409 protein-coding genes, 1 tRNA gene, 1 other RNA gene and 3 pseudogenes (2 of these 414 cut by a window edge) are annotated in these 461,373 nt (G+C 47.1%); 282 read left to right on the top strand and 132 right to left on the bottom strand.

Annotation, left to right across the window (positions count from 1 at the left end; translation table 11 throughout):
• The 5 genes from rny to MWG26_RS09785 all read left to right on the top strand — a co-directional run.
• A protein-coding gene (rny, locus tag MWG26_RS09765; RefSeq protein WP_181969558.1) for a ribonuclease Y crosses the window boundary here: on the top strand, positions 1-76 show its final stretch. It extends 1,469 nt beyond the left edge of the window; only the last 76 of its 1,545 coding nucleotides appear in the window; its start codon lies beyond the left edge, outside the window; its stop codon occupies positions 74-76.
• Between the two features lie 370 nt (positions 77-446).
• The gene (locus MWG26_RS09770; RefSeq protein WP_044927429.1) at positions 447-1,643 is read left to right on the top strand and encodes a pyridoxal phosphate-dependent aminotransferase; all 1,197 of its coding nucleotides are present in this window, start codon (positions 447-449) and stop codon (positions 1,641-1,643) included.
• Positions 1,644-1,663: 20 nt separating this feature from the next.
• The gene (locus tag MWG26_RS09775; protein ID WP_025657735.1) at positions 1,664-2,209 is read left to right on the top strand and encodes an NUDIX hydrolase; all 546 of its coding nucleotides are present in this window, start codon (positions 1,664-1,666) and stop codon (positions 2,207-2,209) included.
• Between the two features lie 51 nt (positions 2,210-2,260).
• Positions 2,261-2,800, top strand: coding sequence for a hypothetical protein (locus MWG26_RS09780; protein WP_025657734.1), 540 nt, complete (start codon positions 2,261-2,263; stop codon positions 2,798-2,800).
• 342 nt (positions 2,801-3,142) lie between these two features.
• Positions 3,143-3,394, top strand: coding sequence for a hypothetical protein (locus tag MWG26_RS09785; protein WP_025657733.1), 252 nt, complete (start codon positions 3,143-3,145; stop codon positions 3,392-3,394).
• A gap of 209 nt (positions 3,395-3,603) precedes the next feature.
• Here the strand turns inward: MWG26_RS09785 and MWG26_RS09790 are convergent, their stop codons facing one another.
• Positions 3,604-4,917 carry a polysaccharide biosynthesis protein gene (locus tag MWG26_RS09790; protein ID WP_117440661.1) on the bottom strand — a complete coding sequence of 438 codons (1,314 nt, stop codon included), beginning with the start codon at positions 4,915-4,917 and terminating at the stop codon, positions 3,604-3,606.
• 234 nt (positions 4,918-5,151) lie between these two features.
• On the opposite strand from MWG26_RS09790, the gene MWG26_RS09795 reads away from it, so the two are divergent.
• The 13 genes from MWG26_RS09795 to MWG26_RS09855 all read left to right on the top strand — a co-directional run bounded on the left by MWG26_RS09795 (position 5,152) and on the right by MWG26_RS09855 (position 16,993).
• Complete coding sequence (locus tag MWG26_RS09795; RefSeq protein ID WP_025657732.1) at positions 5,152-5,610, top strand: RrF2 family transcriptional regulator; 459 nt, start codon at positions 5,152-5,154, stop codon at positions 5,608-5,610.
• Between the two features lie 90 nt (positions 5,611-5,700).
• Positions 5,701-6,885 (top strand): cysteine desulfurase NifS, encoded by a 1,185-nt coding sequence (nifS, locus tag MWG26_RS09800; RefSeq protein WP_025657731.1) that lies wholly within the window; start codon positions 5,701-5,703, stop codon positions 6,883-6,885.
• 15 nt (positions 6,886-6,900) lie between these two features.
• On the top strand, positions 6,901-7,344 hold the full coding sequence (gene nifU / locus MWG26_RS09805) for a Fe-S cluster assembly scaffold protein NifU (RefSeq protein WP_025657730.1): 444 nt from the start codon (positions 6,901-6,903) through the stop codon (positions 7,342-7,344).
• Positions 7,344-8,414, top strand: a complete 1,071-nt coding sequence (gene mnmA / locus MWG26_RS09810) for a tRNA 2-thiouridine(34) synthase MnmA (RefSeq protein WP_025657729.1) — start codon at positions 7,344-7,346, stop codon at positions 8,412-8,414. The genes nifU and mnmA overlap by 1 nt, the downstream gene beginning before the upstream one ends.
• Complete coding sequence (locus MWG26_RS09815; RefSeq protein WP_025657728.1) at positions 8,411-9,229, top strand: histidinol-phosphatase HisJ family protein; 819 nt, start codon at positions 8,411-8,413, stop codon at positions 9,227-9,229. Before mnmA ends, MWG26_RS09815 begins: the two co-directional genes overlap by 4 nt.
• Before the next feature lie 151 nt (positions 9,230-9,380).
• A complete protein-coding gene (gene gap, locus MWG26_RS09820; protein ID WP_025657727.1) occupies positions 9,381-10,394 on the top strand; it encodes a type I glyceraldehyde-3-phosphate dehydrogenase in 1,014 nt (337 codons plus the stop codon).
• A 165-nt stretch (positions 10,395-10,559) separates the two neighbouring features.
• The gene (locus MWG26_RS09825; RefSeq protein ID WP_025657726.1) at positions 10,560-11,753 is read left to right on the top strand and encodes a phosphoglycerate kinase; all 1,194 of its coding nucleotides are present in this window, start codon (positions 10,560-10,562) and stop codon (positions 11,751-11,753) included.
• Between the two features lie 77 nt (positions 11,754-11,830).
• The gene (tpiA, locus tag MWG26_RS09830; RefSeq protein WP_025657725.1) at positions 11,831-12,580 is read left to right on the top strand and encodes a triose-phosphate isomerase; all 750 of its coding nucleotides are present in this window, start codon (positions 11,831-11,833) and stop codon (positions 12,578-12,580) included.
• A 140-nt stretch (positions 12,581-12,720) separates the two neighbouring features.
• Positions 12,721-13,542, top strand: a complete 822-nt coding sequence (locus MWG26_RS09835; RefSeq protein WP_025657724.1) for an alpha/beta hydrolase — start codon at positions 12,721-12,723, stop codon at positions 13,540-13,542.
• Positions 13,543-13,617: 75 nt separating this feature from the next.
• Positions 13,618-15,156, top strand: coding sequence for a 2,3-bisphosphoglycerate-independent phosphoglycerate mutase (gene gpmI, locus MWG26_RS09840; RefSeq protein ID WP_025657723.1), 1,539 nt, complete (start codon positions 13,618-13,620; stop codon positions 15,154-15,156).
• A gap of 218 nt (positions 15,157-15,374) precedes the next feature.
• Positions 15,375-15,878, top strand: a complete 504-nt coding sequence (locus tag MWG26_RS09845) for a GreA/GreB family elongation factor (RefSeq protein WP_025657722.1) — start codon at positions 15,375-15,377, stop codon at positions 15,876-15,878.
• A gap of 51 nt (positions 15,879-15,929) precedes the next feature.
• Entirely contained in the window at positions 15,930-16,613 is a 684-nt protein-coding gene (locus MWG26_RS09850; RefSeq protein WP_025657721.1) for an HAD family hydrolase, read from the top strand.
• A 119-nt stretch (positions 16,614-16,732) separates the two neighbouring features.
• A complete protein-coding gene (locus tag MWG26_RS09855; RefSeq protein ID WP_025657720.1) occupies positions 16,733-16,993 on the top strand; it encodes a hypothetical protein in 261 nt (86 codons plus the stop codon).
• 162 nt (positions 16,994-17,155) lie between these two features.
• Here MWG26_RS09855 and MWG26_RS09860 read toward each other — a convergent pair whose 3' ends face one another.
• The gene (locus MWG26_RS09860; RefSeq protein WP_117440660.1) at positions 17,156-21,472 is read right to left on the bottom strand and encodes a 2-hydroxyacyl-CoA dehydratase; all 4,317 of its coding nucleotides are present in this window, start codon (positions 21,470-21,472) and stop codon (positions 17,156-17,158) included.
• A 267-nt stretch (positions 21,473-21,739) separates the two neighbouring features.
• Here MWG26_RS09860 and MWG26_RS09865 point away from each other — a divergent pair, with 267 nt between their 5' ends.
• The 8 genes from MWG26_RS09865 (at position 21,740) to MWG26_RS09900 (ending at position 29,096) form a co-directional block, all read left to right on the top strand.
• The gene (locus tag MWG26_RS09865) at positions 21,740-22,567 is read left to right on the top strand and encodes a rhomboid family intramembrane serine protease (protein WP_025657719.1); all 828 of its coding nucleotides are present in this window, start codon (positions 21,740-21,742) and stop codon (positions 22,565-22,567) included.
• A 45-nt stretch (positions 22,568-22,612) separates the two neighbouring features.
• Positions 22,613-24,049 (top strand): pyruvate kinase, encoded by a 1,437-nt coding sequence (gene pyk, locus MWG26_RS09870; protein ID WP_025657718.1) that lies wholly within the window; start codon positions 22,613-22,615, stop codon positions 24,047-24,049.
• Between the two features lie 400 nt (positions 24,050-24,449).
• The gene (locus MWG26_RS09875; protein ID WP_330641687.1) at positions 24,450-25,202 is read left to right on the top strand and encodes a TrmB family transcriptional regulator; all 753 of its coding nucleotides are present in this window, start codon (positions 24,450-24,452) and stop codon (positions 25,200-25,202) included.
• Positions 25,199-26,473: a diaminopimelate decarboxylase gene (locus MWG26_RS09880; RefSeq protein ID WP_025657716.1), complete on the top strand. Its 1,275-nt coding sequence runs from the start codon at positions 25,199-25,201 to the stop codon at positions 26,471-26,473. The genes MWG26_RS09875 and MWG26_RS09880 overlap by 4 nt, the downstream gene beginning before the upstream one ends.
• A 92-nt stretch (positions 26,474-26,565) precedes the next feature.
• Positions 26,566-26,649: transfer RNA gene (locus MWG26_RS09885), tRNA-Leu, on the top strand.
• Positions 26,650-26,951: 302 nt separating this feature from the next.
• On the top strand, positions 26,952-27,161 hold the full coding sequence (locus MWG26_RS09890; RefSeq protein ID WP_025657715.1) for a helix-turn-helix domain-containing protein: 210 nt from the start codon (positions 26,952-26,954) through the stop codon (positions 27,159-27,161).
• 148 nt (positions 27,162-27,309) lie between these two features.
• On the top strand, positions 27,310-27,669 hold the full coding sequence (locus tag MWG26_RS09895) for a type II toxin-antitoxin system HicB family antitoxin (protein ID WP_025657714.1): 360 nt from the start codon (positions 27,310-27,312) through the stop codon (positions 27,667-27,669).
• 233 nt (positions 27,670-27,902) lie between these two features.
• Positions 27,903-29,096: a hypothetical protein gene (locus tag MWG26_RS09900; protein ID WP_244062721.1), complete on the top strand. Its 1,194-nt coding sequence runs from the start codon at positions 27,903-27,905 to the stop codon at positions 29,094-29,096.
• A gap of 74 nt (positions 29,097-29,170) precedes the next feature.
• Here the strand turns inward: MWG26_RS09900 and MWG26_RS23020 are convergent, their stop codons facing one another.
• The gene (locus MWG26_RS23020) at positions 29,171-29,635 is read right to left on the bottom strand and encodes a TspO/MBR family protein (RefSeq protein WP_025657712.1); all 465 of its coding nucleotides are present in this window, start codon (positions 29,633-29,635) and stop codon (positions 29,171-29,173) included.
• Positions 29,636-29,951: 316 nt separating this feature from the next.
• On the opposite strand from MWG26_RS23020, the gene coaD (MWG26_RS09910) reads away from it, so the two are divergent.
• A complete protein-coding gene (gene coaD, locus MWG26_RS09910) occupies positions 29,952-30,473 on the top strand; it encodes a pantetheine-phosphate adenylyltransferase (RefSeq protein ID WP_025657711.1) in 522 nt (173 codons plus the stop codon).
• On the opposite strand, the gene MWG26_RS09915 is transcribed toward coaD (MWG26_RS09910), so the two are convergent.
• The 6 genes from MWG26_RS09915 to MWG26_RS09940 form a co-directional block, all read right to left on the bottom strand.
• Positions 30,454-31,284, bottom strand: a complete 831-nt coding sequence (locus tag MWG26_RS09915; RefSeq protein WP_044927413.1) for a sensor histidine kinase — start codon at positions 31,282-31,284, stop codon at positions 30,454-30,456. The genes coaD (MWG26_RS09910) and MWG26_RS09915 overlap by 20 nt on opposite strands.
• Before the next feature lie 91 nt (positions 31,285-31,375).
• Positions 31,376-32,113 carry an ABC transporter permease gene (locus MWG26_RS09920; protein WP_025657709.1) on the bottom strand — a complete coding sequence of 246 codons (738 nt, stop codon included), beginning with the start codon at positions 32,111-32,113 and terminating at the stop codon, positions 31,376-31,378.
• Positions 32,114-32,128: 15 nt separating this feature from the next.
• On the bottom strand, positions 32,129-32,317 hold the full coding sequence (locus MWG26_RS09925; protein WP_244062722.1) for a hypothetical protein: 189 nt from the start codon (positions 32,315-32,317) through the stop codon (positions 32,129-32,131).
• Between the two features lie 89 nt (positions 32,318-32,406).
• Positions 32,407-32,826, bottom strand: coding sequence for a hypothetical protein (locus MWG26_RS09930; protein WP_117440659.1), 420 nt, complete (start codon positions 32,824-32,826; stop codon positions 32,407-32,409).
• Positions 32,819-33,742 carry an ATP-binding cassette domain-containing protein gene (locus MWG26_RS09935; RefSeq protein ID WP_025657706.1) on the bottom strand — a complete coding sequence of 308 codons (924 nt, stop codon included), beginning with the start codon at positions 33,740-33,742 and terminating at the stop codon, positions 32,819-32,821. The genes MWG26_RS09930 and MWG26_RS09935 overlap by 8 nt, the downstream gene beginning before the upstream one ends.
• A gap of 114 nt (positions 33,743-33,856) precedes the next feature.
• Positions 33,857-34,543 carry a response regulator transcription factor gene (locus tag MWG26_RS09940; RefSeq protein WP_025657705.1) on the bottom strand — a complete coding sequence of 229 codons (687 nt, stop codon included), beginning with the start codon at positions 34,541-34,543 and terminating at the stop codon, positions 33,857-33,859.
• Between the two features lie 370 nt (positions 34,544-34,913).
• On the opposite strand from MWG26_RS09940, the gene MWG26_RS09945 reads away from it, so the two are divergent.
• The 10 genes from MWG26_RS09945 to trpA all read left to right on the top strand — a co-directional run bounded on the left by MWG26_RS09945 (position 34,914) and on the right by trpA (position 43,559).
• Positions 34,914-35,195, top strand: coding sequence for a hypothetical protein (locus MWG26_RS09945; protein ID WP_025657704.1), 282 nt, complete (start codon positions 34,914-34,916; stop codon positions 35,193-35,195).
• A gap of 262 nt (positions 35,196-35,457) precedes the next feature.
• Positions 35,458-35,724: an autorepressor SdpR family transcription factor gene (locus MWG26_RS09950; protein WP_025657703.1), complete on the top strand. Its 267-nt coding sequence runs from the start codon at positions 35,458-35,460 to the stop codon at positions 35,722-35,724.
• Between the two features lies 1 nt (position 35,725).
• Positions 35,726-36,355 (top strand): SdpI family protein, encoded by a 630-nt coding sequence (locus MWG26_RS09955; protein WP_117440658.1) that lies wholly within the window; start codon positions 35,726-35,728, stop codon positions 36,353-36,355.
• Positions 36,356-37,033: 678 nt separating this feature from the next.
• On the top strand, positions 37,034-38,512 hold the full coding sequence (gene trpE, locus MWG26_RS09960; protein WP_025657702.1) for an anthranilate synthase component I: 1,479 nt from the start codon (positions 37,034-37,036) through the stop codon (positions 38,510-38,512).
• Positions 38,509-39,090: an anthranilate synthase component II gene (locus MWG26_RS09965; protein ID WP_025657701.1), complete on the top strand. Its 582-nt coding sequence runs from the start codon at positions 38,509-38,511 to the stop codon at positions 39,088-39,090. Before trpE ends, MWG26_RS09965 begins: the two co-directional genes overlap by 4 nt.
• Before the next feature lie 49 nt (positions 39,091-39,139).
• The gene (gene trpD / locus MWG26_RS09970; RefSeq protein WP_025657700.1) at positions 39,140-40,156 is read left to right on the top strand and encodes an anthranilate phosphoribosyltransferase; all 1,017 of its coding nucleotides are present in this window, start codon (positions 39,140-39,142) and stop codon (positions 40,154-40,156) included.
• A gap of 12 nt (positions 40,157-40,168) precedes the next feature.
• Positions 40,169-41,008 (top strand): indole-3-glycerol phosphate synthase TrpC, encoded by an 840-nt coding sequence (trpC, locus tag MWG26_RS09975; protein WP_025657699.1) that lies wholly within the window; start codon positions 40,169-40,171, stop codon positions 41,006-41,008.
• Complete coding sequence (locus tag MWG26_RS09980) at positions 41,005-41,628, top strand: phosphoribosylanthranilate isomerase (protein ID WP_025657698.1); 624 nt, start codon at positions 41,005-41,007, stop codon at positions 41,626-41,628. Before trpC ends, MWG26_RS09980 begins: the two co-directional genes overlap by 4 nt.
• The gene (gene trpB, locus MWG26_RS09985; protein ID WP_025657697.1) at positions 41,606-42,790 is read left to right on the top strand and encodes a tryptophan synthase subunit beta; all 1,185 of its coding nucleotides are present in this window, start codon (positions 41,606-41,608) and stop codon (positions 42,788-42,790) included. Before MWG26_RS09980 ends, trpB begins: the two co-directional genes overlap by 23 nt.
• Positions 42,783-43,559, top strand: coding sequence for a tryptophan synthase subunit alpha (trpA, locus tag MWG26_RS09990; protein WP_117440657.1), 777 nt, complete (start codon positions 42,783-42,785; stop codon positions 43,557-43,559). Before trpB ends, trpA begins: the two co-directional genes overlap by 8 nt.
• Positions 43,560-43,722: 163 nt before the next feature.
• On the opposite strand, the gene MWG26_RS09995 is transcribed toward trpA, so the two are convergent.
• The gene (locus tag MWG26_RS09995) at positions 43,723-44,349 is read right to left on the bottom strand and encodes an HAD family hydrolase (RefSeq protein WP_025657696.1); all 627 of its coding nucleotides are present in this window, start codon (positions 44,347-44,349) and stop codon (positions 43,723-43,725) included.
• 332 nt (positions 44,350-44,681) lie between these two features.
• Here MWG26_RS09995 and polA point away from each other — a divergent pair, with 332 nt between their 5' ends.
• The 6 genes from polA to MWG26_RS10025 all read left to right on the top strand — a co-directional run bounded on the left by polA (position 44,682) and on the right by MWG26_RS10025 (position 51,307).
• Positions 44,682-47,297 carry a DNA polymerase I gene (gene polA, locus MWG26_RS10000; RefSeq protein ID WP_025657695.1) on the top strand — a complete coding sequence of 872 codons (2,616 nt, stop codon included), beginning with the start codon at positions 44,682-44,684 and terminating at the stop codon, positions 47,295-47,297.
• A gap of 65 nt (positions 47,298-47,362) precedes the next feature.
• Positions 47,363-47,944: a dephospho-CoA kinase gene (coaE, locus tag MWG26_RS10005; protein WP_025657694.1), complete on the top strand. Its 582-nt coding sequence runs from the start codon at positions 47,363-47,365 to the stop codon at positions 47,942-47,944.
• A complete protein-coding gene (locus tag MWG26_RS10010) occupies positions 47,941-48,738 on the top strand; it encodes an MBL fold metallo-hydrolase (protein ID WP_117440656.1) in 798 nt (265 codons plus the stop codon). Before coaE ends, MWG26_RS10010 begins: the two co-directional genes overlap by 4 nt.
• Positions 48,739-48,758: 20 nt before the next feature.
• Positions 48,759-49,031 carry an ACT domain-containing protein gene (locus tag MWG26_RS10015; protein WP_025657692.1) on the top strand — a complete coding sequence of 91 codons (273 nt, stop codon included), beginning with the start codon at positions 48,759-48,761 and terminating at the stop codon, positions 49,029-49,031.
• 37 nt (positions 49,032-49,068) lie between these two features.
• Positions 49,069-50,433 carry a PFL family protein gene (locus MWG26_RS10020; RefSeq protein WP_025657691.1) on the top strand — a complete coding sequence of 455 codons (1,365 nt, stop codon included), beginning with the start codon at positions 49,069-49,071 and terminating at the stop codon, positions 50,431-50,433.
• Between the two features lie 16 nt (positions 50,434-50,449).
• Positions 50,450-51,307: a DegV family protein gene (locus tag MWG26_RS10025; protein ID WP_117440655.1), complete on the top strand. Its 858-nt coding sequence runs from the start codon at positions 50,450-50,452 to the stop codon at positions 51,305-51,307.
• Between the two features lie 420 nt (positions 51,308-51,727).
• Here the strand turns inward: MWG26_RS10025 and MWG26_RS10030 are convergent, their stop codons facing one another.
• Positions 51,728-53,014 carry a nucleotidyltransferase gene (locus tag MWG26_RS10030; protein WP_025657689.1) on the bottom strand — a complete coding sequence of 429 codons (1,287 nt, stop codon included), beginning with the start codon at positions 53,012-53,014 and terminating at the stop codon, positions 51,728-51,730.
• Positions 53,015-53,202: 188 nt separating this feature from the next.
• Between MWG26_RS10030 and mgtE the strand changes: the two genes are divergently transcribed.
• The 29 genes from mgtE to MWG26_RS10175 all read left to right on the top strand — a co-directional run bounded on the left by mgtE (position 53,203) and on the right by MWG26_RS10175 (position 88,374).
• Positions 53,203-54,543, top strand: coding sequence for a magnesium transporter (gene mgtE / locus MWG26_RS10035; protein WP_025657688.1), 1,341 nt, complete (start codon positions 53,203-53,205; stop codon positions 54,541-54,543).
• A 126-nt stretch (positions 54,544-54,669) separates the two neighbouring features.
• Positions 54,670-55,665: a phosphate acetyltransferase gene (gene pta / locus MWG26_RS10040; RefSeq protein WP_025657687.1), complete on the top strand. Its 996-nt coding sequence runs from the start codon at positions 54,670-54,672 to the stop codon at positions 55,663-55,665.
• A 216-nt stretch (positions 55,666-55,881) separates the two neighbouring features.
• Positions 55,882-57,072, top strand: a complete 1,191-nt coding sequence (locus MWG26_RS10045; RefSeq protein ID WP_025657686.1) for an acetate/propionate family kinase — start codon at positions 55,882-55,884, stop codon at positions 57,070-57,072.
• A 187-nt stretch (positions 57,073-57,259) separates the two neighbouring features.
• Positions 57,260-57,787 carry a YceD family protein gene (locus MWG26_RS10050; RefSeq protein WP_025657685.1) on the top strand — a complete coding sequence of 176 codons (528 nt, stop codon included), beginning with the start codon at positions 57,260-57,262 and terminating at the stop codon, positions 57,785-57,787.
• Between the two features lie 3 nt (positions 57,788-57,790).
• Positions 57,791-57,970: a 50S ribosomal protein L32 gene (gene rpmF / locus MWG26_RS10055; protein WP_004068723.1), complete on the top strand. Its 180-nt coding sequence runs from the start codon at positions 57,791-57,793 to the stop codon at positions 57,968-57,970.
• 271 nt (positions 57,971-58,241) lie between these two features.
• Positions 58,242-59,216, top strand: coding sequence for a sugar ABC transporter substrate-binding protein (locus MWG26_RS10060; protein ID WP_025657684.1), 975 nt, complete (start codon positions 58,242-58,244; stop codon positions 59,214-59,216).
• 100 nt (positions 59,217-59,316) lie between these two features.
• Entirely contained in the window at positions 59,317-60,828 is a 1,512-nt protein-coding gene (locus MWG26_RS10065) for a sugar ABC transporter ATP-binding protein (RefSeq protein WP_025657683.1), read from the top strand.
• On the top strand, positions 60,825-61,781 hold the full coding sequence (locus tag MWG26_RS10070; RefSeq protein WP_025657682.1) for an ABC transporter permease: 957 nt from the start codon (positions 60,825-60,827) through the stop codon (positions 61,779-61,781). Before MWG26_RS10065 ends, MWG26_RS10070 begins: the two co-directional genes overlap by 4 nt.
• A 59-nt stretch (positions 61,782-61,840) precedes the next feature.
• Complete coding sequence (locus tag MWG26_RS10075; RefSeq protein WP_025657681.1) at positions 61,841-62,230, top strand: sensory rhodopsin transducer; 390 nt, start codon at positions 61,841-61,843, stop codon at positions 62,228-62,230.
• A 35-nt stretch (positions 62,231-62,265) separates the two neighbouring features.
• On the top strand, positions 62,266-63,054 hold the full coding sequence (locus MWG26_RS10080) for an SDR family NAD(P)-dependent oxidoreductase (RefSeq protein ID WP_117440654.1): 789 nt from the start codon (positions 62,266-62,268) through the stop codon (positions 63,052-63,054).
• A 63-nt stretch (positions 63,055-63,117) separates the two neighbouring features.
• Positions 63,118-64,182, top strand: a complete 1,065-nt coding sequence (locus tag MWG26_RS10085; RefSeq protein ID WP_025657680.1) for an alcohol dehydrogenase catalytic domain-containing protein — start codon at positions 63,118-63,120, stop codon at positions 64,180-64,182.
• Positions 64,183-64,382: 200 nt separating this feature from the next.
• Positions 64,383-65,402: a LacI family DNA-binding transcriptional regulator gene (locus tag MWG26_RS10090; RefSeq protein ID WP_025657679.1), complete on the top strand. Its 1,020-nt coding sequence runs from the start codon at positions 64,383-64,385 to the stop codon at positions 65,400-65,402.
• A 557-nt stretch (positions 65,403-65,959) separates the two neighbouring features.
• Positions 65,960-66,223, top strand: coding sequence for a Mor transcription activator family protein (locus MWG26_RS10095; RefSeq protein ID WP_025657678.1), 264 nt, complete (start codon positions 65,960-65,962; stop codon positions 66,221-66,223).
• A 603-nt stretch (positions 66,224-66,826) separates the two neighbouring features.
• Positions 66,827-67,783, top strand: coding sequence for a carbohydrate kinase family protein (locus MWG26_RS10100; RefSeq protein WP_025657677.1), 957 nt, complete (start codon positions 66,827-66,829; stop codon positions 67,781-67,783).
• A 231-nt stretch (positions 67,784-68,014) separates the two neighbouring features.
• Positions 68,015-68,992, top strand: a complete 978-nt coding sequence (locus MWG26_RS10105) for a sugar ABC transporter substrate-binding protein (protein WP_025657676.1) — start codon at positions 68,015-68,017, stop codon at positions 68,990-68,992.
• A gap of 76 nt (positions 68,993-69,068) precedes the next feature.
• On the top strand, positions 69,069-70,592 hold the full coding sequence (locus tag MWG26_RS10110) for a sugar ABC transporter ATP-binding protein (RefSeq protein WP_243002514.1): 1,524 nt from the start codon (positions 69,069-69,071) through the stop codon (positions 70,590-70,592).
• Positions 70,573-71,562, top strand: a complete 990-nt coding sequence (locus MWG26_RS10115) for an ABC transporter permease (RefSeq protein ID WP_049915918.1) — start codon at positions 70,573-70,575, stop codon at positions 71,560-71,562. The genes MWG26_RS10110 and MWG26_RS10115 overlap by 20 nt, the downstream gene beginning before the upstream one ends.
• Before the next feature lie 2 nt (positions 71,563-71,564).
• Complete coding sequence (locus tag MWG26_RS10120) at positions 71,565-73,886, top strand: hypothetical protein (protein ID WP_025657673.1); 2,322 nt, start codon at positions 71,565-71,567, stop codon at positions 73,884-73,886.
• A 40-nt stretch (positions 73,887-73,926) separates the two neighbouring features.
• On the top strand, positions 73,927-75,528 hold the full coding sequence (locus tag MWG26_RS10125; RefSeq protein WP_025657672.1) for a glycoside hydrolase family 43 protein: 1,602 nt from the start codon (positions 73,927-73,929) through the stop codon (positions 75,526-75,528).
• Between the two features lie 66 nt (positions 75,529-75,594).
• Positions 75,595-77,934: a hypothetical protein gene (locus MWG26_RS10130; protein ID WP_025657671.1), complete on the top strand. Its 2,340-nt coding sequence runs from the start codon at positions 75,595-75,597 to the stop codon at positions 77,932-77,934.
• A gap of 68 nt (positions 77,935-78,002) precedes the next feature.
• Positions 78,003-79,043: a LacI family DNA-binding transcriptional regulator gene (locus MWG26_RS10135; RefSeq protein WP_025657670.1), complete on the top strand. Its 1,041-nt coding sequence runs from the start codon at positions 78,003-78,005 to the stop codon at positions 79,041-79,043.
• Positions 79,044-79,470: 427 nt separating this feature from the next.
• Positions 79,471-79,761, top strand: coding sequence for a GrpB family protein (locus tag MWG26_RS10140; RefSeq protein WP_025657669.1), 291 nt, complete (start codon positions 79,471-79,473; stop codon positions 79,759-79,761).
• Between the two features lie 94 nt (positions 79,762-79,855).
• Positions 79,856-80,881: a phosphate acyltransferase PlsX gene (plsX, locus tag MWG26_RS10145; RefSeq protein ID WP_025657668.1), complete on the top strand. Its 1,026-nt coding sequence runs from the start codon at positions 79,856-79,858 to the stop codon at positions 80,879-80,881.
• 25 nt (positions 80,882-80,906) lie between these two features.
• On the top strand, positions 80,907-81,137 hold the full coding sequence (gene acpP, locus MWG26_RS10150; protein ID WP_025657667.1) for an acyl carrier protein: 231 nt from the start codon (positions 80,907-80,909) through the stop codon (positions 81,135-81,137).
• Positions 81,138-81,195: 58 nt separating this feature from the next.
• A complete protein-coding gene (gene rnc, locus MWG26_RS10155; protein ID WP_117440653.1) occupies positions 81,196-81,885 on the top strand; it encodes a ribonuclease III in 690 nt (229 codons plus the stop codon).
• A 12-nt stretch (positions 81,886-81,897) separates the two neighbouring features.
• Complete coding sequence (smc, locus tag MWG26_RS10160) at positions 81,898-85,458, top strand: chromosome segregation protein SMC (protein ID WP_025657666.1); 3,561 nt, start codon at positions 81,898-81,900, stop codon at positions 85,456-85,458.
• Positions 85,459-85,512: 54 nt separating this feature from the next.
• Positions 85,513-86,463: a signal recognition particle-docking protein FtsY gene (gene ftsY, locus MWG26_RS10165; protein WP_025657665.1), complete on the top strand. Its 951-nt coding sequence runs from the start codon at positions 85,513-85,515 to the stop codon at positions 86,461-86,463.
• A 20-nt stretch (positions 86,464-86,483) separates the two neighbouring features.
• On the top strand, positions 86,484-87,698 hold the full coding sequence (gene ilvA, locus MWG26_RS10170) for a threonine ammonia-lyase (protein WP_025657664.1): 1,215 nt from the start codon (positions 86,484-86,486) through the stop codon (positions 87,696-87,698).
• A gap of 178 nt (positions 87,699-87,876) precedes the next feature.
• Positions 87,877-88,374 (top strand): DUF1653 domain-containing protein, encoded by a 498-nt coding sequence (locus tag MWG26_RS10175; protein WP_025657663.1) that lies wholly within the window; start codon positions 87,877-87,879, stop codon positions 88,372-88,374.
• 546 nt (positions 88,375-88,920) lie between these two features.
• Here MWG26_RS10175 and MWG26_RS10180 read toward each other — a convergent pair.
• Complete coding sequence (locus MWG26_RS10180) at positions 88,921-90,096, bottom strand: ribose-phosphate pyrophosphokinase (protein WP_025657661.1); 1,176 nt, start codon at positions 90,094-90,096, stop codon at positions 88,921-88,923.
• Between the two features lie 326 nt (positions 90,097-90,422).
• Between MWG26_RS10180 and MWG26_RS10185 the strand changes: the two genes are divergently transcribed.
• From MWG26_RS10185 to MWG26_RS10260, 16 genes are all read left to right on the top strand, one after another.
• On the top strand, positions 90,423-91,736 hold the full coding sequence (locus MWG26_RS10185) for a DUF512 domain-containing protein (protein ID WP_117440652.1): 1,314 nt from the start codon (positions 90,423-90,425) through the stop codon (positions 91,734-91,736).
• Between the two features lie 32 nt (positions 91,737-91,768).
• Entirely contained in the window at positions 91,769-93,097 is a 1,329-nt protein-coding gene (gene der / locus MWG26_RS10190; RefSeq protein ID WP_025657660.1) for a ribosome biogenesis GTPase Der, read from the top strand.
• A 2-nt stretch (positions 93,098-93,099) separates the two neighbouring features.
• Positions 93,100-93,744, top strand: coding sequence for a glycerol-3-phosphate 1-O-acyltransferase PlsY (plsY, locus tag MWG26_RS10195; protein WP_025657659.1), 645 nt, complete (start codon positions 93,100-93,102; stop codon positions 93,742-93,744).
• 25 nt (positions 93,745-93,769) lie between these two features.
• Positions 93,770-94,789 (top strand): NAD(P)H-dependent glycerol-3-phosphate dehydrogenase, encoded by a 1,020-nt coding sequence (locus tag MWG26_RS10200; protein ID WP_025657658.1) that lies wholly within the window; start codon positions 93,770-93,772, stop codon positions 94,787-94,789.
• 169 nt (positions 94,790-94,958) lie between these two features.
• The gene (gene spoIVA, locus MWG26_RS10205) at positions 94,959-96,431 is read left to right on the top strand and encodes a stage IV sporulation protein A (protein WP_025657656.1); all 1,473 of its coding nucleotides are present in this window, start codon (positions 94,959-94,961) and stop codon (positions 96,429-96,431) included.
• Positions 96,412-96,567, top strand: a complete 156-nt coding sequence (locus MWG26_RS10210) for a hypothetical protein (RefSeq protein ID WP_153917498.1) — start codon at positions 96,412-96,414, stop codon at positions 96,565-96,567. Before spoIVA ends, MWG26_RS10210 begins: the two co-directional genes overlap by 20 nt.
• 488 nt (positions 96,568-97,055) lie before the next feature.
• The gene (locus tag MWG26_RS10215) at positions 97,056-97,877 is read left to right on the top strand and encodes a purine-nucleoside phosphorylase (RefSeq protein ID WP_025657655.1); all 822 of its coding nucleotides are present in this window, start codon (positions 97,056-97,058) and stop codon (positions 97,875-97,877) included.
• A 68-nt stretch (positions 97,878-97,945) separates the two neighbouring features.
• Positions 97,946-99,223, top strand: coding sequence for an amidohydrolase (locus MWG26_RS10220; RefSeq protein ID WP_025657654.1), 1,278 nt, complete (start codon positions 97,946-97,948; stop codon positions 99,221-99,223).
• A 182-nt stretch (positions 99,224-99,405) separates the two neighbouring features.
• The gene (locus MWG26_RS10225; protein WP_025657653.1) at positions 99,406-99,870 is read left to right on the top strand and encodes a MogA/MoaB family molybdenum cofactor biosynthesis protein; all 465 of its coding nucleotides are present in this window, start codon (positions 99,406-99,408) and stop codon (positions 99,868-99,870) included.
• Positions 99,867-100,619, top strand: coding sequence for an MBL fold metallo-hydrolase (locus MWG26_RS10230; RefSeq protein ID WP_025657652.1), 753 nt, complete (start codon positions 99,867-99,869; stop codon positions 100,617-100,619). The genes MWG26_RS10225 and MWG26_RS10230 overlap by 4 nt, the downstream gene beginning before the upstream one ends.
• Positions 100,620-100,664: 45 nt before the next feature.
• On the top strand, positions 100,665-101,138 hold the full coding sequence (gene rnhA / locus MWG26_RS10235) for a ribonuclease HI (protein WP_025657651.1): 474 nt from the start codon (positions 100,665-100,667) through the stop codon (positions 101,136-101,138).
• Between the two features lie 106 nt (positions 101,139-101,244).
• Positions 101,245-101,593, top strand: an RNA gene (gene rnpB / locus MWG26_RS10240) — RNase P RNA component class A.
• Between the two features lie 84 nt (positions 101,594-101,677).
• A complete protein-coding gene (locus tag MWG26_RS10245; protein WP_025657650.1) occupies positions 101,678-102,709 on the top strand; it encodes a 3-deoxy-7-phosphoheptulonate synthase in 1,032 nt (343 codons plus the stop codon).
• A 260-nt stretch (positions 102,710-102,969) separates the two neighbouring features.
• Positions 102,970-103,866 carry a tyrosine-type recombinase/integrase gene (locus MWG26_RS10250; RefSeq protein ID WP_117440651.1) on the top strand — a complete coding sequence of 299 codons (897 nt, stop codon included), beginning with the start codon at positions 102,970-102,972 and terminating at the stop codon, positions 103,864-103,866.
• 214 nt (positions 103,867-104,080) lie between these two features.
• The gene (locus MWG26_RS10255; RefSeq protein WP_025657649.1) at positions 104,081-104,578 is read left to right on the top strand and encodes a MarR family transcriptional regulator; all 498 of its coding nucleotides are present in this window, start codon (positions 104,081-104,083) and stop codon (positions 104,576-104,578) included.
• Positions 104,565-105,104: a flavodoxin domain-containing protein gene (locus tag MWG26_RS10260; protein ID WP_025657648.1), complete on the top strand. Its 540-nt coding sequence runs from the start codon at positions 104,565-104,567 to the stop codon at positions 105,102-105,104. The genes MWG26_RS10255 and MWG26_RS10260 overlap by 14 nt, the downstream gene beginning before the upstream one ends.
• 35 nt (positions 105,105-105,139) lie before the next feature.
• On the opposite strand, the gene MWG26_RS10265 is transcribed toward MWG26_RS10260, so the two are convergent.
• From MWG26_RS10265 to MWG26_RS10280, 4 genes are all read right to left on the bottom strand, one after another.
• Complete coding sequence (locus MWG26_RS10265; protein ID WP_025657647.1) at positions 105,140-105,583, bottom strand: aspartate carbamoyltransferase regulatory subunit; 444 nt, start codon at positions 105,581-105,583, stop codon at positions 105,140-105,142.
• 18 nt (positions 105,584-105,601) lie between these two features.
• Positions 105,602-106,522: an aspartate carbamoyltransferase gene (gene pyrB / locus MWG26_RS10270; protein ID WP_025657646.1), complete on the bottom strand. Its 921-nt coding sequence runs from the start codon at positions 106,520-106,522 to the stop codon at positions 105,602-105,604.
• A 39-nt stretch (positions 106,523-106,561) separates the two neighbouring features.
• Positions 106,562-107,098, bottom strand: coding sequence for a nitroreductase family protein (locus tag MWG26_RS10275; protein WP_025657645.1), 537 nt, complete (start codon positions 107,096-107,098; stop codon positions 106,562-106,564).
• 135 nt (positions 107,099-107,233) lie between these two features.
• The gene (locus tag MWG26_RS10280) at positions 107,234-107,611 is read right to left on the bottom strand and encodes a putative ABC transporter permease (RefSeq protein ID WP_117440650.1); all 378 of its coding nucleotides are present in this window, start codon (positions 107,609-107,611) and stop codon (positions 107,234-107,236) included.
• 84 nt (positions 107,612-107,695) lie between these two features.
• Between MWG26_RS10280 and pheA the strand changes: the two genes are divergently transcribed.
• From pheA to MWG26_RS10295, 3 genes are read left to right on the top strand one after another with little or no spacing between them, the layout of a single operon-like run.
• Positions 107,696-108,826, top strand: coding sequence for a prephenate dehydratase (gene pheA / locus MWG26_RS10285; protein ID WP_025657644.1), 1,131 nt, complete (start codon positions 107,696-107,698; stop codon positions 108,824-108,826).
• 20 nt (positions 108,827-108,846) lie between these two features.
• Positions 108,847-110,139: an ATP-binding protein gene (locus tag MWG26_RS10290; protein ID WP_025657643.1), complete on the top strand. Its 1,293-nt coding sequence runs from the start codon at positions 108,847-108,849 to the stop codon at positions 110,137-110,139.
• Positions 110,140-110,151: 12 nt separating this feature from the next.
• Positions 110,152-110,973 carry a DUF6612 family protein gene (locus tag MWG26_RS10295; RefSeq protein ID WP_025657642.1) on the top strand — a complete coding sequence of 274 codons (822 nt, stop codon included), beginning with the start codon at positions 110,152-110,154 and terminating at the stop codon, positions 110,971-110,973.
• Between the two features lie 333 nt (positions 110,974-111,306).
• Here MWG26_RS10295 and MWG26_RS10300 read toward each other — a convergent pair whose 3' ends face one another.
• A complete protein-coding gene (locus MWG26_RS10300; protein ID WP_025657641.1) occupies positions 111,307-113,040 on the bottom strand; it encodes an Rqc2 family fibronectin-binding protein in 1,734 nt (577 codons plus the stop codon).
• Between the two features lie 503 nt (positions 113,041-113,543).
• On the opposite strand from MWG26_RS10300, the gene MWG26_RS10305 reads away from it, so the two are divergent.
• The 6 genes from MWG26_RS10305 to MWG26_RS10330 all read left to right on the top strand — a co-directional run bounded on the left by MWG26_RS10305 (position 113,544) and on the right by MWG26_RS10330 (position 117,826).
• The gene (locus MWG26_RS10305) at positions 113,544-114,422 is read left to right on the top strand and encodes a YicC/YloC family endoribonuclease (RefSeq protein WP_025657640.1); all 879 of its coding nucleotides are present in this window, start codon (positions 113,544-113,546) and stop codon (positions 114,420-114,422) included.
• A gap of 12 nt (positions 114,423-114,434) precedes the next feature.
• Entirely contained in the window at positions 114,435-115,073 is a 639-nt protein-coding gene (gmk, locus tag MWG26_RS10310; RefSeq protein ID WP_025657639.1) for a guanylate kinase, read from the top strand.
• A 3-nt stretch (positions 115,074-115,076) separates the two neighbouring features.
• Positions 115,077-115,322 (top strand): DNA-directed RNA polymerase subunit omega, encoded by a 246-nt coding sequence (gene rpoZ / locus MWG26_RS10315; RefSeq protein ID WP_025657638.1) that lies wholly within the window; start codon positions 115,077-115,079, stop codon positions 115,320-115,322.
• 95 nt (positions 115,323-115,417) lie between these two features.
• The gene (rimO, locus tag MWG26_RS10320; protein ID WP_025657637.1) at positions 115,418-116,740 is read left to right on the top strand and encodes a 30S ribosomal protein S12 methylthiotransferase RimO; all 1,323 of its coding nucleotides are present in this window, start codon (positions 115,418-115,420) and stop codon (positions 116,738-116,740) included.
• Positions 116,740-117,282, top strand: coding sequence for a CDP-diacylglycerol--glycerol-3-phosphate 3-phosphatidyltransferase (gene pgsA, locus MWG26_RS10325; RefSeq protein ID WP_025657636.1), 543 nt, complete (start codon positions 116,740-116,742; stop codon positions 117,280-117,282). The genes rimO and pgsA overlap by 1 nt, the downstream gene beginning before the upstream one ends.
• A gap of 1 nt (position 117,283) precedes the next feature.
• On the top strand, positions 117,284-117,826 hold the full coding sequence (locus MWG26_RS10330) for a CinA family protein (RefSeq protein WP_025657635.1): 543 nt from the start codon (positions 117,284-117,286) through the stop codon (positions 117,824-117,826).
• 86 nt (positions 117,827-117,912) lie between these two features.
• Here MWG26_RS10330 and MWG26_RS10335 read toward each other — a convergent pair whose 3' ends face one another.
• Complete coding sequence (locus MWG26_RS10335) at positions 117,913-118,719, bottom strand: class I SAM-dependent methyltransferase (RefSeq protein ID WP_025657634.1); 807 nt, start codon at positions 118,717-118,719, stop codon at positions 117,913-117,915.
• Positions 118,720-119,040: 321 nt separating this feature from the next.
• On the opposite strand from MWG26_RS10335, the gene MWG26_RS10340 reads away from it, so the two are divergent.
• The 12 genes from MWG26_RS10340 (at position 119,041) to MWG26_RS10395 (ending at position 135,203) form a co-directional block, all read left to right on the top strand.
• Entirely contained in the window at positions 119,041-120,999 is a 1,959-nt protein-coding gene (locus MWG26_RS10340; RefSeq protein WP_117440649.1) for an ICP22 family protein, read from the top strand.
• A 37-nt stretch (positions 121,000-121,036) separates the two neighbouring features.
• The gene (locus tag MWG26_RS10345; protein WP_025657632.1) at positions 121,037-123,139 is read left to right on the top strand and encodes a permuted SH3 domain-containing protein; all 2,103 of its coding nucleotides are present in this window, start codon (positions 121,037-121,039) and stop codon (positions 123,137-123,139) included.
• A gap of 15 nt (positions 123,140-123,154) precedes the next feature.
• Positions 123,155-123,826: an ABC transporter ATP-binding protein gene (locus MWG26_RS10350; protein WP_117440648.1), complete on the top strand. Its 672-nt coding sequence runs from the start codon at positions 123,155-123,157 to the stop codon at positions 123,824-123,826.
• Positions 123,823-125,004, top strand: coding sequence for an ABC transporter permease (locus tag MWG26_RS10355; RefSeq protein ID WP_025657630.1), 1,182 nt, complete (start codon positions 123,823-123,825; stop codon positions 125,002-125,004). Before MWG26_RS10350 ends, MWG26_RS10355 begins: the two co-directional genes overlap by 4 nt.
• A 334-nt stretch (positions 125,005-125,338) precedes the next feature.
• Entirely contained in the window at positions 125,339-126,031 is a 693-nt protein-coding gene (locus tag MWG26_RS10360) for an iron-sulfur cluster assembly scaffold protein (RefSeq protein WP_025657629.1), read from the top strand.
• A 100-nt stretch (positions 126,032-126,131) separates the two neighbouring features.
• Entirely contained in the window at positions 126,132-127,142 is a 1,011-nt protein-coding gene (locus tag MWG26_RS10365; protein ID WP_117440647.1) for a GGGtGRT protein, read from the top strand.
• Positions 127,143-127,452: 310 nt separating this feature from the next.
• Entirely contained in the window at positions 127,453-128,076 is a 624-nt protein-coding gene (locus MWG26_RS10370) for a TetR/AcrR family transcriptional regulator (RefSeq protein WP_162149289.1), read from the top strand.
• 241 nt (positions 128,077-128,317) lie between these two features.
• Positions 128,318-132,250: a hybrid sensor histidine kinase/response regulator gene (locus MWG26_RS10375; protein WP_025657627.1), complete on the top strand. Its 3,933-nt coding sequence runs from the start codon at positions 128,318-128,320 to the stop codon at positions 132,248-132,250.
• A gap of 217 nt (positions 132,251-132,467) precedes the next feature.
• Complete coding sequence (locus MWG26_RS10380; RefSeq protein WP_117440646.1) at positions 132,468-133,232, top strand: ABC transporter ATP-binding protein; 765 nt, start codon at positions 132,468-132,470, stop codon at positions 133,230-133,232.
• A complete protein-coding gene (locus tag MWG26_RS10385) occupies positions 133,229-133,954 on the top strand; it encodes an ABC transporter permease (RefSeq protein WP_025657626.1) in 726 nt (241 codons plus the stop codon). Before MWG26_RS10380 ends, MWG26_RS10385 begins: the two co-directional genes overlap by 4 nt.
• 14 nt (positions 133,955-133,968) lie before the next feature.
• On the top strand, positions 133,969-134,733 hold the full coding sequence (locus MWG26_RS10390) for an ABC transporter permease (protein WP_025657625.1): 765 nt from the start codon (positions 133,969-133,971) through the stop codon (positions 134,731-134,733).
• Between the two features lie 143 nt (positions 134,734-134,876).
• Positions 134,877-135,203 carry a cupin domain-containing protein gene (locus MWG26_RS10395; RefSeq protein WP_025657624.1) on the top strand — a complete coding sequence of 109 codons (327 nt, stop codon included), beginning with the start codon at positions 134,877-134,879 and terminating at the stop codon, positions 135,201-135,203.
• 237 nt (positions 135,204-135,440) lie between these two features.
• Here the strand turns inward: MWG26_RS10395 and MWG26_RS10400 are convergent, their stop codons facing one another.
• Positions 135,441-136,451, bottom strand: coding sequence for an ATP-dependent RNA helicase (locus MWG26_RS10400; RefSeq protein ID WP_240285754.1), 1,011 nt, complete (start codon positions 136,449-136,451; stop codon positions 135,441-135,443).
• A 242-nt stretch (positions 136,452-136,693) separates the two neighbouring features.
• Here MWG26_RS10400 and MWG26_RS10405 point away from each other — a divergent pair, with 242 nt between their 5' ends.
• A complete protein-coding gene (locus MWG26_RS10405; protein ID WP_025657620.1) occupies positions 136,694-138,025 on the top strand; it encodes an MATE family efflux transporter in 1,332 nt (443 codons plus the stop codon).
• Between the two features lie 89 nt (positions 138,026-138,114).
• On the opposite strand, the gene MWG26_RS10410 is transcribed toward MWG26_RS10405, so the two are convergent.
• The 5 genes from MWG26_RS10410 to MWG26_RS10430 are packed head-to-tail and all read right to left on the bottom strand — an operon-like array spanning position 138,115 to position 141,432.
• Positions 138,115-138,654, bottom strand: a complete 540-nt coding sequence (locus MWG26_RS10410; RefSeq protein ID WP_025657619.1) for a hypothetical protein — start codon at positions 138,652-138,654, stop codon at positions 138,115-138,117.
• 22 nt (positions 138,655-138,676) lie between these two features.
• Positions 138,677-139,408 (bottom strand): ABC transporter ATP-binding protein, encoded by a 732-nt coding sequence (locus MWG26_RS10415; protein ID WP_025657618.1) that lies wholly within the window; start codon positions 139,406-139,408, stop codon positions 138,677-138,679.
• Positions 139,395-139,790 (bottom strand): GntR family transcriptional regulator, encoded by a 396-nt coding sequence (locus tag MWG26_RS10420; RefSeq protein ID WP_025657617.1) that lies wholly within the window; start codon positions 139,788-139,790, stop codon positions 139,395-139,397. The genes MWG26_RS10415 and MWG26_RS10420 overlap by 14 nt, the downstream gene beginning before the upstream one ends.
• Positions 139,791-139,795: 5 nt before the next feature.
• The gene (locus MWG26_RS10425; protein ID WP_025657616.1) at positions 139,796-140,578 is read right to left on the bottom strand and encodes a hypothetical protein; all 783 of its coding nucleotides are present in this window, start codon (positions 140,576-140,578) and stop codon (positions 139,796-139,798) included.
• Positions 140,575-141,432, bottom strand: coding sequence for an ABC transporter ATP-binding protein (locus MWG26_RS10430; protein WP_117440645.1), 858 nt, complete (start codon positions 141,430-141,432; stop codon positions 140,575-140,577). The genes MWG26_RS10425 and MWG26_RS10430 overlap by 4 nt, the downstream gene beginning before the upstream one ends.
• 148 nt (positions 141,433-141,580) lie before the next feature.
• Here MWG26_RS10430 and MWG26_RS10435 point away from each other — a divergent pair, with 148 nt between their 5' ends.
• The 14 genes from MWG26_RS10435 to MWG26_RS10500 all read left to right on the top strand — a co-directional run bounded on the left by MWG26_RS10435 (position 141,581) and on the right by MWG26_RS10500 (position 164,871).
• Entirely contained in the window at positions 141,581-142,516 is a 936-nt protein-coding gene (locus tag MWG26_RS10435) for an L-lactate dehydrogenase (protein WP_025657615.1), read from the top strand.
• 502 nt (positions 142,517-143,018) lie between these two features.
• Positions 143,019-143,660 (top strand): flavodoxin family protein, encoded by a 642-nt coding sequence (locus tag MWG26_RS10440; protein ID WP_025657614.1) that lies wholly within the window; start codon positions 143,019-143,021, stop codon positions 143,658-143,660.
• A 149-nt stretch (positions 143,661-143,809) separates the two neighbouring features.
• A complete protein-coding gene (locus MWG26_RS10445) occupies positions 143,810-145,621 on the top strand; it encodes an ABC-F family ATP-binding cassette domain-containing protein (protein ID WP_025657613.1) in 1,812 nt (603 codons plus the stop codon).
• 533 nt (positions 145,622-146,154) lie between these two features.
• A complete protein-coding gene (locus tag MWG26_RS10450; protein WP_025657612.1) occupies positions 146,155-147,075 on the top strand; it encodes a sugar phosphate nucleotidyltransferase in 921 nt (306 codons plus the stop codon).
• A gap of 65 nt (positions 147,076-147,140) precedes the next feature.
• Positions 147,141-148,163, top strand: a complete 1,023-nt coding sequence (gene galE, locus MWG26_RS10455; protein ID WP_025657611.1) for a UDP-glucose 4-epimerase GalE — start codon at positions 147,141-147,143, stop codon at positions 148,161-148,163.
• 28 nt (positions 148,164-148,191) lie between these two features.
• Positions 148,192-155,526 (top strand): non-ribosomal peptide synthetase, encoded by a 7,335-nt coding sequence (locus MWG26_RS10460; RefSeq protein ID WP_025657610.1) that lies wholly within the window; start codon positions 148,192-148,194, stop codon positions 155,524-155,526.
• A complete protein-coding gene (locus MWG26_RS10465; protein WP_244062723.1) occupies positions 155,487-157,355 on the top strand; it encodes a histidine kinase N-terminal 7TM domain-containing protein in 1,869 nt (622 codons plus the stop codon). The genes MWG26_RS10460 and MWG26_RS10465 overlap by 40 nt, the downstream gene beginning before the upstream one ends.
• A gap of 5 nt (positions 157,356-157,360) precedes the next feature.
• Positions 157,361-158,932 carry an HD domain-containing response regulator gene (locus tag MWG26_RS10470; protein WP_025657608.1) on the top strand — a complete coding sequence of 524 codons (1,572 nt, stop codon included), beginning with the start codon at positions 157,361-157,363 and terminating at the stop codon, positions 158,930-158,932.
• The gene (locus MWG26_RS10475; protein WP_243142678.1) at positions 158,880-160,541 is read left to right on the top strand and encodes an AMP-binding protein; all 1,662 of its coding nucleotides are present in this window, start codon (positions 158,880-158,882) and stop codon (positions 160,539-160,541) included. Before MWG26_RS10470 ends, MWG26_RS10475 begins: the two co-directional genes overlap by 53 nt.
• The gene (locus MWG26_RS10480) at positions 160,538-160,813 is read left to right on the top strand and encodes a phosphopantetheine-binding protein (protein ID WP_025657607.1); all 276 of its coding nucleotides are present in this window, start codon (positions 160,538-160,540) and stop codon (positions 160,811-160,813) included. Before MWG26_RS10475 ends, MWG26_RS10480 begins: the two co-directional genes overlap by 4 nt.
• Before the next feature lie 125 nt (positions 160,814-160,938).
• Positions 160,939-161,439 carry an acetolactate synthase small subunit gene (gene ilvN / locus MWG26_RS10485; protein WP_025657606.1) on the top strand — a complete coding sequence of 167 codons (501 nt, stop codon included), beginning with the start codon at positions 160,939-160,941 and terminating at the stop codon, positions 161,437-161,439.
• A gap of 114 nt (positions 161,440-161,553) precedes the next feature.
• Positions 161,554-162,573, top strand: coding sequence for a ketol-acid reductoisomerase (gene ilvC / locus MWG26_RS10490; RefSeq protein WP_025657605.1), 1,020 nt, complete (start codon positions 161,554-161,556; stop codon positions 162,571-162,573).
• A gap of 99 nt (positions 162,574-162,672) precedes the next feature.
• On the top strand, positions 162,673-164,037 hold the full coding sequence (locus tag MWG26_RS10495; RefSeq protein WP_025657604.1) for an MATE family efflux transporter: 1,365 nt from the start codon (positions 162,673-162,675) through the stop codon (positions 164,035-164,037).
• A 192-nt stretch (positions 164,038-164,229) separates the two neighbouring features.
• Positions 164,230-164,871, top strand: coding sequence for a type I phosphoribosyltransferase (locus tag MWG26_RS10500; RefSeq protein WP_025657603.1), 642 nt, complete (start codon positions 164,230-164,232; stop codon positions 164,869-164,871).
• Positions 164,872-165,106: 235 nt separating this feature from the next.
• On the opposite strand, the gene rpsT is transcribed toward MWG26_RS10500, so the two are convergent.
• On the bottom strand, positions 165,107-165,370 hold the full coding sequence (gene rpsT, locus MWG26_RS10505; RefSeq protein WP_025657602.1) for a 30S ribosomal protein S20: 264 nt from the start codon (positions 165,368-165,370) through the stop codon (positions 165,107-165,109).
• Positions 165,371-165,565: 195 nt separating this feature from the next.
• Here rpsT and gpr point away from each other — a divergent pair, with 195 nt between their 5' ends.
• From gpr to MWG26_RS10755, 50 genes are all read left to right on the top strand, one after another.
• Positions 165,566-166,546, top strand: coding sequence for a GPR endopeptidase (gene gpr / locus MWG26_RS10510; RefSeq protein ID WP_025657601.1), 981 nt, complete (start codon positions 165,566-165,568; stop codon positions 166,544-166,546).
• A 116-nt stretch (positions 166,547-166,662) separates the two neighbouring features.
• Complete coding sequence (spoIIP, locus tag MWG26_RS10515) at positions 166,663-167,844, top strand: stage II sporulation protein P (RefSeq protein ID WP_025657600.1); 1,182 nt, start codon at positions 166,663-166,665, stop codon at positions 167,842-167,844.
• Between the two features lie 64 nt (positions 167,845-167,908).
• Positions 167,909-169,831 (top strand): DNA gyrase/topoisomerase IV subunit B, encoded by a 1,923-nt coding sequence (locus MWG26_RS10520; RefSeq protein WP_025657599.1) that lies wholly within the window; start codon positions 167,909-167,911, stop codon positions 169,829-169,831.
• Between the two features lie 17 nt (positions 169,832-169,848).
• Positions 169,849-172,095: a DNA gyrase/topoisomerase IV subunit A gene (locus tag MWG26_RS10525; RefSeq protein ID WP_025657598.1), complete on the top strand. Its 2,247-nt coding sequence runs from the start codon at positions 169,849-169,851 to the stop codon at positions 172,093-172,095.
• A 249-nt stretch (positions 172,096-172,344) separates the two neighbouring features.
• Positions 172,345-172,848, top strand: coding sequence for a hypothetical protein (locus tag MWG26_RS10530; protein ID WP_117440644.1), 504 nt, complete (start codon positions 172,345-172,347; stop codon positions 172,846-172,848).
• A 324-nt stretch (positions 172,849-173,172) separates the two neighbouring features.
• Positions 173,173-173,640 (top strand): ribosome maturation factor RimP, encoded by a 468-nt coding sequence (gene rimP, locus MWG26_RS10535; protein ID WP_025657597.1) that lies wholly within the window; start codon positions 173,173-173,175, stop codon positions 173,638-173,640.
• 17 nt (positions 173,641-173,657) lie between these two features.
• Complete coding sequence (gene nusA / locus MWG26_RS10540) at positions 173,658-174,881, top strand: transcription termination factor NusA (RefSeq protein ID WP_117440643.1); 1,224 nt, start codon at positions 173,658-173,660, stop codon at positions 174,879-174,881.
• A 44-nt stretch (positions 174,882-174,925) separates the two neighbouring features.
• Positions 174,926-175,180: an RNase P modulator RnpM gene (gene rnpM, locus MWG26_RS10545; RefSeq protein ID WP_173005521.1), complete on the top strand. Its 255-nt coding sequence runs from the start codon at positions 174,926-174,928 to the stop codon at positions 175,178-175,180.
• Positions 175,161-175,490 carry a L7Ae/L30e/S12e/Gadd45 family ribosomal protein gene (locus tag MWG26_RS10550; protein ID WP_044927402.1) on the top strand — a complete coding sequence of 110 codons (330 nt, stop codon included), beginning with the start codon at positions 175,161-175,163 and terminating at the stop codon, positions 175,488-175,490. Before rnpM ends, MWG26_RS10550 begins: the two co-directional genes overlap by 20 nt.
• Positions 175,491-175,505: 15 nt before the next feature.
• The gene (gene infB / locus MWG26_RS10555; RefSeq protein WP_117440642.1) at positions 175,506-178,460 is read left to right on the top strand and encodes a translation initiation factor IF-2; all 2,955 of its coding nucleotides are present in this window, start codon (positions 175,506-175,508) and stop codon (positions 178,458-178,460) included.
• A 38-nt stretch (positions 178,461-178,498) separates the two neighbouring features.
• On the top strand, positions 178,499-178,870 hold the full coding sequence (gene rbfA, locus MWG26_RS10560; protein ID WP_009005669.1) for a 30S ribosome-binding factor RbfA: 372 nt from the start codon (positions 178,499-178,501) through the stop codon (positions 178,868-178,870).
• A gap of 67 nt (positions 178,871-178,937) precedes the next feature.
• Positions 178,938-179,909, top strand: coding sequence for a DHH family phosphoesterase (locus tag MWG26_RS10565; RefSeq protein WP_025657594.1), 972 nt, complete (start codon positions 178,938-178,940; stop codon positions 179,907-179,909).
• 6 nt (positions 179,910-179,915) lie between these two features.
• Entirely contained in the window at positions 179,916-180,824 is a 909-nt protein-coding gene (gene truB, locus MWG26_RS10570; protein WP_025657593.1) for a tRNA pseudouridine(55) synthase TruB, read from the top strand.
• A 50-nt stretch (positions 180,825-180,874) separates the two neighbouring features.
• On the top strand, positions 180,875-181,783 hold the full coding sequence (locus MWG26_RS10575) for a bifunctional riboflavin kinase/FAD synthetase (protein WP_025657592.1): 909 nt from the start codon (positions 180,875-180,877) through the stop codon (positions 181,781-181,783).
• 23 nt (positions 181,784-181,806) lie between these two features.
• Entirely contained in the window at positions 181,807-183,459 is a 1,653-nt protein-coding gene (locus MWG26_RS10580; protein ID WP_025657591.1) for a Na/Pi cotransporter family protein, read from the top strand.
• A 182-nt stretch (positions 183,460-183,641) separates the two neighbouring features.
• Complete coding sequence (gene rpsO / locus MWG26_RS10585) at positions 183,642-183,908, top strand: 30S ribosomal protein S15 (RefSeq protein WP_025657590.1); 267 nt, start codon at positions 183,642-183,644, stop codon at positions 183,906-183,908.
• Positions 183,909-184,641: 733 nt separating this feature from the next.
• A complete protein-coding gene (locus MWG26_RS10590; protein WP_025657589.1) occupies positions 184,642-186,729 on the top strand; it encodes a polyribonucleotide nucleotidyltransferase in 2,088 nt (695 codons plus the stop codon).
• A 797-nt stretch (positions 186,730-187,526) separates the two neighbouring features.
• Positions 187,527-188,471: a stage III sporulation protein AA gene (gene spoIIIAA, locus MWG26_RS10595; protein ID WP_025657588.1), complete on the top strand. Its 945-nt coding sequence runs from the start codon at positions 187,527-187,529 to the stop codon at positions 188,469-188,471.
• Positions 188,456-188,974: a stage III sporulation protein AB gene (locus MWG26_RS10600; RefSeq protein ID WP_025657587.1), complete on the top strand. Its 519-nt coding sequence runs from the start codon at positions 188,456-188,458 to the stop codon at positions 188,972-188,974. The genes spoIIIAA and MWG26_RS10600 overlap by 16 nt, the downstream gene beginning before the upstream one ends.
• 16 nt (positions 188,975-188,990) lie before the next feature.
• Entirely contained in the window at positions 188,991-189,185 is a 195-nt protein-coding gene (gene spoIIIAC / locus MWG26_RS10605; RefSeq protein ID WP_009005678.1) for a stage III sporulation protein AC, read from the top strand.
• A gap of 39 nt (positions 189,186-189,224) precedes the next feature.
• Entirely contained in the window at positions 189,225-189,611 is a 387-nt protein-coding gene (locus tag MWG26_RS10610; protein WP_009005679.1) for a SpoIIIAC/SpoIIIAD family protein, read from the top strand.
• A complete protein-coding gene (locus tag MWG26_RS10615; protein WP_117440641.1) occupies positions 189,608-190,798 on the top strand; it encodes a stage III sporulation protein AE in 1,191 nt (396 codons plus the stop codon). The genes MWG26_RS10610 and MWG26_RS10615 overlap by 4 nt, the downstream gene beginning before the upstream one ends.
• 85 nt (positions 190,799-190,883) lie before the next feature.
• Positions 190,884-191,246 carry a stage III sporulation protein AF gene (locus tag MWG26_RS10620; RefSeq protein WP_025657585.1) on the top strand — a complete coding sequence of 121 codons (363 nt, stop codon included), beginning with the start codon at positions 190,884-190,886 and terminating at the stop codon, positions 191,244-191,246.
• Positions 191,236-191,844 carry a stage III sporulation protein AG gene (locus MWG26_RS10625; protein ID WP_025657584.1) on the top strand — a complete coding sequence of 203 codons (609 nt, stop codon included), beginning with the start codon at positions 191,236-191,238 and terminating at the stop codon, positions 191,842-191,844. The genes MWG26_RS10620 and MWG26_RS10625 overlap by 11 nt, the downstream gene beginning before the upstream one ends.
• A 14-nt stretch (positions 191,845-191,858) precedes the next feature.
• The gene (locus MWG26_RS10630; protein ID WP_025657583.1) at positions 191,859-192,491 is read left to right on the top strand and encodes a SpoIIIAH-like family protein; all 633 of its coding nucleotides are present in this window, start codon (positions 191,859-191,861) and stop codon (positions 192,489-192,491) included.
• 211 nt (positions 192,492-192,702) lie between these two features.
• Positions 192,703-194,295 carry a peptide chain release factor 3 gene (locus MWG26_RS10635; protein WP_025657582.1) on the top strand — a complete coding sequence of 531 codons (1,593 nt, stop codon included), beginning with the start codon at positions 192,703-192,705 and terminating at the stop codon, positions 194,293-194,295.
• A 72-nt stretch (positions 194,296-194,367) separates the two neighbouring features.
• Complete coding sequence (locus tag MWG26_RS10640; RefSeq protein WP_025657581.1) at positions 194,368-194,751, top strand: Asp23/Gls24 family envelope stress response protein; 384 nt, start codon at positions 194,368-194,370, stop codon at positions 194,749-194,751.
• 112 nt (positions 194,752-194,863) lie between these two features.
• Positions 194,864-195,280, top strand: coding sequence for a transcription antitermination factor NusB (gene nusB, locus MWG26_RS10645; RefSeq protein WP_025657580.1), 417 nt, complete (start codon positions 194,864-194,866; stop codon positions 195,278-195,280).
• Positions 195,273-196,493, top strand: a complete 1,221-nt coding sequence (gene xseA / locus MWG26_RS10650; protein ID WP_117440640.1) for an exodeoxyribonuclease VII large subunit — start codon at positions 195,273-195,275, stop codon at positions 196,491-196,493. The genes nusB and xseA overlap by 8 nt, the downstream gene beginning before the upstream one ends.
• Positions 196,474-196,704 (top strand): exodeoxyribonuclease VII small subunit, encoded by a 231-nt coding sequence (xseB, locus tag MWG26_RS10655; protein WP_025657579.1) that lies wholly within the window; start codon positions 196,474-196,476, stop codon positions 196,702-196,704. The genes xseA and xseB overlap by 20 nt, the downstream gene beginning before the upstream one ends.
• Positions 196,694-197,584: a polyprenyl synthetase family protein gene (locus MWG26_RS10660; RefSeq protein ID WP_025657578.1), complete on the top strand. Its 891-nt coding sequence runs from the start codon at positions 196,694-196,696 to the stop codon at positions 197,582-197,584. The genes xseB and MWG26_RS10660 overlap by 11 nt, the downstream gene beginning before the upstream one ends.
• A 13-nt stretch (positions 197,585-197,597) precedes the next feature.
• Entirely contained in the window at positions 197,598-199,472 is a 1,875-nt protein-coding gene (gene dxs / locus MWG26_RS10665; RefSeq protein ID WP_025657577.1) for a 1-deoxy-D-xylulose-5-phosphate synthase, read from the top strand.
• 1 nt (position 199,473) lies between these two features.
• Positions 199,474-200,277 (top strand): TlyA family RNA methyltransferase, encoded by an 804-nt coding sequence (locus MWG26_RS10670; protein WP_025657576.1) that lies wholly within the window; start codon positions 199,474-199,476, stop codon positions 200,275-200,277.
• Between the two features lie 11 nt (positions 200,278-200,288).
• The gene (locus tag MWG26_RS10675; protein ID WP_025657575.1) at positions 200,289-201,122 is read left to right on the top strand and encodes an NAD(+)/NADH kinase; all 834 of its coding nucleotides are present in this window, start codon (positions 200,289-200,291) and stop codon (positions 201,120-201,122) included.
• A 4-nt stretch (positions 201,123-201,126) separates the two neighbouring features.
• Positions 201,127-201,585 carry an arginine repressor gene (gene argR, locus MWG26_RS10680; protein WP_025657574.1) on the top strand — a complete coding sequence of 153 codons (459 nt, stop codon included), beginning with the start codon at positions 201,127-201,129 and terminating at the stop codon, positions 201,583-201,585.
• Between the two features lie 9 nt (positions 201,586-201,594).
• The gene (recN, locus tag MWG26_RS10685; protein WP_025657573.1) at positions 201,595-203,271 is read left to right on the top strand and encodes a DNA repair protein RecN; all 1,677 of its coding nucleotides are present in this window, start codon (positions 201,595-201,597) and stop codon (positions 203,269-203,271) included.
• Positions 203,272-203,427: 156 nt separating this feature from the next.
• Positions 203,428-204,510 carry a SpoIVB peptidase gene (spoIVB, locus tag MWG26_RS10690; protein WP_025657572.1) on the top strand — a complete coding sequence of 361 codons (1,083 nt, stop codon included), beginning with the start codon at positions 203,428-203,430 and terminating at the stop codon, positions 204,508-204,510.
• 92 nt (positions 204,511-204,602) lie between these two features.
• Complete coding sequence (spo0A, locus tag MWG26_RS10695; protein ID WP_025657571.1) at positions 204,603-205,391, top strand: sporulation transcription factor Spo0A; 789 nt, start codon at positions 204,603-204,605, stop codon at positions 205,389-205,391.
• A gap of 84 nt (positions 205,392-205,475) precedes the next feature.
• Positions 205,476-206,924: a glycogen synthase GlgA gene (gene glgA / locus MWG26_RS10700; protein ID WP_117440639.1), complete on the top strand. Its 1,449-nt coding sequence runs from the start codon at positions 205,476-205,478 to the stop codon at positions 206,922-206,924.
• Positions 206,925-206,991: 67 nt separating this feature from the next.
• Complete coding sequence (gene metF / locus MWG26_RS10705) at positions 206,992-207,861, top strand: methylenetetrahydrofolate reductase [NAD(P)H] (protein WP_025657570.1); 870 nt, start codon at positions 206,992-206,994, stop codon at positions 207,859-207,861.
• A 12-nt stretch (positions 207,862-207,873) separates the two neighbouring features.
• A complete protein-coding gene (locus MWG26_RS10710) occupies positions 207,874-208,524 on the top strand; it encodes a vitamin B12 dependent-methionine synthase activation domain-containing protein (protein WP_025657569.1) in 651 nt (216 codons plus the stop codon).
• A complete protein-coding gene (locus MWG26_RS10715) occupies positions 208,521-210,914 on the top strand; it encodes a homocysteine S-methyltransferase family protein (RefSeq protein ID WP_025657568.1) in 2,394 nt (797 codons plus the stop codon). The genes MWG26_RS10710 and MWG26_RS10715 overlap by 4 nt, the downstream gene beginning before the upstream one ends.
• A gap of 129 nt (positions 210,915-211,043) precedes the next feature.
• Positions 211,044-212,555 carry a 4Fe-4S dicluster domain-containing protein gene (locus MWG26_RS10720; RefSeq protein ID WP_117440638.1) on the top strand — a complete coding sequence of 504 codons (1,512 nt, stop codon included), beginning with the start codon at positions 211,044-211,046 and terminating at the stop codon, positions 212,553-212,555.
• 167 nt (positions 212,556-212,722) lie between these two features.
• Positions 212,723-215,362 carry an alanine--tRNA ligase gene (gene alaS, locus MWG26_RS10725; protein WP_117440637.1) on the top strand — a complete coding sequence of 880 codons (2,640 nt, stop codon included), beginning with the start codon at positions 212,723-212,725 and terminating at the stop codon, positions 215,360-215,362.
• 125 nt (positions 215,363-215,487) lie between these two features.
• Complete coding sequence (gene rpsU, locus MWG26_RS10730) at positions 215,488-215,664, top strand: 30S ribosomal protein S21 (RefSeq protein ID WP_004054229.1); 177 nt, start codon at positions 215,488-215,490, stop codon at positions 215,662-215,664.
• Between the two features lie 225 nt (positions 215,665-215,889).
• On the top strand, positions 215,890-216,477 hold the full coding sequence (locus MWG26_RS10735; RefSeq protein ID WP_025657567.1) for a putative ABC transporter permease: 588 nt from the start codon (positions 215,890-215,892) through the stop codon (positions 216,475-216,477).
• Between the two features lie 720 nt (positions 216,478-217,197).
• Positions 217,198-218,532 carry an NADP-specific glutamate dehydrogenase gene (gene gdhA, locus MWG26_RS10740; protein WP_025657566.1) on the top strand — a complete coding sequence of 445 codons (1,335 nt, stop codon included), beginning with the start codon at positions 217,198-217,200 and terminating at the stop codon, positions 218,530-218,532.
• A gap of 995 nt (positions 218,533-219,527) precedes the next feature.
• Positions 219,528-220,193, top strand: a complete 666-nt coding sequence (gene sdaAB, locus MWG26_RS10745) for an L-serine ammonia-lyase, iron-sulfur-dependent subunit beta (RefSeq protein WP_025657565.1) — start codon at positions 219,528-219,530, stop codon at positions 220,191-220,193.
• Positions 220,194-221,063 carry an L-serine ammonia-lyase, iron-sulfur-dependent, subunit alpha gene (sdaAA, locus tag MWG26_RS10750; protein WP_025657564.1) on the top strand — a complete coding sequence of 290 codons (870 nt, stop codon included), beginning with the start codon at positions 220,194-220,196 and terminating at the stop codon, positions 221,061-221,063.
• Positions 221,064-221,311: 248 nt separating this feature from the next.
• Complete coding sequence (locus MWG26_RS10755; RefSeq protein WP_025657563.1) at positions 221,312-223,930, top strand: cation-translocating P-type ATPase; 2,619 nt, start codon at positions 221,312-221,314, stop codon at positions 223,928-223,930.
• A 164-nt stretch (positions 223,931-224,094) separates the two neighbouring features.
• Here the strand turns inward: MWG26_RS10755 and MWG26_RS10760 are convergent, their stop codons facing one another.
• Both MWG26_RS10760 and MWG26_RS10765 read right to left on the bottom strand, forming a co-directional pair.
• A complete protein-coding gene (locus MWG26_RS10760; RefSeq protein ID WP_025657562.1) occupies positions 224,095-224,853 on the bottom strand; it encodes a type 1 glutamine amidotransferase in 759 nt (252 codons plus the stop codon).
• Positions 224,850-226,211 carry a Mur ligase family protein gene (locus tag MWG26_RS10765; RefSeq protein ID WP_025657561.1) on the bottom strand — a complete coding sequence of 454 codons (1,362 nt, stop codon included), beginning with the start codon at positions 226,209-226,211 and terminating at the stop codon, positions 224,850-224,852. Before MWG26_RS10765 ends, MWG26_RS10760 begins: the two co-directional genes overlap by 4 nt.
• 306 nt (positions 226,212-226,517) lie before the next feature.
• Here MWG26_RS10765 and MWG26_RS10770 point away from each other — a divergent pair, with 306 nt between their 5' ends.
• Positions 226,518-228,947 carry a cation-translocating P-type ATPase gene (locus MWG26_RS10770; protein WP_025657560.1) on the top strand — a complete coding sequence of 810 codons (2,430 nt, stop codon included), beginning with the start codon at positions 226,518-226,520 and terminating at the stop codon, positions 228,945-228,947.
• An 84-nt stretch (positions 228,948-229,031) separates the two neighbouring features.
• Here the strand turns inward: MWG26_RS10770 and MWG26_RS10775 are convergent, their stop codons facing one another.
• Positions 229,032-229,745 carry a J domain-containing protein gene (locus MWG26_RS10775; RefSeq protein ID WP_117441364.1) on the bottom strand — a complete coding sequence of 238 codons (714 nt, stop codon included), beginning with the start codon at positions 229,743-229,745 and terminating at the stop codon, positions 229,032-229,034.
• 1,112 nt (positions 229,746-230,857) lie between these two features.
• The gene (locus MWG26_RS10780; protein WP_181969618.1) at positions 230,858-231,034 is read right to left on the bottom strand and encodes a hypothetical protein; all 177 of its coding nucleotides are present in this window, start codon (positions 231,032-231,034) and stop codon (positions 230,858-230,860) included.
• 124 nt (positions 231,035-231,158) lie between these two features.
• On the opposite strand from MWG26_RS10780, the pseudogene MWG26_RS10785 reads away from it, so the two are divergent.
• From MWG26_RS10785 to MWG26_RS10795, 4 genes and pseudogenes are all read left to right on the top strand, one after another.
• Positions 231,159-232,093: pseudogene (locus MWG26_RS10785) on the top strand (DUF1848 domain-containing protein).
• A 19-nt stretch (positions 232,094-232,112) separates the two neighbouring features.
• The gene (locus tag MWG26_RS22715; protein ID WP_275891943.1) at positions 232,113-232,238 is read left to right on the top strand and encodes a hypothetical protein; all 126 of its coding nucleotides are present in this window, start codon (positions 232,113-232,115) and stop codon (positions 232,236-232,238) included.
• 26 nt (positions 232,239-232,264) lie between these two features.
• Complete coding sequence (locus MWG26_RS10790; protein ID WP_025657557.1) at positions 232,265-233,305, top strand: alcohol dehydrogenase; 1,041 nt, start codon at positions 232,265-232,267, stop codon at positions 233,303-233,305.
• A 98-nt stretch (positions 233,306-233,403) separates the two neighbouring features.
• Entirely contained in the window at positions 233,404-234,735 is a 1,332-nt protein-coding gene (locus MWG26_RS10795) for a D-alanyl-D-alanine carboxypeptidase family protein (protein ID WP_025657556.1), read from the top strand.
• Between the two features lie 159 nt (positions 234,736-234,894).
• On the opposite strand, the gene MWG26_RS10800 is transcribed toward MWG26_RS10795, so the two are convergent.
• On the bottom strand, positions 234,895-235,866 hold the full coding sequence (locus MWG26_RS10800) for a helix-turn-helix transcriptional regulator (RefSeq protein WP_025657555.1): 972 nt from the start codon (positions 235,864-235,866) through the stop codon (positions 234,895-234,897).
• Between the two features lie 211 nt (positions 235,867-236,077).
• On the opposite strand from MWG26_RS10800, the gene MWG26_RS10805 reads away from it, so the two are divergent.
• From MWG26_RS10805 to MWG26_RS10860, 12 genes are all read left to right on the top strand, one after another.
• Entirely contained in the window at positions 236,078-237,271 is a 1,194-nt protein-coding gene (locus MWG26_RS10805; RefSeq protein ID WP_025657554.1) for an MFS transporter, read from the top strand.
• A 36-nt stretch (positions 237,272-237,307) separates the two neighbouring features.
• Positions 237,308-237,751: a C-glycoside deglycosidase beta subunit domain-containing protein gene (locus MWG26_RS10810; RefSeq protein WP_025657553.1), complete on the top strand. Its 444-nt coding sequence runs from the start codon at positions 237,308-237,310 to the stop codon at positions 237,749-237,751.
• Positions 237,752-237,772: 21 nt separating this feature from the next.
• Entirely contained in the window at positions 237,773-238,759 is a 987-nt protein-coding gene (locus tag MWG26_RS10815) for a sugar phosphate isomerase/epimerase family protein (RefSeq protein WP_025657552.1), read from the top strand.
• Between the two features lie 10 nt (positions 238,760-238,769).
• Positions 238,770-239,753, top strand: coding sequence for a sugar phosphate isomerase/epimerase family protein (locus MWG26_RS10820; protein WP_025657551.1), 984 nt, complete (start codon positions 238,770-238,772; stop codon positions 239,751-239,753).
• Positions 239,750-240,889: a Gfo/Idh/MocA family protein gene (locus MWG26_RS10825; protein ID WP_025657550.1), complete on the top strand. Its 1,140-nt coding sequence runs from the start codon at positions 239,750-239,752 to the stop codon at positions 240,887-240,889. Before MWG26_RS10820 ends, MWG26_RS10825 begins: the two co-directional genes overlap by 4 nt.
• 21 nt (positions 240,890-240,910) lie before the next feature.
• Positions 240,911-241,912, top strand: coding sequence for a sugar phosphate isomerase/epimerase family protein (locus MWG26_RS10830; protein WP_025657549.1), 1,002 nt, complete (start codon positions 240,911-240,913; stop codon positions 241,910-241,912).
• A 215-nt stretch (positions 241,913-242,127) separates the two neighbouring features.
• Positions 242,128-242,775, top strand: a complete 648-nt coding sequence (gene deoC, locus MWG26_RS10835) for a deoxyribose-phosphate aldolase (RefSeq protein ID WP_181969617.1) — start codon at positions 242,128-242,130, stop codon at positions 242,773-242,775.
• Between the two features lies 1 nt (position 242,776).
• Positions 242,777-243,661, top strand: a complete 885-nt coding sequence (locus MWG26_RS10840) for a metallophosphoesterase (RefSeq protein WP_025657547.1) — start codon at positions 242,777-242,779, stop codon at positions 243,659-243,661.
• A 69-nt stretch (positions 243,662-243,730) separates the two neighbouring features.
• Complete coding sequence (locus MWG26_RS10845; protein WP_025657546.1) at positions 243,731-244,474, top strand: segregation and condensation protein A; 744 nt, start codon at positions 243,731-243,733, stop codon at positions 244,472-244,474.
• 17 nt (positions 244,475-244,491) lie between these two features.
• Positions 244,492-245,061 carry an SMC-Scp complex subunit ScpB gene (gene scpB / locus MWG26_RS10850; protein WP_025657545.1) on the top strand — a complete coding sequence of 190 codons (570 nt, stop codon included), beginning with the start codon at positions 244,492-244,494 and terminating at the stop codon, positions 245,059-245,061.
• Between the two features lie 123 nt (positions 245,062-245,184).
• Positions 245,185-246,459 carry a D-alanyl-D-alanine carboxypeptidase family protein gene (locus MWG26_RS10855; RefSeq protein ID WP_025657544.1) on the top strand — a complete coding sequence of 425 codons (1,275 nt, stop codon included), beginning with the start codon at positions 245,185-245,187 and terminating at the stop codon, positions 246,457-246,459.
• A gap of 91 nt (positions 246,460-246,550) precedes the next feature.
• A complete protein-coding gene (locus MWG26_RS10860) occupies positions 246,551-248,539 on the top strand; it encodes a 2-isopropylmalate synthase (RefSeq protein WP_025657543.1) in 1,989 nt (662 codons plus the stop codon).
• Positions 248,540-248,917: 378 nt separating this feature from the next.
• Here MWG26_RS10860 and MWG26_RS22720 read toward each other — a convergent pair whose 3' ends face one another.
• Positions 248,918-249,052 carry a hypothetical protein gene (locus tag MWG26_RS22720; RefSeq protein ID WP_275891944.1) on the bottom strand — a complete coding sequence of 45 codons (135 nt, stop codon included), beginning with the start codon at positions 249,050-249,052 and terminating at the stop codon, positions 248,918-248,920.
• Positions 249,052-250,413 carry a peptide MFS transporter gene (locus tag MWG26_RS10865; protein WP_025657542.1) on the bottom strand — a complete coding sequence of 454 codons (1,362 nt, stop codon included), beginning with the start codon at positions 250,411-250,413 and terminating at the stop codon, positions 249,052-249,054. The genes MWG26_RS22720 and MWG26_RS10865 overlap by 1 nt, the downstream gene beginning before the upstream one ends.
• A 344-nt stretch (positions 250,414-250,757) precedes the next feature.
• Here MWG26_RS10865 and rbr point away from each other — a divergent pair, with 344 nt between their 5' ends.
• The 18 genes from rbr (at position 250,758) to MWG26_RS10955 (ending at position 271,654) form a co-directional block, all read left to right on the top strand.
• On the top strand, positions 250,758-252,911 hold the full coding sequence (rbr, locus tag MWG26_RS10870; protein ID WP_117441365.1) for a rubrerythrin: 2,154 nt from the start codon (positions 250,758-250,760) through the stop codon (positions 252,909-252,911).
• Positions 252,912-253,320: 409 nt separating this feature from the next.
• Complete coding sequence (locus MWG26_RS10875; RefSeq protein WP_025657541.1) at positions 253,321-254,760, top strand: acyl-CoA carboxylase subunit beta; 1,440 nt, start codon at positions 253,321-253,323, stop codon at positions 254,758-254,760.
• Positions 254,761-254,774: 14 nt separating this feature from the next.
• Positions 254,775-255,548: an OadG family transporter subunit gene (locus MWG26_RS10880; RefSeq protein ID WP_025657540.1), complete on the top strand. Its 774-nt coding sequence runs from the start codon at positions 254,775-254,777 to the stop codon at positions 255,546-255,548.
• Between the two features lie 17 nt (positions 255,549-255,565).
• Complete coding sequence (locus MWG26_RS10885) at positions 255,566-255,934, top strand: biotin/lipoyl-containing protein (protein ID WP_025657539.1); 369 nt, start codon at positions 255,566-255,568, stop codon at positions 255,932-255,934.
• A 20-nt stretch (positions 255,935-255,954) separates the two neighbouring features.
• Positions 255,955-257,106, top strand: a complete 1,152-nt coding sequence (locus MWG26_RS10890) for a sodium ion-translocating decarboxylase subunit beta (protein WP_025657538.1) — start codon at positions 255,955-255,957, stop codon at positions 257,104-257,106.
• A gap of 17 nt (positions 257,107-257,123) precedes the next feature.
• The gene (locus tag MWG26_RS10895) at positions 257,124-258,539 is read left to right on the top strand and encodes an oxaloacetate decarboxylase subunit alpha (RefSeq protein WP_025657537.1); all 1,416 of its coding nucleotides are present in this window, start codon (positions 257,124-257,126) and stop codon (positions 258,537-258,539) included.
• Between the two features lie 875 nt (positions 258,540-259,414).
• Positions 259,415-261,202, top strand: a complete 1,788-nt coding sequence (locus MWG26_RS10900) for an aminopeptidase P family N-terminal domain-containing protein (protein ID WP_025657536.1) — start codon at positions 259,415-259,417, stop codon at positions 261,200-261,202.
• Between the two features lie 165 nt (positions 261,203-261,367).
• Positions 261,368-262,321, top strand: a complete 954-nt coding sequence (locus MWG26_RS10905; RefSeq protein ID WP_330641649.1) for a MurR/RpiR family transcriptional regulator — start codon at positions 261,368-261,370, stop codon at positions 262,319-262,321.
• Positions 262,314-263,543, top strand: a complete 1,230-nt coding sequence (locus MWG26_RS10910; RefSeq protein WP_025657534.1) for a BaiN/RdsA family NAD(P)/FAD-dependent oxidoreductase — start codon at positions 262,314-262,316, stop codon at positions 263,541-263,543. The genes MWG26_RS10905 and MWG26_RS10910 overlap by 8 nt, the downstream gene beginning before the upstream one ends.
• Positions 263,544-263,575: 32 nt before the next feature.
• Complete coding sequence (gene cmk, locus MWG26_RS10915; RefSeq protein WP_025657533.1) at positions 263,576-264,232, top strand: (d)CMP kinase; 657 nt, start codon at positions 263,576-263,578, stop codon at positions 264,230-264,232.
• Between the two features lie 93 nt (positions 264,233-264,325).
• Positions 264,326-265,186: a 4-hydroxy-3-methylbut-2-enyl diphosphate reductase gene (ispH, locus tag MWG26_RS10920; RefSeq protein ID WP_025657532.1), complete on the top strand. Its 861-nt coding sequence runs from the start codon at positions 264,326-264,328 to the stop codon at positions 265,184-265,186.
• Complete coding sequence (rpsA, locus tag MWG26_RS10925; RefSeq protein WP_025657531.1) at positions 265,167-266,249, top strand: 30S ribosomal protein S1; 1,083 nt, start codon at positions 265,167-265,169, stop codon at positions 266,247-266,249. Before ispH ends, rpsA begins: the two co-directional genes overlap by 20 nt.
• A gap of 378 nt (positions 266,250-266,627) precedes the next feature.
• Entirely contained in the window at positions 266,628-267,947 is a 1,320-nt protein-coding gene (rsxC, locus tag MWG26_RS10930) for an electron transport complex subunit RsxC (protein WP_025657530.1), read from the top strand.
• A 17-nt stretch (positions 267,948-267,964) separates the two neighbouring features.
• Positions 267,965-268,897 (top strand): RnfABCDGE type electron transport complex subunit D, encoded by a 933-nt coding sequence (locus MWG26_RS10935; protein WP_025657529.1) that lies wholly within the window; start codon positions 267,965-267,967, stop codon positions 268,895-268,897.
• Positions 268,897-269,511, top strand: a complete 615-nt coding sequence (locus tag MWG26_RS10940; protein WP_025657528.1) for an RnfABCDGE type electron transport complex subunit G — start codon at positions 268,897-268,899, stop codon at positions 269,509-269,511. Before MWG26_RS10935 ends, MWG26_RS10940 begins: the two co-directional genes overlap by 1 nt.
• Positions 269,504-270,238: an electron transport complex subunit RsxE gene (rsxE, locus tag MWG26_RS10945; RefSeq protein WP_025657527.1), complete on the top strand. Its 735-nt coding sequence runs from the start codon at positions 269,504-269,506 to the stop codon at positions 270,236-270,238. The genes MWG26_RS10940 and rsxE overlap by 8 nt, the downstream gene beginning before the upstream one ends.
• Before the next feature lie 12 nt (positions 270,239-270,250).
• Positions 270,251-270,826 (top strand): electron transport complex protein RnfA, encoded by a 576-nt coding sequence (locus MWG26_RS10950; protein WP_025657526.1) that lies wholly within the window; start codon positions 270,251-270,253, stop codon positions 270,824-270,826.
• A gap of 12 nt (positions 270,827-270,838) precedes the next feature.
• Positions 270,839-271,654 carry an RnfABCDGE type electron transport complex subunit B gene (locus MWG26_RS10955; RefSeq protein ID WP_025657525.1) on the top strand — a complete coding sequence of 272 codons (816 nt, stop codon included), beginning with the start codon at positions 270,839-270,841 and terminating at the stop codon, positions 271,652-271,654.
• Between the two features lie 235 nt (positions 271,655-271,889).
• Here the strand turns inward: MWG26_RS10955 and MWG26_RS10960 are convergent, their stop codons facing one another.
• The gene (locus MWG26_RS10960) at positions 271,890-272,876 is read right to left on the bottom strand and encodes an FAD:protein FMN transferase (protein WP_025657524.1); all 987 of its coding nucleotides are present in this window, start codon (positions 272,874-272,876) and stop codon (positions 271,890-271,892) included.
• Positions 272,877-273,023: 147 nt separating this feature from the next.
• Between MWG26_RS10960 and MWG26_RS10965 the strand changes: the two genes are divergently transcribed.
• The 12 genes from MWG26_RS10965 to MWG26_RS22725 all read left to right on the top strand — a co-directional run bounded on the left by MWG26_RS10965 (position 273,024) and on the right by MWG26_RS22725 (position 283,748).
• A complete protein-coding gene (locus MWG26_RS10965; protein WP_025657523.1) occupies positions 273,024-273,380 on the top strand; it encodes a NusG domain II-containing protein in 357 nt (118 codons plus the stop codon).
• Positions 273,381-273,415: 35 nt separating this feature from the next.
• Complete coding sequence (locus tag MWG26_RS10970; protein ID WP_025657522.1) at positions 273,416-273,910, top strand: Gx transporter family protein; 495 nt, start codon at positions 273,416-273,418, stop codon at positions 273,908-273,910.
• Between the two features lie 80 nt (positions 273,911-273,990).
• Positions 273,991-274,593: a Holliday junction branch migration protein RuvA gene (gene ruvA, locus MWG26_RS10975; RefSeq protein WP_025657521.1), complete on the top strand. Its 603-nt coding sequence runs from the start codon at positions 273,991-273,993 to the stop codon at positions 274,591-274,593.
• 20 nt (positions 274,594-274,613) lie between these two features.
• Positions 274,614-275,612 (top strand): Holliday junction branch migration DNA helicase RuvB, encoded by a 999-nt coding sequence (gene ruvB, locus MWG26_RS10980; protein WP_025657520.1) that lies wholly within the window; start codon positions 274,614-274,616, stop codon positions 275,610-275,612.
• Between the two features lie 258 nt (positions 275,613-275,870).
• The gene (locus MWG26_RS10985) at positions 275,871-276,281 is read left to right on the top strand and encodes a cell division protein ZapA (RefSeq protein WP_009004307.1); all 411 of its coding nucleotides are present in this window, start codon (positions 275,871-275,873) and stop codon (positions 276,279-276,281) included.
• 54 nt (positions 276,282-276,335) lie between these two features.
• Positions 276,336-278,777 (top strand): U32 family peptidase, encoded by a 2,442-nt coding sequence (locus MWG26_RS10990; RefSeq protein ID WP_240285758.1) that lies wholly within the window; start codon positions 276,336-276,338, stop codon positions 278,775-278,777.
• Positions 278,778-278,790: 13 nt separating this feature from the next.
• Positions 278,791-280,218, top strand: coding sequence for an FtsW/RodA/SpoVE family cell cycle protein (locus MWG26_RS10995; RefSeq protein ID WP_025657519.1), 1,428 nt, complete (start codon positions 278,791-278,793; stop codon positions 280,216-280,218).
• A gap of 37 nt (positions 280,219-280,255) precedes the next feature.
• Positions 280,256-281,605, top strand: coding sequence for a peptidoglycan D,D-transpeptidase FtsI family protein (locus MWG26_RS11000; RefSeq protein ID WP_025657518.1), 1,350 nt, complete (start codon positions 280,256-280,258; stop codon positions 281,603-281,605).
• Positions 281,606-281,623: 18 nt separating this feature from the next.
• A complete protein-coding gene (locus MWG26_RS11005) occupies positions 281,624-281,968 on the top strand; it encodes a hypothetical protein (protein WP_025657517.1) in 345 nt (114 codons plus the stop codon).
• A 6-nt stretch (positions 281,969-281,974) separates the two neighbouring features.
• Positions 281,975-283,114, top strand: coding sequence for a DUF2953 domain-containing protein (locus MWG26_RS11010; RefSeq protein WP_117440827.1), 1,140 nt, complete (start codon positions 281,975-281,977; stop codon positions 283,112-283,114).
• Positions 283,115-283,149: 35 nt separating this feature from the next.
• Positions 283,150-283,563, top strand: coding sequence for a GerW family sporulation protein (locus tag MWG26_RS11015; protein WP_025657514.1), 414 nt, complete (start codon positions 283,150-283,152; stop codon positions 283,561-283,563).
• Between the two features lie 50 nt (positions 283,564-283,613).
• Entirely contained in the window at positions 283,614-283,748 is a 135-nt protein-coding gene (locus MWG26_RS22725) for a hypothetical protein (RefSeq protein WP_255350423.1), read from the top strand.
• A 910-nt stretch (positions 283,749-284,658) separates the two neighbouring features.
• Here MWG26_RS22725 and rpmB read toward each other — a convergent pair.
• A complete protein-coding gene (rpmB, locus tag MWG26_RS11020) occupies positions 284,659-284,844 on the bottom strand; it encodes a 50S ribosomal protein L28 (protein ID WP_025657513.1) in 186 nt (61 codons plus the stop codon).
• A 227-nt stretch (positions 284,845-285,071) separates the two neighbouring features.
• On the opposite strand from rpmB, the gene MWG26_RS11025 reads away from it, so the two are divergent.
• The 8 genes from MWG26_RS11025 to MWG26_RS11060 all read left to right on the top strand — a co-directional run bounded on the left by MWG26_RS11025 (position 285,072) and on the right by MWG26_RS11060 (position 292,205).
• A complete protein-coding gene (locus MWG26_RS11025) occupies positions 285,072-285,677 on the top strand; it encodes a cytidylate kinase-like family protein (protein ID WP_025657512.1) in 606 nt (201 codons plus the stop codon).
• 74 nt (positions 285,678-285,751) lie between these two features.
• The gene (locus MWG26_RS11030; RefSeq protein WP_025657511.1) at positions 285,752-286,111 is read left to right on the top strand and encodes an Asp23/Gls24 family envelope stress response protein; all 360 of its coding nucleotides are present in this window, start codon (positions 285,752-285,754) and stop codon (positions 286,109-286,111) included.
• A gap of 14 nt (positions 286,112-286,125) precedes the next feature.
• Positions 286,126-287,790 carry a DAK2 domain-containing protein gene (locus tag MWG26_RS11035; RefSeq protein WP_025657510.1) on the top strand — a complete coding sequence of 555 codons (1,665 nt, stop codon included), beginning with the start codon at positions 286,126-286,128 and terminating at the stop codon, positions 287,788-287,790.
• A gap of 105 nt (positions 287,791-287,895) precedes the next feature.
• Positions 287,896-289,956, top strand: a complete 2,061-nt coding sequence (gene recG, locus MWG26_RS11040) for an ATP-dependent DNA helicase RecG (protein WP_025657509.1) — start codon at positions 287,896-287,898, stop codon at positions 289,954-289,956.
• 164 nt (positions 289,957-290,120) lie between these two features.
• Positions 290,121-290,327, top strand: coding sequence for an alpha/beta-type small acid-soluble spore protein (locus tag MWG26_RS11045; RefSeq protein WP_025657508.1), 207 nt, complete (start codon positions 290,121-290,123; stop codon positions 290,325-290,327).
• A 230-nt stretch (positions 290,328-290,557) separates the two neighbouring features.
• A complete protein-coding gene (gene rsmD, locus MWG26_RS11050; RefSeq protein ID WP_025657507.1) occupies positions 290,558-291,127 on the top strand; it encodes a 16S rRNA (guanine(966)-N(2))-methyltransferase RsmD in 570 nt (189 codons plus the stop codon).
• On the top strand, positions 291,121-291,612 hold the full coding sequence (coaD, locus tag MWG26_RS11055; protein WP_025657506.1) for a pantetheine-phosphate adenylyltransferase: 492 nt from the start codon (positions 291,121-291,123) through the stop codon (positions 291,610-291,612). Before rsmD ends, coaD (MWG26_RS11055) begins: the two co-directional genes overlap by 7 nt.
• Before the next feature lie 2 nt (positions 291,613-291,614).
• On the top strand, positions 291,615-292,205 hold the full coding sequence (locus MWG26_RS11060; protein ID WP_025657505.1) for an ATP synthase subunit B family protein: 591 nt from the start codon (positions 291,615-291,617) through the stop codon (positions 292,203-292,205).
• On the opposite strand, the gene MWG26_RS11065 is transcribed toward MWG26_RS11060, so the two are convergent.
• Positions 292,191-293,120, bottom strand: a complete 930-nt coding sequence (locus MWG26_RS11065; protein WP_117440828.1) for a transporter — start codon at positions 293,118-293,120, stop codon at positions 292,191-292,193. The two genes, MWG26_RS11060 and MWG26_RS11065, sit on opposite strands and share 15 nt — an antisense overlap.
• 192 nt (positions 293,121-293,312) lie before the next feature.
• Here MWG26_RS11065 and MWG26_RS11070 point away from each other — a divergent pair, with 192 nt between their 5' ends.
• The 16 genes from MWG26_RS11070 (at position 293,313) to MWG26_RS11145 (ending at position 309,710) form a co-directional block, all read left to right on the top strand.
• Positions 293,313-294,755 carry an aminoacyl-histidine dipeptidase gene (locus MWG26_RS11070; protein WP_025657504.1) on the top strand — a complete coding sequence of 481 codons (1,443 nt, stop codon included), beginning with the start codon at positions 293,313-293,315 and terminating at the stop codon, positions 294,753-294,755.
• Positions 294,756-294,812: 57 nt separating this feature from the next.
• Positions 294,813-295,649, top strand: a complete 837-nt coding sequence (locus MWG26_RS11075) for a M23 family metallopeptidase (protein WP_025657503.1) — start codon at positions 294,813-294,815, stop codon at positions 295,647-295,649.
• A gap of 769 nt (positions 295,650-296,418) precedes the next feature.
• Entirely contained in the window at positions 296,419-297,819 is a 1,401-nt protein-coding gene (locus MWG26_RS11080; protein ID WP_025657502.1) for an RsmF rRNA methyltransferase first C-terminal domain-containing protein, read from the top strand.
• A gap of 20 nt (positions 297,820-297,839) precedes the next feature.
• Complete coding sequence (locus MWG26_RS11085) at positions 297,840-298,547, top strand: pseudouridine synthase (RefSeq protein WP_025657501.1); 708 nt, start codon at positions 297,840-297,842, stop codon at positions 298,545-298,547.
• Complete coding sequence (locus MWG26_RS11090) at positions 298,541-299,215, top strand: HAD family hydrolase (protein WP_025657500.1); 675 nt, start codon at positions 298,541-298,543, stop codon at positions 299,213-299,215. The genes MWG26_RS11085 and MWG26_RS11090 overlap by 7 nt, the downstream gene beginning before the upstream one ends.
• Positions 299,216-299,218: 3 nt before the next feature.
• Positions 299,219-301,138: a YgiQ family radical SAM protein gene (locus MWG26_RS11095; RefSeq protein ID WP_025657499.1), complete on the top strand. Its 1,920-nt coding sequence runs from the start codon at positions 299,219-299,221 to the stop codon at positions 301,136-301,138.
• A gap of 21 nt (positions 301,139-301,159) precedes the next feature.
• Complete coding sequence (locus tag MWG26_RS11100; RefSeq protein WP_025657498.1) at positions 301,160-301,927, top strand: SDR family NAD(P)-dependent oxidoreductase; 768 nt, start codon at positions 301,160-301,162, stop codon at positions 301,925-301,927.
• A gap of 13 nt (positions 301,928-301,940) precedes the next feature.
• Entirely contained in the window at positions 301,941-302,519 is a 579-nt protein-coding gene (locus MWG26_RS11105) for a hypothetical protein (RefSeq protein ID WP_025657497.1), read from the top strand.
• 15 nt (positions 302,520-302,534) lie between these two features.
• Positions 302,535-303,530, top strand: a complete 996-nt coding sequence (locus MWG26_RS11110; RefSeq protein ID WP_025657496.1) for an RluA family pseudouridine synthase — start codon at positions 302,535-302,537, stop codon at positions 303,528-303,530.
• Positions 303,531-304,064 carry a Holliday junction resolvase RecU gene (locus MWG26_RS11115; RefSeq protein ID WP_025657495.1) on the top strand — a complete coding sequence of 178 codons (534 nt, stop codon included), beginning with the start codon at positions 303,531-303,533 and terminating at the stop codon, positions 304,062-304,064. It abuts the gene before it with no gap.
• Positions 304,065-304,139: 75 nt separating this feature from the next.
• Positions 304,140-305,390 (top strand): ATP phosphoribosyltransferase regulatory subunit, encoded by a 1,251-nt coding sequence (gene hisZ / locus MWG26_RS11120; protein WP_025657494.1) that lies wholly within the window; start codon positions 304,140-304,142, stop codon positions 305,388-305,390.
• Positions 305,391-305,400: 10 nt separating this feature from the next.
• Positions 305,401-306,045, top strand: a complete 645-nt coding sequence (hisG, locus tag MWG26_RS11125) for an ATP phosphoribosyltransferase (RefSeq protein WP_025657493.1) — start codon at positions 305,401-305,403, stop codon at positions 306,043-306,045.
• Between the two features lie 2 nt (positions 306,046-306,047).
• Positions 306,048-307,343: a histidinol dehydrogenase gene (gene hisD, locus MWG26_RS11130; protein WP_025657492.1), complete on the top strand. Its 1,296-nt coding sequence runs from the start codon at positions 306,048-306,050 to the stop codon at positions 307,341-307,343.
• Between the two features lie 24 nt (positions 307,344-307,367).
• Positions 307,368-307,958 (top strand): imidazoleglycerol-phosphate dehydratase HisB, encoded by a 591-nt coding sequence (gene hisB, locus MWG26_RS11135; protein WP_025657491.1) that lies wholly within the window; start codon positions 307,368-307,370, stop codon positions 307,956-307,958.
• A 14-nt stretch (positions 307,959-307,972) separates the two neighbouring features.
• Positions 307,973-309,256 (top strand): bifunctional phosphoribosyl-AMP cyclohydrolase/phosphoribosyl-ATP diphosphatase HisIE, encoded by a 1,284-nt coding sequence (gene hisIE / locus MWG26_RS11140; RefSeq protein WP_025657490.1) that lies wholly within the window; start codon positions 307,973-307,975, stop codon positions 309,254-309,256.
• 142 nt (positions 309,257-309,398) lie between these two features.
• Complete coding sequence (locus MWG26_RS11145; protein WP_025657489.1) at positions 309,399-309,710, top strand: hypothetical protein; 312 nt, start codon at positions 309,399-309,401, stop codon at positions 309,708-309,710.
• An 89-nt stretch (positions 309,711-309,799) separates the two neighbouring features.
• Here MWG26_RS11145 and MWG26_RS11150 read toward each other — a convergent pair whose 3' ends face one another.
• Positions 309,800-310,753 carry a cation diffusion facilitator family transporter gene (locus MWG26_RS11150; RefSeq protein WP_025657488.1) on the bottom strand — a complete coding sequence of 318 codons (954 nt, stop codon included), beginning with the start codon at positions 310,751-310,753 and terminating at the stop codon, positions 309,800-309,802.
• Between the two features lie 32 nt (positions 310,754-310,785).
• Positions 310,786-311,430 carry a MarR family winged helix-turn-helix transcriptional regulator gene (locus MWG26_RS11155; protein ID WP_025657487.1) on the bottom strand — a complete coding sequence of 215 codons (645 nt, stop codon included), beginning with the start codon at positions 311,428-311,430 and terminating at the stop codon, positions 310,786-310,788.
• Positions 311,431-311,780: 350 nt separating this feature from the next.
• Here MWG26_RS11155 and MWG26_RS23175 point away from each other — a divergent pair, with 350 nt between their 5' ends.
• The 21 genes from MWG26_RS23175 (at position 311,781) to MWG26_RS11260 (ending at position 333,815) form a co-directional block, all read left to right on the top strand.
• Positions 311,781-313,691 carry a MerR family transcriptional regulator gene (locus MWG26_RS23175; RefSeq protein ID WP_025657486.1) on the top strand — a complete coding sequence of 637 codons (1,911 nt, stop codon included), beginning with the start codon at positions 311,781-311,783 and terminating at the stop codon, positions 313,689-313,691.
• Between the two features lie 9 nt (positions 313,692-313,700).
• The gene (locus MWG26_RS11165; RefSeq protein ID WP_244062724.1) at positions 313,701-314,378 is read left to right on the top strand and encodes an ABC transporter ATP-binding protein; all 678 of its coding nucleotides are present in this window, start codon (positions 313,701-313,703) and stop codon (positions 314,376-314,378) included.
• 13 nt (positions 314,379-314,391) lie between these two features.
• Positions 314,392-316,227 carry an FtsX-like permease family protein gene (locus tag MWG26_RS11170; RefSeq protein ID WP_117440830.1) on the top strand — a complete coding sequence of 612 codons (1,836 nt, stop codon included), beginning with the start codon at positions 314,392-314,394 and terminating at the stop codon, positions 316,225-316,227.
• 238 nt (positions 316,228-316,465) lie between these two features.
• The gene (locus MWG26_RS11175) at positions 316,466-318,331 is read left to right on the top strand and encodes a TIGR03960 family B12-binding radical SAM protein (protein ID WP_025657483.1); all 1,866 of its coding nucleotides are present in this window, start codon (positions 316,466-316,468) and stop codon (positions 318,329-318,331) included.
• A complete protein-coding gene (locus MWG26_RS11180) occupies positions 318,315-319,031 on the top strand; it encodes a TIGR03936 family radical SAM-associated protein (protein WP_025657482.1) in 717 nt (238 codons plus the stop codon). Before MWG26_RS11175 ends, MWG26_RS11180 begins: the two co-directional genes overlap by 17 nt.
• Positions 319,028-320,221, top strand: a complete 1,194-nt coding sequence (locus tag MWG26_RS11185) for a ribonuclease E/G (RefSeq protein ID WP_025657481.1) — start codon at positions 319,028-319,030, stop codon at positions 320,219-320,221. The genes MWG26_RS11180 and MWG26_RS11185 overlap by 4 nt, the downstream gene beginning before the upstream one ends.
• 313 nt (positions 320,222-320,534) lie before the next feature.
• Entirely contained in the window at positions 320,535-321,431 is an 897-nt protein-coding gene (locus MWG26_RS11190; protein ID WP_025657480.1) for an SPL family radical SAM protein, read from the top strand.
• A gap of 79 nt (positions 321,432-321,510) precedes the next feature.
• Positions 321,511-321,990, top strand: a complete 480-nt coding sequence (ybaK, locus tag MWG26_RS11195; protein WP_025657479.1) for a Cys-tRNA(Pro) deacylase — start codon at positions 321,511-321,513, stop codon at positions 321,988-321,990.
• A 236-nt stretch (positions 321,991-322,226) separates the two neighbouring features.
• Entirely contained in the window at positions 322,227-323,546 is a 1,320-nt protein-coding gene (locus tag MWG26_RS11200; RefSeq protein WP_025657478.1) for an aspartate kinase, read from the top strand.
• A gap of 15 nt (positions 323,547-323,561) precedes the next feature.
• On the top strand, positions 323,562-323,975 hold the full coding sequence (locus tag MWG26_RS11205) for a CBS domain-containing protein (protein ID WP_025657477.1): 414 nt from the start codon (positions 323,562-323,564) through the stop codon (positions 323,973-323,975).
• Positions 323,976-324,010: 35 nt separating this feature from the next.
• Positions 324,011-324,796 carry an amidohydrolase family protein gene (locus MWG26_RS11210; protein WP_025657476.1) on the top strand — a complete coding sequence of 262 codons (786 nt, stop codon included), beginning with the start codon at positions 324,011-324,013 and terminating at the stop codon, positions 324,794-324,796.
• A 106-nt stretch (positions 324,797-324,902) separates the two neighbouring features.
• Positions 324,903-325,211 (top strand): 50S ribosomal protein L21, encoded by a 309-nt coding sequence (rplU, locus tag MWG26_RS11215; protein WP_025657475.1) that lies wholly within the window; start codon positions 324,903-324,905, stop codon positions 325,209-325,211.
• Between the two features lie 12 nt (positions 325,212-325,223).
• The gene (locus tag MWG26_RS11220; RefSeq protein WP_117440831.1) at positions 325,224-325,568 is read left to right on the top strand and encodes a ribosomal-processing cysteine protease Prp; all 345 of its coding nucleotides are present in this window, start codon (positions 325,224-325,226) and stop codon (positions 325,566-325,568) included.
• A gap of 5 nt (positions 325,569-325,573) precedes the next feature.
• Positions 325,574-325,858: a 50S ribosomal protein L27 gene (rpmA, locus tag MWG26_RS11225; RefSeq protein ID WP_009004259.1), complete on the top strand. Its 285-nt coding sequence runs from the start codon at positions 325,574-325,576 to the stop codon at positions 325,856-325,858.
• Between the two features lie 241 nt (positions 325,859-326,099).
• Positions 326,100-327,383: a GTPase ObgE gene (gene obgE, locus MWG26_RS11230; protein WP_025657474.1), complete on the top strand. Its 1,284-nt coding sequence runs from the start codon at positions 326,100-326,102 to the stop codon at positions 327,381-327,383.
• Between the two features lie 17 nt (positions 327,384-327,400).
• Positions 327,401-327,691, top strand: coding sequence for a ribosome assembly RNA-binding protein YhbY (yhbY, locus tag MWG26_RS11235; protein WP_025657473.1), 291 nt, complete (start codon positions 327,401-327,403; stop codon positions 327,689-327,691).
• A gap of 9 nt (positions 327,692-327,700) precedes the next feature.
• Positions 327,701-328,312: a nicotinate-nucleotide adenylyltransferase gene (gene nadD, locus MWG26_RS11240; RefSeq protein WP_025657472.1), complete on the top strand. Its 612-nt coding sequence runs from the start codon at positions 327,701-327,703 to the stop codon at positions 328,310-328,312.
• Positions 328,309-328,869 (top strand): bis(5'-nucleosyl)-tetraphosphatase (symmetrical) YqeK, encoded by a 561-nt coding sequence (yqeK, locus tag MWG26_RS11245; RefSeq protein WP_044927362.1) that lies wholly within the window; start codon positions 328,309-328,311, stop codon positions 328,867-328,869. The genes nadD and yqeK overlap by 4 nt, the downstream gene beginning before the upstream one ends.
• A gap of 64 nt (positions 328,870-328,933) precedes the next feature.
• The gene (gene rsfS, locus MWG26_RS11250) at positions 328,934-329,284 is read left to right on the top strand and encodes a ribosome silencing factor (RefSeq protein WP_025657471.1); all 351 of its coding nucleotides are present in this window, start codon (positions 328,934-328,936) and stop codon (positions 329,282-329,284) included.
• An 18-nt stretch (positions 329,285-329,302) separates the two neighbouring features.
• Positions 329,303-330,781: an extracellular solute-binding protein gene (locus MWG26_RS11255; RefSeq protein ID WP_117440832.1), complete on the top strand. Its 1,479-nt coding sequence runs from the start codon at positions 329,303-329,305 to the stop codon at positions 330,779-330,781.
• 55 nt (positions 330,782-330,836) lie between these two features.
• Complete coding sequence (locus MWG26_RS11260; protein WP_025657470.1) at positions 330,837-333,815, top strand: bifunctional diguanylate cyclase/phosphodiesterase; 2,979 nt, start codon at positions 330,837-330,839, stop codon at positions 333,813-333,815.
• 132 nt (positions 333,816-333,947) lie between these two features.
• Here MWG26_RS11260 and lexA read toward each other — a convergent pair whose 3' ends face one another.
• The gene (lexA, locus tag MWG26_RS11265) at positions 333,948-334,562 is read right to left on the bottom strand and encodes a transcriptional repressor LexA (protein WP_025657469.1); all 615 of its coding nucleotides are present in this window, start codon (positions 334,560-334,562) and stop codon (positions 333,948-333,950) included.
• A 225-nt stretch (positions 334,563-334,787) separates the two neighbouring features.
• Here lexA and MWG26_RS11270 point away from each other — a divergent pair, with 225 nt between their 5' ends.
• The gene (locus MWG26_RS11270; protein ID WP_025657468.1) at positions 334,788-335,162 is read left to right on the top strand and encodes a LysM peptidoglycan-binding domain-containing protein; all 375 of its coding nucleotides are present in this window, start codon (positions 334,788-334,790) and stop codon (positions 335,160-335,162) included.
• A 315-nt stretch (positions 335,163-335,477) separates the two neighbouring features.
• Positions 335,478-336,545, top strand: a complete 1,068-nt coding sequence (locus MWG26_RS11275; protein WP_025657467.1) for a tyrosine-type recombinase/integrase — start codon at positions 335,478-335,480, stop codon at positions 336,543-336,545.
• A 61-nt stretch (positions 336,546-336,606) separates the two neighbouring features.
• On the opposite strand, the gene zwf is transcribed toward MWG26_RS11275, so the two are convergent.
• The 5 genes from zwf to MWG26_RS11300 form a co-directional block, all read right to left on the bottom strand.
• Entirely contained in the window at positions 336,607-337,998 is a 1,392-nt protein-coding gene (gene zwf, locus MWG26_RS11280) for a glucose-6-phosphate dehydrogenase (protein ID WP_025657466.1), read from the bottom strand.
• A 1-nt stretch (position 337,999) separates the two neighbouring features.
• Positions 338,000-339,406: an NADP-dependent phosphogluconate dehydrogenase gene (gene gndA, locus MWG26_RS11285; protein WP_025657465.1), complete on the bottom strand. Its 1,407-nt coding sequence runs from the start codon at positions 339,404-339,406 to the stop codon at positions 338,000-338,002.
• A gap of 32 nt (positions 339,407-339,438) precedes the next feature.
• Entirely contained in the window at positions 339,439-340,458 is a 1,020-nt protein-coding gene (locus MWG26_RS11290; protein WP_025657464.1) for a beta-propeller fold lactonase family protein, read from the bottom strand.
• Between the two features lie 494 nt (positions 340,459-340,952).
• Positions 340,953-342,278, bottom strand: a complete 1,326-nt coding sequence (locus tag MWG26_RS11295; protein WP_025657463.1) for an MATE family efflux transporter — start codon at positions 342,276-342,278, stop codon at positions 340,953-340,955.
• A 251-nt stretch (positions 342,279-342,529) separates the two neighbouring features.
• Complete coding sequence (locus MWG26_RS11300; protein WP_025657462.1) at positions 342,530-343,123, bottom strand: hypothetical protein; 594 nt, start codon at positions 343,121-343,123, stop codon at positions 342,530-342,532.
• Between the two features lie 258 nt (positions 343,124-343,381).
• Here MWG26_RS11300 and MWG26_RS11305 point away from each other — a divergent pair, with 258 nt between their 5' ends.
• Complete coding sequence (locus MWG26_RS11305) at positions 343,382-344,116, top strand: tRNA 2-thiocytidine biosynthesis TtcA family protein (protein ID WP_025657461.1); 735 nt, start codon at positions 343,382-343,384, stop codon at positions 344,114-344,116.
• A 77-nt stretch (positions 344,117-344,193) separates the two neighbouring features.
• On the opposite strand, the gene MWG26_RS11310 is transcribed toward MWG26_RS11305, so the two are convergent.
• From MWG26_RS11310 to MWG26_RS11340, 7 genes are all read right to left on the bottom strand, one after another.
• Positions 344,194-344,841: a cytidylate kinase-like family protein gene (locus MWG26_RS11310; RefSeq protein WP_117440833.1), complete on the bottom strand. Its 648-nt coding sequence runs from the start codon at positions 344,839-344,841 to the stop codon at positions 344,194-344,196.
• Between the two features lie 166 nt (positions 344,842-345,007).
• Entirely contained in the window at positions 345,008-345,919 is a 912-nt protein-coding gene (locus MWG26_RS11315; protein WP_025657459.1) for an RluA family pseudouridine synthase, read from the bottom strand.
• A gap of 7 nt (positions 345,920-345,926) precedes the next feature.
• The gene (gene lspA / locus MWG26_RS11320) at positions 345,927-346,445 is read right to left on the bottom strand and encodes a signal peptidase II (protein ID WP_025657458.1); all 519 of its coding nucleotides are present in this window, start codon (positions 346,443-346,445) and stop codon (positions 345,927-345,929) included.
• Positions 346,446-346,496: 51 nt separating this feature from the next.
• Positions 346,497-347,282, bottom strand: a complete 786-nt coding sequence (locus MWG26_RS11325; protein WP_025657457.1) for a YlmH family RNA-binding protein — start codon at positions 347,280-347,282, stop codon at positions 346,497-346,499.
• Positions 347,283-347,289: 7 nt separating this feature from the next.
• The gene (locus MWG26_RS11330) at positions 347,290-347,829 is read right to left on the bottom strand and encodes a cell division protein SepF (protein WP_025657456.1); all 540 of its coding nucleotides are present in this window, start codon (positions 347,827-347,829) and stop codon (positions 347,290-347,292) included.
• A gap of 71 nt (positions 347,830-347,900) precedes the next feature.
• Positions 347,901-348,599, bottom strand: coding sequence for a YggS family pyridoxal phosphate-dependent enzyme (locus MWG26_RS11335; RefSeq protein ID WP_025657455.1), 699 nt, complete (start codon positions 348,597-348,599; stop codon positions 347,901-347,903).
• Between the two features lie 29 nt (positions 348,600-348,628).
• Positions 348,629-350,005: a biotin/lipoyl attachment domain-containing protein gene (locus tag MWG26_RS11340; RefSeq protein WP_025657454.1), complete on the bottom strand. Its 1,377-nt coding sequence runs from the start codon at positions 350,003-350,005 to the stop codon at positions 348,629-348,631.
• Between the two features lie 143 nt (positions 350,006-350,148).
• Between MWG26_RS11340 and MWG26_RS11345 the strand changes: the two genes are divergently transcribed.
• A complete protein-coding gene (locus MWG26_RS11345; protein ID WP_009004217.1) occupies positions 350,149-350,352 on the top strand; it encodes a DUF378 domain-containing protein in 204 nt (67 codons plus the stop codon).
• 140 nt (positions 350,353-350,492) lie between these two features.
• Here the strand turns inward: MWG26_RS11345 and MWG26_RS11350 are convergent, their stop codons facing one another.
• The 31 genes and pseudogenes from MWG26_RS11350 to MWG26_RS11505 all read right to left on the bottom strand — a co-directional run bounded on the left by MWG26_RS11350 (position 350,493) and on the right by MWG26_RS11505 (position 385,601).
• Positions 350,493-351,479, bottom strand: a complete 987-nt coding sequence (locus MWG26_RS11350) for a D-alanyl-D-alanine carboxypeptidase family protein (RefSeq protein ID WP_025657453.1) — start codon at positions 351,477-351,479, stop codon at positions 350,493-350,495.
• Positions 351,463-351,858 (bottom strand): methylglyoxal synthase, encoded by a 396-nt coding sequence (locus tag MWG26_RS11355; RefSeq protein WP_050642288.1) that lies wholly within the window; start codon positions 351,856-351,858, stop codon positions 351,463-351,465. Before MWG26_RS11355 ends, MWG26_RS11350 begins: the two co-directional genes overlap by 17 nt.
• A gap of 15 nt (positions 351,859-351,873) precedes the next feature.
• Positions 351,874-352,989, bottom strand: coding sequence for an FtsW/RodA/SpoVE family cell cycle protein (locus MWG26_RS11360; RefSeq protein ID WP_025657451.1), 1,116 nt, complete (start codon positions 352,987-352,989; stop codon positions 351,874-351,876).
• Between the two features lie 11 nt (positions 352,990-353,000).
• Positions 353,001-353,210, bottom strand: coding sequence for a cell division topological specificity factor MinE (locus MWG26_RS11365; RefSeq protein WP_025657450.1), 210 nt, complete (start codon positions 353,208-353,210; stop codon positions 353,001-353,003).
• An 11-nt stretch (positions 353,211-353,221) separates the two neighbouring features.
• The gene (minD, locus tag MWG26_RS11370) at positions 353,222-354,013 is read right to left on the bottom strand and encodes a septum site-determining protein MinD (RefSeq protein WP_025657449.1); all 792 of its coding nucleotides are present in this window, start codon (positions 354,011-354,013) and stop codon (positions 353,222-353,224) included.
• A gap of 21 nt (positions 354,014-354,034) precedes the next feature.
• Positions 354,035-354,682: a septum site-determining protein MinC gene (locus tag MWG26_RS11375; protein WP_025657448.1), complete on the bottom strand. Its 648-nt coding sequence runs from the start codon at positions 354,680-354,682 to the stop codon at positions 354,035-354,037.
• Positions 354,683-354,741: 59 nt separating this feature from the next.
• Positions 354,742-357,630, bottom strand: coding sequence for a penicillin-binding transpeptidase domain-containing protein (locus tag MWG26_RS11380; RefSeq protein ID WP_244062725.1), 2,889 nt, complete (start codon positions 357,628-357,630; stop codon positions 354,742-354,744).
• The gene (mreD, locus tag MWG26_RS11385) at positions 357,599-358,132 is read right to left on the bottom strand and encodes a rod shape-determining protein MreD (protein WP_025657447.1); all 534 of its coding nucleotides are present in this window, start codon (positions 358,130-358,132) and stop codon (positions 357,599-357,601) included. The genes MWG26_RS11380 and mreD overlap by 32 nt, the downstream gene beginning before the upstream one ends.
• A 52-nt stretch (positions 358,133-358,184) precedes the next feature.
• Complete coding sequence (gene mreC, locus MWG26_RS11390; RefSeq protein WP_025657446.1) at positions 358,185-359,054, bottom strand: rod shape-determining protein MreC; 870 nt, start codon at positions 359,052-359,054, stop codon at positions 358,185-358,187.
• Position 359,055: 1 nt separating this feature from the next.
• Positions 359,056-360,078 carry a rod shape-determining protein gene (locus MWG26_RS11395; protein WP_025657445.1) on the bottom strand — a complete coding sequence of 341 codons (1,023 nt, stop codon included), beginning with the start codon at positions 360,076-360,078 and terminating at the stop codon, positions 359,056-359,058.
• Between the two features lie 20 nt (positions 360,079-360,098).
• Positions 360,099-360,792 (bottom strand): annotated as a pseudogene (gene radC, locus MWG26_RS11400) (RadC family protein).
• A 118-nt stretch (positions 360,793-360,910) separates the two neighbouring features.
• On the bottom strand, positions 360,911-362,524 hold the full coding sequence (locus tag MWG26_RS11405) for an NAD(P)/FAD-dependent oxidoreductase (protein WP_025657443.1): 1,614 nt from the start codon (positions 362,522-362,524) through the stop codon (positions 360,911-360,913).
• Positions 362,517-363,734, bottom strand: a complete 1,218-nt coding sequence (locus MWG26_RS11410; RefSeq protein ID WP_117440835.1) for a BaiN/RdsA family NAD(P)/FAD-dependent oxidoreductase — start codon at positions 363,732-363,734, stop codon at positions 362,517-362,519. The genes MWG26_RS11405 and MWG26_RS11410 overlap by 8 nt, the downstream gene beginning before the upstream one ends.
• 15 nt (positions 363,735-363,749) lie before the next feature.
• Positions 363,750-365,048, bottom strand: a complete 1,299-nt coding sequence (locus MWG26_RS11415; protein WP_025657442.1) for a methionine gamma-lyase family protein — start codon at positions 365,046-365,048, stop codon at positions 363,750-363,752.
• 10 nt (positions 365,049-365,058) lie between these two features.
• The gene (gene miaA / locus MWG26_RS11420) at positions 365,059-366,018 is read right to left on the bottom strand and encodes a tRNA (adenosine(37)-N6)-dimethylallyltransferase MiaA (RefSeq protein ID WP_025657441.1); all 960 of its coding nucleotides are present in this window, start codon (positions 366,016-366,018) and stop codon (positions 365,059-365,061) included.
• On the bottom strand, positions 366,019-368,121 hold the full coding sequence (mutL, locus tag MWG26_RS11425) for a DNA mismatch repair endonuclease MutL (RefSeq protein ID WP_025657440.1): 2,103 nt from the start codon (positions 368,119-368,121) through the stop codon (positions 366,019-366,021).
• 85 nt (positions 368,122-368,206) lie between these two features.
• Entirely contained in the window at positions 368,207-370,858 is a 2,652-nt protein-coding gene (gene mutS / locus MWG26_RS11430) for a DNA mismatch repair protein MutS (RefSeq protein ID WP_025657439.1), read from the bottom strand.
• A gap of 104 nt (positions 370,859-370,962) precedes the next feature.
• Complete coding sequence (locus MWG26_RS11435) at positions 370,963-371,379, bottom strand: putative ABC transporter permease (RefSeq protein WP_025657438.1); 417 nt, start codon at positions 371,377-371,379, stop codon at positions 370,963-370,965.
• A 123-nt stretch (positions 371,380-371,502) separates the two neighbouring features.
• The gene (gene miaB / locus MWG26_RS11440; protein ID WP_025657437.1) at positions 371,503-372,954 is read right to left on the bottom strand and encodes a tRNA (N6-isopentenyl adenosine(37)-C2)-methylthiotransferase MiaB; all 1,452 of its coding nucleotides are present in this window, start codon (positions 372,952-372,954) and stop codon (positions 371,503-371,505) included.
• 35 nt (positions 372,955-372,989) lie between these two features.
• A complete protein-coding gene (locus MWG26_RS11445; RefSeq protein ID WP_025657436.1) occupies positions 372,990-373,172 on the bottom strand; it encodes a DUF4250 domain-containing protein in 183 nt (60 codons plus the stop codon).
• On the bottom strand, positions 373,166-373,666 hold the full coding sequence (locus MWG26_RS11450) for a 5-formyltetrahydrofolate cyclo-ligase (RefSeq protein WP_244062726.1): 501 nt from the start codon (positions 373,664-373,666) through the stop codon (positions 373,166-373,168). The genes MWG26_RS11445 and MWG26_RS11450 overlap by 7 nt, the downstream gene beginning before the upstream one ends.
• Positions 373,667-373,706: 40 nt before the next feature.
• On the bottom strand, positions 373,707-373,928 hold the full coding sequence (locus MWG26_RS11455) for a DUF896 domain-containing protein (protein ID WP_009004195.1): 222 nt from the start codon (positions 373,926-373,928) through the stop codon (positions 373,707-373,709).
• Between the two features lie 87 nt (positions 373,929-374,015).
• Positions 374,016-374,378 carry a hypothetical protein gene (locus MWG26_RS11460; RefSeq protein WP_025657434.1) on the bottom strand — a complete coding sequence of 121 codons (363 nt, stop codon included), beginning with the start codon at positions 374,376-374,378 and terminating at the stop codon, positions 374,016-374,018.
• A 92-nt stretch (positions 374,379-374,470) separates the two neighbouring features.
• The gene (locus MWG26_RS11465; protein WP_025657433.1) at positions 374,471-376,144 is read right to left on the bottom strand and encodes a putative polysaccharide biosynthesis protein; all 1,674 of its coding nucleotides are present in this window, start codon (positions 376,142-376,144) and stop codon (positions 374,471-374,473) included.
• Positions 376,145-376,222: 78 nt separating this feature from the next.
• Positions 376,223-376,720: an rRNA maturation RNase YbeY gene (ybeY, locus tag MWG26_RS11470; protein WP_025657432.1), complete on the bottom strand. Its 498-nt coding sequence runs from the start codon at positions 376,718-376,720 to the stop codon at positions 376,223-376,225.
• Between the two features lie 369 nt (positions 376,721-377,089).
• On the bottom strand, positions 377,090-378,100 hold the full coding sequence (locus tag MWG26_RS11475; RefSeq protein WP_025657431.1) for a PhoH family protein: 1,011 nt from the start codon (positions 378,098-378,100) through the stop codon (positions 377,090-377,092).
• A gap of 155 nt (positions 378,101-378,255) precedes the next feature.
• A complete protein-coding gene (locus MWG26_RS11480) occupies positions 378,256-379,215 on the bottom strand; it encodes a glycyl-radical enzyme activating protein (protein ID WP_173005561.1) in 960 nt (319 codons plus the stop codon).
• An 18-nt stretch (positions 379,216-379,233) separates the two neighbouring features.
• Positions 379,234-380,184: an ABC transporter permease gene (locus MWG26_RS11485; RefSeq protein WP_025657430.1), complete on the bottom strand. Its 951-nt coding sequence runs from the start codon at positions 380,182-380,184 to the stop codon at positions 379,234-379,236.
• 18 nt (positions 380,185-380,202) lie between these two features.
• Entirely contained in the window at positions 380,203-381,729 is a 1,527-nt protein-coding gene (locus MWG26_RS11490; protein WP_025657429.1) for a sugar ABC transporter ATP-binding protein, read from the bottom strand.
• 79 nt (positions 381,730-381,808) lie between these two features.
• Positions 381,809-382,918, bottom strand: a complete 1,110-nt coding sequence (locus MWG26_RS11495; protein WP_081733191.1) for a substrate-binding domain-containing protein — start codon at positions 382,916-382,918, stop codon at positions 381,809-381,811.
• A gap of 121 nt (positions 382,919-383,039) precedes the next feature.
• Positions 383,040-385,601: pseudogene (locus MWG26_RS11505) on the bottom strand (glycyl radical protein).
• Between the two features lie 265 nt (positions 385,602-385,866).
• On the opposite strand from MWG26_RS11505, the gene MWG26_RS11510 reads away from it, so the two are divergent.
• From MWG26_RS11510 to MWG26_RS11520, 3 genes are read left to right on the top strand one after another with little or no spacing between them, the layout of a single operon-like run.
• Complete coding sequence (locus MWG26_RS11510; protein ID WP_025657425.1) at positions 385,867-387,480, top strand: response regulator transcription factor; 1,614 nt, start codon at positions 385,867-385,869, stop codon at positions 387,478-387,480.
• Between the two features lie 15 nt (positions 387,481-387,495).
• Positions 387,496-388,497: a sensor histidine kinase gene (locus tag MWG26_RS11515; protein WP_049915900.1), complete on the top strand. Its 1,002-nt coding sequence runs from the start codon at positions 387,496-387,498 to the stop codon at positions 388,495-388,497.
• Positions 388,494-389,894, top strand: a complete 1,401-nt coding sequence (locus MWG26_RS11520; protein WP_025657423.1) for an ATP-binding cassette domain-containing protein — start codon at positions 388,494-388,496, stop codon at positions 389,892-389,894. The genes MWG26_RS11515 and MWG26_RS11520 overlap by 4 nt, the downstream gene beginning before the upstream one ends.
• A 55-nt stretch (positions 389,895-389,949) precedes the next feature.
• Here the strand turns inward: MWG26_RS11520 and MWG26_RS11525 are convergent, their stop codons facing one another.
• From MWG26_RS11525 to MWG26_RS11575, 11 genes are all read right to left on the bottom strand, one after another.
• Positions 389,950-391,254, bottom strand: coding sequence for a sporulation protein YqfD (locus MWG26_RS11525; RefSeq protein ID WP_025657422.1), 1,305 nt, complete (start codon positions 391,252-391,254; stop codon positions 389,950-389,952).
• Positions 391,255-391,266: 12 nt separating this feature from the next.
• Positions 391,267-391,551 carry a YabP/YqfC family sporulation protein gene (locus tag MWG26_RS11530; protein WP_044927356.1) on the bottom strand — a complete coding sequence of 95 codons (285 nt, stop codon included), beginning with the start codon at positions 391,549-391,551 and terminating at the stop codon, positions 391,267-391,269.
• A 272-nt stretch (positions 391,552-391,823) separates the two neighbouring features.
• Entirely contained in the window at positions 391,824-392,441 is a 618-nt protein-coding gene (locus tag MWG26_RS11535) for a hypothetical protein (protein WP_117440838.1), read from the bottom strand.
• Positions 392,398-393,597, bottom strand: a complete 1,200-nt coding sequence (locus MWG26_RS11540; RefSeq protein WP_309295984.1) for an ABC transporter permease — start codon at positions 393,595-393,597, stop codon at positions 392,398-392,400. The genes MWG26_RS11535 and MWG26_RS11540 overlap by 44 nt, the downstream gene beginning before the upstream one ends.
• Positions 393,598-393,635: 38 nt before the next feature.
• Complete coding sequence (locus MWG26_RS11545; protein WP_025657419.1) at positions 393,636-394,514, bottom strand: ABC transporter ATP-binding protein; 879 nt, start codon at positions 394,512-394,514, stop codon at positions 393,636-393,638.
• A 194-nt stretch (positions 394,515-394,708) separates the two neighbouring features.
• A complete protein-coding gene (locus MWG26_RS11550) occupies positions 394,709-395,953 on the bottom strand; it encodes a HAMP domain-containing sensor histidine kinase (RefSeq protein ID WP_044927354.1) in 1,245 nt (414 codons plus the stop codon).
• Positions 395,941-396,615 carry a response regulator transcription factor gene (locus MWG26_RS11555; protein WP_117440840.1) on the bottom strand — a complete coding sequence of 225 codons (675 nt, stop codon included), beginning with the start codon at positions 396,613-396,615 and terminating at the stop codon, positions 395,941-395,943. Before MWG26_RS11555 ends, MWG26_RS11550 begins: the two co-directional genes overlap by 13 nt.
• A 67-nt stretch (positions 396,616-396,682) precedes the next feature.
• Complete coding sequence (locus MWG26_RS11560) at positions 396,683-397,171, bottom strand: NADH-quinone oxidoreductase subunit NuoE family protein (RefSeq protein ID WP_025657418.1); 489 nt, start codon at positions 397,169-397,171, stop codon at positions 396,683-396,685.
• Between the two features lie 558 nt (positions 397,172-397,729).
• Positions 397,730-398,785: an endonuclease subunit UvrC gene (locus MWG26_RS11565; RefSeq protein ID WP_025657416.1), complete on the bottom strand. Its 1,056-nt coding sequence runs from the start codon at positions 398,783-398,785 to the stop codon at positions 397,730-397,732.
• Between the two features lie 50 nt (positions 398,786-398,835).
• On the bottom strand, positions 398,836-399,540 hold the full coding sequence (locus MWG26_RS11570; protein WP_025657415.1) for a transglycosylase domain-containing protein: 705 nt from the start codon (positions 399,538-399,540) through the stop codon (positions 398,836-398,838).
• 166 nt (positions 399,541-399,706) lie between these two features.
• Complete coding sequence (locus MWG26_RS11575) at positions 399,707-400,663, bottom strand: hypothetical protein (RefSeq protein ID WP_049915895.1); 957 nt, start codon at positions 400,661-400,663, stop codon at positions 399,707-399,709.
• Positions 400,664-401,006: 343 nt separating this feature from the next.
• Between MWG26_RS11575 and MWG26_RS11580 the strand changes: the two genes are divergently transcribed.
• Positions 401,007-401,225, top strand: a complete 219-nt coding sequence (locus MWG26_RS11580) for a hypothetical protein (RefSeq protein ID WP_025657399.1) — start codon at positions 401,007-401,009, stop codon at positions 401,223-401,225.
• A 101-nt stretch (positions 401,226-401,326) separates the two neighbouring features.
• Complete coding sequence (locus tag MWG26_RS11585) at positions 401,327-403,069, top strand: sensor domain-containing diguanylate cyclase (protein WP_117440841.1); 1,743 nt, start codon at positions 401,327-401,329, stop codon at positions 403,067-403,069.
• Between the two features lie 115 nt (positions 403,070-403,184).
• Here MWG26_RS11585 and rlmH read toward each other — a convergent pair whose 3' ends face one another.
• Positions 403,185-403,664 carry a 23S rRNA (pseudouridine(1915)-N(3))-methyltransferase RlmH gene (rlmH, locus tag MWG26_RS11590; protein ID WP_025657397.1) on the bottom strand — a complete coding sequence of 160 codons (480 nt, stop codon included), beginning with the start codon at positions 403,662-403,664 and terminating at the stop codon, positions 403,185-403,187.
• 69 nt (positions 403,665-403,733) lie between these two features.
• Complete coding sequence (gene rsmH, locus MWG26_RS11595) at positions 403,734-404,783, bottom strand: 16S rRNA (cytosine(1402)-N(4))-methyltransferase RsmH (RefSeq protein WP_025657396.1); 1,050 nt, start codon at positions 404,781-404,783, stop codon at positions 403,734-403,736.
• A 252-nt stretch (positions 404,784-405,035) separates the two neighbouring features.
• Between rsmH and MWG26_RS11600 the strand changes: the two genes are divergently transcribed.
• Complete coding sequence (locus MWG26_RS11600; RefSeq protein WP_153917942.1) at positions 405,036-405,596, top strand: ferritin-like domain-containing protein; 561 nt, start codon at positions 405,036-405,038, stop codon at positions 405,594-405,596.
• A gap of 82 nt (positions 405,597-405,678) precedes the next feature.
• Here MWG26_RS11600 and MWG26_RS11605 read toward each other — a convergent pair whose 3' ends face one another.
• The 16 genes from MWG26_RS11605 to MWG26_RS11680 all read right to left on the bottom strand — a co-directional run bounded on the left by MWG26_RS11605 (position 405,679) and on the right by MWG26_RS11680 (position 424,263).
• Entirely contained in the window at positions 405,679-406,095 is a 417-nt protein-coding gene (locus MWG26_RS11605; RefSeq protein WP_025657394.1) for a C-GCAxxG-C-C family protein, read from the bottom strand.
• A gap of 30 nt (positions 406,096-406,125) precedes the next feature.
• Positions 406,126-407,511, bottom strand: a complete 1,386-nt coding sequence (gene gltA / locus MWG26_RS11610; RefSeq protein WP_050642249.1) for an NADPH-dependent glutamate synthase — start codon at positions 407,509-407,511, stop codon at positions 406,126-406,128.
• Positions 407,511-408,401: a sulfide/dihydroorotate dehydrogenase-like FAD/NAD-binding protein gene (locus MWG26_RS11615; protein WP_117440842.1), complete on the bottom strand. Its 891-nt coding sequence runs from the start codon at positions 408,399-408,401 to the stop codon at positions 407,511-407,513. Before MWG26_RS11615 ends, gltA begins: the two co-directional genes overlap by 1 nt.
• A 168-nt stretch (positions 408,402-408,569) precedes the next feature.
• Entirely contained in the window at positions 408,570-409,751 is a 1,182-nt protein-coding gene (locus tag MWG26_RS11620) for an iron-containing alcohol dehydrogenase (protein ID WP_055153459.1), read from the bottom strand.
• Positions 409,752-409,919: 168 nt separating this feature from the next.
• Entirely contained in the window at positions 409,920-411,383 is a 1,464-nt protein-coding gene (locus MWG26_RS11625; RefSeq protein ID WP_025657392.1) for a chitobiase/beta-hexosaminidase C-terminal domain-containing protein, read from the bottom strand.
• 11 nt (positions 411,384-411,394) lie between these two features.
• Positions 411,395-412,234 carry a bifunctional methylenetetrahydrofolate dehydrogenase/methenyltetrahydrofolate cyclohydrolase FolD gene (gene folD / locus MWG26_RS11630; RefSeq protein ID WP_025657391.1) on the bottom strand — a complete coding sequence of 280 codons (840 nt, stop codon included), beginning with the start codon at positions 412,232-412,234 and terminating at the stop codon, positions 411,395-411,397.
• An 11-nt stretch (positions 412,235-412,245) separates the two neighbouring features.
• Complete coding sequence (locus tag MWG26_RS11635) at positions 412,246-413,916, bottom strand: formate--tetrahydrofolate ligase (protein WP_025657390.1); 1,671 nt, start codon at positions 413,914-413,916, stop codon at positions 412,246-412,248.
• Positions 413,917-413,932: 16 nt separating this feature from the next.
• Complete coding sequence (locus MWG26_RS11640; RefSeq protein ID WP_025657389.1) at positions 413,933-416,368, bottom strand: FtsK/SpoIIIE family DNA translocase; 2,436 nt, start codon at positions 416,366-416,368, stop codon at positions 413,933-413,935.
• 103 nt (positions 416,369-416,471) lie between these two features.
• Positions 416,472-417,200 carry a ClpP family protease gene (locus MWG26_RS11645; protein ID WP_025657388.1) on the bottom strand — a complete coding sequence of 243 codons (729 nt, stop codon included), beginning with the start codon at positions 417,198-417,200 and terminating at the stop codon, positions 416,472-416,474.
• A 181-nt stretch (positions 417,201-417,381) separates the two neighbouring features.
• Entirely contained in the window at positions 417,382-418,656 is a 1,275-nt protein-coding gene (locus MWG26_RS11650) for an O-acetylhomoserine aminocarboxypropyltransferase/cysteine synthase family protein (RefSeq protein ID WP_117440843.1), read from the bottom strand.
• Between the two features lie 13 nt (positions 418,657-418,669).
• A complete protein-coding gene (locus tag MWG26_RS11655) occupies positions 418,670-419,425 on the bottom strand; it encodes a CFI-box-CTERM domain-containing protein (RefSeq protein ID WP_117440844.1) in 756 nt (251 codons plus the stop codon).
• Between the two features lie 39 nt (positions 419,426-419,464).
• Positions 419,465-420,196, bottom strand: coding sequence for a YebC/PmpR family DNA-binding transcriptional regulator (locus MWG26_RS11660; protein ID WP_025657387.1), 732 nt, complete (start codon positions 420,194-420,196; stop codon positions 419,465-419,467).
• A gap of 114 nt (positions 420,197-420,310) precedes the next feature.
• Positions 420,311-420,658: a type II toxin-antitoxin system PemK/MazF family toxin gene (locus tag MWG26_RS11665; protein ID WP_009004161.1), complete on the bottom strand. Its 348-nt coding sequence runs from the start codon at positions 420,656-420,658 to the stop codon at positions 420,311-420,313.
• Positions 420,659-420,759: 101 nt separating this feature from the next.
• Positions 420,760-421,923 (bottom strand): alanine racemase, encoded by a 1,164-nt coding sequence (gene alr, locus MWG26_RS11670; RefSeq protein ID WP_025657386.1) that lies wholly within the window; start codon positions 421,921-421,923, stop codon positions 420,760-420,762.
• On the bottom strand, positions 421,920-423,425 hold the full coding sequence (locus MWG26_RS11675; protein WP_117440845.1) for an NAD(P)H-hydrate dehydratase: 1,506 nt from the start codon (positions 423,423-423,425) through the stop codon (positions 421,920-421,922). Before MWG26_RS11675 ends, alr begins: the two co-directional genes overlap by 4 nt.
• 193 nt (positions 423,426-423,618) lie before the next feature.
• Positions 423,619-424,263 carry a redox-sensing transcriptional repressor Rex gene (locus MWG26_RS11680; RefSeq protein WP_025657385.1) on the bottom strand — a complete coding sequence of 215 codons (645 nt, stop codon included), beginning with the start codon at positions 424,261-424,263 and terminating at the stop codon, positions 423,619-423,621.
• Positions 424,264-424,515: 252 nt separating this feature from the next.
• Here MWG26_RS11680 and abc-f point away from each other — a divergent pair, with 252 nt between their 5' ends.
• A complete protein-coding gene (gene abc-f, locus MWG26_RS11685; protein ID WP_025657384.1) occupies positions 424,516-426,441 on the top strand; it encodes a ribosomal protection-like ABC-F family protein in 1,926 nt (641 codons plus the stop codon).
• Positions 426,442-426,702: 261 nt separating this feature from the next.
• Here the strand turns inward: abc-f and MWG26_RS11690 are convergent, their stop codons facing one another.
• The 11 genes from MWG26_RS11690 to MWG26_RS11740 form a co-directional block, all read right to left on the bottom strand.
• Positions 426,703-427,899, bottom strand: coding sequence for an NADP-dependent isocitrate dehydrogenase (locus tag MWG26_RS11690; RefSeq protein ID WP_025657383.1), 1,197 nt, complete (start codon positions 427,897-427,899; stop codon positions 426,703-426,705).
• A gap of 1 nt (position 427,900) precedes the next feature.
• On the bottom strand, positions 427,901-428,581 hold the full coding sequence (locus tag MWG26_RS11695) for a GntR family transcriptional regulator (RefSeq protein ID WP_025657382.1): 681 nt from the start codon (positions 428,579-428,581) through the stop codon (positions 427,901-427,903).
• Between the two features lie 22 nt (positions 428,582-428,603).
• Entirely contained in the window at positions 428,604-429,992 is a 1,389-nt protein-coding gene (locus tag MWG26_RS11700) for a beta/alpha barrel domain-containing protein (protein WP_025657381.1), read from the bottom strand.
• A gap of 264 nt (positions 429,993-430,256) precedes the next feature.
• Complete coding sequence (locus MWG26_RS11705; protein WP_025657380.1) at positions 430,257-431,420, bottom strand: phosphoglycerate dehydrogenase; 1,164 nt, start codon at positions 431,418-431,420, stop codon at positions 430,257-430,259.
• A gap of 1 nt (position 431,421) precedes the next feature.
• Positions 431,422-432,504, bottom strand: coding sequence for a 3-phosphoserine/phosphohydroxythreonine transaminase (gene serC, locus MWG26_RS11710; RefSeq protein ID WP_025657379.1), 1,083 nt, complete (start codon positions 432,502-432,504; stop codon positions 431,422-431,424).
• An 84-nt stretch (positions 432,505-432,588) separates the two neighbouring features.
• Positions 432,589-434,268, bottom strand: coding sequence for a biosynthetic-type acetolactate synthase large subunit (gene ilvB / locus MWG26_RS11715; RefSeq protein ID WP_025657378.1), 1,680 nt, complete (start codon positions 434,266-434,268; stop codon positions 432,589-432,591).
• A 13-nt stretch (positions 434,269-434,281) separates the two neighbouring features.
• A complete protein-coding gene (gene ilvD, locus MWG26_RS11720; protein ID WP_025657377.1) occupies positions 434,282-435,955 on the bottom strand; it encodes a dihydroxy-acid dehydratase in 1,674 nt (557 codons plus the stop codon).
• Positions 435,956-436,015: 60 nt separating this feature from the next.
• Positions 436,016-437,104: a 3-isopropylmalate dehydrogenase gene (gene leuB, locus MWG26_RS11725; RefSeq protein ID WP_025657376.1), complete on the bottom strand. Its 1,089-nt coding sequence runs from the start codon at positions 437,102-437,104 to the stop codon at positions 436,016-436,018.
• Positions 437,105-437,857: 753 nt separating this feature from the next.
• Positions 437,858-438,163 carry a preprotein translocase subunit YajC gene (yajC, locus tag MWG26_RS11730; RefSeq protein WP_025657375.1) on the bottom strand — a complete coding sequence of 102 codons (306 nt, stop codon included), beginning with the start codon at positions 438,161-438,163 and terminating at the stop codon, positions 437,858-437,860.
• A gap of 96 nt (positions 438,164-438,259) precedes the next feature.
• The gene (gene tgt / locus MWG26_RS11735) at positions 438,260-439,396 is read right to left on the bottom strand and encodes a tRNA guanosine(34) transglycosylase Tgt (RefSeq protein ID WP_025657374.1); all 1,137 of its coding nucleotides are present in this window, start codon (positions 439,394-439,396) and stop codon (positions 438,260-438,262) included.
• A gap of 34 nt (positions 439,397-439,430) precedes the next feature.
• Positions 439,431-441,278 (bottom strand): L,D-transpeptidase family protein, encoded by a 1,848-nt coding sequence (locus MWG26_RS11740; protein ID WP_330639552.1) that lies wholly within the window; start codon positions 441,276-441,278, stop codon positions 439,431-439,433.
• Between the two features lie 164 nt (positions 441,279-441,442).
• Between MWG26_RS11740 and aroC the strand changes: the two genes are divergently transcribed.
• From aroC to MWG26_RS11760, 4 genes are read left to right on the top strand one after another with little or no spacing between them, the layout of a single operon-like run.
• Positions 441,443-442,558, top strand: a complete 1,116-nt coding sequence (aroC, locus tag MWG26_RS11745) for a chorismate synthase (protein ID WP_117440846.1) — start codon at positions 441,443-441,445, stop codon at positions 442,556-442,558.
• Positions 442,548-443,621: an ABC transporter ATP-binding protein gene (locus MWG26_RS11750; protein ID WP_117440847.1), complete on the top strand. Its 1,074-nt coding sequence runs from the start codon at positions 442,548-442,550 to the stop codon at positions 443,619-443,621. The genes aroC and MWG26_RS11750 overlap by 11 nt, the downstream gene beginning before the upstream one ends.
• Complete coding sequence (locus MWG26_RS11755; RefSeq protein ID WP_025657372.1) at positions 443,611-444,426, top strand: ABC transporter permease; 816 nt, start codon at positions 443,611-443,613, stop codon at positions 444,424-444,426. The genes MWG26_RS11750 and MWG26_RS11755 overlap by 11 nt, the downstream gene beginning before the upstream one ends.
• Complete coding sequence (locus tag MWG26_RS11760) at positions 444,423-446,306, top strand: extracellular solute-binding protein (RefSeq protein WP_025657371.1); 1,884 nt, start codon at positions 444,423-444,425, stop codon at positions 446,304-446,306. The genes MWG26_RS11755 and MWG26_RS11760 overlap by 4 nt, the downstream gene beginning before the upstream one ends.
• A gap of 820 nt (positions 446,307-447,126) precedes the next feature.
• Here the strand turns inward: MWG26_RS11760 and MWG26_RS11765 are convergent.
• The 7 genes from MWG26_RS11765 to pap all read right to left on the bottom strand — a co-directional run bounded on the left by MWG26_RS11765 (position 447,127) and on the right by pap (position 456,121).
• Complete coding sequence (locus MWG26_RS11765) at positions 447,127-448,800, bottom strand: nucleoside kinase (protein ID WP_025657369.1); 1,674 nt, start codon at positions 448,798-448,800, stop codon at positions 447,127-447,129.
• Between the two features lie 95 nt (positions 448,801-448,895).
• Positions 448,896-449,678, bottom strand: a complete 783-nt coding sequence (locus MWG26_RS11770; protein WP_025657368.1) for a Nif3-like dinuclear metal center hexameric protein — start codon at positions 449,676-449,678, stop codon at positions 448,896-448,898.
• Positions 449,668-450,378 (bottom strand): tRNA (adenine(22)-N(1))-methyltransferase, encoded by a 711-nt coding sequence (locus MWG26_RS11775; RefSeq protein ID WP_025657367.1) that lies wholly within the window; start codon positions 450,376-450,378, stop codon positions 449,668-449,670. Before MWG26_RS11775 ends, MWG26_RS11770 begins: the two co-directional genes overlap by 11 nt.
• Positions 450,379-450,388: 10 nt before the next feature.
• A complete protein-coding gene (gene rpoD / locus MWG26_RS11780; protein ID WP_025657366.1) occupies positions 450,389-451,498 on the bottom strand; it encodes an RNA polymerase sigma factor RpoD in 1,110 nt (369 codons plus the stop codon).
• 67 nt (positions 451,499-451,565) lie between these two features.
• A complete protein-coding gene (gene dnaG, locus MWG26_RS11785) occupies positions 451,566-453,341 on the bottom strand; it encodes a DNA primase (RefSeq protein WP_025657365.1) in 1,776 nt (591 codons plus the stop codon).
• 58 nt (positions 453,342-453,399) lie between these two features.
• The gene (locus MWG26_RS11790) at positions 453,400-454,401 is read right to left on the bottom strand and encodes a deoxyguanosinetriphosphate triphosphohydrolase (protein ID WP_025657364.1); all 1,002 of its coding nucleotides are present in this window, start codon (positions 454,399-454,401) and stop codon (positions 453,400-453,402) included.
• Between the two features lie 172 nt (positions 454,402-454,573).
• Positions 454,574-456,121 carry a polyphosphate:AMP phosphotransferase gene (pap, locus tag MWG26_RS11795; RefSeq protein WP_025657363.1) on the bottom strand — a complete coding sequence of 516 codons (1,548 nt, stop codon included), beginning with the start codon at positions 456,119-456,121 and terminating at the stop codon, positions 454,574-454,576.
• A gap of 326 nt (positions 456,122-456,447) precedes the next feature.
• Between pap and MWG26_RS11800 the strand changes: the two genes are divergently transcribed.
• Complete coding sequence (locus MWG26_RS11800) at positions 456,448-457,284, top strand: helix-turn-helix transcriptional regulator (RefSeq protein WP_025657362.1); 837 nt, start codon at positions 456,448-456,450, stop codon at positions 457,282-457,284.
• 36 nt (positions 457,285-457,320) lie between these two features.
• On the opposite strand, the gene MWG26_RS11805 is transcribed toward MWG26_RS11800, so the two are convergent.
• The 4 genes in view from MWG26_RS11805 to MWG26_RS11820 are tightly spaced (at most 12 nt apart) and all read right to left on the bottom strand, a layout consistent with a single transcriptional unit that may run on beyond the window.
• Positions 457,321-458,595, bottom strand: a complete 1,275-nt coding sequence (locus MWG26_RS11805) for a HAMP domain-containing sensor histidine kinase (RefSeq protein WP_025657361.1) — start codon at positions 458,593-458,595, stop codon at positions 457,321-457,323.
• Positions 458,582-459,262, bottom strand: coding sequence for a response regulator transcription factor (locus MWG26_RS11810; RefSeq protein ID WP_025657360.1), 681 nt, complete (start codon positions 459,260-459,262; stop codon positions 458,582-458,584). The genes MWG26_RS11805 and MWG26_RS11810 overlap by 14 nt, the downstream gene beginning before the upstream one ends.
• Before the next feature lie 3 nt (positions 459,263-459,265).
• A complete protein-coding gene (locus tag MWG26_RS11815) occupies positions 459,266-460,036 on the bottom strand; it encodes an ABC transporter ATP-binding protein (RefSeq protein WP_025657359.1) in 771 nt (256 codons plus the stop codon).
• Between the two features lie 12 nt (positions 460,037-460,048).
• Positions 460,049-461,373, bottom strand: the 3' portion of a protein-coding gene (locus tag MWG26_RS11820) for an ABC transporter permease (RefSeq protein WP_244062727.1). Its footprint extends 1,078 nt past the window's final position; 1,325 of the gene's 2,403 nt are visible here — the last part of the coding sequence; its start codon lies off the right edge, out of view — the gene reads right to left on this strand; it ends in the stop codon at positions 460,049-460,051.

Raw genomic sequence — 461,373 nt, forward strand, 5'->3', positions numbered from 1 at the left:
ATTTGAGTTGGAATATCCAGGCCAGATTAAAGTAAATGTAATTCGCGAATCGCGCGTTACGGATTATGCGAAATAATTTATATCAGATCAAGTTTAGCCCTTGTCGTAAGACGAGGGCTTTTTTTATGATATAGGAAATTCCTTTGGAATTTCCTATATCATAAAAACTCTACGGGAGGATGCACACGCCGCTTCGCGCTTCCAGGCGGGAGAGTAGAGCTGGAGGAGTTAGACATGCGTGAATGGGATTGAAGATAGAAATGAAGGGATATTGGAGGAAAATTGCAAAAATAAGAATAAATTTGCGCAAAATGATGCGAAAATAATGGATTAGGAATTATGCGGAAATATAACTTGCAAATATTGGCAGCGTATATTATAATTAATAACCATAATGTGTTATTTATATTTTATATGTAGAATGTATGGAATTGGAGGATGTTAATATGTCACTTAGTTTATCAAGAAAGGCTGCGAGCGTGAAGCCTTCATCTACTTTGGCTATTACTGCGAAGGCAAAGGCTTTAAAGGCGGAGGGGATTGATATCGTTGGATTTGGAGCCGGCGAGCCGGATTATAATACTCCGGATAATATTAATGAGGCCGCTATCAGAGCTATTAAGGAAGGGTTTACGAAGTATACTCCCGCATCAGGGACTGTGGAACTGAAAAAGGCGGTTAGTGATAAGTTCAGAGAGTTTAATGGTCTTAACTACGAGCCAAATCAGATCGTGATCAGCAACGGGGGCAAGCATTCTCTGACAAATATTTTTGAAGTGCTTCTAAATCCGGGAGATGAAGTGATTATTCCTGCACCGTACTGGCTTACTTATCCTGAGATTGTGAAACTGGCGGATGGAGTTCCTGTATTTTTGTATGGCTCCAAGGATAATGGATATAAAGTGACTGCAAAGCAGATTCGTGAAGCTGTGACTGATAAGACAAAAGCTTTTATTTTAAATACTCCAAGCAACCCGACGGGCATGGTGTACTCAGAGGAAGAACTTCGCGCAATCGCTGAGATTGCTGTTGCAAAGGATTTTTATGTTGTAGCGGATGAGATGTATGAGTATCTTATTTATGATGGGAAGAAGCATGTGAGCATTGCTTCCCTTGGTGAAGAGATTTATAAAAGAACCATCACCTGCAGCGGAGTTTCCAAGAGCTATGCAATGACAGGCTGGAGAATCGGATATACGGGATCCAGCACAGAAATCGCAAAGATGATGGGCAGCGTGCAGTCCCATCAAACATCCAACCCGAACTCTATCGCACAGAAAGCCGCATTGGAGGCACTGACAGGGGATCAGTCGGCGCTCGAGGAGATGAGGGTTGAATTTGATAAGAGAAGAAAATACATGTATGAGAGGATTTCGGCAATGCCGCTTCTGGATCTGTTGGAGCCGGAGGGAGCATTTTATGTGTTCGTAGATTTTACCAATGTCCTCGAAAAATCTTACAAGGGTCAAAAGATCGGTACTGCGGCAAGAGCGGCGGAGATTCTGATAGAAGATTACCAGGTGGCGGTTGTCCCCTGCGCTGATTTTGGGTTTGACAATTTTGTACGTTTGTCTTATGCTATTTCTTTAGAAGCCATTGAAAAAGGGCTCGACAGAATAGAAAAGTTTGTGTCCTCACTGTAGGAACTAAAAAGGAGCATTTTATGAGCGGACAAATTAAAAGATTAAACCGGGAACTGAAGTTTAAAGGCAATATTATTGACTTTTACCAGGACACCATGGAGATTGACGGCGATCATACCGTGACCTGGGATTTTATCAAACACAAGGGTGCGGCTGCGGTTGTGCCGGTCACCGATGACGGCAGAATCCTGATGGTGAAGCAGTACCGCAATGCGCTGGAACGTGATACACTGGAAATCCCTGCCGGAGCTCTGGACAAAGAAGATGAGCCTGGGATTGTATGTGCAGGAAGAGAACTGGAGGAGGAAACAGGCTATCGGAGCGAGGATCTGGACTGGCTGATTACACTCCGCACAACAGTGGCGTTCTGCAATGAGAGAATCGAAGTCTACGTAGCCCGGAATCTGATCCCGTCAAAGCAGCATCTGGACGAGGATGAATTTATTGATTTGAAAGCTTATACAATAGAAGAATTAAAGGAAAAGATTTTTGCTGGTGAGATACAAGATGCGAAGACTGTCTCCGCACTGCTTGCCTATGATTCGAAATACGGAAAAAGAGAATAAAAAAGAAACCCCGGCATATAATGAAATATCTTAGCAATAGGAGGAACGCCTGTGAAGATACTTCATACGAGGAAGCAGCTGTTTGCTTTCTTCATGCCGGGTTTTTTATTGGGGATACTGTATGTGAATCTGATTATGAAGCAATATACAGCAGAGCCCGGAATATTCAGCGACTATTTTTTAAAACAGTATCAGTCAGTCTCCATTGTGGCCGAGGAATACATATGGTATCTGATCAAGATCCGGGCCGTTCCGTTTCTTATCCTGCTGGGATTGGCATTCACAAAAATGCGGAAAGCGGCCTCCATAGCATTTCTGGTATGGACGGGCTTTTCAAGCGGCATGCTCCTGTCAATGGCGGTTCTGAGCATGGGAATCAAGGGAAGTATCCTCTGCATCGTAGGAATCCTCCCCCAGTTCCTTCTCTATGTTCCAGCATACATGGTCATCATCTGGTACAGTTATACATATCCCCAAAACAAATGGAATACACAGAAAAGTATCTTTCTGGGACTCACCATGCTAGTGGGGATTATACTGGAAGCATATGTAAATCCTATACTTATGCAGGGGTATCTTGGGACACTTTAGTGGGGGAGGGGTGCCCCGTGAACCGGACATAGGGGCAGCTGGAAACGGGTTATGGCTGCAAGCTGGAGTAGAGCAAAAAGGAAGGACAACAGAGGCAACCTGGCCACATCACCCGAAGCCTGATGGCTTCGCGCGCTGGGGCCAGGAATTTTTGTGATTCGGAATCACAAAAATTACCTCTGTTGTCCTTCCTTTTTGCTCAACTCCAGCTTGCAGCCATAAGACGCTTCCAGCTGCCCCTATGTCCGGTTCACGGGGCTTGTCTCATCCAATGGGAAGTGCCCCATGCCTCGGGAGGGCAGCGCTGACGGGGCCGGTGGATCTGGACTGGCGGCGCGGTAAATGTTGGAAAGTAAAGATGCGGCCCTATATTTGCTTGCCTATGAATGCATCCCACGCAAACCCAATCCCATACGCTGTCCCCGTAAGAAAGCCCCGCTGGAAGCGATGCTTACCTCCGATTTGATGAAGCCAAGCCTGCCTGAGATGGGGAACGGATGCCTCGGGAAAAAAAGGAGCGGGGGCTGGGAGTATAGAGCGCATGGTTTAGAAGTCCTTACGCAAAAGGAACCGCCCATGAGGGATGAAAAGTGATTTACCAAATCACTTTTCAGTACAACCTAAGACGGGAAAGCATCAGGCTTTCCCGTTGCATGTTGTACGTGCCCTCATGGGCGGTTTCTTTTGCGTTAGGACTTCTCCATAAGCGGGTTACTCCCAGCCCCCGCTCCTTTTTTTCCCGAGGCATCCGTTCCCCATCTCAGGCAGGCGTCCCCCCATCCGCTCCCCTCGTCCCTCGCTCCCTATATTTCTTTTTTGAGTACGATTCCGGCACAGATACTTACGATCAGCTGGCTCGCCAGCATTCCCCAGAGGTATCCCTGGATTCCGAACAGGGGGATGGCTGCGAATACGCTGCCGATCCGGATGAGCAGTCCGAGGGAGTTGATGAGGAAGGTATAAGCCGTTTTGCCCAGACCGTTGATGACGCTTAACAGGGCGGAGTTTGTGTATAAAAACGGGCACATCCAGGCCAGAGTGATGATGAATTTGCCGGCAGTGGAACTTCCGAACAGGACAGTGCCCATCCAATTACCAAGGACTAGGAAAATGAAGCAGCAGCTCAGGCCCAGGATGAAACAGGATCCGGCCACCTTTTTTATAATGTTGACCATATCATCCCGGTTGTCTGTAGTCTGTATCTCTGCAACCGTGGGCATGAGCATGATGGAGATCGAACTGGTGATGGCGGATGGGAAAAGGATACAGGGCAGGGCCATACCGGTCAGGACTCCGTAAATGCTGAGCGCTTCACTGGTCGAATGGTTGTATAGCTGCAGCCGTGCAGGGATCGAGATGGCCTCGATACTCTGCAAAAGGTTGATCAGTACCCGGTTGGCGGTCAGGGGCAGTGACAGGGGCATCAATTCTCTGAAACGATGGACAAAATCTGTATATGTAATATTCAGGTGTGACAGTACATGACTGCTGCGCGTAAGGGACTTGGCTGCGTACAGAGCTGATAGCATTTCGCCGATGACGAGGCCGAGGACAGCGATCGTGATTGTGACGTCGTCTCCTTTTTTCATCAGAATTAAGTAGAAAACATAAACAGAAATAATTCTGGTTACCTGTTCTACTACCTGGGAAAGAGCCGGGATTTTTGTTTCCTTCATGCCATAGCAGTATCCGCAGATGCAGCTGTGGATGGCCGCAAACGGCAGTGCGTAGGAGAGCGGAATCAGCAGGGGTTCACAGCGGGCGTCTCCTAGTAATTTTTCGGCTATGTAGGCTGCATTTCCCTGCAGGATTAAGACACAGGCACAGGACAGCAGCACGGATAGGACGAGACCGAGCATGAGGATCTGCCGGGCTTCTTTTTTTCGGCCAAGGGAGACCTTCTGGGCGACCGTCCTGGATATGGCGGTTTCCAATCCTGCGGCGGTGAGTGCAAAACAGAGTGAATAGACCGGGAAAATAAGCTGGTACAGGCCGACGCCTTCTTCACCGAATGTATGGCTCAGAAAAATCCGATAGAAGAATCCCATAAACCGGCACAGAAATCCGGTTGCGGTAAGAATAAAGGTTCCGCGTATGATGGTTTGTTTTCTGGACAAGGGTATCTCCTAAAAAAACATATTTTTACAACATATTCCTGTTTCTGTCTTGACAGAACTGAAAACGAGTGGTATTCTACAAAAGAAGAAATCCTAGTAAATTACTAGGGAATGAAAAGATAGGAATTAAAGTACTAGGGATTAAAACACTAGGAATTATTTTAGGTCTCTGTGGAATGCTAAACCAGGACAGAACCGGGTTGGCGGAGTATGAATCAGTAAGAAGGTGATGATTTGAAATTATCTACAAAAGGAAGATATGGTCTGCGTGCGCTGATTGACCTTGCACAGTACAGCGAGAATGAGCCGGTTTCCATTACAAACATTTCGGACAGGCAGGGAATATCCGAGCGGTATCTGGAGCAGCTGATGTCTATGCTGAAAAAAGCGGGACTGGTCAAAAGTATCCGGGGCGCCGGCGGCGGCTATGTGTTGGCAAAGGATTTGGAAGAGATATCTGTGGGTGATGTGCTGCGGGCCCTCGAAGGCAGTTTGGAGCCGGTAGAGTGTTCGGGACTGCATCCCGAGGAGGGCTGCAAAGCAGCGGACAGCTGCGTCACTAAATATGTATGGCAGCGCATCAACGAGAGTATCAATCAGACGGTTGATGAGATAAAGCTCGCCCAGCTGGTCGAGGAAAGCAAGAAGATGGGATGCCAGGATATACATGGACAGACCGGATGTAAGAATTAAGGGCGTTTATGATCCTGCGTAAATATAAAAGGATGACTGCAGACAAAAACCGGATCAGCCGGCTGATACTTATAAGGAGGATGTATAAAAATGAATAAACTGATTTATTTGGATAATGCTGCAACCACAAAGACAGCACCAGAGGTAGTGGAGGCTATGCTTCCTTATTTTACGGAATATTACGGCAACCCGTCCAGCGTTTATGGATTTGCAGCTGCCAATAAGGATGTGATTACAAGACAGAGAGAGATCATCGCAGAGGCGATCGGTGCAAAAGGGAATGAGATCTATTTTACCGCAGGCGGTTCGGAAGCGGATAACTGGGCGCTGAAAGCAACTGCGGAGGCTTATGCAGCAAAGGGCAGACATATTATCACAACGAAGATCGAACACCACGCCATACTCCACACGGCGGATTTCCTGAAGAAAAACGGATTTGATGTAACATACCTGGATGTAGACGAGGACGGCACCGTGAAATTGGATGAGCTGAAAGCTGCGATTCGACCGGATACCATATTGATATCTGTGATGTTTGCGAATAATGAGATCGGTACAATTCAGCCCATCCGCGAGATTGGTGAGATTGCGCATGAGCACGGGATCCTGTTCCATACGGATGCGGTGCAGGCTTTCTGCCAGGTGCCGATCGATGTGGATGCCTGTCATATTGATATGCTCAGTGCCAGCGCCCATAAGCTGAACGGGCCGAAGGGCATTGGCTTCTTATATATTAGAAAAGGCGTGAAGATCCGTTCCTTCATTCATGGCGGCGCGCAGGAGAGAAAGCGCCGTGCGGGCACGGAAAATGTGCCGGGCATTGTCGGTTTTGGCAAGGCGGTGGAGCGTGCGGCAGGTTCACTCAAAGAACGCACTGCAATAGAAAACGAGCTCAGAGACTATTTGATCGGAAGGATTGAGAAGGAGATACCTTACTGTAGGCTGAACGGCCACAGACAAAACAGGCTTCCGAATAATGTGAATTTTAGTTTTCAGTTTGTGGAAGGGGAATCTCTTTTGATCAAACTGGATATGAACGGGATCTGTGCATCCAGTGGTTCAGCCTGCACCTCAGGTTCTCTGGATCCGTCCCATGTGCTGCTTGCAATCGGGCTTCCCCATGAGATAGCACACGGCTCCCTGCGCATGACGCTGAGTGAGGAGACGACGAAAGAAGAGCTGGATTTTGTGGTAGAAAAGCTGAAAACTATCGTAGGGGAATTGCGGAATATGTCACCTTTATATGAGGATTTTATAAAAAAACAAACCAGATAACAGGAGGAAGAATATATGTATTCAGAAAAGGTAATGGATCACTTTGAACATCCAAGAAATGTAGGAGAAATAGAGGGTGCAAGCGGAGTCGGCACCGTGGGAAATGCAAAATGCGGAGACATCATGCGCATTTACCTGGATATTGATGAAAATCAGATTATCCGTGACGTCAAGTTTAAGACATTTGGCTGTGGTGCAGCAGTGGCGACAAGCAGTATGGCAACAGAACTGGTGAAGGGGAAGAATATCCAGGAAGCAATGCAGATTACGAACAAGGCGGTTATGGAAGCCCTGGACGGACTTCCGCCGGTGAAGGTGCACTGCTCCCTGCTGGCAGAGGAGGCAATTCATGCCGCGCTCTGGGATTATGCCGTGAAGAACGATATTAAGATAGAAGGGCTGGAAAAGCCGAAGTCAGATATCCATGAGGGTGAGGAAGAAGAGGAAGAGGAGTATTAATGAGCAAAGTAGTAGTCGGAATGTCCGGAGGAGTTGACTCCTCGGTAGCGGCCTATCTTCTGAAGGAACAGGGATATGACGTCATTGGTGTGACGATGCAGATCTGGCAGGATGAGGAACGGGCGGTTCAGGAGGAAAACGGAGGATGCTGCGGCCTGAGCGCTGTGGACGATGCCAGGAGGGTGGCTGCGGATCTGGGGATTCCATATTATGTGATGAATTTTAAGCAGGAATTCAAAGAACATGTGATTGATTATTTTGTGGATGAATACCGTAACGGCAGGACACCCAACCCCTGCATCGCCTGTAACCGGTACGTGAAGTGGGAGGCTTTGCTGCACAGGAGCCTGGCAATCGGGGCTGAGTACATTGCTACCGGCCATTATGCCAGGGTAGTGAAGCTGGACAATGGACGTTTTACACTGATGCGTTCTGCGGCTCTTGCAAAGGATCAGACCTATGCACTTTATAATCTGACCCAGGAACAGCTGAAACACACGCTGATGCCAGTGGGAGAATACGCAAAGGACGAGGTGCGCCGGATTGCCGAAAAAATTGGCCTTATGGTTGCAAACAAGCCGGACAGCCAGGACATCTGTTTTGTGCCGGGCGGTGATTATGCATCTTATATAGAAGAAACAGCGGGAATCAGGGTTCCGGAGGGGAATTTTGTGAGCAGTGACGGCCATGTGCTGGGACGGCACAAAGGCATTACCCACTATACGGTTGGACAACGGAAAGGCCTGGGGCTTGCCCTGGGATATCCTGCCTTTGTGCTGGAGATCCGTCCGGAGACCAATGAAGTGGTGATCGGTACAAACGAAGAGTCCTTGGCCCATACGCTTCGGGCAGGAACGCTGAACTTTATGTCTGTAGAAGATTTGACGGAACCTTTACGAGTTTTTACCAAAATACGCTATAACCATAAGGGGGCATGGTGTATAATAGAGAAAACGGGAGGCGATGAGGTGCTCTGCACTTTCGAGGAGCCGCAGCGGGCGGTGACTCCCGGACAGGCTGTTGTATTTTACGACGGTGAATACGTACTCGGCGGAGGGACCATTTTATGATAACCAGTGATTTTCACATGCATACTAACTTTTCGATTGACAGCGATATTTCCCCCAGGGACATGATAGAGGGCGCCCTGGCAAAGGGATTGACGACAATCTGTATAACGGACCACAACGACAAAGACTATCCGGTTCACGAGGATATTGGAATGGAAGGTTCCCTTTTCGATTTAGACAGATATTTTCAGGAACTGGGGGCGCTCAGGGAAGAATATGCGGATAGGATTGATGTGCGCATCGGGATTGAAATTGGGCTGCAGCCTCATCTGGGGGAATACTATAAAGAATTAGTCAGTCAATATCCCTTTGATTTTGTGATCGGTTCTGTCCATGTGGTAAACGGGGAAGATCCGTATTATCAGAAAATGTTTGAAACAAGGACGGATGAAGACGCATATAGAGAGACATTTGAGGTAACACTGGAAGATATAGAGTCCGTGCAGGACTTTGATGTGCTGGGACATATTGATTATGTTGTGCGTTATGGAAAAAAACAGGCGCAGGAGTACAGTTACCGGAAGTATGCGGATATCCTGGACGAGATTCTGAAAAAAGTGATTTCCATGGGAAAGGGCATTGAGATGAATATGGCCGGATTCAAGTACGGTCTCGGCTTCTGCCATCCGCATCCGGATGTGATCAGGCGCTACAGGGAACTGGGAGGAGAGGTGATCACAATCGGTGCCGACGGGCACCGGCCGGAACACATTGCCTACGATTTTCAGAAGGCAGGGGACATCCTGAAGGGCTGCGGCTTTAAATACTACACAGAATTTAAGTCCAGAATGCCGATTTTTCAACAACTTCCATAAAAATATATTTAGCACTTGAATTTTTGTTCTTGATTTAGTACAATAAACCGTAGTTGATGAATCTTTAACAAACTTGAGGTTTGCTGAAGGTTTCACAATAAAATAACTGTGTAACAGTTAACAACTTTCAAAACTTTAGGAGGAATTAATCATGGCAGTAAAAGTAGCGATTAATGGATTTGGACGTATTGGACGTCTCGCATTCAGACAGATGTTCGGAACAGAAGGGTATGAAGTAGTTGCAATCAACGACTTAACATCTCCGAAAATGTTGGCTCACTTATTAAAATATGATTCAACACAGGGAAAATATGCACTTGCTGACAAAGTAACAGCTGGTGAGGACTCCATCACAGTAGACGGAAAAGAAATCAAAATCTATGCAAAAGCTAACGCTGAAGAACTTCCATGGGGAGAGATTGGTGTAGACGTAGTTCTGGAGTGTACAGGCTTCTATACATCAAAAGCAAAAGCAGAGGCTCACATCAAAGCAGGCGCTAAGAAAGTAGTCATCTCTGCTCCGGCTGGAAATGACCTTCCTACAATCGTATATAATGTTAACCACGAGGAGCTGACAAAAGAGGACAACATCATCTCAGCAGCTTCCTGTACAACAAACTGTCTGGCACCGATGGCAAAAGCACTGAACGATCTAGCTGAGATCAAGACAGGTATCATGTGCACAATCCATGCTTACACAGGCGACCAGATGACACTTGACGGACCGCAGAGAAAAGGCGATCTGAGAAGATCACGTGCAGCTGCAGTGAATATCGTTCCTAACAGCACAGGTGCAGCTAAGGCAATCGGCCTGGTTATCCCGGCACTGAACGGCAAGCTGATCGGAGCTGCTCAGCGTGTTCCTACCCCGACAGGATCCACAACAATCCTGACAGCAGTAGTTGAAGGAACAGTAACAGTAGATCAGATCAACGAAGCTATGAAAGCTGCTTCCAACGAGTCTTTCGGATACAACACAGATGAGATCGTATCCAGCGACATCGTAGGAATGAACTATGGTTCTTTATTTGATGCTACTCAGACAATGGTACTGCCTTTGGACAACGGAACAACACAGGTACAGGTTGTATCCTGGTATGACAATGAGAATTCTTACACAAGCCAGATGGTAAGAACAATCAAATACTTTGGAACATTACTGTAAGTCGGTATTTCGGAAAATATAATCGGCAGATTAATTTCTAAAAAATAGACTCACCAAAGGGTCCGGTCTTATATAGGGCCGGATCCTTTTTTTATGAAATATAAGGGATAGGATAGTGTGACTGCTCTATCCCTAGAAGGTAATTATTAAACAGGAGGCAATAAGATGCTCAACAAAAAATCAGTAGACGATATTAATGTTAAGGGTAAAAAAGTTCTTGTAAGATGCGATTTTAATGTACCATTGATCGACGGAAAGATCACAGACGAGAACCGTCTTGTGGCTGCACTGCCGACGATCAAAAAGCTGGTGGCAGACGGCGGTAAAGTGATCCTTTGCTCCCACCTGGGCAAGCCGAAGGGACAGCCGCTTCCGGAATTATCACTTGCACCGGTCGCTGTCAGATTATCCGAACTGCTCGGACAGGAAGTAAAATTTGCAGCAGATCCTGAGGTTGTAGGATCAAATGCAAAGGCAGCAGTAGAAGCAATGAATGATGGAGACATCGTCCTTCTCGAGAATACGCGCTACAGAGCAGAAGAGACAAAGAACGGCGAGGCCTTCAGCAAAGATCTGGCATCTCTTTGTGATGTTTTTGTAAACGATGCATTCGGAACAGCACATAGGGCACACTGTTCAAACGTTGGTGTTACACAGTTTGTAGAGACCGCAGTAGTAGGATACTTAATGCAGAAAGAAATAGATTTCCTGGGCAATGCAGTAGAGAATCCGGCGAGACCTTTTGTTGCAATTCTTGGAGGAGCTAAGGTTTCCAGTAAGATTTCAGTTATCGAGAACCTTTTGGACAAGGTTGACACCCTGATCATCGGGGGCGGAATGTCTTATACATTCAGCAAGGCTCAGGGCGGAAGCGTCGGCAAATCTCTTCTGGAAGAAGATTACTGCCAGTACGCGCTGGACATGATCAAAAAAGCAGAAGAAAAGGGCGTGAAGCTTCTTCTGCCGGTTGACAACGTGATTGCAGATGATTTCTCCAATGATGCAAATACGAAAGTGGTAGGACGCGGGGAGATCCCGGATGGCTGGGAAGGACTGGATATCGGACCTGAGACTGCTAAATTATATGCAGACGAAGTGAAGAGTGCAAAGACTGTTGTCTGGAACGGACCAATGGGATGCTTCGAGATGCCGAACTTTGCGGCAGGAACAGAGGCAGTGGCAAAAGCTCTTTCAGAGACAGATGCAGTGACAATCATCGGCGGTGGTGATTCCGCAGCTGCAGTTAACCAGCTGGGATACGGCGACAAGATGACACACATCTCTACAGGCGGCGGGGCTTCCCTGGAATTCCTTGAAGGAAAAGAACTTCCGGGCGTAGCGGCAGCAAACGATAAATAAAGAATTGTTGTAACAGTTCAGACAGGCCTGAATTATTACAGATTGTTAACTAATTTAAGATAAAAGGAGACCATATCATGGCAAGAAAGAAAATTATCGCAGGTAACTGGAAAATGAACAAGACTCCAAGTGAGGCAGTAGCGCTGGTTGAGGAGTTAAAACCGCTGGTGGCAAACGAAGAGGTTGATGTAGTTTTCTGTGTACCTGCTATTGATATCGTACCGGTTGTAGAGGCTTCTAAGGGAAGCAATATCCAGGTTGGCGCAGAGAACATGTATTTTGAGGAGAGCGGTGCTTACACGGGCGAGATCGCTCCGGCTATGCTTGTTGATGCAGGGGTAAAATACGTTGTTCTCGGACATTCCGAGAGAAGAGAATATTTTGGTGAAACCAACGAAGACGTAAACAAAAAAGTGCTGAAAGCATTTGAGCACGGTATCACACCTATCATGTGCTGCGGAGAGTCACTGGAGCAGAGAGAACAGGGCGTGACCATGGATTTCATCCGTCAGCAGGTTAAGGTTGGGTTCCAGAATGTTACAGCTGACCAGGCTAAGACGGCAGTGATCGCTTACGAGCCAATCTGGGCGATTGGAACAGGAAAGACTGCTACAACAGAGCAGGCTCAGGAAGTATGCGCAGGAATCCGTGCATGTATCGCTGAAGTTTATGACCAGGCTACAGCAGAGGCAATCCGTATTCAGTACGGCGGATCTGTAAATGCTGCAACAGCTCCGGAATTATTTGCACAGGCTGATATCGACGGAGGACTTGTTGGTGGTGCATCTCTGAAAGCAGATTTCGGTAAGATTGTAAACTATAAATAATTCGCAAGTGCAGATATTAGCGGTACCGGCTGTCGTAAGAGGACGGATACCGCAGGGAAGGGAATCGTGGGGAGTGCAGGAAAAGCTCGCCACGATTTTCTTGCGATAGAGAATGTCACGAACAAAGCAGGAGGCTGAATATGCAGTATGAGATAATTCCGATCCGGGCGGACGGATCTGCTGAAGATACAAAGTTTTATGCATATATTTTAAAGAGTTCTATGGATTTTCAAGGGGATGTTTACCGTCCCATGGTGATTCTCTGTCCTGGCGGCGGATACGAGATGACCAGCGATAGGGAGGCTGAACCGATTGCCATGCGTCTTTTGAGCATGGGGTACCATGTGGGTATTCTGCGGTATTCCGTGGCGCCTGCACGTTTTCCGACTGCGCTTCTGGAGCTGGCAGAGGTGATGAAGCTGGTGCACACAAACCGCGAAAAATGGCATGTAAATACGGACAAGATTTTTATACAGGGTTCGTCGGCAGGCGGACATCTGGCCGCCAGTCTGGGGGTATTCTGGAATCAGCCGTTTCTTTGTGAATTGTCGGGTACAACTCCGGAGATACTGAAACCATGTGGAATGATTTTGTGTTATCCAGTGATCACCTCAGAGGAAGAATACGCCCATGAGGGCAGCTTCAAGAGCCTTCTGGGAAGCCGGTATGAAGAACTGAAGGACAGGGTTTCCATCGAGAAGCAGGTGACATCCGCTGCACCTCCATGTTTTATATGGCATACATTTACGGATGAGACCGTGCCGGTTGAAAATGCGCTGTTATTCGTTCAGGCGCTCAGGAAGGCAGGGGTGTCCACGGAGTTTCATATGTATCCTGCCGGTGAGCACGGGCTTTCCCTGGGGGACCAGACGAGCGCACGGGCGGATGGCAGTATGATTTGCGAACCGGTACAGTCCTGGATCCATCTGCTTGAGACCTGGCTGAAGGGGATGACAGATTAGATTTGCAAAATCCGGAGAAACAAGGTACAATAGGTTCCGGAATGCAGTAATTAGATAACAATGAAGGAGAATAATATGAGCAAAAAACCAACGGTATTAATGATATTGGATGGATATGGATTAAATGATAATACGAACGGTAACGCGGTGGCAGAGGGCAGAACTCCTGTAATGGATAAACTGATGGCAGAGTGCCCCTTTGTGAAAGGAAATGCGAGCGGCCTGGCGGTAGGCCTTCCGGACGGCCAGATGGGAAATTCAGAAGTAGGACACCTCAACATGGGGGCAGGAAGAATTGTATATCAGGATCTGACTAAGATTACAAAAGCAATCCAGGATGGGGATTTTTTTGAAAACAAGGCGCTTCTTGCGGCTAGCGAGAATGTAAAAAAGAGCGGCTCGGCCCTGCATATATTTGGTCTTGTCTCAGACGGCGGTGTTCACAGCCACAATGAGCATATATACGGTCTGCTGGAGCTTGCTAAGAAACAGGGTATCGAAAAAGTATATGTACACTGTTTCCTGGACGGACGTGACACACCTCCCGCATCCGGCAAGGACTATGTAGAGCAGTTGGAAGCAAAGATGAAAGAGATCGGTGTCGGTGAAGTTGCAAGCGTGATGGGACGTTATTATGCAATGGACAGAGACAATCGTTGGGACAGAGTGGAAAAGGCATATAAAGCCCTTGTAAACGGAGAGGGAGAGACTGCGGCGTCGGGTCCGGAAGGAATCCAGGATTCTTATGATGCAGATAAAACAGACGAATTCGTGCTTCCGACGGTTGTCATGAAGGATGGCGCTCCGGTTGCAACAATAAAAGACAGCGATTCCGTGATCTTCTTCAATTTCCGTCCTGACCGTGCAAGAGAAATCACAAGAACATTCTGTGATGACAACTTTGAGGGATTTGACAGAGGCCCGCGCATTAAGACAGTATTCGTTTGCTTCACTGACTACGATGTGACAATTGGAAATAAACTGGTAGCCTTTGGAAAAGATGAAATCACCAATACATTCGGAGAGTTCCTGGCAAAGAACCACATGACGCAGGCGCGTATTGCCGAGACCGAAAAGTATGCACATGTTACCTTCTTCTTCAATGGCGGCGTTGAGGAGCCAAACGAGGGAGAAGACAGAATTCTTGTAAAATCTCCGAAGGTTGCAACCTATGACCTGAAGCCGGAGATGAGTGCTTATGAAGTATGTGATAAGCTGGTGGATGCAATCAAATCCGGCAAATACGATGTGATCATCATCAACTTTGCAAATCCGGATATGGTAGGACACACGGGAGTTGAAGCCGCTGCCGTGAAAGCGATTGAGGCAGTGGATGAATGTGTTGGGAAAGCGGTAGATGCCGTCAAAGAAGTCAATGGCCAGATGTTTATCTGTGCGGATCATGGAAATGCAGAACAGCTGATTGACCAGGAGACAGGCGAGCCGTTTACTGCTCATACGACGAATCCGGTGCCGTTCATATTAGTCAATGCAGACCCGGCATACAGCCTCAGAGAGGGCGGATGCCTGGCGGATATCGCACCAACACTTATCGAAATGATGGGGATGGAGCAGCCGCAGGAAATGACGGGGAGGTCTTTACTGGTGAAGTAGAGACGCCTGCCGTGGAACCGGGCGGGGACGCGCCGGAAAGGGACAGCCGCAGGCCTTCAAGGGCAGTGGCTGTCCTTTTTCAGTGCTTCCTCATCCCGCACCCTGCATTGGAAAGGCGCCCCTTCTCCCCAAAAGTAAAAATTTTGTTTAACCCTCACGCATTTTAGTGTATAATGATCTGGTATCTATTAAATTTTTTAAAGAGGACTGAAATACCAATGTATGATAAATTAACCAAAAGTGATGTGAAGAAGATCCAGGAGGAGATTGAGCACCGGAAGCTGGTGGTGCGCCGGGAAGCTATCGAGGCCGTAAAGGAAGCGCGGGCCCATGGTGATCTGAGTGAGAATTTTGAGTACCATGCTGCAAAGAAGGATAAGAATAAGAACGAGAGCCGTATCCGTTATCTGGAGAGAATGCTGAAGACTGCCGTGATTGTGGATGATACTTCCCGTGAGGACGAAGTCGGCATCAATAATACGGTGGAGCTTTACTGCGAAGATGATGACGAGATAGAAACATACCGGCTTGTTACGTCAGTGAGAGGCAGTTCGATAAACGGGCTGATTAGTATCGAATCTCCGATCGGGAAAGCAATACTGGGACATAGAGTGAATGACAGAGTATATGTGAAAGTGAATGAGGACTACGGGTATTATGTAGTGATCCGTAGCATCGTTAATACACAGAATGATGAAGAGGATAAGATTAGAAGCTTCTAAAGAGAATTAGAAGCAGAAATGCGGGTTCCCGCATAGTGGAGGGCTGAAAGAATGGAGATTAAGACGGTTTTGTTTGACCTGGATGGCACTTTGACGGATTCCGGGCCGGGAATTATGGCAGGGGTACAGTACGCACTGAATAAATATGGAATGGAAGTAGATGATTTTTCCAGGCTGCGCTGTTTTATCGGACCTCCTCTGAAGGAACAGTTTCAGAAATTCTGTGGTTTTTCCGATGAGGAAGGTGTCCGGGCGGTGGAGTATTACCGGGAGTATTACCGGGATAAAGGGATTTTTGAAAATGAGGTCTATGATGGCATATCGGAACTTTTGCGGGAATTAAAGGGTGCGGGTCTGAAGGTTATAATGGCAACCTCGAAGCCGGAAGCATTTGCGGTTACGATTGCAGAACATTTCGGGATCAGCAGGTATTTCGATTTCATCGGCGGCAGCCTTATGGATGGAAGGCGGACGAAGAAGTCGGAAGTCATTGAGTATGTCCTGGATGCAGCCGGTGTGGAGGAACGAAGCACGGTTTTGATGATCGGGGATAGGGATTATGATATTCTGGGGGCAAAAGAGGCCGGTGTCCATTCACTGGGAGTCTTATACGGCTACGGTTCACGGGAAGAGCTGGCGGCGGCGGGCGCGGACTTTCTCGCGGAGAAGCCGGAGGATGTTCTTAGATACATTGCCGGCAAAGCAATAGAAGAATCGAAAAACTGCAATTTATAGATAGAAAATATTGAAATATTTTACAGAAATTTATCTTTTCGGGAAGCATAAATTTTACCGGGATTCCTTACAATAGAGACAACAGTAAAAACATTTGGTTCAGATTGTGAGGGATATATATGTACAAAGGATTATGGACTCTGATTGAGAGGCATGCGGACGAAGAATCTGCGGCGGGGCTTTATCTTGCGGCAAATATTATTTGCTGGACGGCGGGAACGATCCTGCTCGGCCTTGCTGCGTCAGCCCTGATGCAGAAAAGTATTGTCCTGGTACTGGTGGATATTGTATGTGCAGGCGCATATGCCGGAATCATTTTCGGGCTGATCGGAGGAATTTTATTTCTGCAGAGAAGAGAAGGCAGCGGAAACAGGCAATAATTTCTATAAAAAGACACCTTCTTCGTATAGGTCGAAATTCGGCTTGTCCACGAAGAAGGTGTTTTTTGTTTTAAAAAAAGAATCCAGGCAGCCCCCTCAATTATAAAGGGGCTGCCCTAATGTGCATCCGTCAGGCACGGGCATCCTTGGATGGGCAATCTGTCAGATCCCACTCATAGCAGCGGCGCCGACAGGCTTTGCCGCTTCCTCACTCGGGACCTCCTGTTTTTCTTCGGCATCCGCTTCCATATTTTTATTGGCCGTGGAGAGCATGAGTTTAATCCGGTTCAGCTGATTCACTTCACTGGCGCCCGGGTCAAAATCGATTGCAACCACATTGGACTGCGGATACAGACGGCGCAGCTCCTTGATGACGCCCTTTCCGACCACGTGATTCGGGAGGCAGGCGAACGGCTGTGTACACACGATATTGCCTGCACCGCTATGGATCAGTTCCAGCATTTCCCCGGTCAGGAACCATCCCTCTCCGGTCTGGTTACCGATGGAAACGATGTCGGAAGCCATTCTGGCCAGATCCTCAATATGCGCTGGCGGATCGAAATGGCGGCTGTCCCGGAACGCATTGGTTGCCGGTGAGCGAAACCATTCTACAGCCTTGATACCGAGATTACCCACGGTAGCCTTGGACTTCTTGAAGCCCAGGTGTGAAACCTTGAAATTCTGGTTATAGAAGCAATACAGTAAAAAGTCCAGCAGATCCGGTACAACGGCCTCTGCACCTTCGCTCTCCAGAAGGTCGACAAGATGATTATTGGCGGCCGGCAGGAACTTCACTAAGATCTCACCTACGACGCCGACGCGGGGTTTTTTGATATCCAGGGTCTCGATCGTATCAAAATCATGGATAATTTCCCGGCAGAGCTTTTTGAATCTGCGCCTGGAAGGATAGCCGCTGGATACAAATTCTTTACATACCTTCAGCCATTTCTGATGAACGGCGTTCGTGGTACCGGGCACCTTTTCATAGGGACGCATCCGGTAGACGCACTTCATGAAAATGTCGCCCAAAGTAGCCGCATACACGCCGCGCAGGGCAAGTGCAGGGGTAATCTTGAAGCCGGGGTTCCCCTCCAGGCCGCTCAGATTGATGGAAATAACGGGGATATGTGCATATCCCGCCTTTTTCAATGCCCGCCGGATGAAGCCGATATAGTTGGATGCACGGCACCCGCCTCCGGTCTGGCTGATGATGACTGCCAGGTGGTCCGTATCGTATTTCCCGGATAAAATGGCTTCCATGATCTGCCCTACAACCATCAGAGATGGGTAGCAGGCGTCATTGTTTACATATTTGAGCCCCACATCTACTGCCTGTTTATTGTCATTGGGCAGTACCTCCACTTTGTAGCCGGATGCCTGGAATGCAGGTTCCAGCAGATCAAAATGCATCGGTGACATCTGCGGGCAGAGAATGGTGTGGGTCTTTCTCATTTCCTTTGTAAACGGCACCTTTTCAATGGAGGCAGGATGAATCTCCCGTTTCGTTTTGCGCTGCTCCCTGACACGGATCGCTGCAAGCAGTGAACGCACGCGGATTCTGGCCGCCCCTAGGTTGTTGACCTCGTCTATCTTTAGGGAGGTATATATTTTATCCGAACGGGTCAGGATCTCTGCAACCTGGTCGGTTGTAACCGCATCCAGTCCGCATCCGAAGGAGTTCAGCTGGATCAGGTCCAGATTATCTTTCGTTTTCACATAATTGGCGGCGGCATAGAGCCGTGAGTGATACATCCACTGATCCATAACATTGAGCGGTCTTTCCACCTGCTGGAGATGGGAGACAGAGTCCTCTGTGAGAACGGCTATGTTATAGGAATTGATCAGCTCCGGCAGTCCGTGATTTACTTCCGGGTCAATGTGATAAGGACGGCCTGCAAGTACGATTCCACGGTTTCCCGTCTCATCCAGGAAGCGGATGGTTTCTTCCCCTTTTCGCTTCATATCCTCGCGGCAGGCAGTCATCTCCGTCCAGGCTTCGTGGACGGCGGTGCGGATCTCGCCCTCCGGGATGGAGAACTTGCCGGAAAGCTCTTCTGTCAGCCTGCTATGTAATGTCTCCTCGCTCTGGAAGGAGAGGAACGGGTGGATAAAATCTACTTCCCCGTTAACAATCGCATCCATATTATTCTTGATATTTTCAGGATAAGAGGTTACGATCGGGCAGTTATAATGGTTGTTCGCGTCTTCAAATTCATTCCGCTCATATGGAACGGAAGGGTAGAAGATATGCTGCACTCCCTGGTCAATCAGCCACTGGATATGGCCGTGGGCCAGCTTGGCCGGATAGCATTCGGATTCACTCGGAATGGATTCGATTCCAAGCTCATAAATCTTCCGCGTTGAAGCGGGGGAGAGCACAACCCGGAACCCCAGTCTGGTAAAGAAGGTAAACCAGAACGGGTAATTCTCATACATATTGAGCACCCGGGGAATTCCGATGGCGCCGCGCTTTGCCTCTGTATCTTCCAGCGGTGTATAGCCGAAATAACGCTCGCTCTTGTAGTCGAACAAGTTCGGCAGTTTATTGACGGACTTTTCTCTTCCAAGTCCCTTTTCACAGCGGTTCCCTATTATAAATCTGCGGTTTCCGCTGAAATGGTTAATGGTCAGGCGGCAGTTATTTGTGCAGCCCTTGCATTTGGTCATGGTAGTGGTATACTCCAGGGCCTCGATCTCATCAATTGGGAGCATGGTAGTACCTTCGCACTCCACATAGCGTTCCCTGGCAATCAGGGCGGCCCCGAACGCGCCCATGATACCGGCGATATCCGGACGGATTGCTTCGCAGTCTGCGATCTTTTCAAAGCTCCGCAGCACGGCATTATTGTAAAAAGTTCCTCCCTGCACCACAATATGGTTTCCAAGCTCAGAGGCATCAGAAACCTTAATTACCTTAAACAGTGCATTTTTAATGACAGAATAAGCAAGACCGGCGGAAATATCGGCTACCTCAGCCCCTTCCTTCTGGGCCTGCTTTACTTTGGAATTCATAAATACGGTGCAGCGTGTGCCGAGGTCGATGGGATTTTTTGCATACAAAGCTTCCTGTGCAAAATCCTCCACCGAATAATTCAGGGACTTTGCAAAGGTTTCGATAAAGGAGCCGCAGCCGGAAGAGCAGGCTTCGTTGAGCTGTACGCTGTCTACGGTCTGGTTCTTGATCTTGATGCACTTCATATCCTGTCCGCCGATGTCCAGGATGCAGTCCACATCCGGTTCAAAGAAAGAGGCAGCATAATAGTGTGATACGGTCTCCACCTCCCCTTCGTCCAGAAGAAGGGCGGCCTTGATCAGAGCTTCGCCGTAGCCGGTGGAACAGGAGTGTACAATGTCCACACCCTCCGGCAGCTGGCTGTAGATATCCTTGATGGCGCGGATTGTGGTTCCGAGCGGATCCCCTTCGTTATTGTTATAAAATGAGTACAGAAGAGTTCCATCCTCCCCGACCAGGGCGGCCTTAGTCGTTGTGGATCCCGCGTCAATTCCGAGAAAAGCCTTTCCCTGGTAGGAGGCAAGATCTTTGACGGGCACCTCGTGTTTTGCATGACGCTCGATAAAAGCGTCGTATTCCGTCGTTGTGGCGAAGAGCGGCTCCATCCGGTCTACTTCAAATTCCATCTTGATCTTGCCGGCAAGGCGCTCCTGGAGTTCACGGAGCGCTACATTGACATCTTTCTTAGAACTGAGCGCGGAGCCGATGGCTGCAAACAGATGGGAGTGCCCCGGAGCAATCGTATGCTCATCGTCCAGCTTCAGGGTACGTACAAAAGCGGTTCGCAGCTCCGAAAGGAAATGAAGCGGGCCGCCCAGAAACGCGACATGTCCGCGGATAGGCTTCCCGCATGCAAGTCCGCTGATTGTCTGGTTTACCACCGCCTGGAAAATAGAGGCCGCCAGGTCTTCCTTGGCAGCGCCCTCATTAATCAAGGGCTGGATATCCGATTTTGCAAATACGCCGCAGCGTGCGGCAATCGAATACAGAGCCTTATAATTCTTGGCGTAATCATTTAAGCCGGCGGCATCGGTCTGTAAAAGAGAAGCCATCTGGTCGATAAAGGAACCCGTACCCCCGGCGCATACGCCGTTCATACGCTGTTCCACACTGCCGCCTTCAAAATAAATAATCTTGGCATCCTCGCCGCCCAGTTCGATAGCCACATCCGTCTGCGGAGCATAATCCTGCAGAGCGGTAGAGACCGCGATTACCTCCTGGACAAAAGGAACTGCCAAATGTTTCGCCAGTGTCAGGCCGCCGGAACCGGTGATAACCGGTGAGACACGGATGGGCCCCAGTTTGTAAATGGCTCTTCCCAGCAGGTCGGAAAGCGTCTCCTGTATATTTGCGTAATGCCGCTCATAATCGGAAAAAAGCACTTCATTGTCACTGTTCAGGATTGCAATCTTAACCGTAGTGGAGCCAATATCAATTCCCAAAGTATGTAAATCGTTTATATTCATAGTATTTCCCTCATCCTTTGAAGCATTATATGTCAGTTACTTCTTATTTAATGTAATTTATGTTTTTACAACAATTTACATTATACGACATGATCGAAAAAAAGACAATTGTTATTATTAAGCGGGCTGCTGGAATATTCGGACAAAGTTTATAATATTTAACAAATTCCTAAAGTTAAAAAAGCTAACATATGTTTGACAAACACTCGGCAGGACTGTACAATTACTTCATGTAACAGTAAAAAAATTATAAGGAGTAGATGATCATTGAATTGGTTAAATAAGTTAGAAAGAAAGTTCGGACGTTATGCCATACACAACCTGACGATGTACCTGATCGGCGGTTATGTGATCGGGTATGGTATCAGGATGTTTGTGCCAAACCTGCAGTACATGCTGACATTGGAGCCGGGAATGATCCTGCAGGGGCAGGTATGGAGACTGATTTCCTGGGTCTTGATAGCGCCCAGCGGCAGCATATTTACACTTGTCATTATGGCGCTGCTGTACTATTCTCTTGGAACTGCGCTGGAGCGTGCATGGGGATCGTTCCGGTATAATGTATACATTTTTTCAGGTATTCTTTTTACGGTAATCGGGGCATTTGTGCTGTATCTGATCACAGGCGGCATGGTAGGCCTGGGCGGAGCCTTCAGCACATATTACATTAATATGTCAATTTTCCTGGCATTTGCGGTCAGCTATCCGAATATGGAGCTGCTCCTGTATTTTATTCTTCCCATTAAGATGAAGTGGATGGCATATGTTTATGGGGCGATTATCCTGTATTCTCTGGTAAGGGGCAATATAGCGACGCGGATTGTAATCATTGCATCCCTTTTAAATTTTGTGGTGTTCTTCCTGTCCAGCAGGAATGTGAAGCCATATACTCCAAAGGAGAAGAAAAGAAAAGCAGACTTCAAAAAACAGTCCCGCCCCCATATGACATACCCCAACGGCGCACGTCACAGATGTGCGGTGTGCGGCCGTACAGAGCTGGATGATCCGACTCTGGAGTTCAGGTTTTGTTCAAAATGCAAGGGGAATTATGAATACTGCCAGGATCATTTGTTTACACACCAGCATGTACAGTAAGCGGTATTGACTGGTTTTATTGATATATCAAGAAGGAGACATAAAATGAAGAAAACAAAAGTAGTATGTACAATGGGGCCTAATACGAATGACAGAGAACTAATGCGGACGCTGATCAAAAACGGCATGGATGTTGCCAGGTTTAATTTTTCACATGGTGACCATGCAGAGCATAAAAGCAGAATGGACATGCTGAAGCAGCTGCGCGAGGAGGAACGGGCAAATACGGCGATCCTTCTGGACACAAAAGGGCCTGAGATACGTACCGGAGTGCTGAAAGACGGGAAAAAGGTGCAGCTTGAAACCGGAAGCACGTTTACTTTGACGATTGATGAGATAGAGGGCAGCAATAAGAAAGTATCCATCACCTACAGGGGACTTGTGGAAGACGTGGATAAAGGGAAAATTATACTGATCGATGACGGCCTGATAGGGCTGGAGGTTGTGAGCAAAACAGAGCGGGATATCATCTGTACCGTTATCAATGGAGGGGAGTTGGGAGAACGCAAAGGCGTGAACGTGCCGAATGTACCGGTCAGGCTTCCGGCAATCACAGATAAGGATAAAGAGGATATTAAATTCGGCGTCGAGCAGGATGTAGACTTTATTGCCGCATCCTTTGTCAGAAATGCAGAATGCGTGCTGGAGATCAGAGCCTTTTTGAAGGAACTGGATGCTCCGTTTATTCCGATCATCGCCAAGATAGAGAATGCAGAGGGGATACAGAATATCGATGAAATCATACGCGCTGCGGACGGGATTATGGTAGCCCGCGGAGACTTGGGCGTGGAGATTCCCGCAGAGGAAGTTCCGTATCTGCAGAAGATGATGATCCAGAAGTGTAACAATAATTTCAAGACCGTTATTACCGCAACCCAGATGCTGGACTCCATGATCCGCAATCCGCGTCCTACAAGGGCCGAGGTTACAGACGTGGCAAATGCAGTCTATGACGGTACAGATGCTGTCATGCTCTCAGGAGAGACCGCACAGGGGAAATATCCCGTGGAGGCTCTGCAGATGATGGTGCATATTATCGAGAATACGGAGCAGCATCTGGATTATGAGACCATGCTGGAAAAGGCCGGGGATCATCTTCGCAGCGGCGTGTCCAGTGCAATCGGATATTCTTCCGTGCTGGCAGCGGCGAACCTGAATGCCAAATGCATTATTACGCCCTCCGTGTCCGGTGCTACGGCAAGGGTGGTTTCCAATCTGAAACCCAGGCAGGAGATACTGGGTGTGACTCCGAATGAGAGGACTCTGCGGAGGATGTCGATCTACTGGGGCGTAAGGCCGCTGAAGTCTTTGGAATTCGATACCACGGAGGATATCTGTGACGGGGCAATCGAGCTGGCGCTTGTGAAGCAGTATATCGAAGTGGGCGATGTAGTCGTATTGACGGCGGGGATACCTTCACCTAGTGTGAAGAAAGAAAAAAGCGGGGTTAGCAACATGATGAGGATTGCTACGATCGAGTAAGATTTTGGGGACGGATGCGGGACGATGAAAGTACGCCCGCCGCAAGCGTGGCAGTCCCAGCTGTCACGCTTGCGGCGGGCTGCGTGCTTCAAATCGGCAGAAAGAACCGTCTCCACGGGGGATCCTGGCGGGGGCGGCGAATTTGAACTGGCTTCGCGGTTCAAATTTTTCTGGGGTGTTTTCTGTCGGAGAGGGTTAGGGATTTACGTAAGACAGTGCTGGTACAGAGAAAAATAAGGTTAGATTAACAGTAAGTTGATTATTATTCGATGCATTAGAAGGTGTGATTTATTGGGGGCAGTGCTTGACTATTTTATAAATGTTTGTATTCTGGTGGTTTGGGGTTGACAGGGGGCGGGGGAGTGGAGTATAGTGTTCCTATAAAGTACTACTATTGAAAATGCTTTGGTATAGGGCAGGAGAGATTGGAAGTGATGGGATGGGGGATGCGAGGTTTGTTGAGTATCTGATGCATTTTGGTGTTACCAGACAGGAAGCTCTTGTTTACTGGACGCTTTTGGTTAAGGGGAAGCAGACGGGGTATGAGGTGGCTAAGGAGGCCGGGATTTCGCGGTCTAATGCCTATAGTTCGCTGGCAGGCCTTGTGGAGAAAGGGGCGGCTTATTTGGTGGAAGAGTCTGCGAAGCGGTATATTCCGGTTGCTCTGGAGGAGTTTTGTGAGAATTGTATTCGCAGGATGAAGGCGGAAGAGGATTGGATGGTGAAGAATCTTCCTGTTGAACCTGTGGAGGAAGAAGGGTATATTACTATTGAAGGGGAAGGGAACATTGAGGATAAGATACGGAATCTTTTGATGAGTGTACGGGAGCGGGTTTATATTTCCTGTTCGGTGCAGATTCTGCGGAAGTTTGAAGGGGAGACGAAGCGGCTGGCTGCTGCGGGGAAGAAGGTGGTGGTTATTACCGACGGGGAGTATTTCATGGATGGGGCTACCGTTTATGTTACCGGAGATAAGGGATGGCAGATCGGGCTGATCACGGATTCAAAGTATGTATTGTCTGGGGAATATGGGGCGGGGAGTCTGAATACCTGCCTGTATTCGGGACAGAACAATTTTGTAATGGTTTTCAAGACGGCTTTGGCCAATGAGATAAAATTAATTGAGATGCGCAAAGGAGAGAATCAGAGATGAAAAAAGAACCATTTGTAACGAAAGCACAGCTGGATGAGATTGTGAAAGAATTTCCTACACCTTTTCACCTTTATGATGAGAGGGGGATACGGGAGAACGTGAAGGCCTTGAAGGAGGCTTTTTCATGGAACCCGGGATATAAAGAATATTTCGCTGTTAAGGCGACGCCGAATCCGTTTCTCATTGATATATTGAAAGAATACGGCTGCGGATGCGACTGCTCCTCCTATACGGAACTGTTGCTCTCTGACGCCGTAGGAATCCGCGGGGAGGATATTATGTTTTCCTCCAATGATACTCCTGCAGAAGAGTTTATTCTGGCGGATAAACTGGGGGCAATTATCAATCTGGACGATATTACACATATTGAGTTTCTGGAGCAGACGATCGGGCATATTCCCGAGGTGATCAGCTGCCGTTATAATCCGGGCGGCCTGTTCAAGATCAGCAATGATATTATGGACAATCCGGGGGATTCTAAATACGGCATGACAACGCCCCAGATGTCCGAGGCCTTTCGGATCTTAAAAGAAAAAGGAGCGAAAGAGTTTGGGATTCATGCATTTCTGGCGAGCAATACAGTTACTAACGAGTATTATCCGATGCTGGCGAAGGTGCTTTTTGAACAGGCTGTGCGGCTGCAGAAGGAGACCGGCGTGCATATCAGATTTATCAATCTCTCCGGTGGGATTGGGATTCCTTACAAACCAGACCAGGAGCCGAATGATATCCGTATGATCGGGGACGGCGTGCGCAGGGTATACGAGGAAGTACTTGTTCCTGCGGGCATGGGCGATGTGGCCATTTATACCGAGCTGGGACGTTATATGATGGGGCCTTACGGCTGTCTTGTGACAAAGGCAATCCATGAAAAGCATACCCACAAGGAGTACATCGGCGTGGATGCATGTGCGGTAAACCTTATGCGTCCGGCAATGTACGGAGCCTATCACCATATTACGGTTATGGGGAAAGAAGACTGGCCGTGCGACCACAAGTATGATGTGACGGGTTCGCTCTGCGAAAATAATGATAAGTTTGCCATTGACAGAATGCTTCCGGAGATCGAGATGGGAGACTATCTGGTGATTCACGATACAGGGGCGCATGGATTTTCTATGGGGTATAACTACAACGGGAAGTTAAGGTCAGCGGAGATCCTTCTGAAGGAAGACGGCACTGCCCGGATGATCCGCCGTGCTGAGACACCGGCAGATTATTTTGCTACATTTGACTGTTTTGACATTGGAAAAAAACTGATCGGAAAATGATCGGGAAATAAATAAAAACTATTGCAAAATAGCTCGGATTATGATAATATAAAACTCGGTTTGGAAAGCAGACAGGCATTCCAGACCGGTGAGCGGATATGGCGGAATCGGCAGACGCACAAGACTCAAAATCTTGCGGGGGTGACTTCGTGTGGGTTCAAGTCCCACTATCCGCATATAAAATAACACCGTAGAAAGGGGCTTCTGCTATATTATTTGGTGAAGTGTAACCAGAGGTGTAATTAAGATATTACAAGCGTTAATGGGTACTAAATTAGTTATCTAAGTTATTTGGATGATTATTTTAGTACCCATTTTCTGTTAAGAAGTTATGAATTACACGTTTCCTCTTCTGATCCTACTTACGCTAATTTAACATATTTTACATTAATGAAACAAATAGATTCATCCTATTTTATATAAATTAATACCGTGATATTATTTGACATATTAATTTACGAAGGATGAGGTAAGCACAATGCTGGATAACAAAATAGGAGATAACATAAGAGCGTTAAGAAAGAAAAATGGGCTTCTGCAAAAAAATCTTGCTGATCAGCTCAACATAACGCGGCAAGCGCTGTCAAACTACGAAGTTGGAAAACGGATACCTGACATTTTTGAATTGATAAGGATGGCCGAAATTTTTAAAGTAAGCGTTGATGAAATAATAGGAAGGGAAGTATAATAAGCAACTAAAATTAGTTGCATACTTAGAGCGATTGCAGTATAATATGGGTTGGCTGGACGCGGTAGCCTTGAAGGCAAGTGTTAGATAAAAGAGAAGACGCAACGCAGTATCGGGCTATAGCAAAATTGATAGAGGATAGAATGAAGTGAGTAATTTATTATCATACAAGAATTATAATGGCACGGTTGAATATTCAAAGGAAGACAACTGCCTATATGGAAAAGTGGTCGGCCTGAAATCGCATCTATCCTATGCAGGCGACTCCATCCGGGAATTGGAAGCGGATTTCCAAAAGGTGCTGGATGAATATCTGAAGGACTGTGAGGAGCGTGCCGCACAGCCGGAACAGCCATACAAAGGAACCTTTAATGTACGGATCAGCTCGGATCTGCATAGAGCTATTGCGATATACGCAATTGAGCATGATAAAAGTTTAAATGCCGCGGTAGAAGAAGCTATTCAACGTATGGTTGAGCTCCGAGAGAGAAATATTCAATGTCCGTAGAAGAAATGATTTCTTATAAATGCGTATTAACAGAAAAAAGTAAGATTCTGGAAAAACGCAAAGGAATGTTGCGAAAGATTGCGGCGTTCCTTTTTCTTATGTAAACTTTATACTTGCGTGAATACATTTTGTGGTGCAGAAAGAAAGGTACGGGGAAAGTGGAAATGGAGTATTGCATTAGGATTTTGGGACGCGGTGCCAGGAGAAAAAGAGGTGTTAGTATTCTTGGGGTGTTGACCGCAATTCTATTGACAGTAGGACAGATTGATGTACTTACAGCTTTAAAATCAACAGATAATGATAATGTGTATAACCATATTTATGATAAAGATATGGGAAGAGAATTGCATTCTTTTGGAGAAAGTCCGAATGAATCAGGCGTTTTAGATATTTTTAGTACACTGATGGTAAAAATATCTGTGAAGGCAGATATTTCTAATATGGTGGATGCAAACAGAAAGGCAGGAGCAGAAACTTCGCATTCGGAAGAAACAGGTTTTCTGTCCGATATACTTATATCAGGCATGGAAATTCCGGTTATGACAGGGTCTTCGGGGAATGAACTTCCTGACCTAAGTGATATAAAGGTTCGTATTCCAGAGATGCCGACGGAAAATTTTACCCCGCCGGTGATCCCGAATATTCCGACGGTTAATGAGAAACCCTCGGTTCCGGAGACACCGGCCGTGCCGGATAAGCCAATCATACCAGATGAACCAATCGTGGCGGATACGCCAGCAGTGCCGGATACGCCCATTGTACCGGATAATCCGCCGATTGATGATAATCCGGCAGAACCTCCGGATGTGGTCATTCCGGATAACCCGGTTGTACCGGGAGAAAAAGAGGATCCGGACAGCGGTGCGGAGACTCCGGGTATTGAACAGCCGATCGGTTTTACCGTGAATGAGGAGGGGATGATCTGTGGTTTCGATCCCTCAGCAGGAGTGGTAAACGATGGACGCCTAGTTCTCCCCTCTGAAAACTGTACAGGTCTTGCAAGCGGAACTTTCGAGGGAGTCAGTTCGGAGATCTATGAACTCTTCATTCCACCCAATATTGTCAGCATCGAACCCGGCGCTCTGGGTGAGATGTCAGATCTGGAATGGATTGACCTTACGGAGCCTAATCAAAATTATGTTTGTTCGGATGGCATGCTGTTTGACAGCAGTATGACAACCCTTCTCGTATTTCCGAGAGGAAGAATCGGTACATATTCGCTCCCGTCTTATGTGACGAGACTGGAAGATTATTCGTTCTTAAATACCGGGCTGACAAAAATAGATATGATGAAATGCGGTGCTGTCGAAGTCGGAAGCAATGTCTTTGGCGCAAATGGCGGAAATGGAATTATAATTATGGCGCCGAGAAATAATCTGGAGCATTATCAGAATGTTTTCGATGGTCTTGGTGTGACGATACAGTAAAAGCGGTAGTCCTCTATGTTTATAGGCAGTTTACCTAGTGAAATGAACCGGCTTGAGTCAGCCGGTTCAAAAGGTTAATTCATTGTATAAATTGAGAAATTTAAAAATGCCGCGAATATGCACCACAGCAGATAGGGGATTTGCAGATAAGCTGCGGCAGGATTTATTTTATAGAAATCTTTAATCATAATACAGATCAGAACAATTAAGATAACGAGCCACAAAAAGGAAAGCAGGTATAAATTATATCGAAAGAAGAGAATACTCCAGCAGAAATTAAAGAAAAGCTGAAGGGCGTATATCTTCAAAGCCTTGGTTTTATCCGCGCTGTCCGAAGAATATATGATGTAAGATGATATCCCCATCAGAACATAAAGAATTGTCCAGACAATAGGAAAAACAATAGAAGGGGGACTGAACGCCGGTTTGTTTATCGTTGAGTATAGGGCCATATTTCCACTGATAAGTGCAGATAATGAGCCGACGGCCAGTGGAATCAGAATGGCAATAATAAGTGAACTTCGATTTTGCGGTTTCATATAGAGCACACACTCCTGGATTTGTTATACTAAATATATGCTGCAGTGTCATGCATTATAACTTTAATCTTATGCTGCAGAACTATCCACTGACAGTATTCCAGGGAATTATTCTGGGAGCGCATTCTTGCAGTACATCAGAGTATCATCAGCGGTAAGTAGTTAAGCCGCAAAAGGAGATTAGTTGTAGCAGTTCAGGTTTGCCTGAACCGTTACGATTAGTTGTCTAAAATCTGCTAAAGAGTCATCTAAGGTAGAAGGTATTCCGGTTTCATGATAAAATATAAATTAACAAATCTAGAAGAGAGTGATATAAGTGTATAATACAGCAATTTACCCGGGAACATTCGATCCATTTACAAACGGCCACTTAGATATCGTGAAAAAATCCGCGAAGATATTTAATGAGGTATACGTTGTGATCGGAATCAATAACAAGAAGACACGCACATACGATATTTATGATATGAGACAGGCGGTAGAAGAGACGTTAGTGGAGCACAGGCTGAATAACTGTAAAGTTATCATATATAATGGCCTCATCGGACAGTTTACGCAGGATAACAATATCGGCTATATGGTCCGCGGGCTAAGGAATAACATGGATTATTTTTATGAAGAGAACATAGCAGAAGTGAATAAGCTGATTAACCCTGAGATTGAATATGTCTATTTCAGAGCCGATAATGTGGCGCTTTCTTCGTCCATGGTAAAAGAGCTGAACGGATACGGACAGGATGTTTCAAAATATGTTCCGGAGCCTGTGTTCAGGGTGATGAAACGATATGGAGAGCAGGCTGGACAGGAGAAGGACCGGCCTACAAAACCACTTTTATAGTGAAGCGGTCTTCCTCGACGGCAGCCGAAACCTGGCCGTCCAGTTTCTCTGTTAGTGTTTTCACGACAGCCAGGCCAAGCCCCGTGCTTTCATTATGACGTGACTTATCGCCGGTATAAAATCTATCGAACATCCGTCGGGCATCGAAATCTGGGGCATTCTGTATGGTATTCTGAAAGCAGATTACTGCCTTGCCGTCTGCCTCCTGCATAAGCTGAATTCTGACCGTGCTCAGGGAATAGCAGACAGCATTAGTCAGCAGGTTCTGCAAAATGCGTTCAATCATGTTCCGGTCAGAGTAGATGAATACTGAGCTGCCGGGCAGCAGGATGTCGGGACAGATGTTTTGGCTGTCAAACAGCGGGACATGATCGGTAAGAAAATCGATCAGAAGATTAGAAAGGTTTAGCTGTTCCCTCTTTGGAACGGCCTGTTCAGAATCCAGAAGGGTCAGATCATAAAACGTGCTGATTAGTTCTTTCATCCGTTCCGCTTTGTGCAGCGCGGCCGTAACCCGCCGACTTTGTTCCCCGGTTAGTGCAGATGCCTGAAGCAGCTGCAGATGTCCGGTAATGACTGTCAGCGGCGTGCGCAGATCATGGGAGATATTCGCAATAGACTCTTTCGGATGCTCCTCATGCTGGAGGGCACAGGCTACCGTGTAACGCTGTTTCGTATAGTACTGGTTGAGGGCGGCGGCGAGCCGTTCAAGATCCCGGTCAATCAGTGCAATATCCAGCATTTTTTCAGTGGAACCATGGACAAGAGCGTCAATCTGATCCGCTAGATTTCTGATCTGCTTCTTCAGCATAAGGTGCCGTCTCCATAAAAGTATAAGCAAAACTAAGAGCAAAATGATAATCCCTATGATAACAGACACCTCCCCATTTTATTTGAGCACTCTATTTCAAATCACATTTACAAAATATACGCCAGGAGCAGAGTCCCAGTACGATTCCCCAGGTTCCGGCAACCATGAAGCACCCGGGGAAAAACAGCTTTTGCATACTCAGTGCTTCCCGGATCTGAAAGGTCGGCAGGAAGAAGACCGGCAGTTTTAGCATCAACCCATATCCCAGGTATAAAGCGAGTACAAATGTTACGATTGCTGTGACGGTAACAGCAGTCCCAGTGCTTCTGAAACAGCAGCAGACAAATATGGCGATAAAAAAGAATCCGCTGTTTAAGAAAACTGAATAGAAAATTGCCTTTCCTACATTGTATAGGAATATCTGCGTATCTGCAATTCCAAACCGCGAAAATTCACGAATACAGCCGGATACTGGATATACGATTGCCATAAAATTAAATGCGGCCAGATAAGACAGGACCTTACTGAGGAAAACGCGGCTTTTCGCGTGTCCTGCACTCACCTCCTGGCTGACTGTGCGCCAGGAAAACTCCTGCCCCAGAATCAGCGCCAGAATACAGGAGATAAGAATTAGCAGGAATGCAGAATCGTATACCATTCCATTAAAAATATCTGTAAGGGATTCGGCTGCGCCTCCGGCAGGCCCCATTACTTCGGGCACATAGGTTTCTGCGGTGAAGAATCCCAGTAAAAAAACGCCAAGTAAGCCGGCCAGGTACAGTCGGTTATGCAGAAATTGATACCTTTCCATTTTTATTAAATTACTCATATAGTATGCGCCACCCTAATCCAGATCGGAATGACAGAAGCTGCTATACGCAGCTGCGTAGAGCAGGGCAGTCCACAGCAAGTCAATACCGATCAATATAAGTTTTGAAACGGGCAGGTCGTTCAGTGCCAAAAGGCGAAGCTGCCCCATTGGGAGAAAAACCGCGGTTTTTCGGACTGAATCGCCATTTAATAAAAAGATCATGATCAAGTAAAGCACTATAGGAACGCCCAGTGTCCGCCCGATATCCCTGAAGATAAAGCCACAGACAAGCGGCAGCATTCCCATGGCAATTAGAGCAGCAAATAGCAGGGCAGCGTCAGAAAAAATTGTGCCAATACGATCCAGCTGCCATTCCCAGTAAGGATTCTAAGCACCAAGTGGATTACCAGGGGCAGCCCTAGGATCAGCAGTCCGGCGGCCTGATAGGCAGCTGTCTTGGCAAATAGGACAGAACTGCGCTTATGACCCGCGCTGACAAAGCTGTGCAGGGTCTGCTCTGCAAAGTCAGCCCCCACAAAGAGAGAGCCAAACACAATAGACAGAAAGTAAAGCAATGGGGTATTAAATAGCGAGGCGTTCACCAGTCCGTCCGTAATTGCTATGCTGTCAAGCAGTAGAACACTTCCCAACAACAGCGAAAAAAGAGTGATCCCCCAAAAACTCCGGCTGCGGCTCAGCTTGTAAAATTCGGCTTTCAACAGATCAGTCATGGGGAACCCCTCCCACCTTGCTCAGAAAATAATCCTCCAGTGTATCACCGGCCAGGTTCAATCCGGTTACCAGAATATGAGCTTCCGATAAAATCTGCGCAACTTTTTCTATTTCATCCAGATAATCATACAAGCGGATCGTACCGTCAGGCATAAGCTGGACCCGATCCGTATGCAGTCGTTCTTCCAGCACCAGCAGCGTCTTTTCCGAATCACCGGTTCGGATGGCGATATGGCGTCTGCACCGCTCATCCAGTTCCCGGTCCGATAATTCCTCAATAATTCTGCCTTTATCAATCAGGATAAATTCGGCAGCGGTCTGATATAACTCTTCCAGAATATGGCTGGATACCAGAATCGTCATGCCATACTCTCTATTCAGAGACTTTAAAAGATTTCTGATTTCCACGATCCCTGCGGGATCCAGGCCGTTGATCGGTTCATCCAGAATCAGAAATTCAGGCATATTCAAAAGTGCCGCTGCAATGCCCAGGCGCTGCCGCATGCCCAGAGAAAAGTTCCGGACACTTTTATTACCGGTATCGGGCAATCCAGCCATTTGCAGGGAGCGGGCAATGACAGACTGATCAGGGATGCCTCTCTGAATGCGCTGGAGTTCCAGATTCTGCGCGGCGGTCATGCCGGGAAATAGTGCAGGAGTCTCGATCATACATCCGATCCGTTTCCTCTGTTTCTGCAGCTGTGCTGTAGTGGAATGGCCCCACAGCGACAAGGTGCCGCCGGAGGGAAATGCCAGCCCGGTGATCAGCCGGAGCAGTGTTGTTTTTCCGGCTCCGTTCTGTCCGATAAACCCATAGATCTTTCCCTTTTCGAGTTTCAGGTAAATATGGTCCAGTGCATTTGAATGCCGATATGTCTTCGTAAGATCCTGGGTTTCTAAAATAGTTGAATTCATTCTGTCGACCTCCTTTATGATATGAGTCTAAACCGGAAATATAAAGAATTCCTTAAATGGAAAAGAAAAGCATAAAGAATCAATAAAGGGGAAAGAAACATAAAGCCAAGGACTTTAGCCCCTGGCTTTATGCAGTCGGTACCCGATTCCCCAGACCGTATCTATATATTCCTCATCCGGGCAGACTGCCTTCAGTTTGCCGCGCAGATTACTGATGTGCACATTCAGCGTATTGTCTTCACTGAGGTATTCTTCTCCCCATACGCTCTGAAATAAATTTGCTTTTGAGAAGACCTTGTCCGGATACCTCATCAGTAATTCCAGAATGGCAGATTCTTTCGCCGTCAACAACAGCTCCTGTTTTTTCAGGCGGGCCGTTTTTTTATCAACATCTAAAATAAGATTTTGGTATTCCAGCCGGCTGCAGGGGGCGGCCTGATATTGTACCCGGCGCAGGCTGCTTTCGATCCGGGCCAGCATTTCTTCCATATCGAAAGGTTTTGTGATGTAATCGTCGGCGCCCAGACGAAGCAGGTCTATCTTATTCTGAGTCGTCTCCCTTGCAGATATCACAATTACGGGAACCGTGTACTGCTTTCGGATGTCTGCGAGAAGCAGATCACCGCTTCGGTAGGGAAGCATGAGATCCAGCAAGATCAAATCCACCTTATGCTCTTTCAGACAGTCCAGCACATGTAAACCATCGTACCGGCTGGTAACGATGTATCCGTTTTTGGCTAAAAAATCAGATAAAAGTTTGTTGATTTCATCATCATCTTCTACAATTAAAATATGATACACGCTTTTCCACCTCTTTTTTAATTCGATATAAGGATACTATATTATCGCATTGAACCCAATTGCTGGCAGCAAGTTACTGTTCACACCCTATGGGTTTGCACAGTATCGGCAGTAAGACTTATGCTATCTTGTTTTGCCAACTACATTGACATCAACCGGAAAAGACTTTATAGTATGTAGTGAATATAACTGACATGATAAGCTATTTTACAGGATGTTTCAAGAGAGAATGTACAAAATGCAGCTGGGACGTTATTGTGTGCGCCAACAAGGTGTAAATAGTAACGCTATGACAAACATATACATGGAACCAGGCAAACCTGCGGTCAGTCCCGCCGGGAGCAGGTTCCGTCCAGAGGAGGTGAACGATATGACGTTCAAACGTGGAGATACTTGTTTTATACTGGAGGATAACTCACAGGCCGTCCAGGTCAAAGTTGTAAGTAAGCAGGGAAAAACATATATAGTGCAGCTGATTGGTTCTTGTGGGGCCTTAAAACTGCCGGAGGAGAGACTGTTTGAGACAGCAGAGAAAGCGATGGCAAGCAAAAAGACATCACGGGCGATGGTAAGCCCCCAGTTATCGGATTCTGATACAAATCCCGGACTGACAGAGATCCGGATTTCAGATAAGGGGAACCGGTGGCGCTGACAGGAGCGGCGGCAGCCATATGTGTACGGACAAGAGAATGTTTCCTGATTTATAGTAGTAACTCTTAAGAATGAAGCAGAAGAATTTAGGTACTGGTGTAATGAGAGTGTAAGGATATCAAATGCAATAGCTATTTAGAAAAATTTCTAAATAGCTATTGCATTTTTTACTGCCATCTGTTATAAACTAATTAGATGGATTTCTAAATAGATTCCATTAACCATAAAAATATGTGAAATACGAAAAGAAATGGGGGGTGCTGATGGGATTTGCAGAAACATTTAAGGCGCTTTCTGACCCGGTGCGCAGGGAGATCCTGGTTCTGCTGAAGGACGGCAGCATGGCGGCAGGAGAGATAGGAAGCCATTTTGATATGACAGGGGCAACGATTTCCTATCATCTGGGCGTGCTGAAAAGAGCGGATCTTGTATGCGAAACGAAAGTGAAAAATTATATTTATTACGAACTGAACACATCTGTAGTAGAGGAACTTATGTTGTGGCTGTCAGACCTGAAAGGAGACAAATAAAATGAAAGTATATTTAAAAAGAATAATAATCACCAGTGTGATCACGGTTCTGCCGATGCTGATGGGGATTCTGCTCTGGAATAAAATGCCGGATACAATTGCGACACACTGGGGGAGCGGTAACGAAGCCAATGGCTGGAGCAGCAAGCCTTTTGCTGTGTTTGGCATGCCTCTTATTCTGACCCTGCTCCATCTCATATGTGTAGGTATAACACTGAACGATCCAAAGAAGAAAAATATCAGCCAGAAGATGCTGTCTTTGATCTTCTGGATCATCCCGGTTGTTTCATGGCTGGTATGTGCCATAATGTATGGCACAGCCGCCGGAATGAAGGTAAATATCGGTATGGTTACAAATATTATCATAGGGATTCTGTTTATGGTAGTGGGTAATTATATTCCAAAAAGTAAACAGAGTTATACAGTGGGGATCAAACTGCCTTGGACGCTGGCGAGCACAGAAAACTGGAACAAAACCAGCCGACTGGCAGGAAAATTATGGATCGTGGGCGGCATCCTTTTTATCATAAATGCTTTCCTTCTGTACAGCGGCGTACTGTTTATTGTGATTTTACTGATGGCTGTTATACCAGCAGTATACTCATTTTGTCTTTATAAAAAAGGGATCTAGCACTGCATTGTGTAATTAGCAGGTGTTTTTTCACTGTTAATTGCGCAAGGCAGTACTAGCGTGCCCGTTTTGTAGGACAGTATATTTACTGAGAAAACGCAAATGAAAATAACATCATATAAATTTACTTGAAAAAAAATTAAATTCGGCATTGACATTTGAAGGAGGAAGTGTATATAATATACAATAATTTAATAATGTAAACCGATGAAGCGGAGATAAAAACATATCGTGCATTCACAGAGAGCCTGAGGCGGTGGGATTCAGGTAAACGCAGTTTGTTAAATGGACCGCAGAGGGCATGAGGGAAAGGCCGTGAGGCCGAGTATAGCATGACGTATGGGCGTACGTCAGTCGCCGGAGATATGATAGTATCTTGCTAAGGGCACAGGATTTATTTTCTGTGAATCAAGGTGGCACCGCGAATTGAATTTTCAATCCGTCCTTGACATTACTCTATAATTGTAATGTCAGGGGGCGGATTTTTTTTTGTTTCATAGGATAGTGCCTTACACTTTTCTGTGAAACAAAAAGCCCTTCTGGCGGGATGCGCATTGCAGCATAAGAGGCAGATGCTGCGGAGCGGACAACGCAGGTGTAACTATATTGAGAATATTCTGAAAATGGACCGCATAGGGGTCAGACCCCTATGAAAGCCCCCCTATGAAAGGAGAACTTATGACTTATCCAGATTTGAAAACGGCAGAAGAGTTGGCAGCGATGGGAATGTATCATACGATGCCTGTCAGTATGGAGATGTTTTCTGACATGTATACCCCGATCGGGGTTTTGAGGAAATTGAAAAATGTCAGTGAACATTGTTATATGCTCGAGAGTGCGGAGGATGCAAAACGATGGGGGCGTTACAGTTTTCTGGGATTTGAACCTACTATGGAGATCAGCTGCAGAAATGGGATGCTTCACATGAAAGACAGTGAGGTCAGGGAAGTGGAGACGGCATGCCCCGGGGACTACATACGGCAGGTGGTGGAGGAGCACAGGGCGCCGGAGATCGCGGGAATGCCTTCCTTTACCGGCGGGCTTGTCGGATATTTCTCATACGATTATATCAAGTATGTGGAGCCTTCACTGAAGCTGGACGCCAGGGATGAGTCGCATTTCCGGGATCTGGATCTGATGCTTTTTGATCAGGTAATTGTATTTGACAATCTGAAGCAGAAGATGATTTTGATCGTAAACATGTCTTTAGATAAAGATGTGAAAAAAGAGTATGAAGATGCAGTTGCGAGATTGATGCGGCTGGAAGCAATTGTGCAGGACGGTGAACTGGAGCCGCACATTCCACTGATAGTAAAAAATGGGTTTCAGCCGCATTTTACAAAAGAAAAATACTGCCGCATGGTAGAAGAGGCGAAACATCATATCTATGAGGGCGATATTTTCCAAGTGGTATTGTCCAATAGACTGGAGGCGGAGATGGAAGGGAGCATCCTGGATGTTTACCGGGTGCTCAGGAGTACAAATCCTTCCCCCTATATGTTTTATTTTTCCAGCAATGACATTGAGATCGCCGGCGCCTCCCCGGAGACGCTGGTGAAGCTGGAAAATGGGACGCTGCACACATTTCCGCTGGCGGGAACCCGGAAAAGAGGGGATATCTGTGCGGAGGACGAAAAGCTGGAGGCGGAACTGCTTGCGGATGAAAAGGAGCTTGCCGAGCATAACATGCTGGTTGACCTGGGGAGAAATGATATTGGAAAAATCAGTAAGATCGGCACGGTGGAGCTGGAAAAATATAAGAGTATCGAGAAGTTTTCCCACGTCATGCATATTGGTTCAACGGTGAAGGGGGATATACGGGAGGATAAAGATTTTATGGATACTGTGGATGCGATACTGCCGGCGGGAACGCTATCCGGGGCTCCTAAGATCAGGGCCTGCCAGATCATAGATGAACTGGAGGACTGCAAACGCGGCATCTACGGCGGTGCAGTTGGCTACATTGATTTTACCGGAAATCTGGATACCTGTATTGCAATCAGAATGGCCTACGCTAAGAATGGATCGCTCTATGTATGCTCCGGAGCAGGTATCGTAGCTGACAGCGTGCCGGAAATGGAGTATCAGGAATGTATCAACAAGGCAAAAGCGGTGACAAACGCAGTGGAAAGAGCAGGAGAGGGGATGGGAGCATGATTTTGCTGATTGATAATTACGACAGTTTTTCATATAACCTGTATCAGCTGATTGGGGCAGAGTGTGAGGATCTGACCGTCATACGGAACGACGAAAAGACGGTGGAAGAGATCCGGGAAATGAATCCGGCCTGCATTGTCCTTTCTCCCGGTCCGGGCAGGCCGGAAGATGCGGGGGTGTGTACGGAGGTGGTTGATAAGCTGGCAAAAGAGATTCCGATTCTCGGTGTATGCCTGGGACACCAGGCGATCTGCCAGGCATTTGGCGGAAAAGTGACATATGCCAGACAACTGATGCATGGGAAGACCTCAAGCATCGAGCTTGACTGCAGCAGCCGGTTATTTCAGGGGCTGGAAAAAAGCATTCCGGCCGCCAGATATCATTCACTGGCAGCGGAGGAAGAAAGCCTTCCGGATGTGCTCAGGGTAACCGGGAGGGCAGCAGACGGAGAAATCATGGCTGTAGAACACAGAGAGTATCCGGTCTATGGCCTGCAGTTTCATCCGGAATCTATCCTGACGCCTGACGGGGCGCAAATGATCCGGAATTTTTTGAAAACAGGCAAAGCGCAACAGTAGACCAGACATATTAAATAAGAGCAGCAGGGCAGAAAGGAAACAGGACATCATGATTAAAGAAGCAATTTTAAAACTGGCAGGAAGAGAAAACTTAACCTATACGGAAGCTTATCAGGTAATGGATGAAATTATGAGCGGGGAGGCGAGCAATGTACAGATGAGCTCGTATCTGACGGCCATGAGCCTGAAGGGGGAGACCATTGACGAGATCACGGCTTCGGCTGCAGGGATGCGGGAGCACTGTGTGAAACTCCTGCATAATGTAGATGCGCTGGAAATCGTAGGGACAGGAGGGGATGGAGCAAATTCGTTTAACATCTCAACAACCTCTGCACTTGTGATTGCGGCAGCAGGCGTCCCTGTGGCAAAGCACGGAAACAGAGCCGCATCCAGCAGATGTGGGGCGGCGGATGTACTGGAGGCACTGGGGGTGAGGATCACGATTCCCCCTGAAAAAAGTGCCGAGCTGCTGGAAAAGATCGGAATCTGTTTTCTATTTGCACAAAATTATCACATCGCCATGAAATACGTAGCCCCGGTCAGAAAAGAACTGGGGATCAGAACCATTTTCAATATCCTGGGACCGCTCGCTAATCCGGCAGGCGCAAATATGGAAGTCATGGGTGTCTACGAGGAGGCTCTTGTGGAGCCGCTTGCAAGAGTTCTTGAAAAGCTGGGAGTCAAAAATGCCATGGTCGTGTACGGGCAGGATAAGCTGGATGAGATCTCAATGAGCGCGCCGACGACCGTATGTGAGATTAAAAACGGAGAGTTTCATTCGTATACGGTCACGCCGGAGCAGTTTGGTTTTACATCCTGCGGCAAAAATGAGCTGCAGGGCGGAACCCCGCAGGAAAACGCTGAGATTACGAAAGCGGTTCTGAGCGGCAGGGAACTTGGGCCAAAACGCAGCGCGGTACTGCTCAATGCCGGTGCAGCTCTATATGTGGCAGGCAGGGCGGATACACTTGAAGCAGGGGTAAAGATGGCGCAGGAAGCTATAGACAGCGGCAAGGCACAGGAAAAGTTAGAACAGTTCATTGCGTATTCAAATGAAGAAATATAAGGCGGGTAAACAATGATATTAGAAGAAATTGCAGACAGAACCAGAGAGAGAATTCAAGAAAGAAAACGGGAAGTACCCGAGAGAGAATTAAAGGAAAGAGCATCTGGAATCGCAGCGGCAGAAAAAGAAAAAAACGGAGGTAAATTTCGCTTTCCTTTTGAAGAAGCATTAAGACAAGAAGGAATGTCTTTTATCTGCGAAGTAAAAAAAGCGTCTCCGTCAAAAGGGGTAATAGCGGAACATTTTCCCTATCTGGCCGTTGCAGAAGATTACGAGAGCGCGGGCGCGGCGGCAATATCTGTTTTAACTGAGCCATACTATTTTCAGGGCAGTAACCGATATCTGGAGGAAATTGCGGAAAAAGTGCATATCCCCATACTTCGGAAAGATTTCACCATAGATGCCTACATGCTCTTTGAGGCAAAATGCATCCATGCGTCGGCTGTACTGCTGATCTGTGCGATTCTGGAAGAGCAGGAACTGCGCGGATATATGAAGATTGCAGACGAACTGGGGCTGTCGGCATTGGTCGAAGCACACACCGAAGAAGAAGTAAAGAAGGCCCTGCGGTGCGGCGCCAGAATAATAGGGGTCAATAATCGGGATTTAAGAACCTTTCAGGTAGATATCCGGACCAGCAGCCGGCTGCGCGCCCTGGTGCCGGACGGGATACTCTTTGTATCCGAGAGTGGAATAAAAACAGCCGGGGATGTCCAGTGCCTGAGAGAAAACGGAACAGATGGAGTACTGATAGGCGAGACGCTTATGCGATTTGTCAACAAAGGGGTCAGACCCCTTTGCCCACCATTGTCAGAATATTTTCAAGATTTATCATCCGGGGAGGGGATATGAAGATTAAAATATGTGGTTTGTGCAGGGAGGAAGAGATTGCGGCTGTCAATGAAGTGCAGCCTGACTATATTGGATTTGTCTTTGCGCAGGGCAGCAGAAGATATGTAGATCCAAGACAGGCGGCCCTTTTGAGGCAAGGGTTGTCTAAGAAAATAGCCGCAGCGGGGGTGTTTACAGATGCGCCGCTGGAGCAGATTCTGCAGCTGGTATACGAAAAGGTGATTGATATCGTGCAGCTGCATGGAAATGAAACTTTGGAATTTGCGGAAGATTTGAAGTGCTGCTGTGATGTCCCGGTTGTGAAAGCAGTTTCTATGTCAGGAGATACGTACAGCAGAGAGATAAAGAGGTGGGAGCACAGCTGTGTGGATTATCTGCTTTTGGACAGCGGCAGGGGAGGAACGGGCACAACTTTTGATTATGGAAGAATCGGCAGCCCTGCCAAGCCTTTCTTTCTGGCCGGGGGGCTGACTCCGGAAAATGTGGCGGAGGCGGCCCGGCAGGTATTGCCTTACGCAGTCGATATGAGCAGCGGTGTAGAGACAGACGGCAGGAAGGATAAAGAAAAAATAGAAAAAGCAGTCAGGAGGATTCGAGATGTCGAAAGGAAGATACGGTGAGTTTGGAGGGCAGTATATCTCCGAAACATTAATGAACGAGTTGATTCAGCTGGAGGAACAATATGAATATTATAAAAAAGATGCAGGATTCCAGCAGGAGCTGAAACAATTGTTTAATGAATACGCGGGGCGTCCGTCCCTGCTGTATTATGCAGAAAAGATGACAGAGGATCTGGGCGGGGCCAGAATCTATCTTAAGAGGGAAGATCTGAATCATACTGGTTCCCACAAGATTAATAACGTGCTGGGGCAGGTTCTGCTGGCAAAGAAAATGGGAAAGGCAAGGGTGATTGCAGAAACGGGTGCCGGGCAGCATGGTGTGGCAACTGCGACAGCGGCGGCGCTTCTGGGGATGGAATGTGAAGTCTTTATGGGAAAGGAGGACACGGACCGGCAGGCGCTGAATGTATACAGGATGGAACTGCTCGGGGCAAAGGTCCATGCAGTAACGACCGGCACACAGACCCTGAAAGATGCAGTAAATGCGACCATGCGCGAATGGACGAACCGGGTATCGGATACCCACTATGTACTTGGCTCCGTGATGGGGCCCCACCCGTTCCCGATGATGGTGCGGGATTTCCAGAGTGTGATCAGCCAGGAGGCACGGCAGCAGATCCTGGAAGCGGAAGGGAGACTTCCCTCTGCAGTGCTTGCCTGTGTGGGAGGAGGAAGTAATGCCATGGGTATGTTTTACAACTTTATCGAAGATGAAAATGTAAAACTGATCGGCTGCGAGGCGGCAGGAAGAGGAATCGACACAGACCAGCATGCTGCAACGATGGCAAAGGGAACTCTGGGAGTCTTCCACGGTATGAAATCCTATTTCTGCCAGGACGAATACGGACAGATCGCTCCGGTGTACTCCATTTCCGCCGGACTGGACTATCCGGGCATCGGGCCGGAACACGCATATCTGCGGGATTCCGGCCGCGCAGAGTATGTGCCGGTGACAGACGATGAGGCGGTAGATGCATTTGAATATCTGGCAAGGACAGAGGGCATTATCTGTGCCATAGAAAGCGCACATGCCGTTGCACATACAAGAAAAATTGCACCGCAGATGAGAAAAGACGAGAGCCTGATTATCTGCCTTTCAGGAAGAGGCGATAAAGATGTGGCGGCTATCGCAAGGTATAAGGGGGTAGACATTCATGAGTAGAATAGCAGATGCATTTGCAGGGGGAAAAGCGTTTATCGTGTTCTTAACGGCAGGAGATCCCTCGGGGGATAAGACAGTAGAATACATTCTGGCAATGGAAGAGGCCGGGGCGGACCTGATAGAAATCGGAATTCCATTCTCCGATCCGACCGCCGAAGGTATTGTGATTCAGGAGGCCAATATCAGAGCGTTGAACGGAAATATGACGACGGACGGTGTGTTCGAAATTGTAAGAAAGGTGAGAAAAAAAAGCCAGATACCGCTGGTTTTCATGACTTATCTAAACCCCGTGTTTCATTATGGATACGAAGCGTTTTATACGAAATGTGAGGAGCTGGGCGTAGACGGAATTATAATTCCGGATCTGCCCTATGAGGAAAAGGGGGAAATGTCACATATAGCAGACAAACACGGTGTAGATATTATTTCCATGATAGCGCCGACATCCAGACAGCGCATTCAGATGATTGCAAAAGAGGCAAAGGGCTTTCTCTATGTCGTATCCTCCATGGGAGTAACGGGTGTGAGGAATCATATCGAGACGGATATTTCATCTATGATTGCTTCTATCCGCGAAGTGACCGATCTTCCGGCAGCCGTAGGTTTCGGAATCAGCACGCCGGAGCAGGCAGGGGCGATGGCAGCAGTATCCGACGGGGCAATTGTGGGAAGCGCCATTGTAAAATTGATTGAAACATATGGGGATAAGGCGGAGGAAGCCTTGAAAACGTATGTGTCTGAGATGAGAGAGGCAGTACGCAACTGCTGAACGCAGAATTTCGGATAAAACAGATCAGGGGGCAGCCCGGCCCTGCCGTCTGAGACACAAAAAGATTCAGTTGGCAGAGCCGGATATTTTAGTGACAGCGGATCACAGGGAGATCAACGGGAAACTCCCTGGTTTTCCTGCAAGCATTTCCCGTTCCGCACATTTATAATAGAAGAAACAGTTCCAGCAGCTCGCTGATTCTGGATATTTTCACTTCCGCGGCGGGGACATTGCCAAAGCCGTATGATGCGAAAATAAAAGGAATGCCGGCTTCCAGGCAGGCCTCATAATCACCCTGTGTATCGCCCACATAGACCACATCTCTCAGTTTTCTGCGCTCCATCAGAGTTCTGATCGTCATCCCCTTAGAGGTCTGGGTTTCACCAAAGCAGAGGTGGTCCTGCACAGCAGCTTTGAGTCCTGTTGTCTTTAAAAAGACTTCAATATATCCGCACTGGCAGTTGCTGACAATGAAAATCCGGGTGCTCTGAGAAAGCCTTAGCAGGGTCTCCCGGACGCCTTCATAGAGGATGCCGGGTTTCGTCTCAAGAAGCTTGTTTTCGTATTCGAAGCAGATATCACCCAGTTTCTGCTGTTCCTCTTTCGACAAAGTAGGAAAGACTGCATGATATATCTCGTCCATTGTTTTGCCGAACAGATTCTTCAGCATCGGGCCATCTATTCTGACATCCAGGTCAGAATGTTCGGCAATTGCCTGGTTCCAGGCCTCTGCCACTGAGTTCGTTGAGTCCCATAATGTTCCGTCTACATCAAAAATAATTCCATCCATTTTCTATACTCCTTAATCGCAAAAATTCTGTAACAGTTCAGGCAAGCCTGAACCGTTACGCATCCAGCCTATTGAAATTCGCCTGCAGAGAAAGGCTGGATGCCTGTAACCAACATGTTTTCGTACGGTCTGCACAGTAAATGCGCAGACCTATCTGAACTGTTACAAAATTCAACAGTTGCTTTCATAATATCATAAAAATAGCCTTTTAAAAAGAAAGAATTTAGTGTATACTCTATTATGTTATAGTGAACGTTAGTAAGGGACGTGTGTCTGCACATTTTCCCAACGGCGGTCATGATATAATATCACCAGGATGTGGAGAAAAAACTATGAGTAAAAAGATTGTATTAATAGATGGCCACAGTATTTTAAACAGGGCGTTCTATGGAGTACCGGACCTGACCAATTCAGAGGGGCTTCATACGAACGCTATTTATGGGTTTTTGAACATCATGTTCAAGATCCTGGACGAGGAGAAGCCGGAATATCTGACCGTGACATTTGATGTGCATGCGCCTACATTCCGGCATGAGATGTATGCAGATTATAAGGGAACCAGAAAGCCAATGGCAGAAGAACTAAGGCAGCAGGTCCCGGTAATCAAGGAAGTTCTGCAGGCCATGAACATCGAGATTATCGAGCAGGCAGGCCTGGAAGCGGACGATCTGCTGGGAACGATTTCACGCATCTGCGAGGAAAAGGGGATGGATGTCGCCATCATATCCGGGGACAGAGATACGCTGCAGCTCGCGACGGAGCATGTAAAGATCCGGATTCCAAAGACAAAACAAGGCAGGACAGAAGTAGAGGACTATTACGCAGAAGACGTAAAGGAAAAGTATGGAGTTACCCCGACGGAATTTATCGACGTGAAAGCGCTGATGGGTGATGCATCGGATAACATACCGGGCGTTCCGGGAGTCGGAGAGAAGACGGCAACCAAGATAATCGTGGAATATGGCACCATAGAAAATGCCTATGCCCACGCAGCAGAGATCAAGCCTCCGAGAGCCAGCAAGAACCTGCAGGAGTACTGGGATCAGGCGTGCATGAGCAAGACGCTCGCCACCATCAATACTCATGCAGAGATCGCGTTTAACCTGGAAGCGGCTGAGCATGGGAATCCGTTTACGAAGGAAGCACATGACTATTTTCAGAAACTGCAGTTCAAAAATCTGCTGAGCCGTTTTGATGTAGAAAGCTCATCCAATAAAGTGGAATCTCATTTCAAGGAGATCACGGATAAAGAGGAAGCGGAAAAGATATTCATAGAGGCAGCCCAGGCGGAGTGTGTAGGCGCTGCAATTACGGAGGATGCCGGAAATGTGCTGCCCCTGTTTGCACATCCGTCCGGTTACGGAAGAGTGAGTATTGCCTATGGGCCGGAGCGCATCTATTCCATTCCCTGTGATACCAATATGGATATAGAGTATCTGTTTGGAAAATTAACGGAAATAGCAGGCAGCGTACAGACATTTGCCATGTTTGACCTGAAGAAATACCTTCCTCTGGTGAAAGCGGCAGAGCAGGAGAAATGTTTCGATGCCACTGTGGCAGCTTATCTTCTGAATCCTCTGAAGAATAATTATGATTACGAAGATGTGGCAAGGGAACAGCTGGGAATTATGATCGATGAGAAGGCAGATATCATGACAAAGGCATGTTATGAAGCGTACACTGCATTTGCATCCGTAAAACCTTTGAGAGACAAGATGCAGGCGGAGGGGATGTACCACCTGTTTACAGACATAGAGATGCCGCTTGTTTTCACCCTGTTCGATATGGAGCAGGCAGGTATACAGGTGGAGGCAGAGGCTCTGAAGTTTTATGGAGAACAGCTGGGCGGCCGGATCGTGGAGCTGGAGAAGGAAATCTATGAGATGGCAGGGGAGACCTTTAACATCAACTCTCCGAAACAGCTGGGAACTGTCCTTTTTGACCACATGCAGCTGCCCAACGGTAAAAAGACAAAGACCGGATACTCAACAGCCGCCGATGTACTGGAGAAGCTGGCGCCGGATTATCCGGTGGTAGATAAGATTTTGGAGTACAGACAGCTGACCAAGCTGAAATCCACATATGCGGACGGCCTGGCTGTCTATATTGGACCGGATGGAAGAATCCACGGAAAGTTCAACCAGACGATCACCGCAACCGGCCGGATCAGCAGTACGGAGCCGAACCTTCAGAACATTCCGGTGCGGATGGAACTGGGGCGTCTGATTAGAAAAGTATTTGTACCAAAAGAGGGCTGCGTCTTTATCGATGCAGATTATTCCCAGATCGAGCTGAGGATACTGGCGCACTGCTCCGGGGACGAACAGCTGATCCAGGCTTATAAAGAGGCCAGGGATATCCACCGAATGACGGCTTCCCAGGTGTTCCACACTCCGTTTGAAGAGGTGACGGAACTCCAGCGGCGCAATGCCAAGGCGGTCAACTTTGGAATCGTATACGGAATCAGTTCCTTTGGGCTGAGCCAGGATTTGAGTATCACCAGGAAAGAAGCGGCGCAGTACATTGAAAATTATTTTGAGACTTATCCGGGGATCAAACGTTTTCTGGATGATACAGTGGCCCATGCAAAAACGGAGGGCTACGTTGTAACTCTCTTCGGGCGCAGAAGGCCGGTGCCGGAACTGAAATCCAGCAATTTTATGCAGCGGAATTTCGGAGAGCGGGTGGCGATGAACGCTCCGATCCAGGGATCTGCCGCGGATATTATGAAAATTGCGATGATCGGTGTAAACCGGGAGCTGAAGGAAAAAGGACTCCGGTCAAAAATGATCCTGCAGGTGCACGATGAATTGCTGCTCGAGGCCCACAAGGACGAAGTCGAAGAAGTAAAGGAGATACTGAAACGGCAGATGGAGCAGGCCGCAGACCTGGACGTTCCCTTGATTGTAGACATGCATACAGGGGAAAACTGGTACGAGGCAAAGTAGTGTCCGTGGCAAAGCGGAGTTTGGAAAAATTTGAGTAAAGCGAATATTGACAAAGAGGAATTTAGATGAAGATACTGGGAATTACCGGCGGGGTAGGTTCCGGAAAGAGTAAAGTCCTGCATTTCCTTGAGGACGAATACGGCGCGGTGGTCTGCCAGCTGGATGAGGTGGCCAAAGAGCTTCAGAAAAAGGGCGGGGTCTGCTATCAGAAGATCATAGAGCTGTTCGGTACAGAGATCATAGGGACGGACGGGGAGCTGGACCGCAGCCGGCTGGCCGCCCTGATTTTTCAGGATGTAAAGATGCGGCAGAAGTTGAACGGGATTGTCCATCCGGAAGTGAAAAAATGGGTGGAACAGGATATCGAGGAAAAGAAAAAACGGAAAGTGCCGCTGTATGTGATAGAAGCGGCACTTCTTCCGGAGGCAGGATATGAAGACATCTGCGGGGAAATGTGGTATATTTATGCAAAAGAAAGCGTTAGAAGAGAACGCCTGAAGCAGTCCAGAGGGTATTCCGATGAGAAGATTGCCCGGATGATGGAAGCACAGTCCCCGGAACGGATATTTCGCAGCGCATGCCAGGCTGTCATAGATAACAGTGGGGCATTTGACAATACAAAAAGGCAAATAGGAGAAATATTATGAGGTTATGCAGCATTGCCAGCGGAAGCAGCGGCAACTGTATCTATGTGGGGAGCGACAACACGCATCTGCTTGTGGATACAGGAATCAGCAAGAAAAAGATTGATGCAGGGCTAAAAGAGTTGGACATCAAAGGAGAAGAACTGGATGGTATTTTGATCACACATGAGCATTCAGACCATATTCAGGGACTGGGCGTTTTCAGCCGGAAATATGAGGTGCCGATCTACGCGACTCCGGGAACAATAGAGGGGATTGAGAATTATGCGCCCCTGGGAAGGATGCCGGAAGGGCTTCTGCATCCAATACATACGGACGAAAGTTTTATACTGGGGGATATTAAAATTGATCCGTTTCGGATCTCGCATGATGCGAAAGAGCCATCCGGATACCGTATGAACTGCTGCGGGAAATCCGTGGCAGTGGCGACGGACCTTGGAATTTATGATGAATACACGGTGTCGAAGCTTAAAAGTCTGGACGCGGTGCTGCTGGAGGCAAACCACGATATCCATATGCTGGAAGTAGGATCCTATCCATATTATCTGAAACGGAGAGTCATGGGAGACAAGGGACATTTATCCAACGAATTGTCAGGAAGACTTCTTTGTGATATACTACATGATAATTTGAAACACATTCTGCTGGGACACTTAAGCAAGGAAAATAATTATGCTAAGCTGGCGTATGAAACCGTAAAGCTGGAGGTGACTCTGAGCGATAATATTTATAAAGGTGAGGATCTTGACATGGCTGTGGCAAGAAGAGACATGATATCAGAGATCATTACAGTATAGACAATGAGGAGGATAAGAAGATGAAAAAATGTATCGTAACAGTGCTGGGGCAGGACACCGTAGGGATTATAGCAAAGGTTTGTACATATTTGGCCGAGAACAGGATTAATATACTGGATATTTCACAGACCATTATCCAGGGGTATTTTAATATGATGATGATCGTGGATGTAACCAGTCTTGACAAAGACTTTAAAGTAGTCTGCGATGAACTTGATAAGCTGGGTGAAGAGATTGGAGTGAATATCCGCTGCCAGAGAGAAGAGATATTCGAAAAGATGCACAGGCTGTAAGAGGAGAGCGTGAGGATAGAAGGCGAGGATAAGCACTATGATTAATATGTATGAAGTATCAGAAACCAATAAAATGATTGAGCACGAGAATCTGGATGTCCGTACAATAACGCTGGGGATCAGTCTCCTGGACTGTATTGACTCTAACCTGGAGGAACTCAACCGCAAGATTTATGATAAGATTACGACCGTAGCGGCAAAACTGGTTTCTACCGGAAGTGATATTGAAAAAGAATTCGGAATTCCGATTGTAAATAAGAGAATTTCTATCACACCTATTGCTTTGGTGGGAGGGGCTGCGTGCAAGTCCCCGGAGGATTTTGTGACGATTGCAAGAACTCTGGACAGGGCGGCGAAGGAAGTCGGCGTCAATTTTATCGGCGGTTATTCCGCCCTGGTTTCAAAGGCTATGACAAAGAGCGATGAGAACCTGATTCGTTCCATCCCCCAGGCACTAGCTGAGACGGAGAGAATCTGCAGTTCCGTCAATGTGGGATCCACGAAGACGGGGATCAATATGGATGCCGTGCGCTTGTGCGGTGAGATCGTCAAAGCCACCGCTGAGGCAACAAAAGACAATGATTCCCTGGGCTGTGCAAAGCTCGTGATCTTCTGCAATGCGCCGGATGATAACCCGTTTATGGCGGGAGCATTCTTAGGAGTCACCGAGGCGGATGCGGTAATCAATGTAGGAGTCAGCGGACCGGGCGTGGTAAAAAAGGCGCTCGAGAAAGTGCGGGGCAAGGGCTTTGAGGAGCTCTGCGAGACCATCAAGAAGACGGCGTTCAAGGTAACCCGCGTGGGACAGCTTGTAGCCGGTGAGGCCTCAAACAGGCTGGGAATTCCCTTCGGTATCGTAGACCTGTCACTGGCGCCGACTCCGGCGGTGGGAGACAGTGTGGCAGAGATACTGGAAGAGATCGGACTGGAGCGCGTGGGAGCGCCGGGGACAACGGCTGCTCTGGCAATGCTTAATGACCAGGTGAAAAAGGGCGGCGTCATGGCATCTTCCTATGTGGGGGGCCTAAGCGGTGCGTTTATCCCGGTCAGTGAAGACCAGGGAATGATCGATGCAGTCAACGCCGGTTCCCTGACGCTCGAAAAACTGGAGGCAATGACCTGCGTATGTTCCGTAGGCCTGGATATGATAGCGATTCCGGGTAAGACCAGCGCCAGCACAATATCCGGAATCATTGCGGACGAGATGGCGATCGGCATGGTGAACCAGAAGACAACAGCAGTGCGTCTGATTCCGGTGATCGGAAAGGACGTGGGAGAAACAGCAGAATTCGGAGGCCTGCTCGGGTATGCGCCGATTATGCCGGTCAACCAGTTCGGTTGTGAGGCATTTGTCGGGCGAAAGGGAAGAATCCCGGCTCCAATTCACAGCTTCAAAAACTAAAACAGGGGAAATATATATGAAGAAGATTGCAATTGTAACGGACAGTAACAGCGGAATCACTCAGAAAGAAGGAAGAGAGATGGGCATCTCTGTGGTGCCTATGCCGTTTTTCATTGATGGAGAGCTTTTTCTGGAGGATATCACACTGTCACAGGAAGAGTTTTACAAAAAACTGGGAGAGGATTCCGATATTTCGACCTCCCAGCCGTCACCCGGAGAGATTCTGGAACTTTGGGACAAACTGCTCGAGGAATATGACGAAGTCGTGCACATCCCAATGTCCAGCGGGCTGAGCAGCAGCTGCGAGACCGCCATCACGCTTTCGGAGGACTATGACGGCAGGGTACAGGTCGTGGATAACCAGAGAATTTCTGTCACCCAGGTGCAGTCTGTTCTGGATGCGATAAAGCTGAGGAATGAAGGAAAATCCGCAGAAGAGATCAGAGAGATTCTGGAAAAAGAAAAAATGGAAGCCAGCATCTATATCACAGTAGATACGCTGAAATATCTGAAAAAAGGCGGCAGAATTACCCCTGCGGCCGCGGCTCTGGGCACCGTGCTCAATTTAAAGCCCGTCCTGCAGATTCAGGGTGAGAAGTTGGATGCATACGCAAAAGTGCGCGGCTGGAAAGCTGCAAAGCGCACCATGCTGAGTGCAGTCGAGAAAGACCTCAAAGAAAGATTTGCCGGCCATGAAGATCAGATGGTCCTGGGTATGGCATACACTTGCGGACAGGAAGAGGCGCAGGAATGGAAACAAGAAATCCAGGAAAAATTTACGGGGTATCAGATCATAGAGGGGCCGCTGTCACTCAGCGTAGCGTGCCACATAGGCCCCGGCGCCATGGCGGTTACCTGTATGAAGCGAGTGTGAGGGGGAGATCCGCTCCGGGGAATGTGTGCCGGGATGTTCCGGGGGATGCACATGCCGGTTGGGAATGCGGCCCGCTTATTAAGGGATTCTAAAAGGAAGAAGGCAGAAAATACGGACACGGCCTGACACATCACGGGAAATCTGATGATTTCCCGCGCTGGGTCAGCCAAAAACATGATTCGGAATCATGTTTTTGTCCGTATTTTCTGCCTTCTTCCTTTAAGAATCCCTAAATGCGCTCTACGCATCCCCAACCGGCATGTGCATCCCCCGGAACATCCCGGCACACATTCCCCGTTGCTGGACGCATCCAGGCGGGAGGGAAAACGGGGACGAGATAGGAATGGGGATGGAAGATGGGGAGCTGCGCGAAACCACGAAAATACGCCTTCCCGCCTGTTCCTCATCGGCGCGGCCCCCCTACACCTTAATAACCCCCTGCCGATACTCATTAGAAAATGCCGTTTTGAATTTATCCGTGATGACGGATGTATAAAGGTTTGAGGCGAGTATATCGTGATAGAGCATTTTCTGCCCGATTTCAGGGATATCATCAGTCTCATAGAGGCTGGTCAGCAGCGGCAGTGTTCCACTTTTGACTACACTGCCCAGGATTTTTTCGCGGTCTTTGCGGTAACCCAGAAGACGGGCATAGTAGTGATAACCTCCCTCGATATATTCTTCCACACTGTCCTTTTTGATGCCCAGCATGATGTGAAGAAGGGCGCGGTTGATGCGGGTCTGGGTGATTTCTTTTGTCTTAAGCAGCTCGCAGAACTGTTTGTAGTTGAAAAAGTTATTGAGCTGATTGATGATACGGTTGGCAAGTTCCACGGATACGTCCATGTAACGGCTCAGGTCGTTGGCCGTTTTATTCAGAAGTTTGTACTTCATGATAAGGGAAAAGTCATTCTGGTAGACCGGATATTTTACGCGGTGGTAGTCTTTTAACAGCTCAAGACAGCTGGAGGGCACTTGGTCTTCCAGCTCATTTAATATGTTGGAAAAAGGCGTGTTTTCAAACGTGCTGCCTACGGATCGGGTGCTGATAGCGGAGCTGGAGTAGGCCAGGAGGGAACGGATGGCGGATGCGGAGCTGTAGCTGGAATTAAGTTTTCTGTCGTGGTAGTTTGATTCCATTCTTTTGATGGTATATGGGCGAATCGTGCTGTTCAGCTTTTTGAGTGCCTTTAGGTATTCGACTCCAAGAATGTTGTTCGGATCGTTGAGCAGGAAGGTATAGTCCGTGCTGCCCATATAGGCGGCCAGGGCCTCCTGCCTGGCGGCAGGGAAAGTATGGCCGTTCTTTAAACCGTTCTGCAGAAGGCTTTTGTATTCCTCGGGCTCCTCATATAAGATGTCCGCAATTTTTTGAAGCCCATCCAGGTCATTGCATTCGCTGCCGAAACAGATGGAGTCTACGATTCCCAGGCTGTCCAGAAAGGATACGGCGCCCATGGCGAATAATTCGGCGCTTCCTGTGGAATAGCAGACCGGCAGCTCGAAGACGGCACCGACGCCGCATTTTAAAGCCATTTCTGCGCGTATGTATTTGGGCATGATGGCCGGGGTGCCTCTCTGGACGTAATCTCCGGTCATGATGGCAATGGCGGTGTCGGCGCCGGTGACTTCCTTCGCTTTTTCTATATGGTATTGATGTCCGTTGTGAAACGGATTGTATTCTGTGATTAAACCGACAATTTTCATAAGATTCTCCTTGTATATCAATTTATTAACCATTATACTATAAAATGACAGGATGTTATAGGCTGAAATGTGTTTATTAAGGTTGATTTCTGTTAAATATAAGTAAGTACAGAGACTTTTTAGAATAATGTAGCTGTTCATGGTTCAGAACAGATACGAATAAAACAGGACAAAAGAGGGTGTATGGCATGGAAAAAACGAAGATTGAAGAGCTTCTGGAACAGCGCAGATTTAAGGAATTGAAAGAAGAATTAGAAGCCATACATCCAGTCGATATCGTGGAGATGCTGGAGGATTTTGACAGAAAGCAGGCACTCCTGATTTTCCGGCTTCTGGCCAAGGAGGAGGCGGCAGAGGTCTTTACGGACATGAACAGCGATATGCGTGAGGATCTGATCAATGCCCTTACGGACTCCGAGCTGGAAGAAGTTATGGACGAGATGTATGTGGACGATACCGTGGATGTTCTGGAGGAGATGCCTGCCAATGTGGTGGACCGTCTGCTTATGGCCACGGATGAAGATACAAGGAAGAAGATTAATGTGCTGCTGCAGTATCCGGAGGACAGTGCGGGCAGTATCATGAATGTGGATTACATCAGCCTGAGAAAAGAGATGACAGTGGCGGATGCTATCCTGAAGATCCGCCAGGTCGGCATTAATAAGGAAACGATTTATACCTGCTATGTGACGGAAAAGAAGCGGCTGATCGGCGCGGTGGATGTCAAGGATCTGCTGACGGCCGGGGACGCCTGGCTGATCGAGGAGATCATGGATGAGAATGTGCTTTGCGCCAAGACGCTGGACGACCAGGAGGATGTGGCGGTTACGATCAAGAAGTATGGATTGATAGCGATTCCCATTATAGACCATGAAAACTGTCTGGTCGGGATTGTTACGGTTGACGACGCGATGTTTGTCCTGCAGGATGAGACAACCGAGGATATCAGTATCATGGCCGGTGTCAGCCCAAATGAAGATTCTTATTTTGGAACTTCGGTGTTCCGGCATGCAAAGAACAGGAGCCTCTGGCTGATGCTTTTGATGCTTTCCGCCACAGTGACAGGGGAAATCCTCGGATTCTATGAGGAGGCAATGGCGGTGATGCCGGTTCTGATTACGTTTATCCCCATGCTCATGGGGACGGGAGGTAACTGTGGTTCCCAGAGTTCCACCCTGGTGATCCGCGGGCTGGCCGTGGGTGAGATACAGTTCAAAGACATTTTCCGCGTTATATTTAAAGAGATCCGTGTGGCGCTTGTGGTCAGTGTTCTGCTGGCGGTGGTGAATGGCATCCGCATTTATATCATGTATGGACAGAACATCACATTGGCAATAGCGCTTGGTATTACGATGATGGCGGTCGTTGTCATGGCGAAATGCATCGGCTGCACGCTGCCTCTGCTGGCGAAGAAGCTGGGGCTGGACCCGGCGATCATGGCGGCTCCGCTGATAACCACGATCCTCGATACATGCACAATTCTGGTTTACTTTAATATCGTTACGGCTATCTTTCACCTGAATGCCTGATATAGCGGTAAGAATCGGTTTAATAGGGGATTGTATTTAAAAATACACATAGTATATACTTGTATACAAAAATTCTTTGGGTTATAATGGAAAGAGTGAGAAAAAATGAAAGGTGGCTTTTAAATCATGGGATTTATTGACGAAATCAAGGCAAGAGCGAAAGCTGATAAGAAAACAATCGTACTTCCGGAGACGGAAGATGTCAGGACTTACCAGGCTGCGGAAGCGGTTCTGAAGGAGGGGACAGCCAATCTGATCCTCGTGGGCAGTAAAGAGGAAGTTGAGAAAAACGGGGCAGGATATGATGTCTCCGGTGCTGTAATTGTAGACCCTGCAACGAGTGAAAAGACAGAGGCTTACATTGCAAAATTAGTAGAACTCAGGCAGAAAAAGGGTATGACGGAAGATCAGGCCAGAGAACTGCTTCTGAATAATTATCTGTATTACGGTGTTATGATGGTGAAGATGGGGGATGCGGACGGCATGGTATCCGGCGCATGCCACTCAACGGCGGACACGCTTCGTCCATGTCTGCAGATTCTGAAGACTAAGCCGGGTACAAAGCTTGTTTCTGCATTTTTCCTGATGGTGGTACCGGACTGCGATATGGGAGCGGACGGAACATTTATTTTTGGGGATTCAGGGCTGGAACAGAACCCGGATCCGGAGAAGCTTGCCAACATTGCGGTTTCATCCGCAGATTCTTTCCGCACGCTGACAGGGAAAGAACCGATCGTAGCCATGCTGTCACATTCCACAAAGGGAAGCGCAAAGCATGCGGATGTTGACAAAGTAGTAGAGGCAACAAAGATTGCCAAAGAACTGGCGCCGGAACTGAAGCTGGACGGAGAGTTACAGCTGGATGCTGCTATCGTGCCGTCAGTAGGGGAATCCAAGGCTCCGGGTAGCCCGGTTGCAGGACATGCCAACGTATTGATTTTCCCGGATCTGGATGCGGGGAACATCGGATATAAGCTGGTACAGAGGCTGGCGAAAGCAGAAGCTTACGGACCGCTCACACAGGGGATCGCGGCTCCTGTCAATGATTTGTCACGCGGATGCAGTGCCGAGGATATAGAGGGTGTTGTAGCGATTACGGCAGTGCAGGCTCAGGCACAGTAAACAGTTCGTAATAGTTCGGACAGGCCTGCGCATACCGTACGAAACATGGTGGTTGCAGGCATCCAGTCTTTGCTCTGCTTCGGTCCGTGCTAAACGTGCGCCACTGGAGCACAGCACCCTTCGCCGCAGGCGGATTTCAATGGGCTGGATGCGTAACAGTTGTGTGTAAGAGAGGCGGAGAACGCCCCTTATATAGAAATTCAGGAGGATAATAAAATGAATGTATTAGTAATCAACTGCGGAAGTTCTTCTCTGAAATTCCAGTTAATCGACTCTGAATCAGAGAAGGTGCTGGCAAAAGGCCTCTGCGAGAGGATCGGAATCGACGGCAGCCTTACCTATCAGCCGGAGGGCGGAGAGAAAGTAAAGTCGGAAAAAGACATGCCTACCCATACAGAGGCAATCAAGTACGTAATCGACGCGTTGACAGATTCCGAGACAGGCGTTGTTAAGAGCCTGGACGAGATCGGCGCTGTAGGACACCGTATGGTGCACGGAGGAGAGAAGTTTGCCTCTTCTGTAGTGATCACAGAAGAAGTGAAGAAGGCAGTAGAGGAGTGTAACGACCTGGCGCCGTTACATAACCCGGCAAACCTGATTGGCGTGAATGCATGTGAGGAGTTGATGCCGAATACTCCTATGGTTGGTGTATTCGATACGGCGTTCCACCAGACTATGCCTGAAAAAGCATATATGTACGGACTTCCTTATGCATACTATGACAAATATAAAGTAAGACGCTACGGCTTCCACGGGACAAGCCATAGCTTTGTATCCAAACGGGCAGCGGAGATTTCAGGTAAGCCTTATGACGCCGTGAAGACGATCGTCTGCCACCTTGGAAACGGTGCAAGCGTGTGTGCCGTATTAAACGGCAAGTCCGTAGACACATCCATGGGACTGACTCCGCTTGAAGGGCTGGTTATGGGAACACGTTCTGGAGATATTGATCCGGCGATCATGGAATTTATAGCAAAGAAAGAAAATCTGGATATCGAAGGCCTGATGAAAGTCCTGAATAAGGATTCCGGCGTATACGGTTTGTCAGGGCTGTCCAGCGATTTCAGGGACCTGTCCTCTGCAGCTGCGGAAGGAAACAAACAGGCACAGATCGCCCTGAAAGTATTTTCATACAGAGTGGCTAAATATGTCGGAAGCTATGCAGCAGCTATGAACGGCGTGGATAACATCGTCTTCACAGCAGGAATCGGTGAGAACGACCACGAGGTGCGCGAAGAGGTTTGCAGTTACCTGCAGTTCCTTGGCATAGAGCTAGACAAAGAAGCCAATGCCAAGAGAGGCGAGGAAGTGATGATCTCCACTCCTGGCTCAAAAGTAAAAGTCTATGTAATACCGACAAACGAAGAGCTGGCAATTGCAAGAGAGACAGTTGCACTTGTAAAATAAGGCTGACGGTAAAGAGAATGAGCGGATAGATCCCATGTCTGTCCGCTCATCTAATTTGTTAGAATATTCTGAAAACGGTGTGCAAAGGGGTCAGACCCCTATGAAGCTCCCCGTTATTTTACATTTTTTAGTTGACAAACTTATTTTACATGATATAATAATCTAGGTATGAATAGGAGTAATGAAGATGTTAATTAGCCTATCAGACGTTCTGTCAGACCAGCATAAGACAGTTGAAGAAACAGTGCCTGTGGAATTGGAAGAACTGCAGCTGAAGGCCGGTTTGTTTCCGGTAGTCAGCAAAGAACCTGTGCACGTTGTTGTTACACACGTAAAGGACAAGGAATTACAGATCAAGGCAGAGACGAAAGTCTCGGTCATGATTCCATGTGACCGCTGCCTGGAGCATGTAAAGCAGGAGTTTGTACTGGATTTTATTAAGCGCGTGGATTTGAGTGTTGCGGATGCTGATTTGCCGGAAGGATTAGATGAATCAAATTTCATTGACGGATATCATCTTGACGTGGACAAAATGCTCTTTAATGAGATATTGATAGGATGGCCGACGAAAGTTCTATGCAGCGAAGACTGTAAAGGCATTTGTAACGTTTGTGGTCAGAACCTAAATATGGGTACCTGTGACTGTGAAGATACGGGGCTTGACCCAAGAATGTCAGTTGTCCGTGATTTGTTTAAGAATTTTAAGGAGGTGTAACCTATGTCTATCTGTCCAAAGAATAAATCTTCAAAAGCTAGAAGAGATAAGAGAAGAGCTAATTGGAAGATGAGTGCTCCAAACCTTGTGAAGTGCAGCAAGTGCGGAGAACTTATGATGCCTCACAGAGTATGTAAGGCTTGCGGCTCTTACAACAAAAAAGAAATCATTTCTGTTGACTAAGTACAGAGAAGACAAGGCTTTCCGGGATTCCGGAAGGCCTTTTTTCATTTTATTTGACTGATATTCACTATTTTTTATCTATATTGTATAAAACCGAAAGGCTATATTTGTAGCTTTTGTCGAAATTATAAAAAGTGCTTGCATTCTTTATTATGCCATGCTACTATTTAACTACAAAATGAATCGATTCAAATTGAACTAAATAGTGTGAAATAAGGAAAAATCAATAGTAATATGAATTGATTTCCTATTCTTGTAAGGAGGAAAAGGAATGAAAAAAATTTTAGCATTATTACTGGCAGTATGTATGATGTTTGGGATGGCAGCATGTGGCGGCACTTCTGAGGACAAGGCGGCTTCTGACGATAAGACGGAGGGCGGTGCAGATAAAAAGACAATTGCATTAGTGCCTCCGGCAATGATATCCCCTTATTACAAGTCAGTGATTTCAGGCGCAGAGGAAGCATGTGGCAAGCTTGGAATAGAATTGAAGACGCTGGCGCCGGAATCTGAATCAGACTATGCTTCACAGGTTCAGATTGTGGAAGATATGATTACACAGGGTGTAGACGGCATTATCCTGTGTGCTATCAACAGCGATGCGATTGTGGCAGCTGTTAAGAAGGCTAATGAGGCAGAGATTCCGGTGATTATGTTCAATACCCAGAATGAGCTGGCAGGCGGGGAAGTGGCATGTTATGTGAGATATGATCAGTATGAGGCTGGCGGCAAGGTATGTGATTTTGTGGCGGAACAGTTTGGCGAAGATCTGAAGGTGGCAATTGTAGAAGGGCTTCCCTCTGACCACACGACGGAACGTATGGGAGGCTTCGTCGATAAAGCAGCTGAAAAGTACCCGAACATCAAGGTAGTTGCAAGCCAGGCCGGAGACTGGGAACGTGAGAAGGGAATGAACGCGGCGGCGAATATGCTTCAGGCAAACAAGGATATCGATGTTATCTTTGCTCTGTGTGACGAGATGGGGCTTGGTGCTGTACAGGCTGTCAAGGAAGCGGGCTCCGATGCGAAGGTAGTTAGTTTTGACGGCAATCCCAATGCCGTTGCCAGCATTCAGGCAGGAGAATTGGTATCCACAGTATCTATCGGGGGACCGGGAACTGGGGTCGCTTGTGTAGAAGCGCTGGATACGCTTTTTAAGGGCGAAACAGTGGAAAAGATTGTGAACGTAGAAACAGAGATCGTATGGAAGGACAATGCAGACCAATTCCCATCAGAGGCGGACTAATGGCTGCGGGCAGATAGCCGTACAAACAGATAGAGGACTGCAATAAGAGATAGAAAAGTACGCATGAAATTGCGTACTTTTCTAAAAAAGGAGGAAGCAGATGTCGGCAAATTTTATTTTAAACATGTCGGATATAACAAAACGTTTCCCTGGTGTTCTGGCACTTGACCATGTCAGCCTCCGAGTAAAAAAAGGGGAAGTACATGCACTGCTCGGAGAGAACGGCGCAGGCAAGTCCACCTTAATGAAAATTCTGGCCGGTGCCTATGTCAAGGATGAGGGAGAGATCGAAGTGTTTTCCAAAAAGACAGAGCTGGGGAATCCTAAGGCGGCGGAGAATCTTGGGATCAGCATAATTTATCAGGAACTCAACCTGATTCCGACACTGACCGTGGCTGAGAATATATTCCTTGGAAGGTATAAAATGAGGGGTTCCATCCAGGTGAACTGGAAAGAGGTATATGCAGCTGCGGAAGAGCTGCTTCAGGAGCTGGGCGTGGATGTAAAGGCAACGGACTATATCCGCGACTTAGGGATAGCGCAGCAGCAGATGGTTGAAGTCGCAAAGGCGCTTTCCATGAAGGCAAAAATCATTATCATGGATGAACCTTCGGCACCGCTTACGGAGAGGGAGACGAAGAACCTCTTCCGAATTGTGAAGCAGCTCAAGGAAAGCGGGGTATCCATCATATACATCTCCCACCGGCTGGAGGAGGTTCTGGAGATTTGTGACCGGGCCACTGTTATGCGCGATGGGACAACCATTAAGGAAATCGAGATTGCAAACGTGACAATGGATGAAATAATCCGTCTGATGGTCGGAAGGGAATTAAAGGATAAATATCCGAGAATAGAGAAAGAGATTGGTAAAGAATTATTCCGTGTCGAGAACTTATGCGCAGGCTCCAAAGTACAGAACATCAATTTTTCCGTCAGGGAAGGAGAAGTACTCTGTGTGGGAGGTCTTGTCGGGGCCGGGAGGACTGAGACGGTCCGTGCAGTATTCGGGCTGGATGCCAAGACAAGCGGGAAGATATTTATAGATGGGAAAGAATGTGAAATAAGGAACCCGAAGGATGCAATCCGTGCCGGAATCGGTTTTGTAACGGAGGACCGCAAAGGGGAAGGGCTTATCTTAAAACTAGGCGTGGGGGAAAATGTGACGCTGGCGGCGCTGGATAGTTTCCGTTCGGGTATCCATCTGAACCTTGGCAAAGAAAAAAATACTGTAAGTGAATATGTTAGCAGGCTGAATATAAAGACACCGTCAATTTTCCAAAAAGTAGAGAACCTCTCAGGCGGGAACCAGCAGAAAGTGGTTCTGGCGAAATGGCTGTTATCGAAGTGCAGGGTGCTGATACTGGATGAGCCGACCCGTGGAATTGATGTAGGGGCGAAAATTGAAGTCTATAATCTGATAAATGAATTGGCAAAAGAGGGAAAGGCCATACTGGTCATCACGTCTGAGATACCAGAGTTGCTTGGGATCTGCGACAGGGTTGTTGTAATGGCAAGAGGCAGGGTGAGCGGAACCCTTACAAGAGAAGAGGCGAACCAGGAAGCGATTATGACTTTAGCGGTGGGCGCAGAGGAAAGGGGAAATCAGAAATGAAATTAAAATCAAAAGAGAGAAAAGGAACAAGCTATGTGGGGATTCTGATTGCATTGATCGCGCTTTGCATCGTACTGACTTTTACCAGCAAGAGCTTTCTGACGGCAGCCAACCTGCTGAATGTTTCCCAGCAGATATCAACGAACTTCCTGATTGCAATCGGAATGACCTTTATCATCCTGCTTGGCGGCATAGATCTTTCCGTTGGATCCGTCATTGCCGTGACTGGGCTGATGATGGGGATCATGATGAAGAGCTGGGATCTTCCGGTTGCGGCAAGCCTGTTCTTAGGGCTCCTGTTTGCATCCGTTATCGGGCTGGTGACGGGGCTGTTAATTACCGGGTTTGATTTGCCGCCATTTATTGCCACTCTGGGTATGATGTCGATTGCCAGAGGGGCGGCCTATACAATCACAGAGGGGCAGCCGATATACACCTTTCCAAAAGAGTTCCTGGCAATTACAGGAAGGTACGGGGGAATTCCGGTTTTTACGATACTGATTATGATAGTTATGTTTGTGATAGCAGCGTATGTATTGAAGTATACAAAATATGGAAGGTACATATATGCGATAGGCGGCAATGAAAACTGCGCGAAGCTGTCAGGAATTAATGTGAAAAAAATAAAATGCATCGCTTATGTCATCAGCGGATTTTGCTGCGGCGTTGCAGCTATCGTACTGACCTCCAGGCTGGATTCAGCAGTGCCTACCAATGCGGACGGCGCGGAGCTGGATGCCATAGCGGCGGTTGTAATTGGCGGAACATCTATGAATGGCGGTGAGGGAACTTTAGTTGGGACAATCATTGGTACGATGATTATCGGGATCGTTGCGAATGGCCTGAATCTGCTAAATGTGCCTCAGGGAGCACAGCGGATGGTAAAGGGCGGCATTATCGTATTGGCAGTTATCGTAGACGTAATCAGGCGGAAGAGAAGTCAGAAGGCGTAGAAAGACCCTGAATGCAGAGAAAGAGCAAGTATTATAAGAAAATTAGGAGGATATCACAAATGGGGCAGCAAAACACAAGGAATGGGATGGGCCATAAGAAGTGGTGCATACCTGATTTATATATGAAGGAACCGGGCAATATGCCGACGCCTTCCCATGAGAGCATTACGCTCCTGAATACAGGGGATTCGACAGCGAACGTGAAGTTGGAACTGATATTTGACAACGGGGACGAACCAGTTCTGCTGGACGGGATCCAGGTGATGCCAAAGTCAGCAAGGCATATCCGCATGGACCAGGTGCAGGAGTGGAATATTACGATTCCCACCTCTGTATGTTATTCGGCAATCATAAGCAGTGACAGGAATATCGTCACAGAATATGCCAGGCTCAACTGGATAGACGGGGCTGCACAGTCCTTTGCAGTGATGCCGTATTTTGAAGACTAGTTAACCGAAAAGTCAAAAAAAGAGGAGAGACAGTAATGGAGAAGAGAAGAGTAGCGATCGTGACCGGAGGAACCCGGGGGATGGGGCAGGCAATCAGCGTGGAGCTTGCAAGAAAAGGGAATATAGTCTGTGCAATATACCGATCCCATGAAGAGAGCGCAAAGGAGACCTTGGCAGTGATGCAGAAATTTGTTCCTGAGTGCTGTGTTTACAAGGCGGATGTTTCAAAAGAGGAAGAGGTTCAGCGTACCGTACGGGAGATTGGGGATAAATTCGGACGGATAGATATTTTGGTAAATAATGCGGGAATCTTTGATTTCAGGTTCATCGATGAGATGGATTCGGCTTATCTGGACCGCGTAATAGACACTAATTTTAAGAGCCAATTTTACATGCTGCAAAATGCGGCGGAGTATATGAAGAAGAACAATTATGGAAGGATTGCCAATGCGTCTTCAATTTCCGGGCATTTTGCTGACTGCGGGCTGGTGGCATACGCCGCGAGCAAGGCAGGGGTGGATATGCTGACGAAAATCAGTGCGGCGGAGCTGGGCCCATATAACATCAGCGTAAATGCATATGCGCCGGGAATCATCCATACGGATATGACAGATGCCATGATACAGGAACGTGGGGATGAACAGGTAAAGGATCTGTGCCTGAACCGATTTGGAACAGGAGAGGACGTGGCTGCCCTGGTGGGATTTTTGACTTCACCGGAAGGCGGATATGTGACAGGGGAAATTATAGGAATTGACGGCGGAATGTTCAAAGTGCAGAACACCTATCTGGCTTACGAACATGCAAAAAAGCAAGGAAACTAGAGCTTACATAACAGCCGGGAACCGAAAAAACGGATCTGAGCTATAAAAGCAGGAGGTTTAAAGATGGAAGGAAAAATGAAAGCATTATTTTCTTATGCGCCATATGATAACAGGCTGGAAGAGACGGATATCCCAAAGATTGGGGCAGACGAACTGTTGGTAAAAGTGAAAGGATGCGGAGTCTGTGCGGGGGATGTAAAATCCTATCATGGAGGCATCCGGATTTGGGGAACCAGCGAGGAAAACCGCTATATTGAGGCGCCTGTAATTGGCGGTCATGAGTTCTTCGGCGAAGTGGCAGAAGCAGGGTCAGAAATGAGCGGATACAAGCCGGGCGATTTGGTTGTGGCGGAGCAGATTGTCCCCTGCAATGAATGTGAATTCTGCCGGCAGGGAAAATATTGGATGTGCACCGGTTCCGCCGTATACGGGTTCAAACAACACATAAACGGAGGGTTCGCAGAGTACATCAAGCTGCATAAAAACAGTATTATCCACAAGATTCCGGATTCCTTTACTACAGAGCAGGCAGTGCTGACAGAACCTATAGCATGTGGAATGCATGCGGTAGAGCTGGCGGATATCGGACACGATGACGTGGTTGTAATTGCCGGGCTTGGAGCAATCGGAACTTCTATGGTTAATCTGGCAAGGCTCTGTCTGCCTAAGATGATTGTCGGAATAGATGTAAAAGAATTCCGCTTGGAAATGGGAAAAAAATATGGAGCTGATTATGTGCTCAATCCTATGGAGTGCAATGTAGAGGAAGAAATTGCAAAATTAACCGGAGGTTATGGCTGCGATGTATATATAGAGGCATCCGGCAGCGGAATCAGCGTGACCCAAGGTTTAAACTCACTGAAGAATCATGGGAGATATATCCAGATGGGGGTATTTGCCGATGAGGTTAAGGCGGATTGGAATGTGATTGGAGATGGGAAAGAACTGACAATCAAAGGTTCCCATCTCTCAGCGCTCACCTTCCAGGCAGTTATTTCAGGAATTGAAAGCGGGCTGATCCGCACAGACGGGCTGATATCACATTCTTTTGGACTGGATAAGTGGGAAGAAGCCTTTGAGGCAGCGGAGAAAGAGCCGACAGCCATGAAAGTGATGCTGATCCCTTAACTTTCCGACATATTCGGAATAGGTGGAAAAAATGTTATAAGAAATAGGTATTTGCTGAAAATCCTATCGATTTCTGCTATAATATAACAAGCTATCCAAGCAAAATACATAAAACGGATATCAGCGGAAGGATATGTCTGGATACTCATTGCCGCCGGCATGTTTCAGGCATATTCTTGCTGACAGGAAGGGGATTACTTGTGGCAGTAATAAAAGATGTTGCAAAATTAGCCGGAGTTTCGGTAGGGACCGTTTCAAAATATCTGAATACGCCGGATTTATTAAAGGAAGATAAAAGGGCGGCAGTTGAGGACGCGATTCAAAAATTGAACTATAAACCCAATTTGTTTGCCAGAAACCTGAGAGTGCAGGATTCGAAGACAATCGCAGTCATTGCACAAGAAATCAGGAATCCGTTTCATGCGGCCCTCTTTAATACAATCAGAAGAGAAGCATTGAAATACAACTATTCCGTTGTCCTATATTCAATCAACGACGTAAATGGGAATATAGACACACTGTTTGAATCATTGCCAATCCATTATTTCAGCGGTTTAATCCTCTGCTATTTCCATGATATGGAACAGTCCATAGATTTTGCGAAGCGTCATGAGAAAGTACCGATGGTCATAATGAGTAATTCCAACAGATTTTTCAGTGAGTATGATTCGAACAAGATCGTACATGCAGACTTCACAAGCGGCATTCAGAAAATCTGCGAATACCTGATCGCTGTCGGCAACCACGACATAGCATATATTGGCTGCAAGACAAAAGACACGATCCATGAGCCGAAACTAAAAGGTTTCTTAACGACGATGGAAAAGTATAGTTTAAAGCCCCACAGCATCATCAGGCTTGAAAAAGAATACACTATGCAGACAGGCTACGAGTCGGCAGAACTGATCCTTAAAAAAGACACTCTGCCGGATGCCATTCTAAGTGACACCGATATCATGTCAATAGGCGCTTTGAACTGTCTGCGCAACCACGGTGTAAAAGTCCCTGAAGACATCATGCTTGCCTCTTTCGACAACATAGAGTTTTCCAAATACTGCAACCCCAGGCTTACAACAGTCAATGTTCCCATCGAACAAATGAGCATAAGGGCAGTAGAACTCTTAGTTGCCCAGTTAGAAGGTAAAGAAGAGGTTCCTCATAACAACGGCTTTGAATTGGAATTAATGTTAAGAGAAACAACAACTGTAAAAAATAAGTAAGAAAGTATACCGTTTCAAATTGCTGAAAAGGGATCAATCATTGATAAAAGAAGGTTAAAAAGACTAAGAACAGAGAAGACAAGGCTTTCCGGGATTCCGGGAGGCCTTTTTATGATATAGAAAATTACTATGGAATTTTCTATATCATAAAACCCTCCGGGAGGATGCACACGCCGCAATAAAGTATATAGCCGCAAAGCGGCATCGCGGCGGCGCCATTGTGCAAGCCCCTCATGAGTGCGGGGGTGGGGATATGAGGTGGGCTTGCCTACTTTGTTCTGATATAGGAAATTCCTCTGGAAGGATGCACACGCCGCGATAAGGTATATAGCCGTAAAGCGGCATCGCGGCGGCGCCAAAGCGTGCAAGCCCCTCATGAGCAAGGGAGCGGGGAGCTGAAGTGGGCTTGCCCACTTTTATTCTATAATAGGATTAGGGTGTTAAAAGGTCAGTAATCTTTAAAATATATGGAAATATATAAGGAAAAATTCAATGCAATAAGCAGATGATAAAATATTGAATTTTCTGTATAGTTACCGCAGGAAGGAGGGATTGGCTTGCTAATCACAGCAGATAAACGAGAAGGCCTGGCAGAGATATACAATCAGCTGGTTGAACTTGTGGGCATAGAAAATACGGAAGAGATCTATAAAAACATGAAGGGACAGCAAATAACCTTCCCCATGCGGCTTTACAGAACTGATTATATATCTAAAATAGTAAATGAACGGTATAACGGTAAAAATCTGAAGGCTCTGGCGAGAGAGTACGGATATACCGAAAGACACCTTAGAAACCTCTTAAATAAGAGACAAAGTTAAATATATCAATATGGAATGCAGGTCATTGAAAAAATAAGTACATAAAAAATGGTAACAAGCAGGTCTTAAACAAAAGATTAAGGAGGCAGGAGGTTTCGATGGGAATAGTTTTCTCCATTATACTGATTTATATGTTCGGCAGAGTAGAAATCTGTTCGATGCGTTTTATAGCAATACTGACACTCGGTACGTTTTTATGGCCGCCGGGAACAGGGGGAATCCTGATATGGATACTACTCAAGTGTTGTAAGTTCATTCACTAGTATAATAATTAACTGCAATAAGAGCCAACCTAAGTTGTCGATAGCGCTGCTCCACAAACCTCAGCGCAGCCCGCTACGCCTGCTTATGTGGAGCGGCTCTCTCGAAACGTTATCTTCTCTTATGAGTCAGTTACTTATTTTACGATGTACTAGGGGGTGTTAAAAAGCGTGTGTTTTAGGTATAATAAAATGAAATAAAATCATAGAAACGAAACCAGTACATCGTAAAATCAAGAAACATATGGGGCATGTCGTTCGATTTCCCAAGGGGAAGATGGAACGATCGTTTTGACAGCAGCCATATCTTTCACAGGATGAATTAAAACAGGGAGTTCGTATGATGGAACACCAAAAGCATGTTGTATGTGTTGGACAGGCATTAGTTGACTGTATCACCAGAGGGATGGAAGAGAAGCCTTATAAGAAAAATGTATATCGGGCGGACTCTATCTCGTTAAATACAGGAGGTGATGCCTTAAACGAGTCCATCGTCTTATCCCATCTGGGGTACCAGGTCAGCCTGGTGTGCGCGGTGGGAGATGACCTGGCAGGCCACATCGTACTGCATACGGCCAGAAGCAATGGAGTAGATGTTTCCCATGCGGCGGTATCTGCAAGTATTACTACCCCGGTGGCTAATCTGATGGTACAAAAAAACGGGAGCCGGCAGTCCGCCAACAGCCCTGCTACCCTGCTGGCGGGATACGAGCCGGACGAACGTGCCTTTCGCGGGGCAAAGGCCGTATCATTTGCCAGTCTGTTTCGGGCGCCGCTGGACAAAAAAGAAAGTATTCTTCGGTTGATGAAGGCGGCCAAAGCCGAGGGCGCGATCATCTGTGCGGATACCAAAATGCCCACATACAGGGAGATTTCCAGGGAGGACCTCCTGGAAATCCTGTCTTACATAGACTATTTCTTCCCGAATGAAAACGAAGCGTCCTATTACAGCCGGATTCTGGCGGGGGCGGAGCAAAGAACCCTTGCCGGGATGGGCAGTGTCTTCCTCCAATATGGGGTGAAAAATGTGGTCATAAAGACCGGAGAAAAAGGCTGCACGGCAGTCAGCGGGAACGGGAGTTTTCAGTTTCCCGCCAGAAAGGTTAAGGCAGTGGACTCCACGGGGGCCGGAGATAATTTTGTGGCCGGATTTATTCACGGGCTGCTGTGTGGGTGGGACTTAAGAACGTGCTGCGATTACGGCACACACTGCGCGGCTGTCTCTGTTCAGTATGTAGGGGCGGTAACCGGGATCAAACAGCAAAAAATGAACGGCAGCCGGACAGATATAATAAAATAGATCAATGAGTCAGCGGACATCTGGAAATCATGCAGGTATTTCCAGGTGTTTTCTTTTTAGTAAAAACAGAGAAATTTTCAAGTTATAAATAGCGAAAATATACAAAAATAAAGTGAAGATCAAAAAGCGATTGACAATTAAATATACAGGTGATATTCTGAGAAAAAGAAAGTCCGTGCACGGGCACAATAACAAAATAATCAGAATATTCACTTGAAAGGAGAAAGTATTATGAAAAAAACTCTTTGTATGCTGTTATGTATTGGTATGGCCGCGGCCATGTGTGCATGCAGTCCGGGGGAAAAGAAGGCGGGGGACGCGCCCAAGAAGACGGAGGGAGAGAGTAAAGGTTTAATTGGGATCACCACATCTATGTACACCAACGAAGGTCTCACGATCATGTGCGACACAATTAAAGAGAAAGTAGAAGAAGAGGGCTATCAGGCAGTCATAAAGGATGCAAACCTGGATCAGGCCCAGCAGACAAAGGATGTAGAGGATTTCATCAGCCAGGGGGCCAAGCTGATTATTGTAGAGGCATGTGATTCCGTAGGCGTAAAATCTGCATTTGAATTGTGCAACAAGGCAGATATCCCTGTTCTGAGCGTGAACCAGGTATTAGGAGATGATTTGCTGGAACTTGTGGTGGGCTCCGTTACAAGTGACAATTATACGGCAGGATATGAGGTGGGGCAGGAAGTAGCCAAAGAACTTGGCGGAAAAGGCAAGGTATGTATTCTGACCTACGATGTAGCATTTGTATGCAGGGAGAGAGGCGACGGCTTCAAGGCTGCCATGGCCGAAAATGAGGGGATCGAGGTACTGGAAGTCTTTGACGGTGTATGTACGGAAGATGCCGCCATGAAAAAGACGGAAGACTGGCTGCAGCAGTACCCGGATGTTACCGCAATCTTTGGAAATAATTCGAACTGCGGAGTCGGGATTGCGGCGGCAGTCAGATCGGCCGGCAAGACGGATGATATTCTGGTTGCAAATGTAGATGGACTTTCAGGGGATATCAGAAACATGGAAGACGGGGCTCTGGATATCACAGCGGTATATCCGATGAAGGAACTGGCGGCAGAAGCAGCAGATAAGGCAGTTGAGGTGCTGAAAACCGGAAAATGCGGCGAAGATCCACGCTTAAAATTCAGCCTTTGTACAATAGATGACCTGGATACTTACAAAGAGTATTGGGGAATTGAGTAAATACAGGTGCGTAATATATACTTGCGGCAGCGCACACGATGTACTAGTATCGTGTGCCGCCATAAAGGAGACATAGATGATGAATGAAGAAAACATTCTGCAGATGAAAGGCATCAATAAGAGCTTCGGCGGCGTGCAGGTATTACATGATGTGGATTTTTCCATGCACGCAGGGGAAGTGAGGGCGCTTGCGGGAGAAAATGGCGCGGGAAAGTCTACTTTAATGAAGATACTGGGAGGGATCTATGACTGTGATACAGGTGAGGTGATCATCGACGGTGTGCCAATTGGCCTGGGTTCTGTCGAAGTGGCGCAAAAACATGGCATAGCAGTCATTCATCAGGAAATCGTGCTTGTGCAGGATATGACAGTCGGTGAAAATATCTTTCTGGGAAGAGAGTTTCAGACAAAAGCAGGCTTTGTGGATTATCAGAAGATGTACAAGAAAGCGGCGGAAATATTGGAAAGGATCGGCCTCTCAACCCTGAAGCCGGATACAATAGTCAGAGAACTCAGCATATCACAGCAGCAGATGGTGGAAATTGCGAAAGCACTTTCCACTGATGCCAGGATTATCGTTATGGACGAGCCAACTTCATCGCTGACCGACAGAGAAGTGGAATTTTTGTTTGGACAGATAAAATCACTGAGTGAAAAAGGGGTATCGATTATCTATATATCCCACAAAATGGACGAAATCAATGAGATTGCGGACAGTATTACGATCATGCGGGATGGGCGCCATATTGTAACAGCGCCCATCAGGGAGATCAGCTATGAGCAGATTATCCAGAATATGGTGGGGCATAAAATAGAAGACTATTACCCTGATTATGAGGTGAAACTGGGAAAAGAAGTGCTCAGGGTTGAAAATTTGACAACAGAAAAGGTAGAAAATATTAATTTTTCACTTTTTGAAGGGGAAATTCTTGGGATAACAGGTCTTATGGGGGCAGGAAGGACAGAGCTTGCAAAAGCTTTGTTTGGCTTGGACGAGGTTCAGGCCGGCAGTATTTATCTGGAGGGTGAAAAATGTATCGTAAAATCACCGCGGGATGCAATCCAGAAGAAGATAGCGCTTGTCCCTGAAGACAGAAAAGAAAACGGCCTGTTTTTGGAAAATTCAATTTCCTTTAATATGACAGTCACAGTAATGGATGAATTTATAAAGGGAATCTCCGTAGACGCCAAAAAGGAGCAGCAGATCCTAGATGAATATGTAAACCAGCTTGAAATTAAAATGGCGGATACCCAGCAGCTTGCGGTTGAACTCAGCGGAGGAAACCAGCAAAAGGTAGTGATATCGAAATGGCTGGCGTCGAACCCAAAGATCTTAATCCTGGACGAACCGACCAGAGGGGTGGATGTAGGCGCAAAGTCAGATATATACCATTTAATCTGTCAGATTGCAGAGCGGGGCGTGGCAATCATCTTAATCTCTTCGGAGCTGCCCGAGGTTATGAATATGAGCTCCAGAATCGGTGTCATGTGTGAAGGAAAACTGGTCAGGTTTTTTCATCCGAAGAAGGAAGAAGTCACCCAGGAACAGATCATGCATTATGCAACAGGAGGATATGAACATGAAATTTATCACCAATAAAAGCCATGTCAGCCAAAGCCTGAAAAAATTTTTGAAGCGCAACTTTATGATATTGATCGCGCTGCTGCTGATTGTACTGGCTCTGTCGGTTTTCACAGATACATTTTTAACAGCCGATAATATTCTGTCCGTTACGAGGCAGATCAGCGTGGATTCCGTGCTGGCGTTTGGAATGGCAATGGTATTGATTATCGGATGCATTGACCTGTCCGTAGGCAGCGTTCTTGCCCTGAGCGGCTGTGTCTGTGTTTCTATGATTGAAAGCGGCATCCCTACGGCAGCGGCAGTTATCATTACGCTGGTATTCGGAGCCCTCTGCGGGATCATCAATGGCCTGCTTGCAACATTTACAACCATCCCGAGTTTTATTATAACCCTTGCCACGCAGCAGTGCTTCAGAGGCGCGGCATATCTTATGACAAACGGAAAATCAATCATGTGCTATGATGAGACGTTCAGTGCGATCGGAACCGGATATATAGGGCCTGTCCCGATTTTGGGGATCGTCATTATTGTATGCCTTGTATTTACCAGCATCCTGCTTAATAAAACAAAATTCGGAAGAGGCATGTATGCAATAGGAGGGAACAGAAGCGCGGCTGTATATGCGGGAATCAAGGTGAAAAAAATAACCGCCAGCGTCTTTATATTTACCGGCATCATGAGCGCAATGGCCGGTATTATGCTGGCATCGAGAGTGTATTCAGCCCAGCCTGCATCCGGTGCGGGATATGAATGTAATGCGATTGCGGCAGCGGTCTTAGGCGGCGTCAGCTTTAACGGTGGAATTGGAACTGCAGGAGGCGTGATGATCGGCGTGCTGATTATCGGGTTTATGAATAATGGGCTGAATATGCTGCATGTCACCTCCTACTGGCAGATTATTGTAAAAGGACTTCTTATATTATTGGCAGTGTACCTGGATACTTTGAGGAATAACAAGCGATTACATATTAAGAAGAGGGGATAGGCATGTATACAGAAATAGAATTTATAAGACAGTATGAAAAATATTCCGTACTGATGAAAGGAATTTGCGGGAAGGGGGAACCGGGACTGGAAATATTTCTCGATTTCCCTGTAGTTATGCAGGACATTTCCGGCGCGAAAACAAAGCTTAGGTACGATAGTTATGAAAGTACGGAACATGGATATCAGGCTGGAATAGAGGCCAGGGATTTATATGGCAACTGCTATACCATCACGGACGTATGGACAGCAGAGAAGGACAGCTATAAACTGGAACGAAAAGTGTCCTGCAAAGAGGTAAAAGAGCAGACGGGGATCCGCCTGACTTCTGAATTCCGGTGCAGGGATTTGAAGGCAGCATCTTTTGACGACTATGAATTTATAATACCCGGGGCCCTGTATAACCATAATGATACGGACGGGGACGGGGTAGATGATTATCTGGGAACATTCAGCCAGGATTATAAGGACGACAGAAATCCGGCTCTTTCGGTCACAGCTTATGGAAAAAAAGGAAATTGGTCGGTATCTCTGATCAGAGGGGATTTACCGCAGGAGGATAAGACAATCACCCGGGAGCAGATCAAAGCCCGCCATTTTATTCATCATACAGATATAGGTTCCCTGGGAATCGCACCATCCCAGTATCGGACGCAGGAATTTATCCTGCGATGCGATTACCCCTTCTATGAAAGAAATTCATTCTGTCTCAATGTAGATGGTTCAGAGTGGTCAGCCTACAAAGAGATTGGAGAAAACAAGGACTTTTCCATGACATATCTGCTCTGCATAGGGGAGGCAGAAAGCCTGACAGAGGCATCCTGGAATACGACACTTCTTCAGCTGGACAGAATTCTGGATCAGGAGACAGCACTGCCCTTTACTTTAGAGGAGGCGCAGCATTACAGGCGTGAAATGATCCACAACAGCTTCCGGGAGTTCCCGGAAAAGAAGGGAGCGCCGGCGGGGTATTTCGTACATTTTTCTCCACGCAGCAATTATGGGGAACAGAACCTTCTGGAATATGGTTTCTGCGGGGCACAGACACTTCTGAGCCTGGACATGCTGGCGGCGGCAAAGGACAATGGATCCGGGGAATACAGGGAAAGGGCGCTTAAAACGGTCGATTACTTTGTGGATCACTGTATTGAGGAGTCGGGACTGCCGAACGGAATTTACAATGTGGATAAGGAGGAGTATGTATACTGGTGGACGGGAATCCTGTTTCCGTTCCAGTACTCGGATGACAGGGAGGAACTGGAGGGGTATCTTGGCAGCCAGGTGGTGAGCTCTTTGATGGAAATCGCAAAGGAGCTGAAAAAGGTAAAGGGTAACTACTGCAGGTCTATGGTCGATTCTATGTACTATTTGCTGCGGTGCTATCTGTTCGAAAAGGAACAAGGAAAGGAACATCCGAAATGGCTGGAAGCCGTAATCAAATTCTGCGATAAGCTGGTTGAGATACAAAATGAAGACGGTTCCTGGAACCGCGGATATTCGATGGAGGGAGTACCGCTTACAAATCCGCCGCAGTGGTTCGGGGCGTCCAAAAAGGAGCAGGGTTCCGGGGCAATCTTCCCGGCCCAGATTCTGACAGCACTGTATTCGCTTACAAAGTTGGAAAAGTACTTGAAGTCTGCCGAAAGAGCAGCATATTTTGTGTACGGCAATTATGCTTCCCAGGTGGAATATATCGGCGGACTCAACGATACGACACACAAAAAGTCGGTTAAAATAGACGCAGTCGGCGTGATGTTTGCCATGCGTACCATGTTGGTGGTGTACGAGCAGACAAAGGATGTGAAGCTTCTTACAGGAGCAAGGGATGCAGCCCGCATACTGGCAAGCTGGACTTACCTTTGGGACATCCCGTTTGATAAAAATACACTCCTCGGAAAGCACGGTTTTAAAACGACGGGGTGGGCAGTATGCGATGTGATACCTGCGGGCAGTTATGTAGACTGTGAATTTGTAGAATTTATTCCCGAACTGCTGCGCATCGCCGGATACCTGAAGGACAGGGAGCTGGCAGTATTGGCGAAAATAGTGACACGGGGGATGCAGCACGGCTTGTCCATGCCTCAGAATATGTACGGATATGCAATGCCGGGGGTACAGTGTGAGGGGTATATGACCTCCCTCTGGCTGGCGGATACGGAGTATAAGGGCTTTTCCGGTGCTGCAGCCAAGAACAAGGGGGATGATAACGATACATGTAATGGACTGGTGAACGGGCAGGCGCTATTGAACTTAGACTATTTATCACAGAAGTACCATACGATGGATTTTGACACAATCATAGAACAAACCGTGAAAGAAGGATAAAGAGTGTTCAGAACTATGAGCGGTTTCGACGGAGGTATATATGGCAGAAATAATTAATAATCCGGTACTGAAAGGCTTCCATCCGGATCCCTGTATCTGCAGGGCAGGAGATGACTATTATATTGCAGTTTCGACGTTTCAGTGGTTTCCGGGGGTAGAAATCTATCACAGTAGAGATTTAGTACATTGGGAATTTATAAGCAGGCCTTTAAATGAAAAGAGGCTTGTGGATATGACGGGAGTGCCTGACTCAGGCGGTGTATGGGCGCCGTGCCTGACATACGGCGATGGTATTTTCTATCTGATCTATTCCAATGTAAAGACCTACCGGAATTACTATAAGGATGTGGACAATTTTTTGACATGCAGCAGGAGCATCTGCGGCCCATGGTCTGATCCTGTTTATCTGAACAGCAGTGGTTTTGATCCGTCCTTCTTTCATGATGACGACGGGAAAAAGTATTTGCTGAACCAACGGTGGGACCATCGGGATAAATCAGCTTCGTTTGATGGAATTGTACTGCAGGAATACGATGAAGAGAAACAATGTCTGACAGGAAATCCGCAGAAGATATTCCAGGGAAGCAGTATTGGGATGACGGAAGGGCCGCATCTGTATAAGATCAATGGGATGTACTATCTTTTCTGCGCTGAGGGCGGGACATTCTATGAGCACGCAGTGACAGTTGCACGTGCAGGGAATATCGAAGGCCCTTACGAGCTCTCCCCCTATCATCCCTTGCTGACATCGTATGGACATCCGGAGCTGGCACTGCAGAAATGCGGGCATGGCAGCCTGATCAGCACGCAGGATGGGGAATGGTATATGGCGCATCTGTGCGGACGGCCCAACGGGAACCAGAACCGCTGTATGTTAGGCAGAGAGACGGCAATTCAGAAGCTGAAGATGACGGAGGACGGCTGGTTCGTACTGGATCAGCCATCAGGGCTGCCGAAGGAGGCGGTAACGGCTCCGGAACTGCCCCATTTTCCAGTACAGAAAAAGAGTGCAAAGATGGTCTTTCCGGGCAGGCTCCCGGACGAATTCCAGACATTGCGCATCCCTTTAGACAGCAGGTGGATGGATTTTAACAGAGAAAGGCAGTCTCTGATCCTGTATGGGAAAGAGTCCATGGAATCACTGCATACACAGAGCCTGGTTGGTATAAGGCGGGAACACTTTCACTTTACTGCTGAGACGAAGCTTAGGTTTGATCCGGTTCACTATCAGCAGGCAGCAGGCATGGCGCTGTATTATGATACGACAAATTATTTTTATCTGAATCTGAGCTGGGACGAGGAAAAAGGGAGAGTATTATCGGTGCTTGTCTGCGATCATGGAAAAATCAGGGTCAGTAAAGGCGAACGCCAGCCAGCCGGCAGTGCACAGGAACTATATCTGAGAATGGAAGTGAGAAACAGGGAGGCGCAGTTTTGCTGGTCGCCCGACGGGGAAAGGTATCAGAATATAGGGGAAATACTGGACGCTTCGCAGCTGTCGGATGATTATTATGATGAGGCCGTACATGGACTCAGGTTCACGGGAACCTTTCTTGTTCTGTGTTGCCAGGACACTTCAGGGCGGCGCTGCAGGGCGGAATTTGAATATATGATTTATCAGCCGCTCGATGAAGAAGAGTGACGAAGAAAGAGGGAGTATTGTGTTTGCAGGCAATATTCCCTTTCATAATAAAAAGGAGGGAGTACCATGTTTATAGAGTTGGAATTTATACGCCAATTTGAGGCCTATTCTCCCATGATATCCATATGGAAGAACAGAGAAGAGTCCAGGCCGGATATGAGCGTATTTGTGGACTTTCCTGTTGTGCTGAAGGATATCAAAGGGGCAAAGAGAAAAATCCGCTATGATGCCTGCGGTGTATATGAGGATGGTTTTTATGGAGAGGCACAGGTGGAAGATCGGTATGGTAATCAGTATAAGATCAGAGATATCTGGAAAATAGAAAACCAGCTGATCAGATTGGACAGAACGGCGGTATGCACCCGCTTTACCGAAGAAACAGGGATCCATCTGACCACAGAGTTTCGGGTCAGGGGCAGCAGGGAAGCGTCTTTTGACGATTATCAATTCGTGATTCCGGGGGCCTTTTATAACAAAAATGATACAGACGGAGACGGGGAGGAAGATTACCTTGGGACTTACAGCCAGGATTACAAGGATGACAGAAATCCGTCTATGTCCGTGACCGCATATGCACAAAAAAGCCAATGTTTTCTATCACTGCTCAGGGCAGATACCCCATGCAAAGACACGACAATTACCCGCCGGCAGATCCAGAAGCGGCATTTTATCCATGATACAGACATTGGATCCTTGGGCATTGCCCCCTCGGAATACCATGTGGGAGAATGCATTCTGCGCTGTGATTACCCCTTTTATGAAAGAAATACATTCTGCCTGAACGTGGACGGCTCCGAATGGGCGGCTTATCAGGGTGTGGAAGAGGAAACAAAATTACAGATGTCCTATCTACTGCAGGCGGGGGAGGCAGAAAGGCTTACGGATGCTTCCTGGCAGACCACGGCCCTCCAGATCGACCGGCTACTGCGAGAAGAGGTGCCTCTTCCATTTACTTTAGAGGAATCGGTACAGTATAGGAGGGATATGGTCCTCGACAGTTTTCGGGAATTCCCGGATAAAAAGGGAAGACCAGCGGGCTACTTTATCCATTTTTCGCCCCGTCAGAGTTATGGCGAACAGAACCTGCTCGAATATGGATTCTGTGGTGCGCAGACACTCCTTGCATATGATATGCTGTCGGCTGCATGGGAAAAAGGACAGCGCGGTGCAGAATGTCTTTTGCAATACAGAGAGAGTGCACGAAAGACATTGGATTATTTCGTGGAAAACTGCATAGAGAAATCGGGGCTTCCGATCGGCCTCTATCATGTAGATAAAGAAGAAATTGTATACTGGTGGACGGGGATTCTCCTTCCTTTCCAATATTCCCATGACAGAAAAGAGCTGGAGGATTATCTCGGGAACCAGATTGTGGGGGCTTTAATAGATATCGCCGGTGAGCTAGCAAAAGTAGAGGGAAATTACTTCAGATCCATGACCGATACGATGTTCTATTTGATGAAATCATATCTGATCGAGAAAGAAAATGGACAGGAGCATCCGGAGTGGCTGCAGGCGGTTTTAAATTTCTGTGAAAGGCTCCTGCGGATACAGAATGCGAATGGTTCCTGGAATCGTGGATATACGATGGAAGGAGAGCCTTTGGCGCATCCGCAGGAGTGGTTTGGGCGGTCAGAAAAGGAACAGGGGTCCGGGGCGATATTCCCGATACCGCTTCTGGTAGAAGTGTACCGCTATACGAAGGAAGAAAAGTATCTGGAATCAGCCAGAAAGGCGGCTGAGTTTATCCTTTGCCAATATATTGGGGACACCACATATATAGGAGGCATTAACGATACTTCCCACAAAAAATCCGTAAAGATGGATGCCGCGAGTGTGATGTTTGTTATGAGAAGTATGCTTGCATTATATGAGCAGTGCGGCGATACACAATATCTTTCGGGTGCGGCAGATGCGGCCAGAATCCTTGCGGGCTGGACGTACTTGTGGGACATACCCTTTGATGCGGACACGCTGCTCGGAAGTCATGGCTTCCGGACAACAGGATGGGCGGGCTGTGACGTGATTCCGGCCGGCAGTTACGTAGACTGCTCATTTGAAGAGGTTGTCCCGGAATTTTTAAGAACTGCAGAGTATTGCCATGACGGCAGACTGGCAAGGGTGGCAAAGGCCGTGACGAGAGGGATGCAGCAGGGACTGTCAACGCCCTCAGACATGTATGGATATGCCATGCCGGGAGTCCAGTGCGAGGGATATATGACGTCCCTTTGGCTGGCGGACACGGAGTATAAAGAATTCTCCGGAGCCGCGGCAAAGAATAAAGGGGATGATAACGATACATGCAATGGTTTTGTAAACGGCATGACACTTCTGAACCTGGATTCTCTGAAAAGAAAATATGGAACCCTGGATTTTGGAGATATTTGTAAAAATCTGCACAATTAATAACCAAGAATGGCAGAAGGCGTGGTATAATTCATCTTGAAGTACACTAGTCGGAAGAGGAATAAAGTATGGTAACTATTAAAAAGATTGCGGAGATAGCTGGTGTGTCCAGGGGAACGGTAGACCGGGTATTGAATAACCGGCCGGGAGTAAATGCAGAAACCTATCACAAGGTAAAGGAAATAGCAGACAAGTTAGGATATGAGCCCAATATGGCCGGGCAGATGCTGGCGGCCAGAAAGAAAAAAATCAGACTTGGATTCGTTGTATGCGATACTCCGGTGGATTTGTTTTTTGCGGATGTTTACCGGGCGGCAAGGAGAAAGGCAGAAGAACTGAAGACCTTTGGTGTCACTGTCCATTTTTATCTGATCAAAGAATTGTCAGATCAGTTTATTGCGCCCCTTCTTCAGGAAGCAGAGGACGATGAACTGGATGGAATTGCATTAGTGCCTCTCAATATGGACTCCATCAGGCAATTCGTTCAAAAGATGAATAAGAGAAATATCCCAATGGTTTTTTTTAATCTGGATATGGAAGATGCCAGGAGGCTCTCTTACGTTGGATGCGATTACCATGATTCCGGAAAAGTTGCGGCCGGCCTGGTCGCGCTTGTGACCCGAGAAAAGGGGAAGATCGCTCTGGCAACCAGTTTTGACGAGCAGTCGCCTTCCTTTCTGCAGAGGCTGGATGGGTTTATAGAGGAACTGGATGAAGGATATCCGCAGATCGAGATCGTAAACAGGGATTCTAATATTGTCTTTCAAAAGGGAGAATATTCAAATGTTCTTGAGGTTGTGAAAAAAAATGTGGATTTAGACGCGCTGTATATCATCAACCCGGGTGACTACAGCATATGTGAAGAAGTCGAAAAGCTGGATAAAGAAAGAAGAATCAAGATGATCACCAACGACGTGATCAATAAGCAGAAGCCCTTTATGGACAGAGGGGTCATTGCCGCAACCATTGGGCAGCAGCCGGAAAAGCAGGGTGCACTGCCGCTGCAGATTTTATATGATTATATCGGGCTGGGGATAGAACCGGCAGGACAATATTTGACGGAACTCTCCATCCATATCAGACAAAATATATCCTGGAAGCGGGAGTGATAGGCAGGAGGGACGCTTACCGACAGCCGTGACGTGCTGAGAAAAGCCCCTGTCCTGTTGGAAATACGGGCCGCTGCGCCAAGCAGCAGTAAGTGGAAATCCGCAGAATCAGCCGGAACCGAACACATTCACCGCTTAATCTGATGATTAAGCGGCTCAGGTGTTCTGAAAAGCTGCTTTGGTGAGCAGCTTTTCTCCGGCTGATTCTGCGGATTTCCGCTAACTGCTGCTAGGCTCGCTGGAAGCATTTCCAACAGGGCAGGGGCTTTTCTCAGCACGTCACGGCTGCCGGTAAGCTGGTGCTTCCAAGCGGCAGGTAAAGGCTCGCTCCCCGAGGGGAGTTTAGACCGTGGCGGCGTATGGGGATGACTTTACGGGCATATTAGCAGTAGTTTGGCTGTGAATGAAGTTGGAAGGGAGATTGAGTATGCAGACGACACGAGTTATTGTTTTGCCTTATGATTCTAAGTGGAAAACAGATTTTGAAAATATCAGGAAGGAAATTGAAGATGCTGCTGGCGATTTGATTATTGGCATTGAACATGTTGGCAGTACTTCAGTGGCAGGGCTTTCTGCTAAACCTTGTATTGACATTGATGTGGTGATCAAAGATTATTCGGTTTTTCATGTTATTGTCAGCAGATTAGAAACAATCGGCTATATCCATGAAGGCGGCTTGTGCCGGTCCCTTCATGGAGCGTCCCCCTCCGCCCGTTAAAGCAAAGTGAACTCCCACAACTATTTCCATTTTTTTGTTGATTTTTAGATTGATGTCTAGTAGAATTAATGCAGTAGCGTTAGGAGGAAAGAAAATGTCTGATATTACAAGAATCGCGTTAGATGCCATGGGCGGGGACAATGCCCCAGGCGAGATGATTAAGGGCGCGGTAGAGGCTGTCCGGCAGAGGAAAGATATTAAGGTTCTGCTTACGGGACAGGAGGAACTGCTTAGGAAGACGTTATCAGAATATACTTACCCGACAGACCAGATTGAGATTGTGAATGCAACAGAGGTTATTGAGACTGCAGAACCACCGGTTATGGCGATTCGCAGGAAGAAAGACTCTTCCATTGTAGTGGCCATGAATCTGGTGAAAAGGGGCGAGGCAGATGCATTTGTATCTGCGGGAAGTTCTGGTGCGGTACTGGTCGGAGGCCAGGTGATTGTAGGGCGCATTAAAGGCGTGGAGAGACCTCCGCTGGCTCCGCTGATCCCGACTGCAAAGGGCGTATCACTGCTGATAGACTGCGGTGCCAATGTGGATGCCAGGCCGTCGCATCTTGTCCAGTTTGCTAAGATGGGATCCATCTATATGGAGAATATTATAGGAAAGAAGAACCCCACCGTCGGCATTGTGAATATCGGGGCAGAGGAAGAAAAGGGAAATGCCCTTGTGAAAGAGACCTTTCCGCTGCTCAAGGAATGCAGGGATATTAATTTTGTGGGGAGCGTGGAAGCAAGGGATATCCCGGCGGGAGCTGTGGATGTAGTCGTCTGCGAGGCATTTGTGGGCAACGTGATCCTGAAGCTCTTTGAAGGCGTAGGCGGAACTCTGATCAGTAAGATTAAGGGAAGCATGATGACCTCTTTGAGGACAAAGATAGGCGCGCTTCTGGTCAAACCGGCGCTCAAATCCACACTGAAAGACTTTGATGCCAGCGAATACGGCGGAGCGCCGCTACTGGGATTAAATGGACTAGTTGTCAAGACACATGGAAGCTCTACTTCAAAAGAAGTATGTAATTCAATTATCCAATGCGTAACATTTAAGGAGCAGCAGATCAATGAGAAGATAAAGGCTGCCATCCAGGCGCAGGAAGAAAAAACGACAAATTAATGTAGCGAAGAAAGGGAAGAGGACTATGGAATTTGAAAAATTACAGGAAATTATTGCAGACGTATTAAATGTTTCTACAGAGGATATTACGATGGAAACAACATTTGTAGATGATTTAGGGGCAGATTCATTGGACATTTTCCAGATAATCATGGGTATTGAGGAAGAATTCGACATTGAGATTGACAACGATGAGGCAGAGAAGATTACAACAGTTGGAGATGCCGTTGAGCAGATAAGAAAGGCTGTAGAATAAGTGGAACAGATGAAAAAGCCCCTATGGGCTTTTTCATTTTAAGTGAAAGGTGAACAATATGAAAGATAGTTTAAAAGAACTGGAGAGTAAGATCGGTTATAAGTTCCGGGATTTTTCTCTGTTGCGCCGGGCCATGATGCACAGTTCCTATACGAACGAGAAGCATCTTGAGAAGTACCACTGCAATGAACGCCTTGAGTTTCTTGGAGATGCAGTGCTTGAACTGGTTTCCAGTGAATATCTGTTCCTGGAATTTCCGAAGGTGTCGGAGGGGGAACTGACAAAGACAAGGGCCAGCATGGTATGTGAGCCGTCCCTGGCTTTCTGCGCGAGGGATATAGACCTGGGTTCCTATCTGCTGCTTGGCAAGGGGGAAGAGGCAACCGGCGGAAGGCACCGGGATTCCATCACATCGGATGCACTGGAAGCCCTGATCGGGGCGATTTACCTGGACGGTGGTTTTACTAATGCAAAAGAGTTTATCCATCGGTTTATACTGACGGATTTAGAAGATAAAAAGCTCTTTTTCGATAGCAAGACTATTTTGCAGGAGATTGTGCAGGCAAGAATGGCAGGGAGTATTTCATACCGGCTGATCAAAGAAGAAGGGCCTGACCATAATAAGGCTTTCTTCGTGGAGGTCATGATTGAGGAAAATGGCTACGGCATAGGAAAAGGAAGAACCAAAAAGGCCGCGGAACAGGAAGCCGCATATAAAGCAATACTAGCATTGAGAAAAGAAAAATAGAGCAGGTGTTATATGTATTTAAAAAGCATTGAGGTACAGGGCTTTAAGTCTTTTGCCAACAAAATAAAATTCGACTTCCACAACGGAATAACCGGTATCGTCGGTCCGAACGGCAGCGGCAAGAGCAACGTTGCCGATGCGGTACGCTGGGTTCTCGGAGAACAGCGGGTAAAGCAGCTCCGTGGCGGGAGTATGCAGGATGTCATCTTTTCCGGCACAGAGAACCGAAAGCCTCTGAGCTATGCATCGGTGGCCATTACGCTGGACAATTCCGACCATCAGCTTCCGGTAGATTACGAGGAGGTTACGGTTACGAGAAAGCTGTACCGGTCCGGTGAGAGCGAATATCTGATAAATGGCGCGGGATGCCGTCTGAAGGACATCAATGAGATGTTTTATGACACCGGCATCGGGAAAGAGGGATATTCGATTATCGGACAGGGGCAGATCGATAAGATCCTGAGCGGAAAGCCCGAGGAGAGGAGAGAGCTGTTCGACGAGGCTGCGGGGATTGTTAAGTTTAAGAGGCGTAAGAACCTGTCAGTCAGAAAACTGGATGAGGAAAGACAGAACCTGACCCGTGTCAATGATATTCTCTCAGAGCTTGAAAAGCAGATCGGGCCTTTAAAACGCCAGTCCGAGGTGGCGAGGGAGTATCTCAAGAAGAAGGAAGAACTCAAGACTTACGATATTAATATGTTCCTGTTGGAGACGGAGCGGATCAAAGATCAGATTCGTGATCTGAACAGTAAGTATCAAATCGCTTCGGACGAGCTTGAAGAAGCAAACGTCCGGTACGAAGAGATGAAGACGGAGTACGAGGCCATTGAGGAGGAAGTGGACAGCATCGACTTTTCCATTGAAAAGGCAAAGAGCCAGCTCAATGAGACGACCCTTCTCAAGCAGCAGCTGGAGGGACAGATCAATGTTCTGAAAGAACAGATCAATACGGTTCGGATGAATGACGAGCACTATGATAACCGTCTCAGTACGATCCGTGTGGAGATAGAGACCAGACAGGCCCAGCGGGCGGAACTTGCAAGGGAACAGACTTCTGTAAGGGCCAGGCTCGCGGAAGTTGCAAAGAGCGATGCACAGGCAAAGGAAGCGCTGGTGGATGTGCAGAGCCGGATTGCCTCGGATACGGCGCAGATTGAACAGAGTAAGGCCGAGATCATAGAGCTTCTGAATAACAGGGCGTCCACTAAGGCTAAGATCCAGCATTATGCAACGACACAGGAGCAGATTACAACGAGAAAATCCGAACTGGGCAGGCTGATCCTGGAGGTGTCGTCAGACGCGGAGAAACAGAATGAAGTACTCGCCGCATACGAGGAAGAGCTGCAGCAGATTTCCGGGAGAATCCATGCTTATACGGAACAGATCGGCACGAATGAGCAGGAGATCGATAAGCTCCAGCAGGAACTGTCCGGGAAGCAGGAGCAGCTGCGTATTGGACAGACCGCCTACCACAGAGAGTCTTCCCGTCTGGAATCCTTAAAGAACATAACCGAGCGATACGACGGATACGGCAACAGCATCCGCAGGATTATGAGCAATAAGGACAGGGAAAAGGGACTGATCGGTGTTGTTGCGGATATCATTAAAGTAGAAAAAGAATATGAGATCGCCGTGGAGACGGCTTTGGGAGGCAATATCCAGAACATTGTCACCGACAATGAGGAAACCGCCAAGCGGATGATCGCCTATCTCAAGCAGAATAAGTTTGGGCGTGCCACGTTCCTGCCTCTGACAAGCATGCATGGAGGCGGCGGGATCCGCCAGCAGGAAGCACTGAAGGAGCCCGGTGTGATCGGCCTTGCCAGCACGCTGGTGCAGGTGGAGGACCGATTTATGGGGCTGGCTGAACAGTTGCTTGGCAGAACCATTGTAGTGGATAACATTGATAACGGAATCCGACTGGCCAGAAAATACAAACAATCGCTCCGGCTTGTCACTCTGGAAGGAGAACTCATGAATCCCGGAGGCTCCATGACCGGAGGCGCTTTCAAGAATTCCAGCAACCTGCTGAGCAGAAGGCGGGAGATAGAAGAATTTGAAAAAACGGTCAGGATGCTGAAAAAAGAGATGGATGACTGTGAGCAGTCGGTGAACGAGATCAAAGCAAAACGTACTTCATGCTACAGTGCTATTGATGAGATCCAGCAGAAACTCAGAAGAGCGTCCGTTAAAGAGAACACTGCGAAAATGAATGTGGAGCAGGTTCAGAACCGGCAGCGCGAAGCTAAATTACGCTGTGAAGGGTATCTCAAGGAGCAGGAGGGCTTAGAACTGAGGCTGCGGGAGATCCTGGATAATGAGGACTCCATCCAGATGGAACTGGAGACATCAGAAGCCCTGGAGAAGGAGCTGAACAACCGGATCGGGGAGCTGCAGGAAAGCCTGGAATCCGACAAGGAAAAGGAGACCGTCCAGCTGAGACATTCGGAAGAAGTGCATCTGGCATATGCGAGCCTGGAACAGCAGAATGCGTTTATTCTGGAAAACATAACGCGAATTCAGGAAGAAACGGAAAAGTTCGAGATAGAATTAAAGGAACTGGACATCAATAAAGGTAATGCTTCCGAAGAAATTCAGGAAAAAGAGGACAAGATCCAGGATCTTAGAGAGACCATTGAAAATTCAAAAGAGCTTTTTGAGGAGATAAATACAGAGATCAAGAGCCAGGTCGCCAAGCGGGAGGAGCTGAACCAGAAGCATAAGGCATTTCTCGGAAAGAGGGAGGAACTCTCCAGACACATGTCCGAACTGGATAAGGAGTGCTTCCGGCTGAGCAGCCGCAGGGAATCCTATGAGGAGGCCTCTGAGAAGCAGATCAACTATATGTGGGATGAGTATGAACTGACCTACAACCATGCGATGGAGCTGCGTAATGAAAATCTGACGGATCTCTCGTATATGAAGCGACAGATCCAGGCGCTGAAAGGCGAGATTAAGAAACTGGGTTCTGTCAATGTCAATGCAATCGACGACTATAAAAGTGTATCGGAGCGCTACGAGTTCCTCAAGGGCCAGCACGATGATCTGGTAGAGGCGGAAGCGACGCTGATGAAGATCATAGATGAGCTGGATGCGGCCATGAGAAAGCAGTTTGAAGAACAGTTCGCGCTGATTTCAAAGGAGTTTGACATTGTATTCAAACAGCTTTTCGGAGGCGGAAAAGGAACTCTGGAACTGATGGAGGACGAGGATATCCTGGAAGCAGGGATCCGGATCATTGCACAGCCGCCGGGCAAAAAGCTCCAGAATATGATGCAGCTCTCCGGTGGGGAGAAGGCGCTCACAGCGATTTCTCTGCTGTTTGCGATACAAAACCTGAAGCCATCACCGTTCTGCCTTCTGGATGAGATTGAGGCGGCCCTGGATGACAACAACGTAGTGCGCTTTGCACAGTATCTGCACAAGCTGACCAGGAACACGCAGTTCATTGTTATTACCCACAGAAGAGGAACCATGACTTCTGCGGACAGGCTGTACGGGATCACCATGCAGGAGAAGGGGGTGTCCACACTGGTATCCGTGGATCTTCTGGAGGATGAACTGGAAAAATAGACAGCAGTTCCGGCTTATCTGAACTGTTAAAAAAAGATAGCGAGGGAGAAGAAAATGGAGGAAAAGCAGGGCTTTTTTAAACGGCTGGTATCCGGCCTGACCAAAACAAGAGATAATATCGTCTCCGGTATGGACAGCATTTTCCATGGCTTTTCAAAAATAGACGATGATTTTTACGAAGAGCTGGAAGAGACACTGATCATGGGAGATCTGGGTGTCCACACGACCATGGAGATCATGGAAGACTTGAAAGCAAAAGTGAAGGAAAAGCATATCAAAGAACCAATCGAGTGCAGGGAGCTGCTCATTGAGAGCATCAAGGAGCAGATGAATGTGGGGGAGACTGCCTACGAATTCGAGAACCGCATCTCGGTCGTATTCGTGATTGGAGTGAATGGGGTCGGCAAGACAACCACAATTGGAAAGCTGGCTGGCAAGTTCCGTGAGCAGCACAAGAAAGTAATACTGGCGGCTGCGGATACATTTCGGGCGGCAGCGGGAGAGCAGCTGAAGGAGTGGGCGAACAGGGCACAGGTAGAGATGATAGGCGGCCAGGAGGGCGCAGATCCCGCATCCATAGTCTTTGACGCAGTGGCGGCAGCAAGGGCAAGGAAGGCCGATATCCTGCTGTGTGATACGGCGGGACGCCTCCACAACAAGAAAAACCTGATGGAGGAGCTGAAAAAGATCAACCGGGTGATCGACAGAGAGTATCCGGAGGCACATAAAGAAACGCTGGTTGTTCTGGATGCCACCACAGGGCAGAATGCACTGTCACAGGCAAAAGAATTCAACGAAGTATCCGATATTACAGGAGTCATACTAACTAAGATGGACGGAACTGCAAAAGGCGGAATTGCAGTGGCGATCCAGGCGGAGCTGGGAATCCCCGTTAAATATATCGGTGTGGGCGAGACCATAGATGATTTACAGAAATTTGATGCGGATGAATTTGTAAACGCGCTATTCTACAGTGACTCAAAAGAAGAGAACAGCGGGGAATAGCCTAAGAAAGAAGGGGTAAAATGTTAACATTAGAGAAGTTTGAAGAAGCAAGCGAAATCGTAAAACAGGTAACAAACCAGACCAAGCTGATATACAGCGATTATCTGAGCGAGGCGAGCGGTGGCAAGGTATATCTGAAGCCCGAAAATATGCAGCACACCGGTGCATATAAGCTCCGGGGCGCCTACTACAAGATCAGCACTCTGTCTGAGGAAGCCAGGCAGAAAGGTCTGATTACCGCATCCGCCGGCAACCATGCCCAGGGAGTTGCCTACGCCGCAAAAAAATATGGATGCAAGGCAACAATTGTCATGCCGACAGTTACACCTCTGATCAAAGTTAACCGTACAAAGAGTTACGGGGCCGAGGTCATTCTTTACGGGGATGTATATGACGATGCCTGCGCCTATGCCTTAGAGCTCGCCGAAAAGCACGGCTATACCTTCGTCCATCCCTTTGACGACCTGGACGTTGCAACCGGCCAGGGAACCATTGCCATGGAGATCGTCCAGGAACTGCCGACGGTAGACTATATCCTCGTCCCCATAGGGGGAGGCGGTCTCATATCCGGAGTGGCTACGCTGGCAAAAATGCTGAATCCGAAGATCAAAGTGATCGGTGTGGAACCTGCGGAGGCAGCCAGCATGACGGCGGCTCTCCAGGCCGGGGAAGTGGTGGAACTGGAGAGCGCCAACACAATAGCTGACGGCACTGCGGTGAAAGCCGTCGGAGTTCAGAATCTGCCATATGTACAGGAAAATGTAGACGACATCCTTTTGGTTGAGGACGACGAGCTGATCGGCGCCTTTCTGGATATGGTAGAGAACCATAAAATGATTGTGGAGAATTCCGGGCTTCTCTCTGTTGCGGCATTAAAACAGCTCGAGTGCAAGGGCAAAAAGGTTGTCTGCATCCTGAGCGGCGGCAACATGGATGTCATAACCATGTCTTCCATCGTACAGCACGGCCTGATCCAGAGAGACCGTATCTTCTCCGTATCCGTACTGCTTCCGGACAAGCCGGGTGAGCTGGTGAGTGTGGCCGCTACAATTGCGGACGAGCAGGGCAATGTGATCAAGCTGGAGCACAACCAGTTTGTAAGCACAAACAGAAACGCAGCGGTAGAACTTCGTATAACAATGGAGGCTTTCGGCACAGAACACAAACATAAGATACTGAATGCCCTTGAGAAAAAAGGCTTTCGCCCGAAACTGATCAGCGCAAAATTATACTAAAGAAAAAGTGATATTGAAATAGCAGCGGCCGGCAGATGAATGTAAATTGATTTGCCGGCAGTTTTGTTAAACAGCAGGCCCGATTTTCGTACGCACAGCTTTTGTCCCGCGGAATGTAAGGCCCAAGAACCAGTAGTCCTTACTACTGGAAATAAAGAGTAGAAAAGGAGTGTTTCATATGAGCCGCAAAAGACCAAGAGAGGGAGAAATATACACACATTTTAAAGGAAAACGCTACAAAGTACTGCACATGGCAGTGCACACGGAAACAGCCGAAGAGCTGGTGGTATATGAAGCCCTCTACGGCGGACTCGGCATCTATGCACGCCCTCTGGATATGTTCCTAAGTCCGGTGGACCATGAAAAATATCCGGATGCCCCCCAGGAATACCGCTTCGAACTGACTGGTTTTGTAAAGCCTGGGGAGACGTTATCTGAAGAGGAGCCGGTACAAGAAGAAGTTCCCCTGATCATCCGCTTCCTGGATCTGGAGTCCAATGAAGAAAAACTCAAGTTCCTCCAGCGCCACAGGACAGAGCTGAACCAGCACTTCCTCAGTACAGCGGCAGAAAGCCTGGGATATACAGAATCAGGAAAAACACCCGAACAGCAGTATGAGGGAGTCATCAACTGCCTGAGAATGAAAATCAAGTACGAGACGGGGAGGCTTAGATAAGGCGAGAATGTGGCTGGTATGGGGACGCGTCAGTCCTGCTGTGCCGGCCAGCCCCCGCACCGGCACAGCAGGACTGACGCTGGACATTCCCGCCGGAATGCCTTATCCTGAAGCCGACGCACCCTTTTTCGGGGGCGGTGGATCTTGGCTGACTGGTTTGGAGACATTATTTACACTGTCATTAGGTATATAGATATGCATCCGCCGGTACACATCCGCTGCATTCCGTCGCGGGCACCTCCGGAGGGGGATGTTCCGGTTGGATGTGAGTAGTCTCAGAGAAGGGGAAGGTGTTTTCGGGGGCGTGAATGTGGGGGTTAGCATTTCTTTACAGAAAAAGAAGGATGAATCAGGCTGAAATCATAGCTACAGGCTATGATTTCAAGGGGACCTGCAGGGGAAAATTATCGAATTTTCCCCGAATGTCCCCGGTGCCTTGATTCATCCTTCTTTTTCTGTATAGAAATGCTTCCCCCACATTCCCGTCCCCGAAAACACCTTCCCCTTCTCTGAGACGGCCTCGTGAGTCGACACCACTTCCCCCTTCTACCCCCTGCGCTTTTTTTCGAGGAGTGCGTGGATTTTGTCGGTTGGATTCAGTACGGATCCGATGGAGGTGTCGTGATTCAATGAATCTATGATGAGTGCCAGGAATTTGCTCATATCTGCTTTTACGAAGTAGGGTTTTTCTTTTACAATCGGCGGCAGATAGGTGAGGTTTGTTGTGATTACCCGGTCAATGTATCCTTTTTCGTAGTATTCGTCGAATTTTTCGAAGCCGTCCGTGAAGAGGCCGAATGTGGTGCAGACGAAGACTCTGGCTGCGTGGCGGTCTTTTAGCTGTTTGGCTACATCCAGCATGCTTTCACCGGAGGAAATCATGTCGTCTACGACGATGACGTCTTTTCCTGTTACATCGTCGCCGAGGAATTCGTGGGCCACGATGGGGTTCTTGCCGTTGATTACAGTGGAATAGTCGCGGCGCTTGTAGAACATACCCATCTCTACGCCTAGTATGTTGGAGAAGTAGACTGCGCGGTGCATGGCTCCCTCGTCAGGGCTGATGATCATTAGATGCTCCTTATCTACCCGTAAGTCTGGCACTGAACGGAATAATGCCTTCATAAACTGATAGGGCGGATTGAAGCTGTCGAACCCTTTCAGTGGGATTGCATTCTGAACCCTGGGATCATGCGCGTCAAAGGTCACGATATTGGTGACGCCCATGGCGGTCAGTTCTTCCAGGGCAATAGCACAGTCCAGGGACTCTCTTTTCGTCCTCTTATGCTGGCGGCTCTCATACATAAAAGGCATGATGACATTGATCCGCTTTGCCTTGCCTGTAGCGGCGGAAATGATCCTTTTGAGATCCTGGAAATGATCGTCCGGAGACATGTGATTGATATGTCCGTTGACCGTGTACGTAAGGCTGTAGTTGCATACATCGGTCATGATAAACAGATCCGTGCCGCGGATTGTCTCCTTCAAGACCCCCTTCGCCTCACCGGAGCCAAAACGGGGACAACAGCAGTCCACGAGATAGTTGCGGGATTCATAGTTCACATAGAGGGGGGAGGAGGATTTTACTTCGCAGATCGTATTTTCTCGGAAGGATACGATGTAGTCATTGACCTTTTTCCCCAGCTTTTCACAGCTTTCCATGGCCGCTAGCTTGAGGGGGGCGACGGGAAGCGTTTTTTCTAATAATTCAATATTTGACATGATTTTCTCCTATGTTTGACGAATTTGACGGGCTGGAATCCAGCCGGTTATCTATATATGGTTATATCATTTTTTATGCTGAAATTCAAGCACAGCTTGCGCAAACCGCGAATTATGATATAATGAGGTTACTGTTCAAACCGTGCCGTGCACCTCGCTGCACGGCATCGGAGACGAAGTAGTGATGGTCTCTGGGCATCTGCCCCTCGCTGTAGGCGACTTTAAATGAGCCAGATGCCGTTACTATGCGCGGCCTGCGGCTGTGAACAGTAACATTATGAAAAGCGGACTGGGCAAGTCTATTCAGGACTTTGAGGAGATAGAAGATGAAACATGAGCATATAGTGAGTACCGTACATCCTGGAAGCATTGGGGAAGAGATGGGGATCGAGCCCGGGGACAGGCTCCTGGCCATTAACGGCAATACGATAGAGGATGTATTTGATTATCACTACTACGTTGACGATGAAAATATAGTATTATTGATAGAGAAATCCAACGGAGAACAGTGGGAGCTGGAGATAGAAAAGGACGAGGACGAAGGACTGGGACTGGAGTTCGGGCAGAGCCTGATGGACGAGTACCGTTCCTGCAGAAATAAATGCATGTTCTGCTTTATAGACCAGATGCCCGCAGGAATGAGAGAAACGCTGTATTTTAAGGACGATGATTCGAGGCTTTCCTTTCTGCAGGGGAATTATATTACCCTGACAAATATGAGTGATCATGACGTGGAGCGGATTGTGAAGTACCATTTGGAACCGATCAACATCTCATTCCATACAACCAATCCCGAACTGCGCTGTAAGATGCTGCATAACCGTTTTGCAGGCGATGCCCTGAAGAAAGTGGATATCCTGTATCAGGGAGGAATTGAGATGAACGGGCAGATTGTACTCTGCAAGGGCGTGAATGACGGGGAAGAGCTGGAAAGAAGCATCCGTGATCTGACCGGATATCTGCCATATCTCAGAAGTGTATCCGTGGTGCCCGTGGGCCTGACGAAGTTTCGGGACGGTCTGTATCCTCTGGAGCCATTTACGAAGGAGGATGCAAAGGAAGTCCTCAGGGTTATCCATAAGTGGCAGGATCAGATATATGAGGTTCATGGGATTCATTTCATCCATGCAGGGGATGAGTGGTATATCCTGGCCGGGGAGGAACTGCCCCGGGAGGAAAGATACGACGGTTATCTACAGCTGGAGAACGGCGTGGGTATGCTGCGCCTGCTGATGGATGAATTCGGGGCAGGGCTGGAGCACATCAAAGGGGACGTCAGGAAGAGAGAGCTGTCATTTGCAACCGGGCGGCTTGCTTACCCCTATTTGGAGCGTATGCTGGGCAGACTAAAAGAGAAGTTTCCTAATATAACCCTGCACCTCTATGAGGTGAGGAATGACTTTTTCGGCGAACTGATTACGGTATCCGGGCTAATCACCGGGCAGGATCTGGCCGCTCAGCTTAAAGGCAGAGAGCTTGGCGATGCTCTGCTGATCCCCTGCAATATGTTAAGGACCGGCGAGGACATATTTCTGGATGATTTTACTGTGGAGGATGTGGAGAAGGCTTTACAAGTGCCGGTAGATATTGTAAAATCAAGCGGGCAGGATTTGATTGACGCAGTTCTGGGCCGAAACTGATAATTTGAAGACGAGAAAGGTAGCAGATAAATATGAGTAAACCAGTAGTAGCGATTGTAGGAAGGCCGAATGTTGGAAAATCTACATTGTTTAATGCTCTGGCAGGCGAGATGATTTCAATTGTAAAGGATACGCCTGGTGTCACCAGGGACCGTATCTATGCGGATGTGAGCTGGCTGGACCGGGAGTTCACTTTAATTGACACCGGAGGAATTGAACCGGACAGTAAGGATGTGATTCTGTCACAGATGCGGGAGCAGGCACAGATCGCCATTGACACGGCGGATGTCATTATCTTTATAACAGATGTGAAACAGGGTTTGGTAGACTCCGATTCTAAAGTGGCGGACATGCTGCGCAGGTCGGCAAAACCAGTGATCCTTGTTGTAAATAAAGTCGATAATTTTGATAAATTTATGCCGGATGTATACGAATTCTATAATCTGGGAATCGGTGATCCGGTTCCGATTTCAGCCGCTTCCAGGCTGGGGCTGGGAGATATGCTGGATGAAGTTGCGGCACATTTCCCGGAAGGCTCGGGGGAAGAGGAAGAGGATGACAGGCCCAGGATTGCCATTGTGGGCAAGCCGAATGTCGGGAAATCTTCTATTATTAATAAACTTTTGGGCGAGAACCGGGTGATCGTTTCTGACGTGGCGGGCACCACAAGGGATGCCATTGATACCGAGATTCTTCATGACGGCAAGGAGTATATTTTTATTGACACGGCGGGGCTGCGCAGAAAGAGCCGGATCAAGGAAGAGCTGGAGCGCTACAGCATTATCCGGACAGTTACCGCAGTGGAGCGTGCCGATGTGGTACTGGTGGTCATTGATGCCGCAGAGGGCGTGACGGAGCAGGATGCGAAGATTGCAGGGATTGCCCACGAACGCGGAAAAGGGATTATTATCGTTGTAAATAAATGGGATGCTATAGAGAAAAATGATAAGACGATGCGCGAATACGACAATAAGATCCGCCAGGTGTTATCCTACCTGTCTTACGCGGAGATTATGTATGTTTCCGCAGAGACCGGGCAGCGTCTGAACAAGCTCTATGAGATGATTGACATCGTTATTGAAAACCAGACTCTGAGAGTGGCGACAGGAGTTCTCAATGAGATCATGGCGGAAGCGGTGGCTATGCAGCAGCCGCCGTCGGACAAGGGGAAGAGGCTGAAGCTGTATTATATCACGCAGGTGTCCGTAAAGCCGCCGACATTTGTTATATTTGTAAATGATAAAGAATTAATGCATTTTTCTTATACCAGATATCTGGAGAATAAGATCAGAGAGGCATTTGGTTTCCGGGGAACATCGCTGAAATTCTTCGTCAGGGAGAGAAAAGAAAAGGAGCAATAGTTATGGAACGTATTATCTGCCTTTGCATAGGATATGTCTGCGGGCTTCTGCAGACAGGCTATCTTGTGGGGAAGATCAATCATATCGACATCAGAAAAGAGGGAAGCGGCAACGCCGGCTCCACCAACGCGGTACGTGTCATGGGTTGGAAAGCCGGGCTTCTGACATTCGCCGGGGATGTGGTGAAATGTGTGGCAGCGATTTTTATTGTCCGCTATATTTACAGGGGGAGCGAGTATCTTCCTCTCTTAGCGATGTATGCCGGGCTGGGGGCTACCCTGGGCCACAATTTTCCATTTTATCTGCGCTTTAAAGGCGGGAAAGGGATTGCCGTGCTGGCTGGGCTGGTTGTTTCGACGGATCCGCTGCTGGTGCCGATTCCGCTTGCGGGGTTCCTGATCGCGGCTGTTTTTACAAGATACGTGTCGTTGGGCTCACTACTTGCATCTTCACTGTTTTTTCTCGAGATACTACTATTCGGGCACCTGGGTGAATTCCATATGGCTGCCCCTTATACATATGAGCTGTATATATTAGTACTTTTGCTCACAATACTTGCATGGTACAGGCATAAAGCAAATATCGGCCGGCTGCTTTCCGGTACGGAGAACAGATTTGGTTCAGGCAAGAAAAAAGAAGCAAAATAATAGATTTGAAAAAGGGAGGAGCATTATGGCAAATGTAGGTGTATTAGGAGCTGGCAGCTGGGGGACCGCGCTGTCGGTTCTGCTCTGCGAGAACGGGCATCAGGTTACCGTGTGGTCAATCGACAGAGAGGAAGTAAAGATGCTGACCGAAAAGCGGGAGCATGCAGCGAAGCTTCCGGGCGTAAAGCTGCCGGAGAATCTGGTGGTTACAAATGAACTGAAAGGGACAATCGAAGGAAAAGACTTCCTGGTGTTGGCGGTGCCGTCCCCGTTTACAAGGGCTACGGCAAAGAAGATGAGCCCGTACGTAAAAGAGGGGCAGATCATTGTGGATGTTGCCAAGGGAATTGAGGAAACTACGCTGATGACGCTTTCTCAGCAGATTGAGCAGGAGATTCCGCAGGCGGATGTGGCGGTGTTGTCCGGTCCGAGCCATGCGGAGGAAGTGGGCAGGAAGCTGCCGACGACCTGTGTGATCGGCGCAAAGAGCAGGAAGACTGCGGAGTATCTCCAGTCCATGTTTATGAGCCGTGTCTTCCGTGTCTACACGAGCCCGGATATCCTGGGGATTGAGCTGGGTGGTTCCTTAAAGAATGTCATAGCGTTAGCGGCCGGTATTGCTGACGGACTGGGCTATGGGGATAATACAAAGGCAGCCCTGATTACGAGAGGCATTGCGGAAATTGCAAGGCTGGGCGTGAAGATGGGCGGCAAGATCGAGACATTTACCGGGCTGACCGGGATCGGTGACCTGATCGTGACCTGTGCCAGCGTGCACAGCCGCAACAGAAAGGCGGGGTATCTGATCGGGCAGGGAAGAACCATGGAAGAGGCAATGGAAGAAGTAAAGATGGTCGTGGAAGGTGTGTATTCCGCTAAAGCAGCCGCAAAGCTCGCCATTGAATATGATGTGCCGCTTCCGATCGTGACGCAGGTTAATGCGGTACTATTTGAGGGTAAGAACCCTGCGGAGGCGGTAGACGAACTGATGCTGCGGGAACAGAAAAGTGAGCATTTGGCTCTGCCGTGGCCGGACGACAAATAAGCCGTTTGGTCCGGATGCTGCACAGTCAGGAAGCGGGACAGACCGGAAGTGGAAAGACGAAACCGGGGCGTGGCGCCTGCGGAGAAATTTTGGCATGTAAAAAAAGAAAGATGCATAAACCCCCTTATCTGCGCATAAATTGGTATCAGCAGAACAAGGGGGTATTTTTATGGATTCATTTCAGTTATACAAAGACATGAAAGCTAGAACAAACGGAGAGATTTATATTGGAGTGGTTGGTCCGGTTCGGACAGGCAAGTCAACCTTTATTAAACGTTTTATGGATTTACTTGTACTCCCCAATATGACAGATGAACATGCAAGAGAAAGGACAAAGGATGAACTGCCCCAGTCCGCGTCCGGCACCACAATCATGACTACGGAACCCAAATTTGTACCGAAGGAAGCGGCTGCCATCAAGCTGTCGGACGACGTGGAAGTTAAGATCCGTCTGATCGACTGTGTGGGGTATATGGTAGACGGAGCCTCAGGGCATATTGAAAATGATACAGAGAGACAGGTGAAGACACCCTGGTTTGAGTATGAGATTCCATTTACCAAAGCGGCAGCCATAGGCACGCAGAAAGTAATCCACGATCATGCGACGATCGGTATTGTGGTTACAACGGACGGGAGCATCGGTGATCTTCCGAGAGAAAATTACATAGCGGCAGAAGAAAAGACAATTAAGGAGCTCCAATCGATCGGCAAACCATTTATCATATTGCTGAATACGCAGAAGCCTTATACAGATGAGGCGAAAGCACTGAAGGAAGAGCTGGAGGAAAAATACGGGGTATCTGTGCTGCCTGCCAACTGTGAGCAGCTTCGGACAGAGGATATCCACAACATTATGCGCCAGGTGCTGTACGAGTTCCCAATAGCAGAAGTGGAGTTCTACATTCCCAAATGGGTGGAAATGCTTTCAAGAGAACACAGGATCAAGGCAGATCTGCTTCAGAATGTAAAGTCTGTTATGGGAGAGATGAAAGATATCCGCAGTGCGGCCAGCAAAGCCCCGCAGACGGATAGCCCCTACATAGACCAGGTGAATGTAGAAAAGATCGAGATGGATACCGGAAGGGTCAAGATACGGATTGGCTTTGCAGAACAATATTATTATGAGGTACTCAGCGAGCTGACAGGCACAGACATCAAGGGCGAGTATGAACTGATCTCGGCCATGAAAGAACTGGCTGCCATGAAAGAAGAGTACACGCAGATCAAAGATGCATTTGCTGACGTTAAAATGAAGGGATACGGGGTGGTCAGCCCGAAGAAAGAGGAAATTGCACTGGATGAGCCGCAGATCATCAAGCAGGGCAATAAGTACGGAGTGAAGATCCACTCAGAAGCACCATCGATCCATATGATAAGAGCCAACATAGAGACAGAGATTGCGCCGATTGTAGGAAATGAAAAACAGGCCCAGGATCTGGTAGAATACATCAAAGCAGAAAGCGAGACCCCCGAGGGCGTATGGGGAACCAACATCTTCGGAAAATCGATCGAAGAACTGGTCATGGACGGAATGCGTAACAAAATCACCATGATCAACGACGAAAGCCAGGCAAAACTGCAGGATACCATGCAGAAAATAGTCAACGACAGCAACGGAGGACTTGTCTGCATTATCATATGATGGCTGGGAGAGGTTAGTGGAGGAAGGGGGCCGCTGTTTTCCCGCCTCGTGGGGCATGAGGCGGTGGATCGGGCTGGCTGGGGACGTTATCGAGCTGGATATGCGGACAGCAGTATTCTGGCTGGAGGTATTATGACCCGCATATCCAGCTCAATCCGCTGCTACCGTCGGAATTACCACCCGGGGAGCTAACCCCGCGCCTTGAAGCACATAGCCAGCGGGGAGAGGGACTTCCGAAGGGCAGGGGAACAAGAAGGGGCCCGATCTGGATGCATAGAATGCGCGTTAGAACGGCTTAATGGAAATTCTGCCAGATGTTGAGGCTGAAATCGGCTTACAAAGCCGATTTCAAAGAGGCCTGAGCTGCATAATCATCAAGATTATGCAGTGAATGCCTCTGATGCCTCAACATCCGGCAGGATGTCCATTTAGCCGTTCTTAGCAAATGGACAGCATCCAGATCGGGCCCCTTCTTGTTCCCCTGCTCTTCGGAAGTCCCTCTCCCCGCTGGCGTACCTCCTTCTCCGCCGTCCAGCTCCCCAAAAGTTCCTCTTGTGGGATTTGGAGGGACGGGGTATAATATTTTCAGGTATTTATTTTGGATTAATGATGAGGAGAGTCGTTATGAGCAGACAATTTGAAAAGGTGATGAAGTGTTATGAATACTATCAGTCCGTAACAGCATTTAAGCCGCGTGTGGGATTGATTCTTGGCTCCGGACTGGGCAATTATGCCAGAAATATGCAGGTGGAGTGTGAGATTCCGTACGGCGATATCCCGGGATTCCCGGTGTCCACGGTGGAGGGGCATGACGGGAGGTTCCTGCTGGGATATATCGGGACGGTGCCGGTTGTTGTTATGAAGGGACGGGTGCACTACTATGAAGGGTATTCGATCGAAGATGTTGTGCTTCCTGTCAGGCTGATGAAGTTGATGGGGATTGAGGTTTTGTTTCTGACGAATGCGTCAGGCGGGATCAACCGGTCCTTCCATGTAGGGGATTTTATGATGATTACGGATCAAATTTCGAATTTTGTTCCTTCGCCTCTGATCGGTGAGAATGTAGCGGAGCTGGGAACCCGCTTCCCGGATATGACACACATTTACGATGTGGAGCTGATGGAAGTCATCCGGAAGACGGCCGAAGAGGAGAAGATACAGATTCAGGAAGGGGTTTATGTGCAGTCTTCGGGACCGAATTTTGAGAGTCCTGCTGAGATCAGGATGTTTGCGGCTATAGGGGCAGATGCGGTCGGTATGAGCACTGCCTGCGAAGCGATTACTGCGCGCCATGCCGGTGTGCGGGTGTGTGGAATTTCCTGTATTTCCAATATGGCCTGTGGCATTACAGGGGAAGAACTGAGCCATCTGGATGTGCAGGCTGTGGCGGACAAGCGTTCCGAGGAGTTTGAACGGCTGGTAACGAAGGTGATCGAAAAAGTATAAGGTGGTGTCCGTGAAGCGGAGAAAAGTAGATATTGGATGGAAAAATTTTAGATAAGAGGGATAAGGATATGAATATTCGAATTTATAATGTGAGAATCCTGACGATGGAAGCAGGAAAAGGCATTTTCAGAGGAGAGGTCTGGGTTAAGGGAGATAAGATTGCCTATGCAGGCCCGGTTGTTATGGATGCGAAGGAAACATGGGACAGGGAAATTGACGGTCAGGGGAATCTTCTGATGCCCGGTTTTAAGAATGCACATACGCATTCTGCCATGACATTTTTGCGTTCACATGCGGACGATATGAAGCTGGATGAATGGCTGAACACCAGGGTATTTCCGGCAGAGGCCAAGCTGACAGGCGAAGATATTTACTGGCTTAATAAGCTGGCAATTATGGAATATCTGACCAGCGGTATTACTTCTATTTTTGATATGTATATCAATAAGCCGGCTGGAGAACGCGCGGCAGTAGATACGGGATTCAGGACAGTGATTTGTGAGAGCATCAATGATTTCGGCGGGACACTGGAAGAGGTAGAGGCTGACTATAAGCGATATAATCAGGATCCGGACAGGCTGGTTTCCTATCAGTTGGGATTTCATGCGGAGTATACGACTGGGCGGGAGATGATGGAGGGGCTGGCAGGGCTTTCCGAAAAGTACAAGATTCCGGTTTATGTACATTGTTCAGAGACGAAAAGAGAAGTGGAGGACTGCCGCAGCAGGACAGGCATGACGCCTGTGGCCTATATGGATTCGCTGGGGTTGTTTGCGCACGGCGGCGGTTTGTTCCATGGCGTACATCTCGATGACGCTGATTTTGACATTGTTAAAGAGCGTGGGCTTTATATCGTAACGAACCCTGCATCCAATTTGAAACTGGCAAGCGGCATTGCACCGGTAAAACGGTATCTGGACATGGAGATTCCGGTAGCAATAGGTACGGATGGGCCGGCAAGCAATAACTGCTTAGATATGTTCCGTGAAATGTTCCTTACAACGGGGCTTCAAAAGGTGCTCTGTGATGATGCGGAAGTTGTTCCTGCCCTGGAGGTTCTGAAGATGGCTACAGTAAACGGTGCACATGCGATGGGACTGCCGGAGTGTGATATCATAGCAGAAGGAAAAAAGGCCGATCTGATCCTCATTGACCTTCAGCAGCCAAACATGCAGCCGATCCAGAATCTGGAGAAGAATCTGGTCTATAGCGGAAGTAAACAGAATGTGAAGCTTACGATGGTAGCGGGAAAAGTACTTTACGAAGATGGGAAATATTACCTGGACTCAACAAAAGAAGAAATATTTGCAAGGGCAAACGAATCTGCACGGCGCATTTTGGGGTAATTATCAGATAATTGATGGCGTATGTTAAGAGATGACGAGAAATAACAAAGGAAAAAATGTTGCTTAACAGAAGAAATGCACGTATAATAAAGAGAATGGTAAAAACCATTCTCTTTATTTTGCGAATATTCAGAAAACAGACAGCAAAGGGGTCAGACCCCTATGGAAAGGAGTACTAATAGATGAAAGCAGCAATTTTTACGTTAAATACAGGCTTATATAAAGCAAAAAAGGACAGCGCCGCAGCGACTGCATTGAAACGCATGTTGGAGCAGGTGGGATTTGAGGTGAAGGCGTCGGGAGTCCTGCCGGAGGATAAGAAGGTGGCGCTGGCAGTATTGAGGAGGCTGGCAGATACGGGGGCAGTGGAGTTGATTTTGACTACCGGGGCAACGGGAATACGGAAAAGAGATTGTGCGCCGGACGTGGTGATAGAAGTTTCAGAGAGGCTTCTTCCGGGAATTCCGGAGGCGATCCGCGCTTATAATATACGTTATTCGAAAAAAGCGATTCTGGACCGCTCTGCGGCGGGGATCCGGAACCATACCCTGATGGTAAATCTGCCGGAGGGGGCAAAGTCGGCGAAGGAGAGCCTGGAGTACATTCTGCCGGAATTAGTACATGTTGTGGAGATGCTGAGTTTATGATACGGATTACATATTTAAGCCACAGTGGATTTCTTGTAGAGCTGGATACAGCATATTTATTGTTCGATTATTACAAAGGAGATCTGCCAGAGCTGAATACAGGGAAAAAGTTTTATGTTTTTGTCAGTCATGCCCACTACGATCATTTTAAAAAAGATATTTTTAAACTGCGGGAGTATCTGCCGGATGTATACTTTATCCTGTCCAACGATGTAGAGCCCGATGGGGACGGGGATGTCATGTATATAGGCCCTAATGAAGAGCGGACTGTGGATGGCTGCAAGATACGTACGCTTCGTTCTACGGATGAAGGCGTTGCATTTCTGGTGGAGTATGACGGGAGCATTCTATATCATGCAGGAGATCTTAACTGGTGGCATTGGGAGGAAGAAAGTAAGGCTTACAATACCATGATGCGGCGGAACTATCAGCATGAGATTAATAAACTGCATGGTGTTAAGATTGATGTGGCGTTTGTGCCTGTTGACCCCAGGCTTGGAGAGCAGTATTATTGGGGACTGGACTGCTTTATGAAACGTACAGAGACCCGGGCTGTATTTGCCATGCACTTCTGGGGCAATTACGGGATATTTGACCGTCTTGCGCTGGAAAAGAATACAGAGGAATATGCAGATAAAATATACCGGATTGAAAAAGAAGGACAGGTGTTTGAACTGGAAAAAGGCAGGCAGAAGTCCTCTAAGGGAAGTGTCAGGAATACTATGCAGCAGGAGAAGCCTTCGAAATAAAGGCAGATCAGAAGAACAGACTAAAATATGGAGTGATAGGAAATTATGCAGGTAAAATTATTTACAGACGGTGCCGCAAGAGGAAACCCGGACGGTCCGGGGGGCTATGGCGCCGTCCTGGAATATGTGGACAGCAAGGGTGTTTTGCACACAAAGGAACTGTCGCAGGGGTATGTAAAGACAACAAATAACCGGATGGAGCTGATGGCCGTGATCAGCGGACTGGAAGCGCTCAACCGGCCCTGTACTGTGGCTGTTTATTCCGATTCAAAATATGTGGTGGATGCTTTTAATCAGCACTGGGTGGACAGCTGGCTCAAAAAAGGCTGGAAGAGAGGCAAGAACGAACCCGTAAAAAATGTGGATTTATGGAAACGGCTTCTGGCCGCAAAATCGCAGCACAGAGTGACATTCCACTGGGTAAAAGGACACGACGGACATCCGCAGAATGAGCGATGCGACGAACTGGCCACTACGGCAGCAGACGGCAGCGGCCTGATCGTGGATGAAGGGCTGTAACAGTTCAGGCCTGCCTGAACTGTTACGAAGGGCTTTAGCAGCAGAAAATTTTAGAGGATAGATTCTGGACAGATATCAAAATTCATAGTATAATATACAACTGTGTTAAGTAAGACAGACAATCGCGGCTGCGGGAGCTGAAAGGCTGCAGACGAGGAAAGTCCGGGCTTCACAGGGCAGGATGCCGGATAACGTCCGGTGGAGGTGACTCCAAGGCCAGTGCAACAGAAATAAACCGCCGGGGAACCCCGGTAAGGGTGGAAAGGCAGTGTAAGAGACTACCGCCTCGCTGGTAACAGAGAGGGCACATGTAAACCCCATCCGAAGCAAGACCGAATAAAAGCCACGTGGCGGCCCGTCACGCTTTAGGTAGGTCGCTCGAGCCTGGTGGCGACATCAGGCCTAGATAGATGATTGTCCAACGACATAACCCGGCTTATCGTCTTGCTTAACCACAGTAATAATTTAAGCTGCAACGATCATGTGAATTAGATTAATGATAACGGCTGACCAGATACCATAAGAAAGCAGGTAGTGAAATGGGAATGAAAGTAAATGCGGAGCTGCCGCTGCCGGCAGATTTGAAGGCGGAATATCCGCTGTCGGACAAGATCATAGCGTTGAAGAAAAAAAGGGACCAGGAAATCCGCGATGTTTTTATCGGAAAATCAGATAAATTTCTTGTCCTGGCTGGCCCCTGTTCAGCGGACAATGAAGATGCGGTATGCGAGTACGTGAGCAGGCTGTCTCGGGTCAATGAAAAAGTATCAGACAGACTGGTGCTGATCCCGCGGGTTTATACCAACAAGCCAAGGACGACGGGAGAAGGGTACAAGGGAATGCTCCATCAGCCGGAGCCTGACCAGGCGCCGGATCTTCTTGCGGGAATCATCGCGATCCGGAAAATGCATATCAGGACGATAGAAGAGAGCGGACTGACTGCGGCCGATGAGATGCTGTACCCGGAAAACAGGAGCTACCTGGACGATATTTTATCTTACGAGGCGATCGGGGCCCGTTCTGTCGAGAATCAGCAGCACCGCCTGACGGCCAGCGGTATGGACATTCCGATTGGAATGAAAAATCCAACCAGCGGTGATTTTTCTGTTATGCTGAATTCCGTAATTGCCGCACAGAATTCCCACAACTTTATCTATCGGGGAATGGACGTGACAACAGATGGAAATGACCTTGCCCACGTGATTTTAAGGGGCGGCGTTGACAAATATGGCACATGTATTCCAAACTACCATTATGAAGATCTCGTGAGGCTGTTGGATATGTATGGGAAAAAGGATCTCCAGAATCCGGCCGCAGTGATCGATGCGAACCATTCAAATTCAAATAAACAGTTCAAAGAGCAGATCAGAATCGTAAGCGAAGTGATGCACAGCCGAAATTACAATCCTGATCTGAAGAAATTGATCAAGGGTGTCATGATTGAGAGTTACCTTCAGGAGGGATGCCAGAGTATAGAATGCGACAGGGAATACGGAAAATCTATCACAGACCCTTGTCTGGGCTGGGAAGATACGGAAGCACTGATTTATAAAATAGCAGAGAGCTGTTAAGACTATAAGTGAATCGGAACTGTAAGGCTTTCCGGGACAGAAGATTTATGAAGTTTTTCAACCAGGATGAAAGTATCTAGCCAGGTACGTTTCTCCTGGTTTTCTATTTATCTTGAGATTTATCCTGAAAGCTTGGGCACAACTGAATTCAGACATTATTTCTAGAATAAAACATTGCATTATGTTACAGTAGGAAGTATACTGGTAACATAAACAAAATTCCGCTTCGCGGTTACAAACAAGAAAGGGGGAGGGATGGCATGCCAGATCTAGCAAACAATATAGCAGAACAAGCTGTCTGGATAGAATTTGCAGAACACTTTAAGAATCAGGATACAGCATTGGCATATTTGAAGGAGATCTTGGAGTGTGAGAATGTATGCATGACAGATTTCTTTCAAATGAGCAGCAAGGACGTCGAACTGTATTATATAAATATGCGCCAAAAAGAAGCGGCAGGTAAGCTGAGTATGAGTACCTTGTGCAAAAAGTTTTGGGAGCTGCATTCTTTTGCTGCATATGCCGCAGATCATAAAGAGGAGTTCGGACTGCCTAGAGCGTTTGAAGATTATTTTTACCCATGGCTGAAGAAACTCAAACAACAGGAGAAGTTCGTCCATTCGGTTCCTGTAGAACATATGGATGCGCTCTATCAGACTGTGCAGGAGGATCTAATGGCCTATACAATGATATCCCTGATCCATAGAGCCGGATTGTCTTCCAATGAAATCGCGTCCCTGAAGCCGGACAGCCTGGCAGTTTATGATAATGGAACGTTTGCATATATTGAGGGAAGAGAGACTGTATGCTATATACCGGAAGATGCGGCGGATATATTAGAACGCTATATAAATGAGAGGAAGGCGATGGAATATTTGTTTTATAACAGAAACGGAGGCCCCTTAAATAAAATGTATATCAGCCGGATGTTGAAAAAATATACACAGAAGGCTGGGATTCCTGCTTACAGTGCAGAAAAGATCCGCACCACATGCGGTACGTCCATGTTTGCATACGGAGCCGGGCCGGGGCAAGTGGCTAAGCAGATGGGGATAACAAAGACACAGATACAAAAATATCACAATCGCCAATATAAAGACAATCTGCTGGTGAAGGCCAATGAACTTGTAAAGATTAAGGTTGAGCCGCCCATATAAAGAGGCATAGAAAATAACCAATCTCAGCGAAGCCTGCTGCGCCTGCGAAGCTGGTCGTAGCGCCCACTACGCCTGCGTTTTTGCGTCTGCACTCTCGAAAAATCACTCTCACCGAACCAGTAAGGTATTAAAATCGTCTTATACTAGTTGACAAAAGCGCAACAAGTTACTATACTATAATAGTAACTTGTTGCGCTTTTTGAAGGAGATAAAAATGCAATTAAAACAATTAATAGAGGAATATGCAGATAGTGAAATCATGAGAAGGAAGGGGATCTTTGCAAGCATTTTCATTATACAGAACCGTCTGCAGACAGCCTGTGATAAACTGGACGAGGAAATCACTATGAAGCAATGGCTGCTTCTGGCGATGGCGGGAACCACAGAAAGCCCTATGTCGCTCACCGATCTGGGCCGGCTAATGGGGTGTTCCAGGCAGAATGTCAAGAAAATTGCCAACTCCCTTGAGCAGAAAGGATTTCTCAGATTAGAGCGTCGGGAGGGCGATTCCAGGGCCGTAAGCATAGTTTTGGATGAGAGAGTGAAAGCATATACGGATCGTGTCGGAGAAATGCAGCAAAGCATATTGGAACTTTTGTTTCGTGGCTTTTCAGATGATGAAACAAGTGTGTTATATCAGGGAATCATGAAACTGCAGGAGAATATTTCAGAGATAGAAAAATATGTGGAGGATAGACATGGACATATATAAGGAAAAAAATAAAGTAGTCGTTTATACATCAGAAACCGGATTTTCAAAAAAATACGCAGGATGGATCGCGGAGGCATTAAAATGTGAAGCCGTGGACATAAAAGAGTGGAAGAGCAGGAAGCCAGAGAACTATCAGACGGTAATCTATGGGGGAGGCTTTTATGCAGGGAAGATCAAAGGGTTAAAGAAGATCAAAGAACAAATGAAAAACTATCCGGATTTAAGACTGATTGTATTCGGAACCGGCGCCACCCCGATGGAGGCAGAAGAGATCATAAAGGGGGCAATGGATGCTAATTTTACAGCAGAGGAAAAAAAGAAGATTCGGACATTCTATTTCCAGTCCGGTCTAAATTACGAGAAAATGAGCCTGAAATACAAAATTATGATGAAAATGTTCACCGGGATGATGAACAAAAAAGCCGATAAAACAGAAGATGAACAGATGATGGCAGAAATGCTGGCCCATTCATACGATTTTAGCAAAAAAGAATATATAAACAAATTGTTGGAATATTCTGAATAAGGTGCGCAAAGGGGTCAGACCCCTTTGCATTTTTTTTACTGTTTTGCTGTATATTTTTCTTCGCAGTACTTACAGCGGTAGATCTGCTTTTCCTCATCTGTGAGGACGAAGACGTGATCCAGCCCCTGCTCGATCGATGTGATACAACGCGGGTTTCTGCAACGGATGACATTCCGGATCTCTTTTGGAAGTGTCAGGCGCTTCTTGTCCACAATTTCCTCGTTCTGGACGATGTTGACTGTGATGTTGTGATCGATAAAGCCCAGAATGTCCAGATCCATAAAGTCGATCGGGCATTCGATTTTCATAATATCTTTTTTGCCCATCTTGCTGCTCTTCGCGTTTTTGATGATGGCAACACAGCAGTCGAGCTTATCGAGATGTAAGTATTTGTATATTTCCATGCTTTTGCCGGCCTCGATATGGTCGAGCACAAAGCCTTCTGAGATACGGCCGACATTTAAAGTATTTTTAACCATAGTTATAACCTCCTCTTTTTAATCCACATGGATGTCCAGCAGAGTGAGTATGAGCGCCATACGCACGTAAACTCCGTACTGCATCTGCCTGAAATAAGCAGCCCTTGGATCGTCATCCACCTCAACAGATATCTCATTCACTCTTGGGAGTGGATGAAGTACATACATGTCTTCCGGTGCGAGACGCATCTTTTTCTTATCCAGTATATAGAAATCTTTCATTCGTACGTAGTCTTCTTCATTGAAGAAACGCTCCTTCTGAACCCTGGTCATGTACAGTATGTCCAGTTTAGGAATCGCATCATCCAGGCGGACTACTTCCTGATAAGGAATGTTCTGCTTGTCCAGCACATCATGGCGCATGTAATCGGGTAGACGTAATTCTTCGGGAGAAATCAGAATAAACCTGATTCCTTCATAACGCACTAATGCATGAATCAGGGAGTGGACGGTACGGCCGAACTTTAAGTCCCCGCAGAGCCCTATTGTCATGTTGTTCAGACGTCCTTTCACGTTTAAGATCGTAAGCAGGTCAGTAAGCGTCTGCGTCGGATGCTGATGTCCACCGTCACCGGCGTTGATTACCGGGATCGAAGAATGCTGGCAGGCAACCATTGGAGCGCCTTCCTTGGGATGCCGCATGGCGCAGATATCCGCATAACAGGAGATCGTTCTGATGGTATCGGATACGCTCTCCCCCTTCGCAGCCGAGCTTGATTCGGCGGATGAAAATCCCATGATGCTGCCGCCAAGGTTCAGCATAGCCGCTTCATGGCTCAGTCTTGTACGTGTACTTGGTTCGTAAAATAAAGTCGCAAGCTTTTTCCCATCGCAGGCATGGGCATATTTGTCCGGATGTGCCTCAATATCCTGTGCCAGGCTAAGCAGTTCGTCCAGTTCCTCAATGGAAAAATCCAGAGGACTCATTAAGTGTCTCATAAATAACCTCCTTATATGCCGAATAGGGGCATTCTTAATCTATCTGTATTGCAGTAAATCTTCTATAGATTTACGTTTGGGCGCTTCCGGATTATCGGCAGGCCAGCCGATGGCGATCAATGCTGCAAGTTCCTGATCCTCAGGCAGTTCCAGAAGCCCGGAAATACCGTCTTCATCGAATATCCCCATAATAACGGTGCCAAGTCCGTACTCCTTTGCAGCCAGACAGAACGACTGGGTGGCAATTCCGGCGTCAAACATCTGCCATCTGTCTCCTTTTTGGGTAGTATAGGAGCCATCGCGCTCAAAACCGGATCTTCCCTTCAGATAAGTAACCGCAATCAGCATGGGCGCCTGCCGGATAATATTCGCATTGTGCTCAAGCGTAAAATCAGCTGTTATTTTTTCAATAATGGAAGAATCTTCAATTGCAATATAACGGGTAATCTGGGTGTTTTTCCAGGAAGGAGAATAAGATGCTGCAGAAACAATAGAATCAATCAAAGAATGGTCAATGGGATCCGGCTTATACTTGCGGATGCTTCTTCGACCCTTAATACATTCAATAGTGTTCATTTGTAAACCTCCCTATTCAAAATTCTCTTCAACTAATCATATACTAAAACAGGCTGATTTTCAACAGGAATTTTGAAAGGGAGTGCTCCTGTTCGTCCCAGCAGGAGGTAAACAGTAACAGAGAGCTCTGGCGGTTCAACGCAGGATTTTCTCGAACAGGAGGCCGGCGCCGAACCACAGGGGAGCATAATCAAACCGGATGATGCCCCTTAAATTGTATTTTGCTTTGCTGTAATCCCAGGGACACGCATGGTGCCTTTTCAGAAAGCTGCCTGAGAGAAACTCACCGAAGAAAATACAGCAGGTGTAGACTCCGCCTCTCAGAAGGGGATTTTTCCCCTTTAACAGCCGGCAGACAGGAGTGAGAAGGCATGCCGCGCCGTAAATGGGGAACATCCAGATGGAGGTTCGTCCGATGAGCGTAAATTCTCTCTTTTTAAAGGAGTGGAGGGCCGTAAAAATGATTTCCATGCACCAGCCCAGGGTGCCGCAGATAATAAATTTATTCTTCATAATGAAAAGTATGTTTAAGAAACGTAGATTTTATACGTGAAATGTATTATAATGTTTCTTAGTTTGTGCAAAGGAGAAGTAAAAATGGCAACATTGGAAGAACTGAGGCTGCAGTTGGATGAGATTGACGACCAGCTTGTAAAGCTATATGAAAACAGAATGCAGGTATGTAAGGAAGTCGGCGAACTGAAGGTAAATACTGGGAGAAAGGTCTTTGATAAGCAGCGTGAGAAGGAGAAGCTGGCAGATGTCTCTGGCAAGGTGACGGGTGATTTCAATAAAAAGGGGATCCAGGAACTGTTTGAACAGCTCATGTCCATGAGCCGGAAACTGCAGTACCAGCTGCTGGTGGAGGCCGGGGCCCTGGGCAGGCTGCCGTTTATCGAGGTAGAATCACTGGAAGGGCAGAATGCAAGAGTGGTATTTCAGGGAGTAGAGGGCGCTTACAGTCAGGCTGCAATGCAGCATTACTTTGGAGAAAACTGCAACGGATTTCATGTCAGGACGTTCCGTGAGGCCATGGAGGCCATCGAGGAAGGATCGGCAGATTATGCCGTGCTTCCAATCGAAAATTCTTCTGCAGGGGCCGTTAATGAGATGTACGATCTTTTAGTAGAATTTGAAAACTTCATCGTAGGGGAGACAATCATCCCCATTACACATACGTTGTCGGGACTGCCCGGGACTAGTTTAAACCAGCTGCAGCGGGTTTATTCCAAGGCGGAGGCGTTGATGCAGACCTCACGTTTCCTGGACGAGCATAGTAATTGGCAGCAAATCAGCGTTGTGAATACAGCGATTGCCGCTAAGAAGATATTAGAGGATCAGGACAGGACACAGGCCGCTGTGTGCAGCGCTTATGCCGCAAAAGTGCACGGGCTGTCTGTCTTACAGGACAACATCAACGATGAACCGAACAACTCTACCAGATTTATTGTGGTGACCAATCAAAAGATTTTCCTGCAGGACGCTTCCAAGATCAGCATTTGTTTTGAAGTGCCTCACAAAAGCGGATCATTGTACCGTATACTGTCCCATTTTATATATAATGACCTGAATATGACCAGGATCGAATCCCGTCCGGTGGAGGGCAAAAACTGGGAGTACCGTTTCTTCGTGGACTTCGAGGGCAATATGGCTCAGCCTGCGGTCAAAAATGCAATCAGGGGTTTAAGAGAAGAGGCCAGAAATCTGAAGATTCTGGGTAATTATTAGAATATAAAGAGGAAGATACAATGCGGACAAATGAATTAATACTGTATAAGAATATGGAATATGGAGATATCCTGCAGGATATGACCTTTCTTATGGAGAATTTTCATAATGATTATTATAACAGAGAAGATCTGAGGAGCCTGTTTTTCGAGTGCATGAATGCCTTGCTGGAGCTTTCTGCGAGCCATGGGTTCGAGGGCAATCTGTGGCATACATACCTGGCATTTCTTCTGGCCAGCGATGAGAATGCGTACAGTACGTCTTGTGAAATCGTCGGGCCGGTGAGTGGAAGCATCAACGAAATCGCCAGACATGATTTCGGAGTATTTAAAGAGCTGTTTGATTACGATTTCGATAAAATGGAAGCAGACTTGGATGTCAAATGCTTCTCAATCCTGGAAAATTATCAGAATGTCAATGCGCACAGCAAGGTTTTTAACAAGCGGATCCGCGACAGGATCTGCGGATTGGGCCATGCCCTGGGGGATGCGGGGAATGTGGAAGCTTTTCAGGAGATCCTGACGCAGTTTTATAAAGAATTCGGTGTTGGGAAGCTGGGACTTCATAAAGCTTTCCGGGTGGAGCACCCGGAGGAGACTGGAGTACAGATTGTACCGATCACAAATATCGCTCATGTCCATTTGGACGACCTTGTGGGATATGAGATTGCAAAGAAAAAATTGATTGATAATACGAAAGCCTTTGTAGAAGGGCGGAGAGCCAATAACTGCCTGCTGTACGGGGATGCCGGAACCGGCAAGTCTTCCTCCATCAAAGCCATACTGAATCAGTACTATGGACAGGGCCTGCGTATGATTGAAGTTTACAAACACCAGTTCCAGGATTTAAACGACGTGATCGCGCAGATTAAAAACAGAAATTATAAATTTATCATATACATGGACGATTTGTCTTTTGAGGAATTTGAGATTGAGTATAAATATCTGAAAGCAGTCATAGAGGGCGGTTTGGAGAAAAAGCCTAATAATGTGCTGATTTACGCCACTTCAAACCGGCGCCATCTGGTGCGTGAAACATTTAAGGACAAGGCGGACAGAGATGAGGAACTGCATACCAATGATACGGTGCAGGAAAAGCTGTCTCTCGTCGCACGATTCGGCGTGACTATTTATTTTGGGTCTCCCGATAAAAAAGAATATCAGCAGATTGTAAAAGAGCTGGCAAAGCAAAATCAGATTGCCATGCCGGAAGATGAACTGCTTCTTCAGGCAAACCAATGGGAACTTACCCACGGCGGCCTGTCAGGAAGGACAGCGCAGCAGTTTATCGATTATCTGCTTGGGCAGGAATAAGAAAGGTAATTCATGAATAAAAGGATAAAAAACACGGTATCCGCACTGATAATGCTGGCAGTTTGTATTGGTACGGTGACCGGATGCAGCGGGAAACTGACGCCGAAAAAGATGATGTCAGCAGTCACAGAAAACCTTGCGGAAGTAAAATCAGTCTCCAATTCATTGGAAATGGACATTGAGCTGGAAGATGTGCTTGATTTAACAAAAATCTCAATGGATATGGAGATGGAGAATACAACAAAACCGAAAGCCGGTCATGCAAAAGGGTCGGCGGAAGTGAATTTCAGCGGTACGCAGGTAGCAAGCGATATGGAGATCTATCAGGTGACGGAAGGGGATGAATTTGTCACATACAGCAGTATGTATGGGCAGTGGAGCAGGGAAGCTGCGGCCGGTTCCCAAAAGAGTACATTTAACGGAAATCTGTTCCAGGAGGCCGGGGATTCCATTGAATCCTTTCATATAGCCAAGGAAACGATTCAGGTGGAAGATAAAGAATGTTATGAGATGTATGGAGACATAAGCGGTGAAGAACTCTTAAAGTTTATGGGACTGGACATGATGAGAGCCTTTGGTTTAGTAGAACTTCCGGAAGAAGATGCAATCTCAGGACTTTCGGTTCCAATTACGATTGATATATATAAAGAAGAAATGCTCCCTGCACGGATCATTGTAGACATGACGGACGTCATGAATGACCTGTATGATAAATATAATAAAAGCACAAATGTAAATGATTTTACAATCAAGCTTTCGTATATAGGATTCAATCAAGTGGAAAAGATCGAAGTGCCCCAGGAAGTACAACAGGCATGCGGTCAGGCAGGATAGACCGCATGTATGAGTGTCAGGTATAGAAGGTTTTTGATGATTAAGAATATAAAATAAGAATGCAAAATAAGAATATGAAATAAGAATAAGCCCTGGCTGGATGGGAGACTGACAGTGAATCGTGTCAGTCTCCCATCCAGCCAGGGCATTTTTGTCTTAAAGGATCGTGTGATAATTAGATATCGTGTTCTCCTGGGTGGCGCATACTGGGATACGCGAGACCAATACTGCGATTAGGCCGCGGGTGGCACTTGCTTTTTTAATAAAACATCTTTCATACATGCCCCGTTATCTGACCAAAGTACATATGCCTGCTACGCCGGAAAACACTGCCTAAAGTTCCTGAATTTGTGAGATATCGCTGTCAATGATCAGTGAGTAGTTGGTATAATATACTACAAATCCGGGTTTGGCACCCTTGGGCTTCTTCACATGCTTTTTTTCAACATAGTCTATTTCTACCTTTTCTCCACCCCGTGCTTTCGAGTAATAAGCAGCGAGCCGTCCTGCCTCCTCAAAGGTTCTGTCGGGAAGTTCCCCGCCGTTTGTCTTTACAATGACATGGGAGCCGGGGGCATCTTTGACGTGGAACCACCAGTCATTGCCCACAGCAAAACTGAAAGTAAGTTCATCATTCTGAAAATTATTTTTCCCCACATACATATGGAATCCGTCGCTGGAAAGATAATGCAGCGGCGCATTTTTAATCTTAACCTTCTTTTTCGTAAACTTCCTGCGCATATAACCGGAACCGATCAGCTCTTCCTTGATCTCCGCAAGATCTTCCTCTGTCCGGGCAATATCCAGGGCTGTGCTTACAGAATCCAAATAAGTGATATCGTCCTGCGTCTCCTGGACGAACCTGGAGAGCGCCTCAAAAGTCCTTTTCTGCTTATTATATTTATCAAAATAGCGCTGCGCATTCTCCTGAGGTGTTTTTGCAGCATCCAGAGGGATGGTGACCATCTCATTGGTATAGTAGTTCAGCGCCTCAAGCTGCCGGGTTCCTTCCTGCAGATTGTATCCATAAGTATTGATCAGTTCCCCGTAAACTCTGTACTTTTCGCGGTTCTTTGTATCGTCTAGCTGCCGGAGCTGCAGATCGTACTTTTTACGGCTGCGATCCAGGGCCGTCTGCACAATATGCCGCAGATCGGCCGATTTCTGCCGGATGCGGGTCAGTATATTTTTAGAGGAATAATAGGTCTCCAGCACCTGGGACATAGAAGTAAAATCTTTCCGGGTATATCCCCCTAAATGAGCCATAGGCAGAGCAGAGAACTCTTTCGGTTCCAGGCCGTCGTAATAGATAGCGGGAGTAAAGCGGCCGTCCTTTACATAAGAAAAGTAAATAGAAAACTGCTCAAATAATTGCCGCAGGGCCTCTCCGCTTTGGCCTTCCAAAGCGGCAGAAGAGTCTATACCGGATAAATAGCAGATCTCTGTGGCGGCCGCCGGGCTTACCCCTGTAAAGGCAGTATAAATAGCCTTTGCCAGGGGCAGGGGCTTCGCCGTAATCTTTTCGATAAAAGCAGATTCAACTGTGGACAAAGGATCCGACTTGTCCATGGTATCCGGAACAAAATATTCCCTTCCCGGAAGCACTTCACGCACCGAACTCATCTGTGCAGAGACATGTTTGATACTGTCGATGATCATGCCCTCATTGTTACAGAAGATAATATTACTGTGTTTTCCCATAATCTCTACGACGAGATCTTTCCTGCAGAGATCACCCAGTTCATCCAGATGTTCAATCGTAAAGTGAATAATACGCTCCAGCTTTGGCTGGTAAATATCAACGATCCGTCCATTACTGATATGCTTTCTCAGGAGCATACAGAAATTCGGAGCGGTCATAGGACTGGGTTTGGTGGACTCCGTCAGATATATGAGGGGAAGGGACGCGCTAGCAGATATACACAGCCTTTTCTGTCCTGACGGTGTCTTAATGGAGAGAAGCAATTCGTCCGTCTCGGGCTGGGCAATTTTGGCTATCCTTCCATTGAGCAGCTGTTCTTTCAATTCGTGGACCAGAGAGGCCACGGTAATTCCATCAAATGCCATGGTGTATTCCTTTCTTCAGATGTATGTCTTCTTAAAACAATATTTTAATATTGTACCATAAACAAGAAGTTCTTGAAACCCCCATCAGGAATTAGCGGCGAGCTTTAGTCTCGGTGCGGATGAAGGGGGAGGCGGATGGAATGGGCTATGCGTATCATGCATTCTCTCAATGATCCGTACACAACTTGTTCTTACAGACCTATATACTCACGGGTAAAAAGCGTTCAAAAACTTACGCTGATATAACAGAAGCACCAGTTCTGTCCCATCCGCCGCTACCGTACGGAGGCCCACCGGGAAATGAGCTCTTAACTACCGTTTGGATGCAACAGCTCCCGGACTCACCTCGTCATTCGCGTCCCCATCCGTCAACGAGTCTAAAGCTCGTTAACCATATCCCGAATTTATTGTGTACAGAGGTTGACCGCAGAGCCCCAAGAGAGGTATAATGTTTCATAATGTGTATGAAACAAACTATTACTGTACAAGAAGGAAGAATAATCATGATAAAGAGCATGACTGGTTTTGGCAGGTCTGAAGTACAAAAAGAGTCCAGAAAGTTTACGGTAGAGCTTAAAGGCGTGAACCACCGTTATCTGGATGTGAACATCAGAATGCCGAAAAAACTTAATTTTTTTGAAACATCTATACGGTCTCTGTTAAAGAAGTATGCAAACAGGGGCAAGATTGATATATTCATTACCTATGAAGATACGTCCGAGAATCAGGTTTCCCTCAAATATAATGCCTCCCTGGCGGCAGAGTATCTGAAATATCTGAAACAGATGGAGGAGGAGTTCGGCCTGGAGAATGATGTTCGTGTGTCCACATTGTCGCGCTATCCGGAAGTGATCACGATGGAAGAGCAGTGTGAGGACGAGGAAGAACTCTGGAACGGGCTGGAAGAAGCGCTGAAAGGGGCATTTTTACAGTTTGTAGAGACCCGGACGAATGAGGGGGAGAACCTTAGAAACGATATACTGGAAAAGCTGGACGGCATGGAGAAGCTGGTGGCTTATATTGAAGAGCGTTCTCCGGAGATTATTGCAGAATACCGATCCAAGCTGGAGACAAAGGTTCACGAACTTCTGGCGGATACGCAGATTGAAGAAAGCCGTATCGCTGCGGAAGTGATTCTTTTTGCCGACAAGATCTGTACGGATGAAGAAGTAGTACGCCTGAAAAGCCATATCGGACACATGAGGGATACCCTTGGGGAAAAGGAAGGAATCGGCAGAAAGCTGGACTTCATAGCCCAGGAGATGAACCGTGAGGCGAATACAATTTTGTCCAAGGCCAATGATCTGGAAGTTTCCAATTGTGCGATCGGTCTGAAGACGGAGATTGAAAAGGTCCGCGAGCAGATACAGAATATTGAGTAAAGGATGTCAGTTATGAACAGAAAAGGAATTCTGATAGTAGTATCCGGGTTTTCAGGAGCCGGCAAGGGAACTTTGATGAAAGCGCTGCTGGCGCGTTATGAAGAATACTATGCACTTTCGATCTCGGCAACTACACGCCAGCCGAGGACGGGGGAAACAGACGGAAGAGAATATTTTTTCAAAACAAAAGAAGAATTTGAAAAAATGATTGCGAAAGGAGAGCTTATAGAGTATGCTAGGTATGTGGAAAATTATTATGGAACACCGCGTGCCTATGTTGAAAAGCAACTCAATACAGGAAGGGATGTGATTCTGGAGATCGAGATCCAGGGCGCCCTGAAAGTAAAGAAGGCATTTCCCGAGACCCTGCTTTTGTTTGTGACACCTCCGACGGCAGCCGAGCTGAAGAACCGGCTTGTGGGACGGGGAACGGAGACAATGGAGGTCATTGAATCCAGAATGAAGCGGGCAGTAGAGGAAGCGGAGGGCATGGACAGATATGATTATCTGATTGTCAATGATGAACTGGAAGCCTGTGTGGAAGAGATGCATGCGATCATTCAGGCGGAGCATCGGAGAAGTTTTCGCAATACGGAATTTATGAAAAAAATAAAAGAAGATTTGAATAAGAGTTTGAAAGGAGAATCATAAGATATGCTGCATCCATCTTACACAGATTTAATGAAGGTCGTAAACAAAGACGTTGAGGAAGGCGAGACAAAGATTGTAAACAGCCGTTATTCCATCGTACTTGCAACATCGAAGAGGGCAAGACAGCTGATTGACGGAGAACTGCCTCTTGTGAATGCAAGAAGCGAAGAGAAGCCGCTCTCAACGGCAATCGAAGAATTGAATGAAGGAAAGCTGAAGATTATCGCTGAAAATGCAGAAGAAGAATAAGTAATAAAAAGGGCAGATGCACTAGGGGTATCTGCCTTTTATGAATATCTGCCGGACATAGAAAGGCGCCGGCAAAGCAGAATACGGGAGGGTTTATGAAGATACTATTTATTTCTCTGGGGTGCGATAAGAACCTGGTGGATACGGAGGTCATGCTGGGGCTTCTGGCATCCAGGGGATATCAGATGACGGATGATGAAACAGAGGCGGATATTATCGTGATCAATACATGCTGTTTTATTCATGATGCCAAAGAGGAGAGCATCCAGAACATTTTGGAGATGGCCGAATATAAAAAGGACGGCTCTCTGAAGGCGCTTGTGGTGACAGGGTGTCTGGCAGAACGCTACCGCCAGGAGATACTTGATGAGATCCCGGAGGTAGACGCGGTACTGGGAACTACATCCTATGATAAGATCCTGGAAGCCGTGGACGGAGCTCTGAAAGGGAAGCATTCTGTTACGATGTCCGACATTAACGGGATTCCGGATGTGGAGGCAAAGCGTCTTGTGACAACAGGAGGTCATTTTGCTTATCTGAAGATTGCAGAAGGGTGCGACAAACACTGTACTTATTGTATTATTCCAAAGATTCGGGGGAATTTTCGAAGCATTCCGATGGAAAAGCTAATAACAGAAGCACAGTATCTGGCGGACCAGGGGGTGAAGGAATTGATTCTGGTGGCACAGGAGACGACACTTTACGGTATAGATATTTACGGAGAAAAGTCGCTGCATCTACTGTTAAAAGAGCTGTGCAGAATACAGGGGATCCGCTGGATACGGGTACTTTACTGCTATCCGGAGGAGATTACGGACGAACTGATTCAGGTTATGAAGGAGGAAGAGAAGATATGCCATTACCTGGATCTTCCGATTCAGCACGCCAATGATGACATCCTGAAAAGGATGGGCAGAAGAACCTCCAAACAGGAATTGACTGACATAATCCAAAAACTGCGAAGAGAGATTCCTGATATCTGTCTTAGGACGACCCTGATTACCGGTTTCCCCGGGGAAACAGCGGAGCAGCACGAGGAACTTATGGAATTCGTGGATGAGATGGAGTTTGACCGTCTGGGAGTCTTCACATATTCACCGGAGGAGGACACGCCGGCAGCGCTTATGCCGGATCAGATTGACGAGAAGGTTAAAGCGGAGCGGCAGGCCGATCTGATGGAACTTCAGCAGGAGATCGCCTTCGACAATGCGGAAAGTATGATCGGCAGGGAAGTGCTGGTTATGATCGAAGGTAAGGTGGCGGATGAAAATGCCTATGTGGGCAGGACTTACCGGGATGCCCCGAATGTGGACGGACTTATTTTTGTTAATACGGAAGAAGAGCTGATGTCAGGAGATTTTGCCAAAGTCAGCGTATCCGGCGCAGTAGAATATGATTTGATAGGAGGTCTTGTGTAATGAATTTACCAAATAAACTTACTATTTTGAGGGTGATTATGGTTCCCTTTTTTGTCCTGTTTATGCTTACGGACATCGGGGGATCAGCAAATAAATGGATTTCCCTCATACTTTTCGTGGTAGCCAGCCTGACGGACCTGCTGGATGGGAAAATTGCAAGAAAATATAATCTGGTTACGAATTTTGGCAAATTCATGGATCCCCTGGCGGACAAGCTTCTTGTCTGCTCTGCCATGATCTGCCTGATCGAAATGAATAAACTGGATGCTTGGATCGTAATCGTGATCATCAGCCGGGAATTCATTATCAGCGGATTCCGGCTGGTAGCATCCGACAGCGGAGTTGTTATTGCGGCGAGCTACTGGGGCAAGTTCAAGACTGTATTCCAGATGGCTATGATTATCGTCCTGATCGCAGATCTGGGCGGCTTCTTTGACATGCTCGGCATTGTACTGGTGTGGGCTGCACTGGCGCTCACAATCATTTCCCTGCTGGATTACGTGTTTAAAAATAAACAGGTTCTGACACAGGGAGGGATGTAGGATGTATCCGGAATGGGTATTGAATAAAATACGTGAAGAGGGAAGGAGCCTGGAAGAGTGTCTCGTGGAAAAGCTGGCGGCAGAAAAGCTGACCATAACCACGGCGGAATCCTGTACCGGCGGTCTGATCGCAGGGACGATTGTCAATGTGGCAGGAGCCTCTGATGTGCTGAACGAGGGGTATGTAACTTATTCCAATGAGGCAAAGGAAAGGCTGGTGGGTGTCAGCCACGAGACACTGGAAGCTTATGGCGCAGTCAGTGAGCAGACTGCACGGGAGATGGCAGAAGGAGCTGCTAAGGCGGCTCATGCGGATGTGGCTCTCAGCTCTACCGGAATCGCAGGACCTGGCGGAGGAACTGCAGATAAACCGGTGGGTCTGGTCTATGTGGGGTGCTGCGTCTTCGGAAAAACAAAGGTTATGAAATGCCAGTTTTCCGGTGACAGGGCAGAAAACAGGGCAGACACTGTGAAAGAAGCGCTTTCCCTTGCACTGTCTCTTTTGCAGGACGAGGGATCAAATAATAATTCACTTACTGTCTAATAAATATTCACAGGCCGCTGTTCTGGAATGCCAATGGATTTATCCGGCAATTGCAGAACAGCGGCCTTTCCTATGTGTTGACTAATTTATTGGGGCTGCATGCTCTTTGGCTTTAACTCCAGCATGGCTGCGTAATGTTTCACGCAGAATGTTTCGGGTGCAATCTTTTCCAGCAAAGTCCTGTGCTCCGTTTCCCACTCTGTAATTTCTTCCGGGGTTAAAGATGCTCCGACGCCGCGGCAGGCCTTCATTCTTCCGTTCCAGCTTTTCCTGGTAAAGGGAACCTCAATATCATATTCCTCATGATAAACTGCTTCGAAGGTTTCATAGATAATATCCGGCACGGCTATCGGATGTTTTCTCTCGCCCGCCCCCGACCACTTGGGGCTGTACTTCAGTACCAGCTTTTCACTCGCACCGGCAATCTCATCCTCAAACGGCAGCCATGCCATGTATAACAGCAGAAGTCTTCCGTCCTTTTTCAGCATACGGGCTAATTTTGGCACCACTTTCTTATGGTCAAAATACCAGAAACACTGGCAAGCGGTTATGACATCAAATGAATGGTCCGCAAACGCAAGCTCTTCCGTGGCTGCAGCGTAGTATTGAATGTCCTGGTTTAATTCGGCAGACATTCTTTGCGCCTCTGCAACCTGCTTTTCTGAAATATCCGTTCCTGTCCATTTTGCACCATACCGATACATATTTCTCGGAAGCACACCGGTTCCCGTACCAATATCTAATACTTTCTGCCTGTTTAAACATAAGTTCCGTTCTATGACTTTCTCATAAAAAACCTGTGGATAAATATCCCGGTATCTGGCATAGTCAGCTGATGTCTTACCCCAGTCAAATGCTTTTCCGGAATCTATTTTCTCGTTGCTTATCTCCATGTGAACTGCCTCCATTTTCTTCCTGAGAATCCTCGGAAACTCTTCCTGAATGATCTTTTACATTTAAGTATACTACTGTATTCTTCTTATTACTATTGAAAAGTTTAGCACGGACCGAAGCAAAGACCAGATGCCCCGAGGTCATCACTTCATTGGCTCCGATGCCGTGCAGGGGGGGCCGCGGCATGGTCCGAACAGCAGCAAAAACCTCACATAAATTTCACAGAACACGGCGGATTATTTAAGGTTCAGCTAAAGTAACAACTTTATACTACGAAAGAAGTCAACTATTAAACAGTAATTGAAAGGACAGATTGTTGTATGAAAAAAAGATATGCAGGTGTTTTACTTGGGATAACAATAACTTTGGGATCGACTTTGCTGAGCGGATGTGCAGATAAAGAAAATACATCAGATACAGCACAGACAATATACGGACAGGTGAGTGAGATAAGCGGAGGAACTATAACCATAGAAGTCGGTACACAAAAAGAAATGGAAATTCCGGATGATATCGAAAAGTCAGATGATACGGAAAAGCCGGATGATATGGAGGCGGGAGAGATGCCACGGGACAGCGGGCAGCCTTCTATGCTGGATTTTACCGGCGAGGAGCAGGATATTAAAGTGGAGGCTGACACAGTGATAAAGCGTCAGAGTATGGGCGGCGGAAAACCGGGGGAATTGGGGGAAGCGCCGGAGGGCGGTACACCTGAAACACAGGAATCCGGTGGGGAACAATCTGCCGACAGAACCAATGGGGCTGTACAGCCGGCAGAGGAAGAAGGCAGTGAGAGGCCATCGGAAGAAAAACCAGATGGAGCCCCGGATGGAGAAGCGCCGGAAGAATCCCAGGAGGAGATAACGCTGGATGACATTGAGGAAGGGGATACCATTGCAGTGACTTTAGATGAGGATGGAAGTGTCTCTGAGATTCTTGTGATGTCCTCGGGCGGTATGGGTCAGCTGGACGGTGTAGAGAGCTATAGTGCGGCAGAAGAATTTACGGAAGATATCGAGAAAGATGGGGAGAGCATTACATCCACAGGGACGGATGAGAATGCAGCTCATATTTTTGAAGGAGCCTCCGTTGTCATGAAAAACATGACCATAACAAGGTCGTCAACTGACAGCACAGGCGGTGACAATTCCAGTTTTTATGGTGTGGGCGCGGCAGTGCTGAATACGGACGGGGTGACTTACATCAGTGGAAGCACGATTGAGACAGACGCGGCAGGAGGCGCAGGTATTTTTGCCTATGGAAATGGGACAATATACGCCTCGGACACGAAAATTACTGCAAAACAGGATACCTCAGGTGGAATCCATGCGGCAGGAGGCGGTACCCTGTATGCCTGGGATATGGAAGTTGATACATCAGGGGAGTCTTCGGCAGCGATACGAAGTGACCGGGGCGGTGGGAAAATGGTCATAGACGGAGGAAACTATACCTCAAATGGCGTGGGATCTCCAGCAGTATATAGTACGGCCGATATTGCAGCCAGTAATGCGAACCTTACGGCTAACGGATCGGAAGCTGTCTGCATTGAAGGACTGAATTCACTCCATCTGTATGACTGTAGCCTGACAGGAAATATGAGTGATGATGAACAAAATGACTGCTCCTGGAATGTGATTCTGTACCAGAGTATGTCCGGTGACTCAGAGGCAGGAAACAGTACTTACGAGATGAAGAACGGAACACTTACAGCCCAAAATGGTGGAATGTTCTATACAACAAATACGGAATCTACGATCACTCTGTCCGGGGTAGATATACAATATGCGGATGACAGTGAATTTTTCCTTCGCTGTACAGGAAACAACAACCAGAGAGGCTGGGGGACTGAAGGGGAAAATGGCGCTGACTGTCTATTTACGGCGGTCAGCCAGGCCATGGAAGGCGATATTATTTGGGACAGCATCAGTAAACTGGACTTCTATATAACGGAGGGCAGTACACTAACTGGTGCAATTCTGGATGATGAGACCTATGCCAAAGACGGCGGGGATGGTTATTGCAATCTATACATTGACGAAGAAAGTACCTGGACGGTAACGAAGGACAGCGTGATGAGCGCCCTTTCCTGTGCCGGTACTGTTCAGGACTCAGACGGAAAAACCGTGACCATAAAGGACAGTGACGGAACCGTGTATGTGAAGGGCGACAGCAGTCTGCAGGTAACAGTGGACACATATGACGGAAACGGGGATGTCTCCGGCGCATCTGCTGTGACAGCATGGTCCGATTATGAGACCGAAAAGCCATCACAGATATAATTGGAAAATATGAGGAGCGGACTGACAGGAGGAAAAGATGGAGAATCAAAATAAAGAGATAAAGCTGCCGTCCTGTATTGGTGGCATTCAAAAATCAGGCAGATTCAAAAAGTTAAGAAAGAAAAAAATATTTTGGGCAGGAGTATTGACTGTTGGATTAGTGACAGTTATTGTAGCGGGGGTTTTGTTCCGCAATCAGGCATCAGAAAACAAGGCTGCCGGGATGACTGTGCAGTCGGCCACAGCATCCACAGGGAGCATTAGTACTACGGTGGTGGGTACGGGAACACTGGCAGAGGGATCAGCCACTGATGTAGTAGTACCGGTAGGCATTAAAGTAAAAGAAGTGCTGGTAGAGAGCGGCGATACAGTGAAAGAGGGGCAAGAGCTGGCTACTCTGGATGAGGCATCCATCGCCAGCCAGCTTCTGGAGGTGAAGGAAAGTATTGAAAGTGTAGAAGAAGAAATCAATGATCTGTCTGAAGAGGCACAGACAGCAGGAACAACAGAATATCTGGAATCAAAAGTACTGAACGGTCAGCTGGAGGAACTAAAAGAAGCGCAGGCCACGTTGAATACGCTTCTGGAATCAAAAGTCATTACCGCATCCTGCGCAGGTACAATCAGCAGTATCAATGCCGCTGCGGATACGGTAATCACACAGGCATCGGGGAGTACTGCCGGTTCGGCATCAGGAGCCAGCAGCACATCGGTCTCGGTAGCGGGGAGTAGCTCCTCAGCCGGGACATCGTCGGAAAGTAAAACTATGAGTATGCCAGGGACGGCATCTGCCAGTCAGGCAAGTATGATGTATCTTACCGCGGATATTACACAAACCGAATCAAGTACTACTGACCAGGCTGACACAGACGGTTCTGCGGTAGTCAGCACAGCCGAGGAAAGCGAAAGCTCCGCCGCGGAGAAAAGCGGAGGGGACGAGATCCGTATTGAGTCCTGCGATGTGAAGGTATCAGCTCCTGTGACCGGAGAAAAACCGCAGGCAGAAATACAAGCAACGGATGAGTATACAGGAACTATTACATGGAATTGTTCGACGGAAGCCTTCCTGGAAAAAACGGTGTATACTGCAACCATAAAGCTGACAGCGAAAGAGGGATATGTTTTCTCAGGTAATATTCTGCCGGAAATTCAAGGTGCGGATGTGTCCTTCGAGGTGCTTACAGATGATGATGGAAATAGTATATTAAGAATTAAGGCAAAATTTGCAAAGACCGCAGCGGATAAAGACGCGGAACAATCGGGTGCAGACCAGCCGTCAGAAAACAACGGGATTGCCCAGAACGGAGGCAGTACCTCGGACGCAGCATCCGGTACAGACAGCAGCCAGGTATCCGGACTGGACAAAGGCAGTTCAGGCGGCACGGAAAATAACGGGAACAGCACTGCAGACGGAGCAAACACGCAAAGTGGAGGAACTACTACTACCGGAACCGGCCAGAGTACGGCGGCAGCTTCTAATGATTCAGGAAGCTCCGGCGGCAGTTCTTCAGACGGAACTTCATCGTCCGATTACAGTGCCTATGAGGCGGCAGCATTTTCCATAGCAAGTCCTGACGAGACGGTCGTATCAATTAATGTAGACGAACTGGATATTCTCTCTGTTGAAAAGGGACAGACGGCTGTCATCACATTAGATGCGCTGGAAAACCAGGAATTCGAGGGAACGATAACGAAAGTCTCTGCCACGTCCTCCAGCGGGAGCAGCAGCGCCAAATATCCGGTAGAAATCACGATGAAAAAGACGGATGACATGAAGCTTGGCATGAGTGTTTCTGCAATAATTCAGATTGATGAATCTAAGGATGCGGTACTCATTCCCGTAAACGCTCTTCAGGAGAAGGGGAATAGTACTTTTGTCTATACAGGCACGGATGAAGACGGAAATCCGACCGGTGAGACAGAGGTTGAGACAGGTCTTTCCGACGGAAGCCAGGTGGAAATTATCAGCGGCCTCAAAAGCGGTGATACCGTGTATTACCTGAAAGCAGAGAGTTCAGACAGCGGTTTTGATATGTCCCAGGATATGATGGGCGGCTTCGGGCAGGATAGGTCCGGTGGAGAAATGCCGTCAGGCGGCATGCCTGAGGGCGGTCCCGACGGTTTCGATTTTTCAAAATAGCGGAGGGACTAAAATATGATTGTGTTAAATGATGTTTCGAAAATATACCAAATCGGTGAGTCTGAGGTTTATGCGCTGGACCATGCCAGTATGCGGGTCGGGGAAGGGGAATTTGTCAGTATCATAGGCCCTTCCGGGAGCGGGAAATCGACCATGATGAATATTATCGGCTGTCTCGATATGGCAGACAGCGGACAGTATCTGCTGGATGGACAGCCGATCGAGGAGTATACGGAGACAGAGCTGGCAAAAATCAGAAGCCGAAAGATCGGATTCATTTTCCAGAGCTTTAACCTGATAGGAAATATGACGGCGGCAGAAAATATAGAACTGCCGCTGATCTATCAGAAGATTCCCAGAGAAGAGCGGAAAGAGCGGGTGGCACAGGCTCTTGAAAAGGTTCGTCTGGCGGGCCGCGGCAGACATAAACCTAATGAACTGTCCGGAGGACAGCAGCAGAGAGTTGCCATTGCCAGGGCAATTGCATCCAGGCTGTCTCTTTTCCTGGCCGATGAGCCGACCGGCAATCTGGATTCTGCAACCGGAAAAGAGATTATGGAACTGTTCCATGGCCTGCACAGGCAGGGCAGTACCATTGTCCTGATCACGCATGACGATTCCATAGCAAGACAGGCAGACCGGAGCGTCCATATCCTGGACGGGAAGATCAGGGAGGTGGCACGATGATAGCGCAATCAATGAAAATGGCATGGAAATCTATTTCCTCTAATAAAATGCGCTCCTTTCTGACTATGCTGGGGATTATCATAGGAGTGATTTCCCTGGTCGTACTGGTATCTCTGGTCAGTGGAACAACGGAATCAGTGAGCAGCCAGATTTCCAGTATGGGCAACAATCTTCTGACAGTATCTGTAAAGGATGACAAAGGCAATCCTATGAAGCTAGCGGATGTTACGGTTCTGGCGGAGGACGAAGAAATCAGGGAAGCGGCGCCGGTGGCACAGAGCAGTGTTACGGCTTCCAGTACTTATTCAGAAGAAACTGCCAGCATATACGGCACAACAGGGGCGTATGCCGATATACAGGACTTAGAGCTGTATGCGGGCAGATTTCTGAAGAATACGGATGTAGAAAACCATACGAACGTGGCAGTTATCAATGCAGGGCTTGCAACGGATGTATTGGGCAGAATGAACGTGGTAGGCGAAACGGTCAGCCTGAACGGCGTGGACTATGAGATTATCGGCGTGCTCGCCGCCAGAGACAGTGATTCGACCACAATTCAAAACTATGAGGCCTACATCCCGTATACGTCTTTGATCCGTTTAACGGAAGACGTATCATCGAATATCACCTCATTTTGTGTATCCGCCTCCAGAGAAGACACGCTGGATCATGCAGAAGCTGTTCTGACAGAGACCATGATGGAACGGTTCAGCCAGGATGAGGATGCATTTACAATCGTGAACCAGTCAACAATCATGGAGGCAATGGAAAGTGTGAATAATACACTGGCACTTTTGCTTGGTGGTATTGCAGCAATATCGCTTGTAGTAGGAGGGATTGGCATTATGAATATTATGCTCGTATCGGTAACAGAAAGAACCCGGGAAATCGGGATTCGCAAGGCGATCGGCGCGGACAGAGGGACGATAATGCTGCAGTTTCTCATAGAAGCGCTGATGCTCAGCCTGCTTGGATGTGTAATAGGAATTCTGCTGTCATGGGGCATATTGCAGATTATTTCTGCGGCAGGAGATAGTGATGCGGTATATAAACTGTCAGTCAGTGTGGTGTGGATTTCCATAGCTTTTTCCATGGGTATCGGGGTGGTATTTGGAATTTATCCGGCAAATAAAGCGGCCAAGAAACGGCCGATTGATGCTTTGAGGTATACAGGATAAACAAATAGAAAAGAACTTCAGGGGTTACTGTGCAGACCGTGCCGTGCACCCCGCTGCACGGCATCGGAGCCGATGAAGTGATGGTCTCGGGGCATCTGCAGCAGAAGAAGGAGCTCTTCTTCCTCTTTGATTATAATATGAGGACGGAGAGCTTCCTTTGATTACTGATGCAGAGCAAATGTTGTCTGAAAAATGCGTCCATCTACCTCTAAACTTGTAGAATCTTACAATTGACGAAAGTTGAAAATTATGCGAAAATATGACATATATGGCGTTAAATAAATATCAAGCGCATATAGGATGAAAATCATACATATTTGAAAGGAGTTTTAACATGATTTATTCACATGAAGTAGAAATGATGTGTCCGGTAGCCCAGGGTACAAATCACGGACCAGCTCCAATTCCGGAAGAAGCAAAATGGGTACAGGCTAAAGAGATTAAAGATATTTCTGGTTTGACACACGGTGTAGGCTGGTGTGCGCCTCAGCAGGGTACATGTAAACTGACTTTAAATGTTAAAGATGGTATCATTCAGGAAGCTTTAGTTGAGACAATCGGATGTTCAGGAATGACACATTCAGCAGCTATGGCATCTGAGATCCTCCCGGGAAAAACTATTTTAGAAGCACTTAACACAGACCTTGTCTGTGATGCTATCAATACAGCAATGAGAGAACTTTTCTTACAGATCGTTTATGGAAGAACACAGAGTGCGTTCTCAGAAGATGGACTTCCGATCGGCGCCGGCCTGGAAGACTTAGGAAAAGGCCTCCGTTCTCAGGTTGGTACAATGTACGGAACACTTGCAAAAGGTCCTCGTTACCTGGAGATGGCTGAAGGTTATGTAACAGGAATCGCGCTGGATGAAAACGATGAGATTATTGGTTATCAGTTTGTGAGCCTTGGTAAGTTAACAGACTTCATCAAAGCAGGCGATACACCGAACGATGCGTGGGAAAAAGCAAAAGGCCAGTATGGACGAGTTGCTGACGCTGTGAAGATCATCGACCCACGTAAAGAATAGCCGGCACAGGCGGAGTGCGCGCCGCATGGATTCTGTCCATGTGCTGTGCTTAGCTAGGTGTCATATAGGTAACGTTAGAATAAATCAGGAGGACAATTAAATGGCTTTATTTGAATCATATGAAAGAAGAATTGATAAAATCAATGAAGTATTAAATAGCTATGGCATTGCTTCTATTGAAGAGGCAGAAAAGATTACAAAGGATGCCGGACTTGATGTTTACAATCAGGTAAAAGGAATCCAGCCAATCTGTTTTGAGAACGCATGCTGGGCATACATCGTAGGTGCAGCAATCGCAATCAAAAAAGGCTGTAAGACAGCAGCTGACGCAGCGGCAGCGATCGGAGAAGGACTTCAGTCTTTCTGTATCCCGGGTTCTGTAGCAGATCAGCGTAAGGTAGGTCTTGGCCACGGTAACTTAGGAAAGATGCTTCTGGAAGAAGACACAGACTGTTTCGCATTCCTGGCAGGACACGAATCTTTTGCAGCAGCGGAAGGTGCAATCGGTATTGCTGAGAAAGCAAACAAAGTTCGCCAGAAACCGTTGCGTGTTATCCTGAACGGTCTTGGAAAAGATGCTGCAAAGGTTATTTCCAGAATCAATGGATTCACATATGTCCAGACAGAATATGATTACTATACAGGAGAACTCAAAGAAGTTCAGAGAACAGCTTATTCAGACGGACTCCGCGCAAAGGTTAACTGCTACGGCGCAAATGATGTGCGTGAGGGTGTTGCAATCATGCACAAAGAAGGCGTAGACGTGTCCATCACAGGAAACTCTACCAACCCGACTCGTTTCCAGCATCCGGTTGCAGGTACATATAAAAAAGAATGTATCGAGCAGGGCAAGAAGTACTTCTCCGTAGCATCAGGCGGCGGTACAGGTCGTACACTTCATCCGGACAACATGGCCGCAGGCCCGGCTTCCTACGGTATGACAGATACTTTGGGACGTATGCACTCTGACGCTCAGTTTGCAGGATCCTCTTCCGTACCGGCACACGTAGAGATGATGGGACTGATCGGGGCAGGTAACAATCCGATGGTCGGAATGACGGTGGCTGTAGCGGTCAGCATCGAGGAGGCTGCTAAAGAAGGCAAGTTCTAAGAAAACAGAGAAAGAAAACTGGATTAAAAATATGATTAGGAGTGGTCAGGGCATGAATATGCAGACCACTCCTATACTTTTTTGGCAGTATTATGATAGCACCATAGAGTCTTCAGAGTTTCAGAGCAGGAAACTTGTCAGAGAGACCGGTTTATTGCAATTTGTCGAAAAACATGATATACTGTTACCGGTATTTTAGCATGATATATACGTTGGATTTGCTTTAAGTAATCATATACTTGGCAGATTAATATGAATGATTAAAGTGAGGTGAGGACGGATGCCGACTGCAGAAGACAGGGAGCGGAACATGGAAAATGCAATCCAGGCCGCAATTAACTGTTTTGAGACAGTAGGAATATCGAATTGTACACGGGAAATGATTGCAGAAAAGTCAGGGTTGAGCACACGTTCACTTCAGCGTTATTTTGGTACATTAAACAATTTAATTAAAGAAGCTACGAAGCGTTATTCCCAGAACTTTAATGAACGTTATGAAGAAATGTTCCATTCCTATTCAGTGGAAGGCAGGGACGGATTGACACAATTAGAATTTGCCCTCCGTATGCACGTTTACCTCTTCCAACCGAATATGCCCTCTGTTATTGTCATGCAGGAAATCGATAATTATTGGACAAGGTTAGATGAAGTTCCCTATGAATTACTTTCCCCATATATCGAAACCAAAAGGCATGGGCGAAAAAGAATGAAATATAGTTTTGTTTATGGTCTCTTGGAAGAGGGAATTGAAGATGGAAGCATTCGTGCCGATCTGGATTTGAATTTGACATATTTGTGGATATCCTCATCTTTTACAGGAATGCTATATCGTATTGGAAGAGAACCTGAGTTATATAATAATGAGGATAATATCTCTGCGAAAGAAATTATTAATGGTTATGTTGCTGCTGTACTGGATGCAATTAGATCTTAGCTAGTTAAAATAGTCGTCTAATGACGACTATTTTCTAAATTTTCTGTGTCCTACAATAAGCCACAAAAAACTTGTTGTATTTTAGTGGTATGTATAAAACGATCTGAAGAGGAGGTAAAAATAAAAGATATTAGAAAAAGGAATAAAATTGAAATAAATGGACAAAGAATTCACCTTCAGTTATTGATAGTTAATCCATTTGGTGTGTCAGATTTAACGGAAGGCAGAGAGGAAAAGAATTATGGAAAATAAACTTATATTGAATCACTATAGTGTGTGTTTTGACGATAGTCCATGTGCGTTCTGCTTGTTAGCTCCGGCCAAAAATGCATTCGGAATAACTATTGATTTTCGTTTTGTCTATGTAAATAAAGCAGTAGCTGAACTAATGGGGATTGCACTGGAGCAGATGCAGGACAACCTTTTTTACACAGTTTTTCCTAATGCAGGTAAAAAATGGCTGATACTTCTTGGAAAAGCAGTAGATGAAAGAACCACTGGAACTTTGTCAGAGTTTAACCCGACGAAAGAGCAATATCTGCAAATCCGATATTACAGTCCGGAGTCCGGGTACTGTGCCTGCTGTATACAGGAAATTACTAATCATCAAAGAAACGCCGATCGGTTGCATGCAGTTATTGATATTTTTGAGGGCGGATTTGGCATCATTGAGCGCAGCCCTGATGGTAAATATTATCTGGATTTTGTCAGTGGCGGATTATGCCGCATGCTTAAAATACCTTTTTCAAAAGTTAAGCAGGATTGCGATCAAGATATCTGCGCACTTATCCGCGATGAAGATAGGTCAAGTTACAAATCAATGTTAGATGAAAACGCAAAAGAAGGTGCTATGTTCTATAAGATATTTCGAATGAATACAGAAGATGGCCGAAATCTTAAGATTGCTGTACGTGGAATTACTAAAAGCTTCGGAAATAAACTTTGTTATTATATCAGCTTTACAGATGTAACAGAAAAAATAGAGGCTAAGCTTCTGGCAAAGAAGACTGGAATTGAAATGCAGAATATTATCAATGCCATTCCGGGCGGCGTAGCTATTTACAGGATTTCAGATGTTGTTGAAATAAGTTATTTTTCAGACGGCGTGCCGGTTCTAACAGGACATACTATAGACGAGTATCAGGAACTGATTGGTCAGGATGCTACTATATTGATCCATCCTGCGGATAAAGAGATGCTGGCTCGTGAGATTCACAAAGTATGTAAATATGACACAGTAATGGATTGTGAATTGCGTAAGCGGCATAGAAATGGTCATGTGGTATGGGTTCATCTTCAGGGGAGAAAAATAGGAGAAGATAAGGGAGCACCATTGATACAATGCATTTATCATAATATTACAAGACAAAAGGAAACAGAAATCGCTCTGCTGGAAAATAAAGTGATATCAGATATTGCTCTTAAAAATGCGGATGTGAATATTTGGACCTATGATATTACGACTCACGCATTGATTCAGACAATTCAATCGGAAAAGCTGTATCCGGGGGCAGGAACAGAAATACCTGATTTTGTAGAAAACACCATTAAAAATGGACATATAAAGTCAGAAAGCATTGAGGATTTTCGGGAATTATATCGTTTGGTAGAAGCAGGAGAGTCAGAGGTCTGCAAAGATATATGGATGACAAGTAAAGAAGGAGAAGGCTGGTTATGCGAGCGGATATATTATACCAATCTTAAAGATCATAAAGGTAATGTACTGAAAACTATTGGAGTAGGAAAAAATATAACCAAAGAAACAAAAGTGCTGATTGAGAAACAACAGATAGATCTGGCAATAGCATCAACAGAGATTTTTTTATGCACCTATGATATACAAAATGATGTTTTTATTAGCTTTAGCCCTGGTGCAAATCGGTTAGGGTTTCATGCTGAACAGAGATGCAGCTATTCAAATAGGATTCAATGTGGGTATATTATGCCGGACAGCACGGCGGAATACACGAATCTTTATGAATCTTTAGCTAAAGGAGTGAATCCAGTTAACGCTGTTATACACTACAATAAAGAAAAATTAGGGGTTGAGTGGGTCCGCATTACATATTCAGTGATTTTTGATGATTATGGAAAGCCGATAATTGGTGTGGCATTAGGGGAAGATATAACCGAGTTTGTTCTTGCTAAAAGGAAATTTGATGAAGAAATGAAAAATTTAGAGGCAATCCAAAGTAATTCTCTTTTAGGAAAATGTCGTGCTAATGTCAGTAAAGATTTAGTAGATAATTATACCTGCGACAGCCGCATGATATATTCTAACGAAAGCAATAGTTATTCAGATGCCATAGAAGTAGTAGCACTTCAGTGTGAAACGGCCGGGATGAAAGACGAATACCTAAGTAAAATGAATGCAGGAAGCCTAATTAAATTTTATGAGTCCGGAAAGCAGAGCTTTACATTTGAGTATAAAAGAAGAATGGCAGACAACCAGTTTTATTGGGTTAGGACTATCATCAATACCTTTGAAAATCCAGAAAATGGCGATATTATGTGTTTCATGTACACCTATGATATCCATGAAGAAAAACAGCTTGCAACTATAGTGGAACGAATTGTAGATCAGGAATATGAATTTTTAGGGCTGCTTAATATTGACACGCAGCAATTAAGCTGCTATCACTATTCTGAATTGGAAGAGGAGATGGAAATCGGCATTAATGTGGATTATAGATATGGTTTGCCAGAGTTTGTACATAAATTTATACCTGATGAATATCAAAATAATGCAATAAATATGCTGGGGAGCAAATATGTTGAACAGCAGCTTCAGATGCAGGATACTTTTATCTGTGTTTTTCCTATTGTGTTCAAGGGAAAAAAACGTATGAAAAAATGGCAGTTTATGTATTTAGATTCAAGCAGAAACGTGGTTATATTTACAAGAACCGATATATCCACTATTACTGAACAGCAGGAACAGCATCAGGAAGTACTTAAGAATGCATTATTGCAGGCAGAACAGGCAAATGTGGCTAAAACAGAGTTTTTATCCAGAATGAGTCATGAAATCAGGACGCCTATGAATGCCATTATCGGAATGTCAAAATTGGCTGCTCAGTATGTAAATGATCCTGAACGGATTTCTGATTGCCTTGCCAAGGTGGAGATTTCGGCCCGCTTTCTTTTGTCACTCATTAATGATATTTTAGATATGAGCCGTATCGAGAGCGGGAAGGTTACTTTAAAAAATGAAGAAATCCCCTTCGAAGAGTTTTTAAACAGCGTTAATACAATGGCTTATGAATTAGCTGCGGATCAAGGAGTAGAGTATGACTGTATTGTGACAAACTTTACAGAAGACTTTTATGCAGGTGACTCCATGAAGATACAGCAGGTACTTATTAATCTAATTTCTAATGCTATAAAGTTTACTCCGGCCGGAGGAAAAGTACAGTTTATGGTTCAACAACTTCACTTAGAATCTGATAAAGCGCTCATGCGCTTTACAGTAAGCGATACGGGGATTGGTATTAGTGATCAATTTAAAGAAAGGATGTTTGAACCATTTGAGCAGGAACGTACAGGAATTACAAACCCATATGGCGGGACAGGGTTAGGCCTGGCAATTTGTAAAAATCTTGTGGATATTATGGGAGGGACAATTTCAGTCAATAGCACAGAAGGAATTGGTTCAGAGTTTCATGTTGAAATTAGCCTTGGGGTTAGAAGTAAAACAATGAAAAGGCCGCAAATCCAATATGAAATGAACGGAAATAATCTGACGGCTACGGGGGTGGATCTGCAAGCAGAGACTCCTAGGGAGTTTGATTTTACTGGCAGGCGGATATTATTGGTGGAGGATCATGTACTGAACATAGAAGTCGCAAAGCAATTGCTTAATGCGAAAGGATGGGAAGTGGAGGTTGCTGAAAACGGATTAAAGGCGGTTGAAGCTTTTACGCTTTCAACGCAGGGGTATTTTGATGCAATACTGATGGATATTCGTATGCCAATTATGGATGGACTAACAGCTGCCAGAGCAATTCGAAAGTTAAAGAAAAAATCCGCACAGAGCATACCGATTATCGCTATGAGTGCGAATGCTTTTGATGAAGATATCGAAAAATCAAAAGCAGCAGGAATGAATGCCCATTTAGCAAAACCCATAGAACCAGAATTACTGTATGCAACTTTGGAGGAATATTTAAATTGATAGTCAAAAGCAGAAAATGTTTTTTGTTTGGTATTCTGCTGCAAGTGTTATTTGTACGAAAGCAATAGTGAATTATAATGAGAATAAATATAGAAATTGTTCTGAGCTATTAGGAAACAAACATAGGCTGAAAAAAATGTAAGATAAATGTAAGGTTATAATAATGTTAGTGTCAGGTACCCTTGATACCATAGAGACATCGAAAGGAGATGTATTTATGGATTATATTATTTCAACGGATCAGCTGACGAAAAGTTATAAAAGGTTTACCGCCGTCAATCATGTCTCGCTTCACATTCAAAAGGGTACAATTTACGGATTCCTCGGCCCGAACGGTGCAGGCAAGTCTACGACTATGAAAATGCTGCTGGGGCTGACCGCGCCTACAGGGGGAAGCTTCAGCATCGCCGGAAAACATTTTCCGGAGAACCGTCTAGAGATTCTGAAACAAACAGGTTCCTTCATCGAGTCGCCTTCTTTCTATGCCAATCTGACGGGCCGTGAAAATTTGGATATTGTCAGGCGGATTTTGGAACTGCCGGAAAATGCGGTAGAGGACGCACTGGAATTGGTAGGCCTGACGGAATTCGGTGACCGTCTGGCCAAAAAATATTCGCTTGGGATGAAACAGCGGCTTGGGCTTGCAGGTGCACTTCTTGGCAGGCCGCCGATTCTCATCTTAGATGAGCCGACCAATGGCCTTGATCCATCCGGCATACATGAAATCCGCAATCTGGTCAGATCACTTCCCGAGCTCTACGACTGTACAATTCTGATTTCATCCCATATGCTGTCTGAAATCGAATTAATAGCGGATGACATAGGGATTCTTAATCATGGGTGCCTTTTATTTGAAGGAAGTCTGGTTGATTTGAAACAGAGCGCGCTGCAGGCCGGATATGCCGCAGAAAATCTTGAAGAGATGTTTCTTGCAATGATCGATAAAGACAATGCGTCCAGAAAGAAGAGGGCAAAGTTATGAGAATGCTGGCAATTGAACTCCGGAAAGAAAAACGAACCGGTGTGATTCCCGTGCTGCTGGCGGTGGGCGCCCTGGGTGCGCTATATGCTCTTGCTAACTTTTTAGTGAGAAAAGATACGCTGCTGAACCTGCCCCTGGAGCCAATGGATGTTTTGCTGACCCAGCTTTACGGTATGCTCATGGTCCTCAATATGTTTGGTATCGTTGTGGCGGCCTGTATGATCTATAACATGGAGTTTAAAGGCAGTGCCGTCAAAAAGATGTATATGCTGCCAGTGAACGTCCCAGGTATGTATCTGTGTAAATTTTTTATGATAACAATCCTGTTTTTAGCAGCAATTGTGTTGCAGAATCTGGCGCTCCTGCAAATCGGGAGGACAGAGCTGCCGCCGGGGACTTTTGAATTGTTTACACTGATACGATTTGCTGCATATTCATTTATCACATCTATGCCGGTACTGGCATTTATGGTATTAATATCTTCCCGCTTTGAAAATATGTGGATTCCGCTGGGCATAGGAGTAGCCGGTTTTTTGAGCGGGATGGCTCTGGCAAATGGGAAGTCGGAGCTGCTGATGATTCATCCATTTGTGGTAATGCTCAAGCCTGCAGTTGCTATGAGTGCCAGACCGGATATAATGGTGATGCTAGTCTCAATGGCTGAGACACTGCTTTTTCTTGGTGCCGGAATGTGGATGGCAAAAATACTGCGCTATGAGTAAGGAGGAATGTGCAAATGACTTTTTGGGAATTGATCAAAATCGAGTTTATGAAAGTAAAACGTTCAAAAATGATTCCCCTGATTTTTACCGCCCCTCTGCTGGTGGTGGCTACAGGGATCGCTAATATAAGCAGCTATTTCACACCGGAGTACACGAATGCATGGTCAGCGATGTTCATGCAGAGTGCGCTTGTCTATGCCTACTATTTGCTGCCATTTTCCATGATGGTTGTCTGTGTCATGATTGGGGGTCGGGAAATGCAGAACAATGGAATTTTAAAAATGCTGGCACTGCCAGTCGGACGGCATGCACTGTCTTTAGCGAAATTTTTTGTACTGGTGTTTTATCTCTTTATGGAAATGGTGGTTTTCCTTGTGGTTTTTGCAGCAGCCGGCCAGATTGCTGTGCGGACATCGGGAATTACAGAAACGATGCCGATACTCTATCTGCTGAAATGGTGTGCGGGCCTGTTTCTCACTATGCTCCCATCAATTGCGGCTATGTGGGCCGTTACAGTACTATTTGAGAAACCGATTCTCTGCGTTGGCCTGAATCTGCTTCTTGTAATTCCAGGGGTTTTGGCCGCCAATACGCCGCTTTGGATTGTCTATCCTTACTGCTACAGCGGATATCTGGTATCCTGCTCGCTTCATGCTTTTACAACGCAGGCATCAGATACTGTGTTTTCCATATTTCCGTTCCTGCCGTGGGCGGTTCTGATTTTCCTGCTGGCTCTTGCACTGGCCGTCACTGGGTTTGGGAAGAAAGAAATGAAATAAGTACAGAGAATAATAGAAGTGCGTCAGATTTAGGAATCGGAGACAAACGGATAAACGAAAAATCTGCATTGCAGCAGACAGCGTAAGGTGTTAAAATGATGCTGTCAGGAAGAGGCATTAACAGGATGAAGGAGGCATTTATTATGAAGACGGAAAGAGTAGAGAATATGTGCGGAGGAGAAGGACATGTCATAATCAAACACATTCTCGGAGAAACAGAATTAAACGGAAAATGCGGACTATATGCAGAAGTAACACTGGAGCCTGGGTGTACTCTCGGATACCACGAACATCTGGGGGAAAGTGAGACTTATTATATTCTCTCGGGTGAAGGGATGTACGATGATAATGGGAGCAGCCGTGCGGTAAAGGCCGGGGATGTTACCTTTACACCGGATCACTGCGGACATGCGCTGGCGAATACGGGGCTTGAAGATCTTGTATTTATGGCTTTGATTATTAAAGGATAGGGGCGGAGCAAAACGCAGGAAACGGGCGGATGCTGTCAGGAAGAGAGCATAGGAATGTCTGGAGGTGGGGACCGGCTGTCCTGCTGGTTTACTTTGACGGTATTTTAACCATAGGCAACGTTCAAATGTCCATTATATCACCAGGGGGCAGAAAAACGGCAGGTAATAGTAATGGACATTTTGCGTTCGTATATAAAACTACAGGAATACTGGATTGAGATTATATTTATAATCTTGTTAATTCATATGTCTGCGTACGAGACAGGAGATTACACCTGCGAGACACAGGCCGAGCAGTATATTATGAAGGGAGCCGAATACGTCCAGGGCTCCTTTTATTCCGTTAAGAATTGCCAGGGAACCTAAGGTGTCTGGCAGAAATGAGCACAACAGGAACGAAAGATAGGATGCAATATAAATGAAGATAAAGGAGAACAGGCCTCTGCCCGTATCCTCTTTGTAAACTTTCCGTCCTTCACGGATCCGCATCTTTGTCATCGACCAGAACAGGGCAATCAGTTCAAACAGAAGAAAAACAGCGGCAACAGCCGCGTAGGCGGCCAGGGCGTAGTTTTTTTCTGTCAGGATGGTTTGAGGATCGCCGTAAGGTGCAGCGCCGCGCCAGAAATTATAGGCGAGTACGCCAAAAGTCCCGGCAGTTATAAGCAGGGATACAATTCTGACTACGGAACGGGCAACACGATAGATCCCTTTTGTTCCGTATTTCGCCGTTTTTTTGACAGGAGAGAGCAGGCAGGATACGTTCGGGCCTGCATTTTTTCTGCGCCGCCGGGGGGCATCCCTGTAGCCTCCGCTGGAGCGGCTGTCATAATCATCGTCTATATAATCACTGCGTGAACACCTGCCATAATCATTATCCCTGTAATCGCTGCGTGAACGGCGGCCATAGCGGTTATCGATGTCATATTCCTCATCCTCGTAATCATCGCTGTCATAGTATTCCACGTCGAAGTCATCTGAATCGTAATCATCAGTATATCCGTCGTCCATACCGTCATAGCTGTCTACATAACGGTTTTGATACACGCCTTCCGTATTCATGGAAGGCGGTTCCGGACGCCTGCCGGGCATGCTTCGGTAATCCGGGGCATCCAGTACTACCGTCGCATCGGATAATTGTTTCGTTGTCTGTTTGGTATCAAAGCTATATGTGAAAGGGACATCTTCTTCATATGTCACTTCAAAATCGTCATCAAAGAATGTGCTATTCTTCTTTGCAGTGCTCATGCAGATCCTCCTCAAATGTCAATATTACTGGTGGTCATTGTATAACTTTTTTCATGTATACTCAAGTGATAACATCAAAAATTCATAAAGTTCTAAGAAATCTTTCATATTTTTTCCAAAAGTGGTAGAATGGAAAATGTTGTGGCGCCAACTAGTACATCGTAAAATAAGGTTAGCTTATGAGGCAGTTAATTATTATACGATGTACTAATACATGATACGAAAGACGGGAGTGATACTTTATGATAACAGATATGACAGTAGGAAAACCATCAGGGGTTCTCTGGAAATTTACGATTCCGATGCTGGTAAGCGTCATGTTCCAGCAGCTGTATAATATAGTAGACAGTATTGTTGCAGGCAAGTTCGTAGGCGTGAATGCACTGGCTGCGGTCGGGGCATCTTATCCGATTACCATGATATTTATGGCAGTTGCGACCGGGCTTAATATCGGGTGCTCCGTCGTCATTTCCTTGTATTTTGGAGCAAAGGAATATAGACAGATGAAAAGCGCTGTCAGCACTTCTCTGCTGACGGTCCTGGGAATCGGCGCTCTGCTGACCGCATTGGGGCTTATATTCAGTAGGCCGTTGATGGTTCTCTTAAAGACTCCGGGAGACATTTTCGGCGATTCGGCGCTTTATCTTAACATATACATAGGCGGGCTGATCTTCCTGTTTCTGTATAATATCTGCACGGGAGTATTTACCGCCCTGGGCGATTCCAGGACGCCGCTGTACTTTCTTATCGCTTCTTCGCTGGGGAATATCGTTCTGGACTTGGTGTTTGTGATCAACTTTCATATGGGCGTAAGCGGAGTGGCGTGGGCTACATTTCTGGCACAGGGGCTGTCCTCATTCCTGGCATTTATTACATTAAGGAAGCGCCTGAAGGCAGTGGAAAGCCTAAAATACAAGCTGTTTTCTGGTTCTATGTTGAAAAAGATCATGGAGATTTCTGTTCCAAGCATTCTGCAGCAGAGCTTTATCTCCGTCGGAAATTTGTTTGTGCAAGGTCTGATCAACAGTTATGGTTCTGCGGTGGTAGCCGGGTATTCTGCGGGAATGAAGATCAATACCTTTGCAATCACGTCTTTTACGACGCTGGGAAATGGTTTGTCCAGTTTTACAGCACAGAATACTGGGGCACAGAAGACGGAACGTGTTGCGAAGGGATTCCGCTCCGGTGTGTTTATGGTTCTGAGTGTGGCCGTTCCTGTGTTTCTGCTTTTCTTTTTCTGTGGAAGGCCCATTGTACAGCTGTTTATGAGTGAAGGTGGAGAACAGGCTGCGGATGTAGGCGTGGAATTTTTAAAGATTGTCTCGCCGTTCTACATGATCATATCCTTAAAATTAATCTCGGACGGTATTCTGAGAGGTGCGGGAGCAATGAAGGCATTCATGGCGGCCACTTTTTCAGATCTTATCCTGCGTGTCGTGCTCGCCTATTTATTCTCTGGAATTTGGGGGGCCACAGGAATTTGGCTGTCCTGGCCCGTGGGCTGGCTGATTGGAACCGCATTGTCCCTGGGATTTTATTTCTCGGGAGTGTGGAAGAAGAGCAGGCTGATATAAAATGGAGGAGGCCGGCGGTGCATGGGGGTGCATCGCCGGCCTCCTCTTTATCAATCAAAGGGTTCGAAAAAGGCTTAATAAAACTCCTGTCAGCTGCCTGTGCGCCGATCCTGCAGCCAGTCCATGCCAAGCAGCGCCAGGATTATGAGAAATCCAAGGATAAAACAGAGCAGTATCCAGGGGATCGGTTCCAGCCACAGGGCATTTGATAAATAGTTCGATAAGATAATTTCATAATAAATAATCAAGAAAGCGATCAGATAAATAGCATAAGCTTTCAGCATAACTTTTGCTTTTGCTATATAGAGATCACGTCTGGAAACCGGAAGCGTGTCATACTTTCTGAGAAGAAATGTTAAGCGCCCCCTCTCGCGGATCCAGAATAAACGGCGGTTCAGATAAAACATCTCCAGCACGATTCCGATCCAGAATGCGGAGTGGCCAAACGATACCGGTGAATCCGGCGCCAGTATCACACTATCCCCAACACCCATTCCGGCATTCATGGCGCTGATCTGCATCGATGTTTCGCTCTGGACCTGCATGAAAAAGAAGTACATGCAGGCTGCCATGATAAAATAGTGATAACCGATGCGGATGCGAGCTTTTTCTTTTTGATAAAGGTTCATACCATCGTCCTCCTTCTTTATATCAGGATAATAAATCACGGATGCGAAATCGCTCAAACGAGGCATCCGGCGCTTTCCTTTTTGGGTCAGTGTTCCTGTGCTGATCCTCCAGGACTTCACGGGTGTTATTTTGTACCAGCTTTCCATCCTTAAGTACAAGGACATAATCAGCCAATTTGTCCAGATCTTCTGTAATATGCGTAGAGAGCAGGATTCCGATATTTTTGTTTAAAATATCCTGCATCATAGCAAGAAAATCCCTTCGGAATACCGGATCAAAACCGGCCATAGGCTCATCCAGGAGCAAAAAGCGCGGGCGGTGGGCCAGGGCGAAACAGAATTGCATCTTCATCATTTCCCCCTTGGACAGCTGATAAAGCGGCTTTGAAGGGGGGAGTTCCATTTTATCCAGATAGGTATAGAAATCTTCCATGGACCAGTCAGAGAAAAATGTGCCCAGCAGATGTCCGTTTTCCAATATAGAGCTTTCCAGATAAAAAGATAGTGTCTCGGATACAAAGCCGATCTTCTCCTTATACTTTTCCGGTTCGCTGCGCAGCGAAATCCCGTCAATAGAAGCGTCTCCCGTGAAATTGCGGGCGGCCCCGGAAATACAATGGAATAACGTTGTCTTACCTGAGCCGTTCGGGCCGATCAGTGCCGTAAGATACCCGCTCTCCAGCCGGAAAGAGATGTCTTCCAAGGTGAAATTCTTATATTTTTTATTGATGCCTGCACACTCAAATACGGTCATCTGAATCCTCACTTCCTTCCCAAAGTATCTGTATCATATCCTGAAACTGGGCACAGGTCAAATCAAGACGCCGCCCTTCTTTGACGCATTCTGTCACAGCGTCCTCAAGGCGTTTCAGCTGTTCTTCCCGAAGCGCTTCTCTGTCAGGTTCTTTTACAAAGAATCCTTTTCCCTGCTGGGAGTAAATCAGGCCCCCGGCCTCCAGGTCTTCATAGGCGCGTTTTGTGGTAATGACACTGATCCCTAGATCTCTGGCAAGAGAACGGATGGAGGGAAGCATGCTGCCAGGGAGCAGTTCTCCGTTTAATATGGAATTTTTTACGGCCTGTACGATCTGTTCATATATAGGCAGGCTGGAATCTTCTTTTATAAATATATTCAAAGGGCTCACTCCTTTTTATCCGGAAGAGGATAGTACATTTTCTCATAAGAGAGCATATAGGAAAGGATAGGGGAACTGCACCGCACGGCAATCAGGGCATTGACTGCAAAGAGCAGCATCCATACAAGGAATATCCAGTGGTTCCATGTTATGTGTGTAACGGCGAGCGTATAGAATACAATGTTTTCTACGATCAGCAGTGCAAACCAGTATACTCCTGCAATGACTTCCTCGCTTTTTTCAGTGACCATATCAGGCGCTGCCTCCAGCGCCTCTTTCCGGTTTCCCGGGTCTGTGCGCAGGTTCAGCGCCAGAATCAGGAAAAACCATAATCCAAGCTGGACAACCATCTCCATCCAGCCTCCCAAGAGGAAGAAACGTCCGGACATAAACAGCTGTACCAGGATGGTGAGCAGCAGGCTTAAGATGACTTTTACGACAAGGTGAAAGCGGAGATAATGCATTTTTTCTTTTTCGCCCACGGCACAGACGTAAAGCGGCATGGCAAGCCGGATTGGCATTTTTCTCAAAACCAGCCATAAAAACAGGATTGTCGCAACGGCTGTGATCGATACGGCAGCGGCTTGGAGCGTTGGGGAGGACTCCATGGCGGCAAGTATCTCAGCGCTGTAATCCTTGCCGGATATCTGAAGATCCCTCAAGAACTGAACCAGTGCGATCTGTACACCCAGAATTACAATCACAGCGTATACGATAAAGTACAGAATAAAGGTTAAAAAGTTTCTCTTAACATCCAGCCATAAATCATTTAAGATAATCCGGATCATTTGATAAAACCCCCTTTGCTAAGATAATACATCAGATCATCCAGTGTCGGCCTTGCTGTTTCCAGTTCCAGCAGCTGTCCTTCCCGCGGATATTCAATAAGCAGGGAGCTACGGTATGCTTCGTGGAGACGACAGATCACATTGGCGCCGAAAAGGTGTTCAATCTGTTCCCGGGTACCATATGCGATATAGAATCTTTCATTTAATTCCTCTTTATCCAGCTGGAGGCAGAGGCTGCCGTTATCCATAAGGGCGATATAATCTCCAATCTGATCTAAATCGGAAGTAAGGTGGGTGGAAAACAGGATGCTGCGTGTGCCGTTCTCTACGATATCCTGCATATAACCAAGCAGTTCTCTGCGAAATAGAGGATCCAGGCCAGCAGAGGGTTCATCCATCAGGAAAAGCTTTGCATCATGGGAGAGTGCAAAGGCCAGCTGAAACCGGGTCTTCTGTCCTTTGGAAAGTTTCCCGGCCTTCTGCCTGGGGGATATTTCAAATCTGCTGCAGAACTTCAGAAACAGTGCATGGTCATACCGGGAATACAGGGAACCGAAAGATTTCCCGTTTGTTTCAACGGTAAGATTGTCTTCAAAGGGTGATTCATCCAGTACGAAGCCAATGTCATCCTTTGCCCGGCGCTCCTGGGTGTCCATGGAATGCCCGTTGATGAAGACCTCCCCGCTGTCTTTCTGATAGAGGCGCAGGATTGTCTTGATCAGGGAGGTTTTTCCTGCGCCGTTCCTGCCGATCAGTCCCATGATATATCCAGGTTCCAGTGTAAGATTAATATCTGTGAGTTTTAAACTTCCAATTGTTTTGTTCAGATTTTTGATTTCAAGCAGATTGTCCATAGCGATCCTCCTGACTGTGAATCTTACTGTATATATACTGTGTATGTTTATATATACAGTATACCCTAAATATATATTTGTCAATAGGGGAATACAAAATATAAGTGATGGGAAATAATAACAGAAAACAGAAAGGAAATGAAGAAGAATGAATGTTCAAAAATGTGGAATTATCGGATGCGGCGGCGTAGGCGCCACAACCGCATATACACTGGTGGAAAGCGGATTGTTCAATGAAATGGTCCTGATTGATATTGACAGGCGCAAGGCGGAAGGAGAGGCCCTGGACATCGGGCACGGTATTCCGTTTACCGTCCCCTCTGATATCTATGCCGGAGATTACGAGGATCTTAAAGATGCATATCTGGTTGTGGTGACGGCAGGTGCTAATCAGATGCCGGGTGAGACAAGGCTGGATATCTCCGCTAAGAATGCAAAGGTTTTCCGACAGATCATCCCGGAAATTGTAAAATACAATTCCGAGTGTATTCTGCTGATTGTGACAAATCCGGTAGATATCCTAACCAGTCTGGCGCTGAAGCTGTCTGGTTTTCCGGCCAGCCGGGTAATCGGAAGCGGAACCGTGCTGGATACCGCAAGACTCAAATATCTTTTGGGCAAGAAGTTCAATTTGGATTACCGAAATATCCATGCATGGATGATCGGAGAACACGGTGACAGCGAGCTTGCAGTCTGGAGCAGCGCAACGGTGGCAGGCCTTCCTGTAGACGAATACTGCCGCCAGCACGGGCGAACCCGCGACAGCCTTCAGCTCAATGAAATATACGAAGAAGTCCGCGACAGCGCTTATGAGATTATAGACAGAAAAGGCTCTACTTTCTATGCTGTCGCGATGGCAGTAAAAAGAATCGCCCAGGCGCTGGTGCGTGATGAGCATTCGATTATGACAGTCTCCAGCCTGGCTCAGGGTCATTACGGGCTCAATCACGTCTGTATTGGCCTGCCTACTGTGGTAGGAAGAAATGGGGCGGAGGATATTATAGAGATCCCTCTGAATGCACAGGAAAAAGATGCTTTGAGTGAGTCGGCACAGGGGCTTCAGAAAATTATGGAATCTTTGTAGAGAGGGGACGCTTTGAAACCGGGAAGCCTTGCACCTGGCGGGAGCATATATGCCATTTTAAAAATCGGCTCCGTTTACGTAAGAATCCCTAAAGGAAAAAACATAGAAAATGGCGGTCCAGCGGCATGCAACCCGAAATTTGGTAATTTCGGGTCTTAGGCCGCTTCAGAATTTGCCGTGAGACGGCAAATTCTGCCCACCGTTTTCTATGTTCTTTCCTTAAGGGATTCTAACGTAAACTCTAGGACTTTTAAAATGGCATATATGCTCCCGCCAGGTGCAAGGCTTCCCGGTTTTAAAGCTGGTGCATCCGGGCGGTAGGGATGGGACGTTCACCGGGTGGGGGCTAAGCGGTGGAGGCTTATTGAATCGTTTGGTGGAACGTGATGGTTTAGGTAGGATGGCGGGGCTGTTTGCGCCGGGAGCTTTGCCAGGAAGATTCTTGTTTATGGGCTGGGATGCTGGTATAATTATGGTAAAATGTTGGTAGGAGGGCAGATTTATGAAAGTTTTGATGCTGAATGGAAGCTGTAACTTGAAGGGATGTACATACACGGCTTTGGAGGAGATCGGAAGGGTGCTTTTGGATGAGGGCGTGGATTATGAGATTTTTCAGATTGGGGCGAAACCGGTCAGGGACTGTCTTGGGTGCGGCAGGTGCAGGGATGGAAAATGTGTTTTTACGGACGATGGAGTAAATGAGTTTGTGGAAAAGGCCTATGAGGCGGACGGGTTTGTATTCGGGTCTCCGGTTTATTATGCGCATCCAAGCGGACGGATCCTTTCGTTTCTGGACAGGGCATTTTATGGGAATAGCAGTGATGAACGCTGCAGGGCATTTAAGTATAAGCCGGGGGCGGCTATCGTATCCGCACGGCGGGGCGGAACAACGGCCTCACTGGATGCAATCCAGAAGTATTTCGGGATTGCGCAGATGCCCACGGTTGGGTCTACTTACTGGAATATGGTGCACGGGCAGAAACCGGAGGATGTCATGAAAGACGAAGAGGGACTGCAGACAATGCGTAATATAGGAAGGAATATGGCCTGGATGGTGAAGTGTTTTGCGGCTGGAAAGCAGGAGGGGATTGCGCTTCCAAAGACGGAACTAGCGTATTCTACGAATTTTATAAGGGAAGTATAGGTAAATAGCACAGTGAAGGCCGTGTTTTTTAGCAGAAATGAAAACTATTTGTAATGATTTAATGTGTTGGCGCAGCATCCCAAAAAGTTTATTGACGTATTTTGGAAAATCCCTTATGATTATTAGGTCGAAAGGGGATGCTGAGTCTAATGAATGTTTTGAATATAGAGCATATAAGTAAGATATTTGGAGATAAGGTCATATTTGATGACGTATCGTATGGGATACATGATGGTGATAAAATTGGGATTATAGGGATTAATGGGACAGGAAAGACAACACTGCTTAAAATTATTGCTGGCCTCGAAGAGCCGGATGAGGGGCAGGTTGTTAAGCAGAATGGCTTAAAAATGAATTATCTGCGGCAGGATCAGGAATTTCCGGAAGGTGCAACCGTGCTGTCCTATGTAAGTTCAGGGAAGAAGCAGGAGGAATGGGATGCGGATAATGAGGCTAAAAGTATTTTGAACAGCCTTGGCATTACAGATCATGATGCTGTCATAGAGCCTCTTTCCGGTGGTCAGAAAAAGCGGGTGGCTCTTGCGCGCGCGCTTGTTTCTGAAGCGGATATCCTTCTTCTTGACGAGCCGACCAACCACTTGGATGAGGAGACCGTGAACTGGCTGGAAGATTATCTTAAACGCTACCGGGGGGTTGTGATTATGGTAACCCATGACAGATATTTTCTGGATAAGGTAACGAACAAAATTTTGGAGATCAGCCGTGGAAGTCTGTACGGATATGACGCGAATTATACCGGTTTTCTGGAGCTGAAAGCCCAGCGTGAGGAGATGGATCTGGCGAGCGAAAGAAAACGCCAGAGTGTGCTGCGTGTGGAACTGGAATGGGCCAGACGTGGCTGCCGGGCGAGGAGCACGAAACAAAGAGCACGTCTGGAGCGTCTGGAGGCGCTGAAAAGAGGGACGGCTCCGGTTCAGGATCAGACGGTGGAATTGGAATCCATGGAAACCAGGATGGGGAAGAAAACGATTGAACTTCATCATATCAGTAAAGGTTTTGGGGACAGGAAACTCATCGAGGATTTTGACTATATTTTCCTGAAGAATCAGAGGATCGGAATTATTGGTGAAAACGGCTGCGGAAAATCAACCTTAATTAAGATGATTGCGGGTCTGATTGAGCCCGATACAGGGAGCATTGAAATCGGAGAAACCGTTAAGATCGGTTACTTTGCCCAGGAAGAGCAGGACATGGATGATGGCCTGAGGGTGATTGATTTTGTGAAAGAGATCGCAGAATATATTCCGACTAGGGAAGGGCGGATTAGTGCGTCTCAAATGCTGGAGCGTTTTTTGTTTACTCCTGATATGCAGTATGCACCCATTGGTAAATTGTCCGGCGGGGAGAAGCGGAGGCTGTATCTGCTGAAAATTCTGTGTTCCGGCATTAATACCCTCTGTCTGGATGAACCGGGAAATTCCCTGGATATCCCAACACTGACGATTCTGGAAGATTATCTGAATTCATTTCCCGGGATTGTGATCACAGTATCCCATGACCGGTATTTCCTGGACAATGTGGCTGACCGTATCTTTGCCTTTGAAAACGGACATTTAGTACAATATGAGGGAGGCTACACAGATTACCTGGAGGCGAAAAAGAATAAGGGGGCGGCGGAAACAGACCATAATACATCTGGGAAAGAGCAGGAAGATAAGAACCAGGCATACAAAGAGTGGAAGCAGAACCGCCCATCAAAATTAAAGTTTTCCTATAAGGAACAGAAAGAATACGAATCCATTGATGAGGATATCGCGGCGCTGGAAGAGAAGATAGAGTCGCTGAATGCCAACATTATGGCAAATGCTACTAATTCCGGGAAATTAAATGAGCTGATGGCTCAGAAAAGCCAGGCGGAAACAGAACTGGAAGAAAAGATGGAGCGGTGGGTATACTTAAATGATCTGGCAGAGAGAATAGAAGAGCAAAAAAACACATAATCATGAATAGCCCCCGTCTGTTTTCCCCTAAAGTGGAGCCGTCCTACCGCATTGAAGAACCGGCTGCAGAGGAAACGGATATGTGGTGTGGCAGGGCATAGAATAAGTATTACTGCCCCTTAAGGAAATACAGCCTGATTTTATGGAACCAGAGAGATTCACTTAGCTGTCTTGATGACAGCTAAGCTCAGCTCTCTTTGAAATTTTTTTCGGTGAAAAAATTTCATCCATAAAATCAGGCTGTATTTCCTTAAGGGGCAGTAATACTTATTCTATGCCCTGCCACACCACATATCCGTTTCCTCTGCAGCGTCCCCTCATCGCCAATTCGTCCCCACTTTCCAAACCATCTATTTATATGTTATAATTATTTAATGCATTGACCCGGACTACATTAGGAAGTATAATATTACATGTGATTAACAAAACGAAAGAAAAGATAACAAACGCAGATACGTGTGATTATTTTTAAATTATATGTGATTATATAGTTCGGGAAATCTTGTGATATAAGTGATAGAAGGAGAAGAAGCATGGAAAAACCAGTACTTGTGATCATGGCGGCAGGAATGGGAAGCCGTTATGGCGGTTTGAAACAGATTGACCCGGTGGATGAGGAAGGCCATATTATTATTGACTTTTCTATTTTTGATGCCAGGAGGGCGGGATTTGAGAAAGTCGTTTTTATAATAAAGGAAGAAAACAAAGAAGAATTTAAAACTTGCATTGGAGACAGAATCAGCGAATATATGGAAGTAGTCTATGTGTTTCAGAAGCTGGATGATCTTCCGGAGGGATATGAGGTGCCTGCTGGACGTGTGAAGCCGTTCGGGACGGGGCATGCAGTTTTATGCTGCAGGAATGTGATCGATGGCCCTTTTGCTGTTATCAACGCGGATGATTATTACGGCGTACATGCGCTGGAGGAGATTTACCGTTATCTTTCGGAACATGCGGATGATGAAAAATACAGGTATGCCATGGTGGGGTACCGGCTGGATAATACTTTAACAGATAATGGATATGTATCCAGGGGAATCTGTGAGACGGATGAAGAGGACTATCTGACCGGAATTATTGAACGGACTCATATTGAGCGAACAACGAACGGAATTGAATATACAGAGGATGATGGAAAGACATGGAACAAGATCGACAAGAACTGTATCGTATCTCTGAATATGTTTGGCTTTACGAATAGTTTATTGAGAGAGCTGGAGGAGCGGTTCCCGGTATTTCTGGAGAAGAACCTGAAGGTATCACCTTTGAAGTGTGAATATTTTTTGCCGTCGGTGGTAGGTGAACTTCTTGATGAGGATAAGGCGACTGTGAAGGTGTTGAAATCCGAGGACAGATGGTATGGGATCACATATAAGGAAGATAAGCAGAGTGTTGTGGATGCGGTTGCAGAGATGAAGGGAAAGGGAATCTATCCCCTACATCTCTGGAAATAAACAGGCATACGGCATCAGACAACAGTCAGAGAAGAACAGCAGACAGAAAGGAAAAGGTGAGTATAATGGCAGTTTTAGTAGCAGGCGGCGCAGGGTATATAGGAAGTCATACATGTGTGGAACTCTTAGAGAGAGGCTATGATGTGGTAGTCGTGGATAACCTCTACAATTCCAGTGAGAAAGCGCTAGAGAGAGTGCAGAAGATTGCAGGGAAGGAACTGAAGTTTTATAGAGGTGATATTTTGAACAGGGAGGACCTGGAACCCATATTTGGGCAGGAAGATATTGAAGCGGTTATCAACTTCGCCGGACTGAAAGCAGTGGGCGAGTCCGTGGTGAAGCCCTGGGAATATTATCACAACAATATTACCGGAACGTTAATTCTATGCGATGTGATGCGCAGACATGGCTGCAAGAACATAATATTCAGTTCTTCCGCAACCGTATATGGAGATCCTGCAGAGATTCCGATTACGGAGAAGTGCCCGAAGGGGGAAATCACCAATCCGTACGGACAGACGAAAGGCATGCTGGAACAGATTCTTACGGATCTGCATACCGGGGATCCGGAGTGGAATATTATGCTTCTGCGTTACTTTAATCCGATCGGAGCGCACGAATCCGGACTGATAGGGGAAGACCCGAAGGGAATCCCGAATAATCTGGTTCCTTATATTGCGCAGGTGGCAGTTGGAAAGTTGGACTGTCTCGGCGTGTTTGGCGACGATTACGATACCCATGACGGTACGGGCGTCCGTGATTATATACACGTTGTGGATCTGGCTGTGGGCCATGTGAAAGCGATCGAGAAGATGAAGAGCAGCAAAGGGGTGCATATCTATAATCTGGGAACCGGGACAGGGTACAGTGTTCTGGATGTCGTAAAGGCATATGAAAAGGCGTGCGGCAAATCTATCCCCTATCAGATCAAGCCCCGGCGCGCAGGAGACATCGCCACTTGTTACTGTGATGCATCCAGGGCAAAAGAGGAACTGGGCTGGACTGCCGAGAGAGGAATTGAGGAGATGTGTGCGGATTCATGGAAATGGCAGTCGATGAATCCGAATGGTTACAGGGACAGTGAATAGATGAAAAAGTGAACAGGAGAAAGGTGTAATGTGCGCAGAAGGTAAATTAACAGATGTGGAATACCTGCCATTGTCCTGCAGCCAGATGAATATCTGGAATCTGGAAATGGCACACCCGGGACTCCCGATTAACAACATATGTACGGCACTTAAGATTGAAGGGAATCTGAATCTGGAATATCTTCAGACATGTATTGAGCTTGTATACAGGGCATTTCCGTCTCTCAGGACAAGAATTACCATCAGGGACGGGCAGCCTTATCAGTATGTGACAGAAGAGATACCTGCCAGAACGGCGTTTTTTGATTTTACAGAGACAAATGAGCAGGGGGTGGGAATCTGGTTTCAGTCCGTTGCCAGAGAGCACTTTACACTGTATGATTCTCCGCTGTGCCAGATGGTGATTTTTAAGACTTCAGGGAAGAGCGGGGGAATTCTGACCAGGGTACATCATATCATAGCAGACGCCTGGTCTCATGCATTGATTACAAATCATATCATACATAATTATTTCCAACTTCTTCAGGGAGGCAGGGCGGACAGTTTTGCGGCACCTTCGTATGAAGATCATATCTTAAGTGAGCAAAAGTATCTGGAGTCCAAAGCTTTTGAAAAGGATAAAAAATACTGGAGGGGGGTGCTCAATGGTATCCTGCCAGCGGCGGCCAAGGAATATCAGTGTCCGGTCATAAGCCCTGTGGGGCTCAGAAAGTCGTACCGGCTTTCTAACCGGCTGAACCGGCTTATTGGAGGGTTCTGCTCGAAGAATAAAGTATCTCCGTTTGCTGTTTTCTATATGGGCCTGGCAGTCTATCTGCGGCGTATGAAAGGGCTGGAACGTTTCTGTGTCGGTGTGCCTACCATTAACAGGCTTAATTTTCAAGATAAGCAGACCGGTGGTATGTTCGTCAATACCCTGCCTTTTGTAAATGAACTGGATATTTCCATGACGTGGAACGAGTTCAATGAAAAGCTGCAGGACGACTGGTTTGCGCTGCTCTGTCATCAGCGAATTCCATTCGAATCTATAAAAAAAATAGTTAGCCAAAACGGCGGGAATATATCGGAATCTTTGTTTGATATCGTATTGTCCTATCAGAACGGAAAGATGGACCACCTGCAAGGTGCAAGAGTTTCTCTGGAGGGCCGGTGGCTGTACAGCGGTTATCAGAGCGAAGCTCTCTGCATCCACCTAAGCAGCAGAGATCAGGAAAACCAATATACGGTAGATTATGATTACCTGACCCAGATATTTTCAGAAGAGGAAATTGACCGGCTGCATGAGAGCCTATCCCGGATTCTTAAGGAGGCTCTGCAGAACCCGGACGTTCCGATCGCCGGCCTTCAGATCTTAAGTGAGGAGATGGAAGAGCAGGTCATCTACGGCTTCAATCAGACAGATGTTTGGTATAACAGGGATGTGGGAATCGCAGACCAGTTGTTAGAGACCTTCCGGCTGAATCCCGGGAGAGCGGCGGTTATATTTGAAGGCAGAAGGATATCCTATCAGGAACTGGAAGAGTACTCCCTGAAGACCGCGCGTGGGATTGTGGGAAGAACCGGGGACAGAAAAGGAACTGTGGCTGTCCATATGAGAAGGACGGAGAAGATATTTACGGCGCTGTGCGGGATTATTCTTTCCGGAAACAGCTGGCTTCTGATTGACAGGGAATTGCCTGCACAGCGGAAACGAGAGATGGTGTGTGACAGCCAGGCTCTTTTCTGCATATGCACAGAACCTGCAGAGGAGATGTCCGGCTGTGTAGATCTGGTTCAGTTAGATGAGCTGGCAGATGCGGATGAAATGCCAGACTGTGAAACGACAGAATATAAAGCGTCCGGGCCGGATGACCTGGCATATCTGGTTTACACGTCGGGCAGCACAGGGACGCCGAAGGCCGTGGAAGTGGAGCAGCACAGTGTGCTGAATCTGGCGGCGGCGATGCAGCCGCTCTATCCAAAGGGCGCCGTTCTCTCGATTTGCAGCGTGGGATTTGACGCATTTTTACTGGAGAGTGTGATTGCCCTTCTTTGCGGCCGGACAATTGTGCTGGCCTCAGAGGCGGAGATGAACCACCCACAGAGGCTGGGCAGCCTGATTCAAAATTATGACGCCGGATTTATGGCGTTGACGCCGTCCCGTTTATCTGCATATTTGAAGAATGCAGATTTCTGTGATTCACTGATGCATATGGAGACGGTGATCTGCGGGGGAGAGAGCCTGCCATCCGAACTATCTAAAAAGCTTGCGGATCATACATGTGCGGCGCTGTATAACCAGTACGGCCCTTCCGAGGCGGCAGTTGCGGTCAGCCATGCTGTGGTTAACGGCAGAGAGTCCGTTCATATAGGCCGGCCTCTGCAGAACTGCAGGATCTATATTCTGGATGAATTCCAGAATCCACTCCCCCCGGGATCCGCCGGAGAACTATATATTGCCGGTGATTGTCTGGCGAGGGGATACCACAACAGAGAGGCGCTTACAAAAGAGCGTTTTATACGCGATCCCTTTCGGGACGGCGGGCGTATGTACCGAACAGGGGATTATGGTAAATGGTCAAAAGACGGTAAAATCTTTTATTTGGGCAGAAGGGATGACCAGGTAAAACTGCTCGGACACCGAATTGAACTTTCCGAGATCGAATCCGTTCTCATGCGGCATGAGAAGGTAGAGGCCGCGGCGGCTGGGATATGGGAGAACAGGCTGATCGCCTATTATACAGGGGATGTCCAGCTTACGGAAAGCGAACTGCTTACATTTGCATCTAACTATCTGCCGCGGTATCTTCTGCCGGCGGCGGTGGCCAGAGTGGATGCTTTTCCACTTAACAATAACGGGAAAATCGATTTCACGGCCCTTGAGAAGCCTGTATTATCAGGCGGCGGGGATTCCCCGGCAGATGAAGTGGAAGAAAAACTGCTGGCTGTCTGGCGGAAAGTACTGGAACGGGAGGAACTAGACGTTCACTCTGATTATTTTCTGTCGGGAGGGGATTCACTGAATGCCGTACTGATGCTTTTGGAAGTAGAGAAACAGTTTTCCCGGAGCATTACCGTACAGGAGCTGTACGCGAATGCAACACTGAGACGGCTGGGCAATCTTATCAGAGGCAGAGAGATCCGTCCGGAAGCACAGCGCGCGGAGATCCGGAGAGCTTCGGTGAGGAACTGGTATCCGGTTACACCGTCACAGGCAGGATTTTACGTTATGCAACAGCTGGATGAAACGAAGATCGGCTATAATATGCCAACTGTGTTCCATCTCAGCGAATGGCTGGATTATCCGCGGCTTGAGCGCGCATTTGCCAGGATGATAGCGGAGGATACTTCTCTGCGGACTACATTTCATATTGAAGGCGGCCGGGTAATTGCCAGAGTCAGCCCCGGGACGGAGTTTCGGATGCAGTGGATGGAGTGCGGCACCATAGAAGAGGCGATGGCAAGCTTTGTCAGACCCTTTGATCTGACGGAAGGACCGCTTCTTCGGGCAGCTATGCTAAAGCTGCCGGGGAATGAACCATATCTGCTGCTGGATATGCACCATATCATCTCCGATGGCTTAAGCAGCCAGCTACTGCTGGGCAGGCTGAACCAGTATTACCAGGAACTTCCGGTATCCATGCCGGAGCTGGATTATATTGATTATGCCTGGTGGGTTAGTGAAAGAAACAGCCAGGAAGAAAATCCGTGCAGGGCATTCTGGCGGAAACACCTGCCGGAAAAGCTGCCGGAGCGGGAGCTTACGCCCGACAGGCCCAGGCCTCCTGTATTTGACGGGGCAGGGGGACAGTACGAGTTTGCCCTTCCCCCAGCCCTGAGTGAGAGGATCGCAGGCTTTTGTGAGGAACAGCATGTTACGGTCTTCGTATTCCTTCTGGCCGTCTATGGACTTTTCCTGAGCCGGTATTCCGGAAGCACGGAAGTTGTGGCAGGGACGCCGTTTTCCGGCCGCCGTCGGCAGCACATGGAGGAGATGACAGGCGTGTTTGTCCAGTCTCTTCCGGTTTTTATGCAGGCCGGGGCTGTGGAGACATTTACAGCTTATCTGGAATCGGTAAAACAGACGGTTTCGGGGATGCTGGATCATCAGGAGATTACCCTGGAAGAACTGCTTGAAATCACCAAAACTTCGAGGACAAGAGACCGGAATCCTTTGTTCAGCGTGATGTTTACTATGACGCCTGTGAAAAGCGGGGATATAACGATCGGAAATGCAAAGCTTGCCTACATTCCCAGCGATACGCATGCCGTGAAGATGGATCTGAATCTCGAGGCCGTGTATCTGCAGGGAAGATATCATTTCCGGTTTGAGTACGCCAGGAGCTTGTTTGACGAGGTGACGATCGCATTTTACAGCAGATGTTATCTGCAGGGACTTAAGGAAGTGCTGCAGAATCCGGAGGCGCTGCTTTCGGAGATTTCCATGCTGGATAAGGCGGATCAATACAGACTGCTGGATCAGCCCGTGCGCCTCAGGACGCCTTATGATGCGACAACGGTGGATCAGGCCGCCGATTATTATGCCTATGCGGATCCGGATCGTACTGCCGTACAGTGGGGAAACGACTCCTGTTATACTTTTGGGGAGCTGAAGGAGAAAACCGATGCTCTGGCGGGAATACTGAGGGCTGAGGGAATCGGCCGGGGAGATAAGGTAGCTTTTCTGACGAAGAGAACGGGGCTGCTGCCAGTTTTTATGTTCGGTATTTTGAAATCCGGTGCGGCTTATGTCCCGATCGATCCGGAATTTCCGGGGGAGAGGATTCTTTATATGCTGACGCAGGCCGGTGTCAGGCTGGTGCTTTATGGACAGCAGGAACTGGTTCTGGGGAATCTGCCCTGCAGGGAACTGGTCTGGGATGGACGGGAAGCGGGATCTGTTTTGGAGGTACCGGCTGCAGAGCATGGAGCTCAGGATGCGGCAAACGTGATCTTTACTTCCGGAACCACAGGGAAGCCGAAGGGCGTGGTTATGTGCCACAAATCTCTGTCAAATCTGCTGGCGCATCTGGAACCTCTGCTGGGAGACCGGGAGGAAAAGATCCTGTGTGCATCCAACTGCGTCTTTGATGTGTTTACGACGGAGACGATACTGGCGCTTGGAAAAGGGTATGCGGTCAGTGTTGCCGATGAGGAGGAGATGCTGCTTCCATGGAAGATGGCGGAGCGGATCCGGCGTGACCAAGTTACGGTGCTTCAGCTGACGCCCTCGAGAATTCAGATGTGTCTGGGAGATGAAGCATTCTGCGGGGCATTGCGTGGGATACACCGGATTATCCTTCTGGGTGAGCCGTGGAGTATGGAGTTAAAAGACAGGCTGAACGGTCTGACAGATGCCCGGATCTTCAATATTTATGGTCCGACGGAGACTTCCGTGCACAACTGCCAGGGGGATATTACGGATGAGAAAAGTATCCATATCGGAAAGCCCATCGGAAACTGCCGGTATTATCTGCTGGATGAAGAACGCCGCCCCGTACCGCCCACAGCCGTCGGGGAAATCTATATTGCAGGGGAATGCCTGTCACCGGGGTATATCAACAGGCAGGATCTGACGGATCAGGCCTTCCTGCCGGATCCATTTCTAAAAGGAGAAAAGATGTACAGAACCGGAGACCGGGGAAGGCTCAGAGCCGACGGAAACTGGCAGTGCCTTGGCCGGGTGGATACTCAGATTAAACTGAACGGACACCGGATCGAGCCACTGGAGATTACGCAGATTATGCTGCAGTCGGGGCTGGTAAAGGAGGCGGCCGCTGTGCCTGTCCTGCATCAGGGCGCGGTGCGTTTCCTCAGGGCCGCGGTAGTCAAAGCGGAGGGATATACGGAAGAGTTACTCAGGGCATATATGAAGAAGAAGCTTCCGGACTATATGATCCCTTCAGAGATCCATGTGCTTGAGGAATTACCAAGAACGGCCAGCGGCAAGACAGATCTAAAAAAACTGGCGGAGACAGAGGCGGAGGTGCAGACGGCCGAAGCCGGGGAATCAGGGATTGCTGAGTTGTGGAAAGAAGTGCTGGGACGGGAGCCTCTTCGGGACGTATCGTTCTTTGAACAGGGCGGGACCTCGCTTCAGGCGATTCTTATTTTAAATCGTTATCACCAGAAAGAGTATGATTTTGGTATCAATGATTTTTATCGTTGTCCAACGCTGGAAGAACAGGAGAAAATGCTCTGCCCCGTGCCCGGTAAAGAGAGAGAAACGGCGGTTCCAGCGCAAAAAGAAACACTCTGGGAACTGCCGGCTGTGCTTTCAGACCAGGAAGAAAGGATGTGCAGGCCCGGGAATATATTTCTGACTGGCTGCACAGGCTATCTGGGAAGTTATATATTGAAAAAACTGTTGGAATACGGCAGCGAGAAAATGTACTGTCTGGTAAGAGGCGGGATGGTCCGGCTGGAGGAAAGCATGAATTATTACTTCGGCGCCGGTTATCTTGATAAATATAAAGAACGTCTTTATGCGTTTGACGGAGAACTGACGGCGGAACAGTTTCAGGCGGATCCATGCGTTTATGAGGAGATGGTGCATAGTGTTACGCGGATATTCCACTGTGCGGCGGACGTCCGGCATTATGCGCCGGAAGAAGAACTTATCAACACGAATGTTGAGGGCACCCGGCAGGTGCTGCGCTTTGCAGAGGCTTCCGGAGCTGCAGTGATGTATATATCCACAATCAGTGTTGCAGGAATGCAGACGGCCCGGACAAAGGAACAGGGAGCAGTGCTGTCAGAGAAGGATCTGAATATCGGCCAGAATTGGTGGGAGAATCCCTATGTCAAGAGTAAAATTATGGCGGAGAAACTGGTAGACGATGCGGTACGGCGGGGCCTTGGTGCTAATATCTTCCGGATCGGAAGGCTGGTCTCCAGTTCCTTTGACGGGATATTCCAGAAAAATCCGGAATCGAATGCATTTTACAGGCTGATCAAAGGGGTGATAGAACTGGGGATGCTTCCGGAGATTCTGTACCACCATAGGCTGGAGGTAACCCCGGTCAATCTGGCGGCGGAGGCGGTTATTAGACTGAGCAAAACAACAAAGTCCGCCTATCATATCTGCAGCCCCCATAAGATTGAAATCGGCTGCCTGGCTGAGGCGTGTAAAGCCGTGCAGATAACGGACGCAGAGACGTTTGCAGGGACACTCAAAGAAAAGAGCATGCGGTCGGACTCCCCGTATATCCAGGCATTAGCACAGACCTGGTTTGAACTGCAGAACCGGGAGGCCGAAGTGGTGCCAGATACGGCGTTTACACAGAAAACTCTGGCTGCACTGGACTTCTGGTGGCCTCAGCCGGACATCGGAAAACTGAAACTATGCTTTACAAAAGAAGAGGGGAGGGAAGAGCGACAATGACAATAGCCGGGCATATACTGGATATATCGGCAGCCGTACTGGGGTTTTTCATTGTCAGCTGCCTGATGAAGGGCAGGCTGTCGGCAGCACAGAAGCTGTATCTTTCCTCGGCCGGATTTCTGCTGATCTGGCTGCTGGCAATCATTGGGATGGAGTACACCGAGAATATGGCGGCGCTGCAGGTCATGGATGCAATTACATGTGCCTGTTCCGCCATGCTCATTATGACCATACTGCTGATTTCCCTGATCTTTACGAGAAATCAGGTAAAGGTACCGCGGCACTACTGGCTTTTGTATGTGCTGCCGGTGCTCTCGTCTCTAGTTGTATTTACAAATCCGCTGCATCATTTGTTTTACAGGAAGTTTTCCATCTACGCATCGGAAGTAAGGTTTGGCCCTTTGTTTATCATCTCGGGGCTGCAGTACTATATTTATTCTATTATCGTAGTAATCATCATGTTCCGGTATGGAATCAGGCGCAGGACCAGAAGTGTATGGGGGCAGGTGGGGCTGTTTATCGGAGGGCTGTTTGTTCCGTTCTTCACGAATCTTCTGGCAACCCTTAAGATTGTAGACCTGCCCATATCTGCTACACCGCTGGCCTTTCTGATCACTATATTGTGCCATGGGATTGCCGTGTACTACTTGAATTTTTTAAATATCAAACCGGTGGCTCTGGAAAACATGGTGGATAACGTTTCAGAGGGATACGTCATTCTTTCCTCTGACAGATGCATTATTTATTCAAACGCTGCATTTGATGAAGTATTCGGGGAACAGTATAACATGAAGATTAACAGTTATCTGAATCAGGTAGTTGAGGGACTGGAGGAGCGGAAACGAGATGTGATTTACAACTTGCTTAATTTTTTTGATGTATGCAAACAGTCTGTAAATGTTATCTCTTATGAACAGGCGATTCTGTGTGAAGAAGGCAAGGTCTATTATTCGGTAGAACTTACACCCATTTTTGTAAAGCACAGCATGGCCGGAGTTCTGGCAATGTTCCGGGATGTGACAAAACTGAAAGAGGAAATAAAAAGAAAACAGCAGAATCTGAGCCGGGCAATGGAGAGAGAACGGCTGATCTCACTCGGACAGATGATTGGAAGTATTTCCCACAACCTTAAGACTCCGATTATGGCTATATCGGGGGATGTGACGATTCTAGAGGACTTAGTGAGGGAGTATTCCCAGAGTGTAGGAGACCCGGAGGTTACGATTGAAGATCATCAGGAAATTGCAGGGGAGATGGAGGGATGGCTGGCCAGGATTCAGGAATGCTGTGCTTATATGTCAGACATCATAACGACGGTAAAGGGTATGGCTACAAATTTAAGTACATCCTCGGAGGAGGATTTTACAATGGATGAAGTGTTCAAAAGAGTGGAAATGTTTCTGAAGGGCAAGCTGGTCAAAAATGGCTGCAGACTGATTACGGATAACAGGCTTTTAGAGAACACTGTGATACAAGGGGATATCAATAATCTGGTCCAGGTAGTCAATAATCTTTTGGACAATGCATGTGATGCCATGGAGGGGAAGGGCGGAGACATTGAACTCAGGGCCTGGAAAAAGGACGGCAGTGTCTATATTGCTGTGAAGGATCATGGTATGGGTATCTCGGCAGATGTGAGGGAAAAACTGTTCCGCTTAATGTGTACAACAAAAGGAACGAAAGGAACGAAAGGAACCGGACTGGGTCTGTACAGCTCGGCGGAGATTATACGGGCACGGTTCGGCGGCAGGATATGGGGTGAGAATAACGAAGAAGGAGGAGCATCCTTCTATGTCGAGCTCCCAGTCGAGGAAGACAGGAGAGGATAAAGGGAATGCGGAAGAACAGAGCTGGAAAAGAAAAAAATGGTTTTAAAATGTTCATTTTGGACGATGACAGAAATATTCTGGATGCTTTGAGTGCCAATTTCCGCACAAAAGGCTACGAAGTAGAGACACAGGAAAATCCGCTGACAGCATTGGAACAGCTGAAGAACGGCCGCTATGATATTCTGATTTTGGACTTTATCATGTCCCCAATCTGTGGGGATGAGGTGGTTGCGCGGCTGAGAAAGTTCGATACCAGAATCTATGTAATCATGCTGACCGGGCATAAAGAACTGGCGCCCCCGTTAAACACGATCCGGGAGCTGGCGATTCAGGGATACTGTGAGAAGAGCAGCCGGTATGACCAGCTGGAACTTCTTGTGGAAAGCTGTGTGAAATGCATCCGGCATATCAATACAATCTACCGGTATCAGGACGGGCTGTCCAGTATTCTGGACGCGATACCCCACCTGCACCAGATGGTGCCTGTCGATGAGCTGTGCGGTCAGGTGCTGAAGGAGCTGAAGGCTCTGGTACAGACAGGGGATGGCTTTGTGTGGGTGAAACCAGATGGCGTACTGACGGATCCGGGAAATGCCGAACTGCCGGCGGATATATACAGAGGGGCCGGCTCTTACGATAAGCCATTTTTTGAGTTTGAGAATGAGGATTTCCCGGTAATTGTAGAACATGTTAGAAAGAGTATGGCGGAGCAGCGGATTATCTATCATAATGGAGTCCTGCTTGTGCCTCTCCTTGGAAAACGGGAGATCATTCTGGGTGTCATGGGAGCGAAAACCGGGACCGCACCGGATACTACGCTGGAGGCGCTCTTGTCGGTGTATGCGGAGCAGGTATCCACAGCCCTTCACAATACACTACTGAAAATGTTGTTAAATGCCAACAATAAGAGGCTCTCCGGCATGAATAAGCGGCTGATGGACAGCTATATGCAGACGGTAGAGGCACTCAGGCTGCTGGTGGATGCCAAGGATCTCTACACAAGAGGGCATTCCGACCGGGTATCCTATTATGCGGTGAAACTTGCGGAACGCCTGGAATCTGACGCGGAATTTGTGAAACGGGTCAGGGTAGCAGGACTTCTGCATGACATTGGGAAGATCGGTGTATCGGACGCAGTGCTTAGCAAACCGGAACGGCTAAGCGAGGAGGAATTCAGAGAGATCAGAAAGCATCCTGGCATGGGCGCCAATATTCTGTCCTGTATGGATATGTTCAGCAATACGGGAGAGATTGTGTGTGCGCATCATGAGCGCTATGACGGGACGGGTTATCCCAGAAAGCTGAAGGGGGAAGAAATTCCGCCGGAGGCTAGGATCATAGCAATTGCGGACGCATTTGACGCGATGATGTCCGATCGGCATTACAGAAAAAAACTCTCATTTGCAGAGGCTGTGAGCCAGCTGAAAGAGGGGAAGGGCGCCCAGTTTGACGGCCATTATGTGGATGTATTTCTGGAAGTACTGAAGGATTATGATACAATCAGTGAGCAGCTGCGATGGACTTATGATGAAAATAAAGGAAGAAAAGAAAATTATGGAGCAGAAGAATATTTATAAACAGGTAAAACTTTATAAAACCCTGCCGGAGTGCCTCCTTGACGTGCAGGATGCATATGCGGAGAGACCGGCTATCACGTCTTTCGACAGGGCGGGTACCCAACGGGATGTTTCTTACCGTGAATTTGTAAAAGATGTGCAGGGAGCCGCCTATATGATGGTACAGAAAAAAATGGCGGGTAAACACATTGCCCTGGTGGGCGAAAATACTTATGAATGGATTGCTGCATTCTGCGCGGCCGGCTGCATCGGTTCCGTGGGAGTGCCGATCGACGTGGAACAGCCGGAGGAAGAAATCCTGAATCTGGCTGAATTTGCGGATGCTTCTTACACGGTAGTGCAAAAAGATTTTAAAGCTGCGTTCCAGGGATGGAAAAAAGAACGTGTGATCTGTATGGACACCGGAATCCGGGAGATGATGGAAGAGGGCAGAAGAAAAGTGGAGCAGGAACAGATCCAGGGATTTTCATTTGCCCAGGACATCGGGCCGGATACAACGCTGGCAATTGTATATACGTCAGGAACAACCAGTGTTTCCAAAGCCGTAGTACTTAGCCATTATAATATGATGTATGATGCCTGCTGCTGTCAGGCTTCGGTGCAGCTGGAGGATCGGATGTTCAATCCGCTTCCTCTTTACCATACATATTCTCTGGGATGCGGGATTTTGGATATGATCGCGCACGGTCAGAATATCTGCATCAACGGAAATCTGAAAACGCTGTTCCGCGACATCAAGCTGTACAGGCCGAGTATTCTCATGGCGGTGCCCCTGATTTTAGAAAATCTGCTCAAAGAAATCCACCGGATCCAGGAAAACATGGGAATCCGGGAGCAGACAGCCCAGGCAGTAGAAAAATATAAAAAAGGAATCTTTACAAAAAAGCCCGTGAAGGTCAACGGTATGGATCTGATTCTGGGGGACCAGCTGAAGACAATCTGCTGCGGCGGAGCGCATTTGAATGAAAAGATAGCAGAGGAATTTGCAGCTTATGGTATTGATGTACTTCAGGGCTATGGAATTACAGAGTGCAGTCCACTGATCAGCAACAGCATCAGGGGACAAAACAGAATCAACTCCGTTGGCCTTCCGCTTCCAGGGGTGGAATTAAAGCTGGCAGACGGAGAGATTCTGGTGAAGGGTCCTATTGTATTTAAAGAATACTATAAAAATCCGGGCGCTACAGAGGAAAGTTTTACAGATGAATGGTTCCATACAGGGGACATTGGCTATATGGACAGAAAAGGTTTTCTCTATATCTGTGGGAGAAAGAAAAACCTGATCGTTTTCAATAACGGAAAAAAGGTGGTTCCGGAGGAACTGGAAGCTTATATCCAGGAGCTTCCTCTTGTTAAAGAAGTGATGGTGTACGGGGCAAGTACGGGAAATGCACTGGATGAAGTGAAGCTTTCCGCACTGGTCTGCGTAGACGCGGAGAAGACCAGTGAGACAGACAATTATAGGATACTGGAAAGTATACAGGAGTCCATTGCGGAGTTGAACGCAAAACTGCCGGTCTATAAGAGAATCCAGTCTGTAAAGCTGTCCGAGTCCGAATTTAAAAAGACTTCCATGCAGAAAATCCAGAGAAGGAAGGTGACGGTATGACAGAAGAAGAAATGCTGCTCCTTGTAGAAGAGATCGTAAGAGAGGTGACAGGGGTGAAGAAGCTGACCATGGATACAGAGTTTGTAAATGACCTGGCGCTGAATTCCATGGATGTGGCCAATCTGGTATGCGCGTTCGAGGAGAGATTTGATACGGATATTCCCATGAAAGATGTGCGCAACCTTATGCAGGTGAGAGACGTGATTCGGTATATGCAGAAATGGGAACATATGCGGGACGCGGACGGCCGCGCCGATGAGAACAATTTGTAATTAGTAAGAAATCACAGGAAATTATGAAAATCTCTTGACAAAGAAAGGCGAACTTGATATTATTAAAAAACAGAACGCACTCTGTTTTTGCATTTCTGAAGTTAGACAGGAAAGTAGGGAGGCATATGAGAAGACAGGTTTTTTCATTGCTGGTTGACAACAATCCGGGTGTACTAAGCAGGATTGCTGGACTTTTCAGCAGAAGGGGATACAGCATTGACAGTATTACGGCGGGAATGACTGCCGATCCCAGATTTACAAGGATTACGGTCGTTGCAAGCGGAGACGAACTGATACTGTCCCAGATAGAAAAGCAGGTCCGCAAGCTGGAGGATGTCATTGAGATCAAGGTTCTTAAGGACGATGAATCCGTGTACAGGGAGCTGATCATGGTGAAGGTCCGCGCCAGTGCAGCACAGCGCTCGGAAGTGATTTCCATCGCAGATATATTCAGGGCCAAGATCGTTGATGTTGAGAAGGAATCCATGATGATCGAGCTGACAGGGAACCAGTCCAAGCTGGAAGCGTTTCTGAACCTGCTCGACGGCTATGAGATACTGGAGCTGGCAAGGACAGGGATCACGGGTCTTGCGCGTGGGATCAAGGATGTCACATTTATAGACTGACAGGCAGTACATAGGGACGGGAAGCTAGAGGCAGACAGCCTTTAACTCATATAAAAAGCAATTTATCATCAGATAAAGCGCACTGATGAAAGAGAAATTAGGAGGAATGTCAAGATGGCAGCAAAAATTTATTATCAGGAAGACTGCAACCTTTCCATGCTGGAAGGAAAAACAATCGCAATTATCGGTTACGGAAGCCAGGGCCATGCACATGCACTGAATCTGAAAGAATCAGGCTGCAATGTGATCATCGGTCTCTATGAAGGAAGTAAGTCCTGGGCAAAAGCGGAAGCACAGGGATTTGAAGTATTTACAGCCGCTGAGGCAGCTAAAAAAGCGGATATCATCATGATTCTGATCAACGATGAGAAACAGGCTGCAATGTATAAGAAAGATATCGAGCCAAATCTGGAAGAGGGCAATATGCTGATGTTCGCACATGGTTTTGCAATCCACTTCGGCCAGATTGTACCTCCTCCGTATGTAGATGTTACTATGATTGCACCGAAGGGGCCGGGACACACAGTAAGAAGTGAGTATCAGGATGGCAAGGGTGTTCCTTGTCTGGTGGCTGTACAGCAGGATGCAACAGGCAAGGCTTTGGATAAAGCGCTTGCATATGCGCTGGGAATCGGCGGTGCCAGAGCCGGCGTACTGGAGACCACGTTCAGAACAGAGACGGAGACAGACCTGTTTGGCGAGCAGGCAGTACTCTGCGGCGGTGTATGCGCATTGATGCAGGCAGGCTTCGAGACACTGACCGAGGCCGGATATGATCCGAGAAATGCATACTTCGAGTGTATTCATGAGATGAAGCTGATTGTAGACCTGATCTATCAGTCAGGATTTGCAGGAATGAGATACTCTATCTCCAATACGGCTGAATTCGGAGATTACATAACAGGACCAAAGATTATCACGGAAGATACCAAGAAAGCAATGAAGAAGATTCTGAGCGATATCCAGGACGGGTCTTTCGCAAAGGAATTTCTGCTTGATATGTCAGACGCAGGCGGCCAGGCTCACTTCAGAGCAATGAGAAAGCTTGCAGCAGAACATCCGGCAGAGAAGATCGGTGAGGAAGTAAGAAAACTTTACAGCTGGAGTGATGAAGACAAGTTGATCAATAACTAATCACTGAGACAGAAAAGTAATCATAGGATAAAGGCCCCGGCGTTTCGAATGACGTGCCGGGGGTTTTTTTTTCCTGTAATTTGGCGAGGAGAGATTTTTTTGACTGACAAGAATGATTTCAGCCAGGGCAGTATCGCGCGTAATATTATGGGTCTGGCACTGCCCATGACGCTGGCTCAGCTGATCAATGTGCTGTACAGCATAGTGGACAGGATCTACATTGGCCATATTCCGCATACTTCGGCGGAAGCGCTCACAGGAATCGGCCTGGCGCTGCCAGTGATCACAATTATTATGGCTTTTGCCAATCTGTTTGGAATGGGCGGGGCACCGCTGTGCTCGATTGCGCGGGGCGGCCATGAGGAAGAGAAGGCCAGAAAAGTAATGGGTAATTCTTTTTCCATGCTCCTGCTTTCGGGAGTGGTTTTAATGGCTGGGTGCCTGCTGTTTAAAAAGCCTTTGTTGTATCTGTTTGGTGCAAGTGAAGTTACATTTCCCTATGCAGATGCTTATATTACCATTTATTTGTGCGGAACTTTGTTTGTAATGATCAGCCTGGGGATGAACAATTTCATCAATGCACAGGGGTTTGGTAAGATCGGGATGCTGACAGTTACTCTGGGGGCGGTTACAAATATTATTCTGGATCCTATTTTGATCTTTGTATTCCAGATGGGTGTCCGGGGAGCCGCCATTGCAACTGTGATATCCCAGGGGCTTTCTGCCCTTTGGGTAATGCGTTTTCTGACGGGGAAAAAGACAATTTTGAAACTGGACCGTGATTCCATGCGTCTGGATAAAAAACTGGTAAAGGAGATTACGGCGCTGGGAACATCGGGATTTGTGATGTCTGTGACGAACGGGGCCGTACAGATCGTATGCAATGCCACGCTGCATCGCTATGGTGGGGATCTGTATGTGGGAATTATGACGGTAATCAATTCCGTCCGGGAGATTATTACAATGCCCATCATGGGACTTACATCCGGAGCTCAGCCAGTAATCGGATACAATTATGGGGCGGAGTGCTATGACAGAGTAAAATCGGCAATTAAGTTCATGTCCTGGTGCGGGATTGTATTTACTTTTCTGATGTGGGCTGTTCTATTTTTCGAGCCTGCATTTTTCCTGGGGCTTTTTACAAAAGAGGAAGAACTGATCAGAGCAGGTATACCAGCCATGCGGATCTATTTCTGTGGAATCTTCATGATGTCACTGCAGTTCGCAGGGCAGTCCACTTATGTGGCTTTGAACCGGGCAAAGCAGGCGGTCTTCTTTTCGCTGTTCAGGAAAGTAATCATCGTAATTCCTCTGACCCTCCTGCTCCCGCTGATAGGGAATCTGGGAACAGCGGGTGTATTTTGGGCGGAGCCTGTTTCCAATGTCATTGGCGGAACGGCCAGTTTTGTGACAATGCTGATTACCGTGTGGCCTTCATTAAAGAAACAGGAAACGAAGTTGTAGCAGTTTTGGCTTGTCCGAATGGTTATGTGTTATTTTGTTACCATGCACGACACATAGGTCGTACATAGAAATAATGTTTTCAGAAAATTACTTGAAATACAATCATTATACTGCATATTCCGGGCCGATGTGGTAAAATAAAAACAACAATAACACGGATGTTTTCTATTTTATCAGAAAGGAGATGGCAGTATGGATGAAAGATTATCCAATCTTCGGTCAACGAAGAATCCCAAAGCCCGCATTAAAATAATGAGCGGCCATTTTGCGACGAGACATTCCCATGTGAATACCTATATTGATATGTCCACGGTAAAGACCCGTCACAACAATGCACGGGAGACGGCCAGGACGCTGGCGGCAGAATACATGACGAATACTTTGATAGACACGATTGTCTGCCTCAAGAATACCGAAGTGATCGGCGCTTTTATGGCGGAGGCTTTGTCGGACAGCGTGCATGCATCCCTGAGCGGCGGCAATAATATCTCTGTCGTAACGCCGGAATTTGATTCCTCAGGGCAGATCCTGTTTCGAGATAACAACCAGAGAATGATTGAGGCAAAGCAGGTGCTGATTCTCACGGATTCCCTGGCAACCGGGGCGCTTGCCTATCAGGCGATAGAGTCGGTGCTTTATTATGGCGGCACGGTCTGCGGGATTTGTGCGGTGTTTAGTGCGATCTCAAAGGTGGCGGGATTGGAAGTAAAGACCATCTTTACCAGCTCTGATCTGCCGGACTATCATGTGTATAGGTCCTATGAATGCCCGATGTGCAAGGCCGGTCAAAAGTTGGAAGGCATAATTAATAGTTTTGGGTATTCGAAGCTTTAAAGGCGGCTGGAAGCCTGTACGGGCGGAGAACAGCGATATTGAATGAATCCGAATGAAAATCTTTTTGAGAGTGAAATATTGACGCAGAAAGGAGACGCCCATGATTGTATGGGCGCCTCCTTTATCAATCCATGCGTATCCCCCCGGAGGGGAGGGATATAGGAAATTCCTCTGGAATTTCCTATATCACAAAAAACACCCGCCTGACGGGAGCGGATGCTTTGCTTTTTATCTATTATGCAATGTCGTTAACTGCTTTGGTTAAGCGGGAAATCTTTCTTCCAACTGTGTTTTTGTGATAAACACCTTTGCTTCCAGCCTTAGAAATCTCAGCGATTGCAGCCTGTAATGCTGTCTTAGCAGCCGCTGCATCTTTCTGTGCCACTGCAGTCTCAACTTTTTTTACGGATGTCTTTACTTTAGATTTGATTGATTTGTTTCTTGCAGCCTTTGTTTCGTTAACTAAAATTCTTTTTTTAGCAGATTTAATGTTAGCCAATCTGTACACCTCCAAATATGTGAAATTTTCAAATAGTGAATTCATGATTCCGTTAAAATCGGACACGGACGTTTAAACGGAACATACTCATTTATTTTATGCTAAGGAACAAAGGTTGTCAATACATATTTCTCAAAATATTGCAAAAACTACCTGTAAATTCAAATGATGTTATGGAAAAGTGAGGACTTGAAGATGGTGGAAAAGTATAGTATTAGGACTGACCTTGCGCTTGAGGAGAAAGAACGGTTTGAATCAGACAACGTGGAGGTTCAGGGGGTTGTTCTTGAGGAGGAATTTGATGAAGAACGTGAAATACGTATTTCACGGGTACGCATTGAGACAGAAAAGGGCGCCAAGGTCATGGGCAAGCCGGTCGGTACTTACCTTACTGTGGAGGCGCCGAATCTGGGTGTACCGGATGAAGGGTATCACAGGGAGATTTCGGAAGAACTTTCTGGTTACATTAAGGAATTGATAGAGAAGCTGGGACTGCTTGACAAAGAAGATTTATCTGTTCTGATCGTAGGGCTTGGAAACCGTCAGGTGACGCCGGACGCGCTTGGACCATATGTCGTGGAGAACTTATGTGTGACACGGCATATCGTGAAAGAATACGGAAAATATGCTATGGGAATGGAACATGCCAATCTGGTCAGCGCCATAATACCGGGTGTCATGGGGCAGACCGGGATGGAGACAGTAGAGATTGTCAAAGGAGTAGTGGAGGAAACCAGCCCCGATCTGGTAATAGCCATAGACGCGTTGGCGGCCAGAAACAGCAGAAGGCTAAACCGAACCGTGCAGATCGCAGATACGGGTATCCATCCGGGTTCCGGGGTGGGCAACCACCGTAATGGACTGACGAAGGAATCACTAGGAGTTCCTGTAATCGGTATTGGTGTTCCGACGGTTGTTGATGCGGCAACCATAGTGAATGACACGATGGAGAATCTGATCAACGCGCTGGAGACCTCTGAAATGTTAAAGGGCGTGGGAGATGTGCTGCGCACTTACAGCGCTGCGGAGAAGTATGAGCTGGTAAAAGAATTGATTTCCCCTCATCTGAACGGAATGTTTATGACCCCGAAAGACGTAGATGAAATGGTAAAGCAGATCAGTTATACCATCTCGGAGGGGCTGAACATATTGTTTACCAATGCAGGGCAGGCATAATAAGTAAACAAGGCTCATATATATGAAAGTGTGTAAGGGGGTCAGACCCCTCCGACGGAGGGGTCTGACCCCCTTACACCTGTCACTGGAATATTACTTTTGAAAGAAGGCGGTTTATGAAGCAATCGGCATTCATACGGGTGGCGCTTACTGTCATCGGAGGGATAGTATGTATCTGCCTGCTCTGCATTAGCGGAAAAGGTATTATGAAGGAATGGAGATATGACAGCCAGGAGGCTGTTTTGAAATATACGGAGGAAATGTACATGCCGGGCCTGGCTTATCTGAAAGAGGACCCGGGACCCACGGCCGTTCAGTGGATCAAGAAAAATGCGATGTCATGGCTCCCGCTGATACAATATGTGGAGCAGAAGCAGCCCTATGATTCTGTGATGGAGGATGAGGAGACGATCGCAAAGATTCTGGAAAATCAGGCCAATGATGAGAATATGATAGATGAAAACGGGAATCTGATAGGGAACAAAACGGCGGCAGCTCAGGAACCTGCCGTGGAGCAGGGACAGTCTCCGATCGACATGTCGATTGAAAGGCTGCGGGATTTTGATTATCTGATCAGCAATTTTTATATCGTGGATAGTACCACGATGATCGGGCCGGAGCAGTTGAATGTGGATGACCTGCTCGGCAGAAGCATGAAGATTGACCAGAGTACCGGCGGTCCGAAAGTCCTGATATTCCATACCCACTCTCAGGAAACGTTTGTGGACTCCACGCCTGGAGATACGAATACGAGTATTGTGGGAGTAGGTGAGTATCTGACAAAACTCTTAAATGAAAAAGGAATTGAGACGATCCATGATACTGGTGTTTATGATATTATCAATGGACAGCTCGACAGAAGCAATGCCTATGAAAATGCGGAGGCATCCATACGTCCGATTCTGGAGGCCAACCCGTCGGTTGAGGTGGTCATAGACCTTCACCGGGACGGTGTGGCGGAAGACACCCATCTGGTCACAGAGATAAACGGGAAACCAACGGCTAAGATCATGTATTTTAACGGCTTGAGCCGCACCAGGACAAATGGCGACATCGCCTACCTTTATAATCCTTATATACAGGATAATCTGGCGTTTTCCCTGCAGATGGAGCTTGCTTCCGAGAGCAATTATCCGGGATTCGCCAGGCATATCTATCTGGGGGGCTACAGATACAACCTTCATCTGGTGCCGAAATCCCTTTTGGTTGAAGCGGGAGCACAGACAAATACGGTAGAAGAAATGATGAATGCCATGGAAGTTCTGGCTGATACACTACATCATGTACTGACGGAATAACTTTTATTTGAATAACCCTACATTTTGTGATAATATGAAATGAATGTAAAAAGGAGAGAGACACATGGGAAATAAAAATACATATGATGCGGATAGTATTGCCGTATTAGAGGGACTTGAAGCGGTCAGAAAAAGACCCGGTATGTATATAGGAAGCGTTTCAACAAAAGGCCTGAATCATCTGATTTATGAGATTGTAGATAACGCTGTGGATGAACATCTTGCCGGTTACTGTACACAGATTCATGTCACACTGGAAAAGGACGGCTCGGCCACCATTGAGGATAATGGCCGGGGCGTCCCTGTCGGTATGCACAAAAAAGGGGTGTCTGCGGAGCGGATTGTATACACCACACTGCATGCAGGGGGCAAGTTTGACGATTCTGCCTATAAGACAAGCGGCGGCCTCCATGGTGTTGGGTCTTCCGTAGTAAATGCATTGTCCGCCTATATGGACGTGCAGGTCAGCAGGGAGGGCCAGATCCATCATGACAGATATGAGAGAGGTATTCCGGTGATTGAACTGGAGGATGGCCTGCTTCCAGTGATCGGTAAATCAAGAAAGACCGGCACCAAGATTAATTTCCTGCCGGATGATACGATCTTTGAAAAAACCAGGTTCCGGGCCGAGGAGGTAAAGAGCCGCCTGCACGAGACTGCTTACCTGAATCCGGAACTGACGATTATATTTGACGATAAAAGGCTGGAATCACCGGAGCACATCGTCTATCATGAACCGGACGGAATCCTCGGATTCATAAAAGACCTGAATCAGAAAAAGGAAACCCTCCATGAGCCGATTTATTATAAAGGAGAATCAGAAGGAATTGAGGTCGAAGTCGCACTGCAGTATGTGAACGAATTCCACGAAAATGTTCTGGGATTCTGCAACAATATCTATAATGCAGAAGGCGGAACGCATCTCACTGGATTTAAGACCACGTTTACAACGGTTATGAATCAGTACGCTCGGGAATTAGGCATTCTTAAAGAGAAGGATGCCAACTTTACAGGTGCAGATATCCGTAACGGGATGACTGCCATCGTATCCATTAAACACCCGGATCCGAGATTTGAAGGCCAGACCAAGACAAAGCTGGACAACCCCGATGCTGCCAAAGCTACCGGTAAAGTAACCGGAGACGAGATTGTTCTGTACTTCGACAGAAATCTGGAAACCTTAAAGTCGGTACTTTCTTGTGCAGAAAAAGCGGCTAAGATCCGCAAAACAGAGGAAAAGGCAAAGACAAATCTTCTGACAAAGCAGAAATACTCCTTTGACAGCAACGGAAAGCTGGCAAACTGTGAAAGCAGGGATGCTAAAAAATGCGAGATATTTATCGTGGAGGGAGATTCCGCCGGAGGATCTGCAAAGACGGCCAGGGACAGGAATTACCAGGCTATCCTGCCGATCCGGGGCAAGATTCTCAATGTGGAAAAGGCAAGCATCGATAAGGTGCTGGCGAATGCGGAGATAAAAACGATGATCAACGCATTTGGCTGTGGGTTTTCCGAAGGATACGGCAACGATTTTGATATCTCCAAACTGCGCTACGATAAGATCATCATCATGGCCGATGCCGACGTGGACGGCGCGCATATATCCACGCTGCTTCTGACGCTGTTCTACCGTTTTATGCCGGAACTGATCTATGAGGGACATGTTTATATTGCAATGCCGCCCCTCTATAAGGTCATGCCGAAGAAGGGGGAGGAAGAGTATCTGTACGACGATAAGGCGTTGGAGAAATACAGAAAGACACATGACGGCCCATTTACCCTGCAGAGATACAAAGGTCTGGGAGAGATGGATGCGCAGCAGCTTTGGGAAACCACACTGGATCCGGAGACAAGGCTCCTCAAACTCGTCGAGATCGAGGATGCGCGGATGGCATCCAGTGTGACGGAGATGCTTATGGGCACGGAGGTGCCGCCGCGCCGCATGTTTATCTACGAAAATGCTGCGGATGCAGAGCTTGATATATAGGTAAGAGGAGATAGAGAATGAGCAGTAGTGAATCACAGATTATCAGAACCGAATATTCCGAGGTTATGAAAAAATCGTATATCGATTACGCCATGAGCGTGATCATTGCCAGAGCCCTGCCGGATGTGAGGGACGGACTGAAGCCGGTGCAGCGCAGGACCCTGTACGACATGTATGAACTTGGTATCCGTTATGACAAACCCTACAGGAAGTGCGCCCGAATCGTAGGCGATACCATGGGTAAGTACCACCCCCACGGAGACAGTTCCATATACGAATCGCTTGTGGTCATGGCGCAGGATTTCAAAAAAGGAATGATTCTTGTAGACGGACACGGTAACTTCGGTTCCATCGAGGGGGATGGGGCTGCCGCCATGCGTTATACAGAGGCCAGGCTGGCCAAGTTTACCCAGGAGGCTTATCTGGGGGATCTGGACAAGAATATTATCGATTTTGGGCCAAACTTTGATGAGACCGAAAAAGAGCCGCTTGTGCTTCCGGTGCGTGTACCCAACCTCCTGATTAATGGGGCGGAGGGAATCGCAGTGGGAATGGCAACCAGCATTCCCACCCATAATCTCTGCGAGGTGCTGGACGCCGTAAAGGCATATATGAAGAATGACCAGATCAGCACAAAACAACTGATGAAATATATGAAAGGCCCTGATTTTCCGACCGGAGGCATCGTTGTCAACAAAGACGACCTGCTGAACATCTATGAGACTGGGCAGGGCAAGATCAAAGTCCGGGGAAAAGTAGAGGTAGAGGAACAAAAAGGCGGCAAGAAACTGCTGGTAATAACAGAGATCCCTTATACCATGATCGGAAGCGGTATCGGAAAGTTCCTGAATGATGTCTGTGGTCTGGTGGAGTCCAAGAAGACCAGTGATATTGTGGACATTTCAAACCAGTCTTCTAAGGAAGGTATCCGGATTGTACTGGAGCTGAAAAAAGGGGCGGATGTTGAGAACCTGAAAAACATGCTCTACAAGAAGACAAGGCTGGAAGATACCTTTGGCGTAAACATGCTGGCGGTAGCCAATGACAGACCTGAGACGCTGGGACTCAAAGCAATCATTGAACATCATGTGGATTTCCAGTTTGAGCTGATGACAAGAAAGTACACCACCATGCTTGCCAAAGAGCAGGAAAAGAGTGAAGTGCAGGAAGGCCTGATCAAAGCCTGCGATGTCATCGACCTGATCATAGAGATCCTGCGTGGAAGTAAATCTGTAAAAGATGCCCGTGCCTGCCTGGTAAGCGGTGTGACCGAGAATATCAAATTCAAGTCCAGTATTTCCAAAAAAATGGCCGCTCTTCTAAGGTTTACTGAGCGTCAGGCGACAGCAATCCTGGAAATGCGTCTCTACAAGCTGATCGGCCTGGAGATCGAGGCCCTTCAGAAAGAGCACGAAGAGACCTTGAAAAATATTACGCTCTATGAGGATATACTGAACAATTACGACTCCATGGCGAATCTGATTATGGAAGAGCTGGATTCTTATAAGAAAGAATATGGCAGAAAACGCCGCACCGCAATCGAGAACGCGGAGGAAGCGGTTTTCGAGGAAAAGAAAATAGAAGAACAGGAAGTGGTATTCCTAATGGACCGCTTTGGATATGCAAAGACCGTAGATGTCACTACTTACGAACGGAACAAAGAGGCGGCTGACAGCGAGAATAAGTACGTAGTCCACTGCATGAACACCGGTAAAATCTGTATTTTCACCGATACGGGCAAAATGCATCAGGCCAAGGTTCTGGACCTGCCCTACGGAAAGTTCAGAGACAAAGGGACTCCGATTGATAACCTGACAAACTATTCCAGCAGCGAAGAGCAGATCGTCATGGTCTGTGATGCTGAACAAATGCGTTTTGCAAAACTGCTGTTTGCCACAAAACAGGGTATGATCAAAAAGGTAGAAGGAACGGAGTTCCAAGTGGCAAAGCGGACCATAGCAGCCACAAAGCTGCAGGATGAAGATGCACTGATTCATGTTAGCGTAGTAACCGAAAACCAAAATATCGTCCTTCAGACAAAAGGAGGATATTTCCTGAGATTCCCGGCAGATGATATCCCGGAGAAAAAGAAGGGTGCGGTTGGCGTTAGAGGAATTAAGCTCCAGAAAAAAGATGAGCTGGAGAACGTGTACTTGTTTGAAGAAGGAACGGAACAGAAGATTGTCTATGGTGAAAAAGAAGTGACACTGAACCGGCTGAGACAGGCTAGAAGAGATACTCTGGGGACAAAGAGCCGTAATTAGAGCTTGATTTATACAAACATTTTATAGTGACTGCCATAAAATTGAACTACAAACTGCTTGTTTGTAAATACGGCACATATTATAATTGTCTTACGATCTTGGGATATAATCTGGTAATTGCGTTGAGATGTCAAAACGTAGATGGAGTCTAACGGCGTAATTACATAAGGTATGTTGGGGTACAAGGTATGTTTATCAAACAATATGGCGTATTTAAGGGAAAAAATCACAACGAAAGGATGTTATTTTATGGTAGAAAAAGAATTATTAAATGCAATATCGGATATGATGGATACTAAATTTGATGAATTTAAAACGAATTTAGTGACAAAGGACGACATAGCGAATATGGCGACGAAGGACGACATAGCGAATATGGCGACAAAGGACGACATAGCGAATATGGCGACGAAGGACGATATAGCGAATATGGCGACGAAGGACGACATAGCGAATATGGCGACAAAGGACGACATAGCGAATATGGCGACGAAGGACGACATAGTAAATATGGCGACAAAGGACGATATAGCCTGTATATGGAAAGTAATTGCTAAGCTGCCTACCAAAGCTGACTTAAGGGAAGTTGAGAACAACGTTCTTACCGAAGTAGACAGAGTACAGGAGATTGGTACAAGACATTACAATGAAGTAAAGAAGGAGATGAGCCAGCTGAGAGCAGAAGTCAGGTCATATCAAATGGGCAGCTTAAAGCTTAGAGTTGATAGATTGGAAAGAATGCTCGAACTGTAGGAGCTACTTATTTTACGATGTAACAGTAACTGTTCAGACCATGCCGTGCACTCCGCTGCACGGCATGGAGCCAATAGGACAATGTTATTTCTTGAAATCCTCCTTGCATTTACCAAAAAAAGGTGTTATACTCAATGATAGTTACATAAGGAACCCGGCAGAAGAGTGAACGAAAGTTCACTCTTCTTTGTTGCTAAGGATGCAGCATCGCAGTTTATACAAAACCGCTTATGACCGGAAAGCTTATTATAACAGTTTTGTTACCTTGTTGAACATAGGCAGTTCAATAAGTATAAAAAACAATGCAGAGAAAGGAAGTTTAGTGTGTCGAGAAGAGAACAGTATGAACAGCAGACCGAGGAACTTATGATACCGATTGTTACGGAGTTCGGGTTTGAACTGGTGGATGTAGAATATGTAAAAGAGGCCGGAACGTGGTATCTGCGTGCTTATATTGATAAGCCGGGGGGGATTACCGTGGATGACTGTGAGGCAGTCAGCAGGAAGTTCTCAGATATTCTGGATGAAAAGGATTATATTGAAGATACTTATATTTTTGAGGTGAGTTCCCCAGGGCTGGGCAGGCCGCTTAAGAAAGAAAAAGATTTTAAACGCAGTCTGGGTGAAGAGGTCGAAATAAAAACATACCGGGCCATCAACAGACAGAAAGAATTCGTTGGAATCTTGAAGGATTACGACAAAGACACTGTGACGATAGAGTATGAGGATGAAACGTCACAGGTATTTGATAAAAGTGAAATTGCGCTTATCCGTTTGGCTTTGGATTTTTAATTTAGGAGGAAATAATAATGAATACAGAATTATTGGAAGCATTGAATATTCTTGAACAGGAAAAAAACATCAGTAAAGATACAATGATGGATGCAATCGAGAATTCTCTTATCAGTGCGTGTAAGAACCATTTTGGGACGGCTGAGAATATCAAGGTGATCATGGACCGTGAAACCTGCGATTATGCAGTATATGCCGAAAAAGAAGTGGTTGAGGAAGTATTTGACCCGGCATTGGAAATCAGCCTGGAGGATGCAGAACAGATTGATTCGGCTCTCCAGATCGGAGATATCGCGCAGATCCCGATCGAATCAAAGTCCTTCGGGAGAATCGCAACCCAGAATGCAAAGAACCTCATTCTTCAAAAGATCAGGGAAGAAGAACGTAAGGTTGTGTACGATCAGTATTTTGAGAAAGAAAAAGATATTGTGACTGGAATTGTTCAACGTTATGTGGGAAGAAATATCAGCATCAACCTAGGAAGAGCAGACGCCATGCTGACGGAGAATGAACAGGTAAAAGGCGAGGTATTTAAGCCGACTGAAAGAATTAAACTATACGTAGTAGAGGTCAAGAACACACCGAAGGGACCAAAGATCCTGGTGTCCAGAACCCATCCGGAACTCGTGAAGCGCCTGTTTGAGGCGGAAGTGGCAGAGGTAAAGGATGGCACGGTGGAGATCAAGAGCATTGCCCGTGAAGCCGGATCACGTACAAAGATGGCTGTATGGTCTAACGATGAAAATGTAGATCCTGTAGGAGCATGTGTCGGGATGAACGGGGCAAGAGTCAACGCGGTTGTCAACGAGCTGCGTGGAGAGAAGATCGATATTATCAACTGGAGCGATAACCCGGCTTTATTGATTGAAAATGCACTGAGCCCGGCCAAGGTGATTTCTGTTATGGCGGATCCGGATGAAAAAGCGGCAAGCGTAATCGTACCTGATTACCAGTTGTCGCTGGCAATCGGAAAAGAAGGCCAGAATGCAAGGCTTGCGGCGCGCTTGACCGGATATAAAATCGATATTAAGAGTGAAACGCAGGCAATTGAGTCAGGAGAACTTCCTGAAGATTATATGGAACAGATGGCGATGATGGAAGAAGGCTACGATGGCAGTTACGAGGAAGAGTATCCGCAGGAGTATGAAGTAGACTATGAAGAGCCGTTTGTGGAAGATACAGAAGAACCGTCTGTTGAAGACTATGGGGAAATAGAATTCATCGAGACCGAAGATGAATAATAACCTTATGAGAGGTGGAATAATTGAGCAATAGGAAGATACCGATGCGCAAATGCGTTGGCTGCGGCGAGATGAAGCCGAAGAAAGAGATGCTGCGCGTTCTGCGCACTACAGAAGAAGAATTTGTACTGGATGCTACCGGAAAAAAGAATGGGCGCGGCGCCTATCTGTGCTGCTCAAAAGATTGTTTTTTGAAAGCAGTGAAGAACAAAGGGCTGGAGCGTTCTTTTAAGCAGGCAATTCCTGCGGAAGTATATGAGCGCCTGGAAAAGGAGATGAATGAGATTGATACAGAGTAAAGCTTTATCTCTGGTCGGGCTTGCTACTAAGGCAGGAAAGACAGTGAGCGGTGAGTTTATGACGGAAAAGGAAGTGAAGTCGGGGAAAGCCGCGCTTGTGATTGTCGCTGACGATGCGTCGGACAACACGAAAAAGAAGTTTCGTGATATGTGTGAATTTTATAAGGTTCCAATTTATTTTTACGCAGATAAAGATACCTTAGGGCATGCAATGGGAAAAGAGTTCCGTGCATCTCTGGCGATATTGGACGAAGGATTTGCAAAAGGAATTCGAAAACATTTTGAAACGAAAGACAATACAATTGCATAAGGGAGGTAGTTGAATATGACGAAAATGAGAGTACACGAACTGGCCAAGGAGCTGGGAATGGACAATAAAGAACTGATGGATATGCTGGAAAAGAAGAATGTAGAGGTGAAGACCCATATGAGTTCACTGGAAGACAATGTAGTAAATGACATCAGAAAAAATGTTAAGAAAAGCGCGGATGCAGGAAGACCCGTAGAGGCAGATAAGCCTGCCGAAGCGGCAAAACCGGCGGAAGAAGCGCCCAAAAAGAAGAATATCGTGCAGGTGTTCCGTCCGCAAAATTCTAAGAGCGGGAGCCGCATGCAGCAGGGAGGGCGCCAGGGCCAGCGCCCGCAGGGCGGTCATTCAGGCCAGCGTCCGGCGGGTTCAGCCCCTGGCCAGCGCCCGGCAGCGTCAGGCCAGCGCCCGGCAGGTTCCGCACCCGTACAGCGCCCCGCAGGAAATACACCAGGTCAGCGCCCGGCACCGTCACAGCGTCCGGCAGGAAATACACCAGGCCAGCGCCCGGCAGGCACGGCACCGGCACAGCGTCCGGCAGGAAATGTACCAGGCCAGCGCCCGGCAGGCACAGCACCGGCACAGCGTCCGGCAGGAAATGTATCAGGCCAGCGTCCAACAGGCTCCGCACCGTCACAGCGCCCGGCAGGAAATTCACAGGGACAGCGTCCGCAAGGAGGACAGCGTCCGGCTTATCAGGGAGGACAGCGTCAGCCATATCAGGGCAACCAGAGAAATTCTGGTTCTATGTCTTCACAGGAGACAAGACAAAATGGCGGCAATTCCTCTGACCAGAGAAATTCCGGTTACCAAAATCAGAGATACAACAACAACCGCGGCCAGCGGCCGGCTGGTGGACAGGGCGGAAACTTCGGCAGAAACCAGAACGGAGAAAGAAGCTATAATAACCAGGGCGGAGACAGAAATTATGGCGGCCAGGGCGGCAGAAATGTGGGCGGCGGCCAGCGCACTGGCAACGTCCCGTCCAGAGGTACGGAACGCCGTGACAGCAGAAGGGACGACAGAGATGCTATTCCAACACCATTAGTAGAACAACAGAAGGTGCAGAGGAATAAAGCAAAAGATAAAGAGAAAGACTATAAGAAAAAAGAATATAAAGACGGTGACTTTGACAGCAAGAACAAAAAGGGCAAACGCCAGAAACCTGCTGTGGAGGTTGTAAAACCGCAGCCGAAACCAGTTGAGAAGAAAGAAGAGATCAAACAAATTGTGCTTCCGGAGGTTCTGACAATCAAGGAACTCGCTGATAAGATGAAAATCGTACCTGCCGTAATTATTAAAAAACTTTTCCTTCAGGGTAAAGTTGTTACGGTGAATCAGGAAGTAGACTATGACACAGCAGAAGAAATCGCAATGGAATTTGACGTTCTCTGCGAAAAAGAGGTCGTGATCGATGTAATTGAAGAACTTCTCAAAGAAGAGGAAGAAGACGAAGGCGCTATGGTAAAACGTCCTCCGGTAGTATGTGTTATGGGTCATGTTGACCATGGTAAGACATCGCTTCTGGATGCAATCCGCCATACAAATGTCATTGGCCGAGAGGCGGGTGGAATCACACAGCACATTGGTGCTTATGTAGTAGAGGCAAACGGTGAAAAAATCACATTCCTGGATACACCGGGACACGAGGCATTTACAGCCATGCGTATGAGGGGGGCTAACTCCACAGATATAGCCATTTTGGTGGTAGCTGCCGACGACGGCGTAATGCCGCAGACCGTAGAGGCAATTAACCATGCCAAAGCAGCAGGCATTGAGATTATCGTTGCTATCAATAAGATCGATAAGCCAAGCGCAAATATTGACAGGGTAAAACAAGAACTGGCAGAATATGAGCTCATTCCGGAAGACTGGGGCGGCAGCACCATCTTCGTGCCTGTATCTGCACATACAAAAGAGGGAATTACAGATCTGCTGGAGATGATTCTTCTGACAGCAGAGGTGATGGAACTGAAGGCGAATCCGGACCGCTTTGCAAGAGGTCTTATCATCGAAGCAGAGTTGGATAAAGGGAAAGGATCCGTTGCAACTGTACTTGTACAGAAGGGGACGCTCCATGTGGGAGACGCTATCGCAGCGGGTTCTGCACACGGTAAAGTCAGGGCGATGATGGATGATAAGGGCCGCAGAGTCAAAGAAGCCGGACCGTCCCAGCCGGTTGAGATACTCGGCCTGAACGACGTGCCGAATGCGGGCGAAGTATTTGTGGGATGCGAGACCGAAAAAGAGGCAAGAAATTTTGCAGATACATTTATTTCCCAGAACAGAGTGAAGCTGCTGGATGATACAAAGGCGAAAATGTCACTGGATGATCTGTTTACGCAGATTAAGGAAGGAAACCTGAAAGAATTGAATATCGTTGTAAAAGCAGACGTACAGGGTTCTGTAGAGGCATTGAAACAAAGCCTGCTGAAGCTTTCCAATGATGAGGTGGTAATCAAAATTATCCATGGTGGAGTAGGCGCCATCAATGAGTCAGATGTAATCCTGGCTTCCGCATCCAATGCAATTATCATTGGATTCAATGTAAGGCCGGATGCTACCGCAAAAGAGATTGCAGACCGGGAGGGCGTAGACTTGAGACTGTACAGAGTCATCTACAATGCAATCGAGGACGTAGAGGCTGCCATGAAGGGCATGCTGGATCCGATCTTTGAGGAGAAAGTGCTGGGCCACGCAGAAGTGCGTCAGACATTCAAGGCTTCCGGAGTCGGAACAATTGCTGGTTCCTACGTGCTGGACGGAACATTTGAGAGAAACTGTTCCGTACGCCTTACACGCGATGGAATCGTAATCTTTGACGGACCACTGGCATCTCTGAAGCGTTTTAAAGATGATGTGAAGGAAGTAAGGACAGGATACGAGTGTGGCTTCGTATTCGAGAACTTTAATGATATTAAAGAAGGCGATCTTGTAGAGGCATACAAGATGGTGGAAATTGAAAGAAAATAAAACCGTTTCGTTTACGGCGGCTATGTGAAGGAGCAATTATGAGAAAAAACAGCATTAAAAATACACGGATTAATACAGAGGTTCAGCGTGAACTGAGCAACATACTGCGGGGAGGCATCAAGGATCCGCGTGTGGCACCGATGACTTCCGTTGTAGCAGTAGAAGTGGCTCCTGACCTGAAGACCTGTAAAGCATATATCAGTGTGCTGGGAGACAAGAAGGCACAGGAGGATACAATCAAGGGGCTCCAAAGCGCCGAGGGGTATATCAGGCGCGAACTGGCCCGGACTATTAATATGAGAAACACGCCGGAAATCCGGTTTATCATGGATCAGTCTATTGAGTACGGCGTGAATATGAGTAAAAAGATTGATGAGCTGACCAGAGATTTGAAAGACGAGGCTGAATAATATGAGTGTAGATTATTCCACAGTTAAAAGCGGATCCGCCTGCAATGCTGACTCCGTAGACAGCTCTTTGGGAGTTGGGTTATCTGAGATACTGAAGGGAAAACAGTCTATAGCGCTGGGCGGGCATATCCGTCCGGACGGGGACTGTGTGGGCTCCAGTATGGGGCTCTATCTGTATCTTACGGAACAGTATCCTCAAATAGAAACGGACATATATCTGGAAGAGATTCCTGAGGCCTACCGCTTGATTCAGAAGACGGATGAGGCAAGAAACTGTATTCCGGAGGGAAAGCAATATGATCTGTTTATATGCCTGGACTGCGGCGATGAGAAACGTCTTGGTTTTTCAGCGCCCTTGTTTCAGAATGCAAAACAGACATTCTGTATCGACCACCACGTTAGCAATGATGCATTTGCGGATATTAACTATATAGTACCGGATGCCAGTTCCACGTCAGAGCTGGTATTTGGACTTCTTGATAAAGAAAAAATCGGCAAACCTGAGGCGGAGGCTCTCTACATGGGAATCGCGCATGATACCGGCGTGTTTCAGTATTCCTGCACCTCACCGGAGACGATGGAGGCAGCGGCAGATTTGCTGCGCAAGGGAATTGACGGGAACGATATTATAGAGAAAACTTTTTATGAAAAGACCTATATTCAGAATCAGATTCTGGGCAGAGCTCTTTTGGAGAGTATTCTGATTTTGGATAAAAGGTGTATAGTAAGTGCCGTGAGTAAGAAAGAAATGGAATTTTACGGTGCGAAGCCGAGCGATTTGGAAGGGATTGTCAGCCAGATGAAGCTGACGCAGGGAACCGAGACGGCGCTTTTCATGTATGAACTGGAAACGCAGAATTATAAAGTAAGCCTGCGTTCGAAAGGTAAGGTGGATGTAAGCATAATCGCCCAGTATTTTGGAGGAGGCGGCCACGCAAGAGCGGCGGGATTCACGATGAAAGGCTCATTCCATGATGTGATCAATAATGTCAGCATCCAGATTGCGCGCCAGCTGGATCAGGAAGAGACACAGGTATAACGGTTTATGGTAAACGGTATTATTAACGTATATAAAGAAAAGGGTTATACATCCCATGATGTAGTTGCAAAACTCAGAGGAATCGTGGGACAGAAAAAGATAGGGCACACCGGCACTCTGGATCCGGATGCCGAAGGAGTTCTCCCGGTATGTCTGGGCAGAGCGACAAAACTTTGTGATATGCTGACAGATAAGAATAAGACCTATGAGGCAGTACTGTTGTTTGGGAAGATGACAGATACACAGGATATTACAGGGAAAATACTGGAAGAACGGGATACATCATTACTGACAGATGAATTTGCAAAAGAGTGTATACAAAAGTACATCGGGGAATATGAACAGCTTCCGCCGATGTATTCTGCGCTGAAAGTAAACGGAAAAAAGCTGTATGAGCTTGCACGGGAAGGCATCGAAGTAGAACGGAAAACAAGAAGGGTTCATATTTTCGATATAAAGATAAACAAAATTGATCTTCCAAGAGTACATATGGAAATTCATTGTTCAAAGGGCACCTACATTCGTACACTTTGCCACGACATAGGCAGAGAAGCAGGGACGGGTGCCTGTATGGAAGCCCTTAGAAGGACAAAGGTAAGCTGTTTTGAGATCAAAGACAGCCTAAAGCTCTCTCAGATTGAGGAATATAAAAAAATGGGGAAGCTTACGGACATTGTAACGCCTATAGATGCCATGTTCCGGGAACTACCTGAATTAGTGGTGGCAAAGGAGTATGAAGCACTGGCCTATAACGGAAATCCGCTGCGCCGGGAATTTATGACAAAAGAGAATGTTTTTATGGACGGACAATCTGTAAGGATGTACGACCGAAACAAACAGTTTATAGGTGTTTACCGTTACTTTACTGAAAGACAGGAATACCGGCTTGAGAAGATGTTTTTCATATCGGATTAATAAGCAGGCATATCCATGCAAGTGATAAAGGAAAAATTACGGGGAAAGACATGCGGTACTATACAGATATTAATTCTTATCAGGAAACTGAAAAAACAGCCGTTACTCTGGGCAAATTCGACAGCCTTCACAGAGGCCATCAGAAACTGATCAGCAGAGTAAGGGATTGCGCGGAGAAAGAAAAATTAAAAAGCGTTGTATTTGCATTTGACATGAAGAAAGAAACACTGCTTACAAACAAGGAGCGCAGACAGCACCTGGAAGAGCAGGTAGATTGTATGATACAGTGTCCCTTTACGAAGGAAATCAGGGAGATGGAAGCGGAGACATTCATTGAGAAAATATTGGTGGATACGCTACACGCCTCCCATATTGTCGTAGGTACAGATTTTTACTTTGGACATGGCAAGCGGGGGGATGCCGGTATGCTTGCGGAGCTGGCCCCAAATTACGGCTACCGGCTGGATGTTGTGGAGAAAGAGTTGTATGGGGACAGAGAAATCAGCAGCACCTATGTAAGGGAAGCGCTGGAAGAAGGCGATGCCAGGCTTGCAAACCAGCTGCTGGGATACCCTTATCACATGACGGGGATTGTGGAACATGGGAGGCAGCTGGGGCGTACACTGGGATTTCCCACGATGAACATTGCGCCCACAGAACGAAAAATTATGCCCAGATTCGGAGTATATACCTGCAGAATCCTGGTGGACGGCAAGTGGTATCACGGTATTGGAAATGTGGGGATCAAGCCGACAGTGGCAGATGAGCCAAGGCTTCTGGCGGAGGTATTTGTTTTTGGCTACAAAGGTGATGCCTACGGCAAAGAGATTATGGTGGAATTCTGTTCTTTCGTGCGACCGGAAACAAAGTTTTGTTCTGTGGAAGAACTGAAACAGCAGGTGGACCGGGATATCCAATCCGGAAAGGCATATTTTCGGGAGAAAAGCTTGACAAACTAGAGAAAGAGTTAGGGGAAGTACAAATGAGTGTAACGACAATATTTCTGCTGCTGGGAGGACTGGGATTATTCCTGTTCGGCATGAAGATGATGAGCGACGGCCTGGAACAGGTTGCCGGCGCACGGATGAGGTCGATTCTGGAGTTCTTCACACAAAACAGATTTGTGGGGATGCTGGTCGGTATCTTGTTCACGGCAGTTGTGCAGTCGTCCAGCGCGACGACAGTAATGGTTGTAAGCTTTGTGAATTCCGGGCTTATGAACCTTTATCAGGCTGCCGGGGTAATACTTGGCGCCAATATCGGTACAACAATCACCGGACAGTTGATTGCATTTAATCTATCAGATGTTGCACCTCTGTTCGTGATCACCGGCGTTGTAATGTTCATGTTCAGCAAAAAACAGAATACCAAGAAAATCGGCGGAGTGATCCTTGGATTTGGTATCCTGTTTATGGGCTTGAGTACAATGGGAGATGCCATGTCTTCCCTGCGTGAATCTCCGCATATCGTAGCGCTGCTCAAATCATTAAGCAATCCCTTTGCGGCGATCCTGGTTGGATTTGCGATAACAGCAATTTTGCAGAGCTCTTCGGCCACCGTAGGTATCGTAATCCTGCTGGCTTCCCAGGGATTTCTACAGTTTACGATCTGCTTTTATCTTATTCTGGGATGCAACATGGGTTCCTGTGTCTCTGCGCTTCTTGCCAGCCTGGGGGGCAAAAAAGATGCGAAAAGGGCGGCCTGGATCCATTTCCTATTTAATATCATCGGATCTGTCGCAATTTTCATTGTGCTATTGTTTGCGCTGCAGCCAATTGCGGATGCAATTATGAAGGTATCCGGGGGCAATATGGGCAGGGCAGTAGCAAATGCTCATACCTTAATTAAAATATGTGAGGTGATTTTACTCTTCCCGTTTATGAAATGGGTAGTCAGGGTAACCTATTTAATTATACCGGGGAAAGATGCTTCGCCGGATGATGAGTACGAACTGAAGTATATCGGGAACAGTACGATGATTACACCTACCACAGCGGTTATATCAGGCATCTATGAGCTGGAACATATGGGCTGCCTGGCGATTGAGAACCTAAAAAGAGGTATGGATGCGCTCTGTACACTGAATGAGGAAAAGATCGCCGAGGTATACCGGCAGGAGGCGTATATTGATTATCTGAACAGGGAGATTACCGACTACTTGGTCAGGATCAACAGCATGGAGATCCCTACCGCAGATGCGATGCTGGTAGGCGGTCTGTTCCACGTTGTAAACGATATCGAAAGGATCGGGGACCATGCGGAGAATTTTGCGGATTCTGCAAAGATGAGGATCGACAGACATGTCACATTCAGTGAAAAAGGAATCCGGCAGCTCCAGGATATGATGGATCTGGTGGAAAAAACACTGGTATACTCCTTAGAGATGTTTTCCAACCGCAGCCAGGAACACATGCAGGAAGTCATGGCGCTGGAGGACGAGGTGGATGAAAGAGAGAAGAAGCTACAGAAAGCACATATCAAACGTCTGACAAAGGGCAAGTGTTCACCAGAGGCAGGCATGATTTTCTCTGATACTATATCCGGGCTGGAACGTGTGGCAGATCATGCCACCAATATTGCATTTGCTATATTGGAGCCGCAGAACAATGACGAGTCTGAAGATGAAGAAGAATAGTAAGGAAGAACGGAAAGAATACAGCAGAAGAATACAATAGCGTAAAGTATTGCTTTACATAGGATTTAAGTTATGCTATACTATTAAAGTATGAATTCAGCCGGTGTTCGGTAATAGGAAGACTCCAACCGTTACTTAATGCCAGGCGGTTTTATAAAAGAAAATAAAGGAGGAAACGTAAGATGATCGCAAAGGAAAAGAAACAGGCAATCATTGCAGAGTATGGCAGAAGTGAAGGGGACACAGGATCTCCGGAAGTACAGATCGCAATTCTTACAGCAAGAATCAACGAACTGACAGATCACTTCAAAGCAAACCCGAAGGATCACCACTCAAGAAGAGGACTTCTTAAGATGGTAGGACAGAGACGTGGTCTGCTGGCATACTTGAAAAAGTCAGATATCGAGAGATACCGTACTTTGATCGAAAGACTTGGATTAAGAAAATAATCTCAAATCCACAAGGATCTTCCCGGGAGGGGGGATCCTTTTTTGTGTTTGGAGGAGAGGCGCCGAGAGGCCTGCGGCTTACAGCCCCCTCGGCTAGACTCATCCGGCCAGAACGAAAAAAACCGACCCGATGCCATTAAGACGGGGGCAGCGTATAGAATTGGTTTCCCGGTATTTAATTGGCAAGAGTAGTGAATTTGGCGGTGTTTAAGTTATTTTCCTTCATGGTGAAGTGGCAAAACTAAATTTGTGCGGCTTTGTGTATTCCAACACACAGACTTCTAACATAAATATAGCACAAAAAAGCCAATACAAATCCGCTGCCCCACATTATGAAGCCTACCAAGGAATGACGCCTTATCTTCCGCCCGGATGCAACAGCTGAAGTCAAGGAACGTCCGGCTCCTGGCGGGGAAATGTCTGCTGGTGAAATGTCCTGACGCTGCGCGAAGAAGCTGTAGGACATTTCACCAGCAGACATTTCCCCGCCAGGAGCCGGACGTTCCTTGACTTCAGCGTCCCCCTACGCGCCAAAACGCGCACCAAAACCAAAGTTCATTCCCCAACTTCATTCTTGATTTAAGAGGGCGACTATGCTATAATATTTAAGATTGTGGTCAGGAAAGCAAAACCCGAGACCACTGAAAAGGATATTAGCGGATTCTAATGTGTTTTTCAGTAGTTTCGGAGTCTCCTGCCACGAATTATGTGAATAGAAAAAAAGGAGAATGATATGTTTAAAAAGTTTGAAATGGAACTTGCCGGCAGAACTCTGCGTGTAGACATCGGAAGAGTCGCAAAGCAGGCGAACGGAGCTGCTCTAATGCATTATGGGGATACAACAGTGCTTTGTACTGCAACTGCATCCGAGAAGCCGAGAGAAGGGATCGATTTCTTCCCATTGAGTGTAGAATACAACGAAAGATTATATTCTGTAGGGAAGATTCCGGGAGGATTCAATAAGAGAGAAGGAAAGGCTTCAGAAAATGCCGTACTGACATGCCGTGTCATCGACAGACCGATGAGACCTCTGTTCCCGAAGGATTATAGAAATGATGTGACTCTGGAAAATCTGGTTATGTCTGTTGACCAGGACTGCAGTCCGGAACTGACAGCTATGTTGGGTGCAGCTATTGCCACCAGCATTTCTGATATCCCGTTTGACGGCCCGATCTCTACAACTCAGGTAGGTCTGGTAGACGGCGAGTTTGTATTTAACCCGACAGCAGAACAAAAAGATATCTCGGATCTGGCGCTGACCGTGGCTTCTACAAAGGAAAAGGTGATTATGATCGAGGCTGGTGCCAATGAAGTGCCGGAGGATCAGATGATAGATGCTATTTTTGCAGCGCATGAGTTGAACCAGAAGGTGATCGCATTTATCGAGACGATCGTCGCAGAGTGCGGCAAGCCGAAGCACTCCTATGAGAGCTGTGCAGTACCGGAAGAGTTGTTTGCAGCAATCAAAGAGATTGTTACTCCGGCAGAGATGGAAGAAGCCGTATTTACTGACGACAAACAGACAAGAGAAGAGAATATACGTGTAATCACTGCCAAGCTGGAAGAGGCATTTGCCGGGAACGAGGAATGGCTGGATGTGCTTGGTGAAGCAGTATACCAGTATCAGAAAAAGACGGTAAGGAAGATGATCCTGAAAGACCAGAAGCGCCCGGACGGACGTGCAATCGACCAGATCCGCCATCTGGCTGCTGAGACCGATCTGATTCCGAGAGTTCACGGCTCAGCTATGTTTACCCGTGGACAGACACAAATCTGTACCGTGACAACGCTGGCGCCGCTGTCTGATGCACAGAGAATTGACGGACTCGATGAGGCAGAGACCTCCAAGAGATATATGCACCACTATAATTTCCCGTCCTATTCTGTAGGAGAGACGAAACCATCCAGAGGACCGGGCCGGCGCGAAATTGGCCATGGCGCGCTTGCAGAGAGAGCGCTGATCCCTGTACTCCCAAGTGAGTCAGAGTTCCCATATGCAATCCGTACGGTATCCGAGACATTTGAGTCCAACGGTTCTACTTCACAGGCAAGTATCTGTGCCTCAAGTATGTCGCTGATGGCTGCCGGCGTTCCGATCAAAGCAGCAGTAGCCGGTATCTCCGCTGGTCTTGTGACAGGAGATACTGACGACGATTATCTGGTGCTGACAGATATCCAGGGTCTGGAAGATTTCTTCGGCGACATGGACTTCAAGGTTGCCGGAACCCACAAAGGAATCACTGCAATCCAAATGGATATCAAGATTCACGGACTCACAAGACCAATCATCGAGGAAGCAATCGCCGCAACAAAGAAGGCGAGAACCTATATTCTGGATGAGGTCATGAACAAGACAATTGCAGAGCCAAGGCCGGAGGTAGGCCCATACGCTCCTAAGATCGTACAGATGCAGATCGATCCGCAGAAGATCGGCGATGTAGTCGGCCAGCGCGGAAAGACAATCAATGCGATCATTGAGCAGACAGGTGTAAAAATAGACATTACTGATGACGGTGCCGTCTCCGTCTGCGGAACAGACAAAGCAGGCATGGATGAGGCAATGAAGATGATTGCAACCATCACCACAGATTTCGAGGCCGGCCAGGTATTTGAAGGAAAAGTCATCAGTATCAAAGAATTTGGTGCATTTCTCGAATTTGCGCCGGGAAAAGAAGGAATGGTACACATTTCCAAGATTTCCAAAGAAAGAATTAACAAAGTAGAAGACGTACTCAAACTGGGCGATGTAGTAAAAGTAGTCTGCTTAGGAAAAGACAAAATGGGCAGATTTAGTTTCAGTATGAGAGATGTAGCGGAGTAGTTCGCTGGTATGGGGCCGCCTTCCCGGATACACCTGACAGTTTCCGGGGGCTGGCCGTTTGCGGGGAAGTACTAACGGTAAAAAAGCAGAAGCGTATAGCCCGGCGGCATTCACTGAGAAATCTTGATGATTTCTCAGCTCAGGCCGCCTTGATGATTGATTCGGAATCAATCCTCAGCTATACGCTTCTGCTTTTTTACCGTAAGTACTTCCAGCCGCGCACTTAGAAGCCCCCGGAAACTGTCAGGTGTATCCGGCAAGGCTGCTCGCATCAAGGCGTTAACTGTTCCGCTACATGGAAGCTCTCTGGCGGGAGAGGCGGATGTGGCTTGGCTGAGGCGGACATTTGCATCAGTGTTAGGCAATTTAGGTGGGATAGGAAATTATAAAAGGCATTTAAAAAAGCGCTTCTTCAAGCCAGACAACCTCCCCAGCCATTCCCGTTCAGAAACCCATCTTATTTGAGTACACAAGCAGATGCAGGCACACATGGGGCGGAAAGGCTTCTGGATGCGGGTTAGGGGGAGTAAAGGGAAAAAACAGAAAAACCGGGACAAAATGCGTGATTCCGAATCACTCATTTTCCTGCACCCAGCGCGCGAAATCCATCAGGATTTCACGTGATGTGTGCAGGTTGTCCCGGTTTTTCTGTTTTTTCCCTTTACTCCCCCTAACCCGCATCCAGAAGCCTTTCCGCCCCATGTGTGCCTGCATCTGCGTCCCGCCCCCACTCAACTCCAGATTTTCAAGTCATAAATTTGAGATGGGGACATATATTGTTTAAAGAGGTGGACAAGATGAATACAGTTAACAGAAAACAGCAGGTCCTGCAGGTGCTTGCGAAACCGGTCCGGTCTGCCGTGGAGGCGGAAGGGCTGGATTTTGAAAAGGTACAGGAGATCCGGTTGCGGATTGGTAAGCCTCTTATTCTGGTTTATGACAACGAGGAAAGGCTGCTTCCTACGGGGGTGTCTACGAGGTACCTGATCACTAAGGAGGAGATACGTGAGACGCTGGAATATATCAGCCACTATTCACTGTATGCATATGAACACGAGATGAGACAGGGATTTATTACAATAGAAGGAGGGCATCGCGTGGGGGTGATGGGAAAGGCTATACTGGAAGGCAATAAAGTGAAGAATCTGCAGTATATTTCTTCTGTAAACATAAGAATGTCCCATGAGATTCTGGGGTGTGCGGACAAGGTCATGCCCTATATTACAAAGAACCGCCAGGTATGCCATACTCTGGTGATTTCACCGCCCTGTTGTGGGAAAACGACGCTGATACGGGATCTGATCCGGCAGATATCAGACGGAAACAGGTACGTAAAGGGATGTACGGTGGGTGTTGTGGATGAACGTTCAGAGATCGGGGGCTGCTATCTGGGAGTCGCCCAGAACCAGCTGGGTATGCGCACGGATGTGCTGGACTGCTGTCCGAAAGCGGAAGGGATGATTATGCTGATCCGCTCCATGGCCCCCCAGGTGATAGCGGTAGATGAGATCGGTTCTCCGGAGGATGTACATGCTATTGAGTATGCCATGCAGTGCGGATGTAAAATGATTGCCAGCGTACACGGCCTGTCAATGGCTGAGGCAGCGGATAAGCCTGTGCTTGGCAGGCTGATCAGAGAACGCAGGTTTGAGCGCTATATCATACTCGGCAATGAGAAAAGGCCCGGGGAGGTGCGGGAAGTATATGACGAACGGGGGAGCCTGCTATGCAGAGATTTATAGGATGCCTGCTGATTTTAGGGGCAACGACAGGGGCGGGGATCGCCTATGGAACAGAGCTCCAGCGGTATCTGGAAAAACTCCTCTATATCCGGCATATCGTTTATATGCTCAAAGGAGAACTGGAGTACTCCAATGCACCGCTGGGGGAAATATTCGGAAGAGTTGCGGTAAGGGTAAAGGAGCCTTACCGTAAATGGCTGCGTGTGATGGAGCGGCAGGTAGAAGAGCGCGAGGAGGATGAGTTTGCAAAAATATGGAACCGGTCTGTAGACCGTAACCTGAGTGAACTTCATCTCAAGAGCGTTCATTCTATACAGCTGAAAGAGCTGGGAACATTTCTGGGACAGCTGGACGGGGATACATCCAGCAGGACAATGCAGCTTTACCTGAACAGGCTGGAGCTGGAAATCGAAAAAGTAAGAGAAGGGATGGCAGCAAAGAAAAGGATCGGGAACTGTCTTGGCGTGATGGGAGGAATTTTTCTGGTTGTCATACTAATATAACTCACGGGAGGATTCCATGACCATAAATCTGATATTTAAAATTGCGGCTGTCGGAATACTGGTTTCTATTCTGAGCCAGGTGCTCAAGCACAGCGGGCGGGATGAACAGGCATTTCTTACAAGCTTTGCGGGACTGATACTGGTACTGTCATGGGTACTGCCATACATATACGATTTGTTTACATCCATTAAACAATTGTTTTCTCTGTAGCTGCGGCAGTGTATAGGAATACGAAAGGGGAGCTTATATGTGAGCATGATTCAGATCGGAATTATCGGCGTAATAGGCGCACTGCTGTCGATTCAGTTTAAAAGCGGCAAATCAGAATATGGAATTTATATGAGCGTGGCCATCAGTATCCTTATTTTCGCCTGTATTGTAGACAGGCTTGAACTATTTGTAAGGACGGTGGAACAGGTCAATCAGTATATCAAGATAGATACCAGCTATATCGCAACTATGCTGAAAATGATCGGTATCACCTATATAGCCGAATTTTCCTCAAGTGTCTGTAAGGATGCCGGATATCAGACCATTGCGGTTCAGATCGAGATCTTCAGCAAACTGACCATACTGGCTCTCGGAATGCCGGTATTACTCGCCCTGCTGGAGACAATCCGGGAGTTTCTGGCATGAAAAGGGGGCAAAGGATATGGCTGGGGGCCTTGGCGTTTTTGATATCAGTACTTCTTTTTGGCCTGGCAGGGGACAAGATAGGCTGTATGACGGTATACGCAGCGGAGGATACGGTAGATTATGATGCCGTGGAAAGCGGCGCCGAGAGCAAATTGTTCTCGGAGTTTGATTTTTCAGAGATTGACAACAGCCTGCAAAAAATATTTCCGGAAGAAAAAATGGATTTTAAGAGCCTGGTTACCGCTCTAATTGAAGGAGACGGAAAAAATGCCGGGGAACTGATTATGGATTTCATATCGGACCAATTTGCCTATGAATTCAGGTATAACCGCCAGAATCTGGCATATATGCTGCTGATTGCCGTGATTGCCGCAATTTTTACTAATTTTTCAAATGCGTTTCAAAACAGGCAGGTGTCGGAAATCAGCTTTTACGTATTATACATACTGCTGATTACCATGTGCCTGAATGCCTTCAGGATCGCCATGAGCGGCATTGAAGGGCATCTGGAGACGCTTCTGGATTTTATGCGGGTGCTGTGCCCCAGTTATTTTCTGGCAGTCGCCATCGCCTCGGGAAGCAGCAGCTCGCTGATTTTTTATAATATTGTGTTATTTCTAATCTATGTGGTGGAGGTGTTGATTTTAAGATTCCTGCTCCCCGTCATAAATATCTATATTATGGTGCAGGTGCTGAACTACCTGGCAGGGGAGGAGTATCTTTCTCAGTTTGCGGAGCTGCTGAGCAAGATGGTGACCTGGATCTTAAAAACACTGGTAACCTGCGTAATTGGAATCAATGTAATCCAGGGAATGCTTGCTCCGGCCATTGACGCTTTGAAGCGCAGCGCGCTGACAAAAACTGCCGAGGCCATACCCGGAATCGGCAACGCAATCGGAGGTGTAACGGATGTCGTGTTGGGAACGGCAGTGCTGATCAAAAACGGGATTGGAATGGCGGGAGCCGCGGTTATGATCGCTATCTGTGCGATACCGATTGTACAGATGGCGCTTATGACCCTGATGTACAAACTAACCGCCGCACTGGTTCAGCCGGTGTCAGATAAACGGATTACCGGATGTATCAGCAGTGTCAGCCAGGGATATGAACTTCTGATGAAGGTTGTATTTTCTACGGGGCTTTTGTTTCTTTTGACCATCGCAGTCGTTACGGCTAGTACATCGTAAAATTAGCAGCTGATGAATGATTAGACGATTTGCTGGTACATTGTAAAATAAGGAACTGCCGCTTAAGCCGGGTAAAGGAGAGAGGATGTTTGACTTTATATATGAGTGGATACAGAACCTTGCTTTCTATCTGGTGATCGTTACCGCCGTACTGCAGATCATACCGGGAAAAGGGTATAAGAAATATGTGCAGTTTTTTTCCGGAATGGTGATGATCCTGCTGATGCTGACACCTATATTGAAGCTGACGGGAATAGAAAACCGGTTTTATGATCTGTATCACAGCCAGGAATACGAAATGGAAAAGGAAGAAATTGAAAAACAGAAAGATTATTTTGAAGGCTTGGATATTCTGGATTTTCTTCCGGAAGAATACGGGCAGGAGGAACAAAATGCGGAGAATACCAAAAAGGGAATAGAAGTGGAGGAGATACAGGTTGGAGAATAAATGGAAAAATATCCTGGGTAAAATAAAGGGTAAGAAAATGCTTCCACAGAAAAACCAGCTGCTGATCCTTCTTCTGATCGGGATTCTTCTGGTAGTGATCGCAATTCCTACTTCCAATAAAAAGAAAGGAAGCGCATCGGATGAGAGTAGGGACAGCGGGGAGGGTAAGGCAGCCTCTTATGTAAATACAGATGAGGAATACGAGCAGTACCTTGAAAAGCGGGTTGCAAGAGCGCTGGAATACGTTCAGGGGGTGGGGAAGGCAGAAGTGATGATCACACTGAAATCTTCCGGTCAGAAGATCGTGGAGAAGGATCAGCAGAGCAGCAGCCAGAATTCGGAGGAGGAAGACAGTTCCGGGGGTACAAGGAGCGTGGAAGAGAGGACAACGGATAAGACGAGTATTTATGAGCAGGGATCGGACGGTTCCCAGTCACCCTATGTGAGCAAGGAACTGACTCCGGAAATAGCCGGAGTGCTCGTAGTAGCGGAGGGGGGAGACAATGCGGTTGTAGTGCAGAATATAACTGAGGCAATCCAGGCATTATTCGGTGTAGAGGCGCATAAAATAAAAATAATGAAAAGGACTGATACATAAAAGGAGGATTCCAAGTGAAGCGTTTATTTAAGAAAAATCAGATCATCATTACCACACTGGCAGTTATGATTGCCATCGCCGGATACCTGAATTACTCAGGACGGCTGTTTGGACAGTCAGACAAAGGTACGACAGAGGCAAATGCAGAACTGGCAAACAAGGAGCTGCTGGATATTTCGGAGGAAGACCTGGAAACAGGCTCCGGCGACATTGCAAGCAATGATTCCGAAATAGAAGGGACGCCCGGAGAGGCCGTGCTGACAAACAGCGGAGCAGACACCACGGTTGCACAGGCAAAAGTAGCCAGGGAACAGGTGCGCGCTCAGAATAAAGAAACGCTGCAGGCAATCATTGACAACACCAACATCAGCGACGAAGAGAAACAGGATGCAGTGGCACAGATGGTAAAGATGACGGAACTGTCTGAGCAGGAGGTGGCTGTGGAAACACTGATGGCTTCCAAAGGATTTTCAGAGGCAGTTGTAAGCCTTACGGCAGATTCCGCGGATATCGTGGTGGACAGCGCAGAGCTGACAGATGCAAACCGTGCCCAGATAGAAGATATCGTTACGAGAAAGACCGATATTGCACCTGAAAATATTGTAATTACGCCGATCCATGAGGGCGGAACAGCAGAAGGAGAGTAAGTGTACCATGCGCAGATACATATGCTGCCTGTTGCGTATAATAATTTTTGAAACAGGCAGTATAAATCTGGAAATGTGGGAAGAATATTTCCAGTAAACAATTGCAGGTGATACCTTATTATGGTAAACTTATTTAATGTGCTTAATTGTAACAAATACATCCGAAAAAGATCAGCTTACATAAAAGAGACGAAAACAGGAGATTACAGATATGTCAGAGATTACAAATGAAATAAAAAAGAGAAGGACCTTCGCGATTATTTCCCACCCTGATGCGGGTAAGACGACACTGACTGAGAAGTTCCTGCTGTACGGCGGGGCGATTAACCAGGCTGGTTCCGTCAAGGGGAAAGCAACGGCGAAGCATGCGGTGTCAGACTGGATGGAGATTGAGAAGGAGAGAGGTATCTCGGTTACTTCTTCAGTCCTTCAGTTTAATTACGGGGGATACTGCATCAATATCCTGGATACTCCGGGACATCAGGACTTCTCTGAAGATACCTACCGGACATTGATGGCCGCGGACTCTGCGGTGATGGTGATTGATGCTTCCAAGGGTGTGGAGGCCCAGACGCGGAAGCTTTTCAAGGTCTGCGTTATGAGGCATATCCCGATTTTTACATTCATCAATAAGATGGACAGAGAAGCAAAGGATACATTTGACCTGCTGGATGATATTGAGAAGGAACTGGGGATTGCAACGTGCCCCGTGAACTGGCCGATTGGTTCGGGAAAAGCATTTAAAGGTGTATATGACAGACAGAAGCAGGAAGTGGAATTATTTTCTGATACACATAAGGGAACAACCGTGGGGGAAGTCAAAAAGATTGAAGCAAACAATCCGGAACTGGACTGGATACTCGGGACAGAGGCGAAGGTTACGCTGGAGGAGGAGATCGAGCTCCTGGACGGCGCTGCAGCGGAATTTGACCAGGAGCTGGTCAGCAAAGGCGAACTTTCACCGGTTTTCTTCGGCTCTGCCCTGACTAATTTTGGAGTAGAGACATTTCTGAAGCATTTCTTAAGGATGACCAGTTCTCCGCTGCCGAGAATGTCTGACCATGGGGAGATCGACCCGATGAAGGAGGAAGAATTTTCAGCTTTTGTATTCAAGATACAGGCAAATATGAATAAGGCACACAGGGACCGGATCGCCTTTATGCGGATCTGCTCCGGTGAATTCGAGGCAGGCATGTCTGTCTGCCATATCCAGGGGGGGAAGGATGTGCGCCTGTCCCAGCCGCAGCAGATGATGGCCAGCGAGAGGAAGATGATCGAGAAAGCCTATGGCGGAGATATCATAGGCGTATTTGATCCGGGCATATTTTCCATAGGCGATACGCTGACAACCTCCAAAGAAAAGTTCGCTTATGAGGGCATCCCCACGTTCGCACCCGAACATTTTGCCAGAGTACGCCAGGTGGATACGATGAAACGGAAGCAGTTTGTAAAAGGGATCAACCAGATAGCCCAGGAAGGCGCCATCCAGATTTTCCAGGAATTTAACACAGGGATGGAAGAGATTATCGTGGGTGTAGTCGGTGTTCTTCAGTTTGATGTCCTGAAATACCGTCTGGAGAACGAATATAATGTGGAGATCAGGCTGGAAAACCTGCCCTACGAACACATCCGGTGGATTGAAAATGAAGAGGTGGATATGGACAGGCTGGTAGGCACCTCCGATATGAAGAAGATTAAAGATTTAAAGGACAGGCCGCTTCTGCTTTTTGTGCACGAGTGGAGTATCCGCATGACTCTGGACAGAAACAAAGACCTGAAGCTCTCCGAATTTGGGCGTTCCTGATATTTCCCTTTGCAAACAGGGGGATATTTGTTATAATGTTTTAAGAGATTAAACCAACAGGAGGTTTTTACGATGGCAAAGGACGAAAGAAATACTTATACAATACAGAACGATTCCAGCATGGGAGAAGTCAAGATTGCAGATGAAGTGGTCGCTATTATTGCGGCGCTTGCGGCTACAGAGGTGGAAGGCGTGGCGTCCATGGCGGGTAATATCACCAACGAGCTGGTCAGCAAGCTGGGAATGAAGAATCTTTCCAAGGGTGTAAAGGTGGACGTGCTGGAAGGCGTAGTTACGGTTTCTCTGGCATTGAACCTGAAATATAACTACAGCATTATGGAGATTTCCACCAAGGTGCAGGAAAAGGTTAAGAATGCGGTTGAGAACATGACCGGCCTGGAAGTGGCCGATGTGAACATCAAGGTTGCAGGCGTGGAAATGGAAAACCAGGAATAACCTTTTCGTTGCAAAGAATAGCAGATGTGTAGTATAATAAAGGATGTCGCAAGGCATCCTTTTCTTAATGAGAAAACATAGAGTCTGGGAATGCCAATGGAAAGGAGCCAACATGGTAAGAAGAGAACTTAGGGAGCATATCTTTAAGATGCTGTTTCAGATAGAATTTAATGAAATGGAAGATATGCCGGAACATCTGACATTATACTTTGAAAACCTGCCGAGTGCTGCAGAGGAAGATAAAGAATACATAAAGGATAAGTTTGAAGCAATTGTAAAAAAAGTACCGGAGATTGATATAGAATTGAATGAGAAGACTACGGGGTGGAAGACTACAAGAATGAGCAAGGTAGATCTGACGATCCTGCGTCTTGCGGTCTATGAGATGAAATGGGACGCGGATGTTCCCGAAGGCGTTGCGATCAACGAGGCCGTCGAGCTGGCGAAGAGATTCAGCGGGGAAGAGGGCCCTTCTTTTGTAAACGGAGTACTTGCAAAACTGACAGACCAGGAGGCTGGACATGCGTAATGTCTACACGGTAAAGCAGGTAAATGCGTATATCAAAAATATGTTTACCCAGGACTTCATGCTGAACAGAATCTACGTGAAGGGTGAGGTATCCAATTGTAAATATCATACTTCAGGGCATATATATTTTTCTTTGAAAGATGAGTCCGGCACGATGGCCTGTGTTATGTTTGCAGGCTCACGGTCAGGGCTTTCTTTTCGTATGCGGGAAGGCCAGCAGGTGATCGTGCTGGGGTCCGTCAGTGTGTATGAAAGAGACGGCAAGTACCAGCTCTATGCAAGAGAGATTATTCTGGACGGGGCGGGACTTCTCTATGAAAAGTTTGAGGCATTGAAGAGAGATCTGCAGGAGATGGGCATGTTTGCCCAGGAGTACAAGCAGCCCATCCCAGCCTATGTGAAGACAGTTGGGATTGTGACGGCTCCAACAGGGGCGGCGGTTCGGGATATTATCAATATAGCATCCCGCAGGAATCCTTATGTGCAGCTGATCCTTTATCCTGCGCAGGTGCAGGGGGAAGGCGCGGCGGAGAGTATTATCCGCGGTATAGAGATGCTGGAGAAGAAGGGTGTTGACGTCATGATTGTGGGACGCGGGGGCGGGTCCATAGAGGATCTGTGGGCGTTCAATGAAGAGGAAGTGGCCCGGGCTGTATTTAACTGCCGCGTGCCTGTGATTTCGGCGGTGGGACATGAGACGGATACGACAATTATAGACTATGTGTCAGATCTGCGTGCACCGACGCCGTCTGCAGCGGCGGAACTTGCCGTTTATGAGTACCTGGGTACGGCTGGCGCCATGAGGGAGTATGAGGCAAGGCTCAGAAGATCCATAATGCAGAGAATAACCCAGGAACGCGTGAAGAGCAGGCAGGCGGCTATGAAGCTGAAGCTTGCGCATCCCCGCCAGAGGCTGCTGGAAAAGCGTAAGAGAGCCGCGGATCTGGAGCAAAGGCTCCGTCTTTTAATGGAGACCTGCCTGGAGAATAGACGACATCGGTTTGCGATCTATGTGGAGCAGATGAAAGGCCTGTCTCCGCTGGCCAAACTGAATCAGGGATATTCCTATGTGGAGGGCGAGGCGGGCGCCAATATCAAATCGGTCCGCCAGGTGAAGCCCGGTGACAAAATCAAAGTTTATATGACGGACGGAAGTGTGCAGGCGGAAGTCCGGGAAATCGAGGAGGAACCAGATGGCAGAAAAGAAGATTAAAAAAGAAGAAAAACAGCCTTCTCTGGAAGAGCTTTTTGAAGGCCTGGACGAAGTGGTTGCCAGACTGGAAGGAGAGGAGATTACCCTGGAAGAGTCTTTCCAGCTTTACCAGAAGGGGATGAACATGCTCAAGCAGTGTAATGAGACGATAGATACCGTAGAGAAAAAAGTACAGATTTTGGATGAGAATGGAGATGCCCATGAATTTTAGAGAATCTTATCAGGCTAAGGTAGAAGCAATCGAAGCGATACTTATCGCGTATCTTCCCGAGCGGACGGGCTATCAGGCAGTCATCATGGAGGCAATGGAATACGCCCTTATGGGCGGCGGCAAACGTCTCCGTCCGATGTTGATGCAGGAGATATACCACCTGTTCGGAGGGAACGGCAGAATCATTGAGCCATTTATGGCGGCTATTGAGATGATTCATACTTATTCGCTGGTACACGATGATCTGCCTGCTATGGATAATGATGATTACCGCCGTGGCAGAAAGACGACGCATGTGGTTTATGGAGAAGACATGGGAATCCTGGTTGGGGATGCCCTGCTGAACTGCGCGTTTGAGACTGCGGCCAGGGCTTTTGACGTAGAACCGCAGGAGAGCCTGAGGATTGGGAAGGCGTTGCAGATCTTGGCGGGAAAGGCCGGGATATATGGGATGATCGGCGGTCAGGTGGTAGATGTGACATCCACAGGAAAGATGATTTCGGGTGAAAAACTGGACTTTATCTATCAGCTGAAAACAGGTGCGCTGATCGAAGCTTCCATGGCCATAGGGGCAGTACTGGCAGGTGCGTCCTCGGATCAGGTGAAGGCTGTGGAGGAAATTGCGGCTAAGGTGGGGCTCGCTTTCCAGATACAGGATGATATACTGGATGTGACAGGTTCAGCAGAAGAACTGGGCAAGCCGATTCACAGCGATGAAAAAAATGAGAAGACGACCTATGTGACATGGAAGGGCATCGACGGTGCAAAAGTGCTGGTTGACAAGCTTTCACGCGAGGCGCTTCAGCAGATGGAAGGCCTGGGGGCTCCGGACGAGTATCTCGCACAACTGCTGGTGTCCCTGATAAACAGAAGCAGATAGAGAGGGATTCCTAATGATATTAGAAAAGATCCAAAAGGAAAATGATATAAAGGAGTTACAGCCTGAGGACCTGGATCTGCTGGCGGAGGAGATCCGTGAGTTCCTGATTGAAAAGATCAGCAGGACAGGCGGGCATCTGGCCTCCAATCTGGGCGTTGTGGAGCTTACGATGGCCCTGCATCTGGCCTTTGACCTGCCTCAGGACAAGCTGATCTGGGACGTGGGGCACCAGGCATATACGCACAAGCTGCTGACCGGGCGCAGGGCAGGATTCGATGACCTGCGTAAATACGGCGGCATGAGCGGATTTCCGAAGCGCAAAGAAAGTGAATGCGATGCATTTGATACCGGGCACAGCTCAACTTCTATTTCCGCCGGGCTGGGTTATGTTGCGGCCAGGGATATTCTCGGCGAAGATCACCATGTCGTCTCTATTATCGGGGACGGCGCGATGACAGGCGGAATGGCATATGAGGCGCTCAACAATGCCTCCAGGCTGAAAAGCAATTTTATTATAGTATTGAATGACAACAACATGTCTATCTCGGAGAATGTAGGCGGCATGTCTAGGTATTTGAATGGCCTGCGCACTGCAGAAGCCTATGTGGGTCTAAAAAAAGGCGTGGAAGATACGCTTTTGAAGATTCCGGTTCAGGGCGAGAAAATTGTCAACCAGATGAAAAAGACAAAGAGTGGCATCAAACAGCTCATTGTACCGGGTATGTTTTTTGAGGATATGGGGATCACTTATCTGGGACCGGTTGACGGGCATGATGTGAAAAAATTATATAAAGCGTTGAATGAGGCAAAGCGTGTAGACCATGCGGTGCTTGTCCATGTACTGACAAAAAAAGGAAAAGGATATGAGCCTGCAGAGAGGAATCCGGCGCGTTTTCATGGAACCGGGCCTTTTGACATAGAGACCGGGGCCGCCAGGGCTGCTTCGGCCAAGGACAGCTATACAGATGTATTTTCCAAGGTGATCTGTGATGTTGCCAGGCATGACAGTAAGGTGGCGGCGATCACGGCGGCCATGGCAGACGGAACCGGACTGAACCGTTTTCAGAAGTATTACCCGGACCGGTTCTTTGACGTGGGAATTGCGGAAGAGCATGCCCTGACGTTTGCAGCAGGTCTTGCGGCGGGGGGGATGAAGCCGGTAGTGGCGCTTTATTCTTCCTTCCTGCAAAGAGCTTACGACCAGGCGATCCACGACATCTGTCTGCAGAAGCTGCCGGTAGTGCTGGCAGTGGACAGGGGGGGACTTGTCGGCAGTGACGGAGAGACGCATCAGGGCCTTTTTGATTTATCTTTTCTAGCCACGATCCCTAATATGACGATTATGTCGCCGAAAAACCGATGGGAGATGGCAGATATGGTCAGATATGCTGTGAATTTTGGGTATCCCATAGCCCTGCGGTATCCAAGAGGAACAGCTTATGAGGGGCTGAAGGAATTCCGTGCTCCTATTGCCTATGGCAAGAGTGAAGTCCTCTTTGAGGAAGAAGATATTGCTGTTTTGTTTGTAGGACACATGGCTGCGGTTGCTGAGGCTGTACGTTACAGCCTGAAAGACATAGGATACAGCTGCAGTCTGGTGAACGCACGCTTTGTAAAGCCGCTGGATACGGAAATACTGGAGCGGATGGCGGAAGAACATCAGCTGTTCGTTACGATTGAGGAGAACGTCCTCTCCGGAGGCTACGGAGAGCGTGTGCTGGAATATGTGTCACGTGCGCGCCTCGGGGTGCATGTCCTGAATATCGGGATACCGGACGATTATGTGGAGCACGGCAACGTGGATGTACTGCGCCACGAGGTTGGGCTGGACTGTGAAACAATCGTAAAACAGGTAATTACAGACTATGTGACGATAAGGAATGAGTAGGATGAAAGAACGATTAGATGTGTTACTGGTGAAACGGAATCTGGCGGAGTCCAGAGAAAAGGCAAAAGCCATTATCATGGCTGGAAGTGTCTTTGTAGATGGGGAGAGAGAGGATAAGGCAGGTTCTTCTTTTCCTGCGGATGTGCGGATCGAGGTAAAAGGACATGCTCTGCCCTATGTCAGCCGCGGAGGGCTGAAGCTGGAGAAGGCTCTTGCCAATTTTGATGTCACAGTCGAAGGAAAAGTCTGTACGGATGTGGGATCCTCCACGGGCGGATTTACGGACTGTATGCTGCAGAGCGGCGCTGTGAAAGTCTTCGCCATAGACGTGGGACGGGGCCAGCTGGACTGGAAGCTTCGCCAGGATGAACGGGTCGTCTGTATGGAAAAGACGAATATCCGCTACGTGACCCCTGAAGACATTGGGGAGCCTGTTGATTTTTCTTCTATAGACGTGTCTTTTATATCTCTCACAAAAGTACTGGAACCCATCCGCGGCTATCTGCGGTCAGACGGGGAGATCGTGGCGCTGATCAAACCGCAGTTTGAGGCCGGCCGGGAAAAGGTAGGAAAAAAGGGCGTGGTGCGTGAAAAGAGCACCCACCATGAGGTAATCGAAAAGGTGGCGCAGTATGCGAATACCATCGGCTTTGAAGTGTTGAATATTGACTTTTCCCCGATCAAAGGGCCGGAAGGCAATATTGAATACCTGATCCACCTGCGCAAATGTGAAGGGGGTGCCCCGGCAATTGCGGTGGATCTGGTGACTGTAGTAGATAGGGCTTTTGAGACGCTGGCAAAATAAGAGGAAGCACCATGGATAAATTTTACGTTATTACGAATAAGCTAAAAGATGCTGACTACAGCATAACAAATGAAATCCTGGATTATATCGAACAGCATGGCAAAACCGGGATACTCTCCCAGAAGGACCCGGATGGGCATATTATACCGGGAACCGTCCCGGAAGGGATGGAGTGTGCCCTTGTGCTGGGCGGGGACGGAACGCTGATCCGCGCGGCCAGGGAACTGGAGGGATATAATATCCCTCTGCTCGGAATCAACCTGGGTACACTGGGCTATTTGACCGAGGTGGAACTGCATGACTTCAGGGGCGCTCTGGACAGGCTGTTTGATAAAACACCTGAGATAGAGGAACGGATGATGATGCATGGCTGTGTGGAGGGCCGGCTGAACGACGTGGCGATGAATGATATTGTAGTGACAAGAGAAGGCGGGCTCAGGGTGATTCATTTTAATATCTCGGTAAACGGTGAACTGCTCAACAGCTATCAGGCTGACGGTGTAATCATCTCCACCCCTACCGGGACAACCGGGTACAACCTTTCAGCCGGAGGACCGATTGTGGAGCCAACGGCAAGCATGTTTGTCATAACCCCGATCTGTTCCCATGCTCTAAATACCAGCAGTATTGTGCTGTCCGCGGAAGATATCATTGAAGTGGAGATTTGCGAGGGGCGTTACGGCAAGACGGAACATGCTGCCGTCACATTTGACGGCGCCAGTACCGTGCCGCTGGTGACAGGAGATAGAATTACGATCGAAAAGTCGGGTGAGACTACAAAGCTGATTAAGCTCAGCAAGGAAAGTTTTATGAAGACAATGCGCAAGAAAATGAAAGGAAACTAGTAATATGAAAGTCAGTCGTCATGCAAAAATAATCGAATTAATCAGCCAGAATGATATCGAAACCCAGGAGGAACTGGCCGAGCGTCTGAACGATGCGGGGTTTAAAGTGACACAGGCAACGGTATCCAGAGATATCCGGGATCTGAAGCTTACCAAGGTGTCCGTGGACGGCGGCAGACAGAAGTATGTGGTTCTGAAGCCGGAGGAAGACGGAATGAGCGAGAAGTATATCCGTGTTTTAAGGGACGGTTATGTATCCATGGATATGGCTCAGAATATCCTCGTGATCAAAACGGTATCCGGTATGGCTATGGCAGTCGCTGCCGCAGTGGATGCTATGAAGTGGAAAGAAGTTGTGGGATGCATAGCAGGGGATGATACGATTATGTGTGCAGTCCGCAGTGTGGATGAGACAGTTGCTGTAATGGAGAAGATTCGGAAGATTGTGTCTAAAGGGAATTAGGATAAAAATATGTTGCAAAATGTGCATGTGAAGAATTTAGCGTTAATTGACGAAATAGAAGTAGAATTCCAGCCGGGACTTAATATCCTGACTGGTGAGACGGGAGCCGGGAAATCAATTATTCTGGGCTCTGTGAGCCTTGCCCTGGGAGGCCGATACAGCGCAGATATGCTGCGCAAGGGCGCACAGTTCGGACTGGTGGAGATGACCTTTACCGTAGAGGACCAAGCGGTTCAAAGACAGTTGGAGGCACTAGACGTCTTTCCGGAAGAAGGCATGCTGATTCTGTCCAGGAAGCTGATGGAGGGACGCAGTGTCAGCAAAATTAACGGGGAAACGGTCAGCATGAGTGTGCTCAAAGATGTTGCAAGTATGCTGATTGACATCCACGGGCAGCACGAGCATCAGACGCTGCTGCACAAAAAAAACCATCTGGCGCTTCTGGATGTCTATGCCAGGGATAAGGTGGAAGCCTTAAAGAAATCTACATCTGCGGCATATAAAGAATATATCGGCTGCCGCAGAGCACTCGAGGAGTCGGGGATGGATGAAGAAAGCCGGAAAAAGGAGATTTCGCTCGCGGAATTTGAAATTGGGGAGATCGAAGAGGCCGGCCTGCAGGAACACGAAGACGAAGAACTGGAGGCTTTATACCAGCGTATGACAGAGAGCCGCCGTTTTACAGAGAGCATAGCGGAGGCGTATCAGTATACGAGCGAATCAGCCCATGGCAATGCCAGCGATCTGCTGAGCCGGGCCATCCGCGCATTTCAGGATGTGGAAGAATGTGATGAGCGGGGAGCGGGCCTTTATGGCCAGCTGTTGGAGATAGACAGTCTTCTGAATGATTTTAACCGGGAATTGGCGGAATATGCGAAAAGCTTTGAATTTTCCGAGGAAGAGTACTATGAAACCGAGAGCAGGCTGAATCTTGTCAATCATTTAAAAGCAAAATATGGTAATACTGTCAATGATGTCCTGGAATACTGCAGGACAAAAAGAGAGAGACTAAGTGAACTAAAAGATTATGAAAGTTATATAGCTGATCTGGAAGAAAAATACAGCCAAAGTGAAAAAAAGCTAAAGAAGCACTCAGATGCTTTAAGCAAAGTCAGAGCCGAGGCTTCCCGGGCATTCGCTGCGGAAATAAAGCAGGGTCTTGCTGACCTGAATTTTCTGGATGTTAAGTTTGAATTGAGATTGGGAAAGACGGAAACTTTTACTGCTAATGGCATGGATGAAGGGGAATTTTATCTTTCCACAAATCCGGGGGAACCTGTAAAGCCACTTGCCAATGTAGCATCCGGCGGTGAATTATCCAGAATCATGCTGGCGGTAAAAGCAGTTTTAGCAGATAAGGAAGATACGCCGACTTTAATTTTTGATGAGATAGATACGGGAATCAGCGGAATCACTGCAGGAAGAGTAGCAGAAAAAATGCATGTTATCGGGCGGAGCAGGCAGGTGATCTGTATTACACATCTTCCCCAGATCGCGGCGATGGCCGATGCGCATTATCTGATTCAAAAAGATACAACGTCTAACAGAACCAAAACGGAAATACTATGTCTGGATGAACAGGAATCGGTCAGAGAGCTGGCACGGCTTCTGGGCGGGGCGAAAGTAACCGGAAAAATAATGGAAAGCGCGGCAGAGATGAAAGAAATGGCAAAGCGTGAAATATAATACCAGTGTGAAAAAGAACATGCAGTCACATACTAAAAACGGATACCATGCTGGTATCTGTTTTTTGTTTAATAGGATAGTGTTTTTTGTGAAATAAGAAATTTTCGTGGTTTCTATTTCACGAATTCCTGATTAAAAATGAAAGGGTGTGGTTGCATGGAGAAACGCTGGCAGAACAGAGTTCTTATTCTTTTATCCGCTGTGCTTTTGTCTGCCTGTTCAGGCTATTTTGGCTGGATAGCCGCAGATGCAGTAGAGCAGACGGAAGTAAGTACAGAGACAATCAGCGAAGACACGGTTCTTGTCGGCGGAATGCCGGTGGGAATCTATATGGAGACAGATGGCGTTATGGTACTGGATACGGAACACATAAAAGGAATTGACGGGGTGGAATACGAGCCGGCCAGCCATCTGGTTAAATGCGGGGATTATATTACTGGAATCAACGGGAAAACAGTTGAGAATAAAAAGGAATTGATGGAAGCCCTCGCCCATTTGAATGAAGACGAGGTTGTCCTCAGCCTCAGAAGAGAGGAAGAGACCATAGATGTGAAAATAAAACCTGTGGAATGTGAACCGGATGAATATAAATTGGGGATATGGGTTAGGGACAATGTGCAGGGACTTGGGACCATTACCTTTCTAACAGGAAGCAGTGAATTCGGCGCGCTGGGACATGGAATTCATGATTCAGATACAAATGTACTTTTGTCCATTGCGGATGGCACACTTTACAAAACCAGTATCCACTCGATTAAAAAGGGGGAGAATGGAATTCCAGGCAGCATGGAGGGGATCATAGTTTATAACGGATACAATAAGCTGGGAAGCATAAAAAAAAATACGGACGCAGGTATATATGGTACGATAGATAAGATAGACGATTTATTTACAGAACAGATTCCTGTTCAGATTGCAGCCAAAGAAGAGATAGAAATCGGTGATGCGACGATACGTTGCTTTGTCGACAATGAAGTCCAGGAATACAACATAAAGGTGACAGATATCGACTATTCCGGACACGAAGTGAATAAGGGGCTTGTTATTCAGGTAACCGACCCCGGACTCCTTGAAAAGACTGGGGGAATCATACAGGGAATGAGCGGAAGCCCCATCCTGCAGAATGGAAAACTGATTGGCGCGGTAACCCATGTTTTCGTACAGGATTCCACAAAAGGTTACGGCATTTTCATCGAAAATATGCTGGAGAATGTTGGAGATCAGACTTTGTCGAATTAGAGCAACAAATTATCCTTGATTATGGTGTGATTCAAAGATATAATAATCGAGTGGCGTTTCTCAGTCCGGGTCCTTTAGAGGAGAGAGGGATTATGGAACATTTAAACGTGGCCATCGCTGATGATAATGAGAGAATTTTGGATCTGCTCGAAGAAATTATCAACATGGACAAAGAACTGAATGTGGTGGGAAAGGCTAAAAATGGTGAGGAGATGTGTCAAATCATCAAGAATCAACAGCCAGACGTGGTTCTTCTTGATCTAATTATGCCGAAAATGGACGGTTTAACCGTCATGGAGCGCATAAATCAAGACAAGACCATGACAAAACGCCCTGATTTCATTGTCGTAACAGCGGTAGGACAGGAGAAAATTACAGAAGACGCTTTCAACAAAGGCGCAAATTACTACATCATGAAACCATTTAATAATGAAATGTTGTTGAATCGTATAAAAACTGTAAGAAAAGTGTTCCGAAATCACGAGAAGAAAAATGAAGAATTATCTGGAAACACCTCGATCAGAGAAGAGGACCTGGAAAATCGTGTCACTAACATGCTGCATGAGATTGGGATACCGGCTCATATCAAAGGATACCATTATCTGAGGGATGCCATTATGATGGCAGTGGAAGATATGGATGTCCTGAACGCAATTACGAAGGTATTATACCCAACGGTTGCCAAAAAGTACCAGACAACATCAAGCAGAGTGGAACGGGCAATACGCCATGCGATCGAAGTGGCATGGAACCGCGGCAAATTAGACACTCTGGATGAATTATTTGGCTATACCGTGAGCACCGGCAAAGGAAAGCCGACAAATTCTGAGTTTATAGCACTGATTGCAGACACCATCCAATTAGAATATAAGCACAGATAATTCTTTCCTTTGTTCAGAAAATGAGTTATAATAGTCAGTGTATAAGGCTTGTAAGAGGACTCAAGGAAAGTGGAGGGGTTGTTTATGAAAAACATTTTATTTGCATCTTCAGAATGCGTTCCATTTATTAAAACTGGCGGATTGGCAGATGTTGTCGGCTCATTGCCTAAATATTTTGATAGAAAAAAATATGATGTAAAGGTGGTGCTGCCAAAATACACTTGTATGCTGCAAAAATGGAAAGATATGCTGGAATATGTTGATCATTTCTACATGGATATAGCTGGAACTGACCAATATGTCGGAATTTTAAAATGTATCCATGACAATATTACATTTTATTTTATCGACAACGAACATTATTTCGGCGGTTACGCTCCATATGATGGCGATCCGAAATGGAACATCGAGAAGTATGCATTTTTTTCTAAAGCCGTTTTAAGCATACTACCTGTGATTGGGTTCCGCCCTGACTTGATTCACTGCCATGACTGGCAGACCGGCCTCATACCGGTATACCTGGATAATTTCCGTTATCTCGGCGAGTATTACAGGGGAATCAAAACAATCATGACGATACATAACCTGAAGTTTCAGGGTGTATGGGATACCACGACCGTGCGCAGTATCACGGGGCTGCCGGAGTACTATTTTGTTCCTGACAAGATGGAAGCATACAAAGATGCGAACCTTCTGAAGGGCGGAATCGTATATGCTGACAAAGTGACAACTGTAAGCCAAACTTATGCAGAAGAGATTAAAACACCATTTTACGGAGAGGCCCTTGACGGCCTGATGAGGGCGAGAGAAAATGCACTGTGCGGAATTGTAAACGGACTTGATTATGAGGAATACTGTCCGTTTCTGGATTCCCGGATTGCCAAGAAGTTTACGGTTGATACATTCCGTAAGAATAAAGTGGCAAACAAGCTGGCCCTTCAGGAAGAACTGGGACTGGATAAGGATTCCAGAACCATGATGATTGGTATGGTGTCCAGACTTACCGATCAAAAAGGATTTGACCTTGTAGATTACATTATGGATGAATTGTGTCAGGATGCGGTGCAGATTGTCGTACTCGGCACTGGAGATGCCAAATATGAGAACATGTTCCGTCATTTTGCATGGAAATACTCGGGAAAAGTGTCAGCGAATATCTTTTATTCCGAAGACTTATCCCATAGGATTTATGCATCCTGCGATGCGTTTCTGATGCCATCATTGTTTGAGCCATGCGGATTAAGCCAGCTGATGAGCCTCAGATACGGAACGATTCCTATCGTTAGGGAGACAGGAGGACTGAAGGACACAGTAGAACCGTACAATGAATTTGAAAAAACCGGAACGGGATTCAGCTTTACTAATTACAATGCACATGAGATGCTGAATACCATCCGTTACGCAGAACGGATCTATTACGATAAGAAACGTGACTGGAATAAAATTGTAGAGCGCGCCATGAACAAAGATTTTTCATGGAAGAACTCTGCAAGGCAATACGAAGAATTATACAAAAGCCTGATCAGTGAATAAAGCGCATGGGCTGCCCTTTTTATGAAGGGCGGCCGCAGGCATTCGTATAAGGGAGAACAAGTAAAATATGAAAATAAAAGACAGACTGAATGAGAACCGGATACATATATCGTTCGAGGTGTTTCCGCCCAAGACAGACGCGGGATATGAAAAGGTACAGGAAGCAACCGACAGGATAGCCGCCCTGAACCCTGACTTTATAAGTGTTACATACGGAGCAGGCGGGGGAACCAGTAAAAACACCGCAAAGATTGCGGAGCATATCAAAGAGGATCTGGGAATCGAAAGCCTGGCACATCTGACCTGCGCGTCCTCAACGAAAGACGAGGTGAGGAGTGTAATCGGCAGCCTGAAGGAACTTGGAATCGAGAATATTCTGGCACTTCGGGGAGACATTCCGGCTGATATGCAATTTCCGTCGGAGGATCGTTTTCACTATGCCTATGAGCTGGTAGAAGAGATCCGGAAGCATGGAGACTTCTGCATCGGCGCTGCCTGTTATCCGGAAGGACATGTAGAGAACGAACATAAAGCAGATGATATAAAATATCTGAAACAGAAGGTAGACAGCGGTGTGGATTTTTTGACCACACAGATGTTTTTTGAAAATGATATCCATTACAACTTTCTGTACCGAATTCGGGAAGCCGGCATAACCGTACCTGTTCTGCCGGGAATCATGCCCATTACAAGCGCAAAACAGATGAAACGCAGCTGTGAACTGTCAGGAACCGTGTTTCCGCGGAGATTCCAGGCTATACTGGACAGATTTGGAGACTGTCCGGACGCAATGGAGCAGGCCGGGATTGCATATGCGACAGATCAGATTATTGACCTGCTTGCCAACGGCGTTAGGAATATCCACATTTATTCCATGAATAAACCAGAGGTGGCAGAGGCAATCATGAGTAATTTATCGGAAATTATTAAATGCTAGGAGTAATAACAGATGGATCATATGACAAAAGAAGCCATCCGTTATCTGGGATATGGAAAACATGCGGTAGATGATAAGACGCTTGCAATGGTTGAAGATTCATTCAGGGATCTGGAAGACATAGCAGGCAGAAGATCCATCTACCGCATCTTTGATTTGCAGCAGACGGCGGATGACAGATTTACGATAGGCAGAGTAGAAATTCAGAGCAGAAATCTTGGACGGAATCTGAAAGGGTGCTGTAAGATTATCTTGTTTGGCGCAACGCTGGGGACAGCGGTAGACCGGATGCTTGCCCGCCTTTCCTTAACGGATATGGCGAAGGCTGTAGTGATGCAGGCCTGCGCGGCTGCTCTGCTGGAAGAATACTGTGACGCGTGCCAGGCGGATATTGCTACGGAGGTCTCAGTGCAGGGGCTATATCTGCGGCCAAGGTTCAGTCCCGGATACGGTGATTTTGACATTCGCTGCCAGGCGCCTTTGATGCAGCTGCTGGATTGTGCAAAGACGATTGGCCTGACAATGACTGAGAGCTGTATGATGACTCCGTCAAAGTCTGTGACAGCGGTGATTGGAGCCGGTACTACAGAAGAAAAATGCCACATCAAAGGCTGTGAGGCCTGCGAAAAAGAAGATTGTATATACAGAAGGGATAAAATATGATTTTAGACAGATTGGGAAAAGAACTGCTGTTTTTTGACGGTGGAATGGGCACATTACTGCAGGCGGGCGGCTTAAAGCCCGGTGAGCTTCCAGAGACATGGAATATCTCACATCCGGAACAGATTATGGAGATACACCGGAATTATATCGAAGCAGGGAGTGATATTATACTGACGAATACATTTGGGGCTAATGCACTGAAGTTCCATGATGACAGCTGTTCACTGCAGGAGATCGTATCTGCCGCGGTAAGAAACGTGAAAAAAGCGTCTGCGCAGGCTGCCGTGCATGGGCGAAGCGTTTATACAGCACTGGATATCGGCCCTACAGGAAAGCTATTAAAGCCCATGGGGGATCTGGAGTTTGAGGAAGCGTACGAGGCATTCGGGGAGGTTGTAAGGTACGGAAGCGAGGCCGGAGCGGATCTGATTCATATTGAGACAATGAGTGATACATATGAGTTGAAGGCTGCTGTGCTTGCCGCGAAGGAGAATACAGACCTGCCGGTGTTTGTGACCACCATTTTTGACGAGCGGGGCAAACTCCTCACAGGGGCAGACGTACCAGCGGTGGTGGCACTACTGGAAGGCCTGAGGGTGGATGCCTTAGGAATTAACTGCGGGCTTGGGCCAAAACAGATGCTTCCGATCCTGGATCAGATTCTGGAGTACACGTCTCTTCCTGTGATTGTGAAGCCGAATGCAGGACTCCCGAAACAAGTGAAGGGAGAGACGGTCTATGATGTACTTCCCCGTGATTTTGCGTCTGTCATGCAGATGATTATAGGCCGTGGCGCGTCTGTAGTGGGCGGATGCTGCGGCACGACGCCGGAACACATCAGGGCGATGGTAAAGCTGTGCAGGGGAATGAAACCCGCTCCGGTTACGCAGAAGGAAATCACGATCGTATCCTCTTATGGCAGATCAGTCTGCCTGGGTACGGGATCGAAGATTATCGGAGAGCGGATCAACCCGACGGGGAAAAAGAAATTCCGGCAGGCACTAAAAGAACATGACATAGACTATATTCTTAGGGAAGGCATCACGCAGCAGGATAAAGGCGCGCATATACTGGATGTCAATGTGGGGCTGCCGGACATTGATGAGGTATCCATGATGCGGGATGTTCTGTCGGGACTGCAGAGCGTGACCAGCCTGCCGCTGCAGATCGATACCGTGGATACAAAGGCCATGGAAGCCGGTCTACGGATCTACAATGGTAAAGCCATGGTGAATTCTGTCAGCGGCAAGCAGGAATCCATGGACGCTGTATTTCCATTGATACAAAAGTATGGGGGCGTAGTCATCGGCCTCACGCTGGATGAGAGCGGCATTCCGGATACTGCGGACAAAAGAGTGGAGATAGCCCGCCGCATTATCGCGGAAGCTGCAAAATACGGAATTCATAAAAAAGACATTGTCATCGACGTTCTGGCTATGACAATCAGTTCGGATCCGGAAGGGGCCAGGGTAACGTTGGAAGCATTGAAAAAAGTGCGTTACGGACTTGGAGTCAACACGGTGCTGGGAGTATCCAATATCTCTTTTGGCCTGCCGAACCGCCCGGTTATCAATGCCAATTTCTATACAATGGCCATGCACAATGGTTTGAGTGCGGGGATAATCAATCCTTCCTCCGAGGAAATGATGAGGTCCTTTTATGCATATCATGCGCTTATGAATCTGGACAGTAACTGTGAAGATTACATTGCGAAATATGCCGGACAGGACACTGGCACCCCGGCGGCTCCTTCCGTTTCCGGGGAGATGTCCCTGGATCAGGCGATCGAAAAGGGGTTGAAAGAAGAGGCGCATCATATTACAGGCCTGCTTGTAAAGGAGCAGAAACCGCTGGATATCATCAATACGTATCTAATTCCTGCGCTGGACAATGTGGGGAAGGGCTTTGAGAAGGGAACCGTATTTCTGCCCCAGCTTCTGATGAGCGCTGAGGCGGCAAAAGCGGCTTTTACAATTCTGAAGGAATCGCTTGCGGCGGCTGGACAGGATCAGGAGAAGAAGGAGAAGGTGGTGCTTGCGACCGTGAAAGGGGACATCCACGATATCGGGAAGAATATAGTGAAGGTACTGCTTGAAAACTACAGTTTTGATGTGATTGACCTGGGAAAAGACGTGGCGCCGGAACGGATTGTGGAGACAGTGGTGAAGGAGGATGTGCGTCTGGCAGGGCTTAGCGCACTTATGACGACTACCGTTGTGAGCATGGAGGAGACAATCAAGCAATTGAAGCAGAAAGCTCCCAGATGCAGGGTAATGGTAGGAGGGGCTGTCCTGAATCAGGAGTATGCGGATATGATCGGAGCGGATTTCTATGGGAAGGATGCGATGCAGTCTGTTTATTATGCGCAGAAGCTGCTTAAGAATCAGTAAGGAATGTACCTTTTTTTATACAAGAAACCATATTGACTAAATTTTAACAAAAGGGTATAGTGGTAATGCAAATGAAAGAGAATGGCAGAAAGCTGCCTTTTTGGAGAAAATTCAGGAGGAAGAGAACCTATGATGAGAGGACTGCAGACACCGGTCCGTGCAATACGGAGAAGAGTGTTTACGGAAGTTGCGAAACTGGGATTTAAGGCTAACGCGGACACGCTGTTGGCAGATATGGAAGCGATACCCTATGAGATTGTAAATGATGATACGGAGAAATACCGCGAGAGTACCTACCGTTCACGCGCGATCGTGAGAGAGCGTTTGAGGCTGGCCATGGGTCTGTCGCTGCGGCCGGAGAATAAGCCGGTGCACCTGACTTCCGGAGTGGAAGCCAGCAACATTTCGGAAAAGTATTATGAGCCTCCGCTGATGCAGGTGATACCATCGGCCTGCGAGAGCTGCGAAGAAAATAAATATGAAGTGAGCAATATCTGTAAAGGATGCCTTGCCCATCCGTGCCAGGAGGTATGTCCGAAGGGAGCTATTTCCTTCGTGGACGGCAAGTCCTTTATTGACCAGGAAAAATGTATCAAGTGTGGAAAATGCAAATCGGTCTGTCCGTATGATGCTATCGCAAAGAAGGAAAGACCTTGTAAAAATGCCTGCGGCGTTAATGCGATTGTTTCCGACAAATATGGAAGAGCCTACATTGACACAGATAAATGTGTGTCCTGCGGTATGTGCATGGTAAGCTGTCCTTTTGGAGCTATTTCCGACAAGTCCCAGATCTTCCAGCTGACAAACGCGCTGCAGGAGGGAGGAGAGATTGTGGCTGAGATTGCCCCTGCATTCGTCGGACAGTTTGGGGACAATATTACACCGAGAAACATTAAGGCTGCCCTGCAGGAGCTGGGATTCTCCGAAGTCTACGAAGTGGCGCTGGGAGCAGACATTGGAGCAATAGCTGAGGCGCATCATTATGTGGATAAAGTGGTATCAGGGGAACTTCCATTCCTGTTGACATCCTGTTGTCCGTCCTGGGCGGTAATGGCAAAGAAATTCTTCCCTGATCTGATCGACCAGATCTCGCAGGAGCTGACCCCTATGGTGGCGACGGCCAGAACCATTAAGCAGGAGCATCCGAACGCGCGAGTGGTTTTCATCGGGCCGTGTGCGGCTAAGAAGCTGGAAGCGTCGAGAAGAACCGTGCGCAGTGATGTGGACTTTGTTGTGACTTACGAAGAGGTGCAGGCAATGTTTGACGCGAAAAACATCGACCTGAAGAAGTATGAGGCAGAGTCTTCTTTCCACGACGCTACGGGAGCGGGCCGCGGCTATGCCTGTGCCGGCGGCGTGGCAGAGGCCATTGAGAACTGCATCAACGAGTATTATCCGGATGTGGAAGTGAACATTGAGCATGCCGAGGGGCTTGCAGAATGCAAAAAGATACTGACATTGGCAAAAGCCGGACGTATGAACGGATGTCTGATCGAGGGAATGGGCTGTCCTGGAGGCTGTATAGCAGGCGCCGGAACGAATATACCGGTCGCAAAAGCGAAGAAAGCTCTTGCCAACTATGTTAAGAATTCTTCCAACAACATTCCGCCGAAAGAACTGGCGGAAATTGAGCTAAAATAATATTTGAAAAACCGTACCAGCTATGGTATGATAGGTTAGAAATACAGAGTGGATCCGCATCCACTCTGTTTCTGTTGACCATATACTCATCGTTTCGGATATCCGGAGCGTATAAAGGCAGAATAATAATGACTGCCGCAGATAAAGAAACCGGGAGGACTAGGGTTATGCAACCATATGGAGTGAACCAATTAAGAAAGATGTTTTTGGAGTTTTTTGAGAGCAAAGGGCACCTTGCAATGAAGAGCTTTTCATTAGTGCCGCACAACGATAAGAGCCTGCTGCTCATTAACTCGGGGATGGCACCTATGAAGCCATATTTTACCGGGCAGGAGAACCCGCCGAGAAAAAGGGTGACAACATGTCAGAAGTGTATCCGGACAGGTGATATAGAGAATGTCGGCAAGACAGCGCGCCATGGCACTTTTTTTGAAATGTTGGGTAATTTTTCTTTTGGTGATTACTTTAAAGATGATGCAATTAAATGGTCATGGGAGTTCCTGACGGAAGTGGTAGGTCTGGATTCCGACAGACTGTACCCATCTGTATATCTGGACGATGATGAAGCATTTGAGATCTGGAATAAAAAGATGGGGATTCCGGCGGAACGGATTTTTAAGTTCGGCAAGGAGGATAATTTCTGGGAGCACGGTTCAGGTCCATGCGGCCCGTGTTCGGAGATTTACTATGACAGAGGGGAAGAGTACGGCTGTGGAAGCCCTGACTGTACAGTAGGGTGTGAGTGCGACCGCTATATGGAGATATGGAACAACGTATTTACCCAATTTGAAAATGACGGCAAAGGAAATTATACAGAGCTCGAACAGAAGAATATTGATACAGGCATGGGCCTGGAGAGACTTGCTTCGGTTGTACAAAATGTGGATTCCATATTCGACGTGGATACGATCAAAGAACTGCGCAGCCATGTATGCAGGCTGGCAGACGCAGTATACGGAAAAGAAGAAAGCACTGATATTTCCATCCGTGTTATAACAGATCACGTACGTTCTGTGACATTTATGATATCCGACGGTATTATGCCTTCCAATGAAGGCAGAGGGTATGTACTGCGCCGTCTGCTCAGAAGAGCCTGCCGACATGGAAGACTGCTGAATATCGAAGGCAATTTCCTTCCGGCATTGGCGGAGACCGTAATTGAAGGCTCTAAGGACGGTTATCCGGAGCTGGAAGAGAAAAAAGACTTTATCCTGAAAGTGATAGCAAAGGAAGAGGAGCAGTTTAACAAGACGATTGATCAGGGGCTTGTTATTTTATCCGATATGATCGACGGGATGGAGAAGCGAGCAGAAAAGACTCTTTCCGGAGAGGAAGCGTTTAAACTGTATGACACATATGGTTTTCCGATCGATCTGACCAAAGAGATTCTGGAAGAAAAGGGTATGAATGTGGATGAAGAGGGATTCCAAGCTGCGATGGAAGTCCAGAGAAAGACAGCCCGCGCCGCCCGTGGCGTAACGAACTATATGGGAGCGGATGTGACCGTTTACGAATCCATTGATCCGGGTATTACATGCACATTTGTAGGATATGATAATTTAATATTTGAATCAGAGATTACGGTGCTGACCACGGAGACAGAAGTAGCAGAGGCCCTGTCGGACGGCCAGAAGGGAACTGTATTTGTAAAAGAGACACCTTTCTATGCCACCAGTGGCGGCCAGGAGGCCGATACGGGCATTATCCGCACTCCGGAAGGGGAATTTAAGGTAGAAGACACAATCAAGCTCCTGGGCGGTAAAATCGGCCATGTGGGACAGGTTGTCAAAGGCATGGTCAAGACAGGGGATAAGGCAGAGCTGGCTGTAGATGCGAGAAAGCGTTCTTTATCCGCAAGAAACCACAGTGCGACCCATCTGCTCCAGAAGGCGCTCAGGACAGTGCTGGGCACTCATGTAGAACAGGCAGGTTCTAGTGTGAATGAAGACAGGCTCCGTTTTGACTTCACACATTTTTCCGCGATGAGCCAGGATGAACTCAAACAGGTAGAGGAAATTGTAAATGAGCATATTGCCGAGGCCCTGCCTGTGGATATTCAGAATATGCCGATCGAAGAGGCCAGAAAGACCGGTGCGCAGGCATTGTTCGGTGAAAAGTATGGGGACATCGTAAGGGTGGTCAACATAGGCGGATTTTCAATTGAGTTCTGCGGCGGTACCCACGTAAAGAACACGAGTGAGATTATGGCGTTTAAGATTATTTCCGAGACAGGCGTGGCCGCAGGCGTGCGCCGAATTGAGGCACTGACATCGCAGGGACTTTTAGACTATTATGATGCCCTGGAGAGGAAGATGAATGAGGCCGCAAGGCTGTTAAAGGCATCGCCGGATAACCTGCCGGAAAAGATCACGCATGTGATGTCCGAGAACAAAGCGCTTCACTCAGAGGTAGAAAGCTTGAAGAGCAGACTTGCACAGGATGCCATGGGCGATGTGATGGATCAGGTGCAGGAAGTGAAAGGCGTAAAGCTTCTGGCTGCAGAGGTGGACGGCGTTGATATGAATGGACTCCGCGACCTTGGAGACCAGATGAAGGAAAAACTGGGAGAGGGCGTAGTCGTACTTGCATCTGGAAATGAGGGGAAAGTCAGTCTTATGGTAACCGCAACAGAAGGTGCAATGAAACAGGGAGCACATGCCGGGAACCTTATCAAAGCGATTGCCGGCCTCGTAGGAGGCGGCGGGGGAGGCCGTCCGAACATGGCGCAGGCAGGCGGAAAGAATCCGGCGGGCATCAAAGATGCGCTTACAAAGGTTGTTGAAGCACTGGAAGGACAACTTTCTTAGTTTTTTTGCCGGAAACAGTTGACGTTTAGTGAAAATATGATATAATCTTTTGTAGTGCAATAAATATACCCGAACAGTCGTATGATGCACAATACAAGGCTGGAGGGGAGGTTAGGTGTGAGACTATGTCAAATGTAATCGTTAAAGAAAACGAGACGTTAGATAGCGCTTTACGCAGATTCAAAAGAAACTGTGCAAAGGCTGGCATTCAGCAGGAGATTCGTAAAAGAGAACATTACGAAAAGCCAAGCGTAAGACGTAAGAAAAAATCTGAAGCTGCTAGAAAACGTAAATATAATTAATATGTGCAGATAAATAGAGTGTTGAAAAACACTCTATTTTTGTGTTTTGAGGCCAGCGGAGGAGGCGGATGGAAAGGAAGGCAGGGGTAGGAGTCTGCTTTGTATTTTCTTTATTTATTTAAGATTTGTTTAAGACTTTCCAAAGTTCGTAGTAATGTCTGTGAAGCTATGATATGATTACCAATGTAAACTAATGGGACATTAACATAAGATGGAGATGAGAATATGTGGGATAAGGTGATATTTGGAAGAGATTTATATCATGTAGTACTGTGGTTCCTTACGTACAGTATTCTTGGGTGGATAGTGGAATCTATTTACATGTCCATTTGTAATAAAAAATGGACAAACCGGGGATTTTCAAAAGGACCGTTATGCCCGATCTATGGGGTGGGGGCTCTGACAGTATATTTTGTGCTGAGCCCTTACAGTCACAACAGAGTGTTGCTTTTCTTTCTGGGAGCCATACTGGCCACAACAATTGAATGGGTGACAGCCAGGATTATGGAACGAATATTCGGTGAGGTCTGGTGGGATTATACGGACAAGCCGTTTAATTATAAAGGGATTCTCTGCCTGGAAAGCACGCTGGCTTGGGGACTGTATACTTTGATCTTGTTTGGGGTTCTGCACGGGTTTGTTGAGCGGATTGTAAATGCGATACCTTTCCATATAGGAAGAATTGCAGGTACATTGCTGATTTTGCTTTATATTATTGATTTTGCGTCTTCTTTTTATAAAGAGAAGCGGGAGAACCTGCCGGTCTCGTTCAGCAAGATTAAGAACAGATTTCGGAACTTGATCGGACGTTAGATGGCTCTTGAAGCTCTTACTGTCCCCCTTGCGGATGCGCGCAGTACTGACATCAGGGTAGTTACTATACACGGCCCAGGGCCCGCGCATAATAACGGCATCTGGGCCATTTAAAGTCGCCTGGGGCAAGGGACCAGATGCCCGGCTCGATCACTTTAATGGCTCGGATGCCGTGCAGCGGGGTGCACGGCCCCGTGAATGGTAGCTCAGGATATACAGTTCGAATTTTTACTTGACGTTAGGAAAAAACTGGTATATACTAAATGAGTGAAATGACAAAGGCGTCATAGACATAGGTCTATGGCGTTTTTTTGCACTTTTACAGGAGATATTAGCCAAGTCATCAGGACAAAATGAATTATTTTGGCTATATCTTCTATAAGAAATGGGAAAACAATAGAAATGAATAATACAAATAGATTTCCTGCGAAAATGTCGTTTTCACATAAAACAGGGGATGAGACTGTCCGGATAGCTGTCATCGTTTAAACTAAAGCTAATATTGCGGTAACACGGATGATGTTTGAAATGTTATGAAAGCATTTTGCTGTATACTTTGTTGGGTTTAATACTATACAGTGCTAAAGCTGTAAAAATTATGAAATTTATGATTGACAAAGTTGCAGACAGCTTTTAAAATAAACGAGTAGACAAAGTTGTCATGTTGCGGGGCAGGTTGTCACCCCGCCATTTTTATATTATTTCAGGAGGTAGAAAAGGATGTCATACGTTGATGAGGTAATTGAATTAGTTGTGAAAAAGAACCCTGCAGAACCGGAGTTCCACCAGGCAGTAAAGGAAGTGCTGGAGTCTCTGAGAGCCGTTGTGGAGGCAAATGAGGAGAAATTCCGCAGAGATGCTCTTCTGGAGAGGCTTGTAGAGCCTGAGAGACAGCTGAAGTTCCGTGTGCCGTGGGTGGATGACAGCGGTCAGGTTCAGGTTAACACAGGGTACCGGGTTCAATTCAATAGTGCGATTGGACCATATAAAGGCGGTCTTCGTCTGCATCCTTCAGTAAACCTTGGCATTATCAAATTCCTGGGATTTGAACAGATCTTCAAAAATTCCCTGACAGGTCTTCCGATCGGCGGAGGAAAAGGCGGTTCGGACTTCGATCCAAAAGGAAAATCAGACAGAGAAGTTATGGCTTTTTGCCAGAGTTTTATGACAGAATTGTGTAAATATATCGGAGCAGATACAGATGTTCCTGCAGGAGATATCGGCACCGGTGCAAGAGAGATTGGATATATGTATGGACAGTACAAACGTATCCGCGGATTATCCGAAGGTGTACTTACAGGAAAAGGATTAAGCTACGGCGGATCTCTGGCCCGCACAGAGGCTACCGGATACGGTCTTCTTTATCTGACAGAGGAGATGCTTAAGCTAAACGGAATTGACATTGCTGGTAAGACAGTAGCAGTATCAGGTTCAGGAAATGTTGCTATTTACGCAACACAGAAAGCACATCAGCTGGGGGCTAAAGTAGTGACAGTCAGTGACTCCAACGGATGGGTATACGATCCGGATGGGATTGACGTAGACACGCTGAAGGAAATCAAGGAAGTTAGGCGTGCAAGACTGACAGAATACAAGAATTACCGTCCAAATTCCGAGTACCACGAAGGAAGAGGCGTTTGGTCAGTAAAAGTTGATATCGCACTGCCATGTGCAACCCAGAATGAACTTCTGCTGGATGACGCAAAGGCACTTGTTGCAAACGGATGTATTGCAGTAGCAGAGGGCGCTAACATGCCGACAACTCTGGAAGCAACAGAATATCTGCAGAAAAACGGTGTATTATTTGCACCTGGAAAGGCGGCAAATGCTGGCGGTGTTGCGACTTCAGCCCTGGAGATGTCCCAGAACAGTGAGCGTCTTAGCTGGACATTCGAGGAAGTAGATACGCAGCTTCAGAGAATTATGGTGGACATCTGTCATAATATGGCGGATGCTGCTGAAAGATATGATGTAAAAGGAAACTATGTCGTAGGCGCAAACATTGCGGGATTTGAAAAAGTAGTAGACGCAATGACGGCGCAGGGCATCATATAAATCGGGATTTAGTCGGCAAGCTTCAGCCTTGTCGACGGACGGGGACGCTTCATGACAGGGAGGCCGGGGAGGTGCTGGGGCTGTATATGCCGTTGCGATATGCACCCATGCTGCTAAGTGTTTCTAGAACAGCCGATGCCGGATAGGCGGGTACTCTGAACACATCACGGGAAATCTGATGATTTCCCGCGCTGGGTTCAGTAAAAACTTGATTTGGAGATCAAGTTTTTCCCCGCCTATCCGGCATCGGCTGTTCAAGAATCACTAAGCGCACTCCAGCATTTCGCAACGGCATATACAGCCCCAGCACCTCCCCGGCCTCCCTGTCATAAAGCTGGCTCATCCAATCGGCAGGAAAGCTCGCCAACCGGGTAGGATCCCGGACCGGGGCAGCGGATGGGACAGAATTGGCGGGACTTTAATATAGATTGTAAGTTTTAAACGCTTTTTTACCTTACTGATTACTTTACGCCAACCTAATTATTAATAACTTACTGGGGCTATCAAATCCACACCAATTCAATACCATCCGCTGCCCCCGTTTGAGGCCCCATCTTAGTAACGGGTCCTAACCTACCGGCCGGATGAACCAGCTTACCGTGAGCCGGGAGATGCTGCGGCAAGTGCCTGCCCTGTTGGAAATGCATGTTAGCGAGCCTGGCAGCAGTTAGAGGAAATCCGCAGAACCAGCCGGAAAAAAGCTGCTCCCGAAGCAGCTTTTTAGAACACCTGAAGCGCTTAATCATCAGATTAAGCGGTGAATGTGTTCGGTTCCGGCTGGTTTTGCGGATTTCCTCTTACTGCTGCCTGGCGCAGCGGGCTGTATTTCCAACAGGGCAGACACTTGCCGCAGCATCTCCCGGCTCACGGTAAGCGTCCCCCTCCATCCGCCCCGGGACTAAAGCCCGTTGCTAAATCCCGATTTTATGGATATTTATGGTGGAATCTGTTATAATGATTAGCGAATAGTTTTGGCTGGAGTTGGAGGATGTGGTATGAATATTTTTGATATTTTGGGCCCCGTTATGGTTGGACCTTCCAGTTCCCATACCGCGGGTGCGGTACGAATTGGCTATATCACCCGCAGGCTGTTAGGAAGCAGACCGGTAAAAGCGGAGATCGGGCTTCACGGATCTTTTGCGGCGACAGGAAAGGGACATGGAACGGATCGGGCTGTTGTTGCGGGGCTTTTGGGGATGAAACCGGATGATATGCGGATCCCGGATAGTTTCCGGGTGGCGGAGCAGGAAGGGCTGGAATTCCAAATACAAAATGTACAGATACGGGAGGCGCACCCGAATACAGCGCTTCTGAAAGTGTGGGGGGAAGAGGGACACACGGTAGAGGTACAGGCCTCATCTCTGGGCGGCGGACGAATTATGCTGAATAAATTGGACGGAATTATGGTAAACTGTACAGGAGAATGTCCGACCCTGATTGTACAGAATCATGACAGGCCGGGGCATGTGGCGGCTGTTGCATCCATGCTGGCGGAGGATTCGATTAATATTGCCACGCTTCAGCTTTACCGCGGGAAGAAGGGTGGTGACGCCGTGATGGTAATTGAGATTGACCAGCGTGTGCCGGAGGCTTCTATCAGATGGTTTGAACAACAGGATGGGATTATGAAAGTGACATATATTGACAGGGAGGATGCATAGATGGCTTATCAGTCTTTGGAAGAAATCAGGCAGGTCTGCTGCGAGAGGGAGATTCCTTTCTGGCGGGCTGTGCTCCTGGATGATATGAATGAGCGGACCGTCAGCGAAGAAGAATCTGTCCAGACGATGGAGGCGATGTGGGACGCCATGCTGCGTTCCAGCGACTCCTATGATGAAAAACTGGTTTCCAGCAGCGGGCTGGTCGGCATGATGGGCGGACAGATGGAAAAATACCGGAAAGAGGGCGATACTCTGTGCGGGGATTTTGTGTCAAGAGTGATCGTGCAGGCACTGCAGATGGGAGAATCCAATGCCTGCATGAAGCGTATTGTAGCGGCTCCTACGGCAGGGGCCTGCGGTGTGATTCCGGCTGTGCTTGTGCCTTTGTACCGGGCTGGAAAGGCGGACAGAGAGCAGATAGTGCACAGCCTGTATGTGACAGCGGGAATTGGACAGGTTATCGCATCCCGTGCCTTTATCGCTGGTGCTGCCGGGGGATGCCAGGCAGAGGTAGGTACGGCTTCTTCCATGGCGGCTGGCGCTCTCGTTTACCTGAAAGGCGGGAACAACAGCCAGATTATGCATGCGGCAGGGATGGCCCTGAAAAACCTGCTTGGGCTGGTTTGTGATCCGGTAGCAGGGCTCGTGGAGGTTCCCTGTGTCAAGCGGAATGTGATCGGAGCTGTCAATGCACTATCTTCGGCGGACATGGCGCTGGCCGGTATTACAAGCAGGATACCGCCGGATCAGGTGATTGATGCTATGAGGGAAGTTGGAGAGTCTATGCATGTTTCTTTGCGCGAGACCGGAAAGGGCGGAGTTGCAAACACCCCCCGGGCAAAGGAAATAGTGGAACATCTGGGAATGTGAATTCAAATATGAATTGGAATTTTCCCTTGACATATCAGGGCTTGCTGTATTATGATAATCACTAATAGAAGGGAGTAACTGGCGCTCTTTGGAGCGTTCGCGATGTCGTCAGGACGATGGCCTTCCATCCGTATCGTGATTAAATGGTGAGACTTTTATTGCATTACATAACATGCAATAGGAGTCTCTTTTTTTGTACCATTCAGTGGAAAAGGCCCCATATTGCATAAAGAAATGGAGGATCATACATGAAAGAATTTTACCAGATTTCTGCAGAGGAAACGAAACAGAGGATCAATGGAACCATGGAACCACTGACTGCAGAAGAAGTGAAAAAGCATCAGGAAAAGTACGGCCCAAATGAGCTGGTAGAAGGTAAGAAAAAGACGACAGTACAGATATTTCTGGAACAGTTTAAGGATTTCCTTGTAATCATTCTGATTGTGGCAGCAATTGTCTCAGGCTTTCTGGGAGACGCCGAGAGCGCGGTAGTTATTTTGATCGTTATTACGATTAATGCGATTCTGGGAACAGTACAGACTGTAAAAGCGGAACAGTCTCTCAACAGTCTGAAAAAGCTTTCGGGACCGGAGGCAAAGGTACTGCGCGGCGGCAATATCGTTCCGATTCCCTCTACAGAAGTAACGGTAGGGGATATTGTCATGTTGGATGCAGGGGATTATATCCCTGCTGACGGACGGCTTCTGGAGTGCGCAAGCTTAAAAGTAGATGAGAGCGCTCTGACTGGAGAAAGCCTTGGAGTGGATAAAAGTACAGCCGCGATTGAAGGGGAGGTTCCTCTTGGCGACAGAATTAATATGGTATATTCGGGCAGCTTCGTGACATATGGCCGAGGTTCATTTCTTGTAACCGGAATCGGTATGGAAACCGAGGTTGGAAAGATTGCGAGCCTGCTCAAGACGACTTCTGAAAAACGTACCCCTCTTCAGATAAATCTGGACCAGTTCGGACAGAAACTGTCCATTATTATCCTGATATTCTGCGCAATCCTATTTGGTATTAATGTCCTGCGGGGCGGCAATATCGGCGATGCCTTTCTCTTCGCTGTGGCGCTGGCAGTTGCTGCGATACCGGAGGCGTTGAGCTCTATCGTTACAATCGTGCTTTCTTTCGGTACACAGAAGATGGCTAAGGAGCATGCGATCATCCGAAAGCTTCAGGCGGTGGAAGGACTGGGCAGCGTGTCAATTATCTGTTCAGATAAGACAGGAACACTGACACAGAATAAAATGACTGTGGAAGATTACTATGTGAACGAAACGCGGGTACCTGCTAGTGAGATCGATATTAACCATCCGGCACACAGTAAGCTGCTGCTGTGCAGTATACTCTGCAATGATTCTACAAATGTAGACGGTGTCGAGATCGGGGACCCAACGGAAACAGCCCTGATTAATATGGGAAGCCGTCTGGGCGTATACGCTCAGGATGTGAGGGAAAAGTATCCCCGAGAAAGCGAAAATCCTTTTGACAGTGACAGAAAGCTTATGGCAACAAAGCATACAATAGATGGAAAGCATGTCATGATTGTTAAGGGCGCTGTGGATGTACTGCTTAATCGGATGGAGTCGATACAGATCCAGGATGAAGTCAGAAAATTTGAGCAGGCAGACCGCAGTAAAATTGAAGCCCAGAACCAGGAATTCTCCAGGGGCGGCCTGCGTGTACTTGCATTTGCATATAAAGAGATCGGGGAGAACCAGGAATTGACTCTGGAAGATGAAGACAATCTGACGTTTGTAGGACTGATTGCCATGATGGATCCTCCGCGTGAGGAATCAAAGGCGGCGGTAGCCGAATGCAGGAGAGCCGGGATTCGTCCGATCATGATTACAGGAGATCACAAGGTGACAGCGGCAGCCATTGCCAAGAGAATCGGCATTTTGGAAGATGAATCAGAGGCATGTGAAGGCGCAGAGATAGATAGTATGTCGGATGATGAATTGAAAGATTTCGTGGAAGGTATTTCTGTTTATGCACGCGTATCTCCTGAACATAAGATCAGAATTGTCAGGGCGTGGCAGGAAAAGGGGAATATCGTATCTATGACAGGCGACGGTGTTAATGATGCGCCAGCCCTGAAGCAGGCGGATATCGGTGTTGCTATGGGAATCACGGGCAGTGAAGTATCAAAGGATGCAGCCTCCATGGTTCTGACAGACGATAATTTTGCAACAATTGTTAAAGCGGTTGAGAATGGCCGGAATGTCTACCGGAATATTAAGAATTCCATTCAATTCCTGCTATCTGGGAACTTCGGAGCTATTCTGGCGGTGCTGTACGCATCCATTGCCGGTCTTCCGGTTCCTTTTGCACCGGTGCACCTGCTGTTCATCAACCTGCTGACAGACAGCCTGCCAGCAATTGCGCTGGGGCTGGAACCGCATTCAAAAGATGTGATGGATGAAAAGCCAAGGCCCATGAATGAGTCCATACTAACCAGGGATTTCCTGACTAAGATCGGAACAGAAGGCCTGTGTATAGGGATTACAACAATGATTGCTTTTCTAATCGGATACCGTACTGGCAACTCCGTACTGGCAAGCACGATGGCTTTTGGCACGCTATGTACTGCAAGACTTGTACATGGTTTTAACTGTAAGGCAGACCGACCGGTTGTATTTACAAAAAGGGTATTCAATAACATCTACCTGATTGGGGCTTTTTTGCTGGGGCTTGTATTAATCACTGGGGTTATGGTTATACCTGGCCTTCAAAATGTATTTAAAGTACAGTCACTGACCCTGGGACAGCTCTTTACCGTATATGGGCTGGCGGCACTTAATCTGCCGGTAATTCAGCTCATGAAGGCTGTCAAGGAGGCGGTAAGGAAGCGAAAGGCATGATGAGAAATTGCGCCGCTGCGGCCGAAAATAGGTATCGGTGGGAGCGGTTTACGGGAGTAAGCTGAAGAAAAGCAAAACGAAAGAAAACCGGGGCAGCCTGGACACATCATGCGAAGCATTTATGGCTTCTCACGATGGGGCAGGGCAACCCCGGTTCTATTTGATTATGTGTGTCTTTTTATTGTTTCTTTAAGGATATATTTTTTATCGCTGTAACGGTCTACGATGTAACTATTTGCCAGATGTTCCAGCTTGTCTGTCAGTGGGTCCAGTGTAAGATCTTCCCCGTATTTTCGTTTCAATGCCTTAGCGAGCAGATAATCGCAGACGTGAGGGTTCTTGGGGAGGAGGGGGCCGTGAAGGTAAGTCCCTATTACATTTTTGTAAACGACTCCTTCGTAACCGGATTTGCCGGTGTTGCCCAGACCATAGAAGACTTTGCCGAAGGGTGTGTGTTTTCCTATGTGGGTGCGGCCGCCATGGTTTTCAAATCCTACAACAGGGGTGTCGAAGAGTGGGCTGTTCAGGACGATGTTGCGGATTAGCCGTTCAGGTTCCCACTCTGTAGTGATGTCCAGAATGGACAGGCCTTCTATGTTTTTTTTGTCTGTTTTGTAATATTTACCTAACAGCTGATACCCTCCGCAGACTGCGAGTACCACACCGTCGTTCTCTACGTAGTCCTTAAAATCCTGCTTAATATTCTGAAGCTGTCCGCAGACCAGTTCCTGTTCACGGTCTGAACCGCCTCCGAGCAGAATAATGTCCAATTTTGAAAAATCAATGGCGTCACCGGATAGAAAGGGGATCACCTCGGCTTCTATTCCGCGCCATTCCAGCCGCTTGCGGAAACATTGGATGTTGCCGCGGTCACCGTACAGATTCAGAAGATCCGGGTATAAATGTCCGATTGTCAGTTTCATGCTGTGGCGCCTCCTTTCCCGGCTTTTTCTAATTCTGTCAGCATATGGTTTGTACTGTAAAGGCCGGAATAATTTACAATGACATAGAGATTGCCGGTTCCATTTTCCGTGCGTTCCTGAACCGTTGCACGCAGATTTGTGGTGGAATCACAGGGAATGTCCTCATATTTTAACCGGAGCCCCATATCATGGCGGCGGGTGCCGGTTGTAGTAATGGTGGCTGCCTGTGCGTCGGCCAGATATTGAAAGTCTACATCCCAGAGCCAGGAGACATCTTCTCCATCCTGATAGGTGTCGTTGATCTGAATGATAATGTCTTTCGGCTTTTTATCCTTTAATACAAGAGAAATCTTCTGTTGAAAACCAATGGGGTTTTTTGCCAGATGGAGTTGAACCCTGGCGCCGTTGATCGAGAAAATACTCTCGCGGTTATTCCCGTAGTCAAAGGTTTCGATCATTTCCTGGAAATGGGACCTGTCTGCCTCAAGTGCATTGAGCGCCGCGTACGCGGACAGTGTATTGTAAATGTTGTATGGTGTGCGTGCGGTTGAATGGATGTCCATTCCGTCCATATGAAATGTATAAAGCTCATCGTGCAGTTCGATTTCGGAGGCCGTGAAATCAGGCTCCGGGCGTTCTAAGCCGCAGCTGGGGCAGTGATAGATACCCAGCTGTCCATAATGGAAGAAGTCATATTCCAGCTTCTTGCCGCAGGAACGGCAGAAGATGCTCTCCCGGATCTCGGAACGGGAAATGTCGTCAAATATCTGCTCACTGATGCCGTAAGTGATAAACGGATTCTCACTTTCAGCGGCAAGGGTATAGGACAGGACATCATCGCAGTTAATGATCAGTTTTGTGTTCGGTACGCTGGTGACGGCTGTCTTCAACTTATGGAAAGTGATGTCAACTTCGCCGAATCGATCCAGCTGATCCCTGGAGATGTTTGTCAGAAGAGCACAGTCTGGTTTCAGTTGGGGGAGCACGCGGACGGAAGCGATCTCATCCACTTCGATACAGGCATAATCTGCATCCAGCCTGCAGTGCTTGTCAGAGGCAAGCACAAAGGCAGAAATAATTCCATTGAGCATATTGGCTCCGGTACGGTTAATAATAACTTTTTTCCCTTCTGCTTTTAATGCATGATACAGAATACTGTTTGTCGTTGTTTTTCCGTTCGTTCCCATGGTTACAATCGTTTTTTCTTTCACCATTTCCGCCATGGCGGATAAGATACGGGGATCAATGATCCGAGCAACATAGCCTGGCAGGGTAACGCCGCTTCCTCTATTCAGTTTTTTAATCAGATAGCTTGTGCATTTAGCACATTTAATTGCGAGTATGCTTCTTATTCTCATAATCTTATATCAACTCTTATCCTTTTCTTGAAATACTTGTACTATTATAATAGAAACGAATGCAGAAAACAAGGAATTTGAAAGGATTTCGGCATTTTGCAGGTACTTGTTACTATGCACGGCCTATGGGCCGTGCATAGTAACGGCACAGAACTATATTTTGTGGGACATGCAATTTTTAGCGAAAGAAATTATAAAGATTTAATGAAGCCTCTGGAAATTCATTTTCAGTGTGATAGAATGGAAATGACTAAAACTGGTAAATACCGAAGATATAGAATCTGAGAATGAGGTGGAATAAGATACATGCAGAAAAAAAGCAGAGAACAGGTGATTGAGGAGAAAAAAGACAGGAGGATTCCGACAACCAGATACCGCCCCGAGTACCGTCAGGGGCTGACGAACCAGCAGGTGCAGGAACACCGTCTGCACGGCTGGACGAACACGGCGGTGGATCCGCCGGCCAAGACAACGAAGGAAATCATCCACAGCAATGTGTTTACGTACTTTAACCTGATATTTGTAATTCTTGCTATTCTTTTATGTATAGCGGGATCTTTCCGTGATCTCACATTTCTTCCGGTTATTATACTGAATACATTGATTGGTATTGTACAGGAGGTGCGGGCAAAGAAGGTGCTGGATGACCTGACGATGCTGAATGCGCCTCACGCAACTGTTGTGCGGGATGGGCAGAAGTCTGTGATTGACGCGGAAGAGCTGGTGCTTGATGATATTGTGATCTTTAAGGCGGGCAGCCAAATATGTGCAGATGCGGAAGTCTGTGCCGGGGAGGTACAGGTAAACGAATCGCTGCTGACTGGAGAATCCGATGAGATTGTGAAGAAGAAAGGCGACGAGCTGATGTCAGGAAGCTTCGTTGTGTCCGGGCAGTGCCATGCAAGGCTGGAAAAGGTCGGCATGGATTCCTATATCTCAAAATTGACTATGGAAGCAAAGGAAATGCAGGAAGGAGAGCAGTCAGAGATGATCCGCTCTCTGGATAAGCTGGTAAAATGCGTGGGTATTGCGATCATACCGATTGGAATTGTACTGTTTGTCCAGGCATTTTTCTTTCAGAATGAAGGCTTTCAGTCCAGTATCACTTCCATGGTTGCGGCAATTATCGGCATGATCCCCGAGGGCCTCTATCTGCTGGCGAGCGTGGCGCTGGCGGTCAGTTCGGTTCGGCTTGCCCAGAAAAAAGTACTGCTTCATGATATGAAATGTATCGAGACACTGGCTCGGGTAAATGTGCTCTGTGTAGATAAGACAGGAACGATTACGGAAAATACGATGAAGGTGCAGGAGGTGATTCCTGCGGACGGTTACGATGAGAAAGAGATGCAGCCTTTGAGCATGCTGATCGGAGACTTTGCGGCGGCGATGGATCAGGATAATATTACAATGGCGGCTATGAAGGAATATTTTCAGTCCGCATCGGGTAAAAAGCCGCTGAGTAAGACAGGGTTTTCTTCTGCTACAAAATATAGCAGTGTCACCTTTGAGGATGAGGTTTACGTACTGGGAGCGCCCGAATTCGTATTGAAGGACAAGTATGAAACCTATGAGGAAGAAATTACCGGATATGCGTCAAAAGGCGCCAGAGTCCTGGTATTCGGCCTTTATGACGGTGAGATTGACGGGAAAGCTTTGGAACAGGGGATTACCCCATTAGGATATATTCTCCTGGCAAATCCCATCCGCAAAGAGGCAAAAGAGACATTTACCTATTTTGCAGAGCAGGGCGTTGAGGTTAAGGTTATTTCCGGAGATAACCCTGTGACGGTATCGGAAGTGGCAAAAAAGGCCGGCATTGCCAATGCGGAGAACTATGTAGATGCTTCCGCCCTTACATCTGATGAGGATGTCCGTAGGGCAGTGCTTGAGAATACCGTATTCGGCAGGGTAACGCCGAATCAAAAGCGGCAGTTCGTCCAAATTTTGAAAGAGGCCGGGAAAACGGTTGCGATGACGGGGGACGGTGTTAATGACGTGCTTGCACTCAAGGATGCAGACTGCAGTATAGCGATGGCTTCCGGAAGCGAAGCCGCGGCCCAGGCATCACAGCTTGTATTGCTGGAATCCGATTTCTCCTGTATGCCCCAGGTCGTTCTGGAGGGCCGGAGGGTCGTAAACAATATCCAGCGGTCAGCCAGTCTGTTCCTGGTAAAGAATATATTCTCCTTCCTGCTGTCGTTGTTCTCGGTTGTATTTATGATCACATATCCGTTGGAACCGTCGCAGATATCTCTGATCAGCATGTTTACAATCGGAGTGCCTGCGTTCTTCCTGGCGCTGGAGCCGAACAAGAACATCATCAAGGGGCATTTCCTGACAAATGTATTCCTGAAAGCCCTGCCCGCTGCGCTGACAGATGTACTTGCAGTGGGGGCGCTGGTGGTATTCGGGCAGACCTTTGGTGTGAATTCAAAAGACATATCCACAGCCGCAACGATGCTGCTGGCTATCGTCGGATTTATGATACTCTATAAGATCAGCGCGCCGATGAACATCATGCGCACAATCGTAGTAGCGGGCAGCATAATAGGACTTCTGTTCTGCAGTATCTTCCTGAACAACCTGTTCGCTATAACCGGTATGTCCACAAAATGTGTCATGCTATTTATTGTATTCTCCATAGCCACAGAACCCGTGCTGCGGTACCTAACATCCTTGTTGGGAAAACTCAGAATATACTATCTGCGCCTGCGGGGAAGAGTAGTGGAGGAGTGAGGGGATCGGCTTGTGGGGGACGCCCCCCCATCCCTTTGGTGGCATTGACGGGTGAGGCGTATGTTTTCCTTTAAACCTTTTTGATTAAGCAACTGCGTAGCTTAAGAGTTTTTTGAGGGTGTTTTGGAACTGTTTGTTTTGGGAACGGAGTTTTAGTTTTTCTGTGCTTGTTCTATTTTGTTCTACGTAAGCGTCGTATTTGTCGAACAGGAGGTGGTAATCCATGTGCTGCTTTTGGCCCCAGCGGACCAGGACCCAGTTCATGGCATCGCTCTGCCAGTAGCTCATGGGGATTTCTGCCGACCTCAGGATGGAGATGTATTGGATGGCCTGCATGGACAGAGAACTTAGCTGCTCGGTAAGTTCTACCTCGTATTTATCTTTTTTACCTAATCTTTTGAAAATTTTAAGAGGAAGGCCTTCTTTTTTTGAGTGAAGTTCCATCAGATTTCCGCTCTGTGAGACGATCTCATTCAGGCGGCAGGCTGCATTCCAGTAAGTTACAAAGGATGCGGAAGAATCCGCCCTCTCTTCCTCGGGCTTTCCGACCGTATATGTGCGGAATACCCTGTTGGGCTTTCCAACCAGTTTTCGATTGTATTTACTGCGCCTGTCCGGGTTGGCGAGCGTCCGGTATGCTTCGAGTATCTCCTGCATATAAGCTGTGGTGTCTATATCATTATGCATATTGGCATCCGGATGGTATACTTTTGCCAATGCATTTTTCGCGCTGGTAATTTCTTCAAGGGTTGCCTCTCTGGATACTCCGAGAATGTCATAGTATGTACGGGTTTCCATCGTTTCCTCCTTATTCCTGTTTCATTATTTATTCTCCCACAATTAATATTACGATAGGATCACAAAAAAATCAAGATCGGGATTTAGTGACGAGCTTTAGTCTCGGCACGGATGGGGGACGCCAAGCGAACTGTAAGCGGCAAGCCCTCCGGCCTGTATGGTCGGTTTAAAATCCTGACCGCTTAACGAAGAAGCTCTAAGAGACCCGGAGGCACCCGGAAGGGCACATCCGGCATGCGCTGAAAAAATTGATATTTTTTCAGCACAGGCCGGATTGAAAATTGATTTCGGAGAATCAATTTTCATCCCTTCCGGATGCCTCCGGCTCTCTAAGAGCTTCTAATCGTCCGCTATAAGGCGTTTTAAACCGACCATACAGGTCGTAGGGCTTGCCGCTTACAGTCCGCTTGGCTGGTTCATCCGACCGGTAGGCAAAGACTCGTTCCTAAGGTGGAGCACGAGACGGGGGAGGCGGATGGAATTGGCTATGCGTATCATGCATCTTGATTAAATGGATTTTAAGGCTTTTATGTATGGGAGCTTTGGGACTGTTTTTGAAGAAATAATATTTATTTAGTAACGATTATCGTGTGTAACTCCATATTTTTTTTATTAATGAACCATACAATTTTTTAAATCCAGTATATTTACGGGTAACAAGGCGATCTAACACTTACACTTATATAAACGAATCACCAATTCTGTTCCATCCGTTGCTACCGTACGAGGGCCCCTCTGGGGAATGAGCTCTTAACTACCGTTTGGATGCAACAGCGAATGACGAGGTGAGTCCGGGAGCTGGCGGGGCAATGTCTGCTGGTGAAAAGTCCATAAAGCGAGCGATTAGAAGCTGTTGAAGAAAACGGAACGGGAAGGGAGGGCAGAATTTGCCTTACCAGGCAAATTCTGATGCCGCCTGCGGCGCGAATGCATCGGCATTCGGGCCAAATGCGGCATGTACCTCCCTTCCCGTTCCGTTTTCTTCTACAGCTTCTTCGCGAAGTGTCAGGACATTTCACCAGCAGACATTGCCCCGCCAGCTCCCGGACTCACCTCGTCATTCGCGTCCTCCATCCGTCAACGAGTCTAAAGCTCGTTAACTAACTCCCGATTTATTGGAACATATTTTCTACGTAGTTCCGCATTTCTTCCCGGCTGTGTTTCTGTCTTGCTTCATCAATCACCTTCTTCTGTTCAGCATCTGATAGATGGGAAAAGTGATTCAGGGCATCGGAGTGCTGTGCCAGTGCCATGGTAAAACCGATCGGCAGTTCTTCATTATTTATCATTAACAAACCTCCTTTCATGAGGGAATTTAATTTTAGTATGTGTTAGTTTTTTGACTTCATACCTGTAAATCTGAGCAGGATAATGGTATACTATTAAATGAAAATATAGAAATGAGGGATTTTTATGGTATTGAGTGTCAGCCGGAGAACCGATATTCCATGCTGTTATCCGGATTGGTTTTATAAACGCGTGGAAGAAGGTACTGTCTGCGTGCGCAATCCATTCCGGCCGCATCGGGTCAGCGAGATTGCGATAACGCCGGATGTGACTGACTGTATTGTATTCTGGACGAAAAATCCCGAACCTTTGATTGCAGAATTGAGCAGATTGGATGAATATTTATATTATTTCCAGTATACTTGACAGGATACGGAAAAGATATTGAACCGGGACTTCCAGATAAGGGGGCTTTGATAGAAGTGTTTCAGAAACTGGCTGGGCGGATTGGCAGGAAACGGATGATATGGCGGTATGATCCGATTTTGCTGAATCCTTATTATACAGCCCGTTTCCACCTGGAGGCTTTTGAAAAAATCGCTGGGAATCTGCAAGGGTGTACGGAAAAGGTTGTTGTGAGTTTTATTGATACCTATAAAAACACCAGGGAAAATGCGGATATTTTGAAGCTGAAAAAAACAGAGCCGGTAGAACTGGAACTGTTAGCAGGTCAGCTTGCAGAGATGGCGGGACGGTATGGAATGCGCATGGCGGCATGCGCGGAAGAGATGGAATTTGGCAGGACGGACATAGAGCACGGGGCATGCATTGATAAGAGCCTCATTGAGGAACTTGCCGGATGTGAACTTGACGCCGGACGGGACAAGGGCCAGAGGCCGGGATGCGGCTGTATGGAGAGCATCGACATTGGGGCTTACAATACATGCATGAATGGGTGCAGGTATTGTTATACCAATTACAGCGGGACTGTTCTAAAGTCCTGCAGGGAGAGGTTTGCTGTCAGTTCGCCGCTGCTTTGCGGCAGATTAGGAGCGGATGATATCGTTACACAACGGGCGGTGAAGTCATGGAAGAATCCGCAGATCCGGCTTCCGCTTTAAGAGAAGGAGAGTGAGGCATGTGGAGGAATCTGCCCGCCGCTATGCCCGGGAGATTGAGCATTTGGATTTTAATAAGAAAAAACTGGAAGAACTGTTGGATGATGAGGAAAGATTTGGTCTGGAAACTTTTTTCCTGATGCTGTAAGGAAAGTTTGAAACGGAGGTTTGGCTATGAAAGCAGTTGTTTATAAGGGAAACGGAATCATATGTCTGGAAGAACGTCCATTGCCTGAAATTCAAAAGGACACAGACGCAATTGTAAAGGTGACGATGACAACCATCTGTTCCAGCGACATACATATCAAGCGCGGGGCTGTTCCACGAGCAAAGGAGAACATCGTACTGGGCCATGAATTTGTGGGAGAAGTGATCCGAATAGGAAAAGCGGTTAAAAGAATACGCCCAGGGGACCGTGTTGCCGTTAATGTAGAAACGTTCTGCGGAAAATGCTATTTCTGCCGCCACGGATATGTCAACAATTGTACGGATAAATATGGGGGATGGGCCCTGGGCTGCCGGATTGACGGGGGGCAGGCGGAATATGTCAGGATTCCTTATGCCGATAACGGGCTTACCAGGATTCCGGAGACCGTTTCAGACGAAGCCGCGCTGTTTACAGGTGATCTGCTCTCAACAGGTTACTGGGCAGCCAAGATGGGGGATATCAAGCTTTCCGATACCGTTGCAGTAATCGGGGCAGGTCCTGCAGGGATTGCGGTTATGAAGTGTGTCGGACTGTATAATCCTGCTAAGATTATAGGGATTGATATGGATGAACAAAGGCTGGACCTGCTAAGGCAGCATAAGATCGCCGATGTCACCTTAAATCCACTGAGAGATGATGTGATAAAGGCCGTAAAAGAACTGACAGACGGGCGGGGAGCGGATTCCGTCCTCGAGGTGGCAGGAAGCAGGGAGACATTTGAGATGGCATGGATGATTGCAAGACCAAATGCGGTTGTAGGAATTGTTGCAATGTACGAAGAGGATCAGGTACTTCCGCTTCCGAAGATGTACGGAAAGAACCTTACCTTTAAAACGGGAGGAGTGGATGCCGCGAATTGCGAGGATATCCTGCGCCTGATCGAAAACGGCAGGCTGAACACGGAGTGTATGATCACCCACAGGACCACGCTGGATCATATAATGGAAGCATATGATATTTTTGAGTATAAAAGAGATGGTGTCGTGAAGTATGCCGTTGCCGTGTAGAAATACAGAAGAAACAGCATTTTCTGCGGTCTAGTTGTTCTAATCTTACCCTCCCTCTACTATATTGGTAATAGACGATATAGCAGAGGGAGTTTTATATGAAAGCAGCACTGGCGGTATTATTAAGCGCACTACTTTGTGTACAGAATGCATATGCAATGCCGGCAAAAGAGTATATTGTCTATGAAGACACGGCAGAATTACAGGAAAATACAGAAGAGGTGCAGGCGGACGCGCAGCAAGGCACAGAAAACACGCAGGACAGCGATACGGCGGCTGTAGAAAGCCAGGAAACCGTTTCGGAAGATACAGGCGGTACTGAGGGGGAGGCGGCTGACACACAGACTGCTGGCCCGGAAGTAAGCGCGCCGTCTGCAATTCTTATGGAGGCGTCCACCGGAGAGGTCATCTTTGAGAAGGATGCGGACACAGCCCGTCCGCCTGCAAGTGTCACAAAGATTATGACTATGCTTTTGATTTTCGATGCTTTGGCCGATGGAAAAATCAAGCTGGAGGATCAGGTGACAACCTCTGAGTTTGCGGCATCCATGGGCGGCTCTCAGGTATTCCTGGAGCCTGGGGAAACACAGACAGTAGATACGATGCTGAAATGTATTTCCGTGGCCAGCGCGAATGATGCGTGCGTTGCTATGGCCGAGTACATATCCGGAAATGAAGAAGAATTTGTCAAACAGATGAATGAGCGGGCAAAGGGGCTGGGAATGGAAAATACCCACTTTGTCAACTGCAACGGCCTGGATGTGGATGGGCACGTGACAACGGCAAGGGATATCGCCCTCATGTCCAGGGAGATGATCACAAAGTACCCGCAGATTCATGACTACTGCATGATTTGGATGGAGAATATCACGCATACAACGAAGAAAGGAACCACAGAATTCGGGCTCACCAACACAAACAAGCTGGTAAGGCAGTATGAATATGCGACTGGTCTGAAGACGGGATCTACGGGCCTTGCCAAATTCTGCGTATCCGCAACTGCAAAAAAGAACGATATTGAGATGATCGCGGTTATCATGGCGGCGGAGGATTCCAAGGCCAGATTTAAGGATGCGACTACGCTGCTGAACTATGGATTTGGAAAATGCCAGGTTTATAAGGATGAGAAACCGGAAAAGCTGAAAGATATAAAGGTAGAGGGCGGTGTAAAAGAGACGATACCCTGTGAGTATGCGGGCAGTTTCAGTTATCTTGACACCAGCGGAGCAAACCTGGCAGGGATTACAAAAAAGCTGAAAGTAAAGAAAAGCCTGGATGCTCCGGTGAAGAAGGGGAATAAGGCAGGAAGTCTGGTTTATTACCTGGACGGGAAAGAGATCGGGAAAGTAGATATTATTGTATCTCAGAATGTGAAAAAAGCGGGATTTCTGGATTATCTGAAAAAAGTTGTTTCACGTTTTCGAACTTAGCCGATTGGGCTGCATTCTGTCATTCATCCGCTGTTCATACCAAATAAAATATCACGAACCATGCAGGGGAGCTATTTGCATGGTTCGTGATATTTTTTTAATATTTTATAAAACCTGAACTGCTAAAAATAAATAACCGGTTATTTATTCTAATGTGTACTATACTTTTGGGTGATCACAATCAAAATAGTGATGCTTCCTCATGATTTGCAGCCCCTGCTGTGGAGTATAAATGTATTGTTCCATTTCTCCGTCCTGGCTGTATTCTTCGATCGGCATCATAAGGGCTGTCTTCTTTCTGAACTCTTTCAGCGTCATGTGGTATGCCTGCTGAAACCGCTTATTCAAATATTTACTGTCAGAGAATCCACTTTCCAGACAAATATCTGTAATATTCATATCTGTTTTTTTCAATAGAAGTACTGCGTGCTCAAATCGTAAAGAATTTACATATTCCTGAAAGGACATTTTCATAGCGTCTTTAAAAAAATGGGACAGATATGTTATCGACAGGCCTTCTTTTTCTGCAAGTTCCGAAAGTGTTATTTTTCCCCTATAGCGCTGGTGGATATAGGTTATGATACGTGTCAGCCTGCGGTCCTTGTTCCTGGCGTTGACGATCTCTGTATCTTTCAGCATATGGTATGGCACAAATGCTGTGAAGTACGAGAATAACCTGTAAAGGTCGCTGACACAGCGAAGCTCAAAACCAGGCGCTCTAAAACAGTAGTTATAGCCAAGGTTAAAACAAGTGTGGATGATATCCAGAGCTTCAGCAAATGGGGTAATAGAAGTGACATTGCTGGTATTAAAACGTATATTTTGGATTGCAGGGTAATGCGCAGCGCAAAAAGAAGGGTCTGCCTGGATTGTCAAAAGGATGCAGTCACTCTGTCTGCTATGTAATGTATGGAACTCATCCGGATTAAATAATGCTATCTCACCGGGACCTAGGTCGAATTCTTCTGTGAGTGTCTTGACATGAAGGCCTCCTTCAATAACCTGCACGATCTCAAAGTCATGGTGCATGTGAGGGGGCCGGTAGGTCAGATTAATCAGAAAGAAGTTGACATTGCTTACCTGCGTATGCGGGATTCTTTCGTATTCATTTACATCATGAATGTGGTCCATGTTTCCCTCCCCCTTTGCCATTATAGTGAATTCAAGTTACATTATAGATAAAAAACAGTTATTTAGCAATATATGAACATAAGATAAAACAACAAACTTGTCGTTTCTGTACAACAAGTTCTCCTTTGTAATTCATTTTAAATATCACTATAGTATAGTTATCGATAGCTAAAAGGTTCATGAATCTGAAAAATGAAAAGGAGAATCAAGCATGAGTGATAAAACGAAGGCAAAGGTATCGCTGCTGCTGTCAGCCATGGGAATGATGACATTTTTGGCGCCGGCGGCGGTAATAGCAGCTATGGTTCAGGAGTTTCCGGATACCAGTGTATCCCTGATCCAGATGATTATTTCTATTCCATCATTGATTTCTATCCCGCTGGGGCTGGTTGCAGCCAGATTGGCAAAACGCTTTTTAAAAAAGACATTGATTATTTTTGGTACGTGTTGTTATTTGGTCGGAGGCATACTCCCTTATTTCTTCCATTTTAATGCACAGGTTATTCTGGCATGCTCCTGTATCATTGGCGTTGGCATGGGGATCGCTATGACCGCGCTGATAGCCCTGATTTGTGAGTTTTTCGAAGGCGCGGAAAGAGGCGGGATGCTTGGGCTATATGCTGCATTTATCTCAATCGGAGGAACGGTAAGCTCACTGCTGGGCGGCCGGTTAGGAGCATCTGTATGGTATCATGCTTTTCTGGCATATTTGATCCTGATACCGATTATTATTCTGGAATGTATTCTGCTGCCTAAAGGACATTTGGATCAGGAAGAGGAAAGCGGACAGCTCAAGCAGAGCAGACGTATGTCAAAGCAGGTGTGGATGATCGCATTGACAGGATTTGTGTTCTATGTCTGCATCAATGTATTCAATAATAATGCAGCTGTGCTCGTGGCAGAGAGATCTTTGGGGGGCGCGGTAGAGTCCAGTTACATCACGACTTGTTATACCATAGCAGGGCTGGTTACAGGATTTTTTGTTGGGAAAATTGTTATTAAGTTAAAAAGGAAGACGATTGCTGCGGCCTATACATTGGGGGCAGTAGGACTGCTGATAGGATTTGCTGGGAACAGCGTCGTACTGATTTGCGTGGGGGCATTTATAACAGGTGTGGGCTTCTGCATGTTTGCGTCCACGGCCAACTTCCACGTATCCGAGATGAGCACGCCGAGTACACTGACTTTTTCCCTTGCTTTTCTGTCAGCGATCATCAATCTCGGACAGGCATTTTCGCCGGTCGTAGTCAATCTGATATCCTCAATGATCGGACCGGATGCCGGCAGCCGCTTTATCATGGCCGGAATTGGAAGTATTGCAATTGCTGTCCTGGCATTGCTTTTTGTTAGGAACAAAAGCAGTCACGAAGAGGTCCGGACGGCAGTTGTACAGGAAGGCAACTAAGAAGGGAATGTAATGAATAGAACAGGAGGACAAATCATGGGATTTGTAATGAGAGTCAAATTAACAGAAACATTAAGAGACGGTACCTTAAAAAATTATTATGAAAACAATAGGAAGGCGGGATATCAGTTTGACTTAAGGCTGGCATATTACCGGGGCCATTATTTATCGGTCATTGATGAACTTTCTGTTGAAGTGGATCATGAAAAAATAGAGGAAGAGTCCATACGGTTCTGTATCAATGGGAAAGAGTTTATGCCGTGTCAGTTAAAGGAAGCATATTACGAATTTTGGAGCATAAAAGATCCGGCAACCATTAAAATCAGAAAGGAAGGCGGGCTGAAGGCAGGAGAGCACCGGGTTAAGCTGACACTTATGCTGCGCAATCCATATCTGCCCCAGCCAGGGGCCGAAGATAGGTACACTCCGGTGGACAGCTGTGATGAAAAGATCATGATTCTCGAAGATACAATTGCTTAAGTCAGAAAGGATGGTATAAAAATGAGTAATATAAAATTAGGTGTTACAACGCATTCCTATGTGGCAGAATGGGTTGACGATAAAGCAACTCTGGAGGATATGGTGCGGCATATAGCAGAATTAGGGTGCGACGGAATGGAGATTGTTGCGACCTCGATGTTTCCGGAGTATCCGTATGTCAGTGATGCATATGCAGGTGAAATCAGGAGATATGCTCAGGATTATGGCGTAAAGCTGGTTGCGGTCAGCGGTAATATGGACCGTGGCAAGAGAAAAGACAGGAATCTGACGGATGAAGAGATGCTTGCTGTCGTAATACAAGATCTTCAGAATGCTAACAAACTGGAGTGTCCGGTTCTTAAATCACAATTTTTAATCTCCCCCAGGGTGATGCAGAGAGCCGCTAAATATGCTGAATTCTATGGGGTAAAACTTACGATTGAGATCCATAACCCGGAGACGCCTTCCAGCCATATCATGACGGAGTATTACAATATGTTTGAGGAGACGGGCTCCGCATATCTGGGATTTGTGCCTGATTTTGGAATATTTGCAGACCGGCCGAATAAAGCGGACTTAAACAGAGCCATTGAAAATGGTGCGGACAGAGAAATTGTAGAATTAGCAACACAGCTTCGCTATGACGGTGTATCAAGAGAGGAAGGCCGTCAGATCCTGTCGGCTAAAAATGCAACACCATCTGAAATGAACTTATTTGAATCCATGTATGGATATATGCAGTTCTCGAAGAATCCTGACTTTGATGGGTTAAGAAAAATCATGAAGTATTGCCCGCATATGCACGGCAAATTCTTCGAGATTCTGGATGACGGAAGCGAAGCTACGATTCCTTACGATAAAATCCTGAGAGTTTTATATGAGGAAGATTATGACGGTTATGTCGTATCAGAGTTTGAAGGACAGATTAAGCCCGGAAAAAGCTCCTTTGATTATGTGAAGCGGCATATCCGCCTGGAACAGTCAATACTGGCGGAAATAAGGGGATAGGAGGTGCCGCATGAAATACAGCTTAATGTCGCTCATGGTCAACGATGAGCTGAAGGTGAAGAAACCGAATTTTATACATATGACGATGATGAAAGAGTTTGGGTATGAAGGCGAAAATCCCACAGTTGAAGAAGTGTTTGAGTTTCTGAACGGACATGGTGTGCCCATCAAAAATGGCAGTATGACCTTCGAGGACTATGTGAAATTTGCAAAAGATGCCGGCTATGACGGTATAGACATGATGGATTTTCATTTAGAGACGGAAGGGAAAGAAGCGAAGCAGATATTAGAACAGTATGGGATCACTTTATCTTCTGTGAATATTATCATTCCATTTGCAAATGCAAAGACCAAAAGTAAATTTGAAACCATGCTGGGCAGGGCAAAGTGTCTGATCAGCCATGCACACGAGGCGGGGTGCCGCAATGTACTGCTTATGCCTTCTGTTTATACGGTAGATGCGGATGTTACGAGAGAAGACGCATTCCATAATATGGTTAACGGCTTAAAAGCCTGCGTGGATTACGGTGAAGAAATGGGAATTTCAATCAGCACGGAGACACTGGAAAGCATTGCGGTGCCATACTGCAGCTGCGGTGAAATGGAACGCATCTTTCAAGCGGTAAGGAAGCTGAAATATACACATGACACAGGAAATCCATTAACTGCATTGGAGAACCCGGCAGAAGTATATGAGATATTCAAAGACAGGACAGTATCGGTTCACTTTAAGGATTTTGCGTATAGTACGGCAGAAGACGGGATTCTTTGCAACGATGGGAAAAAAGTTGTCAGTGTTCCGTTTGGCGAGGGGGCTGTAGATTTCAGGAAACATTATGATATGCTGCTCCGGGATGGATACAAAGGGTTCATAACAATAGAAGGAAGCGTTCCGGCAGATAATTCCCTGGATGGCGCAGTAAAATCTCTGCAATATTTTAAGGATATGGAGAGAGAGGAAAGAGAGAAAATATGGGGAGGCAAACCGGAATGAGAAAAAATCTGAGATACGGCATGGTCGGCGGTGGACCAGGGGCATTTATAGGAGACGCACACCGGAGGGCAATCAGCGTAGACGATACGGCGAGGCTTGTGGCGGGCTGTTTCTCAAGGGATCCTGAGAAATCGAGAGTTCATGGGAATGCATTGGGGCTGGACACAGAGCGCTGCTACGAGAGCTATAAGGAAATGGCTTTGGCGGAAGGAAAAAGAAAAGATGGGATTGACTTTGTGGTTGTAGTTACGCCCAATGCCACCCACTATGAGGTGTGTAAAGCATTTTTAGAAGCTGGGATTCATGTGGCATGTGATAAGCCTCTTGCAACAGACAGCAGCCAGGCGGAAGAGTTAAAGCGGATTGCCGATGAAAAGGGACTGCTCTTTATGGTTACTTATACCTATATGGGACACGTGACCGCAAAATATGTGCGTGACTTAGTAAAAAACGGAGAAATAGGCACGGTTCGCACTATCATGGCAGAATATCCTCAGGGCTGGCTATACAATGAAAAGGATTGGGGAGGAAAACAGGGCGAGTGGCGCTGTGATCCGAAACAGTCAGGCAGGGTGAACTGTCTGGGAGACCTGGGAACCCATGTAGAGAATGCGGTTGCAATGATGACCGGGTTAAAAATAAGACGGGTGCTGGCAAAAATGGATATTGTCGTTCCGGGAAGAAAGCTGGATGACAATGACCAGGTTCTGGTAGAGTATGAAGGCGGGGCAACAGGAATCAACTGGACTTCCCAGTTTGCTATAGGATGTGATAATAGTCTGCGAATCAGAATCTATGGTTCAAAAGGCACCATTCTATGGTTCCAGGAGGATCCGGAAGAAGTAACTTTGATTAAAGAGGATGGAATCCCGCGCCTGGTGAAAAGAAGTTACCCTGCCATTACTCCGGAAGCAGCCAGATACGGACGTCTTCCGGCCGGACATACCGAAGGCTGGCTGGAAGCGATGGGCAATCTGTATGACAGCTTCGGGGAATGCGTGGCAGCGAAAAGGAACGGAACCTTTACAGAGGAAATGATTGATTATCCGACAATTGGATATGGCATTCAGGGACTGAAGTATGTAGAGGCATGCCTTAAGAGCCAGGAAAATGGAAATGTATGGGTTGAGCTATAGAGAAGAAGGGAGAAAGAGACGATGTCAAGACCAGTAACACTTTTCACGGGACAGTGGGCAGACCTGCCATTGGAGGAAATGTGCAGTACTGCTTCTAAAATGGGATATGAGGGGTTGGAGATTGCAACATGGGGACAGCTGAATGTAAGAAAAGCGGCTGAGAGTAAAGAATATGTAAAAGAAATCTTGGGTGTGCTGCAGAAATACAACTTAGGCTGTTGGGCAATCGGCGCCCATCTGACCGGGCAGTGTGTCGGAGATGCCTTAACATACGCCTACGATCCAAGGTTGGATGGGTTCGCACCATCCGAACTGGCAGGAAAGCCAGAGGAAATTCAGAAGTGGGCTGTTGAAGAGATGAAATATACAGCAAAAGCAGCCAGGAATATGGGGGTAGAGGTAGTAACGTGCTTTATGGGATCACCAATTTGGAAAATGTGGTATTCTTTCCCTCAGACGACGGAAGAGCAGGTGGAAGAAGCATATCAGACGATGAAAAGACTGTGGACTCCGATTTTGGATGTATTCGATGAATTCAAAGTTAAGCTGGCGCTGGAAGTACATCCTACGGAAATTGCATATGATTACTGGAGTACAAAGAGACTTCTGGAAATATTTGAGTACCGCCCCACAATAGGAATTAATTTTGACCCAAGCCATCTGATTTGGCAGGGAGTAGACCCGGCAGTATTCTTATACGATTTTGCGGATCGTGTATACCATGTCCACATAAAAGACGCAAAGGTGAACCTAAATGGAAGAAATGGAATCCTAGGCTCGCATATTACTTTTGGAGACCAGCGGAGAGGATGGAACTTTGTTTCACCAGGGCATGGGGACGTTGACTTTGATAATATTATCCGGGTTCTCAATCAGAAAAATTACAAGGGGCCATTGTCGATAGAATGGGAGGACAGTGGCATGGAACGGGTATTCGGGGGAACCGAGGCCTGTGCATTTACAAAGAAAATTAATTTTTCACCATCCGATGTAGCTTTCGATGATGCTCTGAAAAATGATTAAATATGAAATGTTTAAAGGAAGCAGGGGGAACTTGCTTCCTTTTTCCATTTTTAGAATAGTATACGTATTGGAGCAATATATTAAAATAAAAACGAAGAATCAAAGAAGGGGCAAAGAACAATAAAAAATTGAATTTACCGATAAAAGATGTTAGGATAGTGTAGACGATAAATGGAATGCCGGTTGCGTATACCGGTATACAATGGAGGAATATTATGGATTTTGCAAAAATGATAGATCATACGATTTTAAAACCGGATGCCACTAGGGAGGATGTTAAAAAGCTCTGTGGCGAGGCCGCAGCATACGGATTTCATTCCGTATGCGTAAATTCAAGCTTTGTGTACTATTGCGCACAGCTGTTAAAAGATACGGATGTAAAGGTATGTACCGTAGTAGGCTTTCCCCTGGGCGCGATGTCTACAGACGGAAAAGTGGGCGAGACGCTGACAGCGGTATATGACGGGGCGGAGGAAATCGATATGGTGATTCATGTCGGTATGATAAAGAGCGGGAACTGGCAGTATGTGAAGGACGATATAGCCGCTGTTGTTGAGGCTGCTGCAGGGCGTGCCATTGTTAAGGTGATCCTGGAAACATGCCTTCTGACTGACGAGGAAAAGATAAAGGCATGCCAGATCTGCAAAGAGGCCGGAGCCGATTTTGTAAAAACATCTACGGGATTCTCAAAAGGAGGTGCTACTGCGGCGGATGTTGCTTTGATGCGGCGGACAGTGGGGCCGGTTATGGGCGTGAAGGCTTCGGGTGGGATCAGGACAGCAGAGAAAGCCAGAGAAATGGCCGAGGCAGGGGCAGACAGGCTTGGAACCAGCTCCGGTATTGCCATTGTAGAAGGCAATTAAGATGTGGAAGGGAATCATTGCGGCGGTTATTCTGGTTTTCCTGTTGTGTCTGGCTGAAGGAAGACGGGAACTGCGCTTTTTCAAAATTACAAGATATACCCTGAAGGTACCTGCATTTAAAAAACTGGACAGTGAGAAAAAGATCATTTTATTGGCAGATCTTCATAATAAATCCTACGGAGAACATAACAGCAGGCTGTTGGATGCAATACGGAAAGAAAAGCCGGATCTGATCCTGATAGCGGGGGATATGCTTGTGGGGAAAGACATCGCCTCTTATCAGGAAGCCCTGGATTTTGTTACCCGGCTGCCTGCAATATGTCCGGTATATTATGGCCCTGGCAACCATGAGCAGAGGCTGAAAGAATACCCGGAAAAGTATGAAAAGAGCGTATACAAAAAGTTCAAAGAAGGACTGGCACTCTCCGGTGTCCATTATCTGGAGAACCAGACAGCGGACATAAAACTGGACAGGCTGCCTATCCGGGTGAACGGGCTTGAACTGCCGATGCTCACTTATGAGAAATTCAAAAAACACCAAGTGGACGCAGCAGATATCAGACAATGCATTGGAAGGGCGGAACGGGACAAATATCAGATTCTTCTGGCGCATAATCCTGTTTATTATCCTGCATACAGGGAGTGGGGGGCGGATCTGACGGTATCGGGGCATCTTCATGGGGGAATCGTGCGCATTCCCGGGCTTGGGGGTGTGATTACCCCTCAGGCGGCGCTATTTCCAAAGTATTCCGGGGAGATGACCGTGGAAGGCAGCCAGGCGATTGCCGTAAGCAAGGGACTTGGAACCCACACGATCAATCTGCGGTTCTGCAATTATGCGGAAGTGGTTGCAATCAGCCTGCTTCCATACAGGGAAACGAAATAAACTTGTGTATTTTGTGCATTTCCCTTATAATAAAATGCAGTGTGAATATCTGCAGCAGGGAGCGTAAGTATGGGAATACCAGTAAAGCTGGAAGTATTCGAAGGCCCGCTGGACCTTCTGCTTCATTTAATAGATAAGAATAAAATAGATATATACGATATACCGATTGTAGAGATAACGAATCAGTATATGGAATACATCCGGAACATGCAGAAGGAAGACCTCAATGTAATGAGCGAATTCCTTGTAATGGCAGCAACACTTCTGGATATTAAGTGCAAAATGCTGCTTCCAAAGGAAGTGAATGAGGAAGGGGAGGAGGAAGATCCCCGTGCCGAACTGGTGGAACAGCTTCTTCAATATAAGATGTACAAGTATATGGCCTATGAACTGAAGGACCGGCAGCTGGATGCGGAACAGATCCTTTATAAAGTTCCCACAATTCCGGAGGAAGTGATGGGATATGTGGAGCCTGTAGATTTAGACCTTCTTCTGGGTGATCTTACGCTGAAAAAGCTGCACCAGATTTTCAAAGATGTCATGAAGCGGCAGGACGATAAGATAGACCCGGTGAGAAGCAAGTTCGGCAGGATCGAGAAAGAGGAAGTTCCTCTTCCCGTTAAGCTGTCCTATGTGGAAGAATACGCCAGGTCACACAGGAGGTTCAGTTTCCGGCAGCTTCTGGAAGCGCAGAAGAGCAAGATGCATATTGTGGTAACATTCCTGGCAGTTTTGGAATTGATGAAGCTGGGAACCATTCGGGTAGAACAGGAGGAGACATGCGGGGATATTATGATTGACTCGCTGATTTGAAAGGGATGGAAGAAGATATGGAGATAGAAAAACTACAGGGCATTATTGAAGCCATCCTCTTTACGATGGGGGAGTCGGTGGAATTGGGCAAAATTGCAGCGGTGATAGAACACGACGAGAATACGACGAGAAAGATCATACATAACATGATGGACCGTTATGAGGAAGAAAACAGGGGAATCCGGATTATAGAACTGGAAGATTCATTCCAGATGTGTACGAAAAAAGAGACCTACGAATATCTGATCAGGATCGCAAAACAGCCCAAACGGTATGTACTGACGGAGGTTCTGCTGGAGACGCTGTCCATTGTCGCATATAAACAGCCCGTCACCAAGCTAGAGATTGAAAAAATAAGGGGAGTGAAGTCGGATCATGCGGTGAATAAGCTGGTGGAGTTCGGACTTGTTGAGGAAGTTGGACGCATGGATGCACCCGGAAGGCCGCTTTTGTTTGGAACCACGGAGGAATTCCTGCGGAGGTTCAGCGTCCAGTCGCTGGATGAACTTCCTACAATTAATCCGGAGCAGGTGGAACATTTTAAAGAGGAAGCGGAAGATGAGGCTCAGCTGAAGCTGGATATATAGGAATCGGGAGAAAACAGGTTATTATGCACGGCATATGGGCCGTACATAGTAACGAAAATAGTTCTATCGGCGCCATGACCTACATAAATACTAATAACATAGTATGTTATGGAGTGCCTGGACATGATAAAAAGGAAAAGACAGGACGGCAAAGCTGTCCATAAGATAAGGAAACGAATCACAGTGTTTATTTTAATCTGCTGTATGGTTTTCGCGGGAACCGGGGGCAGTACAGTTATGGTGGTTCGCGCAGAGTCGGAAGAGCCGGATAATTTATACGCCCAGTCAGCAGTTTTGATGGATGCAGACAGCGGGCGTATTTTATTTTCAAAAAATGGACAGCAGGAGAAGGCAATGGCCAGCACAACAAAGATCATGACCTGCATACTGGCTCTGGAATACGGAAAACTGGACAGTGAAATGACAGTGAGCTCATATGCCGCATCCCAGCCAAAGGTGCATCTTGGGGCATATAATGGGGAAATATTCTATCTCAGGGATCTGCTGTATTCGCTCATGCTGGAATCTCACAACGATGCGGCAGTGATCATTGCCGAGAACATCGGAGGCAGTGTGGAGGGGTTTGCGGACATGATGAATGCCAAAGCCAAAGAGCTGGGCTGCGGTAATACATATTTTATTACTCCAAACGGACTGGATGCCGCGGACGAAAACGGCAGCCATCACACTACAGCGGAGGATCTGGCGAGGATCATGAAGTATTGCATCATGGATTCGCCGCAGAAGGAGATGTTCCTGGAGATCACCCGGACACCGTCCTACCAGTTTACCGACTGTTCCGGAAAATCCACGTATTCCTGTACAAATCATAATGCATTTCTGCAGATGATGGACGGCGCGCTGTCGGGGAAAACAGGATTCACGGGAGATGCGGGCTACTGTTATGTGGGGGCACTTAGAAGGGATGACCGGACCTTTATCGTGGCCCTGCTTGCATGCGGGTGGCCTAACAATAAAAGCTACAAGTGGGCGGACACAAAGGCTCTGATGAATTATGCGCTGGATAACTATGAGTACCGGGACATCTGGCAGGAAATAGACGCGGGGACAGTGAGGGTTAAAAATGGGATCGATAAGGAGCATCCGTTCCAAACTGAGACAGAAGTTCCCCTGGAAGTTGTAGGGGCAGATCCTAAATGGAGGCTTCTTCTTAAAACCGACGAACAGGTAGAGATGAGCTGGGAGAAGGAAGAGATACTGGATGCCCCTGTAGTAAAAGGCCAGAAGGCCGGCAAGGTTGTATATACTTTAAACGGAGAAAAATTAAGATCTTATGATATAACAACGGTTTCAGGAGTACAGGAAAAAAACTTTAAGTGGTATATAAAAACAGTTTTTGGTATGTATATGTTAAAAAACATCAATTTAAATGATTAATTTTACCACTGGATAATAGGCGGTACTTATGTTAGTATGGATGAAGATAAAAAAAGACAATTAATTTGATAAAATATAAGGAGATGTAACTATGAAAAATTATGAAAAGTACGAAAAAATGTATTTCATGCCGCCTGAGCCATGCTATGACTGGGTAAAAAAGGACTCGATTACGGAACCGCCTGCATGGTGCAGCGTGGATTTGAGAGACGGGAACCAGGCGTTGATCGAACCCATGGGCCTGGATGAGAAAATCGAATTTTTTCAACTTTTATTAGACGTAGGATTCAAGGAAATTGAGGTTGGTTTTCCAGCCGCATCGGAAACAGAATACCAGTTTCTCCGGACAATTATTGAGCAGAACATGATACCGGATGATGTGACGATTCAGGTGCTGACACAGGCGAGAGAACATATTATTAAAAGAACTTTTGAAGCGGTTAAGGGTGCTCCTCATGCTGTAATACATGTATACAATTCCACTTCCGTGGCACAGAGAGAACAAGTATTCAAAAAAGACAAAGAAGAAGTTAAAAAAATTGCGGTCGACGGAGCCAAGTTATTAAAGAAACTGGCAAAAGAGACAGAAGGCAATTTTACTTTCGAATATAGTCCTGAAAGTTTTCCGGGAACAGAAGTTGACTATGCGCTGGATGTGTGCAATGCGGTTCTGGATGTATGGAAGCCCACGAAAAAGACGAAAGCAATCATCAATCTCCCGACAACAGTGGAGAACGCTATGCCTCATGTTTTTGCAAGCCAGGTAGAATATTTCGATAAGCATCTGTTATACCGTGAAAACGTGATTCTTTCCCTTCATCCGCACAACGACAGAGGTTCAGGCGTGAGCGATGCCGAGCTGGGAATTCTGGCCGGAGCAGACCGCATCGAGGGAACCTTATTTGGAAACGGAGAGAGAACAGGCAATGTAGATATCATAACCCTTGCAATGAATATGTTTTCACATGGGGTAGATCCAAAACTTGATTTCACGAATATGAGTGACATCTGCGAAATATACGAGCGCCTCACAAGAATGAAGGTTTCACCACGCCAGCCATATGCAGGAGAACTGGTATTTACTGCATTCTCCGGATCCCACCAGGATGCCATTGCAAAGGGAATGTCATGGAGAGAAGAAAAACAGTGTGATAAATGGGATGTGCCTTACCTTCCGATCGACCCGAAGGATGTGGGCAGAAGATACGACTCAGACGTAATCCGCATCAACAGCCAGTCCGGCAAGGGCGGCGTGAACTATATCCTGAAGCAGAGCTTCGGAATCAGCCTTCCAGATAAAATGAAAGAAGAAGTAGGCTATCTGGTAAAAGACGTTTCAGACAAAGCGCATAAAGAGCTGGATCCTGACTGGGTATATCACATATTCGAAGACAATTACATCAATGCAAAATCCATCTTTACAGTGGATGAATGCCATTTTAAACAGGAAGACGGTATTGTGGCAGACGCTGTCATCCACCATTCAGGCAGCAACCGCCGGATCACCGGCGTAGGAAATGGCCGTCTGGATGCAGTAAGCAATGCCATTAAGCACTATTTTGACATCAGCTACGAACTTGCATTTTACGAAGAACATTCCCTGACAAAAGGCTCCTCCTCAAAAGCGGTTGCCTATGTAGGTGTAATCTGCAACAAAAAGAAATATTGGGGCGTAGGAATAGATGCAGATATTATTAAGGCATCTGTGGAAGCACTTGTCGTTGCAGTTAACAAGATCGAAGAAATCAAGAGCAGCGAATCCAGCAAAGATGAGAGATTATTAGAAATCACCAACTACATTTACGCAAATTATAAAGACGTAACACTGGATGACTTATCAGAGAAATTCTTTCTCTCCAAGCCATACCTCTCCAAATACATCAAAGAAAAATCCGGAATGACATTTGGAGACATCCTAAAAAAGGTAAGAATGAAAAAAGCACGTTCCATGCTTAAAAGCAGCAATATAACCGTAGAAAGTATCGCGGAATCCGTGGGATACCAAAACGTAGAACATTTCAACCGCGTATTCAAAAAAATGTACAACATGACACCCGTGCAATTTCGAAATCGGAAGTAGGGAATGAGCTTGGGAATGAGCGGACGGACGCCGCTGGAACCGGACATAGGGATGGCTGGGGACGGAAGCAGACTGTAAGCTGGAGTAAAGGAAAAAAGAAGGAAACCCGGGGCAACCTGGGGCCAGCACGAGAAGCCCCGATGGCTTCTCGCGCTGGCCCCAGGTTGCCCCGGGTTTCCTTCTTTTTTCCTTTACTCCACCTAACAGCCTGCAAGACGCCTCCAGCCATCCCTATGTCCGGTTCCAGCGGCTGGCGCATCAAGGCGGAAAAGCCCACTTTCGGGAGAATCCTGGCGGGGGAGGTGGATCTTGACTGGCTGCGCGTATATTTAAATGCATAGGTATTTTTATTTTATCCAGTCCCATACGCAGCCCCCGTCAGAATCCCAAACTGCATATTCCTACCTGATCCTTCATTTCTTCCGTCCGGATGAAGCCCAGCCTGTGCGGAATGGGGAGAGGGATGCTGCGGAAAAAAGAGACTGCAAATACATGCAGCCTCAATTTCGCCATTATTGTTCTTCCGCCAGTTTATCCAGTTTCCCGCTCATTGCCCAGAGTATTGCTCCAAGTATGATTACGACACCTGCAACGACTCCATATCCAATCTGGAAGGGAACTGTTTTCAGATATGCGTACAGTGCCGGGTAGATCGTTGTTGCGAAGAATACTGCTATTGGCCACAGGCCGAGCAGAAGTCCCAGTACTTTTGCCGGGGCAAACATTGTGATGAAAGAGTTGCCGAGCGGGGAGAATACCATCTCACCAATTGACATCAGCAGGGATACGAATACGATCCAGATCAGTGCAGCCTGGCCTCCGCCTCTGATTACATCAGCTAATACCATGATTACGAATGAGCATCCTACTAAGATCATTCCCAGTGCTGTTTTCTTGAACATACTCATATCACCTTGCGGACGTTTTGCGAGTTTTGCCCAGACGATCGCGAGCACCGGTCCAAGGACGATACATGTCAGGGCGTTCAGTGAGTCAAAGTATGAAGTCGGAACCTGCCAGCTTCCGATGTACCAGTTTGCATGGTTCAGGAAGTCTGACCCCTCGCCCCATCCGAAGTAAAAGTAAGCAGGCATGTATGCCATATACCATACGACCCAGAATACAATAGAAAAAACGGTTACAAGGATGATGGCCAGGATTCTTTTTTTGTCACCCTTTGTAAGAGGTTTGCTGGATTCTTCTTTTTTCTTGCTGTTGTCAATGAATTTTCTCTGATCATGCTTGAATGGCTTTTTACCGGCATCACCGAGAGACTTCTGGTTGAGTGCGAACCAGAGTGCATCGATGAACAGAAAAATGGCGCACAGCAGGAAAACAGTATTGAAAGTTGTTTTAACGCCTACAAGCCCTGTGATCGGCAGGATGGCGATAAAGGTTGTCCCGATGAAGGAACCGACATTTACAAATGAATACTGAATAGAAAATGCATTGTTCAAATCATCCTTGTCTTCAAATAACAGACCATTTACGCCTGAGAGGTTTCCCTTAAATAACCCGGTACCTAGAGCGACAAGTATGATCATGATCCAGACAAGAGTCATGGAACGGGCCTGCCAGGTACATAGGTATCCAAGTCCCATGAGGGTCATTCCGGCAATGACACAGATTCTTGGGCTGAGCCAATAGTCTGCAATGTATCCTCCTAGGATAGGCGTGATATAGGTGGCTGCCACAAAGAAGGCGGAAGTTGCAGTTGCCTGGGCATCTGTTAAGCCAAGACCGCCTCCCGCTGCATTCGTGGCGATCCAGATTGCCAGTAAGTACTTAACGGTGTAGAACGCGCAGCGTTCGAATGTGAAACCTAAGGCGCATACATAAAAGCCAAATGGTTTCTTCTTTTTTGCTGTTTCCATAATAAAAACCCTCCAATTAGTTTTTAAAGTGAGCACTGTAACAGTGCAAATTGATGAGAATACATACCAGATATCCTCTGTTGTCTAGAAAAACCTCCTCCTTTGTTATAATTTTACTCCGAGGAGATTGTACCATAGTTTGAACTATAGTACAAATAAAACTTTATGCTTAATTAATAAATCTTCACTGGAATTTTATAAGTATTCCTTAGTATTGTGCCATAAACATATTAAATTGCATTACTTCGCGAAAAACAACATAAAGTTCTTGACAAACCTTCCAAATTATGACATTATAATAATAGTAATCATTATTAATATTGAGAGGAAAGAAAGGAGCTGCGATGCATCAGTATACAAAAATCAGGATACCAATTGATCAGGATAACCCCTCCATAATGAGGCAGGAAGATCTGTGTATAAAATGTGGTCAGTGCAGGCGGGTGTGTGAGGAGGAGATTGGGGTAGGAAAACTTTATTCACTGGAGAGCACTGGAGATAAGGCGATCTGCATACATTGCGGACAATGTGCAAATGTCTGTCCGGCAGGTTCAATCACAGAAGTGTACGAGTATCGGGAAATCAGGAAGGCAATAAAAGATCCTGATAAGGTTGTTATATTCAGTACATCACCATCAGTCAGGGTCGGACTTGGGGAAGAGTTCGGAATGCTGCCCGGAAGTTTTGTGGAAGGAGGGATGGTGGCTGCACTCAGGGCACTCGGTGCGGATTATGTGCTGGATACGAATTTTGCAGCGGATCTGACCATTATGGAGGAAGCCTCAGAACTGGTGGAGAGAATTACAGGCAGTAAAGGGGTACTGCCCCAGTTTACAAGCTGCTGCCCGGGATGGGTTAAGTTTGTTGAGACATTTTATCCCGAGGTGCTCCCGCATATCTCCACGTCAAAAAGCCCTATTGGAATGCAGGGGCCTACGATAAAGACCTATTTTGCGGAGCAGAGGGGAATTGATCCAGATAAAATCGTAAATGTTGCCGTTACTCCCTGTACTGCGAAGAAATTTGAAATACGCCGGGAGGAAATGCGGGATTCTGCCGACTATTATTCCAACGAAGACCTCCGTGACATGGATCATGTCATCACAACGCGTGAACTGGCTCGCTGGATGCGGGAGGATGGCTTAGATCTCAGCAGCGTAGGGACAAGTGAATACGATGAATTAATGGGGGAGGCTTCCGGTGCCGGTGTCATATTCGGGAACACTGGCGGAGTCATGGAAGCAGCGGCCCGCACGGCGTATTATCTTGTGAGCGGGACAAATCCTCCGGAAGATTTCCTGAATCTCGAGCCCGTGAGGGGAATGGACGGTGTGAGAGAAGCGGATGTGGAGATCAGCGGTATTCATTTGAAGCTGGCAGTGATCCATGGTACGGAGAACGCGCGAAGATTTCTGGAACAGTGGAAACATGGGGACGTCCATTATGATTTTGTTGAAGTAATGGCATGCCGCGGCGGCTGTATCGGCGGGGGAGGCCAGCCAAAGACGGAGATTCCAATGAGCGATGAAATCAGAAACGCACGGATTTCTTCGCTATATGAAAGGGATGCACACATGAAGCTGAGGCTAAGCCATGAAAATCCCGAAATCACTAAACTTTACAGAGAATTTTATAAGTCTCCGTTAAGTGGTTTGGCAGAGAAGATGCTTCATACGACTTATAGAGACAGATCTAATGATCTAGGGCCGGAGGGAAAAAAGAATCCGGACAAACAGAAATCCCAGGAGCTGGAAAAAGTGGTATTATATATAGAAGAAACAGAAAACATAATTGAGAAGGAGACAGGTATTATGAAAAAATGGAAATGCAGTGTATGCGGATATATTCATGAGGGAGAAAATCCGCCAAAAGAGTGTCCGATCTGTAAGGTACCGGCAGACAGGTTTCAGGAACTGAAAGAGGAAGCGCCGGCAAAAGCACCGAAACCAGCTGGTGCAGCAGGAAAGCCGGCGCCGGGCTCTAAGACAGAAAAAAATCTGATGGAAGCTTTTGCCGGGGAATCTATGGCGAGAAATAAGTATACATATTGGGCGGATGTGGCGAAGGAAAACGGACTGGAACAGATGGCAGCCATTTTCCTGGAGACAGCGGAGCAGGAGCGTGAGCATGCAAAGATGTGGTTCCGTGCATTCCATGGGATCAACGATGTGGAGCAGAATCTGGTGGATGCGGCTGCAGGCGAGAACGAAGAGTGGACCCAGATGTACAAACGGATGGCAGAGGAAGCTAAAGCGGAGGGGTACGATGAGATAGCGGCTAAATTTGAGCTTGTAGCGAAGGTCGAAGCACAGCATGAAAAGCGGTATCTGCGTCTTCTGGAGAACTATAAGGCGAATAAGACATTTGCCGGGGAAGCGCCGCTTGGGTGGAAGTGCAGAAACTGCGGTTATATACACGAAGGGGCCGACGCACCGGAAGTATGCCCGGTCTGCCAGTATCCAAAGGCTTACTTTGAACGTCAGGCACACAATTACTAGTACATCGAAAATAAGTAACTTGCTGTTATGCTGAGGAGGCGGAAAGCAGCAGGGAAGCTGAATAGAATGTAAGAGCCCGGCAGGACTCCCGGGGAGGCGTAATCAGGAAATAATTGATCTACGCGTCTCACGGGAGCTGTTTTATGTTTACCGGACAGTGCATCGTAAAATGATTGTCAAGTAAAATAATCATAAAATTGTAAACAGCAGACTTGTATTGCATGCCCTGAGATTTTACATTTTTATACAAGATATTGTGGTTTTGGCGTTGATCGGAAGAAAAGTATGTGAAAAAAATATCAAATCTTGGATTTTATGAATTGAAATTTTGGGTTAAGTAGTATATACTAGAATAGGCAGAAATTTTGGTTTTATTTCAAACAAATTAAATAATATGGAGGGCTAGATTATGAGCTACAACGCTACAGAAAACTCAGCGAGCAGACGAATTGCCATGCTGCTTGATGAGGGAAGCTTTGTTGAGATCGGCGGTGCTGTTACAGCAAGAAGCACTGATTTCAACTTGCAGGCAAAAGATACTCCGGCTGACGGTGTGATCACCGGTTACGGGGTAATTGACGGTAATCTTGTTTATGTGTACAGCCAGGACGCTACAGTTTTAAAGGGCGCGATCGGTGAGATGCACGCGAAGAAAATCGCCAATATTTATGACATGGCAATGAAAATGGGAGCACCAGTTATCGGGCTGGTTGACTGTGCAGGACTGAGACTTCAGGAGGCTACAGATGCGCTGGAAGCTTTCGGAAGTTTATACTTCAAACAGTCCATGGCTTCAGGCGTGATTCCACAGATAACTGCTGTCTTTGGAATGTGTGGCGGCGGCTTAGCAGTTGTGCCTGGGCTGACAGATTTTACTTTTATGGAGAGTAAAGAAGGAAAGCTGTTTGTAAATTCACCAAATGCTCTGGAAGGCAACATTGATTCTAAGTGTGATACTTCCTCAGCAGAATATCAGAGCAAACATGCAGGTCTGGTAGACGTGATCGGTAATGAAACCGATATTCTGGGACAGATCCGCGCGTTAATCTGTATGATTCCTGCCAATAATGAAGACGATCTTTCTTATTCAGAATGTACGGATGACCTTAACCGTCTCTGTGCTGACATTGCGAATGCCGCAGAAGATACAGGCATTGCACTGGCAGAACTTTCTGATAATCATATTTTCTTTGAGACAAAGAAAGAATACGCAAAAGATATGGTAACCGGATTTATCCGTCTGAACGGCATGACAGTAGGCGCTGTTGCAAACCGTTCTAAAGTATACGACGCCGAAGGCAATGTGGCGGAGGCATTCGATAAAGCCCTTTCTGTAGATGGCTGCAAAAAAGCGATTGATTTCGTGAATTTCTGCGATGCATTTTCTATTCCGGTTCTCACACTGACCAATGTTACAGGATTTGCTGCAACGATGGAATCAGAGAAGAACATGGCAAGAGCAGTTGCAAGACTCACTTATACATTTGCCAATGCAACAGTTCCAAAAGTAAATGTTATTGTTGGAAAAGCTTATGGCAGCGCATATGTTGCTATGAACAGTAAATCTATCGGGGCAGATATGGTCTATGCATGGCCCGAAGCAGAGATCGGTATGATGGACTCCACACTGGCAGCTAAGATTATGTATGCTGATGCAGACGCTGATATTCTCAAAGAAAAGGCGGCAGAATATAAGGCGTTGCAGTCAAGCCCGCTGTCAGCTGCAAGAAGAGGATATGTGGATGCGATGATCGAACCGGCAGAGACCAGAAAATATATAATCGGAGCATTCGAAATGCTGTTCACAAAAAGAGAGGACCATCCGGATAAGAAACACGGTACGGTTTAGTGAGGTGAGGCAAAGTGAAGAAAAAAATCAGTTTATTAGCTCTAGTCTTTCTCCTCATCTTCAGTTTTACAGGATGCGGCAGTAAAGCAAAAGACGCAGCAGAATATGACCAGGCTACATTGCAAAGCTACGCTGACACAATTGTACAGAGTTTCAGCAGCATGACAGATGATGATCTTAACAGATTCGAGGATATGTCAGATTTGGAACTGAATCTGACTTTGATGCAGTCGGGGATTCCGGTTGAAGGAGATAACTTCCTGACTATTATTGAGGCATGGAAGGCTGGCATTAATGAGTGTGGCGCTGTTACCAGTGTTGACAGTTATGAGCTGGCAACCACGAACAGTGGTGCAACACTAACGGCAAAAGCAGTATTTGAAGACAGAAAAGGTGAAATTTCATTTACCTTTGATGAAAAGATGAACATGGAAAGCCTGACGGTCAGTGCAGATTATTCGACAGGCGAGATACTGGAAAAGGCAGGGCTCAATACAGTCCTTGGAATGGGTACTGTATTTGTTGTATTAATTTTCATTTCTTTTATAATTTCTTTATTTAAGTTTATACCTGCTATTGAAAAGAAATTCAGTAAAAAAGCAAACGTAGCCCCGGCCGCACCGGCTGCAGCGCCAATTGCAGCAACGCCGGCAGTACCGCAGGCCGCGGATCATGATGGAGAGCTTGCCGCAGTTATAGCAGCAGCGATTGCAGCGGCTGAAGGCACTTCTACGGATGGATTTATAGTCCGTTCAATCAAGAGAAGAAAGTCAAATAAATGGAGTTAATCAGGAGGATATAAGAGATGAAGAATTATACAATTACAGTAAATGGCAATGTATATGATGTAACCGTAGAAGAAAAGGGCGCAGGCGCGGCACCAGCAGCACCTGTAGCAGCACCAGCTGCAGCACCGAAGGCGGCTCCGGCGCCTGCAGCAGCGGCTCCGCAGGCAGCGGGCGGTATCGAGGTTAAGGCGGGAGCAGCCGGAAAAGTATTTAAAATCGAAGCAAACGTAGGACAGAGTGTTCAGGCCGGAGATGCAGTCGTTATTATCGAAGCCATGAAGATGGAAATCCCTGTAGTAGCCCCAGAGGCAGGAACAGTTGCTAGCATTAATGTAGCAGTAGGCGATGCCGTTGAATCAGGAGCAGTCTTAGCTACATTAAACTAGTTCACCAGGAGGTTTGACAAATGGAATATATTTCAAATACGTTGGGAAACCTCGTGCAGCAGACAGCATTTATGAATCTGACCGTTGGAAATCTGATTATGATCGTTGTTGCATGTGTTTTCCTATATTTAGCAATCAGGCACGGCTTTGAGCCGCTGCTGCTTGTTCCAATCGCCTTCGGTATGTTGTTGGTTAATATCTATCCTGATATTATGCTGCATGCTGAGGATGCTGCTAACGGGACAGGCGGACTTCTCTATTATTTTTATTTGCTCGATGAATGGGCGATCTTACCATCTCTGATATTCCTCGGCGTTGGTGCAATGACAGATTTCGGTCCGTTGATTGCCAATCCAAAGAGTTTCCTTCTTGGTGCAGCAGCACAGTTCGGTATCTTTGCGGCTTACCTGGGGGCTATGGCATTGGGCTTTTCAGACAAAGCAGCTGCCGCCATCTCAATTATCGGAGGAGCAGACGGACCGACATCCATCTTCCTCGCGGGTAAACTGTCACAGACGGCAATTATGGGACCAATAGCTGTTGCAGCATATTCATACATGTCGCTTGTGCCGATCATTCAGCCGCCGATTATGAAGCTGCTGACAACAGAAAAAGAGCGTAAGATTAAGATGGAACAGCTGAGACCTGTATCCAAACTGGAAAGAATCCTTTTTCCAATCATCGTTACGATTGTAGTCTGCGTAATTCTTCCGACAACAGCTCCTCTGGTTGGTATGTTAATGCTGGGTAACCTGTTTAAGGAATCTGGTGTGGTTAGACAGTTAACAGAAACCGCTTCAAATGCACTGATGTATATCGTCGTTATCTTACTGGGTACGTCTGTCGGCGCTACAACGAGCGCAGAGGCATTCTTGAACTGGGATACAATCAAAATCGTTATCCTCGGTTTAATTGCATTTGCATTTGGTACGGCTGCCGGCGTATTGTTCGGTAAGCTGATGTGCGTGGCAACGGGTGGCAAGGTGAACCCATTGATTGGATCGGCGGGTGTATCTGCGGTACCTATGGCGGCCAGAGTTTCACAGAAAGTCGGAGCAGAGGCGGATCCTACAAACTTCCTGCTGATGCACGCAATGGGTCCGAACGTGGCAGGTGTTATCGGTACTGCGGTAGCAGCCGGAACCTTTATGGCTATCTTCGGCGTTAAATAATAATGGAGGACAAATAAATGGCAGAGATTGAAAAGAAACCAGTTAAAATAACAGAAACAGTCCTGCGTGATGCGCATCAGTCCCTGATTGCCACAAGAATGACAACAGAGCAGATGCTGCCTATCGTAGATAAAATGGACAAAGTAGGATATCATGCAGTAGAGTGCTGGGGTGGTGCTACATTTGACGCATCTTTACGTTTCCTGCATGAAGATCCATGGGACAGGTTAAGAAAGTTCCGCGACGGATTTAAAAACACAAAGCTGCAGATGCTGTTCCGTGGACAGAATATTCTGGGATATCGTCCTTATGCTGATGATGTGGTAGAATACTTCGTACAGAAATCAGTAGCTAATGGTATCGATATTATCCGAATATTTGACTGTATGAATGATATCCGCAACCTCCAGACAGCAGTTACAGCATCTAACAAAGAAAAGGCGCATGCTCAGGTAGCGATGTCTTATACTCTGGGGGATGCCTATACACTGGAATACTGGATGGATCTGGCAAAGAGAATTGAGGATATGGGCGCAAATTCTATCTGCGTAAAGGATATGGCAGGACTTCTCTGCCCATATCAGGCAACAGAGCTTGTTACAGCGTTGAAAGAAGCTGTTGATATTCCGATCGAGATGCATACTCATTATACATCAGGCGTGGGTGCAATGACATATCTGAAATCAGTAGAGGCAGGAGCCGACATTATTGATACCGCAATGTCACCGTTTGCACTGGGAACATCACAGCCGGCGACTGAGGTTATGGTCGAGACATTTAAGGGTACACCTTACGATACAGGGCTGGATCAGAATCTGCTTGCTGAAATCGCAGATTATTTCAGACCGATCAGAGATGAAGCTCTTGAGAACGGCCTTCTGAATCCGAAGAACATGGGCGTTAATATCAAGACCCTTCTCTACCAGGTACCGGGTGGTATGCTTTCAAACCTGACTTCACAGTTAAAAGAGCAGGGCGCAGAGGACAAGTTCTACGAAGTACTTGAAGAAGTACCGCGTGTTCGTAAAGACCTTGGTGAACCCCCGCTTGTTACACCATCCTCTCAGATCGTTGGTACCCAGGCCGTATTTAACGTTCTGATGGGAGAACGCTACAAAATGGCAACAAAAGAAACAAAAGACGTATTATCAGGAAAATACGGTGCAACAGTAAAACCGTTCAATCCTGAAGTACAGAAAAAAGTAATCGGTGAGAATGCAGAGGTTATTACCTGCCGTCCTGCCGATCTGATTCCGAACGAGTTGGATACACTGCGTAAAGAATGCGAACAGTGGATCCAGCAGGATGAGGACGTGCTGACCTATGCACTGTTCCCACAGGTAGCAGTGGACTTCTTTAAGTATAGAGAGGCGCAGCAGACAAAAATAGACGCAAAAGTAGCGGATACACAGGACGGAGCTTATCCGGTATAGTGGATGGTATGGGGGCGCAAAGTGAAAGGTGCATCTGCTCCCAGCCGGGGCTGTGTATGCCATTTCAGAATCCGACCCGCTTGCTAAGAATCCGTAAGAGAAAAAACAGGGAACATGGAGGTACTTGCCGCAGTTGGCCCAAAATCTTGATGATTTTGGGCCGCCGGCGGCAACAGAATTTGCCTGGTAAGGCAAATTCTGCCCCCCATGTTCCCTGTTTTTTCTCTAACGGATTCTAACACGCGCTCTACGGATTCCTGAAATGGCATACACAGCCCCGCTGGGAACAGATGCGCCTTTCACTTAGCTGGTGTGCCCCAGGCGGGAGAAGAACCGGCCCGAATGGTAAGCGGACGGGAGTTGCAGATGTTGAAAGAGAGCCGATAGAGTATGCTCTGAAGTTCTGGTTTGCCTTAGAATTCCATAAGCGTATAAATAGTAGTTGAAACATCATAATTTTTTCTATCAATAGGCTATAACACGATCCGTGCAGTCAACTTAATCCGCCGCCCCCGTTAATTCCTCCACGGGATGAAATGTACCTTCCGTTTTGATGCACCAAGCCTGTCGGGAGATGGGGCGGGAACTTCCCTGTGCTTTTATGGAGGCATAGAGAGCGCCTTAGTCTCACTAGATAAAAACCACATCGGATTGGGAGGCTAAACTCTGCTTCGGAAGCAGAGTTTAGCCTCCCAATCCGATGTGGTTTTTATCTAGTGAGACTAAGGCGCTCTCTATGCCTCCATAAAAGCACAGGGAAGTTCCCGCCCCATCTCCCGACAGGCGTCCCCAAAAAAGTATTTTCACCCCAAAAATTTGTATAGATTTTTGTTTGGTGGTATAATATGTTTTATGAATGTTTAAGGAGGTTTTTCATGAAGGTTTCGGAAAGAGTTGACAGTCTCCGACGTTTGATGGAGGAGAAAGGGATTGATGCATATGTGGTGCCGACTGCGGATTACCATCAGAGCGAGTATGTTGGGGAACATTTTAAGGCAAGGGCTTTTATGACCGGGTTTACCGGGTCGGCGGGAACTGCTGTGTTTACAAAGGATGAAGCGGGCTTATGGACCGATGGCAGGTATTTTATACAGGCAGAACAGCAGCTGGAAGGGACCGGCGTGGAGCTGCGCAGGATGGGGGAACCGGGTGTTCCCACTGTAGCGGACTATTTGAAGGCTGTTCTCCCGGAGAATGGTGTGATTGGGTTTGACGGTCGTACCGTCGGCGTGGATGAAGGACAAGTGTATGCCGATATTGCTGCGGACAAAGGCGGGGGTGTGGTTTATGACTGTGACCTTGTAGATACTGTCTGGGAGGACAGGCCGCCTCTTTCTGAAAAAGCGGCATTTATACTGGATATTAAGTATGCGGGAGAGACAGCTGCCTCTAAGCTTGAGCGGGTGAGAGGCGCAATGAAAGAGGCCGGGTCCAATGTCCATATTATTACCAGCCTGGATGATATCGGTTGGCTGCTCAATGTGAGAGGGGAAGATGTGGACTATTTTCCGCTTCTGCTTTCTTATGCGATCATAAAGATGGATTCGGTGGAGCTTTATGCGGATGAGAGAAAGTTCAATGATGAGATAAAGGCGGAATTTACCGGAAATGGAGTTTGCATACATGCATACAATGAAGTTTATGAGGCTGTAAAAAGGCTTGGCGACGGTGATGTGATACTGTTGGACCCAAAACGGATGAACTTTGCACTTTTTCATAATATTCCTAAGGGGGTAAAGACTGTAAAGCAGGAGAATCCTACAATTCTTATGAAAGCCGTCAAAAATGATACGGAAGTTAAGAATATCAGAAATGCCCACATTAAAGATGGCGTGGCGCATACGAAGTTTATGTACTGGCTGAAAAAGAATATCGGTAAGCAGGAGATAACCGAGCTGAGTGCCTCCGATAAACTCCAAGAGTTCCGTGCGCAGCAGGAAGGATTTTTGTGGCCGAGCTTTGAACCAATCTGTGCTTACAAAGAACATGGTGCAATTGTACACTATACCTCATCGCCAGAGACAAATGTTGAACTGAAAGAGGGTGGCCTGTTTTTGACAGACACGGGCGGACATTATTATGAAGGATCTACGGATATCACGAGGACAGTGGCGCTGGGGGAGGTGAGCCAGGTTGAGAAGGATCATTTTACTACAGTTGCCGTTAGCATGCTAAATCTAGCCGATGCAAGATTCTTGTATGGCTGCAGTGGAATGAATCTGGACTATGTAGCACGGGAACCGTTCTGGAGACAGAATCTGAATTTTAATCATGGAACCGGTCATGGTGTTGGATATCTCGGGAATATCCATGAGCCGCCGGCAGGCTTCCGCTGGCAGTTCCGTCCAAATGAGATCCAGCCTTTCGAGGAGAATATGATTATAACGGATGAACCGGGAATCTATATTGAAGGATCCCATGGCATCCGTACGGAGAATGAGCTTTTGGTGCGCAGGGGCGAGAAGAATGAGTATGGTCAGTTTATGTATTTCGAACCGGTCACATTTGTGCCGATCGATCTGGACGCTGTAAACCCGGCGCTCATGACGGAAAAGGAAAAAACGCTGCTCAATGATTATCATAAGAAGGTTTATGAGCTGATAGCCCCTCATTTGACAGAGGAAGAGCAGGATTGGTTAAAAGAATATACGAGAGCGATTTAACAGCAAAAGCCCTGCATGGAAGTAAAAACTGCCTGTGCGGGGCTGTGTTGTTACAATGAACTCCTCCTTGCAATCAAAATCCCAGTATTGTATAATCAGAATGTTAAATTATAAAACAAGTATATTCTGCCCAAATTGAATGAGAAAATGAGAAGAGGAACTGCCGTGAGTGAAAATAAGTTAAGCACAAATGAGAATAGTACGAATGAACTGCTGCTTAGAATAGAAGAAAAGTATAAACGCCTCAGCAAAGGACAGAAAAGGCTGGCGGAATATGTATGCCAGAATTACGATAAAGCCGTCTTTCTGACTGCTGCAAAACTGGGGGATATTGTAGGCGTGAGTGAGTCCACGGTTGTCCGTTTTGCAACGCAGCTGGGATATAAGGGGTATCCGGGCTTTCAGAAAGCCCTGGAGGAGCTGGTGCGCAACAAGCTGAATTCTATCCAGAGGATGGAAGTGACCTACGGAAGAATCAGCCAGTCTGAGATTCTTGCTACTGTGCTGCAGTCGGATATAGAGAAGATCAAGCTGACGCTTGCGGGGATAGACCAGAAGGCGTTTGAACTTGCCATTGATACGATTCTGAAAGCAAAGAAGATTTATGTGATCGGGATACGGAGCTGTGCTCCTCTGGCTGCATTTTTGACGTTTTATCTGAATTTGATCTGTGACAATGTGACGGCAGTCAATACGAACAGTTCCAGTGAGATTTTCGAGCAGCTGATCCGGATCGATCAAAATGATGTGATCATAGGAATCAGTTTCCCACGGTATTCGATGCGTACATTAAAGGCGCTTGAATTTGCGAGTAACCGCAAGGCGAAGGTTATCACGCTGACGGACAGTGTTCATTCCCCCATGAATCTCTATTCTTCCTGCAATCTGATCGCCAGGAGCGACATGGCCTCCATCGTGGATTCGCTGGTTGCACCGCTGAGCGTTGTGAATGCGCTCGTGGTTGCGCTCTGCATGAAAAAGCAGAAAGAAGTAGTTGCCACTCTCGAGACGCTGGAAAAAATATGGGACGAGTATCAGGTATACAGTGGTGATGAGCTGAACCATGTCAGCAGTTCTATGCCGGGTGGAAAGGACACGGAAGGTAGTGGGGATGAGTAAAGTACTGATAATCGGGGGCGGCGCGGCAGGAATGATGGCGGGCATATTTACGGCCGGAAACGGACACGAGGTCCGCATATATGAAAAAAACGAGAAATTGGGGAAAAAGCTTTTTATTACAGGAAAGGGCAGATGCAACTTGACGAATGCCGGAGAGATAGAAACTCTTTTTTCTTCGGTTCGAAGCAATCCTAAGTTTTTATACAGTGGATTTTACAGTTTTACGAATGAGCAGGCAATCGAGTTTTTTGAAAAACTCGGGGTGAGAACAAAAGTGGAGCGTGGGAACCGGGTATTTCCGGAATCGGACCATTCTTCGGACGTGATTTCTGCGATGAGCAGAGAGTTGAAGCGGCTGGGAGCCGGGATTTATCTGCACGCGGAGGTGAAACAGGTACTGGCTGATGAGGGACATTTCACGGGTATCCGCCTTGCCGATGGTAAGACTGTATCGGCAGATGCGTGTATCATAGCGACGGGCGGGATCTCCTATCCTTCGACGGGATCTACCGGGGATGGATACCGGTTTGCGCGGGAAGCGGGGCACAAGGTAACTGCACTCTACCCGTCTCTTGTACCAATGGAAGTAAAGGAGGCATTTATCCCTGCACTTCAGGGATTGTCACTTCGGAATGTTAATGCCGTGATTTATGATGGGAAAAAGAAAGTTTATGAAGAATTCGGCGAAATGCTGTTTACTCATTTTGGCGTGAGCGGGCCGGTCATCATTAGTGCCAGCAGTGTGATAGGTAAACTTCTGGGAGAGAGGAAACTCCGGCTTTCCATTGACCTAAAGCCGGCATTGTCTGCAGAGCAGCTGGATCAGCGTGTGCTCAGAGATTTTGAAGAAAACAGGAATAAGCAGTTTAAGAATGCAGTAGATAAGCTGTTTCCGGCAAAATTAAAGCCGGTCATGATCGACAGGAGCGGCATCGATCCGGAAAAAAAGGTCAACGAGATCAGCCGGGAAGAAAGGCGTCAATTTGTTGCGCTGATCAAGGACTTTGATATGACGCTCACAGGACTGCGGGGGTACAATGAGGCGATTGTCACGAAAGGCGGCGTTGATGTCCGGCAGCTTGATCCTGGAACGATGGAGTCTAAACTCGTAAGCGGACTTTATTTTATCGGGGAAGTGGTTGATCTGGATGCACTGACCGGCGGGTTTAACCTGCAGATCGCATGGTCTACCGCCTATCTGGCGGGAAATGCGGTACGTTGACGAAAAAGGAAGGCATGGGGAGGAAAGAAAGAATGGGATATAATGTGGCAATTGACGGGCCGGCAGGGGCAGGCAAGAGTACGATTGCAAAACTTGTAGCTAAGAAAAAAGGGTATATCTATGTGGATACCGGAGCGATGTACAGGGCACTTGCACTCTGTTTTCTGGATGCAGGCATTGCACCCGGGGAGACACAGCGGATGATCAGTGTGTGTGAGGATGCAGTTGTAAGTATCAGATACGAGAACGGAGTACAGCAGGTCTATTTAAATGGAAGAAACGTGACTTCCAGAATCAGGGAAGAAGCCGTCGGCAACATGGCCTCTGTGAGTTCTGCAGTCCCACAGGTGAGAGCGAAACTTCTCGAGCTGCAGAGGGAATTGGCTGAGAAGGAAGACGTGATTATGGATGGCCGTGATATCGGCACGAACATTTTGCCCCATGCTGATGTTAAGATATATCTGACCGCGAGCGTAGCCACAAGGGCAAGGAGACGGTATGATGAGCTCCGGGAAAAGGGAGAAGAATGCGATTATGAAGAAATAGCCCGTGATATCCAGGAACGGGATGAAAGAGACATGAACCGGGAGACGGCGCCGCTGAAAAAAGCGGAGGATGCTGTCCTTATCGACAGTTCTGAGATGACAATCGAGGAAGTGGCTGCAGAGATTATACAATACTGCAGATAACAGGAAGGAGCCGATTTCTTTTATATTTCTGCAGGAAGTATATGGAAAAGAAAAACGGAACACAGACATATTTGGAAAAGGAGCAGAGAAAAGATGAAAATAGTACGGGCGAAAACGGCCGGATTCTGCTTCGGTGTGAAGCGGGCCGTGGAAACGGTATACAAAGAGCTTCAGGAGGAAGCGGGCAGCGGCCCTCGGATTTATACTTACGGTCCTATTATCCACAATGACGAAGTGGTTAAAGATATGGAGAAAAGAGGGGTGAAGGTGCTGCGGACAGAGGCGGAACTGGAATCTTTGACAGAGGGAACAGTCATCATACGCTCCCATGGCGTTCCGGAGTATATTTATAAAAAAATGGAAGAGCAGGGGCTTACGGTGAGAGACGCAACCTGTCCCTTTGTCAAGAAAATTCATAATATTGTGCAAAGAGAGAGCAGGGCGGGCAGCTACATTGTAATTATCGGTAATCCGGAACATCCTGAAGTGCAGGGAATCAGGGGCTGGGCGGGAGATCATGTGACAGTGGTGCAGAACGAAAAGGATGCGTCCGACTTTGTTCCAAATCCGGGAATGAAGGTCTGCATTGTGGCGCAGACGACATTTAATTACAATAAATTTCAAGATTTAGTTGAAATTATCTCCGAAAAGAGTTATGATGTAAGTGTTTTAAATACAATCTGCAGTGCAACAAAGGAGCGTCAGAATGAAGCGGGGAGTATTGCAGAAGAGGTGGATGCTATGATCGTGATTGGTGACAAACATAGTTCCAACACCCAGAAGTTATTTGAAATATGCCAGAAAGCATGTAAAGATACGTACTATATACAGACACTTGACGATTTGGATTTGAATCAATTAGGGTCAGTGGAAACAGTAGGTATTACAGCAGGGGCATCCACGCCCAACAATATAATTGAGGAGGTTCAAAATAATGTCAGAATTATCTTTTGAACAAATGTTAGACGAGTCATTTAAAACAATTCACAACGGAGAGGTAGTTGAGGGTACGGTCATTGATGTAAAGCCAGATGAGATTATCCTGAATATCGGATATAAGGCAGACGGTATCATTTCAAAGAATGAATATTCAAACGACCAGTCAATTGACCTTACTACTGTAATTTCAGTAGGGGATCCTATGACTGTAAAAGTTCTCAAAGTAAATGACGGCGAAGGACAGGTATTACTGACTTATAAGAGACTTGCTGCAGAGAAGGGGAATGAGAGGCTGCGCGAAGCTTTCGAGAACAAAGAGGTTCTGAAGGCTACTGTAACTCAGATTCTTGGCGGTGGATTATGTGCAACAGTTGATGAAGCACGTGTATTCATACCGGCAAGCCTGGTATCTGATTCTTATGAGAAGGATTTAAGCAAATATGAAGGCCAGGAGATTGAGTTTGTGATCAGCGAATTCAATCCAAGGAGAAACCGCGTGATTGGTGATAGAAGGCAGTTACTAGTGGCAGAGAGGGCAGAGAAGCAGAAAGAGCTGTTTGCGAAGCTGCGCGTTGGAGATACAATCGAAGGAACGGTTAAGAATGTAACAGATTTTGGTGCATTTATTGATCTTGGTGGAGTAGACGGATTGTTACATATTTCCGAGATGTCCTGGGGAAGAGTAGAAAATCCGAAGAAAGTATTCCAGGTTGGAGATGTTGTAAAGGTTTTGGTTAAAGATATCAATGATACAAAGGTTGCGCTCAGCCTGAAGTTCCCGGAGACGAATCCGTGGGCACATGCGGCAGAGGATTTTGCCGTAGGTACGGTTATCAATGGAAGAGTGGCACGTATGACAGACTTTGGCGCTTTTGTTGAACTTGCGCCTGGAGTTGATGCACTTCTTCATGTTTCCCAGATTTCCAGGGCACACGTTGAGAAGCCTTCCGATGTTCTTTCGATCGGACAGGAGATTACAGCCAAGATCGTAGACCTGAATGAGACTGATAAAAAGATCAGCCTGAGTATGAAAGCGCTGGAGCCGGATGCACAGGAAGCTGATGCAACAGAAGAGTAAGAATACCATATGTGCATGCGCAGTGGTATTTAGAGCAGGTACGGAGATGGTATACCCGCAGGGCACCCCGTAATACATGCCCTTCGGGCGGGTCTGCAGCCTAGCTGCAGAATAATGTATAAGAAAAGGATAGGGGCTTAGAAAGTCTCTATCCTTATTGTATAAGGATTTATTGCCGAAACAGGTGTATGGGGTCAGGATTTCATTGTAAAAACGGGAATCCTGATCCCATTGAAGTTTATGACATGTGTTAAAAAAACGTCAAAATATATGCATTTTGTGTTTTTATAGGCGGTTATTTATTATATTTACTGGATTTTGCATACAATTTCTAGTACAATACAATTATTGCGAAAAAAGAAAGGAAGGTAGTAAAGAATGGGACTTTTAACTTTTAAGGGCGGAATCCATCCAAATGATGGTAAAAGCCTGGCAAAAGATCAGGCAATTGCTGAAGTACTGCCTAAAGGCGACTTGGTATATCCGCTTTCACAGCATATCGGTGCCCCTGCAAGTCCAATAGTTCAGAAGGGGGATCATGTGTTAAAAGGCCAGAAGATCGCTGAGGCCGGGGGATTTGTGTCGGCGCCGGTCTATTCATCTGTATCGGGCACAGTCAAAGGGCTGGAAAAGCATTTCAATCCTACGGGAAGCCTGGTCGATTGTATTGTGATTGAAAACGACGGAGAATACGAGGAAGCGGAGCGCAGCACGGTGAAACCTCTTGAGGAGATGTCGGGAGAAGAGATCATCGGCATGATCGGAGAGGCAGGAATTGTCGGTATGGGCGGGGCCGGTTTTCCTACCAGAGTTAAGCTTTCACCAAAAGAACCGGAGAAGATTGATTTTATTATAGCAAACTGTGCAGAATGCGAGCCTTACATCACCGCAGACTACCGCAGGATGCTGGAGAATACCGAAGAACTTGTGAGCGGTATGAGAATCGTTCTCTCCCTGTTTGATAATGCCAGGGGGATCTTTGGTGTAGAAGATAACAAAAAGGATTGTATAGAAAAGCTTAGAGAAGCGGTGAAAGATGAGCCGCGAATGGAAGTGAAGGTGCTTCAGACGAAGTATCCGCAGGGCGCGGAGCGCCAGCTGATCTACGCAGTCACGAAACGAGCCATCAATTCTTCTATGCTGCCTGCGGATGCGGGATGTATTGTGGATAATGTGGAGACGCTGATTGGCATACATTATGCGGTTGCCAAAGGGCGTCCTCTGACGGAACGTGTAGTGACTGTGAGCGGGGATGCGGTAACGAATCCTGGGAATTTTCTCGTACAGCTCGGAACAAACCAACAGGAGCTTGTGGAAGCGGCGGGCGGTTTCAAGACAGAACCGCAGAAGCTGATTTCAGGCGGCCCGATGATGGGATTCGCCATGATGACACTGGATACTCCCGTAACTAAGACGTCTTCTTCTATTCTTGCATTTACAGAAGATATTGTTGCCAAGTCCAAGACAACAGCCTGTATTAACTGTGGACGGTGTGTGGAAGTATGTCCAAGCCGGATCATTCCCTCCAGACTGGCGGATTATGCTGAACGGTTTGATGAAGAGACATTTACAGCGCAGAACGGACTGGAATGCGTGGAATGTGGTTCTTGCAGCTATGTTTGTCCGGCAAAGCGTCCGCTGAAACAATCCATAGGGTCAATGCGTAAGATTGCCCTGGCAAACAGAAAGAAAAAATAACAGAGAGGTGAATAAAAGTGAACGAGAATTATAACATATCATCTTCACCGCATATACGGGCTAAAGTAACCAGCGGCAATATTATGCTGATGGTTGTCATAGCGCTGCTGCCGGCTACAATCTTTGGGATTTATAATTTCAGGCATGAAAATGCATGGCTCCTGGTGGTGGTAACTACAGTATCTGCGGTGCTGGCTGAATACATATATGAGAAGCTGATGCATAAGCCGATTACGATTAAAGACTGGAGCGCAGTTGTTACAGGACTGCTGCTCGCTCTGAACCTTCCGCCGACGCTTCCGCTGTGGATGGGCGCGCTTGGATCTGTATTTGCAATTATCGTGGTGAAACAGCTGTTTGGAGGATTGGGACAGAACTTCATGAACCCGGCTTTGGGGGCAAGGTGTTTCCTGCTTATATCCTTTACCGGGCGCATGACTTATTTTGTATATGACGGGGTGACCGGGGCGACTCCTCTTGCGGAGCTGAAAGCAGGGGAGACGGTGAATACCATGAATATGCTGATCGGAAATATCCGCGGCACAATCGGTGAGACTTCCGTTCTAGCGATCATGCTGGGCGCAATGTTCCTGCTTCTGATCGGGGTGATTGACCTGAGAATTCCGGGTACATACATCGTTACATTTGTGATTTTTATTACCATATTCGGCGGGCATGGCTTTGATCCGCAGTATATTACGGCGCATCTGTGCGGAGGAGGCCTGATGCTGGGCGCCTGGTTCATGGCTACAGATTATGTAACCTCGCCCATTACAAAGCGGGGGCAGATTGTATATGGTATCTGCCTGGGCCTGCTGACCGGGCTGTTCCGGTTGTTTGGAGGCTCTGCAGAAGGGGTATCTTACGCGATTATCATCAGTAACCTTTTAGTGCCCCTGATTGAAAAGGTTACTCTTCCAAAACCATTTGGTAAAGGAGGAGAAAAATAATGAATAAAATTGTCAAGAACACTTTAATACTTACAGTGATTACACTGGTTGCAGGCATACTGCTGGGGCTTGTATATGAGGTGACAAAAGAGCCAATCGCAACGGCCCAGGAGAATGCCAAGCAGGAAGCGTACAAGACGGTTCTTGCAGATGCGGTTTCTTTTGAAGACTATACGGAGTTTGATGAGAGTGAGGCAGCCGCAGCCCTAAAAGAAGGTGGTTACGAGAGCGATGATATTACAGAAGTGGCCGTTGCATTAGACGAGAGCGGTGCAACCATGGGATATGTCATTACGGTAACTTCACACGAAGGCTACGGCGGGGATATTAAGCTTTCTGTCGGTATTTTAAGTGATGGAACCGTAAAAGGTATCGAAACGCTTACGATCACTGAGACGGCCGGCCTTGGAATGAAAGCAGCGGAACCGGAATTCAAGGATCAGTTCAAAGATAAGCAGGTAGAGAAGTTCTCTTATACAAAGACAGGAGAAGAGGGCGACGATAAGATTGACGCTTTGAGCGGCGCAACGATTACGACCAATGCGGTGACCAATGCGGTTGACTCTGCCCTGGTATATTTTCAGAGTGTGTTAGGAGGTAGTGTCAATGAATAAAAATACAGAAAGACTGTATAATGGTCTGGTTAAAGAGAATCCTACCTTCGTATTAATGCTGGGAATGTGTCCCACGCTGGCGGTTACAACTTCGGCTATAAACGGGATTGGCATGGGCCTTTCCACAACTGTCGTGCTTGTGTTATCCAATATGCTGATATCCATGCTGCGTAAGATTATCCCGGATTCCGTCAGAATGCCGGCATTCATTGTTGTTGTGGCTTCTTTTGTAACAATGGTTCAGTTTCTGCTGGAAGGTTTTGTCCCAAGTCTGTATGATTCTCTGGGAATTTACATTCCTCTGATTGTTGTTAACTGTATTATTCTGGGAAGAGCGGAGAGTTACGCTTCGAAAAATCCTGTGCTTCCATCCATATTTGACGGGATCGGAATGGGGCTTGGCTTTACTGTAGGCCTTACGGCGATTGGGATTGTGAGAGAGCTTGTCGGATCCGGAAAGATTTTTGACCATCAGATTCTGCCAGACTCTTATGAGCCGATTACTATCTTTATTCTGGCACCGGGTGCTTTCTTCGTTCTGGCACTCCTAACGGCGCTTCAGAACAAGGTTAAGAAAAAAGCAGCAGCTAAGGGAGATCCGATCGCTGAAAAGATCGGATGCGGTTCGGGATGTGCCACATGCGGGAAGAAAGAAACCTGCGGTGGAAGTATGTTTATGGATGTGCGCCCGGAACCGAAAAAAGCAGGAAAGAATGGGAATGAATAGGAGGGGAATGAGATGAAAGAATTACTTTTAATTGCAGTTGGTGCTGCATTTGTGAATAACGTCGTGCTCAGTCAGTTTCTCGGAATCTGTCCGTTCCTCGGTGTTTCTAAAAACGTAAAAACTGCAGGCGGCATGGGCGGCGCTGTTATCTTTGTCATAACTATTGCGTCGTTTGTCACAAGCCTGATCTACAAGTTCATTCTTGTACCGACACATTTTGAGTATTTGCAGACAATTGTGTTTATACTTGTTATCGCAGCATTAGTTCAGTTTGTAGAAATGTTTCTGAAAAAGGCAATGCCGCCGCTGTATAATTCACTGGGCGTCTATCTGCCGCTGATTACGACAAACTGTGCGGTGCTTGGTGTTGCGCTGACAAATGTGACGAAGTCTTACAGCATTCTGGAAGGCGTCATTAATGGGCTGGCAACGGCCTTTGGGTTCCTTGTGTCAATCGTTCTTATGGCAGGAATCCGCGAGAAAATCGAACATAACGACATTTCAGAATCATTTCAGGGAACTCCGATTGTCCTGGTTACGGCCGGACTGATGGCAATTGCATTTTTCGGATTTTCAGGTTTGATTTAGGAGGGAAGGAACATGAGTATATCAGGAATATTAATAGCTGCGGCGATTGTCGGCGGAACCGGATTATTCATCGGCATCTTCCTGGGGATATCCGGAAAGAAGTTTGCCGTTGAGGTAGATGAGAGGGAAGAGGCGGTCTTAGGCGTTCTTCCCGGCAATAACTGCGGAGGATGCGGTTTTGCCGGCTGTTCGGGCCTGGCTGCGGCCATTGTAAAAGGTGAAGCGGAAGTCGGCGCATGTCCGGTCGGGGGATCACCGGTTGCAGCGCAGATCGGCGAGATTATGGGAGTTGCTGCGGGGGATCAGGAACGGCAGGTCGCATTTGTGAAGTGTGCCGGTACGTGCGAAAAAGCGCAGGATCAATATAAGTACCAGGGAATTGAAGACTGTATTATGGTAAATATGATGCAGGACGGCGGCCCAAAGGGATGTTCCTATGGGTGTCTGGGATTTGGCACCTGTGTAAAGGCATGCCCCTTCGATGCAATCCATATTATTGATGGCATAGCCGTGGTAGATAAGGAAAAATGCAAGGCCTGCGGTAAATGTATCGCAGCCTGCCCGAAACATCTGATCGAACTGATCCCATATGACCAGAAGACGTTTGTGCAGTGTAATTCTAATGCAAAAGGAAAGGCATTGATGGATGTCTGCCTGGTAGGCTGTATCGGATGCCGCCTATGCGAAAAGAACTGTGAGACCAATGCGATTACAGTTACAAATTTCCTGGCCCATATCGATGCGTCCAAGTGCACTAACTGCGGAATATGTGCAGATAAATGTCCGCGTAAAATAATTATACCCAGAAAGATACCACTTACATCATAGTACATAATGGCGTGATGCCAGAAGCCGCTTTGAGGAATTGAAATACAAATAACTGGGATGCGGTGTCAGCCTGAAGCCGCCTCAGAAAATGAAAACCAGCATAACGAACAACGACGGTAGCTCCGGGAATGCAGAGTGCATTTACGGGAGGGCTGCCGGGTTCCGGAATTACAGTCCCGGAAGTGGTTCTTATGCTGGCTTTTGCTATACCTATGGGCTAGCTTGGGGAATTCGGTTAATCTGCATAATGCAGCGTGTAGTCGTCGGTTACGAAGATAGCCCGGACATTGTCCAGCGATTCTATCAGGGCGGATCCTTTGTCCAGCCCGAGCCCGAAACAGGCTGTGCTCAGGGCATCACCGTCCACCGAGGAGCTGGAGATGATTGTGACCTGAAGGAGCTGGTTGTCGTAGGGATAGCCGGTGGCGGGATCCAGCAGGTGGTGATAGATTTTACCGTCTTTCTCGAAATACCTTTCATAGGTGCCGGAGGAGACCACAGACTGCCCGTTGATTTCTACGGTCGTGATGGCCTCGTTTGTCTCAGCGAAGGGCTTCTGGATTCCGATATGGAAGGGCTGCCCGTTATACCTTCCGCCGACTGCAACGATGTTGCCGCCGAGACTGATAAGTGCGTGCTCAATTCCCTGCTCTGTAAGATAGGCTTTTAGCTCGTCTGCAATGAAACCTTTGGCGATACCGCCCAGGTCAATCGCAGCCTCAGGATCTGCCAGGGTGACCGTATTTTTGTCCAGAATGACATTCTTATAGTTCACGTGGCTTCTGGCTTTCTCTATGGAATCCTGATCCGGGATATTTCCGGGATTATTTTTCACATCCCATAGCTCACTCAAAGGGGCTATGGTGATATCAAACCGTCCGTCCGAGAGCCGTCCGTAATACAGTCCCTTTTCCAGCAGTTCGGCTGTTTCGGGGTCTACTTCCACGGGAGCACCCTGTGCGGCGTTAATTTTGGAGACGTCGCTTGTCTCAATGGTTCGGCTGAAAAGGTTTTCGTAACGGGTACACATTTCTTTGCAGTGCTCCAGTATGGATTTATCCGTGGTTCCCCAGACCTCCACGGATATGACGGTGTCAAAGTACATGCCGGTCATCTTGATCGAGCTGTCGGCACGGGGAACTTTGCTGCAGCCGGCAGCTGTAAGCAGGATGGCTGCGGTTAGAAGAAGTGAAAGGGTACGTTTCAGCATGGCTTGTTTCATAGGATTCCTCTTTCGGATGTATTTAAGGACCTGCCCTGCAGGACGGTTTCCATTTGGATTATTATAACCATTTTCAGGAAGAATTACAATCGAACATGTGGTTGCATTCTAAAAGTTGGTGTGCTATGATAGTGGCTGGAGGCGGATATGAAAAAAAATGATTTTTTATTAATCGGACTCATTTTACTCATCGCAGTTTCTGTGATGGGTTATCATTATCTAAAGGAAGACACTGGCATGGGAAAAGCAGTGATCCGGGTTGACGGCGAACTATATGGGGAATATGATTTGTCAAAAGACCAGACCATAGATATACAGGGGACTAACACCCTCGAGATTCTTGACGGTAAAGCCAGGATGTCCTTCGCAGACTGCCCGGATAAACTATGTGTGCATCAGAAGGCAGTCTCAAGGGACGGGGAGAGCATCATATGCCTGCCCAATAAGGTCGTAGTATCCATCGAAGGCGGGGAAGACCGTGAAATGGATGCGGTGGCAAATTAGTGGTGTCCGAGTCCAAGCGTACAGGAGGAAAAGGCATGAAGAACAGAGCTGCTTATTTTGGAGTGTTTACGGCCCTTGCCCTTATATTCAGCTATGTGGAGATGCTGATTCCGATACAATTCGGGATTCCGGGGATTAAGCTGGGGCTGGCGAACCTGCTGATCGTTATCATGCTGTATAAGTGCGGTGCAAAAGAGGCTCTGCTGCTTTCCGTAGTCCGGATCGTGCTGGCGGGTTTTATATTTGGCAATATGTTCAGCATTATATACAGTCTGGCAGGGGGGGTTTTAAGTATGGCGGTAATGACGGTATTAAAAAACAGGGGATCCTTCAGTGTAACAGGAGTCAGCATCGCCGGAGGCGTGTTTCATAATATCGGACAGCTTTTCATAGCGATGGTGGTTGTGGAGACATTTAAAGTTGGTTATTATCTGCCTGTGCTGTTGATTGCCGGCGTCATTACGGGAGCACTGATCGGGCTGATCTCGGGTGAAGTGCTCAAAAGGCTGAAAAACATGACATTGATGTAAAAAGGAAGCTTATATTATGAACCTAGTACAGCATTGCACTATTAATTCAGCAATACTGTACTAGAGAAAAGGGGAAAACGATGATTTCATATATTCGCGGCGAACTTGCTGCTGTGGAGACGGAAAAAGTAATAGTGGATGTGGGCGGTGTTGGATACGGCATTTATATGCCCGGACAGGCTATGGGGCTGCTGCCTCAGCCGGGAACTGAAGTAAAGATCCACACCTATCTGAACGTGCGGGAGGATGCGATGCAGCTGTTTGGCTTCCTGACCAGGGATGATCTGGAAGTTTTTAAGCTCGTGATCGGCGTCAGCGGAATCGGCCCCAAGGGCGGCCTGAGCATCCTTTCCCAGCTGACACCGGACGACCTGCGGTTTGCAGTGCTGTCGGGAGATGTGAAGGCAATCTCAGCGGCGCCGGGAATCGGGAAGAAGACAGCGGAAAAGCTGATCATAGAGTTGAAGGATAAACTCAATATTGAAGATGTGCTTACGCATGCGGCGGACAGCAGCGCGGCCGCGGTTCCTGTCAATAACGGCGGGATCCAGTCCGAAGCGGTTCAGGCTCTGGTGGCACTGGGATATGGAAGCACGGAAAGCCTGCGCGCAGTCAAACAGGTAGAGCTGGACAATGCGACCGTGGAGGATGTGCTGAAGGAAGCCTTGAAAAAAATGCTTTAATTTCATGACAGAGGGAAAGTATGGGAAAACGAATCATAACAACGGAAAATCTGGAAGAGGATGTAAAGATAGAGAGCAGCCTGAGGCCGCAGCATCTGGAAGATTATATTGGGCAGGAAAAAGCGAAAGAAACGTTGAAAATCTACATAAAAGCAGCAAGGGAGAGGCAAGAGGCCCTGGATCATGTGCTGTTCTACGGCCCGCCCGGACTGGGCAAGACGACCCTGGCCGGGATTATTGCCAATGAAATGGGTGTGAATATAAAGATTACTTCGGGCCCGGCAATTGAAAAGCCGGGGGAGATGGCGGCTATTCTGAATAATCTGCAGGAGAATGACGTTCTGTTTGTGGATGAGATCCACCGGCTGAACCGGCAGGTGGAGGAAGTGCTGTATCCCGCCATGGAGGACTATGCGATTGATATCATGATCGGAAAAGGGGCAACGGCCCGTTCCATACGGTTGGATCTGCCTAATTTCACATTGGTTGGCGCAACAACCCGGGCGGGTATGCTGACGGCGCCCCTGCGGGATCGGTTCGGGGTTGTTAATCATCTGGAATTCTACACGGAACAGGAGCTGAAGACGATTATCATGCGGTCTGCCCAGGTATTGGGTGTGGAGATCGACGGGAACGGAGCGTTGGAGCTGGCCAAGCGCTCCAGGGGGACGCCGAGACTGGCAAACCGTCTTCTCAAGCGTGTCAGGGATTTTGCACAGGTGAAGTACGATGGAGTCATTACCGAAGCAGTAGCCAATTATGCACTGGATCTGCTGGACGTGGACAAGTACGGGCTGGACCACATTGACAGGACTATCCTGCTGACGATGATCGAGAAGTTTCAGGGAGGCCCTGTGGGGCTGGACACATTGTCTGCTTCTATATCTGAAGATGCAGGGACACTGGAAGACGTTTACGAACCGTACCTGTTGAAAAGTGGTTTTATCCAGCGGACACCCAGGGGAAGGGTAGCGACGGATCTGGCCTACACGCACCTGGGAATCCCGCTTTCAGACTGAGAAACCTTCCTATTGCAGCTGATGAAATAGGAAATAACTTGAAAAAATGGTTGGTTTTTGTATTCATATAGTTTATAATAACAGGTAAGAAACGCGAGGAGGGTTACTGCTTACAGGCAAAACCTGTAAAAGTAACGTTGCCTGTCCATTTTAAGCCGCCTTTGGCGAGGGGCAGGCTCATCGGCTGTTTTACGTTGTCGCTCCCAGCCTATTAGCTAGTGACAGTCTAGGGAGTGAACAGTAACTGAGGAGGATGCTATGAGTTCAGCAAAACATTTTACAGAAGTTTTAATTGGAGGAAAGGTCTACACATTAAGCGGATTTGAAGGCGAAGAATATCTTCAAAAAGTTTCTTCCTATCTGAACCATAAGATTACAGAATGTGCCAACAGCGAAGGGTTCCGTAAACAAAGCGCCGATACCCGGAACGTGCTCCTTGCCCTGAATATCGCAGACGACTATTTTAAGGCGAAAAAGCAGGGTGATTCCCTTGAAAGTGATATTGAACTAAAAGACAAAGAGATGTACGACCTGAAGCACGAATTGATATCTGTTCAGATTAAGCTGGAGAACGCTGAGAAGGAACTGGCTAAGATGAAGGAAGAGAATAACGATCTGCAGATGCAGATTGTAAAATTAGAAACTGAGATGAAGAATCGCAGAAAATAAGAGTAGGCTGTCATTGGACAGCTTATTTCATTTATCCCAGGCGGAGGAACATCATTGACACAGGATAGAAAAGGAAGCAAAAAAATAGAGATACTGGCGCCGGCGGGTTCTTATGGGAGCTTTATGGCGGCTGTAACGGCAGGGGCGGATGCAGTGTATGCAGGCGGCCCTCGTTTTGGTGCAAGGGCTTTTGCGGATAATTTTACGGAGGAGCAGCTCCTTTCTGCCATTGATTATGCACATCTTCATGGCAGAAAGTTCTATCTGACGGTGAATACTCTTTTAAAGGATGCCGAGCTTGAAGAACTGCACGAATATCTGGAACCGCTTTACCGGCAGGGGCTGGATGCAGTGATTGTACAGGATATAGGCGTGCTTTCATTTGTTAGAGAGCATTTTCCGGGAATGGATATCCACGCCAGCACACAAATGACAGTTACAAATACAGAGGGTGCTCTGTTTTTGAAAGAGCAGGGGGCGGTACGTGTTGTGCCTGCAAGAGAGCTCGCTCTGGAAGAAGTGTACGATATTGTAGAGCAGACCGGCCTTGAGATGGAGTGTTTTGTCCATGGGGCGCTCTGTTACTGCTACTCAGGGCAGTGCCTGCTGAGCAGCCTGATTGGAGGACGCAGCGGAAACAGAGGGCAGTGTGCGCAGCCGTGCAGGCTCCCCTATACTGTGAATGGAAAAAAAGAGTACACTCTGAGTTTGAAGGATATCTGCACGCTGGAATTGATCCCGGAATTGGTGGATGCGGGGATCGATTCCTTCAAGATTGAGGGAAGAATGAAAAAACCGGAGTACGTAGCGCTTGTTACGGCCATGTATCGTAAATATACGGACATGTATCTCCAAAAAGGCAGGGAGGGGTATGCTGTTGCTCCCGGGGATCTGGAGATGCTGATGGATATCTATAACCGGGGAGGCTTCAGTCAGGGATATTACAGGCAGCATAACGGACGGAATATGCTTTCTCCGGATCGTCCGAACCATGCCGGTGTGCCCGCAGTGCGGGTTATTGCGCAGAAAGGGCGTGAGATTGCAGTGGAGGCGCTGACGGATATTCACAAAGGAGATATTCTGGAGCTGGAAGGCGAAAACGCCGGAGAGAGCGGCAGGGCTTTGGGAACCAAAGCCGATGCGGACCCACAGAAATGGTACACTTTTGGAACGGCGGTTCCGGCAGGCGGCAGATCGAAGATTCTGGCACCACGCAAAATGACAATGAAAAAGGGAACTATATTATGCCGGATCCGAAACCTTGAGTTGCTGGAGTTTATACAAAAAAGATATATAGACAGAACTGCGCAGGAGACCATATGCGGAAGTTTTCGGGCTGCCGTTCAGGAGCCTGCGGTTTTGACGCTTGAGTTCCGGGAGATCACGGTTTCGGCGGAGACAGAAGAGCGGACGGAAGCTGCTAAGAACCAGCCGTTGGATGAAGAGAGAATCAAGAAGCAGCTTATGAAGACCGGTAATACTGAATTTGTTTTCGAATCCCTGGAAGTTACAACGGAAGGCCCTGTATTTCTGCCAATGCAGAGATTGAACGAACTCAGACGCAGGGCGCTGGAACTTTTGGCAGAAGCCATTTGTAATCAGTATAGAAGAAACGTCGCTATGCCGGAACAAGGACGAAAGAGGCCGGATCCTAAACGAATAGCGGTGGAAAAGCAGGCGCCCTATCTCTCCGTATTAACGGAATCGGAAGAACAGACGGCAGTGGCAGCCGCGTGTCCGGAAGTCTTCCGGATTTACCTGGACAGCAGTTCCGGGACGGATTTTATAAATAACGGCAGTTATAAAGAAATATCCCGGGTGGCAAAAGGACGGGGGAAAGAGCTGTTTCTTGCAATGCCTCATATATTCAGAGAAACGGCGGTGTCCTATTATACGGAAAATATGGGGATACTGGCGGAGTTTGACGGATTTTTAGTCCGCAATTATGAAAGTTTTCATTTTCTGCGGAAACATGGATTTGACAAGAAGATCATATTGGACCATAATCTATATGTATTCAATCAGTCAGCGAAGGAATTCTGGACCAGCTGCGGCGTAGAGAGCATTACGGCGCCGGTGGAATTAAACAGGGCAGAGCTGGAACGCCTGGGGATTGAAGAAGCCGAGCTTGTGGTCTATGGACGGCTGCCGGTCATGGTGTCTGCACAATGTATCGTAAAAAGCACGTCGGGATGTACGAATACACCCGGCATCACGGTAATCAAAGACAGGTATCAGAAAGAATTTCCTGTAAATCGATGCTGCAGATTCTGTTATAATGTAATGTACAATATGAAACCGGTCTTTCTTCTGGATCAAAAGGAAGAGATCTGCGGGCTCTCTCCGGCAGGGCTGCGGATCATGTTTACACAGGAGAGCGGGCAGGAAGCCCGGATGATCCTGGATATTTACAGAGACATATACTGCAGCGGCAGGCAGGTCCGTACAGAGGACATGGCTTTTACTAGAGGACATTTTAAACGAGGAATAACATAAAGCAGGTGAAAAAGTGGTTAATATTGTAGTAGAATTATCGAAGTATATTATGATTATACTGATGGCAGTGTATACATTTTCCTGTTTTTCCATATTCGCCCAAGTGTATGAGGAAGACAAAAAATGGATATTAATCAGGCAGAATGTGCTGATGTTCCTGATTCAGTTTACTGCCTACCTTGTCATGTATCTGCAGACGAAGGAAAAGAAGCTGATCTTTTTCTACGGGGCACAGGTCGTGCTTTTGATCGCAGTACTTGTACTTTACCGGGTGCTTTATCCGAAAGTATCCCGGCTGATTGTCAATAATATGTGTATGCTGCTGAGTATCGGTTTCATCATGATTACGAGACTGACGTATGCTAAAGCAGTGAAGCAGTTCGTCTTTGCCGTGGTGGGAACGGTCATCGGGCTGTTTGTGCCGGTGCTGATACGGAAACTGAAGTTTTTGAAGGACTGGACATATATCTATGCCGGAGTTGGGATTCTGGCCCTGGGCGCGGTTGCTGTGCTGGGGCAGCTCTCCGACGGTGCAAAGCTGGGATTCACCATTGCGGGATTTGGAATCCAGCCCTCGGAATTCGTAAAGATTTTATTTGTATTTTACGTGGCGGCAAGCCTGAACAAGTCTACGGAGTTTAAGAATGTGGTGGTCACAACGGCTGTGGCTGGGCTGCATGTGTTGATTCTGGTTCTGTCTACGGATCTGGGCGCCGCCCTGATTATGTTTGTGGTTTATCTGGTTATGCTTTATGTAGCAACAAGGCAGCCTCTTTATGCGCTGGCAGGCATAGGAGGAGGCAGTGCAGCCGCGGTGCTGGCATACCACCTTTTTTATCATATCCAGGTCAGGGTTTCTGCCTGGAAGGATCCCTTTGCTTCATACAGTGAGGGGGGATACCAGGTCGCGCAGTCCCTGTTCGCAATCGGAACAGGAAGCTGGTTTGGCATGGGCCTGTACCAGGGGCTTCCGGACAGCATCCCCGTAGCGGAGGAGGATTTTATATTCTCAGCCATCTCAGAAGAAATGGGGCTGATATTTGCACTATGCCTTGTTCTGGTATGCGTCAGCTGTTATGTAATGTTCCTGAACATTGCCATGGCGATCCGCAACCAGTTCTATAAACTGATAGCTCTGGGCCTTGGAACCTGCTATATTTTCCAGGTGTTCCTTACAATCGGCGGTGTGACTAAGTTTATTCCTTCCACGGGAGTTACGCTGCCTCTGATCAGCTATGGAGGCAGTTCCATGCTGAGCACAATGATTATGTTTGGAATCATACAGGGCTTGTATATTTTAAGAGAAGACGAGGAAGAGATTATTGAGAAGAGAAGAGAGAGAGAATTACGAAGAAGTGAACAGCCAGGAAAGGCGCCGCGGAAAAAACAGCCGGGCAAAAAACCAGCGTTCGAAGAAGTTCCGAAACAAAGAGTTCGCTAGGGTCACGTACTTGTTTGTCGCTCTGTTTCTTGCCTTAATGGCCTATATGGTATATTTTAATATCGTTCGTGCCAAGACTATTGTAAACAGCCCGTATAATGAGCGGCAGGATGCATTTGCGGATCGGGTAATCCGCGGGAATATTGTAGATAAAAACGGAAATGTGCTGGCGGAGACGAACGTAGCAGAGGACGGGACAGAAGTGCGCAATTACCCTTATGGCGCAGCTTTTGCCCATGTCGTTGGGTACAGCTTTCCATCAACCGGGAAGAGCGGGCTGGAATCCGTTGAGAACTTTGAACTGCTTACCTCGAATGCCTTTTTTCCGCAGAAGCTGATGAATGAATTCAAAGACGAAAAGAATATGGGAGATACTGTAGTCACAACCCTTGACGCAGATCTCCAGCAGGCTGCCTACAATGCACTTGGCGGTAATAAAGGGGCCGTGGTGGTGATGGAAGCAAGTACAGGGAAGATCCTGACCATGGTATCCGGGCCAACTTATGATCCCAACAGCGTGGCGGCAGACTGGGAAGCACTGAATGCAAACGACAGTGAAAGTCCGCTGCTGAACCGCGCTACACAGGGGCAGTATGCGCCGGGGTCCACATTTAAAGTGGTAACCGCACTGGAATACATCAGGGAGCACAGTGATTATGCGAATTACAGCTATGACTGTGCCGGTGAGATCACCGCAGAGGGAGTTACGATCCACTGCTTTGACAGTACAGTGCACGGCCTGCAGGATCTGAGAAGCTCCATGGCCAATTCCTGTAATTCCTCTTTTGCTAATATCGGTCTCTCTCTGAACAAAACGTCTTATAGGGAAACTGCGGAAGAACTTCTATTTAATAAGAAGCTTCCGTCTGTCCTGGATTACTCGAAAGGATCTTTCAGAATTAATGAGAATTCCAGCGGTGCGGAAATGATGATGACCGCCATGGGGCAGGGCGAGACACTGGTCAGCCCATACCATATGGCATTGATTACTGCAGCAGTTGCAAACGGCGGCACTCTGATGGAACCATATCTTGTGGAGAAGGTAACTAATGCAAACGGAGCAGAAATCAGGAAAAATGTTCCAAAGAGCTATAAAAGACTGATGACTTCCGATGAGGCATCCCAGTTAAAGGATTATATGAAGGCCGTTGTTGACGAGGGTACAGCAACGATGCTGAGCGGCCAGTCCTACACAGTTGCCGGTAAGACAGGAACGGCAGAATACAGCATGGATGACGGGGAGAAGACGCACTCCTGGTTCATCGGTTTTACAAATGTAGACAATCCGGAACTGGTGATCAGTGTAATCATCGAAGGATATGACGGAGATGCGGGGGCAAAGGCAGTGCCGATTGCCAAGCAGATACTGGATTCTTATTACTATTAATGCCAGGTGGTGAAGAGTATGCAAATGACATTTTACTGTAACTTATATGTCAGTGAGGATCTGGAGGATAAAAAGGAGAAGGTCATGCAGAAGCTGGAAAGCAACAGCCTGCAGCCTTCCGTCTATGTCATCACGCTTTCGCAGGGAGAGCAGAATCATCTGGAATTTTATTCTTCCCTGCTGTACAAACAGCATATCTATGAAAATACGCCCGTATTTGTCGTGGGGATTGCGAAAGGATATGATGATGCCCTCTATCTGGTGGAGGCTATTGCAGAAGATATCTATAAAAAGACCAATGACCTGGATATACGGGGCTATATCCAGAGGCGCCAAAAAGAATATGAGGAAGGCAGAGTGTAAAAGCGGATGTTACATATAATCCTTTTGATTCTAAAAATTATAGGATGGATATTGCTTGCAATACTGGGCTTACTGGTATCGCTGATTTGCATTGTCTTTTTTGTGCCTCTGCGTTACAGGGCGGAGGGGAGGTGCAGGGGAACCCTGGACTCTCTCTATGGGAAGATCCGGTTTTCGTGGTTTATGCATCTTGTGAGCGGCAGTGCCGTCTATGATGGGGGAAAGCTCATGTGGACAGTACGGATCGCCTGGAAGAAGCTGTATGGGGGCGCGGAAGAAGACTGGGAAGAGGCACACGAGCCCGCCAGGGCTGCGAAACATACTGAAGATGAGGATTACGAGCCTGCCAAGGCTGTAAAACATACCGAGGAGGAAGATCTGAAAGCGCTGGAAGAGCTGATGGACAATGGCGCACAGCAGCGGCTGGAAGACCAGAAGGACAAGAATATAGTGGAAGAGAAGCCGCCGGATGCGAGCCGGACGTATAAGGAGCAGAAGGAAGGGCATTTACAGGAAAAATATAGAGAAGACGATCCAGCGGAGGAAAACAATCTGGAAAAACTGCTCAGGGAAGAGATGCGTGATTCGGTAGAGGAAAATGAGAATCATTCAGACAATCAGCGCTCCCCGTCAGGTGATGAAAAAACAGAGGCAGAAAGAGAAAGCATTGCTTCCAGAGTTGAGAAAAAGTATGAGAAAAGCGTAAAATGGTTACAGAAAATTTATCATAAGATAAAATATACTTTTAAGAAGATTTGTGATACCATAAGGTCATTATTGGAGAAGAAGGACACACTGCTGGAGTTCATAGAGGACGAGGTCCACAGATCCGCATTCTTCACGGCACTCAAGGAACTGCGGCGGCTGTTACGCTTTTTGAAGCCGAAGCGGCTGGAGGCAGATATCCATTTTGGATTTGAAGACCCAAGCATAACGGGAAAGGTGCTCGGCCTCATTAGTATGATATATCCGTTTCTGGGAAAACATACAAATATTCAGCCGGATTTTGAACACAGGGTACTGGAAGGGGACATTGCAATTTCCGGCAAACTGCGCGTTCTCTATGTGGTGATTGTGGGATGGAATCTCATATGGAACAAAAACGTGCGCACCACATTCAGGCATATCAGAAAATTTGAACTGTAGCAAAATAAGTATGAAAGATTAAGGAGGATTCAGGCATGGCAGAAGGAAGTAATTTTAAGGAGACTGTGGAGGCGTTATTTCAGGGAATGGACAATGTTGTGACATCCAAGACAGTAGTGGGGGATGCGATCCACATCAACGATACCATTATCCTCCCGCTGGTGGATGTATCGTTTGGAATGGGCGCCGGTTATTTTAACGGTGATAAAAAAGGCAGAGGCACAGGAGGAATGGGCGGCAAGATCACCCCAAGCGCGGTTCTGGTCATCAAAAACGGGACAACCAAGCTGGTCAACATCAAGAACCAGGATACGATCACCAAGCTTCTGGATATGGTACCGGACATGGTAGACAAGTTCACAACGAAGAAAGAAGACAAAGTGACCGAGGATGATGTCATGGATATTCTGAATTCCGAAGATTCCACTGAAAATGATGCACAAATTTAAAATCCGGGCATAAAATAATACCAAACCACCTGCCGGAAGCGGGACAGATTATGAAAAAAGTAATAGGGTTTGCATTACTCTGGTTTGCAATAGGAATGTTTGTCATGCTGGCACTGCCCAACGCAATCGGACTGCTGGTCACATTCATATGTCTGGCGGCAGGATATAAATTGTTTTGTGGGTAGGGACGCTGAGGGAGAGTCGGGACTGGTTTCCGGCAGGGCTGCATATGCCGTTTGGATGCCCGCGCCACTTGATAAGAAGCAGTAACAGTGAAAATGCGGGGAATAGAGGTACTTGCCGCAGTTGGCCCGAATGCCGATGCATTCGCGCCGCCGGCGGCAACAGGATTTGATTTTGAAAATCAAATCCTGCCCTCTATTCCCCGCATTTTCTCTGTAACTGCTTCTAATCGCGTTCTGAGGGCGTCCAAACGGCATATACAGCCCCGCCAAAAACCAGTCCCGACTCTCCCTCAGCTAGGCGCATCCGGCCGGGACGGACGGGGGCGGCGTATTTGCCTTCCTGCGCGGAAGTATCTATGTATAAGGAATTGTTGAAAATTGGTGCCACAGGCGATTCATCTTACATATAGGTAGTTAAGGTAGGGGCATTCCATAACAACCATCTCCAGCCCAATTTATCCGTTTTCCCAGCCCAATCCGCCGCCACCGCAGGTACCTCCCCCATTTTTACGCTTTTTTCTTCCGGCCGGATGCGCCTAGCCTGTGCAAGGAGGGGAAGATGCGGCTGGGAACAGGGAATGCTCTTTCTGAATGCGTAAAATGCGCGTTAGAACGGCTTAATGAAAAACCTGCTGTATTTTGAGGATGAAATCGGCTCACAAAGCCGGTTTCAAGGAGACCTGAGCTGCACAATCATCAAGATTGTGCAGTGAATGTCTCCGGTGCCTCAAAATACAGCAGGTTTTTCATTTAGCCGTTCTTAGCAAATGACCCGTATACAGAAAGAGCATTCCCTGTTCCCAGCCGCATCTTCCCCTCCTTGCACAGGCGCCCCATCCAGACACTAAAAATCCGTATAAAAAAAGTACCCACTTTATAGTGAGTACCCCCGTGTCGTTTGATGTCCAGATTAAGCACGTTCTACGCGTCCTGATTTTAAGCAGGAAGTACAAACGTACATTTTTTTTGATCCGCCTTCTGTTTTAACTCTAACGGATTTCACATTTGATTTCCACATCTTTGGTGATTTTCTATGAGAGTGGCTTACATTATTTCCGAAGTGAGCACCCTTTTCACAAATAGCACATTTAGCCATCATTGCACCTCCTAACAATCTGAAATAGTCCTTACAGACTCACAACACTGTTATTTTAGCAGAAAGAATTTCTAAAAGCAAGCATTTTTTTGAATTTATGGAAGTAAAATGAAAAAAGAAGGCGGTTTTTCTTTTTTGGTTCCCATAATTTCGAATTCATGTTAAAATTGACATAGAATTTAAACAAGAAATTAAGCCTTCAAACCGGGCGGAAAGTGGGGAATACTATGGGCAGACGAGTAATTACGATTGGCAGGCAGTACGGAAGTAACGGGCATGATATTGCAAAAAAATTATCTCAGAGGCTCGGAATTCATTATTATGATAAAGAGTTGATTAAGATAGCCGGAGAGAGGCAGCACATTTCCTATGAAGAACTGCTTAAGGTGGATGAGAAGAGAGCGAATCCGTGGAGATATCCGGTGGAGGACGAGGTGCAGATGGATCGGAAGTTCCGCTTTGAACCTATGAATGATGTTCTTTTCTATACGCAGGCCGAGATCATCAAAGGGCTTGCGGAGAAGGAAGACTGTATCATCGTGGGACGATGCGCTGACGAGATACTGAAAGGTACAAATGGGTGCAGAAGCGTTTTTATACATGCGCCATTTGAAAAGCGGGTTGAGAGAATTATGGAGCGTGCCTCCATTGACGAGCGTGAGGCAGCCACCCTTATAAAAAAGATTGACAAACAGCGCAGATATTATTATAACTACTTTACGGACAAAAAGTGGGAAGATATGACTCAATACGATATCTGTCTGGACAGCGGAAGCATACCGGAGGAGCAGATTCTGGATGTTTTGGCAGCACTTTATGAATCTATATTGTAAATTTGTGATAAAGAGAGTATAATACCTGTGTTGATTATGCGAAAAATCCATTCGAGAACTGGAGGTTATATATGATGAAGGGTAGCATGAGTACGGATCTTGGAATTATTACGATCAATCCCGATGTAATTGCCAAGTATGCAGGCTCCGTGGCGGTTGAGTGTTTCGGGATCGTCGGGATGGCTGCGGTTAATATGAAAGACGGCTTTGTCAGGCTGTTAAAAAAGGAAAGCCTGACTCACGGAATCCGCGTGGAGCTTTCTGATGATAATATACTGGAACTAGATTTTCACGTGATTGTTGCTTATGGAGTGAACATTCTTTCAGTCTCTGACAATCTGATGAACAATGTAAAGTATAAGGTAGAGGAATTTACTGGCATGACTGTAGATAAAATAAATATCTACGTCGAAGGTGTCAGAGTGATTGATTAAGGAGGATACTCGTCGTGGCAACAAAAACGATAAATACAGAGCTGCTTACCAGGATGTTTTTGGCGGGGGCAGCGAATCTGGAGGCTAAAAAGGAATTTATAAACGAACTGAATGTATTTCCGGTACCAGACGGTGACACGGGGACGAACATGACACTTACGATTATGTCGGCGGCTAAAGAAGTCAGCGCGCTGGAACAGCCGGATATGCTGTCCGTGTCAAAAGCAATCTCCTCAGGATCCCTCCGAGGGGCCAGAGGGAATTCAGGAGTCATCCTGTCACAGCTTCTCAGAGGTTTTACAAAAGAGATACGAGAATACAGAGAGATCGACGTACAAGTTCTTGCCCAGGCATGTGACCGTGCCCGCGCTACGGCATATAAGGCGGTCATGAAGCCGAAAGAGGGAACCATACTTACGGTAGCAAAGGGCATTGCCCAGAAGGCGGCAGAGATGGCAGAGACGACAGATGATCTGGAAGTTTTTATTCCCGAAGTTCTGAAACATGCGGAATATGTGCTCTCAAAGACTCCGGATATGCTTCCGGTGCTGAAGGATGCCGGCGTTGTAGATTCCGGCGGACAAGGTCTGGTAGAGGTATTGAACGGTGCATACGACGCTTTCCAGGGAAAAGAGATTGATTACAGCGCCATTGAGGCAAGTTCAGGCACAAGTATGGTGAGGCCCGGGGCACAGGCGGAGACAGATATCAAGTTCGGATACTGCACCGAGTTTATCATTATGACTTCAAAGCCATTCTCTGAGACGAATGAGACGGAGTTTAAGGCTTATCTGGAATCCATCGGCGATTCCATTGTGTGTGTTGCGGACGATGACATTGTAAAGATCCATGTACACACGAATGATCCTGGGCTGGCGATCCAGAAGGCGCTCACCTATGGACAGCTGTCACGCATGAAGATCGATAACATGCGCGAGGAACACCAGGAGAAGCTGATCAAGGACGCTGAAAAGCAGGCGGCTGAGCAGAAAAAAGCGGTTAAAAAGCCGGAAACCAGAAAAAAAGTCGGTTTCATTGCAGTATCTATCGGTGAGGGAATGAATGAGATATTCAGAGAACTCGGGGTAGATTATATTATTGAAGGCGGACAGACGATGAATCCGAGCACGGAGGATATGCTGACAGCTATAGATGCGGTGAATGCGGATCATATCTTCATTCTTCCGAATAATAAGAATATTATTCTGGCGGCCAATCAGGCGCAGTCCCTGACGAAAGACAAGGATATCCTGGTTATTCCGACGAAGACTGTTCCGCAGGGAATCACGGCGGTAATCAATTACATGCCTGAGGCCGATATTGATACCAATGCCGAGAACATGAATGAAGAGATCAAAAATGTAAAGAGCGGACAGATCACATATGCTGTCAGGGATACCCACATTGATGACAAAGAGATCCATGAAGGCGATATCATGGGAATTGGCGACGCAGGGATCCTTGCAGTAGGACAGTCTGTAGAGGGCGTGGCAAAAGAGATGCTCACCTCACTGGTAGACGAAGATACGGAGCTGATCAGCCTGTATTACGGACAGGATGTCCTGGAGGCGGATGCCGTCCGCTTTGCACAGGAGATCGAGGAATTGTATCCGGATGCAGACGTGGATGCACATTTTGGAGGACAGCCGATATATTACTATGTATTATCCGTAGAGTAGAACAGATCATTGCAGATAAGGCGGGCCAGTTTCCCAGAAGGGAAGCTGACCCGTTTCGAACTCAATCCTGTTTTGTAATTGTCCGATGGGAGAATAAAAAGACCTATGAATGAAAATTCTAAAATAAGCACACTAAAAGGAATCGGTGAGAAGACGCAGGCCCTGTTTGAGAAGGCAGGCATGCGGACAATCGGGGATCTGCTGCGGTATTATCCGCGTGGCTATGATGTCTATGACGAGCCGGTTCCGGTCGGAGAGGCAGAAGAAGGCAGGACGGTAACTATTACCGGCGCTATATTTGGAAGAGTGCAGCTTGGGGGAAGCAAAAATATGCAGGTGACGACGCTCTACGTCAAGGATCTGACAGGCACTTTAAAAGTGATCTGGTTCCGGATGCCTTTTCTAAAAAATACGCTGTCCAGGGGCGGGATTATCACTCTGCGCGGCCGTGTTGTCAGAAAAAGGGACGGCCTGGTTATGGAGCATCCCGAGATCTTTTATCCGAGTGCAAAATACGAGGAAAAAAGAAATACCCTGCAGCCGGTGTATCCGCTGACCAGCGGGCTTACAAACAATGCGGTAAAAAAGGCCGTGATGCAGGCTATTCAGTATCTGGATCTGAGGCAGGAGTTTCTGCCGGAGGACATCCGCATGAAGTACCATCTGGCGGAATATAATTACGCTGTCCGCGGCGTTCATTTCCCGGAGACAAAAGAAGAATTCTATTATGCCAGGGAGCGCCTTGTATTTGAAGAATTCCTGATTTTCATCCTTTCCCTTAGAAATCTGAAGGCGCGGGAGGACAAAGCGGTAAATGGATTTGCATTTGCAGAGCGGCCGGAGATCGATAAGTTTTTAGCGTCTCTCCCATATGAATTGACGAATGCACAGCAAAAAGTCTGGGGCGAAATAAAACGGGATATGTCCGGGCCCAATGTCATGTCCAGGCTTGTCCAGGGAGACGTCGGCTCGGGCAAGACAATCGTCGCACTGCTGGGTCTGATGTATGCAGGGCTGAATGGTTTCCAGGGGGCTATGATGGCGCCTACGGAGGTGTTGGCAAAGCAGCATTACGATAATATTACATCCATGTTCAGACAATATCACATCCCATTACATGCCGAGCTGCTGACAGGCTCAATGACTGCAAAAGAGAAGCGGGAGGCTTACGAAAGAATTGCCTCAGGAGAGTCGGACATCATCGTAGGAACCCACGCTCTGATACAGGAGAAGGCAGTATACCATAATCTGGCTCTGGTAGTGACCGATGAACAGCACCGTTTCGGGGTAAAGCAGAGGGAAATGCTGGCGGGGAAGGGAAAGATGCCGCACATTCTTGTCATGAGCGCCACGCCGATCCCGCGCACGCTGGCGATTATACTATACGGAGATCTGGATATTTCAGTGATCGATGAGCTGCCCAGCAACCGGCTGCCAATTAAAAACTGCGTGGTGGACACCGGATACCGCAATACGGCTTATCGTTTTATGCAGAAGCAGGTGGAAGCGGGACGTCAGTGCTATGTGATCTGCCCCATGGTGGAAGAAAGCGAAAACCTGGAGGCCGAAAATGTGATAGACTATACAGAGCTGCTGAGAGAAGCGCTGGGGTGCACAATTGAAATCTCTTTTCTGCACGGAAAGATGAAGCAGGCCGAAAAAGATGAGATCATGGAAGCATTCGGCAAAAATGAGATCCAGATTCTGGTTTCTACGACAGTCATTGAGGTCGGTATTGATGTGCCGAACGCCACGGTGATGCTGATTGAAAATGCGGAACGGTTCGGGCTTGCCCAGCTGCATCAGCTGCGCGGGCGTGTGGGGCGTGGAAAATATCAGTCCTACTGCATCTTTATGAGTGCCTCAAAATCAAAAGAAACAAAAGAAAGACTGGAGATTCTAAATAAATCAAATGATGGTTTTTTTATTGCATCAGAAGATCTGCGTCTCAGAGGACCGGGCGATCTGTTTGGAATCCGACAGAGCGGCCTCTTAGATTTTGCTCTGGGGGATGTATTCCAGGATGCCAAAATTCTTCAGAAGGCAAATGAAGCCGCACAGGAACTTTTAGAAAAAGATCCGGAGCTTACAGAGGAAAACCATGCAAAAATGAAGACCCATTTGAACAAATACATGTCCGAAATGATGTTAGAGACAACCCTTTAAGCCCGTAAAACCGCTGTTTTAAGTTGATTTACAAAAATCGTTAAAGGAGGCAGGAACTTCCAGTGTAAAAGATAAAAACCTCCATATACTATGGTTGTAACACACAACAGTGTTATAAAAAAATCTGAAAAAGTAACAGAAGTTACGAGAAGGAGGAAATTATCATGGCAAGTCGTTCATCTAATCGAGCAGCCGTACCAGAGGCTAAAAGTGCACTGGACAAATTCAAATATGAGGTAGCCAGCGAGCTGGGAGTACCGCTTACAGACGGTTACAATGGAGATTTAACTTCTAAGCAGAATGGTTCTGTTGGTGGTTATATGGTTAAGAAAATGATCGAACAGCAGGAAAGACAGATGGCTGGTAAATAAGCAAATTTCGTAAGAAAAAGCACTTAGGATTGACCTAAGTGCTTTTTTCTGCTAAAATTCAGCATAGTTAGAAGATTTTAAAAGTTCATACAGGTCTGCGCATTTATTGCACAGACCGTAGGAAAACCTTGCGATGAAGGCATCCAGCCCATCGCAAAGCCAGTTTAATAGCTGGATGCGTAACCGTTCAGGCTTTTCTGAACTGTTACAGAAGAATGAGGGTGTTGTTTATGAGAGTGATTGCAGGAAGTGCCAAAAGGATACAATTAAAGACATTGGACGGTCTGGATACACGGCCGACGACGGACAGGATTAAAGAAACTTTGTTCAATATGATTGCGCCGACCATCTATGACAGCGTATTTCTGGATTTGTTCGGCGGAAGCGGAGGCATTGGCATCGAGGCTCTGAGCCGGGGGGCCAGGGAAGCTGTTTTCGTCGAGAATAACCCAAAAGCAATGGCATGCATTAAGGAGAACCTCAAAAATACAAGGCTGGAGTCAAAGGCGCTCACGCTGACAAGAGATGTAATGGCGGCGCTCTATCAGCTGGAAGGCGACAAGGTATTCGACTTTATATATATGGATCCGCCTTATGACAGGGAGCTGGAGAAACGGGTGCTGGAATATCTCGCCGGATCCGAACTGGTGTATGAGGATACCGTCATTATTGTGGAGGCCTCAAGGGAAACAGATTTTTCCTATCTTGAAGAACTGGGGTTTTCTATGTTGAAAGAGAAAATGTATAAAACGAACAAACATGTCTTCATTGAAAAGGCCGGAAAGGAAGAAATATGTTAAGAGCTATTTACCCGGGGAGCTTTGACCCTGTTACATACGGGCATTTGGATATTATCAAAAGATCCTGTAAAATCGTCGATGAATTAATTGTCGGAGTGCTGAATAATAATGCGAAAATGCCGTTGTTTTCTGCAGAAGAACGTGTTAAAATGTTAGAGGAAGTAACAAAAGACTTGACAAATGTCAAAATTGTCCTGTTTAATGGACTATTGATTGATTTTGCAAGACAACAGGGGGCAGATGTCGTAATCCGCGGTTTACGTGCGATTACCGATTTTGAATATGAGTTGCAGATGTCCCAGACGAATCATAAGCTGGAACCGAGCGTCGAGACGATGTTCCTGACGACGAGTATTGAATATTCTTACCTGAGTTCCACTACCGTGAAAGAGATCGCAGCTTTTGGGGGAGACGTATCACAATTTGTGCCGGAAGCTGTGTCATCGGAGCTGGAGAAAAAGATGAACGCAAAAAGGAGAGTGTAACTATGAGCAGCCGCATTGAGCAGATTATTGAGGAGATCGAAGAGTACATTGACAGGGATTGTAAGTTCCAGCCATTGTCCACTACAAAGATCATCGTAAATAAGGAACATCTGGACGAGTTATTGCGCGAACTCAGAATGAAGACACCAGATGAGATTAAAAGATATCAAAAGATTATCAGCAACCGCGATGCGATCCTGGCAGATGCCCAGGCGAAAGCGGACGCTATGATAGAAGAAGCACAGGTACAGACAACAGAGCTGGTCAGCGAGCATGAGATCATGCAGCAGGCTTACTCCCAGGCGAATGAGATTGTAACACAGGCAACCGCACAGGCCCAGGAGATTATTGACAATGCAACGGCGGACGCCAATGCAATACGCATCGGTGCGATCCAGTATACGGATGATCTGCTGGCCAACGCCGAGAGCATAATCGGGCATACACTGGACAGCTATACGACCAAGTATGACGGTCTGATCAATTCCCTTCAGGAGTGTTATGATGTGGTTCGTACCAACCGTGCTGAACTGGAAGTGCCTGTCGACGATGACAGCCAGTATATTCCACAGGATGGATTAGATGATCTGTAAATAAAGAACAGCAATCAGGCTGGCCACCCCCGCGGTGGCCAGCTTTTCTAATGTATAGGGGACGACGGAGAGTGAGGTCTTCTGTATCATGCACTGTGTCTGTGCGGCGGCGCATATGCCGCCGAAGGAGGTAAGTGCCAGAATTGCAGGGTACTGAATCGTAAAAGGCAGTGTAGATTTCCCAATCAGGGCGATCCCATTCGTGACCTCCAGTGCCGGCAGTATCATCTGGACTGGAGCCGGCTGCCAGGGTGCGGACTGTACGAGAGCTAGTATCACGGAAAAGAGAATGATGTATCCGCCGACCTTTGTAATGGTTTCAAAACTGTCCATGATACAGGTATCAACAATGCGGAATCCCCAGTCCGTTTTGCTTTGGCCGGTCTTTTTCATCGCGGGAAAGTTTTTTTGCCCGTGCAGATAGAATCTTCTGAAGGGAATGCTCATCAGCATGGGCGTGCCCAAAAGAATCAGAAGTGAGGGGAGAAGATATTCTTCCCTGCCAAGTGTTTTCCAAACGATGAAATTCAGGATAAACACGGGGCTGGTATTATTGCAGAAAGACAGAAGATAACGGCCTTCATCCTCTGTGATATAGCCTGTTGCAATCAGGTCGGCGGTTACTTTCGCCCCCATGGGGTATCCACAGAGAAAACCGACAATAATAGCAAAGCTTCCGCTTTCAGATACTTTAAATATGCGGCACAGAACCTTGCCGAATGCCCTGGATATGTAATGGATACTGTCGGTGCAGAGCAGGAGGTTGGTGATGATGATAAAGGGAAACAGGGTCGGCAGAATGATTTGAAACCAGAGAAGGAGCCCCTCACTGGCTCCGTTAAAAACCGCCTTGGGAGATATAAGCATGAAAGCAAAAAGGATTACAATCCCGATTCCGGCCAGGTTATGTTTCATAAGAGTTACTCCTTGCAGATCAGCCAGATAAATGTTATTAAAGATATATGAAACGGGTTGATTTTTTATACCCTCTGTGACAAAATGGTAACAGTTCAGAACCGTTTGAACTGCGATACTAATGAGAACAATCCAGCTGTTCAGAACGGAACAGCTATAACATAACAGCCATATAGGAAGGGGAATATAACAATGCCGATATTAAATGAATTGGAACCAGTGGAAGTGTTTCACTATTTTGAGGAAATAAGCCGGATACCGAGGGGAACTTTCAATACAAAAGCAGTCAGTGATTACTGCATGACCTTTGCGGCAGAGAGAGGGCTGGAGGCCATTCAGGATGAATTGAATAATGTCATCATCAAAAAGCCCGGAACAAAAGGCTATGAGGAGAGTGAACCGGTCATCATCCAGGGGCATCTGGATATGGTATGTGAGAAAGCAGAGAATTCGGAGCATGATTTCACAAAAGACCCGCTGGATCTCTATGTAGAGGATGGTTTTGTAAGGGCGCGGGATACCACCTTGGGGGCTGACGACGGAATTGCCGTGGCTATCGCACTTGCACTGCTGGACAGCAGTGACATCCCTCATCCTCCGCTGGAAGCCGTCTTTACGGTGGATGAGGAAGTGGGGATGGGCGGAGCGGAGGGGATTGACCTTACACCGCTGAAAGGAAAGATGCTGCTGAACCTGGATTCAGAGGACGAAGATACAATTATAGCAGGCTGTGCAGGGGGCTTAACCTTTCGCCTGAATCTGCCTGTTGGCAGGAAAAAAGCTGCAGGCAGCTGCCTTGATGTTACGATCCACGGGTTGAAAGGCGGGCACTCAGGCGTGGAGATTGACCAGCAGCGGGGCAACGCCAACAAACTGGCCGGGCGTCTTTTAAACAGGCTGAACCAGAATATGGACATTGCCCTTGTTGAGGTTCAGGGCGGTGCAAAGGACAACGTCATCACTTCTGTCAGCAAATTCACCATCGTTGTGCAGGATAGCGTAAAAGCAGAACTGATCATCGAGAACATGCTGAATACCTGGAGGCAGGAATTCGGCGCAGATGAGCCAGGACTTGATATCACAGTCACTAAGACCGAATATGAGGAGAAATCCGTTTTTTCTGATGCGGACAAAAACAAGGTCATCTTTTTCCTGAACAACTGCCAGAATGGAGTGTACGGTTTTAGCAGGTCTTTAAAGGGCCTGGTTGAGACGTCCGACAACCTGGGAGTTGTGAAGACCGGGGAGAGCCAGATCTCCTTTATCCTGTTGATCCGAAGTTCTGTTTCTTCCAGATTGGAGGAACTAAAGGAAGCTTTGACAGGCTGGGCAGAATTCCTGGGAGGCACTTACGAGATTACCGGTTCCTATCCTGCATGGATGTACAAAGAAGATTCCAGAATCCGTCCGATCGTGGCAGGGGTATTCGAGAAGGTCTACGGAAAAAAGCCGGAGATATCTACCATACATGCAGGACTGGAATGCGGCCTGCTGTCCGGGAAAAAGCCGGAACTGGACTGTGTATCCTTCGGCCCCAGAATGTTTGATATCCATTCCGTCCACGAGCGGCTGGACATTGCCTCAACCTGGCGGATGTGGAATATAATCAAAGAAATCCTGAAAGAATGCAAATAGGACATTCTCCTGCTCATATATTAAAGTGATTACGTGTGCAGAGGAACATCTGAAAAGTTGAAAAGAAAAAGATTGCATAACTATATCCTTCTGAATCTGCTTCTGGCGTTTTTCCTGGCAGTGGGCATCCATGAACTTCTCATACAGGGAGGTTACGCCCGGCTGAATGAAAATACAGCTGCCGGAGACGGTTTCAGAAGGCAATCCCTCAATGAGGAGATGCTGAACTACATACAGAATACAAAAGACCCGGGAGAAAACCTGGGCCTTTATTGGCTGGAAACAGATTTCGGGACAGACCCGTTGAAGAAAACCCCCGATCCGGAGCTGTTCTCCGAACTCAAAAAGCGATGGGCCGGCCGCCAGGGCTGGGAAGAATACATCGCACAGTGCAGGGGAATCTGGAACGACGTCAAGTATTTCCCAGTACCTGCGCCCACCGGTAAAACGGAGGCTGGAGTATCTTTTGTAGATTCCTGGATGTATGAGCGCAATTACGGCGGCAAGCGCGGTCATGAGGGAACCGACATCATGGCAGACAAGAATGAGAGAGGCCTGTATCCGGTTGTCAGCATGACGGACGGAGTAGTGCGCCACAAAGGATGGCTGGAACAAGGAGGATGGCGCCTTGGAATCGTGGCCCCGGGCGGCGCCTATTTCTACTACGCCCACCTGGATTCCTATGCAGACATAGAAGAAGGGGACACCGTACAGGCCGGGGACCTGCTGGGCTACATGGGAGACACCGGTTACAGCAAAACCGAAGGAACAACAGGAAACTTTCCGGTTCATCTGCATGTAGGAATCTATCTGTTCCATAATGACGAAGAAATCAGCGTCAATCCGTACTGGGTACTGCGCTATCTCGAACCCCACAAAATACAGTATTCTTAGCTTACGGGCTTTAGCCCCCGGGTGCGGATGGGGGGGACGCCGGGCGTGGAATGGGATGGGGACGCACGGGGATGGGGCAGACGCAAGACGGCTCAAGGGGGTACCTGTCATTTCAAAATGCGGACACGGGACTAAGAAATTCTAGGAGGCAAGCAGCCATGAAAATGGGGCACAGCTGACACATCACTAGAAATCCTGATGATTTCTCGCGCTGGGTCAGCAGCTTCTGTGATTCGGAATCACAGAAGCTCCCCATTTTCACGGCTGCTTCCCTCCAAGAATTTCTAAGTTCCGTTTTAGCATTTTTGAAATGACAGGTACCCCCTTGAGCCGTCTTGCGTCTGCCCCATCCCCGTGCGTCCCCATCCCATTCCACGCCCGGCTGGTACATCCGGAGGAAGAAAAGAAGCACGTAACCTGGTTGGGAGAATAGACGGGGGAGGCGGATGGAATTGCCTGCGTCAGCGTAATCCCTCCGTGAGAATGCGCATTACCTACCGTTTGGATGCAACAGCAAATGACGAGGCGGGGACGGCTCATGGCGGGACAATGTCTGCTGGTGAAAAGTCCATAAAGCAAGCGTTTTCTTCTACAGCTTCTTAGCGAAGTGTCAGGACATTTCACCAGCAGACATTGCCCCGCCATGAGCCGTCCCCGCCTCGTCATTTGCGTCCCCCCTCATCCCAAAAAGTGTCTCCCCATTCCCACATTTAGCTCTAGTCCTACCGTGGGATTTATGATATAATCAGTTTCATGTGGAGGATTTGATATGAACTTACCGAAAGCATTTGAAGAGAAAATGAAAGGCCTTCTGGGAGAAGAATATGATGCCTACCTGGAGTGCTTTGATGAGCCGCGCCACTATGGGCTGCGCGTGAATACAAATAAGATCAGTGTGGAACAGTTTATGAACATTGCACCCTGGCCGCTTGAACCGATTCCGTGGATTTCCAACGGATTTTATTATGATGGAGAAACGGTACAGCCAGCAAAACATCCTTATTACTTTGCCGGGCTGTATTATCTGCAGGAGCCGAGCGCTATGACGCCTGCCAGCCGCCTGCCGGTGGAACCGGGGGAACGGGTTCTGGATGTCTGTGCAGCGCCGGGCGGGAAGGCTACGGAACTGGGGGCTAAGCTGAAGGGAGATGGCGTCCTGATCGCCAATGATATCAGCAATTCCAGGGCGAAAGGGCTTTTGAAGAACTTGGAATTGTTTGGGATCGGCAATATGCTGGTGCTGAGCGAAGAACCTGGAAAACTGGCCGAATATTTTACGGAGTATTTTGATAAAATTCTGATTGACGCCCCCTGTTCAGGGGAAGGCATGTTCCGCAAAGATAAAAAGATGGTGAAGGCATGGGAGGAGCATGGTCCCGAATTTTTTTCCAAGCTCCAGAGGAGTATTATCACGCAGGCGGCTGCTATGCTCAAGCCGGGCGGGATGCTTCTGTACTCGACCTGCACATTCGATGCCTCGGAAAATGAGCAGACGATAGAGTATCTGATTTCTCATTATCCGGAATTTGCGGTCTGCCCGATTGAACCCTATGACGGGTTCGTACAGGGAATGCCGGAGGTAACAGAGGGAGGCAATCCGGGACTTGCAGAAACCGTGCGGATTTTCCCGCACAGGATGAAGGGGGAAGGGCATTACCTTGCGCTGCTGAAAAAAGCACATTCTCCTGAACTTGAGGAGAATGGGAATAGACAGAAATGCATGTCAGGGCAGGGAAAGGGCAGAAAGCTGCCGGAGGAACTGGCGGAATTTCTGCAGGATACATCCTGGGAGCTGGATCCTTCCCGGCTGGATATACATGGGGAGAGGCTTTATTATATGCCGGACGGGCTGCCAGAGCTGCGAGGCGTCAGATTCCTGCGTTCGGGACTGCTTCTGGGAGAGCTGAAGAAGAACAGGTTTGAACCCAGCCAGGCGCTGGCTATGTGCCTGAAAAAGCAGGAGTATCAAAAGATTCTCGATTTCCCGCTGGCGGACGACAGAGTGATTAAGTATCTGAAGGGCGATACCCTGGATGTGGAGGATATGACTGCTGTAAAAGAGAAAGGCTGGTACCTCGTATGTGTGGACGGTTATCCGCTTGGATTCGGCAAGCTGGCGAATCAGACACTGAAGAATAAATATCTGCCGGGCTGGCGGTGGATGTCTTAAAACCATGAATGGGATAAGTTATGAAGTTAAGATTAGATAAGTATCTGGCCGATATGGGGCTTGGAACCCGCAGTGAAGTGAAGAAGGCGATTACAAAGGGATTGGCGGAGGTGAACGGCGCGGTTGTAAAAAAGCCGGAGGGCAAAGTGGACACAGAGACAGACGAGATCCGGTATCAGGGAAAGACTGTGGGTTACATTTCATATGAGTATTATATGCTGAATAAGCCGGCAGGGGTTATTTCTTCTACGGAGGATCCGAGGCAACGGACGGTCATTGATCTGATATCAGGCAGGCATAGAGACGATCTGTTTCCGGTAGGACGCCTGGACAAGGATACAGAAGGGCTGCTTCTGATTACAAACGATGGCGCTCTGGCGCACAGGCTGCTTTCACCAAAAAAGCATGTGGATAAGATTTATTATGCACGGATACAGGGAGTGGTGACAGCGGCGGATGCGGAATCATTTGCCGTGGGTCTTGATATTGGAGATGAGAAAAGAACCCTGCCGGCAAAGCTGGATATACTGGAATCGGGGGAGATATCGAAGATTCGGGTGACGGTTCGGGAAGGCAGGTTTCATCAGGTGAAGCGGATGTTCCAGGCTGTTGGAAAAGAAGTGATCTATCTGAAAAGGCTGCAGATGGGCAGCCTGAAGCTGGATGAAAACCTGGAAATCGGTGCATACAGAGAATTGACAAAGGAAGAGATGGAAGCATTATGTTAGAAAATAAAAAAGCGGTTATTTTTGACCTGGACGGCTCTCTGGTGGATTCCATGTGGATCTGGCCGGAGGTGGACGTGCAGTATATGGATAAATATAATCTTACGGTGCCTGCCAATTTCCAGAAGGCGATCGAGGGAAAAAGCTATACAGAAACGGCACAATATTTTCTGGATACATTCCCCAGTCTTACCTGTACTCTGGATGATGTGCGGCGGGAATGGATGGAGATGACATTCGGGCTGTATACGACGAAGGTGCCTTTGAAGCCCGGGGCAGGGGAATTCCTGGAACATCTCCGCTCGCTGGGGATCCGGATGGGGATTGCCACGAGCAATGCCAGGGAACTGGTGGACGCGACGCTGAAGGCGCTTCATATCGAACAGTACTTTTCTTCCGTGCGCACTTCCTGCGAGGTGGCGGCCGGAAAACCTGCTCCGGATGTTTATCTGAAAGTGGCCGAGGATCTGAAGGTGCGGCCGGAGACCTGTCTTGTGTTCGAGGATGTCCCGAGGGGAATCGAGGCGGGAAAGAATGCGGGCATGTCTGTCTGCGCCGTGGATGATGATTTTTCCCGGCAGGATGAGGCGGAGAAGAAGAAACTGGCGGATTATTTTATCCGCAATTATTATGATATTAAGAATCATACCTATGAAATTTGTGGAGTATAAATGATGAATCAGGGTTTTTTACCGTTATGCAGAAAAGAGATGCTGGAAAGAGGATGGGACCGCGCCGACTTTGTCTATGTGACGGGGGATGCGTATGTGGACCACCCTTCTTTCGGGCCGGCTATTATCAGCCGCATGCTGGAGGCGCATGGCTACCGGGTGTGCCTGATCTCACAGCCGGACTGGAAAGATCCGGGGAGCATTGCCGAGTATGGAGAGCCGAGGCTTGGGTTTCTGGTGTCAGCCGGCAATATGGACTCCATGGTCAACCATTACACCGTCTCCAAAAAGCGGCGGCGCCAGGATGCTTACACGCCGGGCGGGGAGATGGGGAAGCGGCCGGATTATGCCGCAGTAGTTTATGGCAACCTGATCCGCCGGACGTACAAGCATACGCCCGTTATTCTGGGAGGGATTGAAGCCAGCCTGCGGAGGCTGGGACATTATGATTACTGGTCCGGCAGGGTGAAACGCTCCGTCCTGCTGGACTCCGGTGCAGATATTATCTCATATGGAATGGGCGAGCGCTCTGTGCTGGAGATTGCAGAAGCCCTTGAGGCAGGAATTGCCGTATCAGACCTGACCTATGTGGACGGGACAGTGGTGAAGGTGAAAGACCAGGACTCCATATACGATGCGGTTATGCTTCCTTCTTTTCAGGAGATCTCTGAAAAGAAGGAGGCTTATGCCCGGAGCTTTTATACCCAGTATCAGAATACCGATCCATTTTCAGGAAAGCGGCTTGCCGAGCCCTACGGAGAGAAAATGTATCTCGTGCAGAATCCGCCGGCAAAACCACTGGATCAGACAGAGATGGATGATATCTACGCGCTGCCTTTTATGCGTACCTGGCACCCGGCCTATGAGAAAGCAGGGGGCGTGCCAGCCCTCTCGGAGATCAAATTCAGCCTGACAAGCAGCCGTGGCTGCTTTGGGGGATGCAGTTTCTGTGCCCTGACCTTCCATCAGGGACGGATTATCCAGGCCAGGAGCCATGAATCGCTGCTTGAGGAGGCCAAAATCCTTACGGAACAGCCGGATTTTAAGGGGTATATCCATGATGTGGGCGGTCCCACAGCGAATTTCAGGCAGCCGTCCTGCAACAAGCAGCTGCAGTATGGAGTCTGCAGGGAAAGACAGTGCCTGTTTCCGCATCCCTGTAAGAATCTGCGGGCGGACCACAGGGATTATGTAGAACTTTTGAGAAAGTTAAGAGAGATCCCCAGAGTAAAGAAAGTGTTCATACGGTCAGGCATCCGGTTTGATTATCTGCTTGCCGATCGGGACCGGACATTTTTAAGGGAACTCTGTGAACACCATGTGAGCGGACAGCTGAAAGTGGCTCCGGAGCATGTGGCGGATGAAGTGCTGGAAAAAATGGGAAAACCAGAACATAAGGTGTACGAGGAGTTCACCCGGATATATGGGGACATGAACCAAAAGCTTGGAAAAAAGCAGTTTCTGGTTCCTTATCTGATGTCTTCCCATCCCGGATCGGATATGAAGGCCGCCGTGGAGCTCGCCGAATACTGCAGGGATCTGGGGTATATGCCGGAACAGGTTCAAGATTTTTATCCCACACCGTCTACGATATCCACCTGTATGTATTATACCGGACTGGACCCGCGGACGATGAAGCCTGTTTACGTGCCGAAAAATCCCCATGAGAAAGCGCTTCAGAGGGCGCTGATCCAATACCGCAATCCGGAAAACTACGACCTCGTTATGGAGGCGCTGAAGAAGGCAGGCAGGATGGATCTGGTCGGTTTTGGGGAAAAATGCCTGATCCGGCCGCGCAGATTTGCGAAAGAAAGGGCCTACACCGGAGAGAATGGCGGAAAAAGGACTGAGATCAAGAAAAAAACTCCGGTTAAGAAAAAAGCAATCAGAAATGTTCATAAAAAGAAAAACCAGAAAAAATAGTATAAAAAGAAGGTGTATAGATTGAGAATTGCAATAGTAAGCGGAGCCTCATCGGGGATGGGCCGGGAATTTGTTAAACAGCTGCCCTGGTTCTACCGGGAGCTGGACGAGATTTGGATAACTGCAAGAAGGAAGGGCAGGCTTATTTCTCTGGCAAAGACGAGCAGAATTCCATGCAGGATCTTCGAGGGAAACCTGCTCGAAAACAAGGTTTACAGTGAGATACTGGATGCACTTGAGAAAGAAAAACCGGATGTGCGTATGCTGGTGAATGCCGCAGGCTTCGGCAAAATGGGAACGGCTGCAGAGATCGCTGAAAGAGAACCTGAGGCACAGCAGGAGATGATTGATCTGAACTGCCGTGCACTCACCCGTCTTACCATGACCTGCCTGCCGTTCCTTACACAGGGAAGCCGGATTGTGAACCTGGCATCCGCAGCTGCCTTTTGCCCGCAGCCCTATTTTGCGGTCTACGCGGCGACGAAGTCCTATGTACTCAGTTTCTCACAGGCACTGGGGGCAGAGCTAATAAAGAACGGCATCTATGTGACCGCAGTCTGCCCCGGGCCAGTGGATACGGAATTCTTTGACGTATCCGGCAGGCTTCCGCACAAATGGAAGGACGCGGTTCTGGCTGCCCCGGAAAAGGTGGTGCATCAGGCGCTGATCGATTCCAGGAAGAAAAAGCCGGTATCTGTCTATGGAATGGCGATGAAAGCAGCGGATCTGGGAGCAAAGCTTCTGCCGCACAATATGATTATAAAAATAGAGAGCATGGGAAAAGACTAAGGAGAACTACACTATGACTAAGGTGATAAAAGGAGAGCCGGGATATCTGGATTATAAGAAAAAAGCAGAGATTATCCGGACCGTGATTTATTTTGCACTGGTGGCTGCTATTTTCATTCTGGGTTACAGCCAGGCGCATACGAGACTGAATCTGATGACCGTTGTTGCTGTATTGGGGTGTCTCCCGGCGTCCAAGGCGCTGGTGGGTGTCATTACCCGATTTCCCTATCCGTCTATTGCAGTCATCCGTGCAGACGAGATTAAGGCAAAGACCGGCAATATAACGGCAGTCTATGACATGATCATTACAAGCCGGGAAAAAGTGATGCCGGTGGACTGCATTGTGATTTCCGGAAATACAATCTTCGGATATACGAACAGCGAAAAAGTGGATGTAAAATACGCAGCTGCCCATATAAAAAGTATCCTGAACCAGAATCATTTTCCGGATGTCTCGGTGAAAATCCTGAATAACTATACCGCTTTTCTGGCAAGGGCTGAGGGTCTCAATTCGATAGCTGCTGTGGAAAAAGGGGATACAAAAGAGATAGAAAGACAGATCAAACAGGTGATATTGAATATATCCATGTAGAAAGGAACCAGTTTTATGCAGCAGATAACAGTCGGTGACAATGAAGCGGGACAGAGGCTGGATAAGCTTCTGGCCAAGTATCTCAGAGAGGCCCCGAAAAGCTTTTTATATAAGATGCTGCGGAAAAAGAATATTACTCTGAACGGGAAAAAAGCTTCCGGCAGTGAGATGCTTTTTAAAGGAGACGAGATCAAAATGTTCCTTGCAGAGGAGACCATTGCCAAATTTGCGGGGGATGCAGGGCTCCCTGCAGAGAGACACATGAAGAAAGAATCCTGCCATGATGTGCGTCTGGATATCCTCTATGAGGACAGCCATATCCTACTGATTAATAAGCCTGCCGGGATGCTTTCACAGAAGGCTCAGGACACGGATGTCTCACTGGTCGAATATCTGCATGACTATCTGCTGCAGAGCGGGAGTCTGACAGGGGATGGCATGAGAACATTCCGCCCCTCCGTCTGCAACCGGCTTGATCGGAACACGAGCGGCATAGTAGCCGCCGGGAAAAGCCTGCAGGGCCTTCAGGAGCTGAGCCGCCTCTTTAAGGAACGGACACTGGGCAAGTATTATCTCTGTCTTGTACAAGGGGAAGTGAAAGAGCGCTCCCGGATCTGTGGTTTTCTGAAAAAAGACGAAAAAAGCAATCGGGTCAGTATAACAGACTCGCCCGAAGCAGGAAGCGCGGCAATTGAGACAGAACTCTGCCCCCTCAAATCTAAGGGCGGCGTGACGCTGCTGGAGGTACACCTGATTACCGGGAAGACTCACCAGATCCGTGCTCATCTTGCTTCTGCCGGTCATCCGATCCTGGGAGACTACAAGTATGGCGGCAGAAAACTGGGCGACAGGTACAAAAATGCATACGGGCTGAACCACCAGCTGCTCCACGCATACAGGCTTACCTTTCCGGCACTGGAAGGGCCACTAAGCGGTCTGTCGGGAAAGGAATTTCGGGCCCCGCTTCCCGGGGAGTTTCAAAAAATAGCAAAGGATAAGGGTGTTTTATAGATGGCTACCTGGAATTCAAGGGGGCTTCGCGGCTCCACACTGGAGGAACTGGTAAACCGCACCAACGAACGGTACGAGGAGATGGGGCTTGCGCTGATTCAGAAGATACCGACCCCCATCACTCCGGTGAGGATAGACAAAGAGCATCGCCACATTACGCTGGCATATTTTGAAAAGATCAGTACAGTCGATTATATCGGGGCTGTGCAGGGGATCCCGGTCTGCTTCGATGCAAAGGAGTGTGCTGCGGATACTTTCCCGCTGCAGAATGTGCATGAGCATCAGATGAATTTTATGGAAAAGTTTGAGAAGCAGGGCGGTATCTCCTTTTTGATTATTTATTACAGCAGTTACCATGAACTCTACTATATGCGTTTTAAAGAGATAAAGAGATTCTGGAAACGCGCCGCAGAGGGCGGGCGGAAGAGCTTTCGTTATGAGGAACTGGATCCGGCCTACTTCATGGAACTGAAAAATAACTGTTTCGTCCCGTACCTGGATTACATACAAAAGGATTTGGATACCAGGGATTGACAATCAGGGAGAAACTGCGTATAATTTACAGGGTGATTTAACGAATTAGCACGATAAAGTGAAAGGGCAGGAAATATGGAACAGAAATTACATACACCTGAAGGCGTCAGGGATATTTATAATACAGAATGCAGGAAGAAGCTCAGAACACAGGAAAAGCTCCATGATGTACTGCACGCATACGGATATCAGGACATTCAGACACCGACTTTCGAATACTTCGATGTGTTCAGAAAAGAGATCGGAACGATATCTTCGAGAGAACTCTATAAATTTTTTGACAGGGACGGCAATACACTGGCACTGCGCCCGGACATCACGCCGTCCATAGCCCGGGCGGCGGCAACGCTGTTCGAGACAGAAGAATACCCCGTCCGGCTCTGCTATATGGGCAATACATTTATCAACCATTCCAGCTATCAGGGCCGGCTGAAGGAAAATACCCAGATGGGGGCGGAGCTGATCGGCATGGATTCCATCGAAGCGGACGCAGAGATGCTTGCCATGGTTGTAGACGGGCTGAAAAAGGTAGGGCTTAAGGAATTCCAGGTTAATATCGGCCATGTGGACTTCATACAGAGCCTGATGGATGCCACCGGACTGGAAGAGGAAGAAAAGTCGGAGATTCACGATCTGATCATAAACAGAAATTATTTTGGAGTGGAAGAAATCCTGGACAACCAGGATGCAGCGGACAACATTAAGGCTGCATTCCAGGTGCTCTCAGAGCTGATGGGTGATGTAGAGATTCTGGACCAGGCTATGGAGATAGCGCCGAACAACAGCGCAAGGCTTGCCGTATCCTATCTCCAGCAGTTATATCAGCTGCTGACCCTTTACGGTGTGGAGGATCACATTACATTTGACCTGAGCATGAGCGGGAGCTACGGGTATTATACAGGGGTTGTTTTCCGTGCATATACATACGGTACCGGCGATGCCATCGTGAGAGGCGGACGCTATGATAACCTTCTGGGAAAATTCGGAGAGAATACGCCGTCGATCGGATTTGCTATCATCATAGACGAGCTGATGAGCGCCCTGAGCCGCCAGAAGATCCCAGTGGAAACCAGAGAGATGAACATGATCGTTTATACGGAGGCTACGCAGAAGTGGGCTATTTCGCTTGCAAAGAACTTCCGTTCCAAGGGCAAGTGCGTGGAGATGCACAAGAGGGATAAACAGGAGAGCAGGGAAGCCTATGAAGCATATGGAAAACGGATACAGGCCGTGAGTATGCTGTATCTGAACGATGATCTGACGATTGAGATGGTGAATCTGCGTACCGGGGACGAGAAGCTGATAAATGCAAGGAAAAAGAGATAGAGGAGCAGACATGAGATATTTAACTTTTGCCCTTACAAAAGGGCGTTTAGCCAATAAAACGCTGGAAATGCTGGAGATGCTTGGAATTACATGCGAGGAGATGAAGGATAAAAGCTCCAGGAAGCTAATCTTTGTCAATGAGGAGCTGAAACTGAAGTTTTTCCTGGCAAAGGGCCCCGATGTCCCCACCTATGTAGAGTATGGGGCGGCTGATATCGGTGTGGTCGGCAAGGATACGATCGTGGAGGAAGGACGCAAGGTGCACGAGGTTCTGGATCTGGGATTTGGTAAGTGCAGAATGTGCGTGTGCGGACAGGAGGAAGCCAGGGAACTGCTTCGGCACCATGAACTGATCCGCGTGGCTACTAAGTACCCGAATATTGCAAAAGATTATTTTTATAATAAAAAACATCAGACAGTTGAGATCATAAAAATGAATGGTTCTATCGAGCTGGCGCCTATTGTAGGGCTGTCAGAAGTGATTGTGGATATTGTGGAGACCGGATCTACTCTGAAAGAGAACGGACTGGTGGTATTGGAGGAAGTATGTCCTCTTTCGGCCAGGATGATCGTGAATCCGGTCAGTATGCGTATGGAAAACGACAGGATTAAGGAGCTTATCGTGAATCTGAGAAAGCTCTTACAGGAGGGATAAAAATGCGAATTGAAAAATTAGATGAAAGTACAAAAAAAAATCTGCTGGAAGACCTCTTAAAACGCAGCCCCAATAACTACGGAAAGTATGAGGCCAGCGTCCGCGAGATACTGGATGCGGTGAAAGAAAAAGGGGACGAAGCGGTATTTTCATTTACAAAGAAGTTTGACGGAGCAGAGATCCATGCGCAGAATGTGCTCGTCACAGACGCGGAGGTAGAGGAAGCCTATGCCCAGGTGGATGCTTCTCTGCTTGAGATTATACGTAAATCTTTAAAAAATATAGAGTCCTACCATGCAAAACAGATGCAGTACAGCTGGTTTGACAGCAAGCCTGACGGAACGATGCTTGGACAGAAGGTGACCGCTCTCCGGAGAGTAGGGGTATATGTTCCGGGCGGGACGGCGGTGTATCCGTCCTCGGTATTGATGAATATCATGCCGGCCAAGGTGGCGGGCGTGGATGAAATTATCATGGCTACACCTCCGGGAAAAGACGGCAGGGTGAATCCGACCACCCTGGTTGCCGCCAAGGAGGCTGGAGCAGACGCCGTATATAAGGTGGGAGGAGCCCAGGCGATTGCGGCACTCGCCTATGGTACGGAAAGCATTCCCAAAGTGGACAAGATTGTAGGCCCTGGAAATATATACGTAGCCCTGGCCAAAAAGGCCGTTTACGGGTATGTAAGTATTGATTCCATCGCAGGCCCCAGTGAGATTCTTGTCCTGGCGGACGGGACGGCCAACCCGAGATATGTGGCTGCAGACCTGCTCTCTCAGGCGGAGCATGACGAGCTTGCATCGGCTATTCTGGTGACAACCAGCAGAGAACTGGCAGAAAACGTATCTTTACAGATCGATGGGTTTGTGAGAGAATTGTCCAGGAGAGAGATCATACAGAAATCTCTCGATAATTATGGGCATATCCTGGTGGCGGAGACGATGGAAGACGCGATAGACGCTGCAAATGAGATCGCTTCAGAACATCTGGAGATCGTGACTGCAGACCCTTTTAACGTGATGACGAAGATCCGCAATGCGGGTGCAATTTTTATAGGAGAATACAGCAGCGAACCTTTGGGAGATTATTTTGCAGGGCCGAACCATGTCCTGCCGACAAACGGTACGGCCAAGTTCTTTTCCCCTCTTTCCGTAGATGATTTTCTGAAGAAATCGAGCATCATTTCTTATTCAAAGGAAGCGCTGGAGGCAGTACACCTGGATGTTGAACGTTTTGCGGAGGCAGAACAGCTGACTGCGCATGCGAATTCGATAAAGGTGCGATTTGAAGAATCATAAATAGGATTAAAATGGGAGGGATGTATGATGGACAGGACAGGCAGCTGCATGAGAAAAACAAAGGAAACAGAGATAAACCTGACAATTTGTCTGGACGGAAAAGGGTGCAGCAGGATTGATACGGGAATTGCTTTTTTTGACCATATGCTGGACGGTTTTGCGAGACACGGCCTATTTGACCTGGAAGTAGAGGTTAAGGGGGATCTGGAAGTGGACTGTCATCATACGGTTGAGGACACTGGTATCGCGCTGGGACAGGCAGTCGCCAATGCCCTTGGAGATAAAGCGGGAATCAAGCGCTATGGCAGTTTTATGCTTCCCATGGATGAGACACTTGCTTTGTGTGCGGTGGATCTTTCAGGACGCCCGTATCTGAACTATCAGGTCGGGTTTACGGTGGAGAAGATCGGCGGGCTGGATACGGAAATGGTGAAGGAGTTTTTTTATGCGGTTTCATACAGTGCAGCAATGAACCTGCATCTAAAAATTCTGGACGGAGGCAACAACCATCATATGGCGGAGGCCCTGTTCAAAGCGTTTGGTAAAGCACTGGATGCGGCTACCATGGAAGAGCCGAGAATGAAAGAGGTTTGGTCTACAAAGGGCAGCCTGTAAAGGAGAGTGGATAAATGAGTTATAAGAGATTGACCCCTTGTATATTTATTGACGGAGGGAAAGCTGTAAAATGGTTTGATGATAGAGAAGTGATCGCGGACGATGTGGTGTCCCTTGCAAGGCATTACGGAGATATGGGGGCGGATGAGCTGATCATATTTGATCTGTCCAATTCAGATGAGGAGCACGAGGAATCCATTGACCTGATGAAAAGGATTAACCGCGTCATCAGCATTCCGATGGTGGCCGGCGGGAATATCCGCAGGCAGGAGGATGTAAAGAAGATTCTCTATGCGGGTGCAAAGCGCGCCATGCTGAACTTTTCCAAGCACCTTTCCATCGACCTGATTGAGGACGTATCCAAACGATTCGGCAAAGAAAGGATCGCGGTATCTCTGAACGATTTTGACGCGCTGTTTAAACAGCAGCATCTGATCGAAGAGTACAGTACGGAGATCATTTTCATGCACAGGCTGGATTTAAATTCGGTTATGAATGTGACACAGATTCCGTGTGTTGTCGTAACGGACACGATGGAACAGGACGAGATCCTTAAAATATTGAAGTGCGACGGCGTGAAAGGTGTATCGGGCCTGTTTATCAGTCAGGCGGATATGGATTTTAATGCCTTTAAAAATGTCTGCGCTGCGGAAGGGATCCGGATGACATCTTTTGAAAGCATGATGGATTTTTCTGAGTTTAAATTGAATTCAGACGGGCTGCTGCCTGTCATTGTGCAGGATTATAAAACGAATGAGGTCCTGATGATGGCGTATATGGATGAAGAGGCCTTTGACCATACGGTCAAGTCTGGCAGGATGACATATTTTAGCAGAAGCAGGAAAAAACAGTGGGTAAAGGGCGAGACATCCGGTCATTACCAGTATGTAAAGACGATGACGATCGACTGTGATAAAGACACGCTGCTTGCCAAGGTAGAACAGGTCGGAGCGGCCTGCCATACGGGAAACAGCACTTGTTTCTTCCAGCCGATTGTAGGCAGTGAATACGACGGAAAGAATCCGCTTCAGGTATTTGAAGCCGTCTATTCGACGATTATGGACAGAAAAGAGAATCCGAAGGAAGGTTCTTATACCAATTATCTTTTCGATAAGGGGATTGATAAGATCCTGAAAAAGATTGGCGAAGAGGCGACAGAGCTTGTGATTGCGGCAAAGAATCCGAATCCCGAGGAGATCAAATACGAAATGTCTGATTTTTTGTACCATGCGATGGTACTTATGGTGGAACGGGGAATTACCTGGGATGATATAACAAACGAGCTTGCGGACAGATAACATGAATGGATCCACAACACTCCTGGATAGAGAGTTCTAACTGTTTTTGGCAGGGCATATGATATGGTAGACATATCATATGCCCTTTTCTGTGCGCCCTAAGGGCAGCTTAACAAGAAATCCAAAAGGAGGTACATAGATTATGAACGAATCAGAAGAAAGACGCCGCCAGCTTCTAAGGCAGACCAGAAGGCTTTACAATGAGGACAGCTTTATTCCCGCTGTGCACCCCAGGTATGGACATATTTATCATGACCTGTATGACGATGCAGAGGAAAGGCCTAAAAGCACCTTTTTCTTCCGTCTGACGCTGGGTGTCTTATGCTTTGTTTGTTATGTCTGGATCGATTACGGCAAAGTGAATGTAGCAAATGTAAGCAGCGATAAAATCGTTAACCAGATCGAAAAGCAGATGGATCTCAAAGATATTCAGGCAGTGTGGAAAAAGTTGTAGGGGATAGACGAAAACCCGCGTGCTGCTGATCTGTATTTTTGCCGCCGACCAGCTATATTCCGGAAAATATCCGAACGAAGAGGCCGGGATTACGGATTATAGCTCGGCAGAAGTGCAGTATTCTCCTTACTGTAAGGCAGGAGCATCTCATACTGCCCGCCGATTTTAGAATCCCAATAAATAGTGGCATCGAGATCCAGTGCAGATTTGAGTTCCTGTATGATATTTCTGACTTCTGCCTGTGCGGTTTCCGGCGATAGGCCGTTATGCAAAGCAACCTGGATAAAGGCGAATTGTTTCTCCGGACCGTAGTCGAATGTTACAATAGACAAGATACTGCAGAAGATATTTCTGTCGGCTAAAACGATGCGGGAAATCTGATCATTCATTTTTTCATCCTGTCCTCTCCCGATCAGCAGATCCAGATGTTCCACAAAGGAGGTAATGCCCGACCACAAAATCACTCCCGAAATTATGAGGCTGATTATCCCGTCCAGAGGGAGAGCGGTAAGTGGAGAGAGCAGCAGTGATATCATCGTCATTACGGTCAATGCGGCATCAGAGATACTATCTTTGAACATGGCACCGAGGGCAGCTGAGCCTACCTTCTTATTTAAATATTTCGTATAAAATGCTAGGCACAGCTTCAGCACGATTGCCGTAATAGGAATCCAAAATAATTCCGGGGGCATATCCGCCGCCTGGGGCTTGATAATCCTCAGAACCGCTTTTTTGCCAAAAGATAATGCTGCGGAGATGATAAAAAAAGAAACAACAAATCCACTGATATATTCCATTCTCCCATGCCCGTTCGGGTGATGCTCATCCGCTGGTTTCGCACACATCTTAAAACCAATAAGGGTGGCAAGAGAAGAGGCACAGTCCATTAAATTATTTGTTGCATCTGCAAGAACAGATACGCTGTTTCCAAGGTACCCCATGGCACACTTAGCGATAAAAAGTACGGCATTTACAAGGATTCCTGCAATTCCAACCCTCTGTCCTATCTGTAGGCGGGGGCTGTATTTCCTATCTGGCTGCATTTGTACTCCTCCTTCTTTTTCTATCTGAAAATTTATGGTCTGCCGGCTGTGTCTTCCCTTCCGGCCCGCCGCCGTGTGCCTTTTCTGGTGCTGCTGTCACTAAAGCCATTGCCGCGTGCGTTTTGCCGCTTGTCGCGCATTTCCGCTGTGCGTCCGTCTAAATGATCGCAGGAACATGGGTTACGCTGTGCCATAAATTCCCGCATTGCCCTGTGCCGTTGCTCAAAGTCCTCATTCGGGAATTGTTCTTCGCATCGTTTGATAATGCGCCCAAGATAATCGCTGAATCTGCCGAGTTCCTCCTTCTCCAGGCAATCCAGAATCACGGCTGAATCGGGCACGCTGTCATCAAAGCTTCCGGCGGCTTTTTCCCCTTTTTCTGTGAGTTCTATAATCATCACCCGTTTATCATTCTCTGAGGGATGACGGGTGATGAACTCATTCTTTTCCAGTTTAAGAAGCAGTTCTGCAATTGACTGCTTACTCATGCCCAGAAGATAAGTAAGGTCTCTCTGGCTGATTTCCGGCTTAATCTTCAGCATAGCCAATACACGGCCCTGTCCCCTGAGAGGATTCCGGCCTCTGCCGTTCCCCGTAAAAGAGGCAACTGTTGTGCGATGCATCAGCATCTGAAGCTGTTGGAGCTGTTCTATTATCGTTGATTTTAATTCGTTCATTTTTTTCTCCTTTCCTGTAAATCGTGCTGGATATCTCATAAAAGTCATGTACCTGACAAATATTAGTATAGTACCTGACTATTAATTTGTCAAGTACTGTACTAAATAAATTTTCTAAAAAATCTCCGCGGCAATAAATTAAATTTTGAATAAGAATGTTTTAGAGCGTAAAAAAAATTGAGGGGACATATAAAGTGTCCGGAAATTAAAAAATATGTGGTAATAGCGGCGCGCCCGGAAAGAAAAGTAAGAAAATTTTCGGAAAAGACTTGACTGTATACCAGTTATACACCCTATTATAAATAAAAGCATTCAGATAACAGAATGCAACCAGACGAGGGGGTGGATGTTTGAATACGAAACAAGCGGAGGAACTGACCGGAATATCCAGACAGAATATTCGCTACTATGAGCGGCAGGGGCTGTTGGAACCTGCAAGGGAAACCGGCAATGCATACAGGGATTATTCAGAAGAAGATATCCGGCGTTTGAAGCTGATTAAGATGCTGCGGATGCTGGATATGCCCCTGAAAGAGATTGAGAATGTACTGAAGGAGGAGATTCCCCTAAAAGAGGCCGTTGCACGCCAGCAGGAAAATCTGCTGAAGCAGCAGAAACAGCTGCAGGCGGCGATTGAAGTCTGCACGAGTATCCATAAGGATCAATCGGATCAGGTGGACGTGGATGCTTATCTTGAAAAAATGGAAACCATGTCCCGAAACGGAAGCATATTCGCAAAGATTGCGGACGATTACAAGCGGGTGGCCATGGAAGAACAGCAGCGGAGGTTTTCATTTAATGCAGATGAAGCCGTGAACACGGCCGGTATGTTTGAGGCTGTACTGCGTAAATATGCATCAGACCGCGGGATGAAGTTTCAGATGGTAAAATCCGGTATGTACCCTATATTCACACTGGACGGAACCGTCTATACAGCGGCCAGAGTGCTGGAGGACAGTGAGGAGACAAAGAAAGCGTCAACACGGATACTTTGTATGAGGGAAAATGAAGAGTCTATCAAGAAAGAAATCCCGGAAAAGAGAAGGAGTTTTTATCAGGGAATACATACAATTCTAGTAAATATACGGCGTCATTACAAAAAAAGTATCCTCAATATCCTGATCAGCCTGCTGACGGTTATTGTAATGGCTCTTTATCTGGGCAATCTGACCAGTACAAAACAACAGCTCGATGAATTACCGGAAAGGCTCCCTATATCGGTACAGATCTGGAACGTGAGCGGGGATTCCAATTCGGGCCTGTTCATACAGCCGCGGGTTCTCGATGCGGTTTACGGATCCTCATACACAAAAGAGATTGTGGAAGGGGCAAAGCTTTTGGGGCGCCTTCCGCAGGAGAATGCCGAAAACTTACAAGATCTCTGGATTCAGGGATTGAACCGTCCGGAATGTATTGAGGGCCTGGAAGAAGAAGATATCAAGTGGAGCGAAGGCTGGGATTGGGATGCATTCCAGAAAAGCCAGGATGTCTGTATCGTGAATCAAGCATCCATAGATAAAGAACTTGGGAGCCAGCTCCCCCTTTCACTGCAGCACTACCAGTTGCTGCTTTCCGGAATAGGATTAGAAATAAAGGATCTCCGGCAGGTAAGTATGGAAGTCGTCGGAATGTGGGATTCCAGCGGAACTGATGAAGAGGTAAATGTGCCGGATATTTTATTCCCTCTGGATGCTGTAAAAGAGATTTATAAGCAGAATGACCAGACATATTTTGCATCTTCCCTGTCCTTTCTGGTAAAGGATTCCATGAAGCTCAATGAATTAAAACAGGAATTAAAGGACGCCGGGTTTCAGACGGTGGTTCCGGGCTCGACTTTCTCTTATGCCGGGGCCGGGGTCAGGGTAGATGATGTGATCTTTATCCGGTCGGTCACTAGTCTGGAAAAAAGCCTGTCTCTGCTGCAGGGATTTCTGCCCTTTGTCCTTCTTGTAGTGATTATGGTGGGGTATATCGTATCCCACTTACTGCTTCAGGGCAGACGGGAGGAGTACGCGATTATGCGGGCGCTTGGAACGAGCAGACGACGGTGTACGGTACTGTTTTTGGCGGAACATATTCTGCTGGCTGCGGCAGGCGGCGCTGTGGGAGCAGCTACAGGGTTGATATTGCGGTGGGCCGGCATCGGAGCAATTGCGTCTGTCTGGCTTGTGTTTTTTATCTGCTATATACTGGGCGCGTCGGCTGCCATGTGGATGTTTGGAAGATTCAGCGTTGCAGCTGTGTTATCACACAGAGATTGAGAGGGAGATATGGAACGGATTAAAGTAGAAGATGTAAGTTATTCTTATCAGAATAAATTTCAGACAATTGAGGCGGTAAAACGGATATCCTGTACGTTCGAGTCCGGTAACATGTATGCGGTTACCGGGGAATCAGGAAGCGGAAAAAGTACTTTTCTATCCCTGCTTGCCGGACTTGACCATCCCAGGAAAGGAAGAATCCTGGTGGACGGCGAAAATCTGGCGGAAATAGACCGGGATGCATACAGACGGAAGGAAGTGTCAGTGGTATATCAGGCCTTTCATTTATTTCCTCTGCTGACCGCCTGGGAGAATGTTATGTATCCGCTGGAGCTCCAGGGAATCCCACGCAAAACGGCAAAAGAGAAGGCGGCCCTGTGCCTGGAGGAAGTAGGTCTGGAAGAAAAGATCCTGAACCAATATCCGCGTATGATGAGCGGAGGGGAGCAGCAGAGAGTGGCAATTGCAAGAGCTATGGCAGCCGGTGGGAGGATTCTGCTGGCAGATGAGCCGACAGGGAATCTGGATACGGAAAATGAAGAGAATATAGTCGAATTACTGCTCAGACTGGCACATGAGAAAGATTACGTGGTTATTATAGTTACACACAATTCTTTGATTGCAGACCAGGCGGATATCCGTATGACCATGAAGGACGGGAAAATGATATCGGTAGAAAATCAGTGAGGTGGTGTATGGCATGACATTTTATTACAGCATGAAACAAATGCTCCGCAGTCCCCTGAAGAGTTTTCTGTTTTTTCTTCTGATGGGTGTTTCGGCATTTTTCCTGGCACTGGGTGGAAACCTCTGGAACATGAGCAGAACGGCAATTCAGGAATTCGAAAAAATATTTACCACCATAGGAACCGTGGAGCAGGAGACAAAGGATAACGGGGTTTATGGGATATGGGATGCGAAAATGAAAGAGTATCAGTACTTTAACGCAAGAACCGCGGGGGAGCGGATCAAAGAGGAGGTGCTGGACTTTGAAGGCGCGGGGTATGTACATAAGCCAAGGCAGCGCCCCTATTTTGGAGCATATGTAGAGGAGCTTTATCAGGGAGTGGGGCGCACCTGGCTGCTTACCGTGGAGGCAACCCCTCTGAAAACAGAAACGGCGGATCATTCCGTCAAGATGCGCATTGTTAAGGTGTTGGAAGGCGCTGTCAATGAGGGGGATTATATCTATGTCTGCGAACACCAGAATCCGGAACCCAGAACGTTCGAGGCGGGAAAGACTTATATTATGCAGCTTAATCAGTACGGTTTTACCCACGGTGTGGAAACAGAAAACAGCGATAGCGGGGAGATGGAAATTGAATATGTTCCTTCAAATGGTACCCTATCAACACAATACACTCTCGATGGAGAAAGGATCTATGATCCTATAAATGAATCAAACGAATTTGATGAGGTGACGGAGGGGTTCTACGAAACAGAACGCGGAAAGCGATGGCTGCTGGCGGGAAATATGCAGGACTATTTGGATCATGCCATACCGGTTCAGCCCACAGACAGCACAAAGCTGCTGATGCCGTTTTATCAGGAGGAGGTCGTTATCACCGAGGGGAGGGATATCACAGAAGAGGAATATCAGGACGGCGCAAAGGTGTGTCTGATTCCCAGTACGCTGGCAATGCTGCTTCAGAAGTCCGTGGGGGACAAACTAACCCTGCCTCTGTTTTATGCTAATTATCGGGATGCACCGGTGGACAACTTTTCAACAAAGGGCAGCGGATATGGATTTTCCTTTATTAATGCACAGGGCCAGCCTTATTCCGTATTCAGCGAGCAGGAATATGAGATTGCGGGCATCTATACAATCAAAGATTACGGTACCGGTTCCCTTGGAATCGGCATGTATGAAGTAGTCATTCCCTGGAACGCAGTTCCCGAGAATTCCTGGAAAGATAACATCGTAGCCTATGGACGCATGCAGGTTGGTAACACGTCTTTCCAAATTCCAAACGGAACAATACAGCAATATCAGGAGCTATGGGAAAAACAAGGGGTAAAAGATCTGAAGATCACCTTTTATGACAAAGGCTATACCCAGCTCCGGGAAGGGATTGAAAAGCGAAAGATGATGTCATGGATATTCCTGGTCAGCGGAGGCGTCATGGCACTCATGATTTTACTGTTCTTTTCAAGTATGTTCATAACGGGACAACAGGAGAGGATCGCCGTGGAGCGTCTGCTTGGAAGAACGAAGGGGCAGTGTTCCAGATCTATTCTGACCGGAATACTTGTACTTGCGGCGGCTGGCAGCATCCTGGGCAGCATAGCGGGATGGAAAGCCACAGGAGCAGCCGCCAAGAAGGCCGATGCGGCCACTGTATTCGATACTTCCTACAGCAATGTGACAACAAATGACACAGAGGCGGACATAGAGTGGGCAAGCCCCAGCATCGCACTGTCGGTTGGAACCGGAGGCGGTTTAATTCTGGCGGCGTTTATCATCTCGTCCTGCTATATGAAAGAAAACCTAAAAAAGGAGCCGCTGCAGCTTTTAGGGAAGATTGAAGATGTTTAATACGCACAGTTAATGAGCTTCCATCTCGTCGGAAGATGAGTGCGCGAAAGAAAGGGGTAGCCGTTACAGGATCTATCCCTTTCTTTCGCGCACTCATCTTCATAAACTTAAAACATTCCGCATTTTGCTTGATGTTATGACAAAAAGCACTTATAATTAAACGGTGGTGCCCGGTGTTTCCGGACACCATCAGATCATTTGGAATCAAATAGCATGGATAAGAAGGATGTATATAATGATGAGAAAATTAGCGTTGAGCGATGAGATATTGCTGAATATCGAGAAACCTGCCCGTTACATCGGCAATGAGGTAAATGCAGTGAATAAAGACCCGGATCAGGTGGACATTCGGTTTGCCCTTTCGTTTCCCGATATCATGGAAATTGGCATGTCCCACCTGGGGATTCAGATTTTGTATGATATTTTTAACCGGCGTGAGGATGTATGGTGTGAAAGGGTATATTCTCCCTGGACCGACCTGGACAAGGTGATGAGGGAACAGAAGATCCCCCTGTTTGCCCTGGAATCACAGGATCCGGTCAAGAATTTTGACTTCCTGGGCATCACGATCCAGTATGAAATGTGCTACACGAACATACTGCAGATCCTGGATCTAAGCCAGATTCCGCTCCACAGCGCGGACCGTACCTGGGAGCATCCGATCGTAATCGGCGGCGGCCCCTGCACCTACAATCCGGAACCGCTGGCAGAGTTCTTTGATCTGTTTTATATAGGAGAGGGAGAGACGGTCTATGATGAACTGCTGGATCTCTACAAGACCTGCCGAGCCGGGAACAGCAGCCGTACAGAGTTTCTGAGAAAGGCGGCAGGGATTGAGGGTATCTATGTTCCGATGTTCTATGTAGCGGATTATCATGAGGATGGTACGCTGAAGTCCTTTACACCGACGGAGCCCGGGATTCCTGCCACGGTGAAAAAGCAGATTGTAATGAATGTGACGGAAGCGCCTTATCCGATGAACCCGGTGGTGCCCTTTATCAAAGCAACGCAGGACCGGGTTGTGCTGGAAATCCAGAGGGGATGTATCCGCGGCTGCAGATTCTGCCAGGCAGGGATGCTGTACCGGCCTACCCGCGAGCGAAACGTGGAGACACTGAAGGAGTACGCCCGTGTTATGCTGAAGAATACGGGACACGAAGAGATCTCTCTGAGTTCTTTGAGTTCCAGTGACTATTCCGAACTGAAAGAACTGGTGGAATTTTTAATAGATGAATTTAAGGATAACGGGATGAATATTACCCTGCCATCCCTTCGGATCGATGCTTTTTCGCTGGATGTGATGCAGCGGGTGCAGGATGTCCGCAAGAGCAGCCTGACATTTGCCCCCGAAGCGGGTTCGCAGAGGATGAGAAATGTAATTAATAAGGGCCTGACGGAGGAAATGATCCTGGAGGGGGCCGGACAGGCTTTCGAGGGAGGCTGGTCCAAGGTAAAGCTGTACTTTATGCTGGGCCTTCCCACGGAGACGGAAGAAGATATGAAGGAGATCGCTAGGCTTTCAGACCGGATTGCGAGAAGATATTACGAGATCCCGAAGGAGGAGCGCCATGGCAAATGCCAGATTACGGCGAGCACTTCCTTCTTTGTACCAAAACCGTTTACCCCATTCCAGTGGGCGCCTATGTGTACCAGTGAGGAGTATATGCACAGGGCTTCGGTTGTGAAGCATGAATTCCAGGAGCAGTTAAACAGAAAAAGCATGAAGTACAACTGGCATGATGCCGAAGTAACCGTTCTGGAAGGCGTATTTGCCCGCGGCGACAGGAGAGTGGGGAAGGCCATTGAGGAGGCCTACAGACTGGGATGCCTTTTTGACGCCTGGACAGAAACATTCTGCAATGAAAAATGGATGCAGGCTTTTGAGAATACGGGCATTGATGTTTCATTCTATACAGCCCGGGAAAGAGAACTGGATGAATTGCTTCCTTGGGACTTCATTGATATCGGGGTCAGCAAAAGTTTTATGAAAAAAGAGTGGGAGAGGGCGCTGGAGGGCGTTGTCACACCAAACTGTAAGATGCAGTGCTCCGGATGCGGCGCGGCACAATTTGGAGGAGGTGTCTGCTATGAAGGTAAGAATTAAGTTCAGAAAATATGGTGCGCTGAGATTTATCGGGCACCTGGATGTGATGCGGTTTTTCCAGAAGGCCATGAGAAGGGCGGAGATCCCGATCGCCTTTACCGCCGGTTACAGTCCCCATATGATTATGTCTTTTGCAAATCCGCTGGGGATCGGACTTTCCAGTGATGGTGAATACTTTGATATTGAGCTGAGCGGTCCGATTTCCAGCAAAGAGGCAGTAAGACGGCTGAATGAGGCCATGGTGGAAGGGATGGAAGTCGTAAGCTTCCGTCAGATTGCGGAAGAAAAGAAGATGACTGGAATGGCGATCGTTGCGGCGGCAGATTACAGGACGACGGTGAAAAAGGGTGTGTTTCCTGCGGATTGGGCAGAGAAGATTGCGGCATTTATGACGCAGCCCGAGATCCGGATTCTGAAAGAGACAAAACGCAGTGCAAATGAAGTGGATATCAAGCCAATGATATACCGGTTGGAAGCGGAAGCGGACACTGTCTGTATGCAGGTGGCCGCGGGGAGCGTCCAGAATCTGAAGCCCGGCCTTGTCATGGAGGCCTTCTGCCATTTTATGGGGATTGATTTTGCCGAGAGCGATTATTCACATCACAGGCTTGAGATGTATGCGGATAGGGGACAGGAAGGCAGACGGGAACTGGTAACACTAGAAGATCTGGGTAGTGAAATGGAGATGGAAACGGCATGACTTCAAGAAAAGTTCTTATGATGAAGGAGGCCCAAAAGGTCTGGATATTTCTTCTGGAGGACGATGAAATCGTAGAAATACACTGCGATAAGCCGGACAGCGGCGTAAGGCAGCATGTACTCGGCAATATCTATGTAGGCAAAGTGAGGAATATAGTGCCCAATATCGGAGCAGCATTTATCGAGATTGAGAGCGGCGTGGAATGTTATTATGACATGAGCCAGGCCGCTAATGCTCTGTTTACTCATAAAGCAGGCAGGAAGCCGCTCTGCATCGGGGATGAGCTGGTTGTTCAGATCAGCAAAGAGGCCGTTAAAACAAAGGCCCCGACTGTCAGCAGCAATTTAAGCTTTACGGGCAGGTATGCAATCCTGACTACCGGAAACACAAGAATCGGAACCTCCGGCAAACTTCCCAAATCGCTGCGTGAGGAATTAAAAGAACGCCTAATGCCCTATAAAAACGAGGAGTATGGTCTTATCATCCGTACGAATGCAGGCGATGCTGATTTTGCCCAGATCCTGGGGGAGATTAAGAGCCTGGAACAAAGCTATACCGCTCTGAAGTCTGCGGCTCAGACGAGAACATGCTTTTCCTGTCTGCAGGAGGCGCCTCCCGCCTATATCTCTGACCTGAAAAATGTGTATACCGAAGGTTTAACTGAGATTGTGATTGAGGACGAAGAGCTTTACCGCCAGGTCAAAGAATATTATACAAGAGATCAGCCGGCAGAATTAGAAAAACTGAGGCTTTATCAGAGCAGCCAGCTTCCTCTCGGAAAGCTGTATAATACACAGACTGTACTGGAAAGGGCATTGAGTGAACGCGTATGGCTTAAGAACGGGGCCTATATAGTGATACAGTATACGGAGGCACTGACCGTGATCGATGTGAATTCCGGAAAATGTTCTGTAAAAAAGAATCCTTCTGAAACCTATTTGAAGATCAATCTCGAAGCAGCTAGGGAAGCAGCCAAACAGATGCGGCTCAGAAACCTTTCGGGAATCGTTATTGTAGATTTTATCAACCTGGATGATGCAGATGCAACCAGGGAACTGCTGAAAACATTCCGCCAGTACCTCTCAAGAGATCCCATTCAGTCAACACTTGTGGACGTGACTGAGCTGCAGCTTGTAGAGCTGACCCGCAAAAAAGTACGCAGACCTCTTCATGAGAGTTTAGCTGAATAATTTTTTTAGTTTTTATATTGTATAATTGTATGTAATATAAGCCTATTTGTAGTACAGAATATGGCTAGAGTGGTGTTGAAAGAAAAAATATTGCATTCATGTATACAATATTTGAAACTAGTGTGTTGTGCAGAAATTTTAAGGTGGTGAAGTTGCAAATAAATTGTATACGATTATACAATTTATTTGCCGAAAATGTTACCGCAGCAAAATGCCTAATGTTACAATAGCCAGAAAACCATGGCTTTAGTATAATAAGTGAACCTCTCCGGTCAATCAACTGCCGGGGAGTTCCAAGAAAAGGAACATCATTATGGAATATATTCCAGCTAAAACGATAATTACTCGTTCAAAAAGACCAGAATACTGGTTTGGAACAGAATATAATATGAATATATATAAAGGATGCTGTCATGGGTGCATATACTGTGACAGCCGTTCAGACTGCTATGGAATCTCTTCCTTTGACACTGTCAGGGCAAAGGAAAATGCTTTGATGATCATACGCGATGAGCTGCGCAGAAAGACAAAGAAGGGCGTGATTGGTACAGGGGCAATGAGTGATCCTTATAATCCCTTCGAGAAGGAACTGGAACTGACCCGGCATGCGTTGGAGCTGTGCAATGCATTTGGTTTCGGTACCGCTATCGCTACAAAGAGCAGTCTGCTGGCAAGGGACATCGATGTGCTTACAGATATCATGGAACATTCACCGGTACTATGCAAAGTCACAATAACCACCTCGGACGATTTGCTTGCAAAAAAAATAGAGCCAGTACCGCCGCCGTCCTCGGAACGGTTTGCCCTGATTCGTGAATTGGCCGATCATGGGATATATGCCGGGATTCTGTTAATGCCCGTGCTTCCGTTCCTGGAAGACTCTGATGAGAATATCCGGGAAATCGTTTGTAAGGCTCACGAGGCGGGCGCAAAATTTATCTATCCTGCTTTTGGGATGACGCTGCGGGAAAATCAGCGGGATTGGTACTATGAAAAGCTGAACCAGCTCTTTCCGGGAGAGGGGCTTGCAGAGAAATACCAAAAGAGATTCGGCAATTCCTATGAATGCAGAAGCCCGCGGGTGCGCCAGCTTTGGAAGGTTTTCGAGAAAGAGTGCCAGGAGGCGGGGATCCTGTATAAGATGTCCGATATCATTTCAAGCTATAAGCGCCCCTATCGTATGGAGCAGCTCAGCTTATTCGATTATTGAGTAAATCATGTGCAGAATGTAATGGTTCAGGCTCTGCCAATCCTGCAGGAGACAAAATATAACATATAGGGAGAAGACTATGGGGAAGAAAGAACTGAAGACGAATGCAATGCGGATATTGGACCGATATAAAATACCTTATGAATATCAGACTTACGAATGCGATGAATTCGTGGACGGCATTACAATTGCAAACCAAACGGGCCTGCCTCATGACAGAGTCTATAAAACACTCGTAACAACAGGGAAGAGCGGGATACATTATGTGTTTGTGATTCCGATTGCGTCTGAACTGGACTTAAAGAAGGCGGCCCGTTCTGCGGGAGAAAAGTCTTTGGAAATGCTTCCGGTTAAAGAGCTTACCGCGGTTACCGGATATGTCAGAGGGGGCTGCACTGCCATTGGGATGAAAAAACCTTTCCCTACTATAATAAATGAAACGGCCCGGTGCCTGGACTACGTGTATGTTAGTGGGGGCAGGCTGGGCGTGCAGCTAAAACTGGCTCCCGGTGATCTGAAAAGGGCCTCCGGCGCCGAGTATGCAGATGTGATACTTTAAATTTGCAGAAAAACAGATTTTGAATTTGATTTATGAATAAAAATGCAGGATTTTTTGTCATAAAATGCAAAAAAATGCGAAAGAAGAGATTTACAACCGGGAATGACTGCGTTATAATAATGTACCGAGAACGCAGAAATTTTGAAGAGGGAACTATATCGCACAGTATTTGCTGTTAAAGGCCGGATGCATGCCGGATATGGGCGCCTCTTTATGTATATTGGAGGAAACGAGGAATGAAAAAAGTAGTAAAATTCGGCGGAAGTTCTTTGGCCAGTGCCGAGCAGTTTAAAAAAGTAGGGGACATCATACGGGCAGATGAATCCAGGCAGTATGTTGTACCATCCGCACCAGGTAAACGGTTCTCAGGTGATACCAAGGTAACGGATATGCTGTACAGCTGCTATGGGGCAGCCATTAAGGAAAAGAACTTTACAGACCTGCTCTGTGCAATCCAGGACAGATATAATGAGATTATAAAAGGACTGAATCTGACCCTTTCCCTGGATCAGGACTTTGAAGAGATCCGTGAAAATTTCGGAAAAAAGGCCGGAAGAGATTACGCTGCCTCCAGAGGGGAATACCTGAACGGCAAGGTGATGGCGGCATATTTGGGATTTGAATTCGTGGATGCAGCCGAGGTAGTCCGTTTTGACGAGGACGGCAATTTTGATGATGCTGCGACAAATGACCTGCTGTCTGCACGTCTGAAAGAGATTCCGTACGCTGTCATTCCTGGTTTTTACGGGGCGAAAGCAGATGGAACGGTTGTAACATTTTCCAGGGGAGGTTCAGACGTCACAGGTTCACTGGTTGCGCTGGCTGTAACTGCTGATTTATACGAGAACTGGACAGATGTTTCCGGATTTCTCATTGCTGACCCAAGGATTGTGAAGAATCCGAAATCCATAGAGACTATTACATATAAAGAACTGCGTGAGCTTTCCTATATGGGGGCGAGTGTGCTGCATGAGGATGCTATTTTCCCGGTAAGAAAAGCAGGAATACCGATCAATATCCGCAACACCAATGCGCCTCAGGATAAAGGGACTTTAATCGTAGAGGGCACATGCAGGCAGCCGAAGTATACGATTACGGGAATTGCCGGTACGGACGGCTTCGCATCCATTACAGTTGAGAAGGCGATGATGAACTCTGAGATTGGTTTCTGCCGTAAGGTGCTTCAGGTATTCGAGGAGAATGAGATTTCCATCGAACATATGCCGTCGGGTATTGACACAATGACAATCTTTGTTCATAAGGATGAATTCGAGGAAAAGGAACAGCGGGTGCTTGCCGGAATCCACAAGGCCGTAGATCCTGACCACATCGAACTGGAATCAGATCTTGCACTGATTGCTATTGTAGGCCGGGGAATGAGGGCGACACGGGGGACAGCCGGCAGAATATTCTCTGCCCTTGCCCATGCGCACATTAATGTAAAAATGATTGATCAGGGATCCAGTGAGCTGAATATTATTGTTGGTGTCAGACATGACGATTTTAAAAACGCAATCAGGGCGCTGTATGAAATCTTTGTTTTGACACAAATTTAAGGAAAGGTATTCATTATGAACATTCTGTTTTTTTTAAAACCGAAAAATGAAGTTGCTTATATCTACAATGACAGTACGCTGCGCCAAGTTCTGGAGACAATGGAATACCATAAGTATGCGTCCATCCCTATGCTGAACAGGGAAGGGGAATTTGTCGGCACTGTCACGGAAGGAGACCTGCTTTGGGGAATAAAGTCGTACAATAATCTGGACATTAAAAGCGCTGAACACATCTTGATCCAGGATTTCCCACGCAAGGCAAATTTTGATGTAGTGCCTGCGGATGCCGATATGGAAGATCTGGTGAAGAAAGCGATGAACCAGAATTTTGTACCCGTAGTGGATGACCAGAATAAGTTCATCGGAATTATTACGCGCAGAAGCATTATAGAATACTGCTACAATAAACTCAATGATTGTGACAAGTAGAAGCCTTCCCAAAGGCTTAAATAAGGTAAAATAAGATGATAGATTTTCATACACATATTTTTCCGGATAAGATTGCCGGAAAGACACTGGAATTTTTAAGCGGAAGATGTAAAACGGTTCCCTTTACCGATGGAACTGCTGAGGGTCTGAGGGCTTCCGGGGAGAAAGCGTGCATAGACATTTCCGTTGCCCTCCCGGTTGTTACAAAACCGTCTCAGTTTGACAGCATAAACCGTTTTGCCGCCCGATTTTTGGAGGGCGGCGTGATCTCCTTCGGGGGACTCCATCCGGACAGCGCAGACTACAGGGAAGAACTTAAGACTTTGAAGAACATGGGATTTCAGGGGATTAAACTGCACCCTGCATATCAGGAGACGATGTTTCATGATATCCGTTATAAGCGGATCGTTTCCTATGCATCGGAATTGGGGCTGATTATTACCGTGCACGGCGGCTACGATCCCGGATATCCGGACTGTGTTTACTGCACGCCGCAGATGGCGGCAGAGGTGATTGACGAAGTGCAGCCCGAAAAGTTGGTTATCGCCCATATGGGCGGTTTTAAATGCTGGGACGACGTGGAGCGCTGCATCGTCGGAAAAAAGGTTTATCTGGATACCGCCGTTGTATTTGGTTCCATCGATGACGGACAGTTTGTGCGTATTTGCAGGAACCACGGCACAGATCGTATTCTTTTTGCCACAGATTCTCCATGGTCCGGGCAGTCAGAGTCCATAGAATATATGAATAGACTTCCACTGACACAGGAGGAAAAAAGCAGGATTTTTGACGAAAATGCCCGGAAACTATTGACTTTATAAATTTGTATATGCTATACTACAACGGTATGCCGCGCAATGAGGTTCTGAAGTTCTGCCCTTTTAGCAGACACCGTAATTGGCGAGTAATGATAATAGGAGGTGCCATATGTACGCAATTATAGCAACAGGTGGTAAACAGTACAAAGTAGCCGAAGGCGATATCATTAAAGTAGAAAAACTTGGGGTAGAAGCTGGAGAGACTTATACATTTGACCAGGTACTTGCGGTGAACAACGATAAACTTGTTGTTGGGAACCCGACAGTCGAAGGTGCAACAGTTACAGCTTCTGTAATTGGTGACGGCAAAGGTAAAAAAGTTGTCGTTTACAAGTATAAGAGAAAATCTGGATACCATAAGAAAAATGGTCACAGACAGCAGTATACTGCAGTTAAGATCGACAAGATCAACGCATAACCCGGTGAGAGAATGATTAAAGTAACCATTTATAAGACTGACAAGCACGAATATGTAGGTTTTGACGCACTGGGACATGCCGGATTCGCGGATGAGGGCATGGACATCGTATGTGCGGCGGCTTCAGCGCTGATTATCAACACGATAAACGCGGTTGAAAGATACACATCCGATGAGACGTCTGTAGTGACAGACGATTCGGAAGGTGCACAGGGGCTGATTCAGTTCAGATTTACCGGTGGGAGACCTACACACGATGCTGAATTGCTGTTAAAGACTATGATTCTGGGGTTGGAAGAAATAGAAGATGACAGCGACTATGAACCATACATTGATATTATCTTCAAGGAGGTGTAATAACCATGATGAAATTGAACCTTCAGTATTTTGCTCATAAAAAGGGAGTTGGTTCTTCTAAGAACGGCCGTGACTCTGAGTCTAAACGATTAGGTGCCAAAAGAGCTGACGGACAGTTTGTAAAAGCGGGCAACATCCTTTACAGACAGCGTGGAACAAGAATTCATCCGGGCGTGAACGTAGGACGCGGCGGGGATGACACACTGTTTGCATTAGTAGACGGAGTTGTCAGATACGAGAGAAAAGGAAGAGATAAGAAACAGGTTTCTATCTATCCTGTAGCTGAATAATTAGTTACGGTACACACGGCCTCAGACCTAACAGTCTGGGGCTTGTTTATTATTTCACATCGAAATGCACAGGCAATAGCTCTGAGCAGGGATTTCTTTCATATTTCTTTGAACTGTTACAAATATGCAGCTATAGGATATGTGATTTCAGGGAATTATGAATAGTAAAAGGAACCATCTTGTGATATAATAGTACGGATATGGAATTGGTAAAAATAGTAAATAGAAAAGGATATATTATATGTTTGCAGACAGAGCGAAAATTTTTATAAGATCCGGCAAAGGCGGTGACGGACACTGCAGCTTTCGGAGGGAACTCTATGTACCGAACGGCGGACCGGACGGAGGGGACGGCGGAAAAGGCGGGGATCTGGTTTTTCAAATAGATGAAGGCCTGAATACGCTTGTAGATTTCCGCCACAAAAGGAAATATGCTGCCGGCGACGGCGAAGAAGGCGGTAAGCGCCGCTGCCACGGGAAAGATGGTAAGGATCTGATCTTAAAGGTTCCGGAGGGAACCGTGATCAAAGAAGCAAAGACCGGTAAAGTAATCGCGGATATGTCCGGGGACAACCGCAGCCAGGTTGTCTTAAAAGGCGGCAGGGGAGGACTGGGGAATCAGCATTTTGCCACATCCACCATGCAGGTACCGAAGTATGCGCAGCCCGGACAGCCGGCCATGGAGCTGGAGGTGAATCTGGAGCTGAAAGTCATCGCTGATGTAGGGCTGATTGGTTTTCCCAATGTGGGCAAGTCAACGCTGCTCTCCAGGGTTACGAATGCGGATCCCAAGATTGCCAACTATCATTTTACGACGCTGAACCCGAATCTGGGAGTCGTGGACCTGGATGGGGCGAAAGGATTCGTGATGGCAGATATACCCGGGCTGATCGAGGGGGCATCGGAAGGCGTCGGACTTGGACATGAGTTTCTGCGCCACATTGAACGGACAAAGATGATGATCCACGTGGTGGATGCAGCAGGAACTGAGGGCCGGGATCCGGTGGATGATATCTATAAGATTAATGCGGAGCTGACGGCTTATAATCCTGAGATTGCAGAGCGCCCGCAGGTGATTGCAGCCAATAAGACAGATCTGATATACAGCGGGGACGATGATCCGGTGGACAGGCTCCGGGCTGAATTTGAGCCAAAAGGAATCCGGGTATTCCCGATTTCCGGAGTTTCCGGCAAGGGGATTCAGGAGTTGTTATACTATGTTAGCGGGCAGCTCCAGGCTATGGATGAGAAGCCGATTGTATTTGAACAGGAATACTTTCCTGAGGATGAACTGATCTATGAAGACCTGCCCTACACAGTGGAGAGAGAAGGAGAACTGTTTGTAGTGGAAGGCCCGAAGATTGAAAAGATGCTGGGATACACCAATCTGGATTCCGAAAAGGGATTTGCCTTCTTCCAGAAGTTCTTAAAAGATTCCGGTATCCTGAATGATCTGGAACAGGCAGGCATTCAGGAGGGTGACACGGTTAAGATGTATGGACTGCAGTTTGATTATTATAAATAGACAGGAGATAAAACAGTATGACAACAAAACAGCGAGCTTATTTAAAAAGCCTTGCCATGACAATGGATCCGATCTTCCAGATCGGGAAGTCCAGTATTACTCCCGGGCTTACAGAAGCAATTTCCGAGGCTTTAGAGGCCAGAGAACTCATCAAGATCAGTGTGCTCCAAAATTGTGCAGATGATCCAAGGGAGTTGGCAGATCTGGTGGCCGGCAGGACACGTTCTCAGGTTGTCCAAGTAATCGGCAAGAAGATTGTATTATACAGGGAAGGAAAAGACGACAAGAAAAAGATCGTACTTCCGTAGGAGGATTTTATGAAAATCGGCATCATGGGAGGCACATTCGACCCGATTCATATTGGTCATCTGCTATTGGGAGAATTTGCCTTCGAAGAGTTTAAACTGGATGAAATATGGTTTTTACCGAATGGTAATCCACCGCATAAAGATACGGAAGAGATGGATACCTCGCTTACCCACAGAATTGAGATGGTAAAGGCCGCAATCAGCGGTTCCCCGCATTTTAAGCTTTCCATGCATGAGGCGAAGAAGGGTATATCTTACACGTATCGGACAATGCGTGATTTCCATGAACTGTACCCGGGCAACGAGTTTTATTTTATTTTGGGGGCGGATTCTCTGTTTTCTATTGAACAATGGAAGTATTTCAAAGAGATTTTTCCAACCTGCACCATACTCGCCGCGATGCGGGATGACAAGGATGTGCGAGATATGCAGAAACAGATTGCTTATCTTAAAAAGAAATATGAAGCCGAGATTGAACTGCTTCGGGCGCCGCTTCTGGAGATTTCTTCAACAACGATCCGGGAGCGGGCTGCGAAGGGGCTGACAGTGCATTATTTCGTGCCGGATGCAGTGGCTGATTATATTAAAGAACATCATTTGTATAAGGAAGTGGAGCAATGACGGAGATTTTGGGGATTCGAAGAAAGTTGGAGAAGAGATTAAAACCAGAACGCTACGAACATACGCTGGGAGTTATGTATACGGCTGCATCGCTTGCCATGTGTTATGAAACGGATATACATCAGGCGATGCTGGCGGGGCTGCTGCACGACTGCGGTAAGTTCTGCTCCGGTAAGGAGCAGATCAAATTGTGCAGGGACTGCAATATCGCACTGACCGAGTCTGAACTGAAAATGCCGGCCCTGATCCATGCCAAGCTGGGAGCATATCTTGCGGAGCATGAATATAATATTAAAGATTCTGATATTCTGGGAGCCATCACTTATCACACCACGGGAAAGCCTCAGATGACACTGCTTGAAAAAATTATTTTTCTTGCAGATTATATTGAGCCAGGTAGACAGGGAATTCCGGTTTTAAAAGAAGTGAGAAGAGAGGCGTTTTCAAACCTGAACAAGGCAGTGGCACTTAGTGCTGGTTCAACGATTTCTTATCTGAAGAATGTGGGCAGGGAGATTGATCCTATGACCGTCAGAACTTATGAATATTATCAGTAGCAGTTCAGACAATCAGAACGGTTGCTATAATCATACAAATTAAAGAAGTAAAGGAGACTGATTTATGGAACAAGCAAGGGAAATGGCGCGGCTTGCCTGCAAAGCGCTGGATGAAAAAAAGGGCGAGGACATTAAGGTGATCGATATTGCCAGCGTCTCCGTACTTGCGGATTATTTTATCATCGCAAACGGCAGCAATGAGAGTCAGGTAAAGGCTCTGATAGACAATGTGGAGGAATGTCTCCACAAGGCAGGCTTTGTGTTAAAGCAGCGGGAAGGCTACGGAACCGCCAGCTGGGTGCTGCTTGACTTTGGAGATATCATCGTGCATATTTTTGATAAGGAGAACAGGCTGTTCTATAACCTGGAACGTATTTGGAGGGATGGCGTAGAAGTAGATGTTGAAACACTATAAGCGCCGGTGGAGGATATTATGAGGAAACGAGTGTATAAAACTGCAGTCTGCCTATTTACAGCTGCCATTCTCAGCTTGACGGCCGGGTGCTCTTCTGCAGAAGAAAAAATGAATGATAACAAGAAGGAAAGCCTGCTGGATCCTAAGAAGCCGGTGTCTATCGAAGTATGGCACTATTATAACGGCGCACAGCAGGATGCCTTTAATGAACTGGTAACAGAGTTCAATGGCAGCCGGGGAAAAGAGCTGGGAATCAAAGTAAAAGCATCAAGCCTTGGCAATGTGGCCGATCTGGAGGATAACGTACTGGCCTCCATTGACGGAAAAGTAGGGGCAAAAGAAATCCCCGATATTTTTGCGGCTTATGCGGATACAGCCTATGCGGTGGATCAGAAGGGCATGGCTGTGGATTTGATGGAATATATGACTGAAGATGAGATCAGTGAATATATGGACAGCTACATTGATGAGGGAAAGTTTTCCTCCGAAGACAGCCTGAAGATATTCCCGATTGCCAAGGCAACGGAAGTATTTATGCTGAACAAGACAGACTGGGATAAGTTTGCCGATGCAACGGGCGCTGCCCTGGAGGATATTTCCACAATCGAGGGGATTACTGCCACATCCAAAGAATATTACGAATGGACGGACAGCCTGACAGATACTCCGGATGACGGAAAAGCCTTCTTTGGAAGGGACGCTATGGCCAATTATTTTATAATAGGAGCACGGGAACTGGGAACTGAGATTTTCTCTGTCAAGGATGGCCAGCCGGCTTTGAATTTTGATAAAGATGTTATACGTAAGCTTTGGGACAATTACTATGTGCCTTTTATCAACGGCTACTTTGCTTCCTCCGGGAAGTTCCGGAGTGATGACATCAAGACAGGGAATATACTTGCATTCGTAGGTTCCTCTGCGGGTGCGACATTTTTCCCTGATCAGGTGACGCTGGACGATGAAAATACATATCCGATCGAGATGCAGGCTTTTGAGTGCCCGCGTTTTAAGGACGGCGGGAAATACTCTGTACAGCAGGGGGCAGGCATGGTCGTGATGGAAAAGGAAGATAAGGCAAAAATCGAGGCTTCCGTGGAATTTTTGAAATGGTTTACAGACACTGACCGTAATATACAGTTTGCAGTGACATCAGGGTATCTGCCTGTTAAAAAAGAGGCCAATGATAAAGAACTGATCAAAAAGAACATAGACAGTACAGACAGCAGCGTCATCCAGGTGCTGGAGGCTTCCCTAACACAGATTGAGGAAACTTCACTCTATACCACCCGCGCCTTTGAAAATGGTACGGATGCCCGTAATGTACTGGAGTATTCGCTCTCAGACAAAGCGGCAGCGGACAGGGCAGAGGTAGAAGCAGCCATATCAGCCGGTTCTTCAAGGGAAGAGGCTGTCAGTAAATATAATACGGATGATAATTTTGAGAGCTGGTATGAGGAGACACTGGCATCTCTTGAGAAGTTAGTAGATAATAAATAAATCCGGTACCGTTGAATAAATATAGGAAGCGGATGAAAGAAAGGAGGGCACGGGAATGCAAATCAACAGACAGAAAGCACAGCCTATACTGAAAAGAATGCTGATTCCCATGGTCCTCCTGACTTTAATAGAAGTAATGCTGCTCTCAGGAACTTTTATATTTGGGGGAGCCATTCAGGAACTTGATGAGAATGCCAAAGGCATTGTACAGGGAAAGGTAGCCAACCGTTCCAGCTACTTGCAGAATGAGATGATAAACAGCTGGTCTAATGTGTCTTATACGGTACAACTTATTAACGAGACCGCTGAAAAGCTGGATCATGACGGGACGATCGACCTGGATAATATAGGAAAAAACTCAAATGCCTGCTTTCCGCTGGTCTCTGAGATTTCTGGAAATCTGATCGAAATGCTTCGTTCCAATAAGGTGACCGGAGCTTTTGTTGTTTTTAACAATGATGATCCCAAAGAACTGAGGGAACAGGAGAGTTTTTCCCGTCCGGGCGTTTATTTCCGGGATCTGGATCCGGATACAAGCGTCTCTGTCCGCAACAGTGACCTCCTGATTGAGAGAGGCTCGGTTGATCTTGTACATAGCCTGGATATAGCCACTGACAGTGCTTGGAAGCCTCAGTTCGTATTTACCAGGGAACATGAGGAAACATATAATCTTTTTCTGAATCCGCAGGAACAAGGATATGAAAACCCCGAGGCAGCTTCGTTGACAGAATTGGGATATTGGGGAAAACCCCATACGCTTACGGACGATGATAAGATGATGATTTCCTATACGGTGCCGCTGATAACTGGAAAGGGTAAAGTCTATGGTACACTTGGCATGGAGATTACACTGGATTACCTTTCCACTATGCTTCCGTCCGAGGAATTGATGGAAGATAAGCCGGCCTCGTATTTATTGATCGTTCAGGATGCAAAAACCAATGAATACAGAACCGTATATTCATCGGACAGCAGCATCGCACCGGACATGGAAAAGCTGGATGTATCACAGTCATCTGATGGGAACTTTTATTTTAACGGTACAGACCATGAGCGGTATTTTATGGATATGGAATATTTCCAGCTCTATGATTCGAACGGCCCCTTTGAATCGGATCGTTGGGGACTGGCAGGTGCAGTAAAAGAGAGTGATCTTACCGAGTTTTCTAACCATATCATGTCCTATATTATTGTTGCAATTATTCTGACAATCATTATGGGAATCGCAGGCAGCGTGCTTGTTAGTTTTATGATATCAAGACCGATACATCTTGTGTCAAAACATATGCAGCAGATGAATAGAAAAAGCAAAATAGGCCTCCCTAGAACGAATATATATGAATTCGATCAGATGGAAGAGTCCATTGAGAAGCTGAGCCGTGATGTAATCGATTCCGCCACAAAGTTTGCGCAGATTCTGAACAAAGCCAGCATACGTATAGCAGGGTTTGAAATTGACATGGATAATAGAACTCTATTTTTGACGGACGGTTTCTTTGATATTTTTGGCCTTAAGGGTTCCATTGCTTCGAATATGGATGTGCAGACTTTTATCATGGAAATGAAGGAGTTGGATATCTATAAAGCAGAGGAAGCGGAAGACTATATATTGTATAAGATACCGGACGGGGAAAAAGAGACCTATGTCCGCCTAAGTTATTCGGGCTTGGAGGATCGAAGGGCAATCGGCATAGTAGAAGATATCACGAAGACAATACAGGAAAAGCAGCTGATTGAGCATGAACGTGATCATGATCTGCTTACAGGGCTGAAGAACAGACGTGCATTCCAGCGTATCATGCAGCAGCTTTTTGAAAAGGGAGAATCCTGCCTAAAGAAGGCGGCACTGGTTATGATGGATCTGGATAATCTCAAACAGATCAACGATAAGTTCGGGCATGATTACGGGGATAAATACATTCAGGCTGCGGCAGACAGTTTCCGTAAGTATACGCCGTCGAACACAATTATATCACGTAATTCAGGGGATGAATTTTATCTGTTTTTCTATGGATATGATTCGGAGGAGGATATCACACGGATTCTTTCCGGCCTGAAAAAGGGCATCGACGAAGAATACATTTTGCTTCCGCCAATGCAGAGGCTCAAAATAAAGATGTCCGGCGGTATCTCATGGTATCCAAGGGATTCCCGCCATTACGAACAGCTCCTGCAATTTTCTGATTTCGCAATGTATCAGGTGAAGCATTCTACCAAAGGCGAAATCAGTGACTTTGACCTGGGGGCATATCACAGCGAGGAGTATATCTCGCAGAACCGCAGGGAGCTTTCGGAACTGCTGGAACGGGAAAAGGTAGAGTACTATTTTCAGCCCATCGTCGATGCGCACACCGGCAGGATTTTTGCCTATGAGGCTCTGATGAGAGGAACCATGCCTACATTGCGCAACCCTTCGGAAATTCTGGCTCTGGCCAGAGAAGAACACAAACTGGATAAAGTAGAAGAACTGACCTGGAAGATGGCATCCACCACATTTGTACAGCATGTGAAGAACCAACGGATTAGGCCTGACTGTAAAGTCTTTATTAACTCATTGGCCGACTACAGAGTGAGTAACAGGATGATTGAGTTTATTGAATCTGAATGTAAAGGGTATCTGGACCACTTCGTATTCGAGATTACTGAATACGCAGAGGCAGATAAGGAGGCTATGGATGTAAAACGGGTTCTTGTCAACCGCTGGGATTCTGATTTTGCGCTGGACGATTACGGGAGCGGATATAATGGTGAGAGAATCCTTCTGGAGCTTGCCCCTAAGTATATTAAGATCGACAGAGAGATTATATCCGGTATTCATGATAATATTGATAAGCAGAAGATCGTGGAAAATACCATATCTTATGCTAAGGAAAGAAATATTAAAGTCATTGCGGAGGGAATAGAGACGGAAAAGGAGATGCATAAGGTGATCGAACTGGGTGTAGATTATATGCAGGGATATTACCTTGCACGGCCATTTCTGGAACCGCCGCAGATAAGCGAATATATTGTGGAACAGATTAAGAAAGACTGAATGGAGCGAACCGCCTACCGGTCGGCGGGATTCCCGCAGGAGATAATTAAGAGGATAAAAAAGACATGCGCATCTTTATTTTGCGCATGTCTTTTTAATACCAATCGGAAATCCCTTTTCTGCCTCCGGATCTTAAAAAAAGCGGAAAACCCCGATCACTTTTCCTAAGATGGACACTTCTTTTACTATGATAGGCTCCATGTAGTCGTTCTCCGGCTGCAGGCGGTATACCCCCTCTTCTTTATAGAAGGTTTTGACTGTGGCTCCGTCTTCTACAAGTGCGACCACCATGTCACCGTTGGAAGCGGTATGATCTTGTTCAACGAGCACCATATCGCCATCCAAGATCCCAGCATTAATCATGCTTTCTCCTTTTACAGTCAGCATGAAGGTCTGCTTGTTGGGCATGAATTCCATAGGTATCGGGAAGTAGTTTTCTATGTTCTCCTGTGCCAGCAGCGGCTCTCCTGCGGCGACACGGCCGACAAGCGGGACATTCACAACTTCGCGTCTGGTCAGATTAAATGTATCATCTAATATCTCTATGGCTCTGGGCTTCGTGGGGTCACGCCTTATGTATCCGTTCTTCTCCAGTGTCTCAAGATGAGAGTGGACAGAGGAAGTGGACTTTAAACTGACCGCCTCACAAATCTCACGTACAGCAGGGGGAAATCCCCGTTCTAATATCTGTGCTTTTATGTATTCTAATATCTCCAGCTGCTTTTTGCTGATCTTACCCTGTGACATATAGCCCTCCTTAATCCGTTAAAGCCAACGCTCAACTCATTCTATAAATATAGTATCATAGTTATTTTTAAAAAGCAAACACTTGTTACGAAAATATGTTCGAAAAATGTTGTGTGAGTATTGACAAACATGTGTTCGTGTTATATAATTTCAACTATAAAGAACAAACGTTCGGAAAACGGATAAAAAACTAATTATTAGGGAGTTTTAAGGGGGGAATTACTAATGCAGAGAGAAAGAAATTATGTAAAAGCACGGACTATCACAAAGAACGGGAGACATATCAGGAGTATGCTGGTTCTATTTATTGCAACAGTATTCATTGTATTTGCGGCATGCGCTTTGTTTGGAAACCTTTTGATTTCAGCACATGAGAAACATTCAGAACAGCCTGTTAACTTCAAGTATTACAAGAGCATTGAGATTCAGCCCGGAGATACTTTATGGGATATTGCAGAAGAATATATTACAGAAGATTATAGTTCCGTTTCAGAATATATTATGGTGTTAAAAGAGATGAATTCGCTGAGTACAGATGATATTCAGGCAGGCCAGAATCTAATGATTACTTATAACGATACAGAATTCAGAGATAAATAATAAACATTAAGGAGGAATTTTATAGAGAAATTAGATAATGGTATCAATATACATCCCTATGTATTGATATATAAACTCACCCAGAGACAGCCCGCACTTATGTACGGGCTGTCTCGTTTAAATTATAGAATAGAACGGGGGAAGGAGTTTATTGTTACCGTTAAAACACTATTTAATAATCAAGGGATATTGTATGAGATAGATTAATCTATACGACAAATACTGATTTTTCCAATAGATATGGACAGAGATCCGCATCCATGGTATAATTACCTCAACTATAAGGGGTTTTTAACATTAAGGAGGAATTTTAACATGTCCGCACAGGATCCGAAAACATATCATGAACAGACTTACATAGACAATACCCTGCGTCTCAGGGAAATTCTTAAGACAATGCCGCCATTTGTCAGGGATTATTTCCGTGCTATAGAACCTAAAAGTTCTGCCAAAACGCGGATATCTTACGCCTATGATATCCGCGTTTTCTTCCATTTTTTAATGGAGAATAATCCTGTTTATAAAGACTATACCATGGATCAGTTTACCGTGAAGGATCTGGAGCGCATCGAGCCGGTTGATATTGAGGAATATCAGGAATATCTGAAGGTTTACACAGGCTCTGAGGATAAACAAATTACGAATACAGAGAAGGGACTGGCGCGCAAGATGTCAGCACTCCGCAGCTTCTATGCCTATTTCTTTAAACATCAGGTGATTGAGAAGAATCCCACTTTACTTGTGGACATGCCGAAGTTACATGATAAGGCTATTATACGTATGGATACGGATGAAGTGGCCGCTCTGCTGGAATATGTTGAACACGGCGGCGATGACCTGACCGGTCAGCGCAAAGTGTATTTTGAAAAAACAAGGAACCGGGATCTGGCGATCCTAACGCTGCTTTTGGGTACCGGGATTCGTGTATCTGAATGTGTGGGGCTTGATATCCAGGATGTGGATTTTAAGAACAACGGAGTTAAGGTTACCCGAAAAGGCGGGAATGAAATGGTTGTTTACTTTGGTGAAGAGGTTGAAAATGCACTGAAGATGTATCTGTATACAACTAGAAAGTCTATTACTGCACTCCCCGGCCATGAAAATGCATTGTTTCTATCAACCCAGCGAAAACGGATGGGGGTTCAAGCCGTTGAGAATATGGTGAAGAAGTACGCACGCCAGATTACGCCAAATAAAAAAATTACGCCGCACAAATTGCGCAGTACCTATGGTACCGCCCTGTACAAGGAAACAGGTGATATTTACCTTGTGGCTGATGTTTTAGGACACAAGGATGTTAATACTACGAAAAAACATTATGCGGCTATCGATGAGAACCGGCGCAGACAGGCTGCGGGGGCCGTGAAGCTGCGGGAACCTTAATATCTAAGTTAAAACAGCGCTTTGCCACGAATCTAATGACAAAGCGCTGTTCCGCTTCGCATTATTCAAACCATACATGCCCGTGATCGCCAAGCAGTTTGTCTGCGGCTTTCGGACCTGCACTCCCCTGAGGGTATAAATGTACTGGAAGACCACTTCGATGATACTGCTCCCGGATCGCATCCACGTATTTCCAGCTCGTTTCTATCTGATCCCACTGGGAAAACCAGGAACGCTCCCCACGGATACATGCACCAATCAGTCTTTCATATGCCTCGGGTGTATTCATCTGATTGATGAAGGAACAATTCTGGCAGAAGTCCATTTTTGCCTGAACCACTTCTTCTGATTCCCCGGGTTTCTTTATATTAAACTGAAGATATACGCCTTCTGTGGGCTGTATTTTAATATTCAATATATCCGGTTCCACTCCCGGTACAGGGCTTTTAAACACGACTGCAACCTGCATCTCCCGCTTCCCAAGCTTTTTTCCGGTGCGGACATAGAATGGCATTCCATTCCAACGTTCATTCTCTATCATCAGACGGACTGCTGCGTAGGTCTCCGTGACAGAGTCCGCATCAACAGCAGGTTCCCCGCGGTAGCCCTCATACTGTCCCAGAACAATATTCTCTTTTATATCTTCAGGCATATGGAGCGCGTTCAGGACCTTCATCTGCTCCCGGTGCATATCTTCTGCAGCTGCACTCTCCGGCTGTTCCATGGCTACAATGGTGAGGATCTGGAACAGATGGTTCTGCATCATATCCTTCAGAGCGCCGCTGTGGTCATAATACCCGCCTCTTGTCTCCACACCCATCTCCTCCAGCGCAGAGATCTGAATGCAGTCTATATGCCGTGCATTCCAGACATTGCTGAAAATTGGATTTGCAAAGCGGATAGTCTGTATATTTCTGACCATCTCTTTTCCAAGATAATGGTCAATTCTATAAATCTGGTCCTGTTTAAAGAAAGTCTCCATCGTCGCATTTAAACTCGCCGCTGCCAGAAGATTTTCGCCAAAAGGCTTCTCGATCACGACCTTGCCATTCCCGGCGCCGGATACCAGCTGGAGCCCTTTTACGATAATTTCAAAGAACCTGGGAGCTACTGCAAAATAAAAGATGTGCTCAACATCTCCCATTCCCCGGTAAAATGCATCCAGATCAACATATGCTGACGCATCGGTGAAATCCATACGGTAGTAAGTCATTTTCTCTGCAAGCTTCTCATAGATCTCTTCTTTATACCCGAGTCTTGCGAATTTTTCTACCCACCTGCGGGCCATCTCCCGGTATTCCCCACTCGTGTAGTCTCTTCTTCCGATGATGACAATTTGTGTGCAAAGGTCCTTGTTTTTAAAAGCCTCCATATTATAAAATGCCGGTATCAGTTTGCGGAATGTCAGATCTCCGGTACCTCCAAAGATTGTAAAAATTTGTTCTTTACACATATTAAAACCTCCAATCGTGATGGAAGATTCCTCCCCTGTCAGTCCGCTTGTAGGTATGTGCCCCAAAGCAGTCTCTTTGTGCCTGAATAAGGTTCGCACCCACTGGCATTCCCCTGAAAGCATCGATATACGCCACAGCCTGGCTCATTGCCGGCAGCGGAATCCCCTTCTGAATTCCCATGCACATGATATCCCGGAGACTTCTCTGCCCACGGTTCACACCTTCCATGAAGAAGGAATCCATCATCAGATTCTTAAGCGCTCCATTTTTCTCAAACGCCCTTGTAATATCATCCAGAAATTGTGCCTGTATGATACAGCCGGCACGGAAAATTGATGCGATTCTGCCATAATCCAGATCCCATCCATATTCCCCGGATGCATGGGAAAGCAGTTCGAATCCCTGCGCATAGGCTGCAATTTTGGCTGTGTACAGCCCTTCTCTTACCTGCTTTTTAAATGCTGTTTTCTCAGGAGCCGGCTTTGGTTCCGGGCTATCGAACAAATCTCTGGCTGTCTTCCTCTCCTCAATACGGTTCGACATAATCCTGGCATTACATGCCGCTGTTATCATGGATACGTTGACACCCTGTTTCAGGGATTCCAGGCTGGTCCAGCGGCCGGTTCCCTTCTGCCCTGCACTGTCCAGAATATAATCCACCAGCTCTTTGTCTGTAAAATCATCTTTCTCCCGGAAGATACCTGCTGTAATTTCAATCAGATAACTCTTCAGTTCGCCTTCATTCCACTCTGCAAATGTATCGGCCAGCTCTTCATTTGTAAAGCCGCCTGCGTATTTAAGGAGCAGATAAGCTTCTGCAATCAGCTGCATATCTGCATATTCGATCCCATTGTGTACCATCTTAACGTAGTGGCCGGCGCCGTCCGGACCCATGTAGGCACAGCATGGCTCGCCCTGTGCTTTTGCCGCGATTGCTTCCAGGATGGGGGCAATATGGCCGTATGCCTCTTTGTCCCCTCCCGGCATGATAGAGGGGCCAAAACGGGCTCCCTTCTCTCCTCCGGAAACGCCAGTTCCAAAATAAAGGATTCCTTTTTCACGCAGGTTTTTCTCCCGTCTTCTTGTGTCTTCAAAGAAAGAGTTCCCGCCATCCAGAATCATATCTCCCTCATCAAGAAGCGGAAGTAGCTGCTCAATTACCATATCAACAGGCTTTCCAGCCTTTACCATAATCATAAACTTTCTCGGACGTTCCTGTGATCCTACAAGCTCTTTCATATCGTAAAAAGGAACAAAGTTCTCATGCGGATGCTCTCTGAGAAGTTCATCGGTCACCTCCCGGCTTCGGTTGTACCCTCCTACTTTAAATCCATGGTCAGCCATATTTAGGGCAAGGCTTCTTCCCATTACCGCGAGTCCAATGACTCCTATTTCTGTTCTCCTCATCGAAATACCTCCTTATCATCAATCTATCGTTGTTATGCCAGTACAAGCGATACCCCTTCCGGCATCTCTACACGGCTGCGTACCCCTTTTAATTTTCCTGTTTCACAGTCCCGCTCGATACATACAATTCCACCTTCCAGGCGGTTTGCCACAAGCAGAAACTTTTCATTTTTGCTTAAAATAAAGTCACGCGGATGTTTCCCGCCACAGGATACATGCTGTATGACGGTGGCTTTGTCATGACTTACATCGATAGCTGCCAGCAATTCTCTTTCTCTCACTGATATATATAGAAATTTCTCATTTTTCGTCAGCCGGATTGCCGCCGCTGCAGCCGCCCGGGGCTGCTCCCCGGTCTTTCCGCTTTTGGGGAGAATAGAAAATGTCTGCTCCAGCGAAAACTCTCGGCCGCAAACTTTAAAAATAAAAAGTTCATTACTCCATTCACTCACAACATAAAGCCTGGTGTGAGCCCGATTAAAAACACCGTGTCTTGGACCGCTGCCTTTGGGAAAGCTGATCTCTCCAGCAGGAGCAAATCCTCTTTCTTTGTCGAAGAACCGGATTCTGTCCTGCGTAAGGCAGGGTACCATAACATACGAGTCATGAAGCAGTATCTGGTGGCATCCGGCGCCCTCTCCATTTTCAATCCGCTTCACGACCACAGGCTTTTCCTCTGTTGTCTGATAGATCATTACGGTGCCTTCATGGTAGTTTGCTGTATAGATAAAGTCTTCCTCCTGTTCGATGTAACAAGGCGTCTGGCGTTCCTGCAGCACCTCGCCGGCGCACTTTTTCACCGATCCGTGATTTAGTTCCAGAAAACAGGTTCCCGCCATTCCTCCCTTTTCGTCAGGAATGACCATCCGATGACTGCTTAAAGAAATCCATTTGGAATTCCTTGCCTCATAAAAAAGTTCAGGTGCGGTCAATTCTCCAGTCTCTTCATGAAAAGAAAAACGATATATCCCTCTGCTCTCCTCTGAATAATATGTCCCGATATATCCATCGGTAAAACCGGCTGTTGTTTCTTTTTCTTTTACTTTCTCCATAATGCCACTCCCCGATTCTGATTATTTTATTTTAGAATTCGTAGTATCCCTCTTATTGTTAACTGTAATTATACATATTACAGTTAACAATGTCAAATACAATTTATGATATTCTTCATTATTATTCCCAATAAAAGAAAAAATTCCGATCTACAACTAGAATATCTCTTCTCGACCAATATTAGCTACAATATTTTTATCATTTACTTTCAAATTTAGTGACAATATAATCTGCAAGCGACCAGATCATACCAATAAATGAAAACAGCACGTAAAATGGAGTAATAAGAACGCACAATAATATGGCTTTAATTATCAGTAACATCTTGTATAGAGCTTTTTTTAAGACAGATAGATTTGTTTTATCTTTCATAATTCGTACAGGTATGTATGTGCCTCCTCCTTCTTTTGATCTATCCATATAATAAAACATTTGGCTTACAGCTCTGTGACTTCCAGATGAGAGATTTGTCACTTTTGGAATAGGAACAGCTTTAACCGCAGCCTTTGCCTTTCTTCCACAGTATACGGGATACATACAGCAGCAATAAAACGCCCCACGAACCGGCTTCGGCATATGCAATGATCATATTTCCGCATATGCCGGCAAAAGCATATGAAAACACAATACGTGAAATCAATGAAATAATCCCGGCGATGCTTGAGAACAGTACGTCCCCGATTCCTTCTATGTAACCGCGTATCGACATCGCAACACCGTAAACAGCATAAAAAGCAGCGATTCTCCGGAAGAAATTTCTCCCGATCTCTACAGCCTCAGGGCTTACCCCAAACAAAGAGATTAAATCTCCTCCGGCTTCTACTACCAGCCATGTGAGCAATAAAGACACGCAAAGCATCATTGCTGTTCCCACATATACGGTCTTTGTAGTCTGCTTTTTCTTACCTGCCCCATAGCTTTGGGCAACGATCGTAGAAATTCCCGAACCCAGATTGATAATTGGCAAAAGTATCATTGTATCCACACGATATGCCGTAGTAATCGCCGCAACCGTCTGTGTGCCGAATCCATTCATGAAATTCTGCAGGATAAGGCCGCCTAAAGAACTGATGCAGGCCTGAATCATAGGTGGGATTCCCAGATGAAGCCCCTCACGAAGAACAGATCGTTCCGGCTTCCACTTCTGAATCTTGAAACGCAGGCTGGGATACTTTTTTACACCGTAAATGATAATAAATACCGTCATAACGGCCTGTGAGATCACTGTTGCAGCTGCCGCCCCGGCCACACCCCCATGCCATACGCCCACAAACATAATATCCAGTATCACATTCACGATGGAAGAAAACAAAACAGAGCTGAATGGAGCATGGCTGTTTCCGATTCCGCGAAGTGCGGCAGCGTAAACATTATAGACCGCCAATATCGGTATCCCGACCAGTATGATCTGCAGATATTGCTTTGCCATATCAATGGTATCCTGTGTCGTGTTCATCATCTGGAGTAATGGAAAAGCTCCGATGATGCCTATGAGCGAGACGAGCAGAAAAGTACCGCCGATTATCACCGAAAACACCGAAAGTATTTTGGGGATGTGGTTCTCTTTCCCGGCGCCATATTTCTGTGCAAATAAAATAGAAAGCCCGAGTGTAAATCCTGTGATCGCAGTTAGAAACAGATTGATGATCGTAGTTGTGGAGCCAATTGCCGCAAGTGCTTTTTCGCCGGCTATATTGCCAACGATAAATGCATCCGCCCAATTATAAAGCTGCTGCAGAATTCCGCTTAAAATGAGCGGCGTACAGAACTTTATTAGTGTTACTGCTATGTTTTCCGTCTTGTTGTTTTTATTGTACATTTTCAGAACTCCTCAGGGCAAAAAATACCGTATGCAAGAAAATAGCCTCACATACGGTAGGTGCTTACCCGATAATACTATGGAGTATACCAAATTCATGAAACATTTACAAGACTTCTGTCTGCTAAAATAGATTTAAAAAAATGTAAAGCCTCTCTTCATAACTGTCTTTTCCGATGGAACGGTTATTTATAATATGACGCATTTAATATTTATCAAAATAAAAAGACACGGAGCCCGTGTCTTTTTATTTACTGCTTTTTATTGGAAAGGTCTTTTCGGGCCTTACTTTTTTTATAATTTAAAAAATACTTACCGTATTCTGTGGCTTTCTCAATAAAAACCGCCAATACTTTATGCATATTTTTAAGAATAATATCGACATCTTTGGAATAGCAGCCGCCATCTTCTTTCCGGATCATCTTGCCGGCAGACAGCATCTCACAGCTGAAATCCCTGCAAACGGCAAGGCACCTATCCACTTCGCTTATACTTATATTATCCAGCGCCGTTTGGTAGCTGGTTATTGTAGCAAGCCGGAGCAGCCGATAGAAGGAATCAAAAAATACAGCCATTACTCCTTCGTCTTTTTTTATATTCATATGCCTGCATAAGTTTTCTGCGATTTTTTCGTTTTCTTCAATCAGAAGCTCGCATTGTTTACCTTCTGCAAACTCATTTTGAATGATTTTCGCCTCCCCATTTCTGAGCAGCTTTATATACTCATCCACAAGCATACCTGTCATTAAATCGTAAATCAGTGACACACTCTCAAAAGAATGCAGTTTCCAGTGGATGTGTTCTGACCAGACCTCATCTCCGATCAATCTAAAGTTCATCTCCATATTTTGCTCCTTTTTACTTCCTTTCTTTTTATTCATTAGTTTTTGTATATCGGGAAGCGTTAGCAGTTAAAATATTCCAGATACACTTGATCGTATTATATCACATTTTTTTTGCCTAGTGAACTATTTTAGGAACAGCATTTTTCGATTTTTTAGTCTTTCATATCTGTGAATTTTCTTGTATTTCAAAGAGAGACATTCTATAATAATATAGTCTGTGTTTTGACAGAAACTTACGATGAAAGGATTTAGAAATAGATGCAGTTACAGAGATTATTAAGTTTTACACGAAAAGCAGTTGATGAATATGCCATGATCCAGGAGGGCGATCATATTGCAGTGGGAATTTCCGGTGGAAAGGACAGCCTTACGCTGCTCTATGCCCTGCATGGCCTGAAACGGTTTTATCCGAAACAGTTCGAACTCAGTGCTGTCACGGTGGACCTGGGATTCGAGAAATTCGATTTAACTCCTATTAAAGAGCTTTGCAGGGAACTGGAAGTGCCCTACCATATTGTAGATTCTGAGATCTATCACATTCTGTTTGATGTGCGAAAAGAAGCCAATCCATGTTCACTCTGTGCAAAGATGCGCAAGGGGGCGCTTAACGAGGCGGTTAAAAAAATGGGCTGTAATAAGGTTGCGTACGCCCATCACAAGGACGATATTATTGAAACTATGCTGCTCTCATTAATCTTTGAAGGCAGATTCCATTCTTTCTCACCGAAGACTTATCTGGACCGCATGGATTTGACCGTTATCCGTCCCATTATGTTTATCAATGAAGCGGATGTAATCGGGTTTAAGAATAAGTATCATCTGCCCGTAGTGAACAGCAAATGTCCTGTTGACGGATATACCAAGAGGCAGTATGCGAAAGAACTGGTAAAACAGCTCAATACGGAGCATCCCGGTGCAAGGGAAAGAATGTTTCATGCTATATTGAACGGCAATATCAAGGGATGGCCGGACAGAATCCCCCATATCAGATAGGAGCCGGAAATGCCGGACAGCGTTATGTAAACTGCTGTCCGGCGTTTCCGGCTCTTATCTGATATGGGAATACTTCTTTAAAGCTTTCTCTTTGCAGATGCTATGCCCTCTTTTAAAGCTACGTACTGTTCAATCGCCTGTGCGGTCCCTTCCACGCCGAGTTCCCCGCTGTTCAGGCATAATTCATAGCTTTCGGCATCTGACCACTTTTTATTCGTATAATAATTGTAGTAGCTGGCACGTTTTTTGTCTGTCTTGATTATGATGTCTTTTGCCTTGGCATCTGTCATATCGTGAATCCGTGCGATTCTGCGGACACGGGCATCCAGATCCGCATGGATAAATACACTGACTACATTCTCGTAGGATTCTAATGCATAGTCTGCGCATCGGCCGACCAGGATACACGGCCCCTCGTTCGCAATCTTTTTGATTGCGTCAAACTGAGCCAGGAACACTTTATGGTTGATCGGCATATCGGAATAGGTGCTGCCGGAATATCCCATGGAATAGGTATCCATCACCAATGAGTACAGAAAGCTGTTCGTTGGTTTCTCGTCATGGGATTCAAAGATTTCCTCGCAGATCCCGCTTTCTTTGGCGGCCCTTGCCAGCATCTCTTTGTCGTAAAGCTTAATACCAAGATGTTCCGCTACCTTGTAGCCAATCTCGCGCCCTCCGCTGCCGTACTGTCTGCCAATTGTAATGATTGTGTTAGTTTTCATATCAGTCACTCTCCTTTTACGTCAAACCAGCATATGTTGTCCTTTCGTGGAATAACTTTTATACAATTATTATACAAGATGACGCTGTTTTTTACAACATGAATTGAGTTTATTGTGCAATTTTCATAATTACCGGGGAATAATTCGAGCGGTCTGAACTGTTCCATTATCGGTGTCTTAACGTATTCAATAATTGGAGAAAATATTCCGGAAGCGGCGCATCAAATTCCATATACTCCCCCGTCATAGGATGTATGATGCCGAGAACCTTTGCATGCAGTGTCTGCCCCTGCAGTTTAAACGGGCATTTGGCAGGGCCGTAGACGGCATCTCCCACGATTGGATGCCCGATACTGGCCATATGCACCCGGATCTGATGTGTACGTCCGGTTTCCAGTTCACATTCGATATAGGTGTAATCTCCGAAACGCTCCAGCACCTTATAGTGTGTCACCGCACTGCGGCCGTGAGTGGCCCTTGTGCTCATCTTTTTCCTGTCTGTGGGGTGCCTGCCGATCGGTGCATTTACTGTTCCGTCGTCCTCTTTCAGATTGCCGTGCACAATGGCATGGTATTTCCGGGTAATGTGGTGCTCCTTCAACTGTTCGGCCAGTGACTGGTGTGCAGCGTCATTCTTGCAGATAAGCAGAGATCCTGTCGTGTCCATGTCAATCCGATGTACAATTCCCGGCCTTGCAATACCGTTAATGCCTGAAAGGTTATCTCTGCAGTGATACATAACAGCATTGACCAGCGTGCCGCTGTAATGCCCCGGGGCGGGATGTACAACCATTCCTTTGGGTTTATTTACGATCAGGATATCGCTGTCCTCAAAAAGAATGTCCAGAGGAATATTTTCCGGCTGAATATCGGGTATTTCCGGTTCTGGGATCTGCACTTTTATCTCATCACTTACCGCAGTTTTATAATTGGCTTTGACAGCCTTATCACCGACGGTTACCAGGTCTGCAGCGATCAGCTTCTGTATATGGGATCTGGAGAGATCCGGAATGGCTTCGGCAAGAAATTTGTCAATCCGGACACCGGCTGATCCGGCAGTGAAATATAATTCCTCCATAGGCCTTTTATCCTTTCTTCAGCGAAAAGCAGCTCAGCTCGTCCTCTTTATAGTAAAAAAGTATAGCAAAAGCAAAGAGGATGCACGCAACTACCACATAGCAGTCCGCTATATTAAAGATGGGAAAATTAATCAGCTCGAAGTAGAAAAAATCCACCACATAATTCAGCCGCAGCCTGTCAATCATGTTGCCGATAGCCCCGGCGCAAATCATTACCGCGCAGATGCGCAGCAGGTAATAGCGGGACGTATGCGGCATCCTTCCGTAAATAAAACCAATCAGGCATACGATCACGACTGCCCCTACAGCAAACAGAATCTGCCTGTCCTGCATAATACCGAATGCTGCGCCCCGGTTTTCCAGATATTCCAGCTTAAATACGCCTTTCCAGATCACGAAGGGCTCCTGATCTTTTAAATGTACGACGGCAAGCCATTTTGTAAACTGATCCAGCACGATCAGGACGATACAGCCGAGGACGGCCAGCAGATAACTTTGTATAGATTTTGTATTCTTATCTTTCATGGTTTTTCCTTTTCTTCGTTGAAGTCATGTATGGCGCACAGCAATCCGGCGCTATATATATTTATGGATGATTACGAAAATTCTATTCTTTTTTGTGCGGGACAAGATACCTTTATACTGGAATTTTCCCATGCCTCTCACGGATATAATATCGTCTTCCTTCACCTGGAACCCATTTGTTGTCATAAGCTTTCCATTGACAAATACTTTACCGCCCTCAATCAAACCGCTCAGGCGTGTCCGTGAGGAGGAGAATGCCAGGGACAAAAGACAGTCCAGCCTGACGGAGGCCACAGTACCTTTGACCTCCTCAAAACGGGGAGTATACTGGAAGTCCTGCACGTTTTCTTCCCGGAGCATAACGTTTGTGCGGCGGACCCGGGTCAGCTGCTCCTGAAGATAAACGCTCAGGCCAGTTTCCACAAACAGAATGGCCTTATTACCTTCAATCAGAATATCTCCCAGTCTGGAACGCTCTATTCCGAGATTCAGCACAGCGCCCAGATAATCTCTATGCGTCAGTTCTTCCGCATATTTCTCATGCAGCGGCTCGATACAAAGAACAGAAAAAGGAAATCCCAGGGTTTCCAGGTCTGCTGTGTCATCGCTGCCACGCAAATAAAGAGCATCAGGTAGGAATGCTGCCATCTGACGCTCTGCTGTGTCATATCCGCCGAAAGTCACATAGCGAGTATACAGCCTGTCCTTCGGCAAAGAATGCAAAATATTCAGTTCATTCAAATTCAGAAAATCCGAATATGTAATGATGTCACGGTGATACGCCGTCCTGGACAGCTCAATCAGCCGTTTTTCCAAAAGCTGTTCTTCTTTTTCCATGCCAGAATTAATATCTTCCTCTTACATTAGCTGTCTCCATAGAGCCGCCCAGCAGATCCTGAAGATCACCTGAAATATCAACATTCGTCGGTGTTACAAGGAATATATAGTTGGAAATCTTCTGCAGGTTTCCGCTGATTGCGAAAGTCGCTCCTGAGATAAAATCGATGATCCTCTGCGCAATCTCCAGATCCATGCCCTCCAGGTTCAGGATTACAGTACGCCCTGCCAGCAGTGTCTCGGTAATCTCGCGGGAATCGTCTACTGATGTAGGCTTTACCACGCAGACCTCCATGTTGGCATTGCGTCTGGAAGCCGGCTGACGCATCGGGGTTACTTTGTTATTGCTGCTGTTTGCAGGAGCATATCTTTTATCCTCCTGGATATCAAAATCGTCGTATTCCTCTTTGCTTTTCTTATTAAAAAGAGAACGGCGTGGTTTTTCATCAAAATCATCATCTTCAAATTCGTCATCATAGAAATCGTCGTCATCGTATTCATCATCATTCAATTTCATGATGTCCAAAAATTTGTCAAACACACCCATGTTTACACTCCTATCTTATGCCCTCTTGATGCATAAATTTTTTTTGAAAATATACTTTCTGTTCCAGATCCTCATGCCTTAACGGCATAATCTCTGGCACCAAAGATTCCGGTTCCTACACGAACCATGGTCGCGCCCTCTTCTATTGCAACCTCGTAATCATTGGTCATCCCCATTGAAAGTATGCTCACATTAACATTATCAATGTTTTTGTTCTTAATGTCAACAGATAATTTATGTAAATTCTCGAAAATTGGGCGATTATCCTCTGGATTTTCAACAAATGGAGCGATTGTCATGAGCCCGCATACACGAATATGCTTAAATGATGCAATTTTTTCTATAAATGGAATTACTTCGTCAACTTTAAGGCCGAACTTGCTTTCTTCTCCTGCTACATTGACTTCGATCAGGATACTGGCGATGCAGTTTTTCTTCTCTGCTTCTTTCTCAATAACCTGAGCGAGCTTTACCGAATCCACAGAATGGATCAGTTCCGCTTTATCTACGATGTATTTTACCTTATTGGTCTGAAGATGGCCGATCATATGCCAGTGAATGTCATCCGGAAGGGCTTCATACTTTTCCGTAAGTTCCTGGACTTTATTTTCTCCGAATACTCTGACACCTATATCATATGCCTCTTGAAGTACTGCAATGGGTTTGGTCTTGCTGACCGCGATTAAAGTCACTTCACTGCGCTGCCTCCCTGCGCGGTCACAGGCGGCCTGTATCTTCTCTTCTACTTCTTGCAATTGCTCTTTCAACATAAATGACACTCCTTGTTTATATAATATAGTTAATAGACAACCTCGTCCTCATCTACCGAATCCCCATCCTGAACGATATGGTCGTAATTATAAAGTCCGTAGGAATCCCCTTCCTTGACAATATAATATTCATCGCTTTCTGCGAGGATCGTAACCTGACGGAATACAGCATAGCCTTTGTTAATATTAAATACACCCTTTTGAGACTGTGTCTCTGACAGGGCTAATGTCTCGGCGGATTCGGGCTTTACAAGGACGGTGCCCCTCTTCAGCGTGGAAGTGCTGAGATATACGCTGCCATCCTCCGTAGATTTGTATATGTCAGCGGCCTGAAAAACTGCATTGCCGCCGCGCTTTTGAACCATGACTCCCGAAGCGGAACTGTTGCCGCCCGTAGTGATATACTCTGAGGGCACCACAAAGAACTCTTTCTCCACAACACTGCTTTTCGGAATCTTCAGTCCGCTCTCATCCTCAAGGATGAGCTCTATATTTAAAAATCTGTCTCCGGCATAACGGATCATGGAATTATCGTAATCCAGCCGTCCATAGTACTCACCGTCTTTTTTCAGGATAGAAAAGTCTGCCCAGATGGATTCGCTGTCCTTATCTATTCTGGTTTTTATGTAGGTCGTATCAGCCAGTTTGCCTGCCATATCCTTGTCCAATTCTATAATCACAGACCACTTTTCATTTGTGACAAGTTTGTAGGCTGGTTCCCCCTTCTTGACCTGCATATTATCTTCCAGGCTCACCTTTTTGTAGCTGCTCCTGTCAAAGTCTGCTTTTTTGAATGAATCTGCGGTTAAAGACTCACAGCCGTCAAAATCAAGAACCATAATTCCGTCCCGCGGTGTCTGATATACATCTGCGCTCACACCGTTCTGGGACAGCACAGCATCCATCTGCGCTGTCTTGGTTTGATTAGAAGCATTCTGCAGGGTGTTGTCGATTTCATTTTTCAGGGAATAAACAGAGGAGAACTTCTGCGGATTAAAATTCTCGTTAAAGCTCTGCGTTTTTACGATCAGGGTATTCTGTTCTTCTGTGCTCAGAGAAGTCTCCGTGCTCGTCTCCTCCGGATAGGTTAACTTTTGCGAGGTAACCGCATAAACATTCGCACCGGCCTTAATCTTGCTGTTCTCGTTTTGAAAATAATTGATATACCCTGTGTTCTCTGCATAAACCACTGTTTCCTCACGGAGGATGAGCCCTGTGTAGGAATTGTCCGTCAGAATACTGCCTTCTCTTACCTCATAAACAGAGATTTTCTTTGCAGCAGCATACATGACAATCGTTACTATAAGATAAATAAATACAATTGCAAAAATAAAGATGCCGATATTCATCTCACGTTTTCTTTTATACTTATTAATACTGATGGAATTGTCCTTCCGTGATGCCAAACTAATCTTCCTCCTGTACCGTAAATCAATTTTCAAAATGATACAATTATTATGATAACTTTACTAGTATAACATTTTTAAGTGTATATTTCCAGTTTTTGTGGCAATAATAAGAGCATTGATATTGAAAAGGAGGAAATAATATGAAGTGGTTTGATAACACTGCTCTGACACTTGTGATTATCGGGGCGGTCAACTGGCTTCTGGTTGGCATTTTTCGATTTGATTTAGTAGCCTTTCTCTTTGGAAATTTAAGCTGGCTTTCCAGAATAATTTATACGATTGTCGGCCTGTGTGGTCTTTACCTCATCAGCTTGTTCGGCAGAATCAAAAACATGTCAGAGTAGATGAAAAAGGTCGCTTCAAAAGAGCGAAACAACAGGGAACCCGGTGGAAGGGCATGTCCTTCCATCGGGTTCTTTGTTTTTGGTCTGCGCTAGTATATCATATGATAAGTCACCTATTTTCCGATATACTAGTTATATGCCTAATCGGCTGCCTCTGCAGCTGCAGCCGGTCTTTCGCCTGCAGACAGCATAGCGCTCATCTGGCCGTACAGGAGATCTTTTGTCCCTGCCCCCATTATAATGGATATATAGGGGTTGGACTGGGAATCCTTGCTGTATAAGATGACACAGGAGCCTGCTTCGTCGGTAGTCCCTGTTTTACCTCCAATAACCTGGACGCCTTCCGGATCGGGAATAAGATCCTGGGAATAAAAATTGGTAGCCTCCCACACCTCACTGCGTACGCTTCCGTCCGCTGAGGTAAGCGTTCCAGTATAGGAATCCTTCGATATGATATCCAGGAAGCGCTGATCCTTTATACAGGCGTTGAAGATCAGGTATAAATCGTATGCCGTAGTGTAATGATTGTCGTCCTGCAGACCATGGGGGTTGACGAAATGGGTATTGGTCGCTCTCAGGGAAGCGGCCTCTGCATTCATCATATCTGCAAATGCTTCCACACTGCCGGCCACATGTTCCGCGATCGCCACCGCACAGTCATTACCGGAATAGAGTAAAAGCCCGCAGAGCAGATCGTACAGCGAAACCATATCTCCGGTCCGGAGGCCGCATGTCTGCTCGTCCTCGGCGAACTGAGTTGCATTGGGCCCAACGGTTACAGTATCCTCCAGATTCCCGTATTTCAGCGTCACATAGGCTGTCATAATCTTTGTCGTACTGGCCGGGAAAAGTCTTTCATGAATCTTACTGGCATAGAGTACCTTCTTATCTTTTATATCAAAAAGACCCGCAGCATGCAGGCCCGGGTCCGCACTATAACCCTCCAGGGCAACATCGGTATCTGTAACACACAGGCCAGACGCTGACAGGGTTCCTCTATATATTGAACGGTTATACTGTTCCTGCTCGTATACTTCTGCTTTTAGTACTTCCCTGCTGCATCCTGCGATAAGCACGGACAGTAACAGGCAAAGGGCAAGAACAGCTCTTTTACTTATACATCTCACGCCAGTCCAGGTCTCCTCTGTCTAATGCCAAAATCAAAGCCTCCGCTGTTGCTATATTCGTTGCAATAGGTATATTGTACATATCGCATAGTCTTACAATATCGTTCACATCCGGTTCATGGGAGCGCGGTGTCAGCGGATCCCGGAAAAAGATAAGCAGATCCATCTCATTGTGTTCTATCTGGGCGCCGATCTGCTGCTTCCCGCCTAAATGGCCCGCAAGATATTTATGGATATTCAGGTTAGTGACGCTTTCCACAAGAGCCCCTGTTGTCTCTGTAGCAAACAGATGATGCTTGCTCAAAATCCCCCTGTATGCTATGCAGAAGTTCTGCATTAATTTCTTTTTTGCATCGTGTGCTACTAATCCTATGTTCATGTCCTGTAATCTCCTCTACTGATATTTATTGGGCTGCAGACCGACATTCAGCACAAAGCCGATCCCCATATAAAAACATACGACAGAAGTCATTCCGTAACTCACAAAAGGCAGGGAAATTCCTGTATTCGGGAATATCTGAGTAGCCACACTGATATTGATAAAGCTCTGTACTCCTATCAGTGTGGCGACACCTCCGCAGATAAGCCGCCCTCCTGTGTCTTTTGCTTTTACTCCTATCAAAATACACGTTATTACAATTAATAATAACAAAATTATGACCACACAACAACCCACAAATCCTAATTCTTCTCCAATAATTGCGAAAATAAAATCCGTTTGGGGCTCGGAAATGAAATTTCCGTTCTTTACAGAGGTCGTGGTATTGCTGTTATAGCCCTTACCCGACAACTGTCCTGAACCGATGGCCATAACAGAGTTAATCTGCTGATAAGCTTCATCTGTAGCGTATTTTTCGGGCTCCAGCCAGGCCAGGATCCTCGCCTGCTGGTAATCTTTCAAAAAGGGCTGGTTGGGCTGCACGACAATGGTCAGAAACAGCGCTGCAGTCGGTATGGTAATTGCCAGGACAGTGCCAATAAACTTGTAGCTTAAGCCTCCCATATATAACATAATACAAAATACAGTTGCCAGACAGATGGTGTTTGAAAGGTTTGGCTGCTTGTATATAAGGATTAGGGAGGGCAGGATGAGCGCGGCCGCCTGGATAATCGTCTTTTTATTATTAATCGCCTGCTCCCGCTCCATCAGAAACTTCGCAAAGAACAGAATCGTTATGATCTTAGTCAGGTCAGACGGCTGAAACTGGACAAATCCTAGATTCAGCCATCTGGTAGCTCCATTGATATTCTCACCGAAAAACAGCACCGCCAGAAGCAGAACGATATTCACGCCGTATAAAAGCCAGTACATATTCAGGACCCATTCGTAGTCTATCAGCGAAATAACGATCATGGCAATCGTGCCCATTACAACACCGGCAATCTGTTTTCCCTGCACAGATGCCTGTGCACTTCCCACCACAAAGATCCCGATAATGGAGATTGTGGTCACAAGTGCGACTAGGCTGAATTTATAATCTTTTAAGTTATACCTTTGCTTAATATTCAGAAAATTAAATTTCAATAGTTCTCTCCTGTAATCTTAATATGTATATCTGAATGGGTTATCTTCATGTGGAAATCTTCCGGTTTTACTTCCAGATACTTGGAAACTGTGTGATACATATCTGAAGAAAATTTTTCCGCTGTTTCGGGTGTACACTGCATTCTGTCTGCCATAAGCAGGGTTTTCAATCTTTCTTTTGCAACGTGAACAGATGGTACACTCATAATATTCCCTCCTAATTCTTTTTAAATAGGCTGGAAAATCTTGCAAAAATACCTTCCGGTTTGTTGAAATCTTCAATTGGAAGTTCTTCTCCCAGGATACGCCTGCATACATTTTGATAGGCATGTCCCGACATACAGTCGGCTCCCACAATCGGCTCGCCCTGATTGGTTGCGATGACAACATGCTCGTCGTCCGGAATCACGCCCAGCAGATTGATGGCCAGTATCTCGGTTACATCATCCACGGACATCATATCCCCGCGCTTTACCATATCCACGCGGAGACGGTTGATAATCAGGTCGTTTTTCTTGATGCCATGTGCTTCCAGCAGACCGATGATCCGGTCCGCGTCCCGTATGGCAGATACCTCCGGAGTTGTAACTACAATCGCCCTGCCGGCCCCTGCCACAGCATTCTCAAATCCCTGCTCAATCCCTGCCGGGCAGTCCAGAAGTATGTAATCAAATTCGTCTTTTATGTCAGCGATTAATTTGCGCATCTGCTCAGGAGATACGGCTGTCTTGTCCTTGGTCTGGGCAGACGGCAGAAGGTACAGCTCCGGAAAACGTTTATCCCTAATTAAAGCCTGTTTCAGCCTGCAGCTGCCTTCAATGACATCCACCAGATTATATACGATCCGGTTCTCCAGTCCCATAACGACATCCAGGTTTCTCAGGCCCAGATCCGTATCGATCACAATGACCTTCTTACCAAGCTGCGATAAACCAATTCCAATATTTGCTGTCGTTGTCGTCTTTCCGACCCCGCCTTTTCCTGATGTGATGACAATTACTTCTCCCATGTTTTCTTCCTCCTACAACTTCTATTCGTCCACAAGTGGATCCACGTAAATCCTGCGTCCGTCAACCACCGCTATCTTGGGCCCCCGGATGCTGAGGCTTTCCTGATAGATGACCTGACGTTTTGCTTCAATATCGCCAATTCGAAGTTGTTTCGGCTGCATGGCCAGAGCTACGACGAACGCATCTCTGCTGCCCGCAGCTCCTGCATGGACTGAACCAGACAGAGAACCAACAATGACAACGTTTCCTTTGGCAATTACTTTAGCACCCAGCTCAACATCACCAAGAATGATGATGCTCGAATCGGATTCCAGCACCTGTCTTTTGCTTAAAGTACCTCTGTAGAACTGCCCTTCCCTTTTCTGCATATTGGTGAGCGTATTCTCTACAATGCTTTTGTATGTCATTTCATTGGTCTCGTCCCTGTCTATAATGCAGACAATGTCAATCCCCGTTATCTCGGCGATCGTATGAAGGACCGCCTGTTCTTCCTGGTCTGAGAGTTTCCTGTCCAGAAATGTAACCGCCATCTTGGCCCCCTCAAAGAATTTCGCCGAGTCTTTGAATTTGGAGGCCACGCTTTCCAGTAAAACGTTAAATGGCACTTCCGGATTCAGATGAACCTCAATCCCGTATCTGTTGCTCTTAATTGTTACCAGCTTGTCCATGTATCTTCTTCACATCCTTTTCTGGTACTATAGGCACTGGAACCTGCGCAATGTAGTACTTAGTCGCCTGCAATGGTTGTACCAAGCTGTGCGGCAGAACCAGTGATCAATTCTTCTTTGTCGGCGAGTTTAAAGTTCGCCCTGACAATATCCCTGCCAATCTCGGCAGCGTAGGATGAGCTGTAACCGTTTGCGATACGCACTGAAATTGCAATCTCCGGAGATTCCGCAGGTGCAAATCCAACAAACAGACCATGGTCCGGATGGATGTCGCTCTGCTGCGCAGTACCTGTCTTACCCGCCATGGAGATTTCCAGACCGGAAAAGCTGGAGGTATAGCCAATCATGGCGATCATTCCCTGATGAACCAGATCCCATGTGGTACTGCTTACATCTTTAATCTCGTTGGTGACGACAGGTTCATACTGCTTGATGATCTTCCCGTTGACATCCGTTGTCTTATTCAACAGGGTCAGCTTATATACGATTCCCTTATTTGCAACAGTTGACACATATCTGTTCAGCTGGCTGACCGTATAGTTGTTGTTACCCTGTCCGATTGCGGACAGCACGGAGTATTCATCCGATATCTGGGGCTCTGATTCCGGTATTTCAATGCCCGATTTTTCACCGAGCCCGAATTCTTCCGCATACTTTGCGAGCGCTTTGACGCCTTTATCGCTGTCGTAATTACCATCTTTATCAAGCCCCAGGTCATATCCGACTTCATAGTAAAAGTCATTGCAGGAAACCTTAAGGGCTCCGACAACATCAAGCATGCCGTGAGCTCCGGGATAGACCCAGCACCTCGGGCTTGGCGTAACTTTGTCAAACTCGCCGGAGCAGTTAATATACGAACCACCATCTATGACGCCTTCCGTGAGCGCTGCTACAGAAGAAAGCATCTTGTAGGTGGAACCCGGTGCAGTGCGTTCCTGTGTTGCATTATTGTAAAACGGACGGGAAAGCCCGGTTACAAGCTGATTATAATACTTGGAGTCCATGGTGTTGGCCAGCCGGTTATTATCGTATCCCGGATAGGATACACACGCCAGCACTTCTCCAGTATTCGGATCACTGACAACGGCAGAGCCGGTACAAGGTTCCAGTGCAAGCTGACCGGGAGTAATCTCCAGGTTCTGGATCTTCTGGTACAGCCATGAGAAAGAATTTACGCTGCCGTCGATCAGACCGTTATATGTTCCCTCATCCATGGGCAGGACACCCTGCTCATATACCATGGCGCAGATCTGGCCGCCAGTGATACTACCTGATTTTATAAGATATTTGTAGAGAAGTTTGTCGAAATTAACATCTGAAACCAAATAATCTTGTAAAAATGTTAAAATTCCCTGATAAATTTCTGCGGAATCGGAATATTTCTCTGCGGAAACGTAATCAGACAGCTTTGATGTGTCAATCCAGTTCTTGGATATTGCATAATTCAGATATTGGTTCAGGCTGATAGTCTCATCAGTTGTCCACTGTTTATATATTTCATCACTAGTATCAATGGAGTCCTGCATCAGGACCCCTGCGGCTTCCTGCAGAACGTCAATAGAGACATAATCCATATAGGCTTTCATTTCAGCAGAAAGATCCTTATAGGCAGCGGCGCCGCTGTTATTCAGCTCTTCGATAATCTCCTGGATCGCTGCAGTTTTTCTGTCCGAAAAGATTCCATATACCTGTTTTTCTACTGTTTTGGCATCGTCTGCCCCAAAATGTGTTTCATCAATAATTTCATTTGCGATAAATGCATTGTAGGCATCATCCACAGGGATGATAATCTGGGATGAATCACTCGTCTTGCTCGGATCGTAATTCATCTGGTCTCTGAGCTTGGACAGTACAATTCCGGCCAGTTTTTCTTCGATCAGCTGATACGTCTGCTCCTGCAGATCCTTGTCAATCGTGAGGTAAACGTCATTGCCGGCTTCCGGGTCTTTACTGCTGACCGTCTCGGTTACTTTGCCCACACTGTCCACGTAGTACTGCGTCTGTCCCTTGGTGCCCTGAAGTACCTCATCCATAGTCTGCTCTAGCCCTGATTTGCCGATAATATCAGTCTGGGAATATTTCTTTTTCTGATCCTTATCCAGAGAGTTATATTCTTCCTGTGATATCTTTCCGGTATAGCCTATGATGGAAGCAAAATACTTGCTGTCCGTATAACGGCGCATAGAATCTTCTGCGATATCCACCCCTTCCAGCTGATCCAGGTTCTCCATAATAGAGGCCACGGTCTCATCACTTACATCGGTGGCCAGTGTGGTCGGGATATACTTCTGGAAGCTGTTCAGGCCGATTGCGTATCGGAGGTTCACCATTTTTAGGATATACGTCTTGTCCAGTGTTTTAACATCCAGTCCGTAACCGTAGGTTTCATCCGTACACAGATAATTGATGATATCCTCTGCAGATGCATTGCGCTGCTTGTCCTTCAGTTCGTCAATAGTTTTAAGCCCATAGACGTCCGCAATAAAACGCAGCTTAAGCGTCTCATTTGTCTGTGTAAACTCATAATTTCCTGCAGAATCCAGAACCACTCCGAAGTCACTGATCACGGAATCCCCGTTGGACTCCACGATGTTTATGATCTTATCCAGAATCTCATTCAGGATCCGGTTCTTTTCTTTCCGGGTGTCGGCGGTGATATTATCTTCTATTGTCACGGAATACGCCAGTTCGTTATAGGCCAGGGGGGTGCCGTTTCTGTCATAGATATTGCCCCGTGTGCCCGGCACCTCGCGGGTCTTTCGGATCTGCAGCTTATAGTTGTCCAGATAATACTGTCCTTTTACAATCTGAAGATAAAATACGCGGTTGATCAGCACCGCAAATAAGATACAGAATGCAAGGATTAAAACAAACAGCCGTGACTTTACGATTCGATAGATTGCATCTTTTATACGCTCAAACAAATTTACTTGCACTCCTTTTTTCATCTGCTTCCAGTTTATGGTTAAAATATAAAATCAATGGGTATAATCCGAGAGCAATCACAATAGTATATATGAGCTCCGGAATGATATTATGACTGAAATAGTATATAAAGTTGAATTCACTGCGCAGCATGAACATCAAAAGGTAGATGGCAAGCCCGTATAGGAACTCGCTTGCTGCGATCAGAACCAGCGGCAGTTTAACGTCTTCGTCGTAGTATACCTGCTGAAACAGGCCGTTGACAAATCCCAGCAGCAGATAGATCATGGCATAAAATCCGATGATACCGCCGAACTGGATATCCATAAGCAGGCCGGAAAAGAAGCCGACCAGCATCCCGTCCCTGGAACCCCTCATGAAACCAAAAGAAGCTGTTAGAATAATCATAAGGTTTGGTTTGATTGAAGCGAGAGCCAGGTGCGGGAACAGCGTACACTGCAGCAAATAGCATATAATCAGTATAACCGCCGTTACGCCTGCTCTTTTTGCCTTCATCTTTTTCATCTGCCGTACTCCCCTTTCCTGCCGGATATTGCATACTTCCAATTGCTTTTCATTATTCTTCTGCGTCCTTGCCTGTGAGATCCGCCTTTGTTGTTGTAATTACAAGCACCTCCTGGAGGTTCTTAAAGTCCACGACGGGTGTGATATATCCGGAGCGGGTCAGGTTATTGGAATCTACGGTGATCTCGCTGATATAACCGATCAGGATTCCCTGAAGATATTTGGGACTGATATGTGAGGTGACGATCTGGTCTCCCACCTGCACTTTATTTTCATTGTTTTCCATCTGTTCAAAACGGATTTTCCCGTCATTGATCAGTGATAGATCCCCTCTTACCATACACTTGTCGGATGTGGAAAGTGACATGCCGCTTACGTTGCTGGAGTCATCGATGATGGAACGGACCGTGGACCATGTGGGGCCTGTTTTGATGACAATTCCGACCAGGCCGCTTCCCGCCATAACGTTCATATCTACCTTGATCCCGTCATTACTCCCTTTGTCAATCGTAAAGGTGCTGAACCAGTTGCCGGAATCTTTTGCGATGACATGAGCGCCTGTTTTCTCATATTCGGCATAGTTCTGATCCAGTTTATACAGCGCCTGCAGCCGTTCCAGTTCGTACTTTTCCTCCTGCAGGTTATTGTTCTCGGTGATCAGCTCATCAACCTTTGTCTGTAGTTTTTCGTTTTCCTTCCTCACCTGCTGCAGCGTATCAAAATTGTCGCATATGTCACCCAGCCAGGTGCCGATCTGATTGATGCCCTTCTGCATGGGAATGACTGTTACGCTGGCAATCCCTTTGAACGGTCCCTCCGCTTTGTCGGAAAATACGGACAGCACCATCAGCAGGATGCAGAACAGAGAAAGCCCGGCCAGCCAGTATTTATTTGTCGATGAGGTTTGATTTTTCTTTTTCATATTATCTCAGCCACCTATAATCTTCATCTAACATGGAATATGTTAACTTACTGTAATCTTTGTTCAGTATAATCTTCTTGAGCCCGCTTACTGCACAGAGCTCAGGATTTTGTACCGTCCGCACTCCAAGGCCGGTGCTTTCCTCCAGATATGTAGACAGCCCTTTCAGATTGGCCAGGCCGCCGGTCAGGCAGATTCCGTTCTGGTCAATCCCCCTTCGTACATCAGGGGGGGTTCTGTCTATCATGGATTTGATGGCACGGACGCAATCAGACAGCGGCTCCTTCATGGCAGCCCTGACGAGTCCGATAGGAATGCTTTTCTGCTGTGGAACACCCGTAATAAGATTTCTTCCGGCAACAGTCAGCGAAGCATCTGCTGCCTGGTCAAATACCCCGAATTCCCGTCTCAACATCTCGGCTGTCAGGCGGCCGATCAGAAAGTCACGGTTATGCCGGACGAGATGGGTGATGGCATTGTCAAAATGGATGCCTCCGATCTTGATCAAACGGTTCAAGACCATACCGCCGGAGGCAATTACAGATAATTCCGTTGTCTCCCCTCCTATATTGACGATAAAGATACCCTTTTCATTCCAGATGTCTATATCCATGCCCAGCGCATCGGCAATTCCGCGCTCTACAATCCGGACGGATTTGGCTTTTGCGGTTGAATGGAAGACAAGGTCGTAAAAAGCCCTCTTCTCTACCTCAGTCACGTCCGTGGGAACCGCGATTACGTATTCGGCCCCGCGTGAAAACTGCCGGTCCATTTTTAGCAGATTCTGGAGCAGATACTGCATGTCATCAAAATGTGCAATCACCCCATTGTGCATGGGGAATACCACTTTGATATTATCCGGCGCTTTTTCATACATCTTATATGCTTCGTCGCCTACAGAAAAAATATACTTTTTGTCCTGCATGGCGATGACATTCTTCGCTTTCCAGATCTCATCTTTTTTCTTATCATATACTTTTATCTCATATGTTCCCAAATCGAGTCCATATACATTTCTGGCCATTGTATAACCTTCCCCTATCCTTATATAAGTCCCTTTTCCCGCATACTGATATAACAATTGTTGCCGATCACCAGATGATCCAGCAGCTCGATCCCAATCAATATACCGGCATCCTTTATCCTTCTTGTAACAAGGATGTCATCCTTGCTCGGTGTCGGGTCTCCGCTGGGATGGTTGTGAAGCAGTACGATAGAAACCGCGTTTCTGCAGCGCTTCTACAAACAGCTCACGGGGCGAGATTACAGCCGAATTGACCGTCCCCTTCGATATATCAGTCTCCCCGATTAAGCGGGTCTTTGTGTTCAGAAGCAGAAGTTTCATGGTCTCCTGCCTTTTGTGCCGCATGTCTTCCATATAATAACGGGCGACCGAGGCCGGGCTTGTAAAGTTCAGCCCAATCTCCGCAGCTGCCTTGGAAAGCCTTTTGGAAAGCTCGGACAGACATAGGATCTGTACTGCCTTAACTTTGCCGACTCCACGGACTAAAAGAAGCTGTTCCTTTGTCCACTGATGAATACTCAGGATGCCCTCCTGGGCAAAATCGGGATGCAGAAGCTTCTCTGCAAGCTGCAGGGAATTCTCTCCCCGTGTCCCCGTACGCAGCAAAACAGCCAGTAATTCAATGTCCGTCAAATTACTCGCTCCATATTTTGCGCATTTCTCATAAGGGCGCGCTTCTTCCAACATCTCTTTCATTGTATTGTTCTCGTTCATAAAATTGTTTTGACTGCGGATGGCTCAATACAATGATTTATTTTAGCATAAATTAAAAATCATGTATAGGTCTGCTATTCTTAATTTTTTGTGAAGTCGGATAAGAGCTTAGACTTACTCAAGTATACTTTGGTGTATATTTTTGAATAAGTGCTTCTGCTGTCTTGATCCCGTCCATCGCAGCAGAGGTAATTCCCCCGGCATATCCGGCGCCCTCTCCGCATGGATAAAGTCCGGAGGCAGCGGGGCTTTCGAAGTCCTCGTTTCTGATAATTCTGACAGGGGAAGAGGTTCTGCTTTCCACCCCGGAAAGCAGAGCATCTTCCCTTGCAAATCCATGGATTTTATGATCCATGGCATAGATGCCTTCTTCCAGAGAATCCGCCAGAACGTTCGGGAAAATATTCCTGACGTTGGAGAATGTCCAGGGGCCTTTGATCTGAGGCAGGATTGTCCCCGGCTCTGTTGTGGGGCGGTTACTGCAGAAGTCTCCGAAGCGCTGGACCGGAACTTTCCCGTTCCCTTCCTTCCATGCGCGCTCCTCCAGCATTCGCTGGAATTCTACGCCTGCAAGCGGGTGATCCGTCCCGTAATCTGCTGGTGTTACAGTGACAATGACCGCGCTGTTCGCATTGGCTCCGTCTCTCGCGTGGTAGCTCATCCCATTGACTGCCAGGCGGCCTTCTTCGGAGGATGCGTTGACGACATATCCTCCAGGACACATGCAGAAGGTATACGCTCCTCTTCCGTTGGAAAGCTGGGCCGTCAGTTTATAGGATGCGGCGGGCAGTTCCGGGCAGTCTGTTTTTCCATACTGACACTGGCTGATCATTGACTGGGGATGTTCAATTCTCACCCCTACGGCAAAGGACTTTGCCTGAACAGGGATTTGTCTGTCATACAGCATCCGGAAAGTATCCCGCGCGCTGTGGCCCACGGCAAGAACCAGAAGCTCCGTGTCCAGCACCTCCTTGTTGTTTACAATGACCTGTTTGATGCGAGGCTCTTCGGAGGGGGCGGCCAAATCCAGCAGGATATCAGTTACCTGGCTATGGAACCTGACTTCTCCGCCCAGATCCAGTATGCTCTGACGCATATTTTTGACCACATCGATCAGAACATCGGTGCCTATATGCGGCTTCTGTTCAAAAAGGATACTCTCAGGAGCCCCATGTGCAGCAAAAATCTCCAGGACAAAGCGGTTTCTTCCTTTAGAATCTTTGACCAGCGTATTCAGCTTGCCGTCTGAAAAAGTGCCTGCTCCTCCTTCCCCGAACTGGACATTGGAGGACAAATTCAGTCGGCCGCCGTTCCAAAAATCTTCCACATCTTTGATCCGTTCCTCCACGCAGCTCCCCCGTTCCAGAAGCAGCGGCCGGTATCCGTTTTTAGCCAGCAGATAGGCGCAGAACATTCCGGCTGGGCCGCTGCCTGCGATGACCGGCCTGCGGGGTAACGGGATGCTGCCCGGGGCGGGCGGCTGATAGGCGCTGACACGGATCTGCCGCACCTGCTTTCCGGCTCTTTTCAGAACCTGATTCTCATGCCTTACCTCGGCATCCACCGTATAGGAAAAGAACACATCCGGTTTTTTACGGGCGTCAATGGACTGCTTCTCTATGCGCCATCCGAGCAGATCGGACTTTTTAACGGATAGGGTTTTTAAAAGTTTTTTCTCTAATTCCTCCGGAGTATGCCCCGGATGTAGATTGATCTGGCTGACTCTAAGCACCGGCAGCCTCCTTTCCGGCCACATAACCGCTGGACCATGCCCATTGCAGATTGTAACCTCCGCACAGACCGTCCACATCCAGAATTTCCCCTGCAAAATACAGGCCGGGGACAAAACGGGATTCCAGATTGTCTGTGATTTCCTCCGTATTGATGCCTCCGCGGCATACTTGGGCCTGCTCAAAGGAGTTGGTCTCCGTTATTTGCGTAGAAAAATGCTGTATCAGACGTGCAAGGGCCCGGACCTCTTCCCCGGTCCAGTCTCCGACCGCCGCGGACGGGTCAAGATGTGCCAGTTTCAGCCACAGTACAGAGAGCTTTTTATGAAACAGACCGACAAAAAATTCTTCTGCCGTTTTTTGCGGACGGGCAGTAATCCGTTTTTTCAAAAAGGCCAGGAATTGTTCTTCTGTAAAATCCGGCATAAAATTCAACACTGCGGTTACTGCTTTTTTTTCGTATAGGCCGATCGCGGCACAGCGGCTGACCTGAAAAACCGGGATTCCCGATATGCCATAACCGGTAAGCTGGATCTCCCCAGTATCCTTTGCCTGGCATTCACCGTCCGTATAGATAGACACGCTTCCTCCTACTCGAACTCCGGAAATGCTTTTGTAAAAATTCTCTCTGCATTTCAACTGTACAAGGGAAGGAAGAACCGGAACCAGACGGTGTCCCAGCTGTTTTGCCAGGCCATAGCCGGATCCATCGGAACCCGTGGATGGAGCAGCCTTGGAACCTGCGGCCAGGATGACCTTCTGAACATGAAAACTGCCGTGATCTGTCTGTAGCAGAAATCCTTTTTTATTGGGAATGATTTCTCTGCATTCTGTCTCCGTATGGATCTCTATCCCAAGGCGGCGCGCCTCCATACGCAGCACTTCCAGGACCGCGGATGCCTGGTCAGACTGCGGGTAGAGATATCCGTTCCTGTTTTTAGAATAGATGCCCAGTTCCAGAAAAAATGCGATTGTCTGCTGTGCATTGAATTTTTCAATGACCTTCCAGGGAAAGAGAACATTTTCAGAGTGGTAGCAGATCGGTTCCTGGTGCAGGTTCGTAAAATTACACCTGCCGTTTCCTGTCGCCAGAATTTTTCTGCCCACCCGGTCCTTATGTTCTAGAATACAGACCCCGGCGCCGTTTCGTGCGGCGGTAATGGCTGCCATCAGGCCGGATGCCCCGCCCCCGATTACTGCAACTTTATTCATGGATGTGCCTCCTTACTAGAGCAGGGATACGGCTGAGACCAGCCCCGCATCCACCATGCTCTGCAGTGATTTTAAAATCCCGAGTTTCGCATGGGGCCATGTCAGGCCGCCCTGGAAATAGACCGCGTAGGGCGGTTTGATTGGGCCGTCCGCACTCAATTCGATAGAGGAGCCCTGTACAAATGCGCCGGCCGCCATGATTACATCGCTGTCATATCCCGGCATGGCCCAGGGTTCCGGTGTTACGTAACTGTCAACAGGAGCTGCGGCCTGGATGCCCTTGCAAAATGCAATCACGCCTTCGGGGGTTCCCAGTTCCACTGCCTGGATGATATCATGCCTGCTTTCCCTGCTGTTTGGTATCACCCCAAAGCCCAGCTTTTCATATAGATATGCGGCGAATACGGCGCCTTTTACTGCACTGCACACTACGGTAGGGGCCAGAAAAAAACCTTGGTAAAAGGACTGCATGACGCCAAGGGATGCGCCGACCTCCCTGCCAAGTCCGGGGGATGTCAGGCGGTACGCGCAGTTCTCAATCAGCGCCTCCTTCCCGGCAATGTACCCGCCTATGGGAGCCAAACCGCCGCCCGGATTTTTGATCAGGGAACCGACGATCATATCCGCGCCCACATCGCTTGGTTCGATTGTTTCGACAAATTCTCCGTAACAGTTATCTACCATGCAGATGACATCCGGTTTGATCCCTTTGATAAAAGCGATCAATTCTCCGATTTTATGAACGGAATAGCTGGGACGTGTCTGATAGCCTTTAGAGCGCTGTATGGTAACCAGCTTTGTCTTTTCGTTCAGCGCGGCCTTGATTGCCGGATAGTCAAAATACCCGTTTTCCAGCAGTTCCACCTGGCGGTAGGTGATGCCGTATTCTGCCAGGGAACCTTTTGATTCACGGATTCCGATTACTTCTTCCAAAGTGTCATAAGGTTTACCCACAGGAGAAAGCAGCTCGTCCCCGGGGCGCAGGTTTGCCGCAAGGGCAAGGGCAAGGGCGTGGGTCCCGCAGGTTATCTGAGGACGTACCAGAGCGGCTTCTGTGTGGAAGGCGCTGGCGTACACCGTTTCCAGTGTATCCCTGCCCTGATCGTTGTAACCGTATCCGCTTGCGAACTGAAAACAGCCTTCGTTAACACGGTTTTCCTGCATCGCATGCAGTACCTTCAGCTGATTGAATTCCGCAGTCTTTTCAAACTCACGGAACCGGGGGGCAAGCTCCTCTTCCGCCTTGCGCCCGAATTCATATACTTCTTTTCGGATACCTAATTCTTCATACATCTGATTCATTTCTAAGTTCATACTGTGATCCTCATCTATCTTCTTTCTCTATTATCCTGCGTTTTTCCAGCTCATTCAGCATCCGTGCAAGAAGGCGTTTCTCATCATAAGCAAATTCCTGTTTATTCAGCCAGATGACATCCTGTTCTCGTTTGAACCAGGTAATCTGACGCTTTGCAAAATGGCGGGTGTCTCTTTTGATCGTATAAACCGCTTCATCCAGCGTCATCTCATGATCCAGATAGGCCATCATTTCCTTGTATCCCAGCCCCTGCATGGAGACTTTATCACGTCCAAGACCGCGGGCCTTTAATGATTTTACCTCTTCCACAAGGCCTTCTTCCATCATCCGGTCAACCCGGCGGTCAATCCGTTCATAAAGGCATGACCTGTCATCATGAAGCACAAAATAGACATAATTATACGGAGATTCTTTTTTGCGCTCTTCTGTATTGTGATCCGAGATACGCTTCCCGGTCTGCTGATAAAATTCCAGGGCGCGGATCACGCGTTTTACGTTGTTCTCGTGGATATCTTCGGCTGATTTGGGGTCTTTTTCCCGCAGCATTGCGTGGAGGTATGCAGCTCCCTTTTCCCTGGCAAGCTGCTCCAGATGCTCTCTGCAGGAGGAATCCCCCTCATTCGCCGTAAAGGCGATATCATAGAGCAGGGCCTGGATATAAAAACCCGTGCCGCCCACGACGACGGGAATGTGTCCTCTTTTATAGATTCCTTTCATGGCCTCCTTTGCCATCTGCTGGAAGCGCACCACATGAAAGTCCTCTTCCGGATCCAGGACGTCTACAAGATGGTGAGGAATCCCCTCCATTTCGGCGGACCGTATTTTGGCGGAGCCGATGTCCATATACCGGTATACCTGCATGGAGTCGGCGGAAATAATCTCTCCTCCCACTGCTTTTGCAAGGCCGATGGAAGCCTTCGTTTTGCCAGCGGCGGTCGGCCCTGTCAATATAATCAATGGCTTTTTCATTTATATGATCCTCTTAAATTTCTTTTCCAGTTCCCGCTTCGTCATGGCGATAATGGTCGGCCGGCCGTGAGGGCAGTGATATGGATTGTCTAGCTCCAGCAGCTCCTGGATCAGTGTATCCACTTCCATGGCGGACAGGCGGTTATTTCCTTTTACCGCAGCCTTGCAGGACATGGACGCCACCTTCTCGTCAATCAGTTCCGGTGTCATGGAAGTCGTGATCCCGTCGGCCAGACTGTCCAGCATCTCCAGGAGCAGCTCCTTCTTTGCAATACCGAACAGATTGTCCGGTATTGCGCGGACTGCATACTCATCCCCTCCAAAGGGTTCGATTTCAAACCCGATTCTTTTAAACCGATCCATATGCTCATTCAGTAGCTCTGTCTCCTGCATCGAAAGGCTGAGGATAATAGGCGGACTCAGATACTGGGAGGTAAACTCCCGGTTTTTCATGCCTTTGAGTGTCCGTTCATAAAGAACTCTCTCATGGGCGGCATGCTGGTCTATGATATAGAGGCTGTCATGGAACTGAACAAGCCAGTACGTATCGAATACCTGGCCAATGAGCTTATATTCCGCCTTTACCTCGCGCTTCAGCAGCTTTTCGTCGAAAAGATTCAGCTGTTCCGTCTTGACGGGGGCTTTCTGCTTCTCAGAAGGTTCCGCATTTTCACCATAAACTGCCCGCTCTTCTGAAAGCTGCATTGGTGCTTCATTTGACGAACCAGAGACTGGGATATCCCCGGCTTCCCGGATGGTTACTGCCGGCAGGGGCTTTGCATCGTGGGTTGTCTGTTCGTCTGCCCTGCGTTTTTCCGCGGCTTCCCGGATTCGGGATGTCTGTTCATCCGGCCGGTGGATCTGGCGGATATCGGATACTTCCGCGGAGGACGCGCGGTTATGGTAAGACAAGACTCTTTCCCTCATCTTTTTGAGGAAGTAGTCTTCATTTTTCTCCTCGGGCGCCATCTCCGCGGTTTCCTGCTTTCCTGCGGTCATTGGCGAGCGTTTATCCGACACGGCACCTGCCTTGGGTCTTAGTAAGAACGGACTCCCGGATGGAGCCTCTTCTGCAGCCTTTGGAGGTTCCGGGACATCCACGACGGGAATCAGTTCCGGTTCCAGCAGAGTTCTGTGCACCGCTTCATAGACTGTGTTATAGACTTCCTGCTGTCTCTGGAACCGAAGTTCCATCTTTGTGGGATGAACGTTTACATCTATATCTTCACCATTAATATGGAAGTGTAATACAACAAAAGGAAATTTATGCTGCATAACAAAATCTCGGTATGCATCCTCAATAGCCTTGGAGATCATGGCGCTCTTTACATATCTGCCATTTACAAAAAAGTTTTCGAAATTCCGGTTGCCGCGGCTGATGGTAGGTTTCCCGAGATAGCCGGTAATTTGTATCCCGCCTTTCCCGTAATCCATCTCAATCAAATTGGCGGCCACCTCGCGGCCATAGATGCTGTAGATCACATCTTTTAACCGGCCATTACCCGCTGTCCTTAACTTTTCCTGCCCGTTGTTGATGAACTGGAAAGACACTTCCGGATGGGAAAGCGCCAGGCGCATCAACAGGTCTTGTATATGGCCAGCCTCTGTCATAGGGGTCTTCAGGAACTTTCTTCTGGCCGGAACATTATAGAAAAGCTGGCGTATCAGGAAGGTCGTCCCATCCGGAGCGCCTGTATCCTCTATCAACTGTTCTTTGCCGCCCTCAATAAGATAACGGGTTCCCAAAGTATCTTCTCTCCTCTTCGTAATCAATTCCACCTGCGTAACTGCAGCAATACTGGAAAGGGCCTCTCCGCGGAATCCCAGGGATTCGATGTGCGAAAGGTCTTCAACCGCCCGGATCTTGCTTGTAGAATGCCTAAGAAAAGCATTTGGCACGTCCTCACGGAGTATTCCGTCACCATTATCCATGATCCGGATAAAAGAAATACCGCCCTCCTGTATCTCCACTACAACGGCAGTAGCACGGGCATCAATGGCATTTTCCACCAGTTCCTTCACAATAGAGGCCGGACGCTCAATCACCTCCCCGGCAGCGATCTTATCAATTGTAATCTGATCCAATACCTGAATATGTGGCATAGCTTCTCTCCTTTTCCGCCATAGGGGTCTGCCCCTTATGCAAAGGGGGCTTTCCCCTTTGCAAGAGGGGCAGACCCCTTTGCTTTTACCAGCGGTTTTTCAGTTTGTTTTGCAATCTGTATATCGTGTTTAATGCATCAATCGGGGTCAGGTTCCCAACATCAATATTTTTCAATTCTTCCAGGACATCTCCGTCTTTGACCGTATCAAACAGAGACATCTGGGCGATGTCAACTTCATCATATTTTTTGACCTTGGATTTCTTTTTGCTCTCATGTTCTTTGACGGCAATTTCGCTGACTCTTGTGGTGATATCCTCATCACTGAGTTCTTCAACAATCTCTTTTGCCCTTTCTATGACAATGTCCGGCACTCCCGCAAGTTTGGCTACCTGGATCCCATAGCTCTTGTCTGCCCCGCCTTTCACGATTTTGCGCAGGAAAACGATGTCGTCTCCCTTTTCTTTTACCGCAATACAGTAATTGTTCACGTTTTCTATCTTGCCTTCCAGCTCGGTCAGCTCATGGTAGTGTGTCGCAAACAGTGTTTTTGCTCCCAGCAGATGCGTGTCGGAGATATACTCCACAACAGCCCATGCGATGGAGAGTCCGTCGAATGTGCTGGTTCCCCTTCCGATTTCGTCCAGGATAAGCAAGCTTTTGCTGGTTGCATTACGCAGGATATTGGCAACCTCTGTCATCTCGACCATAAACGTACTCTGTCCGGAAGCGAGATCATCTGATGCCCCAACCCTGGTAAAGATCCTGTCTACCAGCCCGATATTGGCGCTGGATGCCGGAACAAAGGAACCCAGCTGCGCCATCAAAACGATCAGTGCGGCCTGCCGCATGTAAGTGGACTTACCGGCCATATTCGGTCCGGTGATGATGGAAATCCTCTGTTTTTTATCATCCAGATAGGTATCGTTTGAGATGAACATATCATTGGGAATCATCTTTTCCACGACCGGGTGCCGTCCGTCCTTGATGTCGATTACGCCCTTTTCGTTAATTTTAGGGCGCACATAATTATTGCGTTCTGCAATCAGGGCAAGGGATGCAAACACGTCCAGCGCCGCCACCGCCTTGGCCGTTTTCTGGATGCGCTCGACCTCCCCGGCTATGGTGCCGCGCACGCCGCTGTAAAGCTCGTATTCCAGTGCATACAGCTTGTCCTCCGCCCCCAGTATTGTGTCTTCCAGTTCTTTGAGTTCCGGTGTAATATAACGTTCCGCATTGGCAAGCGTCTGCTTTCTTGTATAATAATCCGGCACAAGATCTTTATAGGAATTGGTCACCTCCAGATAATATCCGAAGACTTTGTTGTACTTAATCTTCAGATTCTTAATACCGGTTTTTTCACGCTCTTCTTCTTCCAGCTTAGCCAGCCAGTCTTTTCCGTCTGACTTGGCGTGCCTGAGCGTATCGACCTCCTCGCTGTAGCCGTCCCGTATAATACCGCCCTCTTTCATCGCAAGCGGCGGATCATCTATAACCGCATCCTTGATCAGCGTACACAAATCTTCCAGTGTATCCAGATCATCGCGCACTCCTCCCAGAAGCGCGGACTGCATCTCTTCGAGTATGTACTTGATCGGCGGAAGCATCTCCAGCGAACTGCACAGCGCGGTCAGGTCTCTTGGATTGGCAGAACCGTAGGTGATCCGGGTAATCAGGCGTTCCAGGTCATAGACCGGTGACAGGTATTCGCGGATCTCTTCGCGTGAGATTGCATTGTTCTTTAATTCCTCTACCGCATCCAGGCGCCGCAGAACCTCCTCCTTTTCTATCAAAGGTTGTTCCACATACTTCCTGAGTGTCCGGGCTCCCATGGCAGTCCGGGTCTTATCCAGTACCCAGAGCAGGGAACCTCTTTTTTGCTTTTCCCTCAGCGTCTCGCATAGTTCCAGATTCCTTCTGGTGGAACTGTCCAGCATCATATATTTTCCCGTCGTATAAGGAGTAATATGGGTCAAATGGGAAAGATTGTTTTTCTGGGTTTCCAGCAAATACTGGAGGAGGGCTCCGGCGCTGATGATCCCGCAGTCATAATCCTCCAGCCCAAGCCCTGCAAAGGAGGATACATGAAAATGCTCCAGCAGCTTCTTCCTGCAGACTGCATCATCAAAATACCAGGCGTCAAGAGAATATATAGCGATGCCCAGCCGGTTTCTCAGGTCATCCAGATCCATGCCGCTCATGTAAAAAGATTCATTGCAGATGATTTCGGAGGGCATAAACTTGTAAATCTCATCCATCAGCTTTACGCTGTCGGGAAGTTCTGTTACAAAATAGTCTCCGGTCGTAATATCGGAGATGGCCAGGCCATAACGGTCGGCTATGTAAACGATACACATCAGATAATTGTTCTTTGTCTCATCCAGTGCCTGAGGGGCCAGATTGGTTCCGGGGGTGACAATCCGCACTACATCCCGTTTGACAAGTCCCTTCGTCAGTTTGGGATCCTCCATCTGCTCACAGATGGCTACCTTGTAGCCCTTTGCGACCAACTTGTTCAAGTAATTGTCTACGGCATGATAAGGGACACCGCACATGGGTGCCCGCTCCTCCAGCCCGCAGCTTTTGCCTGTCAGCGTGATCTCCAGTTCCCTGGATGCCGTAATGGCATCCTCAAAAAACATCTCATAAAAATCGCCTAATCTATAGAATAAAATGCAGTCCGGATACTGATTTTTTGTCTCCATATACTGCTGCATCATGGGAGTTAATTCTGCCACGTTTCTACTTCCTTTCGCTTCTGAATTTCCATTATAGTATACCATTTTTTAAAAAGTTGTGAAAGAGAATTTTTCTCAAAGAGCCGGCATGTGTTTGTGAAATATTACAGTACGTGAAAATGCGGTTTTGCCTCTCCATACAGCCAGTAAAGCAGGTATGCCGCCAGAAAGATCCCGAACACGCTTAGTCCGGAAAATAGGATCGTAAAGGGCGCACATATCTGTCCGAACAGTTGAAAAGGCTGATCCGAATAATCCCAGACGTTCCAGTGCAGCCACTTATTCACTATGATCCCGGTGATAAATTCTCCCGCCGTAACAAACAGCACGCAGCGGACTAGCTGCAACCAAAGCGGATCCTCCCATTTTACCCAGAGTCCCTGCTGTCCAAAGAAAACAAGGCACAGCCCGCCCAGCATAAACATGGACCAATGTGAAAAGCCTCTGAATATGACTTCAAATGTATAATAAATTGTTCCGCCCAGTGTCCAGAGTACCAGGTATTCGCTCACTTTTTTCACCGAAAAAACGTCCTCCTATATATCCATTCGTATCTGTTATATATAGTCTGGACGTTTTTTATTGAATTATAGGTGGAATATATTGTTACTATGCAGAGCTCATAGGCCGTGCATAGCAGCAATTTATTTCTTAATCATATCGCCAATATAATAAAAACCTCTGCATTCTTTTAATTCCACACTTACAATCTTTCCGATCAGATCCTCACCGCCGGGAAAATGAACCAGCAGGTTATTGCTCATTCTGCCGGTTACAAGCGCCGCATCGTGGTCATTGACCGTCTCGACAAGCACATCCTGGATTGTATTCGTGTATACACTGCACACTTCTCCCGATATACTCTGCACCTCTTTTAAGAGGCGGTCGAATCTGTCCTTCACCACGCTCTCCGGAACTTGGTCTTCCATAATCGCCGCGGGTGTGCCGGTCCTCTTGGAATAGATAAAGGTAAAGGCGCTGTCATAACGTACTTTCCTGACCACATCCAGAGTTTCCTGAAAATCCTCTTCTGTTTCCCCTGGAAAACCAACGATAATATCCGTAGTCAGAGAGATGTCAGGCACAGAAGACCTTATTTTTTCAACCAGCTCAAGATAATGCTCTTTTGTATAGCGGCGGTTCATCTTTTCCAGAATGCGGCTGCTTCCGGACTGTATCGGAAGATGAAGATGCCGGCAGATCTTTTCGGAGCTGCCCATCACTTCGATCAGTTCGTCGGAGAGATCCTTTGGGTGGGAGGTCATAAAACGAATCCTTTTCAGTCCGTCTATTTTTTCAATCTCCCGGAGCAGCTGTGCAAAACTCATGGGCTGTTCCAGGTTCTTTCCGTAGGAGTTTACATTCTGTCCCAGAAGCATTACTTCGACTACTCCGTCAGCCACCAATTCCTCGATCTCACGGATGATATCGTGTGGATTACGGCTTCTCTCCCGCCCCCTCACATAGGGGACAATGCAGTAGCTGCAGAAATTATTGCAGCCGAACATGATATTGACACCGGATTTGAACGAATACTTTCTTTCAGCAGGCAGATCCTCTACGATCTTATCCGTATCTTTCCATATATCAATGACCATGCGCCCGGATTCCAGGCGGGTAGCAATCAGTTCAGCAAATTTATAGATATTGTGGGTGCCGAAAATCAAATCCACAAACCGATAACTCTTCTTAAGCTTTTCTACGACTTCCGGTTCCTGCATCATACAACCGCAGAGACCGATCAGCATATGCGGATTCTTTTTTTTGACACGGTTTAACTGGCCGAGCCTTCCGTACACCCTCTGATTGGCGTTTTCCCTGACGGTGCAGGTGTTATAAATTACAAAATCCGCTTTTCCCTCGTCCGCTTCCTCACGGTATCCAATCTGTTCCAGTATACCAGCCAGTTTCTCAGAGTCCCTGGCATTCATCTGGCAGCCAAACGTGACAACGCAAAAAGTCAGAGGATGGCCTGCTTTTTCGGCCTGCTCCCTGACGTATTCTCTTGCTTTTGCTATAAAATAATACTGCCTTTCCGGTTCCCGGACAGGCGGTTCATCTGATAAGTTAATTTTTGAAAAATCAATAGTTTTCATATGTAATATTCCTTTACTTATGCCCTGGACAGCAGTCAGACAAACTGGTTCCTTGCGGCATCATATTCGTAATCTATCATTTTCAGCTTCCCGGTCAGTTCTTCTGCGGATATCGCCAAATCATCGCATAGTTCGTCCAATGATTGATAATAATCCCTGAGCTTCGTATTCACGACGCTCAGCAAAATGACCGGATCGCCCGGAAGTCCTGTCAGCATGTATAAATCTCCTTTTCTGTTATGATACATTCAGGCCGGATATCGTGTTCCTCAGAAGGGATCAGGTCCAGGCATTGTATCTCATAGGCCAGCGCTATGCGGCGGTATTCGGGATGCTTTCCAAGATAAGAGTCATAAAACCCTTTTCCGTATCCAATGCGGCCGCCCCGCCTGTCAAAAGCTACGCCGGGCATAATAACCAGTACATTGCTGCCGGCGGCTTGTCTCTCTGCCGGCGGCTCGGAGATCCCATAATACCCTTCAGACAGTTCATCCATACTGTCAATATAATAAAACACCATTCTAAGCCCGGAGTTATCCACATGGATCTTAGGAACCGCAACCTTTTTCCCCATTTTCCAGGAGTATTCCACCAGCCGCAACGTAGACACTTCCTCCCCGAAAGCGACATAACAATAGATCTCCTCTGCCTTCTGATACAGAGGATGCCCAATAACAGCCTTAAAAATCCTGTCGCTGAAGGCCTGTCTCATTTCAGCGGGAAGAGAGGCCCTGTCTTTTTTAATCCTTGCCCTAATTTCCTTTTTTGTTTCCAAACTTTTCACCCAGATTCACAACAGTCCCATCTTTTTCCTCAATATCAATCCGATCAAGCTGGCTGCGCAGATTCTGCCTGAAAGAATCCACATATTCCTGGCGCAGGATTTTCTGTTCCTTTTTTTCAGATTCGGTAAGGCCTTCGGCTTTTGATTTTCTGTATAATTCATTGATTCGTTTAATCTTTTGTTCGTCCATTCGTTTCTCCTATTTGCAGATCATTTTCTTTCGCAAAGCTGCAGAACAAAGTATATATTACACTATTTGACAGATTTCGTCTACTTATCAGCTCGAATAATTTTCTAAAAATCCGTAGAGTGCCTGCTCCGTCTCGATCAGTTTTCCTTCCCTGACTTCCTCCTGCACATCTTCCGGCAGGTTTGAAAGTGGAATACTTGTAACTTCATAAATTGTTGTCTTGTCATTGAGGTAAACTACAATATATCCATGGAGCTCACAAATATAATAGCCTTCATTCTTTGTGGCGCTCCCTTTTGTTGTAATGCTTTCCGTTTTCTGTTCCGGAATTTCAGCCTTGGCTTCCTGCCTGTCCAGCATATACTGGTAGCTGAGCTGGTAGCCAATCCCCAGCATGGAAACAAGCAGAAAAACGCCTGCAAAAAAGCCAATACAGTATTTCATTTTCATAAGGACCGACTCCTTTTTTCATACAGTATTGGCTTTTTTTATTGTTCTATACAATTTTTCGAAAAAATTATCAGTTTTTTCGGCTGTTGTTTCTACCGTCCGCCGTGGGGAAGCAGATGCAGTTTTCTGCAGATCCTCAGTATTTTCCGTCCCTGGGGCAGATCACGGATATCTTCCGGTGAAAGAGCGCCCAATTTTAAGATGCTTACGGCGTATACTGCAACGGCAGCCAAAATCGAAAGGATCGTTGGAATACGGCCTCCGATCAGCAGATCAAGCACCAGGTGCACGGCATATGTTACAACACCCATGATGACGGCTGCGAGAAGCGGCTTCACAAAAGTCTTTTCCATCTCCTGGCGGTGTCCGTTTGCCTTGTGGATGGCCCTGATATTTAAGATACACATGCAAAGCGCAAACACTATGTTGCTGCCCACAAGCGCGTAAATATTCCATTTAAATACGATCAGCATAATCAGCAGGGAAATGATATGTACAACAAGTGATATCCCCGCATTCTTAGCAGGCACAGATATTTTATCCAGGCCCTGCAGCACGGAATTTGTAACCGTAGATAAACAGTAAAATACAAGTGTAATGGAGCCGACGGCGAGAAGCAATGCCGGTGTACGGCTGGAATCTCCAAATAGCAGAACCATGATCGGCGATGCCAGTACCACAAATCCCACAAAACAGGGGATTGCTATGAGCATCGTAAACCGGACGGACTGGTTAATCTTATTATGAATCTGCGGGCGGTCATTTCTGGCAACCGCTCCGGTCAGACTGGGGATAATAGATGCCGCCAGCCCGTTGGCCATGGCGAGCGGTACACTGAGCAGTGTATTATACTTTCCCGAATAGATTCCCAGCAGAGCCATGTATTTTTCTTCCGGATACCCCTGCGCAGCCATAATTTTATTAAATATTGTCATATCCAGTAACTGATTAATATTGTAAATCGCAGTACTGAAGATAATAGGAACAAGCGTAATCAGGAGAATCTTCAGGATCCGGCCGTAACTTTCCTGACGGCGCGTCCTGTCCGTGCGGAGCTGTCTGCGTATGACACCGCGGTATACAAAAAAGGCAAACAACAGGAAGAAAAGGGCGGAAAGGGCTCCTGCAATTGTTCCCAGCGTTCCTCCTGCGGCTCCGTATGCCGGTCCCATCAGATCGTTATTCTGCTTCTCCGCCGCTTTTATCCCGATCCCAAAAAGGATGCTTGCGCCAGCCAAACTGATAACCGCATTGACAATCTGCTCAATCACCTGTGATACGGCCGTGGGTACCATGGTACCAAGCCCTTGGAAATATCCCCGCAGAACACCTAAGACGGATACAATAAAAAGCCCGGGCGCCAGAACCTTCAAGGCATAAGCGCTGAGCGGCGATTCCATAATGTGAGAGGAAATCAGATCTGCTCCAAAGAAAATGATGAGGGCAAATACAGCCCCAATCACAATGGAAAACACCAGGGAGCATACAAATACGCGGAATGCATTTCTTCTCTGCCTCATAGCCATCCTCGCGGAGACAAGCTTTGAGACTACGGTAGGAAGGCTCAGGGAAGATAGAAGCAGCGCCAGTGCATAGACTTCGAACGCATACCCGTAAAATCCCATCCCTTCATCCCCCAGAATATTTGTCAGGGGAATTCTATATACAACACCAATGATTTTCGTGATGACTCCGGCAATCGCCAGGATCGCACCCTGCATTAGAAAATCATCTTTTCTCTTTTTTTGCTTATGTGACTCAGCCATAAGTTCCCTCCGTGTAACTGTTCCGTTTACTTAGCTAAGAGTGTGGTAGATAATCCTTGCGCCAATGTAAAACACACCCTACCGCAATATCTGAATATTTTCAAGAATTTCTCTCTGCTTCTGTTCCATTAGAAGACGTTCTTCCTCCTCCATATGGTCATATCCAAATAAGTGCAGCATGCTGTGGGCAATCAGAAAAGCGAACTCTCTGCGCGGAGAATGTCCGTAAGCCTCTGCCTGTTCAAGGACTTTATCTTTTGATATGACGATGTCCCCCAGCATCAGTTCCCCGGATTCCGGGTTAAAGCAGTCCTGGGAATGCTCTTCCATCCCCGAAAAATCACCGGGCGTCTTATACTCCAGCATCGGAAAAGACAGCACGTCCGTCGCTTTGTCTATCTGGCGGAACATCTGGTTCATGTCCCGGATATCTTCGTCCGTGGTCAGCAGCAGATTAATCTCAGCCTCATACGGACAGCCTTCGTATTCCAGCGCCGCCTCAATCACAAGATTTGCTGTATCTTCTGTATTGAAAGGCAGCTTCAGGCCGCCTTCTTCTTCCATGTATAAACTCATGAGTTACTCCTTTACAAACTGTTTGCCGGTTCGAATTTTATTCGCTTTATTTCCAATTCTTTACATACAAACTCCAGCCTATTATACACCTCATTTCACTCCCTTGTAAAGTTGCTTTTTTTGTAAAGCTTCCTATCCTGAAATTGCAGGTTACTGTTCAGACCGTGCCGTGCCCCCCCCCCGCTGCACAGCATCGGAACCGATGAAGTGATGGTCTCGGGGCATCCGCCTCCCGCCGTAGGCGACTTTAAATGGGCAGATGCCGTTACTGTTCACGCCCGCAGAGTGTGCACAGTAACCTTTGCAGATAATGAAAAAGATACAGCCGGGATATCTTTCCCCGGATGTATCTTTTTCATTCCTTTTACACTATCTAGTCTTCGGACCGGATCCGATCCGTTTCTTGTCACGCCTTGCCTGGGTACGTTCTTCTTCTTTTTCAAATGCCTTTACAATATCTTTCACGATCTTATTGCGGACTACGTCACGGTTTGATAACTTCGCAACGGTGATGTCATCGATGCCGCCCAGAATCCGGGCGCATCTTTCCAGACCAGAATCTGTATTCCTAGGAAGGTCAATCTGGGTTACATCACCAGTCAGTACCATCTTTGAGCCTTCGCCAAGGCGCGTCAGCGCCATCTTGAGCGTGGAAAATGACGCATTTTGACTTTCGTCAATTATCACGCGTGCCCGGCTTAAGGTACGGCCTCTCATATATGCCAGGGGAGCGATCTCGATCTCACCGCGCTCCTGATGTTTCTCTGATTTTTCGCGTCCGAATATATCGTCCAGGGCATCGTACAGCGGTCTCAGATAGGGGTCTACCTTCTGCGCCAAATCTCCGGGCAGAAATCCCAGACGCTCTTCTCCCGCTTCTATCGCCGGCCTGCTCATAATAATCTTATCGATTTCCCCCCGTTTTAATTCTTCCGCTGCCTGGGCAACGGCGAGGTATGTTTTTCCGGTTCCGGCAGGGCCGATACAGAAAGTGACGATATTTTCCTTTAACGCTTTTACATAGTTCTTCTGTCCAAGAGTCTTACACTTCACGGGGCCATGTTTATAAGTCAGGGTAACTACATCCTGCATGGCTTTATAAGTTTCATCGAGTCCTCCATCCCTGGATTCCTCGATCAGACGGTGTACGGTATCTTCCGTCAGCGCAGCGCCGCCGGTGTGGAGCTGTTTCATGCATTCTAAAACCTCTTTCACACAGTTGACATCAATCTCTGATTCACCTGTGACCTCCAGCATGGAATCGCGGCCTACAATACTCACATGAAAGCTGTTTTCAATTAGCTTAATATATTTATCCTCCGGCCCAAAAACGGCCTGCTGTTGATTGATGGTGTCAAACGACAGTTGTTCCTTCTGCAAACGATAATACCTCGCTTTCGTGATTTGGATATAGCACAAGAAGTATTATAGTGGAATCAACCTGTTTTTTCAAGTATATCGGACCACGTTTTAATTTCTGTTTCATCGGTAATCCAATATTCAAGGTTCAATATGCCGGATAAACGCCTGCATTTTCAGAACCTGCACATCTCCACGCCCGTGCTCCCCGCTGCTGCATACAGCCTTTCCATCAGCAAATCGGAGGGAGGCGTCAGGTTTTCTAAAGGATACCGCCTTCCCAGTGCCTTATACTTGCCTCTCCCAAGCTTATGGTACGGAAGCAGTTCATATCCGGCCACAGCAGAAGCTCCGGCGCTTTTTATGAATTCTCCGATTGCGCGTATTTCCTCCTCCGAGTCATTAAAGCCGGGAATAATGGGAGTTCTGGCGATCAGGTCAAAGGAATACTTTCGTGACATCTCCGCCATCAGAAGAAATCTATCCAGTATCAGCTTGTTTCCGGAGCCGGTCCATTGCTGATGTTTCATGTCATCCATGCACTTTATATCGAAAAACACCATGTCTGTATAAGGCGCAATTCTTTCGATCGTCTCTGCCTTCCCCGACCCACAGGTCTCGATTGCTGTGTTGATCCAGCTTTCCTTAAGAGACTGCAGCAGTGCTTCCAGAAATTCCGGCTGGGCAAGTGGTTCCCCTCCGGAAATTGTAACGCCGCCGCCGCTTTTCAGATAAAAGTTCATGTCCCGTTTCACCAGTGCTGTCACATTCCCTGCAGTCATCTCTTCTCCACTGATTTTCCTGCATCCCGCGAAGCACTGCTCCACACAGGGAAATGGAGATTCCCGGTCTGCGCAGTTACTGCAGATATTCCTGTCCCCGGCAGGTGCTGTTTTTAACGCTCCATAAGGACAGCTTTCCATGCAGGCGCCGCATGCAATACAATTGTCCTCAAAAAACATGAGTTCCTTCTTATTATTTTGTGTTTCCGGGTTGCAGCACCATCTGCACCTCAGGGGGCAGCCTTTCAGAAAGACTGTGGTCCGCACTCCAAGTCCGTCGTTAAGGGCATACCTCTCAATATTGGCTACAAGGCCGCTTTTTTTTGCTGTACTTCCGTAAACTGAACCTGTCATGATCCTGTCCCCCTGCATTTAGTCATTCCGATTAGCAAGGACAGCCGCTACAATGATAATTCCCTTGAAGACCATCTGCGGATAGGATGCAATTCCCAAAAGGTTCATTACATTCATCAGAATTCCCATCAGAAATGCACCGATCAGAGTCTTTACCGCACCTCCTGTGCCTCCTGATAAGGATGCTCCTCCAATCACAACGGATGCGATGGCATCCAGCTCATATCCATCGCCTACGGTTGCTGTACCCATGCTCAGACGTCCCGCAAGAATCATCCCGGCCAGTCCAAACAGAAATCCACCGATAGCATATACTGCCACAAGATATCCTTTTACATTGATACCTGCCAGCCTGGCGGTCTCCTGATTACCGCCGATGGCGTAAAGCCCTCTTCCATATTTCGTTTTATTTAGTACAAAAAGTACAATTAAAAATACCAATACCATGATAAAAATCGGAGTTGGAATAAATAATACAGACCCCTGGATAAAATCCGGCCAGAATGTCCCGTCAATTCTCCGATTCTCTCCTACCTGATACATATACGCAAGGCCTTTCAGAATTGATGTCATGGCAAGTGTCACGATAAACGGAGCTACCTTAGCATAAGCGACCAGAACTCCGGTCACACAGCCGAATAAAATCCCTAATCCGCCTACTGCCGCAATGGCCATCGGCCCCATCCCATTCTGAATGAAACCTGCTGTCAGACAGACACAAATACATACATACGAGCCGACTGAAAGGTCAATCCCGCCCGTGATGATAATCATGAGCATTCCCAGCGCACAGATTGCAGAAATAGAGTTCGTGATCAGGACTGATGTAATATTCCCTACTGTTAAAAATACAGGTGTCGCAAAACAACTGAATATAAATATAAGAATAAAGGCAATAATTACAAAATTATTCTTAATAAATTTCCCTGCTTTGAAATGACCTGTTTTTCCGGCAATAATCTTTTCCATTTTTTGATTCCTCCTCACCTATCTCTGCTCATTCACAGTGTTGGTTGCATATTTCATAATGTTTTCTTCTGTCAGCATTTCTTTTTTCAGCTCCCCTGTCAGGTTCCCTTCGCTCATGATATAGACGCGGTCGCTCATACCGATTACTTCAGGCAGGTCGGAAGAGATCATAATAATAGCCACTCCGGCTTTTGCCAGTTCCTTCATAATTGTGTAAATCTCAAATTTTGCGCCCACGTCAACCCCGCGTGTCGGCTCGTCCAATATTAAGATCCTGGGGTCTGTCGCCAGCCATTTTGCCAATACGACTTTTTGCTGATTGCCTCCACTTAAGCTTTTGACCGGATTATGCATGCCTGCCGACTTGATCCCCAGATCTTTGATAAACTTCTCTGTAAGGGAGCTCTCTTTCTTTTGATTCAGCATACGTCTTGTGCGGATTTTATCCAGCGCTGCAAGAGTTAAATTAAAACACAGGGATTTATCTACAATCAACCCGTTCCCTTTTCGGTCCTCTGTTACGAATCCGATACCGGATCGGATCGCCTCTTTTGGACATTTAAAGAGTATCTCCTTACCATCCAGTTTTAACTTCCCTTTTCCTGTAATTCTGTAGCCGCCTGTCACCGCCATCATAAGCTCCGTCCGTCCGGCCCCCAAAAGCCCCGAGATTCCTACAATTTCCCCTCTTCTGAATTCCATGCTGACATGGTTTACGATATGTTTCCCGTCATATTCCGGATGAGGCACGCTGTAGTCCAGAATCTCCAGAATAACATCGCCCTTTTCTGTCTCTATATCAGGATACATATTCTTTAATTCCCGGCCAATCATATAAGACACAAGCCGATCTGTTGTCAGTTCGCCTGTCTTTTTCGTCACAATCATTTTCCCGTCTCTCATGACCGAAACAGAATCCGTAAGTTTAAAAATCTCCTCCAGCCTGTGGCTGATATAGATGATCGTAATTCCCTCATTTTTCAGTTCCTTCAGGATTCGGAACAGGGTCTCTGTCTCACGGTCTGTAAGCGGGGCTGTCGGTTCATCCAGAATCAGTACCCTTCCGCCCATCATAATCGCCTTGGCAATTTCAACCAGCTGCTGCTGGCCAACGCTTAAATACTTTACCTTTGATTTCACATCAATGTCCAGTGACAGCCGCTTTAATGCATCTTCCGCTTTTTTAAAGACGGTTTTCCAGTCAATCCCCGTATGATTTCGCGGCATATGCCCCAGAAATACGTTCTCAGCAACACTGATCTCAGGGATCATTGCCAATTCCTGATGTACCATGACAATTCCCGCCCTGTTCGCATCATCAGGACTTAAAAGCTTCACCTGCTTCCCTCCCACAAGAACATCTCCCTCATATGTATGATGTGAAAAGCTTCCGCTTAATACATTCATCAGCGTAGATTTCCCTGCACCGTTCTCGCCGATCAGTGCATGAATGTCCCCTTCCTCGATTTGAAGGGAAACATCATCTATTGCTTTCACTCCGGAGAATGCCTTTGTTATATGTCTCATTTCAACTGCAAATCCCATACCTAACCACCTCTTTCCCTTTACTTAAAGGCAAATCCTTTGATAAGGTAAAAGACCGCCCTTTGGCGGCCTTTTCCTTTTAATATGTGGAGTCCGGATCGTAAACATCGTCCACATTACTCTTCGTATAACATGTATTCGGTACGTTAAACGTCGCCGGCGTAGTGACACCGGATGCCTGCTGTGCAGCAAGGTATACCGCCCATTTTCCCATAATTCTCGGGTCGTTGGATACGGTTGACGCAACCCCTTTGTCACCGTCTTTAATCCATTTCAGGACCGATTTTCTTCCATCAATTGATGTGATCATAATCTTCCCAGTCTTGCCGGCCGACTCTATTGCAGATACAACTCCCTGGCATCCGCCGTCACATGCACTGAAAATAATGTCCAGATCTGGATTTGCCTGCAGAACATCTGTTGTCACTGTCATTGCGGGCTCTGGCTGCCAGTTATAGTACTGGTATGCAACAATATCCAGATTTGATTTTCCATACTTTTCGAGCATATAGTCATTGTAGCCGTTGATCTGCCCCCATCTTCTCAAATCAGACTCTTTTTCCTGCGCTGCCGCGGATAGTACAAGTGCTTTTACAGAATCCTTCCATCCATATTTTTCGTCAAATGCCTTTGCCAGTTCAAAGCCGCCCTGATATCCGCTGTTCTCTACATCAGCGGAGACAAATGTAAAAGGCGCCGCCTCTTCACTCATTGCACTGTTTACGACTGTCAGCGGTATTCCTGCATTATGTACTTTCTCGATTGCAGGAAGAAGCCCTGATGAATCCTTCGGATTTACAATAATTGCGTCCATTTTCATATTTACCGCAGTTTCAATATCACCCATCTGTTTTGTAATATCATCTTCCCCATCGTATACGGTCAGTTTCACGCCTAAGTGCTCCGCTTCTAGCTGTGCCACCCTTACAAGCTGTTCATACCATTCCGAGCCTGCAATATTTCTTTGAGAAAGCGCAATCTGCAATCCTTCGAATTCATTTTCTTCTCCAATCGGCTCTTCCGGCAGCGTATTCAGCATTTCATTAGTTGGTGAGAAGCTTTCTCCTGTTGCATTACTTGCCTGTGTACTTTTTGTCTCTGTACTCTTTTTCTGGCTTGCCGGCTGACAGGCTGCTAAAGTCCCCATTACGCATATACACATAAATATACTCATTATCCTTTTTTTCATCTCTTTTTCCTCCCATTCTTCTTCTCCGCCCGCAGGGCATATGTTACGGGGTGCCCTTGGGTATACATTATTCTGCAGCTTTGCTGCAAATCCGCCCGCAGGGCATGTGTTGCGGGGTGCCCTACGGGTATAATTTTTCTTCAGTTCTTTCGATAATATCTTGCTGGACATCCCTTGACAGCTGTGTAAAATACGCGCTGTATCCTGCTACACGTACAAGCAGGTCTGCATATTCCTGCGGATTCTTCTGGGCTGCAAGCAAGGTATCTCTGCTCACGATATTAAACTGCATCTGTGCACCGCCGGAAGCAAAATATTCGTCTATCAGACTTACAAATCTTCTGAGTCCGTCATTTTTTACTACCCTTTCCATAATACACCTCCTCACATTTTCCAACCTGCATTTAAATTCAGCAAGACCTCTATCCGGCCTTTTGGAATACTAATACAGGTCAGACGGATTAAATTTCAAATTATACAATGAACCGCAGGAAAGTAATATATTGTTAATCTTTGACACAGAACGGATTGCCGCAGTAGGACCACTCGTATCAGTTCCTTTCATCGGGGACTGTCCATCTGCCACCGCAGTGTAAGCTTCCCGTCCGTCCGGAGTCGCGCCGCACACCTTACCGAACGGAGTGTTGCTTGACACGGTGCTCGTAGAGCAGTGAAGCGTGCCTCCAATTGGACCACGGCCATACCTTGTGTTTTTATAGGAGCATAACTCATTTGCTACAAACGCAAGCATCTCCCTCGCCAGTTCATCTACTTCATCAATGTCATTCCCATACTTTTCAACGCCTTTGCACAGAGCCTGAATCTGCGGGCCTGTCGGCCTGCTCTCCATATCCTGAAAATTGGTTTCCAAAGCATGCTTAAGCTGCGCGCCGGTCAGTCTCTTATCGTCAAATATCAGTTTCTTAACCGCATAAAGACTATTGGCAATATTAGCGGTCCCAATGGTCTGCTGTCCTGTGAAATCATACTTTGCACCGCCCTGCTTAAACGTCTTCCCGCGCTCCAGCGTCGTCGTCGGACAGCCAAATACAGAGGTCATCGGCTCATTCATATGTTCTTCCCAGAGCTGGTCAATCGTATTTTCCAGAATCGCCTCCATCTTGATATAATACTGAATCTGATCCTTATATGCTTCCTTCACTTCCTCGAAGCTCTCAAAGGAGGCCAGGTTTTTTCCGTTTTTATTCGGGTGGAGGCAGATACCGGTTCTCGGATCCGTTCCATTATACAGCGACATCTCCAGCGCTTTCGTACAGTTCAGCCATGCTCCGCCGGTTCTGCCTCCCAAAAGCCCTGCCGGTCCCGGTTCCACACATCCAATGATACAGTAATTATAAGCATCGTTCAGCTCATACCCCCGATTCAGAAGCGCCGGGATATATGTCTCATCATTAAAGATAGACGGAAGCCCTGTTCCAAGCCTCACCACTTCTGCTGTCTTCATTTTGAATTCAAAAGGTGTGTTTTTATGGAAACGCACGGTCAGCGACGGCTGCGGTATTCTTGTATGGTAGATGGCATCTAAACAGATGTAACTGAGTTCATTCGTTGCATCGCATTTTCTCACCGGATCCTGTCCGCCGATCGTAAGATTCTGGAACATCGGTACTCCCCGGAAATAATCTGTATCCTGCCAGCTTCTTACTTTGTTGCTTGCATAAATCTGCAGGAAAAAGTTTTCTACCATTTCAACCGCCTGTTCCCGTTCTAAACGTCCTTCGGCAATATCTTTTTCATAAAATGGATACATAAACTGGTCAAACCGCCCGAAGGAAATTCCTACACCATTATCCTCTATATGCAGACAGATATGGGTGATAATGATAAACTGAAGCGCTTCTTTGAAGGTTCTGGCCGGTTTTGCAGGAACATGGGTGCACATTTCTGCTATTTCTTCCAATTCCTTTTTCCTGACCGGGTCAGCTTCTTTTGCTGCCATCCGGGCTGCAAGCTCTGCATATCTTGCCGCATAATGAATGACCGAATTGGCCGTTACAATCGCAGCTTCGTAAAAATCCTTTTTCTTAACTGCTTCGGGATCATTTTTCCAGTCCAGATGATCAAGCCCCTGCCCTGCAAGATGAATCATTTCTTCAAGGCCGTGGTTAATCAGCCATTCATGTGCTGTAGCAAAGTGTCCGTCACCGCCCTGAAAATATGCCCCTATATCTGCAGCTTTTATCTCATAGTGGGTCAGGAGCGCCTCTTTTGGAAGCCTGTTTCTAAGCCTGTCCACATGCGTTTTGCCCTTCCACCAATCACATATATGGCGAATGTCATCCATATCTTCCCTGCGCAGAACGTATCTGTCTGCCGGTCTTGTATCTGGGAAATATGGATTTCCTTTGATAAATTCCTCCTCCATCCACTCCACTTCAAACTCCGGAAAAATGGGCGCCCAACGGGGGTTGGAGGTTTGGTTGCCTGCAAACAGGCTCCCCGGCATCATGTAGATACTCATATTCTTTAATACATGTTCAATCGCGCGTGCCCGTTTCAGTACATTCGGCAGATCCGGTTCTGTCTCATAAAATTCTGTCAGATATTTTCCTCTCTCTATGCAGATACCGCTTTCAAAAGAAGTAATATACCTGTATAATTCATCAATCCGCTTTGATCTCACTGGCTTCGTACTGATTTGATACGAAAGGTTCTCTTCCATATATTTCCTCCTGTTATTTTATGTACATCTATGGTTTCTCGATATATCGTTCTTCCTGCAATTATTATATTTGTTATTATATTCTGCTTCAACTCATTATCTTTGGTAAAAAGAGGATTTTCTTTAGTTTTTTGTATCTTTTGTATGGTTTTGATATCTTTTTCTTTTATTAATTGTGTTTTTTCACTACATCTATTGAAATCTCTGGTACAATCCATTATACTGATTCCAATCTGGTAGAGAATATTTAAGGGGGAGGAATTATATGTTAAAAGTTCTGATTATAGATGATGAAGAAAAGGTCTGCAGACTGATCCAGTGCCTGATTGACTGGGAGTCACTCGGCCTGTATATCGCAGGTATATGCCATGACGGGCTGCTGGCCCTGGATATGGTAAAAGAAACTTCTCCGGACATTATCATTACCGATATCCGAATGCCCGGATGTGATGGACTTACCCTGATACGGGCCGCGAAAGAATTCAATCCCGGGATCCATTTTATTATTATCAGCGGTTATGGGCAGTTTGACTACGCACAGCGTGCGATTCAATACGGTGTTTCTGATTATATATTAAAACCAATCAAAGAAAAAGACCTGAAGGCAACACTAGTCTCAATCGTAGAAAAGCACCAGTCAATGGAATCGCACAGGCAGCAGGATGAAGCAATCCGAAATGAGTTAAATTCGACTCAGGAACGCATCAAATCCAATTTCATCAATGATCTGATTTTAAACCCGCAGATCATACAGGCCTTCCATTCCATTGAAGATATCAACCGGACTTATTACACCAATTTTAAGGAATCTGCTTTTACTCTGCTTTGCATTTATCTTGACACCCCTGATGAGAATGGCCGGACAATTGTCAGTGATTTTCTGGTAAATAAAGCAGCCGGGATCATTGATTCAGAAACAGGTCAGTATCATGACTGTTCCATGACCGTTTCCGGCGGATACATATATTGCCTTGTCAATGACAATGAAGAACAGCTGTCACACATTTACCAGACTTCCAAAAGCATCCGGGGAGCCCTGCTGTCATTAAAAGAAATCTTTCCTGAACTTCATGTTATACTGCTTCAAAGCAGTATTAAGCACACTTTTGCAGAAATCACCGATTGTTTTGGGGAGATAGAATCTGCACTGTGTGAAAAAGTCCTCTCAGGGAGCGATGCCATTTATTCCTATTCCAGGATACCGAAATGTAAAAGCCATGTGTCGGACTTTATCACACCCTCTTTCAGAAGCCAGTATCTCAGCTATGCCGAGACATTCCAGTACGAAAAGCTGCAGGAATTTCTGTCTGATCTTGCGAATCGGCTTGTCCTTCTGGACGCTGTTACCGGTGCGTTCATCCGGCGTGTATACAATGAAATTGTCACACTCTTTTTATTCTGCCTGAATCAGCATAAAATCAATGTATCTTCGGACGAGCTGACCGATAAATGGAATACCTGCTTTCTTTCCTTTACTTCTGTTTATGATTTGTTTTCTTATCTCGCCGAAGAACAATGTGCTTTGCTTCAGGACTGGAAATCTCATAAGAAGAAAGCACAGTCCAAAGCTGTACTTATGGCGAAACAATATATCAACGGGCATTATGAGCAAAGCCTGACACTGGAACAGATCGGGCAGGTAGTCGGTCTTAACGCTTCTTATTTTTCAAATATCTTTAAGAAGGAGACCGGAAGCAGCTTTATTGAATACCTGACAGATGTCCGCATCCAGAACGCCAAAGACCTGCTCACAGAGACAGATCTGGAAATCATTGAGATATCCGAACGTACCGGCTTCCATGACCTGAAATATTTCATAAGGTGCTTCCGCAAGACTACCGGAATGACTCCTGCCGCTTACCGAAAACTTTTTTCCTGACATACGGGTGAGATCATGAAAAAAACTTATTATCATATACTTTGTACACTCTCTGTCATTCTGGTTGTGTTATCCGACATTGCCATCTGTCTGACAGTGATCCCAGGGAATATTTCTTATACAGCACTCTTCTTTTTACTGGCGGCAGTCCATATAGCATTATTTGTTTATATTTGGTATTTTCTCCGAAGGCCGCAGAAAATACTAAAAGAAGCTGCCAGGGATTATAATTCCATGCAAGATTTTGATGCCTTTCTGGCATCTGCTTCACCCTTTTTGTCGGAAGAGCTGCTGAACATGATGTATGATTTTAAACATCAGAAAATAGACTTCGCAAAGTCTCAAAAACAGGCGGAATATCTTGCTCTGCAGAACCAGATTAATCCGCATTTTTTGTACAATACATTGGAAGCCCTGCGGGGCGATACATTGTACGAGGGACTGAAAACCGTTTCATCGGTCATTGAGGCACTGGCTACCTTTTTCCGTTATACAATTACCGATACCGGCAATCTGACTACGATGGAGAATGAATTGGATCATACAGAGAATTACTTTATCATCCAGAAATACCGGTTTGGAGATAAAATCAATATGGATGTGATCTGGCCGGATGACAGAAACGAGGTTCTTACCCTGCTTATTCCCAAACTGACTCTCCAGCCAATCATCGAAAATTCAATCTTCCACGGGCTTGAAAAAAAGAGCGGGAATGGGAAAATTACGATTTCGATCGAAACAACAGAACGGTTTCTGTTCATTAATATCTCGGACACCGGTATTGGCATGACGCACGATATTCTGCATCGGATCAATGAATCTCTTGAAAATCCGTCCAGGCCCCCGGCCCCCACAGGAAAACAGGAGCGCCAGAGTATTGCGCTTCAGAATGTGGCACGCAGAATAAAACTTCTGTTCGGCAATGAATACGGCCTGCACGTATACAGTACTCAGGGAATCGGAACTGATGTCCGTATCATCCTGCCCAAAATACAGAAAAGGAACCTGACTCTATGAAAAAGGAATTATTTCGTATCTTCAACCTGTCGATTCGCCAGAATCAAAGCGCAGTCCTTTCGAACCTCTATCTGCAGGTTTTTGAAGGGGAACATACCGGAATTCTTTTTAATAGTTTTTATGAGAGAACAGCCTTCTTAGATTTTATTGATGGTAAAATTCCGGAAGTAGAAGGAATCATTTATTTTGAAGAGACTGCCGTTACATATCAGGATTATATCCGTTCATATAAAAAGGAAACTGCAATCGTCTATGAGTCCAGCCGTCTGATGAACAGCCTTTCCGTATATGAAAATCTATTTTATGAACGGCTTTCATTTTTATGGATTACGGCTAAAAAGTATAAAAAAATGGCAGAAAACCTGTTCGAATTTTTTCACCTTTCTTTGGATGTTAATCAAAAAGTGAAGTCGCTGACCAATTTTGAACGAATTGCTGTTGAGCTGGTGAAAGCATTTCTGCAGGGAAAGAAACTGATCTTTTTATCGAATGCCGCCTCTCTTTTAGATGCCGGTGAATTCGAACAGCTTTTATCTATTCTCAGAGTATTGGAAAAGCACGGTATCACGTTCCTAATCGGGGAGACTTTTGATATCCGTCTCTTTCGGCTTACGTGTACGCTTCATCTGATAAAGAACGGACAGACCCTCCGAATTCTGCCGCGCTCGCAGATCTGCCAGGAAGAGATTCAAAGGTCGCTGGGCTCCTATTCTGTTCTTCGTCATCAGAAGAGCCATCATCAGGACAGGGATATCAGAGAATCCGTTCTGGCCTTCGAAAATGTGCAGGATATATTGCCTGTCCCGCTGTCGTTTACACTGAAAAAGGGGCAGATTCTGAAAATCATCTGTTCCAGTAACCGCGAAACAGATTATCTCTTATCGATTTTGAGACGGAAGGTATCAGCCGGCAGCGGAACTATACTTTTCAGGGGACAGCCTCTGCAGTCTGTCTCCCTGAAACAGTATCTGAAAAGCTGCGGAATCATAGAATCCAATCCGCGCCGGACCGTACTTTTCCACAACATGACCGTGCTGTATAACCTCTGTGTACCGCTTGACAGCAAAATCCATAATTTCTGGACCAATCCAGGCAATCAAAAGGGAGTTGAATATACGCTTAAGGATATTATTCCTCCCGGATATCTCCAGATGAATATCGATCAGGTACCAATGGAAATTGTACAGAAAGTCATCTACTGCCGTTGGCTTTTATATGTACCCGAATTACTGGTCTGCATGAACCCTTTTTCCATTATAGATACCTCCTTAAACCGGATTACGCTGGATATGCTGAGGCTGCTCTCTTCCAAAGGAATCGCCGTGCTGATTATTTCTAATAACTGGACTATGGATACAGAAATAGAAGGGGAGGCTGTATTTTTAACACAAGAATAAATAACAGGAAAGAATGCTAACAGTTCAGACAGGACTGAACTGATACGTAGGATGATTATTCTTGTGGCACGCCGGTCTCCTCCTGTCCCTCACTTTCAATCTCTATAATTTCCGTATCCGCCTCCTGTGTGATTCTTTCATTGAGATACAAAATTCCTTTTGCAACAGCTGTATTTTTGCTTATATGTATTTTGACACTGTTTTCCCGGATCTGGACGTCATTTTCCTCCAATTCCTTGGAAAACTGCTTAAAGTTACTACTCAACTGTTTTTGAAGCTCTTCTTTTGTGTATGGTTTCTCTTTTGAAGTATAGGATCTTACAATTTTGCTGCCATAGGATATCGGAAGATAAAAGTTCTCGCCCAGCTTGAGTTGATGCTCATTGGTATACATCTCCCACTCTTTGTAATCATTTTTTACAGTTCCCGCGGAGATGTACCAGGAACCTGCCTTTATATAATACAGCCGACGCTGTGACTTTTCATAATATTTCTTTTTATACGTTGTGCTGATCGAGTCCTCGTAATTCAGCTGCGTATCTGCAAATATATCGGCGTCGGACTTCTGATACTGGTAACCGGTCACTTCCCCTGCGTCATTGAGCACCTCTATCCTGCCGGTTACAAGTACATCCCCTTTCGCCACGGTGTCGCCCACATGAACCTGTGGAATTCCGGATCTTGTAATAATGCTGGTGATCACGCCATCCTTTGTGGCTATCAGATCGCTGGGCGTCTCCGTTTCCTTTCCCGCATCCAAAGATGCATCCCCCTGGCCTTCTGCTCCCGCACCATCGGCACTTTCTGCCTCTTCCCGGAAAGTGTCCTCATTCTCCTTAATCTGGATGCGCAGCCGGCTTCCATCTATGGAGGCGGATACCCAGACAATATCGTCATACTCTTTTCGGATATCTTTTACAATCTGCGCGCAGTCTACTTTCCTTTTTGCCATATGCGGGGACACGTCTTTCGTCTCAAGAAATTCCAATAAAGTTTCGTTTGTCCATTTTTCATTGCCCTCAAAATGGATATCCCATATAAAACTCGAATAAAAATATAAGAGGCCAAGACAAAGGATAAAGCTGATAAAAAAAAGCTTTCGCTTTCTGTATTTATGCAGAAAGAAAGGAAGACCGTTTCTCTGGACAAGTAAAACTTTTGTATGAGTCTTCCTGACAATCGGCCTGAGTCTGCGGAATCCCTTCAGGCTCATATACATTTCGTATGCATTCCCGCAGGGATTCAGCCCCCATATATAGATCTGGTGATGGCGGCACAGGTTCAGGAAACGTTCCGGGGAATAGCCTTCCACCCGGATTTTTACATACCCGTGCATATAGCGAATGATTGACTGAATCACTGTTTCCTTACCTCACTTACAATATTCTAGTGATAAAATTCTGCCTGTTATTTTCATCTCATCATTCGTATAATATTCGATCTGCAGATTCTTTCCCTGCAGCCTGATCTGATATCCCTTGGTCTGTACACGAATCAGGACATCCGTGTACTCTATAATGCCCCGGTAATTCTCAATGCAGACTTCTCCTGCCCCTATGATGGTCACAACAGCCGCTCCGAGGACTACGTCTTTTGGCATGCTGGCTGCAGAGGCCAGCTTTTCCTTTATTTTTTCATTTTCTATTTCTCTTCCCATATAGAAATGCCACACATACGCCCTTTATTTGTAGTATATGTGCGGCATTTTTGTCCTATTCGGCTAACAGTTATGTTTTATCCCACGGAAGCGGCGGACATAAGACTCCCACCTCTATAGGTGGCGAGTAAGTAACAATTTCGTCTTGGTGGGAGTCCAATCTCCATCCAAGATAAAGCCGCCGGCAGATGGCAGAGACGCGCAGATGTATGATATCATGCGGAGCATGACGCGCATCTCGCCGCAAGTACGCCTTGGCGTACTTGAATGAATCACTTTCGTCCCCTTATAAATATCCCGGCTGCGATGAGTATCATACCGCCCGCAAACAGCCAGAATTTTTCCGCATAGCTGCCCTGGGCCATGGAAAACGGGTAAAATACTTTCAGATATTTTGCCCCGCTTCCAAAAGCGACGATATAGTAAAAGACAGGGATCATATAACCAGCAATCAGATTGTCGAACAGAGCGAAACCAAATATCCCCAGCCCTCCTACAAACAGCATTTCGGCCAGGGTGCCTCCGTAGTATGGGAGTACATGGAGCTGACAGCTGTTGTATGAAAGCACCGCCATGTAAGCGCCCAGCAGGAGTGCAAGCAGTATGATTGCTTCCAGCACACGGATGCCGTATATCGCTGTAATTTTCGTATATTTTGAACGGATCAGGTCACGGAGGTCCGGATTCTGTTCCGGCAGAAACACCGGCGTCAGCATAATGATGCCGAGCAGCGCCACATAGCGTTCCAGCACTTTTGCAGCATCCTCATAGGGCAGATTCTCCACGCCCAGTACAAGCGGAGAAAAGCAGAGCAGAAGGATGGCAATAATGGCATGAACGGGTATATTATGCCTTGTGTTTTCTTTTAAGATTTCCAAATATTTTGCCACGGATATCCAGCCTCCCTTTTCTTTTTTGTGTATAAATAAAAATTGATATTACTAACAGGAGAAGAGAAATTGCCGCGTAAAGCCCTCTGTTTGCTGCTAGCTGACCAAAGTTTTCATGAAAACCCGTATAATTATAGACCGTATTGTGCCTTGGTACGAGGCTCCATCCATATGCACCCCCGTGCATACTGTTCACAGATCCGAAGATTGTCAGGAACCACCAGGCTATCTGAACCAGGACCCCGAGCGCAGTATCCGTCAGTTCAGTCAGTACCAGCCCTACTCCTGCGGAAGCCATTACAGTTGGAAGAAGCCAGCCGAAGCTGTATTTGACAAATGCCAGAACATCCATCTGGATCCCGGCGCCGGCGGCAGACTGTAAGCACTGAACCAGCGGGATACAGGATAACAGGAGCACCGGAACCATGATCATAATCAGCATGGCAGCATACCGGCTTGTGATGATACAGGCAGAGGATGCCTTCCTGCTGGCAATCAGTTCCTGCATCTTTGAGCGTCTGTCACGCAGCCCGCGGGTCACTGCCAGAAAGACCGGCAGAATACCGAGCAGAATTCCCATATAGTCACTAAACAGTCTCGCATAACCACCGGTGAGATGGTCGTTTTCTATCAGGCTATTATAGTCTTCCAGAGCCTCCTCATATGTCTTTGGCTGGGAGACGCTTGTCTCCAGGCTGTCTGGCGCATAGTAAGAGCCTCCGCCCAGCATATCGTCGACTTCCTGCATTAACTCTTGAAACCGTTCATACGTCAACCCTTTTTTTACCTGTGTGGGGCTGCTGCCGTATATCACCTGGACGCCGCCTTCTGCCTCCTGTATTGCATCCGCAATATCGCCTTCCCCCGAAAGCCCTGTGGTCTCCTCCACAATCTCGCCAATCCGCTTCTGTTCCGCTTCGCTTGGAGTGACAGACTTATAAAAACCGATTGGATAGGTGGTATATGTTCCTGCCAGGTATTCCGAAACAAGGCGTCCGAGTACAGATTCCATGATATCCGTCTCATTCCCTCCATATGTCCATCCGTAATTTTCCTGCCCCGGCTCAGGCTTTTCACCTATCGTCATTCCTCCCATCTGGGAAAAATAAAAGACTACAAGGATCACCACGATCAGCCAGTAGATCATACTCTTCATTGTCTGCCGGCATTCTTTTGCTAATAGACTCAGGAACATCAGAGATCACCCCGCTCTCCGTGCATGAGATACATGTAGGCATCTTCCACTCCCGCCTCACAGCACTCTGCATGTGCAAATGGTTTCTTTTCGGCAATAAAACGAACCATTACGTTATTCCCAAGCGTCAGCATGCTGGTGACAACATAACGTTCCTTCAGCCGCGGAAGCTCGGATTTGCTGATCTGGGCCGTGTAGACTCTTCCGTCCGCCATATCAATCAGATCCGAGACTGTACCCTGATAGAGGATCTCGCCCTCATTTAACACCGCAATCTGCTCGCACGTAGCTTCGATATCTCCGACAATATGTGTGGACAGAATGACAATGCGCTCCTGGGCAATTTCGCTCAGCAGATTGCGAAACCGGACTCTCTCCTCGGGATCCAGGCCTGCTGTAGGCTCATCTACGATCAGCACCTTCGGATTGTGGAGAATGGCCTGTGCGATCCCAAGCCGGCGCCTCATTCCGCCGGACAATGCCTTTACCTTTTTCTTTTGATCCTCCAGGAGGTTCACCTGGGACAGAAGCTTTGGTATCAGTTCTCTGCGTTTCCGGCTTCCAAGCCCGGACAGTACGCCCAGATAATCCATTGCCTCGTAAACGGTCATATTCGGGTACATGGAAAATTCCTGGGGCAGATATCCGGTGATCCTGCGCACTCTCGCCGCATCCTCCACCGGAATACCGCAGACAGAGACGCTTCCCTCTGTCTTTGGCAGGAGCGTTGCAAGCACTTTCATCAGCGTGGTCTTGCCGGCGCCGTTTCTGCCAAGCAGGCCGAACATCCCCTTGTGGATTGTAAGGCTTACATCTTTTAAGGCACATTTTCGTCCATAATATTGATTTAAATGTTCAATTTTAATTTCTGCAGACATTTTTCTCATCCTCTCTTTATGCCATTCTCTGCTCCCCAAGGGCATGGATTACGGAGTGCCCTTTGGGTATACATTGTACTGCAGCAAAGCTGCAGACCCGCCCGCAGGGCATGGGTTACGGGGTGCCCTTTGGGTATGCATATATATTAGCCCGAAAATGTCTACACTTTCTCTACAAAAACTTAAGAATGTCTTCATTCATTCTTACAGGAAAATGAAGCCGTCACAACGGCGCCTTGATCGATACTGTTAGCAATGCTCAGCGTTCCTTCATGTTTCGCACAGATATGGCTGCAGATATGGAGCCCAATGCCAAAATGTGGATCTTCCTCCCCGTCTGCAGCATCGGAAGCCCTGTGTTCTTTATAATAGGGATTCAATGCATTCTGAAGATCCCCCTGGGTGAAACCTGGGCCGTCGTCATGCACGGTAAGCACAAGAACCGCCTTTTTATACTCAAAATCCAGCCGAACCCAGATTCTGTTTTCCGCATAGCGGATTGCATTTGAAAGCAGATTCTCCAATACCTCCAGGATCAGGCCAGTGTCTGCGAAAAGTATTTCATCCTCACTTTTCTTAGCGGGTACTGATAAGGTAATCTGTATATCTCCAATCTGATTCAGAGAAAAAATGACTTCGCGGATCTCATTTTCTATTCTGGATAAATCACTTTTTTCTCTGTGCACCGGGAGCTCATCTATGCTGCGGATACCTTTCATTGTCCGGCTGTACTGTTCCAGGCGGTTCAGATGTGAGGACATCAGATGCAGCGTGTCCAGCATCTTTTCTTCATTTACTTTGCCCTGCGGAATATAGCGGGCAAGAAAGTCGGAATATCCCTTCAGAACGGTTAAGGGCGTCCGCAGGTCGTGGGCGAAAGCCGCATTGAGCTGCTTCTGGTTTCCCACAAGTTCCCACATCATCTGCTTATTATGTATGAGTTCCTGCTTCATATCATCAAAGGAGCGGCAGAGTTCACCCATTTCGTCCCGGCTGTCATACGTCAGGTCAAAATCCAGATTATTGTTCCTGACGGCCTCCGTCCCCTCCTGTAGAATCCGAAGGGGGGCCGAAAGCCTCCTTCTATAAAATATCCTGCAGGCCAGAATGGAGCCCACAAGGGTATATAGAAACGGACACCAGGTACGAACAAAATCCAGCAGCTTCACTAGCACGCTGTCACGGGACGATAAACTGGAAAAGGTCTGTGTCCAGAATGGCCAGCCCGACAGCTTCACACTGTATAACCATATATCCTCACCGCTGTTATAGCTTTGCAGGATCCTGCTCTCCCACTGAAAACAGAAGATAATTGTGACATAAGAAAGAAACATAGCGGCTGCGGCCGCCACTAGTATATAAGCAGTTATAGCAGTGCAGAAACGTGTGTTTCTTATTCTCATTCTCGTGTGTTCTATCTTTTCTTCTAACCAATCCATTTATAACCAACTCCCCATACAGTTTCAATATACTGAATATCGGTGACTGCTGACAGCTTCGACCGGATTCGGCGTATATGTTCCGTTACAATACTGCTGTCCCCTTCCCCGTCATAGCCGCGGACTCTGTCGTAAACCTGTTCTCTTGTGAATACCTGGCCGACGTGCATGGACAACAGTTCCACAATATTAAACTCTGTCTTCGTCAGATTCAATGCCTTCCCGTCATAATATACACAACGTTCTGTATAATGTATGGCAAGGCCTCCCTGCATCTTAACCGCCTGTACTTTTGTCCTGCGTTCTTCTCTGCGCAGATGTGCCTCAACCCTGGCCCCCAACTCATCAATACTGAAAGGCTTCAATATGTAATCATCCCCGCCCAGCATAAGCCCTCTGATCCGATCCTGTTCTTCCACCTTAGCCGTCAGAAACAAGATGGGGCAGGATACATGGTCACGGATCATCCTACAGACTTCAAACCCGTCAAGCCCAGGCATATTCACATCCAGCAGAATCAAATCAGGCCTGCGTGAGGACTGCTCCAGCGCCTCCACACCATTGAAGGCACTGGCGACCTCATACCCCTGAATTTCAAAATAATCTTTTAACAGCTGCACAATCCCCGGTTCATCGTCCGCAACTAAAATTTTTTTACTCATAAGCCTTAAACCTCTCCATTACAACATAATAACATTTTATTATACCGGATAAATCTCTACAAAAACCCTATAATCCCAGATGAAATTGATTTTTCAATATTCCCGTCAGCATCTCCTCATCCACCCCTGTATACAATTTCCCATCAATCAGCAGATTAGGAGCCGTTCCGCAGTGTTTCAAACAGCTCTGTGTGCGAACCCGCACCTTCCCATCCCTGGAAATCCCATTCCGCCGCACCTTCAAAACTTTCTGCAGAAACGAAAGAATATCCCGTCCCCCCTGATCCGCACAGGCCTTCCCCATACAGACAACAATATCATGCAGAAAAGCCGCCTCCTTCAATGTAGGATACATCCGAACCAAAGCCCTTATAAAAGAAGGCTTCACCCCAGTCACCGCAGCCGCCCGCTCAATAACCCCAGCCGTAATACACCCATAAATATCCTGCAGCTCCCGCAACAAAGCCACAATTAACTCCTGCTCCCCTCGATTATCCATCCCCCCATAATAAGCCAAAATTTCCTCACTCTTCCGTTCCCGTTCCAATTCATCCATATATTCACACCCCAAATCCTAATTTATACATCAGTATACCCCGTTCCCGTAAATTTTAATTACCAAGAGAACAAATGAATTCCTAAAGATAAAATCCCCGTCGGCATCTCATAAAAACCATCCACCAAAACACAAGCCTAACATTCCTATCAGTTAATTGCCTCACCAAAATCCGCGAAGCCATCCCCAATCCGCCTCTGCCGCCACTGTTCCCACAAAGGAAAAAATCCAGCCGCCCTGATGCGCCAGCGCCGAAGATGGACAGGCGGTACGGTGTGCAGGAAGTGGGCGGCGGTGTGCTATTGCTAGAGTGCATTTACGAATTCTTGAAGAAGTCAGGCGGAAAACAGGGGGAAATCCGTGATTCCGAATCACGGATTTGGATGACTCAGCGTGAAAAATTATCAAAATTTTTCACACTGTGTCATCCGTACCCCTGTTTTCCGCCTGACTTCTTCTTAGAATTCGTTAATAAACGGGTGCAATAGCAAACCGCCGCCCACTTCCTGCACACCGTACCGTCTGTCCGTCTTCGGCGCGTCCCCATACCCGCCACATTTATTTCATTTCAAAACACCCTCTAACCGGCTGATGATCCGTGTATTCAAATTGTATATCTATATTTTCTACCTGTTCCACATTTATATTATCTGATACGATAAACCCATCCAGCACATACACCTGTGATTCCTCATAATTCCCGCTGTAAGGCCCATTCAGAAGCCTGCAGGTCGGCGCATTATCGGACACTGCGTAGGAAAATCCCGTTGGTATCTCTTCCTTCCCCACAATCCCGGGTACCCAGCTGTCTTTATTATGGATAGGATATGTATCCATGCCCTCGAAGGTCTGGTTAAAATCACCTCCGGCAATGACATAATTTCCTTTTTCATATTCTGACTGTAACTTTTCAGCGAGAATTTTGCTCTGTGCTATCTTTCCTTCCCCGCTGTCATAGGCTTCCAGATGGAAGTTAATCAGCACAAGCTCTTTATCCGTATTTTTGAGCGGAATCCTGGTTTCCAGCATGCAGCGCTTCAGATTGCAGGTCTTAACCGGCCATGAAAACGACTCCGGAAGAGCGATGCGCGAGGAATCGCTTACATGCAGACCAGTCATAGTGACAAGCCCGCTCGTAACCTTTCCGATTGGAGGCAGCGGGTATGGAACGTAGTCAACCTTAAAATTGCATGCAAACATTCCGGGCAGCCCCAGTTCCTGCTCATAGTAATCCTGTTCGTCAATATGGTAAGACCTCTTGGAATCCCGGTCCACTTCCTGGAGAAAATAAATATCCGCATCCTGCTCTTTCAAAATGGATGCGATTCCGCTCAGGTTGTTTTCCACTAGCTCTTTGCTATCCGGCTGCACCTTACTGCCCCCGTCCATAAAGAAATCCTCATCTTTACTCAGCCCGGCATACCCGGTATTATAGGTTAGAACTGTAAACATTTCCCCAGTCCCCAATTCAGCGGTTCCGTCTCCCGGTTCTATCGTCTCCACGGCATCCGGCCGATATTCACGGATCGTATAGTACCCCAGGATTGCAGCTGCTACAATAATGAATGCCAGCAGAATGATGCCAACTGCTTTTAATGCTTTTTTCTTTTTCATACACTCTGGTCTCCTTACCCCCAAAAAGGATTTTCTTTTGTCTGGTGTCCTTAGCTGCCTGCTGCAGCAGACACGATCGCGTCCGCCTCTTCGCGGGTCAGATATTTTTCTTCAACCATGGAATCCAGCACCTTTTTCTGGCGCAGCCGGGCAAGTTCCGGGTTTACCGTAGGTGCATAGGCGGAGGGGGCATTTGGAATCCCAGCCAGCAAGGTGCACTCATAATCATTCATATCCTGCAGCGCTTTACCGAAATATCCCATGCTCGCATCCGCAACGCAGTAATAACCGTCTCCAAAATAAATGCTGTTTACATACAATTCCAATATCTCGTCTTTACTGAATTTTCGTTCCAATGCAATTGCCATGAAGCCCTCCGCCACTTTCCTGATCAGGCTTCTCTCCTGGGTGAAATACATATTTTTGGCAAGCTGCTGTGTGATCGTGCTGCCGCCTTCAATCAGTTGACGGGCATGGATGTTATTCTTGATGGCCCGGCCAATCGCAATGGCGTCAATCCCCGGATGTTTATAAAAACGTTTATCTTCTACGGCCACAACCGCGTTCAAATAGATATCCGGCAGTTCTTTCAGCGGTGTGTACGATGGTGATGCTTTGATTTCTTCTGCTTTCTGGTCTATGCTCATATACTCTAAAGCATCTTCGTATTTTACATAACCCTTATATCCCAAATATCCTCCCACACACAGAAGACACAGGAGAATCAATGCCAGCAGCCGTCTGATAAATTTCATATTTGTCCTCTCTTTCGTACGTTTATCTGTATCTATTGAAATTATATCAGAGGAAGATAATATTAACCTAATAATACTCTTAAAAATTTCTTAAAATCTAACACCCCTTATTCCGCGGCTTGTCCTCTATATGGTTAAGGAATCTTTTGTAACACTACTATGCATACTAATTACTTTCTAGCACCGCAAGTAATTCTTCGGCGCTATAAAAAACATCTCTATCATATCCCTCTGTTGCTTTCGTTTTATCATATATTTCATTTAGAGAACTGATATAATCTTCCTCTGCCATCGCTATGCCATTCCAAAAGTATTTGTAAACAAGTCTTCCGTTATTGTCATACTCTTTATTCTGATAATCCTCAACGCCATAGTTTCCCTCAGCAATCAGTGTCAGTTGTCCGTCTATCATACTATATACTCTATCTTTATAAGAATCCATCAGCCCCTCTGAATTGCAAAGCATGTTTTCCTTTTCAATATATGAAAAACCAAGCCTGTAAAGCTCTGTTTCATAGGTTTGTCTGTTCGCATAGGTAACAATACTGGAACCTGCTGCTTCGCAGCTGCCGATAACTGCTAATTCAGGTATATCATCGCTATCTATATAAATAAGACGATATCCCGTTACACCGTTAGGATCATGTGTAGTCTGCACATAATCTGCGAATGCCCGTTTCCAGTATGAGTCCGTTTGTGGTTCCACTGGTTCTTCTTTCTGTACACTTTCCGCGGGGGCTGTCCCCTGCTGGATAGCCGACAGAATATTTTGAATCGTTTTGTCTGGAACTTCTGCATTCACCTTTTTCGTCAAACTATTCTCCAGAAAAAAACGGCCTTCAGAGCTTCCGTAATATATTCTGGCCTCAGAATAAACAGAGTCTTCTCTGTTACCGGGCAAATAACTGCATATAATGATAATATCGTCATAGCTGTCCAGATTATAATCTGGGAAAGACACGGCTTCTACCTTATTAAAAGTTTCATTTTTTCTATCATAGGAACCATTCATACCTGGAAGCACAGCGACAACCTGCTGATCTGCCAGCAATTTAAAAACCGCATCATTATATATACTTTGCGACGTATCCGGAGCGTAAGAGACGAATCTAATCTTTCCCAATGGTTTCAACTCCGTGTCAAAAGTCTGATCCTGAATTAGCCTATCTGTATTATTATACCACCAATTTCAAAACCAATAAAGTGTATTTATTAAGAACGGAGGAGGACTGACGCATACAGCAACCATGCCGCTACTGTCCATATTGATCCATAAACCTTGCTGAACGACATCGGTGCGAATAAAGTAACGTATTGTCCGCATATAACTGACGGAACCACAGAGCCGTCTGTGTCATACCCATATCTCCGGAATATAATAATATACCAATATATGATTGCAGAAGACAGCGGCAGAACACGGTAAGGCCAGCCGCTCTGACCTCAAAACCTTTAGGAGAAATAAAATGGTTACTAAAAATATGATGCAAAAATTGACGGAACAGGAAATGATCGGTAAAGATGTGCTGGTACAATTGTTCGAAGAAACCTTTAATGCAGGGCGCTGTGCTGTGAAAATGCTGCGGGATACCCCCTTATATCAGCTAAAGGCAATCTTCCTGCTGTTCTTGGTTATGATACAGAAGAAGCCCTGCTTCACGAAAACGAATTTTTTGCCGGTCTGATCTTTGAGGAAGACCGTACTTCCGTATTAAAGGTATTAAAAAAAACGGCTGCTGAAAAAAACAGCTTTTCAATCGAATTTAGATGCCGTGGCAGGGACGGTATGCCAGTGGCACTCTGCGGCGCCGTTATTTTTCTGAAAAACACCGGGCATATACTATTATCTTTTATCAAAGCTGCGGAAACCATCTGGGATCGGATATTCCGTCTGCTCCCATGCGGTATCTGCCGTGTAGCGGCAGATGATGTTTTTACGATACTGCAGGCAAACGAAATATATTATGACATATACGGATATACATCCAGGGAAGCCTCCTCCGTGGGGTTCACAAATGAAAAATTCATTATTCATCCGGACGATTTCGAGTACGTACAACATAAGGTTCAGTGTTGTCTTGAGCTCATGGACAGCTCTACCTTTGAGATGGAACATAGAGTCGTCATGCGGGATCAGAGCCTCGGCTGGGTACTGGTGAAAGGTTATATTGACAGAACAGCCGGTGATTGCTGCCTCAACTGTGTGTTATTGGATATATCGGATCGTAAAAAAGCGGAGGAAGACCTGCGGATCAGCGAGGAGCAGAACCGGATCGCATTTCTTTCGACAGATAATTATATGGATATCTATGATGTAAAAACTCATGTTCTTGAACATCCGTATGAGGACGCCAGTGAAAGCAGGAGACCTAAGAGAATAGAAAATGTTCCCTACAGCATAGTTGCCGCAGGGCAGGTAGAGGGCGACAGCATAAGAGATTACATTCAGTTATTTGATTCAATAGTGAAGGGGAGTCCCGAGGGAAAATGTACAGTTCAGATGAATCATAGGGATGGAGACCATTTCGGCTGGTATGAGATTAAATACCGGCTGATCTTTGATAAGTCAGGCAGGCCGGAACGTGCAGTCTTATCCTACAGAGATATAACATCTCAGAGGGAAAAGGCGCTTGCCTATGAAAAGTGGAGCCGCTTTTTTGATCAGCAGAAAACTAACAGCCTTGGCTACTACGAGTATAATCTGACGAAAAATCTATATGCCGGAAGTGAAGACAGTCTTTTGAATTCACTTCCCCCATATATTCAAAGCTTTACGGAGGCCGTCAGTTATTATTCAGCACACTGTGTGTATGAGGAAGATAAAGAAAAATATATGGAATTTTACAGTCGTGACAGGCTTCTGTCCGCTTATTACTCCGGTACGAAGACAGATTATATCGAATACCGCCGCAGGCGGGAAGAAGGTGGGCTTTTTTGGGCGGCAGGAACCATTCAGCTGATCTCTGACCCTTATACAGAGGATGTCCGTGCATTTATTCTTGTGCAGGACATCGACCAGAAGATCCAAAGGCAAATCAACATGAAAAAACAGATAGAGAATGATTCCCTCACTGCACTGTTGAACAGGGGAACCGCCATAAGGAAAATCGCCTCAGAACTGGCGGATAAGGAATCCGGTCGGCGTTCTCTGCTGGCCATGTTAGATGTGGATCATTTTAAGGAAATCAATGATACTCACGGGCATCAGTTTGGCGACCGGGTATTGGGCGATATCGGAAAAGTGCTGGCCTCCATGGCGGGAGAATGTGATGTGTTTGGCAGGATGGGCGGGGATGAATTCATCTTTTTTTTAGCAGATGTACCTACTGCTGAATTAGCAGAAAAATATCTGTTGAAAATCAGCACATCACTTAATATATCATACCAGACTCCTAAAGCGACGGTCTCTGTTAGTATCGGCGCAGTCTATCCCTGCGGCGGCCTTATGTTTGAAGAATTATATTCCAGGGCAGACGCAGCGCTATACGAGGCAAAAAAGGACGGGCGGAACCGATTTGCAATCAGATAGTAACTTCACATGCAGGACGCACACTGCGGCAGTTCTAACGAACACCGCAGTGCCCTAAGTAACGACTGCTAAAACAAACTCCAGAGGAATTTTATATATCATAAATAACCGCTTTTTACTTATGATATGGCTCCCCCTGGATAATACGGTAACTGCGATAAACCTGTTCCAGCAGTATCAACCGCATTAGCTGATGCGGAAAGGTCATTTTAGAAAAGCTCAGGGCAAAATCAGATCGCGCCAACACAGAAGAGCTTAAACCGATAGAACCTCCAATCACGAAAATGATATGGCTGGTACCGGTGACGCCCAGTTTTTCGATCTTATTGGCCATCTCTTCTGAAGTGATCTGATTTCCCTGGATCTCAAGAGTCATGACAAAGGCATCCTCTTTGAGATGCTTTAGAAGCCGTTCCCCTTCCTTCTCACGGATACTTTCTTCGACCGCCTCGCCTGCCTGATCCGGCGTTTTTTCATCGGCAACCTCTATGATATTCAATTTACAGTATTTACTCAGACGCTTACTGTATTCTTCGATCCCATCTTTCAGATATTTTTCTTTGATTTTACCTACCGATAAAACAGTGACTTTCATATCTTTTATTCCTTCAATTTTATTTGTATCGTCATGGGGCTAATCTGCTCTCAGAGCGCAGATACCCTGTCAGGCTTTCACAGCCCATCTCATTTTTGCAGACCGGGCCCTGCTGTTTCTGGCGCATTCTTCTGCCGAAGGCCGAATTACATCCTTTGAATAGCTGCTGTATATCCCCTCTTGAAACAACTGCTTAAATGATTTCTTTACCAGCCTGTCTTCGCCTGAATGAAACGTCAATATGGCGACTCTTCCGTCTGGTGCAAGGATATTGGGAAGTTTTTCTAAAAACTGGTAGAGCACTTCAAACTCGTTATTAACATCAATGCGCAGTGCCTGGAAGGTTCTCTGGCAGGATTTTTTAACGGCCTCCTTTTTCTCAGTGGCAGGGAGAAAATTCAGTGCTTTGTCAATTACGTTCCGCAGCTGCCCGGTCGTTTCGATTTTATTTCCCGATTTTAGTTCAGCTGTAACCGCTCTGGAAATCTCTCCTGCATAGGGTTCGTCCGAATTCTCAATCAACATGCCCTCAAGTTCTTCCGGTTCTATGGTTCGCAGCCTCTGCGCCGCTGTGATCCCCTTTTCGGGATTCATTCTTAAATCCAGAGGCCCGTTTGTTTTGTACGAGAAGCCTCTGTCTGGATTGTCAATCTGCATAGAAGATACGCCAAGATCAGCCAGCACAAAATCAAACTGTCCGGCCTCCTTAGCTATCTGGTCTATGTCCGCAAAATTTAGAAGCTCCACAGTCAGAATCTCTGATCCGTATCCCATACCTGCAAGGCGTTCTTTTGTTTTCACTGATTCGATAGGATCCACATCCAAGGCATAAATATGCCCCTCATGTTCCAGGCATTTCAACATTTCCAGTGTATGTCCGCCATAGCCCAATGTGGCATCCAGTCCCTTCTGGCCAGGCTGGATCTGTAGAAAATCAAGGATCTCATTTACGCAGATCGAAATATGCATTCCGGCGGGCGTACTTCCTTTCTGTATGACCTTCTCAACAGTAGACGCATACTTTTCCGGGTGGAGTTCTTTGTATTTTTCTTTATAATTCCTAGGGTGCGTCCCCTTATATCTGGGACGCCTTTTGTGTTGCTGTTCCTGGTTTTCCATTCTCTTTACCCTTTCATCAAAAGTGGTTTTCAGAGAAATTTCAGTCTATATAAAAACCACTTACTAAAAAACTGTGTATCTATTTAAAAACATGGACAAATATGTTCTTATTATATATCAGGAAAGATATGACGGCAATCTTTTTTAATAGGAAACTCCCATGATGCTCGGACTGCCTGGAAAAAACATATTTTCTTTACTTCATACATAGATTGTTCTGTCAGTACCTTCAAGTAAAGGAGTAAATATTATATGAATAACTGTGATAATGGGAGAAATAACGAAGCCATTAAACCGGATACCTGCCAGAAAAAAGAGCTTTTTGCAGCCGACGCCCCCTATCCTCCGGTCTGTGTGGATGGTGTAAACCGCCTCTATGGAAGAATGATGCTGGATAACGTAGGCGGACAGAATTCAGAGATGACCGCTGTCAGCCTGTATATTTACAACAACCTGCTGTTGGTGGAGGATGAACGCCTATCCTATGTCTTTCACAAAATCAGTATTGTGGAGATGCACCACCTTGAGATATTCGGACAACTGGCAAGAATGATGGGAGAGAATCCCAGACTCTGGACTTACAGAGGGAACCAGATGTTTTATTGGTCACCCGGGTTTAATAATTACCCTATGGATATCAAGCCTCTGCTTATCAACGCAGTCAACCATGAACGCCAGGCCGTTCAGAAATACCGCTCTCAGTGTGCTAAGATCCAGGATGAGAATATTGTAAGATGCCTGGAGAGGATCATCATGGATGAGGAACTCCACATTCAGATTTATGAGTCCCTGTACGACGAATACTGCGGATAGCCGGTTAAGCTGCTTTTATGCAAAAAGAGACTGCTTTGTGCAGTCTCTTTTAATACTTACGATGTACTAGTACTACTTTTATTTATTTCACAGGGTTAGCGGCCAGATACGCTTCTGTCAATTGCACCGCATCTTCAATGCATTGATCACAGCTGCAAATAGGCCTGTCGGAGCCGATCCCTTTTAATTCACGGCAGATGATAGACTGGTTCTTCTCACGGAATTTTGCTGCGCACTCCTTTACTTTCTTATAGGTGTCCGCTTTTGTAGATTTCCCTTTTTCAAGGCTTCCTACACTGTTCTGTAGCCCCAGTATCATAGTCATGCCGGACACGGCACCGCACACTTCCATCATACCCATGCCAAATCCGAATCCTTCTGAAATCCGAAACATCTCCTCTTCCGATATGCCGAAATCCCGGCAGAATGCGCAGGCTACGGCCTGACAGCAATTATAACCTTTTTTATGATATTCCAGTGCGGTTTCTTTTCTGGTCATAGCAGTTCCTCCTGTGTAAAATCAGCTTCTTTATTTGTTCAGATATTCATCAATGCCTTTTGCACCTGCTTTTCCAGCGCCCATTGCAAGGATCACTGTGGCAGCGCCCGTTACAGCATCTCCGCCTGCATAAACCCCCTCTTTGGATGTCTGTCCGTTTTCTTCTTCCGCTACGATACATTTTCTTCTGTTCACTTCAAGGCCTTTTGTTGTAGAAGAAATCAACGGATTCGGAGAGGTACCGAGTGACATAACGACCGTATCCAGTTCGATTTCATACTCGGAGCCTGGAATCTCTACCGGGCGTCTTCTTCCGGATGCATCCGGCTCGCCCAGCTCCATTTTGATCACCTTCATTCCCTTTACGTATCCGTTATCATCCACGAGGATTTCCTTTGGATTAGTAAGAAGGTCAAAAATAACACCCTCTTCTTTTGCATGGTGAACCTCTTCTACTCTGGCCGGAAGCTCTGCTTCGCTTCGTCTGTAAACAATATGTACCTCGGCACCAAGCCTTAATGCGGTTCTTGCCGCATCCATGGCAACATTACCGCCGCCGACTACAGCCACTTTTTTTCCTGCAACAATCGGAGTATCGTAATTATCATCAAATGCCTTCATCAGGTTGCTTCTTGTCAGATATTCATTGGCTGAGAAGACCCCGTTTGCATTCTCTCCCGGAATTCCCATGAACATTGGAAGACCAGCGCCTGAGCCGATAAATACGGCTTCAAAGCCTTCTTCTTCCACGAGCTGGTCTATGGTTGTTGATTTACCGATTACGACATTAGGCTCGAATTTGACGCCTAACTCTTTAACTTTTTCGATCTCTTTCGCAACTACCTTTTGCTTGGGAAGACGGAATTCAGGAATTCCATATACAAGTACGCCGCCGAGTTCATGCAGCGCTTCAAAAACAGTTACGTCATATCCCATCTTTGCCAAGTCTCCGGCGCAGGTAAGCCCTGAAGGTCCAGAACCGATGACTGCCACTTTATGTCCGTTCTTCGTCTCGGGACACTCCGGTTTGATGTCATGTTCCAGCGCATAATCCGCTACAAATCTCTCAAGTTTACCGATCGAAACAGGCTCTCCCTTGATTCCGCGGATACATTTCCCTTCGCATTGTGATTCCTGAGGACATACACGTCCGCAGATAGCCGGAAGTGCGGATGCTTTTCCGATTACTTTATAGGCTTCTTCTATATTGCCTTCTTTTACTTCTTTAATAAAACCTGGAATATCGATTGCTACCGGGCAGCCGTCGATACATTTGGCCACTTTACAGCCAAGGCATCTGTTTGCCTCCTCCATAGCCTCTTCCCGGTTATATCCAAGGCAGACTTCTTCAAAATTCGTTGCTCGTACTTTCGGGTCCTGCTCTCTGACAGGCACTTTCTTTAATACATCAGCCATTAGTTGTCACCTCCGCAGTTTCCGCATCCACCATGATGAGTGTCTCCTTCTTGCACTTTCAGCATCGCACGGCCTTCTTCTGTCTTATACATCTGGCTTCTCTTCATTGCCTGGTCGAAGTCTACAAGATGTCCGTCGAATTCCGGGCCGTCAACGCAGGCAAACTTGATCTCATCGCCTACCTGAAGGCGGCATGCGCCGCACATTCCTGTTCCGTCTACCATAATCGGGTTCATGCTGACAATTGTAGGCAAATCCAGTTTCTTAGTAAGCAGACATACGAACTTCATCATGATCATCGGTCCGATTGCCACGCATACATCGTACTGTTTTCCCTCGTTCTGTACCAGGTCCTCGATAACGGCCGTAACCATGCCGGAACGTCCATAAGAACCGTCGTCCGTTGTAACATAAAGATTGCCTGCTACAGATGCAAGCTCTTTTTCAAGAATCAGCATGTCCTTCGTCTTGGAACCTACGATAACATCGGCTTCAATGCCGCGCTCATGCAGCCACTTTACCTGTGGGTAAACCGGCGCCGCCCCCACACCTCCGGCTACAAATAATATCTTTTTATTCTTCAGTGCTTCGATATCTTCATGAATAAACTCGGACGGGCATCCGAGCGGACCGACAAAATCCCGGAAACTGTCTCCTTCTTTTAAGTACGCCATCTTCGTTGTGGACGCACCCACTTCCTGGAATACAATTGTAATCGTTCCCGCCGCTCTGTCATAGTCGCAGATTGTAAGCGGAATTCTCTCACCCTTATCATCCATCTTAACAATCACAAACTGTCCTGGCTGGCAGTGGCTGGCAACACGCGGTGCATGTACATCCATAAGATAAATATTATCAGCCAGTTTTTCTGCTTTTAATATCTTGTACATCTTATTCCTCCTTGTAAAAAATCACCCTTTCCTTATAATACGCTATAAATAAAGGATTGGCAAGTGTTCTTTCAAAAAACAGAGCATGTTCTGTTTTTCCTTTCATAAAAATGGGGCAGACACATTCTCGTGCCTGCCTCCATCCATATGTACCAGGGAACCATTCAATTAAAAATCAACTTCTGTTCCATAGTAAATGCAGTTAAATAATCTTTCCATCTCTGCAGGAGTAATGCTTCTCGGATTAGAACCTGTGCAGGCATCACCTACGGCCAGTTCGGAAATATGTGCAATTTTTTCTTTGAATTCCTCTTCTTTAATACCGAATTCTTTCAGGGTCTTTGGAATGTTCAGCTGAACATTGAAGTCGTCAATCTTTTCACAAAGGCTGTTGATCAGAGCCTTTTCGGAAGTCCCCTGAAGTCCTGTCCTGCGCGCGATTTCGGCATAACGTTTTGCGGCAACAGGATCTTTTGCATTGTACTTAATTACATATGGAAGGTACATTGCATTTGCGCATCCGTGTGTAATATGCCCTGTTGAAAAAGCTGCACCTGTTTTATGAGCCATTGAGTGTACGATACCAAGCAATGCATTTGAAAATGCCATTCCTGCCAGGCACTGTGCCGTATGCATCTGCTCTCTGGCATCCATGTTGCCTCTGTAGGAAGCCGGCAGGTAATCAAATACCATCTCAATTGCCTGAATTGCCAGTGGATCTGTAAATGCACAGTTTAAAGTAGAAACATATGCTTCGATCGCATGGGTAAGTGCATCCATCCCTGTATATGCAACCTGTTTTGCGGGAAGTCCCTCTACCAGTTCGGAATCTACGATTGCAACATCCGGTGTGATATTGAAGTCAGCCAGCGGATATTTTACGCCTGTCTGATAATTTGTGATAACGGAGAACGCCGTTACTTCCGTTGCGGTTCCTGATGTAGACGGGATTGCTGCAAACTTTGCCTTCTGTCTTAATTCAGGGAAGTTAAACGGAATACATAAGTCTTCGAAAGTCACCTCAGGGTATTCATAGAAAGCCCACATTGCCTTGGCTGCATCTATCGGGGAGCCACCGCCCATCGCAACAATCCAGTCCGGCTCAAACGCACGCATCGCCTCGGCGCCCTTCATAACCGTTTCAACAGACGGATCCGGCTCAACCCCTTCAAAAAGCTCTACTTCCATGCCTGCATCTTTCAGGTATCCGACTGCTCTGTCAAGGAAGCCCTGACGTTTCATGGAACCGCCTCCCACGACGAGAATTGCCTTTTTCCCTTTCAGGTTTTTCAGTTCTTCCAGACAGCCTTTTCCGTGATAAATGTCTCTTGGTAATGTGAATCTGCTCATTTTATTGCATCTCCTTTATAAGTACGTTATTTTTTTAACATGCTAATTATAACACTGTTAAAGTTTTAACGCAACCCAAATACAGGTAAAATCATGTTAAAAATTGCACAAAAATATCGCTGCAATTATGTCAAAAATATACACAATTGCAGCAGCGTTATTCTTTACTTATTCAGGCAGTTCCAATACATAATTTCTCTTTGTAATCTGTGTTGTTTTGCCGCTTTTGCTGACAAGAACCGCACAGAACATCGTCTGCCCTTCCGGCATATCAATAGGGCCTTCATATTTGGCGGAAGCGGCGCTGGGATCCGTTCCGTCCATTGTATAATATGCAGTATACCCCTCCGGCACATTGATTGTTATCTGTGTTGCCGTATCATACTGGCCTGTGGACGGGGTTACTGCGGGTGCATCTTCTACCGGAATGTCCACGTTGTATACTCTTGAAGCTGTAAGGCTCGGAATCTTTTTCTTATTGACGGAGATTGCCTTTATCGTAGTCGTCCCCTCTTCCAGGAGAATCGGATCCTGATATTTCGTGCTGGAGGTATCCGGTTCGGAACCATCCGTAGTATAATAGATAGCTTCACCTGCAGAGCTTAAGGATACTTCCTGTACCTCCGGATAGGTACCCTCTTCCAGGCTGAATTCCGGCTCTTCGGACACGTAGGACTTTACGCCGAGAAGAACGTTGTCATCCTCGCAGCCATCCAGCAGTTCCGATATTTTTAGCAGCTGCTTAGTCTCCACGTAAAAGTCTATGGCTGCTTGATACAGTTCCACATTGGAGGGCTGGGCGCTTATGGCAGTCATAAAGACCGCTTCCGCCCCTTCCAGGTCGTCCTGCTGGCTGTATACCTTAGAAAGGCCAGTATAGGCCTCTGCTCTCTTATCGTTTTTTGAGATCGCCTTATTAAAATAGTTTTCCGCCTGCGTATAATCATTGGTAACAAGTGCCTGATTTCCTTTGCGGATTTGTCCGGTATAGGAGTTCTGATAAAAAACAAATCCAAGCACGCCCGCCAGAATCAGCAGGACAAGCACGATGATGAGCGCTCTCTGCCGCCTTTTTTTCGCAAGTCTTTTTTTGCGGGCAATCTGCTGGCGCCGTCTTTCTTCAGCCTCATTTCTTTCCTGCCGCATGGAGCCTGTACTCTGGCGCATGGATCCGGTTGCCATTCTTCCAGTCTGCCGCATAGAACCTGTATTTCTGCCTGTCTGGCGCATGGGACCGGTAGAGGACCGGCTGCCCTGACGCACGGAACCTGTGGAAGTGCGGCCCGTCTGATACCTGGAATCGGCTCCTGGCTGACGCGAAGGACCCGATGCTGCTCTGCTGGGCTGCCGCCCCTGTCTCGCTGCCGCATTTCTCCGGGCGCGTATCTCATCCAGTTCTCCCTGGTTCAGTACTCTTGTCGAATTACTGTACTCTCTTGTTCCGTCACGGCGGTATCTTCGGATATCGTCTGTCCTAATCTGTCTTGTGGCGTCTTCGATAGAACCCTTCACTTCCTGAGCGAGGACATCTTCCAGAGGATTATAATCTGGTACAATCTGAACTTCCATATGGCATTCCGGGCAGTAAAGCATGTCGTCCGGAATCATGGCACCACAATGTGTACATCTCATCTTATTTCCTCCTAGCTGCGCGCAGTTTCCACACAGTTGTTCATCAGCATGGCAATTGTCATAGGACCTACCCCGCCCGGCACGGGCGTAATTGCAGACACTTTATCAGCCACATCCGTAAAATCCACATCTCCACAAAGTTTGTTATTCTCATCGCGGTGCATCCCCACATCAATGACGACTGCACCCTCTTTTACATATTCTGAATTAATAAACTGCTTTTTCCCGATTGCAACGATCAGTATATCCGCACGCCGGGCAACTTCTTTCAGATTTTTCGTGCGGGAATGCGTTACGGTTACCGTCCCGTTTTCCCTAAGAAGCAGCGCCGCCATGGGCTTTCCTACAATATTGCTTCTTCCGATCACAACACATTCTTTTCCTTCTATCCCGATACCGGAGCGCTTCAGAAGCTGGATAATGCCGGCTGGCGTACAGGATAAAAATCCTTTTTCCCCGATCCAGAGGCGTCCCACACTTTGCGGATGGAAGCCGTCTACATCCTTATCCGGTGAGATTGTCCGGATAACCAGATCTTCATTTATGTGGGAAGGCAGAGGCAGCTGCACCAGAATTCCATTGACACCGCTGTCCGCATTCAATGTCTCTACGAGAGATACAAGTTCCGCCTCCGTCGTAGACTCAGGCAGTTCAAACGCCCGGGACTCTATCCCGATATACGCGCATGCCTTTTTCTTATTATTGACATACACAGAGGAGGCTGGGTCATCCCCCACCTGTACGACCGCCAGGCAGATATTGCCCCCCATTTCCTTTATTTTCTGTACTTCTTCCTTTAATTCGTCCTTTATCTGAGCTGAAATCAGCTTTCCGTCAATTATCTGTGCCATTCCATCCTCCTTTAGAAGAGCCCGGTAATCTTACCATCTTCAGTAACATCTATATGATTTGCAGCGGGGACTTTAGGAAGCCCCGGCATCGTCATAACTGCGCCCGTCAGCGCTACAACAAATCCTGCACCGGCACTGACATATACCTCCCGGATGTGGATATCGAAGTCCTCCGGCCGCCCGAGTTTTTTCGCGTCGTCAGACAACGAATACTGATTTTTGGCCATGCAGACGGGGAAGGTTCCAAAGCCCATCGCCTCGATCTTTGCCAGCTGCTTCTCGGCCGCAGGTTCGTAGACTACACCGCGCGCTCCATATATTTCTTTTGCTATGGTCTCTATTTTTTCCTTCAATGACAGTTTGTCCGGATATAGCGGATGGTAATGGCTTTCCTTATTCTCAAGGGTCGCAAGTACCTTTTCCGCCAGCATGATACCGCCGGCGCCGCCCTTTTCCCACACTTCGGAAAGTGCAAATTCACAGCCGCGCTCCTCACAGAATGTTTGGATGTATTCATTTTCCGCCGCTGTATCTGTCACAAAAGAATTCAGTGTTACAATAACAGGTATGTCATATTTCTGGATATTCTCTATATGTTTTTCCAGATTGACGATCCCTTTTGCAAGTGCTTCCAGGTTCTCTTCGCCCAAATCGCTCTTTGCAACTCCCCCATTATACTTCAAAGCGCGCACCGTTGCAACTAAAACTACTGCATCTGGTTTTAGTCCTGCCTTGCGGCATTTGATATCCAGGAACTTTTCTGCGCCCAGATCCGCACCGAATCCTGCCTCGGTAATTGTAATATCGCTGATCTTAAGCGCCGTCTTGGTGGCACGGACACTGTTGCAGCCATGGGCAATGTTCGCGAACGGCCCGCCGTGTATCAGCGCCGGTGTATGTTCCAGCGTCTGAATGATATTCGGTTTGACCGCATCCTTTAAAAGAGCGGTCATCGCTCCCGTGGCCTGCAGATCGTCTGCCGTAACCGGATCTCCATCAAAATTGTAGGCCACGATAATTCTGCCGAGTCGCTTTCTCAAATCCGCCAGATCATCTGCCAGACACAGAATAGCCATGATCTCTGAGGCTACGGTTATAACAAAATGGTCTTCCCTTACCATTCCGTCCATTTTACTGCCCAGCCCCACGACCGTATTGCGCAGTACTCTGTCGTTCATATCCAGACAGCGTTTCCAGACAATCTGACGGGGATCGATTCCCAGCGCGTTTCCCTGCTGGATATGATTGTCCAGCATTGCAGCTAACAGATTGTTTGCAGAGGTGATTGCATGGAAATCACCCGTAAAATGAAGGTTCAGATCTTCCATCGGAACCACCTGGGCATATCCGCCTCCGGCGGCGCCGCCTTTGATTCCGAAGCAGGGGCCGAGAGACGGCTCCCGCAGGGCTATCAACGCTTTTTTATTCAGCCTGGCCATCGCCTGGCCGAGACCTACTGTGGTGGTGGTTTTCCCTTCCCCCGCCGGGGTCGGATTGATTGCCGTTACAAGAACCAATTTTCCGTCCTCACGGTCCTTGACCTTATCCCACAGATCCTCGGAAAGTTTTGCTTTGTATTTCCCGTAGAATTCAAGATCATCTTCTTCAATTCCAATGCTGGCCGCCACATCTCTTATATGCAGCATCTCTGCATCCTGCGCAATCTGAATATCTGTTTTCATTTGATTCCCTCCTGGATTATATATTATCTTTTATATACTGTTCAAATTCTTCTTCTGACATCAGGATCTTCCTGGGCTTAGTCCCTTCTTCTTCCCCGACAACACCTGCCTCAGCTAGCTGATCCATGATGCGCGCCGCTCTGTTAAAACCAATTTTGAACATACGCTGCAGCATCCCGATAGACGCCTTTTCCTTATCTATGATCAGCTTTCCTGCCTCCACGAAATATGTATCCCTGTCGCTGCCGCCCTCCGCGGCCCCGGGCATCATACCGCCGGCTGCAGGCGCTCCCGCATTAGCGTTCACATGCTCTTCCACTTCTTCACTATAAGAAGCGTTGCCATTGTGTTCAATCAGATAATCAACGACTTTCTGCACCTCCTTGTCAGAAACAAACGACCCCTGTACTCTGACAGGCTTCGGAAAACCTGTCGGGTAAAATAACATATCACCTTTTCCAAGAAGCTTTTCCGCCCCGTTCATATCAATAATCGTTCGGGAGTCAACCCCTGATGATACAGAAAAAGCGATTCTGGATGGCATATTCGCCTTAATCAGGCCGGTAATTACATTGACAGAGGGCCGCTGGGTCGCCAGGATCAAATGCAGTCCGGCCGCTCTAGCCAGCTGTGCCAGACGGCAGATGGCTCCCTCTACTTCTCCGGGCGCTACCATCATCAAATCTGCCAGCTCGTCCACAATAATCACGATCTGCGGCATCTTCCTAGGCGCGTCTCCGTTCGTTTCTAAATGGCCGATCTTATCGTTAAATCCTTTCAGATCCCTAACATTGTATTCCGCAAAAAGCTTATAGCGCTTTTCCATCTCAGCGACGGCCCAGTTCAGTGCCCCGGCTGCTTTCTTAGGATCCGTGACCACGGGGATCAATAGATGCGGAATTCCGTTATATACACTGAGTTCCACCACTTTCGGATCTACCATAATCAGCTTCACGTCTTCCGGGTCTGCCTTATAAATGATACTCATAATTAATGTGTTGATGCATACAGATTTACCGGATCCAGTGGCTCCGGCAACAAGGAGATGCGGCATCTTTGCAATATCCGCAACCACCACTTTCCCGGAAATGTCCTTGCCCACTGCAAATGAGATACCGGACTTCTTGTTCTTAAATTCACTGGATTCCAGCAGGTCTCTCAGCATAACTGCCGTATTTTCATTGTTGGGCACTTCGATGCCGACGGCAGCCTTTCCAGGAATGGGAGCCTCAATTCTGAGATCGGTTACAGCCAGGTTTAGTTTAATATCGTCGGCCAGGCCCACGATTTTGCTGACTTTAACTCCCTGCTCCGGTTGAATCTCATAACGGGTGACAGAGGGACCGCAGCTTGCATTGGTCACATGTACCTGTACGCCAAAATTCTGAAGCGTCTGCTCCAGCTTGAGTGCAGTGGCCCGCAGGTGGGCGTCTGAATCCCCGCTCGTTTTCTTCCCCCGGTTCAGCAGGGAAAGCGGCGGAATCCGGTAGACTGCCACAGGCTGTTCTTCCTGCGCCTTGATGGTCTCTTCTACATGTACTGCCTCGGCAGCCACCATCTGGGCACTCTCCTGTGTCTTACGCTTTTTGGCCGGTTCTGGTGTCTTAACCGGTGTATCCGGTACGATCTCTTCAACAGATTCCGGCTCCGGACGGTTAATGACCAGCTCCTCAAACGGAGATGGCACAGGTGCTTCTCCGGCCCCCGTGTCCTCCGGTGCTAACTCCTGCAGATCAGGAGTCTTTCTGTGAATTGTTTTGTCTGATAAGGTTGTGGCAAAAGAAACTCCGGATACTTTATGATCCTGCCTTTTTTGCTTTTCAGTCTCTCGTTGCTGCTTCTGCTCTCCCCGCCTCCGGGCAGCAGCCGCTTTTTTTGTTCTGGCGTCTTCATACGCCTTTTTACTGTGGCGCCCCAGCGGCGCAAGAAGCGATTTCTCCGTGATCAGGATCACACAGATTACCGCAAATATGATGATCACCACATAGGCGCCCACGACGCCGATCAGCGGACACAACAGCTTTACAATACAGCCGCCTATTAGACCGCCGGCATTCTTATGCTGGCTGGCAAGCTTATAATAGGTCAATAATCCCGCCTCAGAATCGTAAGGATTCATGACCAATTCTAAAAATGCGGTCAGCAAAAGCAGCAGCAGAACAATGGCTCCCACTTTTATGTACGCGTGTGCGTTGCCTTTATTTGATATGGAAAAGGCAACCACACCGAACAGGATAAATGGCAATAGATATGCCATTAATCCGAATAATCCGAACATTACCGACGAAACTGCCTCCCCTGCAATTCCCCCCAGGCCAAAATTACTAATCACAAGCAGGATACAAACCGCCAATACGGCAAGTATCAAAATCTCTTCTTTGAGGGCTGTATTTTCCTGCTTTTTCGTCCTCCGGCCTGTTGTTTTTCTTTTCTTTGTCGACTTTGCAGCCATTATACTTCCCCCTTGGTATTTACACATACTGTATTTAGTATACCATTATTTGAAAAGCATGTCATTATTAAATTTTTCTCACTCAAAAATATCAGGGATTAAATTATAAACCCGGCAGATCCAAACCTGTTTCTTCTCTGTTCCTGTCTTCAATCATGGAATGAAGTTTGGAAAGTGCCTGGCTGATGCCCCCTACCTCGTCGATCAGCCCTTCTTTCACTGCGTCTTCTCCTTCCAGCAAGGTTCCCACATCTTTTACCAGCTGTGTGGAATCCAGCATTAATTTTTCCAGGCGTTCCTGGGTAATATTGGAATGGGATGCAATGAACTTTGTGATCCGGTCCTGTGTCTTTTCCATGTTGCGGTAACTCTGGATCACTCCAATGAACATGCCGGTAGATCTTACCGGGTGTACAATCATCGTACCACTGGGTACAATAAAGGAATAGTCTGCGGAAACGGCAAGCGGTCCTCCTATCGAGTGGCTTCCACCCAAAACAAGTGACACGGTGGGTTTACTGAGCGAAGCTATCATCTCCGCGATGGCAAGTCCCGCCTCCACATCGCCTCCCAGTGTATTCAGAAGAATCAGGATGCCTTCGATCTCATCATTGTCCTCTGCTTCTGCCAGGCGCGGAATCAGATGCTCATATTTAGTGGCTTTTGTATTACCGGAGACTGCCTCATGCCCTTCAATCTCACCGATAATCGTCATCAGCTGGATATTATGCCTGCCGCTCTCCTTGCCAAGCCTGAGGGTACCGGTCTCTTTAATCTCTTCGTTCTCATCAGCCTGAGTTTTTCGAATCTGCTCTTCTTTATTATTATCCATTTTTTTCCTGCCTTTCCTTCTCGTAACAATGCTTCATTTTTAGATAGTATCTGAAAGAAAAACAGGAATTATACATTGATTTGCAACTTGCTGCAAACCCGCCCCGCAGGGGCATGCATTGATTTGCAACCAGGCAAATCAAAAATGGTATGGATGATTGTATACATCCATACCATTCAGATTATTGCAATGCCTGCTCAATATCCGCAATAATATCCTCTACATTTTCAATCCCAACACTGAATCTGATCAGGTCCGGCTGAACACCTGCCTCCAGCAGTTCCTGTTCATTCATCTGGCGGTGCGTGTGGCTTGCAGGATGAAGCACACAACTGCGCGCATCCGCAACATGAGTCACGATCGCCACCATTTTCAGTTTATCCATCATCTCAACTGCCGCGCTGCGTCCGCCTTTCAGGCCAAAAGTCAGTACGCCGCAGGTGCCGCCCGGCATATACTTCTGAGCCAGGTCATAATACTTATCCCCAGGAAGAGAAGGACAGGACACCCAGGCCACCTTCTCATGATCCTGCAGATACTTTGCAATGGTAAGTGCGTTTTCACAATGGCGGGGCATACGCAGATGCAGCGTCTCCAGCCCGATATTTAATAAAAATGCATTTTGAGGCGCCTGGATAGATCCCAGATCTCTCATCAGCTGCGCGGTGGCTTTCTGAATATAGGCAAGCTTGCCAAATTTTTGTGTATAGACAATCCCATGGTAGGTCTCATCGGGTGTCGTCAGTCCCGGAAACTTCCCGGACTGCGCTTCCCAGTCAAAATTACCGCTATCCACAATGGCTCCGCCCACACAGGTTGCGTGGCCGTCCATATACTTGGTCGTGGAGTGAGTCACAATGTCAGCCCCCCACTCAAACGGACGGCAGTTAATTGGAGTTGCAAATGTATTGTCTACAATAAACGGTACGCCATGTGCATGCGCCGCTTTTGCAAATTTGTCAAAATCAAGGACTACAAGCGCCGGGTTTGCAATGGTCTCCCCGAAGACAGCCTTTGTGTTGTCCTTAAAAGCAGCCTCAAGCTCTTCCGGCGTGCAGTCAGGATCTACAAAATCAGCTTCTACTCCCATTTTTCTGATGGTATGCGCAAACAGATTATATGTACCGCCATAAAGTGCAGAAGCACATACGATATGGTCTCCTGCCTCTGCAATGTTCATGACCGCATAAAAATTAGCTGCCTGGCCGGAGGAGGTAAGCATGCCGGCAACACCGCCCTCTAAATCACAGATCTTAGCGGCAACCGCATCATTGGTCGGGTTCTGCAGCCTTGTATAAAAGTATCCGGCTTCTTCCAGGTCGAACAGGCGCCCCATCTGCTCACTGCTTGTGTATTTGAAAGTAGTGCTCTGGCAGATCGGCAGGACTCTCGGCTCTCCGTTTGCCGGTTCATAACCGGATTGTATGCATTTTGTCTCTATCTTATAGCTGCTCATAATTTCCTTCCTCCTAAGAATATAGATATTTCCTTTCCAGCTTACGTACCATGTCGCTGTAGAGCATCTGGCATTCCTTCTTTTTGCCCTCCTCGATCAGCCGGACGCAGGGACTTAGATAATCCTGCCAGATTCCCGCATATATACTAGCCGAATCTTCCTGCCGGTCGATGCGTTTTACAATCGTTGGTGCGATATTATAATATTCATTTACTGTTTCCATACCTTCTTTGGACTCCAGCAGATACTGGTCACGGTAATTCCGAAGCAGCGTCAGTTCATAACAGTCGTCCGGTTTATCCAGGCTTCTGCAGACTGCTGTTGTGATATAGCAGAGTCCTTTTTTGAAGCCTCCCTGGATCTGTTCACGTGTGGAATGCCCGATTTTATTATCCGGCATCCTTTCATTATATAACTCAATCATCTTTTCGGTAAACTCTTTTGTCTTCACGCTGCTGATCTCCCCCAGAAGCGGGACAAAAAAAGATACCATATTCATATTAAAGTCAAGACAGGCCAGATCCCTCTTCCTTTTTGAAGGCACCGCCGCCAGCTGCTCCGCCGCATAATCCGGGATGACAGAGGCAGTCTTTGCCAGCGCCTCATCTGACACCTCGAAGGCTTCTCTGATACGCCCCAGGAGCGCGCCGTGCCTGTTCAGTAATATGTCCATATCAGATGCATAAGTTTTTTTATGAAACTTCTTTGCATATTCGGCAGTTTCCTGAAATAAAGAAATCATATCTGCCTGCAGATTTTCCTGATTCATATTATCTCCTCTTTTTGTAAGGTATTGGCATACCGCTGATTATTCGTCCCAGTTATGATATACGTCCTGCACATCATCATCTTCATCCAGCAGATCCAGTGTCTTCTGAATATTCTTAATGTCATCCTCAGAAGTCAGTTCCACATAGGTCTGCGGAATCATCGTAACCTCGGCATCTGCCATACTGATGCCCTCTTCCTCCAGCTTCAGGCGTACTGCGCTGAATTCTTCCGGCGCTGTGAGAATCTCAAAACTGTCATCGCTCTCGGTAAAATCTTCCGCGCCTGCGTCCAGTGCCAGCATCATCAGCTCATCGGCATCCATGCTGCACTCTTCCTTATCAACCAGTATCTGCCCCTTCTCATCGAACATAAAAGAGACACAGCCTGGGGTTCCCACATTACCGCTTCCCTTTGTAAATGCGTTCTTTACATTGGAAGCAGTCCGGTTCTTGTTGTCTGTCAGGGCCTTTACGATAATTGCTGTCCCGTTGGGCCCATATCCTTCATATGTAATATGCTCATAATTGTCGCCCGCACCCTCGCCGGCCGCTTTTTTAATATTCCGTTCTATGGTGTCATTCGGCATATTATTGGCCTTTGCCTTAGCGATTACATCGCGCAGACGGCTGTTGTTATTCGGGTCCGGACCGCCGCCCTCTTTTACTGCAACGGCAAGCTCACGTCCAAGTTTCGTAAAAACCTTGCCCTTTGCAGCATCATTTTTTTCTTTCTTATGTTTAATATTCGCAAATTTAGAATGTCCTGACATCTCTAATCTCCTCTTTTAAATTTTCTTTACGTATTCTATCCGCAGAACTTGCCATACAATTTTACCACTCTTTTTTGTATATTTCAATTCTTTCTTAACAGATTCATCTCTGGGTTATGTAGGAAGTTCCAGACTGATCCGGATCGCATCGTTCACCCGCTTCATCATTCCACTGTCTACATGGCAGACAAATTCTTTCAGACGCTGCTTGTCGATCGTCCGGATCTGCTCCAGCAGGATCACGGAATTCTTTACAATATGGTATTTCTCTGCACTGATTTCAATATGGGTAGGAAGTTTTGCTTTATTCATCCTGGATGTGATAGCCGCACAGATTACCGTAGGGCTGTGCTTGTTGCCCACGTCATTTTGTATAATCAGTACAGGACGGATACCGCCCTGTTCCGAGCCCACGACAGGACTCAAATCTGCATAATATATATCGCCTCTTTTAATTACCAAATCACTTCACACTCCGATTCTAATACTTTGATACTTGAGTATTCCCGCTTTTTTCGGATGTATGCAAGTGCACGAAAACTTTGGACAATCTTTATGATGTACTAGAAATATTCTACTTGTTTTACAACTTCCCCGTTCCTGGTATAAACCCTTGGGATCCTTCTGCCCAGACAGCAGACGAACTCATAGTTAAAACGTCCGCAGAGACCGCTTAGTTCCTCCACAGAGATGTGTTCCTCCCCATCGGAGCCGACCAGAACAGCCTGGTCCATGAACGTCACACCCGGGATATCTGTTACATCAACCATAAACTGGTCCATACAGACCCTTCCAAGTATCCTGGCCCGCCTGCCGCGGATCAGCACGTCAGCTTTATTCGAAAGCCCTCTGGCGTATCCGTCACCGTACCCGACAGGAATTGTAGCTACTTTCATCTTCTTAGGTGCAATGAAAGTGCCGCCGTAGCTGATGGAAGCCCCCGCTTCTACTTCCTTCACAAAAGTAACGTGGCTGATCAGCTCAAGCGCTGGCTTGAGGCTCACAGCTTCCCGCGAGACCTCCCCTGACGGGTACATTCCGTATGTGGAAATACCCGCGCGGACCAGATTATGTTTCATGTCCGGGAAGTCGATAATCCCGGCGCTGTTGTCACAATGATAATATGTAATGGAAGTTCCTTCCGCCTCCAGGGCCTTCTTCATCCATTCAAACTTTTCGTGCTGCTTATGTGTGTAGCTCTTGTCGGTCTCATCGGCTTTGGCAAAATGCGTATACATTCCCTCGATCCCTATATTAGGCAGCCTGCCGATCTCCCGGATGGCCTTTACACTCTCCGGGCCGGGCAAGAATCCAAGCCTTCCCATCCCTGTATCAACTTTAATATGTATATGTGCTGTTCTGCCGAGCTTTGCCGCGGCTTTTGACATGCCTTCCGCCATCTCCTTCATATAAACAGTAGCACGGATATCCTTAAGAATCATCTCCTCATACTGCTCCGGGAAAATACAGCCGAGTACGAGAATTGGTTTTTTAATCCCTTCCTTCCGGAGAGCTGCAGCCTCCTCCAGGCTTGCGGTGGCGTAGCCCCATATGTAATCCTTTTCTTCAAACATTTCCGCAATCGGCACGGCGCCATGGCCGTACCCATCCATCTTTATCACGGCGATGATCTGCGCCCCTTCCCCAATCCGCCGCCTCATCTGTTCCATATTATATGATACGGCATCCAGGTCTACCCTGGCAAATACCCTGTTAAACTGTTTCATTGCTCCATACTCTCCTCTGTTCTTTTTAGGCAGTCCCCGATTCCCGCCGTTAAATCTTCTGCCAGCACACTGTAGGAACCCCTGGCGGCTTTGGCCTCGTCTCCTGCGCAGGCGTGCAGGTATACTCCGCAGACAGCCGCCTCATAAGGCTTCAGTCCCTGCGCCATCAGCCCTGCAATGACTCCCGCGAGCACGTCTCCGGCCCCGGCCTTTGCCATGGAACTGTTTCCTGCAGTATTGACGAATATCTGACGATCCCACTTGGCCGCAATTGTACGTGCATCCTTTAAGACGCAAACAACACCAGCTCTGTCTGTAAAAGACCTGGTCATCTCGAAACGCTTTTCCTGCAGCTCTGTAACAGAACAGCCCAGCAGGCCGGACATTTCTTTCAAGTGCGGGGTCAGGACAATGGGCCGCTCCCGCTCTTCAAGCAATTCCGGATGGCACCCCAGTATATTCAGTCCATCTGCATCTATCACGCAGGGAATCTGAACCTCTTTCACGACCTGAGTTAAGATACTCTCCGTAACACGGCTCTGTCCCAGCCCGCAGCCAATGCAGACCACATCCGCCCATGCGAGGAGATCACGAATGGCTTCTTCCTCATATTCAGTATAAGTGCTGACAATCGCTTCCGGTAAAAGCTGCTGCAATATCACCCGGTTATCTTCATGTGTATAAATCCGGACCAGACCCGCGCCGCATCTATACGCGGCCTTCGCACTCAGATATGCGGCGCCCGACATACCGCGGCTTCCGGTAATCATCAGGATCTTCCCATAGGTTCCTTTATGTGAATTGGGCCTTCGGGGCGGGATCAGCTCCGGCAGGTCCGATTTTTCAAATGTGTAGCAGACACCCGGTTCTTTTTCAAAAAGCTTCCGGCTGATTCCGATGGATACGGCAACAGTTTTTCCGGCATATTGGCAGCCTGGATGTAAAACACAGCCCAGCTTTTCGCACTCAAAAGTAACCGTCAGATCGGCTGAAAATGCCGTCCCTAGTACCTTTCCTGTGGCTGAGCAGATGCCGGAAGGGATATCTATGGCAACCTTCTGCCCCGGCAGCGCATTCATCTTTTTAATATTTGCCGCGTATGCTCCCGAGACTTCCCGGTTCAGGCCCACGCCGAAAACGGCATCCACTATAACAGTATATTCCTTCCTGCTGATTGTTGTTACTACAGGAACACCGCAATTTTCAGCGATTTTCATTTGCTGCATGCAGTCAGGAGACCTGGATTCTTCGTTTCCGATGAAAGCGGCCTCAACATCACAGCCTTTTTCTTTTAACAGGCGCGCAACTGCAAAGCCGTCGCCGCCGTTGTTGCCGGAGCCGCAGACCACCAGCGTTCTGTGTGTATTGATCTTTTCCTGCTCCATGACGGCCACTGCCGCCAGAGCAGCCCGCTCCATAAGCACCATAGAGGGAATCCCGATCTCATGGATCGTGTAATTGTCAGCTTTCTGCATCCATTCACCGGTAGGCAGATATCTCATATACTCACTCTCCTTTATTTTTATAGAGTTTCGCTTGTGAAACCCGCGTCCGCAGCGGCCGCACTGGCATCTGCCTCTAATACCACTGTGCGTATCCCCAATGGGATTGTATCTGATAGGCGCACGTTTCCTAATAAGCGAAATAACGTGCAACGAAGGCGCAGCACCTTTGTTACACGTTTTATATTATTAATCAATTATCATGTTCTTCATTGTAACGGCTGATATTATAGGACAGTTTCATCAAACTATCAGACAAATGTACACTTTCTACGATCACATCATCCGGCAGGTGCAGATCAGTGTGCGCAAAATTCCATATGCCCTTGATACCATTCTCAACAAGCATATCGGCTACTTCCACCGCTTTTGACTTTGGAATCGTCAGTGCGGCAATCTCTATGTCCGTATTTTCAACAAATTCTCTCAGGTCGTCCATCATACGGATCGGGATTCCTCGTATTGTTACCCCTTCCAGTCTTGGATTCACATCAAAAATACCCTGCAGTATAAAACCGCTCTTTTCAAAGGCCGCGTAATTGGCAAGCGCCTGCCCCAGGTTACCCGCTCCTATTATGATTACGTTATGTTTTCTGTTCAGTCCCAGAATCTTTCCGATCTCTGTATAGAGATACTTAACATTGTATCCATATCCCTGCTGGCCGAAGCCACCGAAGTTGTTTAAATCCTGGCGAATCTGAGATGCAGTGACGCTCATCTTCTTGCTCAGGTCATTTGATGAAATCCGTTCTACTCCTGCATCCAGTAATTCTCCCAAATATCTGTAATATCTGGGCAGCCGTCCAATTACCGCACGTGATATCTCTCTATCTTCCACAGCTATCCCCTCCAAACTTAATCTATTTCATATTATATAGAATTGTACGGGCAAAGTCAAATTTTAGTTGTATTTTAAACTATTTTCGTTATAATGAAATAAGTATACTCAAAGGCATCCCGCAGCTCATGCCCCGCGGACAGGTTTTCAGCATAGCTGAAAATTAATGCTTATTTTTTAAGACAACAAGCGGGGTTCGGCGGCTGAAGTACAACTGGGAGGCCCGATACAGAAGACAACAGGAGGTTTCTTATGATACTTGCATGCCATAATCTCAATAAAGCTTTCGGTGGACAGGTCATTGTCAGAGACGGCTCTTTTCATATAGAAGACAGGGAAAAAGCGGCTCTGGTCGGAGTAAACGGGGCTGGAAAATCCACCATTCTAAAGATGATCGTAAAGGAAGAGCCAGTCGACAGCGGTGAAATTGTAGTTACAAAAGGGAAAACTCTCGGATATCTTGCACAGCAGCAGAAACTCGAGGGCGGCCGCTCCATATATGAGGAAGTAAAGACAGCAAAGGCTGATATTATCGAGTTGGAAAATCAAATCCGTGCTATTGAAAAGGAACTGAAGTCTCTGAGCGGTGAAGCCCTTCAGAGCAGGCTCGATACCTATCACCGCATGATGTCATCGTTTGAGGCACAGAATGGTTATGCTTACGAAAGCGAGCTGACAGGCGTCCTCAAAGGACTTGGTTTCCAGGAGGAGGATTTTGACAAAAAAACGGACACCCTCTCCGGAGGCCAGAAAACAAGAGTTTCCCTGGGAAAATTGCTCCTCACAAAACCCGATATTCTGCTTCTGGATGAGCCAACAAACCATCTGGATTTGAACTCCATCACCTGGCTGGAGACCTATCTGCTGAACTACCCGGGCGCTGTATTTATCGTCTCCCACGACCGTTTCTTCTTAAACAGGGTGGTTACAAAAGTGGTGGAGATCGAACATGGGACTGTCCGGATGTACGCCGGCAACTACAAGGCCTATGCGGACAAAAAGCAACAGATCCGGGACGCCATGATGAAAGAATATCTGAACCAGCAGAGGGAAATCAAGCATCAGGAGGCCGTCATTGAAAAACTCCGTTCATTCAACCGTGAGAAGTCTATCAAGCGCGCGGAAAGCCGTGAAAAACTGCTAGATAAGATGACGCTGGTCGATAAGCCCCAGGAGGCGGCGAAGGAGATTCATTTTTCTCTGGAACCCTCTTGCCTGAGCGGCAACGACGTGCTTTCAGTGGAGGGGCTGTCTAAGAGTTTTGACAGTCAAACCTTATTTACGGATATCAGCTTTGATATCAGACGCGGCGAACATGTGGCTGTAATCGGTGACAACGGCACCGGGAAAACCACGCTGCTTAAGATTATCAATCAAGTGGTTCCCCCGGATACGGGCTCCTTTACCCTGGGATCTAAGGTGAGAATCGGTTATTACGATCAGGAACACCATGTGCTGCATGACCAAAAAAATATATTTGACGAGATTTCGGATGACTATCCAACCCTAAATAATACGCAGATCAGAAATACGCTCGCCGCATTCCAGTTTACCGGTGATGACGTGTACAAACTGATCGGGGACCTGAGCGGCGGCGAGAAGGGTCGCGTATCGCTGGCAAAATTGATGCTTTCTGAGGCCAATTTCCTAATCCTCGATGAGCCCACAAACCATTTGGATATCACCTCAAAAGAGATATTAGAAAAAGCGGTTAACGACTATACCGGTACCGTATTATACGTCTCACACGACCGCTATTTTATCAACCAGACAGCCACCCGCATATTAGAGCTGGTGAATCAGACCTTTGTAAACTATATCGGCAATTATGACTATTATCTGGAGAAAAAGGAGGAACTGACGGCCGTCTATACTTCCCCTGCAGCCAGGGGAACGGATAATTCTGGTATTCCGAAGGAATCTGTTTCAGACGCAAAACTGAGCTGGCAGGAACAGAAGGAACAGCAGGCCAGGGAGCGCAAAAGACAGAATGAACTGAAAAAGACGGAAGAACGCATCACTGTACTGGAAGAAAGAAATGAAGAGATCGATGAGCTGATGACTCATGAAGATGTGTATTCCAACTCGGTCAAATGCCAGGAACTTGCTGCAGAAAAGGCTTCCAATGAAGGGGAACTGGAGATTCTCTATGAAAAATGGGAAGAACTTGCAGAATAAGGCCAAAATGGGGAAGCCCACTTCAACTCCTTTCGAACAAAGCGGGCAAGCCCACCTCAAATCCCCATCTCCTCACTTATGAGGGGCTTGCACACTTTGACGCCGCCGCGATGCCGCTTTGCGGCTATATACCTTATCGCGGCGTGTGCATCCCCCGCAGGGCTTTTCTGATCTAGGAAATTCCTTTGAAATTTCCTAGATCAGAAAAAAGGACCGCATGCAGAGCTGCGTGCCGGTCCGTTTTTGTATTGTAGATAAAATTTACAGCCTTGCTGCAATCGCTTTGATAAAGTCCTCACTGTTGAGAACCGTCGGATTCTCAATCGTTGTAATCAGCGCCAGATCTTTTGTCATGCTTCCGGATTCTATTGTGTCAATGGTCGCTTTTTCCAGTCTGTCTGCAAATGCCATCAAATCATGGTTTCCATCCAGTTCTCCGCGCTTTCTTAAAGCTCCGGTCCATGCAAAAATGGTTGCAACTGAGTTGGTGGATGTCTCCTCTCCCTTGAGGTGCTTGTAATAGTGGCGCTGTACGGTTCCGTGGGCAGCCTCATATTCATAATATCCGTCGGGAGACACAAGCACGGATGTCATCATAGCGAGTGATCCAAATGCTGAGGATACCATGTCGCTCATGACGTCGCCGTCGTAGTTCTTGCACGCCCAGATATATCCGCCCTCTGATTTCATAACACGTGCTACTGCATCATCAATCAGTGTGTAGAAATACTCGATCCCGGCAGCCTTGAATTTTTCATCGTATTCAGCATCATAGATTTCCTGGAAAATGTCCTTGAATGTGTGGTCATATTTTTTGGAAATCGTATCTTTTGTCGCAAACCAGAGATCCTGTTTTGTATCCAGAGCATAGTTGAAGCAGCTTCTTGCAAAGCTTTCGATGGACTGGTTGATATTGTGCATGCCCTGCACGATACCCGGGCCATCAAAATTATGTACGAGCTCTTTTGTCTCTGTTCCGTCTTCCGCCGTATAGACAAGTTCTACCCTGCCTGCGCCCGGAATCTTCATCTCTGAGCCCTTATATACATCACCGTATGCATGGCGGGCAATGGTAATCGGCTTTTTCCAGTTCTTAACGCATGGCTCAATCCCTTTTACGACGATCGGCGCGCGGAAAACTGTACCGTCCAGAATTGCACGGATGGTCCCATTGGGGCTCTTCCACATCTCCTTCAGGTCATATTCATCCATGCGGGCCGCATTCGGGGTGATCGTTGCACACTTAACAGCTACTTTGTACTTCTTTGTGGCATTCGCGGAATCCACGGTTACCTGGTCGTTCGTTTCATTTCTATATTCCAGGCCCAGATCGTAATATTCCGTATTCAGCTCGATGTAAGGCTCCAGAAGATTATCTTTAATCATCTTCCAGAGGATTCTTGTCATCTCATCCCCGTCCATCTCAACAATCGGTGTACTCATCTTAATCTTTTCCATCTTAACTGTCTCCTCCTAATATTTCTTCATAACCTTGTCTTTTAAGGTTCTGTATGACATGCAGAATATGCTCGTTGGCGAGCTGCTCCGCAAGGTCTGCATCTTTATCCCGGATTGCGCGCAGGATCTGCTTATGCTCCCGGATCGACTTTCTGGCCCGTTCTTCTGAGACTACGGAAGATCTCCGAGCCAGTTGGACATATTTGTGGAAATCGGTCAGTACATGGCTGAGTATCTTACTGTTTGATGCCTCATATAAAATCGCATGGAACTTGCCGTCCAGCTCAGTCACCTGATCTGCACTGCCTCCACCCTCTTTTTTCATATGAAACTCGGAAAGAAGTATAATCTCGTCCAGCTCATCCAGCTGCTCGTCCGTAATGTTCTCTGTAGCCCATCTCGCACACAGCCCCTCCAGCATAGAACGGATCATATAGATGTCACTTACATCCTTCGGAGATATTCCCGTCACATATGCCCCCTTATTCGGGATGATAGAGACTAGGCCTTCCAGCTCCAGCTGCCTCAGTGCCTCTCGCACGGGCGTGCGGCTGACCCCCAGTTCTTTCCCGATCGTATTTTCCCTTAACTCATCGTGTTCCTTATACTTTCCCTTCAGGATATCGTCACGGATTCTCTGAAAAACACGGCTGCCTAAGGAATGGTCCTGATATTCTTCCATTTTGCTTTTATGTCCTCCCAAGTCAGAGTTTTATATGCAGTTCACTGCATACACTGTCTATTTTGGCAACTAATTCGTCATCTGTCAAGACTGTAACGCGACCTTCTTCATATTCTTTGTCCACCCAGGTCTTTAATGCCAGCACAAGCTCTGAATTTTTATCCACCTGCCGTTCTGCAGGAAGCTTGTAGTATGCGTTAATCCAGTATGCAATTCCCGCAATACCGGAGGTATTGGAGACAGATACAAGAGCCGGGCGGTTTAAATATTTGTCGGTATCAAAAATATTATAAATTTCTTCGTTTTTGAGCATTCCATCCGCATGAATCCCGGCACGGGTTACATTAAAATTCTTCCCGACAAACGGCGTTCTGGAGGGAACCCGGTATCCGATCTCTTTTTCATAGTACTCCGCCAGCTCTGTGATCACAGTTGTATCCATCCCATCCAGCGTTCCTCTGAGCTGTGCATATTCAAATACCATCGCTTCAAGCGGAGTATTTCCCGTACGCTCCCCAATTCCAAACAGGGAACAGTTCACCCCGCATGCGCCGTACAGCCAAGCTGTAGTCGAATTATTGACCGCCTTATAGAAATCGTTGTGCCCATGGAATTCAATCAATTCACTCGGAACACCAGCATGTGTCATCAGTCCATAAATAATCCCCGGTACGGATCTCGGAATCACCGCCCCCGGAAAATTCACCCCATATCCCATGGTATCACAGACACGGATCTTAACCGGTATCTGATACTCTTCCATAAGCTTCATCAGCTCCAGACAGAAAGGGATTACGAATCCATAAATATCAGATCTCGTAATATCTTCCAGATGACATCTTGGTTTCACCCCCGTCTCCATACACTCTCTGACAACAGAAAGGTAATGATCCAGAGCTTCCCTTCGGTTCATCTTCAGTTTATAAAATATGTGATAATCAGAGCAGCTGACCAGAATCCCCGTTTCCTTCAGCCCGATCTCCCTCACCAGTTCAAAATCTTTCTTATTCGCCCGGATCCAGCTTGTAACTTCCGGAAATTCATATCCCATCTCCAGACATTTATAAACCGCATCCCGGTCTTTATTACTATACAGAAAAAATTCACTCTGCCTGATCTTCCCCTTAGGCCCGCCAAGCTTATGTAAATAATCAAAAATCGTAACTATCTGCTCTGTTGTGTAGGGGGCACGTGACTGCTGTCCGTCACGGAACGTCGTGTCCGTAATCCAGATTTCGTCCGGCATATTGTGAGGCACAATCCTGTCGTTAAAAGCAATCTTCGGAATCTCATCATAGTGGAACAAGTTGCGGAACACATTAGGCGAGTCCACATCCACCAGCTGATACATATGCTCTTCCAGTTCCAAAAGATTTGTGTGTTTGTTCAAAAATACTTTTCTGTCTTCCATTCTACCATTACCTCCTAAATATCCAGTTAACACCCCGCAGCACTTTAATCCTACGGATTACATCCATGTATAATTGTATACAATTATACATTCTGTGTCAATAGTTATTTAGTTCGTGTCTTCCAGCTGCCAAAGTGGAGGAAAGGAAAAAGAAGGAAAATCAGGTCTGCCCCGGTTTTCCTTCTTTTTTTCCTTTGCCCACTCTGCAGCCAGAACCCGTTTCCAAGCCCCCCTGTGTTCGGTTTCTTTGCCATACATTAGTCACTAAAGAATAACTCTCACTTTAAGAACCCCATCAATACTGCCAAGTTCCTCTTTTACAGCGTCAGATACGTCTCCATCTACGTCAATCATAGTATAAGCATATTCTTTTCTGCTCTTATTTGCCATCAACGAGATGTTTAATTTTTCTTTAGCGAGCAGTGCTGTGAACTGTCCGAGCATGTTTGGTATATTATGATGCAGGATGGTGATTCTGGAGCCCTCACCTTTCTGTCCCATATCACAATCCGGGTAGTTTACGGAATGTGTAATATTACCATTTTCCAAGTAATCAATGGTTTCCTTGACCGCCATTTTTGCACAGTTGTCTTCGGATTCCTCTGTGGAAGCTCCAAGATGGGGAATTACAATTGCCCCTTTGACTCCTGTGACCTCCGGTGTTGGGAAGTCTGTTACATAACATTTCACGTTTCCTGCAACAAGGGCATCAACCATGTCCTCACTGTTTACAAGCACATCTCTTGCAAAATTCAGAATAACCACATCTTTTTTCATCAGGCTGATCGTATCTTTGTTGATCATGCCCTTCGTATCTTCCAGCGCCGGTACATGAATGGTGATATAATCACATTCTTTATAGAGCTCATCTACCGTTTTTGCATGGTGGATATTACGTGAAAGCTTCCATGCTGCATCGACGGATACGTATGGATCATAACCGTATACTTCCATTCCGAGATGTGTCGCTGCATTAGCAACCAGAACGCCGACTGCTCCGAGTCCTATGACACCCAGTTTTTTGCCTTCCAGCTCGGTCCCGGCAAAAGCCTTTTTCTTCTTTTCGGTCATCTTGGCGATGTCCCCGTCCTCTTCATTCTCCTGAACCCAGCTGATACCGCCTATTATGTCACGTGCTGCAAGAAGCATTCCCGCGATCACAATTTCTTTTACACCATTGGCATTGGCGCCAGGAGTGTTAAATACGACGATTCCTTTTTCTGCACATTTGTCCAGCGGGATATTGTTAACGCCCGCACCTGCGCGTGCGATGACCTTCAGGCTGCTGCTGAAGTCCATATCATGCATTCCTGCGCTTCTTACGAGGATGGCGTCCGCCTCTCCTGCATCTTCTGTTCTTACATAGTTTTCATTAAATTTTTCCAGTCCCACCTGGGCTATTGGATTCAGGCAATTATACTTATACATTTTACAGATTCTCCTCCTCGAACTTGTTCATAAATGCAACGAGTGCTTCTACACCCTCATATGGCATTGCATTGTAAATGCTTGCACGCATGCCGCCCACACTTCTATGACCTTTCAGATTCTCCAGGCCTGCGGCTTTCGCCTCTTTAACAAACTTGGCATCCAATTCAGCATTTCCTGTAACAAAAGGCACATTCATCAGAGAACGGTCCTTTGGCTCAACGGTGCCTTTGAACATCTTGCTCTGATCCAGGAAATCATACAGAAGCGCTGCTTTCTTTTCGTTGCGGGCCTTCATTGTCTCCAAGCCTCCCATGCTCTTGAGCCATTTAAATACCTTTCCGCAAATATAGATGCCGTATGCCGGAGGGGTATTGTAAAGGGACTTTGCGTCTGCGTGTGTTTTATATGTAAGCATGGTCGGTGTGCCGGGCAGTACGTCCTCCGTTATTAAATCTTCACGGATAATAACGATCACAACGCCTGCAGGCCCGATATTCTTCTGGACTCCTCCGTAAATCACCCCATATTTGCTTACGTCCACTGGTTCAGACAGGAAGCAGGATGATACGTCGGCAACCAGAGTCTTGCCTTTTGTATTCGGAAGTTCTTTGAATTTGGTTCCGTAAATTGTATTGTTTTCACAAATATACACATAATCGGCATCCTCTGAAACCGGAAGGTCAGAGCAATCTGGTATATATGAGAACGTCTTGTCTTCAGACGATGCTATTTTGTTAACTTTCCCGTATTTTGCGGCTTCACTGGCAGCTTTTTTCGCCCACTGTCCTGTTACAATATAGTCAGCTACCTTATTTTTCATAAGGTTCATCGGTATCATGGCAAACTGCTGGGAGGCTCCTCCCTGCAGAAACAGGACTTTATAGTTGTCAGGAATATTCATAAGCTCTCTCAGGTCAGCCTCTGCTGATGTAATGATCTCTTCGAAAGCCTTTGAGCGATGACTCATTTCCATGACCGACATGCCGGTTCCCTTGTAATCCAACATCTCTTCTGCTGCTGATTTTAAAACTTCTTCCGGTAAAACTGCCGGCCCTGCTGAAAAATTGTACACTCTACTCATTTCAAATTTCCTCCTGCACTTTTTATACTTCATCATTGATAGGTTTCATTACAACTCAAGCCATCTCTATCCCGTCTTCGAGTACTAATGGCTGATATCGCTCTCGTCAAAAGCTTCGCTGATTGCAGCTCCCGGAGCTACCATGGGCCATACTTTATCATCACTGTCGATCTGGCAGTCGATGACAACCGGCTTATTCAGCGTTAATGCTTTCGCAAATGCCGCCTGGAATTCATCCTTTGTGGTTACACGGATCCCTTCGGCCCCCATGGCCTCTGCCAGCTTCACAAAATCCACCGCATCGTTCAGAACGGTGGCGGAATAGCGCTGCTCATAAAACAGATTCTGCCACTGGCGGACCATGCCGAGGACGTGATTGTTAATCACAACCTGGATGACGGGAATCCGGTGCCGCACCGCTGTGGCTATTTCATTCATATTCATACGGAAACATCCGTCTCCTGCGATATTAACCACAATGCTGTCGGGACAGCCGGTCTTCGCACCAAGAGAAGCTCCCAGGCCGTATCCCATCGTTCCCAGACCACCGGAAGTCAGGAAGGTACGCGGCTTTGTATACTTGTAATACTGCGCGGCCCACATCTGATGCTGCCCGACCTCTGTTACTACGATGGCGTCCCCTTTTGTCTGTCTGTAGATTTCTTCTACGACATAGGGGCCTGTCAGTCCGTCCGTATGGTAATTGAGCGGGTATTTTTCTTTGTATTCCTGGATTTTACTCATCCATTCGGGGTGGCACTGCTGTTCCAGGCCTGCATTTATCTTCTTCAGGACTTCTTTGATGTCGCCCACAACGCCAGCGGTAATAATGACGTTTTTATTCATCTCGGCCGCATCGATATCAATCTGAAGAATCTTTGCATTCTTTGCAAACTTCCTGGTATTGCCGGTCACTCTGTCGCTGAACCTTGCGCCGATAACAATCAGCAGGTCACATTCGCTGACCCCGTAATTGGACGTCTTGGTCCCGTGCATGCCAAGCATGCCCGTATATCTTCCATCAGTTCCCGGAAATGCGCCCTTACCCATAAGTGAATCCGTGACTGGCGCGTCAACTTTATGTACAAACTCCAGCAGTTCTTCACTTGCACCCGATAAAACGGCTCCGCCGCCGACAAAGATATAAGGGCGTTTTGCCTTATTGATCATGGTGATTGCTGTCTCCACTTCTTTGTCAGAGACTTCCTCAGCACCCATAGGGATGACGGGAGCAATTGCTTCACACTTATAATCGGTTTTCTCACCCGTCACATCTTTCGGAATATCAATCAGTACCGGACCGGGGCGGCCTGTCTGCGCGATTCTGAATGCCTTGCGGATCGTCCCGGCCAGCTTACTGACATCCTTTACGATATAGTTGTGCTTTGTAATCGGCATTGTAATACCTGCAATATCAATCTCCTGAAAACTATCCTTGCCGAGCAGGGATACGCCGACATTACAGGTGATTGCGACAACCGGGATGGAATCCATATAAGCCGTAGCAATGCCGGTAACCAGGTTCGTGGCTCCCGGTCCGCTTGTGGCAAAGCAGACACCAACTCTGCCCGTCGCTCTCGCATATCCGTCTGCAGCATGCGCAGCCCCCTGTTCATGGGAGGTCAGGATATGCGTGATCTCATCACTGTGTTTATATAAAGCGTCATAGACGTTCAGGATCGCGCCGCCCGGATACCCGAAAACAGTATCCACACCCTGCTCTTTCAGACATTCAATGACGATTTCTGCTCCAGTTAAATGCATTGATAAGGACCTCCTAATTTGTCTTTGGCACTTCCAGTATTGCCCCTCTGTTGCCAGATGTAACCATAGATGCATATCTTGCCAGGTATCCGGACTTAATCTCCGGCTCCTTTGGATGCCATTTAGCTCTTCTGGCCGACATCTCTTCATCTGAAACGTCCAGCTCCAGCTTCAGCTCAGGGATATTGATCTTTATAATATCGCCCTCCTCTACCAGCGCAATCGGTCCGCCCACAGCAGCTTCCGGTGACACATGCCCGATGGATGCGCCGCGGGATGCGCCACTGAAACGTCCGTCCGTAATAAGCGCCACCGTAGATCCAAGCCCGTATCCTGCAATTGCAGAGGTTGGGTTGAGCATCTCCCTCATGCCCGGGCCTCCTTTTGGTCCTTCATAGCGGATGACAATAACATCCCCCGGGTTAATCTTCCCTGTCTTGATCGCCTCGGTGGCAGCCTCATCGCTTTCAAAAATTCTGGCAGGCCCTTCATGTACCAGCATCTCCGGAACAACTGCGGAACGCTTAACCACGCTTCCGTCAGGTGCAAGATTTCCCTTGAGCACTGCAATTCCACCGGTTTCGCTGTAAGGATTTTCAATCGGCCGAATGACTTCCGGATTGAGATTCGTACAGCCTGCAATATTCTCACCCACAGTTTTACCTGTCACAGTCATACAATCCGTATGCAGCAGGCCTTTTTTATTTAACTCATTCATAACGGCGTACACACCGCCCGCCTTATCCAGATCTTCAATGTATGTATGGCCTGCCGGTGCAAGATGGCACAGGTTCGGCGTTTTTTCGCTGATTGAATTTGCAAATTCAATTTCAAAATCCATTCCGATCTCATGAGCGATAGCCGGAAGATGCAGCATGCTGTTTGTGGAGCAGCCCAGAGCCATATCTACGGTTAATGCATTAAGAATGGCCTCCTCCGTGATAATATCTCTTGGCCGGATATTCTTTTTCACCAGTTCCATTACCTGCATGCCCGCATGTTTAGCCAGCTGCAGCCTGGCGGAGTAAACTGCCGGAATCGTTCCGTTCCCACGCAGCCCCATACCAAGAGCCTCCGTCAGACAGTTCATGCTGTTCGCTGTGTACATACCGGAACAGGAACCGCATGTAGGGCACGCTTTATTTTCAAACTCACATAAATCCTCTTCGGACATTGTTCCTGCCGCATAGGAACCAACGGCCTCAAACATGCTGGAAAGACTGGTTCTGCCGCCCTTCACGTGTCCCGCGAGCATAGGCCCTCCGCTGACAAAAATTGTCGGAATGTTGATTCTGGCCGCGGCCATCAAAAGCCCAGGCACATTTTTATCACAATTCGGGATCATCACAAGGGCGTCAAACTGATGTGCCATTGCGAGCGCTTCTGTTGAATCAGCGATTAGGTCTCTTGTGACAAGAGAATACTTCATTCCCACATGCCCCATGGCAATCCCGTCACAGACAGCGATTGCCGGAACCATAATAGGGGTTCCTCCCGCCATCGCCACACCCATTTTAACTGCCTCAGTGATCTTATCCAGATTCATATGCCCTGGCACAATCTCATTGTAGGAACTGACTACGCCCACAAGCGGTCTGTCCAGTTCCTCCTGCGTCATTCCCAGCGCATGAAACAAAGAACGGTGGGGCGCCTGCTGGCTTCCCTTTGTTACTGTATCACTTCTCATAGTTTTAAAACCTCCTTTTCTACTTATGCCATTACTCCTGCTGTTATAACTCTGATCTACCTAAATGTTTATATAGGAACAGATCTTGTCACCCATCTCACTGGTGCCAATCTGTGTATTTCCTTCCGACATAATATCAATCGTGCGAAGCCCGTCTTTTAATACTTTTGAGACTGCGTTTTCGATGGCATCAGCTTCCTTATCCAGATCAAATGAGAACCGGAGCATCATTGCCGCCGACAGAATTGTTGCAATCGGATTGGCAATCCCCTTGCCCGCAATATCAGGAGCCGAACCGCCGCTTGGCTCATAAAGCCCGAACTTTGTCTCATTAAGACTGGCTGATGCAAGCATTCCAATTGATCCGGTAACCATACTCGCCTCATCCGACAAAATATCCCCGAACATATTCTCCGTCAATATCACGTCAAACTGGCTCGGATCCTTAACCAACTGCATTGCGCAGTTATCCACCAGCATGTTTTCCAAAACCACCTCCGGATAATCGGCAGCCACTTCCTCTACTACCTTTCTCCACAGTCTGGAAGAGTCCAGTACATTCGCCTTATCCACGCTCGTCACTTTCTTCCTGCGCTTCATGGCAATGTCGAATCCCCGTTTTGCAATACGGCGTATTTCCTTTTCATTGTATGTAAGTTCATCATATGCAGTCATAACCCCGTCCACTTCCACGGTCTTTCTCTGTCCAAAATAAAGCCCGCCGGTCAATTCCCGCATAATCATCATATCAAACCCCTTTGCTGCGATCTCAGCTTTCAGAGGGCACGCCTCCTTCAGCTCATCATACAGCACAGCCGGCCTCAGATTTGCAAAAAGATTCAATTCCTTCCGAATCCTCAGCAGCCCTGCCTCCGGTCTCTTAGATGGTTCCAGCTGATACCACGGAGAAGTTGCGGCATCTCCGCCGATAGACCCCATCAGCACCGCATCACTTGCCTTGGCAAGCGCAATCGTCTCATCCGTAAGAGGAACGCCATTCACATCAATAGAAGCCCCTCCCATCAAAAGCTGCGTATAACAGAACTCATGCCCGAATACTGCTCCCACTTTATCCAGAACCTTCATCGCTTCCGTCACGATCTCCGGCCCAATACCGTCCCCTTTAATCACTCCGATGTTCAGTCTCATACCAAATACTTCCTTCCAAATATATATGTAATAGAATAAAAATGCTAATTTTTATCATACCGTATTTTTCGCCACGTTTCAACCCTTTAATGCGAATTTTGGGATGACTGGGGTAGGAGTGCGTCAGGGTGGACGCCGGCGGCAGGGGAAGGAGGGGCAGCTGAGGGCGGAATTTGGGGATAAGCAGCTCTAAATTAAAAAGGGCGGAAAAATGGCGGGCACCGCAGCCGCCCTACTCCCCCTGCCGCCGGCTGTTTCATCCGGCCGGCACATAAAGTCCCATCCCATGGAGGGTTTCGAAGTGAGAGCAGCGGATGTGCCCTGGCAAAGTGAATCTTTCACCAGACAGGAAATTAGCAAATCAGCAGATCAGTAAATTCCACGCCGTCTCCTCCCAACGCAGCCCATATAAGCCAACCCCATCCGCCGCCCTCCCCAGCCTTTCACCTGCTGAATAGCCGACCTCCCGCCCGGATGGGCCTAGCCCGTCAGGGAACACATGGTGATTCCCGGGGCATCTAAGTGCGCGGTTAGAAACACTTACAGCGAAAAAGCAGCAGCTGATGGATGAAAACTGATTACCAAATCAGTTTTCAAGGCCGCCTGAGCTTAGAAATCATCAGATTTCTAAGTGAATGCGGCTGGTTCCATCAGCTGCTGCTTTTTCGCTGTTAGTGTTTCTTCGCAAACGGCCTGCCCCGGGAATCACCATGTGTTCCCTGACGGGCGTCCCTCACCCCGCGGATCCCTAGCCTATTCAGCACTAGGCTTCTCGATCTGGGCAATTGCCGCTTTCTGCATTGGTATCCTGCAGTTTTTATTGTTACCAAATTCTACGATTACATCGTCATCTGTGATATCAATAATTACTCCATAAAAACCGCTTGTTGTCAAAGCGGTATCGCCTACTTCCATTGTGGAAAGCATTGCCTGTACTCTCTTCTGCTCTTTCTTCTGAGGGCGCATAAGCAAAAACCACATACCACCAATAATAACAACATAGATCAGGATAATTCCCCCCATCCCTGTTGCTCCGCCTGCCGCTAATAATCCATTCATTTTAAATCCTCCTAATTACTATCTCTACAAACAATAAGTTTACTATACACAAAATTGGACAATTCTTCAAGTATCTTTTGGAATTTCACTAAATTTTTATGCCTCTTTCATACCTTCCATTCCATCCAGCTTCTTTTTCTTATACGCTTTATACTCGCCGGCTTCAATGGCCGCCCTTATTTCTTCCATCATCGTGTTATAGAAATAGAGGTTGTGCAGGACGCACAGGCGCATGCCCAGCATTTCTTTTGCCTTGAGGAGATGGCGGATATAGGCTCTGCTGTAGCTTCTGCAGGCGGGGCACTGGCATCCTTCCTCAATGGGGCTGTCATCCAGTTCAAATTTTGCATTAAACAGGTTTAGTTTTCCGTGGTTTGTGTAGACATGTCCGTGTCTTCCGTTCCTTGTCGGATAAACGCAGTCGAAGAAGTCCACACCTCGGTCTACGCCCTCGAGTATGTTGGCCGGCGTTCCTACTCCCATCAAATAAGTCGGCTTTTCCAGTGGAAGGTAAGGTACAACGGCATCCAGAATACGGTACATGTCTTCATGGCTTTCCCCTACCGCGAGGCCTCCCACGGCATATCCGTCCAGTTCGAGCTCCGTAATCTGTTTGGCATGCTCAATCCGGATGTCCTCGTAGATACCGCCCTGGTTGATACCGAACAACATCTGCTGCGGATTGATCGTATCGGGCAGGGAATTTAGGCGTGCCATCTCCGTCTTGCACCGCCTCAGCCAGCGGGTCGTTCTTGCCACGGAATCCGTCATATACGCTCTGTCTGCCACGCTGGAGGGACATTCGTCAAATGCCATTGCAATTGTAGAAGCCAGGTTTGACTGGATGTGCATGCTTTCTTCCGGCCCCATAAAAATCTTTCTTCCATCTATATGGGAATGGAAATGAACGCCTTCTTCCCTGATCCTACGCAAATCAGCAAGGGAAAACACCTGGAACCCGCCAGAATCCGTTAAAATCGGCTTGTCCCATTTCATAAATCTGTGAAGCCCGCCCAGCTTCTTTACTACCTCATCGCCTGGACGCACATGAAGGTGATACGTGTTGGAAAGCTCCACCTGCGTCTTAATTGTCTGAAGATCATCTGTGGAAACTGCACCTTTAATGGCGGCTGCAGTACCCACATTCATAAATACCGGAGTCTCTATCACTCCGTGAACCGTATGAAAACGGCCCCGCTTAGCAAGACCGTCCCGTTTTAATAATTCGTACATAGTAACCTCATCTGTTATATAATTTTTCAAGCACTTAATAATGTATGATCACAGGTGTGCCCATTCCGATCATATTGAATAAAGCCTCAGCCTGGCCATATGGCATGTTTATACATCCATGGGAACCAATGCTTGTATATAGAGAGCCCCCGAATCCAGGCTGCCATGTGGCATCGTGGAAACCTATTCCACTCCAGGTCACACGCATCCAGAAACTGACCGGCGTCTCGTATTCAGGTTCTCCCGTGTCGGGGTCAATCTCTCCGACCAGAGTCTTATTTCGCTGGATCTCCAGAATATTATAGACGCCCGCAGGGGTTTCCTTCTCCGGTGTCGGATAACCTGTAACTACATCCGTCTCAAGCGCAACGGCGCCGTCTACAATATACCACATATGCTGGGCAGACAGATCCACTTCCGCATAGGTGTTCCCCCAGTCCGCAGGCGCATGTGCAGCTGCTGTCTGATAGTAAGCCGGTTCTTTTTCTGCCGTTTCCCCATTCTTGATGCTGTTGGTCAGCGCTTCGAATTCGGTATCCTCATCGATGGACCAGCCATAAGTGCCTCCGGATACTTCCGCGCTCTTTCCGGTTGGAGTAACGATTGTCCTGGTCGTCCCCACTGTATCGTATTTGTCACCAAATTCAGTCAGCCAGGATTTGACCGCCTCTTCGTTAAAGGTTACGTTCATATTCTCATCGGCGGTAACCCATGTGGAGATCAGTGCCTTATCAACAACTTCCCGCTCGGTCATTGTATATGTAATACTTGCCTTACAGTAGTTATTCATGGTATCGCATGCCTTTTTTACTTCCTCGGACTCTGAGGTAAATCTTGGCTCTGCATAACATTTTTCCTTTTCCATATCCAGTTCCGTCTGAAACTCGGAAATATACTGGTGCACCTTTTCCTTCAGCACGTCCATATTTACTGCGGTGCCGATCACTTCCGGTTCTATGACAAACTTCTCTCCGTCAAACTTTGGATACGCGGACTGTGCGGGAACCTGTTCAGCAGTCACTGCCTGGAGACTCTGTATCTTAGAATCCAGCGCAGACTGATCATAGGAAACCTCAACCGTCACTTTCGCCGAGTTCTTTGAAAAGAAAGCCGCCGGCCAGAGGAAACCATTCTGCTTTTTCAATGCTTGCTTGATATCATCATTTTCCTTGTAGGTTAATGAGATCTCGCTTCCGGCAATCGTGTCGGACTTATTGTCCTTTTCTTTGACTTCCAGCTTATAGCCATCGACCTGTTCTTTCATGTATGCCTCTACATCCGCAGGGGTCTTACCTGAAAAATCATGCCCGTTAATCTCGGTGTTCATAAAGAAATGGCTCATAAAGAATACGGAGACACCAATATAGACCACCGCTACAGCAGCCACAACGCTGCCTGTAATTATCCAGAGCTTTTTCATACTCTTCTTTTTTCTGCCTTTCTTTTTCCCAGACTTCTTATTTTTCTTCTTTGGCTCTTCCTCCTCGAAGATGTCTTCAAATTCTATCTCCTCGTCTTCCTCCTCAAACTCTCCGTCTTCCTCGTATTCATCTTCATAATACCTGCCGCTGCCAGTATCGTATTCCGCGTCCTTCTGTACGGAGGAACGGACTTCGATCACATCAGGAATCACCTGGGTTCTGGCCATATCCCGGGGCTGCTTTGCCTGCCCCCTGCCGGTATCAGTGCGGGCATGCTCTTCTTCCGGCTCCTCTTCCTCCTCTTCTTCATCGAAGAAGTAGTCCTCATCATCTTCATCTATCTCATCGTCCAGAAAATAATCCTCAGCTGCTTCATCGATCTCATCCTGGTAGTATTTCTCTTCTTTTTCTTTATCTTCTGGGTGAATGCTGTCTGAATTTGTCTTATTCCTGTCGCTCATCTAGTATTGCTCCCTCTTTTTTAATCAATATCTAGTCCACATTATATTACGAAACAAGGGAAATGTACAGTAAAAAAGTATGAATTTAAAGATAAATTAAGGATTGCACGATTATATAACTTCTTATATAATAAGTCTATGTGCAAAAAGAAAGGAGTATTTCCATGAGTGGTTCAACATTTGGCAGATTATTTCGGGTAACAACCTGGGGGGAATCCCATGGTGCCGCTATAGGCGCTGTAATCGACGGCTGCCCCGCAGGGCTCCCTTTAAGCGAAGCAGATATACAGACATTTCTGGACCGGCGGAAGCCCGGGCAGAGTAAATATACAACAAAGAGAAACGAGGCGGATCACGTAGAGATTCTGTCCGGTATCTTCGAAGGCAGAACAACTGGCACACCAATTTCTCTCATCGTCCGCAATCAGGACCAGCGCTCCCGGGATTATGGGAATCTGGCGTACACCTTCCGTCCTGGGCATGCGGACTATACTTTTACTCAAAAATATGGCATACGCGATTACCGCGGAGGCGGCAGGTCATCGGGCAGGGAGACCATCGGGCGTGTCGCTGCCGGCGCAGTTGCTTCCTTATTATTAAAAGAGCTTGGAATCGGGCTCATTTCCTACGCCAAATCGATCGGCCCGGTTCACATCCCGGAAGAAGATTATCATTTTACGGAAATCACAGAAAACAGCCTCTATATGCCAAACAACGAGGCCGCTGCCAAAGCCGCCGAACATCTGGATACTCTGATCGCGGATCAGGATTCCTGCGGCGGCACGATTGAGTGCCGGGTAACCGGGCTGCCTGCCGGACTCGGGGAAACGGTATTCGACAAACTGGATGCGTGCCTTGCAAAGGCGGTTATGTCCGTAGGCGCGGTGAAGGCTGTGGAGATCGGGGACGGACTTCAGGCTGCATCTTTGACAGGAAGTGTCAATAATGATGCATTTGCTTCCGAAAACGGGAGAATATATAAAAAGACGAATCATTCAGGCGGTGTGCTTGGAGGGATGAGCGACGGATCCACGCTGATCGTCCGCGCAGCGGTTAAGCCAACGCCTTCTATTTCCCAGACACAGCAGACCGTGACGGAGGATGGGGAAGAGACATCCATATCCATCCATGGGCGCCATGATCCCATCATCGTCCCGAGAGCCGTTGTTGTCATCGAGTCTATGACCGCCCTTACATTGGCGGATCTGCTTCTTGAGAACATGGGAAGCCGCTTGGATAAAGTGAAAGCTTATTATACGGAGGAGAAGAATGTCCAATAAACTGATTGATATTGTAAACATCACAAAATCATTTGATGAGAATGTAGTTCTGGATCAGCTGGATCTCTATATTCGTGAAAACGAATTTCTAACGCTTCTGGGCCCAAGCGGCTGTGGAAAAACTACTCTCCTGCGGATTCTCGGCGGTTTTGAGACGCCGGATTCCGGGGATATCATCTTCGATGGAAAAAACATTAATAAGCTGCCGCCCAACCGCCGTCAGCTGAACACTGTCTTCCAAAAATATGCCCTATTCTCCCATATGTCCATTGCAGAAAATATCGCCTTTGGCCTGAAAATCAAAGGCAAATCAAAAGGTTATATCCAGGATAAGATTCGTTATGCTCTGAAGCTGGTCAATCTCGAGGGATATGAGGACAGAAGCCCCGACTCCCTGAGCGGAGGCCAGCAGCAGCGCATCGCCATCGCCCGTGCAATCGTCAACGAACCAAAGGTACTGCTTCTGGATGAACCACTGGGCGCCCTGGACCTGAAGCTGCGCCAGGATATGCAGTACGAGCTGATCCGTTTAAAAAATGAGCTTGGGATCACGTTTGTCTACGTGACCCACGACCAGGAGGAAGCCCTGACCATGTCTGACACAATTGTTGTCATGAACCAGGGTTACATCCAGCAGATCGGTACGCCCGAGGACATCTATAATGAGCCGCAGAACGCGTTTGTCGCGGATTTTATTGGGGACAGCAACATCCTCCCGGCCACTATGGTGGAGGATAAGGCGGTAAAGATGCTCGGAACCGTCTGGCAGTGCGTGGATGTGGGCTTCGGCAGGAACAAGCCCGTGGATGCGGTGATCCGTCCGGAAGACATCGACCTGGTAAAGCCGGAGGAAGGCATTATCGAGGGCGTGGTTACCCACCTGATCTTCAAAGGTGTCCACTATGAGATGGAAGTCCTTGCGAATAACTATGAGCTTCTGGTACACAGCACGGATATGTTCCCGGTTGGGACCGAAGTGGGAATCAGAGTAGATCCATTTGACATACAGATCATGAAAAAACCGGAGTCTGAAGATGCGGAGGCGGTAGGAATTGAAGAGTAGAAAACTATTGAGCGGCCCCTATTTATTCTGGGCGGCATCCTTTATTATCATCCCTCTTCTCATGATCGTGTATTACGGACTGACGGATAAAGAGGGAGGCTTTACCTTACTGAATCTGGCACAGATTACAACGCCCGAGAATCTGAAGGCTCTCGGCCTAGCGCTGCTGCTTTCCTTCATAAGCACACTGCTCTGCCTCGTACTCGCATACCCTCTGGCTATGATTCTTTCGGAAAAAAATGTAAATCAGACCAGCTTCATTGTTCTGATATTCATCCTTCCCATGTGGATGAATTTTCTTCTGCGCACACTGGCGTGGCAGAACCTGCTGGAAAAGAACGGGATCATCAACAGCATTCTGGGATTCTTCCATCTCCCGGCACAGACGCTGATTAATACGCCCTATGCCATCGTACTGGGCATGGTATACAATTTTCTGCCGTTTATGGTGCTGCCCATTTACAATGTCCTTGCCAAGATAGACAAAGACGTTATATTTGCTGCACGCGACCTTGGGGCAAGCGGTATCCAGACATTTTCAAAAATCATACTACCCTTAAGCGTTCCGGGCATCATCAGCGGAGTCACCATGGTGTTTGTTCCTTCGCTGACGACCTTTGTCATCTCGGATCTGCTGGGCGGAAGCAAGATCCTGTTAATCGGAAATGTAATCGAACAGGAATTCAAACAGGGAAGCAACTGGCACGTAGGTTCCGGTCTTTCTCTTGTTTTGATGATTTTTATTATTGCCAGCATGGCGCTGATCGCCAAATACGATAAGAATGGGGAGGGGACCGCATTTTGATAAAAAACGCTGCAAAACGCTTTTACTTAATACTAATTTTTATCCTGCTCTACTCTCCCATTGTAACCCTGATGGTGCTGTCCTTTAACAGTTCCAAGACCCGTTCCAAATGGGGAGGATTTACGGGCAAATGGTACGCCGCCCTTTTCCAGAACCGGGATATTATGAATGCGCTGTATACAACGCTCATCATCGCCCTCGTTTCGGCCCTGATCGCTACCATCATCGGAACCGCCGCGGCGATTGGGATTCAGGCCATGAAGCCCAAATTCCGCACCTTTTTCATGGGAGTCACCAATATTCCCATGTTGAATGCCGATATCGTAACCGGTATCTCCCTGATGCTTTTATTTATCGCATTCCGCTTCTCACTAGGGTTCAAAACCATTTTACTGGCCCACATCACGTTCAATATTCCCTATGTGATTCTTAGCGTCATGCCCAAGCTCAAGCAGACCAGCAAACACACCTATGAGGCCGCGCTGGATCTGGGGGCTTCCCCGGTATATGCCTTCTTCAAAGTCGTTTTTCCGGATATTATGCCGGGCGTATTTTCCGGTTTTCTTCTGGCCTTCACCATGTCGCTGGATGACTTTGTAATCACACATTTTACAAAGGGTCCTGGGGTGGATACCCTCTCCACGAAAATCTACAGTGAAGTCAGAAAAGGCATTAAGCCCGAGATGTACGCGCTGTCCACCATCATGTTCGTGACAGTCCTGGTTCTTTTGTTCCTTGTAAATGTAACCCCCGATAAAAAGGAGGCTGCAGGCGAAAAGCGGCTCAAAATCCAGAGAAAGCACAAAGTATCCCGCCTTATTTTCCGTAAAATACTGCCCACGGCCATGGTGATCGTTATCATAGCAGGCGGCTTTTTCTACGGCTCCCAAAACAGTTCTTCCGGAGGCAATCAGGTGATCGTCTATAACTGGGGCGAATACCTGGATCCCGAGGTAATTACCATGTTTGAAGAAGAAACCGGGATCGATGTAGTCTATGAGGAATATGAGACAAACGAGATCATGTATCCAAAGATCCAGTCCGGTGCTATTGCTTACGACGTGGTCTGTCCTTCCGATTATATGGTGCAGCGCATGATTGAAAACGACCTGCTCTCAGAAATCAACTTTGACAATGTGCCCAACATAAAATACATTGACAGCACCTACATGACCCAGTCCCGCCAGTTTGATCCTGAGAACAAATATTCCGTCCCCTATCTCTTCGGCACGGTCGGAATCTTATACAACAAAACCATGGTGGACGAACCCATAGACAGCTGGAGCGTCCTCTGGGATAAAAAATACAAAGACAGCATCCTCATGCAGGACAGCGTCCGTGACGCTTTCGGTGTCACGCTCAAATACCTTGGCTATTCCCTGAACTCCACAGACCTGGACGAACTGGAGGCCGCCAAAAAGCTTCTCATCGAGCAGAAACCGCTGGTACAGGCATACGTAGTAGACCAGGTCCGCGACAAAATGATCGGAAACGAAGCCGCCATAGGCGTCATCTATTCCGGTGAGGCGCTCTACACTCAGGTAGAAAATCCGGATCTGGAATATGTCATCCCAAAAGAAGGCTCTAACCTCTGGATCGACTCCTGGGTCATCCCGAAAAACGCAAAGCACAAAGAAAACGCCGAGAAATTCATAAACTATCTCTGCCTGCCCGAGATAGCCAAAATGAACTTCGACTACATCACCTACTCCATCCCGAACTCCGAAGGACGCAAACTCATCGAGGAAGACTGGATGAGGAACAGTGAAATAGCATTTCCTGATCCGGAAGATCTCAAAAACTGCGAAACCTTCCAATTCCTGGGGGATGAAAATGATGCCATTTATAACCAACTTTGGCGGGAGGTGAAGTCGGAGTAGGGGGGACGCTGAGCGAAAGGAGCTGGGGGCGGGGCTTCCTATGCTGTTTTTGGAGCCCGGCCGCTTGCTAAGAATCCGTAACAGGGAAAATGAGGGAAATGAAGGTACTAGTCGCATTTGGCGTGAAATCTGATGATTTCACACCGCAGGCGGCTACAGGATTTGATTTGGTAAATCAAATCCTGCCCTTCATTTCCCTCATTTTCCCTGTAACGGATTCTAAGCGCGCTATGAGGGTTCCAAAAACAGCATAGGAAGCCCCGCCCCCAGCCCCTTTCGCTCAGCTAGTCGCACCCGGTAGGTAGGACGGCTTGCACGGGAGTAAATGGACGGGGACAGCGTATGGTAAGGCCCGGGTGTCACATTGTGCCTGCGCTATGTTGATCTGTCACAAGCAGGCCCCGCTTCCCCAGCCCAATCCGCCTCCCCCGTCAGATTCCCCCCCCTATAAGCGGCATTATTTCCGCCAGGATGCGCCAGCCTGTCTGAGGAGGGAGTTCAGCCGGGAGGCGGGGGACTTTGCATGTGCTTTCTGAGAAGCATAGAGAGCGCCGTGTAACCCCTTAATAAAAACCATGCCGGATGGAAAGGCTAAAATCTGCTTCACAAAAGCAGATTTTAAGGCGGCCTGAGCCGCGCAATTCATCAGAATTGCGGGGTGAATGCCGCCGGTGCCTTTCCATCCGGCATGGTTTTTATTTAGGGGTTGCAGGCAAACGGACAGCTTTCAGAAAGTACATGCAAAGTCCCCCGCCTCCCGGCTGAACTCCCTCCTCAGACAGGCGTCCCCCCTAGCCAAAAATTCCCGCTTACAAAAAATCTACACATTGAAACAGCCCCCTCCGATGAATTCTCTAAGCAAGGAGTTTGTGGGCACGGACTCACTCCCAATCCCCACAAAGTAATCAAAGAATTTCAGGAGTCTTTTTGCCTCTACGTATTCAGGGCAGTCTTTTCCCATTCCGAACAGCAGGGGCTCAACGTACTGTTTTAGGACGGCCAGTTCATATAAAAGGGAAGAATTGAACATGACGTCTGCTTCTTCCTGATACGGGAAGATGTTCTCCTCCTCTCCTTTCCTTACCGACGGCCATCTGGCGATGGTGTTTTTGGCGGAGTTGCCTCTTGTTCTGGCATCTCTTACGATACGGCGTATGAGACGCCCGTCGGTGGACGGAATTCGGTTGTGTTCGTCAATGTTCAGCTGGGTCAGGGCGCTGATGTATATCTTGAATTTGTTGTCGTTGTTTAGTGATTCTGTCAGCTTAGGGTTCAGACAGTGTATTCCTTCAATGACCAGGATATCCTGTGTGTTCAGTTTCTTGGGAATGCTGCCGTATTCTTTCTTTCCTGTCTTAAAATTAAAGGTGGGCAGGTATACCTCCCTGCCGGAGAGAAGGGCCTGCATGTCTTCGTTGAACTGGTCTACATCGATGGCTTCCAGACATTCGAAGTTGTATTCGCCGTTCTCATCTCTTGGTGTGCGCTCACGGTCAACAAAATAGTTATCAACGGCAATTGGGTGCGGCTGCAGCCCATTGACGCGGAGCTGGATGGAAAGCCGGTGTGAGAATGTTGTCTTTCCGGAGGAGGAAGGCCCTGCTATCAGGACAAACTTGGCCTCCGGCCTGTCGGCTATCTGCTTGGCGATCTCCCCGATCTGGCGCTCCTGGTACGCCTCCTGTACCAGCACGACCTCGCTCATATCATGCTGCGTCACCATATCATTCAGGGCTCCGACCGTATCGATGCCCTGCATATCTCCCCAGAGAACCGATCTTTTTAATACCTGAAACAGCTTTGGCCTGGGTGAGAATGGCTCTACAGTCTCAGGCGATTCCAGCGTAGGCATCTGTATAATAAACCCTTCATCATACAGGTAGAGTGCATAATACTTCAGATACCCTGCATCCGGCACCATATATCCGTAATAGTAGTCTTCAAACTCGTTCATACTGTAAATGTTGACTTTGGATACTCTCCTGTATTCGAACAGCCTCTCTTTATCAAACATTCCGTGTTTCCGGAAAAGCTCGACGGCTTTTGTGGTATGGACGGAGCGCTTCTCGATCCGGATTTTCTCCGCAACGAGTTCCTTCATGCGCTCATCCACTTGATCCAGGAATTCCTGGTTGAGCTCCACATCCCCTTCTACCGTACAGTAATATCCCTTGCTCATGGAAAAATGAATCCTGACCCGCTCCACTTTGTCATGGCCTCCGACGTCGTGTACCGCTTTGACAAGCATAAAGCACAGGCTTCTCTTGTAAGTCTCATATCCGATAGGATCTCCCGTTGTGATAAATTCAATCTCCCGGCAGTCCTGCTCCAGTTTTTTATCCAGTTCCTGGAGATGGAACTGATTGATAAAGACGAGCACAATCTGATGTCCGTATCTGGCCTGATATTCCTGTGCAATCTCCTGATAAGTCGTTCCCACCGCGTATTCTTTCGTCTCTTCTCCGATGCGTACTGTACAAGTTGTTGATTCCATAGCATTCCTTTCCGCAGTTTTCCTGCCTCTTGTTCCATTGCCTCTGATTATGATATGCCGGCGTATCCGGTCGTTAACGATGATGAAATGTTCCTTTACAGCACCTGGAACGGATGGATAATGGGTGCTGTTACCACTTTCAGACAGGGCAGCCTGGTCTGAAGAAATTGTTTCATATCTTCTATAAAAATATATTCTGTCCCGTAATGGCCCGCATCGATAACTGCAAGCCCCTGTCCCACTGCATCCAGGCCCTCGTGATGGCCGATGTCGCCGGTAACCAGCACATCTGCCCCCGCCTGTATGGCGGGTACAACCGCGGTTTTTCCCGATCCCGGAGAGACCGCCAGCCTGCCGACTTTTTTATCCAGATCTCCAAATACCTTCACCGAGCCTAATTCCAGTTTATTCTTTACAAAAGCGCAGCATTCCTCAAGTCTCATGGTATTTTTCAAAGTGCCGACCCTGCCGATGCCTTCCGGCACACCGTTCGTCTCTGAAGTGATATCCAGTACCTGTGCGTCTTCCAGTTCCAGAACCTTTCCGGACAGATCTGCCATCCCCAGGACGTCATAATTTGTATGCATTGCATAGTAAGAAATGTCAGACTGTATGAGACTTACGAGCCTTTTACCGATGAAATCTCCGTCCGTAATACGTTTTAAAGGCGAAAAAATCAGCGGGTGATGGGTAATCAGCATATCAGCGCCTGTTTCCTTCGCCTGCTCAATGACCTGGTCGGTAGCATCCAGTGCAAGATAAATGCAGTTTACATCCTTGTCAGAGCGTCCGGCCAACAGGCCCACATTGTCAAAATCCAGTGCTGCCGACTTTGGGTAAGCCGCCTCTATTATCGTCATGATTTCTTTACATTGCATAGTAATCCAGCCCCTTTCTCACATATTCCAGTTCTTCTTTTAATTCACCGAATCGCCGCAGAGCCTTTTCACTGCTCTGCCCCTCCAGTCCTTTGAGTATCTCTGACTTCAGAGACATCTCACGTTCGAGAAATGCCTTCAGCACGGGATGGCGTCTCTCCAGCAGGTATTTTCCGTATCGGATCTCCACATCACTCCAGCATTCAGAGTGAGAGTTTCGCTCCCCGAATGTTCTCACCTTCATCATAGGATAAAACTTTCCATCCTCAAGTACCATATCTTCCCGGATAAACAAAAAACCTTCCTCTAAAAGAAAGGCTCTAACTCTTGCTATTTCCGACTGCGGCTGCAGGATAAACTCCTTCATGCCTGCGGTGACATCCGGACTATTCTTCAGAATCCGGATCATCAGGCCGCCGCCCATCCCCGCAAGTACTGCTGTCTCGGCCTCTCCAGGCCGGAGGGCACACAGGCCGTCTGACAGCCTCAGCTCTATCCGGTCTGACAGACCATTCTCTTCCACGTGTTCTCTTGCACGGACAAGCGGCCCTTCGTTGATATCCATCGCAAAGGCCGAGGGGATCACTCCGTGTTTCACCAAATAGATCGGAATATAGGCGTGATCCGTTCCTATATCCGCTGTAATATATCCGGCAGTCGCCAGAGCGGCGACTGCCTGCAATCTCTTTGATAATTCCATACGCCCGTACCTAGTCCAGATAATCCCTAAGCTTACGGCTCCTGCTTGGATGGCGGAGCTTGCGGAGGGCTTTCGCTTCGATTTGGCGGATACGCTCACGGGTAACGTCGAATTCTTTTCCCACTTCTTCGAGAGTTCTTGCCCTGCCGTCATTCATACCGAAACGCAGACGCAGTACTTTCTGCTCTCTCTCCGTCAGTGTGTCTAGCACCTCGTCCAACTGCTCTTTCAGCAGGGTCTGTGCCGCCGCCTCTGCCGGAACCGGCACATTGTCATCCTGGATAAAGTCTCCCAAGTGACTGTCTTCTTCTTCACCGATCGGAGTCTCTAGTGACACAGGTTCCTGGGAAATCTTCAAAATCTCACGCACACGCTCTACGGGCATGTCCAGTTCCTTCGCGATCTCCTCCGGCGTGGGTTCACGCCCTAATTCCTGCAAAAGCTGTCTGGATACACGGATCAGTTTGTTGATTGTCTCAACCATATGCACAGGAATACGGATCGTTCTGGCCTGGTCTGCGATTGCCCTGGTGATCGCCTGGCGGATCCACCATGTTGCATAGGTACTGAACTTATACCCTTTATGGTAATCAAACTTTTCCACCGCCTTGATCAGACCTAAGTTTCCTTCCTGAATCAGGTCAAGGAAGAGCATTCCACGGCCAACATATCTTTTTGCTATACTTACCACAAGTCGGAGGTTAGCCTCGGCAAGCTCTTTCTTTGCATCCTCGTCTCCCTCCTCCATACGCTGTGCCAGCTCAATCTCTCTCTCCGCACTCAAAAGCGGAACCTTCCCGATCTCTTTCAGATACATACGCACAGGATCTTCTATACTGACGCCGTCCGGTACAGAAAGGTCGATATTCTCCATATCCACCTCTTCCTCATCAGTAATGATGACTTCAACGTCTACGTCATCATCATCTCCGCTGATTCGAAGCACATCAATATTATTTGACTCAAGATGGTCAAATACCTTTTCCATCTGCTCTGCGTCCAACTCCATATCATTGAAAAAGTCATTGATTTCCTGAAGTTCCAGGATGCTTTTCTTTTTCTTGCCCAACGCAACAAGTTCTTTCAGCCTCTCGTCAAATTTCTGTGTGTTTTCTTCCATGTGTCCATCCTTCCTTTGCCTACGGCCGGTATACCCCGGTATAGGGCTATCTTGTTTTATTTTATCCTTATTCAATAGAAATATGCAGTTTCTTTATATCATCAAGTCTGCGCTTCTCTTCCATGAGCCTCTGCAGCCCTGCCATATCCGTCGGATCCAGGTGCATTGTCCGGTCGTCGATGCTGTGTCTCTTTACACGCAGTATCGTTTCCTTCAAAGCCTGCTCCTGCTCCTCTTTTGTTGACAGTTCTCTGATCTTTGTATGGAATAAAGAAGCGGCTTCCCTGTGCTCTTCTTCCGCTGTAAAGTGATTCAATATCTTTGCCGGGTTCAGTTCCCCTGAGCCGTACTGCTCATAAAGCAGCTCTGCCACCGTCCTGTACAGCTCCTCCGTAAAGTCCTCCGGGCTTATGTAGCGCTTGATGGTACCAAATAGCTTCTCGTCCTCGATCATCCATGTCAGAAGGATCTTCTGGGATACGAGAATACCGTTCTCCTTCGGCTTTCCCCCTCCGGATGCCTGTCTTGGCCTTGCTGCGGGCTTTGCCATACCTTCACTAATGGCGGTCTTGGTCACAAGCTTTTGCAGGCTGTCCTCACTGACCTTGTAGGCTTTTGCCACGGCTTCAATATAGTTGTTTCTTTCCAGTTCATCCTCAAATCCGGTCAGCCGCTTAGCTGTTTCCTTAAAAAATGCGGTCTTTCCCTCAGGGGATTCCATGTCATAGTCCTTTGCCAGAATCTCGAGGCTGAACAAAAAACCGTTCCTTGCACTGCCTATCCGCTTTTCAAACTCTTCTGCCCCCAGGTTCTTAATAAATTCATCGGGGTCTTTATAGGGATCCATCCGGATTACTTTTGCGGAAATTCCTGCCTCCTTCAAAATCGGTACCGCACGGAGCGCTGCCTTTGTCCCCGCCTCATCGCTGTCGTAAGTCAGATAGACCTCTTGTACATACCGCTTAATCAAAGAGGCATGTCCGGTTGTCAGCGCCGTACCGAGGGAGGCCACCGCATTTGTGAATCCCGCCTGATGCAGGGAGATCACATCCATATATCCTTCGCATATGAGAAAATAAGGCTTTCTTGAAGTGCGTGCCCGGTTCAGGCCGTACAGATTGCGGCTTTTATCAAAAATCGCCGTCTCGGGTGAATTCAGATACTTAGGCTTCCCATCTCCCATAACACGGCCGCCGAATCCGATTACACGGTTGTTCACATCCATGATCGGAAACATGACCCGGTTCCAGAACTTATCGTATACACCGTTTTTCTCATCTGTATTGATCAGCCCGGCCTGGCGGATCAGATCCTCACTGTAACCTTTCTTTCTGAGATACTGGAACAGGTCATTGCTGTACTTGTTGGAGTAACCCAGTCCAAAAGCCTTGACCGTGTCATCCGAGAGTTCCCTGTTCCTCAAATATGTATATGCTGCTTTGCCCTGCTCAGATTTTAGCTGCACATAAAAATACTGCGCCGCAGCTTTATTGATCTCCAAAAGCATTGCGCGTAAGTCGGCTTTCTCTTTGGCTTCTTTCGAATATTCCATTTCCGGAAGCTCCACGCCAGCCCTGTCGGCCAGAAACTTTACAGCCTCTATAAACGAAAAATTCTCGTATTCCATCAGAAATGTAAATACATTGCCGCCAGCGCCGCAGCCAAAACAATAATACATCTGTTTTCCTCTGCTCACAGAAAAAGACGGCGATTTTTCATTGTGAAACGGACAAAGCCCAAAATAAGAACTCCCTTTTTTCTGCAGCCGCACATAACCGGAGATTACATCCACGATGTCATTTTTCATTCTTACTTCTTCTATCAATTCTTCTGGATAATACATTTATTCCTCCATAAAAAAAGCCCTATATATTATATTCGACAAAACATTCTGATTTCCTTTAATTTTTCCATGCTTCCGGAACAAAAAATTCTTCATACTTTTTTACCGCATAATTATCGGTCATCCCCGCTATGTAATCGCATACAATCTGCTCCCTGCAGCTGTCCGTCCTGTCAATCGCCTGCAGGTATTGCAAGGGGAGCTGTTCGATATGATGGATATAATAATCATACAGCTGTTCAATCAGGCGCACTGCCTTGTCTTCCTCCCCCTTTGCCTTTGGATTCAGGTAAACATTTTCAAACATGTATTTTCTGAGGCCGATCATTGCAGTTTCCACCTCTTCGGACATGATGATCGCCGGTTTATCCATACTGTGGATGATCACGTCATGTACCATGGTGTTCAGACGTTCTTTGCTGGTATTACCAAGAACCCTGCGATATTCGTAAGGGATATCTTCCTCCACGAGAATGCCTCCCCGGATTGCATCGTCGATATCGTGATTGATATAGGCTATCTTATCCGAAAGACGGAGCACCTGGCCCTCCAGGGTGCGGGGAGTGCCTGCTGTGGGATGGTTCAGGATGCCGTCCAGTACTTCCCATGTCAGGTTCAGGCCGGCTCCCTGCTTCTCCACACATTCCACGACTCTCACACTCTGTTCGTTATGGGAAAAATGGTATACGCGGTTCAGGGCGCGCTCCCCTGCGTGGCCAAAAGGCGTATGCCCCAGATCGTGGCCCAGTGCAATCGCCTCCACCAGATCCTCATTCAGCCTGAGGGCTTTTGCAATCGTCCTGGCATTCTGAGAGACCTCCAGCGTATGCGTCAGCCTTGTCCTATAGTGATCCCCTTTGGGCAGCAGAAAAACCTGGGTCTTCTGCTTCAGGCGCCGGAAGGATTTGCAGTGCAGAATCCGATCCCTGTCGCGTTGAAATACGGGCCGGATATCGCATTCCGGCTCCTGCCGCTTTCTTCCCTTTGAATTTCTGCTAAACGTTGCATAAGGGCTTAAATATTCTAGTTCCCGTTCTTCCAGCTGCTCTCTGATTGTCATAGGCTTATTCCTCACACTGAATCCTGACTGCAGGGGACAAAACATAATCTTCCATAACAAAATACTTCTATATATAATATATTCTGTGTTTACGATTTATTTCCTTTTTATTGGTATCTGTACAGAAACATGAGCAACAGTTCAGACCTGTCTGAACTGTTACCATGAGCCGTTACTCTTCTTGTTCTTTTATACGTTTTTCGATTGCCTGCACAACCGTCTCCAGTACTTTTATACGGGCATAATATTTGTCGTTTGCCTCAACTACAACCCATGGGGCATATTCTGTGGATGTGCGTATCAGCATCTCGTTGACCGCTTCCTCATACTGATCCCACTTCTCCCGGTTCCGCCAGTCCTCATCCGTAATCTTCCACTGTTTCTGCGGATTTTCCTGACGGGCCCTAAAACGGCGTTCCTGCTCTTCCTTGTCAATCTGCATCCAGAATTTAAGAACAATAGTCCCGGAATCCGCCAGGTCACGCTCCATATCGTTCATTTCCTTGTACGCCCTCTGCCATTCCTGCTTTGTACAGAACCCCTCGATCCGCTCAACCATAACGCGTCCATACCATGTACGGTCAAAGATTGCGATGTGCCCTGCCTTGGGCATTGCCGTCCAGAACCTCCAGAGATAGTGATGTGCTTTCTCAATATCATTGGGGGACGCCGTCGGATTTACCACAAATCCTCTTGGATCCATTTTTGCAGTTAGTCGTTTGATTGCACCGCCTTTTCCACCTGCATCCCACCCCTCGAAACCGAGCACGACCGGAATCCGCCTCCGGTATAATTCGCTGTGAAGAAGACTCATGCGTTTCTGCAGTTTTTTCAGCTTCTCTTTATATTCTTCTTTGGTCAGGCTCAAACTCAAATCAGATTTGGCAAGAACAGACTCCTGCAGTTCTTTTCCGTTGATCTCCTGTTTGGGAATTTCTGTGCCACTGCAAGCCTCCACGTCCATCTCGGCAATCGCCTCGGCTGCTTTCTCCTTTGCCCTTGCCTTTTTTACTTTTTCCAGCTGTTCCTCCAGGGCCTTGATGACAACCGTATAGATCTTCACCGCAGCAAACTCTTTATCCATTGCTTCGATAATGGTCCACGGCGCATAGTCCGTATCTGTGATCTGAAGCATCTCCTCGATCATCTGCGTATACTCACGGTATTTTACATTCCGCTCCAGGTCGCCCTGGCTCACACGCCATGCAGTCTCTTTTGAGCTTCTGAGCTTTTGGAAGCGTTTTTTCTGTTCCTTCTGGTCAATTGCAAGGAGTAATTTGATGATTGCGGTACCGTCGTCCGTTAACTGCTTTTCAAACGAACAGATGGACTGGTAGGCATCGGGAACCTCTTTTTTCCGTGTTCTTTTATCAAAACGGTCGATCAGCACCTTTCTGTACCAGCTGCCGTCGAATATGGCGATCCTGCCCTTTTCGGGAGTTTTTGTCCAAAATCTCCATAGGAAAGGATGCAGCCGCTCTTCTTCTGACTCATCCTTAATGGCAAATACCTTAAAGCCCCTGGGGTCCAGGCTCTGGATCAATTCTCCGATCTGCAGCCCTTTCCCAGCTGCCCCATATCCTTCAAACACGATCATCACAGGGATATTCAGAGCCTTGCACTGGCGCTGAAGTTCTCCCATCCGGCTCTCAAGCATCGGCATTTTCGCTTTGTATTCTTCTTTCCTCATTGATTTGGTAAGGTCCACTTTCTCTAACATAATTTTCTCCTCCCGTCCATTACTGATTTTAGTATTCACGAGCCAGTTCATTTATAAACGCCGGCATCTTGTACAATGTCAGATGCACTCCTTTTATGTCACTAATTATACCACGGTTTCCGCCTTCCGGAAAAGAATTTCGCCGGTCACCAAAGGCTGCCTTTTATGGAATCCGCCTGTTTTCCTGCCATGGAATTATTTATATGCACGGAGTTCCATCATATTCTTGTCAACTACGATTAAAAATGATATACTTTTCCAAACATTTTAATTCGCAGCAGTCAGGCAAGCCTGAACTGTCTTCATTCTTCAAAGGGGGCATAATCATGACTGAAGTACAGTATTCCAATGCCAGTTTTCTGCATTCGGCACTGAAGCCTTCTGAGCAGTTAGTCTATATGACATCCGCTGCTTTTGGAAAAAACTGGGCATACACGCTTCATTCTCACAGTTTTGCAGAAGTATTCTTTGTTACATCCGGGGAAGGTGTATTCTATTCCAACGATGCGGAGGTTCCAATCCGGAAGAATTCGCTGGTGCTGATCAATCCAGGCACGCCTCACACGGAGCGCTCCAGCGGACCGGAGCCGCTGACTTACATGATTATGGGAATCGATAATCTCTTCTTTCAGTTTCTGGATAACAGAAAATTTCAGTTTCATATATATGAGCTTGAGGAATTTGGACATACGATCATGCCGGTTATGAATTTGATGTTGGAGGAGACAAAGAGCAGACAGCAGTCCTCCCTTCAGATATGCCAACACTATATGTCCGTTTTTTTTCTGAAGATCCAGCGTCTCATAGGCGACCGGCTCGCCCTGTATACAGCGGACAGCTTTCCGCCTGAGTGCGCCGCCGTTAAAGATTATATTAAGCTCCATTTTGCCGAAGATATCACGCTCGATACCCTGGCGGAGTTTTCCGGTTTTAATAAGTATTACCTTTCCCGCATATTCTCCAAAACTTATGGGATTGCTCCGATCAATTATCTTTTAGAAAGAAGAATTCTGAACAGCGAAGAGCTGCTCAAGACAACTGATTTCAGCATCAGTCAGATATCCCGTCTTGTCGGGTTCTCCTCTGCCAATTACTTTTCCCAATCTTTCAAAAGATATACCGGAATGACACCTCTCTCCTACCGGGAAACACATTTTATATAACAAGAGTAACCCAACAGACAGCCTGCCGGGGCAGCTTCAGGAAAATACAAGCACAAAAGCCATGCCGTTCTGCTGCTTTTCTGCAAATATTTCGCCGCCCATCTTTCGCATAATCTCGCGGCAAATATAGAGTCCCAGCCCGCTGCCCTGTCTGCCTTCACTGTTTTGGGCACGGTAAAAGCTCTCAAAGATATGGTTAAAATCATTATCTGTCACGGGAATTCCCGTATTGAATATGCGGATCAGCTGGCAGTAATCCTCCTCATAAAAGGAAATCTCAATTTTCTTCCCGTCCCCGTATTTGAATGCGTTTTCAAATACATTTTCGAACACCTCCAAAGCCCGTTCCAAATCGCCCTTCAACAGGCGGTTTTCATAGTTGCCAACGTACAGTTCCAGCATGCGGATGCTGCACTTTTCACGGTAAGTCACGAGGACCCTTGTGAGAAGCTCCTCCAGATAGAATTCTCCGTTATTTACGGAAATATCCAGAATATCCTCCCGGGCATTTTTCATAATTTCCTCTACATAGCGCTCAATTTCCTCTGCCTTCTCCCCAATCTGCCAAACTGCATGCTTCTTCTGCCCCTCTGTTTGATACAGATCTTCCTCCAGAGCCTTTCCACAAAGCCGGATGGTGTTCAACGGCGTTTTGATGTCGTGTGAAAGGGATAAGAGAAGCAGCTTTTTCTCCCGCTGCAATTCCAGCTCCCTCTTTTTTGTTACATCCAGTTTGTCCTTAAGCTGGCTGATCCCCCACATAAAGTGCCCGAAGAATCTGCTTTTTTCTTCATTGACCGCACCTTTAAAGTGTCCCTGAGCCAGTTCATAAGTAAGGCTGCTCATTCTCTGGAAGGGCCGTATGAGCTGGTATTTCAGATAGAATAAAATCAACAGTATGCACAGCTCCATGATTCCAAGAAAAAGCTGCGTCCACAAAAGAATCCTTCTCTGATCAAAGCCAGGCCTGTCATAGTCAAATCGTAAGAATCCCATCAAACAGTCCGCCGTATACAAGGGCCGGATTTCCGTTTCGCCGGCATCATCTCCCCTGTAGAATTCCGATGTGATATCCTCGCTGTCCAGATTTTCCAAAGAAAGAAAGCTTACACCCCGTACATATTTGTAAGAATGCAAATCAAGCTTATCCAGAGGTTCACCTTCAGATAAGCTGTTGTAAATGCGGTTTATTTCAACCTTATATTCTTTTTTCCTGTCTGCCGGCTCTTTATAAGAGATGCCTGCAGTCCACAGTGCCGCCAGCATATACAGCAGCACGGAAAGGGCAATGAGCCTGTTAAACTTCTTCATAGCGGTAACCTACTCCCCAGACTGTCTGTATCCGCCCGGGCTCCCTGGGATTATCTTCAATCTTGCTTCGCAGCATCTTGATGTGTACGGTAAGGGTCTGATTCTCACTCAGGCTGTCCATTCCCCATATCTGTGCGAAAATATATTCTTTTCTGAGCGTCTTCCCCGGGTTTTCGAGAAACAGAAGCAGAAGCTCATACTCCTTCACATTCAGTTCCAGTTCCTGGCCGTTCAGATAGGCCTGCCTTGCACTTGTATCCAGGCTGATTTTCCCGGATACGATCAGATCCGACTCCTGACGTCCGCCATAAGCACGCTGCATCAGCGCTTTGACCTTAGCGATCAAAATCTCTGCGTCCACAGGCTTCTCCATGTAATCGTCCGCCCCAAGTTCATATCCGGTCAGTTTATCAGCCCTGCCGTCCCGTGCGCTCATGATGAGCACCGGAAGATTCCACTTCGCCCTCACAGCACGGCAGACTGCAAATCCGTCCATTTCCGGCAGCATAATATCAAGAAGCAGCAATTTCACAGGCTGCCCCTCCATGTAATCCAGCGCTTCCGTCCCGCTCCCGGCCCAACAGACGGAATATCCCTCTCTGTTCAGGAAATCCCGTATCAGAACCGCCAGTTCCTTATTGTCTTCCACCAGTAATATATCTTTCATGTCTTACCATCCCAATTTGATCAGCCAGTCATTTAAAGTTCTCTCCCTGGCCCTGTCCTCCTGCGCACTTTCCCGTCTTCCAAGGGTGATTTCTTCACGGATGTCGCCGTCTTCAATATACAGTACCCTCCCGCATTTTGAAGCCACTTTCATATCATGGGTCACCAGCATGATCGTAGTTCCCTCTCTGTTAATATGGTTCAGTTCCTCCATTACCTCAAGGGAATTCTGCTTATTCAGCGCCCCGGTGGGTTCATCTGCAAATATGATTCTGGGATTGTTTATCATGCTGCGGCAGATGCACGCCCGCTGAAGCTGCCCGCCCGATACCTCGTTGACATCATTTTCCGCAATCTCACTAATTCCCAGCTTGTGCATGAGCAGTTTCGCCCTCTCATTGAGCTGCTTTCTGCCACTCTTTGTCTTTCCCTCCGCCGTCTGGTACCCGGGTAAAATAATATTATCATATACCGACAGATTTTTCAGCATATACATCTGTTGAAATACAAACCCCATCTCATTCAGGCGCACATCGCTCATATCTCCTGCTTTCAGAGAAGTCAGCTCCCGTCCAAAAAAGTCCACTTTCCCGGCTGTTGCGGAATCCATGCCGCTTATCGTATAGAGAAGCGTGGTTTTTCCGGATCCGGACGGTCCCATAATTCCCAGCATTTCCCCCTCATGGATCGTCAGATTTACGTTGCGCAGAACATTGTTCTGGCGCTTCTTTATTATATAGGTTTTACACAGGTTCGATACCTCTAATGTCTTCATATTCTATTCCTCCTACTCCAGGTTATTCAGTTCGCGGATATTGATCTCTTTCACGTTCATTGCAGCAATAACAGTTGCCAGGATAATCCCAACAAGCAATACTCCGGGATAAGCCCCGTATACCTGCCATGGCACCACCTGGATCTTCACGTCAGCACCCATAATCGCAAAAATAGGCTTCAGCATGAAACGGTTGGATACCAGTGACAGCGGGACTGCTGCAATCATCGAGATAAGGGCTACCCATACCATACGCATGACCTGCCACAGGCGGATCGTCCCGCTTCGGTATCCAATACTCTTCATCATGGCGATCTCCCCCTTTTCGCGGACTATAAACAGTCGTTCCATCAGCAGGGTGATCAGCATAATCACTGCGCAGAGCATTCCGGTCATCGGAACCAGCATATCCTTCAGAGATTCCTGGATACCACCCACATTCCGGTCCACCACATCCTGGGCCGTCGTCCATTTATAGTGTGGGAACAAACTGCTAAGCTCTGTAACAAGCTCTTCCTGCGTCTGATCCGTCTCCATATCCACCATAATGTTCCAATAGTGAAACATGGTTTCATCTTTCAATATCAGTTTCGGATTCATTCTGGCACTCTTGCCAACTTGCATGTAGTCTGAATATGATCCTGTTATGATAAGCTGCTTCTGCTCCCCGCCGGCTTCTACTTCTACCGTGTCGCCGATCTGCCATCCATTTTGCTCCATAATATTTCTTGAAAATGCAACCTCATTGGACAGACGCGGCGCATCCCCTTCCTGATAAGAGAGAAAGTCCTGGTTCGGACCGGCTATCTGCACCGTCATAATATTGTTTTTACCGGTCTCTCCCCCGGAGGAATAGCGCAGGAAATAGATCGGTACTCCGGTAAGATCAGCTTCATACCCCTTTTCTGCCAGTTCCGTTTCTACTCTCTTCATGCCGGCATCCAGATCTTTCCTGGTTCTGTAAAGATTTTCGCCGTAGTTTTCTATTTTTTCTACATAAACAGAGCTGTTCGGGTCCATACAGAATTTTCCGGCCATCTCATCGCTTTTCATCGTGTTCAGCGTATTCAAAGGTATTGTAATCAGTATAAAACTCAGACAAAAGGTCACAATCAGCACAAGGTACCGCTTTACATGGCTCGCCATGTCATTGAATCCGAGAAACAGCGCCACCGGCATCCGTTTTCTGCGGTACAGGCGAAGCCCCGCCCGCCTGCCATAGCGTTCCCCGCTCTGGCCTCCACGTATTGCGCTGATTGCAGAGATTTTATTCAGCTTTCTCGTACAGCTGTAGCAGAAAAACATAACCAGGATTACAATCAGCAGCGTACAGACAC

The sequence above is a fragment of the Faecalicatena contorta genome (genome assembly GCF_022835095.1).
In the GTDB taxonomy this organism is placed as follows: domain Bacteria; phylum Bacillota; class Clostridia; order Lachnospirales; family Lachnospiraceae; genus Faecalicatena; species Faecalicatena contorta.

Coding starts and splice junctions, on each gene's coding strand:
- MWG26_RS09770 (WP_044927429.1), top strand. CDS start 447: ATGTCACTTAGTTTATCAAGAAAGGCTGCGAGCGTGAAGCCTTCATCT.
- MWG26_RS09775 (WP_025657735.1), top strand. CDS start 1,664: ATGAGCGGACAAATTAAAAGATTAAACCGGGAACTGAAGTTTAAAGGC.
- MWG26_RS09785 (WP_025657733.1), top strand. CDS start 3,143: ATGTTGGAAAGTAAAGATGCGGCCCTATATTTGCTTGCCTATGAATGC.
- nifS (WP_025657731.1), top strand. CDS start 5,701: ATGAATAAACTGATTTATTTGGATAATGCTGCAACCACAAAGACAGCA.
- nifU (WP_025657730.1), top strand. CDS start 6,901: ATGTATTCAGAAAAGGTAATGGATCACTTTGAACATCCAAGAAATGTA.
- mnmA (WP_025657729.1), top strand. CDS start 7,344: ATGAGCAAAGTAGTAGTCGGAATGTCCGGAGGAGTTGACTCCTCGGTA.
- MWG26_RS09815 (WP_025657728.1), top strand. CDS start 8,411: ATGATAACCAGTGATTTTCACATGCATACTAACTTTTCGATTGACAGC.
- gap (WP_025657727.1), top strand. CDS start 9,381: ATGGCAGTAAAAGTAGCGATTAATGGATTTGGACGTATTGGACGTCTC.
- MWG26_RS09825 (WP_025657726.1), top strand. CDS start 10,560: ATGCTCAACAAAAAATCAGTAGACGATATTAATGTTAAGGGTAAAAAA.
- tpiA (WP_025657725.1), top strand. CDS start 11,831: ATGGCAAGAAAGAAAATTATCGCAGGTAACTGGAAAATGAACAAGACT.
- MWG26_RS09835 (WP_025657724.1), top strand. CDS start 12,721: ATGCAGTATGAGATAATTCCGATCCGGGCGGACGGATCTGCTGAAGAT.
- gpmI (WP_025657723.1), top strand. CDS start 13,618: ATGAGCAAAAAACCAACGGTATTAATGATATTGGATGGATATGGATTA.
- MWG26_RS09845 (WP_025657722.1), top strand. CDS start 15,375: ATGTATGATAAATTAACCAAAAGTGATGTGAAGAAGATCCAGGAGGAG.
- MWG26_RS09850 (WP_025657721.1), top strand. CDS start 15,930: ATGGAGATTAAGACGGTTTTGTTTGACCTGGATGGCACTTTGACGGAT.
- MWG26_RS09855 (WP_025657720.1), top strand. CDS start 16,733: ATGTACAAAGGATTATGGACTCTGATTGAGAGGCATGCGGACGAAGAA.
- MWG26_RS09860 (WP_117440660.1), bottom strand. CDS start 21,472: ATGAATATAAACGATTTACATACTTTGGGAATTGATATTGGCTCCACT.
- pyk (WP_025657718.1), top strand. CDS start 22,613: ATGAAGAAAACAAAAGTAGTATGTACAATGGGGCCTAATACGAATGAC.
- MWG26_RS09875 (WP_330641687.1), top strand. CDS start 24,450: ATGCTTTGGTATAGGGCAGGAGAGATTGGAAGTGATGGGATGGGGGAT.
- MWG26_RS09880 (WP_025657716.1), top strand. CDS start 25,199: ATGAAAAAAGAACCATTTGTAACGAAAGCACAGCTGGATGAGATTGTG.
- MWG26_RS09890 (WP_025657715.1), top strand. CDS start 26,952: ATGCTGGATAACAAAATAGGAGATAACATAAGAGCGTTAAGAAAGAAA.
- MWG26_RS23020 (WP_025657712.1), bottom strand. CDS start 29,635: ATGAAACCGCAAAATCGAAGTTCACTTATTATTGCCATTCTGATTCCA.
- MWG26_RS09915 (WP_044927413.1), bottom strand. CDS start 31,284: ATGCTGAAGAAGCAGATCAGAAATCTAGCGGATCAGATTGACGCTCTT.
- MWG26_RS09920 (WP_025657709.1), bottom strand. CDS start 32,113: ATGAGTAATTTAATAAAAATGGAAAGGTATCAATTTCTGCATAACCGA.
- MWG26_RS09925 (WP_244062722.1), bottom strand. CDS start 32,317: ATGATCTTTTTATTAAATGGCGATTCAGTCCGAAAAACCGCGGTTTTT.
- MWG26_RS09930 (WP_117440659.1), bottom strand. CDS start 32,826: ATGACTGATCTGTTGAAAGCCGAATTTTACAAGCTGAGCCGCAGCCGG.
- MWG26_RS09935 (WP_025657706.1), bottom strand. CDS start 33,742: ATGAATTCAACTATTTTAGAAACCCAGGATCTTACGAAGACATATCGG.
- MWG26_RS09945 (WP_025657704.1), top strand. CDS start 34,914: ATGACGTTCAAACGTGGAGATACTTGTTTTATACTGGAGGATAACTCA.
- MWG26_RS09950 (WP_025657703.1), top strand. CDS start 35,458: ATGGGATTTGCAGAAACATTTAAGGCGCTTTCTGACCCGGTGCGCAGG.
- MWG26_RS09955 (WP_117440658.1), top strand. CDS start 35,726: ATGAAAGTATATTTAAAAAGAATAATAATCACCAGTGTGATCACGGTT.
- trpE (WP_025657702.1), top strand. CDS start 37,034: ATGACTTATCCAGATTTGAAAACGGCAGAAGAGTTGGCAGCGATGGGA.
- MWG26_RS09965 (WP_025657701.1), top strand. CDS start 38,509: ATGATTTTGCTGATTGATAATTACGACAGTTTTTCATATAACCTGTAT.
- trpD (WP_025657700.1), top strand. CDS start 39,140: ATGATTAAAGAAGCAATTTTAAAACTGGCAGGAAGAGAAAACTTAACC.
- trpC (WP_025657699.1), top strand. CDS start 40,169: ATGATATTAGAAGAAATTGCAGACAGAACCAGAGAGAGAATTCAAGAA.
- MWG26_RS09980 (WP_025657698.1), top strand. CDS start 41,005: ATGAAGATTAAAATATGTGGTTTGTGCAGGGAGGAAGAGATTGCGGCT.
- trpB (WP_025657697.1), top strand. CDS start 41,606: ATGTCGAAAGGAAGATACGGTGAGTTTGGAGGGCAGTATATCTCCGAA.
- trpA (WP_117440657.1), top strand. CDS start 42,783: ATGAGTAGAATAGCAGATGCATTTGCAGGGGGAAAAGCGTTTATCGTG.
- MWG26_RS09995 (WP_025657696.1), bottom strand. CDS start 44,349: ATGGATGGAATTATTTTTGATGTAGACGGAACATTATGGGACTCAACG.
- polA (WP_025657695.1), top strand. CDS start 44,682: ATGAGTAAAAAGATTGTATTAATAGATGGCCACAGTATTTTAAACAGG.
- coaE (WP_025657694.1), top strand. CDS start 47,363: ATGAAGATACTGGGAATTACCGGCGGGGTAGGTTCCGGAAAGAGTAAA.
- MWG26_RS10010 (WP_117440656.1), top strand. CDS start 47,941: ATGAGGTTATGCAGCATTGCCAGCGGAAGCAGCGGCAACTGTATCTAT.
- MWG26_RS10015 (WP_025657692.1), top strand. CDS start 48,759: ATGAAAAAATGTATCGTAACAGTGCTGGGGCAGGACACCGTAGGGATT.
- MWG26_RS10020 (WP_025657691.1), top strand. CDS start 49,069: ATGATTAATATGTATGAAGTATCAGAAACCAATAAAATGATTGAGCAC.
- MWG26_RS10025 (WP_117440655.1), top strand. CDS start 50,450: ATGAAGAAGATTGCAATTGTAACGGACAGTAACAGCGGAATCACTCAG.
- MWG26_RS10030 (WP_025657689.1), bottom strand. CDS start 53,014: ATGAAAATTGTCGGTTTAATCACAGAATACAATCCGTTTCACAACGGA.
- mgtE (WP_025657688.1), top strand. CDS start 53,203: ATGGAAAAAACGAAGATTGAAGAGCTTCTGGAACAGCGCAGATTTAAG.
- pta (WP_025657687.1), top strand. CDS start 54,670: ATGGGATTTATTGACGAAATCAAGGCAAGAGCGAAAGCTGATAAGAAA.
- MWG26_RS10045 (WP_025657686.1), top strand. CDS start 55,882: ATGAATGTATTAGTAATCAACTGCGGAAGTTCTTCTCTGAAATTCCAG.
- MWG26_RS10050 (WP_025657685.1), top strand. CDS start 57,260: ATGTTAATTAGCCTATCAGACGTTCTGTCAGACCAGCATAAGACAGTT.
- rpmF (WP_004068723.1), top strand. CDS start 57,791: ATGTCTATCTGTCCAAAGAATAAATCTTCAAAAGCTAGAAGAGATAAG.
- MWG26_RS10060 (WP_025657684.1), top strand. CDS start 58,242: ATGAAAAAAATTTTAGCATTATTACTGGCAGTATGTATGATGTTTGGG.
- MWG26_RS10065 (WP_025657683.1), top strand. CDS start 59,317: ATGTCGGCAAATTTTATTTTAAACATGTCGGATATAACAAAACGTTTC.
- MWG26_RS10070 (WP_025657682.1), top strand. CDS start 60,825: ATGAAATTAAAATCAAAAGAGAGAAAAGGAACAAGCTATGTGGGGATT.
- MWG26_RS10075 (WP_025657681.1), top strand. CDS start 61,841: ATGGGGCAGCAAAACACAAGGAATGGGATGGGCCATAAGAAGTGGTGC.
- MWG26_RS10080 (WP_117440654.1), top strand. CDS start 62,266: ATGGAGAAGAGAAGAGTAGCGATCGTGACCGGAGGAACCCGGGGGATG.
- MWG26_RS10085 (WP_025657680.1), top strand. CDS start 63,118: ATGGAAGGAAAAATGAAAGCATTATTTTCTTATGCGCCATATGATAAC.
- MWG26_RS10100 (WP_025657677.1), top strand. CDS start 66,827: ATGGAACACCAAAAGCATGTTGTATGTGTTGGACAGGCATTAGTTGAC.
- MWG26_RS10105 (WP_025657676.1), top strand. CDS start 68,015: ATGAAAAAAACTCTTTGTATGCTGTTATGTATTGGTATGGCCGCGGCC.
- MWG26_RS10110 (WP_243002514.1), top strand. CDS start 69,069: ATGATGAATGAAGAAAACATTCTGCAGATGAAAGGCATCAATAAGAGC.
- MWG26_RS10115 (WP_049915918.1), top strand. CDS start 70,573: ATGAAATTTATCACCAATAAAAGCCATGTCAGCCAAAGCCTGAAAAAA.
- MWG26_RS10120 (WP_025657673.1), top strand. CDS start 71,565: ATGTATACAGAAATAGAATTTATAAGACAGTATGAAAAATATTCCGTA.
- MWG26_RS10125 (WP_025657672.1), top strand. CDS start 73,927: ATGGCAGAAATAATTAATAATCCGGTACTGAAAGGCTTCCATCCGGAT.
- MWG26_RS10130 (WP_025657671.1), top strand. CDS start 75,595: ATGTTTATAGAGTTGGAATTTATACGCCAATTTGAGGCCTATTCTCCC.
- MWG26_RS10135 (WP_025657670.1), top strand. CDS start 78,003: ATGGTAACTATTAAAAAGATTGCGGAGATAGCTGGTGTGTCCAGGGGA.
- MWG26_RS10140 (WP_025657669.1), top strand. CDS start 79,471: ATGCAGACGACACGAGTTATTGTTTTGCCTTATGATTCTAAGTGGAAA.
- plsX (WP_025657668.1), top strand. CDS start 79,856: ATGTCTGATATTACAAGAATCGCGTTAGATGCCATGGGCGGGGACAAT.
- acpP (WP_025657667.1), top strand. CDS start 80,907: ATGGAATTTGAAAAATTACAGGAAATTATTGCAGACGTATTAAATGTT.
- rnc (WP_117440653.1), top strand. CDS start 81,196: ATGAAAGATAGTTTAAAAGAACTGGAGAGTAAGATCGGTTATAAGTTC.
- smc (WP_025657666.1), top strand. CDS start 81,898: ATGTATTTAAAAAGCATTGAGGTACAGGGCTTTAAGTCTTTTGCCAAC.
- ftsY (WP_025657665.1), top strand. CDS start 85,513: ATGGAGGAAAAGCAGGGCTTTTTTAAACGGCTGGTATCCGGCCTGACC.
- ilvA (WP_025657664.1), top strand. CDS start 86,484: ATGTTAACATTAGAGAAGTTTGAAGAAGCAAGCGAAATCGTAAAACAG.
- MWG26_RS10175 (WP_025657663.1), top strand. CDS start 87,877: ATGAGCCGCAAAAGACCAAGAGAGGGAGAAATATACACACATTTTAAA.
- MWG26_RS10180 (WP_025657661.1), bottom strand. CDS start 90,096: ATGTCAAATATTGAATTATTAGAAAAAACGCTTCCCGTCGCCCCCCTC.
- MWG26_RS10185 (WP_117440652.1), top strand. CDS start 90,423: ATGAAACATGAGCATATAGTGAGTACCGTACATCCTGGAAGCATTGGG.
- der (WP_025657660.1), top strand. CDS start 91,769: ATGAGTAAACCAGTAGTAGCGATTGTAGGAAGGCCGAATGTTGGAAAA.
- plsY (WP_025657659.1), top strand. CDS start 93,100: ATGGAACGTATTATCTGCCTTTGCATAGGATATGTCTGCGGGCTTCTG.
- MWG26_RS10200 (WP_025657658.1), top strand. CDS start 93,770: ATGGCAAATGTAGGTGTATTAGGAGCTGGCAGCTGGGGGACCGCGCTG.
- spoIVA (WP_025657656.1), top strand. CDS start 94,959: ATGGATTCATTTCAGTTATACAAAGACATGAAAGCTAGAACAAACGGA.
- MWG26_RS10215 (WP_025657655.1), top strand. CDS start 97,056: ATGAGCAGACAATTTGAAAAGGTGATGAAGTGTTATGAATACTATCAG.
- MWG26_RS10220 (WP_025657654.1), top strand. CDS start 97,946: ATGAATATTCGAATTTATAATGTGAGAATCCTGACGATGGAAGCAGGA.
- MWG26_RS10225 (WP_025657653.1), top strand. CDS start 99,406: ATGAAAGCAGCAATTTTTACGTTAAATACAGGCTTATATAAAGCAAAA.
- MWG26_RS10230 (WP_025657652.1), top strand. CDS start 99,867: ATGATACGGATTACATATTTAAGCCACAGTGGATTTCTTGTAGAGCTG.
- rnhA (WP_025657651.1), top strand. CDS start 100,665: ATGCAGGTAAAATTATTTACAGACGGTGCCGCAAGAGGAAACCCGGAC.
- MWG26_RS10245 (WP_025657650.1), top strand. CDS start 101,678: ATGGGAATGAAAGTAAATGCGGAGCTGCCGCTGCCGGCAGATTTGAAG.
- MWG26_RS10250 (WP_117440651.1), top strand. CDS start 102,970: ATGCCAGATCTAGCAAACAATATAGCAGAACAAGCTGTCTGGATAGAA.
- MWG26_RS10255 (WP_025657649.1), top strand. CDS start 104,081: ATGCAATTAAAACAATTAATAGAGGAATATGCAGATAGTGAAATCATG.
- MWG26_RS10260 (WP_025657648.1), top strand. CDS start 104,565: ATGGACATATATAAGGAAAAAAATAAAGTAGTCGTTTATACATCAGAA.
- MWG26_RS10265 (WP_025657647.1), bottom strand. CDS start 105,583: ATGGTTAAAAATACTTTAAATGTCGGCCGTATCTCAGAAGGCTTTGTG.
- pyrB (WP_025657646.1), bottom strand. CDS start 106,522: ATGAGACACTTAATGAGTCCTCTGGATTTTTCCATTGAGGAACTGGAC.
- MWG26_RS10275 (WP_025657645.1), bottom strand. CDS start 107,098: ATGAACACTATTGAATGTATTAAGGGTCGAAGAAGCATCCGCAAGTAT.
- MWG26_RS10280 (WP_117440650.1), bottom strand. CDS start 107,611: ATGAAGAATAAATTTATTATCTGCGGCACCCTGGGCTGGTGCATGGAA.
- pheA (WP_025657644.1), top strand. CDS start 107,696: ATGGCAACATTGGAAGAACTGAGGCTGCAGTTGGATGAGATTGACGAC.
- MWG26_RS10290 (WP_025657643.1), top strand. CDS start 108,847: ATGCGGACAAATGAATTAATACTGTATAAGAATATGGAATATGGAGAT.
- MWG26_RS10295 (WP_025657642.1), top strand. CDS start 110,152: ATGAATAAAAGGATAAAAAACACGGTATCCGCACTGATAATGCTGGCA.
- MWG26_RS10300 (WP_025657641.1), bottom strand. CDS start 113,040: ATGGCATTTGATGGAATTACCGTGGCCTCTCTGGTCCACGAATTGAAA.
- MWG26_RS10305 (WP_025657640.1), top strand. CDS start 113,544: ATGATAAAGAGCATGACTGGTTTTGGCAGGTCTGAAGTACAAAAAGAG.
- gmk (WP_025657639.1), top strand. CDS start 114,435: ATGAACAGAAAAGGAATTCTGATAGTAGTATCCGGGTTTTCAGGAGCC.
- rpoZ (WP_025657638.1), top strand. CDS start 115,077: ATGCTGCATCCATCTTACACAGATTTAATGAAGGTCGTAAACAAAGAC.
- rimO (WP_025657637.1), top strand. CDS start 115,418: ATGAAGATACTATTTATTTCTCTGGGGTGCGATAAGAACCTGGTGGAT.
- pgsA (WP_025657636.1), top strand. CDS start 116,740: ATGAATTTACCAAATAAACTTACTATTTTGAGGGTGATTATGGTTCCC.
- MWG26_RS10330 (WP_025657635.1), top strand. CDS start 117,284: ATGTATCCGGAATGGGTATTGAATAAAATACGTGAAGAGGGAAGGAGC.
- MWG26_RS10335 (WP_025657634.1), bottom strand. CDS start 118,719: ATGGAGATAAGCAACGAGAAAATAGATTCCGGAAAAGCATTTGACTGG.
- MWG26_RS10340 (WP_117440649.1), top strand. CDS start 119,041: ATGAAAAAAAGATATGCAGGTGTTTTACTTGGGATAACAATAACTTTG.
- MWG26_RS10345 (WP_025657632.1), top strand. CDS start 121,037: ATGGAGAATCAAAATAAAGAGATAAAGCTGCCGTCCTGTATTGGTGGC.
- MWG26_RS10350 (WP_117440648.1), top strand. CDS start 123,155: ATGATTGTGTTAAATGATGTTTCGAAAATATACCAAATCGGTGAGTCT.
- MWG26_RS10355 (WP_025657630.1), top strand. CDS start 123,823: ATGATAGCGCAATCAATGAAAATGGCATGGAAATCTATTTCCTCTAAT.
- MWG26_RS10360 (WP_025657629.1), top strand. CDS start 125,339: ATGATTTATTCACATGAAGTAGAAATGATGTGTCCGGTAGCCCAGGGT.
- MWG26_RS10365 (WP_117440647.1), top strand. CDS start 126,132: ATGGCTTTATTTGAATCATATGAAAGAAGAATTGATAAAATCAATGAA.
- MWG26_RS10370 (WP_162149289.1), top strand. CDS start 127,453: ATGGAAAATGCAATCCAGGCCGCAATTAACTGTTTTGAGACAGTAGGA.
- MWG26_RS10375 (WP_025657627.1), top strand. CDS start 128,318: ATGGAAAATAAACTTATATTGAATCACTATAGTGTGTGTTTTGACGAT.
- MWG26_RS10380 (WP_117440646.1), top strand. CDS start 132,468: ATGGATTATATTATTTCAACGGATCAGCTGACGAAAAGTTATAAAAGG.
- MWG26_RS10385 (WP_025657626.1), top strand. CDS start 133,229: ATGAGAATGCTGGCAATTGAACTCCGGAAAGAAAAACGAACCGGTGTG.
- MWG26_RS10390 (WP_025657625.1), top strand. CDS start 133,969: ATGACTTTTTGGGAATTGATCAAAATCGAGTTTATGAAAGTAAAACGT.
- MWG26_RS10395 (WP_025657624.1), top strand. CDS start 134,877: ATGAAGACGGAAAGAGTAGAGAATATGTGCGGAGGAGAAGGACATGTC.
- MWG26_RS10400 (WP_240285754.1), bottom strand. CDS start 136,451: ATGAGCACTGCAAAGAAGAATAGCACATTCTTTGATGACGATTTTGAA.
- MWG26_RS10405 (WP_025657620.1), top strand. CDS start 136,694: ATGATAACAGATATGACAGTAGGAAAACCATCAGGGGTTCTCTGGAAA.
- MWG26_RS10410 (WP_025657619.1), bottom strand. CDS start 138,654: ATGAACCTTTATCAAAAAGAAAAAGCTCGCATCCGCATCGGTTATCAC.
- MWG26_RS10415 (WP_025657618.1), bottom strand. CDS start 139,408: ATGACCGTATTTGAGTGTGCAGGCATCAATAAAAAATATAAGAATTTC.
- MWG26_RS10425 (WP_025657616.1), bottom strand. CDS start 140,578: ATGATCCGGATTATCTTAAATGATTTATGGCTGGATGTTAAGAGAAAC.
- MWG26_RS10430 (WP_117440645.1), bottom strand. CDS start 141,432: ATGGACAATCTGCTTGAAATCAAAAATCTGAACAAAACAATTGGAAGT.
- MWG26_RS10435 (WP_025657615.1), top strand. CDS start 141,581: ATGAATGTTCAAAAATGTGGAATTATCGGATGCGGCGGCGTAGGCGCC.
- MWG26_RS10440 (WP_025657614.1), top strand. CDS start 143,019: ATGAAAGTTTTGATGCTGAATGGAAGCTGTAACTTGAAGGGATGTACA.
- MWG26_RS10445 (WP_025657613.1), top strand. CDS start 143,810: ATGAATGTTTTGAATATAGAGCATATAAGTAAGATATTTGGAGATAAG.
- MWG26_RS10450 (WP_025657612.1), top strand. CDS start 146,155: ATGGAAAAACCAGTACTTGTGATCATGGCGGCAGGAATGGGAAGCCGT.
- galE (WP_025657611.1), top strand. CDS start 147,141: ATGGCAGTTTTAGTAGCAGGCGGCGCAGGGTATATAGGAAGTCATACA.
- MWG26_RS10460 (WP_025657610.1), top strand. CDS start 148,192: ATGTGCGCAGAAGGTAAATTAACAGATGTGGAATACCTGCCATTGTCC.
- MWG26_RS10465 (WP_244062723.1), top strand. CDS start 155,487: ATGCTTTACAAAAGAAGAGGGGAGGGAAGAGCGACAATGACAATAGCC.
- MWG26_RS10470 (WP_025657608.1), top strand. CDS start 157,361: ATGCGGAAGAACAGAGCTGGAAAAGAAAAAAATGGTTTTAAAATGTTC.
- MWG26_RS10475 (WP_243142678.1), top strand. CDS start 158,880: ATGATGAAAATAAAGGAAGAAAAGAAAATTATGGAGCAGAAGAATATT.
- MWG26_RS10480 (WP_025657607.1), top strand. CDS start 160,538: ATGACAGAAGAAGAAATGCTGCTCCTTGTAGAAGAGATCGTAAGAGAG.
- ilvN (WP_025657606.1), top strand. CDS start 160,939: ATGAGAAGACAGGTTTTTTCATTGCTGGTTGACAACAATCCGGGTGTA.
- ilvC (WP_025657605.1), top strand. CDS start 161,554: ATGGCAGCAAAAATTTATTATCAGGAAGACTGCAACCTTTCCATGCTG.
- MWG26_RS10500 (WP_025657603.1), top strand. CDS start 164,230: ATGGATGAAAGATTATCCAATCTTCGGTCAACGAAGAATCCCAAAGCC.
- gpr (WP_025657601.1), top strand. CDS start 165,566: ATGGTGGAAAAGTATAGTATTAGGACTGACCTTGCGCTTGAGGAGAAA.
- spoIIP (WP_025657600.1), top strand. CDS start 166,663: ATGAAGCAATCGGCATTCATACGGGTGGCGCTTACTGTCATCGGAGGG.
- MWG26_RS10520 (WP_025657599.1), top strand. CDS start 167,909: ATGGGAAATAAAAATACATATGATGCGGATAGTATTGCCGTATTAGAG.
- MWG26_RS10525 (WP_025657598.1), top strand. CDS start 169,849: ATGAGCAGTAGTGAATCACAGATTATCAGAACCGAATATTCCGAGGTT.
- MWG26_RS10530 (WP_117440644.1), top strand. CDS start 172,345: ATGGTAGAAAAAGAATTATTAAATGCAATATCGGATATGATGGATACT.
- nusA (WP_117440643.1), top strand. CDS start 173,658: ATGAATACAGAATTATTGGAAGCATTGAATATTCTTGAACAGGAAAAA.
- rnpM (WP_173005521.1), top strand. CDS start 174,926: ATGCGCAAATGCGTTGGCTGCGGCGAGATGAAGCCGAAGAAAGAGATG.
- MWG26_RS10550 (WP_044927402.1), top strand. CDS start 175,161: ATGAGATTGATACAGAGTAAAGCTTTATCTCTGGTCGGGCTTGCTACT.
- infB (WP_117440642.1), top strand. CDS start 175,506: ATGACGAAAATGAGAGTACACGAACTGGCCAAGGAGCTGGGAATGGAC.
- rbfA (WP_009005669.1), top strand. CDS start 178,499: ATGAGAAAAAACAGCATTAAAAATACACGGATTAATACAGAGGTTCAG.
- truB (WP_025657593.1), top strand. CDS start 179,916: ATGGTAAACGGTATTATTAACGTATATAAAGAAAAGGGTTATACATCC.
- MWG26_RS10575 (WP_025657592.1), top strand. CDS start 180,875: ATGCGGTACTATACAGATATTAATTCTTATCAGGAAACTGAAAAAACA.
- MWG26_RS10580 (WP_025657591.1), top strand. CDS start 181,807: ATGAGTGTAACGACAATATTTCTGCTGCTGGGAGGACTGGGATTATTC.
- rpsO (WP_025657590.1), top strand. CDS start 183,642: ATGATCGCAAAGGAAAAGAAACAGGCAATCATTGCAGAGTATGGCAGA.
- MWG26_RS10590 (WP_025657589.1), top strand. CDS start 184,642: ATGTTTAAAAAGTTTGAAATGGAACTTGCCGGCAGAACTCTGCGTGTA.
- spoIIIAA (WP_025657588.1), top strand. CDS start 187,527: ATGAATACAGTTAACAGAAAACAGCAGGTCCTGCAGGTGCTTGCGAAA.
- MWG26_RS10600 (WP_025657587.1), top strand. CDS start 188,456: ATGCAGAGATTTATAGGATGCCTGCTGATTTTAGGGGCAACGACAGGG.
- spoIIIAC (WP_009005678.1), top strand. CDS start 188,991: ATGACCATAAATCTGATATTTAAAATTGCGGCTGTCGGAATACTGGTT.
- MWG26_RS10615 (WP_117440641.1), top strand. CDS start 189,608: ATGAAAAGGGGGCAAAGGATATGGCTGGGGGCCTTGGCGTTTTTGATA.
- MWG26_RS10620 (WP_025657585.1), top strand. CDS start 190,884: ATGTTTGACTTTATATATGAGTGGATACAGAACCTTGCTTTCTATCTG.
- MWG26_RS10635 (WP_025657582.1), top strand. CDS start 192,703: ATGTCAGAGATTACAAATGAAATAAAAAAGAGAAGGACCTTCGCGATT.
- MWG26_RS10640 (WP_025657581.1), top strand. CDS start 194,368: ATGGCAAAGGACGAAAGAAATACTTATACAATACAGAACGATTCCAGC.
- nusB (WP_025657580.1), top strand. CDS start 194,864: ATGGTAAGAAGAGAACTTAGGGAGCATATCTTTAAGATGCTGTTTCAG.
- xseA (WP_117440640.1), top strand. CDS start 195,273: ATGCGTAATGTCTACACGGTAAAGCAGGTAAATGCGTATATCAAAAAT.
- xseB (WP_025657579.1), top strand. CDS start 196,474: ATGGCAGAAAAGAAGATTAAAAAAGAAGAAAAACAGCCTTCTCTGGAA.
- MWG26_RS10660 (WP_025657578.1), top strand. CDS start 196,694: ATGAATTTTAGAGAATCTTATCAGGCTAAGGTAGAAGCAATCGAAGCG.
- dxs (WP_025657577.1), top strand. CDS start 197,598: ATGATATTAGAAAAGATCCAAAAGGAAAATGATATAAAGGAGTTACAG.
- MWG26_RS10670 (WP_025657576.1), top strand. CDS start 199,474: ATGAAAGAACGATTAGATGTGTTACTGGTGAAACGGAATCTGGCGGAG.
- MWG26_RS10675 (WP_025657575.1), top strand. CDS start 200,289: ATGGATAAATTTTACGTTATTACGAATAAGCTAAAAGATGCTGACTAC.
- argR (WP_025657574.1), top strand. CDS start 201,127: ATGAAAGTCAGTCGTCATGCAAAAATAATCGAATTAATCAGCCAGAAT.
- recN (WP_025657573.1), top strand. CDS start 201,595: ATGTTGCAAAATGTGCATGTGAAGAATTTAGCGTTAATTGACGAAATA.
- spoIVB (WP_025657572.1), top strand. CDS start 203,428: ATGGAGAAACGCTGGCAGAACAGAGTTCTTATTCTTTTATCCGCTGTG.
- spo0A (WP_025657571.1), top strand. CDS start 204,603: ATGGAACATTTAAACGTGGCCATCGCTGATGATAATGAGAGAATTTTG.
- glgA (WP_117440639.1), top strand. CDS start 205,476: ATGAAAAACATTTTATTTGCATCTTCAGAATGCGTTCCATTTATTAAA.
- metF (WP_025657570.1), top strand. CDS start 206,992: ATGAAAATAAAAGACAGACTGAATGAGAACCGGATACATATATCGTTC.
- MWG26_RS10710 (WP_025657569.1), top strand. CDS start 207,874: ATGGATCATATGACAAAAGAAGCCATCCGTTATCTGGGATATGGAAAA.
- MWG26_RS10715 (WP_025657568.1), top strand. CDS start 208,521: ATGATTTTAGACAGATTGGGAAAAGAACTGCTGTTTTTTGACGGTGGA.
- MWG26_RS10720 (WP_117440638.1), top strand. CDS start 211,044: ATGATGAGAGGACTGCAGACACCGGTCCGTGCAATACGGAGAAGAGTG.
- alaS (WP_117440637.1), top strand. CDS start 212,723: ATGCAACCATATGGAGTGAACCAATTAAGAAAGATGTTTTTGGAGTTT.
- rpsU (WP_004054229.1), top strand. CDS start 215,488: ATGTCAAATGTAATCGTTAAAGAAAACGAGACGTTAGATAGCGCTTTA.
- MWG26_RS10735 (WP_025657567.1), top strand. CDS start 215,890: ATGTGGGATAAGGTGATATTTGGAAGAGATTTATATCATGTAGTACTG.
- gdhA (WP_025657566.1), top strand. CDS start 217,198: ATGTCATACGTTGATGAGGTAATTGAATTAGTTGTGAAAAAGAACCCT.
- sdaAB (WP_025657565.1), top strand. CDS start 219,528: ATGAATATTTTTGATATTTTGGGCCCCGTTATGGTTGGACCTTCCAGT.
- sdaAA (WP_025657564.1), top strand. CDS start 220,194: ATGGCTTATCAGTCTTTGGAAGAAATCAGGCAGGTCTGCTGCGAGAGG.
- MWG26_RS10755 (WP_025657563.1), top strand. CDS start 221,312: ATGAAAGAATTTTACCAGATTTCTGCAGAGGAAACGAAACAGAGGATC.
- MWG26_RS10760 (WP_025657562.1), bottom strand. CDS start 224,853: ATGAAACTGACAATCGGACATTTATACCCGGATCTTCTGAATCTGTAC.
- MWG26_RS10765 (WP_025657561.1), bottom strand. CDS start 226,211: ATGAGAATAAGAAGCATACTCGCAATTAAATGTGCTAAATGCACAAGC.
- MWG26_RS10770 (WP_025657560.1), top strand. CDS start 226,518: ATGCAGAAAAAAAGCAGAGAACAGGTGATTGAGGAGAAAAAAGACAGG.
- MWG26_RS10775 (WP_117441364.1), bottom strand. CDS start 229,745: ATGGAAACCCGTACATACTATGACATTCTCGGAGTATCCAGAGAGGCA.
- MWG26_RS10780 (WP_181969618.1), bottom strand. CDS start 231,034: ATGATAAATAATGAAGAACTGCCGATCGGTTTTACCATGGCACTGGCA.
- MWG26_RS10790 (WP_025657557.1), top strand. CDS start 232,265: ATGAAAGCAGTTGTTTATAAGGGAAACGGAATCATATGTCTGGAAGAA.
- MWG26_RS10795 (WP_025657556.1), top strand. CDS start 233,404: ATGAAAGCAGCACTGGCGGTATTATTAAGCGCACTACTTTGTGTACAG.
- MWG26_RS10800 (WP_025657555.1), bottom strand. CDS start 235,866: ATGGACCACATTCATGATGTAAATGAATACGAAAGAATCCCGCATACG.
- MWG26_RS10805 (WP_025657554.1), top strand. CDS start 236,078: ATGAGTGATAAAACGAAGGCAAAGGTATCGCTGCTGCTGTCAGCCATG.
- MWG26_RS10810 (WP_025657553.1), top strand. CDS start 237,308: ATGGGATTTGTAATGAGAGTCAAATTAACAGAAACATTAAGAGACGGT.
- MWG26_RS10815 (WP_025657552.1), top strand. CDS start 237,773: ATGAGTAATATAAAATTAGGTGTTACAACGCATTCCTATGTGGCAGAA.
- MWG26_RS10820 (WP_025657551.1), top strand. CDS start 238,770: ATGAAATACAGCTTAATGTCGCTCATGGTCAACGATGAGCTGAAGGTG.
- MWG26_RS10825 (WP_025657550.1), top strand. CDS start 239,750: ATGAGAAAAAATCTGAGATACGGCATGGTCGGCGGTGGACCAGGGGCA.
- MWG26_RS10830 (WP_025657549.1), top strand. CDS start 240,911: ATGTCAAGACCAGTAACACTTTTCACGGGACAGTGGGCAGACCTGCCA.
- deoC (WP_181969617.1), top strand. CDS start 242,128: ATGGATTTTGCAAAAATGATAGATCATACGATTTTAAAACCGGATGCC.
- MWG26_RS10840 (WP_025657547.1), top strand. CDS start 242,777: ATGTGGAAGGGAATCATTGCGGCGGTTATTCTGGTTTTCCTGTTGTGT.
- MWG26_RS10845 (WP_025657546.1), top strand. CDS start 243,731: ATGGGAATACCAGTAAAGCTGGAAGTATTCGAAGGCCCGCTGGACCTT.
- scpB (WP_025657545.1), top strand. CDS start 244,492: ATGGAGATAGAAAAACTACAGGGCATTATTGAAGCCATCCTCTTTACG.
- MWG26_RS10855 (WP_025657544.1), top strand. CDS start 245,185: ATGATAAAAAGGAAAAGACAGGACGGCAAAGCTGTCCATAAGATAAGG.
- MWG26_RS10860 (WP_025657543.1), top strand. CDS start 246,551: ATGAAAAATTATGAAAAGTACGAAAAAATGTATTTCATGCCGCCTGAG.
- MWG26_RS22720 (WP_275891944.1), bottom strand. CDS start 249,052: ATGGCGAAATTGAGGCTGCATGTATTTGCAGTCTCTTTTTTCCGCAGC.
- MWG26_RS10865 (WP_025657542.1), bottom strand. CDS start 250,413: ATGGAAACAGCAAAAAAGAAGAAACCATTTGGCTTTTATGTATGCGCC.
- rbr (WP_117441365.1), top strand. CDS start 250,758: ATGCATCAGTATACAAAAATCAGGATACCAATTGATCAGGATAACCCC.
- MWG26_RS10875 (WP_025657541.1), top strand. CDS start 253,321: ATGAGCTACAACGCTACAGAAAACTCAGCGAGCAGACGAATTGCCATG.
- MWG26_RS10885 (WP_025657539.1), top strand. CDS start 255,566: ATGAAGAATTATACAATTACAGTAAATGGCAATGTATATGATGTAACC.
- MWG26_RS10890 (WP_025657538.1), top strand. CDS start 255,955: ATGGAATATATTTCAAATACGTTGGGAAACCTCGTGCAGCAGACAGCA.
- MWG26_RS10895 (WP_025657537.1), top strand. CDS start 257,124: ATGGCAGAGATTGAAAAGAAACCAGTTAAAATAACAGAAACAGTCCTG.
- MWG26_RS10900 (WP_025657536.1), top strand. CDS start 259,415: ATGAAGGTTTCGGAAAGAGTTGACAGTCTCCGACGTTTGATGGAGGAG.
- MWG26_RS10910 (WP_025657534.1), top strand. CDS start 262,314: ATGAGTAAAGTACTGATAATCGGGGGCGGCGCGGCAGGAATGATGGCG.
- cmk (WP_025657533.1), top strand. CDS start 263,576: ATGGGATATAATGTGGCAATTGACGGGCCGGCAGGGGCAGGCAAGAGT.
- ispH (WP_025657532.1), top strand. CDS start 264,326: ATGAAAATAGTACGGGCGAAAACGGCCGGATTCTGCTTCGGTGTGAAG.
- rpsA (WP_025657531.1), top strand. CDS start 265,167: ATGTCAGAATTATCTTTTGAACAAATGTTAGACGAGTCATTTAAAACA.
- rsxC (WP_025657530.1), top strand. CDS start 266,628: ATGGGACTTTTAACTTTTAAGGGCGGAATCCATCCAAATGATGGTAAA.
- MWG26_RS10940 (WP_025657528.1), top strand. CDS start 268,897: ATGAATAAAATTGTCAAGAACACTTTAATACTTACAGTGATTACACTG.
- rsxE (WP_025657527.1), top strand. CDS start 269,504: ATGAATAAAAATACAGAAAGACTGTATAATGGTCTGGTTAAAGAGAAT.
- MWG26_RS10950 (WP_025657526.1), top strand. CDS start 270,251: ATGAAAGAATTACTTTTAATTGCAGTTGGTGCTGCATTTGTGAATAAC.
- MWG26_RS10955 (WP_025657525.1), top strand. CDS start 270,839: ATGAGTATATCAGGAATATTAATAGCTGCGGCGATTGTCGGCGGAACC.
- MWG26_RS10960 (WP_025657524.1), bottom strand. CDS start 272,876: ATGAAACAAGCCATGCTGAAACGTACCCTTTCACTTCTTCTAACCGCA.
- MWG26_RS10965 (WP_025657523.1), top strand. CDS start 273,024: ATGAAAAAAAATGATTTTTTATTAATCGGACTCATTTTACTCATCGCA.
- MWG26_RS10970 (WP_025657522.1), top strand. CDS start 273,416: ATGAAGAACAGAGCTGCTTATTTTGGAGTGTTTACGGCCCTTGCCCTT.
- ruvA (WP_025657521.1), top strand. CDS start 273,991: ATGATTTCATATATTCGCGGCGAACTTGCTGCTGTGGAGACGGAAAAA.
- ruvB (WP_025657520.1), top strand. CDS start 274,614: ATGGGAAAACGAATCATAACAACGGAAAATCTGGAAGAGGATGTAAAG.
- MWG26_RS10985 (WP_009004307.1), top strand. CDS start 275,871: ATGAGTTCAGCAAAACATTTTACAGAAGTTTTAATTGGAGGAAAGGTC.
- MWG26_RS11000 (WP_025657518.1), top strand. CDS start 280,256: ATGGCCTATATGGTATATTTTAATATCGTTCGTGCCAAGACTATTGTA.
- MWG26_RS11005 (WP_025657517.1), top strand. CDS start 281,624: ATGCAAATGACATTTTACTGTAACTTATATGTCAGTGAGGATCTGGAG.
- MWG26_RS11010 (WP_117440827.1), top strand. CDS start 281,975: ATGTTACATATAATCCTTTTGATTCTAAAAATTATAGGATGGATATTG.
- MWG26_RS11015 (WP_025657514.1), top strand. CDS start 283,150: ATGGCAGAAGGAAGTAATTTTAAGGAGACTGTGGAGGCGTTATTTCAG.
- MWG26_RS22725 (WP_255350423.1), top strand. CDS start 283,614: ATGAAAAAAGTAATAGGGTTTGCATTACTCTGGTTTGCAATAGGAATG.
- rpmB (WP_025657513.1), bottom strand. CDS start 284,844: ATGGCTAAATGTGCTATTTGTGAAAAGGGTGCTCACTTCGGAAATAAT.
- MWG26_RS11025 (WP_025657512.1), top strand. CDS start 285,072: ATGGGCAGACGAGTAATTACGATTGGCAGGCAGTACGGAAGTAACGGG.
- MWG26_RS11030 (WP_025657511.1), top strand. CDS start 285,752: ATGAAGGGTAGCATGAGTACGGATCTTGGAATTATTACGATCAATCCC.
- recG (WP_025657509.1), top strand. CDS start 287,896: ATGAATGAAAATTCTAAAATAAGCACACTAAAAGGAATCGGTGAGAAG.
- MWG26_RS11045 (WP_025657508.1), top strand. CDS start 290,121: ATGGCAAGTCGTTCATCTAATCGAGCAGCCGTACCAGAGGCTAAAAGT.
- rsmD (WP_025657507.1), top strand. CDS start 290,558: ATGAGAGTGATTGCAGGAAGTGCCAAAAGGATACAATTAAAGACATTG.
- coaD (WP_025657506.1), top strand. CDS start 291,121: ATGTTAAGAGCTATTTACCCGGGGAGCTTTGACCCTGTTACATACGGG.
- MWG26_RS11060 (WP_025657505.1), top strand. CDS start 291,615: ATGAGCAGCCGCATTGAGCAGATTATTGAGGAGATCGAAGAGTACATT.
- MWG26_RS11065 (WP_117440828.1), bottom strand. CDS start 293,120: ATGAAACATAACCTGGCCGGAATCGGGATTGTAATCCTTTTTGCTTTC.
- MWG26_RS11070 (WP_025657504.1), top strand. CDS start 293,313: ATGCCGATATTAAATGAATTGGAACCAGTGGAAGTGTTTCACTATTTT.
- MWG26_RS11080 (WP_025657502.1), top strand. CDS start 296,419: ATGAACTTACCGAAAGCATTTGAAGAGAAAATGAAAGGCCTTCTGGGA.
- MWG26_RS11085 (WP_025657501.1), top strand. CDS start 297,840: ATGAAGTTAAGATTAGATAAGTATCTGGCCGATATGGGGCTTGGAACC.
- MWG26_RS11090 (WP_025657500.1), top strand. CDS start 298,541: ATGTTAGAAAATAAAAAAGCGGTTATTTTTGACCTGGACGGCTCTCTG.
- MWG26_RS11095 (WP_025657499.1), top strand. CDS start 299,219: ATGAATCAGGGTTTTTTACCGTTATGCAGAAAAGAGATGCTGGAAAGA.
- MWG26_RS11105 (WP_025657497.1), top strand. CDS start 301,941: ATGACTAAGGTGATAAAAGGAGAGCCGGGATATCTGGATTATAAGAAA.
- MWG26_RS11110 (WP_025657496.1), top strand. CDS start 302,535: ATGCAGCAGATAACAGTCGGTGACAATGAAGCGGGACAGAGGCTGGAT.
- MWG26_RS11115 (WP_025657495.1), top strand. CDS start 303,531: ATGGCTACCTGGAATTCAAGGGGGCTTCGCGGCTCCACACTGGAGGAA.
- hisZ (WP_025657494.1), top strand. CDS start 304,140: ATGGAACAGAAATTACATACACCTGAAGGCGTCAGGGATATTTATAAT.
- hisG (WP_025657493.1), top strand. CDS start 305,401: ATGAGATATTTAACTTTTGCCCTTACAAAAGGGCGTTTAGCCAATAAA.
- hisD (WP_025657492.1), top strand. CDS start 306,048: ATGCGAATTGAAAAATTAGATGAAAGTACAAAAAAAAATCTGCTGGAA.
- hisB (WP_025657491.1), top strand. CDS start 307,368: ATGATGGACAGGACAGGCAGCTGCATGAGAAAAACAAAGGAAACAGAG.
- hisIE (WP_025657490.1), top strand. CDS start 307,973: ATGAGTTATAAGAGATTGACCCCTTGTATATTTATTGACGGAGGGAAA.
- MWG26_RS11145 (WP_025657489.1), top strand. CDS start 309,399: ATGAACGAATCAGAAGAAAGACGCCGCCAGCTTCTAAGGCAGACCAGA.
- MWG26_RS11150 (WP_025657488.1), bottom strand. CDS start 310,753: ATGCAGCCAGATAGGAAATACAGCCCCCGCCTACAGATAGGACAGAGG.
- MWG26_RS11155 (WP_025657487.1), bottom strand. CDS start 311,430: ATGAACGAATTAAAATCAACGATAATAGAACAGCTCCAACAGCTTCAG.
- MWG26_RS11165 (WP_244062724.1), top strand. CDS start 313,701: ATGGAACGGATTAAAGTAGAAGATGTAAGTTATTCTTATCAGAATAAA.
- MWG26_RS11170 (WP_117440830.1), top strand. CDS start 314,392: ATGACATTTTATTACAGCATGAAACAAATGCTCCGCAGTCCCCTGAAG.
- MWG26_RS11175 (WP_025657483.1), top strand. CDS start 316,466: ATGAGAAAATTAGCGTTGAGCGATGAGATATTGCTGAATATCGAGAAA.
- MWG26_RS11180 (WP_025657482.1), top strand. CDS start 318,315: ATGAAGGTAAGAATTAAGTTCAGAAAATATGGTGCGCTGAGATTTATC.
- MWG26_RS11185 (WP_025657481.1), top strand. CDS start 319,028: ATGACTTCAAGAAAAGTTCTTATGATGAAGGAGGCCCAAAAGGTCTGG.
- MWG26_RS11190 (WP_025657480.1), top strand. CDS start 320,535: ATGGAATATATTCCAGCTAAAACGATAATTACTCGTTCAAAAAGACCA.
- ybaK (WP_025657479.1), top strand. CDS start 321,511: ATGGGGAAGAAAGAACTGAAGACGAATGCAATGCGGATATTGGACCGA.
- MWG26_RS11200 (WP_025657478.1), top strand. CDS start 322,227: ATGAAAAAAGTAGTAAAATTCGGCGGAAGTTCTTTGGCCAGTGCCGAG.
- MWG26_RS11205 (WP_025657477.1), top strand. CDS start 323,562: ATGAACATTCTGTTTTTTTTAAAACCGAAAAATGAAGTTGCTTATATC.
- MWG26_RS11210 (WP_025657476.1), top strand. CDS start 324,011: ATGATAGATTTTCATACACATATTTTTCCGGATAAGATTGCCGGAAAG.
- rplU (WP_025657475.1), top strand. CDS start 324,903: ATGTACGCAATTATAGCAACAGGTGGTAAACAGTACAAAGTAGCCGAA.
- MWG26_RS11220 (WP_117440831.1), top strand. CDS start 325,224: ATGATTAAAGTAACCATTTATAAGACTGACAAGCACGAATATGTAGGT.
- rpmA (WP_009004259.1), top strand. CDS start 325,574: ATGATGAAATTGAACCTTCAGTATTTTGCTCATAAAAAGGGAGTTGGT.
- obgE (WP_025657474.1), top strand. CDS start 326,100: ATGTTTGCAGACAGAGCGAAAATTTTTATAAGATCCGGCAAAGGCGGT.
- yhbY (WP_025657473.1), top strand. CDS start 327,401: ATGACAACAAAACAGCGAGCTTATTTAAAAAGCCTTGCCATGACAATG.
- nadD (WP_025657472.1), top strand. CDS start 327,701: ATGAAAATCGGCATCATGGGAGGCACATTCGACCCGATTCATATTGGT.
- yqeK (WP_044927362.1), top strand. CDS start 328,309: ATGACGGAGATTTTGGGGATTCGAAGAAAGTTGGAGAAGAGATTAAAA.
- rsfS (WP_025657471.1), top strand. CDS start 328,934: ATGGAACAAGCAAGGGAAATGGCGCGGCTTGCCTGCAAAGCGCTGGAT.
- MWG26_RS11255 (WP_117440832.1), top strand. CDS start 329,303: ATGAGGAAACGAGTGTATAAAACTGCAGTCTGCCTATTTACAGCTGCC.
- MWG26_RS11260 (WP_025657470.1), top strand. CDS start 330,837: ATGCAAATCAACAGACAGAAAGCACAGCCTATACTGAAAAGAATGCTG.
- lexA (WP_025657469.1), bottom strand. CDS start 334,562: ATGTCACAGGGTAAGATCAGCAAAAAGCAGCTGGAGATATTAGAATAC.
- MWG26_RS11270 (WP_025657468.1), top strand. CDS start 334,788: ATGCAGAGAGAAAGAAATTATGTAAAAGCACGGACTATCACAAAGAAC.
- MWG26_RS11275 (WP_025657467.1), top strand. CDS start 335,478: ATGTCCGCACAGGATCCGAAAACATATCATGAACAGACTTACATAGAC.
- zwf (WP_025657466.1), bottom strand. CDS start 337,998: ATGTGTAAAGAACAAATTTTTACAATCTTTGGAGGTACCGGAGATCTG.
- gndA (WP_025657465.1), bottom strand. CDS start 339,406: ATGAGGAGAACAGAAATAGGAGTCATTGGACTCGCGGTAATGGGAAGA.
- MWG26_RS11290 (WP_025657464.1), bottom strand. CDS start 340,458: ATGGAGAAAGTAAAAGAAAAAGAAACAACAGCCGGTTTTACCGATGGA.
- MWG26_RS11295 (WP_025657463.1), bottom strand. CDS start 342,278: ATGTACAATAAAAACAACAAGACGGAAAACATAGCAGTAACACTAATA.
- MWG26_RS11300 (WP_025657462.1), bottom strand. CDS start 343,123: ATGGAGATGAACTTTAGATTGATCGGAGATGAGGTCTGGTCAGAACAC.
- MWG26_RS11305 (WP_025657461.1), top strand. CDS start 343,382: ATGCAGTTACAGAGATTATTAAGTTTTACACGAAAAGCAGTTGATGAA.
- MWG26_RS11310 (WP_117440833.1), bottom strand. CDS start 344,841: ATGAAAACTAACACAATCATTACAATTGGCAGACAGTACGGCAGCGGA.
- MWG26_RS11315 (WP_025657459.1), bottom strand. CDS start 345,919: ATGGAGGAATTATATTTCACTGCCGGATCAGCCGGTGTCCGGATTGAC.
- lspA (WP_025657458.1), bottom strand. CDS start 346,445: ATGAAAGATAAGAATACAAAATCTATACAAAGTTATCTGCTGGCCGTC.
- MWG26_RS11325 (WP_025657457.1), bottom strand. CDS start 347,282: ATGGAAAAAGAAGAACAGCTTTTGGAAAAACGGCTGATTGAGCTGTCC.
- MWG26_RS11330 (WP_025657456.1), bottom strand. CDS start 347,829: ATGGGTGTGTTTGACAAATTTTTGGACATCATGAAATTGAATGATGAT.
- MWG26_RS11335 (WP_025657455.1), bottom strand. CDS start 348,599: ATGTTGAAAGAGCAATTGCAAGAAGTAGAAGAGAAGATACAGGCCGCC.
- MWG26_RS11345 (WP_009004217.1), top strand. CDS start 350,149: ATGAAGTGGTTTGATAACACTGCTCTGACACTTGTGATTATCGGGGCG.
- MWG26_RS11355 (WP_050642288.1), bottom strand. CDS start 351,858: ATGAACATAGGATTAGTAGCACACGATGCAAAAAAGAAATTAATGCAG.
- MWG26_RS11365 (WP_025657450.1), bottom strand. CDS start 353,210: ATGAGTGTACCATCTGTTCACGTTGCAAAAGAAAGATTGAAAACCCTG.
- minD (WP_025657449.1), bottom strand. CDS start 354,013: ATGGGAGAAGTAATTGTCATCACATCAGGAAAAGGCGGGGTCGGAAAG.
- MWG26_RS11375 (WP_025657448.1), bottom strand. CDS start 354,682: ATGGACAAGCTGGTAACAATTAAGAGCAACAGATACGGGATTGAGGTT.
- MWG26_RS11380 (WP_244062725.1), bottom strand. CDS start 357,630: ATGAAAAAAGGAGTGCAAGTAAATTTGTTTGAGCGTATAAAAGATGCA.
- mreD (WP_025657447.1), bottom strand. CDS start 358,132: ATGAAAAAGATGAAGGCAAAAAGAGCAGGCGTAACGGCGGTTATACTG.
- mreC (WP_025657446.1), bottom strand. CDS start 359,054: ATGAAAAAGAAAAATCAAACCTCATCGACAAATAAATACTGGCTGGCC.
- MWG26_RS11395 (WP_025657445.1), bottom strand. CDS start 360,078: ATGGCCAGAAATGTATATGGACTCGATTTGGGAACATATGAGATAAAA.
- MWG26_RS11410 (WP_117440835.1), bottom strand. CDS start 363,734: ATGAATAAAGTTGCAGTAATCGGGGGCGGGGCATCCGGCCTGATGGCA.
- MWG26_RS11415 (WP_025657442.1), bottom strand. CDS start 365,048: ATGAACTTAGAAATGAATCAGATGTATGAAGAATTAGGTATCCGAAAA.
- miaA (WP_025657441.1), bottom strand. CDS start 366,018: ATGAAAAAGCCATTGATTATATTGACAGGGCCGACCGCCGCTGGCAAA.
- mutL (WP_025657440.1), bottom strand. CDS start 368,121: ATGCCACATATTCAGGTATTGGATCAGATTACAATTGATAAGATCGCT.
- miaB (WP_025657437.1), bottom strand. CDS start 372,954: ATGAAAACTATTGATTTTTCAAAAATTAACTTATCAGATGAACCGCCT.
- MWG26_RS11445 (WP_025657436.1), bottom strand. CDS start 373,172: ATGCTGACAGGACTTCCGGGCGATCCGGTCATTTTGCTGAGCGTCGTG.
- MWG26_RS11450 (WP_244062726.1), bottom strand. CDS start 373,666: ATGAGACAGGCCTTCAGCGACAGGATTTTTAAGGCTGTTATTGGGCAT.
- MWG26_RS11455 (WP_009004195.1), bottom strand. CDS start 373,928: ATGGACGAACAAAAGATTAAACGAATCAATGAATTATACAGAAAATCA.
- MWG26_RS11460 (WP_025657434.1), bottom strand. CDS start 374,378: ATGAAAATGAAATACTGTATTGGCTTTTTTGCAGGCGTTTTTCTGCTT.
- MWG26_RS11465 (WP_025657433.1), bottom strand. CDS start 376,144: ATGGCTGAGTCACATAAGCAAAAAAAGAGAAAAGATGATTTTCTAATG.
- ybeY (WP_025657432.1), bottom strand. CDS start 376,720: ATGAGTTTATACATGGAAGAAGAAGGCGGCCTGAAGCTGCCTTTCAAT.
- MWG26_RS11480 (WP_173005561.1), bottom strand. CDS start 379,215: ATGACAGGTTCAGTTTACGGAAGTACAGCAAAAAAAAGCGGCCTTGTA.
- MWG26_RS11485 (WP_025657430.1), bottom strand. CDS start 380,184: ATGGAAAAGATTATTGCCGGAAAAACAGGTCATTTCAAAGCAGGGAAA.
- MWG26_RS11490 (WP_025657429.1), bottom strand. CDS start 381,729: ATGGGATTTGCAGTTGAAATGAGACATATAACAAAGGCATTCTCCGGA.
- MWG26_RS11495 (WP_081733191.1), bottom strand. CDS start 382,918: ATGAAAAAAAGGATAATGAGTATATTTATGTGTATATGCGTAATGGGG.
- MWG26_RS11510 (WP_025657425.1), top strand. CDS start 385,867: ATGTTAAAAGTTCTGATTATAGATGATGAAGAAAAGGTCTGCAGACTG.
- MWG26_RS11515 (WP_049915900.1), top strand. CDS start 387,496: ATGAAAAAAACTTATTATCATATACTTTGTACACTCTCTGTCATTCTG.
- MWG26_RS11520 (WP_025657423.1), top strand. CDS start 388,494: ATGAAAAAGGAATTATTTCGTATCTTCAACCTGTCGATTCGCCAGAAT.
- MWG26_RS11530 (WP_044927356.1), bottom strand. CDS start 391,551: ATGGGAAGAGAAATAGAAAATGAAAAAATAAAGGAAAAGCTGGCCTCT.
- MWG26_RS11540 (WP_309295984.1), bottom strand. CDS start 393,597: ATGAAGAGTATGATCTACTGGCTGATCGTGGTGATCCTTGTAGTCTTT.
- MWG26_RS11545 (WP_025657419.1), bottom strand. CDS start 394,514: ATGTCTGCAGAAATTAAAATTGAACATTTAAATCAATATTATGGACGA.
- MWG26_RS11550 (WP_044927354.1), bottom strand. CDS start 395,953: ATGGATTGGTTAGAAGAAAAGATAGAACACACGAGAATGAGAATAAGA.
- MWG26_RS11555 (WP_117440840.1), bottom strand. CDS start 396,615: ATGAGTAAAAAAATTTTAGTTGCGGACGATGAACCGGGGATTGTGCAG.
- MWG26_RS11560 (WP_025657418.1), bottom strand. CDS start 397,171: ATGGATGAATTGGAACGGGAACGGAAGAGTGAGGAAATTTTGGCTTAT.
- MWG26_RS11565 (WP_025657416.1), bottom strand. CDS start 398,785: ATGAAAAAGAAAAAAGCATTAAAAGCAGTTGGCATCATTCTGCTGGCA.
- MWG26_RS11570 (WP_025657415.1), bottom strand. CDS start 399,540: ATGAAATTTATCAGACGGCTGCTGGCATTGATTCTCCTGTGTCTTCTG.
- MWG26_RS11580 (WP_025657399.1), top strand. CDS start 401,007: ATGGTTACTAAAAATATGATGCAAAAATTGACGGAACAGGAAATGATC.
- MWG26_RS11585 (WP_117440841.1), top strand. CDS start 401,327: ATGCCAGTGGCACTCTGCGGCGCCGTTATTTTTCTGAAAAACACCGGG.
- rlmH (WP_025657397.1), bottom strand. CDS start 403,664: ATGAAAGTCACTGTTTTATCGGTAGGTAAAATCAAAGAAAAATATCTG.
- rsmH (WP_025657396.1), bottom strand. CDS start 404,783: ATGGAAAACCAGGAACAGCAACACAAAAGGCGTCCCAGATATAAGGGG.
- MWG26_RS11600 (WP_153917942.1), top strand. CDS start 405,036: ATGAATAACTGTGATAATGGGAGAAATAACGAAGCCATTAAACCGGAT.
- MWG26_RS11605 (WP_025657394.1), bottom strand. CDS start 406,095: ATGACCAGAAAAGAAACCGCACTGGAATATCATAAAAAAGGTTATAAT.
- gltA (WP_050642249.1), bottom strand. CDS start 407,511: ATGGCTGATGTATTAAAGAAAGTGCCTGTCAGAGAGCAGGACCCGAAA.
- MWG26_RS11615 (WP_117440842.1), bottom strand. CDS start 408,401: ATGTACAAGATATTAAAAGCAGAAAAACTGGCTGATAATATTTATCTT.
- MWG26_RS11620 (WP_055153459.1), bottom strand. CDS start 409,751: ATGAGCAGATTCACATTACCAAGAGACATTTATCACGGAAAAGGCTGT.
- MWG26_RS11625 (WP_025657392.1), bottom strand. CDS start 411,383: ATGAGATGTACACATTGTGGTGCCATGATTCCGGACGACATGCTTTAC.
- folD (WP_025657391.1), bottom strand. CDS start 412,234: ATGGCACAGATAATTGACGGAAAGCTGATTTCAGCTCAGATAAAGGAC.
- MWG26_RS11635 (WP_025657390.1), bottom strand. CDS start 413,916: ATGAAAACAGATATTCAGATTGCGCAGGATGCAGAGATGCTGCATATA.
- MWG26_RS11640 (WP_025657389.1), bottom strand. CDS start 416,368: ATGGCTGCAAAGTCGACAAAGAAAAGAAAAACAACAGGCCGGAGGACG.
- MWG26_RS11645 (WP_025657388.1), bottom strand. CDS start 417,200: ATGGATAATAATAAAGAAGAGCAGATTCGAAAAACTCAGGCTGATGAG.
- MWG26_RS11650 (WP_117440843.1), bottom strand. CDS start 418,656: ATGAGCAGCTATAAGATAGAGACAAAATGCATACAATCCGGTTATGAA.
- MWG26_RS11655 (WP_117440844.1), bottom strand. CDS start 419,425: ATGAATCAGGAAAATCTGCAGGCAGATATGATTTCTTTATTTCAGGAA.
- MWG26_RS11660 (WP_025657387.1), bottom strand. CDS start 420,196: ATGTCAGGACATTCTAAATTTGCGAATATTAAACATAAGAAAGAAAAA.
- alr (WP_025657386.1), bottom strand. CDS start 421,923: ATGAAACAGTTTAACAGGGTATTTGCCAGGGTAGACCTGGATGCCGTA.
- MWG26_RS11675 (WP_117440845.1), bottom strand. CDS start 423,425: ATGAGATATCTGCCTACCGGTGAATGGATGCAGAAAGCTGACAATTAC.
- abc-f (WP_025657384.1), top strand. CDS start 424,516: ATGATACTTGCATGCCATAATCTCAATAAAGCTTTCGGTGGACAGGTC.
- MWG26_RS11690 (WP_025657383.1), bottom strand. CDS start 427,899: ATGGAAAAGATTAAGATGAGTACACCGATTGTTGAGATGGACGGGGAT.
- MWG26_RS11695 (WP_025657382.1), bottom strand. CDS start 428,581: ATGGAAGAATATCAGGACCATTCCTTAGGCAGCCGTGTTTTTCAGAGA.
- MWG26_RS11700 (WP_025657381.1), bottom strand. CDS start 429,992: ATGGAAGACAGAAAAGTATTTTTGAACAAACACACAAATCTTTTGGAA.
- MWG26_RS11705 (WP_025657380.1), bottom strand. CDS start 431,420: ATGTATAAGTATAATTGCCTGAATCCAATAGCCCAGGTGGGACTGGAA.
- serC (WP_025657379.1), bottom strand. CDS start 432,504: ATGAGTAGAGTGTACAATTTTTCAGCAGGGCCGGCAGTTTTACCGGAA.
- ilvB (WP_025657378.1), bottom strand. CDS start 434,268: ATGCATTTAACTGGAGCAGAAATCGTCATTGAATGTCTGAAAGAGCAG.
- ilvD (WP_025657377.1), bottom strand. CDS start 435,955: ATGAGAAGTGATACAGTAACAAAGGGAAGCCAGCAGGCGCCCCACCGT.
- leuB (WP_025657376.1), bottom strand. CDS start 437,104: ATGAGACTGAACATCGGAGTGATTAAAGGGGACGGTATTGGGCCGGAG.
- yajC (WP_025657375.1), bottom strand. CDS start 438,163: ATGAATGGATTATTAGCGGCAGGCGGAGCAACAGGGATGGGGGGAATT.
- tgt (WP_025657374.1), bottom strand. CDS start 439,396: ATGTACGAATTATTAAAACGGGACGGTCTTGCTAAGCGGGGCCGTTTT.
- MWG26_RS11740 (WP_330639552.1), bottom strand. CDS start 441,278: ATGAGCGACAGGAATAAGACAAATTCAGACAGCATTCACCCAGAAGAT.
- aroC (WP_117440846.1), top strand. CDS start 441,443: ATGAGTGGTTCAACATTTGGCAGATTATTTCGGGTAACAACCTGGGGG.
- MWG26_RS11750 (WP_117440847.1), top strand. CDS start 442,548: ATGTCCAATAAACTGATTGATATTGTAAACATCACAAAATCATTTGAT.
- MWG26_RS11765 (WP_025657369.1), bottom strand. CDS start 448,800: ATGGAATCAACAACTTGTACAGTACGCATCGGAGAAGAGACGAAAGAA.
- MWG26_RS11770 (WP_025657368.1), bottom strand. CDS start 449,678: ATGCAATGTAAAGAAATCATGACGATAATAGAGGCGGCTTACCCAAAG.
- MWG26_RS11775 (WP_025657367.1), bottom strand. CDS start 450,378: ATGGAATTATCAAAGAGATTGCAGGCAGTCGCCGCTCTGGCGACTGCC.
- rpoD (WP_025657366.1), bottom strand. CDS start 451,498: ATGGAAGAAAACACACAGAAATTTGACGAGAGGCTGAAAGAACTTGTT.
- dnaG (WP_025657365.1), bottom strand. CDS start 453,341: ATGTATTATCCAGAAGAATTGATAGAAGAAGTAAGAATGAAAAATGAC.
- MWG26_RS11790 (WP_025657364.1), bottom strand. CDS start 454,401: ATGACAATCAGAGAGCAGCTGGAAGAACGGGAACTAGAATATTTAAGC.
- pap (WP_025657363.1), bottom strand. CDS start 456,121: ATGTTAGAGAAAGTGGACCTTACCAAATCAATGAGGAAAGAAGAATAC.
- MWG26_RS11800 (WP_025657362.1), top strand. CDS start 456,448: ATGACTGAAGTACAGTATTCCAATGCCAGTTTTCTGCATTCGGCACTG.
- MWG26_RS11805 (WP_025657361.1), bottom strand. CDS start 458,595: ATGAAGAAGTTTAACAGGCTCATTGCCCTTTCCGTGCTGCTGTATATG.
- MWG26_RS11810 (WP_025657360.1), bottom strand. CDS start 459,262: ATGAAAGATATATTACTGGTGGAAGACAATAAGGAACTGGCGGTTCTG.
- MWG26_RS11815 (WP_025657359.1), bottom strand. CDS start 460,036: ATGAAGACATTAGAGGTATCGAACCTGTGTAAAACCTATATAATAAAG.